At 38.6% G+C, this 461,373-nt stretch carries 438 protein-coding genes, 38 tRNA genes, 9 rRNA genes, 9 pseudogenes, 6 riboswitches and 1 other annotated feature (1 of these 501 only partly in view); of the genes and pseudogenes, 393 read left to right on the plus strand and 101 right to left on the minus strand.

Annotation, left to right across the window (positions count from 1 at the left end):
* The first annotated feature begins 4 nt into the window (after window positions 1-4).
* The 13 genes from dnaA (at window position 5) to OZX76_RS00065 (ending at window position 14,414) form a co-directional block, all read left to right on the plus strand.
* A complete protein-coding gene (dnaA, locus tag OZX76_RS00005; protein ID WP_277179863.1) occupies window positions 5-1,372 on the plus strand; it encodes a chromosomal replication initiator protein DnaA in 1,368 nt (455 codons plus the stop codon).
* A gap of 171 nt (window positions 1,373-1,543) precedes the next feature.
* A complete protein-coding gene (gene dnaN / locus OZX76_RS00010) occupies window positions 1,544-2,674 on the plus strand; it encodes a DNA polymerase III subunit beta (RefSeq protein WP_277179865.1) in 1,131 nt (376 codons plus the stop codon).
* A 211-nt stretch (window positions 2,675-2,885) separates the two neighbouring features.
* On the plus strand, window positions 2,886-3,107 hold the full coding sequence (yaaA, locus tag OZX76_RS00015; RefSeq protein ID WP_277143510.1) for a S4 domain-containing protein YaaA: 222 nt from the start codon (window positions 2,886-2,888) through the stop codon (window positions 3,105-3,107).
* 6 nt (window positions 3,108-3,113) lie between these two features.
* Window positions 3,114-4,250 carry a DNA replication/repair protein RecF gene (gene recF / locus OZX76_RS00020; protein ID WP_277179867.1) on the plus strand — a complete coding sequence of 379 codons (1,137 nt, stop codon included), beginning with the start codon at window positions 3,114-3,116 and terminating at the stop codon, window positions 4,248-4,250.
* On the plus strand, window positions 4,243-6,207 hold the full coding sequence (gyrB, locus tag OZX76_RS00025) for a DNA topoisomerase (ATP-hydrolyzing) subunit B (protein WP_277179869.1): 1,965 nt from the start codon (window positions 4,243-4,245) through the stop codon (window positions 6,205-6,207). The genes recF and gyrB overlap by 8 nt, the downstream gene beginning before the upstream one ends.
* A 10-nt stretch (window positions 6,208-6,217) precedes the next feature.
* Window positions 6,218-8,698 carry a DNA gyrase subunit A gene (gene gyrA / locus OZX76_RS00030; RefSeq protein ID WP_277179871.1) on the plus strand — a complete coding sequence of 827 codons (2,481 nt, stop codon included), beginning with the start codon at window positions 6,218-6,220 and terminating at the stop codon, window positions 8,696-8,698.
* Between the two features lie 201 nt (window positions 8,699-8,899).
* Window positions 8,900-9,196 carry a 30S ribosomal protein S6 gene (gene rpsF / locus OZX76_RS00035; protein ID WP_277143519.1) on the plus strand — a complete coding sequence of 99 codons (297 nt, stop codon included), beginning with the start codon at window positions 8,900-8,902 and terminating at the stop codon, window positions 9,194-9,196.
* Window positions 9,197-9,243: 47 nt separating this feature from the next.
* Window positions 9,244-9,777, plus strand: a complete 534-nt coding sequence (ssb, locus tag OZX76_RS00040) for a single-stranded DNA-binding protein (RefSeq protein WP_277132406.1) — start codon at window positions 9,244-9,246, stop codon at window positions 9,775-9,777.
* 22 nt (window positions 9,778-9,799) lie between these two features.
* Window positions 9,800-10,036 carry a 30S ribosomal protein S18 gene (gene rpsR / locus OZX76_RS00045; protein WP_090093298.1) on the plus strand — a complete coding sequence of 79 codons (237 nt, stop codon included), beginning with the start codon at window positions 9,800-9,802 and terminating at the stop codon, window positions 10,034-10,036.
* 147 nt (window positions 10,037-10,183) lie between these two features.
* Complete coding sequence (locus OZX76_RS00050) at window positions 10,184-12,202, plus strand: DHH family phosphoesterase (RefSeq protein ID WP_277179874.1); 2,019 nt, start codon at window positions 10,184-10,186, stop codon at window positions 12,200-12,202.
* Between the two features lie 12 nt (window positions 12,203-12,214).
* Entirely contained in the window at window positions 12,215-12,670 is a 456-nt protein-coding gene (gene rplI, locus OZX76_RS00055; RefSeq protein WP_277143523.1) for a 50S ribosomal protein L9, read from the plus strand.
* 39 nt (window positions 12,671-12,709) lie between these two features.
* On the plus strand, window positions 12,710-14,095 hold the full coding sequence (dnaB, locus tag OZX76_RS00060) for a replicative DNA helicase (protein WP_277179876.1): 1,386 nt from the start codon (window positions 12,710-12,712) through the stop codon (window positions 14,093-14,095).
* A gap of 157 nt (window positions 14,096-14,252) precedes the next feature.
* Window positions 14,253-14,414: a CsbD family protein gene (locus OZX76_RS00065; protein ID WP_277179877.1), complete on the plus strand. Its 162-nt coding sequence runs from the start codon at window positions 14,253-14,255 to the stop codon at window positions 14,412-14,414.
* A gap of 70 nt (window positions 14,415-14,484) precedes the next feature.
* On the opposite strand, the gene OZX76_RS00070 is transcribed toward OZX76_RS00065, so the two are convergent.
* Window positions 14,485-15,684 (minus strand): DUF2974 domain-containing protein, encoded by a 1,200-nt coding sequence (locus OZX76_RS00070; protein ID WP_277179879.1) that lies wholly within the window; start codon window positions 15,682-15,684, stop codon window positions 14,485-14,487.
* Window positions 15,685-15,793: 109 nt separating this feature from the next.
* Complete coding sequence (locus OZX76_RS00075) at window positions 15,794-16,495, minus strand: MgtC/SapB family protein (RefSeq protein ID WP_277179881.1); 702 nt, start codon at window positions 16,493-16,495, stop codon at window positions 15,794-15,796.
* Window positions 16,496-16,661: 166 nt separating this feature from the next.
* On the opposite strand from OZX76_RS00075, the gene OZX76_RS00080 reads away from it, so the two are divergent.
* From OZX76_RS00080 to OZX76_RS00105, 6 genes are all read left to right on the plus strand, one after another.
* Window positions 16,662-16,734 (plus strand) — tRNA-Thr (locus tag OZX76_RS00080).
* 250 nt (window positions 16,735-16,984) lie between these two features.
* The gene (locus OZX76_RS00085) at window positions 16,985-18,382 is read left to right on the plus strand and encodes an ISLre2 family transposase (protein ID WP_277179883.1); all 1,398 of its coding nucleotides are present in this window, start codon (window positions 16,985-16,987) and stop codon (window positions 18,380-18,382) included.
* A 316-nt stretch (window positions 18,383-18,698) separates the two neighbouring features.
* Entirely contained in the window at window positions 18,699-19,289 is a 591-nt protein-coding gene (locus OZX76_RS00090) for a PBECR4 domain-containing protein (RefSeq protein ID WP_277179885.1), read from the plus strand.
* A gap of 144 nt (window positions 19,290-19,433) precedes the next feature.
* Window positions 19,434-19,679, plus strand: coding sequence for a hypothetical protein (locus OZX76_RS00095; protein WP_277179887.1), 246 nt, complete (start codon window positions 19,434-19,436; stop codon window positions 19,677-19,679).
* A gap of 118 nt (window positions 19,680-19,797) precedes the next feature.
* Window positions 19,798-20,223 (plus strand): CPBP family intramembrane glutamic endopeptidase, encoded by a 426-nt coding sequence (locus OZX76_RS00100; RefSeq protein ID WP_277179889.1) that lies wholly within the window; start codon window positions 19,798-19,800, stop codon window positions 20,221-20,223.
* A gap of 494 nt (window positions 20,224-20,717) precedes the next feature.
* Window positions 20,718-21,509 carry a TraX family protein gene (locus tag OZX76_RS00105; RefSeq protein ID WP_277179891.1) on the plus strand — a complete coding sequence of 264 codons (792 nt, stop codon included), beginning with the start codon at window positions 20,718-20,720 and terminating at the stop codon, window positions 21,507-21,509.
* A 184-nt stretch (window positions 21,510-21,693) separates the two neighbouring features.
* Here the strand turns inward: OZX76_RS00105 and OZX76_RS00110 are convergent, their stop codons facing one another.
* Window positions 21,694-22,743 (minus strand): IS30 family transposase, encoded by a 1,050-nt coding sequence (locus tag OZX76_RS00110; protein ID WP_277179893.1) that lies wholly within the window; start codon window positions 22,741-22,743, stop codon window positions 21,694-21,696.
* A gap of 144 nt (window positions 22,744-22,887) precedes the next feature.
* Between OZX76_RS00110 and OZX76_RS00115 the strand changes: the two genes are divergently transcribed.
* Window positions 22,888-23,349, plus strand: coding sequence for a hypothetical protein (locus OZX76_RS00115; RefSeq protein WP_277179895.1), 462 nt, complete (start codon window positions 22,888-22,890; stop codon window positions 23,347-23,349).
* Between the two features lie 879 nt (window positions 23,350-24,228).
* On the opposite strand, the gene OZX76_RS00120 is transcribed toward OZX76_RS00115, so the two are convergent.
* Together OZX76_RS00120 and OZX76_RS00125 are read right to left on the minus strand one after the other, a co-directional pair.
* Window positions 24,229-24,486: a hypothetical protein gene (locus tag OZX76_RS00120; RefSeq protein ID WP_277179897.1), complete on the minus strand. Its 258-nt coding sequence runs from the start codon at window positions 24,484-24,486 to the stop codon at window positions 24,229-24,231.
* Window positions 24,447-24,569, minus strand: coding sequence for a MerR family transcriptional regulator (locus OZX76_RS00125; protein ID WP_277179899.1), 123 nt, complete (start codon window positions 24,567-24,569; stop codon window positions 24,447-24,449). The genes OZX76_RS00120 and OZX76_RS00125 overlap by 40 nt, the downstream gene beginning before the upstream one ends.
* 147 nt (window positions 24,570-24,716) lie before the next feature.
* Between OZX76_RS00125 and OZX76_RS00130 the strand changes: the two are divergent.
* From OZX76_RS00130 to OZX76_RS00165, 8 genes and pseudogenes are all read left to right on the plus strand, one after another.
* Window positions 24,717-25,013, plus strand: a pseudogene (locus OZX76_RS00130) (carboxymuconolactone decarboxylase family protein); the annotation flags it as partial.
* Window positions 25,002-25,424: pseudogene (locus OZX76_RS00135) on the plus strand (cupin domain-containing protein). The pseudogenes OZX76_RS00130 and OZX76_RS00135, both read left to right, overlap by 12 nt.
* Window positions 25,425-25,448: 24 nt before the next feature.
* Window positions 25,449-25,891: pseudogene (locus OZX76_RS00140) on the plus strand (SDR family NAD(P)-dependent oxidoreductase).
* A gap of 307 nt (window positions 25,892-26,198) precedes the next feature.
* Window positions 26,199-26,459, plus strand: coding sequence for a SemiSWEET family transporter (locus OZX76_RS00145; protein ID WP_277132419.1), 261 nt, complete (start codon window positions 26,199-26,201; stop codon window positions 26,457-26,459).
* Window positions 26,460-26,477: 18 nt separating this feature from the next.
* A complete protein-coding gene (locus OZX76_RS00150) occupies window positions 26,478-27,830 on the plus strand; it encodes a hypothetical protein (protein ID WP_277179901.1) in 1,353 nt (450 codons plus the stop codon).
* Between the two features lie 142 nt (window positions 27,831-27,972).
* Window positions 27,973-28,839: an NAD(P)-dependent oxidoreductase gene (locus OZX76_RS00155; RefSeq protein ID WP_348635195.1), complete on the plus strand. Its 867-nt coding sequence runs from the start codon at window positions 27,973-27,975 to the stop codon at window positions 28,837-28,839.
* Between the two features lie 14 nt (window positions 28,840-28,853).
* Window positions 28,854-29,705, plus strand: coding sequence for an aldo/keto reductase (locus tag OZX76_RS00160; protein WP_277179905.1), 852 nt, complete (start codon window positions 28,854-28,856; stop codon window positions 29,703-29,705).
* A 132-nt stretch (window positions 29,706-29,837) separates the two neighbouring features.
* A complete protein-coding gene (locus OZX76_RS00165) occupies window positions 29,838-31,697 on the plus strand; it encodes a cation:proton antiporter family protein (RefSeq protein ID WP_277179907.1) in 1,860 nt (619 codons plus the stop codon).
* A 30-nt stretch (window positions 31,698-31,727) separates the two neighbouring features.
* Here the strand turns inward: OZX76_RS00165 and OZX76_RS00170 are convergent, their stop codons facing one another.
* Entirely contained in the window at window positions 31,728-31,907 is a 180-nt protein-coding gene (locus tag OZX76_RS00170) for a hypothetical protein (RefSeq protein ID WP_277179909.1), read from the minus strand.
* A gap of 184 nt (window positions 31,908-32,091) precedes the next feature.
* Between OZX76_RS00170 and OZX76_RS00175 the strand changes: the two genes are divergently transcribed.
* From OZX76_RS00175 to OZX76_RS00185, 3 genes are read left to right on the plus strand one after another with little or no spacing between them, the layout of a single operon-like run.
* The gene (locus OZX76_RS00175) at window positions 32,092-32,796 is read left to right on the plus strand and encodes a YjjG family noncanonical pyrimidine nucleotidase (protein WP_277179911.1); all 705 of its coding nucleotides are present in this window, start codon (window positions 32,092-32,094) and stop codon (window positions 32,794-32,796) included.
* Window positions 32,797-32,849: 53 nt separating this feature from the next.
* Window positions 32,850-33,710, plus strand: a complete 861-nt coding sequence (locus tag OZX76_RS00180) for an aldo/keto reductase (protein WP_277179913.1) — start codon at window positions 32,850-32,852, stop codon at window positions 33,708-33,710.
* A 25-nt stretch (window positions 33,711-33,735) separates the two neighbouring features.
* The gene (locus tag OZX76_RS00185) at window positions 33,736-34,500 is read left to right on the plus strand and encodes a pyrroline-5-carboxylate reductase (RefSeq protein WP_277179915.1); all 765 of its coding nucleotides are present in this window, start codon (window positions 33,736-33,738) and stop codon (window positions 34,498-34,500) included.
* Window positions 34,501-34,621: 121 nt separating this feature from the next.
* On the opposite strand, the gene OZX76_RS00190 is transcribed toward OZX76_RS00185, so the two are convergent.
* On the minus strand, window positions 34,622-35,632 hold the full coding sequence (locus OZX76_RS00190) for a D-2-hydroxyacid dehydrogenase (RefSeq protein WP_277179917.1): 1,011 nt from the start codon (window positions 35,630-35,632) through the stop codon (window positions 34,622-34,624).
* Between the two features lie 140 nt (window positions 35,633-35,772).
* Between OZX76_RS00190 and OZX76_RS00195 the strand changes: the two are divergent.
* From OZX76_RS00195 to OZX76_RS00205, 3 genes and pseudogenes are all read left to right on the plus strand, one after another.
* Window positions 35,773-36,614 (plus strand): annotated as a pseudogene (locus OZX76_RS00195) (fructosamine kinase family protein).
* Window positions 36,615-36,655: 41 nt separating this feature from the next.
* Window positions 36,656-37,483, plus strand: coding sequence for an exodeoxyribonuclease III (locus OZX76_RS00200; protein ID WP_277179918.1), 828 nt, complete (start codon window positions 36,656-36,658; stop codon window positions 37,481-37,483).
* Between the two features lie 320 nt (window positions 37,484-37,803).
* The gene (locus OZX76_RS00205) at window positions 37,804-40,644 is read left to right on the plus strand and encodes a DEAD/DEAH box helicase (RefSeq protein WP_277179920.1); all 2,841 of its coding nucleotides are present in this window, start codon (window positions 37,804-37,806) and stop codon (window positions 40,642-40,644) included.
* A gap of 49 nt (window positions 40,645-40,693) precedes the next feature.
* On the opposite strand, the gene OZX76_RS00210 is transcribed toward OZX76_RS00205, so the two are convergent.
* Window positions 40,694-41,707, minus strand: a complete 1,014-nt coding sequence (locus tag OZX76_RS00210; protein ID WP_348635196.1) for a serine hydrolase domain-containing protein — start codon at window positions 41,705-41,707, stop codon at window positions 40,694-40,696.
* A gap of 264 nt (window positions 41,708-41,971) precedes the next feature.
* On the opposite strand from OZX76_RS00210, the gene OZX76_RS00215 reads away from it, so the two are divergent.
* The 5 genes from OZX76_RS00215 to OZX76_RS00235 all read left to right on the plus strand — a co-directional run bounded on the left by OZX76_RS00215 (window position 41,972) and on the right by OZX76_RS00235 (window position 47,832).
* Window positions 41,972-42,385 carry a peptide deformylase gene (locus OZX76_RS00215; RefSeq protein ID WP_277179924.1) on the plus strand — a complete coding sequence of 138 codons (414 nt, stop codon included), beginning with the start codon at window positions 41,972-41,974 and terminating at the stop codon, window positions 42,383-42,385.
* A gap of 470 nt (window positions 42,386-42,855) precedes the next feature.
* Window positions 42,856-44,423: ribosomal RNA gene (locus OZX76_RS00220) — 16S ribosomal RNA — on the plus strand.
* A 216-nt stretch (window positions 44,424-44,639) separates the two neighbouring features.
* A 23S ribosomal RNA gene (locus OZX76_RS00225) occupies window positions 44,640-47,549 on the plus strand.
* 81 nt (window positions 47,550-47,630) lie between these two features.
* Window positions 47,631-47,747 (plus strand): 5S ribosomal RNA (gene rrf / locus OZX76_RS00230).
* The 16S, 23S and 5S rRNA genes sit together here with 1 tRNA gene alongside, the layout of an rRNA operon.
* Window positions 47,748-47,759: 12 nt before the next feature.
* Window positions 47,760-47,832, plus strand: a tRNA-Asn gene (locus tag OZX76_RS00235).
* Between the two features lie 48 nt (window positions 47,833-47,880).
* On the opposite strand, the gene OZX76_RS00240 is transcribed toward OZX76_RS00235, so the two are convergent.
* Window positions 47,881-48,807 (minus strand): LysR family transcriptional regulator, encoded by a 927-nt coding sequence (locus OZX76_RS00240; protein WP_277179926.1) that lies wholly within the window; start codon window positions 48,805-48,807, stop codon window positions 47,881-47,883.
* 115 nt (window positions 48,808-48,922) lie between these two features.
* Between OZX76_RS00240 and OZX76_RS00245 the strand changes: the two genes are divergently transcribed.
* Entirely contained in the window at window positions 48,923-50,803 is a 1,881-nt protein-coding gene (locus OZX76_RS00245; RefSeq protein WP_277179928.1) for a flavocytochrome c, read from the plus strand.
* A 55-nt stretch (window positions 50,804-50,858) separates the two neighbouring features.
* Here the strand turns inward: OZX76_RS00245 and citG are convergent, their stop codons facing one another.
* Window positions 50,859-51,680: a triphosphoribosyl-dephospho-CoA synthase CitG gene (citG, locus tag OZX76_RS00250; RefSeq protein WP_277179930.1), complete on the minus strand. Its 822-nt coding sequence runs from the start codon at window positions 51,678-51,680 to the stop codon at window positions 50,859-50,861.
* Between the two features lie 223 nt (window positions 51,681-51,903).
* Between citG and OZX76_RS00255 the strand changes: the two genes are divergently transcribed.
* Together OZX76_RS00255 and OZX76_RS00260 are read left to right on the plus strand one after the other, a co-directional pair.
* Window positions 51,904-53,202 carry an SLC13 family permease gene (locus OZX76_RS00255; RefSeq protein WP_277179932.1) on the plus strand — a complete coding sequence of 433 codons (1,299 nt, stop codon included), beginning with the start codon at window positions 51,904-51,906 and terminating at the stop codon, window positions 53,200-53,202.
* Between the two features lie 21 nt (window positions 53,203-53,223).
* Entirely contained in the window at window positions 53,224-54,369 is a 1,146-nt protein-coding gene (locus tag OZX76_RS00260) for a glycerate kinase (RefSeq protein WP_277179935.1), read from the plus strand.
* Between the two features lie 45 nt (window positions 54,370-54,414).
* On the opposite strand, the gene OZX76_RS00265 is transcribed toward OZX76_RS00260, so the two are convergent.
* The 6 genes from OZX76_RS00265 to OZX76_RS00290 form a co-directional block, all read right to left on the minus strand.
* Window positions 54,415-54,645: a cytochrome b5 domain-containing protein gene (locus OZX76_RS00265; protein ID WP_277179937.1), complete on the minus strand. Its 231-nt coding sequence runs from the start codon at window positions 54,643-54,645 to the stop codon at window positions 54,415-54,417.
* A gap of 104 nt (window positions 54,646-54,749) precedes the next feature.
* The gene (locus OZX76_RS00270; RefSeq protein WP_277179939.1) at window positions 54,750-55,613 is read right to left on the minus strand and encodes a 1-acyl-sn-glycerol-3-phosphate acyltransferase; all 864 of its coding nucleotides are present in this window, start codon (window positions 55,611-55,613) and stop codon (window positions 54,750-54,752) included.
* The gene (locus OZX76_RS00275; protein ID WP_277179941.1) at window positions 55,610-56,557 is read right to left on the minus strand and encodes a glycosyltransferase family 8 protein; all 948 of its coding nucleotides are present in this window, start codon (window positions 56,555-56,557) and stop codon (window positions 55,610-55,612) included. The genes OZX76_RS00270 and OZX76_RS00275 overlap by 4 nt, the downstream gene beginning before the upstream one ends.
* 26 nt (window positions 56,558-56,583) lie before the next feature.
* Window positions 56,584-57,417 carry a glycosyltransferase gene (locus OZX76_RS00280; protein ID WP_277179943.1) on the minus strand — a complete coding sequence of 278 codons (834 nt, stop codon included), beginning with the start codon at window positions 57,415-57,417 and terminating at the stop codon, window positions 56,584-56,586.
* Between the two features lie 12 nt (window positions 57,418-57,429).
* Window positions 57,430-58,191, minus strand: a complete 762-nt coding sequence (locus tag OZX76_RS00285; RefSeq protein ID WP_277179945.1) for a 1-acyl-sn-glycerol-3-phosphate acyltransferase — start codon at window positions 58,189-58,191, stop codon at window positions 57,430-57,432.
* Window positions 58,192-58,446: 255 nt separating this feature from the next.
* Window positions 58,447-59,529 carry a DUF4097 family beta strand repeat-containing protein gene (locus tag OZX76_RS00290; protein WP_277179947.1) on the minus strand — a complete coding sequence of 361 codons (1,083 nt, stop codon included), beginning with the start codon at window positions 59,527-59,529 and terminating at the stop codon, window positions 58,447-58,449.
* A gap of 165 nt (window positions 59,530-59,694) precedes the next feature.
* Here OZX76_RS00290 and OZX76_RS00295 point away from each other — a divergent pair, with 165 nt between their 5' ends.
* On the plus strand, window positions 59,695-59,973 hold the full coding sequence (locus tag OZX76_RS00295) for an autorepressor SdpR family transcription factor (RefSeq protein ID WP_277143608.1): 279 nt from the start codon (window positions 59,695-59,697) through the stop codon (window positions 59,971-59,973).
* Complete coding sequence (locus OZX76_RS00300) at window positions 59,960-60,574, plus strand: SdpI family protein (RefSeq protein ID WP_277179949.1); 615 nt, start codon at window positions 59,960-59,962, stop codon at window positions 60,572-60,574. The genes OZX76_RS00295 and OZX76_RS00300 overlap by 14 nt, the downstream gene beginning before the upstream one ends.
* A gap of 199 nt (window positions 60,575-60,773) precedes the next feature.
* Here OZX76_RS00300 and OZX76_RS00305 read toward each other — a convergent pair.
* Together OZX76_RS00305 and OZX76_RS00310 are read right to left on the minus strand one after the other, a co-directional pair.
* Window positions 60,774-60,849 (minus strand) — tRNA-Lys (locus OZX76_RS00305).
* Window positions 60,850-60,980: 131 nt separating this feature from the next.
* A tRNA-Lys gene (locus tag OZX76_RS00310) sits at window positions 60,981-61,053 on the minus strand.
* A gap of 138 nt (window positions 61,054-61,191) precedes the next feature.
* On the opposite strand from OZX76_RS00310, the gene yycF reads away from it, so the two are divergent.
* The 7 genes from yycF (at window position 61,192) to rlmH (ending at window position 69,040) form a co-directional block, all read left to right on the plus strand.
* On the plus strand, window positions 61,192-61,908 hold the full coding sequence (yycF, locus tag OZX76_RS00315; protein ID WP_277143614.1) for a response regulator YycF: 717 nt from the start codon (window positions 61,192-61,194) through the stop codon (window positions 61,906-61,908).
* A gap of 65 nt (window positions 61,909-61,973) precedes the next feature.
* Window positions 61,974-63,830 carry a cell wall metabolism sensor histidine kinase WalK gene (walK, locus tag OZX76_RS00320; protein ID WP_277179951.1) on the plus strand — a complete coding sequence of 619 codons (1,857 nt, stop codon included), beginning with the start codon at window positions 61,974-61,976 and terminating at the stop codon, window positions 63,828-63,830.
* Window positions 63,811-65,145, plus strand: coding sequence for a hypothetical protein (locus OZX76_RS00325; protein ID WP_277179953.1), 1,335 nt, complete (start codon window positions 63,811-63,813; stop codon window positions 65,143-65,145). The genes walK and OZX76_RS00325 overlap by 20 nt, the downstream gene beginning before the upstream one ends.
* Window position 65,146: 1 nt before the next feature.
* A complete protein-coding gene (locus OZX76_RS00330) occupies window positions 65,147-65,971 on the plus strand; it encodes a two-component system regulatory protein YycI (protein WP_277179955.1) in 825 nt (274 codons plus the stop codon).
* 14 nt (window positions 65,972-65,985) lie between these two features.
* Entirely contained in the window at window positions 65,986-66,783 is a 798-nt protein-coding gene (locus tag OZX76_RS00335) for an MBL fold metallo-hydrolase (protein ID WP_277179957.1), read from the plus strand.
* 67 nt (window positions 66,784-66,850) lie between these two features.
* Window positions 66,851-68,068: a trypsin-like peptidase domain-containing protein gene (locus OZX76_RS00340; RefSeq protein ID WP_277179958.1), complete on the plus strand. Its 1,218-nt coding sequence runs from the start codon at window positions 66,851-66,853 to the stop codon at window positions 68,066-68,068.
* Between the two features lie 492 nt (window positions 68,069-68,560).
* Window positions 68,561-69,040 carry a 23S rRNA (pseudouridine(1915)-N(3))-methyltransferase RlmH gene (gene rlmH / locus OZX76_RS00345; RefSeq protein WP_277179960.1) on the plus strand — a complete coding sequence of 160 codons (480 nt, stop codon included), beginning with the start codon at window positions 68,561-68,563 and terminating at the stop codon, window positions 69,038-69,040.
* Between the two features lie 260 nt (window positions 69,041-69,300).
* Here the strand turns inward: rlmH and OZX76_RS00350 are convergent, their stop codons facing one another.
* A complete protein-coding gene (locus OZX76_RS00350) occupies window positions 69,301-69,954 on the minus strand; it encodes an energy-coupling factor transporter transmembrane component T (RefSeq protein ID WP_277179962.1) in 654 nt (217 codons plus the stop codon).
* 9 nt (window positions 69,955-69,963) lie between these two features.
* Window positions 69,964-71,322: an ABC transporter ATP-binding protein gene (locus tag OZX76_RS00355; protein WP_277181449.1), complete on the minus strand. Its 1,359-nt coding sequence runs from the start codon at window positions 71,320-71,322 to the stop codon at window positions 69,964-69,966.
* 45 nt (window positions 71,323-71,367) lie between these two features.
* A riboswitch (TPP riboswitch) is annotated at window positions 71,368-71,457 on the minus strand.
* Window positions 71,458-71,580: 123 nt separating this feature from the next.
* Between OZX76_RS00355 and OZX76_RS00360 the strand changes: the two genes are divergently transcribed.
* From OZX76_RS00360 to thiE, 7 genes are all read left to right on the plus strand, one after another.
* Window positions 71,581-72,519 carry an AraC family transcriptional regulator gene (locus OZX76_RS00360; RefSeq protein ID WP_277179964.1) on the plus strand — a complete coding sequence of 313 codons (939 nt, stop codon included), beginning with the start codon at window positions 71,581-71,583 and terminating at the stop codon, window positions 72,517-72,519.
* A 57-nt stretch (window positions 72,520-72,576) separates the two neighbouring features.
* Window positions 72,577-72,671, plus strand: a riboswitch (TPP riboswitch).
* Window positions 72,672-72,749: 78 nt separating this feature from the next.
* Window positions 72,750-72,944: a sulfur carrier protein ThiS gene (gene thiS / locus OZX76_RS00365; RefSeq protein ID WP_277179966.1), complete on the plus strand. Its 195-nt coding sequence runs from the start codon at window positions 72,750-72,752 to the stop codon at window positions 72,942-72,944.
* Window positions 72,945-73,583: a sulfur carrier protein ThiS adenylyltransferase ThiF gene (gene thiF, locus OZX76_RS00370; RefSeq protein ID WP_277179968.1), complete on the plus strand. Its 639-nt coding sequence runs from the start codon at window positions 72,945-72,947 to the stop codon at window positions 73,581-73,583.
* 14 nt (window positions 73,584-73,597) lie between these two features.
* Window positions 73,598-74,374 (plus strand): thiazole synthase, encoded by a 777-nt coding sequence (locus OZX76_RS00375; RefSeq protein ID WP_277179970.1) that lies wholly within the window; start codon window positions 73,598-73,600, stop codon window positions 74,372-74,374.
* A 4-nt stretch (window positions 74,375-74,378) separates the two neighbouring features.
* Window positions 74,379-75,599 carry a hydantoinase/carbamoylase family amidase gene (locus OZX76_RS00380; RefSeq protein ID WP_277179972.1) on the plus strand — a complete coding sequence of 407 codons (1,221 nt, stop codon included), beginning with the start codon at window positions 74,379-74,381 and terminating at the stop codon, window positions 75,597-75,599.
* A 2-nt stretch (window positions 75,600-75,601) separates the two neighbouring features.
* Entirely contained in the window at window positions 75,602-76,810 is a 1,209-nt protein-coding gene (locus OZX76_RS00385) for a dicarboxylate/amino acid:cation symporter (protein WP_277179974.1), read from the plus strand.
* 12 nt (window positions 76,811-76,822) lie between these two features.
* A complete protein-coding gene (gene thiE, locus OZX76_RS00390; protein ID WP_277179976.1) occupies window positions 76,823-77,452 on the plus strand; it encodes a thiamine phosphate synthase in 630 nt (209 codons plus the stop codon).
* A 56-nt stretch (window positions 77,453-77,508) separates the two neighbouring features.
* On the opposite strand, the gene htpX is transcribed toward thiE, so the two are convergent.
* From htpX to OZX76_RS00405, 3 genes are all read right to left on the minus strand, one after another.
* Window positions 77,509-78,405, minus strand: coding sequence for a zinc metalloprotease HtpX (htpX, locus tag OZX76_RS00395; protein WP_277179978.1), 897 nt, complete (start codon window positions 78,403-78,405; stop codon window positions 77,509-77,511).
* A gap of 19 nt (window positions 78,406-78,424) precedes the next feature.
* Window positions 78,425-78,985 carry a LemA family protein gene (locus OZX76_RS00400; RefSeq protein WP_277143646.1) on the minus strand — a complete coding sequence of 187 codons (561 nt, stop codon included), beginning with the start codon at window positions 78,983-78,985 and terminating at the stop codon, window positions 78,425-78,427.
* A gap of 106 nt (window positions 78,986-79,091) precedes the next feature.
* A complete protein-coding gene (locus OZX76_RS00405) occupies window positions 79,092-80,192 on the minus strand; it encodes an SLC13 family permease (protein WP_277179981.1) in 1,101 nt (366 codons plus the stop codon).
* A 184-nt stretch (window positions 80,193-80,376) separates the two neighbouring features.
* Here OZX76_RS00405 and OZX76_RS00410 point away from each other — a divergent pair, with 184 nt between their 5' ends.
* The 3 genes from OZX76_RS00410 to OZX76_RS00420 all read left to right on the plus strand — a co-directional run bounded on the left by OZX76_RS00410 (window position 80,377) and on the right by OZX76_RS00420 (window position 82,220).
* Window positions 80,377-80,781 carry an iron-sulfur cluster biosynthesis family protein gene (locus tag OZX76_RS00410; protein WP_277179982.1) on the plus strand — a complete coding sequence of 135 codons (405 nt, stop codon included), beginning with the start codon at window positions 80,377-80,379 and terminating at the stop codon, window positions 80,779-80,781.
* 271 nt (window positions 80,782-81,052) lie between these two features.
* Window positions 81,053-81,193, plus strand: coding sequence for a hypothetical protein (locus tag OZX76_RS00415; RefSeq protein ID WP_277179984.1), 141 nt, complete (start codon window positions 81,053-81,055; stop codon window positions 81,191-81,193).
* A gap of 112 nt (window positions 81,194-81,305) precedes the next feature.
* Window positions 81,306-82,220, plus strand: a complete 915-nt coding sequence (locus tag OZX76_RS00420) for an HNH endonuclease signature motif containing protein (protein WP_277179986.1) — start codon at window positions 81,306-81,308, stop codon at window positions 82,218-82,220.
* 109 nt (window positions 82,221-82,329) lie between these two features.
* Here OZX76_RS00420 and OZX76_RS00425 read toward each other — a convergent pair whose 3' ends face one another.
* Both OZX76_RS00425 and OZX76_RS00430 read right to left on the minus strand, forming a co-directional pair.
* On the minus strand, window positions 82,330-83,181 hold the full coding sequence (locus OZX76_RS00425) for an aldo/keto reductase (RefSeq protein ID WP_277179988.1): 852 nt from the start codon (window positions 83,179-83,181) through the stop codon (window positions 82,330-82,332).
* Between the two features lie 13 nt (window positions 83,182-83,194).
* Window positions 83,195-83,659, minus strand: coding sequence for a MarR family transcriptional regulator (locus OZX76_RS00430; protein ID WP_277133043.1), 465 nt, complete (start codon window positions 83,657-83,659; stop codon window positions 83,195-83,197).
* Between the two features lie 126 nt (window positions 83,660-83,785).
* Here OZX76_RS00430 and OZX76_RS00435 point away from each other — a divergent pair, with 126 nt between their 5' ends.
* The 3 genes and pseudogenes from OZX76_RS00435 (at window position 83,786) to OZX76_RS00445 (ending at window position 86,762) form a co-directional block, all read left to right on the plus strand.
* Window positions 83,786-85,174, plus strand: a complete 1,389-nt coding sequence (locus tag OZX76_RS00435) for an MFS transporter (RefSeq protein WP_277179990.1) — start codon at window positions 83,786-83,788, stop codon at window positions 85,172-85,174.
* A 75-nt stretch (window positions 85,175-85,249) separates the two neighbouring features.
* Window positions 85,250-85,492, plus strand: a pseudogene (locus OZX76_RS00440) (AAA family ATPase); the annotation flags it as partial.
* A 517-nt stretch (window positions 85,493-86,009) separates the two neighbouring features.
* Window positions 86,010-86,762, plus strand: coding sequence for a helix-turn-helix domain-containing protein (locus OZX76_RS00445; protein ID WP_277179992.1), 753 nt, complete (start codon window positions 86,010-86,012; stop codon window positions 86,760-86,762).
* A 48-nt stretch (window positions 86,763-86,810) separates the two neighbouring features.
* On the opposite strand, the gene OZX76_RS00450 is transcribed toward OZX76_RS00445, so the two are convergent.
* Window positions 86,811-87,560 (minus strand): amino acid ABC transporter ATP-binding protein, encoded by a 750-nt coding sequence (locus OZX76_RS00450; RefSeq protein WP_277179994.1) that lies wholly within the window; start codon window positions 87,558-87,560, stop codon window positions 86,811-86,813.
* Window positions 87,560-89,179, minus strand: coding sequence for an ABC transporter substrate-binding protein/permease (locus OZX76_RS00455; protein WP_277179996.1), 1,620 nt, complete (start codon window positions 89,177-89,179; stop codon window positions 87,560-87,562). The genes OZX76_RS00450 and OZX76_RS00455 overlap by 1 nt, the downstream gene beginning before the upstream one ends.
* Before the next feature lie 365 nt (window positions 89,180-89,544).
* Between OZX76_RS00455 and OZX76_RS00460 the strand changes: the two genes are divergently transcribed.
* On the plus strand, window positions 89,545-89,778 hold the full coding sequence (locus OZX76_RS00460) for a hypothetical protein (protein WP_277179998.1): 234 nt from the start codon (window positions 89,545-89,547) through the stop codon (window positions 89,776-89,778).
* A gap of 74 nt (window positions 89,779-89,852) precedes the next feature.
* Here the strand turns inward: OZX76_RS00460 and OZX76_RS00465 are convergent, their stop codons facing one another.
* Entirely contained in the window at window positions 89,853-91,007 is a 1,155-nt protein-coding gene (locus OZX76_RS00465; protein ID WP_277180000.1) for an ArgE/DapE family deacylase, read from the minus strand.
* A gap of 23 nt (window positions 91,008-91,030) precedes the next feature.
* Window positions 91,031-92,641 (minus strand): ABC transporter substrate-binding protein/permease, encoded by a 1,611-nt coding sequence (locus tag OZX76_RS00470; RefSeq protein WP_277180002.1) that lies wholly within the window; start codon window positions 92,639-92,641, stop codon window positions 91,031-91,033.
* 108 nt (window positions 92,642-92,749) lie between these two features.
* Window positions 92,750-92,928: riboswitch (Lysine riboswitch) on the minus strand.
* 193 nt (window positions 92,929-93,121) lie between these two features.
* On the opposite strand from OZX76_RS00470, the gene OZX76_RS00475 reads away from it, so the two are divergent.
* On the plus strand, window positions 93,122-93,541 hold the full coding sequence (locus OZX76_RS00475; protein ID WP_277180004.1) for a pyridoxamine 5'-phosphate oxidase family protein: 420 nt from the start codon (window positions 93,122-93,124) through the stop codon (window positions 93,539-93,541).
* Window positions 93,542-93,607: 66 nt separating this feature from the next.
* On the opposite strand, the gene OZX76_RS00480 is transcribed toward OZX76_RS00475, so the two are convergent.
* Together OZX76_RS00480 and OZX76_RS00485 are read right to left on the minus strand one after the other, a co-directional pair.
* Window positions 93,608-94,828, minus strand: coding sequence for an MFS transporter (locus OZX76_RS00480; RefSeq protein ID WP_277180006.1), 1,221 nt, complete (start codon window positions 94,826-94,828; stop codon window positions 93,608-93,610).
* A gap of 111 nt (window positions 94,829-94,939) precedes the next feature.
* On the minus strand, window positions 94,940-95,572 hold the full coding sequence (locus OZX76_RS00485; RefSeq protein WP_277180008.1) for a DNA-3-methyladenine glycosylase: 633 nt from the start codon (window positions 95,570-95,572) through the stop codon (window positions 94,940-94,942).
* Window positions 95,573-95,614: 42 nt separating this feature from the next.
* Here OZX76_RS00485 and OZX76_RS00490 point away from each other — a divergent pair, with 42 nt between their 5' ends.
* Window positions 95,615-95,974 carry a DUF488 family protein gene (locus OZX76_RS00490; RefSeq protein ID WP_277180010.1) on the plus strand — a complete coding sequence of 120 codons (360 nt, stop codon included), beginning with the start codon at window positions 95,615-95,617 and terminating at the stop codon, window positions 95,972-95,974.
* Here the strand turns inward: OZX76_RS00490 and OZX76_RS00495 are convergent.
* The 3 genes from OZX76_RS00495 to OZX76_RS00505 are packed head-to-tail and all read right to left on the minus strand — an operon-like array spanning window position 95,969 to window position 97,944.
* On the minus strand, window positions 95,969-96,748 hold the full coding sequence (locus OZX76_RS00495; protein ID WP_277180012.1) for a TerC family protein: 780 nt from the start codon (window positions 96,746-96,748) through the stop codon (window positions 95,969-95,971). The genes OZX76_RS00490 and OZX76_RS00495 overlap by 6 nt on opposite strands.
* Window positions 96,749-97,240 (minus strand): methylated-DNA--[protein]-cysteine S-methyltransferase, encoded by a 492-nt coding sequence (locus OZX76_RS00500; protein WP_277180014.1) that lies wholly within the window; start codon window positions 97,238-97,240, stop codon window positions 96,749-96,751.
* A complete protein-coding gene (locus OZX76_RS00505; RefSeq protein WP_277180016.1) occupies window positions 97,240-97,944 on the minus strand; it encodes an NAD-dependent protein deacylase in 705 nt (234 codons plus the stop codon). Before OZX76_RS00505 ends, OZX76_RS00500 begins: the two co-directional genes overlap by 1 nt.
* A 290-nt stretch (window positions 97,945-98,234) precedes the next feature.
* On the opposite strand from OZX76_RS00505, the gene OZX76_RS00510 reads away from it, so the two are divergent.
* Window positions 98,235-98,510 carry a type II toxin-antitoxin system RelB/DinJ family antitoxin gene (locus OZX76_RS00510; protein WP_277180018.1) on the plus strand — a complete coding sequence of 92 codons (276 nt, stop codon included), beginning with the start codon at window positions 98,235-98,237 and terminating at the stop codon, window positions 98,508-98,510.
* Window positions 98,503-98,727, plus strand: a complete 225-nt coding sequence (locus tag OZX76_RS00515; RefSeq protein WP_277180020.1) for a hypothetical protein — start codon at window positions 98,503-98,505, stop codon at window positions 98,725-98,727. Before OZX76_RS00510 ends, OZX76_RS00515 begins: the two co-directional genes overlap by 8 nt.
* A 448-nt stretch (window positions 98,728-99,175) precedes the next feature.
* Here OZX76_RS00515 and asnA read toward each other — a convergent pair whose 3' ends face one another.
* On the minus strand, window positions 99,176-100,189 hold the full coding sequence (gene asnA, locus OZX76_RS00520; RefSeq protein ID WP_277180022.1) for an aspartate--ammonia ligase: 1,014 nt from the start codon (window positions 100,187-100,189) through the stop codon (window positions 99,176-99,178).
* 57 nt (window positions 100,190-100,246) lie between these two features.
* Window positions 100,247-100,488, minus strand: a binding site (T-box leader).
* Between the two features lie 123 nt (window positions 100,489-100,611).
* Here asnA and OZX76_RS00525 point away from each other — a divergent pair.
* The gene (locus OZX76_RS00525; RefSeq protein ID WP_277180024.1) at window positions 100,612-101,097 is read left to right on the plus strand and encodes a hypothetical protein; all 486 of its coding nucleotides are present in this window, start codon (window positions 100,612-100,614) and stop codon (window positions 101,095-101,097) included.
* 73 nt (window positions 101,098-101,170) lie between these two features.
* On the opposite strand, the gene cls is transcribed toward OZX76_RS00525, so the two are convergent.
* Both cls and OZX76_RS00535 read right to left on the minus strand, forming a co-directional pair.
* Entirely contained in the window at window positions 101,171-102,628 is a 1,458-nt protein-coding gene (cls, locus tag OZX76_RS00530; RefSeq protein ID WP_277180026.1) for a cardiolipin synthase, read from the minus strand.
* Between the two features lie 25 nt (window positions 102,629-102,653).
* Window positions 102,654-103,586, minus strand: a complete 933-nt coding sequence (locus OZX76_RS00535) for an alpha/beta hydrolase (protein ID WP_277180028.1) — start codon at window positions 103,584-103,586, stop codon at window positions 102,654-102,656.
* 75 nt (window positions 103,587-103,661) lie between these two features.
* Here OZX76_RS00535 and OZX76_RS00540 point away from each other — a divergent pair, with 75 nt between their 5' ends.
* On the plus strand, window positions 103,662-104,576 hold the full coding sequence (locus OZX76_RS00540) for a ribonuclease H family protein (RefSeq protein WP_277180030.1): 915 nt from the start codon (window positions 103,662-103,664) through the stop codon (window positions 104,574-104,576).
* 4 nt (window positions 104,577-104,580) lie between these two features.
* Here OZX76_RS00540 and OZX76_RS00545 read toward each other — a convergent pair whose 3' ends face one another.
* Complete coding sequence (locus OZX76_RS00545; RefSeq protein WP_277180032.1) at window positions 104,581-105,543, minus strand: DUF1002 domain-containing protein; 963 nt, start codon at window positions 105,541-105,543, stop codon at window positions 104,581-104,583.
* A 144-nt stretch (window positions 105,544-105,687) separates the two neighbouring features.
* Here OZX76_RS00545 and OZX76_RS00550 point away from each other — a divergent pair, with 144 nt between their 5' ends.
* The 8 genes from OZX76_RS00550 (at window position 105,688) to OZX76_RS00585 (ending at window position 113,154) form a co-directional block, all read left to right on the plus strand.
* Window positions 105,688-106,530 carry a glycosyltransferase family 2 protein gene (locus OZX76_RS00550; RefSeq protein WP_277180034.1) on the plus strand — a complete coding sequence of 281 codons (843 nt, stop codon included), beginning with the start codon at window positions 105,688-105,690 and terminating at the stop codon, window positions 106,528-106,530.
* Complete coding sequence (locus OZX76_RS00555; RefSeq protein WP_277143702.1) at window positions 106,527-107,183, plus strand: alpha/beta hydrolase; 657 nt, start codon at window positions 106,527-106,529, stop codon at window positions 107,181-107,183. The genes OZX76_RS00550 and OZX76_RS00555 overlap by 4 nt, the downstream gene beginning before the upstream one ends.
* A 113-nt stretch (window positions 107,184-107,296) precedes the next feature.
* Window positions 107,297-108,277 carry a ribose-phosphate diphosphokinase gene (locus tag OZX76_RS00560; RefSeq protein WP_277180036.1) on the plus strand — a complete coding sequence of 327 codons (981 nt, stop codon included), beginning with the start codon at window positions 107,297-107,299 and terminating at the stop codon, window positions 108,275-108,277.
* A gap of 168 nt (window positions 108,278-108,445) precedes the next feature.
* Complete coding sequence (locus OZX76_RS00565) at window positions 108,446-109,129, plus strand: TetR/AcrR family transcriptional regulator (protein WP_277180037.1); 684 nt, start codon at window positions 108,446-108,448, stop codon at window positions 109,127-109,129.
* A gap of 11 nt (window positions 109,130-109,140) precedes the next feature.
* Window positions 109,141-109,971, plus strand: coding sequence for a hypothetical protein (locus tag OZX76_RS00570; RefSeq protein WP_277180039.1), 831 nt, complete (start codon window positions 109,141-109,143; stop codon window positions 109,969-109,971).
* Between the two features lie 273 nt (window positions 109,972-110,244).
* Window positions 110,245-110,901 (plus strand): PBECR4 domain-containing protein, encoded by a 657-nt coding sequence (locus OZX76_RS00575; RefSeq protein ID WP_277180041.1) that lies wholly within the window; start codon window positions 110,245-110,247, stop codon window positions 110,899-110,901.
* A 22-nt stretch (window positions 110,902-110,923) separates the two neighbouring features.
* Window positions 110,924-111,418 carry a GNAT family N-acetyltransferase gene (locus OZX76_RS00580; protein WP_277180043.1) on the plus strand — a complete coding sequence of 165 codons (495 nt, stop codon included), beginning with the start codon at window positions 110,924-110,926 and terminating at the stop codon, window positions 111,416-111,418.
* 527 nt (window positions 111,419-111,945) lie between these two features.
* On the plus strand, window positions 111,946-113,154 hold the full coding sequence (locus OZX76_RS00585; RefSeq protein ID WP_277178722.1) for an IS110 family transposase: 1,209 nt from the start codon (window positions 111,946-111,948) through the stop codon (window positions 113,152-113,154).
* A gap of 556 nt (window positions 113,155-113,710) precedes the next feature.
* Here the strand turns inward: OZX76_RS00585 and OZX76_RS00590 are convergent.
* The 4 genes from OZX76_RS00590 to OZX76_RS00605 form a co-directional block, all read right to left on the minus strand.
* A complete protein-coding gene (locus tag OZX76_RS00590; RefSeq protein WP_277180045.1) occupies window positions 113,711-114,718 on the minus strand; it encodes a CAP domain-containing protein in 1,008 nt (335 codons plus the stop codon).
* Between the two features lie 161 nt (window positions 114,719-114,879).
* Window positions 114,880-115,155 carry a hypothetical protein gene (locus tag OZX76_RS00595; RefSeq protein WP_277180047.1) on the minus strand — a complete coding sequence of 92 codons (276 nt, stop codon included), beginning with the start codon at window positions 115,153-115,155 and terminating at the stop codon, window positions 114,880-114,882.
* A gap of 80 nt (window positions 115,156-115,235) precedes the next feature.
* Window positions 115,236-115,772 carry a hypothetical protein gene (locus OZX76_RS00600; protein WP_277180049.1) on the minus strand — a complete coding sequence of 179 codons (537 nt, stop codon included), beginning with the start codon at window positions 115,770-115,772 and terminating at the stop codon, window positions 115,236-115,238.
* Between the two features lie 205 nt (window positions 115,773-115,977).
* The gene (locus OZX76_RS00605) at window positions 115,978-116,832 is read right to left on the minus strand and encodes an Rgg/GadR/MutR family transcriptional regulator (RefSeq protein WP_277180051.1); all 855 of its coding nucleotides are present in this window, start codon (window positions 116,830-116,832) and stop codon (window positions 115,978-115,980) included.
* 104 nt (window positions 116,833-116,936) lie between these two features.
* Between OZX76_RS00605 and traF the strand changes: the two genes are divergently transcribed.
* The 3 genes from traF to OZX76_RS00620 all read left to right on the plus strand — a co-directional run bounded on the left by traF (window position 116,937) and on the right by OZX76_RS00620 (window position 118,486).
* A complete protein-coding gene (gene traF, locus OZX76_RS00610) occupies window positions 116,937-117,431 on the plus strand; it encodes a conjugal transfer protein TraF (protein ID WP_277180053.1) in 495 nt (164 codons plus the stop codon).
* 67 nt (window positions 117,432-117,498) lie between these two features.
* Window positions 117,499-117,810, plus strand: a complete 312-nt coding sequence (locus OZX76_RS00615) for a hypothetical protein (protein ID WP_277180056.1) — start codon at window positions 117,499-117,501, stop codon at window positions 117,808-117,810.
* Between the two features lie 100 nt (window positions 117,811-117,910).
* Entirely contained in the window at window positions 117,911-118,486 is a 576-nt protein-coding gene (locus OZX76_RS00620; protein WP_277180058.1) for a hypothetical protein, read from the plus strand.
* A 457-nt stretch (window positions 118,487-118,943) separates the two neighbouring features.
* Here the strand turns inward: OZX76_RS00620 and OZX76_RS09820 are convergent, their stop codons facing one another.
* On the minus strand, window positions 118,944-119,141 hold the full coding sequence (locus OZX76_RS09820; RefSeq protein ID WP_348635184.1) for a hypothetical protein: 198 nt from the start codon (window positions 119,139-119,141) through the stop codon (window positions 118,944-118,946).
* Between the two features lie 275 nt (window positions 119,142-119,416).
* On the opposite strand from OZX76_RS09820, the gene OZX76_RS00630 reads away from it, so the two are divergent.
* The 5 genes from OZX76_RS00630 to OZX76_RS00650 all read left to right on the plus strand — a co-directional run bounded on the left by OZX76_RS00630 (window position 119,417) and on the right by OZX76_RS00650 (window position 124,088).
* The gene (locus OZX76_RS00630) at window positions 119,417-120,502 is read left to right on the plus strand and encodes a D-alanine--D-alanine ligase family protein (protein WP_277180061.1); all 1,086 of its coding nucleotides are present in this window, start codon (window positions 119,417-119,419) and stop codon (window positions 120,500-120,502) included.
* A 26-nt stretch (window positions 120,503-120,528) separates the two neighbouring features.
* On the plus strand, window positions 120,529-121,290 hold the full coding sequence (locus OZX76_RS00635) for a transcriptional regulator (RefSeq protein ID WP_277180063.1): 762 nt from the start codon (window positions 120,529-120,531) through the stop codon (window positions 121,288-121,290).
* Between the two features lie 112 nt (window positions 121,291-121,402).
* Entirely contained in the window at window positions 121,403-122,518 is a 1,116-nt protein-coding gene (locus OZX76_RS00640) for a YibE/F family protein (protein WP_277180065.1), read from the plus strand.
* On the plus strand, window positions 122,515-123,276 hold the full coding sequence (locus OZX76_RS00645; RefSeq protein ID WP_277180067.1) for a YibE/F family protein: 762 nt from the start codon (window positions 122,515-122,517) through the stop codon (window positions 123,274-123,276). Before OZX76_RS00640 ends, OZX76_RS00645 begins: the two co-directional genes overlap by 4 nt.
* Window positions 123,273-124,088 carry an alpha/beta hydrolase gene (locus tag OZX76_RS00650; protein WP_277180069.1) on the plus strand — a complete coding sequence of 272 codons (816 nt, stop codon included), beginning with the start codon at window positions 123,273-123,275 and terminating at the stop codon, window positions 124,086-124,088. The genes OZX76_RS00645 and OZX76_RS00650 overlap by 4 nt, the downstream gene beginning before the upstream one ends.
* A 132-nt stretch (window positions 124,089-124,220) precedes the next feature.
* Here OZX76_RS00650 and OZX76_RS00655 read toward each other — a convergent pair whose 3' ends face one another.
* From OZX76_RS00655 to OZX76_RS00665, 3 genes are all read right to left on the minus strand, one after another.
* Window positions 124,221-124,598, minus strand: a complete 378-nt coding sequence (locus tag OZX76_RS00655) for a hypothetical protein (RefSeq protein ID WP_277180071.1) — start codon at window positions 124,596-124,598, stop codon at window positions 124,221-124,223.
* Window positions 124,564-124,839: a type II toxin-antitoxin system RelB/DinJ family antitoxin gene (locus tag OZX76_RS00660; RefSeq protein ID WP_277180073.1), complete on the minus strand. Its 276-nt coding sequence runs from the start codon at window positions 124,837-124,839 to the stop codon at window positions 124,564-124,566. Before OZX76_RS00660 ends, OZX76_RS00655 begins: the two co-directional genes overlap by 35 nt.
* Before the next feature lie 185 nt (window positions 124,840-125,024).
* Window positions 125,025-125,351, minus strand: coding sequence for a helix-turn-helix domain-containing protein (locus OZX76_RS00665; RefSeq protein ID WP_277180075.1), 327 nt, complete (start codon window positions 125,349-125,351; stop codon window positions 125,025-125,027).
* Between the two features lie 206 nt (window positions 125,352-125,557).
* On the opposite strand from OZX76_RS00665, the gene OZX76_RS00670 reads away from it, so the two are divergent.
* Window positions 125,558-125,827, plus strand: a complete 270-nt coding sequence (locus OZX76_RS00670; RefSeq protein WP_277133115.1) for a hypothetical protein — start codon at window positions 125,558-125,560, stop codon at window positions 125,825-125,827.
* 149 nt (window positions 125,828-125,976) lie between these two features.
* Here OZX76_RS00670 and OZX76_RS00675 read toward each other — a convergent pair whose 3' ends face one another.
* Window positions 125,977-126,333 (minus strand): aggregation promoting factor surface protein, encoded by a 357-nt coding sequence (locus OZX76_RS00675; RefSeq protein WP_277181453.1) that lies wholly within the window; start codon window positions 126,331-126,333, stop codon window positions 125,977-125,979.
* Window positions 126,334-126,502: 169 nt separating this feature from the next.
* On the opposite strand from OZX76_RS00675, the gene OZX76_RS00680 reads away from it, so the two are divergent.
* Together OZX76_RS00680 and OZX76_RS00685 are read left to right on the plus strand one after the other, a co-directional pair.
* On the plus strand, window positions 126,503-129,031 hold the full coding sequence (locus OZX76_RS00680) for a M1 family metallopeptidase (RefSeq protein WP_277180077.1): 2,529 nt from the start codon (window positions 126,503-126,505) through the stop codon (window positions 129,029-129,031).
* A gap of 144 nt (window positions 129,032-129,175) precedes the next feature.
* Window positions 129,176-130,669, plus strand: coding sequence for a peptide MFS transporter (locus OZX76_RS00685; protein WP_277180079.1), 1,494 nt, complete (start codon window positions 129,176-129,178; stop codon window positions 130,667-130,669).
* Between the two features lie 50 nt (window positions 130,670-130,719).
* On the opposite strand, the gene OZX76_RS00690 is transcribed toward OZX76_RS00685, so the two are convergent.
* Window positions 130,720-131,931 carry a L,D-transpeptidase family protein gene (locus OZX76_RS00690; protein ID WP_277180081.1) on the minus strand — a complete coding sequence of 404 codons (1,212 nt, stop codon included), beginning with the start codon at window positions 131,929-131,931 and terminating at the stop codon, window positions 130,720-130,722.
* 215 nt (window positions 131,932-132,146) lie between these two features.
* Between OZX76_RS00690 and OZX76_RS00695 the strand changes: the two genes are divergently transcribed.
* From OZX76_RS00695 to OZX76_RS00730, 8 genes are all read left to right on the plus strand, one after another.
* Entirely contained in the window at window positions 132,147-132,950 is an 804-nt protein-coding gene (locus tag OZX76_RS00695) for a DUF4931 domain-containing protein (RefSeq protein ID WP_277180083.1), read from the plus strand.
* Complete coding sequence (locus OZX76_RS00700) at window positions 132,922-133,899, plus strand: alpha/beta hydrolase (RefSeq protein WP_277180085.1); 978 nt, start codon at window positions 132,922-132,924, stop codon at window positions 133,897-133,899. The genes OZX76_RS00695 and OZX76_RS00700 overlap by 29 nt, the downstream gene beginning before the upstream one ends.
* A gap of 50 nt (window positions 133,900-133,949) precedes the next feature.
* On the plus strand, window positions 133,950-134,561 hold the full coding sequence (locus tag OZX76_RS00705; protein ID WP_277180087.1) for an ECF transporter S component: 612 nt from the start codon (window positions 133,950-133,952) through the stop codon (window positions 134,559-134,561).
* Window positions 134,562-134,676: 115 nt separating this feature from the next.
* Window positions 134,677-135,465 carry a zinc ribbon domain-containing protein gene (locus OZX76_RS00710; protein WP_277180089.1) on the plus strand — a complete coding sequence of 263 codons (789 nt, stop codon included), beginning with the start codon at window positions 134,677-134,679 and terminating at the stop codon, window positions 135,463-135,465.
* Between the two features lie 17 nt (window positions 135,466-135,482).
* Window positions 135,483-136,943 carry a zinc-ribbon domain-containing protein gene (locus OZX76_RS00715; protein WP_277180091.1) on the plus strand — a complete coding sequence of 487 codons (1,461 nt, stop codon included), beginning with the start codon at window positions 135,483-135,485 and terminating at the stop codon, window positions 136,941-136,943.
* A 138-nt stretch (window positions 136,944-137,081) separates the two neighbouring features.
* On the plus strand, window positions 137,082-137,831 hold the full coding sequence (locus OZX76_RS00720; protein WP_277180093.1) for an ABC transporter ATP-binding protein: 750 nt from the start codon (window positions 137,082-137,084) through the stop codon (window positions 137,829-137,831).
* 10 nt (window positions 137,832-137,841) lie between these two features.
* On the plus strand, window positions 137,842-139,650 hold the full coding sequence (locus OZX76_RS00725) for an ABC transporter permease (protein ID WP_277180095.1): 1,809 nt from the start codon (window positions 137,842-137,844) through the stop codon (window positions 139,648-139,650).
* An 18-nt stretch (window positions 139,651-139,668) separates the two neighbouring features.
* Complete coding sequence (locus OZX76_RS00730; protein ID WP_277180098.1) at window positions 139,669-141,477, plus strand: ABC transporter permease; 1,809 nt, start codon at window positions 139,669-139,671, stop codon at window positions 141,475-141,477.
* Window positions 141,478-141,505: 28 nt separating this feature from the next.
* Here the strand turns inward: OZX76_RS00730 and OZX76_RS00735 are convergent, their stop codons facing one another.
* Window positions 141,506-142,294 (minus strand): biotin--[acetyl-CoA-carboxylase] ligase, encoded by a 789-nt coding sequence (locus tag OZX76_RS00735; RefSeq protein ID WP_277180100.1) that lies wholly within the window; start codon window positions 142,292-142,294, stop codon window positions 141,506-141,508.
* 241 nt (window positions 142,295-142,535) lie between these two features.
* Here OZX76_RS00735 and OZX76_RS00740 point away from each other — a divergent pair, with 241 nt between their 5' ends.
* The 21 genes and pseudogenes from OZX76_RS00740 to OZX76_RS00835 all read left to right on the plus strand — a co-directional run bounded on the left by OZX76_RS00740 (window position 142,536) and on the right by OZX76_RS00835 (window position 161,448).
* The gene (locus OZX76_RS00740; protein WP_277180102.1) at window positions 142,536-143,003 is read left to right on the plus strand and encodes a MarR family transcriptional regulator; all 468 of its coding nucleotides are present in this window, start codon (window positions 142,536-142,538) and stop codon (window positions 143,001-143,003) included.
* Entirely contained in the window at window positions 143,004-143,969 is a 966-nt protein-coding gene (locus OZX76_RS00745) for a beta-ketoacyl-ACP synthase III (RefSeq protein ID WP_277180104.1), read from the plus strand.
* Between the two features lie 23 nt (window positions 143,970-143,992).
* A complete protein-coding gene (locus OZX76_RS00750; RefSeq protein WP_277133144.1) occupies window positions 143,993-144,241 on the plus strand; it encodes an acyl carrier protein in 249 nt (82 codons plus the stop codon).
* Window positions 144,242-144,244: 3 nt separating this feature from the next.
* Window positions 144,245-145,198 carry an enoyl-[acyl-carrier-protein] reductase FabK gene (gene fabK, locus OZX76_RS00755; protein WP_277180106.1) on the plus strand — a complete coding sequence of 318 codons (954 nt, stop codon included), beginning with the start codon at window positions 144,245-144,247 and terminating at the stop codon, window positions 145,196-145,198.
* A gap of 2 nt (window positions 145,199-145,200) precedes the next feature.
* Window positions 145,201-146,127, plus strand: coding sequence for an ACP S-malonyltransferase (locus tag OZX76_RS00760; RefSeq protein WP_277180108.1), 927 nt, complete (start codon window positions 145,201-145,203; stop codon window positions 146,125-146,127).
* The gene (locus OZX76_RS00765) at window positions 146,127-146,852 is read left to right on the plus strand and encodes a 3-oxoacyl-ACP reductase family protein (RefSeq protein ID WP_277180111.1); all 726 of its coding nucleotides are present in this window, start codon (window positions 146,127-146,129) and stop codon (window positions 146,850-146,852) included. The genes OZX76_RS00760 and OZX76_RS00765 overlap by 1 nt, the downstream gene beginning before the upstream one ends.
* 11 nt (window positions 146,853-146,863) lie before the next feature.
* Entirely contained in the window at window positions 146,864-148,096 is a 1,233-nt protein-coding gene (gene fabF / locus OZX76_RS00770; RefSeq protein WP_277180113.1) for a beta-ketoacyl-ACP synthase II, read from the plus strand.
* Window positions 148,097-148,519 carry a biotin/lipoyl-containing protein gene (locus OZX76_RS00775; protein WP_277180115.1) on the plus strand — a complete coding sequence of 141 codons (423 nt, stop codon included), beginning with the start codon at window positions 148,097-148,099 and terminating at the stop codon, window positions 148,517-148,519.
* A 12-nt stretch (window positions 148,520-148,531) separates the two neighbouring features.
* A complete protein-coding gene (gene fabZ / locus OZX76_RS00780; protein ID WP_277180118.1) occupies window positions 148,532-148,978 on the plus strand; it encodes a 3-hydroxyacyl-ACP dehydratase FabZ in 447 nt (148 codons plus the stop codon).
* Between the two features lie 10 nt (window positions 148,979-148,988).
* Entirely contained in the window at window positions 148,989-150,365 is a 1,377-nt protein-coding gene (locus tag OZX76_RS00785) for an acetyl-CoA carboxylase biotin carboxylase subunit (RefSeq protein WP_277180120.1), read from the plus strand.
* Window positions 150,365-151,204 (plus strand): acetyl-CoA carboxylase carboxyltransferase subunit beta, encoded by an 840-nt coding sequence (locus OZX76_RS00790; protein WP_277180122.1) that lies wholly within the window; start codon window positions 150,365-150,367, stop codon window positions 151,202-151,204. The genes OZX76_RS00785 and OZX76_RS00790 overlap by 1 nt, the downstream gene beginning before the upstream one ends.
* Window positions 151,204-151,974, plus strand: a complete 771-nt coding sequence (gene accA / locus OZX76_RS00795; protein ID WP_277180124.1) for a carboxyltransferase subunit alpha — start codon at window positions 151,204-151,206, stop codon at window positions 151,972-151,974. Before OZX76_RS00790 ends, accA begins: the two co-directional genes overlap by 1 nt.
* Window positions 151,975-152,199: 225 nt before the next feature.
* Window positions 152,200-152,838, plus strand: a pseudogene (locus OZX76_RS09825) (transporter substrate-binding domain-containing protein); the annotation flags it as partial.
* A pseudogene (locus tag OZX76_RS00800) lies at window positions 152,834-154,284 on the plus strand (ABC transporter substrate-binding protein/permease). The pseudogenes OZX76_RS09825 and OZX76_RS00800, both read left to right, overlap by 5 nt.
* Window positions 154,281-155,018, plus strand: coding sequence for an amino acid ABC transporter ATP-binding protein (locus OZX76_RS00805; protein ID WP_277180128.1), 738 nt, complete (start codon window positions 154,281-154,283; stop codon window positions 155,016-155,018). Before OZX76_RS00800 ends, OZX76_RS00805 begins: the two are co-directional and overlap by 4 nt.
* 742 nt (window positions 155,019-155,760) lie before the next feature.
* Window positions 155,761-156,954: an ABC transporter substrate-binding protein gene (locus OZX76_RS00810; protein WP_277180130.1), complete on the plus strand. Its 1,194-nt coding sequence runs from the start codon at window positions 155,761-155,763 to the stop codon at window positions 156,952-156,954.
* Between the two features lie 29 nt (window positions 156,955-156,983).
* Window positions 156,984-157,862 carry a branched-chain amino acid ABC transporter permease gene (locus tag OZX76_RS00815; RefSeq protein ID WP_277180132.1) on the plus strand — a complete coding sequence of 293 codons (879 nt, stop codon included), beginning with the start codon at window positions 156,984-156,986 and terminating at the stop codon, window positions 157,860-157,862.
* A gap of 8 nt (window positions 157,863-157,870) precedes the next feature.
* Window positions 157,871-158,833, plus strand: a complete 963-nt coding sequence (locus OZX76_RS00820) for a branched-chain amino acid ABC transporter permease (RefSeq protein WP_277180134.1) — start codon at window positions 157,871-157,873, stop codon at window positions 158,831-158,833.
* Window positions 158,833-159,612, plus strand: a complete 780-nt coding sequence (locus OZX76_RS00825) for an ABC transporter ATP-binding protein (RefSeq protein ID WP_277181455.1) — start codon at window positions 158,833-158,835, stop codon at window positions 159,610-159,612. The genes OZX76_RS00820 and OZX76_RS00825 overlap by 1 nt, the downstream gene beginning before the upstream one ends.
* Before the next feature lie 5 nt (window positions 159,613-159,617).
* Window positions 159,618-160,322, plus strand: a complete 705-nt coding sequence (locus OZX76_RS00830) for an ABC transporter ATP-binding protein (RefSeq protein ID WP_277181456.1) — start codon at window positions 159,618-159,620, stop codon at window positions 160,320-160,322.
* A gap of 175 nt (window positions 160,323-160,497) precedes the next feature.
* Window positions 160,498-161,448 carry a sugar-binding transcriptional regulator gene (locus tag OZX76_RS00835; protein ID WP_277180136.1) on the plus strand — a complete coding sequence of 317 codons (951 nt, stop codon included), beginning with the start codon at window positions 160,498-160,500 and terminating at the stop codon, window positions 161,446-161,448.
* Window positions 161,449-161,530: 82 nt separating this feature from the next.
* Here OZX76_RS00835 and thiW read toward each other — a convergent pair whose 3' ends face one another.
* The 3 genes from thiW to OZX76_RS00850 all read right to left on the minus strand — a co-directional run bounded on the left by thiW (window position 161,531) and on the right by OZX76_RS00850 (window position 163,523).
* The gene (thiW, locus tag OZX76_RS00840) at window positions 161,531-162,043 is read right to left on the minus strand and encodes an energy coupling factor transporter S component ThiW (protein WP_277180138.1); all 513 of its coding nucleotides are present in this window, start codon (window positions 162,041-162,043) and stop codon (window positions 161,531-161,533) included.
* A 55-nt stretch (window positions 162,044-162,098) separates the two neighbouring features.
* A riboswitch (TPP riboswitch) is annotated at window positions 162,099-162,188 on the minus strand.
* 55 nt (window positions 162,189-162,243) lie between these two features.
* Complete coding sequence (locus OZX76_RS00845) at window positions 162,244-162,888, minus strand: histidine phosphatase family protein (RefSeq protein WP_277180140.1); 645 nt, start codon at window positions 162,886-162,888, stop codon at window positions 162,244-162,246.
* A gap of 23 nt (window positions 162,889-162,911) precedes the next feature.
* Window positions 162,912-163,523, minus strand: a complete 612-nt coding sequence (locus OZX76_RS00850) for a matrixin family metalloprotease (RefSeq protein WP_277180142.1) — start codon at window positions 163,521-163,523, stop codon at window positions 162,912-162,914.
* Window positions 163,524-163,674: 151 nt separating this feature from the next.
* Between OZX76_RS00850 and helD the strand changes: the two genes are divergently transcribed.
* Both helD and OZX76_RS00860 read left to right on the plus strand, forming a co-directional pair.
* Window positions 163,675-165,969 carry an RNA polymerase recycling motor HelD gene (helD, locus tag OZX76_RS00855; RefSeq protein WP_277180144.1) on the plus strand — a complete coding sequence of 765 codons (2,295 nt, stop codon included), beginning with the start codon at window positions 163,675-163,677 and terminating at the stop codon, window positions 165,967-165,969.
* Between the two features lie 14 nt (window positions 165,970-165,983).
* Window positions 165,984-166,430, plus strand: coding sequence for a GNAT family N-acetyltransferase (locus OZX76_RS00860; protein ID WP_277180146.1), 447 nt, complete (start codon window positions 165,984-165,986; stop codon window positions 166,428-166,430).
* A gap of 40 nt (window positions 166,431-166,470) precedes the next feature.
* On the opposite strand, the gene OZX76_RS00865 is transcribed toward OZX76_RS00860, so the two are convergent.
* Window positions 166,471-167,031, minus strand: a complete 561-nt coding sequence (locus tag OZX76_RS00865) for an SGNH/GDSL hydrolase family protein (protein ID WP_277180148.1) — start codon at window positions 167,029-167,031, stop codon at window positions 166,471-166,473.
* A 95-nt stretch (window positions 167,032-167,126) separates the two neighbouring features.
* On the opposite strand from OZX76_RS00865, the gene coaA reads away from it, so the two are divergent.
* Window positions 167,127-168,041: a type I pantothenate kinase gene (coaA, locus tag OZX76_RS00870; protein WP_277180150.1), complete on the plus strand. Its 915-nt coding sequence runs from the start codon at window positions 167,127-167,129 to the stop codon at window positions 168,039-168,041.
* A gap of 120 nt (window positions 168,042-168,161) precedes the next feature.
* Window positions 168,162-168,734: an elongation factor P gene (gene efp, locus OZX76_RS00875; RefSeq protein ID WP_277143773.1), complete on the plus strand. Its 573-nt coding sequence runs from the start codon at window positions 168,162-168,164 to the stop codon at window positions 168,732-168,734.
* Window positions 168,735-168,844: 110 nt separating this feature from the next.
* Here efp and OZX76_RS00880 read toward each other — a convergent pair whose 3' ends face one another.
* The 4 genes and pseudogenes from OZX76_RS00880 to OZX76_RS00895 form a co-directional block, all read right to left on the minus strand.
* On the minus strand, window positions 168,845-169,168 hold the full coding sequence (locus OZX76_RS00880) for a hypothetical protein (RefSeq protein WP_277180152.1): 324 nt from the start codon (window positions 169,166-169,168) through the stop codon (window positions 168,845-168,847).
* Window positions 169,169-169,622: 454 nt separating this feature from the next.
* Entirely contained in the window at window positions 169,623-170,498 is an 876-nt protein-coding gene (locus tag OZX76_RS00885) for a DUF4097 family beta strand repeat-containing protein (RefSeq protein ID WP_277180154.1), read from the minus strand.
* A gap of 172 nt (window positions 170,499-170,670) precedes the next feature.
* A pseudogene (locus OZX76_RS00890) lies at window positions 170,671-171,021 on the minus strand (linear amide C-N hydrolase); the annotation flags it as partial.
* A gap of 29 nt (window positions 171,022-171,050) precedes the next feature.
* Window positions 171,051-171,677: a linear amide C-N hydrolase gene (locus OZX76_RS00895; protein WP_277180156.1), complete on the minus strand. Its 627-nt coding sequence runs from the start codon at window positions 171,675-171,677 to the stop codon at window positions 171,051-171,053.
* A 163-nt stretch (window positions 171,678-171,840) separates the two neighbouring features.
* On the opposite strand from OZX76_RS00895, the gene OZX76_RS00900 reads away from it, so the two are divergent.
* Window positions 171,841-172,044, plus strand: a complete 204-nt coding sequence (locus OZX76_RS00900; protein WP_277180158.1) for a helix-turn-helix transcriptional regulator — start codon at window positions 171,841-171,843, stop codon at window positions 172,042-172,044.
* A 58-nt stretch (window positions 172,045-172,102) separates the two neighbouring features.
* Entirely contained in the window at window positions 172,103-172,351 is a 249-nt protein-coding gene (locus OZX76_RS00905) for a hypothetical protein (RefSeq protein ID WP_277180160.1), read from the plus strand.
* Window positions 172,352-172,446: 95 nt separating this feature from the next.
* On the opposite strand, the gene OZX76_RS00910 is transcribed toward OZX76_RS00905, so the two are convergent.
* Together OZX76_RS00910 and OZX76_RS00915 are read right to left on the minus strand one after the other, a co-directional pair.
* Window positions 172,447-172,908, minus strand: a complete 462-nt coding sequence (locus OZX76_RS00910) for a DUF3021 domain-containing protein (protein WP_277180162.1) — start codon at window positions 172,906-172,908, stop codon at window positions 172,447-172,449.
* Window positions 172,905-173,348: a LytTR family DNA-binding domain-containing protein gene (locus OZX76_RS00915; RefSeq protein ID WP_277180164.1), complete on the minus strand. Its 444-nt coding sequence runs from the start codon at window positions 173,346-173,348 to the stop codon at window positions 172,905-172,907. The genes OZX76_RS00910 and OZX76_RS00915 overlap by 4 nt, the downstream gene beginning before the upstream one ends.
* Window positions 173,349-173,779: 431 nt before the next feature.
* Here OZX76_RS00915 and trpX point away from each other — a divergent pair, with 431 nt between their 5' ends.
* From trpX to OZX76_RS00945, 6 genes are all read left to right on the plus strand, one after another.
* Window positions 173,780-174,790 carry a tryptophan ABC transporter substrate-binding protein gene (trpX, locus tag OZX76_RS00920; protein WP_277180166.1) on the plus strand — a complete coding sequence of 337 codons (1,011 nt, stop codon included), beginning with the start codon at window positions 173,780-173,782 and terminating at the stop codon, window positions 174,788-174,790.
* Window positions 174,787-175,689: an ABC transporter permease gene (locus tag OZX76_RS00925; protein ID WP_277180168.1), complete on the plus strand. Its 903-nt coding sequence runs from the start codon at window positions 174,787-174,789 to the stop codon at window positions 175,687-175,689. Before trpX ends, OZX76_RS00925 begins: the two co-directional genes overlap by 4 nt.
* Window positions 175,679-176,455 (plus strand): ATP-binding cassette domain-containing protein, encoded by a 777-nt coding sequence (locus tag OZX76_RS00930; protein WP_277180170.1) that lies wholly within the window; start codon window positions 175,679-175,681, stop codon window positions 176,453-176,455. The genes OZX76_RS00925 and OZX76_RS00930 overlap by 11 nt, the downstream gene beginning before the upstream one ends.
* Before the next feature lie 59 nt (window positions 176,456-176,514).
* Window positions 176,515-176,856, plus strand: coding sequence for a hypothetical protein (locus tag OZX76_RS00935; protein WP_277180172.1), 342 nt, complete (start codon window positions 176,515-176,517; stop codon window positions 176,854-176,856).
* Window positions 176,857-176,964: 108 nt separating this feature from the next.
* A complete protein-coding gene (locus tag OZX76_RS00940; RefSeq protein ID WP_277180174.1) occupies window positions 176,965-177,930 on the plus strand; it encodes an amidohydrolase family protein in 966 nt (321 codons plus the stop codon).
* Between the two features lie 20 nt (window positions 177,931-177,950).
* Window positions 177,951-178,922: an NAD(P)-dependent oxidoreductase gene (locus OZX76_RS00945; RefSeq protein WP_277180176.1), complete on the plus strand. Its 972-nt coding sequence runs from the start codon at window positions 177,951-177,953 to the stop codon at window positions 178,920-178,922.
* A 57-nt stretch (window positions 178,923-178,979) separates the two neighbouring features.
* On the opposite strand, the gene OZX76_RS00950 is transcribed toward OZX76_RS00945, so the two are convergent.
* Window positions 178,980-179,741 (minus strand): DeoR/GlpR family DNA-binding transcription regulator, encoded by a 762-nt coding sequence (locus OZX76_RS00950; RefSeq protein ID WP_277180178.1) that lies wholly within the window; start codon window positions 179,739-179,741, stop codon window positions 178,980-178,982.
* Window positions 179,742-179,944: 203 nt separating this feature from the next.
* On the opposite strand from OZX76_RS00950, the gene ulaG reads away from it, so the two are divergent.
* The 9 genes from ulaG (at window position 179,945) to OZX76_RS00995 (ending at window position 189,050) form a co-directional block, all read left to right on the plus strand.
* Window positions 179,945-181,018, plus strand: coding sequence for an L-ascorbate 6-phosphate lactonase (gene ulaG / locus OZX76_RS00955; protein ID WP_277180180.1), 1,074 nt, complete (start codon window positions 179,945-179,947; stop codon window positions 181,016-181,018).
* 36 nt (window positions 181,019-181,054) lie between these two features.
* Window positions 181,055-181,531: a PTS sugar transporter subunit IIA gene (locus OZX76_RS00960; protein WP_277180182.1), complete on the plus strand. Its 477-nt coding sequence runs from the start codon at window positions 181,055-181,057 to the stop codon at window positions 181,529-181,531.
* A gap of 4 nt (window positions 181,532-181,535) precedes the next feature.
* Window positions 181,536-183,032: a PTS ascorbate transporter subunit IIC gene (locus OZX76_RS00965; protein WP_277180184.1), complete on the plus strand. Its 1,497-nt coding sequence runs from the start codon at window positions 181,536-181,538 to the stop codon at window positions 183,030-183,032.
* A 30-nt stretch (window positions 183,033-183,062) separates the two neighbouring features.
* On the plus strand, window positions 183,063-183,368 hold the full coding sequence (locus OZX76_RS00970; protein WP_277133218.1) for a PTS sugar transporter subunit IIB: 306 nt from the start codon (window positions 183,063-183,065) through the stop codon (window positions 183,366-183,368).
* Window positions 183,369-183,379: 11 nt separating this feature from the next.
* Complete coding sequence (locus OZX76_RS00975; RefSeq protein ID WP_277180186.1) at window positions 183,380-184,018, plus strand: 3-keto-L-gulonate-6-phosphate decarboxylase UlaD; 639 nt, start codon at window positions 183,380-183,382, stop codon at window positions 184,016-184,018.
* A 73-nt stretch (window positions 184,019-184,091) separates the two neighbouring features.
* Window positions 184,092-184,973 carry an L-ribulose-5-phosphate 3-epimerase gene (locus tag OZX76_RS00980; protein WP_277180189.1) on the plus strand — a complete coding sequence of 294 codons (882 nt, stop codon included), beginning with the start codon at window positions 184,092-184,094 and terminating at the stop codon, window positions 184,971-184,973.
* 13 nt (window positions 184,974-184,986) lie between these two features.
* Window positions 184,987-185,682: an L-ribulose-5-phosphate 4-epimerase gene (locus tag OZX76_RS00985; protein WP_277180191.1), complete on the plus strand. Its 696-nt coding sequence runs from the start codon at window positions 184,987-184,989 to the stop codon at window positions 185,680-185,682.
* Window positions 185,683-185,761: 79 nt separating this feature from the next.
* Window positions 185,762-187,660, plus strand: a complete 1,899-nt coding sequence (locus OZX76_RS00990) for a beta-glucoside-specific PTS transporter subunit IIABC (protein WP_277180193.1) — start codon at window positions 185,762-185,764, stop codon at window positions 187,658-187,660.
* Window positions 187,647-189,050 (plus strand): glycoside hydrolase family 1 protein, encoded by a 1,404-nt coding sequence (locus OZX76_RS00995; RefSeq protein WP_277180195.1) that lies wholly within the window; start codon window positions 187,647-187,649, stop codon window positions 189,048-189,050. The genes OZX76_RS00990 and OZX76_RS00995 overlap by 14 nt, the downstream gene beginning before the upstream one ends.
* A 48-nt stretch (window positions 189,051-189,098) precedes the next feature.
* On the opposite strand, the gene OZX76_RS01000 is transcribed toward OZX76_RS00995, so the two are convergent.
* A complete protein-coding gene (locus OZX76_RS01000; RefSeq protein ID WP_277180197.1) occupies window positions 189,099-189,755 on the minus strand; it encodes a hypothetical protein in 657 nt (218 codons plus the stop codon).
* A 61-nt stretch (window positions 189,756-189,816) separates the two neighbouring features.
* On the opposite strand from OZX76_RS01000, the gene yaaA (OZX76_RS01005) reads away from it, so the two are divergent.
* The 13 genes from yaaA (OZX76_RS01005) to OZX76_RS01065 all read left to right on the plus strand — a co-directional run bounded on the left by yaaA (OZX76_RS01005) (window position 189,817) and on the right by OZX76_RS01065 (window position 199,871).
* The gene (gene yaaA / locus OZX76_RS01005; RefSeq protein WP_277180199.1) at window positions 189,817-190,584 is read left to right on the plus strand and encodes a peroxide stress protein YaaA; all 768 of its coding nucleotides are present in this window, start codon (window positions 189,817-189,819) and stop codon (window positions 190,582-190,584) included.
* A 61-nt stretch (window positions 190,585-190,645) separates the two neighbouring features.
* Entirely contained in the window at window positions 190,646-191,248 is a 603-nt protein-coding gene (locus OZX76_RS01010) for a histidine phosphatase family protein (RefSeq protein WP_277180201.1), read from the plus strand.
* A gap of 127 nt (window positions 191,249-191,375) precedes the next feature.
* The gene (locus tag OZX76_RS01015) at window positions 191,376-191,897 is read left to right on the plus strand and encodes a TetR/AcrR family transcriptional regulator (protein WP_277180203.1); all 522 of its coding nucleotides are present in this window, start codon (window positions 191,376-191,378) and stop codon (window positions 191,895-191,897) included.
* On the plus strand, window positions 191,897-192,958 hold the full coding sequence (locus OZX76_RS01020) for an ABC transporter permease (RefSeq protein WP_277180205.1): 1,062 nt from the start codon (window positions 191,897-191,899) through the stop codon (window positions 192,956-192,958). Before OZX76_RS01015 ends, OZX76_RS01020 begins: the two co-directional genes overlap by 1 nt.
* A 1-nt stretch (window position 192,959) precedes the next feature.
* Entirely contained in the window at window positions 192,960-193,634 is a 675-nt protein-coding gene (locus tag OZX76_RS01025) for an ABC transporter ATP-binding protein (protein WP_277180207.1), read from the plus strand.
* Between the two features lie 427 nt (window positions 193,635-194,061).
* Window positions 194,062-194,292, plus strand: coding sequence for a hypothetical protein (locus OZX76_RS01030; protein ID WP_277133239.1), 231 nt, complete (start codon window positions 194,062-194,064; stop codon window positions 194,290-194,292).
* Window positions 194,293-194,382: 90 nt separating this feature from the next.
* Window positions 194,383-194,988 (plus strand): TetR/AcrR family transcriptional regulator, encoded by a 606-nt coding sequence (locus tag OZX76_RS01035; RefSeq protein WP_277180209.1) that lies wholly within the window; start codon window positions 194,383-194,385, stop codon window positions 194,986-194,988.
* Window positions 194,989-195,137: 149 nt separating this feature from the next.
* Complete coding sequence (locus OZX76_RS01040; protein WP_277180211.1) at window positions 195,138-195,677, plus strand: NAD(P)H-dependent oxidoreductase; 540 nt, start codon at window positions 195,138-195,140, stop codon at window positions 195,675-195,677.
* 12 nt (window positions 195,678-195,689) lie between these two features.
* Window positions 195,690-196,238, plus strand: a complete 549-nt coding sequence (locus OZX76_RS01045; RefSeq protein ID WP_277180213.1) for an NADPH-dependent FMN reductase — start codon at window positions 195,690-195,692, stop codon at window positions 196,236-196,238.
* 84 nt (window positions 196,239-196,322) lie between these two features.
* A complete protein-coding gene (locus OZX76_RS01050) occupies window positions 196,323-197,114 on the plus strand; it encodes a tyrosine-protein phosphatase (RefSeq protein WP_277180215.1) in 792 nt (263 codons plus the stop codon).
* Window positions 197,115-197,122: 8 nt separating this feature from the next.
* The gene (locus OZX76_RS01055) at window positions 197,123-198,052 is read left to right on the plus strand and encodes an FAD:protein FMN transferase (RefSeq protein ID WP_277180217.1); all 930 of its coding nucleotides are present in this window, start codon (window positions 197,123-197,125) and stop codon (window positions 198,050-198,052) included.
* Between the two features lie 239 nt (window positions 198,053-198,291).
* Complete coding sequence (locus OZX76_RS01060; protein WP_277180219.1) at window positions 198,292-198,846, plus strand: WxL domain-containing protein; 555 nt, start codon at window positions 198,292-198,294, stop codon at window positions 198,844-198,846.
* Between the two features lie 2 nt (window positions 198,847-198,848).
* Entirely contained in the window at window positions 198,849-199,871 is a 1,023-nt protein-coding gene (locus OZX76_RS01065) for a DUF3324 domain-containing protein (RefSeq protein ID WP_277180220.1), read from the plus strand.
* A 55-nt stretch (window positions 199,872-199,926) separates the two neighbouring features.
* Here the strand turns inward: OZX76_RS01065 and OZX76_RS01070 are convergent, their stop codons facing one another.
* On the minus strand, window positions 199,927-200,463 hold the full coding sequence (locus OZX76_RS01070) for a CvpA family protein (protein WP_277180222.1): 537 nt from the start codon (window positions 200,461-200,463) through the stop codon (window positions 199,927-199,929).
* A gap of 159 nt (window positions 200,464-200,622) precedes the next feature.
* Between OZX76_RS01070 and rsmG the strand changes: the two genes are divergently transcribed.
* The 18 genes from rsmG to ribH all read left to right on the plus strand — a co-directional run bounded on the left by rsmG (window position 200,623) and on the right by ribH (window position 218,272).
* Window positions 200,623-201,345 carry a 16S rRNA (guanine(527)-N(7))-methyltransferase RsmG gene (gene rsmG, locus OZX76_RS01075; RefSeq protein ID WP_277180224.1) on the plus strand — a complete coding sequence of 241 codons (723 nt, stop codon included), beginning with the start codon at window positions 200,623-200,625 and terminating at the stop codon, window positions 201,343-201,345.
* A 14-nt stretch (window positions 201,346-201,359) separates the two neighbouring features.
* Window positions 201,360-202,208 (plus strand): nucleoid occlusion protein, encoded by an 849-nt coding sequence (gene noc / locus OZX76_RS01080; protein ID WP_277180226.1) that lies wholly within the window; start codon window positions 201,360-201,362, stop codon window positions 202,206-202,208.
* Between the two features lie 15 nt (window positions 202,209-202,223).
* On the plus strand, window positions 202,224-203,003 hold the full coding sequence (locus OZX76_RS01085) for an AAA family ATPase (RefSeq protein WP_277180228.1): 780 nt from the start codon (window positions 202,224-202,226) through the stop codon (window positions 203,001-203,003).
* Window positions 202,981-203,868, plus strand: coding sequence for a ParB/RepB/Spo0J family partition protein (locus OZX76_RS01090; RefSeq protein ID WP_277180230.1), 888 nt, complete (start codon window positions 202,981-202,983; stop codon window positions 203,866-203,868). Before OZX76_RS01085 ends, OZX76_RS01090 begins: the two co-directional genes overlap by 23 nt.
* Entirely contained in the window at window positions 203,861-204,130 is a 270-nt protein-coding gene (locus tag OZX76_RS01095) for a DUF951 domain-containing protein (RefSeq protein WP_277133262.1), read from the plus strand. The genes OZX76_RS01090 and OZX76_RS01095 overlap by 8 nt, the downstream gene beginning before the upstream one ends.
* Window positions 204,131-204,161: 31 nt before the next feature.
* Window positions 204,162-205,262 (plus strand): redox-regulated ATPase YchF, encoded by a 1,101-nt coding sequence (gene ychF / locus OZX76_RS01100; RefSeq protein ID WP_277143850.1) that lies wholly within the window; start codon window positions 204,162-204,164, stop codon window positions 205,260-205,262.
* Between the two features lie 9 nt (window positions 205,263-205,271).
* The gene (locus OZX76_RS01105) at window positions 205,272-206,063 is read left to right on the plus strand and encodes a DUF1129 family protein (protein WP_277180232.1); all 792 of its coding nucleotides are present in this window, start codon (window positions 205,272-205,274) and stop codon (window positions 206,061-206,063) included.
* Between the two features lie 144 nt (window positions 206,064-206,207).
* The gene (locus OZX76_RS01110; RefSeq protein ID WP_277180234.1) at window positions 206,208-207,932 is read left to right on the plus strand and encodes an ABC transporter ATP-binding protein; all 1,725 of its coding nucleotides are present in this window, start codon (window positions 206,208-206,210) and stop codon (window positions 207,930-207,932) included.
* 9 nt (window positions 207,933-207,941) lie between these two features.
* On the plus strand, window positions 207,942-209,804 hold the full coding sequence (locus OZX76_RS01115; RefSeq protein WP_277180236.1) for an ABC transporter ATP-binding protein: 1,863 nt from the start codon (window positions 207,942-207,944) through the stop codon (window positions 209,802-209,804).
* A gap of 158 nt (window positions 209,805-209,962) precedes the next feature.
* Window positions 209,963-210,649: a response regulator transcription factor gene (locus OZX76_RS01120; RefSeq protein WP_277133269.1), complete on the plus strand. Its 687-nt coding sequence runs from the start codon at window positions 209,963-209,965 to the stop codon at window positions 210,647-210,649.
* Between the two features lie 4 nt (window positions 210,650-210,653).
* Window positions 210,654-211,808 carry a HAMP domain-containing sensor histidine kinase gene (locus OZX76_RS01125; protein WP_277180238.1) on the plus strand — a complete coding sequence of 385 codons (1,155 nt, stop codon included), beginning with the start codon at window positions 210,654-210,656 and terminating at the stop codon, window positions 211,806-211,808.
* Window positions 211,809-211,853: 45 nt separating this feature from the next.
* Window positions 211,854-213,425, plus strand: a complete 1,572-nt coding sequence (locus tag OZX76_RS01130; RefSeq protein ID WP_277180240.1) for a UDP-N-acetylmuramoyl-L-alanyl-D-glutamate--2,6-diaminopimelate ligase — start codon at window positions 211,854-211,856, stop codon at window positions 213,423-213,425.
* 12 nt (window positions 213,426-213,437) lie between these two features.
* Window positions 213,438-214,184, plus strand: a complete 747-nt coding sequence (locus OZX76_RS01135) for an amino acid racemase (protein ID WP_277180242.1) — start codon at window positions 213,438-213,440, stop codon at window positions 214,182-214,184.
* A gap of 153 nt (window positions 214,185-214,337) precedes the next feature.
* On the plus strand, window positions 214,338-214,541 hold the full coding sequence (locus OZX76_RS01140) for a hypothetical protein (RefSeq protein ID WP_277180244.1): 204 nt from the start codon (window positions 214,338-214,340) through the stop codon (window positions 214,539-214,541).
* A gap of 101 nt (window positions 214,542-214,642) precedes the next feature.
* A riboswitch (FMN riboswitch) is annotated at window positions 214,643-214,781 on the plus strand.
* A gap of 126 nt (window positions 214,782-214,907) precedes the next feature.
* Window positions 214,908-215,954 carry a bifunctional diaminohydroxyphosphoribosylaminopyrimidine deaminase/5-amino-6-(5-phosphoribosylamino)uracil reductase RibD gene (gene ribD, locus OZX76_RS01145; RefSeq protein WP_277180246.1) on the plus strand — a complete coding sequence of 349 codons (1,047 nt, stop codon included), beginning with the start codon at window positions 214,908-214,910 and terminating at the stop codon, window positions 215,952-215,954.
* Window positions 215,955-216,560, plus strand: a complete 606-nt coding sequence (ribE, locus tag OZX76_RS01150) for a riboflavin synthase (RefSeq protein ID WP_277180248.1) — start codon at window positions 215,955-215,957, stop codon at window positions 216,558-216,560.
* Between the two features lie 10 nt (window positions 216,561-216,570).
* Window positions 216,571-217,797, plus strand: a complete 1,227-nt coding sequence (ribA, locus tag OZX76_RS01155; protein ID WP_277180250.1) for a GTP cyclohydrolase II — start codon at window positions 216,571-216,573, stop codon at window positions 217,795-217,797.
* Window position 217,798: 1 nt separating this feature from the next.
* Window positions 217,799-218,272 (plus strand): 6,7-dimethyl-8-ribityllumazine synthase, encoded by a 474-nt coding sequence (gene ribH, locus OZX76_RS01160; RefSeq protein ID WP_277133281.1) that lies wholly within the window; start codon window positions 217,799-217,801, stop codon window positions 218,270-218,272.
* 75 nt (window positions 218,273-218,347) lie between these two features.
* Here the strand turns inward: ribH and OZX76_RS01165 are convergent, their stop codons facing one another.
* The gene (locus OZX76_RS01165) at window positions 218,348-219,262 is read right to left on the minus strand and encodes a LysR family transcriptional regulator (protein WP_277180252.1); all 915 of its coding nucleotides are present in this window, start codon (window positions 219,260-219,262) and stop codon (window positions 218,348-218,350) included.
* 118 nt (window positions 219,263-219,380) lie between these two features.
* Between OZX76_RS01165 and OZX76_RS01170 the strand changes: the two genes are divergently transcribed.
* From OZX76_RS01170 to OZX76_RS01200, 7 genes are all read left to right on the plus strand, one after another.
* Window positions 219,381-221,207: an FAD-binding protein gene (locus tag OZX76_RS01170; protein ID WP_277180254.1), complete on the plus strand. Its 1,827-nt coding sequence runs from the start codon at window positions 219,381-219,383 to the stop codon at window positions 221,205-221,207.
* A gap of 126 nt (window positions 221,208-221,333) precedes the next feature.
* On the plus strand, window positions 221,334-224,018 hold the full coding sequence (locus tag OZX76_RS01175; protein WP_277180256.1) for a sigma 54-interacting transcriptional regulator: 2,685 nt from the start codon (window positions 221,334-221,336) through the stop codon (window positions 224,016-224,018).
* 76 nt (window positions 224,019-224,094) lie between these two features.
* Window positions 224,095-224,514 carry a PTS mannose transporter subunit IIA gene (locus OZX76_RS01180; protein ID WP_277180258.1) on the plus strand — a complete coding sequence of 140 codons (420 nt, stop codon included), beginning with the start codon at window positions 224,095-224,097 and terminating at the stop codon, window positions 224,512-224,514.
* Window positions 224,507-224,995, plus strand: a complete 489-nt coding sequence (locus OZX76_RS01185; RefSeq protein ID WP_277180260.1) for a PTS sugar transporter subunit IIB — start codon at window positions 224,507-224,509, stop codon at window positions 224,993-224,995. Before OZX76_RS01180 ends, OZX76_RS01185 begins: the two co-directional genes overlap by 8 nt.
* Window positions 224,995-225,792 (plus strand): PTS sugar transporter subunit IIC, encoded by a 798-nt coding sequence (locus tag OZX76_RS01190; protein ID WP_277133300.1) that lies wholly within the window; start codon window positions 224,995-224,997, stop codon window positions 225,790-225,792. The genes OZX76_RS01185 and OZX76_RS01190 overlap by 1 nt, the downstream gene beginning before the upstream one ends.
* Entirely contained in the window at window positions 225,785-226,594 is an 810-nt protein-coding gene (locus OZX76_RS01195) for a PTS system mannose/fructose/sorbose family transporter subunit IID (protein WP_277133302.1), read from the plus strand. Before OZX76_RS01190 ends, OZX76_RS01195 begins: the two co-directional genes overlap by 8 nt.
* Before the next feature lie 14 nt (window positions 226,595-226,608).
* Entirely contained in the window at window positions 226,609-227,667 is a 1,059-nt protein-coding gene (locus tag OZX76_RS01200) for an SIS domain-containing protein (protein WP_277180262.1), read from the plus strand.
* A gap of 158 nt (window positions 227,668-227,825) precedes the next feature.
* On the opposite strand, the gene OZX76_RS01205 is transcribed toward OZX76_RS01200, so the two are convergent.
* The 3 genes from OZX76_RS01205 to OZX76_RS01215 all read right to left on the minus strand — a co-directional run bounded on the left by OZX76_RS01205 (window position 227,826) and on the right by OZX76_RS01215 (window position 229,870).
* A complete protein-coding gene (locus tag OZX76_RS01205; protein WP_277181460.1) occupies window positions 227,826-228,353 on the minus strand; it encodes a C39 family peptidase in 528 nt (175 codons plus the stop codon).
* Window positions 228,354-228,373: 20 nt separating this feature from the next.
* Window positions 228,374-228,688, minus strand: a complete 315-nt coding sequence (locus OZX76_RS01210; RefSeq protein ID WP_277180264.1) for a GW dipeptide domain-containing protein — start codon at window positions 228,686-228,688, stop codon at window positions 228,374-228,376.
* A 99-nt stretch (window positions 228,689-228,787) separates the two neighbouring features.
* Window positions 228,788-229,870, minus strand: a complete 1,083-nt coding sequence (locus tag OZX76_RS01215; RefSeq protein ID WP_277180266.1) for a GntR family transcriptional regulator — start codon at window positions 229,868-229,870, stop codon at window positions 228,788-228,790.
* 316 nt (window positions 229,871-230,186) lie between these two features.
* Here OZX76_RS01215 and OZX76_RS01220 point away from each other — a divergent pair, with 316 nt between their 5' ends.
* The 4 genes from OZX76_RS01220 (at window position 230,187) to araA (ending at window position 235,431) form a co-directional block, all read left to right on the plus strand.
* Entirely contained in the window at window positions 230,187-231,578 is a 1,392-nt protein-coding gene (locus OZX76_RS01220) for a sugar porter family MFS transporter (protein WP_277143875.1), read from the plus strand.
* Window positions 231,579-231,593: 15 nt separating this feature from the next.
* On the plus strand, window positions 231,594-233,198 hold the full coding sequence (locus tag OZX76_RS01225) for an FGGY-family carbohydrate kinase (protein ID WP_277180268.1): 1,605 nt from the start codon (window positions 231,594-231,596) through the stop codon (window positions 233,196-233,198).
* 1 nt (window position 233,199) lies between these two features.
* Window positions 233,200-233,934, plus strand: a complete 735-nt coding sequence (locus tag OZX76_RS01230) for an L-ribulose-5-phosphate 4-epimerase (RefSeq protein WP_277180270.1) — start codon at window positions 233,200-233,202, stop codon at window positions 233,932-233,934.
* 75 nt (window positions 233,935-234,009) lie between these two features.
* Window positions 234,010-235,431, plus strand: a complete 1,422-nt coding sequence (araA, locus tag OZX76_RS01235; protein ID WP_277143879.1) for an L-arabinose isomerase — start codon at window positions 234,010-234,012, stop codon at window positions 235,429-235,431.
* A 62-nt stretch (window positions 235,432-235,493) separates the two neighbouring features.
* Here araA and OZX76_RS01240 read toward each other — a convergent pair whose 3' ends face one another.
* A complete protein-coding gene (locus tag OZX76_RS01240) occupies window positions 235,494-236,444 on the minus strand; it encodes a 1-phosphofructokinase family hexose kinase (protein WP_277180272.1) in 951 nt (316 codons plus the stop codon).
* 22 nt (window positions 236,445-236,466) lie between these two features.
* The gene (locus OZX76_RS01245; RefSeq protein WP_277180274.1) at window positions 236,467-237,210 is read right to left on the minus strand and encodes a DeoR/GlpR family DNA-binding transcription regulator; all 744 of its coding nucleotides are present in this window, start codon (window positions 237,208-237,210) and stop codon (window positions 236,467-236,469) included.
* A gap of 165 nt (window positions 237,211-237,375) precedes the next feature.
* Here OZX76_RS01245 and OZX76_RS01250 point away from each other — a divergent pair, with 165 nt between their 5' ends.
* From OZX76_RS01250 to rpoN, 11 genes are all read left to right on the plus strand, one after another.
* Window positions 237,376-237,834 carry a PTS sugar transporter subunit IIA gene (locus tag OZX76_RS01250; RefSeq protein ID WP_277180276.1) on the plus strand — a complete coding sequence of 153 codons (459 nt, stop codon included), beginning with the start codon at window positions 237,376-237,378 and terminating at the stop codon, window positions 237,832-237,834.
* A complete protein-coding gene (locus tag OZX76_RS01255) occupies window positions 237,831-238,151 on the plus strand; it encodes a PTS galactitol transporter subunit IIB (RefSeq protein WP_277133320.1) in 321 nt (106 codons plus the stop codon). The genes OZX76_RS01250 and OZX76_RS01255 overlap by 4 nt, the downstream gene beginning before the upstream one ends.
* Before the next feature lie 24 nt (window positions 238,152-238,175).
* On the plus strand, window positions 238,176-239,537 hold the full coding sequence (locus tag OZX76_RS01260; protein ID WP_277180278.1) for a PTS transporter subunit IIC: 1,362 nt from the start codon (window positions 238,176-238,178) through the stop codon (window positions 239,535-239,537).
* 220 nt (window positions 239,538-239,757) lie between these two features.
* Entirely contained in the window at window positions 239,758-240,528 is a 771-nt protein-coding gene (locus OZX76_RS01265) for a class II aldolase/adducin family protein (protein WP_277180280.1), read from the plus strand.
* Window positions 240,529-240,670: 142 nt separating this feature from the next.
* Window positions 240,671-243,235: a sigma 54-interacting transcriptional regulator gene (locus OZX76_RS01270; RefSeq protein ID WP_277180282.1), complete on the plus strand. Its 2,565-nt coding sequence runs from the start codon at window positions 240,671-240,673 to the stop codon at window positions 243,233-243,235.
* Between the two features lie 190 nt (window positions 243,236-243,425).
* Window positions 243,426-243,842: a PTS mannose transporter subunit IIA gene (locus OZX76_RS01275; RefSeq protein WP_277180284.1), complete on the plus strand. Its 417-nt coding sequence runs from the start codon at window positions 243,426-243,428 to the stop codon at window positions 243,840-243,842.
* Between the two features lie 8 nt (window positions 243,843-243,850).
* Window positions 243,851-244,492, plus strand: coding sequence for an HAD-IA family hydrolase (locus OZX76_RS01280; RefSeq protein WP_277180286.1), 642 nt, complete (start codon window positions 243,851-243,853; stop codon window positions 244,490-244,492).
* A 2-nt stretch (window positions 244,493-244,494) separates the two neighbouring features.
* Window positions 244,495-244,995 carry a PTS sugar transporter subunit IIB gene (locus tag OZX76_RS01285; protein ID WP_277180288.1) on the plus strand — a complete coding sequence of 167 codons (501 nt, stop codon included), beginning with the start codon at window positions 244,495-244,497 and terminating at the stop codon, window positions 244,993-244,995.
* Between the two features lie 25 nt (window positions 244,996-245,020).
* Window positions 245,021-245,842: a PTS sugar transporter subunit IIC gene (locus OZX76_RS01290; protein WP_277180289.1), complete on the plus strand. Its 822-nt coding sequence runs from the start codon at window positions 245,021-245,023 to the stop codon at window positions 245,840-245,842.
* Window positions 245,839-246,666, plus strand: a complete 828-nt coding sequence (locus OZX76_RS01295; RefSeq protein WP_277180291.1) for a PTS system mannose/fructose/sorbose family transporter subunit IID — start codon at window positions 245,839-245,841, stop codon at window positions 246,664-246,666. Before OZX76_RS01290 ends, OZX76_RS01295 begins: the two co-directional genes overlap by 4 nt.
* A gap of 46 nt (window positions 246,667-246,712) precedes the next feature.
* Entirely contained in the window at window positions 246,713-247,975 is a 1,263-nt protein-coding gene (gene rpoN / locus OZX76_RS01300) for an RNA polymerase factor sigma-54 (protein ID WP_277180293.1), read from the plus strand.
* A 49-nt stretch (window positions 247,976-248,024) separates the two neighbouring features.
* On the opposite strand, the gene OZX76_RS01305 is transcribed toward rpoN, so the two are convergent.
* A complete protein-coding gene (locus OZX76_RS01305; RefSeq protein WP_277180295.1) occupies window positions 248,025-248,966 on the minus strand; it encodes an aldo/keto reductase in 942 nt (313 codons plus the stop codon).
* Window positions 248,967-249,320: 354 nt separating this feature from the next.
* Between OZX76_RS01305 and OZX76_RS01310 the strand changes: the two genes are divergently transcribed.
* From OZX76_RS01310 to OZX76_RS01370, 13 genes are all read left to right on the plus strand, one after another.
* Window positions 249,321-250,430 carry an MFS transporter gene (locus OZX76_RS01310; RefSeq protein WP_277133382.1) on the plus strand — a complete coding sequence of 370 codons (1,110 nt, stop codon included), beginning with the start codon at window positions 249,321-249,323 and terminating at the stop codon, window positions 250,428-250,430.
* Window positions 250,431-250,432: 2 nt separating this feature from the next.
* Window positions 250,433-251,281, plus strand: coding sequence for a carboxylating nicotinate-nucleotide diphosphorylase (gene nadC, locus OZX76_RS01315; protein ID WP_277180297.1), 849 nt, complete (start codon window positions 250,433-250,435; stop codon window positions 251,279-251,281).
* 77 nt (window positions 251,282-251,358) lie between these two features.
* On the plus strand, window positions 251,359-251,856 hold the full coding sequence (locus OZX76_RS01320) for a cupin domain-containing protein (protein WP_277180299.1): 498 nt from the start codon (window positions 251,359-251,361) through the stop codon (window positions 251,854-251,856).
* 341 nt (window positions 251,857-252,197) lie between these two features.
* Window positions 252,198-253,106, plus strand: coding sequence for an L-lactate dehydrogenase (locus tag OZX76_RS01325; RefSeq protein ID WP_277180301.1), 909 nt, complete (start codon window positions 252,198-252,200; stop codon window positions 253,104-253,106).
* Between the two features lie 276 nt (window positions 253,107-253,382).
* The gene (locus OZX76_RS01330) at window positions 253,383-253,736 is read left to right on the plus strand and encodes a helix-turn-helix domain-containing protein (RefSeq protein WP_277180304.1); all 354 of its coding nucleotides are present in this window, start codon (window positions 253,383-253,385) and stop codon (window positions 253,734-253,736) included.
* Window positions 253,737-253,770: 34 nt separating this feature from the next.
* Window positions 253,771-254,652, plus strand: a complete 882-nt coding sequence (locus tag OZX76_RS01335) for an ATP-binding cassette domain-containing protein (protein ID WP_277180306.1) — start codon at window positions 253,771-253,773, stop codon at window positions 254,650-254,652.
* Entirely contained in the window at window positions 254,645-255,400 is a 756-nt protein-coding gene (locus OZX76_RS01340; protein WP_277180308.1) for an ABC transporter permease, read from the plus strand. The genes OZX76_RS01335 and OZX76_RS01340 overlap by 8 nt, the downstream gene beginning before the upstream one ends.
* Before the next feature lie 22 nt (window positions 255,401-255,422).
* Window positions 255,423-256,190 carry an ABC transporter permease gene (locus OZX76_RS01345; protein ID WP_277180310.1) on the plus strand — a complete coding sequence of 256 codons (768 nt, stop codon included), beginning with the start codon at window positions 255,423-255,425 and terminating at the stop codon, window positions 256,188-256,190.
* Between the two features lie 334 nt (window positions 256,191-256,524).
* Window positions 256,525-257,610, plus strand: coding sequence for an ABC transporter ATP-binding protein (locus OZX76_RS01350; protein ID WP_277180312.1), 1,086 nt, complete (start codon window positions 256,525-256,527; stop codon window positions 257,608-257,610).
* Complete coding sequence (locus OZX76_RS01355; protein WP_277180314.1) at window positions 257,610-258,476, plus strand: sugar ABC transporter permease; 867 nt, start codon at window positions 257,610-257,612, stop codon at window positions 258,474-258,476. Before OZX76_RS01350 ends, OZX76_RS01355 begins: the two co-directional genes overlap by 1 nt.
* Window positions 258,477-259,301, plus strand: coding sequence for a carbohydrate ABC transporter permease (locus OZX76_RS01360; protein ID WP_277180316.1), 825 nt, complete (start codon window positions 258,477-258,479; stop codon window positions 259,299-259,301). It abuts the gene before it with no gap.
* Entirely contained in the window at window positions 259,285-260,577 is a 1,293-nt protein-coding gene (locus OZX76_RS01365) for an MBL fold metallo-hydrolase (RefSeq protein ID WP_277180318.1), read from the plus strand. Before OZX76_RS01360 ends, OZX76_RS01365 begins: the two co-directional genes overlap by 17 nt.
* Before the next feature lie 45 nt (window positions 260,578-260,622).
* Window positions 260,623-261,927, plus strand: a complete 1,305-nt coding sequence (locus tag OZX76_RS01370; protein WP_277180320.1) for an extracellular solute-binding protein — start codon at window positions 260,623-260,625, stop codon at window positions 261,925-261,927.
* Window positions 261,928-262,006: 79 nt separating this feature from the next.
* Here the strand turns inward: OZX76_RS01370 and OZX76_RS01375 are convergent, their stop codons facing one another.
* Window positions 262,007-262,591, minus strand: coding sequence for a hypothetical protein (locus OZX76_RS01375; protein ID WP_277133359.1), 585 nt, complete (start codon window positions 262,589-262,591; stop codon window positions 262,007-262,009).
* Between the two features lie 186 nt (window positions 262,592-262,777).
* On the opposite strand from OZX76_RS01375, the gene OZX76_RS01380 reads away from it, so the two are divergent.
* The 9 genes from OZX76_RS01380 (at window position 262,778) to OZX76_RS01420 (ending at window position 275,060) form a co-directional block, all read left to right on the plus strand.
* Entirely contained in the window at window positions 262,778-264,157 is a 1,380-nt protein-coding gene (locus OZX76_RS01380) for a PTS transporter subunit EIIC (RefSeq protein WP_277180322.1), read from the plus strand.
* 24 nt (window positions 264,158-264,181) lie between these two features.
* Window positions 264,182-265,153 carry a nitronate monooxygenase gene (locus tag OZX76_RS01385; RefSeq protein ID WP_277180324.1) on the plus strand — a complete coding sequence of 324 codons (972 nt, stop codon included), beginning with the start codon at window positions 264,182-264,184 and terminating at the stop codon, window positions 265,151-265,153.
* Between the two features lie 125 nt (window positions 265,154-265,278).
* The gene (locus tag OZX76_RS01390) at window positions 265,279-266,766 is read left to right on the plus strand and encodes a hypothetical protein (protein ID WP_277180326.1); all 1,488 of its coding nucleotides are present in this window, start codon (window positions 265,279-265,281) and stop codon (window positions 266,764-266,766) included.
* Between the two features lie 269 nt (window positions 266,767-267,035).
* Window positions 267,036-268,337 (plus strand): extracellular solute-binding protein, encoded by a 1,302-nt coding sequence (locus OZX76_RS01395; protein WP_277180328.1) that lies wholly within the window; start codon window positions 267,036-267,038, stop codon window positions 268,335-268,337.
* A 138-nt stretch (window positions 268,338-268,475) separates the two neighbouring features.
* Window positions 268,476-269,393, plus strand: a complete 918-nt coding sequence (locus OZX76_RS01400) for a magnesium transporter CorA family protein (protein ID WP_277133364.1) — start codon at window positions 268,476-268,478, stop codon at window positions 269,391-269,393.
* Window positions 269,394-269,407: 14 nt separating this feature from the next.
* Window positions 269,408-270,331, plus strand: a complete 924-nt coding sequence (locus OZX76_RS01405; RefSeq protein ID WP_277180330.1) for a serine hydrolase — start codon at window positions 269,408-269,410, stop codon at window positions 270,329-270,331.
* Between the two features lie 125 nt (window positions 270,332-270,456).
* Window positions 270,457-271,020: a TetR/AcrR family transcriptional regulator gene (locus OZX76_RS01410; RefSeq protein ID WP_277133366.1), complete on the plus strand. Its 564-nt coding sequence runs from the start codon at window positions 270,457-270,459 to the stop codon at window positions 271,018-271,020.
* A 14-nt stretch (window positions 271,021-271,034) separates the two neighbouring features.
* Window positions 271,035-273,905, plus strand: a complete 2,871-nt coding sequence (locus OZX76_RS01415; RefSeq protein ID WP_277180332.1) for an MMPL family transporter — start codon at window positions 271,035-271,037, stop codon at window positions 273,903-273,905.
* A 135-nt stretch (window positions 273,906-274,040) separates the two neighbouring features.
* Window positions 274,041-275,060, plus strand: a complete 1,020-nt coding sequence (locus OZX76_RS01420) for a zinc ribbon domain-containing protein (RefSeq protein ID WP_277180334.1) — start codon at window positions 274,041-274,043, stop codon at window positions 275,058-275,060.
* A 56-nt stretch (window positions 275,061-275,116) separates the two neighbouring features.
* On the opposite strand, the gene OZX76_RS01425 is transcribed toward OZX76_RS01420, so the two are convergent.
* From OZX76_RS01425 to OZX76_RS01435, 3 genes are all read right to left on the minus strand, one after another.
* Complete coding sequence (locus OZX76_RS01425) at window positions 275,117-276,493, minus strand: NAD-dependent succinate-semialdehyde dehydrogenase (RefSeq protein ID WP_277180337.1); 1,377 nt, start codon at window positions 276,491-276,493, stop codon at window positions 275,117-275,119.
* A gap of 175 nt (window positions 276,494-276,668) precedes the next feature.
* Entirely contained in the window at window positions 276,669-277,448 is a 780-nt protein-coding gene (locus OZX76_RS01430; protein ID WP_277180339.1) for an alpha/beta hydrolase, read from the minus strand.
* Between the two features lie 129 nt (window positions 277,449-277,577).
* The gene (locus OZX76_RS01435) at window positions 277,578-278,006 is read right to left on the minus strand and encodes a cytidine deaminase (protein WP_277180341.1); all 429 of its coding nucleotides are present in this window, start codon (window positions 278,004-278,006) and stop codon (window positions 277,578-277,580) included.
* Window positions 278,007-278,127: 121 nt separating this feature from the next.
* On the opposite strand from OZX76_RS01435, the gene OZX76_RS01440 reads away from it, so the two are divergent.
* From OZX76_RS01440 to OZX76_RS01490, 11 genes and pseudogenes are all read left to right on the plus strand, one after another.
* The gene (locus tag OZX76_RS01440) at window positions 278,128-278,736 is read left to right on the plus strand and encodes a TVP38/TMEM64 family protein (protein ID WP_277180343.1); all 609 of its coding nucleotides are present in this window, start codon (window positions 278,128-278,130) and stop codon (window positions 278,734-278,736) included.
* Window positions 278,736-279,277: pseudogene (locus OZX76_RS01445) on the plus strand (GNAT family N-acetyltransferase). Before OZX76_RS01440 ends, OZX76_RS01445 begins: the two are co-directional and overlap by 1 nt.
* Before the next feature lie 227 nt (window positions 279,278-279,504).
* The gene (serS, locus tag OZX76_RS01450) at window positions 279,505-280,812 is read left to right on the plus strand and encodes a serine--tRNA ligase (RefSeq protein WP_277180345.1); all 1,308 of its coding nucleotides are present in this window, start codon (window positions 279,505-279,507) and stop codon (window positions 280,810-280,812) included.
* A gap of 592 nt (window positions 280,813-281,404) precedes the next feature.
* Window positions 281,405-282,972 (plus strand): 16S ribosomal RNA (locus OZX76_RS01455).
* 216 nt (window positions 282,973-283,188) lie between these two features.
* Window positions 283,189-286,097, plus strand: a 23S ribosomal RNA gene (locus OZX76_RS01460).
* A gap of 81 nt (window positions 286,098-286,178) precedes the next feature.
* Window positions 286,179-286,295 (plus strand): 5S ribosomal RNA (gene rrf, locus OZX76_RS01465).
* A 12-nt stretch (window positions 286,296-286,307) separates the two neighbouring features.
* A tRNA-Asn gene (locus OZX76_RS01470) sits at window positions 286,308-286,380 on the plus strand.
* A 146-nt stretch (window positions 286,381-286,526) separates the two neighbouring features.
* Complete coding sequence (locus tag OZX76_RS01475) at window positions 286,527-287,534, plus strand: mannose/fructose/sorbose PTS transporter subunit IIA (RefSeq protein ID WP_277180347.1); 1,008 nt, start codon at window positions 286,527-286,529, stop codon at window positions 287,532-287,534.
* Between the two features lie 18 nt (window positions 287,535-287,552).
* Window positions 287,553-288,359 (plus strand): PTS mannose/fructose/sorbose transporter subunit IIC, encoded by an 807-nt coding sequence (locus tag OZX76_RS01480; RefSeq protein ID WP_277180349.1) that lies wholly within the window; start codon window positions 287,553-287,555, stop codon window positions 288,357-288,359.
* A 26-nt stretch (window positions 288,360-288,385) separates the two neighbouring features.
* Window positions 288,386-289,300, plus strand: a complete 915-nt coding sequence (locus OZX76_RS01485) for a PTS system mannose/fructose/sorbose family transporter subunit IID (RefSeq protein WP_277180351.1) — start codon at window positions 288,386-288,388, stop codon at window positions 289,298-289,300.
* A 6-nt stretch (window positions 289,301-289,306) separates the two neighbouring features.
* Entirely contained in the window at window positions 289,307-289,666 is a 360-nt protein-coding gene (locus tag OZX76_RS01490) for a DUF956 family protein (RefSeq protein ID WP_277180353.1), read from the plus strand.
* Window positions 289,667-289,717: 51 nt separating this feature from the next.
* Here the strand turns inward: OZX76_RS01490 and OZX76_RS01495 are convergent, their stop codons facing one another.
* On the minus strand, window positions 289,718-291,079 hold the full coding sequence (locus tag OZX76_RS01495; protein ID WP_277180355.1) for an amino acid permease: 1,362 nt from the start codon (window positions 291,077-291,079) through the stop codon (window positions 289,718-289,720).
* A gap of 61 nt (window positions 291,080-291,140) precedes the next feature.
* Window positions 291,141-292,511 carry an amino acid permease gene (locus tag OZX76_RS01500; RefSeq protein WP_277180357.1) on the minus strand — a complete coding sequence of 457 codons (1,371 nt, stop codon included), beginning with the start codon at window positions 292,509-292,511 and terminating at the stop codon, window positions 291,141-291,143.
* Window positions 292,512-292,718: 207 nt separating this feature from the next.
* Here OZX76_RS01500 and OZX76_RS01505 point away from each other — a divergent pair, with 207 nt between their 5' ends.
* Complete coding sequence (locus OZX76_RS01505) at window positions 292,719-293,267, plus strand: GNAT family protein (protein WP_277180359.1); 549 nt, start codon at window positions 292,719-292,721, stop codon at window positions 293,265-293,267.
* Window positions 293,268-293,303: 36 nt separating this feature from the next.
* Here the strand turns inward: OZX76_RS01505 and galE are convergent, their stop codons facing one another.
* Window positions 293,304-294,296 carry a UDP-glucose 4-epimerase GalE gene (gene galE, locus OZX76_RS01510; protein WP_277180361.1) on the minus strand — a complete coding sequence of 331 codons (993 nt, stop codon included), beginning with the start codon at window positions 294,294-294,296 and terminating at the stop codon, window positions 293,304-293,306.
* A 145-nt stretch (window positions 294,297-294,441) separates the two neighbouring features.
* On the opposite strand from galE, the gene OZX76_RS01515 reads away from it, so the two are divergent.
* Both OZX76_RS01515 and OZX76_RS01520 read left to right on the plus strand, forming a co-directional pair.
* Entirely contained in the window at window positions 294,442-295,200 is a 759-nt protein-coding gene (locus OZX76_RS01515; RefSeq protein WP_277134192.1) for an NADPH-dependent oxidoreductase, read from the plus strand.
* 68 nt (window positions 295,201-295,268) lie between these two features.
* Window positions 295,269-295,341: transfer RNA gene (locus OZX76_RS01520), tRNA-Thr, on the plus strand.
* 184 nt (window positions 295,342-295,525) lie between these two features.
* Here the strand turns inward: OZX76_RS01520 and gap are convergent.
* Window positions 295,526-296,539, minus strand: coding sequence for a type I glyceraldehyde-3-phosphate dehydrogenase (gap, locus tag OZX76_RS01525; protein WP_277180363.1), 1,014 nt, complete (start codon window positions 296,537-296,539; stop codon window positions 295,526-295,528).
* Between the two features lie 115 nt (window positions 296,540-296,654).
* Here gap and OZX76_RS01530 point away from each other — a divergent pair, with 115 nt between their 5' ends.
* The 10 genes from OZX76_RS01530 (at window position 296,655) to OZX76_RS01575 (ending at window position 306,474) form a co-directional block, all read left to right on the plus strand.
* Window positions 296,655-297,404, plus strand: a complete 750-nt coding sequence (locus OZX76_RS01530) for a LysR family transcriptional regulator (protein ID WP_277180365.1) — start codon at window positions 296,655-296,657, stop codon at window positions 297,402-297,404.
* A gap of 329 nt (window positions 297,405-297,733) precedes the next feature.
* Complete coding sequence (locus tag OZX76_RS01535; protein ID WP_277180367.1) at window positions 297,734-298,150, plus strand: MarR family winged helix-turn-helix transcriptional regulator; 417 nt, start codon at window positions 297,734-297,736, stop codon at window positions 298,148-298,150.
* 2 nt (window positions 298,151-298,152) lie between these two features.
* Window positions 298,153-299,271, plus strand: a complete 1,119-nt coding sequence (locus OZX76_RS01540) for an MFS transporter (RefSeq protein ID WP_277180369.1) — start codon at window positions 298,153-298,155, stop codon at window positions 299,269-299,271.
* A 126-nt stretch (window positions 299,272-299,397) separates the two neighbouring features.
* Window positions 299,398-300,981, plus strand: a complete 1,584-nt coding sequence (locus OZX76_RS01545; RefSeq protein ID WP_277180371.1) for an ABC transporter ATP-binding protein — start codon at window positions 299,398-299,400, stop codon at window positions 300,979-300,981.
* The gene (locus OZX76_RS01550; RefSeq protein ID WP_277180373.1) at window positions 300,981-302,576 is read left to right on the plus strand and encodes an ABC transporter ATP-binding protein; all 1,596 of its coding nucleotides are present in this window, start codon (window positions 300,981-300,983) and stop codon (window positions 302,574-302,576) included. Before OZX76_RS01545 ends, OZX76_RS01550 begins: the two co-directional genes overlap by 1 nt.
* Before the next feature lie 39 nt (window positions 302,577-302,615).
* Entirely contained in the window at window positions 302,616-303,230 is a 615-nt protein-coding gene (locus tag OZX76_RS01555; RefSeq protein WP_277180375.1) for a Type 1 glutamine amidotransferase-like domain-containing protein, read from the plus strand.
* Between the two features lie 267 nt (window positions 303,231-303,497).
* Window positions 303,498-303,695, plus strand: coding sequence for a hypothetical protein (locus OZX76_RS01560; protein WP_277180377.1), 198 nt, complete (start codon window positions 303,498-303,500; stop codon window positions 303,693-303,695).
* A gap of 166 nt (window positions 303,696-303,861) precedes the next feature.
* Complete coding sequence (locus OZX76_RS01565; protein WP_277180379.1) at window positions 303,862-304,053, plus strand: hypothetical protein; 192 nt, start codon at window positions 303,862-303,864, stop codon at window positions 304,051-304,053.
* An 867-nt stretch (window positions 304,054-304,920) separates the two neighbouring features.
* Window positions 304,921-305,082, plus strand: a complete 162-nt coding sequence (locus OZX76_RS01570; protein WP_277180381.1) for a hypothetical protein — start codon at window positions 304,921-304,923, stop codon at window positions 305,080-305,082.
* 462 nt (window positions 305,083-305,544) lie between these two features.
* The gene (locus tag OZX76_RS01575) at window positions 305,545-306,474 is read left to right on the plus strand and encodes a phosphate/phosphite/phosphonate ABC transporter substrate-binding protein (protein ID WP_277180383.1); all 930 of its coding nucleotides are present in this window, start codon (window positions 305,545-305,547) and stop codon (window positions 306,472-306,474) included.
* A gap of 64 nt (window positions 306,475-306,538) precedes the next feature.
* Here OZX76_RS01575 and OZX76_RS01580 read toward each other — a convergent pair whose 3' ends face one another.
* Together OZX76_RS01580 and OZX76_RS01585 are read right to left on the minus strand one after the other, a co-directional pair.
* Window positions 306,539-307,621, minus strand: coding sequence for a PTS sugar transporter subunit IIC (locus OZX76_RS01580; protein ID WP_277180385.1), 1,083 nt, complete (start codon window positions 307,619-307,621; stop codon window positions 306,539-306,541).
* 24 nt (window positions 307,622-307,645) lie between these two features.
* On the minus strand, window positions 307,646-309,418 hold the full coding sequence (locus tag OZX76_RS01585; protein WP_277180387.1) for an oligopeptide ABC transporter substrate-binding protein: 1,773 nt from the start codon (window positions 309,416-309,418) through the stop codon (window positions 307,646-307,648).
* Window positions 309,419-309,653: 235 nt separating this feature from the next.
* Here OZX76_RS01585 and OZX76_RS01590 point away from each other — a divergent pair, with 235 nt between their 5' ends.
* The 30 genes from OZX76_RS01590 to OZX76_RS01735 all read left to right on the plus strand — a co-directional run bounded on the left by OZX76_RS01590 (window position 309,654) and on the right by OZX76_RS01735 (window position 337,933).
* Entirely contained in the window at window positions 309,654-312,401 is a 2,748-nt protein-coding gene (locus OZX76_RS01590) for a TIM-barrel domain-containing protein (RefSeq protein ID WP_277180389.1), read from the plus strand.
* A 252-nt stretch (window positions 312,402-312,653) separates the two neighbouring features.
* Window positions 312,654-313,409: a DeoR/GlpR family DNA-binding transcription regulator gene (locus OZX76_RS01595; protein ID WP_277134226.1), complete on the plus strand. Its 756-nt coding sequence runs from the start codon at window positions 312,654-312,656 to the stop codon at window positions 313,407-313,409.
* A 22-nt stretch (window positions 313,410-313,431) separates the two neighbouring features.
* Window positions 313,432-313,860: a galactose-6-phosphate isomerase subunit LacA gene (gene lacA / locus OZX76_RS01600; RefSeq protein ID WP_277134227.1), complete on the plus strand. Its 429-nt coding sequence runs from the start codon at window positions 313,432-313,434 to the stop codon at window positions 313,858-313,860.
* Window positions 313,861-313,930: 70 nt separating this feature from the next.
* Entirely contained in the window at window positions 313,931-314,449 is a 519-nt protein-coding gene (lacB, locus tag OZX76_RS01605; RefSeq protein WP_277145079.1) for a galactose-6-phosphate isomerase subunit LacB, read from the plus strand.
* A 402-nt stretch (window positions 314,450-314,851) separates the two neighbouring features.
* Window positions 314,852-315,604 carry an IclR family transcriptional regulator gene (locus OZX76_RS01610; protein WP_277180391.1) on the plus strand — a complete coding sequence of 251 codons (753 nt, stop codon included), beginning with the start codon at window positions 314,852-314,854 and terminating at the stop codon, window positions 315,602-315,604.
* Between the two features lie 90 nt (window positions 315,605-315,694).
* Window positions 315,695-316,870 (plus strand): glycoside hydrolase family 88 protein, encoded by a 1,176-nt coding sequence (locus tag OZX76_RS01615; protein ID WP_277180393.1) that lies wholly within the window; start codon window positions 315,695-315,697, stop codon window positions 316,868-316,870.
* A gap of 14 nt (window positions 316,871-316,884) precedes the next feature.
* Window positions 316,885-317,397 (plus strand): PTS sugar transporter subunit IIB, encoded by a 513-nt coding sequence (locus OZX76_RS01620; protein ID WP_277180395.1) that lies wholly within the window; start codon window positions 316,885-316,887, stop codon window positions 317,395-317,397.
* A complete protein-coding gene (locus tag OZX76_RS01625; RefSeq protein WP_277180397.1) occupies window positions 317,397-318,182 on the plus strand; it encodes a PTS sugar transporter subunit IIC in 786 nt (261 codons plus the stop codon). The genes OZX76_RS01620 and OZX76_RS01625 overlap by 1 nt, the downstream gene beginning before the upstream one ends.
* Entirely contained in the window at window positions 318,172-318,987 is an 816-nt protein-coding gene (locus OZX76_RS01630) for a PTS system mannose/fructose/sorbose family transporter subunit IID (protein ID WP_277134232.1), read from the plus strand. Before OZX76_RS01625 ends, OZX76_RS01630 begins: the two co-directional genes overlap by 11 nt.
* A gap of 15 nt (window positions 318,988-319,002) precedes the next feature.
* Window positions 319,003-319,431, plus strand: a complete 429-nt coding sequence (locus tag OZX76_RS01635; RefSeq protein WP_277180399.1) for a PTS fructose transporter subunit IIA — start codon at window positions 319,003-319,005, stop codon at window positions 319,429-319,431.
* Between the two features lie 3 nt (window positions 319,432-319,434).
* Entirely contained in the window at window positions 319,435-319,731 is a 297-nt protein-coding gene (yajC, locus tag OZX76_RS01640) for a preprotein translocase subunit YajC (protein ID WP_277180401.1), read from the plus strand.
* Complete coding sequence (locus OZX76_RS01645; RefSeq protein ID WP_277180403.1) at window positions 319,724-321,607, plus strand: heparinase II/III family protein; 1,884 nt, start codon at window positions 319,724-319,726, stop codon at window positions 321,605-321,607. Before yajC ends, OZX76_RS01645 begins: the two co-directional genes overlap by 8 nt.
* A gap of 11 nt (window positions 321,608-321,618) precedes the next feature.
* On the plus strand, window positions 321,619-323,211 hold the full coding sequence (locus OZX76_RS01650) for a right-handed parallel beta-helix repeat-containing protein (protein WP_277180406.1): 1,593 nt from the start codon (window positions 321,619-321,621) through the stop codon (window positions 323,209-323,211).
* A 16-nt stretch (window positions 323,212-323,227) separates the two neighbouring features.
* Window positions 323,228-324,067 carry a 5-dehydro-4-deoxy-D-glucuronate isomerase gene (gene kduI / locus OZX76_RS01655; RefSeq protein WP_277180408.1) on the plus strand — a complete coding sequence of 280 codons (840 nt, stop codon included), beginning with the start codon at window positions 323,228-323,230 and terminating at the stop codon, window positions 324,065-324,067.
* A gap of 27 nt (window positions 324,068-324,094) precedes the next feature.
* Window positions 324,095-324,910: a 2-dehydro-3-deoxy-D-gluconate 5-dehydrogenase KduD gene (kduD, locus tag OZX76_RS01660; protein ID WP_277180410.1), complete on the plus strand. Its 816-nt coding sequence runs from the start codon at window positions 324,095-324,097 to the stop codon at window positions 324,908-324,910.
* A gap of 21 nt (window positions 324,911-324,931) precedes the next feature.
* Window positions 324,932-325,771 (plus strand): hypothetical protein, encoded by an 840-nt coding sequence (locus OZX76_RS01665; RefSeq protein WP_277180412.1) that lies wholly within the window; start codon window positions 324,932-324,934, stop codon window positions 325,769-325,771.
* A gap of 163 nt (window positions 325,772-325,934) precedes the next feature.
* Entirely contained in the window at window positions 325,935-326,420 is a 486-nt protein-coding gene (locus OZX76_RS01670) for a PTS sugar transporter subunit IIA (protein WP_277180414.1), read from the plus strand.
* A 13-nt stretch (window positions 326,421-326,433) separates the two neighbouring features.
* Window positions 326,434-326,742: a PTS fructose transporter subunit IIB gene (locus tag OZX76_RS01675; protein WP_277180416.1), complete on the plus strand. Its 309-nt coding sequence runs from the start codon at window positions 326,434-326,436 to the stop codon at window positions 326,740-326,742.
* A gap of 27 nt (window positions 326,743-326,769) precedes the next feature.
* Complete coding sequence (locus OZX76_RS01680; protein WP_277180418.1) at window positions 326,770-328,185, plus strand: PTS transporter subunit IIC; 1,416 nt, start codon at window positions 326,770-326,772, stop codon at window positions 328,183-328,185.
* Window positions 328,186-328,202: 17 nt separating this feature from the next.
* Entirely contained in the window at window positions 328,203-328,445 is a 243-nt protein-coding gene (locus OZX76_RS01685) for a hypothetical protein (RefSeq protein ID WP_277180420.1), read from the plus strand.
* Window positions 328,446-328,666: 221 nt separating this feature from the next.
* The gene (locus OZX76_RS01690; protein WP_277180421.1) at window positions 328,667-329,530 is read left to right on the plus strand and encodes a PRD domain-containing protein; all 864 of its coding nucleotides are present in this window, start codon (window positions 328,667-328,669) and stop codon (window positions 329,528-329,530) included.
* Window positions 329,514-329,870: a PTS lactose/cellobiose transporter subunit IIA gene (locus tag OZX76_RS01695; protein ID WP_277180423.1), complete on the plus strand. Its 357-nt coding sequence runs from the start codon at window positions 329,514-329,516 to the stop codon at window positions 329,868-329,870. Before OZX76_RS01690 ends, OZX76_RS01695 begins: the two co-directional genes overlap by 17 nt.
* Before the next feature lie 38 nt (window positions 329,871-329,908).
* Window positions 329,909-331,624: a PTS lactose transporter subunit IIBC gene (locus OZX76_RS01700; RefSeq protein WP_277180425.1), complete on the plus strand. Its 1,716-nt coding sequence runs from the start codon at window positions 329,909-329,911 to the stop codon at window positions 331,622-331,624.
* Entirely contained in the window at window positions 331,624-333,048 is a 1,425-nt protein-coding gene (gene lacG, locus OZX76_RS01705) for a 6-phospho-beta-galactosidase (RefSeq protein WP_277180427.1), read from the plus strand. The genes OZX76_RS01700 and lacG overlap by 1 nt, the downstream gene beginning before the upstream one ends.
* A 149-nt stretch (window positions 333,049-333,197) precedes the next feature.
* Window positions 333,198-333,914 (plus strand): GntR family transcriptional regulator, encoded by a 717-nt coding sequence (locus OZX76_RS01710; RefSeq protein ID WP_277180429.1) that lies wholly within the window; start codon window positions 333,198-333,200, stop codon window positions 333,912-333,914.
* Between the two features lie 27 nt (window positions 333,915-333,941).
* Window positions 333,942-335,111 carry an SIS domain-containing protein gene (locus tag OZX76_RS01715; RefSeq protein WP_277180431.1) on the plus strand — a complete coding sequence of 390 codons (1,170 nt, stop codon included), beginning with the start codon at window positions 333,942-333,944 and terminating at the stop codon, window positions 335,109-335,111.
* A 192-nt stretch (window positions 335,112-335,303) separates the two neighbouring features.
* The gene (locus tag OZX76_RS01720) at window positions 335,304-335,792 is read left to right on the plus strand and encodes a PTS sugar transporter subunit IIB (RefSeq protein ID WP_277180433.1); all 489 of its coding nucleotides are present in this window, start codon (window positions 335,304-335,306) and stop codon (window positions 335,790-335,792) included.
* 11 nt (window positions 335,793-335,803) lie between these two features.
* Window positions 335,804-336,703: a PTS sugar transporter subunit IIC gene (locus tag OZX76_RS01725; RefSeq protein WP_277134247.1), complete on the plus strand. Its 900-nt coding sequence runs from the start codon at window positions 335,804-335,806 to the stop codon at window positions 336,701-336,703.
* The gene (locus tag OZX76_RS01730) at window positions 336,690-337,508 is read left to right on the plus strand and encodes a PTS system mannose/fructose/sorbose family transporter subunit IID (protein WP_277134248.1); all 819 of its coding nucleotides are present in this window, start codon (window positions 336,690-336,692) and stop codon (window positions 337,506-337,508) included. The genes OZX76_RS01725 and OZX76_RS01730 overlap by 14 nt, the downstream gene beginning before the upstream one ends.
* A gap of 23 nt (window positions 337,509-337,531) precedes the next feature.
* Entirely contained in the window at window positions 337,532-337,933 is a 402-nt protein-coding gene (locus OZX76_RS01735; RefSeq protein WP_277180435.1) for a PTS sugar transporter subunit IIA, read from the plus strand.
* A gap of 74 nt (window positions 337,934-338,007) precedes the next feature.
* On the opposite strand, the gene OZX76_RS01740 is transcribed toward OZX76_RS01735, so the two are convergent.
* Window positions 338,008-340,029, minus strand: coding sequence for a hypothetical protein (locus OZX76_RS01740; protein WP_277180437.1), 2,022 nt, complete (start codon window positions 340,027-340,029; stop codon window positions 338,008-338,010).
* A gap of 285 nt (window positions 340,030-340,314) precedes the next feature.
* Here OZX76_RS01740 and OZX76_RS01745 point away from each other — a divergent pair, with 285 nt between their 5' ends.
* A complete protein-coding gene (locus OZX76_RS01745; protein WP_277180439.1) occupies window positions 340,315-341,310 on the plus strand; it encodes a tagatose 1,6-diphosphate aldolase in 996 nt (331 codons plus the stop codon).
* Window positions 341,311-341,437: 127 nt separating this feature from the next.
* Window positions 341,438-342,436: an NAD(P)-dependent oxidoreductase gene (locus tag OZX76_RS01750; RefSeq protein WP_277180441.1), complete on the plus strand. Its 999-nt coding sequence runs from the start codon at window positions 341,438-341,440 to the stop codon at window positions 342,434-342,436.
* A 46-nt stretch (window positions 342,437-342,482) separates the two neighbouring features.
* Here the strand turns inward: OZX76_RS01750 and OZX76_RS01755 are convergent, their stop codons facing one another.
* Window positions 342,483-343,067, minus strand: coding sequence for an NAD(P)H-dependent oxidoreductase (locus OZX76_RS01755; protein WP_277180443.1), 585 nt, complete (start codon window positions 343,065-343,067; stop codon window positions 342,483-342,485).
* Between the two features lies 1 nt (window position 343,068).
* Window positions 343,069-343,605 carry a TetR/AcrR family transcriptional regulator gene (locus tag OZX76_RS01760; RefSeq protein ID WP_277180445.1) on the minus strand — a complete coding sequence of 179 codons (537 nt, stop codon included), beginning with the start codon at window positions 343,603-343,605 and terminating at the stop codon, window positions 343,069-343,071.
* 648 nt (window positions 343,606-344,253) lie between these two features.
* Here OZX76_RS01760 and OZX76_RS01765 point away from each other — a divergent pair.
* From OZX76_RS01765 to OZX76_RS01790, 6 genes are all read left to right on the plus strand, one after another.
* Window positions 344,254-344,895, plus strand: coding sequence for an SLAP domain-containing protein (locus tag OZX76_RS01765; RefSeq protein WP_277180447.1), 642 nt, complete (start codon window positions 344,254-344,256; stop codon window positions 344,893-344,895).
* A 203-nt stretch (window positions 344,896-345,098) separates the two neighbouring features.
* The gene (locus tag OZX76_RS01770) at window positions 345,099-346,073 is read left to right on the plus strand and encodes an SIS domain-containing protein (RefSeq protein WP_277180449.1); all 975 of its coding nucleotides are present in this window, start codon (window positions 345,099-345,101) and stop codon (window positions 346,071-346,073) included.
* 20 nt (window positions 346,074-346,093) lie between these two features.
* On the plus strand, window positions 346,094-346,558 hold the full coding sequence (locus OZX76_RS01775; RefSeq protein WP_277180451.1) for a PTS sugar transporter subunit IIB: 465 nt from the start codon (window positions 346,094-346,096) through the stop codon (window positions 346,556-346,558).
* A 19-nt stretch (window positions 346,559-346,577) separates the two neighbouring features.
* Window positions 346,578-347,324 (plus strand): PTS sugar transporter subunit IIC, encoded by a 747-nt coding sequence (locus tag OZX76_RS01780; RefSeq protein WP_277180453.1) that lies wholly within the window; start codon window positions 346,578-346,580, stop codon window positions 347,322-347,324.
* Between the two features lie 2 nt (window positions 347,325-347,326).
* Window positions 347,327-348,151: a PTS system mannose/fructose/sorbose family transporter subunit IID gene (locus tag OZX76_RS01785; RefSeq protein ID WP_277180455.1), complete on the plus strand. Its 825-nt coding sequence runs from the start codon at window positions 347,327-347,329 to the stop codon at window positions 348,149-348,151.
* Window positions 348,152-348,221: 70 nt separating this feature from the next.
* A complete protein-coding gene (locus tag OZX76_RS01790) occupies window positions 348,222-348,944 on the plus strand; it encodes a GntR family transcriptional regulator (protein ID WP_277180457.1) in 723 nt (240 codons plus the stop codon).
* Between the two features lie 134 nt (window positions 348,945-349,078).
* Here OZX76_RS01790 and OZX76_RS01795 read toward each other — a convergent pair whose 3' ends face one another.
* On the minus strand, window positions 349,079-350,251 hold the full coding sequence (locus OZX76_RS01795) for an MFS transporter (protein ID WP_277180459.1): 1,173 nt from the start codon (window positions 350,249-350,251) through the stop codon (window positions 349,079-349,081).
* A 196-nt stretch (window positions 350,252-350,447) separates the two neighbouring features.
* Here OZX76_RS01795 and OZX76_RS01800 point away from each other — a divergent pair, with 196 nt between their 5' ends.
* Window positions 350,448-351,503 (plus strand): SEC10/PgrA surface exclusion domain-containing protein, encoded by a 1,056-nt coding sequence (locus OZX76_RS01800; RefSeq protein ID WP_277180460.1) that lies wholly within the window; start codon window positions 350,448-350,450, stop codon window positions 351,501-351,503.
* A gap of 63 nt (window positions 351,504-351,566) precedes the next feature.
* Here OZX76_RS01800 and OZX76_RS01805 read toward each other — a convergent pair whose 3' ends face one another.
* Window positions 351,567-352,376 carry a Cof-type HAD-IIB family hydrolase gene (locus OZX76_RS01805; protein ID WP_277180462.1) on the minus strand — a complete coding sequence of 270 codons (810 nt, stop codon included), beginning with the start codon at window positions 352,374-352,376 and terminating at the stop codon, window positions 351,567-351,569.
* Window positions 352,377-352,451: 75 nt separating this feature from the next.
* Here OZX76_RS01805 and OZX76_RS01810 point away from each other — a divergent pair, with 75 nt between their 5' ends.
* Both OZX76_RS01810 and OZX76_RS01815 read left to right on the plus strand, forming a co-directional pair.
* The gene (locus OZX76_RS01810) at window positions 352,452-352,967 is read left to right on the plus strand and encodes a GNAT family N-acetyltransferase (protein WP_277180464.1); all 516 of its coding nucleotides are present in this window, start codon (window positions 352,452-352,454) and stop codon (window positions 352,965-352,967) included.
* A gap of 85 nt (window positions 352,968-353,052) precedes the next feature.
* Window positions 353,053-353,124, plus strand: a tRNA-Gln gene (locus OZX76_RS01815).
* Between the two features lie 990 nt (window positions 353,125-354,114).
* Here the strand turns inward: OZX76_RS01815 and OZX76_RS01820 are convergent.
* On the minus strand, window positions 354,115-356,115 hold the full coding sequence (locus OZX76_RS01820) for a BspA family leucine-rich repeat surface protein (protein WP_277180466.1): 2,001 nt from the start codon (window positions 356,113-356,115) through the stop codon (window positions 354,115-354,117).
* A gap of 169 nt (window positions 356,116-356,284) precedes the next feature.
* On the opposite strand from OZX76_RS01820, the gene OZX76_RS01825 reads away from it, so the two are divergent.
* From OZX76_RS01825 to OZX76_RS01840, 4 genes are all read left to right on the plus strand, one after another.
* The gene (locus OZX76_RS01825; protein WP_277180468.1) at window positions 356,285-356,995 is read left to right on the plus strand and encodes a glycerophosphodiester phosphodiesterase family protein; all 711 of its coding nucleotides are present in this window, start codon (window positions 356,285-356,287) and stop codon (window positions 356,993-356,995) included.
* A gap of 93 nt (window positions 356,996-357,088) precedes the next feature.
* Complete coding sequence (locus tag OZX76_RS01830) at window positions 357,089-358,270, plus strand: aminotransferase class I/II-fold pyridoxal phosphate-dependent enzyme (RefSeq protein ID WP_277180470.1); 1,182 nt, start codon at window positions 357,089-357,091, stop codon at window positions 358,268-358,270.
* Between the two features lie 63 nt (window positions 358,271-358,333).
* A tRNA-Tyr gene (locus OZX76_RS01835) sits at window positions 358,334-358,415 on the plus strand.
* A gap of 5 nt (window positions 358,416-358,420) precedes the next feature.
* Window positions 358,421-358,492, plus strand: a tRNA-Gln gene (locus tag OZX76_RS01840).
* A 107-nt stretch (window positions 358,493-358,599) separates the two neighbouring features.
* On the opposite strand, the gene OZX76_RS01845 is transcribed toward OZX76_RS01840, so the two are convergent.
* Window positions 358,600-359,628 (minus strand): SLAP domain-containing protein, encoded by a 1,029-nt coding sequence (locus tag OZX76_RS01845; protein WP_277180472.1) that lies wholly within the window; start codon window positions 359,626-359,628, stop codon window positions 358,600-358,602.
* 252 nt (window positions 359,629-359,880) lie between these two features.
* Here OZX76_RS01845 and OZX76_RS01850 point away from each other — a divergent pair, with 252 nt between their 5' ends.
* Both OZX76_RS01850 and OZX76_RS01855 read left to right on the plus strand, forming a co-directional pair.
* Complete coding sequence (locus OZX76_RS01850; RefSeq protein ID WP_277180474.1) at window positions 359,881-360,999, plus strand: hypothetical protein; 1,119 nt, start codon at window positions 359,881-359,883, stop codon at window positions 360,997-360,999.
* Window positions 361,000-361,078: 79 nt separating this feature from the next.
* The gene (locus OZX76_RS01855; RefSeq protein ID WP_277180476.1) at window positions 361,079-361,777 is read left to right on the plus strand and encodes a GntR family transcriptional regulator; all 699 of its coding nucleotides are present in this window, start codon (window positions 361,079-361,081) and stop codon (window positions 361,775-361,777) included.
* A 44-nt stretch (window positions 361,778-361,821) separates the two neighbouring features.
* On the opposite strand, the gene tagD is transcribed toward OZX76_RS01855, so the two are convergent.
* A complete protein-coding gene (gene tagD / locus OZX76_RS01860) occupies window positions 361,822-362,208 on the minus strand; it encodes a glycerol-3-phosphate cytidylyltransferase (RefSeq protein ID WP_277180478.1) in 387 nt (128 codons plus the stop codon).
* 128 nt (window positions 362,209-362,336) lie between these two features.
* On the opposite strand from tagD, the gene OZX76_RS01865 reads away from it, so the two are divergent.
* The 15 genes from OZX76_RS01865 (at window position 362,337) to trxA (ending at window position 378,160) form a co-directional block, all read left to right on the plus strand.
* A complete protein-coding gene (locus tag OZX76_RS01865; RefSeq protein ID WP_277180480.1) occupies window positions 362,337-363,068 on the plus strand; it encodes a WecB/TagA/CpsF family glycosyltransferase in 732 nt (243 codons plus the stop codon).
* A gap of 1 nt (window position 363,069) precedes the next feature.
* Window positions 363,070-364,167: a glycosyltransferase gene (locus tag OZX76_RS01870; RefSeq protein ID WP_277180482.1), complete on the plus strand. Its 1,098-nt coding sequence runs from the start codon at window positions 363,070-363,072 to the stop codon at window positions 364,165-364,167.
* Between the two features lie 76 nt (window positions 364,168-364,243).
* On the plus strand, window positions 364,244-365,722 hold the full coding sequence (locus OZX76_RS01875) for a nicotinate phosphoribosyltransferase (protein ID WP_277180485.1): 1,479 nt from the start codon (window positions 364,244-364,246) through the stop codon (window positions 365,720-365,722).
* The gene (gene nadE, locus OZX76_RS01880) at window positions 365,719-366,549 is read left to right on the plus strand and encodes an ammonia-dependent NAD(+) synthetase (RefSeq protein ID WP_277180486.1); all 831 of its coding nucleotides are present in this window, start codon (window positions 365,719-365,721) and stop codon (window positions 366,547-366,549) included. Before OZX76_RS01875 ends, nadE begins: the two co-directional genes overlap by 4 nt.
* Before the next feature lie 126 nt (window positions 366,550-366,675).
* Window positions 366,676-367,230 carry a hypothetical protein gene (locus tag OZX76_RS01885; RefSeq protein WP_277180488.1) on the plus strand — a complete coding sequence of 185 codons (555 nt, stop codon included), beginning with the start codon at window positions 366,676-366,678 and terminating at the stop codon, window positions 367,228-367,230.
* Between the two features lie 108 nt (window positions 367,231-367,338).
* Window positions 367,339-367,932 carry a histidine phosphatase family protein gene (locus OZX76_RS01890; protein WP_277180490.1) on the plus strand — a complete coding sequence of 198 codons (594 nt, stop codon included), beginning with the start codon at window positions 367,339-367,341 and terminating at the stop codon, window positions 367,930-367,932.
* 141 nt (window positions 367,933-368,073) lie between these two features.
* Window positions 368,074-369,138, plus strand: coding sequence for an LLM class flavin-dependent oxidoreductase (locus tag OZX76_RS01895; protein WP_277180492.1), 1,065 nt, complete (start codon window positions 368,074-368,076; stop codon window positions 369,136-369,138).
* Between the two features lie 97 nt (window positions 369,139-369,235).
* A complete protein-coding gene (locus tag OZX76_RS01900; protein WP_277180494.1) occupies window positions 369,236-369,826 on the plus strand; it encodes a histidine phosphatase family protein in 591 nt (196 codons plus the stop codon).
* A gap of 305 nt (window positions 369,827-370,131) precedes the next feature.
* Window positions 370,132-371,424 carry an SLAP domain-containing protein gene (locus OZX76_RS01905; RefSeq protein WP_277180496.1) on the plus strand — a complete coding sequence of 431 codons (1,293 nt, stop codon included), beginning with the start codon at window positions 370,132-370,134 and terminating at the stop codon, window positions 371,422-371,424.
* 249 nt (window positions 371,425-371,673) lie between these two features.
* The gene (gene alaS, locus OZX76_RS01910; RefSeq protein ID WP_277180497.1) at window positions 371,674-374,313 is read left to right on the plus strand and encodes an alanine--tRNA ligase; all 2,640 of its coding nucleotides are present in this window, start codon (window positions 371,674-371,676) and stop codon (window positions 374,311-374,313) included.
* 52 nt (window positions 374,314-374,365) lie between these two features.
* Complete coding sequence (locus OZX76_RS01915; protein ID WP_212781015.1) at window positions 374,366-374,623, plus strand: IreB family regulatory phosphoprotein; 258 nt, start codon at window positions 374,366-374,368, stop codon at window positions 374,621-374,623.
* The gene (gene ruvX / locus OZX76_RS01920; RefSeq protein WP_277180499.1) at window positions 374,623-375,051 is read left to right on the plus strand and encodes a Holliday junction resolvase RuvX; all 429 of its coding nucleotides are present in this window, start codon (window positions 374,623-374,625) and stop codon (window positions 375,049-375,051) included. The genes OZX76_RS01915 and ruvX overlap by 1 nt, the downstream gene beginning before the upstream one ends.
* Window position 375,052: 1 nt before the next feature.
* Complete coding sequence (locus tag OZX76_RS01925) at window positions 375,053-375,358, plus strand: DUF1292 domain-containing protein (protein ID WP_277134296.1); 306 nt, start codon at window positions 375,053-375,055, stop codon at window positions 375,356-375,358.
* 57 nt (window positions 375,359-375,415) lie between these two features.
* Window positions 375,416-377,770, plus strand: a complete 2,355-nt coding sequence (locus tag OZX76_RS01930; RefSeq protein ID WP_277180501.1) for an endonuclease MutS2 — start codon at window positions 375,416-375,418, stop codon at window positions 377,768-377,770.
* A 78-nt stretch (window positions 377,771-377,848) separates the two neighbouring features.
* Complete coding sequence (gene trxA, locus OZX76_RS01935) at window positions 377,849-378,160, plus strand: thioredoxin (protein ID WP_277180503.1); 312 nt, start codon at window positions 377,849-377,851, stop codon at window positions 378,158-378,160.
* 46 nt (window positions 378,161-378,206) lie between these two features.
* On the opposite strand, the gene mscL is transcribed toward trxA, so the two are convergent.
* The gene (gene mscL, locus OZX76_RS01940) at window positions 378,207-378,575 is read right to left on the minus strand and encodes a large-conductance mechanosensitive channel protein MscL (protein WP_277180505.1); all 369 of its coding nucleotides are present in this window, start codon (window positions 378,573-378,575) and stop codon (window positions 378,207-378,209) included.
* A gap of 310 nt (window positions 378,576-378,885) precedes the next feature.
* The gene (locus tag OZX76_RS01945; RefSeq protein WP_277180507.1) at window positions 378,886-379,290 is read right to left on the minus strand and encodes a YslB family protein; all 405 of its coding nucleotides are present in this window, start codon (window positions 379,288-379,290) and stop codon (window positions 378,886-378,888) included.
* A gap of 79 nt (window positions 379,291-379,369) precedes the next feature.
* Here OZX76_RS01945 and murI point away from each other — a divergent pair, with 79 nt between their 5' ends.
* A complete protein-coding gene (gene murI, locus OZX76_RS01950) occupies window positions 379,370-380,176 on the plus strand; it encodes a glutamate racemase (RefSeq protein ID WP_277181463.1) in 807 nt (268 codons plus the stop codon).
* Window positions 380,173-380,793: an XTP/dITP diphosphatase gene (locus tag OZX76_RS01955; protein ID WP_277181466.1), complete on the plus strand. Its 621-nt coding sequence runs from the start codon at window positions 380,173-380,175 to the stop codon at window positions 380,791-380,793. Before murI ends, OZX76_RS01955 begins: the two co-directional genes overlap by 4 nt.
* Before the next feature lie 40 nt (window positions 380,794-380,833).
* Here OZX76_RS01955 and OZX76_RS01960 read toward each other — a convergent pair whose 3' ends face one another.
* Entirely contained in the window at window positions 380,834-381,649 is an 816-nt protein-coding gene (locus OZX76_RS01960) for a mechanosensitive ion channel family protein (protein ID WP_277180509.1), read from the minus strand.
* A gap of 112 nt (window positions 381,650-381,761) precedes the next feature.
* Between OZX76_RS01960 and OZX76_RS01965 the strand changes: the two genes are divergently transcribed.
* Window positions 381,762-382,187, plus strand: coding sequence for a DUF948 domain-containing protein (locus OZX76_RS01965; RefSeq protein WP_277144135.1), 426 nt, complete (start codon window positions 381,762-381,764; stop codon window positions 382,185-382,187).
* A gap of 18 nt (window positions 382,188-382,205) precedes the next feature.
* Window positions 382,206-382,568: a DUF1269 domain-containing family protein gene (locus OZX76_RS01970; RefSeq protein WP_277180511.1), complete on the plus strand. Its 363-nt coding sequence runs from the start codon at window positions 382,206-382,208 to the stop codon at window positions 382,566-382,568.
* 59 nt (window positions 382,569-382,627) lie between these two features.
* Here OZX76_RS01970 and OZX76_RS01975 read toward each other — a convergent pair whose 3' ends face one another.
* Window positions 382,628-383,734 carry a Xaa-Pro peptidase family protein gene (locus tag OZX76_RS01975; RefSeq protein WP_277180513.1) on the minus strand — a complete coding sequence of 369 codons (1,107 nt, stop codon included), beginning with the start codon at window positions 383,732-383,734 and terminating at the stop codon, window positions 382,628-382,630.
* A 147-nt stretch (window positions 383,735-383,881) separates the two neighbouring features.
* Here OZX76_RS01975 and OZX76_RS01980 point away from each other — a divergent pair, with 147 nt between their 5' ends.
* Window positions 383,882-384,883, plus strand: a complete 1,002-nt coding sequence (locus OZX76_RS01980) for a substrate-binding domain-containing protein (protein WP_277180515.1) — start codon at window positions 383,882-383,884, stop codon at window positions 384,881-384,883.
* Window positions 384,884-384,947: 64 nt separating this feature from the next.
* On the opposite strand, the gene OZX76_RS01985 is transcribed toward OZX76_RS01980, so the two are convergent.
* Entirely contained in the window at window positions 384,948-386,318 is a 1,371-nt protein-coding gene (locus OZX76_RS01985) for a glycerophosphodiester phosphodiesterase (RefSeq protein ID WP_277180517.1), read from the minus strand.
* 87 nt (window positions 386,319-386,405) lie between these two features.
* On the opposite strand from OZX76_RS01985, the gene OZX76_RS01990 reads away from it, so the two are divergent.
* The 5 genes from OZX76_RS01990 to OZX76_RS02010 are packed head-to-tail and all read left to right on the plus strand — an operon-like array spanning window position 386,406 to window position 390,108.
* On the plus strand, window positions 386,406-386,738 hold the full coding sequence (locus OZX76_RS01990; RefSeq protein WP_277180519.1) for a hypothetical protein: 333 nt from the start codon (window positions 386,406-386,408) through the stop codon (window positions 386,736-386,738).
* A gap of 12 nt (window positions 386,739-386,750) precedes the next feature.
* On the plus strand, window positions 386,751-388,121 hold the full coding sequence (locus tag OZX76_RS01995) for a bifunctional UDP-sugar hydrolase/5'-nucleotidase (RefSeq protein WP_277180521.1): 1,371 nt from the start codon (window positions 386,751-386,753) through the stop codon (window positions 388,119-388,121).
* Between the two features lie 5 nt (window positions 388,122-388,126).
* The gene (locus tag OZX76_RS02000) at window positions 388,127-388,729 is read left to right on the plus strand and encodes a YutD family protein (protein WP_277180523.1); all 603 of its coding nucleotides are present in this window, start codon (window positions 388,127-388,129) and stop codon (window positions 388,727-388,729) included.
* A complete protein-coding gene (locus OZX76_RS02005) occupies window positions 388,730-389,503 on the plus strand; it encodes a TIGR01457 family HAD-type hydrolase (protein ID WP_277180526.1) in 774 nt (257 codons plus the stop codon). It begins immediately after the preceding gene.
* Window positions 389,500-390,108 (plus strand): TIGR01906 family membrane protein, encoded by a 609-nt coding sequence (locus OZX76_RS02010; RefSeq protein ID WP_277180528.1) that lies wholly within the window; start codon window positions 389,500-389,502, stop codon window positions 390,106-390,108. The genes OZX76_RS02005 and OZX76_RS02010 overlap by 4 nt, the downstream gene beginning before the upstream one ends.
* Window positions 390,109-390,121: 13 nt before the next feature.
* Here the strand turns inward: OZX76_RS02010 and OZX76_RS02015 are convergent, their stop codons facing one another.
* A complete protein-coding gene (locus OZX76_RS02015; RefSeq protein ID WP_277180529.1) occupies window positions 390,122-390,772 on the minus strand; it encodes a VTT domain-containing protein in 651 nt (216 codons plus the stop codon).
* Between the two features lie 8 nt (window positions 390,773-390,780).
* On the minus strand, window positions 390,781-391,716 hold the full coding sequence (locus OZX76_RS02020) for an NAD(P)/FAD-dependent oxidoreductase (protein ID WP_277180531.1): 936 nt from the start codon (window positions 391,714-391,716) through the stop codon (window positions 390,781-390,783).
* A 503-nt stretch (window positions 391,717-392,219) separates the two neighbouring features.
* Here OZX76_RS02020 and OZX76_RS02025 point away from each other — a divergent pair.
* The 41 genes from OZX76_RS02025 to OZX76_RS02225 all read left to right on the plus strand — a co-directional run bounded on the left by OZX76_RS02025 (window position 392,220) and on the right by OZX76_RS02225 (window position 411,698).
* A 16S ribosomal RNA gene (locus OZX76_RS02025) occupies window positions 392,220-393,786 on the plus strand.
* A gap of 136 nt (window positions 393,787-393,922) precedes the next feature.
* Window positions 393,923-393,996 (plus strand) — tRNA-Ile (locus OZX76_RS02030).
* A 37-nt stretch (window positions 393,997-394,033) separates the two neighbouring features.
* A tRNA-Ala gene (locus tag OZX76_RS02035) sits at window positions 394,034-394,106 on the plus strand.
* 125 nt (window positions 394,107-394,231) lie between these two features.
* Window positions 394,232-397,141: ribosomal RNA gene (locus OZX76_RS02040) — 23S ribosomal RNA — on the plus strand.
* A gap of 81 nt (window positions 397,142-397,222) precedes the next feature.
* A 5S ribosomal RNA gene (gene rrf / locus OZX76_RS02045) occupies window positions 397,223-397,339 on the plus strand.
* 3 nt (window positions 397,340-397,342) lie between these two features.
* A tRNA-Val gene (locus OZX76_RS02050) sits at window positions 397,343-397,415 on the plus strand.
* A 4-nt stretch (window positions 397,416-397,419) separates the two neighbouring features.
* A tRNA-Lys gene (locus OZX76_RS02055) sits at window positions 397,420-397,492 on the plus strand.
* A gap of 12 nt (window positions 397,493-397,504) precedes the next feature.
* Window positions 397,505-397,586 (plus strand) — tRNA-Leu (locus OZX76_RS02060).
* Window positions 397,587-397,618: 32 nt separating this feature from the next.
* Window positions 397,619-397,691 (plus strand) — tRNA-Thr (locus tag OZX76_RS02065).
* Window positions 397,692-397,703: 12 nt separating this feature from the next.
* Window positions 397,704-397,775 (plus strand) — tRNA-Gly (locus OZX76_RS02070).
* Window positions 397,776-397,785: 10 nt separating this feature from the next.
* Window positions 397,786-397,871: transfer RNA gene (locus OZX76_RS02075), tRNA-Leu, on the plus strand.
* 9 nt (window positions 397,872-397,880) lie between these two features.
* Window positions 397,881-397,954 (plus strand) — tRNA-Arg (locus tag OZX76_RS02080).
* 6 nt (window positions 397,955-397,960) lie between these two features.
* Window positions 397,961-398,034 (plus strand) — tRNA-Pro (locus tag OZX76_RS02085).
* 36 nt (window positions 398,035-398,070) lie between these two features.
* Window positions 398,071-398,144, plus strand: a tRNA-Met gene (locus tag OZX76_RS02090).
* An 11-nt stretch (window positions 398,145-398,155) separates the two neighbouring features.
* Window positions 398,156-398,229, plus strand: a tRNA-Ile gene (locus OZX76_RS02095).
* Between the two features lie 35 nt (window positions 398,230-398,264).
* Window positions 398,265-398,338 (plus strand) — tRNA-Met (locus tag OZX76_RS02100).
* Window positions 398,339-398,341: 3 nt separating this feature from the next.
* Window positions 398,342-398,415, plus strand: a tRNA-Asp gene (locus OZX76_RS02105).
* A gap of 6 nt (window positions 398,416-398,421) precedes the next feature.
* Window positions 398,422-398,494: transfer RNA gene (locus OZX76_RS02110), tRNA-Phe, on the plus strand.
* Between the two features lie 20 nt (window positions 398,495-398,514).
* A tRNA-Gly gene (locus OZX76_RS02115) sits at window positions 398,515-398,585 on the plus strand.
* A gap of 5 nt (window positions 398,586-398,590) precedes the next feature.
* Window positions 398,591-398,664: transfer RNA gene (locus tag OZX76_RS02120), tRNA-Ile, on the plus strand.
* A gap of 2 nt (window positions 398,665-398,666) precedes the next feature.
* Window positions 398,667-398,756 (plus strand) — tRNA-Ser (locus tag OZX76_RS02125).
* 833 nt (window positions 398,757-399,589) lie between these two features.
* A tRNA-Glu gene (locus OZX76_RS02130) sits at window positions 399,590-399,661 on the plus strand.
* 40 nt (window positions 399,662-399,701) lie between these two features.
* Window positions 399,702-399,788 (plus strand) — tRNA-Ser (locus tag OZX76_RS02135).
* Window positions 399,789-399,797: 9 nt separating this feature from the next.
* A tRNA-Met gene (locus OZX76_RS02140) sits at window positions 399,798-399,871 on the plus strand.
* A 3-nt stretch (window positions 399,872-399,874) separates the two neighbouring features.
* Window positions 399,875-399,948, plus strand: a tRNA-Asp gene (locus OZX76_RS02145).
* Between the two features lie 6 nt (window positions 399,949-399,954).
* A tRNA-Phe gene (locus tag OZX76_RS02150) sits at window positions 399,955-400,027 on the plus strand.
* Between the two features lie 7 nt (window positions 400,028-400,034).
* Window positions 400,035-400,116, plus strand: a tRNA-Tyr gene (locus OZX76_RS02155).
* A gap of 4 nt (window positions 400,117-400,120) precedes the next feature.
* Window positions 400,121-400,191 (plus strand) — tRNA-Trp (locus OZX76_RS02160).
* A gap of 12 nt (window positions 400,192-400,203) precedes the next feature.
* A tRNA-His gene (locus OZX76_RS02165) sits at window positions 400,204-400,276 on the plus strand.
* A gap of 7 nt (window positions 400,277-400,283) precedes the next feature.
* A tRNA-Gln gene (locus OZX76_RS02170) sits at window positions 400,284-400,355 on the plus strand.
* Window positions 400,356-400,374: 19 nt separating this feature from the next.
* Window positions 400,375-400,445, plus strand: a tRNA-Cys gene (locus OZX76_RS02175).
* 43 nt (window positions 400,446-400,488) lie between these two features.
* Window positions 400,489-400,573, plus strand: a tRNA-Leu gene (locus OZX76_RS02180).
* A gap of 117 nt (window positions 400,574-400,690) precedes the next feature.
* Window positions 400,691-401,863: a glycosyltransferase family 4 protein gene (locus OZX76_RS02185; protein WP_277180533.1), complete on the plus strand. Its 1,173-nt coding sequence runs from the start codon at window positions 400,691-400,693 to the stop codon at window positions 401,861-401,863.
* Window positions 401,856-402,899, plus strand: a complete 1,044-nt coding sequence (locus OZX76_RS02190; RefSeq protein ID WP_277180535.1) for a glycosyltransferase family 4 protein — start codon at window positions 401,856-401,858, stop codon at window positions 402,897-402,899. Before OZX76_RS02185 ends, OZX76_RS02190 begins: the two co-directional genes overlap by 8 nt.
* On the plus strand, window positions 402,899-403,924 hold the full coding sequence (locus tag OZX76_RS02195; RefSeq protein WP_277180537.1) for a lysylphosphatidylglycerol synthase transmembrane domain-containing protein: 1,026 nt from the start codon (window positions 402,899-402,901) through the stop codon (window positions 403,922-403,924). Before OZX76_RS02190 ends, OZX76_RS02195 begins: the two co-directional genes overlap by 1 nt.
* Window positions 403,925-403,993: 69 nt before the next feature.
* A complete protein-coding gene (locus tag OZX76_RS02200; protein ID WP_277180538.1) occupies window positions 403,994-406,054 on the plus strand; it encodes an LTA synthase family protein in 2,061 nt (686 codons plus the stop codon).
* A 69-nt stretch (window positions 406,055-406,123) separates the two neighbouring features.
* Window positions 406,124-406,357 (plus strand): preprotein translocase subunit SecG, encoded by a 234-nt coding sequence (gene secG / locus OZX76_RS02205; protein WP_038521563.1) that lies wholly within the window; start codon window positions 406,124-406,126, stop codon window positions 406,355-406,357.
* Between the two features lie 72 nt (window positions 406,358-406,429).
* On the plus strand, window positions 406,430-408,766 hold the full coding sequence (gene rnr, locus OZX76_RS02210; protein WP_277180540.1) for a ribonuclease R: 2,337 nt from the start codon (window positions 406,430-406,432) through the stop codon (window positions 408,764-408,766).
* A gap of 12 nt (window positions 408,767-408,778) precedes the next feature.
* Window positions 408,779-409,234 carry an SsrA-binding protein SmpB gene (gene smpB / locus OZX76_RS02215; RefSeq protein WP_277180542.1) on the plus strand — a complete coding sequence of 152 codons (456 nt, stop codon included), beginning with the start codon at window positions 408,779-408,781 and terminating at the stop codon, window positions 409,232-409,234.
* A 374-nt stretch (window positions 409,235-409,608) separates the two neighbouring features.
* The gene (locus tag OZX76_RS02220; protein WP_277180543.1) at window positions 409,609-410,265 is read left to right on the plus strand and encodes a nitroreductase; all 657 of its coding nucleotides are present in this window, start codon (window positions 409,609-409,611) and stop codon (window positions 410,263-410,265) included.
* Between the two features lie 80 nt (window positions 410,266-410,345).
* Complete coding sequence (locus OZX76_RS02225) at window positions 410,346-411,698, plus strand: hemolysin family protein (protein ID WP_277180545.1); 1,353 nt, start codon at window positions 410,346-410,348, stop codon at window positions 411,696-411,698.
* Window positions 411,699-411,746: 48 nt separating this feature from the next.
* Here OZX76_RS02225 and hpt read toward each other — a convergent pair whose 3' ends face one another.
* Window positions 411,747-412,316, minus strand: coding sequence for a hypoxanthine phosphoribosyltransferase (gene hpt, locus OZX76_RS02230; RefSeq protein ID WP_277180546.1), 570 nt, complete (start codon window positions 412,314-412,316; stop codon window positions 411,747-411,749).
* Between the two features lie 241 nt (window positions 412,317-412,557).
* On the opposite strand from hpt, the gene OZX76_RS02235 reads away from it, so the two are divergent.
* From OZX76_RS02235 to OZX76_RS02290, 12 genes are all read left to right on the plus strand, one after another.
* Window positions 412,558-413,640, plus strand: a complete 1,083-nt coding sequence (locus OZX76_RS02235; protein ID WP_277180548.1) for a M42 family peptidase — start codon at window positions 412,558-412,560, stop codon at window positions 413,638-413,640.
* 102 nt (window positions 413,641-413,742) lie between these two features.
* Window positions 413,743-414,969, plus strand: coding sequence for an MFS transporter (locus OZX76_RS02240; protein ID WP_277180550.1), 1,227 nt, complete (start codon window positions 413,743-413,745; stop codon window positions 414,967-414,969).
* Window positions 414,970-415,133: 164 nt separating this feature from the next.
* Window positions 415,134-415,934, plus strand: a complete 801-nt coding sequence (locus tag OZX76_RS02245) for a YqiA/YcfP family alpha/beta fold hydrolase (protein ID WP_277180552.1) — start codon at window positions 415,134-415,136, stop codon at window positions 415,932-415,934.
* A 4-nt stretch (window positions 415,935-415,938) separates the two neighbouring features.
* The gene (gene pbp4b / locus OZX76_RS02250; RefSeq protein ID WP_277180554.1) at window positions 415,939-417,747 is read left to right on the plus strand and encodes a penicillin binding protein PBP4B; all 1,809 of its coding nucleotides are present in this window, start codon (window positions 415,939-415,941) and stop codon (window positions 417,745-417,747) included.
* Between the two features lie 2 nt (window positions 417,748-417,749).
* Window positions 417,750-418,622 (plus strand): BadF/BadG/BcrA/BcrD ATPase family protein, encoded by an 873-nt coding sequence (locus OZX76_RS02255; protein WP_277180556.1) that lies wholly within the window; start codon window positions 417,750-417,752, stop codon window positions 418,620-418,622.
* A gap of 43 nt (window positions 418,623-418,665) precedes the next feature.
* Window positions 418,666-418,995, plus strand: a complete 330-nt coding sequence (locus tag OZX76_RS02260) for a PTS lactose/cellobiose transporter subunit IIA (protein WP_277180558.1) — start codon at window positions 418,666-418,668, stop codon at window positions 418,993-418,995.
* 37 nt (window positions 418,996-419,032) lie between these two features.
* Window positions 419,033-420,334, plus strand: coding sequence for a PTS transporter subunit EIIC (locus OZX76_RS02265; RefSeq protein ID WP_277180560.1), 1,302 nt, complete (start codon window positions 419,033-419,035; stop codon window positions 420,332-420,334).
* 22 nt (window positions 420,335-420,356) lie between these two features.
* Window positions 420,357-420,668: a PTS fructose transporter subunit IIA gene (locus OZX76_RS02270; protein WP_277180562.1), complete on the plus strand. Its 312-nt coding sequence runs from the start codon at window positions 420,357-420,359 to the stop codon at window positions 420,666-420,668.
* Between the two features lie 73 nt (window positions 420,669-420,741).
* Entirely contained in the window at window positions 420,742-421,836 is a 1,095-nt protein-coding gene (locus OZX76_RS02275; RefSeq protein ID WP_277180564.1) for a MupG family TIM beta-alpha barrel fold protein, read from the plus strand.
* Window position 421,837: 1 nt separating this feature from the next.
* Window positions 421,838-422,167 (plus strand): hypothetical protein, encoded by a 330-nt coding sequence (locus OZX76_RS02280; protein ID WP_277180566.1) that lies wholly within the window; start codon window positions 421,838-421,840, stop codon window positions 422,165-422,167.
* Window positions 422,168-422,255: 88 nt separating this feature from the next.
* Window positions 422,256-422,344, plus strand: a riboswitch (TPP riboswitch).
* A gap of 47 nt (window positions 422,345-422,391) precedes the next feature.
* Window positions 422,392-422,970 (plus strand): ECF transporter S component, encoded by a 579-nt coding sequence (locus OZX76_RS02285; RefSeq protein ID WP_277180568.1) that lies wholly within the window; start codon window positions 422,392-422,394, stop codon window positions 422,968-422,970.
* A gap of 13 nt (window positions 422,971-422,983) precedes the next feature.
* The gene (locus OZX76_RS02290) at window positions 422,984-423,562 is read left to right on the plus strand and encodes an ECF transporter S component (protein ID WP_277180570.1); all 579 of its coding nucleotides are present in this window, start codon (window positions 422,984-422,986) and stop codon (window positions 423,560-423,562) included.
* A 42-nt stretch (window positions 423,563-423,604) separates the two neighbouring features.
* On the opposite strand, the gene udk is transcribed toward OZX76_RS02290, so the two are convergent.
* Complete coding sequence (gene udk, locus OZX76_RS02295; protein ID WP_277133757.1) at window positions 423,605-424,249, minus strand: uridine kinase; 645 nt, start codon at window positions 424,247-424,249, stop codon at window positions 423,605-423,607.
* Between the two features lie 166 nt (window positions 424,250-424,415).
* Between udk and OZX76_RS02300 the strand changes: the two genes are divergently transcribed.
* The 10 genes from OZX76_RS02300 to OZX76_RS02345 all read left to right on the plus strand — a co-directional run bounded on the left by OZX76_RS02300 (window position 424,416) and on the right by OZX76_RS02345 (window position 433,624).
* Complete coding sequence (locus tag OZX76_RS02300; protein WP_277180572.1) at window positions 424,416-427,169, plus strand: sigma 54-interacting transcriptional regulator; 2,754 nt, start codon at window positions 424,416-424,418, stop codon at window positions 427,167-427,169.
* Window positions 427,170-427,338: 169 nt separating this feature from the next.
* Window positions 427,339-427,809: a PTS sugar transporter subunit IIB gene (locus OZX76_RS02305; RefSeq protein ID WP_277180574.1), complete on the plus strand. Its 471-nt coding sequence runs from the start codon at window positions 427,339-427,341 to the stop codon at window positions 427,807-427,809.
* Window positions 427,810-427,818: 9 nt separating this feature from the next.
* Entirely contained in the window at window positions 427,819-428,658 is an 840-nt protein-coding gene (locus tag OZX76_RS02310) for a sugar phosphate isomerase/epimerase family protein (protein WP_277180576.1), read from the plus strand.
* Between the two features lie 15 nt (window positions 428,659-428,673).
* Window positions 428,674-429,462 (plus strand): PTS sugar transporter subunit IIC, encoded by a 789-nt coding sequence (locus OZX76_RS02315; protein WP_277144203.1) that lies wholly within the window; start codon window positions 428,674-428,676, stop codon window positions 429,460-429,462.
* Entirely contained in the window at window positions 429,443-430,273 is an 831-nt protein-coding gene (locus tag OZX76_RS02320) for a PTS system mannose/fructose/sorbose family transporter subunit IID (protein ID WP_348635185.1), read from the plus strand. The genes OZX76_RS02315 and OZX76_RS02320 overlap by 20 nt, the downstream gene beginning before the upstream one ends.
* 35 nt (window positions 430,274-430,308) lie before the next feature.
* Window positions 430,309-431,304 carry an SIS domain-containing protein gene (locus tag OZX76_RS02325; protein ID WP_277180578.1) on the plus strand — a complete coding sequence of 332 codons (996 nt, stop codon included), beginning with the start codon at window positions 430,309-430,311 and terminating at the stop codon, window positions 431,302-431,304.
* 12 nt (window positions 431,305-431,316) lie between these two features.
* On the plus strand, window positions 431,317-431,730 hold the full coding sequence (locus OZX76_RS02330; protein WP_277180580.1) for a PTS sugar transporter subunit IIA: 414 nt from the start codon (window positions 431,317-431,319) through the stop codon (window positions 431,728-431,730).
* Window positions 431,731-431,874: 144 nt separating this feature from the next.
* Window positions 431,875-432,747 (plus strand): fructokinase ScrK, encoded by an 873-nt coding sequence (gene scrK / locus OZX76_RS02335; protein WP_277180582.1) that lies wholly within the window; start codon window positions 431,875-431,877, stop codon window positions 432,745-432,747.
* A 90-nt stretch (window positions 432,748-432,837) separates the two neighbouring features.
* Window positions 432,838-433,056 carry a hypothetical protein gene (locus OZX76_RS02340; RefSeq protein ID WP_277180584.1) on the plus strand — a complete coding sequence of 73 codons (219 nt, stop codon included), beginning with the start codon at window positions 432,838-432,840 and terminating at the stop codon, window positions 433,054-433,056.
* Between the two features lie 181 nt (window positions 433,057-433,237).
* Window positions 433,238-433,624 carry a PTS lactose/cellobiose transporter subunit IIA gene (locus OZX76_RS02345; RefSeq protein WP_277180586.1) on the plus strand — a complete coding sequence of 129 codons (387 nt, stop codon included), beginning with the start codon at window positions 433,238-433,240 and terminating at the stop codon, window positions 433,622-433,624.
* 126 nt (window positions 433,625-433,750) lie between these two features.
* Here OZX76_RS02345 and OZX76_RS02350 read toward each other — a convergent pair whose 3' ends face one another.
* Window positions 433,751-434,596 (minus strand): AraC family transcriptional regulator, encoded by an 846-nt coding sequence (locus OZX76_RS02350; RefSeq protein ID WP_277180588.1) that lies wholly within the window; start codon window positions 434,594-434,596, stop codon window positions 433,751-433,753.
* A 122-nt stretch (window positions 434,597-434,718) separates the two neighbouring features.
* Here OZX76_RS02350 and OZX76_RS02355 point away from each other — a divergent pair, with 122 nt between their 5' ends.
* The 4 genes from OZX76_RS02355 to OZX76_RS02370 all read left to right on the plus strand — a co-directional run bounded on the left by OZX76_RS02355 (window position 434,719) and on the right by OZX76_RS02370 (window position 441,765).
* A complete protein-coding gene (locus OZX76_RS02355; RefSeq protein WP_277180589.1) occupies window positions 434,719-435,981 on the plus strand; it encodes a PTS transporter subunit EIIC in 1,263 nt (420 codons plus the stop codon).
* A 14-nt stretch (window positions 435,982-435,995) separates the two neighbouring features.
* The gene (bglX, locus tag OZX76_RS02360) at window positions 435,996-438,215 is read left to right on the plus strand and encodes a beta-glucosidase BglX (RefSeq protein ID WP_277180591.1); all 2,220 of its coding nucleotides are present in this window, start codon (window positions 435,996-435,998) and stop codon (window positions 438,213-438,215) included.
* A gap of 21 nt (window positions 438,216-438,236) precedes the next feature.
* Window positions 438,237-439,925, plus strand: coding sequence for an SLAP domain-containing protein (locus tag OZX76_RS02365; RefSeq protein WP_277180593.1), 1,689 nt, complete (start codon window positions 438,237-438,239; stop codon window positions 439,923-439,925).
* 373 nt (window positions 439,926-440,298) lie between these two features.
* Window positions 440,299-441,765 carry a DASS family sodium-coupled anion symporter gene (locus OZX76_RS02370; protein ID WP_277180595.1) on the plus strand — a complete coding sequence of 489 codons (1,467 nt, stop codon included), beginning with the start codon at window positions 440,299-440,301 and terminating at the stop codon, window positions 441,763-441,765.
* A 66-nt stretch (window positions 441,766-441,831) separates the two neighbouring features.
* On the opposite strand, the gene OZX76_RS02375 is transcribed toward OZX76_RS02370, so the two are convergent.
* Window positions 441,832-443,280 carry a 6-phospho-beta-glucosidase gene (locus OZX76_RS02375; RefSeq protein ID WP_277180597.1) on the minus strand — a complete coding sequence of 483 codons (1,449 nt, stop codon included), beginning with the start codon at window positions 443,278-443,280 and terminating at the stop codon, window positions 441,832-441,834.
* A gap of 191 nt (window positions 443,281-443,471) precedes the next feature.
* On the opposite strand from OZX76_RS02375, the gene OZX76_RS02380 reads away from it, so the two are divergent.
* From OZX76_RS02380 to OZX76_RS02425, 10 genes are all read left to right on the plus strand, one after another.
* The gene (locus OZX76_RS02380) at window positions 443,472-443,807 is read left to right on the plus strand and encodes a PTS sugar transporter subunit IIB (RefSeq protein WP_277133773.1); all 336 of its coding nucleotides are present in this window, start codon (window positions 443,472-443,474) and stop codon (window positions 443,805-443,807) included.
* A gap of 13 nt (window positions 443,808-443,820) precedes the next feature.
* Window positions 443,821-444,315 (plus strand): PTS cellobiose transporter subunit IIA, encoded by a 495-nt coding sequence (locus tag OZX76_RS02385; RefSeq protein WP_277180599.1) that lies wholly within the window; start codon window positions 443,821-443,823, stop codon window positions 444,313-444,315.
* Window positions 444,316-444,352: 37 nt separating this feature from the next.
* On the plus strand, window positions 444,353-445,705 hold the full coding sequence (gene celB, locus OZX76_RS02390; protein ID WP_277180601.1) for a PTS cellobiose transporter subunit IIC: 1,353 nt from the start codon (window positions 444,353-444,355) through the stop codon (window positions 445,703-445,705).
* A 111-nt stretch (window positions 445,706-445,816) separates the two neighbouring features.
* A complete protein-coding gene (locus OZX76_RS02395; RefSeq protein ID WP_277180603.1) occupies window positions 445,817-446,104 on the plus strand; it encodes a glycosyltransferase in 288 nt (95 codons plus the stop codon).
* Between the two features lie 116 nt (window positions 446,105-446,220).
* Window positions 446,221-447,132 (plus strand): hypothetical protein, encoded by a 912-nt coding sequence (locus OZX76_RS02400; RefSeq protein ID WP_277180605.1) that lies wholly within the window; start codon window positions 446,221-446,223, stop codon window positions 447,130-447,132.
* Between the two features lie 165 nt (window positions 447,133-447,297).
* Window positions 447,298-447,768 (plus strand): DNA starvation/stationary phase protection protein, encoded by a 471-nt coding sequence (locus tag OZX76_RS02405; protein WP_277180607.1) that lies wholly within the window; start codon window positions 447,298-447,300, stop codon window positions 447,766-447,768.
* A gap of 168 nt (window positions 447,769-447,936) precedes the next feature.
* Complete coding sequence (locus OZX76_RS02410) at window positions 447,937-448,749, plus strand: Cof-type HAD-IIB family hydrolase (protein WP_277180609.1); 813 nt, start codon at window positions 447,937-447,939, stop codon at window positions 448,747-448,749.
* A gap of 105 nt (window positions 448,750-448,854) precedes the next feature.
* Window positions 448,855-449,547 (plus strand): ribose-5-phosphate isomerase RpiA, encoded by a 693-nt coding sequence (gene rpiA, locus OZX76_RS02415; protein WP_277180611.1) that lies wholly within the window; start codon window positions 448,855-448,857, stop codon window positions 449,545-449,547.
* A gap of 122 nt (window positions 449,548-449,669) precedes the next feature.
* Complete coding sequence (locus tag OZX76_RS02420; RefSeq protein WP_277180613.1) at window positions 449,670-450,590, plus strand: nucleoside hydrolase; 921 nt, start codon at window positions 449,670-449,672, stop codon at window positions 450,588-450,590.
* A gap of 11 nt (window positions 450,591-450,601) precedes the next feature.
* Window positions 450,602-451,327, plus strand: a complete 726-nt coding sequence (locus OZX76_RS02425) for a GntR family transcriptional regulator (protein ID WP_277180614.1) — start codon at window positions 450,602-450,604, stop codon at window positions 451,325-451,327.
* A 60-nt stretch (window positions 451,328-451,387) separates the two neighbouring features.
* Here OZX76_RS02425 and OZX76_RS02430 read toward each other — a convergent pair whose 3' ends face one another.
* Window positions 451,388-452,164, minus strand: coding sequence for a DeoR/GlpR family DNA-binding transcription regulator (locus OZX76_RS02430; RefSeq protein WP_277180616.1), 777 nt, complete (start codon window positions 452,162-452,164; stop codon window positions 451,388-451,390).
* Window positions 452,165-452,451: 287 nt separating this feature from the next.
* On the opposite strand from OZX76_RS02430, the gene OZX76_RS02435 reads away from it, so the two are divergent.
* From OZX76_RS02435 to OZX76_RS02445, 3 genes are all read left to right on the plus strand, one after another.
* Window positions 452,452-454,851 carry a phosphoketolase family protein gene (locus tag OZX76_RS02435; protein ID WP_277180618.1) on the plus strand — a complete coding sequence of 800 codons (2,400 nt, stop codon included), beginning with the start codon at window positions 452,452-452,454 and terminating at the stop codon, window positions 454,849-454,851.
* Between the two features lie 474 nt (window positions 454,852-455,325).
* A complete protein-coding gene (locus OZX76_RS02440) occupies window positions 455,326-457,995 on the plus strand; it encodes a calcium-translocating P-type ATPase, PMCA-type (protein WP_277180620.1) in 2,670 nt (889 codons plus the stop codon).
* Window positions 457,970-458,380, plus strand: a complete 411-nt coding sequence (locus OZX76_RS02445) for a nuclear transport factor 2 family protein (protein WP_277180621.1) — start codon at window positions 457,970-457,972, stop codon at window positions 458,378-458,380. The genes OZX76_RS02440 and OZX76_RS02445 overlap by 26 nt, the downstream gene beginning before the upstream one ends.
* Window positions 458,381-458,575: 195 nt before the next feature.
* Here the strand turns inward: OZX76_RS02445 and OZX76_RS02450 are convergent, their stop codons facing one another.
* Window positions 458,576-459,424 carry a helix-turn-helix transcriptional regulator gene (locus tag OZX76_RS02450; RefSeq protein WP_277180623.1) on the minus strand — a complete coding sequence of 283 codons (849 nt, stop codon included), beginning with the start codon at window positions 459,422-459,424 and terminating at the stop codon, window positions 458,576-458,578.
* Window positions 459,425-459,598: 174 nt separating this feature from the next.
* On the opposite strand from OZX76_RS02450, the gene OZX76_RS02455 reads away from it, so the two are divergent.
* Window positions 459,599-460,540 carry an MraY family glycosyltransferase gene (locus tag OZX76_RS02455; protein ID WP_277180625.1) on the plus strand — a complete coding sequence of 314 codons (942 nt, stop codon included), beginning with the start codon at window positions 459,599-459,601 and terminating at the stop codon, window positions 460,538-460,540.
* Window positions 460,541-460,598: 58 nt separating this feature from the next.
* Here the strand turns inward: OZX76_RS02455 and OZX76_RS02460 are convergent, their stop codons facing one another.
* Entirely contained in the window at window positions 460,599-461,048 is a 450-nt protein-coding gene (locus OZX76_RS02460) for a GAF domain-containing protein (RefSeq protein ID WP_277180627.1), read from the minus strand.
* Between the two features lie 142 nt (window positions 461,049-461,190).
* On the opposite strand from OZX76_RS02460, the gene OZX76_RS02465 reads away from it, so the two are divergent.
* A protein-coding gene (locus OZX76_RS02465) for a DHA2 family efflux MFS transporter permease subunit (RefSeq protein WP_277181468.1) crosses the window boundary here: on the plus strand, window positions 461,191-461,373 show its 5' end (the start). It continues 1,224 nt past the right edge of the window; 183 of the gene's 1,407 nt are visible here — the first part of the coding sequence; the start codon lies at window positions 461,191-461,193; its stop codon lies beyond the right edge, outside the window.

Here is a 461,373-nt window from a genome sequence, read left to right on the forward strand (position 1 = left end):
TACTTTGTTTGATATTAATAAATTTTGGCAGCACTTTAATAATGAAATGCGTGAGCATTTTAATGAAGTTGCCTACAATGCTTGGTTCAAAAATACTAAACCACTTTCCTATAATAAGGATACGCATGAATTAAAGATTGCCGTGCAAAACCCGGTAACTAAAGGATATTGGGAAAAGAATTTGGCATCACAACTGATTCAATCAGCATACGGCTATGCCAATATCGAAATTACGCCTGTTTTTCAAATTGAAGGTGAACGCAGCACCGAACGAATTGTCACACCCAAACCGCAAACACAGATTACGCAGCAACGCCAAAGCGAGCACAACCATAATGCGTTCGTGCGTAACCTGAAATTAAATGAAAAATATACTTTCGATAATTTTGTTCAAGGTGAGGGTAACAAGCTAGCTGCAGGTGCCGCTTTAGCAGTTGCCGATAGTCCCGGCAGTTTTTACAATCCGCTGTTTATTTTTGGCGGTGTCGGGCTAGGAAAAACGCACCTAATGCAGGCCATCGGTCACCAAATGCTGGCCGAACGGCCAAATGCCAAAGTCGTTTACATTCAAAGCGAGACTTTCGTTAACGATTTTATCAATTCAATCAAAAATAAGACGCAAGATCAATTTCGCGAAAAATACCGCACTTGCGACTTATTATTAGTTGATGATATTCAGTTTTTTGCCAAAAAAGAGGGCATTCAGGAAGAATTCTTCCATACTTTTGAAACTCTTTATAATGACCAAAAACAAATCGTAATGACAAGTGACCGCTTGCCGACTGAAATTCCAGATTTATCAGAGCGTTTAGTTTCCCGGTTTACTTGGGGCTTGCAGGTTGAAATCACACCACCAGATCTTGAAACGCGGATAGCCATCTTGCGCAAAAAAGCTGAGGCAGAAGATCTAACAATCGACGATAGCACCTTAGATTACATTGCTTCACAGGTCGATACGAATATTAGAGAACTCGAAGGTGCTTTAGTTAAAGTTCAGGCACACGCAACAATTGAGCGCGAAGATATTAACGTCGGCTTAGCTCGCGAAGCTCTTGCAGACCTAAAACTTGTTCAAAAAAATCGTGGTTTACAGATATCCAAAATTCAGGAAGTTGTTGCTAACTATTTTCAAACTTCTACCTATGAATTAAAGGGCAAAAAGCGGGTGCGCCAAATTGTAGTCCCGCGGCAAATAGCCATGTACCTTTCTCGTGAACTAACGGATTCAAGCCTGCCTAAGATTGGCCAGGAGTTTGGCGGCAAGGATCATACCACAGTCATGCATGCCTATGAAAAGATCAGTCGGGCAATCAAAACCGATTCAGACATTAAAACTGCCGTTTTTGATCTTAAGCAAATGCTTGATCGCTAAAAGTTTAAAAAATGTGGACAACTTTTAGTTTTATCCACATTTTTTAAACCGCCCCAATTACGTTATTTTAGGTCTTACATAACTTCTCAACAGAAATCACAAGACCTACTAATACTACTACATAAATTATATAATTAAATAAATAAAACATACCTGAAACAGGAGGCCTTCATGAAATTTACAATTAATAGAAATCTTTTCGTTGATAACCTAAACAACGTCATGCATGCTATTTCTTCGCGTGCAACTATTCCAATTTTAAGCGGCATTAAGCTCAATTTAACAGATGACGAATTAATTTTAACGGGTAGTGACACCGACATTTCAATTGAATTAAAAATTCCAGTTAGTGAAGATTTAACAGTTGAATCAACTGGTGCAATTGTTCTACCTGCTCGCTTTTTTAGTGAAATTATTCGCCGCTTACCCGGAAAAGAATTTTCACTTGAAGTAAAAGAAAGTTTTCAGACACAAATTATTTCTGAAAATAGTGAATTCACAATTAATGGGTTAGATGCAAATAACTATCCAAGATTACCGGAAATTTCTGACGAGTCCTCTTTTGTTATTTCAGGAAAAACTTTCCGCGAAATTATCACTGAAACGCAGTTCGCTGTTGCCACTCAAGAAAGTCGCTTAGTTTTAACAGGTGTCCACTTCACTTTCAGTCCCGACCAAATTCACGCTGTTGCAACTGATTCACACCGGTTATCTAGTCGAGCATTAACTTTAGAAAATGGTCCGCAAACCAAAACTGATTTGATTATTCCGGGAAAAAGTTTACTAGAACTAGCTCGGATTATTGGTGAAACTAATCCGACAGTTCGCGTTTGTCCTGGAGATAGTCAAGTATTATTTGAAATTGGCAACATTCTTTTCTATTCACGACTACTTGAAGGCAGTTATCCAGATACCGAACGTTTAATTCCGACTGAAAACACAACTAGTATCGAATTTGACCTAGTTGAATTATCAAGCGCCCTTGACCGTGCGAGTCTGCTAACACATGCTGGTCGCAATAACGTCGTTGACCTAACTCTTGATGTTGAGGAGCAAACGGCAAAATTATCCGGTGAGTCCGCTGAAATTGGTAACGTTGAAGAAGATGTAAGTTTCAAAAATTTAACTGGTAAGAACTTAAAAATTTCCTTTAATCCTGATTACTTACGTGATGCCTTAAAAGCATCGGTAACTGATTCAGTTATCATGGAATTTACACAGCCGTTAAGACCATTTACGGTTAATCCAGATCAAGCTGACATTGAATTTGTTCAACTGATTACCCCAGTTAGAACTTTCTAAATAAAAAATTATGAACTAAAGGTCATCATCCGATGACCTTTTTTATGTACCTTTTTTGTTAACGGACAAAATAAGCACGTTGCACTGTTTTAATGACCATTTACTATAAAATGTTTCTTCTGCTAAAAACCGTTTATATGGCTTTATATTAGCTTTTTAAGTTGTCTTTTAGCCTTAAAACGAATATACTTAAATATAGGAAACTAGTGCTATGAAGGTGAGTATTATCAAAGAATTTACAGTAAAAGGTGAGTACATTACCTTAAGTCAATTTTTAAAAGAAGAAAGTATTATTTCTTCTGGTGGTCAAGCAAAGTGGTATTTGCAAGATAATCCAGTTTTGCTAAATGGTGTTAAAGAAAATCGCCGTGGTAAGAAGTTACGTTCGGGTGACCGAGTTGAAATTGCCCACGAAGCATATATTTTTCGGTAGGCTTCAATGTATTTGAAGCATTTTGTGGCGCAAAATTACCGTAATTTGCAGCAATTAGACGTTGAGTTTGACCCTAACGTCAATATTTTTATTGGGCAAAATGCGCAAGGTAAGACAAATCTGCTGGAAGCAATTTATTTTTTGGCGTTAACACGTTCACATCGAACTAGTAATGACAAGGAATTGATTGCCTTCAATCAAGAATATGCCAATGTCACCGGTCATATTTATAAAAGTCAACTTGATTTAACTTTACGTGTCTTAATTACTAAAAAGGGTAAAAAGGTTTGGGTTAATCGTGTTGAGCAGGCAAAGTTATCTAAGTACGTAGGGCAATTAAATGCAATCCTGTTTTCACCTGAAGATTTGGACTTAATCAAGGGAGCTCCAGCATTAAGGCGCCGGTTTATGGATCAAGAATTTGGTCAAATTAATTCGGAGTACTTGTATTTTGCTAGTAAGTACCGGCAGGTTTTGCAGCAAAAGAATAATTACCTGAAGCAATTAGCCAAAGGTCAAGCTCACGATCAACTATTTCTTGATGTCTTAGCGGATCAATTAGCTGGAATTGCCGCCGAAGTAATTGTACGCCGATTTAAGTTTCTTAAATACTTGCGTACATACGCACGTGATGCCTATGCACACATTAGCACTGGTGGTGAGGAATTAACGGTAACTTATCGGCCATCTGTTCCTGAAGTGATAGCTGATGATAGTACGGAAGAGATTTATCAAAAACTCTTGGCAAACTTCAAGAAAAATAAGGCTGCAGAAATGCGAAAAGGGACAACTTTATCTGGTCCGCATCGTGATGATATTGAATTTGCCTTGGATGGCAAAGATGCTCATTTTTATGGCTCACAGGGTCAGCAACGGACCATTGCACTGAGCGTTAAACTAGCAGAGATTCAGTTAGTACATCAATTGACTGATGAATATCCTTTGTTATTACTTGATGATGTAATGAGTGAGCTTGACCATAGTCGTCAGAGTGCGCTGCTCAATTATATTCATGGTAAAACGCAAACGTTTATTACAACAACAGATCTTACAGGTATTTCCTGGGAAATAATTAAAAAGCCACAGGTTTATCGAATTAAATCTGGAAAAATTTATTTGGAAAAAGGAGAATTGAATGGCTGATCATAACGAAGAAAAACTTGATCAAATCAAGCAATACGAAAAAGAAGCTGATAAATACAATGCCAGTCAAATTCAGGTTCTAGGTGGACTTGAAGCTGTTCGTAAACGGCCTGGGATGTATATTGGTTCAACCAGTTCTCAAGGCTTACACCACTTGGTTTGGGAAGTAATTGATAATAGTATTGATGAAAGCTTGGCTGGATTTGCAACTAAAATTGAGATAACGGTTAATGCTGATGGCAGTGTAACTGTTCAAGATGATGGTCGGGGAATTCCGGTTGATATTCAAAAGAAAACTGGTCGGCCAGCTTTAGAAACTGTTTTTACTGTTTTACATGCTGGTGGTAAATTTGGCGGTGGCGGTTATAAAGTTTCTGGTGGACTTCATGGTGTTGGCGCCTCGGTAGTTAATGCCTTGTCAACTGAGCTTGATGTTACTACGATGCGTGATGGTAAGAAGTACTACATCGATTTCAATCGTGGCCGTGTTAAGACAGAAATGAAATTGTCTGGTACTGTACCTTTGACTGAACATGGAACCGTAGTTCATTTTTATCCAGATCCAGATATTTTTACTGAAACCACCGATTTTGATGACAAAGTTTTGAAAAACCGCATTCGCGAATTAGCTTTCTTGAATAAGGGTTTGAAGCTAACTTTTACGGACAAACGTAAAGAAACCGCTGAAACTGATGTCTATCACTATGAAGGCGGAATTAAGGAATATGTTGCCTTTTTGAATCATGGTACAGAAGTTTTGTTTGATGAGCCTATTTATGTTGAAGGAGACTATAACGAAATTAATGTTGAAGTATCTTTGCAATATACAAATGGCTACAAAACAACGTTAATGACCTTCGCCAATAATATTCACACTTATGAAGGCGGGATGCATGAAGCTGGCTTCAAGACTGCGTTAACGCGAGTTGTAAATGACTATGCACATAAAGCAAAAATTCTGAAGGATAAGGACGATAACCTTTCTGGTGAAGATATTCGTGAAGGAATGACAGCAGTTGTTTCTGTTAAACATCCGAATCCACAATTTGAAGGACAGACGAAAACTAAATTAGGAAATTCTGATGCCAGAACTGCAGTTGATAAGGCCTTTTCAGAGACTTTTACCAACTTTTTGATGGAGAATCCGCAAGTTGGTCGCAAAATCGTTGAAAAAGCACAGCTGGCTGAACGAGCTAGAACTGCTGCTAAACGTGCTCGTGAAGTAACGAGAAAAAAATCAGGACTTGAGATTGCTAACTTACCAGGTAAACTGGCTGATAATACCAGTAACGATCCAAGTATCTCAGAATTATTTATTGTTGAGGGTAACTCGGCCGGCGGTTCCGCTAAGCAAGGCCGTTCTCGTTTAACGCAGGCAATTTTACCGATTCGTGGGAAAATTTTGAACGTTGAAAAAGCATCAATGGACAGAATTTTAGCTAATCAAGAAATTCGGTCATTGTTTACTGCCTTGGGAACTGGATTTGGTGCAGACTTTAATGTTTCAAAAGCTCGCTACCACAAGTTAATTATTATGACGGATGCCGATGTCGATGGCGCCCATATTCGGACATTGCTATTGACGCTCTTTTACAACTATATGCGGCCAATGATTGAAAAGGGATATGTTTATATCGCACGTCCACCTCTATATCAAGTTCGTCAAGGTAAAGTTGTTAAGTATCTTGATACTGATGAGGAGCTGCATGATTATTTAGGTGCATTGCAGCCAAGTCCTAAGCCACTTGTTCAACGCTATAAGGGACTAGGGGAAATGGATCCTGAGCAATTGTGGGAAACAACGATGAATCCTGAAAACCGCCGCCTTGATCGCGTTAGTCCAGAATATGCTAAGAATGCTGATGAGGTCTTTGAATTATTGATGGGTAATGAAGTTGCGCCGCGGCGAAAGTTCATTGAAACTAACGCAAAATACGTTGAAAACTTGGATGCTTAGGAGGTTTTAAATGGATAACGACAATCAAGGTCAAGATCACAGAATTAGAAATGTTGATCTGACTAGTGTAATGAGCAGTTCCTTTTTGGATTATGCGATGTCAGTTATTGTTGCTCGGGCTTTGCCTGATGTGCGTGATGGTTTAAAGCCTGTCCAAAGGCGAATTCTTTACGGAATGAGTGAGTTAGGAGTTACTCCTGATAAGCCTTATAAGAAGTCTGCCAGAATCGTTGGGGAAGTTATGGGGAAATTCCACCCTCATGGTGACTCTTCGATTTATTTGGCAATGGCGCATATGGCTCAAGACTTTAGTTATCGCTATATGCTAGTTGATGGTCACGGTAACTTTGGTTCTGTTGATGGCGATGAGCCTGCCGCAATGCGTTATACTGAGGCGCGAATGAGTAAAATCGCCGTTGAGATGTTACGTGACATTAATAAAAATACGGTTGATTGGCAACGTAACTATGATGATTCTGAAAATGAACCAGTAGTTTTACCGGCACGGATTCCGAACCTGTTAGTTAATGGGACAAGTGGGATTGCCGTTGGCATGACAACTAATATTCCACCACATAATTTGGCTGAAGTTATCAGCGGCTTGCATATGCTGATGAATAATCCGGATGTCACCACTAAAGACTTAATGAAGGCAATTCCGGGCCCCGATTTTCCGACTGGCGGCATCATCATGGGCCGCGGCGGTATTTATCGGGCATACGAAAGTGGGCGCGGTAATATTGTTGTGCGGGCCAAGACTAATATTGAGACTGAAAAAAGTGGTCGGGAACGCATTGTTGTTACTGAACTGCCATATTTGGTTAACAAGGCCGAATTAGTTAAGAAAATTGCTGATTTGGCACGCTCTAAGACAATTGATGGTATTACCGGTGTTCGTGATGAATCTGACCAGACAGGGATGCGGATGACAATTGATATTCGTCGTGATGCAAGTGCCAGTGTTGTTTTGAATAATTTATTTAAATTAACGCAAATGCAGGCTAACTTCGGGATGAACATGGTTGCTATTGTTGATGGTGCACCACATTTCTTGAGTATCAAGCAGATGTTGTCGTATTACTTGGAGCATCAAGAGGACGTTGTTACACGTAGAACAAAATTTGAGCTGGCCAAGGCTGAAGCAAGAGCCCACATTCTTGAAGGTTTGAAGATTGCTTTGGATCACATTGACGAAATCGTTCATATTATTCGTCAAAGTAACTCCAGTGATATTGCTAAAGCTGCCTTAATCAGCCGCTTCGGATTGGATGATAAGCAGTCACAAGCTATTTTGGATATGCGGCTTGTTCGCTTAACAGGTTTGGAACGTGACAAGGTTGAGGCTGAATATAAGGATTTGCAAGAAAAAATTGCGGATTACAAGGATATTTTGGCAAAACCTGAACGGATCAACGAGATTATTTACAATGAATTGCTCGATATTCAAAAGCGCTTTGGTGATAAGCGGCGGACTGAAATTGGTGCTAGTGAAGTTGTCTCAATTGAAGACGAAGATTTAATTGAAAAGCAAGATGTTTTGTTAACCCTGACCCATAGTGGCTATATCAAGCGGATGCTAATTAATGAATTTAAGACGCAAAACCGTGGTGGTAAAGGTATTAAGGGCATGGGCGTGAAGTCAGGCGACTTCATTGAAAAGCTGATCTATTCAAGTACACACGATTTGCTGTTGTTCTTTACTAACAAGGGTAAAATCTATTCCAAGAAGGCATACGAAATCCCGGAATTTAGTCGGACTGCTCGGGGGTTACCAATTGTTAACCTGTTGCAGCTTGAAAAAGGCGAGAAGATTCAGACAATTATTAATATTCCTGAAAATGCTAACGATCAATACCTGTTCTTTATCACGAAGATGGGGACGGTTAAGCGTACACTTGTCAATGAATTTGCGAATATTAGAAACAGCGGCCTGATTGCGCTGACGTTGCGTGATGGCGACGAATTAACTAATGTTCTAACTACTGATGGCAACAAAGATATTATGATTGGCACGCACCTTGGCTATGCTGTTCGCTTTAATGAGCAGACTGTGCGGGCAATGGGTCGAACTGCTGCCGGTGTTCGCGGGATTAACTTGCGCGATGGCGATTATGTTGTTGGCTCAGGTGTCATTGAAGATAGTGATGAAGTCCTAGTAATTTCTGAGAAGGGTTATGGTAAACGGACTTCTGCTGCTGAATATCCAGTCAAGGGCCGTGGTGGTAAAGGAATTAAAACCGCCAATATTACTGAGAAGAATGGCCCGCTATCTGGTGTGACAGTTGTTGATGGTACCCAAGACATTATGGTGATTACTAGCGATGGCATCATGATTCGCTTCAAGATTGCGGATGTTTCGCAGACTAGCCGCAGCACCTTGGGTGTACGGTTGATTAAAGTAGGCGACAACAGTAAGGTTGCTAGCTTAACGGTTGTTCCTGCCGAGGAAGACCAAGAAGTAGCGGCTGATTCTGAGACTGAAGAAGAATAAAAGTAATTTAAATTTAAAAATTATCGGACTTTTAAGCGTATCTATTAGTTGGGAAAATAAAATTCTCTTAGGATCACGTGAATATAGTTTGGTAATTTTTTTGGTTATGTGCTAGAATTAGAGATTGCGAGTAATAAAATTGATTACTCCTTGTTCTTGATTTTAGCAAGAACCATTTAGACCAAAAGGAGGTGCACTAGAATGACAACTACTAAGTACGAAATAACTTACATTATTAAACCTGATATTGATGAAGAATCAAAGAAGGCACTTGTTGAAAACTACGATAAAGTTATCGCAGACAACGGTGGTACAATGGTTGAATCTAAAGACTGGGAAAAGCGTCATTTTGCATATGAAATCGAGAAGTATCGTGAAGGTACTTACCATATCATGACTTTCACTGCTGATAACGCAGACGCAGTTAACGAATTTGACCGTTTGTCAAAAATTGACAACGCAATTTTACGTTCAATGACTGTTAAGTTAGACAAATAATATTACGTTATCGTGATCGTGATTTAGGAAAGGAAGGACCTTGGAGTATGATTAATCGAGTTGTACTTGTTGGCCGTTTAACACGTGATCCTGAATTACGTACTACTGGGAGTGGAATCTCGGTTGCTACGTTTACTCTTGCTGTTGACCGTCAGTATACTAACGCTCAAGGTGAGAGAGGTGCGGATTTTATTAGCTGTGTCATTTGGCGCAAATCAGCAGAAAATTTCTGTAATTTTACGTCTAAAGGATCATTGGTTGGTATTGACGGCCGGATTCAAACCAGAACTTACGATAATAAAGACGGGCAAAGAGTATATGTAACAGAGGTTGTTGTTGACAACTTTGCATTACTTGAGTCACGCAAAGACCGTGAATCCCGCAGTCAAAATGGTGGTTACACACCAAATAATAATGGGAATTTCAATGGCAACTTTGGTAATCCAAATGCCAATAATTCTCAAAATATGGGACCATCTAATCAGAATAACCAAAATAATAATCAATCAAGTATGCCAAAGGATCCGTTTGCTGGGTCTGGGGATACCATTGATATTTCTGATGACGATCTTCCATTCTAAACTTATAGAAAGGACCTAGGATATGGCTCAACAAAGAAGAGGCGGCCATCGTCGTCGTAAGGTTGACTTCATCGCAGCCAACCATATTGATTACGTTGACTACAAGGACGTTGATCTGTTGAAACGTTTTATCTCAGAAAGAGGTAAAATCTTACCACGTCGTGTCACTGGCACTAGCGCTAAGAATCAACGTAAGGTAGCTAAGGCAATCGAAAGAGCTCGCATTATGGGCTTGTTGCCATTCGTTACTGAAGACTAATCAGTTGAATAAAAATAAAAATGCGGGAAGTTATTTTCCGCATTTTTTGTACGCTATTTTAAGCTGGATATTAGGGAGTTTCTTATCAGTTGAATCCAAGGTATAATAATAGTGATGTATTTTACATTAATTTAGGAAGGATCTCGCATGAAAGATTTTTTTCGTAATGGATTTCCTGCTTTTATCAAGGATTCACGGTTGACAGCTTCGGTAATTATTATTTTGGCGCTGTCTCTTTTGGGAAGTATTGTTGCCATGATTATGAATCCGTTGTTTGGGTTGGCAATGGTACTCATTTTTATTCTTACTGTTGCCTTTACGGTCTATGGAGCGTATGTTTTGGCAGGTAATGCCAATAATTTTGCGGTTAGTCTGTCTTATCGCATTAAGCGTAGCGAACAAGAGGCAATGATTAAGATGCCGCTGGGGATTTTGCTCTACGATGAGGACAGACAGATTCAGTGGGTCAATCCATATTTGCAGCTTTATCTGAAGGACGATGACTTAATCGGGCGAACCATTGAGGCAGTTGATCCAGATTTAAATAAGTTAATTGATGAGTCGCTGGCGGCAAAGACTGCTGAGAATCAAACGGTAAATTGGGATAATCATCAATTTGAGATGGTTGTTCAAGATAATTTAGGCGTGATTTATTTGCTTGATATCACGCGCTATGCCCAGATCGAAGAAAAATACAATGATGAGTTACTGGCGATTGGGCAAATTTTCATTGATAATTATGATGAGCTAAGCGAAGCAATGCATGATCAGGAATTGACCAGCATGAGTTCGTATGTGCAAAATACCTTGAGCGACTATGCTAAAAATTTTAATGCTTATCTTAAGCGAATTGATGAGGATCACTTTTTATTATTGGTGCATATGCAGGATTTGGCTAAAATGGAAGATGATAAGTTTTCTGTTTTGGATAAAATCCGTCAAGAAACCAGTCGGAATAATACCCCGTTAACATTATCAATTGGGATTGCCTTTGGCAGCAGTTCAATTACGGAATTAGCTGATCAAGCGCAATCTAATCTTGATTTGGCCTTGGGCCGCGGAGGCGATCAAGTTGTCTTGTGTCAACCGGGTAAGGATGCCCGCTTTTATGGCGGGAAGTCGAACCCGATGGAGAAGCGGACACGAGTCCGAGCACGGATGGTTTCACAGGCAATTAGTGAGTTGTTCAAGGAAGCTGACCGCGTATTTGTTGTTGGTCATGCCAATCCGGATATGGATTCAGTCGGTAGTGGTATCGGTGTTGCTAAAATTGCTCGGCTGCATGACGTTAAGGCTAATTTTGTTCTGGATGTTAATAAGACCAACTACGATGTTGGCCGATTAATCGTCAAGATGCAGCAGGCAAAAGAAGATGTGGATCTGTTCATTGCGCCTAAAGACGCTCTGGAAAAGGTAACAGACAAATCAATGCTGGTCATGGTGGATCATTCTAAGTACTCAATTACTTATTCTAAGGAATTGTATGATCGGTTGAAGAATCGAATTATCGTAATTGACCACCACCGTCGCGGCGAGGAGTTCCCTGAAAATCCGATGTTAACGTATGTTGAGCCGTATGCGTCATCTGCGTGTGAGCTGGTGACAGAAATGATTGAGTACCAGCAGCCAAGTTCTGGCAAGCGTGTTCTAACCGACTTAGAAGCAACGGCAATGCTTGCCGGAATTACTGTTGACTCCAAAGAATTTTCATTAAGAACAGGAACTAGAACCTTTGATGCGGCGAGTTATTTGCGCTCAATTGGCGCCAGTTCAACTGGGGTCAGCGAGCTGCTCAAGGAAGATATTGATAGCTTCTTGGAGCGTACAAGTTTAGTTGCCAGCTTAAAGATTATCAACTCTAATATGGCTGTCATGTGTGGCCCAGAGAAAAAAATTATTGATCCCATTGTAACGGCACAGGCAGCTGATACAGCACTTGATCTGGAAAACGTTGAAGCTAGTTTTGCGATTACGCGGCGTGACAAGGATACTGTTGGGATTTCTGCACGCTCGATGGGCAATATTAACGTTCAAGTGATTATGGAAAAGCTTGGCGGCGGTGGTCATTTGTCCAATGCGGCGACGCAAATTAAGGGGGTAACTGTTGAAGAAGCCCTTGCAAAATTGACGACGGCGGTTGATACTTATGAGAAAGAAAACGAATAAAGGAGATTTCAAATGAAGGTTATTTTTACTCAAGACGTAAGAGGCCGTGGTAAACGCGGTGAAGTTAAGAATGTTCCTGACGGCTATGCCCAAAACTTTTTGATAAAACGCGGCTTAGCTAAGGCTGCCACTAAAGCTAATATGCACACGTTGGAACGAGTTGCTGCTAACGAGCAAGCTGCCTATGAAGCCGATAAAGCTGAAGCCGAAAAGGTTAAGGCAGAACTTGAAAAAGATGAAACGGTTGTTAACTTTAAGTCAAAGGCTGGAACGGATGCCCGGTTATTTGGTTCCATTTCAGGTAAAAAAATTGTCGAGGGCTTGGAAAAGCAATTTGGTATTAAAATCGATAAGCGTAAATTAAACCTGCCTGAGCCGATTAAGTCTTTAGGCTACACGAATGTACCTGTTAAGTTGTTTAAGGGCGTAGAAGCTAAAATTCGCGTTCATATCACCGAGCAAGATTAGTGCCCGGTCTAGATTTTAATAAAAAAGTGGTCATAACTAATGGATAATATTGTTTCGCAACAAATACCGCATGATGATGAGGCGGAACAAGCAGTTTTAGGGGCAATTTTTATTGATCCAGAGGCAATTGCGGATGCAAGTGCCATATTGCAGCCTGCTGACTTTTATAAGCGGGCAAACCAGCTGGTTTTCCAGGCGATGTTAGACTTGTCGGATCGTGAGGATGCAATTGACCCATTAACGCTGCAGGATGAATTAACTAAAAAGAAGCAGCTGGAAGATATTGGCGGGATTGCATATGTTTCGGAATTGGCGTTAGCAACGCCGACCGCAGCTCATGTTACTTATTATGCCAAGATTGTTCACCGCAAAGCGCTGCTTCGGCGGTTAATTTCTGCTAGTCAAAAGATTATTACAACCGCTATCCAAGATTCTGATGATGTGACCGACATTTTGGATAATGCCGAGAGCGAGATTATGAATGTCTCCTCGGAAAACAGTGTGAGTGGCTTTCGCGGAATTAAGGAGATTGTTAATTCAACGATTGAAGAGATTAATAATATTCCCGAAGATGGCAACATGGTCACGGGATTGCCGACAGGTTTTGCTGAGCTTGATAAAATGACAACGGGATTTCACGATGATGAATTGATTATTGTTGCGGCACGTCCCGGTGTCGGGAAAACGTCCTTTGCACTGAATGTTGCCCAGCACGTTGGCTTGCATACTGATAAATCTGTCGCCATGTTTTCCCTGGAAATGAGTGGTGAGCAGCTGGTTCAAAGGATGTTAGCATCTGAAGGACTGATTAATTCCCAGCATTTGCGGACAGGTCAGCTTGACGAAGAAGAATGGCGTAAGCTGATTGTAGCCTCGGGGTCACTGGCGACGGCTAATGTCTATATTGATGATACGCCGGGAATTAAAATGAGTGAAATTCGGGCACAAGCGCGGCGTTTAGCTAAGGAAAAGGGCAATCTGGGATTAATTGTGATCGATTATCTGCAGTTAATTGAGGGTCCCCGCAGTGAATCGCGCCAGCAAGAAGTTTCGGCAATTTCACGGCAGTTAAAGAAGCTAGCTAAGGAATTGCATGTGCCTGTAATTGCCTTGTCGCAGTTGTCACGGTCAGTTGAACAGCGGCAGGATAAGCGTCCGGTACTGTCAGATATTCGGGAATCTGGGTCAATTGAGCAGGATGCCGATATCGTTTCGTTCTTATATCGGGATGATTATTATCGTGATGAACAAGATGACGATGATCATAATCAGGGCGAAGTCGAAGCAGAAGATGATAATGGCGAGGTTGAGGTCATTATTGAAAAGAACCGGTCAGGTAGCCGGGGAACGATTAAGCTCATGTTTTCTAAGCCGTATAACCGTTTTTCTAATCTCGACTATAGTCACGATCAGCCAAATGAATAAAAATAATTTAAGTCATGGAATTTAGATAATTAATTTCATGACTTTTATTGATTGATCAACTTTTGCTAAAAATCAAGGCCTTTTAAATGACATTATTTGGCTATCATTGTACTATGAAAGTATGGTTGTAAGATAAACTTAGAAAGGACTTGAAATTATGGCTAAAAAAGATTTTAAAGATAAAATTGCTGGTAAAGCAAAAGAGGTTGAGGGTAAAGCTCAACAAGCCGCTGGTGATGTTAAGAATAAGGCAGCTAAGGCTGCAGATGATGCCAAAGATAAGTTCGATGACGTCAAGAACAAGATTAAAAAACAATAATTGCTAATAAAAGAGCTCAGAAAGTTAATTATTTCTGAGCTCTTTTTGTTACACATGAAACAGTGCAAAACTAGTGTAATTTTTGTTCAACATCCGGTGGTAATTTTAAGTCGGGATGTTTAGAATCATAGAATTCGTAAAAGATAGGACCTTTATTTGAATCGTTGCTCTTAGGATAAAGTTCGTAATTGTTAACCTTCAACGGCAAAGTCATGTTGTTTTTGTAAGAATCCCAAATGTTGCTAAAGATTTGGACAATCAGTTTACGTTCGACGGGCTCAAGTGACATTAAAATTCGCCCGAAGCGATAAGTTCCCAGTAGTTTGTTGTGAGTTAATTGGTGCAGCTCATTGATATCGGCATTTTCAAAAGCCTCGAACAATGCAGAAAACGATTCACCACGGTCAGATTTTGGGATCGAACGGTTAAAGGTAATTAAAGCATGACGAATGACGCGACTGCCAGCTGTTAGACCGTCGGCAAGTGTGAAACTGTCGCGGCCAACTGACCAGCGCCGTGGGTCATGCTGGTTGCGCATGGCGGCATTGCTCTTAACAACTAATGTATGCTCAGGATGATCCAACATGGCGCCAAAAATTGAGGCTTGAGGGATGTAAGTTTTCATCTTGGACATTGTCCGAACAAAGCCGGGACTGGTGTAGACTTTACGGAAGAAGCCGAGACCATCAAAGCTCAATGCCTTAATGATTCGGTCTTGAATTTCTGGTTTGACAGCACTTAAGGCATACTGGGCAAAGTTGCCGCCCTTGGAATGCCCGACAAGATAGATGCGTTGGTCAGGAAATTTCTGGGCAATATCTTCAAGATATTCAGCTGCCACGTTCTGTCCGTAAATTTCTGGCAGATAATTCATTCGCATATCCTCGTTCCAGCCAATCATTGAGCCATCGGTGCCGCGATAAGCAATAACTATCATCTGCGGATTGATGGCAAAAGTGGCAGCGGTAAATTGTAACGGATGTGGTTCTTTTTCTAAACGATCAGTCCAATCGAGGATTTTCATGTTGCCAATGCGTGGACTTTCTGGCAATAATAGCACCTCAGCACCAGTTTCAGAGTGCATTTGGTGCTGAAAAGATGGTAGTTGTTGCAATTGCTGTGCAACGTCACCCAAGGTGTGCCCCACAGCCGAGATATCAGCGGGGAGGTAAACAATTGATGAAAGCAGCGCCGCATCAACACTGTTAAAAGGCTTCTCTTTGAATGAAAGATCACCGCGCCAACGTAAGTAATCGAGTGAACCAGCCATAAAATTCTTCCTTTCTGATTAGGTAATAATTACTATTGTAGTTAATTTGACTTGTAAATACCAACTTAGCAGTATAAAAAAAGCAATAGTTAAACTATTGCTTACAACTTTATTTACCCATGCTCGTGTAACTAATCCGCTTGATGTCAGGATACTTACGCAGAGACATGATAATATCATTTTCATCAATGTTATTATTAATAATCCCGTCAACAAAAAAGATAATTCGTTCATCATTAACGTACAAAATTTTAACAGAAACATTTTGGACATGGCTGGCCTTTAGCTCATCCTCAATTGTCTCCAAAATATGGTGCTTGTTGACGGCTTCAATCTGAATATTGAAGCGAATGTGCATGATGATTTTATCAATCAAGCTATCATCATGGAATAGCATTTGGATAAGAAAGAGAAAGGCGGTTAGGGCAATCCCTAAGAAATACAGGCCAGACCCGATTGCCATCCCAATTGCGGCAGTTGCCCAAATTCCGGCAGCGGTTGTCAGACCGGAAACCTGTTGCTTTTTAATTAAAATCGTCCCGGCACCAATAAAGGAAATCCCAGAAACAATCTGGGCCGCGATTCTTGACGGGTCGACCGCTACGTCGTTAAGTCTTAATAAATCGTAAAATCCATATTTGGAAATAATCATAAATAATGCTGACGAAAAAGCGACGACAATGTGGGTTCTGACCCCAGCGCTCTTTCGTTGAATTGCTCGTTCGTAACCGATTAATGCTCCGCAAAACGAGGCCACAATGACCCGCACTAGCCATGGCAGCTGCGAATTAATCGGTGTTAAGTTAGCCATCATATCACTCCGTTCATAAATTATATTTAATAATTATACTCTATCCTTTACGTTGTGAGAATAAAGATCAAAAGATAGTTATAACAAAAATTTAGAAAAAGTCAAAAAATACTTGCGTAATTGTTACGAATATGGTTTAATTAATATCGTTGTCAAGTAAGGCAATGCTGACTTAGCTCAGTTGGCAGAGCACGTCATTAGTAATGATGAGGTCGGAGGTTCGAATCCTCTAGTCAGCATAGAAGTTAATAGACTTAAGTAAAGATAATCTTAACTAGTTTAGTTAGGGTTATTTTTTGTTGATGAAAACCTATGTGCATGTTTATGAAGATAGAAATATTGAAATTTTCAGTTTTAGTTATAAATGAAAGTTAAAGTAACAAAGTAAAGTTAGCGTAAAGTATTTGTGGGGAAAATAAAAAATAGAAGAGAACCTTCTGCTAAAATGTAGTTTGAACAAAATTTACATTCAGAAAGGTTTTCTTCTATATGACTAGTTTACTACAAGATTTACAGCTTTTGTTAGATAATTTAACTACTGATACTAATAAGTTGCTGGACTGTCAGCTTACTTTCGATGATGTCTTAGAAACATTCATGCAGGAATTGCGCCATTGGGGTTTAAAGCTAATTGGTTCTTATTTTGAGCAGCTTGATGCTAGTTATAAGCAGTTGCCTAGTCGCAAAAAGCAGTATGAAGTTAAAGCCATGCGTACATGTATTAAGCAGACTTTGTATGGGCAATTAACTTTTAAGCGTACTTATTACCAAGATAAACAAGACCAACATTATTTCTTTTGGCTTGATCAAGCCTTAGCTTTCACCAAGTATAGCCGGATGACCTTAGGCTTTAAGGCGGCTGTTTTAGAAAACGTAGCTAAATATCATTATCAGGAAGCCATTGATCTGCTTAAGTACAGTGAAATCCATTCTAAAACAACGGTCATGAATATTGTTCATCGTGAAGGTCAGCTATTGCCTAATCAACCTGATCAGGTGCAAGCACGAAATAAGCAAATTGTTTACTTAGAAGCTGATGAAGATCATGTCGCCTTTCAAGACGGCAGTAATCATTTTATGAAGTTGGTGTACTTACACGAAGGTTATGATGACAGTCAAAAACGCCATCACTTAATTCAGCCCAAATATTTTACTGGTACTTATGCTGGTATGGCCAATGAACAGCTGTGGGACGAGGTGCTATGTTATTTAGAAGCCAATTATCCCCAGGCTAAGCAGTTTTATCTTGCTGGTGATGGTGCGCCTTGGATTAAGGCGGGCGCTAAATATCTACCTAACTGTAAGTTTGTCTTGGATCGCTTTCATTTGTTAAAGTATTGCCGTCAAGCCGCTGTTAATACTAAGGCAGCTGCTGCTTATCGCTTATATCATTGGGCTTTAACCGGTCAGCGGGACAAAGTAGAATTATACTTTGAAACTCGCTTTAGTGATCCCGACTTAACATCAACGCAAATTGCCGCTCTTAACCAAGCTAAAACTTATCTATTAGGTAATTGGCAGGCAATTTTAAATACGCAAGAAGCAGCTTATCAGCGTTGCACCGCTGAAGGCCACATCAGTCATTATTTGTCAGAGCGGCTGAGTTCAAGACCAATGGGCTGGAGTAAGGTAGGAGCTGAAAGTGTAGCCAGAAGCATTATCTTCCAGTTAAATGGCGGCGATATTAGCCAATATTTGCTTAACGAGCAACGAAAAGCTGCTAAAGAGCAAAGAATTAGACAAGTAGACCATCGTTTTAAGGCAAAGAACAGACCGTATTATGAGCATTTTCAAGCAGACTTTGGCGAAACGGCCAAGACACATTATTGGAATCAAGGGATCATTAATGGTGGGCAGATATTTGATTTACCCGAGCAAATAATTTAAAAGCGAAAACTACAAATAGCAGCAGGTAAAGGCTTAAAGTTTATTACCCACAAAAAGTTGACACTAACCAAAGTAAATTTAACAATTGATTTTTTAATTGAAATTGTTTATCATGATATTAAGAACAGGTAACTAGAGTATCTGTTAGATGTTGATCTAAGCTAGGTGGGCTAGACTTAATTGCACTTACTTAGGGAATCTTAATAGGGTTGTGTGTGAACACCTCAAGCTAACAATAAAACACTCTTTATGGAAATATTTTATAAACTCTTAACTCTTTCGGGTTAAGAGTTTTTTTCTGAAAGATGAAATAATAATGGCTTTAGATTTATTAAGAAAAGTTGCCGTAGAATATAACAAATTAATTGGCAAAGAAATTGAATTTACACTAGGTCATAAAAACAGAAAAAGCGTAGTAACAGTTATGTTTACACCAAGTGATTTTCATCATTTGGCAGGGTTACATAAGTTAACTGATATTCAGGCTGTATATAAGCAATCTGCAGAAATTGTGTTTAACAAGATTGTTGCAGGAGAAATATGTCTTGGCGATATTAATAGGTCTGTATATTTTGCTAAAATTGAAGAACGCTTAGAAATTTTAAGTCAAATTAATGATATTTTTACTAGAGGAAATCTTGTCTTTAAATATATATGTATGGAAATTAAAAGCAAAATTACTTGGAAATATCTTCTGAAGTTCAAAATGAATGAGAAAGATACCGGATATTTATTTTTAGATGAATGTCGTAGGGAACCAAATAAATATATCTGTGTAACAGATTTTAAAAAAGAAAAGTTTTGTTATGAGCGTGGTCAAATGAAGCTAAAATTGTTACAAACAAAATTAATTAATGGTGAAGATGAACAGGTCATTTACTTAAGTAATTCATATATCAAAAAATAAATTTTTGTAAATTGAATAATAATTATTGATTAGCAGACTTAGGTCTGTTTTTTTATAACTAAAAAGTGAGATAAAAATATAGAAAAACGATATAATTATGTTCATATATAAGTTTATGGCTTGTTGTTGATATAAAGGTGAATTATGAAAAGTATTGAAGCTAAATTATCAGATGTAAATAGTGCTTGGTCGATAGTCTGGTTCTTTTGTGTTTTGGTAATATCCTATGCAGTTATTTCAGTTGGTTGCCAATTAATCTATTTAGGTATTTCTAAGTTAACTGGAATAGGTGATAAATATGTCGAACTAATAGAGCTGGCAATCTATATTTTTTCTATTGCTGCCTTGTTATTACTTAATAAAAAAATTATGAAGTCAACTTTTTTTTAGCAATTGGCATTTTTCATTAGATGCTTGGCTTGTTGCGGTTTTATTTATAATTGCTGCTATGTAGTATTGGACTACGTTTAATTTTAAAATTAATGTAGATAGTTTAACAGAAATAGTAATGGATCTTGGAGCTGGAACTTTTGAAGAAATTTGGTTTAGAGGAATATTGCTATATGCTCTAGTTAGAATTTTAAAAAATCATAAGTACGGAATTTTGCTTGCTTTAATTATAATTGCGGTTGTTTTCGGTTCTGTTCATTTGCTTAATAGTGGTGTGTCAACAAAGGAACTTATGCTAAACGCATTGTCGGCAGGTGCTGGAGGTTTATTGCTAGGTTCTGTTTATTTAAAATCAAAGAATCTTGTTTTACCGATGTTTTTATACTTCATTCAAGATTTTAGTTTAGCTTTCTTTAAGCCAACATTTATTAATCAAACAACCTTCACTGTGACTATTTTGCAAGTTGTTTTATATTTAATTGCTGCACTAATTTTGATAAGAAATATTGAACCGCAAAAATGGTTAGATAGTGAAGTAATTTAATTAAGTGCCACACAATTGTTTTTTTGTTTGTAAAAGCAATTTTGACATAAAAAATGGCACATAATTTAAAACTATATGTCAAAAAATCTTTGGGACCAGAAGAAAAGCTGACATAGCAGGCTTTAAGTCTGCTTTTTTATGTGTCAAGACAAGTTTTAAAGTGCAATTATTTTTCGTGTTTGTCGATATAATCGAGCAAAGCAATAATAGCATTCATGTGGGTACCTGACTAATCCTTTCCACCGAATTCTAAGAGTTATAGTTGTTGCACCATAAGCACCACATCATCAATCTAGAAATTAATCATCGCTATCTAACTTCTACTCATGTTCGCTAATATTATGGCAAAGATAGGGTTAAAGAAATAGATATTACGGCAATTTGCTAGCGATAGTGAGCTTTTAATTAATTCATACTCTAAAGCCTAATATTTGGGTTCACCTATCTCCCTATGCTAAACTTGAACGACTATATGTTAGGAAAAGGAGAGTACTATGCAAATTGCTAAAAAGGTACGAGGATTAACTACTTTTGATTTAAAAGTAATTGGTGTTATTTTAATGGTGGTTGACCATGTCCATCAGATGTTTTATCCGTTAGGTGCACCGAATTGGCTAGACTGGTTTGGTCGGCCAGTAGCCACTATTTTCTTTTTTACCAGTGTAGTTGGTTTTAGTCACACGCATGACAAGAAGAAATATATGGAGCGGCTGTATCTTTCGATGGTGCTAATGGCGCTGTTAACAACGATTTTACAAAAAATGGTTAGCTTCGATCAGGTGCAATTAATCAATAATATCTTCCGTGATTTGTTCATCGGAACGATGTTTATGGCTGGCGTTGATCAATTTGCGGCTGCTAAGGATGGCGATAAGGCGAAACATATTGGTTTAGGAATTTTATGGTTTGCCTTACCATTTATTTTTTCAGTTGTTACAACAATGATTGTTGGTGCGCAGAGTGTGCCACTCTTAATTAAACAAATTACAATTGGTGTTTTCCCCGCAATTCTTCTCGCTGAAAATAACATTATGGTGGTACTGATTCCGCTGCTATATATATTTAGAAATAATAAAAATATTCAATGTCTGTTGATCGCAATAACTGCTTTACTTTATGGCCTAAGTGGAGCAACTCAATGGATGATGATTTTTGCCATTATTCCAATTTGGCTTTATAACGGCAAAAAGGGCCCGGGCATGAAATATTTCTTTTATATTTTCTATCCAGCTCATATTGCAGTTTTATACTGGCTGGCAGCCTTTTTGTACAGGACGATGCATTAGAATAGACTTGTTAGTTTAAAAAGGTAAATAAAATAGCGGACGTTATGTCCAATGTCATTAAGTTAAGCAAAAAGGTTTATTGTTGTGATGCAATAAGCCTTTTTGTTTGTCTTTTGTCCTTTCTTTCGTCATCTTAGTAACTATTTTTATTTCGTAAATTGCAATTTTAAGTTGAACACTTACATTAATTAATTTGATAGATGCAATCTAATCTGCGTTCAAATAATTCATCCGGTGTGTGGTAAGCTAAGATCTTTCTGGGCAGGTTATTACACCATTCCTCAATGGCATAGATTTGTTCTAGAGTATAGTCTTTGATGTACTTACCTTTAGGAATGAAGCGCCTAATCATCCGATTATGCCGCTCAACTCCACCTTTATCACATGAAGTATAAGGGTGGGCATAGTAAACTAATGTCTTTGATACTTGTTCTAATTGGGATAAATCCGCAAATTCGGAACCATTATCAGTCGTAATGGTTTTAAAGATATCGTTCCAATGTTCACTGTACTGCTTACGTAGATCATTAAAGGCAGTCATAACGCTGGCGGCAGTTTTATCTTTAATGGGAATAATCATAAACTTACGGGTCATGCGTTCATACAAAGTCAATAATACTTGATCATCTTTAGTCTTGTGCCCTAAGACTAAATCACATTCCCAATGACCAAATTCCCAACGCTTTAAGATGTCACGTGGTCGTTCATCAATACTGCGCCCCAGTTTACGTTTATTGACGCGAACCCGCTTAGACTTAAGATTACGCGTTAATAATTCTGGCAAATCACTGGGCTTAATTTTAATTAATCCCAGTTCAACGTAACAGTAAAGAGTTTTAGTGCAAACTATTTCATCACGGGTAAATTTACCGGTAGCCAAGGCTTCACCGACACAGGCATCAAGTGACCAGTCATCGTTAAAAAAGTGCTGTTCAACATAAGCAATAAAACGGCTTTTAGCTATGAAATCACATTTACGGCCACAATTACGGCGCTGAGCTTGATATCTTTCCTGAGCAGTTGGGGCATCATAACGAAAATGCTTTCCACGATAAAGTGACTTTTGTCCACGTTCAAGCTCATTTTTAATTGTAGTTGGCGAGCAACTAATGGTTCGAGCTATCTGACGTAAGGATTGTCCCTGGCTGTGTAAAACTTGGATGGTAACATGGTTTTCAAAAGAGAGATGTTTGCCTTTAAGATGGGTAGATATGGTAGAATGTAAAAAGTTCATTGGTAACTTCTTTCTAGAAAGTTTTGTGGTAATTACATTCTATCAAAGAAGTCCAATGGACTTTTTATTTTTTAATGAACTAAAGTGTTCAACTTCATTCTACAATCTACCAACTATTTTTATTTTAGAATTGAGTTGTTTTTATTGTGCTACGCTATTAAATTAAGAAATAAGCTGTTTGCTGCTATTCAAAGTATTGAAAATTATAAAGAACTATTCGTTCATAATCCTCATTCTGACTTCACTAGATCGCGTCAAATTTCTATCACTACGATCTTTCTTTATCTTTTAGGTATGCAAGGAAAAAGCCTAGCAGGTGAACTGCTAGACTTTTATAATTTTTCACCACAAGTTGTTTCTTCTTCCGCGATGATCCAAGCCCGTAGTAAGTTAAAATTATCCGCTTTTGTATCAGTTTTTCAGACCATTACGGCTGAAACTGCTGCGATCAAAAAATATCATGGCTATCGTGTTTTCGCCCAAGATGTCTCTGATATTAACATTGCCAAAACTAATCTTAACGATCCTGCTGCTAGTTTACTACATTTACATGCCTTTTTACGATATTTTAAGCAAAACCTACCTCAAAGTCGCTTTTCAACCTAAACATCAAGCTGATGAACGCCAAAGTTTATGTAACATGGTTGACCAGATGAGGTTTTCTGATCCCACTATCATTTTAGCTGATCGCGGCTATGAGTCTTTTAATGTCTTTGAACACATTAGTTATGCCGGACAAAAATTTGTCATCAGAGCCAAAGATATTAATAGTAATGGCTTCTTAAGCCACTTAGTCTTACCACAAACACCGACTTTTTATGTGACAGTTAATTTTAAATTGACTAGAGGCAAACTAAGGCTATTAAAGCTGATAATAATTTTCATTTCTTGTCTACTACTTCTAAGTTTGATTATTTACTAAGTTATGCAATAGCGGATTATCCCATGAAGCTAAGAATAGTACGGCTTAAATTAGCTGATAATAATTATGAGGCTTTAATTACTAATCTTAGTCCTGAAGAATTTACCAGTGCTGATCTAAAATAGCTTTATCATTTGTGTTGGGGGTATTGAAACGTCTTTTCGTGAACTAAAATATGCTCTAGGTTTGAATACCCGACATGCTAAAAAAGTAGAATTTATTTTACAAGAAATTTATATTCGCTTAATTACGTATAACTTTAGTATGAAAATCGCTCTGCAAGTAAGACCTAAAACTAAGAAACGAGTTTGGGGTTATCAGCTAAATTTTACGAGAGCTTTTGCCATTTGTCGGGCGTTTATTAGAAATAAAAATATTAGTGTTGAGCTGCTGCTGCTTAAATAAAGAACAGAAGAGAAAGTGTGGCTTATTTGGTGTAGTCAAAAATAAGCGGAAAGACAAAAGACCAACAAATTGGTTAGGAATTGTTGGTCTTTAATTTAATAAATTTACTTAACTTAATGACATTGACGTTATGTCCGCTATTTTTTGTGGTTAATTCGTTATAGATAATGGTTAAAACTCTCGAAGTCGGCAATCTTTCCATTTTCTTTGCCTTCATACCAATCAATTTTATCGTTTAAGATTTGTAAATGATATTCCTGCTCAGCAATTAGTTTTAAAAATTTTTGCTGTGTTTTTTTGAATAATTGCAAGCGTTGGGGAATGGTTGCGTTGCCTTGAGCACGCCAAGCTACATATTTTTTCAAATCAGCAATGCTCATCCCCGTATTTTTAGATGCATTAAAAATCTCATCCAATTGACATCATCTTCATCATAATACCGCTGCTTGTTGGCCAAACGATGAGGCTTAATTAGACTATCTTCATCATAATACCGCAAAGTTGATGGTGCAAGTTAAACTTAGTGCTGAATTGCTGAATACTATATTTGTCTTTCATCTGTTTGTTTTCCTTTTATCTTGACTTAAAGTTAACTTTAAGGAATAGACTACCGCTAAACAAGAAAGAAGGAAGTTAAAATGGCAAAAAACAAACCGCTGGCAGAAAAAATTTAGGCAATTTCGCGCCACAATTCGCTGCTTTAAACGATGATGTTCTATTTGGTCAGGTTTGGGCAAAAGAAAATGAATTGTCAGCTCATGATCGCTCACTGATTACTATCGCTGCCTTGATGGCAATGGACAATACTGAACAGATTATCGCTCATTTAAATATTGGCAAAACCAACGGCATTACTAAAGAAGAAATTACTCATTTGGCTTTTTATGTTGGTTGGCCCAAGGCGTGGTCAATCTTTAACCGTGCTAAAGAAATTTGGCAGGAAGATAAGAGAACGACGTAGCAGTCAGGAGTTTTTGCTACCGGACCTAAAAATACTGCATACGATCAATATTTTGTCGGTCAAAGCTACAATAATTCACTGGTTAAGCCAGAGAAAAATGGTAGTAGTGTTCCGGTTAATAACGTGACCTTTGAGCCAGGATGCTATAACCATTGGCACATTCATCATGACGGCAGCCAAATTTTGTTGGTAACTGGCGGTCGAGGCTGGTACCAGGAATGGTGAAAGAACCCACAAGAATTAACTCCGGGATCAGTTATTGTAGTTCATGATGGTGTCAAGCATTGGCATGGTGCTGCTAAAGACAGCTGGTTTAGTCATTTAGCCATTACAACGGGTAGGATAGAGTGGCAGGAGCCGGTGCAACCGGCGGAATATGAGCAGTTGCCATAAGCAAACGAAAAAGGAAAAGATCAAATGGCAATTAAAGATAAAGTAATTATTATTACAAGTGTATCATCTGGTATTGGCACAGCAACCGCAAAATTATTAGTAGAAAAGGGCACTAAGGTTGTTTTAGCAGCTAGACGTGAAGATAAATTGTGGGTGCTGGCAACTGAATTTACCCAAAATTGTGGGCAGCCAAGCATGCAATTAGCGATTTAATGGAAGTACTGCGTATGGAATCAGCGACTGATGGGAATAACATTCGGACAATGACGATTTATCCGGCTGCCATTCAAACGGAATTATTGAATATAGTTTCTGATAAGCAGGCAGCGAATGCGCTGCATAAAACTTATAATAATTATCAAATTAGTTCTAAAAGAATTGCTAATGCTGTTGCTTTTGCAATTGATCAACCAAGAGATACTAATATTAGTGAGCTGACAATTGGATCAACCAAGCAGCCTTGGTAATAAAAGCAGGTTAATTTTAATCATGTTTCATGTGAAACGTGAATTATTTGAGCGTAGATTAGATTGCATCTATGAAATTAATCAGGTATTCAACTTAAAATTGCAATTTACAAATATAATAAAAAATTACTTTAATGCTTCCTTCTAAATGATTAACACAAGCTATTTGAGCTATCATATTTTGTTTTGAATATGGTGGCTCTTTTAATTTATGGTAATAATTAATGATATGATTTGACGCTGACAATATTAGTTTACGCTTGAAAGCGCTTTTTATATGTGAGACAATGGTCTACGAGGTGAACATATGAAATTAGAAAAAATAATGAATATTTTAGGTTGGGTAGCATCTATTACTGCAATTATTATGTACGTATCATATATACCACAGATTATGAATAATCTTCATGGAGTAAAGGGTAGTCCAATTCAACCTTTAGCAACGGCAATAAATACTTTTTTATGGGTTATCTATGCTTTGTTTAAAAAAGATCGTGATATTCCATTAGCAGCTTGTAATGCTGCTGGAGTTGTATTTGGCTTGATTACATTTTTCACAGCCTTATAAAATTTAGGAGAAGTTAGTATGGTTAAGATTACTTTAGTTAGTCCAGAAGATAAAATTAAAATTCCAGTGCCAGTGAAGTTTACATTATCAAATAATGTAATTGGAGATTTATGGTCTGCTGTGACTGATGATGGTCAGCAAGTGGTTTGTCAAAGATTGCATAACGATCGTGCAGCCAATTTTGTGACGATCGTTGAGTTTAAAAAGGCTACTGAAACTTTAACGTTGCAGAAAGAAATATCGGCTAGTGAAATCACTGGTATTCAAAAAATAGCAACAGCTAAAGAAAAAGACTGTTATGTTCATTTGAATACTGGTAAATTTGATTTTGAATTGTGTCGAGGTACGGCTGAAGGTGAAGGCTCATCTAAGTGGGGGTTACGTCATTTTTGGTCTGTTGAGGAAAACCGTGATTTAGTACCATCAGGCAATAATGCAATTGGTGGCTTTTACGGTCCATTTTTTACGCCAGATAATGGATTAATTAATCCAGCAGAGCATTTGATTGTTGATATTACTCCGCTAGAAGATGGTCCGATCATGAAAAAATATCGGTTAGCAGGTCGGATTCCGGATGGTACCAAACCGGAACTTCACGGTAAAAGATTTCATCTAGATTGGTCATTTTATTATAATGTACCATTCTTTTCACGGGTTTATAATGTTAATCATTTTGAAACTACAGTTAATAGGCGATCAATCGTTGATAAAATTACTGTTGGTGATGAATTTGAGAGTGGCATTGGTCAATTAGTGTTTGATCGATTTGCTACATATGATGGGGTTTGGTATCGTGCTGGCGACCCATACTCTGGTAAGTTAGCAGAAAAAGTTCAAGAATTAGTTCATGATGGTAAAGAACGTAATGCCCGCTTTGCTAATTTTAAGAAGGCACTAACTGGAAATATGGCAAATGCTCACTGGGACTTGTATTGGCGACTTTTTTCAGTTTGGGAAAATGCTTTGTCAAGTGAAGAGGAACAAGTAGAACTGCAAGATGTTCGGGATCAAGCATTTGTTCTTGCAGAATTGAATAATCGTCCGTGGTTATTCAGTCAGGATCCGGTCAATGTTAGTCAAGTAACGGATCAAACAGTTTTTGCTGGTCCTGCAAGTAAAAGTGCAGAAATAAATACTGAAACCGGACAAGCTATGATCTGGCAAACATCTGCTGCTTCAAATGCCTTTCAAATTGTGCAGCGACCACAGTCAGGTTGGCAAAATTGGGGAACTAATGCAGAAAATGAATGTCCTTCATTGCCTGTTGGCTCTTTGATTCATACAGCTTATGGTCCATATCAAGATAATTGGCGTGAAATTGCAGATAGCTTAGAAGCATTGCAAGAAGTAGAAACTAATGTAGAAGGATAAGTTAAATTAATTTTTAAAGTACTAGGCTAAATCCTAGTATTTTTGTTTACAGTATAAAATCCTGTAAAATTTATCTGTTATAAAAGGGTTATAATTTAAGTGATACGATTAGTTGTTTTTTGATATTTTTAAGGAGGGATCTATCATGAAAATTGGTTTTATCGGAACGGGTGTCATGGGTAATGCTATTTGTCTAAATCTACTTAAAGCTGGCTATGAGCTGCTGGTTTATAATCGCACTAAATCTAAAACTGATAATTTGGTTGCCAAGGGTGCAACTTGGTGTGACAATCCGCAGACTGTTACAGAGGGAGCCGATGTGATTTTCACGATGGTTGGTTTCCCGCGTGATGTTGAGCAAGTTTATTTTGCTAAAAATGGTATTATGGCTGCCAGCGTTAAAGGTAAGATTTTAGTTGATATGACAACATCCAAACCTAAATTGGCGCAAAAAATTTATCAAGCAGGTACTGAGGCAGGCGCTCAAGTGCTGGATGCACCTGTATCTGGTGGTGATTTAGGCGCTAAAAATGGTACTTTGACTGTGATGGTTGGTGGTGATAAAGCCGCCTTTACAACTTTGGAGCCAGTTTTTAAGGCAATTAGCAGTATGGCACAATATTTTGGTCCAGCAGGTGCCGGTCAAAACACGAAGATGGCCAACCAGATTATGATTGCTGGCACGATGACGGGAATGACCGAAATGCTAGTTTATGCGCAAAAAGCAGGATTAGATCTACCGGCAGTGGTTAAGACGGTTGGCGGCGGCAGTGCTGCTAATTGGAGTCTTAGCAACTATGGCCCGCGTGTTTTGAAGGGCGACTATACTCCAGGATTTTTCAGTAAGCACTTTTTGAAAGACTTACGAATTGCTCTTGAAACCGCTAAAGAAATGGATATTGAACTGCCAGCAACGCAGAAAGCAAAAGACTTGTACGAGATTTTAGTTGATGAAAAAGACTTGGGTGACTTGGGCACGCAAGGCTTGATTAAGTTGTGGTGGAAATAGACTAGGAGAATTGAATGAAGCAAGTAGAAATTAATAAGCGAATGGTGCCAGCAATTGGAATTGGCACGTGGCATATGGGCAGTGATCAAGCTAAGGAAGCTGCAGAACTTGCCGCAATTCGCGCCGGAATTGAAGCAGGTGCCAAGTTAATTGATACCGCGGAAATTTATGGCAAGGGTGCATCTGAAACCCTTGTGGGTAAGGCAATTAAGCCATATAATCGTGAAGAATTGTTCGTTGTTTCAAAAGTTTGGCCTGAAAATGCGACTAAGCAGGACTTGGGAAAGCACTTAGATGCAAGTTTAGAGCGGTTGCAGACCGATTACTTGGATATGTATCTGCTTCATTGGCGTGATCAGGTGCCGCTAGAGGAGTCCATTGCCGAGCTTGACCGAATGCGTGAAAAGGGCAAGATTAAGTCATGGGGTGTTTCCAACTTTGACGTGGCAGACTTAGAAGAAGTTGAGGCACTTCCTACTGGCAAGTATTTAGCTGCTAATGAAGATCTCTATAATCTGAATGCACGCGGCCTAGATTTTGATTTGATTCCATGGCAAAAAGAACGCAATATCCCACTGCTAGCTTATAGTCCTGTTGGTGGATTACACAACAACTTGCATGCCGATATGTTAGATAATCCGGTAATTAAGCAAATCGCTCAAAAGCACAATGCGTCAGTCTACCAAGTGTTACTTAGCTGGACAATTCGCGATGGGATAACGATTGCAATTCCGCAAACGGCTAATGCAGAGCATATGAAAGATAACATTGCTGCTGGAAATTTGAAATTGACAGCTGATGATTTTGCAGCAATTGATGAGCAGTATCCACGACCAACACATAAAATTCCACTTGATTTGGATTAATGTACTAAAGAACTCGATTTGAGTTCTTTTTTTTATGCATCTTTTCATAAATAGATATTATTTTGTAAGTTATTCAGTATTTATTTTGGTAAAATATATAAGTTAAATAAATTTTATTAGGGGAGTAAATTAATGGATTTATCGCTTGTTATTGTATCTGTGGCTGCTTTTTTGACACCGACACTATTAGCTCGGTTCAAGGTGTCACTGATACCCACAACCGTTGCGGAAATTATTGTGGGTGTAATTTTAGGTAGAAGCTGTTTTAATATTATTCATATTAATTCTGTTTTGAATACTTTGAGCACACTAGGCACAATCATGTTGCTGTTTTTAAGTGGGATGGAGATTGATTTTTCATTATTTAAAAAGAGCAAACCAACGACGGTCTTAGCTGCTAAAAAAGCACGAAACAAGACCAAGGAGTCACCTCTAAAAAGTGCAATTATTGCCTATTCGTTAACAATTGTTTCATCTATTATTTTGGGAGTTTTGTTTAAAGTTTGCGGTCTATTTTCAGATGTATTTTTGTCAGTGATATTGTTTGCAACGGTTTCGCTTGGCGTGATGATTAGTATTTTGAAGGAAAACAACTTACTTGGACAATCATACGGTCAAACTTTGTTGCTGTTTGGCGTACTAGGAGAAATCATTCCGCTGCTTGGATTAACGATCTATTCCTCAATTAAAAGCGGCAATGGCGGTACATTATGGCTACTCTCATTGGTGTTTTTGGCTGCGGCATATTTGTTAGCTCGGTTTCGTAATTTTTTTAATGTGTTTGGCAAATTGACTAAATCGACTACGCAACTTGATATGCGTTTTGCTTTTTTGGTAATTGTAATCTTGGTTGTTTTGGCAACATCGGTAGGTGCTGAAAACATTTTGGGGGCGTTTCTTGCAGGAATTGTAATTAAGTTATTAGAGCCTGAGGAAGCAACTGAAGAAAAATTAAATGCAATTGGTTATGGCTTTTTAATTCCATTTTTCTTTATTTTGACGGGTGTGAAATTGAACTTAATCGCGTTACTTGGCTCCAAAGCGACTTTAACGTTGATTCCACTGTTATTAGTCGCATTCTTAGTGGCTAAAATGCCGGCATATTACAGCTTTAAGAAGTTATTTTCTCAGCGTAATGCACTAGCTGGGACCTTTTTAGTTGAAACAACAATGACACTGGTTATTTCTGGTGTGGCAGTTGCACAAAATATTCATGCGTTGAATAATCAGCAAGGTGGTGCCCTGACTTTAGCTGCAGTGCTAACCTGTTTAATTGGCCCAATGCTTTTTAAGAAGTTATACCAGCCAAAAGACGAGCAATTACCAAAGACAATTGTTCATATTATTGGTACTACAGTGACTTCTGTTGCCACGTGTCATCAATTACCACACGATTGGTATGATACGCGCTTGTATACGCGACATTCAGAAAGCTATGAAACTTATAAAAACTCGGCACCAGTAACGCTGCTAGATACAATGGAACCATCAGCCTTAATTAAACAAGGCATTTTTGATACTGATATTTTGGTAATTACGGACTTACATTCAAAGATTAATTATAGCCTGGCCGTAGCCGCTAAAAAGTATGGTGTTGAACGAGTTTTAGTTAGACTTGATGACCCCGATCCTAACGAAATTGATGTCATGAAAAAAGAATTAACCAATTTGAAAATTGAGTATTTCAATACTTTTGATACAGGAGTTGGCGTTTTTCGAACAGCAATCGAGTCGCCAGAGGTTTTACGCTTTATTACTTCAACGACGTCAAGTTTGTTTGAAGTAACGATGACTAATGCCCGTTTTGATGGCAGCTTGATACCAGATTTACCCGAAACTGATGAGGTTGTAATTAGTAAAATTGTTCGTAATGGCAAGTTTGTTGATCCACGAGATGATTTGCGTTTGCAACTTGGTGACCACTTGATCATGGCGGGACCACGTGAGGTGGTTTCGCGCCTGCGATTACTACTTGATAACCAGCTAGGATAAAAATAGCAGCTCATAATTGGGCTGCTATTTTTATATGATTGCAAAGGCAAGGCAAATGATTGCAGCCAAGATAATTAATGGCAGCACCAAGTGAATGAAAAAGGCGATGATAATTCCACAAGCTAGCAGGAAAAAGAAAATTTTAAATACTCCAACACCGAGCTTAAGTAACAACCAAGTTATTAAAAAAATCAGTAAAAGTGTCAGCATAATCAATTCCTCCAATTAAATTAAGAACTATTATAACTGGTTTGAATAAAAGAATGCATAAAAAAGAACAACTTTAAAAATAGTTAATCTTCTACTTTTGAGCGGGAAATTGTTATAATACTATTTCAACCATTTTTGGGTAAGCAATTATTACCCGGGAAATAATGTGAAAGGATGACAGCTTTTGAAATATCAACAAATAATTTTTGACGTTGATGATACTTTGATTGATTCAGCTGCTACCGAAAATTTTGCACTACATCATCTTTTTGCTGCGCATCATTGGCAATTAACGTCAAAGTTGCAGCAGGCTTATCATAAATATAATCAGGGATTGTGGCGTCAGCTTGAATTAGGCGAGATTACCTACGAGGAATTGAGTAAAATTACGTTTAGTTATTTTTTAAAAGCAAATTTGGGCTTAAAAGTTGATGGCTTAAAAATCATGGACGAGTATCGCTCATATTTTGGTGAGGCACACCAACTTTTGCCGGGAGTTGAGCACACGTTGAAGCTGGCTCATAAACTTGGTTATCAGTTAACTGTTTTGAGTAATGGCGAACGACTAATGCAAAATCACCGTTTAGAACTTGCTGGAATTAAAGATTATTTTGACTTGATTGTTACTTCACAAGAATCCAAAATTTCTAAACCAGATAAGCGAATTTTTGATTACTTTTTTGCGCGGACAAAGATTGCTCCTAGCAAAACAGTTTTCTTTGGTGATGGTCTGCAATCTGACATTCTAGGTGCTGAAAAATATGGCTTTGCAAGCATTTGGTATAACCATCGTCACCGCGAAAATACGCTTAATTTACACCCAATTTTTGAAGTTGATACTTATCAGGATTTTGATACTTTGCTGCAAAATAACTTAATACATTTTTAACAAGCTAATAGCTTGGGCTTATGTATAATAAAGATGAAAGAGAGGTCGGACTTATGAATAATATTAATTCTCTAACTGATACTTATGAATTAAATAATGGTGTGAAAATACCTGCTGTTGGCTTCGGTACCTGGCAGACCCCTGATGGTGAAGTTGCACAGAATGCTGTGATGACGGCAATTAATGCTGGTTATCGTTTGATTGATACTGCAGCCGCTTATGGCAACGAGCAAAGTGTTGGCAATGGGATAAAAAAGAGTGGCATCAACCGTTATGATTTGTTTGTTGCAACTAAATTATGGAATACCGATCATGGTTATCAGCAAACTGCGATGGCAATTGATACTAGCTTGGAAAAACTAGGGTTGGACTATCTTGATTTGTACTTAATTCACTGGCCTGATCCTGTTGCAATTCGTGATCACTGGGCTGAGTTAAATGCTGAGAGCTGGCGAGCAATGGAGGAAGCTCTGAAAGCTGGTAAAATACGAGCAATTGGCGTTTCTAATTTTAGAAGAAACCATCTTGATGAATTACTCAAGACCGCAGACATTCGTCCAGCTGTTAATCAAATTTATTTGAATCCGAGCGATATGCAAAAAGAAGTAACGGACTACGATGATGAATTAGGAATCTTAAACGAAGCCTATAGTCCGTTGGGTACAGGCGGCTTGCTTGCAAATGAAACAGTTTCTGAAATTGCTGGTCACTATAACAAGAGTGCAGCTCAATTATTATTGCGTTGGTCAATTCAGCACAACTTTTTGCCGTTGCCGAAGTCGGTTCACCCTAAGTATATTGAAGCTAATACAGAAATTTTTGACTTTTCAATTAGTGAACAGGACATGTTGAAATTAGACGGATTACATGGTGCTGCTAAAGTTGCACAGGATCCAGATAAGACAGATTTTTAATTGTATAAGAAAAGAGTAATAATAAATGAAGATTGGCTTTATTGGTGCTGGCAAAATTGGTTCATCAATGATTTTAGGCTTATTACAAGCTGGTATTTCGGAAAAAGATCTTTATGTCTTTAACGGTGGTCATCAATCCGCACAAAAGCTTGCAGCTGAGCACAGCTTACAACTAGTTGATGACTATGCTGATTTTAATGGCTGCACTGCGGTAGTTGTTGCAGTTGGCGGACCCGTGATTAACACAATTTTACAAAAATTAGGTCAAGTTTATCACGGCATTATACTATCAACTGGTGGCGGCGATTTAGTAAAAGTTAATCGGGAAGCAACTGACGATACGGCATTTGCTAAAATTGTCCCGAACACTCCTGTGCAAATTGGGGAAGGAATAACTGCTATAAGTTTTATTCCTAATGAAAAGCAAACTGTTATTAATGTAGTTAAGGAACTTTTAGGTAAACTTGGGGACGTATATGTTGTTCCAGAGAATCTTTTGGGAATCTACGGGACGGTTTCTGGCTGTGCGCCTGCCTACGTTGACTTAATGATTGAGGCGTTGAGTGATGCCGCTGTTCAAAATGGTGTTAAGCGTGCAGAAGCCTACCCAATGATTGAAAAGATGATTTTGGGTACGGCTAAGTTGGCGTTGACTACTGAAAAATTACCTGAGGAATTAAAAGATGAGGTAACAACTCCTGGTGGTACTACTATCAAAGGTGTTGTCAAATTAGAAGAGGCTGGCTTTAGAAATGCATTAATTCAAGCAATTAATGCATCAGCTAATTAATTAAAAAAGGCGAAATGTTTCATATGGAACGCTTCGCCTTTTTGTTAGGATAAATAAAATAGCCACTGGCAAATTCTGCTCAATGACTATTTTTAGTTACATGTAAGAAAGGAATAAATAATTAGAATTCTTTGTCTAAATCAACAGGAGTATCAGGAGTTTCACCCTTAATCAATTTTAAGTTATTATCAAATGCTTTAACAACCATGTTGCGAACAGCGTGAGTGGTGTAGAAAGCGGTATGTGGTGTTACCAAAACATTTGGCCGTGCAATTAAGTCAGCCAAGCGCTTATCAGGTAATTCCTTGTTGCTGAAGTCGTTATTGAAAATACCAACTTCGCTTTCGTAAGTATCCATTACGAAGCCAAAGATTTTACCTGAGTCTAAGCCGCGGATAACAGCATCGGTGTCGACTAATGGACCACGTGATACGTTAACGATAACAACGCCGTCTTTCATCTTTTTGATTGATTCATCATTAATCATGTGAACGTTTTCTGGAGTGTCAGGAACGTGCAATGAAATAACGTCAGATTGAGCATAGATTTCGTCAAGTGTATCAACGTAGTAACCTTGCTTTTCAAGTTCAGGATTTCTATAGATGTCGTATGCGATAACTTTAGCACCAAAGGCTTCCATCAGCTTCATAAATACTTGACCAATGTGACCAGTACCAATGACACCGACAGTTTGATCACGAACTTCACGACCAATTGTTGGTGCCCAACGGAAGTCATGACGGGCAATCTTTTCATCCATGCGCTTGTCTTGACGTAAAAGACGTGCAGCTTGAACAACAGCGTGCTCTGCAATTGCGTTTGGTGAGTATACAGGAACATTAGTTAACTTAAAGCCTAATGATTTGGCCTTTGGTAAGTCAATGTTGTCAATCCCGACGTTCCGTAGCGACCAGTTGTGAATGCCCAATTTATCTAGGGCTTCAATTGTATCTGCCTTGTAGTCTAATTGCTGGTAAGTAACAACCCCATCAGCACCCTTAGCTAATTTGGCAGTTTCAGGAGTCAATAATTGATCAGTGTAATCAACATCAATGTCCTTGTGTGCGTTTTTCCACTCAGTAACGTATGGTTCTTCATCTTTACGAATAGCATAAGCAAAAATTTTAGTCATAAAATTTCAACCTCCATAAAATTAATATTATTGTCTCTTGTGCTATTATACACTTGTATTTAGACAATGGCATAATAAACTTGTGAAAAAATTAATTTTATTAATAAACGTTGAAATAGCAACGAAATGGAGCAAATAAAATGAGCATAACGAAGCAATGGCTTAGTCAATTACCTGTCAAAAATATCCAAGCATGTAAAACTATTCACGGAGTGGATACGAATAAAGCATATCAAATTAAGACGCCTGAAAAGACTTATTTCATGAAGGTTCAGTCTCATAGTGCAGCAACTTATTTTGATCATGAAATGCGGGGACTAAAAGAAATAGCAAGAGCGGGTGTTAATACGCTAGAGCCGCTTTTTCATGGGCAAATTGATGATGATGCGTATTTAATTTTGAATTGGCTTGATACAGATGTCGGTAGCCAAGCCGATTAGGTAGGCAGGTGGCAAAATTGCATCATCTTCATAATGATAAATTTGGTTTTGGCGATCAGTCGCAGAATCAAGTAATGATTAAAAATAATCAGTGGAACCAAAGCTGGGCGAATTTTTATATTAAGCAGCGGCTGGAACCGGAAGTGGCAAGTGCGCGCAAGTTTGGTTACTGGAATGATGCAAGAGAAGAGCACTATCAGCGGATGGTGGCGCAATTCTCTGATTATTATAGTAAGCACGAAGTGACGCCAAGTTTGTGTCACGGTGATTTGTGGTTTGGCAATGTCTTGTTTGCGCATGGGGCGCCATACTTGATTGATCCTGATGCGATATACGGCGATCGCGAGTTTGACCTAGCGATGACGACTGTGTTTGGTGGTTTTAGCAATCAGTTTTATCGTGCATATTATGAGGAATACCCGTTTGATGCCCAGCTTGCCCAGCGGCTAAATTGGTATCGCTTCTATTATTTATGTATGCATCTTTGCCTGTTTGGCGAAAGTTACGGCAACGCGGTTGATGATATTTTGAGTCATTTTTAAAAAATATTATAATGAAAGGGATAGATAAAAAGGAGAATAAAATGATCTTAATTTCGTGGAATATTGACTCACTGAATGCAGCTTTAACGGGGACTTCCGCACGAGCTGAAGAAACGCGGAAAGTTTTGACCAAAATTCATGACCAAAGTCCAGATGTGATTGCAATTCAAGAGACCAAATTGCGTGCAACTGGTCCTACTAAGAAGCATCAAGAAGTATTGGCAACGCAGTTTCCTGAATACGATTATGTGTGGCGGTCATCTGAAGAACCCGCACGCAAGGGTTATGCCGGCACAATGTATTTATACAAAAAGGAGTTAACCCCAAAGGCAACTTATCCAGAAATCGGTGCACCAGAACCGATGGATCGGGAAGGCAGAATTATTACACTGGAGTTTCCTGAATTTTTTGTGACGCAAGTTTATACGCCTAATTCTGGTAGTGGCTTGAAGCGGCTTGATGAGCGACAACTTTGGGATGAAAAGTACGTTGCTTATTTGCAAAAGTTGGATCAGGAAAAGCCAGTTTTGGCAAGTGGTGACTACAATGTTGCCCATACGGAGATTGACTTGAAGCATCCCGACAATAACCATCATTCTGCTGGTTTTACTGATGAAGAACGAGTTGATTTTACTAAGTTACTTGATGCTGGTTTTACCGATACCTTTAGAAAAGTTAACGGCAATATCGAAGGCGTCTATTCATGGTGGGCTCAACGTGTTCGAACAGCCAAGGCGAATAACTCTGGTTGGCGGATTGATTATTGGATTACAAGTAATCGCATCGCTGACAAGGTAGAGCGTTCAGAAATGCTCGATACGGGTGCGCGGGCTGACCACTGTCCAATTTTGTTAGAAATTAAATTATAAATCTTTCTTACTAATTAAATTTTTGCGTAATTTTTGAATATACAAGTCAAAAAGCATATACTTATGTAGACTTGTTAAAGTCAATTTTAAGTTTTAAGGGGGAATTTAACATGTCATGGATTAACATTGTACAAAATGCATTGGGTATGGCATCCGGTATTTTAGGTAATGTAAGTGACTTCTTTAACGTTTTCCGTTAATCTAAGTTACTGAAAACATCCAGCTTTTGTCGGCTGGATGTTTTTTTGTTGCCAAATTACGTCAAATTTAAAAGGTAGGTTTCAGCTTTTTTTGTGTAAAATTAACTTGAGGCGATATGAATGAACGAACCACTGCAAGATGCAATTTTGAATGGCTTATATGACACAACTTATCCGGGTCATGAACTACTTAGCCCAAAACTACTACAAAATACGAAAAATGATAAAATTTGGCTGACATTACGTCAGGAATTATTAACGTGTCGTAATTTTACTTGGGCTGTTGCTTTTATTACGCAGGACATGTTAGTGCCCTTTAAGGTTGTGATGGCTGACTTAGCAGTTAAAGGCGTTAAAGGAACAATCATCACCGGCGATTATCTAGCTTTTAATAATCCGCAAGTGTTCCATGAATTAATGAAAATTCCTAATTTAACAGTCAAGATTACTGCAAATAATGGCTTTCACGCCAAGGGTTACTTGTTTGATCATGACAACTGGCAGACGATAGTAATCGGCAGCGCTAATTTTACTAGGGCAGCTTTACTTAGCAATTACGAATGGGCGCTAAAAGTTAGTTCACGTGAAAATGCGGCGTTGGCGGTGCAGCTAGCATCCCAACTGCAGCAATTGCGAGAAACTAGTGTGCCGTTAACGGCAAAATGGTTGCAAGCATACGAAGCTAATTGGGTTAAACCAGAAAGTAAGTCATTGCCGCGAGTAAAGCAGGCCGCTTTAATTACACCTAATCAAATGCAAACGGCAGCGTTGAAAGAGTTAAAGGCCTTAGTTGATACTGGACAAAAGCGCGGCTTAGTTGTTTCTGCAACGGGAACCGGGAAGACTTATCTTGGTGCTTTTGCCGTGAAGGATTTTGCACCGCAAAAGTTTTTGTATGTTGTGCACCGCGAGCAAATTGCTAAAAAAGCCCTGAAAAGTTTTTACCAAGTAATCGGCGGTGAACGTAGTAATTATGGCTTATTGACTGGGCATAAGCATCAGCTTGATTGCCAGTATCTGTTTGCGACTGTCCAAACTCTGAGTCAGCCGGAGATGCTGGCAAGTTTAGAGCAAGATGAGTTTGATTATATTTTAATTGATGAAGCCCACCGGGCTGCTGCACCTAGTTATCAGCGTGTATTTGACCATTTCACGCCAAGATTTTGGCTAGGGATGACGGCAACACCGGAAAGAATGGACGATCAGGATGTCTATCAACTGTTTGACTATAATTTAGCCTATGAAATTCGTCTTCGGGATGCATTGGAAGAAAAAATGCTGGCACCTTTTCATTACGTTGGGGTTGAGGATTATGAAGTTGACGGTGAAAGCATTGATGAAACGACAAATCTGCGTCATTTGGTGGCACCGAAACGTGTTGATTATGTGTTAAAGCAAATTGATTATTATGGCTATTGCGGCAATCAGGCACGAGGCTTAGTTTTTTGCAGTCGGCAGGAAGAGGCGCGAGAATTGGCGCAACTGTTTACTGTTAAGGGACATGCAGCGATTGCCTTAACTAATGAAGATAGTGAAACTAGGCGTGCACAAGTAGTTAAGCAGCTTGAAACGGGGCAAATTGAATATATTGTAACTGTTGACCTATTTAACGAAGGCATCGATATTCCGTCGCTCAATCAGATTGTGATGCTGCGGAATACGCAGTCAAGTATTGTCTTTATCCAGCAGCTAGGACGAGGACTACGCAAGTTCCCTGGGAAAGATTATGTGACGGTGATTGATTTTATTGGAAATTATAAAAATAATTATTTGATTCCGATTGCGCTTAATCAGGATTCCAGTCGCAGTCAAGATAAGGCACGTGAAGAAAGTACATTGCCTGGGCTAATTGATGTATCAACGATTAACTTTAGTCGAATTGCTTCGGAAAAAATTTTAATGTCACTTGACCAAGTTAAACTTGATGGCCTAAAGGAATTGCGGCAGTCATATCAAGAGTTACAAGAAAAAATCGGTCGGCCGCCACTACTGTTTGACTTTTATCAATATGGCTCGACTTCGCCCGAGGTGTTTGCCAATAATCATAGTTTGCAGCACTATGGGCAGTTTTTAAGTAAAATGGGCGAGACAGTCGAACTTAATAAGTATGAAAATGCCGTATTATCGTTTGTGACTAAAGAATTGTTAAACGGCAAGCGGCCACATGAACTGCGCTTATTGCAGCAATTGCTTGCAAAAGGGCAGGTTAGCCAGGAAGAATACGAGCAGGCGTTACGGCGCGATCATGCCTATGTTGATGCGGAGGTTCTAACTTCAGTTGAAGCGATTTTGTCGCTGTCCTTTTTTGATATTAAGCAGGGAAAAACAACCAAAAAGGCGCAATATGGTGACCAAGCGCTAATTATGCGGCCAAATTTGTTGGCTTATTGCTTGGTCTCACAATTGCAGCAGGCATTAAAGGTGAATATGACGTTCAAAAAATTGTTTGTTGATGTGGTTAAGACAGGCTTGTTGCTTAACCAAGAATACGATAATCAAACGCAATTCACACTTTACCAGCAGTATGATCGCAAGGATGTCTGCCGCTTGCTTAACTGGCCCAAAGATGTGTCGGCACCAATGTATGGTTATCGCGTTGATGAACGGGAAACACCGATTTTTATTACTTACCAAAAAGATTCGGCTGAAAAGCGCAACGCGGTCTATCATAATACATTAGAAGATGGGCGAAGTTTGCGCTGGTATACGCGCTCGCCGCGGCACCTTGACTCGGATGAAGTTCAGCGTTTGCTTAATTCACCACAGATGAAGCTGCATCTATTTGTTAAGAAAAGTGATGCAATTGGTAAGCAGTTTTTTTACTTAGGTGAGGCTGATATTCAAAAAGAAACGGTGAAAGAAGAATTACTGGGACCAAAAAAGAAGGTGGCAGTGGGGATGAATTTGCTGTTGAAGCACCCGCTAGAAACCAGAATGTACGAGTTGTTATTTGCGGAATAAAAAAGCTCCCATTAATGGGAGCTTTTTTAGTTTGTTTAACTATCTTTAACTATCTTGAAACAAATGTATTTGGTTTGAGATGTTGTAAGATGGCGTAACCAACATCTTTTTCGTCATTTTCACTGTTATCAGTTTGGTTAAGAAACATGACAATTCCATTTTGATTATCAGTTGTTAGTTGTACCCAGGTACCAAAGTGGTTGCCACTAAGACTGCCATAGGCTAGCTTCAGCGCGTCATTATTTTTGAGGTACATGCCGCCAGAATAGGTACCCAATTTACTCTTTAGGTGAGTTAGGTAGTTGAAGTCGTCTTTACTAAGAATTGAGCCATCAGTTAAGCCGACTTGAATCTTATAATATTCTTCTGGCGTTGAGAACAAATTGCCAGCACCAGGAATCTGGGAAGCAAGCGACCGTTTAACATAAGTAGATTTTTGGTAGTTTTTACTGCCATTGGAATAATATGAAATTGGATCTGTCATGCCATTTGGAATATCTTGGTACAGGTAGGTGCTTTTAAGACCAAGCTTGTTAACAATCCGATTTTTGAAATTTGTTTCGTAAGACTGACCAGTTAACTGGCGGATAATACCAACCAGCAGGATATAGTTGCTATTGTTGTACTTGTAGGTTCCAACTGGAGCCGAGGTTGAATTATTAATATTGTTAACGACCCAATTAACAGCATTATTTTCGGAATAATTATAGCCGCGGTCTACTTCGGTGTTGCTGGCTGTAATTCCGGAAGTATGAGTCAGAAGGTTACCAATAGAAATTTGGTCGGCATTTTTTAGATTAGGGTACCAGCGAGAAATTTTGGTGTATTGCGAAAAAGCATTTTTGGTATGCAAATTTTCGTTGATTAATTGAATGATCATTGCGCCGGTAATTACCTTTTGCAAGGATGCAGTTGGATAAACAACGCTATTGTCGCCGTTGCCGATGCGCTTGCCGTACCAGGCATAGCCATAACTAATTGGTTGCGCCTGTCCGTTTTTAATCACGGCAACGCTGCCGCGCATGTTATGCTGACGTAATGTGTTTCTGACAAAAGTGTACATGTCATTTTGATTACTGGTAGTAGTTGCTGCATCAGTTTGGCTAGCACTTGCTGTTAGTGGGGCGGTAATGCCTAAGGTTAGAGCTGCCGCTAATGTAATGATTTTATGTTTCAAGATTTAAATTTGCTCCTCTCGAAGATATAACTGTATTATAAGACGATTATATTAATAAACGTATGCAAATTGATTAAAATTGTTTGACAATATTAATTACTAATAGAAGTCACAAGTAAATTAATTTTAAATATATGGAAGGAAAATAAAATGGCAGTTAAAACGATTATTCACGATACCCTGTTTTTAAAGCAAAAAGCGGAACATGCTATAAAAGAAGATTACCAAGTTGCAATTGACCTGCGCGATACACTAATTGCTAAGCGGGAGTCAGCCGCAGGACTTGCAGCTAATATGATTGGCATTAATAAAAAGATCATTGCTTTTTATATGGGAGATTTACCGATTGTATTGATTAATCCGCGGATAATTGCTAAAAGTGGGCGATATTCGGTCCAAGAGGGATGCCTTTCCTTATGTGGCTTAAGAAAAACTGTCCGCTACCAGACGATTATTGTTGAATATCAGAACTTAAACTTTAAGTTCCAGAAACAAAGTTTTTCAGGTTTTATTGCAGAAACGATTCAACATGAGGTGGATCATTGTGCTGGGATCCTGATTTAATGAAAAGTTTTTTCACTAAAAATCATTGATATATCAGGCTTTGTTATTATTTTTAAAAAAAGTAGGCAAAAAAGCTTGCAAAAGCAGGAACAAGTTGGTAATATTAATAACTGTCGTCGGGCAAGACAAGTCAAAGTTTGTCAGAGCGGGCGGCGAAATAAAACTAAACCAAAGTCTTGACAAGAAGAGCTAGGTTTAGTAAGATAATAAACGCTGCTGAGGGAAAGCAAAACTTCTTCAGTGGTGGGGCAGAAAAAAGTTCTTGACAAAAGAAAGAACATCTGCTAAAATTAAACAAGCGCGGTTGTAAAGCTATTTACAGCAGCGGGTAGTACCTTGAAAACTGAACAATGTTTTCGCAAAGTGTGCGGGTGTAAGAACCCAAAACAAAAAAGCGAAGTCAATTTCGCAAGCAAATAAATCCGAGATGCAAATCTTGGAACGAATGAGCAAACATTCAAACAAACATTAAAAATGAGAGTTTGATCCTGGCTCAGGACGAACGCTGGCGGCGTGCCTAATACATGCAAGTCGAGCGAGCAATTTTAATTGAATACTTTCGGGTAGGATGTTAAAAGCGCGAGCGGCGGATGGGTGAGTAACACGTGGGTAACCTGCCCTCTAGATTGGGATACCATTTGGAAACAGATGCTAATACCGAATAAGAAGTAAGATCACATGATCTAGCTATGAAAGGCGGCTTTTGAGCTGTCACTAGAGGATGGACCCGCGGTGCATTAGCTAGTTGGTAAGGTAACGGCTTACCAAGGCGATGATGCATAGCCGAGTTGAGAGACTGAACGGCCACATTGGGACTGAGACACGGCCCAAACTCCTACGGGAGGCAGCAGTAGGGAATCTTCCACAATGGACGCAAGTCTGATGGAGCAACGCCGCGTGAGTGAAGAAGGTTTTCGGATCGTAAAGCTCTGTTGTTGGTGAAGAAGGATAGTTAGAGTAACTGCTAATTATTTGACGGTAATCAACCAGAAAGTCACGGCTAACTACGTGCCAGCAGCCGCGGTAATACGTAGGTGGCAAGCGTTGTCCGGATTTATTGGGCGTAAAGCGAACGCAGGCGGGAAGACAAGTCAGATGTGAAAGCCCTCGGCTCAACCGGGGAATTGCATCTGAAACTGCCTTTCTTGAGTGCAGAAGAGGAGAGTGGAACTCCATGTGTAGCGGTGGAATGCGTAGATATATGGAAGAACACCAGTGGCGAAGGCGGCTCTCTGGTCTGTAACTGACGCTGAGGTTCGAAAGCATGGGTAGCGAACAGGATTAGATACCCTGGTAGTCCATGCCGTAAACGATGAGTGCTAAGTGTTGGGAGGTTTCCGCCTCTCAGTGCTGCAGCTAACGCATTAAGCACTCCGCCTGGGGAGTACGACCGCAAGGTTAAAACTCAAAGGAATTGACGGGGGCCCGCACAAGCGGTGGAGCATGTGGTTTAATTCGAAGCAACGCGAAGAACCTTACCAGGTCTTGACATCTAGTGCAATTCATAGAGATATGAAGTTCTCTTCGGAGACACTAAGACAGGTGGTGCATGGCTGTCGTCAGCTCGTGTCGTGAGATGTTGGGTTAAGTCCCGCAACGAGCGCAACCCTTATTATTAGTTGCCAGCATTAAGTTGGGCACTCTAATGAGACTGCCGGTGACAAACCGGAGGAAGGTGGGGACGACGTCAAGTCATCATGCCCCTTATGACCTGGGCTACACACGTGCTACAATGGTTAGTACAACGAGGAGCGAACCTGTGAAGGCAAGCGAATCTCTTAAAGCTAATCTCAGTTCGGATTGCACTCTGCAACTCGAGTGCATGAAGCTGGAATCGCTAGTAATCGCGGATCAGAACGCCGCGGTGAATACGTTCCCGGGCCTTGTACACACCGCCCGTCACACCATGAGAGTCTGTAATACCCAAAGCCGGTAGGATAACCCTTCGGGGAGTCAGCCGTCTAAGGTAGGACAGATGATTAGGGTGAAGTCGTAACAAGGTAGCCGTAGGAGAACCTGCGGCTGGATCACCTCCTTTCTAAGGAAGAGCGAATAGGTGGAGAGTAGGAATACTAAAGGAAGCCTAGGAGCAACGGAAGCACACGGAGCGAGAACATTGTTTAGTTTTGAGGGTAGTACCTCAAAAGAGTTAGTACATTGAAAACTGAATATAATCCAAGAAAAAACCGAGAGACAATCAAAGAGATAAGAAACAGATTGCAAGAGCGACCGAGAGAGTAGATCTTAAGAGTAAGGTCAAGTAAAGAAGGGCGCACGGTGAATGCCTAGGCACAAGAAGGCGAAGAAGGACGCGACGAACGGCGAAATGCTTCGGGGAGCAGTAAGTACGCAGAGATCCGGAGGTATCCGAATGGGGGAACCCAGTATGAGCAATCATATTACTAGCTGATGAATACATAGTCAGGTAGGGCAAGACGCAGTGAACTGAAACATCTAAGTAGCTGCAGGAAGAGAAAGAAAAATCGATTTCCCTAGTAGCGGCGAGCGAAGAGGAAAGAGCCCAAACCGGTTGATTTATCAATCGGGGTTGTAGGACTGCAAGAAGGTAGTGGCAGAGATAGCAGAATTATCTGGGAAGGTAAGCCAGAGAGGGTGAGAGCCCCGTAAGCGAAATTGAAGTCACGCCGAGCAGGATCCTGAGTAGGCCGGAACACGAGGAATTCCGGTTGAAGCAGCGAGGACCATCTCGCAAGGCTAAATACTAATTTGTGACCGATAGTGAACCAGTACCGTGAGGGAAAGGTGAAAAGAACCCCGGAAGGGGAGTGAAAGAGAACCTGAAACCGTGTGCTTACAAGTAGTCAGAGCCCATTAAAGGGTGATGGCGTGCCTTTTGTAGAATGAACCGGCGAGTTACGTTAACTAGCGAGGTTAAGTCAGAAAAGACGGAGCCGCAGCGAAAGCAAGTCTGAAGAGGGCGAGATAGTTAGTTGATGTAGACCCGAAACCAAGTGACCTACCCATGGCCAGGTTGAAGGTGCGGTAAAACGCACTGGAGGACCGAACCCACGTAAGTTAAAAATTGCGGGGATGAGCTGTGGGTAGCGGTGAAATTCCAAACGAACTTGGAGATAGCTGGTTCTCTCCGAAATAGCTTTAGGGCTAGCCTGGTGCGAGGATGATAATGGAGGTAGAGCTCTGTTTGGACGAAGGGCCCGTCAGGGGTTACTGAATTCAGATAAACTGCGAATTCCAGATATCAAAGCACTGGAGTCAGACTGCGAGTGATAAGATCCGTAGTCGAAAGGGAAACAGCCCAGATCACCAGTTAAGGTCCCAAAATCTATGCTAAGTGGAAAAGGATGTGGAGTTGCGTAGACAACTAGGATGTTGGCTCAGAAGCAGCCATCATTAAAAGAGTGCGTAATAGCTCACTAGTCGAGTGACGCTGCGCCGAAAATTTACCGGGGCTAAGCATAGTACCGAAACTGTGGATGTGTAGTAATACACGTGGTAGGAGAGCGTTCTAAGTGCGGTGAAGGCTAATCGAGAGGATAGTTGGAGCGCTTAGAAGTGAGAATGCCGGTATGAGTAGCGAAAGATAGGTGAGAATCCTATCCGCCGAAAGACTAAGGTTTCCTGGGGCAGGCTCGTCCGCCCAGGGTAAGTCGGGACCTAAGGTAAGGCCGAAAGGCGTAGCCGATGGACAACAGGTAGAGATTCCTGTACTGCGTTAAATCGTTAATAGCGAAGGAGGGACGCAGGAGGCAAGGAACGCATGGCGCTGGAAGCCATGTTCAAGCGATAAGTGAGAGAGTGAGTCAAATGCTTGCTTTCGATAATCACAAGTCGTGAAGAGGAGCGAAATAAAGTAGCGAAGGTTCTGTAGTCACACTGCCAAGAAAAGCTTCTAGTGAGAGATAACGTACCCGTACCGCAAACCGACACAGGTAGTCGAGTGGAGAACACTAAGGTGAGCGAGAGAACTCTCGTTAAGGAACTCGGCAAAATCGCCCCGTAACTTCGGAAGAAGGGGTGCTGGTGTAAGAGCCAGCCGCAGTGAATAGGCCCAAACAACTGTTTATCAAAAACACAGGTATCTGCAAAGTCGTAAGACGACGTATAGGTGCTGACACCTGCCCGGTGCTGGAAGGTTAAGGAGAGAGCTTAGTCGAAAGACGAAGGTTCGAACTGAAGCCCCAGTAAACGGCGGCCGTAACTATAACGGTCCTAAGGTAGCGAAATTCCTTGTCGGGTAAGTTCCGACCTGCACGAAAGGTGTAATGATTTGGGCACTGTCTCAACGAGAGACTCGGTGAAATTATAATACCCGTGAAGATGCGGGTTACCCGCGACAGGACGGAAAGACCCCATGGAGCTTTACTGCAATTTGATATTGGGTAGCTGTTAAACATGTACAGGATAGGTAGGAGCCAGAGAAGATAGGACGCTAGTCTTATTGGAGGCAATGTTGGGATACTACCCTTGTTTGATGGCTACTCTAACTAGTATCTCTAAGCGAGATATAGGACAGTGTCAGATGGGCAGTTTGACTGGGGCGGTCGCCTCCTAAAGAGTAACGGAGGCGCCCAAAGGTTCCCTCAGAATGGTTGGAAATCATTCACAGAGTGTAAAGGTATAAGGGAGCTTGACTGCGAGAGAGACAACTCGAGCAGGGACGAAAGTCGGGCTTAGTGATCTGGTGGTACCGCATGGAAGGGCCATCACTCAACGGATAAAAGCTACCCTGGGGATAACAGGCTTATCTCCCCCAAGAGTTCACATCGACGGGGAGGTTTGGCACCTCGATGTCGGCTCGTCGCATCCTGGGGCTGAAGTTGGTCCCAAGGGTTGGGCTGTTCGCCCATTAAAGCGGCACGCGAGCTGGGTTCAGAACGTCGTGAGACAGTTCGGTCCCTATCCGTCGTGGGCGTTGGAAATTTGAGAGGAGCTGTCCTTAGTACGAGAGGACCGGGATGGACATACCGCTGGTGTACCAGTTGTCTTGCCAAAGGCATAGCTGGGTAGCTAAGTATGGCAGGGATAAGCGCTGAAAGCATCTAAGTGCGAAGCCCCCCTCAAGATGAGATTTCCCATACGAAAGTAGTAAGACACCTCTAAGACTAAGAGGTAGATAGGCTAGGAGTGGAAGAGTCGTGAGACTTGGAGCGGACTAGTACTAATCAGTCGAGGACTTGACCAGAGCTTGAGCAGTCTGGGATTGCGGAACAGTTTTTTCAAGAGATTATATTTAGTTTTGAGTGTAAGAACTCAAAAGAAAAAGTACGGTGGCAATAGCAAGAAGGAAACACCTGTAACCATGTCGAACACAGCAGTTAAGCTTCTTCACGCCGAGAGTAGTTGGTGGGAGACTGCCTGCGAGGGTAGGACGCTGCCGTGCTTTTTTTAATATTCCGGCTTAGCTCAGTTGGTAGAGCGCTTGACTGTTAATCAAGATGTCGTCAGTTCGAGTCTGACAGCCGGAGCAAAGTGAGAGAAAGAGGACCTGAGGTCCTCTTTTTTGTTTGTTATTTTTATCTAATAATTGGTTGAATCCGTAATTCTTGAAACTTAGTAATTAAATTATTTAGACTAGGACTTAGAACCTGGCCATGTTTTACAGCAATGAAATACTTTATTTCAATCAATTGAGGATCTAGTGGTAAAAGATTAATCGGAGTTTGCGCCATTCGTTTAATAATACTGGCAGCCGAAATTGTTAGCCCGATACCCTTGATTGCCAAATTAGTAGCAGTGATAATGCTGTTACTTTCTAAAATAATGTTGGGTTTAATGTGAAACTTCTGAAAAGCACCGTCAACTTGATGTCTGATTGCAGAATTTGTTGAGCTGACTACAAAGGGTTCTTTGAGCAGATCAATAATTTGATATTCTGTTGGACTTAAAATAAATTTACCTTTTTTGAAATAAGGCGAAGAAGGTGGAATGATGACAAAATACTTTTCACTACCGTTGACATAAAAGTCTAGTTCATGATTGAGTGATTCAGGTGTTTGTCCAATGTAGCAGTCAATTTGCTCATGTAATAATTGGGCCTCATTTTTTCTAGGAAATGATTCAAACAGTTGTACTTTGACATTAGTATTGTCAGTTAGAAAGCTTGGCAGTAATTCAGGCAGTAAAAATGTTCCCAAGCTTTCTAAAATACCAATGCGAATAATTTCTTTATCTGGATGGATGTATGGTGTTAACTTTTGAGCTAAGTTTTGCTTGTTCTGGATTGTTGTTTCTAAGTATTTATAGTAAATTAGCCCTGCTTCAGTCAGAGTAAAGGGAATATTATTGCGGTTAATAATGGGAGTACCCAGCTGCTGTTCAATTCGTTTAATTAACTGCGTTAGATAGGGCTGGGAAATATATAATTCATGTGCGGCTCGAGTAAAATTACTTTCTTTGAGCAAAGCATCAAGATAGTGTAATAAAATTTCTGGATTTTTCATCAAATTCCTCCAATAACAAAAGTGTTATGATTTGCTTGTCATAAAAGTATTTTACGAGTTCGCCAAATATTAGTAAACTTTATTTATTAAATGTTGCAGAAGGGAAGCAAAAACAATGAAACTAGGTACATATAATGTAAAAGCAAAAGGTCACGGCGCTAGCTTCATGCCAATGAAAGTGACCCTTTCTGAAGACAAGATAACTGATATTACAATTGATTCCAGTGGCGAAACTAAGGGTGTCGCTGACAAAGTTTTCGAGCGTTTACCAAAGCAAGTCATTGATAATCAAACTTTAAATGTTGATGCTGTCAGTGGTGCAACGATTTCAAGTAACGGTGTAGTTGATGGAATTGCTGAAGCAATTACCAAAGCCGGTGGTGATGCTCAAGAATGGCAAAACCGCGCTAAGCCAAGCGTTGATGACAGTGAAGATGCTGAATATACAACTGACGTTGTCGTAATTGGTGCTGGTGGTGCTGGACTTGCCGCAGCTACAAAAACAATTCAAAATGGTAAAAGGGTTATTGTTTTGGAAAAGTATCCGCAAATTGGTGGTAACACAACTCGTGCTGGTGGCCCATTAAACGCCGCAGAACCTGACTGGCAAAAGCAATTTAAGGCGCTTTCGGGTGAAAAAGAAAGCTTGATTAAGTTAGCAGAAACTCCAATTGATGAGATTGATCCCGAGTTCCAAGCAGATTTTGAAAAACTGCAGAAGCAAATTAAGGCTTATGTAGAATCTGGTGCCGACTACCTCTTTGACTCAGTCTTATTACATGAAATTCAAACTTATTTGGGTGGTAAGCGGACAGATTTAAATGGTAATGAAATCCACGGAAATTATGCTTTAATAACCAAATTAGTTAATAATGTTTTGGATTCTGTTAAGTGGCTAACGAATTTGGGTGTTAAATTCGATCGTAGTGATGTTACAATGCCAGTTGGTGCGTTATGGCGCAGAGGTCATAAGCCAGTTGAACCAATGGGCTATGCCTTTATTCACGTCTTAGGTGACTGGACTAAGGCTCATGGTGCAACAATTTTAACCGAAACAAGAGCCAAGCATTTGATCATTACTGACGGCCAAGTTACAGGTGTAATTGCTGAAACCGGCAGCGGCAACAAGGTGACAATTCATGCGCAAAAAGTGATTTTAACTTCCGGTGGTTTTGGCGCTAACACACCAATGGTGCAAAAGTATAACACATACTGGAAACATATTGATGATGATATTGCAACAACTAACTCACCAGCAATTACTGGTGACGGAATTGCACTTGGTCAGGAAGCAGGTGCTAAGCTAGTTGGCATGGGCTTTATCCAATTAATGCCAGTTTCTGATCCAAAAACTGGTGAATTGTTTACCGGTTTGCAAACACCGCCAGAGAACTTTATCATGGTTAACCAAAAGGGTGAACGTTTTGTTAATGAATTTGCGGAACGTGATACCTTGGCTCAAGCTGCGATTGCCAATGGTGGTCTGTTCTATCTGATTGCTGATGAAAAGATTAAGGCAACGGCTTACAACACAACTCAAGAATCAATTGATGCGCAAGTTGCGGCTGGCACGTTGCTTAAGGCCGATACACTTGAAGAATTAGCTGAAAAAGCAGGCATGGATCCAGCCGTTTTAGTATCAACGATTAAGAAATATAATTCTTATGTTGACGCTGGTAAAGATCCTGAATTTGGTAAGAGTGCTTTCCACTTGAAGTGTGAAGTTGCACCATTTTACGCAACACCGCGTAAGCCGGCAATTCACCATACTATGGGTGGGGTTAAGATTAATCCTAAGGCGCAAGTGCTTGATGAAAATGACCACGTAATTAACGGTCTGTATGCTGCCGGTGAAGTAGCTGGTGGCTTACATGCAGGTAACCGCTTAGGTGGTAACTCCTTGGCTGATATCTTTACTTTTGGTCGCATTGCTGCCGACACTGCTTGCAGTGAACTAAAAGAAACTGATACAGCAACTGGTGCATCAGCACATTAATAATTAGTAAAAAAAACAATAGCTAACCTTTTTTGGTTAACTATTATTTTTTTGTTTATAAATAGCCGCGCTCTAGTCCGACAAAAATCGTCACAATTAGTAAATCAGCGCAGCCGCCTAGACTGTAATTGTGTTCTAAACATTCCTGATTAAGCTGCCTTAATTTTTGTTTGCCAGCAGTAGTCGCATAGCCGCCCAAGGCTAAATATGTAGTTGCTTCTTCGTGCAGCCAATCGATTACTTGGACATTGCCAGCACGCTTAATTAGATTGCTATCGACAGCTCTTGTGGCAATTTTCATTAGTGTATCTAGTAATCTTGCTTGAATGGTGCCAGTACTGTTTTTTAGAAAAGGCAGGGCGATTTCTTCAATAATTGGGTAGCCCTGTTCGGCTTCTGCCCGAGCACCACCATAGCCGTACTCGGCATATTCTTTCTCGCCGGCAGTTTGCGGTGAACAGATGTGGCCTAAATCGTGTTCGACTAGGCCGTGGCACATTGCTTGAATAGTAGTAAAGAGTTCTGTGTGGCGAGTGTGACAGTAGCTTTCAGCGCAAGTAAAAACCCCTAAAGCAAAGATTGCTCCTTTGTGTGTGTTAACTCCATGAGTCGCTGCAAACATTGCCTTTTCAGCGGCAAGGCCTTTGCGGCGCAATGCGAAAAACATCTGCGTTAAGTCAGAACCTGTAAAAGTTTGACCAATTTTAACTGCGTCACTAAAGTATTGCGTCAGGCTAAGACTGCTGTCAATAAAAGTATAAATGTTCATATCAGAGTGTGGGCCGGGACTGCCGGGATCAACCAGACCAGGTTTAGGTTCTGTTATAACCTCATATAATAGCGCCCGCAGCGCATTTTGCGTAATTGAATTTATCATAGATTATTATCTTACTTATTAAATTATGTTCTAAAATCCGGCTATCTGTAGTATCATAGTCTTTTATGCTATTTATAATTTTTTATAAATTATAAGGTAATTTGAGAATAACATAATTCAAAAAGCGTCTCAAGTTGATAGAGATCATTAAAAATGTCGCAAAACTTAACGAAGTGAATTTACTCGTTGAGAAATATTGATGTCAGTTTAGAAGGAGAAAGAAATGGTTTTAACGTGGTGGTCGGCGCTGCTGGGATTGATATTAGCAATTATTTTAATATTAAAAAAATTAAATCCTGTTTATTCGCTAATTTTGGGGGCAATTCTGGCTTGTTTGATAGGCGGGGCTAGTTTAACACAGACGATTAATATTCTAGTTGCTGGCGGTCAAAGCGTTATGGGAACGATATTACGGGTCCTAGCTGCAGGGATGCTGGCTGGTGTCATGATGGAATCTGGCGCGGCCAATATCATTGCCAAAACAATTGTAAATAAGCTTGGTGACAAGTTAGCGATTTTTGCATTAGCACTTGCTACAATGGTGATTACGGCTGTCGGGGTTTTTATTCCGGTAGCTGTTTTGATAGTTGCTCCAATTGCTTTAGAGGTTGGGCAAAGAATGCATATCTCTAAATTAGCGCTGCTTGTTGCGTTATCTGGTGGAGGTAAGGCGGGAAATATTATTTCGCCTAATCCCAATATAATTGCGGCAGCCAAAGGCTTTAAGGTGACATTAAGTCAGTTGATGATTGCCGATTTTATTCCTGCACTTGTTGCGCTTCTAGTGACGGTAATTGTTGCCAGTTTAATTAAAGGCAAGGGGTCAGCTGTTACTAATCAAGATTTGGCAGGTTTAGCTGCTGAGGATAACGCTGAATCTCTACCATCTCTAGCTTCAGCGCTAGTTACCCCAATTTTGGCTATTTTGTTATTATTAATTAATCCAATCGGGTCAATTTTCAATTTGACCTTGTTAACTAAAATAAATCTGGATGCAATGTATGTTTTGCCAATTGCCAGTATCGTCGGTGCACTTGCCATGAAGCAGGGTAAAAAGTTACGCGATTATGCGCAAGCTGGAATTGGCCGAATGACCGATGTTGTGTTAATTTTAATTGGGGCGGGCGCAATTGGTGCAACGATAACTAATTCAACCTTGCCCAAGTTAATCATTATGTTAATTAAGTCTTCTGGAATTTCAGGTGTCTTTTTAGCTCCAATTTCGGGTATTTTGATGGCAGCTGCGTCGGCTTCGACATCTACTGGTGTCATTTTGGCTACCGGCTCATTTACCAAGGCAATTTTGGGCTTTGGCATTTCGCCTTTGGCTGGTGCTGCAATGGTACATACTGGTGCGATTGTCATCGACCATTTGCCACAAGGTAATTATTTCCATGTAACGGCTAATGCAATGAACATGGATATTAAGGAGCGCTCAAAGGCAATTGGATATGAGACGATTGTCGGCTTAAGTGCAACGATTGTTGCGACTGTTCTGTATGGCTTTATTCACTTAATGTAGTTTTCAGAAAGGAATCTGATTGTGAAAATTGTAATTGCACCAGACTCATTTAAAGGGAGTTTAACGGCTAAAGAAGCGGCTCTTGCAATTAAGCAGGGGATGCAGCCGATTTTACCGCAAGCTGAATATGCGGTTGTACCAATGGCTGATGGCGGCGAAGGCACAGTTAGTGCTCTGACAGCTGCGACTAATGGCAAGTTCATTCAAGAAGAAGTTACGGGACCGTTAGGACACAAGGTAACGGCTACTTACGGTATTTTAGGTACATCTAACACCGCTGTAATTGAAATGGCGGCGGCTAGTGGGATGCAATATGTGACGCAGCAAACGCATAATCCCCTGATTGCAACAACTTATGGCACGGGGGAGTTAATTACTAGTGCTCTTAATCATGGAGTTAGCCAGATTATTCTTGGCATTGGCGGCTCGGCAACTAATGATGGTGGTGCGGGGATGGCCCAAGCACTTGGCTACCAATTACTTGATGATAAGGGGCATGAACTTGCTTTTGGTGGTGGTGAGCTTGCCAAGTTAGCTAAGATTGAGACTAGTAATGTTGATCCCAGACTCAAACAGGTGAAAATTTTGATTGCTTCTGATGTGACTAATCCGTTGGTCGGACCAGATGGTGCCAGTTATATTTTTGGTCCACAAAAGGGCGCAACTGCAGAGATGGTGGTTAAGTTAGACCACAATCTTGCTCACTATGCCGACGTAATTCGCCAGGAATTGAAAGTTGACGTTAAGAACCTAGCTGGTGCTGGTGCAGCTGGTGGATTAGGTGCTGGCCTGATTGCTTTTACCAATTCAACAATGGCTAAGGGCAGCGACATCGTTATTCGCTTTAGCGGATTAAAAGAAAAGCTGCAACAGGCAGATATCGTAATTACTGGTGAAGGTGGAATTGACTACCAAACGCAGTTTGGTAAAACGCCGTATGGTGTTGCGCTTGCTGCTAAAGAGGTTGCTCCTGATGCACTTGTGCTGGCACTTGCCGGTAATATTGGTCAAGATGTTAGTGCATTATATGAAAAGGGCGTAATTGATGCAATTTTTGCTACTCCAGTTGGTGCTGAAGCATTGCCTGAAGCAATAGCCAATGCTGCACACGATGTGGCTGTGACAGCCGAGAATGTAGCACGTTTAATTAAAAATTTAAGTAAATAAAAAGCAGGTGTCCTTTGGGACATCTGCTTTTTTTGGATGAGGTAATTAGTCTTCGTAAGTACCAACTTGGTTTAACTTAGCCAAAACGCTCTTGCCGTGAGGTGATTGTGCAATCCCTTCGTCTAAAGCTTGACCAGCTGAAAAGCCGTGGTGTTCACCGTTAGTCCAGTGTGAATTACCGGATACATCGTAAACCTTACCGTCAATAGCAACGTAAGCTGGGTTGCCGTTTTTACCATCGTATTTTGCCAAAGATTCTTTTGTGAACTTCTCCATTGAAGAACACTCCTTCCATATCTATAAGTACAATATTTATATTTATAACTACTATTAGAATAATCCCCTAAAATAAATAAGTCTATTTATATGCTTGCATATTTTTATTTGGCAAGCCAACCAGCAATGTCCCACGGAGTAAAAGTGTAATCAAGCTTACATTGATAAGCAGTTTCATAAGCAGTAACTTTTTGCTGATAATCTTGCTTTAACATTCGTCTAGAGTCAATATTAGCTTCGACACTGGTGTCAGGATAAATTGTTGGTAAAACATGGACAACATATTTTGTTTGTTGGAAGTGTGGGTGATCTTTTTCTAATTTAGGTAAAGTTTGAATCTCAATAAAGGTTGAAATAATAGGTACATTTTGCTTAGCTGCAAAGTAGTAGGCACCGCGTTGTAATTGGCGCGGTTTACGGTAATTCCACCACATTTCTTGCTCTGGATAAATAAGTACCCAATTATTTTGTGTAAGTACATCATTGAGGTGTTGGGGAAAATTATTACTGATATAACTGGTGCTTTTGACTAGAGGGATAGTGCCTACGTAATTCATCAAGTAGCTTAAAATCCCAGGTAATTTTAAATTTGTATCCTCAATAGCAATTGTTAATTGGTGCTGGGCCTTATTAGCCAGACGTTTGATTGGCAGCGAGTCAATCTGATTAAAGTGATTAGTTGTGATGATTGCCCCACCACGCGGCAGACCAGATAGATTGTCAAGTCCTGTCAAGATTGTAGAGGCTGTCAATGCATATGTTAAAGCATCGAATAAGGTATGACCAATTTTATTGTTTAACTTTCCTATAAAGGTTTGTTGTTTTTGCCAAAAATCATTAACTAAACTTGTCCGCTCTTGCAGTGACAAAATAGGATCACCAACTTCAACTTTGGCATTAAAATCACCAATTTCAGTGGCATGTTTGATATTAGCAATTACGCGTTCACGATTATCTCCAATAATCATAAAGTAATCGGTCCTTGCTTCTTTACTTGTGCCCAATTCAATGGGTCGTTGATAGTTTTGTCTTCTTTAGAAAGCATGAAGTCAAGCTTATTTTTATCTTGTTCACGTTGCTCATCAGTATAATGCTCGAATTCTGTCTTAAGTTCAGCATAAAATTTGGTTGATCGAGCATTATCCCAGAAGTATTGCGCATATTGGACATTAGCAAAATGCCATGGCTTGAAAAAGAGGTTATAGTGAATAATACTTGGGTTAGCTAATGGTTCCGTATTTTCGTTGGGCGTTGCATCCCATTTGGGATCGAGATAAAAGATACGTCCAGCACAGATTTCGTTGAGATAATCCTGGTCGGGTGCAATACAGTCAAAATGATATTTTGTTATTAGATTATTAAATTGGCGCACGAAGTGTTCCTTGCGAAAGGCTTGACAATTAAGTAATAAAACACCTGAATTAATATATTCTTGAGGCTTAAGTGCCAAGACATCTCTGATATAAGTAATCATCTTCGGAACATACTGAATAGATGAGTCTACGCAAGCCGCAAACAAATTGTTGCCAAGATTAGTCGAATACAATTTAGCAACATCATCATTAATAATTGTATCTGCGTCAAGATAAATTGCCTTGTCGTATTGGGGAAATAGATCCGGAATGTATAAACGATAAAAAATTGACATGGTAAAAAAATCAGCCTTAAGATAATTTTCAGGACGGTTTTCAATGGGGGCAATAACGTGGTCATCAATGTTGTAAAACTTAATATGCACGTTATCGGTACCGATAACGTGCAAGTCTTGCTTATGTTTAGCGGTTAAATCTTGATTTAAAAAATAAACGGTATAATCATTAGTTACACTAGCGTGTTTGACTAGTGAGTTAAGTGAAACTGCTGCATATTTAGTGTAGTCGTCGCTGATAGAATAAAAAACAGGAATGGTCATAAATTTCTCTCCAATAAAACTATAATTTATATTAAGTTGTCCTTTAACTTTAGGTAATAATCCAGAATATCATCGTATTCGTGCAATTTTAATATTCGATGTACACGTTCAACCTCCCAAGGTTTAACCGTTTGGGTATGAAATACTGGTAAGAAACGAAAGCTGGTTGTGAAATGCTGGATGACTGTGTCAGATTTTAATTTGTATTGCTCATTGTATCGTCGTGGTGCAATTCTTTTGAATTGAGCAAAGTGATTAAGGGTAGATTGATCAGGCATAAAAACATTTTTAGTTTGTAATAAGTGCCGTATACGGGCAAAGAGTCGAGTTTGTTTGATTAGTGATAGGTTTAGTAATAAAACACCAGAATTAATATAATCAAAAAATTTGTGTTCATGCAAATTATGAAAGAAAAACCGCCCCCAATAATCTAGAGTACCAACGAACTCAATATTAGTTAGGTCCTGCTGATAAAAGTGCTGTAAGCTGCGGCGAACGATTACATCATCATCTAAGTACAAAATTTTGTCTGGAAGTTGTGGAATTTCATCAGCAAATAAGCGTAACATTGCATAAGGGGTAAAATGTGTACCCATATTGGCAAGTGGTGGTTCTTTAACGAACAGACCAGTACAGTCGATTAATTTTAGGGTGTTATTAGGATTTTGCTTGGTTAATAGTGACAAAAGGTAATCAGCGGCATGTTTTGAAAAAGGATGAAATTTTTTCTTATAACTTTGCGTGTACATTGTCAGAATATAAATATGTAGCTCTTCAGCTTTAGCATTTTTTAGTAAAGATAAAGTGGCAATTAAGATTCCATCTTCAGCATGATGGTCACCACAAAAAAGAATGTTCATTGAAACAACTCCTTAATTTGCTTGATGATAAGTGCAATAGTCGTAATCATTGGTTGTGGCTCGTTTTTGCATGGTGGTAGTAATCTGCGTATGTAACTTATGTTGTGCGTGCTTAAAGTCCAAATTATTATCAGGATAAAAAGGACCATCGAGATAGACGAGAATGTGAGGATACTTTCCAAAGCGTGGATGATGGTATGTTGTTGTCATTACGAAGCTAGGTACGTTTAGTTTAACTGGGAAGCGCATGCTGGTTGCAGAAAATGGTCGAATTTTAGTGTAATACGGCCAAACGTGAGCTTCAGGATAAATAACAATTACTTTGTTAGCTGTAATTACATGCCTGATTGCTTTAATTAAATTGCCAAATTGCTTTACATTGTGTCCTACAGGTAAACCAAAATAAGGCAGAATAAATTTTCCTAGGATAGGGATACCCCAATTAGCTTGAGCTGCAATTACGTAGTAATTTTTAGCTGGGATAACATTAAGTGGCATTACCGCATCGCCAAAGGGTTGGGTATGATTTGCATAAATGAAATAACCACTATTTTTAATAGTAGCCAATTTATCTTTACCAATTATATGAGCGTTGATGATGTGTAGGTAAATTAAGCTTATTAAATGTGCTAACGGTCGAATTCCAACCGACCATATTTTGCCAATATGAGTTGTCGGAAAGATAGTGTAATTATCAGGTAATTGGTAATCTTGTTGATGACTAGTAATAATATCGTCAGTTAAATTGTGATAATAGTATTCGCGTTTAACCATGAAAACCTTCCTTCAAGAATGTTATTATGTAATTTTATCATGAATTAAATAATATGAAAAAGTGAAATTTTGCGTAAAATTAGTTATACTTTTAACAAATAAAAGTATCTGGGAAAACTAGACTTTTGAAAAATATCGTTTAAGGGTAAATATTTTTAAATTTTATAGCTTCTTGTAGTGTAATCTAGACAAAAGTTCGTATCAAAAAAAGGAATGTTAGTTTTTTTCTAATATTCCTTTTTTTGAATTGAGTTTTTAATAAATAGTAATATCGCCATCAGTTGAAGCCAGCTGCAAGGTGTCATTTGAGGCAATGGTACTGGAAAACTTGTTGCCGATGCTGGACTTATGATAAATAATTGTCCCGTGCTTGGAAATAAGATGGTAATTCATATCATGAGCTAATTGCTTTAGGTATAAGTTGCCCGTAGTTGAACTAATAATGTTGTTATTAGTTAATTGGCTGCGATCGATTCTGACATCGCCATTTTGGGAATTAAGCTTTAAAGTCAAATTACATTGGGCAATATCAGAATTACCGTTTAATGTTTGCAGGATAAATTGTCCGCACGCGCTGCGCTTGACGGTGATGTTGCCGTTGCGCGATTTTAATGAAATAGTGGCAACTTTTGCCTGCGTCATTCTGACATCACCATTTTTGGAATTAAGGGTTAAGTCATTAGCCAGAGTGACATTATTGAATAAAGTATCGCCATTGTCTTGCTGCAAGGTTATTGTCTGTAAATTGATGTCTTGCAGGATAACATTGCCATTAGTGTTATATCCGCTGATAGTTGTAAGGACTAAGCTGCTTGGAACTATAATTTCAACGTGACTGGTAGCTGTCCGCCAATTAATAACAATTAAGCCCTTATTTTTAGGTGGCTGTTGCTCATCAACGATTAAGGTTTGACCTTTAGTTTTAACCTCAATTGGTCTGCTATTATAATCTGTAATTAAAACTTGGAAGCTATTACCGGAATGGATATACAAATCAGCATTACTAAGTGCTACTTTAATGTTGATAAATTTATCGGGAATAATTGTTCGTTTACGCGAAGGATTTTTTTCCACGTGAAACCCCCGCACGTAATTGTCACTAGCAGACTTGGATGATGCCAGGTGAGTAACCTTAGTAATTTCATGATAATCACTGCAGATATCGCGGGCTAACTCTGTCGGCTGACCAAGTTCTTTTTCAATTTCTTCTTTTGTTTGAAAGTCGCCACTTATTAAAAAGTCACGGTAAAACGCAAGAACAGCCTGTCGCTGTTCAGGAGATAGGTCCAGTAATTTACGTGCCAAAATTTTAATATAATCATCAATTATTTGAGCCATGACTATTCTTCCACATTAAGTAAGTTTAAATTATTTTTAAATCTATTATATGCTTTTAATTATTAAATAATTGTTTAAACGGCTTTAATTAAAATTTTTAACGTGGTACTATTTAGATAAATATCTAATTAGATATTTATCTAAATAGCTAGGAGAAAATGATCAATGAGTTTTGAAGGCAGCTTTAAGGCGCTCTCTGATCCAGTTCGCCGCAAAATCTTGCAGTTGTTAAAGAATGGCCGGTTATCAGCCGGAGAAATCGCCCAGCATTTTAACATGACCAAGGCAACGATTTCATATCATCTCAATATTCTGAAAAAGGCGGATTTGGTTTTTGAAGAACGAGAGAAAAATTTTATTTATTATTCACTAAATACAACAATTTTAGAGGAAATTATGACGTGGTTAATTGATTTAAAAGGGGGTCATAATGATGAAAAATAATTTGCGCAGAACATGGCTAATTACTAGTTTAGTAATCTTGATTTCGCTATTGATCGGGCTACTACTTTGGTCTAAATTGCCTAATGTAATGGCAACACATTTTGGTAATAATAATGAACCCAATGGCTGGATGCCTAAGTGGGTTGCGGTTTTTGGTCTGCCATTAATAATGCTGGGACTGCAATGGTTTGTTTATTTTCGGACTGCTAAGCAAAATATTAATGCCAAACTAGCTAATGTTGCCTTATGGTTAGTGCCACTGATTTCAGTTATTGTTTGCCTTTGCATGTACACTTTTAATTTGGGCTATCACGTCAAGGTAGGGATGATTGTTACTCTGCTTGTGGGATTTGTCTTTGTGCTAATCGGCAACTTTTTGCCTAAAGGGCAACCTAACAGGGCGATGGGTGTGCGGCTGCCACGGACGTTAACTAACGGTGAAAATTGGCGTAAAACTAACCGCTTTACTGGTTGGCTTCTTGTCTTGTGTGGCTTAATCCTGATGGCTCTGTCGTTTTATCAAATTTGGTGGTTGATTATCCCAGTTGTAGCTGCGGTGGTCATCTTGCCGGTGATTTACTCTTATTTGTTGGCAAAATAAAAGAGTATTAGGGAAATATTCATGGAAACACCGATTTTTATTTTAATTAGGGGTAATTCAGGCAGCGGGAAAACTGCATTAGCAGAAGTCAATTTGTAAAAATATTAGATAAAACAAAACAAGTTCCTCAGATATTACTCCGAGAAACTTGTTTTTGGTATAAAAAAAGCACCGCCTACTTGCAGTGCCAATTCTATTATGGTGGGTGGCCAGGGGTTCGAACCCTGGACCCACGGATTAAGAGTCCGTTGCTCTGCCAGCTGAGCTAGCCACCCAAGTCATATTTATCTGTTGACAATTAAATATATTAGCAATTATTTTTGGTTTTGACAAGAGTTTTGAGCAAAAAATTTTCAAAAAAGATAAAAAACAGCGATTAAGTTAATAATCGCTGTTTTATAGGTTATGGGTGGCCAGGGGTTCGAACCCTGGACCCACGGATTAAGAGTCCGTTGCTCTGCCAGCTGAGCTAGCCACCCAAATCATTATTATATGTAACCGACAAAAACTATTATGCTATTATTTTTAGTGAATTGCAAGTTTTTTTATTAAATTTCGGTGACTTTTTTGGCTAATAGGGTAAAAACCAGTATAATAAAAGAAAAGGGGGACTTTCGATGCCAAAGAAGATTCTCGTTGTCGATGACGAAAAACCGATTTCTGATATTATCAAGTTTAATTTAACTAAGGAAGGGTTCGATGTCGACACCGCTTATGATGGCGAAGAAGCCGTCAAGAAAGTTGATGAATACAATCCAGATTTAATGATTTTGGATCTGATGCTGCCTAAGAAGGATGGCTTGGAGGTTGCACGCGAGGTCAGACAAACGCACGACATGCCAATTATCATGGTGACAGCTAAGGATACCGAGATTGACAAGGTGTTGGGCCTAGAAATGGGTGCTGATGACTATGTCACTAAGCCTTTTTCTAATCGAGAATTAGTTGCTCGGGTTAAGGCTAATTTGCGGCGCCGTGATATTGTCAAAAAGGTTGAGAGTGCAAATCAAGAGAGTGCAACTAAGAATATCACGATTGGCAACTTGGTAATCATGCCAGATGCCTACATCGTTGAAAAAGACGGTAAAAAGATCGAACTAACCCACCGCGAGTTTGAGCTGCTCTATTATTTAGCCCAGCACATGGGACAAGTAATGACTAGAGAGCACCTGTTACAAACCGTCTGGGGTTATGATTACTTCGGGGATGTGCGGACCGTTGACGTTACGGTTCACCGTCTGCGTGAAAAAATCGAGGATAACCCCGTACAAGCGCAAATTCTGCTGACACGGCGTGGTGTTGGCTATTACGTCAAACAAGCAAATGAAGATTAAACAAAGAAAAAGCCTGCCGGACTATTTTTAGTGCGCGGCTTTTTTACTATCTAATATGAAAAATAATGAAAAAAATCAAGAGTAAGTTAAAACATCTATTTATTTCGATTAATACGACTTTGGCAATTGTCTTTATGGCAATGATTATTGCTATGATTGAAGTTATTGGGGCGTATTTTACTAGGCAATTGGAACAAAACAGTATTGAGAGTTTCCAGTCGTCAATTCAAGTACCGCCGATTGTTACTAATCAGCTGTCATTGCAATTGCTGCGCGATAATAAACGGCCAAGCGCCAGCTTGAACCGGATTGTTAATGATTACAGCAATGGTACTAACACGATTAGTGAGATTATTGTGGTTGATAACAAGGACATTATTCGGGCAGTGTCAAATCTGAATGACAAAAGTCGAATCGGTCAGCGGGTTAACAATCTGCTGGTTAAGCAAGTCACGTCAACAGGCCGTCAGGCAACCAAAGTAATCAATGATAAAGACAATTACATGGTGCAGGTGACGCCGCTAAATGCTGGCAATGGGTCGACCAACACAGTTGGGGCAATTTATGTACGGGCGTCAATGCAGGGCGTATTTAACAATTTGCGTAATATTTCCTTTATGTTCTTGGTGACATCGTTAATTGCCGCGGTGATAGGCGCGATATTGTCGTTAGTTGTTTCGCATGCGATTACCAAGCCAATCGAGGAAATGCAGGGGCAGGCATTAAATATTGCCGATGGCGATTATTCCAGCCAAGTGAAGATTTATTCTAATGATGAGTTAGGACAATTAGGGCAAGCCTTTAATACTTTGTCCGTGCGCATTGAACGGTCGCAGGAAGAGTCTGAGAGTGAGCAGCGACGGCTGGATAGCGTGTTGTCACATATGAGTGATGGGGTGCTAGCGACCGATCGGCATGGCAACGTTAGTGTTGTTAACCAGATGGCACTCAACTTTTTAAATAAAACTAAGGAAGCAATTATCAACAAGCCGATTGCGGAAGTTCTAGGACTAAAAGAAATCTCACAAGATTTAATGTCGAATCAAAAAGGAATTGTCATTACGCTTAACGAGGGGACGCGTGATGAAGTGATTTTGCATGCCAGCTTTTCACTGATTAAGCGGGTAACGGGCTTTGTGTCTGGGAGTGTTTGCGTGCTGCACGATATTACCGAGCAGCAGAAGAATGAAAATTCGCAAAAGCAGTTTGTATCTAACGTGTCGCATGAATTGCGGACACCGCTGACAAGTCTGCACGCGTATATTGAAACTCTGAATGAAGGTGCATGGAAGGATCCGAACGTGGCCCCGCAATTTTTGCAAGTAACGCAAGAAGAAACTGAACGCATGATTCGCATGATTAACGAGTTGCTTAGTCTGTCACGAATGGACCGTGGTGTGTCCAAGGTTGATGTTGAGTGGGTTAATTTTAATGATTTTGTGGCGCATATTTTGGACAGGTTTGACATAATTGTTAAAACTGATGCTAAAGAAGGCAAGAAGAAGTATATCATTAGTCGTAAATTAGGCACGCAGGCCTTGTGGGTTGAGATTGACACCGATAAGATGGCGCAGGTAATCGATAATATTATGAATAATGCGATTAAGTATTCGCCAGATGGTGGGACAATCACGGTTAAACTGCAGCAGGAACAAAATCGCTTGCTTTTAAGCATAACTGACCAAGGACTTGGGATTCCGCGCGAAGACCTTAATAAAATTTTTGACCGATTTTATCGGGTTGATAAGGCGCGCTCGCGGGCTCAAGGTGGTACAGGCTTGGGATTAGCAATTGCTAAGGAAATTGTAACAGCCCACCGTGGTCAAATTTGGGCTAACAGCAGCGAGGGTAAGGGTTCCACCTTCTACATTGCCTTGCCGTATGAACCAATGAGCGAGGAGGATGATTGGGATGAAATTTAAGTTTAAATTTGGTGATTTCTTCTTGCTGGTCGGTACACTGCTTGTCTTTAGCTTGTCGATTGTGTTGTGGATTTTTATCATGACCAATGATCAGTATTTTAGTCATATTAACCAAACCAGTAGCGTAGCACAGCAGTCGCGTAATCGGCTCAATAATTCGATTTATGACCTGTATATCCCGACTTGTTCTTATGGTTTTAAAAATGGGCAGCTCTACCGGTTGTATGATGCCAAGAAAAATTTGCCGCTTGAGTTTGCTAAGGAATTAAAAGGAATTAAGTTTAAAAATCTGAATGTTGTGAGCACCAGTCGCTCTAAATATGAGCGCATGCTCAACGCTCCTGACTATATTCAGCTAACTTTTCCCGATGAGGTTAGTATCAAACTGTTTACTAAGCAAAATACGCTTGAAAATGGGAAAAAATTCCGCCGAGTTTTTATTTCTAATAGTGATAATCGGCTTTATCTAGGTAATGATGAGACAACTACTGTGTACCGGATTGATTTGGCTCGGGCAAATTTTACCAAACTGCGCAGTTATGCTAGTCATGCACACAGCATGACGCCAGTTAAGCTAGTGCGATTGAAGGATTATTATGAGGTCTTTTATACTAATGCGGAACGCTGGCGGGTGTACAGCTACCTAACTAATAATCAGACGGACTCGTACTTTGTGTCGCGACTGCTGGGGACAACTAATGTGACGGCTCATTCAAGTAAAAAGGGCTGGATAACATATTCGCTTAATTATTACACCAAACTGCGAATCCCTAAGAGTGGCACGAAGAAGCATGACTTACTTTATACCAAATATGAAAAAAGCAAGAATTTAGCGATGCATGAGCGATTATTAGATAGTGTTGATTATGTGCACAAGCTGGGGTTGAGCGAGCAAGACTTGCGCTTCTTTGATACCAATGGCATGGCAATCAGTTATACCAATTATATTGAAGGTTTGCCTGTTTTTGCGGAACAGCATACACCGCAGATTAAGACGAGTTTTACACCAGAATCAATGCAGGTGGCGTTTAACAATATTGATTTGCAAATACCAATCCCATTTGACGGGCAAACGCGTAGTCTGCCAAGCACGGATACGGTGCTGCAGGAATTAACTAATCAGGGGCTTAAAAGAGACCAGATTCAGCGAATTATCGTTGGCTTTAGGATGGTTAAGGATAACAGCCACGACCATCTAGCTAATTTGATTCCAACTTATTACGTTAAGGCTTATAATCGCTGGCAAAGCTTAAGTGAATGGCAAAAGCAAGACTTGACGGCTTTAAATAAGGACAACAAGGAAGGAGCGCAATAAAATGGACCGGAAACGAATTGAATGGCTATTTTTTGTTGTTTTCTTATTGATTGACCTTTATCTTGGCATTGAAATCTGGCGCTCGCCCATTAATTTAAGCAATACTGGCGGTGCACAGTCGACCAGCATTCGCTCTGAAATGCGGGCTGATGGTATTGACTTGCCGCTGCATATTTCACATAAACAGCGGTCGGGTTACTATCTTGCCGCAAAAAAGCGCAACTACTTGTCAGGTAAACTTTCTAGCTTGACTGAAGTTAATACTCATTTTTCAAAAAGTGACAACATCTTAACTGGAACGCCCAAAACGCAGGTGACCTTAAGCGGCAATCATCATCAAATCTTGGCGCAATTGAATAGTTTTAAGAATGATTCGGAAAACGTCCCGTTTGGTGCTAAGTTTAAGTATGAGCCCAGCATGTCGGGCTCGAATACCTACTGCTACGTTCAGAGTACTGACTATGGCCAAGTTTATGCTAGTGATGCCCAATTGATGATTAATGTGCGTAATAATGCAATAACCAATTACACGATTTCTTATATGGGACCGATTAGCGCGGTTCGTGAGCCGCAACTAATTATTAGTGCCTGGCATGCAGTTAAGGCGATGTATACTGACCGCGAGATTGTTAATAATTCGCGTGTTATGCAAATTAAGCTAGGTTATTCCAAATTGACAGAGGTCCGTGGCAGCATAATTTTATTGCCAACATGGTTAATCTGGGTCGAAAATAAAACAACTAAAAATATTACGGTTAAACGAGTAAATGCCTTTACTGCCCAAATTTTGCAGTCAGGCAACTCTTATAGTGTCCAAAAGAATTAGAAAGGAAAAGTTAGGTGCGGGTTTCGATTTTAGCTAGTGGTTCAACAGGCAATACCAGTCTGATTGAGACTGAGCAACATAAGATTTTGATGGACGCGGGTTTATCGGGTGTTAAAACCAAACAGCTGCTTAGTCAGGTTGGCGTTGATATTGCGGATATTGATATGGCCTTTTTGAGTCATGACCATTCTGATCATAGCAAGGGACTAGGGGTATTGATGCGGCGCTATCCTCGGATTGCGGCGTTTAGCAATAGTGGCACGTGGCAATATTTATGTGAAACAAATAAAATCGGCAAGCTGCCGGTGGAACAGATCAATACGATTGAGCCGGGACAAACACAAACATTTGGCGATTTGGATGTGACCGCATTTGCGACTAGTCATGATGCCGCCGAGCCGCAATATTATGTTTTTACAAGTGGTGGCAAACGAATGGTATTTTTGACAGATACAGGATATGTGTCGCAGAAAGTTGAGAGCGTGATTGCCGATGCCGATGCTTATTTAATGGAATTCAATTATGATGACATGATGTTGCGTAATGGTCCGTATTCTTGGGGGTTGAAGCAGCGAATCTTATCAGATGAGGGTCACTTGTCTAATGAAGAAGCTGGTCAAGCCTTGCTAGATGTGGTGACGCCGCGGACGAAGCACATCTTTTTGGCTCACCGCAGTCAGCATAATAATACGGCTAAATTAGCTTATAACGCTGCTGAAAAAATGTTGATTGCTGGGGATGCTAATCTACCTAGTGATGTTCAAATTCAGTTGACTTCACCAGAGCAGCCGACGAATTTAGTACAAATTTAATAATTTAGACGATAATTTTTCAAAAATTATTAGTATATTAGGCAATATATGTAAAGGAGATAATGATATGGAAAACGCAAATACTAATCATGGTAAAAATAAGTTTCTTGTTAAGACAGCTGTTGTTGGTGTTGTTGCAGGACTTATTGGGGGTGGTGCTTCTTATGTTGCCTTAGACCAAATTAATAATGCTAATTTGAACAATAATCAGGCACAAACAACAATTAGCTCTAATAGTGCTAAAACTTCTAAGAATAGTGCCAAAACTAGTGGAACGATGACTCCGGCATATAATGATGTTAAAGGTGCTGTTGTATCCGTAATTAATATGAAGCGGCAGTCAAATAGCAGCAATAATTCTTTGTTTGATATTTTTGGCGATAACGACGATGATAGCAGCAGTAAAAAGGGTAAGCTGCAAACTTACAGTGAAGGCTCGGGGGTTATTTACATGAAGTCCGGTAATAAGGGCTATATTGTAACGAATAACCACGTGGTCTCTGGTAGTGACAAGGTGCAGGTCATGTTGTCAAACGGTAAGACGGTTAATGCACGGATTGTAGGAACAGATGCAACTACTGACTTGGCGGTTTTAGCAATTGACTCTGGATATGTTACCCAGACAGCTGAATTTGGTGATTCTAAGACCTTACAGGCGGGTCAGACAGTGATTGCGGTTGGTTCCCCCTTAGGCAGTGAATACGCGTCAACGGTAACTCAGGGGATTATTTCAGCTCCTGCTAGAAGTATTACAACTTCTTCTGCTAACCAGCAAACAGTTGTTCAAACTGATGCAGCAATTAATCCCGGCAATTCAGGTGGTGCCTTGGTCAATTCTGCCGGTCAAGTTATTGGGATTAACTCAATGAAGCTGGCTCAATCAAGTGATGGAACGTCAGTTGAAGGTATGGGCTTCGCCATTCCGTCTAATGAGGTTGTTACAATTGTTAACCAACTGGTAAAGAAGGGCAAAATTACGCGGCCACAGCTTGGCGTGAAGGTCATCGCACTGCAAGGCATTCCAGCTAGTTATCGAAAGCATTTGAATATTAAATCTAACTTGAAGAGTGGTATTTATATTGCTTCAGTAACCAAGAATGGATCTGCAGCTGCAGCTGGAATGAAGACGGGGGATGTTATCGTTAAAGTTGATGGTAAAACGGTAACAGACGTTGCTTCGTTACACAGTATTTTGTATGATCATAAAGTCGGTGATACCGTCAATTTAACCGTTGATCGCAATGGTAAAACACTCAATTTACGGGTTAAGCTGCAAGCTAATTAAGAAGGATAATATTCTGTAATTGAACAAGAAAAAAGGCTATACTAAGCGGTTTGTGCCGGCAGTATAGCTTTTTTATTAATAATAATTGTGCGAAACATTTTTTTATTCGGTAATTGAGCTTGTCAAGAGAAAAATTATCTGATAATTCTTGTTGATAATTGTGGAAAACTCTGTGGATTGTGCATAAAAGATGTGAGAATGCTTTTAAAAGCCTGTGGATAATCTGTTAATTGTGTTTAAATATTAGTGAAAATAGATTTACACAAACAATTGTTCAGCCCGTTATCATAGTATTTTAGACCGATTAGTTTGTGAAATTAGGCTATTAAAAGTATGTGTGTGGGTAAAGTTTAGTAAAATAGAGAAAAAAGTTTGCCAACCACAAGTTAGCTGAAAATAAATAAAATAGACCACAAAATGTAGATTTCAATTTTGCACAGGTGTGGAAAAAGCAAGTGGAAAGATTGGGAGTTAGGGGATAAACTAGTAATTATGAATATCAAGATTGTCTGTGTGGGAAAACTAAAGGAAAAATATTTTAGGGATGCAATTGCTGAATACCAGAAGCGATTGAGTAGATTTGTCAAAGTTCAGCTTGTTCAGGTTGCTGATGAAAAGGCGCCGGAAAAATTCAGTCAGGCAGAGCAGGAACAGGTTAAGAAAATTGAGGGCCAACGGATTTTAAGTAAAATTAAAGACAAGGAATACGTTTATGTGACGGCGATTAAGGGTAAGGAACGCACAAGTGAAGAGTTTGCCAGTGAATTAGAAAATTTGGCAACCTATGGTCATTCAGATATTACCTTTGTCATTGGTGGTAGTTTGGGCACCAGCCCTGCTGTTAATCGGCGTGCAGATGATTTACTTAGTTTTGGCAAGCTGACGATGCCGCACCAATTGATGCGCGTCGTTCTCATTGAACAAATTTACCGTGGTTTTATGATTAACAGTGGTAGTCCATATCATAAGTAAAATGGGGATAAAATGAAATTAGTTGTTTTTAATATTGGTGGTACCACTGTTAAGACGGAATTTATGATGATAAGCACATTACTGAGCAGGCAGTTTTGCGGAATTGAGAACAGAAATTGATGGAGTTTGGAATAGCACGGATTATGCCGCAGGTGATGACATGTTGGTATCATAATTCAGCCAATCTTTATGGTGCTGCCTTGAATTTTATAGTTCAAATGTAAATTAAAAAAATGTAGTCGAATTACGACTACATTTTTTTATTTCAAGATGAATAATGCTAAGTTAAGTGCAAGCAGAATAACAGCACTCCAAACCCAATCTTGTACCCGCACTGGTACGGCAATGATTACGGAACGGTGGGCGTCTTCTTGATAGCCGTGGGATTCCATTCCTTGCGCTAAATTCTCGGCAGAATTGAGTGCTACCAAAATAGCTTTAAAATATAATACTGGCGACCAAAAGCTGAGATAAACGCCGCGCATCATGCCAGCCGTCCGGATTTGCTTAACGGCTTGCTTCATGCGGGGAACAATATTAAGCGCAGCTAAAACACCATAAGCAAATTTACTTGGTAAATGAAAGTTCTGCTCAAACGAACGTGCTAATTCTTCGGCACTGGTATTAATCGTGACACAGCTGATAGTTAAAATATAAACGTAAATCCGGCTGGATAAGCCCAGAGCATTAAATAGATTAGGAGTTGGTGTGAACCATTCAAGTGTTGCAAAAATTGTAAATGCGGCAATGAATGGCACTAAAAGCAGGATTAACAAGTTCTTTAATTTAATTCGTTTAATTAGTAAATAGATAATTGCCAAGATAATGATTGCAAAATTAGTCGACAAGCTAATTTTCAATGATATTTCAAGCGAAATAATTAAGGCTAAAATAAACTTAAAACTAGGATTCATGGAAATACCTCACTTAGTCACGTAATGCAGTTGTTTATCGGCAAAAACGAGATGGTAATCACACCAATCAGCTAGACCGTCAAGTTCATGACTAATAATTAACAAAGTTTGTTCGCGCTTTTTTTGACTTTGCCTAAGTAGTTGCATGACTTTTTGACTTGATACGTGATCCAAACCGCTTAGTGGCTCGTCAATCAGCAATACATCTTGATCTGCAATTAACATTAGTAAAATTTGCAGCTTCTTTTGTTGACCGCCGGAAAGAGAATACACAACTTGGTCTAAATGCTGGTTTAAATCGAGATCAGCTAAAACTTCGTTGATTTTTTCGTCAGTAAAAAAGTCATTAGTCCGCTGTTTTTTACTCAAGTCAATTTCGTCTTGAACGGTAACACTCAAAAATTGGTCGGTTGCATTTTGAAAAATCTGAGCAACATGTAATAAGTATTTGCGCGTTGCTTGTTGGCGCACTTCACGATTGTGGTAGGTTAGACTGCCGTTATAAGGCAGCATTTTGGTCAATGCGTTAAATAATGAAGTTTTACCAACGCCATTAGCTCCAGTAATTAGCGTGGTCTTACCCGCAATAATCTTAAGCTGGTCCTGATTCAATAAACGTCTGTTCTGCGTTAATTGTGTTTTGTTTAAGGTAAAACAAGCTGTCTCATTTTGAGGCAAAGCAAACGAATAATTATTCTTGTGCGTACTTGTCTGGAGTAGTTTGTCTTTAGCTAAGCTGTCTAATTGTTGGACATGGTGGCCTGCAAACTGAAAGAGGCAATCACAGATATTTTGGTAGCCATTTAGAATATGGTCACTTAAAATAATCGTTTTGCCTTGATCGCGCAAGTGCGCTAATTTGGTAATTAAAAATTGCCGTGCTTGCGGATCACAACTAGCGAAGGGCTCATCTAGCAAGAATAAGTCAATGTCCATTGCAATGAGAACGGCAAGGGCCACACGTTGTTGCTCACCACCGGACATTGTATTGATCTTTTGGTCCAACAAGTTTTCAATTTGCGCAAATTTTACGCCGGCAGTCAGCCGTTTGTGATAATCTTCTTGGTTAATTTGTAAATTCTCAAGCGCAAAAATAATTTCTTCTCGTGGGGTTGCCATTGTGAATTGCTCGCTGGCATTTTGAAACATGATGGCCGACTTTAAGCCGTTGAGGTTAAGGCTGCCGCTGACTTTACCCGCATATTTAGGATATAGTCCGGCCAGCACCTTAAGTAAAGTTGACTTACCACAACCAGTAGGTCCAATTAACAGTGAAAATTGCCCCGTGGGAATTTCGAGATTAAGGTTATCAAGAATTTTAATATTTTGATCGTATGAAAAAGTTAAATTTTTGCTTGTAATCATTATTTTTACCAACTAAAAAAGTCGCTAGGACAAGCTGCACTAACGACGTAAAAGTTCATTCATTTTCCCTTCGCTGGCATTGTCCATAGCAGGTTCAACGGGTATTATCTCAGCCTTGCGGCACCCCAATGTTATCAAACCAATTTTACATGAAAACCGCTTTTTTGTCTAGTCATGATGGCTTAATGAAAATAAAATACCAGTGAATCTTGATTTTGCTATATAATAAAAGTATTAAACTAATAATAAGAAGGTGAAACTATGGCAGCAGTCAAATTGGCGCAATATTTAGCTAGTATTTTAAGCTCAACTAATAGCGATACGAATGAATTACGATTAAAGGCAGTGGGTAGCAGCTTTGATTTGTTTACTGTTTATCTCGAAAATCACAACACTGGTGTCCATCGTTATCAAACAACAAATGCGATGATTTTTTATGAGGCTGGTGGCAAAGCAAATATTAAAATTCACGGACAAGACTTTGAGTTAGGAGTAGGCAATATTGTCTTTTTGCCAGCTAAAAGTGATTATGAAGTCCAAAAGCAAACTAAAACTGACGTTTTGGTAAAGTTAGATTTAAATTCTAAGTATAATTTACAATATTTCCTGGGAAATATTACCAATCAGGAGTCACGTGAAGAGCAGGCAATTAAGCAAGTAATTAGCAATTTGCGGGTTAATCGTCTGTTATATTTAAAGTCAACGCCAATTTCTAAATCGGCACAATTAATGAATAAGATAATTGATGAATATTTAAGCCATAATTTATTTACCGAGAGTGTAGTTAAAGCAGAACTAAATTTATTGTTAGTTGCGGCAGTACGTAATCAGAACTTCGCTGCAGCGCCAGCAAAAAAGCAGGGCTTTGCCAATGCAACACTTGAAAGCTATATCGATGCTAATTTTGCCGATATTACTTTAGATGCAGCTGCTAAATATTTTGGCTTTAATCCAAATTATTTTTCTAGTTTAGTTAAGCAAAAAACTGGCAAAAGCTTTGTGGAGCATGTTGATGAACGGCGAATGCAGGAAGCCCGCAATTTACTTGCGCGTCCTGATATTTCGGTTAAGGAGATTATTGCTAGGGTTGGTTATAATGGCAAGTCATTTTTCTATAAAAAGTTTAATGAATACTATCATCAGACGCCAGTTCAAATGCGTGCGGAGCTATTTCGTCAGGCTAATATTAATTTGAAATAAAAAAATAATTGACAGCGCAACCAAAAGCTGTTATACCTAAACTATAGTTTAATAATAAAAGTTCGTCTGGGGTGTCGCGTAAGCGACTGAGATTATACTCATCGAACCTGATGTAGTTTATACTACCGAAGGAAGAGCGGCCTGTTGATCAATTTTTGAGCCATTCTTAAATAAGAATGGCTCATTTTTATTAAAAGTCCTTTCCTTTGATAACCGAAGGAGGGGATTTTTTGGTTATTGTTAATGGTGAAGAAGTGGCAGCTATAGGTATATCAATTGCAACACTTTTAACCCAAAGAAATGCGCCAGTCAGCAATTTAGCAGTTGAACTGAATGGTAAGATTGTGCCTCGCAGTGATTTTGCTAATGTTTTGCTAAAAGAAAATGACAAGGTGGAAATAATTTCATTTGTTGGGGGTGGATAAATGCTAGATAGGTCACAAAATTCGGCAATTATCGCTGAAATGCAAAAACGCAATGTCTCGGGATCTAGCTCTAAACTAGCTGCTGCCAAGGTAACTATTGCTGGTTGTGGCGGTTTAGGAACAAATATTTCTCTTGCTTTAGCTCGCATTGGTGTCGGTCAAATAACTTTGATTGACTTTGACCAGGTTGAATTAAGCAATCTTAATCGTCAGCAATTTAAATTTAGTCAAGTTGGAATGGCGAAGGTAGTTGCGATGAAAGAGAATTTGCAGGAAGTTAATCCGTTTATAACGGTTAAAGCAGTAAAAGACCGAGTAACACCGCAAAATATCGCGGGGCTATTTCAAGATGCAGATATTATCTGTGAGGCCTTTGATGACCCAGCGGCTAAAGCAATGCTACTGGAAAATGTTACGAAAATTTTTCCCGATAAGCCGCTAGTCATGGCGTCAGGAATGGCAGGAATTCATAGCGCCAATGCAATTAAGACGCGAAAGATATTGCCTAACGTGTATTTAGCAGGTGATGGCAAGTCTAAAGGGATAGAGGGTCTGATGGCTCCACGCGTGACAATTTGCGCTGGTCATGAGGCGAACATGATTATCCAGTTGATTTTAGGAATTGAAGATTTAAATTGAAAGAGGAAAATATAATGACAAATACTAAAGAAACAGATTTATTAACAATTGGCGGGCACACATTTACTTCACGGTTTATTTTGGGCTCAGGGAAATATTCTTATGACCTGATTGATGCGGCAGTAAAGCATGCTAAGGCACAAATCATTACAATGGCTTTACGCCGGACAACGTCTGACCAAGAAAATATTCTTAATTACATTCCTGAAGGTGTGACGATTTTACCAAATACGTCAGGGTCGACAACTGCTGAGGAAGCAATTAGAACTGCGCGTTTAGCTCGTGAATTAAGTGGCAGTGACTTCATCAAGTTGGAGGTAGTGCCTGATAAAAAGTACTTGTTACCAGATAATGCAGCAACCGTTAAGGCAACAGAGGTTCTGGCAAAAGAAGGCTTTATTGTCATGCCGTATATTTTACCTGACTTAAATACTGCCCGAGAACTAGTTGATGCGGGTGCAGCTACTGTCATGCCACTAGCAGCACCAATTGGTACCAATAAAGGCTTGGCAACCAAAGAGTTAATTCAGATTTTAATTGATGAAATCGACGTTCCAGTGATTGTTGACGCAGGAATTGGTCGTCCAAGCCAAGCTGCTGAAGCAATGGAAATGGGTGCCGATGCGATTATGGCTAATACTTCAATGGCAACAGCTGAGAATATTCCGTTAATGGCTGAAGCTTTTAAATTGGGAATTGAAGCTGGACGTAAGGCTTATTTGGCTGGTCCCGGTCGTGTAATTGAACACGGTGCAGTTGCTTCATCACCATTAACTGGTGTAAGTAAGTAACGTCATGCAGCAGAGTAAGAAAATAACGGTTAATCAGCTTTTTAAGCAGATTACAACTCTGCCTAATTCGGGATTAGGACAGAACCGCTTGGTCTATTCTTCTGATTGGCTTCAGGGACAAAAATTATTAATTCAGTTTGCATTAAAAGTGGGTTTTCAAGTTACAGTTGATGACTATGGTAATGCCTATTTGGACTTACTTGGAAATGACCAAGAACAAGTGATTGCGACGGGTTCGCATATGGACACTGTGAAAAATGGCGGCCGTTTTGATGGTTTGTATGGTGTTCTGGGTGGCTTACAGGCTGCTTTGAACCTGCGCGAGCAGTTTGGTACTTCACAAAAGACAATTCGAGTAATTTCTTTTTGCGAAGAAGAAGGCAGCCGCTTCGACGCTACCTTTAGCGGTTCGAAGCACTATGCACGTGTAGTTGAGATTAATGGCTTAGTTGATGAAAATGGCATCAAAATCGAAAATGCTCGCAGTAATGCAGTTAACCAATTGAAGCAAATTAGCGGCGTCAAGTATGCTCTTCCCGCTCTGCCGCAAAACTTTACTGAATTGCACGTTGAGCAAGGAAACCGCCTTACTCGCAACAATATTTCACTTGGTTTGGTTACAGCAATTGTGGGTCAGCGGCGTTATCGCGTTACAGTTAATGGCATTACTAATCATGCGGGCACGACCTTGATGACTGAGCGCCATGATGCTTTGCAGGCAACAATTAAGTTAATTAACCAGTTTGAAGTGCTTGCGAGTGCAGTGGATCCACTTTTGACTTTTACAGTTGGAGAACTTGCTGTTTGGCCGAATACTTCTAACGTGATTCCCGGCAAAGTGACGTTTTTTATTGATTGTCGTCATCAAAATAATGAGCTGTTAGATGAATTTGAAAAAATGATGAAAAACACCATTGCTAATCTTCCTGATCCGCTGATTAACGTTGAATTTAAGCGCTGGGTTCATGATCAACCTGTAATTTTAAGTTCGGAAATGCTGACGAAAAATGAAAAATTAGCGCACAAAATGGGTTATTCAATCATGAAATTGGCTTCGGGTGCAGGACACGATAGTGAAATTATGAATCGTGTCGTACCAACGACAATGATTTTTGTACCCAGCATTAATGGTATTAGTCACGCACCAGAAGAAAATACCAAACCTGAGGATTTGCAGCGGGGAGTTGAATTTTTGACCGCATCGCTTTATCAGGAGGCATATTAATAATGCATAAAATTAGCTTGACTGGCCAGATCACAATTGGTGTCATAATTGGGGCGCTAGTTGGCTGGCTATTACCTAAGTGGGCGGAAAATTTAACGATTGTTGGCGATATCTTTTTACGGCTGCTGCAAATGGTAATTGTCTGGCTAATTTTGGGTGCAGTCATCGAGGCTTTAGGTAGCTTAAAGTTTGCGGAATTGGGTAAATTGGGGCTAAAAACTTGTCTTTGGTTTACCATTACAACGATTTTGGCGGCGGTTGAAGGCGTGCTTTTAGGCATAGTCTTTAAGCCGGGAACAATGCTAAGGCTGCCGAATTTAGTAAAAACAAAAGTAGTGCTGCATTCTAGCGTTAATTTACGTGCAGCAATCCTGCATCTGTTTCCTGATAATATTTTTGCATCTCTTACTAAAGGAAACGTGATCCAAGTAATTGTTTTTGCTGTTTTATTCGGTCTTGTCTTAAGTCGCGCCAATGAAAATAATGAATATCATCTAGTGCTGAAGCTGATTAAACAATTTAATCAGTTGATTGTTAAGTTGGTGATGCTAATCATCAAGCTGGCGCCGCTCGGTATCGCCTGTATGTTTGCTAGTACAATTGCGAAAAATGGTGGTAAAGTGTTCTTGCCTTTGTTGTACTTTCTAGTGCTTTATGCAGTAGCAGTAATCGTGTTTTTACTCGCCTTATTTATCTTTGTTGGTTTAGTTGCTCATGTATCTTTTTGGGGCCTAGTTAAAGGCCTGACTAGAATCATCGTTGTTGCTTTTACCACAACTTCATCTGCCGCAACTTTACCAATTGAAATGATTGATGCTCAAGAAAAGCTGGGGGTCAGTAAATCCGTTACTCAGCTTGTTTTACCGCTGGGAATGGCGCTGAACAGTAATGGTCTAGCGCTGTATCTATCTCTAGTTTGTATAACCTTAATGCAGCTTTACGGTGCTAGTTTAGCGCCAGTATTGCTGTTAAGAATAATTCTGCTAGCTGTCTTGTCATGCTTAGGGACTGTAGTGGTTCCAGGTGGCGGCATTGTTGCGTTAACAATTGCGCTTCCTGTACTTGGCTTTCCTAATACATGTATTGCTTTATTTGCTGGGATTGATTGGTTTGTCGGGATGTTTCGTGCAGTTGCTAATGTTGTTGGCGACACGATTACGGCGGTAGGTGTGGCGGCATCAACGAGCCAGTTGAATAGGGATGTCTATTAGGGAGAAATGATTATGAAAATACAAAAACGACCATTATACTTAGTTACCGATCGGACTAATTTAACTGATAATCAATTTTTAACTACGATTGAGCAAGCTTGCAAAAGTGGCGTTGATCTGGTGCAGTTACGTGAAAAACAGCTATCTGGGCGTGAATATTACGAATTAGCGCAAGCAGTTAAGCAAATAACTGACCGTTATCAGTTGCCGCTAATTATTGACGATCGCCTTGATATTGCTCAAGCGATTAATGCCGCGGGAGTCCATTTAGGGCAAAGTGATTTGCCCGTCAAGGCTGCCCGTCAAATTTTAGGGGCAGATAAGATTATTGGCGCGACAACTAAGACACTGCCGCAAGCTCTTGAAGCAGAAAAAGAGGGTGCTGACTACTTGGGCGTAGGCGCAATCTTTCCGACGCAAACCCACGTTAAAACAGTGCATACAAGTGTGGCAACATTAAGCCAAATTAGGCAAAATGTTTCAATTCCTGTTTATGCAATTGGCGGCTTAAAGGCGCATAATGTTGCGGCAGTTAAGCCAGCTCATGTTGCAGGAGTTGCCGTTGTATCGGCAATTATGCAAGCTGCTGACCCAATTAAGGCAACACAAGAGCTAAGACAAGCAGTTTTAGCAGCCTTATAAAAATTAATTGAAATCAAAAAAGACATCTGTTCTTGAACAGGTGTCTTTTTGTGATATTACATTTTTTCTAACCGCTTAATCCGGTCTTCTGTTGGTGGATGACTATCAAATAGGTGCGTAAAACTGTGCTTTTTGCGCAGCGGGTCTTCAATATACATCCCTGCACTACTAGGATCAGCCTTTTTCATTGGCTTACTACCCGCGATTTTTTCTAAAGCAGAAATCAATCCTTGTGGATTGCGAGTAAGGTTAACTGATGAAGCATCGGCTAAGTATTCGCGGTTACGTGATAAAGCCATTTGTGCAAGACTAGCACATAGCGGTCCCAGAATAAGCACGAAAACAATTGCGACAATTTTAAAAATGATGACAAGGTTATTATCATCATCCTTATCACTGCCACGGTCATCGTCAAACCACCAGATGTACCGACTAGCGATTCCAGATAAATAAGAAATCACGCCGACAAGAACAGCAGCAACTGTCGATAACCTAATGTCGTAATTGCGAATGTGAGAAATCTCGTGACCTAAGACGCCTTCCAGCTCTTCACGGTTCATCATTTCAAGTAATCCTTGAGTTACAGCAACAGCACTGTGGTCGGGATCACGCCCTGTTGCAAAGGCATTGGGACTGGGATCATTAATGATAAAAACGCGGGGCATTGGTACACGGCCAGCCATGGCCATGTCTTGGACAACGTGCCACAATTCGGGGTTATCCTGTTCGTGAATTTCACTGGCATGATTTAAGCTCATTACCATATTTGCGGGATCACGCATGACCAAAAATAGGTAAAGAACACTGATAACTAGCGCAATAACCATTCCGCCCCATGGACTATCACCAAAAATATAGCCTAAGCCAGCCCCAACAAGGGCTAAAATCACGGCAAACAAGACCATGATGATGCCGGTTTTGCGCTTATTGCGAGCAATTTGTTGAAATAACATAATGATTTTGCCCTAATATTTAAAATTTAACCTTAGGTGCTTCTTTTTCGGCTTCACTAGCTTGTAAGTAGTCAACCTTCTTAAAGCCATGAATGCTGGCAATAATATTTGATGGGAAAGTCAGAAGCTTTTGATCATAAAGGGCTGCTGATGAATTGTAAAGTTGGCGTGAGTAAGCAATCTTGTTCTCGGTGTTGGTCAATTCTTCTTGCAATTTCAGGAAGTTTTGGTTGGCCTTTAAGTCAGGGTAGTTTTCTTGTAAAGCAAAGATGGACTTTAAGGCATCAGAAATTTGGTTAGAAACCTTTAAGGTTTGGGTCCGGTCATCTTGAGGGATGTTAGTTAATTGGTTGCGCAATTCCACAACGTTTTCTAACGTTTCCTTTTCATGCTTAGCGTAGCCCTTAGTGGTTTCAACTAAGTTAGGAATTAAATCGTTACGCCGCTTCAATTGCACGTCGATTTGGCTCCAGGATTCGTCAGTGTATACCTTGGCTTTTTGTAGGCCGTTATAAATAGCAATATAAATTCCGATTAATAAGACAACGATAATTAAAATTATCCAAGTTAATGATGACATAGGTTGAACCTCCTTATATATACTGTTTAATTATAACTGATTATTTATTTTTTGGATACAAAAAAAGGATGCTGCACAACATCCTGATTCAGATAAGTAAAGTATGTTAAACGAGCAATAGTAGCCAACCAATGATTGTTAGGATTAGTAAACCGATAAATTGCATAACTGTCCATTTTTTGAAGAATTCGTTTCTTGAGACAGTTCCGTTTTGAATGAAAGTCTTAAGCACCAACATATTGGCCATTGAGCCGATAGGTGAGCCAAAACCACCGATATTTGTGCCTAAGAACAGCGCTTTAGCGTATGGCGTAAACTTACCAACAAGGATTGTGGCCGGCACGTTGCTGATGATTTGGCTGGATAAAATCGATGTGAAGTAAGTTGAGCTTTCTGAATTAATCATTGTGTGAATAATCATGACAATGATTGGAATCTGCTGGATATCGCTAATAAAGATAAAAAAGCAGGTAAAAGTCAGCAGCAATGCGAAATCAACCTTAAGTAAAATTCGTGGGTTGATTAAAAAGGCAAGAATGATTGCAGCTAGCATTGGCCACGCAACGTTGACCACTTTGAAGACACCTAAAAAGAAGAAGGCGAACACAACGGTCGTAATTACAGTTGGTCGAATGCTGATATTGATTTGTTTTGTTTCTTGAACTGGAATTTGCTTGCGTGGAATAAAGTGAAAAATGATAAATGTAATCACTAGTGAACTGAGCAAGTATGGCAGTGACCATGAGAAGAAGGTCAAAGCGTTAACCGAATATTTGCTAACAAGAAAAATATTGTGTGGATTGCCCCAGGGCGTGAATGCTGCCCCGATGTTGGCGCCCATTCCAATTAACGTAACTGGCAAAATCTGCGGCAAGTCGTATTTTTTAGCAATGTTTAAATAAAGCGGAATTAGTGTTAATGCTGTTATATCATTACCAAGAAACATTCCGGCAATGATTGCTAAAAGCGTGAACAGAATATTCAGTTTGCGCGTATTGTCAGCAATACTGGTTAATTTGTACGCGAGCACATCGAGAACATGCAAGTACGCGTAGATTTGGATGATAATTAGCATCGCGGCGACTGAAAATATTGTATGTAAGTTAATATCCCCAAGCCGCGGTCTAGCAAAAAAAAGACTTACAATGGTGACTACAGCAGTAATCTGCAAGATTTTATCACTAAAAATTTTTCTTAAGACGGTCATAAAATGTCCCCTTTCGCAAGTTATAATCATCTATAGTTGTTACTTCTATTTTGAGCTTTTTTTCCGTTGTGTGCAATGATAAATTTTTGACTATAAAAATGTCAATTTACTAGGCGGGAATTTTGCTTTCTTTTATGCATACAAGCTATACTTTAGTAAGTAGGAAAAATAAGGGGGATTTATAATGAATAATGCTGAAACAATTGAAATGAATATCAAGCCTGAAGCTGCTGCAAGAATTAAGAGCCATATTAGAAAAGGCCAAGTTGTGTTATTGGCGCTAAATGATGGTTCTAATCAATATTCTAAAGTTGGCGGTACCTGTACTATTGGGGCTAATTTTCAATTTGTGATTTTGGATCAAAAAGACCCTGAATTTTCAATTATTATCAATAATAATGTTGGATTAAATTTGTTTACAAGTCCTGCAGAAATGCAATATTTGGATAATAATTTAGTTGTATCTGAAAAGAATGCCACATTGAGCTTGGCCGACGATAGCGGCGTGATTGATGGTGCGGTTTCAATTAATGAATTTCAACCATCAGACATAACAGCTAAAGATTTGCAGGAAGGCAAAACCTGCTAGTAAATTTGAATAATTAAGTAAAGTGTCCTTGAAATATGGGGCACTTTTTTGGATTGCTATTTCAGAATATTCGGTAAAGCTATTTGATTTTTATTGTCACGGGAATAGTTACCTTAATTTATATGCTGGCGATTTTACCTAAAATTATGCGGTACTTTAAAGAAGAAGGAATTGAGTAAGGTGGCGTTAGCCAATTGCTAGTCTTGAATCGTGGGGCTTTTCATGGTAAACTAAATAAGATTTTCGAAAATCTGAAAGGAAGTATAGTACTATGCGTAAAGGTGAAAATTACAACACTGGTTGTGAACCAAACCAAAGACCTAAGAACAAGAAGAACGGCAAGAAGCGTGTTGCTCACGTTGCAGCTGTTGTTCAATTCTTGAACAAGGCCAAAGCAGACGAAAACAAATAGTCTGATAATAATAAAATAAAAAGGTAGATTACGACTTGTAATCTACCTTTTTTTCTTACTGCAAATTGAGTAAAATTGGAGTAGTAACATTAAATTAAAGGAGAATGGCAACGTGAAATTTCAGTGCAGCAGCTGCGGCTTACGCATTAATTCGGTACATTTTAAAAAGCAGGGGTTGATGAATCCTAAATTAACGAGCATCTGTGATATTTGTCTGCAAAGAGGGCAAGACGCCAGTGACTTTGCTAATTCGGCAGTGCAGATTTTTGCTCAAGGTCTGCTCTATACGTTTGAGGGGCGAGATACTGAAACTGCTGCTGACTTCCTAGTTGCTAAAAAGGAAAATCGCAAGCGTTATGAAGCCTTTATTCAGGATTATGACGGCAATAGCTTGGCCCAGCAACAATTGTCCCGTCATGATTTTAATGCCGCCATTATTGCCAGTGAAACTGGTGAAAACAGCTTCGTGCCGCGGATGGATGTAACCTTTGCAGAGAACCTAGAAGAATTGGGTTTGAAGGTTGATTTTCAATTAAATGAAGTTGATTATATTGACCGCGAGCGGATTCGGGCCAAGTATCATTATCGCTGCCAATATTGTGGTCGGCGCGGGCGCAGTGTTGACCACAAGAATCCGGTATCACTCTCACATAATAATGACTTAGATAATTTGATATTGTCATGTAAAGAGTGTAATAAAATTAAGTCTAATATGCCGTATACTTTGTTTATTAAGCTAAATGATGAAATTAAGCCGGTTAACCAGAAATTAGTTAAGTATGAGAATGCACTGGCGACATTGCAAGGTGAGTTTAATGAACGGCGACGTAAATTGGCGGCAACAATGCATCTTAAGGGTGTCGTTAATGATCCAGAATTAAATATGATGCGTAAGCAAAATAAGAAATTGCAGGACGCGATTGATAGTCTCAAGAGTGATTATGATGAATTGCGGTTGTTACGCGAGCAGCATTTTATGACGGGCTGGAAACTAGCCGAAGAACAGAAAGATAATGCTATTATTTAAGAGAACAAAAGCAAAAAATTTTGATAGTAGATTTAAATAATTAGACAGGATAAAAAGACAACTCATATTGAGCTGCTTTTTTTTAATAGAACAGAAATAAATATAGTAATTATAGCTCTAGGTGCGTTTTCGGATCTTGGCCAGAAACCCGGGCATTATTTTGATCTAGAGTGGTAATTTGAGCAACTTCTGCTGACGTTAAATTAAAGTCAAAAATATCAAGGTTAGCTAATTGATGTTGGGAGCCATGAGCTAATGGTAGAGGTAACACTCCCAACTGATATTCCCAGCGTAAGATTATTTGACTGCTATCTTTATGGTACTTTTGCCCCAACTGTTTGATTAAAGGCAATTGCCGAATGGGTTGACTAAGCCCCATACCAATACCACCTAATGGACTCCACGCTTCAGTTAGAATTTGGTGCTTTTGATCGTATTGGCGCTGCTCTTTTTGACTAAAAAGGGGGTGCAATTCGACTTGATTAACTTCTGGTAATTCACCTGTTTCTTTTTGTAAGCGGTCAAGATATTCTGGCAAGAAGTTTGAAACTCCGCAAGTCCGAACTAGCCCACGCTTTTTAGCTTCTAGTAGTGCTTGCCATGCAGAAACATATTCGTCGCGCATAGGATTAGGCCAATGAATCAAATAGAGGTCGAAGTAGTCTAAGTGCAAGCGATAAAGGGACTCTTCAATGGTAGTTAATGCTGCTTGATATGACTGGTAGCGTCCCGGTAATTTGGATGAAATCACTAGGTCGTTACGGTTAATGCTGCTCTGCTGAATGGCTTGGCCAATCGTGCCTTCGTTTTCATAATTGTAGGCAGTATCAATTAGGCGATACCCGTTGTTAATTGCGGCAGTTAATGTTTGGATGCCGGCCTTGCCCTTAATGCCAGAAGTACCAAAGCCAATTGCGGGTAATTGTAGTCCATTTCTTAGAGTAAATGTAGGAATATTCATTTTATTTGCCTTTCTAATGATAATTAATATTTTCTTCAGCAGTTACTAGATCGGATAAGAAATGATCAATGGTTGATAATTCTTCGTTAGTAAAACGATCAAGTACATGTCCTAATTGTTGATCCTTTTTTTGCAGTAGTTGATTATGTAACTGTGCTAGCTGGATACCAGCTGGAGTTAAGGTATAGTGCTTGCTGCGGGCGTCTGCTTGATCTTGATTAGCGACAACCAAACCTTTTTTAATTAAAGTGGTTAAGCGTTTAGAGAGTGTTCCGCGCAGTACGCCTAAGTGTGCACGAATTTCGGTCGCTGTTGCGTGAGGCGTAGCTAATAAATACGATAAGATATGAAAGTGTACGGTGCTTAAATTTTGGGCAAGGTAATCTTGAGCAACTAACCATTTCTTTTCTTGATCTTCATTGTTGTCTAAAGCTAGCAGATGATAATATTTAGCTAAAATTTGTTGATATTTAGTCATAGTATTCCTTTATAAATTTAAATAGTTGCATCACAAATGATTAGTAGTAAACTTATTAAGTAAATAATTTCCTAGGAAACTATATGCTTTTAATTTTATAAATTACTAGAAAGGATGTCAAACAATATGGTAAATAAAGATGTTGATAAACAGACTAAGCTGGCAATTATTGCAGCAGCAATGTTGTCATTCTTAGGGATTTTGGTTGAAACCTCACTTAATGTAACCTTTCCAACTTTGGCTAAAGAATTACATGTATCTTTAGGAACGGTCCAGTGGGTAACATCTGGCTACTTACTAACGGTTGCAGTTATTATGAGCACCACCGGTTATCTTAATCAAAGATTTAATGCTCATAATCTGTTTACGGCTGCGATTACGTTCAATTTAGTGGGAACGATTATTTGTGCAAGTGCGCAGAACTTCGTTGCGCTGATTAGTGGTCGCTTATTACAAGCTGTTTCTACAGGAATCTCAACACCCTTACTGTTTAATTTAGTACTGACTTTAGTTCCGCAATCTAAGAGGGGCAGTTATATGGGATTTAGTGAGATGGTGATTTCTTTTGCGCCGGCCTTGGGTCCAACTTACGGCGGCACATTAACTTCTTTTTGGTCTTGGCGAGGGATTTTTATTGTAGCGCTGGCTATTTTAATCATCACTGCAATTATGGGTGAAAAATATATTCATTTAGCGCCTCAAGGCACATTACAAAAGTTTGACTGGCTTGGGGTCTTATTATTAACGATGATGCTTGGCAGTTTAAGTACAGCTTTTACCAATGCTGGTAAATTTGGTTTTACTAGTTTTAGCTTTATTGGTTTGCTATTAGTTTCTGTCGTAATTGCGTTTGTCTTAGCTTGGCATTTGCACCGCTCATCACGTAAAATTTTGAACTTTCGCTTGTTGAAACAACCATTGGTTGCTTTAAGGTGGGTTAACTACTTTATTTTAGCATTTATCAATATTGGTATTTCATTTGTTATTCCTATTTTTGTTGAAGATTGTTTGCATCAGAGCTCGTTTATTGCTGGCTTATTATTACTGCCGGGTGCATTGGTGGGAGCGTTTGTTTCGCCTCTTGCTGGTAAAATATTCGATCATGGACAAGCCTTTAGTTCAATGTTGTGGTCAAGCTTAATTATGCTAACGGGATCATTACTCTTTTTCGGAACTACGGGTTTTATTACTACTTTAACTATTGGCATAATCTATATTTTAATGCGGGGCGGTTTTAATTTGGGTTTTAGCAACACGTTATCAGACGCTAGTTTGCAGATTACTCGTCAGGAAAACGCGGCTTTAAATTCATTATTTAACACAACGCAGCAGTATGCGGGTTCATTCGGTACTAGTGTTTTATCAGCTGTAATTGCTACTACTCAATCACATGGTGGTAGTTTAGCTGCATCTACTGCATTAGGTAGTAAGCTGGATTATGGCATTTTAGCTGTTCTTTGTGTAATCAGTTTAATCACAGTTGTCTGGGGCAGAGTAATTGTAAAACGGCAATAAGTTACGTTAACTTAGCTGATAACTTTAAAAATATTCTTCAAAAACTTGTATAATAGGTTTTGAAAAATAGAATTTATAAAAGAAGATGGAGTAACGAAGCAAGGCTCATTAGTTACAAGTAGTGAAAATAATACTCCTTTAGCTAGTCGTGTTCGGCCTAAAAATTGGGCACAATTTGTGGGGCAAGAGCAATTGCTTGGCAATGGGAAAATATTACGTGAGATGATTGAGAGCCAGCAATTATCTTCAATGATTTTTTGGGGCCCGCCAGGTGTTGGCAAGACGACTTTAGCAGAAATTATTGCACAGCAAAGCCAGCGTTGTTTGTGCAGTTCAATCTGGATTGGCTGTGAAGCATCATAAGAGTGATAATGAATTAATGACTGATAGTGCCCATTGTGAACTAAGGGAGTTTGACAAGTGGGACAAGCAGTTAAAGGGAGCTTGAGTTAAGCGACTAAAACCCTAGTAACTTGATCGGCAGCTAAATAAGTAGCAGAAAAAGTGAGGTTATTGTCTTTAATATTAAGCAAAAGTTTAGTTGAATAGTTATCAATAGAGGTCATAGTCAAAACTCCAATCTTTTTAAGTGGTGGCTGGGGCCTCTTTTTTGTACAAAAATATCCTGTTAACATAATACCACAAGGTATTCATCAACAGGATTTAGTGTACAACCATTAAAACCGACTTGTTAGTAAGTTGGCTCTTTTTAATTAACATCATTTAAGATAAAATTATTGATTAAGCCGCTTCTGGCGCCGATGTAACATGATAATTGCGTTACTTTTGCGGCAGATATTGTTAAGTTATTGTTTAGAAAGGAAGTAAAGTGCAAATGGAATTAGCGCATGTTTTACGTGAAAAAAGGCAAGAAATGAATTTAACGCAGCAGCAGTTGGCAGATAAGTTACATGTGACGCGCCAAACGTTGTCGCGCTGGGAAAATTCATTGAGCTATCCTAATTTGGACACTTTGGTAGAACTAAGTGTCCTATTGGCGGTTCCGCTTGACACTTTATTGAAAGGAGACAATAACGCAATGGTTAAGAAAATTAGTTCGGATGTAAATGATAAACGGAGATACCACCGTTATTTGATAATTATTGGCAGTATCTTTACCGTGATTTTAATATGGCTCTGCGTTTTAGGCTATGGCCGGGCAAATCAAATGGAGTGGATTGACCGCTTTAACCCATTTTTAGAAACGAAGTATGGTTATGCTGTTTTGCCGGATAAAGTCGAAGTGAAAAAAGAACGTGGAATCGAGCAACATGGTAAAACCGAGAAGAAGGTGTGGCTTAAAGTTCCACAAAAAGTGGATGCGTATGTTACTGACGATGCTTTTAGTCATGGTTCGTGGTTAAAGTTTTCTACTGGAGAATACGACTTAAAGCACCGCTGGGCTTATGTCATGCATAAGGGCTCATATGTATATGCAGCTCGCTTAGTTAAAAAGAGTGAGATACCTCTACAAATGCGTGAAACAATACCGGATGATTATACGCCATTTAAAGAATCAACAGGACCAGAGCATGCATCTACTGCATTAAGAGTGAATAAAAATTTCCCGTGGTGGCCATTTAATTAATCAAAAAGAACCAACTTGTTAGTAAGTTGGCTCTTTTTATGATTATTTTTAATTATTTTGGAAGTTACGTAAGAACTTAACAGTTTTTTCGTTTTGTGGATGATTAAGTAATTGGTCAGGACTACCTTGTTCGGCAATAACACCATCGCTGATAAAGAGGACTTGATCGGAAACATCGCGGGCAAAGGCCATTTCATGAGTAACAATAATCATTGTTAATCCGGTAGTGGCTAAGTCCTTCATAACGCTAAGTACTTCGCCGACCATTTCTGGATCAAGGGCACTAGTTGGCTCATCGAATAATAAAATCTCTGGATCCATTGAAATCGCGCGGGCGATTGCGACCCGTTGTTGCTGCCCACCAGACAATTGCTTAGGACGAGCATTAATGTATTCTGCCATGCCGACTTTTTTAAGGTTGCTGATAGCAATTTTGCGGGCTTCTTCTTTGGAACGCTTCAAGACCAGCTCTTGACCAACCATGCAGTTGGCTAAGACGTCTTTGTTTTCAAATAAGTCAAATTGCTGGAAAACCATGCCGACTTTGGCCCGGTAGATATTCCGGTTGTAGCCGGGAGCTAGTACATTTTCACTGTGGAAATCAATTTCACCAGCACTAGGCTCCTCTAGCATGTTAATGCAGCGTAAAGTAGTTGATTTACCACCGCCAGAAGGCCCGATAATTGTAGCAATTTCGCCTTTTTTAATATCAAAAGAAATATCCTTCAATACTTGGTGATTACCAAAAGACTTTTGAATGTGCTTTAAACTTAAAATTGTACTGTTTGCTTGTGTCATTATTTGTTAACCTCCGTCTTTTCAGTTGGGCCAACTTGAACTTGATTGGCCATCAAATTATAGTTCTTACTGCCTTCCAGATGCTTTTCAATTAGGTTGAAAATTCTAGTAATTGTAAAGGTCAGAATTAGGTAGATTACAGAAATTGTTAGGTAAGTTGGGAAGAACTTAAACGTTTGACTAGCAATCGTGGTCCCAACGAAGAACAATTCCGAAACAGAAATAATACTTAAAACTGAAGTATCCTTGATGTTAACGATAAATTCGTTAGTGATTGATGGCAGACAGTTTCTAATAGCTTGCGGCAGAATAATATGCCACATTCTCTGATTATGAGTCATCCCTAGAGCACTGGCAGCTTCAAATTGTCCTTCTGGTGTTGAGATAATCCCGCCGCGGATAATTTCGGCTAAATATGCACCAGTATTAATGGAAACAATGACTAATGCAGCTGCAGTTCTGTCGATATTAAGGTGCCAGAATTGGGCAATCCCATAGTAAATTACAGCTGCTTGAACCATCATTGGTGTGCCCCGGAAGATTTCGATATAAACGGATAATAGCCAATCGATGAACTTTAAGCCCCAACGCTTACCGCGAGTAGTTGGGGTAGGGATTGTCCGGATGATACCAACAACTAAACCGATGAAGAATCCGGCAATGGTACCAACTGATGCTAGTAATAGCGTCATCCCGATACCACTAATAATCATGCCGCCGTATTGCTTCCACATGGAAACGAACCAGTTTTCTGGCTTTCCAGTTTTGCTCTTAGAATTGTCGGTCTTTGGTTGCTGTTTAACGGCAGTGTTCATTAACTTAACTCGTTGAGCATTAGAAATTGTTGCTAAAATTTGGTTAACTTGCTTGAGCAGCTGCTTGTTAGGCTTGGCAATCCCAATTGAAGTAACTGATTCTTCTTTAGTGGCGTGGAAACCAGGCATTTTGCTGACGGGAATAGCTTTAATATCTGGGTCAACCAACTTAAATGAAGTTGCTTCAGTATCTTCGGCTACGTAACCATCAATTGTGCCTGAAATTAAACTTTGCCGCATGGCAGCGAAGTCACGCATGGCAGGTTGACGTTTAGCGCCAGTCAATTGCTTAATTAATTGGTAGTGGAAAGTTCCTTGTTGAGCAGTTAATTTAGCGCCCTTAAAGTCAGACAGCTTTTTGGCAGTGGCATATTTGCTGCCAACCTTAGTGATGACAACGAATGTGCTCCGACGATAAGGATTAGAAAAGTTGATTGCTTTTTCACGTTCAGCAGTTGGACTCATTCCGGCGATGATTAAATCGGCCTTGCCACTAGTTAGGGCTGGCAACAATCCGTCCCATTCGGTTTTGAAGACAACCACTTTTTTGTGTAATTTTTGGCCAATGATCTTGGCAATTTTGACATCATAACCATTGGCATAGGTGTGTGAACCGTCGATCGGTACAGCGCCGTTAGCGTTATTAGTTTGGGTCCAGTTGTAGGGCTGATAGTTGGCTTCCATGGCCACTTTCAAGACGCCATTATCCTTGGCATAAGCAGTCTGGGACTTGAAATTTAATCCCACTGCTAAACCAAGCAAGACCGCAATTAACGCGGTAAACCATTTACTTTTTGACTTCATTTTAAAACCTCCAAAAACGTTTCAAATAAAGCCAACACAATAAAAAGCGTAAATAAAAACCTCATCGTCTTTCAAGACAACGAGGTTATAATTGATCATATTTAGACAAATCATATAGCGCTCCCCGGGGAAACCGGGACAGTCCGCAGAATTTGCTTCTGCGTCCCAACAAAAATAATCGGACAAGTATTGTTTTCGTTTCGGCGGTAATCCTTACATCAGCCATCTTAGCTCTTTGCCAGCTCCGACTGAATTCGTGGTTATCGCGACCTCTATTGCATTGGAAATTATTTAATTTGACTAAAAGCATAGGCTAAAAAGATTGCTTTGTCAACTATTTATTTATAGAGAATGAGATAAATTGAATGCGTAAGTACAATTTGCCAATATGTATCTACAAGATAAAAGAAAAGAGATTTATGCAAAATCCAGCTGATCTAACTAAAGAAACAAATTTATTTAAAACAAGAAATTCATGGGCTTTTCGAGTTTTGAAGCAAGACAAAGAATTTCTTCATGCAGATAGTAATACACGCTTTAAAAAGACTATTTCGCCAGATGGGAAACAAATAACTTCGTTTATCCTTTTATTGAAATGAGCCGAAATTTAATTAAGTAACATAAAAAAGCTCCATTCTTTTTAATTAAGAACGGTGCTTTTTTATGTTGAAAATTATTCCGTTAAATATTTTTGAGCAAATTTCAGATAAAACTTGCATGCTGCTAAGTAGTCGGGAATATCAACGTACTCGTCAATTTGATGGCAGCTGTCATTGCCCGGCCCAATGCTAAACATCGTTGGTGCTGTTGGACTATTGACAAACTTAGAAGCATCGGTGGTGCCTGATTCGGTTACCAAATTAACTGGTCGCTTTAAAACGGCAGCAAGTAATTCCTGAGCCGCCTGCACGTATTCATTGTTTTCATCACCAGAGACGGCTTCGCCTAAATAATCATACTGCAATTCAAAATGGTGCTGCGGCATTTGATTAACTTCATTGATTACATCTTCTAAAATCTTTTGAATGTCTTTAACCGTGTAGAACGGGTTAATGCGAATGTTGCCGCGAGCAACAATTTTGTCAGGCATACTGTTAACTTGATCACCGCCAGAAATCATTGTGATGTTGTGCAGTACAGGACCTAACTTTTCATGGACTAGTGGCAAGTGACGTAATTTTTTGTTGGCTAATTGGATAAAATCGGTCATGCTATCAATAGCGTTGAGAACATTTAATTGGGCAGAGTGAGCGACTTTGCCGTAAGAGGTGACAGTGTAATCAATGTCGCCATTATTGGAATAAGAAATATCAAGGTTGGAGTCTTCACCGATGACAATAACGTCTAAATCGTCAATAAAGCCTTCCCTAGTTAATTCTTCAGCGCCCCATTGCCCAGTTTCTTCACCAACAGACATTAATAAACGCAATTCCCCTGTTAAAGGCACGTTATCTTCGAGTAGAGTGATGAGCGTGCCAATCATCCCCGCTAAGCCGCTCTTCATATCTGTCGTGCCCCGGCCGTACATTTTGGTGTCATGGTCGTACAATTTACCAGAAAACGGATCATCACGCCAAGCTGCACGATTACCAAGGTTAACCACGTCCATATGACCGGAAAAGCCGAGCTTGAAATTGCCGTCAGTGGGGCCAATTGAGATAACCGCACTTTCGCGATCACCTTGGTAGGGAACACGTGTCATGCGAACGCGATCACCAAAAGGCGCGAATAGCTGCGCAACATAGTCAACGACTCTTTTTTCGTGGTCGTCAATGGTTTCTATTTGGATTAAATCCTGTAATAACTTAATTTGTCTCTGTCTATCCATAGTAATTCCTATCAATTAAATAATTATTTGTCTTGTGTACCAACTTGAATCTGGTTGGCCATTAAATTGTAATTCTGATTGCCATCGAGGTGTTTTTCAATTAAGTTGAAAATCCGCGTGATAGTAAAGGTTAAAATCAGGTAAATTGCGGAAATTGTCAGGTAGGTTGGGAAGAACTTGAAACTTTGACTGGCAATTGTGGAACCAACGAAGAATAATTCGGAAACAGAAATAATGCTCAAAACTGAAGTATCCTTGATGTTTACAATGAACTCGTTGGTAATTGAAGGAAGGCAATTTCTGATTGCTTGCGGCAGAATAATGTGCCACATTCTTTGGCTGTGAGTCATTCCCAGCGCACTGGCCGCCTCGAATTGACCATCAGGAGTGGAAATAATCCCGCCGCGGATAATTTCGGCCAAATATGCGCCAGTATTAATCGAAACAATGATTAAAGCAGCGGCAGTTCTGTCAATATTAAGATGCCAGAATTGCGCAATACCATAGTAAATTACGGCCGCTTGAACCATCATTGGCGTACCCCGAAAGACTTCAATATAAACTGATAGGAGCCAATTAATAAATTTCAAGCTCCAACGCTTACCGCGAGTAGTAGGTTCAGGAATTGTGCGGACAATTCCAACGACTAAGCCGATTAGGAAGCCAGCAACTGTTCCGACAGCTGCTAGTAATAAGGTCATGCCAATCCCGCTCATAATCATGCCGCCGTATTGCTTGAGCATGGAGATAAGCCACGGCTCTGGCTTACCATTTTTACCCTTCTTTGAAGTTGTCTTAGGTTGTTCTTTAATAGCTGCCGTCATTAATTCTTGGCGTTTTTTAGTAGAAATCCCTGCTAAGATCTGGTTAACGTCTTTAAGCAGCTTAGGATTAGTCTTAGCAACACCGATTGAAGAAACCATCTGTTCCTTGGTGACATGGAAGCCATGCATTGGATTAAGTTTTACCGCCTTAATGTCCGGATCAACCATTTTGAATGAAATGGCTTCGGTTGAGTCAGCGATATAGCCGTCGATTGTCCCAGAAACCAGACTTTGCCGCATTGCAGAGAAGTCACTCATGGCAGGTTCCTTCTTAACTCCGGGCAATTGGTTAATTAATTTATAGTGAAACGTACCTTGTTGTGAGGTTAATTTAGCCCCTTTAAAGTCTGTCAACTTCTTGGCATTGGCGAATCTGCTAGTCTTCTTAGTAATTACAACAAAAATACCGCTCCAATAAGCATTGGTAAAGTTAATTGCTTTAGCTCTCTCAGGTGTTGGGCTCATTCCGGCAATAATTAAGTCGGCCTTGCCACTGGTTAATGAGGGGAGTAGTCCATCCCATTCAGTCTTAAGTACGACTACTTTACGATGCAACTTTTTACCAATAATTTTGGCAATCTTAACATCATAGCCGTTGGCATAGGTATGTGAGCCGTCAATTGGGACGGCACCATTAGCCGATGTAGTTTGGGTCCAATTGTTGGGCGAGTAGTTAGCTTCCATTGCGACCTTCAATACCCCATCGTCTTTTTTAGCAGCTTGGACTGAGGGAATATTAAAAAATGCACTGATGGTAAAACTGATTAGGACTGCAAAAATTGCGGTTAACCACTTATATCTTGACTTCATTTTGAAAACCTCCAAATATTTTTCAAATAAAGCCAATACAATAAAAAGCGTAAATAAAAAACCTCGTTATCTTTCAAGACAACGAGGTATAATCAATCATATCTAGACAAATCATATAGCGCTCCCCAAGATTAACTTGGGACAGTCTGCAGAATCTGTTCCTGCAGCCCAACCAGAATCTTACGGCGGATAAAATTTTGGTTTCGGCGGCAATTCTTGACACTAATCATCTTTGCATCACGCGTGCTTAGATTAGGTTCGTAATTGTCGCGACCTCTATTGCATTGGAAATTATTTAACTTGATGAAAATACTAAATTAAATTTTGATGATTGTCAACTATATTATTAAAAAATAATTTAATAATATTTAATTTTAGACTTAAAAACAAATAGTAAGCATCTTACTTGTATTTTGTAAGTGACTACTTTATAGTGTATATATAAGCAAGGTTATGTAAGATTTTCAGGAGGTCATATAGATGGCAAAATTAACACAAGAAATGCAAGATTTAGTAACAAGCGAATTTCCTTTCTTAGCAACAGCTGACAAAGATGGTAATCCTCAAGTAGGTCCTAAGGGTTCATTAAAGGTTTACGATGATGAACACTTAGCTTACGTTGAATGGACAAGTAAGACTGCTTACGAAAACTTAAAGGCTACTGGTAAGGCAGCCGTTGCTGTATCAAACAAGGCAGCTGGAACTGGCTACCGCTTTGAAGGTACAGCTCATGTTTACCAACCTGGCTCAGAAGAATATAAAGCTGCTAAGGAAAAGGGCAGCCTTGGCGATGGTACAGCCATTGTTGTAATTGATGTTGAAAGAATTTATCAATTAGGACATGTTCCAGAAGCTGGTGACTTATTGGTTGAAGGTGCACCAGAACGCCGCGGTTACTAATAAACTGAATAACTAATCTTAAACACGCTAGACAGAATTGCCTAGCGTGTTTTTTTGTGCTGATTTTTAATTTTTAACAACAGGGGTCTTTTCGTATGCCGTCATGTCTTTACCGAGAATTAGGAAGACAAAGACGGTAATAATCGCAATAAATGCTGGCAGTAAAAGTGGCTTTTTAAGTAAGTCAAAAATGCCAGCAACAATTGTTCCGAAGAAGACGTCAAGAATTGAAGAACCAAAGGTGATAAAGCTAGCTTGACCAGATTGAATTGTAACTTCAGTCCGTCTAATTCGAATCCGTGAAATCCACGTGCTAACAGGGATGCAGCTAAGCATGACAGCAATAATACAAATGCTTAAAGTGTAAACGCTGGGACTAACGGCAAAAACGATTAAACATAGTGCGGGTAAAGTAATGAGCACCATGCTTTTCTTGAAATTTAATTTGATCCGCAAAACGAGGTTGCCTAAGATGGTGCCAATGGCATAATCGACAATTAAATAGACAATGTTGGTATACTGGGGATCAATACTACTCCACAGGTAGACCATTAGACTATTAAAATAACCCATCAATAAGCTAATAAAAATTGCTAGGATAATTGAGCTGCGTAAGCCGGTATTAGTTTTAATCATGTGATAAATCTTTTTGATTTGCGCTAAGGTTGAATTAGTGGCTAGATCATGACCAATCAGATTGGGATCGTAGCTCTCGTCTAGTAAACTAGTTGGAATCGTAAATAACAGGTAGGCGATACTACCAACAAGTAATAAAAATTTGTAGATAATTGAGCTATCGTTAAGCTTGCTAGCCAGAACATAGGCACAGCCAATTGCTAAGTAACTTAAAATTAAGCCAATATTGCCGAAAGTTGTATTCTTACCAATTACCATGTCAACTTGTTCATCGGGAATAAAGCGCTTGGTGGCACCATTATATGCAGACTGAGCAAAAAGTGCGATAAAAGTCATGACGATGTCGCAGCCAATGTAGGCATAAATAAAATAAACGTCATTAAAGAAAAAGGGAATTAGTAAGATTAAGCCCAGCATTGGATAGGTGATTTGCAGGGCTTTTTTCTTACTAATGCGATCCATTGTGGAACCAACAAAAAGTGTCAGAATGATGATGCCAAACGATTCTAAGCTAGAAAAGATGCTGTTGACAGTTACCGACCGTGAAAAAGAAGCGATTAAGATTGAACCGCCAATACTAACAGATAGGTCACCCAGATTAGAAATTAATGCCATGATTGGTAAAAGGGAAGAGTTACGTACTTTTTTCATATTTAGCTCCTGTAAAAATATTATGTAATTATTATGAGCTAAATATGAGTAAATTTCAATAATGTTAAATATGCTTTAATGTGGATAGAACTTTTTGAAACCAACAAAAATTTATTTCCAACCATGATTTTCTGTGTAATCACGTTTTTTCATTCTTGAAACATAGGGATTGCCAGCGACATAATAACGTAAAGGCTTTTGTGCCCATTCTGGTTCAGATTGATTAATGCCAACTCGCGGCCCAGCAATGATTTTAGCTGCATGCTTTTTGTGAGCATTGTCTAGGTCGATGCTAAATGGTGAATCATCTAAAAAGCGTAGGTTCCAATGTTTATCATGAATACCAAAGGCCTGCATCATTTTAGCGGGGCCATTGGTTAGTAAAACCCCACTTTTGCCACCGCGATTGGCAGTCATTTGCTCAATGCCCCATGCAGGCTCAATTGCTCTAATTAAAATTCCCTGTGGTTCATCTAGTTCTTGTGTAGCCACATCAAAGAAAAAATATTGCCTTTGGCTATAGATATAAATGGTGCCGCCAGCGCGGTACAAGCCTTCGTTAGCTGGACTGCGGCGATTGCCATATGAATGCGCGGCGCGATCGCGAGCGCCCAAATAGGCTTCGGTTTCAACGATATAGCCGCCCATTAAATGCTGGCCGTCATTGTAAGTTAAAGGCCGTCCGATTAGGTCAGCGGTGATTTTGGCGGTAGAATTGTTGGTAAAGTATGTGGAATAATTCATTTTTCTTCCTAGTAAAATATTGAAAATAAAAGGGAAATAATAATGACAGAAATTAAATTAGTGCGAATTTATGATCATGAACAACCAGCTGGTTACCGAATTTTAGTTGATCGGTTATGGCCACGCGGGATGAGTAAGGCTAAGGCTAACTTGGATGAATGGGCAAAAGAAGTGGGTCCAAGTAGCGACTTGCGCAAATGGTTTAATCATGAAGATGCAAAGTTTGCCTCTTTTAAGCAAAAATATCTTGCGCAGTTACAGGAAAATCCGGCGCTGCCGCAATTTTTAGAATTAATAAAAACGCAGCTGACTAAGCAGGATGTCTTGTTTTTATATGGTGCTAAAAATAAAGAGCACAACCAGGCGGTTGTACTCAAAGAATATGTGCTGCAGTCCTTATAGTTTATGGCCGTGGCGTTTAATCCGCCAGAAGTGAAAGGCAATCGTCAGTAAAAGAATGCCAAAGACAATCATTGCGAACAGTGTGTTGGGGAGTTCGTAATTAAATGGCGGCAGTGATAGTAGCAGTTTAAGTGCAATAATCCCAATTAAGATGTAGGCCATTGGTTGTAATTCCGGAATAATATCCATCAGTCTGATGATGACTTCGGCTACGCCCCGCATGCACAAAATCCCAATCATTCCGCCGATTAGAACAACTACTGGATTGCTGGAAACGGCCAGTGCTGCTAAAACTGAGTCAATTGAAAAGACAATATCCATTGCTTCAATTGAAATAACTGTGCGCCAAAAGAGGGACAAGACATGCTTGCCCTTCTTTTTTTGATGAGTCAAAATCTTTTCTTTTTCGGCTTTTTCTTTTGTGGCCGCTTTTTGCGGGTGGCGTTGGTCATAGAAAAATTTGATGGCGAGGTAAAACAGGTAGAAGCTACCGGCTAATTTAATCTCCCAAAAATTAATCAGGTAAGTTCCGATCCCAATAACGATAAAGCGGAAAATATATGCGCCCCAAAGACCGTAAAACAAGGACTTTTCTTGCTGCTTTTTATCAGGTAAGACCTTTGTCTGCGCGGCTAAAACGACTGCATTGTCAACAGACAACAGGCACTCCATCAAAATCAGGGTAAGAATAATCATCCAATCCTTGCCGCTAGTTAAGACGTGCAGCCAATTGCTAGCGCTGAAAAAGGGGGCATACATTTTAATAATTGACATCTAAAAACTCTTTTCTAAATTGATGAGGTGTTTCTTGTAATCATTGCCAAGACGATACTGACCATAAGTACCATCGGCATGAATTACGCGATGGCACGGGATGAAAAACAAAACAGGATTCAGAGCAACCGCGTGAGCCACTGCTCGAACAGCTTGCGGCTGCTTAATCGCCTGAGCCAATTCTCGATAACTGATTGTCTGACCATAAGGGATTTGTCTTACTTGCTCAAGGACTTTTCGCTGCCAAGGCGTGACTATCTGGCTAATACTTAGCGGCACATCGAACTCTTTCCTAGTTCCAGTTAAAAATTCCTGTAATTCTTGGACATAAGGTGTGAGTCTCGCCCGGTCAGCCAGTAACTTTTCGCCTGGATAAAAGTGACTTAGTGGCAAAGTTGCTGCGTTTGTTTGCCCAACATAAGTAAGGCCGCTTTCATCTGCGACTAATTGAAAAGTCACATGGTCAATGGCTAAATTTGTATAATAAAGCATTAAATTTGGTCAAAAACGTCCAGCGCGTCAGCAATAATTGAAGAAATTCCGGCAGCAGGGATTTCAGTCTTGTTAATTGCCCAGATTTTGGCGCCATTTTGGCGGTAAGACAACAACTGGGCAAACGGATAAACGACAAAGCTGGTACCAGAAATAATTACTAAATCAGAATTTTGCATGGCATTAACGGACTTAGATAGATTATCGCCGTTGATAGCTTCGCCATAAAGCACGATACCGGGACGAATGATGCCGCCGCAATTCTCATGCCGGTAGCTTTTGGCGTATTCCGTATAGGAAACAGGTTGGTGGCACTTGGTGCAGTAGATATTATACAAGCTACCGTGAAATTCGGTCACGTGCTGATTGCCAGCCTTTGTATCAAGGTGGTCAACGTTTTGGGTAATTAAATCGCCCTTGTCGTTACAAAGCTCGGCAATTTTTTGGTGGATTGCATTCGGCTTGGCATCGGGGAAGTACATGTTATCCATGACAAATTTGTAGAAAAAGTCGGGCCGATTATAAAGCGTTTCTTTACTTAAAATAGTTTCGGGACTTTCAGAGACACCATCGTAAATCCCGTTTTTGGAACGGTAATCAGGGATGCCGGAATGAGTAGAAACACCGGCACCAGTTAGAAATGTAATGTGCTGGGCTTGGTCAATGTCATGTTTTAATTCAGTTATTTGTTTTGGGTCAATCATCAGTTATGCACCTTTCTTAAAATTAATTTACTATCTGTAGTTTACTACAAGTTGCGGCTGCGATGAATGAGTTTAGTGTAACAGGCTAGGGGTTTTGCAATTTAAGGGGTTAATAAAAAGCAGCTCTTGCGAGTTTACGCTGTCAATTTAAGAAACTATTTTTTAATAAAGATGCGGGTACGTAAATAGTGCTTGAGTATTTAATAAGGAGGAAAACTTTGAATAGTGTAGATTTTTGTTGTAGCTTTGTACGACAATAATGGTACAATTTAATTGGGGAGGTGATTGTAGTGGCACAAACAGCAAGAATTGAAGCAAGAATAGATCCGAGTATTAAAGCCAAGGCTAGTAAAGAATTAGAAAAACATGGTTTGAGTATTTCTGATTTTGTTAGAATGAGTTTAACTGAAGTTGCGACTGAGGGCTTGCCGAAGCAGTATGTTATTCCCAAGCTTAGTGCAACTGTTCAAGCATCACTGGCAGAGATAAAAGCAGATATGAATGGTACTAAGAAATTGCCGAAAGCACATAGTTATGAAGAATTAATGGAATTGCTAAATGAATAAAAAAGAAATTGGCTTTTCTAGTCACTTTAAGCCTCACCCAATTCATGCTAAACGAAAATTGATTAAACAAATTAAAATGGGTTTAGGCAATCCGGCAGGAATAATCATTAAGATAATTGATATTCATCTTAATGGCCAAGCAGGCGATCATTTATTAATTTATTCGCAGTCTAAAATGATAGTGTATTTAGTTCTCATAGTGAATTATTTTAATTAATTAGCTAGAACCAAAATGGAATCAACTAAGCGACTTGAGGTTGTATAAGTATTGAAGTCGATAATCTTTCGTCTTTTAGTCAGTATTTTTATAAATAACCTTGATTTATCAACGTTTAGCACAGGTAATTCAAGGCTATTTTTTGTTAGTAAAAGTAATTTTGACACAAAAAATGGCACATAATTTAAAACTATGTGTCAAAGAAATCTTTGGTAGCAGAAGGAAAGCTGATAAAGCGGGCTTTAGGCCCGCTACCGCGCGTTGTAAGTAGTCAGCTTACAGGTACGTCTTTCTACACTGAAAACGTGTAAACTCTTTATAGCTTACATTTTTCTTAGACAAGCAACCAATTTATTAACTGCATTGCAAGGTGTGTTAGCTGAATTAGTCAAACTATTTAAGTAGTGTATTCAGCAGCTTAGATTTTCTAAGTTGAACTTTTTACATTTTATAATAGCGGAATGCCATGCTTGGCGCATGTCGTAACCATTTCTTTAGGCCAAATACTGGCTTGTACTTCACCAATATGGGCCTTGCCTAGTAGTAACATGCACAGGCGCGATTGACCAATGCCGCCGCCGATTGAGTAAGGCAATTCACCCTTCAGCAGTAATTGGTGGAACGGTAATTGTTCACGGTCAAGGCAGCCGGCCTTTGTTAGTTGCTCGTGTAAACTTTCGGGACTAACACGGATCCCCATTGAAGAAATTTCCAACTTTTGCTTGAGTGGCTCATACCAGAAGATCAGGTCGCCGTTTAATTGCCAGTCATCGTAGTCTGGTGCACGACCGTCGTGTGGCTTACCACTACGATTTAATTTATCACCAATCTTCATTAAAAAGACGGCCTTTTCTTCCTTGGCAATCTTGTTTTCACGTTCCTCTGGGCTGATATCTGGCCAGCGGTCTTCCAATTCTTGCGTGGTAATAAAGTGGACCTCGTCGGGCAGGCGATAAGTAGAAGCCGGGTAACGCGAGGCGCACTCAGCTTCAATCTGTTTAATCGCTGCGAAAATCTTGTTGACGGTGATTTCCAGGTTTTCGCTAGTACGGTCTTCTTTGCTAATGACCCTTTCCCAGTCCCACTGGTCAACATAGATGGAATGGAAATTATCCATCTCCTCGTCGCGGCGGATGGCGTTCATATTTGTGTAGAGTCCTTCGTGCATCCGGAAGCCATACTTCTTAAGCGCCATGCGTTTCCATTTGGCAAGTGAGTGGACAATCTCAATTGTATCGTCCTTAGGCATGTCTTTGGCATCAAAGGCGACGGGACGTTCCACACCGTTTAAGTTGTCGTTTAGTCCCGTGTCTTTTTCGACAAACATTGGTGCCGACATCCGTTGCAAGTTGAGTTTTTGCGCTAAAATGTCTTGGAATCGCTCCCGAATAAACACGATTGCTGCTTCGGTATCTCTAATTGTTAAAGTTGGCTGATATTTTTCTGGTAAAATCAAAGTCATGGTTAGTTACCTCCAAAATTGGGTCAAAGAAAAAAGCCCTTTGTCCGATTGATAATTCAATAGGACGAAAGGCTTTTTCCGCGGTGCCACCTAAATTGCTCAAAACTTGAGCCAACTCATGAAGCACTAACATGCTTCACCAGCGTGGTAACGTACTGGGGACGACGCAACTTACTCTTCTAAAATTTCAGTGCGCTGCTAAAAGGGTTTTTCGATAATTCAGGGTCTGGCGCATTTGCACTAGCTGCACCTCACTGAGTAGAGATAAATTATTTACTCGTCTTTGTCATTGCATTTATGTTAAATGATATTTAACACTCTTTTTAATAAAATTGCAAGCAAAAATTAATTATATTCACGATGACTATCGAAATTAAGCGACTCTGTTATAATAATAAAGAATAATAGCGAGGAGAATTTTTATGGCAAATTCGACATTTTTATATTTTCTTTTGGATGCAATACTGCTTGGTTACAGCTGCTACAGTTGGTTTTGGCAAGCTAGTATTGACCTGAAGGGACATTATCGGACTTCATCAATTGTTTGGACTGTGCTAATTATTTGGGCTGGTTTTGCGTGGGAATTTTTGGAAAAGAGCGATCCGGGCTTGAGCATGTTTCTCGCCATCTTTTTATTAATGGGAATTATTGATGGCTTTTCCGGTTTAGCACCGAAAAGGGCAGTGGTGTCGGGTTATTTTAGGCGGACAATTGCCTATAAAGATATTGTCATGGTAACTTTGATTAAGGTGCCGAAACTCAAGAAGAAAATGGTAATTTGTATTTTGACGACGAAGAAGCACCAACAATATTACCTGCGCTTTTCTAAAGAAGTGACGCAAATTATTACTGTTTTGAAAAAGCGCATTGGCCACAATGTTCAGATTGAAGTGCAAGATATTTTATAAAAAAAGCCACGCACTAAGGCATGACTTTTAGAGTTAAGCTTTTACAGATAAATGTAAAAGTTTATTTTTTTAATTATAAAATTGGGGATAACATCCGCGAAAAGCTCTGCAGGGTCCGCAGCCAGCGGCCTTGTTTAGCGATCATCTCTGGTGAAAGCAGAGTTGACTGTTTCATGTCTTCTTCAAAGGCATGGGCAATTTTGCTAGTAAAGTTTTTATCATAAAAAATCGCAATGTCCTCAAAATTAAGGTCATAAGAACGGTAATCTTGGTTCATTGAGCCGACAGTTGAAACGTCGTCATCAACCACAATTGTCTTGGCGTGAATAAAGCCGTGATTGTAGATGTAAATTTTGACGCCGTAACGCGATAATTCGTTGGCGTACCACTGCGTTGCCCGATAAATGAAGGGGTGGTCTGGCTTGCACGGAATCATAATTCGCAAGTCAACGCCTGACATGGCGATTGTCTGCAAGGTTGCGAACATGGCATCATCGGGGATAAGGTAAGGCGTTTGCAGCCAAAGCCGTGTTTTAGCTTGCGACATTAACTTCATGACGCCGTTACGCATGTTGGCGTTGTAATGGTCTGGGCCATCGGAGACAATCTGCGTGGCAACGTCGCCAGGGTGGATTTCGTTCTCATCTAAGTCGGGAAAGAGTAGGTGGTTAAAGGTAATTAACTGACTATCTTTTTGGATTGAAGCATTCCAATCCATAACAAAACGTTCCTGAAGTAAGAGTGAGGCCGAACCGACAATGCGAACCTGACTATCGCGCCAGTAGCCGAATTTCTTTTTCCGACCTAAATATTGGTCGCCGATGTTAAATCCGCCGGTCCACGAAATTTTACCATCGATAACTACAATCTTGCGGTGCAGGTGATAATTAATTCGGTACCGTGTAATCATGTTGCGCGATGTGACGAAGGGCAATACTTGCCCGCCGACTTGGCACAATTGGTTAAACCATGACTTGGTTGCCCCCATTGACCCCCAAGCATCATAAAGGACGCGAACGCGGACGCCCTCGCGAGCCTTTTTAATTAATAAATTTAAAATTTCATTGCCAATATCGTCGTTATAAAAAGTATAAAATTCCACGTTAATGGTTTCGCGGGCATTTTTAATATCCTGAATCATGTCGGCAAACATTGGCTGTCCATCATTATAGAGCTTGACCTGATTGTTCTTACTTAGTGGTGACTCGCCTTGGCGGTTGAAGAAGTGAACGACCATCTTAGCCTTGTTAGAAGTATCAGATGAGCTAATCTTTTTAGGAGCTTTAGTAATTGACTTTTGCACGTTGCGCAGTCCGATGTGGTGCTGTTTATTAATGGCAAAAATATTTTCTTGTGAAATTCCACGACCAAAAAAGCCATACAGAGTCATCCCGATTACGGGGAAAACAAGCAGGATAATTAGCCATGCCCAGGTTGTAGAAACCGACCGTCGTCTGTGAAAGACGATGTAGAAGGCAAGAATAGTGTTGGCAATAATGATGATACGCGCAATGTCACGAAGTAGACTCACGGAAATCCTCCAGAATAATAAAAAGTTACTGTGTTAGGCCGATAAATTTATCGACAATTTTGATAACGAACGGATTATCATGCATCCAGCTGTGCTCGGCGTATTTTTGCCCACGGATTTCAACTTCGTGGTATGAATGGGCACCGGGTGCCAGAATGTAGCGAATGCTTTTAGCAGAAATAACGGAAATAAACTTGTCGCTGTTAGTGTTGTCAAGGACGTTACCATAAATGTTTAAAACGGAAATGTCGGGGTTGAACCGCTTGCGTCTGAGCAGCAGGTAAATGTAATGTGGGTTAATTACATTGGGGCGGCCGTTGGCATTAAGACCGTTAACGTTCGGGATGTCCCCCATGTAAGTTACACCGTCGAAAGGCCCGGCAATAAAGGCGCACTTGGTCAGCCGCGGGAAATTCTTCTTGCGGCAGGTGCGCATCTCGGTGCGGACAACACATGGGCAGGCGAGTGAATGCGCGACAGCCATGTAATTTTTAAAGTGAAATTTTTGTGCTAAAAAGGGCAGTAGCATTCGCAGATAATAGTCAATCGCGTACACGCCGATTAGCCGCTGCCGAAAGACCACTTGAACAATTGGGTTTAAGTCGCCAGTCCAGGTGCCCTCGAGTTTAAAATTACCTAGTAAATCAATTGTCACCTTGAGATACTTAGGGTTATCCTTATCTTTTAGAGCCTGCTTAATCATGACGTTAGTTGTGTAGTCACCGCCGCGAAAGCCATGAAAGTAAAGCACAGGTACTTGCTCAAAGTCGCCAGCCTTTTCTTCAATCACAGCCTTATCATCGATGTGCTTTTTGTGCAAATGTAGCAGAGGTCTAGTCGGTGCAATGCTGGCCAAAATCGCCAAAGCGAGCATATTAAACCTACTGGGTTCTTCAGATAGATTATGTTTGCGGTTTTTTTCCGCTTCTTCCTTATATTTTTTGGTATTGAAGAACATTACGCTCACCTTTAAAATAATAATTAATTATATTCTAACATTGCTAACAACTTTTTAGTAAATAATGAGGTACATATGAAATTTTATGCAGTAAAAAAAGGCCGTGTTCCCGGAATTTATCGTACGTGGGATGCAACCAAAAAGCAAGTTGACGGGTTTTCTGGGGCTATATACAAGTCTTTCAAACAAGAAGCTGATGCAATTGAATTTATGGGTGGAGATCCTAAAACAATCTATCGGCAAGGTAAAAACCATAAGGTTAAGCCTAAGCCTAAACGCAAAGCGGTTAAGCATGTAACTAGTGTAAAGCAGCCTGCTGTCGCCTCAATTACTACTAAAAGTGTACTCCCCAAGAGTGAGGACACCTTGCAAAATGCGATTGCTAAAATTCAACGCTTTAGTGAAGAAGTTAGGGTGCAGTCACCAAAGCCTAAATCGCGGGTTAAGCAACCAATTAAAAAAGCACCCAAGAAAAAAACTCAGGTGCATAGAGATCAAACTTATTTTGCGACAATCTATACTGATGGCGGGACCCGCAATACTGGTAATTATAAGGGCGGCCACGTTAGGCCAACGGATAAGGCTGCGTGGGCTTACCTGATTGAATGGCAGGAAGCCGGGGAACCTAAGTCAACTTATGGCACAAACGGTGAGTTTGGCGCTACCAATAATAAGATGGAATTGACCGCATTAATTCAGGCTCTCAAAAAACTGCTGGAACTTAATTTTAATACCAAGCCACTGCTATTTGTGCTTGATTCACGATACGTGCTGAATCCAATTACAAAAGGCTGGCTTAAAAGTTGGAAAAAGCGGGGCTGGAAGAAAAGTTCCAAGGGGGAAATTGCTAACTTAGCTGGCTGGCAAGAGCTAGATAGTTTGCTTGCCCAGTTTAGTAATCCTCAATTTGAGTGGACCAAAGGCCACGCCAATAATCGTGGTAATGAGTTTGTTGACCATACCTTAAACAAGTTTATGGATCAGATGTAACTATTTAATAGGTAACGATGGTGCCGCCAAACAAATGACCGAAAAAGCCGGCGATATTGTCCCAAAGCTGTTCAAACCAGTTGCGGTTTTCTTGCGTGTTGAGTTTATTAAAGATATTTTTGGCATTTTTTTCGATTCCTTTAGAAAGGGTTGCTGCCTGTTCTTTAAAATTATGGTTCTTCAGAGCACCCGAATCACGTACCTCGATTAGCACGTTAATAATTTGCTGCTTTTGGTTGTTATTAATTGTGTTGCCAAGATGATTAATATTAATTTGGTTATTAACAATATCATGGATTTGACTATCAGAAATGTTGTTGCCGATTTTGCCCATTTCTTGTTTGGCACCAGCAATCGCATTGTTTAATTGGGCATCAGTGTAGCCATCTTTGCCTTTATTTTCCTTAGTAATTTTGCTTAAAGTGCCCATCTCATCTTGAGCGGCATTTACTTGGCTTTGGTTTAAATGGTCGCCGGTCTTAGCATAAGCGGCATAAACACCAGCTAGAGCTCCGGAACCATCAATTGGGGTGGCGCTAGTAACATAAATGTTGGCATCGGCAATCCCTGCGGTTAAAGCGGCGTTCTTGTATTGGTTGGCGGTAATAGTTGTAATGTTGTTACTGCCTTTATAATTTAAAATCTGTACGTTAATACCACTGCCACTGGCTGTCTTCTGGATCATGGCACTGGACCAAACGCCTGAGCCAGTCGTGAAGTTATCGCCAGAAGGATTAAGGTACTTGACGAGATCTTCACCGTTAATCGTAATTGTTTGGTAACTAGAACCATTAAGCGGCGCGGTTAAGGTCTTCAGTGTCCCATCACGTTGCGGGTCGGTTAACGATGTTCCTAAACAAACAATTGGTAAACTATCGGCCTTTAGGACCTGTGGCTGCTTGGTAAGTCCACAGGTCGCGGCAAGCGCTACTAGCAATATTGTTATTATCGAAAACATTTTTTTCATAAGAATATTAACTCCTTTTTGATGTCTTAATTATAATAGGCGCTCATAGGAAAAGGTCAAGTTACGATTTCGTGTCGTTTATTTTACGTTTTTTTTAATTTCTTAGTTAGATGGTATAATAAACAATAATATTGAGGAGGACCTATGCTCGAGCAACCTGAATTAACTATCATCATGCCAGTGTATAACGTTGCTAAGTATCTAGCGCGGGCGCTAGATCACCTAGCCATGCAAAATGACATGAACTTTAAGCTGCTGGTTGTCAATGATGGCTCAACAGATAATACACGTAAAATAGCGGAGAGTTACCAAGATAAGTTTCGTTATTTTAAAATCATTAATAAACCCAACGGTGGTCTGTCTGATGCTCGTAATGTCGGCTTAAAGAATGTCGATACGCCGTATTTTACTTTTCATGATGGTGATGATTGGGTTGATCCCGGATATACAGCATTTTTTGTGCATGCTTTTCATGCTCATCCAGATGCGGCGATGGTTTCGTGTGGCTTTTGGCTGGATTATGAAAACAAGCCGGGGTCAATTGCGGCAACTAAAAAGGTTGTCCACGGGATGAAGAAAAAGTTCAGAACGTATCAACTTGTTAGTAACCCGCTTGGCTCGTTATTTAACAATCGTATTTTAGCAACGCCAGTTAAGGGCTATACGTGGAATAAAGGCTATCGCATCGCAGTTGTGCGCCAGCACCATTTACGGTTTGTGGAAGACTTGGCGTTTATGGAAGACCAGATTTTCAATGTGCAGTACTTGGCATTGACCGAGGGCTTTTATTGCGATAGTCAGCCGCTCTATCATTATTGGCAGCGCAAGGATAGTATGGTGCACAATTTTAACCTAAAAATGATCCCGGATGACTTTAAGGCCAATTACATTGTGGCTAAAATTGTGGTCCGCAGTCTGTGGCATGAACATCATCAAAAGCAGCAAAGTCAGCGCTTAATTGAAGCGAGTGAGAGGGATCAACAATGAGAGAAAAGGTTAATGGCAACGAACTTTACTATAATAAATTAGGTCAAGGAGCACCGCTCTTGTTACTTCATGGTCACCACTTAGACGGTGGAATGTTTGACCAAGTGGTGGCACCACTGTCGCTTTATTACACGGTTTATGTGCTGGATATGCGCGGTCATGGTCTAAGCAAGGGCGAGATTGCCGAGCATTACCAAACAGAAGTTGAAGATGTGGCGGCCTTTATTAAGCAGGTTAATATTCGCGGCTGTTATTGCTTTGGCTTTGATGCCGGTGGTCTTGTTGCCATGATGCTAGCTAGTCAAGACCAGCATATTTTCAAAAAGTTGATGGTTGCCAGTGTTTTTGTCAATGGCAATGGCATTCGTCCTTACCACTATTTAACAGAAGGTGTTTTACGGTATTTGCATTTTGACCGTGATAGTCAGGTGGAATTGACCGAAAGTTTTATGTCTGTTGACAGTCTGAAGGCAATAAAAATCCCAACTTACTGCGTTGTCGGTGAAAAGGATTGGGTCAAGGTTGAGCATGTGCGCTGGTACAGCCAGATAATTCCGCAAGGACAATTACTCATCATGCCGCGGCAAAAGCACAATAGCTACGCAATAAATAGTTTTAAATTGTTAAATTTAATGGAAGACTTTTTCAAGTAAAGCTGAGATAAAACTCGGCTTTTTTTGTTAGAAATTACCCCTTTCCTAGTCAGGAAGAGTGTTTTTTGGTTATAATAGATGAAAAGATAGTATTTTTTGATGAAGAGGTAGTTATGAACAAGGAAGAAATCTTGGAATTAATGCATCCAATGAAGCTGATTGGATTAGGCGGAAATCCAGCTTTAAACGAAAAAATCGCGGCAATTTTGAAAAAACCGTTGATTGAAACAGCAGTCCAACACTTTAGTGATGGCGAAATTCAAGTAAATATTGGCGAAAGTGTCAGGGGCTGTGATGTCTTTGTTATCCAGTCAATTCAAGACCCAGTTAACGAAAACTTTATGGAGCTGGAAATTACGCTAGACGCTTTGCACCGGGCTTCAGCTCACCGGGTTAACGTTGTGGTGCCATACTTAGCATACTCACGTTCAGACACTAAAACGCGGTCACGGGAACCAATTACTGCTAAATTAGTTGCTAACTTGTTGCAATTAACAGGGATGGATCACTTAATCGCACTTGACCTTCATGCTTCACAAATTCAGGGCTTTTATAATGTGCCAGTTGACCATTTACACGCACTGCCGCTGTTAGGCCAATACTTCTTGGACAATGGGATTGCAACTAAGGATGATGACGACTTGGTAATCGTATCGCCTGATCATTCTGGTGCTAAGCTGGCTCGGAACTTTGGCCAAATCTTTAATGCACCAATTGCAATCGTTGACCAGCGCCGTGCTCGTTATGATGCAGATGTTCATGACATGATTGGCGATGTTAAAGACAAAAAGTGTATTGTCGTTGATGACTTGATTGATACCGGTTCACGGATTTCTTCTTCAACTAAATCAGTAATGGCTGCAGGTGCTAAAAAGGTTTATGTTGCGGCTACTCATGCGTTATTATCTCAAGATGCAACAGAAGTGTTGAATGAGTTACCTATTGAGCAAATTGTTGTTACTGATACGATTAGACACAAGCATTATCCAGACAGAATGGTGCGAATTTCGGTTGATTTGCTTTTAGCGCGAGGAATAAATTGTGTTTATAATGACCGTTCAATGCACCTAATTAGTGAAAGTGATTTGAAGTAATTAGTAAATAACAGTCCTGTGTTTTGATATGCTAAAATTCTACTCTGGCAAAGGATGAGTATAGCTTTAATATGTGACTTTTAGTTAAGTTCAATACCTTTTTGTTTATTTATTCCACATCATTGTTATAATAAAACAAGATGTATAGGAAAACGGAGAGAGAAAATTATGGCAAGACGAAAGAATTATAAAAGAAGAAGAATCATTTTAAGTAACACATTTCACTTAATCAGAGAAAATGGAATGGACAATGTTTCTTTTCAAATGATTGCGGAGAGATCTGGAATTTCTAAATCACTGCTGCAATCGTATTATTCACATAAGGCTAAACTGACCGATGATGTCGTTCGCAATTTGCTCAACACCTTGGACAGACAAGTTGAAAAGTTTAATGAAACTAAAGACAGTGACATTTGTGCTCGGACTGATGCTTTCATTTATACAATTGCAAAATTGGGAATTTCTGATCGCGGCCTTGACCGGATCATTTCCGAAGCTTTTGCCAGTAATGAAACGCTGGACAATTGGAGCAGAATGTTGACAGGCTGGATTACACAGAACCGACTGTTTGCTGAAGACAAATACAATTTTGATGATGTCCAAACAGGTATTGCCTTTGTTGTTACCGGTGTTGGCCGACTATATCGCGACCGTGATTTACATGGTCTGTCGGCTGAGCAGATGGCGGATTATGCAACTAGTGCATTGATGTACACTTTCTTACATTGCTCGACTAAGCAAATCAAAAAGGCACTTAGTGATGGTCATAAGATTATTGCGTCAATTGATATTAAAAAGGTTCATCATGCAATTGATACCATGTTTGCTGAAGGCAAAGAAATTGTGTGTTAGAAGGGAATAATATGACAAATGGCGCGCGAACTGGTTTGCGCAGAGTAAATCAAGAGCAGAACACCCAGTATAAGAAGGTGCTGTCCTTTATTATCTTTCTAACTGTGACGCTGATAATGGTTACTGGGACTTTTTTAAATCCTTTGTTTATGAAGGGGCAAATTAGAACTAGCAATAATGATGCCGTTGTGGTTAGGCAAGTTAATCGTCATTTTGATACGCTGGCAGAAATAATTGGCGCTAATCAAGATGGCAGCTCGAATTTGTTAACCAGCAAGCAAACCCAACCGATTGCTGATCACATTATTGATTACACACTTGGCATTCACTTGTTTAAGTTTGATAATCTCAAGTTAGCCGAGCAAATTCTGCATGATATTAATTTAAATATCGATCAGGGCTCATCTAGTGATGCGCAATTGGTACAGGAAAAATTAAAGAAGCAAGGAGATAATGCACCATACGAGGTTGTCGATGCTTTTAGCTTAAATACGATTAAAGTTGGTGCTAATATTACACTGCTGCTACTCATTGTAAATATTATTATCATTGTGGTAACTCTTATTAGTCTGAAGTCGTTAATTGGAGAAATGATGACGATGATGCCTACTAAGATGCTCATTCATGATGTTACTGCTGCGGGGATGTGGGCTGGCTTTTGGCTGATTTTGCTTGCTGGATTGCTTGCTCTAGTTCCAGTAGTATTCAATGTGGCAAACTTTGCGGTTTTAGGTTATTTGTTTGAGATAAGTAGTAGTATCTTTTTAGACTTTGTAATTGCTGGCGTCATTGTTTATATTTTAAGTACTATCCCTTGGGAGATTACTTCACCGAATAATTAATAATTATTTTAACAAAAAGTTAGTATTGTTATTTGGAGATTTAAATATTTTGTGTTAACATGATGGTGAAGAGGAAAACTCTTTTAGTTGATCAAGCAACAGAAAACCAGATATATAAAGCTGGGCATATCCCAGATAGTTGGCTGGCAACAGAAAAACCAGATATATAAAGCTGGGCATGTCCCAGATAGTTGGCTGGCAACAGAAAAACTTGTTTAAAGTCGGTAGCGTAAAAGTTACCGACTTTTTTTGAGGAGAAATTTTGGAGAAATAATGAACCAAAAACGACTTGATGATGATTATAAATATCATAGAATAACGCCTTCGGAATTAAAATCCTTTAAGAAATATCTGCCTAAAATTCGACAAGCGTATCTACAAATAAAAAGCCAGTTTATTGGTAAAACAAAAGAATATATTTATGTAGTAAATAATAGGGAAATACGTTCTTTAGTGGTCACTTTTAAGAATAGTCACTTTATGCATCTGTGTGGAGTAAAATATTATCATGGAGCTAAAGGTTTTATTAAGGATTTGAGATCGAACCATCTCAAACTAGAGAATTTGTATGTTAAAGAAGATGGAACAACTTTTCAAAAGCTACAAGTTATTGATAAAGTTGGGCTATTGGATAGTTTAGAAACCAAAATATCTATTGGTAATAAGCTGGTAAAAATTCATTATGATAATTTGGTAAGAACTAAGGCTGATATTGTAGGAATAGCTATTGATACTGATGCTAATGGTGATCATTTTCCGCTTTCTTTATTGAATTTATCAGTAAGTGATACTCATACTCTGACCACTTTTGATGTAGTTGCAATAATAGAAGAGAACAAGATTACGCATCTAAAGAGCTGCCTATGTAAACAAAAGAATTGTTCTCAAAAAATAAATGATTATATTGATAAGCGGTTGCATACTAATTAAGAAGTATAGATTAGGAGGAATAATGGCAGTTGAGTTTACGTTAGCGAGGCAAACAGATTTATTCGCAATAGTTGCAATTTATAATCAAAATATAGCTAGTAAAAGTGTAACGGCGGATTTAGAACCTGTTGATGTCAGTCAGCGGCAAGAATGGTTTAATGAGCATAATGAATATCGGCCCTTGTGGATGATTAAGGTCGATGGCCAGCTTGCAGGGTGGCTGAGTTTAGAGTCCTTTTATGGTCGAGCAGCTTATCATGCAACAGTTGAAATTAGTATATACCTTGATGCTAAGTTTCAACATCAAGGCTTAGGTACCAAGGCACTTGCATATGCAGCTAAGCAAACTAAGCTCTTGGGTATTAATACTATCTTGGCTTATGTGTTTGGTGCTAATAAGGCAAGTCAAGCATTATTTAAGGCTGCTGGTTATCAAGTTTATGGTCACTTGCCTAAGGTTGCAGATATGGCTGGTCGACTAATTGATTTAGATATTTTGGGCAAAAAATTCAATTAATATTAAATTATTACTGTTAAAATTAATTTAACGATAACAAGTAGCTATTATTTTTGCTATAATCATTGTTGAACAATGTAATAAAAGTTTTAAAGGGCGGTGGCTGTTTAATTCCGAGGAGATGATTGTCTATGGAAACATGGAACAAATTATTGAAAGGGTTAGCAGTTAATGAGCACGTTCGATGTGATTTCTTTGATTTTGCAGTCAAATTTAGTGTTGTTGGCACTGTTGTCTTATATCAGCAGTAACCATCATGATAAATGATTGCAATAAAACATTCTAAGCTTAGTGGTGGAGATAAGATCTGATCAATCTTGTCTTCACCACTTTTTATTTATAATAAAAGTGGGCATGAAGCTGATAAGTCGGAGGTTTTTTTGGCGCTTAGTCGTCGTACAAAAACTGGCAGCTTCATGATACTTTATTAGATCTGTTCAAAGAATGTTAAGGACATTAATTGTCGTGTACTAGGAAAGTAGATTAATAAAGCACTTAACACAATTTTATGTAAAGGATGGTATCAAATGGAAATTGTTTTTGGAATTGATATTAGCAGTAAAACCTTTAACGTCGCTATTGGCATTGATAATTCTATCGTTAAGGAATATAAGACGACTAACAATCGTTTGGGATTTAAAGAGCTATTAGTTGATCTTAAACAGTTTGAGCAACCAGAAGTTGTCTTTGAGGCGACTGGAACTTATTCTCGGCGTTTAGAAATGTTTCTTCAAGACTATGATTATGGCTATATTCGTCTTAATCCGTTAGATGCTAAGAAACAAATGGATAATTTTAGACACCGTAAGACCGACATTATTGATGCTAGAAATCTAGCTTTATCACAGTTTCAGTTTAAAAGGAAAAACACCTATCAAGCAAAGCCTGTTTACCAAGATTTAAAGGATTACAATCATTTTTATCAAGAACTCAATAATGATGTTGTTCGTACTAAAGATCGGCTTCATAGTGCTTTACAGCTAACATTTCCTGAAATTGAAACTCTGCTTAGTAAAACCGATAGTAAACTTTATTGGAATCTGGTTAAGAAATTTCCAATAAGCACCATAGTATTTGAGTATTCAATTGCGGAGTTAAAAGAAATAGTGATGCATGCCACTGACAAATGTATTTCTGATAAGCGGGCACTTAAAATCGCTGAAAAGCTATCTAAGTTAGCCAATGAAAGTTATCCTAGTGTAGATGAACAATCCGGTGTTGTAATGCAAGTAACTTATTTTGTAAATCAATTAATGCAGCTTGAGCAAGAAAAAGCTGTAGTCATCAAAGAAATGAGCGCCTTGTCTAAAGAATTGCCAGAATATGAAGAACTACTTAGTTTACCAGGAGTAGCGGCTACTACAGCCAATGAAATTATTGCCGAATTAGGTGATATCAAACGATTTAAGCGCCCTAATCAGATCAATGCTTATATTGGCATTGATCTAAAGCAGTATGAATCAGGAGAATATAAAGCAGCACGTCACATTAGTAAGCGTGGAAACGCTGTGGCCAGAAAGATACTCTATCAGGCAGTGATTAATATGGTATCTGCAGCGACACATGATTCTGGTAAAAATCATATAGCAGACTATTACCAACGAAAAAAGCAATCTTACCCAGTCAAAATGACCAAGAAGATTGCCATTGCTTCAATAGCTCGTCTAATTCGAACTATCTTTAGTTTAGTAAAGAATAGACAGCAGTATACATATTATCCAACTTTATCAAAGTAACACTACAAGACTATTTAAACTAACTATAATTACCATACCACCTTAATCAAAAAAATGTTAAGTTAAGGTGGTTTTTGGCATACAGAAGTGAGAATTAAAAATATGATAGTTGCGAGCAACTATCATATTTTTTTATTTATTACTTGACTAATCGTAGGAAAAAGACCGTCCCACTTATAACTTCAAGGGTTATGGGATAGTCTAAAAAACTATAACTAGCCACCGCTCTTAAAAGCGGAGTTGCTTGTTCAAAGAAGTCCTATTAGAGTAGGGCTTCTTTTTTAATTACACTTGTATTGTAACAGGTAGCATAATAATATGCAATTATTACAAAAGTGTTTTGGTAGGATACTGCTATCTTACATCAACAGCAACCATCATGATAAATGATTGTAATAAAAAGATCGTCCCAACTATAACTTAACCGGTTATGGGATAGTCTAAAAAACTACACTTAGCCACCGCTTTTAAAAGCGGTGCTGTTTAAAGAAGTTCTATGCTAATAGAACTTCTTTTTAATTATACCAATATTTTAACAGGCTGGCGAGGTAAGATATTATTCTTGTTTAAACAATTTGAACTTATACTGGCAAATGCCCTGAACTTTAACCTCATATTCATGTCCTGCAATTAATGGCGTTGCCCCTGGCAAATAGCTGATAATTGTTTGAAAATTGCCGTAACCAGCATCTTGATAATTGGTTACGTTAGTTGCCTGATAAGTTTGGGTAGTAGTGTTGTCGGTAATCGTAATGTCTGGTGTGGTTGTAATTGTTTGATCAGAAAAATAGAGTGACCACGCAATTTGTGGCTCGTTGACTAGTTCTAAGGGAAAAAGTCCCTTGCTAGGATAAGTTACTAGCTCTTGACTGGCTGAACGAAATATATCACTAGCATTGAGAATCTTTTGAACAGAATAACGATAACCATTGGTGCCATAGGCTGCACCAGTACCCACAGAAGACAGGCGCGTTGATAGCAGCCATGCTCGGTGCCCAGTATCTAAGCCGGATAGATTGTAGCGGTCGGTTAATAGGTCAGTGATGACGTCACCAGCCGATTGGTTAGTCGCATTAAAGTTAAGGTTGGCAGTTCTTGAAGTGGACTTAGCAATTTTCCAAGTAGCTCGCGTAATATCCTTTGGGCGTTTTTCGTAAAGCAAGCCATGTTGGTTAACCAGCGGATTAGCATTTAATGTGGCTAAGACAGCGGCTGTCTTTTGCGATTTAAGATTATCAGTAGGATTTTCAATGACAGGTTGTAAGTTAAAAAGACTGCGATAATAATTAATATAATTAAGCTGAGTGCTCAAGTAGTTAGGCACCAGCACGCCTTCTTTAAATTGGCGAGTAAAAGAGGGCTTAGTTGCATACAGATTATTTAGACTAAACGGCATCTTATCTAGCGCGGCATACTGCTTTTGAAATTGCGCAACTTTGGCAGTTTCGCTGGGAGTAAAAGCGGCTGCTGCAATTGTCATGCTGCTAGTAGAAAGGATTAGTAGCACAGTAGCAAATATAATTAATGATTTGTGGAATGTTTTTAAATTTATTTTTTTAATCATGCAATTATTATAGCCCATATTTTATAATTTTTAATTAATTAAAAGTAAAATAATAAAAAAACGATCCTTTCAGGATCGTCTTCAAATATTGTGAACAATTAAATATGTTTGATATTGTACTGTATCTTAAATTTTATTTGGATAACTGTTTAAAAAGTCATCTAGATAATGTAGAAACAAATCAACAAATACATTGCAGCTCCGATTATAGTGTTTGCTAAAGCTACAATTGCTTTTAATTTGTTTTGAGAGAATTTTACCGTTGTATGATTAGCCAAATATTCATGTAAAAATGAAATCAGCATTACAAAGATAAAGAAGAAACTTCCTACTAGCTTAGTTTTATTAGAGGTCAAAAAAATTGGGTTTAGGCTTGTAACTAATGCAATTAAAGCAAAGGTCATGGTTATTTGATAATTTGAAATTATTTTTTTCATAATGCACCTCTTGTTTATTAAGATTGCAAAAAGCTGCGATTGTTGAAAATCTCAGCTTTTTGTCTAAGAGTAAGTTCTTATTAGCATAACAGAGAACCTGCTTGGTATAACAGTCCTATTACGAGTGGAACAATAACAGCTGCTGGTCCAGAAACACCTAGCAAAGCTGCTGCTGCTGCGTACATTCCGGAATGAACATACCCAATAAATTGTAAAGCTTTTGCACAGGTTCCCTTATGCTTCTTTCTTAACAAAGGATTATCGTCAATGTTTTTAAACTCGGATGGATGAGCTTTAATAAAGTTATTTATTTTATTTACAACATTCTTTACTTCGTTAATACTCAAACCGGTTTTTGCTTCTTTTAATGAAGTAGCTAAATAATCTGTATCTACAATTTTTACTTGTGGTAATCCTTTGGCATCCTTAACAACGATAAGTGAACCCTGCATTGCTGCTGCAACTTTATTAACCTCAGCTTTTGAAGGTTGGTTACTTGTTTGTGTAACCTTAACAGGTTGTTGAGTTGTAGTTGCTGCTGATACTTGACTAACTGGTACTGCAAACATAGATACTGCCATTGCAGCTGATGATACTAATGTTACTAATTTTTTCATGATAATGTCCTTTCCTTCGATATAGAAATAATCAGTAAATAACAAACTATTTATTATTAGTAAGTACTATAAAAATTGTACGTAATAATTCAAACATTATTATTACCTCCTTTTTCGATTTATAAATATTTTACCAAGTAAACGATTACATAATAAAAAAAGTGACGTATAAGTCACTTTTTTATTTAATTATTCAAATCTTATGTTATTCGTTTCTTTCTAAGTATTTTTCAAGTTCTTCGCTATATTTTTTCATACCAGTAATTGCCACATTATCAACTATATTTTTACATTTATCAAAGTATTGCTGTTTTTGGCTTTTATAATATTTAATTAAATTGACTAAAAAGGCTAAGATCATTTTAAAAAAATATATTTCTGGTAATGTTTTAATCTTTTCCATTGCTATAATATAAAAATCAGCTTTTTCATACTGCTTATTATCTATGCACAATATAATCATGTTGATACTTATGCTTAGAACGTTTTTTTGCACTTTAATATTATCTTCAATATTAAAATGTTTAATTATGCCTCTCGAAATCATGCAATTAGCAGAAAAATTATAGAATGCCATAAAATTTAAATATAAATTCATGTCATCAACACTAAATTTATCAATATTAATAATTCTTTCTTTGATCACTCTTTTAGTCTTTTCACTTAGACTAGTTAAGTCATTAGTTAATAATGCTTCATAAGCTGCCACTAACATTAACTTATTTTCTTTATCAGTTTTTGGTAAATCACTTTTTTCAATTAAATAATTAATTTTTTGTAAATCAATTTTCGATCCATCATAATACGCCTGATCAATTAATCTATTTATTTCTCGATCCTTTTTATCCAATAATCGATAATTTCGTTTTAATCTGCTGAAAAATTCAACTATTGAGACATCATTATATTGAAGTAAGCTTAATAAAGTATCTGCAGAGATTTTGTTTGCACCTTTTTCTACGCGAGCATAAAATGATGGGCTAATTATATTACCTGCCCATTCTTTTTTAGTCTTTGATTGGCTAATACGATATTCTTTTAACAACTCTCCTATTTTCATTGTGTTTTCCTCTACTCAAACTAGCATATATGTCATTTATCATCTTTTATTATGAGATTACTTTATGCTGTTATGCAAGAGGAATATTAAAGGAGAAACTAGATATGAAGCATAAATTAATTAAACTTATTGCCGCAATTCAACTTACATTATCATTGTTTGTCTTGCCGATGAATAATGTATCTGCAAGTGCGACTAATGATAATCCGACCTTACAAACTAATAATAGCAATCTGCTGAAATACCAAGAGCAAATTTATACCAATGCAATTAAGCATTTTAAGAAAATCTCTGTTCAAAAATTAAATAAACTAGTTGGTAAAAAGAAAATTACTGTTTTCTGGGGTAAGAAAAGTTGTCCATTCTGTCGAGCTTTTGTACCTAAACTGGCAAAAATCGGTCATCAACGGCATATTAAAATTTATTATATTGATACAACAAAGACTGACAGCAATTCCGCTTTAAAAAAGGCACGAAAAAAGTTTAAAGTAACAGGTGTGCCTACACTAATGAAAATTAAAAATAATAAAAAATTTGTAATTATGGATCGTACGCGTACTGACGTTAACCATTTTTTAACTAAAAAGTATTCTAATTAAAATTCTGTATATGTAAAGTTTAATAATCAGAACAAATTTGGAATTATAAAGGTTGGAGTTATCAATAATGAAAACAAAGGACAAATCCACGATTGGAGACCAGATGCTGACAGACCATGCTTATAAAGTAGATAAATTTATAGCACTAGGCGAGTTACTAATAGTTTTGATCCTACCACTTTTTAAGCACTTGAATTTAGATATTGGCTGTTTATTTATGTGTTTACTAACTGAAGAGGATTTGTTTACAACCTTTTTTCAACGCCATCATGTTACTTTTCTTGTCAGTTTATTGCTAGGAAACCTATTGTCTATAGTAATTTGCGTTATTTTATTCGTTTATGTTATTTGGGCTTCAGGCAATATGATACAAGACTGATAGTTATTATAGTTAGATTGATATATTTGCTATAAGGTAGCAGGTATATCAATTTTTTGTAGAATTATTTTGATAATAAATATGATTTAAAGAGGCAAAAATGAAACAGGTTCTTTTCGACAAATATCAGAATAAAAATGTTTTGTTACAAGTTTATTCAAAAAGTAGAAATGCAGAAGACTTTTTGTTGGGATATTTAGTATCTGAGACTGTTGATTACTGTGTGTTTGAAGCCATTGATGAATATGGTGCACTTGACGCCTATGTTTTATATCAAAAATCTGACATCGAAGATGTAATCACGAAGTCAAAATATATTGATATTTTTAATTCATATATTGCTTTGCAAAAGCAACGGGGCTTGTTTGATCCCTTTAACTTGCAAACAAAATATGCAAAAGTACCACAAGACAATATCAATGACTTGCTTAATTATCATTGTAACAATGGCAACGTCGTTAGCTTGAATATTGCGGGGCACGATTTATCAAATACCGGCAAAGTAATTGCTGTTAGTGAGGATTATGTGATACTTGATCAAGCTAGCTATTATCGAGATTGGGATCCAGATAGTAATGTTAGCAATCAGGCGCTAGAAATTTCAAGGATAACTACGATAGATATTATTAGTAAAGATAATTTTTTGTATGAAAATTATTGCAAATTGCGAAAATAAAAGACAACGAATAATTATTTTCGTTGTCTTTAGAACAAGTTATTTTTTACGGCTGTCGCGATAGTTCAAAATTTCTAAAATTAAGTTTGCGATAAGTAGGACAAACGTTAGGATTTGATAAATATTCATCTTTGTTTTCTCCTTTGTAAAAGTAATTAGATTGAATAATATCATTATATCAATTATTGCGTATTAACTTAATCACGTTAAACTGATTTTTTAATTTAATTTGGAATTTTATCTGTTATAATAATTGTGTACCGCTTAAAAGACGGTGGCACAGTTATATTAGACTAAAAGAGTCGTCGCAACTTCGCCAAAAGTATCGGACGGCTTTTTAGCATATTTAACATTTTATTTTCAAGTATGAATATGCTAAAATATCTGTATAAAGAAAAAGAACCAAGTTCTAGCTTGGTTCTTAAAAGATGTTTCCGCTTAAAAGGCGGCGGCATAATTATGTTTGACTAAAGAAGTCGTCGAATAACTCGCCAAAAGTATAGGACGGCTTTTTTAGTACACTTATTTTTTGTGGTTGTTGTCGATATACGACAGCAATGCCAGAATAAACATACCGAACGTTAACATCAGCATTAATGCTTCGTAAACACTCACTAGCTGTTATACCTTTCAATAATTTGCTCCATGTCTCCATAAGTAATCATCTCCTTGGAATTAAACAGCCACCGCCCTTTAGCTTTATTCATCTTTGAAGTAATTATACAAATATAATTGTTTATTATCAATATATAATTTAATGACAAAATATTGCAGACAGGTTAGATATTGAAATAGCAGGTAAATTAGGAAAAACTAGTTTGCCTTTTTTAATCCATAAAAATATTTCTAAAATTACTCTAATTTAAGTTATTTCTACTAGTTAATGCCGTATAATTAACAGTTGATAACGATAATTAAGAGGTAAAAATAATGACTAAGAAAACACAAGTTGGTTTAATTTTTGGCGGTAATTCATCGGAGTATGAAGTTTCAATCGTATCAGGCCATAACATTTACAAGGCAATTGATAAGGAAAAGTTTGAAGTACATCCAATTTGGATTACTAATGATGGATTTATTGCAAGCGAGGAGGACTCGTTTAAGGTTCTTGATGACCCTAAATATACGGTAGCCAATCCACACAAGGTAGCTAATCTGTCTAACTTGAGTGAATTAGCTAACTTACCGGAAATTGATGTTTTCTTCCCAATTGTCCATGGTAATTTGGGCGAAGATGGCAGTTTGCAAGGCTTGTTTCGGATTTTGGATAAGCCGTTTGTTGGTGATGATGTTTTGGCTGCTGCAGTCACAATGGATAAGGAATTTACCAAGATTTTAGCACAACGTGCTGGTGTACCAGTGGCTGATTGGATTGCTATTAAACGGTTTGAATATGACGATGCGGCTAATCCTAAGCGTGATTATGCCAAGGTTAGTGCTAAACTTGGTGGCGATTTATTTGTTAAGCCATCTAATCAAGGTTCATCTGTTGGTGTACACCATGTCACTAATGAAGCTGAGTTCAATGATGCTTTAGCTGATGCCTTTAAGTATGATGATAAGGTCTTAATTGAGGAAACGATTCATGGTACCGAAGTTGAAACCGCAGTTTTAGGTAATGATCACCCAATTGTGTCTGGTGTTGGTCAGATTATCAACGCTGCTGGGACTTTCTACAGTTACGATAACAAGTATGATGACAATTCAACTTCAAAATTACAAATTCCGGCTGCCTTGCCTGAGGAGATTGTTGCCAAAGTGCGTGATAATGCCGTCAAGGTTTACCAAGCAACCGAATGTAGTGGTATGGCTCGGGTTGACTCCACCTTACGCGCCAGTGACAACAAGATAATTTTGACTGAAATTAATGCTTTGCCGGGCTTTACTAACATTAGTATGTATCCTAAGCTATTTGAAGAAGCAGGTATTCCTTACACCGAGCTGATTACACGTTTGATTGATAAAGGGATTGAACGTTACAATCATAAGAAGACATTATTACATAAAATTGGTTAATCACTTAGTGCTAGGGAGAACACAAGATGACGAGTGATAAGCATAACTTTGAAGAACTAACGGCGCCAGCTGCTACGGCGCGTCAGTTGCATGTTAGTGTGGCAACTTTGCGCAAGTATTCGCTGATTGTCGAGCGGATTACGGGTAAGCCAGATTATTATGCCAGAACTAAGCAGAAAGCACGGCTTTATAGTAAGCAAGACGTACAGGACTTGGATGATTTTCATAAATTAGCGCAAAATAATGGCTTGACCCTGCAGGAAGCGGCTAGACAAGTTTACGCCGTTAGTGATAAGGATGATGAGCAAATTGGTGCTGCCTCTGCTAAACGAGAAGTGATGACAACGCCGCAAGCAGTCAAACTGCTAAACGCGCTGCAGCAGACAATTAGTCAGCAGAATACGGCGATTAAGGATTTACAAGCGCAACTTAATCGGATTGAACAGCAGAATAAGGAATTGTTAGCTAAGCAAGACCAGATGAAGCAGCCAGCTGCTAAAGATGAACAAGATTTTAGTACTCTGCCAGATATTTCTGGAATTGTGCCAGATGACAACATGCAGAAATCGCCCATATTGCAAGAAGAGAAGCCACTGACAGTAGCGGAAAAACGGGCACAAGTTGAACGTGATGAGGCGAAGTCTAGTCAGCAGCTTCATGAAGAAATTTTGTCCAAAGCTAAGGAAAATGCGCAAAAGCACACCGATTCTAACAGCCATCGGACATTGCAGGATATGCAGGTAGAACCAGAAAAAGCACATTGGTGGCAGCGATTTATTAATATGTAACACAAAAAACGGCTTTTAGTTAAAAGTCGTTTTTTCTTGTTAAAATTAACTAAAATCTGCGCCGTAAGTGGCAACTTTGCGTTACAGTAGACGAATAGATAGGATGATTAAGTTGAAAAAAATCAAGCGGCGCTACTGGGTAGCGTTAATTATAGCAATTATTGGGTTAGTCTTAACAGCTTGCACCTATTTTGCAACTACAATTTATAGTAAAGATGACGTGGCAGTGATTACGGATCACACGATTAAGGATACATTAGTGCAGAAAAATCGTGACGTGTACAACAATCACGATGAGACTAGAAAACAAGTTTTGCACCTCAAGATTTTATCTGGAAAATATCGCGGTCGCACGTTTACAACACCTAATATTTATTATCCATCACAGATGGTGACGCAAAAATACCGCGCAGGGCAGCGAGTTTTAGTCAGTGTTAGGAGTGGTGATCCTGCAATCAAGAATCCCAAACGTGATTGGGTCTTAGTCTTAGCACTAACGGTAACAGTTGTCTTGATGGTTATCGTTGCGGGGAGAGAATCACTGGGCTTAGTTGTTTCTATGGCCTTGAGTTGGGTACTTTTTTACCTCGTGATTATCTGTGATGTGAAGCTAAATGGTTCCTATATTATTTTGCTGTTTGGCTTAGCAGATGTTGTCTTTTCCTTTTTCAGTCTGTTAATCGTTCAAGGACTTAATCGTAAAATGCTGGCAACATGGCTGGCAACTTTACTTGGAGTGTTTGTTTCCTTTGCACTCTGTTATTTAATTATGCATGTGACGGGAGAATCGGAAATTAAGTACGAAACCGGTGACTATGCAACGCAAGATCCGCGCGGGATTTTCTTAGCACAAACCTTACTTGGCATCTTGGGTGCGGTGATGGATGAAGCCACGGACATTATCTCTAGTTTGTATGAGTTGGTTCAAACCAAGAAGGATTTAACAGCTAAACAAATGATAATGAGTGGTCGAACAATGGGCCAGGAAATCATGGGACCATTGATTAATGTTTTAGTATTGATTTTTATGTCAGAAGCACTGCCCATGACAATTATCTATTTGCGTGACAATAATAGTCTAAATTCGGCTTTCGGTTTTACTTTATCGTTAGGGGTAACGCAAAGCGTCATTTCCGCAATCGGAATTGTATTAACGGTCGTCTTTGCGACCGGCTGCAGCCTACTATTTTTAAAAGATGAAAAATGGAAGGCGGGGACTGACAAATGAGTACATTAATGGCACTGATTATTGTGTTGGCAGTTTTAATGACGCTAATTGGGGGTGAAACGGGTATTCGCAGCTTCTTTAGTGTATTAATTAATACACTGCTGCTGATTTTACTAGCGATTTTTATTTCGTGGGGGATCAGTATTCCTGTCTTGATTTTGATATTTATTCCGTTAAAATTAGTAACAATTATCTATTTAGGCACTCATGATTATCAAGTTGCTAAGAACTCATTTTATTCAGCGTTAATTGTTTGTCTAATTGATGGTTGTCTGATTTTAGGCTTTGAATGGTTGGCGCAAGCTGCCGGGCTGGGACCTGAAGCTGGAGAGGTGCTAGTTGGTCTTTCGCAAATGCCGGGATTGAGTTACCCGCTGATTGCAGTTGCGGTGGCCATCTTTTCGACATTAGGTGCGGTCGCGGAAGCCGCGGTGGCAATGAGTTCAGGTCTATTAGAAATCAAAAAGCATAATCCCGATATTAGCCAACATGAGCTATTAACTAGCGGCGGCAAAATTGGCAGAGATGTGTTGGGGACAGCAATGAACACCATTTTGTTTGGGATGTTCGGCAGCTTCCTTTCATTATTCTTGTGGTACTTCCGTTTGCATTACACGTTGGGTGAAGTTCTAAATGAAAAATTATTTGTCAATGAAGCATTAATTATTATGTATTCGCTAATTGGTGTCTTATTAACCGTTCCGCTGTCAACTGCCTTTTTGGCACGAGGAATGGCAAAACGTGAGGTGAAAAAATGAAGATAGAAGATAAAACGTTAACTAACTTTAATGGCCGTGAATTTAAAATTCATACTTATACTCTGGGTGATATTGGTGATTTAGTCACAGCGAAGCGACCGCTGGCTGTAGTAATTCCTGGTGGTAGTTTTGACCATTTGTCTAAACGCGAAGGTGAGCCAGTTGCGCTGGCCTTCAATAATCGCGGCTTCAATAGTGTTGTCATGGATTATAACTTGGTCCAAGATGATGGCGATATCTATCCCGACGCTGGGCTAGATGTTTTAGCGACGATTAAATATTATCGCGAGCATGCGGCGGACTATCAGATTGATCCAGAAAAAATAGTCACAATTGGCTTTTCTGCTGGTGGTCACGTTGCCAGCATTGCCAATGATTTTGCAACTTCAAGTAAGTATCAAGCAAGGTATAACTTTGCTTGTCAGGACGTTGTTCCCAATAAAACAATCTTGGGTTATCCGCTGATTGATGTTAATAAGATTGGCTTTGATGTCCCTGATGATGAGGAAAGCATGGTGCCAGAGGATAAATATCTTCAGGATAGTGCGCTGAGTGTTACACGTGAAACGCCGGCCACTTTTATCTTTCATGCGTGGGATGATCCCGTTGTACTAGTCACTAATACCTTGGAATATGCGGCAGCACTGCATGCTCAAAGTGTGCCATGTGAAGTTCATCTTTTCAATCGGGGTGGTCACGGTTTTTCACTAGCCCGAGGCGACATGGTAACCAAGGGTCGTGAATGGCAGGAAAATCCACACGCGGGACATTGGTTTGACTTAGCACAAGAGTGGCTGACAAGTGAATGGTAATTTTAAAAGAGCAATCTGCTAATAATTTAAAGAAAAAGTGTCTGGGAAAGACTTGACATTAAACAACAAGAAATCCGCTAAAACTTTCATGTTCTAGCGGATTTTTGATATATATCTTTACTTGGCTTTTTGTTAGTGTGATTTAGAATAGTTTATGATAAATTTAGCTAATCCTTCCATGTCATTATCTGTGATAATACCACGTTTAACTATGTGGTACTGGTCTGGAAGATAAATTTTTTGCATAGCTAAAATATCAACATAGGATTCTTTATCTAAGCCCTCAATTTGCCAATCCTTTAAAGGATAACGGTGCGCTTTAATTGCAGGCGACTTTCCCTTATATTTAGAAGTTATTTTAAGCACATCTATGGTACGTTCATTATCTACTCCAACTATTAAAGCAGGTCTGTGTTTATCACCATCACTTTCAAAATAAGTGACATAGGCATTTACAATATCATTCTGATTAAAACTAATCGTCTTCTTCGACCCATCTGTTATACTCATCTTTACTTCTCACCTTCTGTACAGGAAGTAATTTAACAGCATTAGCTAATGATAGAGATGCCTTCTCATGCTGGGTTAATTTGGCATCAAAAGGTAAACCACCCTCGGCAACAACACGCTTGTAAAACATATTAATTGCTGTGGTTGGAGTCATTCCTAACTCACTAAAAATCTGACTGGCTTCATTAGCTAAATTGCTATCTACTTGTACTTGCACTTTCTTTTTTACTAATGTTTTCATGAATTAACACCTGCGAACTTTATTAAAATTTTCTAATTCTTTTCAGCATTATTGTATCATAATATCATCAAATTTGATGATATTAAGTGCTTGATTGGAATCCTATGTGTCAGTGGCAAATATTTCGTCAGTTAAAAAGTGTCCTTTAATTTGTGTAAAAAGTAGCCATAATATATTTTCCCTTATTATTGACAGCGTTGATAAACACTAGTATAAGAAGCCTGGATCTGTTCGCGGCTCGCTAATAATTCAGTATAATGTTTGAAGTTAGCACCTTGATATTTGGTTTGATAAAGGGTTACAATTTGCTTGTTAATCTCCGTGGTAAGATGGTTAACAGGTAAGCGGTCTTTGTTCCCATGAATGAAGGCCGCTTTTCCTTGTGCCTGATACATTTTGAGCAGGCGGTTAACTTGTCTCACAGTAATGCCTAAAGCAAGTGCGGCCCTTTTCTTATTACCGTGGTGATCAAGTAGTTCTTTAATGATTTGATATTTTCTTTCAGCTTTCATAGATAATACAATCCTTTTCACTTTAACCATAACCTCCAATAAAGAAGATTATGACATAGATATTTGGGACATTATCGCTTAATAATACCTAAGACATTATCACTTATTAATCACAAATTTCTGGAATTGTTGAAGCTAAGGACTTGCAATTTTTGCCAGAGGGTATATAATGCAAATATTTATATCGAAAGAAAGGACATGATTTTTTGAAGTTATTAAAGATAAAACTATTGACAGCAATTAATGGCTTACTGACAGTGAGCAGTTTAATCATGTTGTTCTTTGGGTTATGCAATCAAGTTAATGAGTCAAGCAACTTTTTAGCAGACGAGCAAACAATCGCCAATAATGCTAATTTAATCATCTGTATGGCGGTAATCGCCATGATGATTTTTGGGTTTGCCTTCTTCGCTAGTTGGATTAAAACGAGAAAAGTTGAGGCTCACTTATTACGGCACAGAACGCACAGAGCGTAAAATGATTAAGCAAAAAAAGCTGCATTTCCAAGTAGGGAAGTGCAGCTTTTTGTTTAGTAAAAATAATTAAATATGAATACTTGATTATAAAAAAGCAACTTAGTTAATTGCTAAGTTGCTTTTTTTGAGGGAATTAATAAAAATTCTATTTAATACCAGCTGTGAGCTAACCAAAATCTTTTAGCGTTAACCCATGAACCGTAGCGACCGTAAACATAGTTGTCAGCAGTCTTATCTTGGTTCTTTTTCGAATAATTGCCGTGTAAGTAGCTAATGTTTAATTGGTACTTACCGTAACAAGAACCATTTCTTGCGGAGTAGTTACCACCGGACTCTTGCATTGCAATCCAATTCTTAGCTGCCTTTTCAGTTTTGGATAACTTACGAGCAGCTTGAACAGTTTGCGAAGTATTGCCAGTTGTTGTTTGGATAACGGCAGTAAAGCTGCATGCCAGCGCTAAAGCCGCAATTAATTTGTAGATAAAACTTTTTGTCTTTTCCATTATATTTATTCATTCCCCGTAATTCGTTAGTCTTTTTACTATTAGCTATAGTACACTAGCAATATTTCATTGCTGTTACAGAAATGACACATGGCCCTTACAATCAAGTTTTAATGTTATTTTTGTACATTTTTGGTAGAATTTATAATAATGATTAATTCAGGAGGCAATTATGTCAGTAAAACATTTTTATGAAACTTTTCACCCAGAACATTATGATTTATTCATTGATGTTGACCGTGAAAAAAAGACGATAACTGGTACTTCAACCATTACTGGTGAGGCACTTGAAGATACAATTTTAGTCAACCAAAAGTACATGAAGATTGCGTCAGTTAAAGAAGACGGCAAGGACGTACCATTTACTGTTGATGACGATAAAGAAGCAATTAAGATTGACTTAGGTAAGACAGGAACTGTTACAGTTGCGATTGCTTATAGTGCACCATTAACTGATACTATGATGGGGATTTATCCATCATATTACATGCTTGATGGTGTTAAAAAGCAGATTATTGGTACCCAGTTTGAAACAACTGCCGCAAGACAGGCATTTCCATGTGTTGATGAGCCAGAAGCAAAAGCCACATTTAGCTTAGCGATTAAGTATGATGAACATGAAGGCGAGACAACCATTGCCAACATGCCAGAAATCAAAGTTGAAAATGGCGTGCACTACTTTGAAAAGTCAGTTAGAATGCCCAGTTACTTGGTTGCCTTCGCCTTTGGTGAATTGCAATCCAAATTAACGGAAACTAAAGATGGCGTTAAGGTTGGGGTATTTGCTACTAAGGCCCACAAGGCTAAGGAATTAGACTTTGCCTTGGATATTGCTAAACGTGCAATTGAATTTTACGAAGAATTTTACCAAACTAAATATCCGTTGGCCCATTCATGGCAGTTGGCTTTGCCTGACTTTTCTGCAGGTGCGATGGAAAACTGGGGCTTGGTTACTTATCGTGAAGCCGCAATTTTACTTGACCCAGACAATGCCACAGTTGAACAAAAGGGTTATGTTGCCAGTGTCATCACGCACGAGTTAGCTCACCAATGGTTCGGCGACCTCGTAACGATGAAATGGTGGGACGATCTATGGTTAAACGAAAGTTTTGCCAACATGATGATGTACCTGTCAGTTGATGCAATGGAGCCTAGTTGGGATGTTTGGAATAACATGTACCAAATTAGTGAAGTTCCATCGGCGTTGAATCGGGATGCAACCGATGGTGTCCAATCAGTTCACGTTAATGTAGAACACCCAGCGGATATTGACTCATTGTTTGATGGGGCAATTGTGTATGCCAAGGGTTCAAGAATGTTAGTCATGGTGCGTAAGTTATTGGGTGACGACGCTTTGCGTAAGGGCCTCAAGTACTACTTTGACAACCACAAGTTTGGCAATGCCACAGGTGATGACTTGTGGAATGCCTTGTCAACAGTAACCGATCTTGATATTGGTAAAATTATGCATACTTGGCTTGATCAACCGGGTTACCCAGTTGTTAGCGCCCGCGTTGCTGATAACGGTCACTTATTGTTGAGCCAAAAGCAATTCTTTGTTGGTGAAGGTAAGGAAGTTGGCCGCACTTGGGCAATTCCACTAAATGCTAACTTTAAGGCACCACAAATTATGACGGAGCAAGAAGTTGACTTGGGTGACTACAAGACATTGCGCGCTGAAGCTGGTCATGCTTTACGCTTAAATGTTGGCAACAGTTCACACTTTATCGTTAACTACGATGGAACTCTGATGGCCGACATTATGAATGACTTGAGCAGTCTTAAGCCGGTTGATGAATTACAATTATTGCAAGACCTAGGGTTATTGGCAGAAGGCAAGCAAATTTCTTACGCTGAAATTGTGCCATTATTACCAAAATTTGCAGGTTCTAAGTCAAATATTGTCATTAACTCTTTGTTCAGCTCTGCTAGACAGTTGCGCAAGTTTGTTACACCAAATTCAGCTGAAGAAAAGAACTTGAAGTCCTTCTTCAATCAATTATCGGCTAAGCAAGTTGAGCGTTTGGGCTGGGAAGTTAAGGCAGACGATAGTAGTGCTGACTTGCAAATGCGCCCAATTGAACTTTCTGCTGCTTTGTATGCAGATAATGCAGCCGCAATTGCCGCGGGACACGAAATTTTTGTAAAATACCAAGATGATCTGTCGACTATTGAAGCATCTGTGCGGCCATACGTTTTGATTAATGAAGTCAAGAATTACAATGAGGCTGGCTTAGTTGCTCGCTTAATTAAGGAATACCAGACAGTAGTTGATCCTTATTACAAGGCAGACCTGCTTTCAGCAGTTACCAGCACCAAGAATATTGACGAAATCAAGCAAATTGTTACTGACTTTGAAGATGCTGATGTAATCAAGCCGCAAGATTTGCGGACGTGGTATTATAATATCTTGGCTAACCCATTAGGTGAGCAAGCTGCTTGGGATTGGCTGCGTGATCAGTGGTCATGGCTTGAAAAGACAGTTGGCGGCGACATGGAATTTACCACTTACATCACCGTTACCTCAAGAGTGTTCCATACACCAGAACGACTTGCAGAGTTTAAAGCCTTCTTTGAGCCTAAGGTTGACCAACCGGGCTTGGGCCGTGAAATCAACATGGACACTAGAGTAATTGCCACTAAGGCAGACTTAGTTGAAGCAGAAAAAGCTGCTGTCAATCAGGCAATTAAAGAAGCATAGATTTGATTAAAACTAAAGGGCATTACTTTTTTAAGGAGTAATGCTCTTTTTTTTGCTCATTGTGAGTATAAGATTTAATTTTTATTAACATTAGCTGTATAATTGTAAGGTACAGCTTAAATTAAAGGGGTTTAATTTTCATTAATGAAGGAAAAAAATATCGATACAGCGTTCTTTGGCCAACCTAAAGGGCTATCGACACTGTTTTTCACGGAAATGTGGGAAAGATTTAGTTATTACGGCATGCGAGCAATTTTATTGTTCTACCTGTATTATGCAGTAAGTCAGGGCGGGTTGGGCATGAACCAAACCACCGCTGCTTCGGTGATGTCAATTTATGGCTCGTTAGTTTACCTGTCTAATATTGTCGGCGGTTGGTTGTCTGACCGGGTCTGGGGTCCGCGCAAGACCGTCTTTATCGGTGGTGTTTTAATTATGTTTGGTCATATTGTGTTATCCTTGCCCATGGGTTTAGTAGCACTTTATGTTTCAATTGCGTTGATCGTAGCAGGGACAGGATTGTTAAAGCCGAATGTTTCTGACATGGTTGGTGGACTATATTCTGAAAGTGACCGTCGCCGCGATGCCGGTTTTAGCATGTTTGTCTTTGGGATTAACCTAGGTTCTGCGATTTCACCAATTTTGGTACCATGGGCTGCTAATGGCTTTGGCATGCACCTATTTGGCAATGAGATGAACTTCCATGCCGGCTTTTCATTGGCTGCAATTGGGATGTTCTTTGGTTTAATGCAATATTATTTTGGCGGGAAGAAATATCTGTCAAACGATAGCTTATTACCGAGTAATCCGATTGACCATGCTAGTTTAGTTAAAATTTTGCAAAAATCAGCGCTGGCTGTTGTTGCTATTGCTGCGCTGTTAGGCATCATGGCAGCGTGTGGTCAATTAAATATTACCAATATCATCTTATTGATTACAATTGTGGCAATTTTACTGCCAATTTATTTATTTGTAGTTATGTTACGCAGTAAAAAGATAACTAAAGTTGAACATTCACGTGTGTTAGCTTATATTCCGCTATTTATTGCTGCTGCAGTCTTTTGGGGAATTGAAGAATCTGGCTTCGTTGTCTTGGCCTTGTTTGCGCAAGAAAGGACAGTTCTTCATATTGGCAATTGGCATTTTGCCGCAGCTAACTTCCAGACACTTAACCCACTCTTTATCATGATTCTGACGCCATTCTTTGTTTGGCTTTGGAGTAAGTGGAAGAAGCAACCGAGTGCTGCTGGTAAATTTTCATGGGGCTTGATTTTTGCTGGGTTATCTTATATTGTAATGGCGTTTCCGGGGATGCTCTATGGTACCGCCGGCCGCGTTAGTCCGTTTTGGCTTGTAGGTTCATGGTTTATCGTTGAAATTGGGGAAATGCTGATTTCACCAATTGGTCTGTCAGTTACGACCAAGTTGGCGCCAGCTGCTTACAGCTCACAAATGATGAGTATGTGGTTCTTAGCTGATGCCGCAGGACAGGCAGTTAACTCGCAAATAGTTAAGTACTTTTCTGCTGGTACAGAAATTCAATATTTCTTGATTGTTGGTGGTGTAAGTATCCTGTTAGGCTTGTTGATGTTCTTTTTAGTTAAGAAAATCGACAGCTTAATGGCCGGTGTTCACTAGAATTAATCGCAAGTAAATACCCGTTAGTTTAAATAGCTAACGGGTATTTTTTAATTATAAACAATAACGGCTTCGTGTTTAACCACGTTATGCCAAACTTGCTTGATCTCACTTGGTTTAATATTGACGCAGCCGTGTGAGCCGCCACGTAGATATGCCTTCTTGCTCCAGTCGGTGCGCCAGCTGGCGTCATGCAAGCCGCAGCCACTTAGTGTAAATGGCATCCAGTACCTAACTTTGGAAGCATACTTAGAGCCATCATCATTGCGGCCGCGCAGTGTTGCTGGCGATTGCTTATACTGGATGTACCAAACGCCCTGCGGGGTTCTGTTGCCCTTGCCACCGTCCTTAGTTCCCGTGACAACGTCATTCAGGTGGACGGCTAGCTTACCTTTGCGAACAATCCAGACTTCCTGGCTTTTAAGAGAAACGACAATATAATTGTCACCAATACCGGAATTTTTCTTGCCATAACCAAGACCGTAAGTGCTGTAACCAAGGCCATAAATATAATTTTGACCGGCAACTGTCTTAGTCTGATTGAGGTAGGCCTGCTCAACTGCTGTTTGGGCCTTTTTAACGTAAATGCCCCAGCCGTAGCTTTGGTTTTTGACCGTAATCTTGGTCTGATTAAGCTTATTCTTACTTGGTACGGCGAACTTGTAGCTCTTGTGAAGAGTGGAAACCTTACTGTCGATTTGGTTAAGTTTGGCAGTTAAATTCTCAACATTAGTAAAGGAATACTTATTATTTTTGAAAGCTAACTGATTAATCATCTTTTTAGCTGGTAATTTGTAATTTTTGCCAGCGACTTGATAATTAATGGTTGTCTTGTTGATTGTCTTGAACTTTTTGGCAGCAGCTGACAGCTGCTTGAAGTCATAAGTGCGAGTTTGCTTGTCGGGCATTTCTGTATGTTGCTTCTTGAAATAACCACTTACTGTGTCCGTGTTAATTGTACTGATGCTAGGATCACGTTCGATAGTTACCTTGCCGTTTTCAAGTAACACCATGTTATTGGCGCGGGCATTAATTTTCGTGGTTGCTTTATTGACGGTTAAGTTGCCAACCTTTACACCATAAATGGTAACGTTAGGGTTAAAGTGGTTAACGGCAAACTCTCGTGCCCGCTTTTGCGAGGCAACATGGTTGTTATATAAAACGACACCAAAAATAACACCTAAAATCAAAATAATGCCGACAATAATCAGGTAGAGATTATTGCGGTGATTGTATCTTTTTAAGTTTTTTCGTGATTGCATAAATTTACCTACTATAAATAAAATACTTGTAAGAAGATTGCTGTTACAGTTTATCATCTATTACAAGCATAGTAAAATTCATCAAAAAAGCGAGTTATCTGTGGTAATAATTCGATATTTTTTTAATTAATTATAGAATAATTTTTGTTAGTTGGGGAAGATTAACTTATAATACATAACATTAGGCCGTAAATTATGATTAGAGGAGGAAGAAAATGGAAAATGAACCGTTGGTTTTTGAATTAGGAGTTGCCAAGGGTAAGCCTCATTCATACCGCAAAACACCGCATAAGCCGGTTTGTCCATTTTGTGCTGTTGACCAATTAACCGATATTTATGAAAAGCAGGGAGAAATGATCTGGCTGCATAATAAATTTCCGACTTTACGCGATACGGTCCAGACGGTTTTGATTGAGTCGAGCTACCATAATGGCGATATTGCTAACTATGCCCCAGATGATAACCGTAAGCTCATGCGCTTTGCTCTTGCGTGTTTTAAGCAAATGAATGATAGCGGTAAGTATCAATCTGTCTTGTGGTACAAAAATTACGGTCCACGTTCCGGTGGTTCTCTTGAGCATCCGCACATGCAGCTAGTTGGATTAAAGCATCTGGATGGTTACAAGTATCTTCATCCAGATAATTTTGCTGGGATTTCTGTATTCAATAATCAAGAAGTTGAGGTCAATATTGCCACGCATCCTGTCCAAGGCTATGACGAGTTGAACATTAACTTGCTTAGCTCGTCAGGGCTTGACCTGTGGGCGGATTGGATCCAGAGTGGGGTTAAATACATGCTTAACGTCATGTTTGCCGGCCGCTGTACATCGTACAACTTATTTTTTTATCCGCGTGAAGATGGCGGTATTTGTGCTAAATTGATTTCGCGTTTTGAAGCACCGGCGTATTTTGTTGGTTATAAATTATCGCAGGTTGATGATGAGCAGACGCTGCAGCAGGAGGCCAAGCAGTTCCGGCGCTTTTTTGCTAATGGCTCAAACACAAATTATGAAAAATAAAATAATTAAAATAGTTGGTTCAAGTTTAGTTATAAAGGAAGCAACGCGGTTAGTTTATGGTCGCAGTCTAAGTAGTTTATTAGTAGAACAGGCGCTGCGGTTAGTAAAGCCGTTTCCTGAAGTAACCGCTGAGAGCTATCAAGTTGCGGTGAAGGCGGGCAATCTGCCGTACGAAATACCAACTTATGCTACCAAAATGGGTTTCGAGCCTTGGCTGAGCTATCCAGATGTTGTTAGTCTAACTAAAGATGCGCGAGCACATGATAGGGTTATTTTTTACTTGCATGGCGGTGGCTTTTGGCAGCAGCCAACTCTATTTCATTATCATTTTTTGGCAAAACTCGCCGATAAATTGCAAGCGCAAGTTGTCATGCCAATTTATCCCAAAATCCCAGTGTTTACAGCACAAGACATTAATCAAATGGTCTTAGATGTATACCGAAGGTTGTGTCAAAAGTATTCTAAAGATACGCAAATTATCATGATGGGTGATTCAGCAGGTGGCGGCTTGGCCTTGGCGATGCTCGAGCAACTGACTAAATTGAATTTGCCGCAACCGCGACAAGCATTTTTATTTTCGCCTTGGCTCGACGTACGTACTGATGATCCACAGATGAAATTAATTCAACCCAATGATCATCTTTTAAAAATAGCTGACTTGCAGTTGCGCGGGCGGTTATACGCCGAAAAGCTGGATAATAGTGTGTTGACTAGACCACTTTTAGGGGATTTAAGTAATTTACCTCCGATTGTGGCTTTTACAGGGACACACGATATTTTAAATGTCGATGCGCAAAAACTACAAAAAAGGGCTACTGAGACAAATTCAAATATTGCAGTTGTTACATATGCACAAATGGATCATGATTTTATTTTGTTTCCAATACCAGAAGCGCGTCAGGCTATAGCTAAGGTCGTCAATTTAGTTAAAAAAAGCAATTTGTGCTGATAAATAATTATTGTATAATATGCTTTAAACTGTTTATTAAGGAGAAACATATGCACAGAAAAGAAACTCGCAATTTAGCGATTACCGCCGTATTTGTTGCAATTTTTTTATTACAAACCTTTGTTCCTAATATTGGTTATATCCGGATTTTGCCAACATTACCGGCAATTACGACAGTTCCACTGACAGTAGCAGTTTATTCCTTATTAATGGGACCTAAGGCAGGCACACTTTTTGGCCTTTTCTGGGGATTATTACGATTATTTCAGGCATACACACAGCCAGGAGATATTGTCAGCTTAATGTTGTTTCAGAACATTTTTATTTCTCTAGTACCAAGTATTCTAGCAGGATTATTTCCAGGATTAGTCGGCCGCTTGTTTGAACATAAGTCAGGTAAGGTGCGCGAACTGGGATACATTTTAGCTGGGGCAATCACGTCTTTGACCAATACTATCGTAGTAATCTTATTAACAAGTATTATTTTTATGGGTAATGGCAAGCTTGCAGCTAGTATGGGGCACTTTGCGCCGGGGACGCCATTGATTATGATTTTAATTTTGGCATTGGGGATGAACGGCTTAATTGAAGCAATCTTCACCGCAATTGTCACACCGATTATTGTCACGCCAATGAAGACGGTTATGAAAAAATTGCGGTGATAACACCGGCGACTTTAATAGATTCAAGAGTAGGCTTCATGCTCTTTTTTTATAGTTAAAATTATACTAAAATAAATATGTTAGAAAATTCAGTTAATTAGTGGGAGAAAATTAAATGAAAAAGTGTCCAAATTGTGGTGCATTAATGAATGCCGATGTTAACTTTTGCACTAATTGTGGTGCAGATATCCGGCAAGTTGCGCAGAAGCAAATTAATCGTGCTGATATTCAAGCGGAAATCAATCGCAGTCAAGGTACTGCTGGGAGAACAACGCAGCATAATTCTGATGACCAACTACAAAAGTATTGGCATTGGTTTGTCAAATCGTGGCAGCATCCGTTTAGTGAGCAGGAGAGTGTTAACTGGTATGGTGCAGTAACGCTGCTAATTGAGGACTTAATATTTGTTTTAGGCCTGTATATTGGCATGAGTGGAATTTCCAGTCAATATGTTAACGGGCAACAATTACCGGTCTTTACGGGAATTTCTTTTGGCACGGCACTTGAAGTATTATTTTTCGTGATGCTGTTGGAAGTAGCTTATGCTGGTGCGATGTATCTGGCATATCTGTTTATCTATGGTCAAAGACGCAGCTTTATTTCATTTTGTAATCATGCTGTTCAGGCATCTAACCTGAATATTATCTTGATTGTGGCAGCCTTTATTTTTATGATGTTGGGCATGGGCGGCAAGATTTTTGCTGTGATGCTGTGCTCGATTTGCTTTGCTATCTTTGCTGATGCCTTTCAAGTTGCTTTATTGGGTGACCCTGATCCAGTGCGTGATAAGATGTATGGCTTTCTGATTGCGTTATTTGCTAGCTTTATTGTGGGGCTGATTTGGTCTGTGGTAGTTTATAATACTGTTATTTTGCAGTTTATTTCGTATTTCAGTAGGTTATAAATTAGGGAGAACTAATTATGGGAGAAAAGAAGTTTTGTCCACAATGTGGCAGTCAGGTAGATGCGACAGTTAAATTTTGTCCGCACTGTGGCGCTGATCTAACCAATGTGGCAGTTAGTCAGCCACAGGTAAAGGAAAAATCAGTAAAACCAGTTGTTAATGAAAAGCGCGCTGAACCTAAATCACGCCAGCAGGTTAGTCAGGTAGCAGTACCCAAAAAGCAACCTTTAAAGAAAAAAACCAAGATTACTTTATGGCTAGCAGTAATTATAATTGTTTTGTTTGGTGGCTTTTATGCTTGGGGCAGCAACCATTACAGCCGTAATAATCAAATTGACCAAATAATTGTTAGTTTGAAGAACCCGCAGATGGGCATGGCACAATATGTAACAACCGACGACCATAATATTAAGGTAACTAATGATGCCCTGAAGCCGTTACAGAAGTATTATCAAGCGCACCAAACAACCGCTAATAACTTAAGTATGAATTTAAAAGCTGGCGGCAGCACAAGTCAGATCAGCTTAACGCAGTCGGGCCGCTATATGTTGCTGTTTCCTAAGTATACGTTGCACATCAATACGTATACACCGCAGATAGAGACTAATCACCGTGATACTCAGGTGGTAGTCAATGGCAAGTCTAATGGTCAGGTAAAGGGCAATGCGGATGGTTATTATAAGAAATTGCAGCCGCTGTTTCCAGGTAAGTATCATCTTGAAATCGACACCGTTGTTTCTGGTCGTGAACTCAAGGCTGACTCGACTGTTAATGTCTGGTCGAACAAGACAATCAATATGAATATTAAGACGGCGACATTTTCAATTGCTAGTGTTCCCGGTGGGACTATCTATATCAATGATAAAAAAGTTGGCGTTTTGAGTGGCAATGGTACTAAGGTTTTCAAAAATTATCCAATTACCGATAATATGGAAGTCTATGTTACGACCACTTTTGGTAGTCAGACAATTAAGTCGCAGCTGATTACTGACTTAGCGCAGGCCGTCGATAATGGCGCTAGCGATGACAATACTAGTGATGATGTTGACTTTGATGACAATAATAATGTAATCTTGAAGCCGCAGTGGAAGGGGCTAATCAGTAAGAGTGACGCGGAGGACCTGTTAAAGGGTGCTTTTAACGACCCTGAAAGTGAGGACTTTATTGGTGGCAGCGACAATAGCAGCTATCAAGAACTGCACAAGATGTTAAAGGGCTTTGACCGCAATGATTCCACAATTTCTTATGATATGGATTGTGACATTGTTTCGATTAATCCAGCTCCTAATAATTCAAGCAGCGTTGTTTACAAGATTACCTACACTTTTGAAAAAGATAACGGCGATGAGCACACCCAAGTAATGCTCTACAAGGGTGCAATCTTGCAAGAAGACGGCGACCAACAAAAGATTAAGTCAATCGGTGGCGGGACAGTGATCAGTGATAAAACTGACAAGTCTGGCGAAGATGATGATTAAATAATTACTAAAAAAGATAAGTCTTTCTAAAGAAATTAGGGGATTTGTCTTTTTTTTGATTATTATTTGACATTTTGTTGGTTGACATAATATTGTATTAGTTAGATAGTACAGATTGATTTTTAAAGAGGATGAATTATGACTGAAATTTTACGAGTAGATCAGGCTACTAAAACCTACGGTAAACGTGGTGAAAAGCAATATCAAGCGCTAAAAGGGATTAACTTTGGTGTTGATGCCGGTGAGTTTGTAGCAATCATGGGTGCGTCAGGTTCTGGTAAGACGACGTTGCTGAATATTTTGTCGACCTTGGACAAGCCAACAACGGGTCATGTGTTTATTAACCACGAAGATATCAGCACCTTAAATGCAAATCAGATGGCAGACTTTAGGAGTAAGCAGATTGGGTTTATTTTTCAAGATTTTAACTTATTGGAGAACTTGACCAACCGCGAAAATATTGCATTGCCGTTAACTTTACAAGGGATGTCAGCACATAAAATCGACCCGCTAGTTGATAAGATTGCTGCAAGATTGGGTATTAAAGAAATTTTAGCCAAATATCCGGCGCAATTATCTGGTGGTCAAAAGCAGAGAGTAGCTTCAGCGCGAGCCTTAGTTCACGAGCCAGCAATCTTGCTAGCTGATGAACCAACTGGGGCCTTGGATTCAAGTAGTGCGCGTGAATTGCTCGATACGATGGCAGACTTGAACCAAAAAGACGGTGTAACCACGTTGATGGTGACTCACGACCCGTTTTCTGCTAGTTTTGCTAACCGGATTTTATTTATTAAAGACGGTAAAATCGGCGAGCAAATCTTGAAGGGTGAGATGTCACGGCAGGACTTTTATCATATGTTAATTGATCATTTGGGCACCGAAGAATAGGGAGCAAAGTATGATCTGGAAATTATCGCTTACGGGGATTAAGAGCCGGTTTAAAGATTACCTGGTATTATTTTCTGGATTAATTGTCGCTAGCATGATCTTTTACATGTTCTTGACTCTAGCAATTAATCCTGCTTTTTTAAAAAATAATGCTGGGATATTAGAAAATAATTTACTTACTTATATTTTTGGCTTTGGCATTGTTCTACTACTGATTATTACTGTTGTGTATCTAGTTTATGCAAACACGTTTTTGCTTAGTATGCGTAAGCATGATTACGGCATGTTTCTAACTTTAGGAGCTAAAAGTTCCCGCATTGGCCTGCTCATTTTTTGTGAAACGATTATTACTGGGATGCTAGCAGCTGCGCTAGGGATAATCCTTGGCTTTGGCTTAACTGCAATAGTTGGTCACTTGTTGATCAGCAGGTTAGGCTTAGTAATTGCTCATTTTCAAGTGCTTTTGCCCAGTGCGATTTTGGGGACACTAGTTTTCTTTGCCATCGTTTTTCTTTTAGGAGCACTGCGAAATGTATATAAATTGACACATACTAAAGTAATTGATTTATTGCATGAGGATCAAGAACCGGTAAAATTTAAGCAGCGGCCAGTTTTGCATTCGCTTGAGGCAGTCTTGGGCATAGTCTTATTAGCTGCCGGCTATTGGATTATGCAGAAACATGGCTTAGATCCGTTTAACGTAATTCCTGTTGCCTTAGTGACGATTGTTGCGGGATCGTATTTTGTTTTAAATTCCCTGTTTACAGCAATTATTAGTTCACTGATTAAGCGGCACAGTTTTTCTTATCATGGCTTGCGCATGTTTACTCTGGGACAGCTTAAGTTTCGCTTGCATGATTACACTAAAATTCTAACGGTAATTTCGCTGCTATTTGCTTTAGCCCTAGGTGCAATTACCGTTGGACTTAACTTTAATTCTGAAAAAGAAATGGCAAAGTCGAGCATCTACTATGATGCAACAATAATTAGCAAGTCTTCAGATGTTCAGAAAGAATTAGCCAAGGTATCAATCAAGTCTAAGCAAACTTATCATTACATCGAAACTAAACGTGACTTGTATTTCAACCAAGCAGAATTTAAGAATCAACCAATTAAAGCAGTTGAGTCTAGGGGACAAGGGGATAATCTTACTTGGACTGAAAAGACACTGCCAACAAGTCAGCTTGACCGCGCAAAGACCGAGACTAACAATGAATTTGGCAATCTGCTTCCTAACGGTATAGCGAAGAAGATTCACTTAGTATCTGCTGCTAGATTAGCCAAAGTTAAGGGGCAACAAAAGTTCATTTCATTAATTAGAGTCAATGACTTTGATAAAGATTTTCCAGTTTTACTTAAAATTGAGCAACTGCAAAATAAAGAAACACCAGCATTTAACACTGTCTACACGAGTAGTAAACCATATTCCTATCAGGGAATACTGGGAATAATTAGTGGGTTTGAATTTATGGGCTTTTTCTTAGGTTTGGCGTTCTTAACGATGCTGGCATCAACTCTGATGTTTAAGGTTTTGAGTAGTGCTGCTAGTGACAAATTACGTTATCAGATGCTCTTTAAGATAGGCACTAGATGGCAAGTCTTGAAACAATCAGTTGCTGAAGAAATTGGCACGCTGTTCTTAATACCTGGTGTTCTGGGAATTATCGACGTTCTGTTTGGCTTGCAGCTATTTAGAACAATTTTGTTACGGCCATATACTGGAATTTGGTTGCCGTTTACTATTTTTATTGTTTTGTATTTCTTCTATTATGTTTTGACGGTACATCTTTACGAAAAAATCGTTCTGGCAAAAAATTAGGGAGAGGATAAAGAAATTATGATTTGGAAATTATCGCTTACGGGGATTAAGAGTAGGTTAAAGGATTATCTGGTGTTGTTTTCTGGATTAGTTGTTGCCAGCATGATCTTTTATATGTTCTTGACAATTGCGATTAATCCGTCTTTTATGGCCAATGATGTGAATGCACCAACTAATTATCTTAGCTTTATTTTTGGAGTTGGGATAGTCTTACTTGTGATGATTACGCTAGTCTACTTGATGTATGCTAATTCCTTTTTGCTAAATATGCGCCAACATGACTACGGGATGTTTATGATGCTCGGGGCAAGAAGTTCACGGATTGGCTTACTCATTTTTTGTGAAACCTTAATTACTGGGATCATGGCGGCAATTGTGGGAATCGTTATTAGCTTTGGTCTGACTGGATTAGTTGCAAACTTAATTATTGGCAATTTAGGCTTGCATATTACTCATTTTAAAGTAATTTTGCCGAGTGCAATTTTATGGACGCTAATCTTTTTTGTGATAATTTTTATCATTGGGGCAATTCATAATGCTCGAAAGCTTACACACAGTAAGGTAATTGACTTACTTCACGAAGATCAAAAACCAGTAAACTTAGGTAAACATACTATTTGGACTGCAATTCAAGCCATTTTAGGTGTCTTATTGCTGGCAATTGGCTATTACGTATTGAATTTGTCGGCAGCAATGATTTTTGTAATTGTTCCGGTTGCTTTGGTGACAATTGTTGTCGGGTCATACTTTGTTTTCAATGCATTGTTGATATCCGTCATCAATCTCTTGCTAAAGAAAAAGAATTTTTCTTATCGCGGCATTCGGCTGTTTACTTTGGGTCAACTGAAGTTTCGCCTGCATGACTATACCAAAATTTTAACGGTGATTTCGTTACTGTTTGCCTTGGCATTAGGGGCAATTACGGTTGGTTTGAATTTTAATACGATTAAAGATCAAGCTAAGATTAGTAGTTATTACGATGGTACGATTGTCAGCAATTCACCACAAGTTAATCAGTTGAAGGCTAAGCTAGCAATCAAGGATGAGCAAACATATTATTATAAAGAAACGCCTAAGTATTTATACTTTAATCAAGCAGAGTTTAGTCATCATCCGGTTAAAACCATGCATTTTGAGCAACAAAATGGACAAGCAACTTATCATTTGCAGCAATTGCCAACAAATGAGTTGTCTAAGCCGGGAACAAACGCCAATGAAGTTTTTGGTGGTATGGTACCGAATGGAACGCCAAAGGTTATTCAACTAGTGTCGCCGCAAGCATGGCAAAAAACGGCTGGTAAGCAAGAATTTGTACAATTTATTAGGGTAAAAGATTTTGATAAAGATTATCCGACACTTTTGAAATTAGGTCAATTGCAAGCTAAAGAAAAGTCCAGTTATGGTGATATATTCCAGACAAGTAAGGCGTATGGCTACCAACTAATGCTGGGAATGGCTAGTGGGTTTGAATTTATGGGCTTTTTCTTGGGGATTGCCTTTTTGACAATGCTAGCTTCAACATTAATGTTCAAGGTGTTAAGTGGCGCAGCTAGTGACAAGATTCGTTACAAGATGCTCTTTAAGATCGGTGTTCGTAGAAGAATATTACGTCGTTCAATTAGTCGCGAAATTGGAACTTTATTTTTAGTGCCGGGAATTATGGGTGTAATTGATGTTTTGTTTGGCTTGAAACTATTTAAGGTACTATTACCTAATCCGTACGCTAATATCTGGGTACCATTCTTGATTTTTATCGTTTTGTACTTCTTGTATTACGGCTTAACGGTTAAATTGTATGAACGAATTGTATTAACAAAAGAATTATAAAAAAAGACTGCAAGGGGTTGCAGTCTTTTTAATTTGACCGAATTTTGATAACTTCGCCGCTATTAATAGTCATGCAGTGGTTATTGCAGTCAAGGACTAGATTAGCATGTTCATCAAGCTTGAGGGCAGTACCAATAATTGTTTGCTTACCCAGTCTAACAGTTACTTGTTGGCCAAGCATGGGCAGATGCTTTTGATAATCAGATAAGAATTGTCCTTGAGTAAAATTGGGCAGAAAGGAAAAGATATTTTTAATTAGTTCAGCTACAAAAATGCAAAATTGCTCGGTAGATAATGGACGGACTAATAAGTTCGTGCTGGACTCTAGTTCTTGCTCTAGGTTAGGTTGGTAAAGATTGCAGCCGATACCGATGACGACAGTTTGTGGCGCGACCTGCTCAGTTAGAATACCAGCAATCTTTTTGCTATGCAGTAATAAATCATTAACCCATTTGATTTCAGTGTTAATACCAAATTGCTGACGGATGGTTTCGTGCAATTGCCAAGCAATGCCCGTTGTAAGTAGACCTTGATTAGGTGGTAATAATTGGGGTATATGGGTAAGTAGTGATAAGTAAACACCACCAGCATTAGAAATAAAATGGCGCTTTTGCTTACCATAACCAGCTGTTTGTTTATCGCTGCCAATTAAAACAGTTTGGGTAATTGACTTTTGGTGCTGGTATTGTTTGGCGAGGCTACTAGTTGAAGCAACTTGTTGGTACCAATGGACCTTTAGTGGTGAACCTGCTAATAAATGCTTAATTTTTTGTTCTTTAATAATGTTAATTTTTGGCTGTGCTTCATGAATGTACATATTAGTTTATCTCTTAAAAGCTTTAATAATCAAAGTAAATGCTATTGATTTTAGTTTAATTTTAGCAAAGCTGTGACATTTTGGGATATAAATTTGACAATTTTGTTAATTTGCAATATCATACTGCCATAAAATACTTTGATGTTTAAAGTAATTTGGAGGGGATATTAATTAGTGTAAATAAGTAAATTTAAGCTAACAAAACACGTAATTTATTGTCTTAATAAAAGGGGTATTGGAAGTGGAAGCTAATTTAAAAGAAATCAATAATTTGCTGACGACTGTTTATACCGACATCATGCAAGTTGAGGCACGTGAACTTCATAAGAGTGAATTTAAAGATATTTCGATTAAAGAAGTGCATGCGATTGATGCAATGACGATGTATGACCATAAGACTAGCTCACAACTAGCAAAGGAGTTAATGATCACTGCTGGGTCGGTAACGACAATGGTAAATAACTTGGTGCGTAAAGGTTATGTTGTCAGAATACACGGTAACGATGACCGGCGCGTTGTTCGGCTGGGCTTAACTCACCGCGGACGACTTGTTTACCGGGCACATGATTCGTTTCATCGCTATATGGTGAAAAAGTTTCTTAAAGGTTTTGATGACAGTCAGATTGCAATTATTGAGCGGGCTTTGTTAAACTTGCGCGCTTTCCTTGAATTTCCATCCCAAATAGACAGCAAAAAGGAGAAGCATTAAATGGGTCTTAAAATAACGCAGACCGCGCATTATGTCCCTCCTAAAGTGGTAACTAATGATGATTTAACAACCATGATGGACACTTCAGATGAGTGGATTTCTTCAAGAACGGGAATTAAGCAACGACATCTTGCTCAAGGTGAACAGACTTCTGACTTGGCAGTAAAAGTTGCGAACCAACTCCTTGAACAGGCTAATTGTCCAGCTGAACAGATAGATTTTATTATTGTCGCTACAATGTCACCGGATTACTTGACACCAGCAACTGCAGCAATTGTTCAAGGCAAGATTGGAGCTAAGAATGCTTTAGCATTTGATATTAACGCCGCCTGTTCAGGCTTTATTTATGCGTTGGCATTAGCCGATAAGCTGCTGACAACTTATCAGCGCGGTATCGTAATTGGTGCCGAAGTGTTATCAAAATTGGTTGATTGGCAAGAACGGTCAACAGCAGTTTTGTTTGGTGATGGTGCTGGTGGCGTTTTGGTTGAACAAAGTCCACAGCAATCATTAATTGCCGAAGATTTAACAGCTTATGGGCAAGATGGTCAGACCTTAACTGCTGGTTATCAGCCACTTGATTCGGCTTTTAATCAGGATCCAGTGGCTCTACACAAGCACTATTTTGAAATGGATGGTCGCGCGGTATATCGTTTTGCGACTCATGAGGTGCCAGCTTCAATTGACCGCACATTGGCGAAAGCCGAGTGGCAGTTAAACGATGTTGATTGGTTTATTTTACATCAGGCTAATGGTCGAATTTTAACCTCGATTGCTCATCACTTAGGTGTTCCTGAGGAGAAATTCTTGTGTAATGTTGCTAAATATGGCAATACTTCAGCTGCTAGCGTGCCACTGCTACTTGATGAAGCAGTTACTGTGGGAAAGATTAAACCACAGCAGAGATTAATTTTGAGCGGCTTTGGCGGTGGCTTGACTGCTGCTACTGTGGCAATTATTTTTTAATGAATTTAAAGGAGTTTATAAACATGACAGACGAAGAAATTTTTAACAAAGTAAAAGAAATTATTGTAGATGAAACTGGTGAAGATGAAGCAGCGGTTACTTTACAAGCTAACATTAAAGATGACTTGGACGCTGACAGTTTGGATATTTTTGAAGTAATCAATGAATTGGAAGACGAATTCGATATTAAAATCGAAAGTGAAGAAGGCATTGAAACCGTTCAAGATTTGGTTGACTTTGTTAAAAAGCAATTGGCTGCGAAAGAAGGTTAATTCATGGAATTAACGCCATTTATGAAAAGTCTCGGCTTGAAGTATCCCATCTTTCAAGGTGGCATGGCTTGGGTTGCTGATGGTAAGTTAGCTGCTGCTGTTTCTAATGCTGGCGGCTTAGGAATTATTGGTGCAGGTAATGCGCCCGGTGACGTGGTTGAAGCAGAAATCAAAACGGCTAAGAGTTTAACTGACCGCCCATTTGGTGTTAATGTGATGCTCTTGTCACCATATGCTGAAGATGTAGTGAAAGTGATTTTAGCTCACCAAGATAGCATTGCCGTAGTTACAACTGGTGCGGGTAATCCTGGTAAGTATGTTGCAGACTTTAAAGCAGCTGGCATTAAGGTGATTCCTGTCGTCGGTTCAGTAGCCTTGGCGCGAATGATGGAGCGCGTTGGTGCTGATGCGGTAGTTGCTGAAGGTATGGAATCTGGCGGTCACATTGGTAAACTGACAACGATGGCATTGGTGCCACAGGTAGTTGATGCGGTAAAGATTCCGGTAATTGCCGCTGGCGGAATTGGCGATGGCCGTGGCATGGCTGCTGCTTTTATGCTTGGTGCGCAAGGTGTCCAAATGGGAACACGCTTCCTAGTAGCAACAGAATCTAAGGTGCATCCTAATTATAAAAAGGCAGTTTTAAAAGCTAAGGATGCTAGCACAATGGTAACTGGTGATTTTGCTGGTCATCCATCACGTGTTTTAAAGAATAAGATGGCTAAGAAGTACATCAAACTAGAAAAAGCGGAAGCCTTAAAGGATAAACCAGATTTTGCAGAATTAGAAGAATTAGGCAGTGGTAGTTTACGTCGTGCTGTCATTGATGGTGATACAGCTACCGGTTCATTTATGGCTGGTGAAATTGCCGGGATGGTACATAAGGAACAGTCAGCTGCCGAAATTTTGCAGGATGTATATCAGCAAGCTGATAAATTGTTAAGCGGCAAGGATTAATCATGATTGGATTACTATTTAGTGGTCAAGGTGCCCAAAAAACAGGCTTAACCCAAGATTTGTATGAAACAATCCCTACATATCGGAAGGTAATCGACGACGCGGCAACTATTTTGCAGTTTGATTTGCCAAGTTTATTGTTTGATGAGGCTAAAAAAGCAGATTTAGCGTCAACTAAGTATTGTCAACCTGCAATTTTGGCAATTAGTTATGGCCTTTATCAATTGATTAAAACGGAATTACCACGGGATAAATTTGGTATTGGGTTGAGCTTAGGCGAATATAGTGCTTTAGCTGCTAGTGGTTATGTTGATTTTGCGACCGCGCTGCGATTAATTAAACGCCGCGGTGAGTTGATGCAAGCAGCCAGTGAAAGGACACCAAGTAAGATGGCTGCAATCATGAAGGCAGATTTGGCTGATGTTCAGGCTGCTTGTAAAGATGCTGCTGGCTTAGGTGCTATTGGTGTGGCTAACGTGAATACGCCCCAACAAATTGTAGTTGGTGGGGTAAGTGCAGCTGTTGCTCAAGTTGTCAGCGACTTAAAAGCTGCAGGTAAACGTGTTATACCACTACAAGTTAGTGGTGCTTTTCATACGCCAGTGATGGCACCAATTCAAAGCGCATTAAATACTAAATTACAGACTGTTAATTGGCAGCAGGGAACTTTTCCGGTTTATAGTACGACCACGCAAGCGGAGTTTAAGCCTGAGACTTTGACTGACAACTTAACTAAGCAGTTAGTATCAACGACTTATTTTGCTAAAACCTTGGCTGCCCATCAGGCTGATTTGGATGCAGTAATTGAGGTGGGCCCGGGGAGAACACTAATTTCGTTTGCCCGTAAGCTTGACCGCAGTCTAGCAACTTATCGTCTTGATAGTAGCAGTGAATTAACTAAAACACTTGCAGCACTGGAGGCTCTTTAATGGATTTGAAAGATAAAGTAGTATTGGTTACTGGTAGTTCGCGTGGGATTGGTTTAGCGATTGCAAAAGCCTTTGCGCAAGCAGGTGCCAAAATCGTCTTGAATGCGCGTCAACCAATTGCTCAAGCAGTTTTAGCTGAATTTAAAACACCAGTAATTGACGTTAGTGCTGATGTTACTGAGCCTGCTGCGGTGAAAGAGCTAATTGCGCAGATTATGGCGCACTTCGGTCAGTTAGATGTAGTGGTTAATAATGCTGGTATTAATAAAGATGGCTTACTTAATCGCATGTCGGAAGCTGATTTTGATTGTGTCTTGAAAACTAATTTAGTTGGTACTTTTAATGTGATTCGGCAAGCATTGCGCCCAATGTATAAACAGCGCTCGGGTTGTTTTATTAATATGGCGAGTGTTGTAGGCTTAACCGGTAATATTGGTCAAGCTAATTATGCAGCTAGTAAAGCTGGCGTGATTGGTCTGACTAAATCGGTTGCTAAAGAAGCAGCCTTGCGCAACTTGCGCTGCAATGCGATTGCACCGGGGATGATTGCAACGCAGATGACGCAAGCTTTAAGTGAAAAACGGCAAGCAGAAATTGCAAAGCAGATTCCTTTAAAGCGGTTTGGTCAGATTGAAGAAGTAGCCCAAACAGCAGTCTTTTTAGCACAAAATGATTATATTACTGGGCAAGTCATCACCGTTGATGGTGGCTTGACAATGCAGTAAGGAGAGAAGCAATGACAAGAGTAGTAATTACAGGGATGGGTGCATTAACACCAATCGGTAATGATGTTGCTAGCTTTGAAGCAAGTATTAATGAACAAAAAGTTGGCTTTGAGCCAATTTCTTATTTTGATGCTGCTAAAACTGGCGTTACTTTAGCTGGTCAATTGGACGACTTTGATCCATTAGTTCATTTGAAGAAAAAAGACACCAAAAGAATGGATTTGTTTACGCAGTATGCGGTTTATGCGACTGCAGAAGCAATGGCGCAAGCAGGTATTGATGAGACCAACACTGATAGTAATCGCTTTGGTGTTATTTGGGGATCAGGGATAGGTGGTTTAACCACGATTGAGCAGCAGACCATTAAGATGCACGATAAAGGCGTTGATCGCTTGTCGCCAATGTTTATTCCGGTGTCAATTGCTAATATGGCTGCTGGCAACCTGTCAATTCGTTATCAGGCTAAAGCAATTAGTACCACAATTGTGACTGCGTGTGCATCGGGGACTAATGCAATTGGTGAAGCTTACCGTCAAATTAAAGAGAACCGTTGTGACGTTATGATTACTGGAGGGTCAGAAGCTGCAATTAATGCTGATGGAATCGGCGGTTTTGCGGCTTTGTCGACTTTATCTAAAGCAACAGATCCGACTAAGGCAAGTTTACCCTTTGATGCGCACCGTTCTGGCTTTGTAATGGGTGAAGGTGCAGGGTCGCTAGTTCTTGAGTCATTAGAACATGCACAAAAACGCGGCGCACAAATTTTAGGCGAAGTAGTGGGTTATGGCACTTCATCAGATGCCTACCATATTACTTCACCAGATCCGGCAGGAACACAGGCAGCACGAGCAATGCAATTAGCAATTGCCGAAGCAAATATTACCCCAGCTGAAGTTGGTTATGTTAATGCACATGGGACAGCGACACAAGGTAATGATTCGGCTGAAGCTAAAGCAATTAATCAGGTATTTGGTACGGATAGTTCTGTGTTAGTTTCTAGTACTAAGAGCATGACGGGGCACTTATTAGGGGCTGCTGGTGCGATTGAAGCAATTGCTAGTGTAACAGCGATGAATTCTGGTCAATTACCAGTTAATGTTGGCATAATTGAGCAGGCACCTGAGTGTCCGGTACATCTGGTTACAACCGAAAATCGCAACCAGCAAGTTGATTATGCCATTAGTAATTCATTTGGCTTTGGTGGTCATAATGCAGTTTTGGCATTGAAAAGGTGGGTTGATTAGATGACTTTTGAAGAAATCCAAAAATTAATAAAACAGGTTAATCAGAGCAATATTACTAAATTGAACTTAGACTTTGACGGTGGCCATATTGATATTGATAAAAAGCAGGCAGTTGCTTCTAGTGGTACTGTTGCTGTGGCTGCTAAGCCGGCAGAGTCAATTTCAACGCCGGCTAAGATAAGTTTGCCGCAGATTAAGGCACCGTTAGTGGGGATTGTTTATTTGCAAGCTAATCCTGATAAGCCACAATATAAAAAAGTAGGCGATCACGTTGCCAAAGGTGATGTAGTTTGCGTAATTGAAGCGATGAAAATGATGACGGAAGTTAAAAGTAACGTTAGCGGCACGATCAGTGAAATTTTAGTTACTAATGAAGAAGTAGTTGAATACGATCAGCCGTTATTTACGGTAACGCCAGATTAGAGTGTGATGAAGATGCAAGAACAAGAAATACCGCAAACACTTGATATTACTCAAATTCAAAAGATTATTCCGCACCGTTATCCGATGCTGCTAGTTGATCGAGTGCTGGATTATCAAGCTGGTAAGTATGCAATTGCGTGTAAGAATTTAACAATGAATGAGGCCTTTTTCCAAGGACATTTTCCGGGTAATCCGGTAATGCCAGGAGTGCTAATTGTCGAAGCTTTAGCGCAAACCGGGGCAATTGCGTTATTGACATTGCCAGAATTTAAGGGCAAGACTGCTTATTTCGGTGGAATCAAAAAGGCCCGTTTTCGTAAAATGGTAATTCCTGGCGATAGTCTGCGCCTAGAAGTGGAACTGGACAAGTTGCGTGGCAGTGCCGGTATTGGTAAGGCAAAGGCATTAGTTGATGGTGAAGTTGCCTGCACGTGTGAATTAACGTTTGCAATTCAATAAGGTGTGAAGAATGTTTAAAAAAGTATTGATTGCTAACCGTGGTGAAATCGCTATTCGGGTTATTCGCGCTTTGCGAGAAATGGGAATTAAGTCAGTTGCGGTTTATTCAACAGCTGACAAAAATGCCCAACATGTCAAAGAAGCTGATGAAGCAGTGTGTATCGGCGGCCCACAACCGGCAGATTCGTATCTAAAGATGGAAAATATTGTTAGTGCTGCGATTTTAACTGGCGCAACCGCGATTCATCCGGGTTATGGTTTTTTATCAGAAAGCCCAGAGTTTGCTCAACTATGTGAAAAATGTCACTTAACCTTTATTGGCCCAAAGTCGGAGACAATTTCACTGATGGGTAATAAAGCGAATGCCCGTGAAGCCATGCGGCAAAATAATGTGCCGGTAATTCCTGGTAGTCAAGGTTTTGTTAAGGATAGTAAGGCAGCTTTGGAAGTGGCACGCTCAGTTGGCTTTCCTGTAATGCTCAAGGCAGTTGCTGGTGGCGGCGGCAAAGGAATTAGGCAAGTGATTAAACCGGAAGATTTGCCTAATGCTTTTGCTGAAGCCCAAGAAGAAGCACGGCTATCCTTTGGCGATGGCCGAATGTATGTAGAAAAAATCATTTCACCCGCCAAGCATATTGAAGTGCAAATTATTGGTGACAAGAATGGCAATGCAGTTGCTTTGCCAGAACGTGATTGCTCAATGCAGCGTAATCACCAAAAGGTAATTGAAGAAACGCCGTGCGCACAAATTACTGCTACTGAGCGTCGTTATTTACAACAAATTGCGCTTAAAGCTGTTAAAGCAATTAAGTATGAAAATGTGGGTACGATTGAGTTTTTAATGGATCCTGAACATCATTTTTATTTTATGGAAATGAATACGCGGATTCAGGTAGAGCATTCGATTACTGAAGAAGTAGCACATATTGACTTGGTAAAAGCGCAGATTAAAATTGCGGCGGGGCAGGACTTGCAGATTAAGCAAGAGCAAATTAAGGTTCATGGTGCAGCAATTGAAGCTCGCATTAATGCCGAAGACCCGGTGACGAATTTTCGTCCGCAAGCCGGAACAATTAAGCAGATGGCTTTACCAGGTGGACTAGGGATTCGGATTGAAAGCGGCGTTAATAGTGGCGACATAGTTTCGCCATTTTATGATTCGATGATTATTAAAATTATTGCTCACGCCGAAACGCGGTCATTAGCAATTCGGCGGTTAATTGATGCTTTAAATGAATTTCAGGTTACGGGTTTAACTACTAATCGGTCATTTTTGGTTAAATTATTAGAAGACCCCGTTTTTAATGATGGCAATTATTTGATTACTTATTTAGATCAGACGTTTTTGCCACAATATATCAAAGAAGCGCGTAAGGAGGACAAATAATGGTTAAGTTTGTACGCCATCCTAAAGAAGCGCTGAAAGATTATGAGCAAAAGGTACCAAAGGGTATTTTTCGTTATTGTAAAAATTGTGGCGCGAAGTTTTATTTTGCCCGTGCCGGTAAGTATCGTGTTTGTCCTAATTGTGGCTATGGCTTTCGAGTAACGGCACGTCAGCGGTTAAAGATGCTGACTAAACAATTTACAGAATGGGATGCCGACCTAACTACTACTGATCCGCTGGCATTTCCTGGTTATCAAGAAAAATTGACTAAGGCACGTGAGCAGACCACGTTGCGGGATGCTGTCTTGACGGGGCAAGCAGAAATTAAAGGACATTCAGTTGCCTTAGGGATTATGGACCCTGTCTTTATCATGGGCAGTCTTGGGACAGCCAATGGTGAGCGAATAACACGATTGTTTGAAAAAGCAACGGAGTTAAGTTTACCTGTAATTATGTTTACGGCTTCTGGTGGTGCTCGGATGCAAGAGGGCATTCAGTCACTGATGCAAATGGCGAAAATTTCGCAGGCAGTTAATGATCATCAGGCAGCTGGCTTGCTTTATATTGTTGTTATTATGGACCCAACAACTGGTGGCGTGACAGCAAGCTTTGCTTCACAGGCGGACATTATCTTGGCAGAACCCAAGGCAATGTTAGCATTTGCTGGACGACGCGTCATTGAACAAACTATTCATAAGAAATTGCCACAGGGTTTTCAGAGCGCTGAAAATGCTTATCATAATGGCTTTGTTGACGCCATTGTGCCACGCGAGCAGCAAGTTGACAAACTAGCCCAATTACTGACAATTTTTGCTGGACGAAAGTGGGGCGAAGCCTAATGGCAAGTGAAAAGATAGCAGCAATTATGGCTGGTGCGCGGCAGGATAGCAAGACTGATATGCGGGTGTTAATCAAGCAGCTGTTTCCTGACTTTTTTGAACTACATGGAGATCGGGCTGCGAGTGACGATGCCGCAATTGTTGGCGGTTTTGCAAATCTTGATCACCGCAGCGTTTGTGTGGTTGCTACTAATAAGGGTAAAGACATGACTGAGCGGCTCGCAACTAACTTTGGTAGTCCGACACCTCAAGGTTACCGCAAAGCGTTGCGAATTATGAAGACCGCCGAAAGTCTGCACTGCCCGATTATTACGCTGATTAATACGCCGGGAGCTTATCCCGGAGCTGATGCCGAAGCCAGTGGTCAAGGACAAATTTTGGCAAATAACATTAGTGAAATGTTGCAGCTGCAAGTACCATTATTAGCAATTATTATTGGTGAGGCTGGATCAGGTGGTGCTTTGGCATTAGCCTGCAGCGATCAGGTGTGGATGCTGGAGCATAGTATGTATACCGTGGTTTCGCCAGAAGGTTTTGCTTCAATTATGTGGAAAGACGGTCAACGAGCACAAGACGCGGCGCAACTAATGCATATTGAACCTGAGTGGCTCAGGGAAAAAGGCATCGTTGAACGTGTTTTACCGGAAAAAGTGTTAGCTGATCATGCTGCTGCGCTAAAGCAACTAATTGTCGAACAGCTGCTTGACTTTGATCAAATTAAATTACCACAATTGTTGGCCCAGCGTCACGCACGTTTTCGTAAATTTTAAAGGAATGAAACGAGCTTTATTTATTAATGAAGCTCGTTTTTTAATTTTCTTATTAGATTGGTAGCAGATTAACATTCGATCTAATAAGTATGGTAAGATAAATAACAAAGTTATACATTTATTTTTGATTAAATATATAATTTAGTTTTAATTTTAGGAGCTGAGTTTATGCATAAAAGAATGCAAAAAAGCTTTTTTGGGATAATTATCCTAGGAATAATGCTGATGTGTTTTAGCATTTTTACGACAAAAGCGGATGCTAAAACCTATGAAATTGGGACGGATGTAACTTATCCGCCGTTTGAATTTGCCAATGATCATAATAAATATATTGGAATAGATATTGATATTATTAATGCGGTGGCAAAAGAAGAGGGCTTCAAAGTTGAAACTAAACAAGTTGGTTTCAATGGTGCCGTGCAATCTGTGCAGTCTGGTCAACTAGACGGGATTATTGCCGGAATGACGATTACTAAGGAGCGCCAAGCTAAGTTTGACTTTGGTACGCCGTACTTTAAGACTGGCGTGGTGATGGCTGTTGGTAAAAATAGTAAGATCAAGAGCTTTGCCGATTTAAAAGGTAAAAAAGTTGCGATTAAAACAGGAACGGCAGCTGCCCAATATGCGACTAGCTTGAAGAAAAAGTATGGTTTTAAGACCGTAACTTTTGATGATTCCGATAACATGTATCAAGATGTACTGACGGGCAATTCAGTTGCCTGCTTTGAAGATCAGCCAGTAATGCAATATGCGATTAATCAAGGCATGAAGCTGAAGATTGTAACTAAGGCTGCAAATACTGGTTGGTATGGTTTTGCCGTTAAGAAGGGTACTCACCAAGAACTAATTAAGATGTTTAATGCTGGCTTTGCCAAAATTAAAGCTAATGGCACTTACAATAAGATTGTCGGCAAGTACCTTGGCAGTAAATTGAATCCGGCACTGAAGGGTAAGACCTTTACAATTGGAACCGATGTAACTTTTCCACCATTTGAATTTGCTAACGCGAATAATCAGTACATCGGCATTGATATTGACATTTTGAAGAATATTGCGCAAGAGCAGGGCTTCAAGGTTAATATCAAGCCGATGGGCTTTAATGGTTCGCTGCAGGCACTGGAATCTGGTCAGATTGACGGGATGATTGCAGGAATGTCGATTACTCCGGCGCGTGAGAAGAAAATTGACTTCTCTGATCCGTACTTTATGTCGGGAGTTGTCATGGCGACCTCGACTAAGGGCAAAATTACTAAATTGTCGCAATTGCGTGGTAAAAAGGTTGCCATTAAGACGGGCACAGCTGGTGCGCAATATGCTAATAGTATTAAGAAAAAATATGGTTTTAAGACCACAACATTTGATGATTCTAACAATATGTACCAAGATGTACTGACTGGTAACTCGGCCGCTTGTTTTGAAGACCAACCAGTAATGCAATATGCGATTAAAAAGGGTACAAAATTGCGGATCGTGACTAAGCCGGCAGTTAGAGCACCATATGCTTTTGCCGTTAAAAAGGGACAAAATGCCGCTTTATTGGCAGCCTTTAATGCTGGGCTAAAAGATTTGAAGGCCAGTGGTACTTATGATGATATTACTGCTAAGTACTTGGGTACTGAAAATAAAAAGGTAGCTGATAATGGTAAGGATACTGAAGACCGCAGTTTCGTTGGTCTGCTCAAGCAGAATAAGGATGCATTAGTATCTGGCTTTGCGGAAACAATGTGGCTTACAGTTGTTGCTATCATCTTTGCAACGATTTTTGGTGTTTTGGTCGGCCTACTCGGTGTTGTGCCTAACAAGTTTTGCAACGGTCTTTCTAGCACTTTGATTTATCTTTTCCGGGGAATGCCGCTACTAGTTTTGGCATTGTTCATTTATACTGGGATTCCAAGTTTAACTGGACAAAAGATCCCTGCCTTTGTTGCTGGGGTCTTAACGTTAACTTTAAACGAAGGTGCTTATATTGCTGCCTTTGTTAAGGGTGGAATTGAAGCTGTTGACTCTGGGCAGATGGAAGCTGCGCGTTCGCTAGGGTTACCGTTTGGTAAAGCAATGCGGAAAGTTATCTTGCCGCAAGGAATTAAGATAATGGTGCCGTCATTCATCAACCAGTTTATTATTACCCTGAAGGATACGTCGATTTTATCTATTATCGGTATTTTGGAATTGACGCAAACGGGTAAAATTATTATCGCACGGAACTTAGAGGGCTTTAAGGTCTGGACAATTATTGCGGTGATCTACCTAATTATTATTACATTGCTGACTTGGTTATCGAATTGGGTACAAAAGAGGACAAATGTATGAGTGCGAAAATAGAAGTAAAGAATTTAGTTAAAAACTTTGGTAGTAATAAGGTTTTAAAAAATATCGACTTAACTGTTGATGATAATGAAGTTGTCGTTATTATTGGGCCGTCTGGTTCTGGTAAGAGTACTTTGCTGCGAACGCTTAACAAGCTTGAGGAGCCGACTTCGGGCACTGTCATTGTTGATGGGATTAATATTGCCGATCCGAAAACAGACATGAACAAGGTGCGCGAGAATATCGGTATGGTGTTCCAGCACTTTAACCTGTTTAATAATCTGTCAGTTGGTGCCAATATTATGCTAGCTCCCGTTGAATTAAAGAAGTTAGATAAGGATGCTGCTGATAAGCAAGCTAAAAAGTTGCTGGAAACCGTTGGTTTAGCAGATAAATTTGATGCGACTGTGCAGTCATTGTCTGGTGGTCAGCAGCAACGGGTGGCGATTGCGCGGGCACTGGCAATGAATCCTGATGTAATGCTCTTTGATGAACCGACTTCTGCACTTGATCCAGAAATGGTTGGCGATGTTTTAGCCGTAATGAAGAAGCTAGCTAAGGAAGGGATGACAATGGTTGTTGTTACTCACGAAATGGGCTTTGCTAAGGAAGTTGCCGATCGCGTCGTCTTTGTCGCTGACGGGAAAATTTTGGAGCAAGGTACGCCAGAATCAATGTTTGACCATCCACAAAATCCGCGTTTGCAAGACTTTTTAGATAAGGTATTAAATGTTTAGTTAATTTAATAAATGTAAAAGGCAAATCTCGCGTAGAGGTTTGCCTTTTTGTAATGCTTATAATCTAGATAAAAATAATTAATATATATTGTAGACGATTACTAAAGTGTATATGATATAATTTTGCTTATCACTGCTTTTCCTCCTTACTAAGAAAGGAGGTGAGGACGATGGACACTGTTATAATACAGATTGCTTGAAAAACTATCCCGCTCAAGCCGTAATCACAAAAAGTAGTGATAAAAATAGGATACTCAAACGCTCATTGAGAGTGTAAAAAAAGCATTATCAAGCTCCACCTTGATAATGCTTTTTGAGTTGTGAGTACAATGGATACTCGCTGTTATAATACTTATAAAGCCAGTATATCATAATTTTCTCAAGATGAAACTAATTATTACTATTTTTGTGTCTATAATTTATTTAATTAAATTAACCTTGACACTCGCTACCATGTTTCATATAATACTAATTATTAAATATAAATGAATTTTAAGGAGGTATTTTTAATGAAAATCGAAAGCTTTATTAAGCAAGATATTGAGATAAATGCCGCTCAAAATTTGTTTGCCTTGTTGTTGCACGGAAGGGCTCAACTTAAGTAATTACTTTCTCAGTAATTCTATAAGTTAAGCCCTAGTTTGCGTCTTAATGAATGGGGCTTAACTAATCAAGAAAAACCTCATTCATTAAGTTGAATGAGGTTTTTTAATTGGTAATTTTAGAAAAAGGAGCGAGAAAAATGAAACGAATTACTAAACGAATAATGGGTGCTATATCGGCAGGGACAATTGCCTTAATGATGGCTGGTTGTGGCGCCGCTACGAATACGAGCAAGGGTACACACCAAGACAATAAAACGGTCAAGATTGGGGTTAACATGGAATTGTCTGGGACAGCAGCTGGTTATGGTAATGCACAAAAGCAAGGGATTCAGCTGGCAGCCGATCAGATTAATGATGCCGGCGGCATTAATGTTAATGGCCATAAGAAAAAGATTAAGCTAATTATTCGTGATAATAAGACAACGATTGCAACGTCGGCTTCGGTAGCAGCACAATTAACGACTAAAGATAAGGTGGCAGCAATTGTGGGGCCAGCTACAACTAATGCTGGAACAGCAGAAATTCCTAATTTGACTAAAGCAAGCGTACCAAGTGTTAGCCCGTCAGCAACCGATCCGGGTTATACGCTCCAAAAGAATGGCAAGGTGCAACCGTTTGTGTTCCGGGCATGTTTTCAGAATAATTTTCAAGGACGCAGTGCCGCTCGCTTTGCGGAAAATAAGTTAAAGGCTCAACGCGTGGCCGTATATGCCGATAACTCAAGTGATTATGGTACAGGATTAGCTAAGGCATTTAAGCAAACTTTCAAGGGTAAAATTGTCGATAGTCAGACTTATTCCGAAGGTGACAAAGACTTTAATGCAGTACTGACTTCCTTTAAAGGAAAGAAAATTGACGCGATTTATGTTCCCGGTTATTACACCGAAGTTGGTCTAATTGTTAAGCAAGCACGGCAGATGGGTATTAAAGTACCAATTATCGGTAGCGATGGTATGGCTGACCCGAAGCTAGCGCAAATTGCCGGTGCCAAGAATGCAACTAACGTATACTACACCACGCCGTTTTCAGTTCATGTTGCAGCTAAAAATCCAACGGCTGTTAAATTTATGAATGCTTACAAGGCACGCTATCACACAACAGCGCCAACGTTCTCGGCTTTAGCTTATGATTCAGTTTATATGGTTAAGAAGGCAATTGAGGACGAAAAGTCCGATGATTCTGTCAAAATTGCAGCTGGTCTTGCTAAGATCAAAGACTTTGATGGGGTTACCGGTAAAATCACCGTTAACAAGACTCATGACCCAGAGATGCCAATTGCAATTGAGCAAATGACCAATGGTAAAGTAAGCAATTCATTTAGTATCGAATAATTTATTATCTTTAGAAAGGGCGATCCAATTTGCAAACAGTCTTACAGCAGATTATCAATGCCTTATCACTCGGGTCGATTTATGCTTTGTTAGCACTCGGCTACAGTATGGTTTACGGTATTATCAAGTTAATCAATTTCGCTCACGGTGACATCTACATGCTTGGCGCTTTTGCGGCCTACTATGTAATCAGTCTTTGGCATTTTAATTTTATTACGGCGCTACTTACGGCAATGGTTGTTGGCGCTGTATCTGGTGTCGTAATTGAATACTTTGCTTATCGGCCATTACGCAAGTCGCCGCGAATTGCGGTTTTAATTACGGCAATTGGAGTATCGTTTTTGTTAGAAAACGGCATGTCATATTTGTTGGGGTCAAATGCGCGTAGCTTTCCCCAAGTAATTGAGCAGGTCAACTACAATTTGGGCGGGGTATTAATTTCGAATATTCAAATATTGATTTTGGTAACAGCACTGATTTTGATGGTTTTACTGCAATTAATTATTAAGAAAACCAAAATGGGTCGCGCTATGCGGGCAGTCTCAGTTGACCCAGAAGCAGCTGAATTAGTTGGTGTTAATGTTAATCATACGATTTCATTTACTTTTGCTTTGGGTTCGGCTCTAGCAGGTGCTGCCGGAATTTTAATTGGCATGTATTACAACCAGATTGACCCGTTAATGGGGATGACACCGGGCATTAAGGCCTTTGTTGCTGCTGTTTTAGGCGGTATTGGGTCGGTTCCAGGAGCAAGTCTAGGAGGCTTTTTGATTGGTATTTTGGAAACCTTCTTCCAGTCAATTGGCCTGTCAGCTTACAAAGATGCGGTTGTTTACCTTGTCCTGATTGTAATTTTACTCTTCTTACCAGCAGGTATTTTTGGTAAAAATACTGAAGAAAAGGTTTAGGTGGCAGTATGAAAGCTAATTTAAAATATATCTTATCGTGGCTGGCTGTGATGATCTTGGGTTTTGCCCTAATTGATGTCCTGATTTTAGGCGGCGTAATTGATACTTTTATTGAAAACATGTTGGTTACAATTGGCATTAACATTATTTTGGCAACAGGACTGAACCTGATTATTGGTTTTAGTGGGCAATTTTCATTAGGACATGCAGGCTTTATGGCAATTGGCGCATACGCTACCGCAATTATTACGCAATATTGGAGTACAAAAATGGGCTTCATTATTTCCTTATTTGTTGGCATGGCTATAGCCGCGATTATAGCCGCAATTATTGGGACAGCAACGTTTATTAGGCTAAAAGGCGACTACTTGGCGATTGCAACATTAGGGGCTGCTGAGATTATTCGCAACGTCATTAATAATTTAAAAATCACGGGTGGCTCTAGTGGGATGTTTAATATTCCTCAGCTATGTTCATGGCCGACAGTATACGTTTTGGTCTGCATTACGACCGCTATTTTACTGAACTTTATTCGCTCACGTGATGGCCGAGCTATTAAAGCGGTGCGTGAGGATGAAATTGCGGCCTCTGCAATGGGGATTAATACAACTAAATGGAAGCTGGCTGCTTTTGTCTTAGGTGGTGTGACCGCCGCAATTGCCGGCAGCTTGCACGCTTCCTATTTACAAACTATTGCGCCAAGCGACTTTGGCATTATGGAATCAATCTCGATTTTAGTAATTGTTGTTTTGGGTGGTGTTGGCAGTATGACAGGCACCTTCTTAGCAGCGACTGTTCTGGGCGTTTTAGACACAGTCTTACAGAATTTCGGTTCACTAAGAATGGTTATTTATGCGATTGCTCTAATTTTAATTATGATTTTTAAACCGTCAGGGTTGCTGGGTAACTGGGAATTTTCCTTTAAAAACTTGTTTGCTCGGTTTACGAAAAAGAAAGAGGCAAGATCATGATGCACTTATTACAAGTAGACCATGTTGTCCGCAAGTTTGGTGGCTTGACGGCGGTTAACGACGTTTCATTGCATCTTGATAACCAAGAATTAGTGGCTTTGATTGGGCCGAATGGTGCTGGCAAAACGACACTGTTTAATCTTTTAACAGGGATGATTCCCGTAACTAGTGGAAAAATCGCGCTGAATAAAAGTTCACAGAGCTATGATTTAACTAAGACAAGTGCCACGAAGATTGCGGACTTGGGTTTGTCGCGAACTTTTCAAAATATTCGTTTGTTTAAGGATTTAACAGTGATGGACAATGTCTTAACGGCGATGACTAACAAGTATCATGAAGGCTTCATGACAGCTATTTTGCGACTGCCCAGTTTTTATCAAACAGAGCGCGAGATGCGAATAGCAGCAGAGAAGTTGCTGGCAATCTTTGACTTAACAACAAATGCTAATACGCTGGCTAAGAATTTGCCATACGGAACCCAAAGACGGCTAGAAATTGTGCGGGCATTAGCTACGAGACCACAAATTTTGTTTTTGGATGAGCCGGCTGCGGGGATGAACCCGGAAGAAACCGCGGATTTAACCCAATTAATCAAGTATATTCAAACAGAATTTAAAATTACGGTTTTGCTAATTGAACATGATATGTCGTTAGTAATGAATTTGGCGCAGCGAATTTATGTTTTGGATCAAGGGCAAATTTTGGCAACTGGGACACCAGAAGAAATTAAGGCTAATCCGAAAGTAATCGAAGCCTACTTGGGAGAGGGCGACGAGTAATGGCAATGCTAGAAGTGAAAAATTTAGTGGTTAATTATGGCGTCATTCAGGCGGTTAAGGGTGTCAGCTTTAAAATTGAGAAGGGTGAAATTGTAACCTTAATTGGTGCTAATGGTGCTGGTAAATCAACCATTGTTAAAACAATTTCTGGTCTATTAAGGCCCAAGGAGGGTGAAATTATTTACCAAGGTGCGGCGATTGAACACCAGAAGGCACCACAGATTGTGGCCGCTGGAATTTCGCAAGTTGCCGAAGGTCGACATATTTTTGCGGGAATGACAGTCATGGAAAACTTGCAAATGGGTGCTTTTTTAGCCCGTGACAGGTCGCAGACCAAGCAAAGTTACGATGAGGTGTTTGCTCGTTTCCCTATTTTAAAGAAGCGAAAAAATCAAGATGCGGCTACCCTTTCCGGTGGTGAGCAGCAGATGTTGGCAATGGGGCGAGCATTAATGGCAAGACCAAAATTGCTGCTGCTAGATGAGCCGTCAATGGGATTATCCCCACTATTTATTCAAGAAATTTTTACAATTATTAAGGAATTAAACCAAAAAGGAACGACAATTTTATTAATTGAACAAAATGCCAAACAAGCATTGGCAATTGCCAATCGCGGATATGTGCTGGCAACTGGAAATGTTCAATTATCTGGTACAGGAGCAGAATTATTGGCAAATCCTGATGTTCAACGAGTTTACTTTGGCGGTTAAGTTAGCAGATGAAAATAGGCATTCAATCTTAATGATGAATGCCTATTTATATGTAATATAACACTATATTTTAATATATTTGTTAATTTTAAGCGGGATTATGGTAAAATTATCAAGCTGAATAAACTTGAATTTATTAACTACAATGATAACAAATATAATAATGGAGAATTATATGGCTGATAAATATAATAAAAAGAAACTGGCACAGAGTGCGGCCATTGCCAGACTTTATTATGAAGAAGATTTAGGCCAATCCGAGATCGCACACCAGGTTGGGCTTTCAAGACCGACAGTTTCACGACTATTGAAATTAGCCCGTGAAACAGGAATTGTCGAGATTAAAATTTCTAATCCATTAATTAATAGTAACAGTTTAAGTGAACAATTATCGAAAAAATTTAATTGTAAAATTTCAGTTGTTCCTAGTAATTTTGATGGTGAATTAACAGCACTCAAGGGTGTTGGGGTATATACTGCGCAATATTTACAACAGCTAATTAAACCACACGATATTGTTTGCTTGGACTGGGGAAAGACAATTCATATGGTAACAAGTAGCTTGGAACAGCAAGCTGTTTCTGACGTGCAGGTTGTCCAACTCCAAGGCGGCATAAATATCAATAACGAGGAGACGTACGCAGATGAGAGTGTGTCTGAGTTTGCTACTGCTCTTGGTGCAACTGCTCACTTTTTACCACTGCCGCCGTTTTTTGATAATAAAACTACTAAGGAAATCGTGGAAAAAGATCGCTTTATTAATCAGGCACTGCAGCTAGGCCGCGCTGCTAATATCGCCGTTTATAGTGTTGGCACGGTGCGTAAGGACTTATTGTTGTTTCAATTAGGGTATTTTAATAAATCACAGAAAGAGAAGTTGCAAGAAAAGGCAGTGGGCGAAGTTATCTCGCACTTTATTGATTCTAATGGCGCTATAGTTAGTCGCGCGCTTGATGAACGGACTGTCGGCATAGAATTAAATGACTTGAAATCTAAGGATCACTCGATTTTAGTTGCTAGTGGAATTTTAAAAACGCCAGTTGTTTATGCCGCAATTAAGGCAGGCTATCCTAACGAGCTAATTTTAGACCAGGCAATTGGTCAGGACTTACTTACTTATCAATGATGACAGGTGTTAAATAGCTAAACGGCAACTTATTTTTATGGCCAAAAAAACGCCAGTTTTGTTAAAGAGCTGGCGTTTTAATTTATCTAAAAAATAATTGCTGAATTTTTTGAAATTGCTTTACCTTGATTAATTTTAATAAAACAATGCTGGCAACAACTGAACCGATAATGGCAGCGCCGATAAAGCGCGGCGTGTAAACAAACCAGTAGAGATTGTTAGTGCTGCCGGTAAACAAGACCATCACTGGATAAGAAAGTAGCGACCCGATAATTCCAGTGCCGATAATTTCGCCGAGGCAGGCTGCCCAGACTTTGTCGGTTATTTTGTAAAAAATCCCGGCTAATATTGCACCGAAGATAGCACCAGTTAGTGCCAGCGGTGGAATACCCATGATTAACATTCTGATAATCCCGCACAAAGTGGCCATAATGGTTACATAAATAGGACCCAGCATTGTGGCACCAATCACGTTAATTACGCTAGACATCGGCGCCATCCCTTCCACGCGAAAGATTGGGGACAATACTACATCCAGTGCAATCATTATTGCTAAAATAGTAAGTTTTTCCGTTTGTTTCCCTTTGTTAGTCATTTTAACTCCCAACTAGCCATACAAAAAATCCCATTCGCACCACAGCGAACGGGATTTAGCCTAAGTAGCCTATCCCTTGCGCTGGTATTGTCCAGATCAGGTTTATGGGTTTAATCTCAGCTTAAAAGCACCCCATAGACTTTATTAATAAATATTAATCTTGATTATACGCTTTCAGCAATATAAAAGAAAGCGGTAAATTATAACTTCATTTTATTATATGAGGTAACTTTTCTTTGCTTGTCACCCATGGTCATGATAGTAATTGACGCGTTACGCGGGCCCTCACTAACGTCAAAATCGCCAAAACGGTCGGCGATACTGCGAATGGTAAAGCCATGTGTTACTAGTAGAATATTTTCGGCACCATCAAGTTGGCTGATTAAGTCGAAGCCTTGATCAACGCGGTGCCAATATTCTTTAGCGTTTTCGGCATCGTGAAATGGATCGGCTTCCTTAATCCAATCGGTTGCTGTATCAATTGATTCATTCTTGAATAAGTCATAGTGGTTCTTGTAACCGTGAGGCCCACCAATCATTTGCCAAGCCATGTCACTGTCCATCCCTTCGAAGTAACCATAAAAGTGTTCGCGGAACAGTGGCGTTGCAAGATGCTGGATTTCGTCACGGTTAACATTGTGCTTGATGATAATGTCGCAAGTGTCGCTTGCTCGTTTCAAATCACTGGATAAGGCGATGTCAAACGGTACATTTTTAAGTGCTTCACCTGCCTTATCAGCACCAGCAATTCCGTCTTCAGTTAAAGGGGTATCACACCAGCCCTGCATCTTGTTGTAACGGTTAATATAAGTTTGTCCGTGACGGACGATATAAATTCGCTTCATTGCTTTTTACTCCTTCAATTTAATTACCTATGATGATAAATTTGCTTAACTTTAGCGACGTCTTGCGGCTCAATCGGGTAAATGGAGCCAGCAGGATACATGACGGACTTGCCCTTGTTGTGGTTAAGACCAATCGCGTGGCCTAACTCATGTTCGACAGTGTTGATAATCCGCTGATAAGTATAATCATACAAAGGATTTAATAGATAATAAACATTTAATTTTATTTTTGCCTTGTAAAGCTGCTTAGTCTTGGGATTGTAGGTGATACCTGTTAGGCCGGTGGCTTTAGTGTCTGGGTCAAACGATGGCCCAATTATAATTTGTGCCTGTTTCTTTTTATTAGTTTTGGTAAAAGTGAAACTACCAGTATCGTTCCAAGCACTAATGGCATCTTGAGCAGCCTGCGTTAATTCGGGATTATTGCCTAAGTTAATGTATACTTTAGCAGTCCTTTTTGGCCAATGACAGTTTTTGCCCGAATTTTTGGCGGTTTTTTGAGCTGGATGTTTAGCTAACACCACTTGACTTGGCGTATTAGCGGGACTAATAGCCGATACATAAAGGCTGCCTAGGGAAATAACAATCACTAATGCACAAGATAATTTACATAAAAAATGTAAAAACTTTTCCATGATAAAACCATCCCCAATACAGATGATTATAGAAGTAAATTCATCATTTTTCACTACTTTTTAATAATCTTAGTAAATGAGCCCCAAGAATTATATATTAAGTTCATTTCGTGTTAAAATAGTATGCAAGTTTTGAGGAATAGGTGACTTTATGGTAAAAGCGATGGATGAAAAACAGTTTGAACAGAAGCATCTCGATGTCATCTTGAAGATGATTAAAGAGCGGCGGGCAGAATTAACTGCGGCGATTAAGTCGGCTGAAGGTGAAGCGCGTAACTTAAACTCGCATTTCTTTGATGATGTTCGGTTAGATTATGATGGTTATTCGACCTCAATGGAAACGGCCCTTTCTATTCACCAGCAGCAGCAACTGCTTGATGAACGTGAGAATGCTTGGCAACACTCCGCTAAGCAGCTCGGTACTGTTCAACGACTGGAAAAAAAGCCTTACTTTGCCCGAGTAGATTTTAAAGAAGGCAGTGAAAAGCCAGAGACAATTTATATTGGCTTAGGCTCATTTGCGGATAAGGACAATCACTTTTTAATTTATGATTGGCGGGCGCCGATTTCTTCCATTTATTATGATGGCAAGCTGGGGCAAGTTTCGTATCTGTCACCAGATGGTGAAATTACCGTTGATATGACAAAAAAGCGCCAGTTTATGATTGAAGATGGCCAGATTGTAAACATGTTTGATACCGATGAGTCAATCGGCGATCAGATGCTCTTAGAGGTGCTGGGAGAAAAGTCCAGCACGCAAATGAAGTCAATTGTGACGACGATTCAGCGTGAGCAAAATAAAATTATTAGAAATACCAGTGCTGATTTGTTGTTTGTTCAAGGAGCTGCTGGGTCAGGCAAGACTTCCGCAATTTTACAGCGGATTGCGTACTTGCTTTATCGCTATCGTGGTAATTTGACCAGTAGCGATGTAATTATGTTTAGTCCCAACCAATTATTTAATGACTATATTAAAAATGTCCTTCCAGAAATGGGTGAACAAAATATGGTCCAAATGACTTATTGGCAGTTTGTGGCTCGGCGATTGCCGGGAATGAACGTGGAAAACCTATTTGATCAATTTGAGGATCAAAATGCAGATACGGCAATCGGCAAGTTTAAGGATTCGACAGCTTTCTTTAAACTGGTAACGCGTTATGCCAAGCATTTGAATAAGCGCGGCGTTGTCTTTAAGGACATCTTTTTCCGGAACAAGAAGCGGCCATTTTTTGCTAAAGATAAAATAAATGAGATTTACTATTCATACAATTCTAACTATAATTTAAGTAATCGAATTGACGCAACGCGTGAAGAACTGATTAAGACACTTAACCGCAAGATTAATACGGAAACTAAAAAGGCTTGGGTGTCCGAAACAATTGAAAGTCTGAGTAAGGAGCAATTGAATGCTCTTTATGATCGCCCAGACCAAGAATTTGATTCCGAAGAAAAAGAAGAAAAATTCTTGGGCCGCAAGATTGTAATTAAGGCCTTGGGTAAGGTTTACCAGCAAATTCGGCATAATAATTTCATTAATATGCGCGCGCAATACCTGAGTTTTTTGCGCGCGGTACCCAAAATGACCGACCTTAATAAGTGGCAAATTAGTGCTACTGATTGGGCGAAGCACGTTGAAGATGTGAAGGCCAGCTTTATGAAGCATTACATTCACATGAATGATGTTTCGGCATACTTGTATTTGTATGATTTAATTACCGGTCGCCACGTTAATTATGAGATGCGTTACACCTTTATTGATGAAATTCAGGATTATACGCCGTTTCAACTGTGTTATTTGAAGTATAATTTCCCGCGGGCAAAATTCACGATGCTCGGCGATTTGAACCAGGCGATTTTTACTAAAGATGAAAGTCGCAGTCTGTTAAAGCAGATTAGTGGCTTGTTTGACCCAGAAAAGACGGCGGTGGTGCAATTAACCAAGTCATACCGGTCAACTAAACAATTAACCGACTTTACCAAGCAGATTTTACGGCAAGGCGAAAAGATTGAATCGTTCAACCGCCAGGGACCAAAGCCGGCATTGTGGGGTCGCAAAGATGATGGTGAAGCGATTGTGATTTTAGAGCAAGTTCTGGAAACTAATACGACTGGCAAAATGACAACAGCAGTTATCACTAAGGATTTGGCAAGTGCCAAGTTTGTCAGTCAAAAGTTGAAAGAAGATGGCGTCAAGGCAACACTGATTGCGACTGCTAACCAGCGGTTGGTTGATGGCACGCTGGTTATTCCGTCATACTTGGCTAAAGGACTGGAATTTGATGCCGTTGTCATGTGGGATGCCTCTAAGGCGAGTTACAATCAGGCAGATGAAATTCAACTGGTCTACACGATTACTTCACGCGCAATGTACAAGCTCGATTTGATTTATACAGGGGAAAAGAGTCCGCTATTAGCGGTTAACCCGCAAACATATGAAGAAAAATAGGAGGCAGATTGCTCGTGGAAAAGGAAAAATTTACTTTTAAAAGAATTGATGACATGTCGGGGCGCGAAATGTTTTGTATTGCCCGCTTACGGATTAATACTTTCGTAACAGAACAAGAGATTACGGTACCAGAATTAGACGATGAAGACTTAACGGCTGTCCAAGTCTACTTATTAAATAAGGATAAGACGATGGCATTAGCTGTCTGCCGGATTTTTCTAGAAGATGGTAAGTGGATGTTGGGCCGAGTTGCCGTTGCTAAGGCAGCACGCGGTCAAAAGCTGGGTAGTAAAATGATGACGCAAGTACATAAATACTTAAAGCAGCATGGCGTAGATCGCTTATATTGTCATGCCCAGTGGCAAGCTAAGCCATTTTATGATTATTTGGGTTATCAAGTGGTGGGCGAGCCCTTTACTGAGGCTGGCATTAAGCACGTAATGATGTCTTACGAATTATAATAGAAAAAACTCACGTGGATTGACGTGAGTTTTTATTTGTTTATTTTTCTTTAATTGCGTTAGCTACCAGATTGATTAGAACCTCGTTACCTAAGTCAGAAAAGTGTTGCCCATCAGTTTGATAATAGGAAGCAAGCTGGGGTAAGTTGCGTAAGTTAGCAATTAAATCAATAAACGGGATGTTGTGCTGCAGTGCCAGTTTTTGTGCAATCTCGTTGTAGCAGGCTAGGCTAGTTGAAGTGTAATATTGCATGATGTTCTTGTTATCAGGGTTAGGATAAGAAGGTCCGACGAGCAAGCAGCGACCGGCACCAATTGCCGTAATCAGTTTTTGTAAATTGTGCTCGTAAAGCCTGCTTGATAGACCCCAATCCGACGCCGCATCATTAGTGCCAAATTCCAAGACAACTAGGTCGGCATCGTCGTCAATTAGCGGCAGTCGCATTAAGCCATCGGCAGTCGTTGCTCCACTCTGGGAAAAATTAGTTACGTGGAAGTTGCTACCAAGAGCTTTTTGTAAGCCAGTAGTAATTAAGTTAGTGTCGCGACCATTGCGGTAGCCATTGAATAAGGAATCACCGAATAAAATGATATTTTTCATATAGTTTCTCTTTTCATTTTGATTAAAGCCAAAATATTTTGGTGTTAATATTTATTTACTTTATAATAGAAGAAAACGAATTGAAGGACAATTAAATGAAAAATTATTTGCAGTTTAATCGGGATCAGTGGGCGTCGTTTTCCGCGGGTAATCAGGTCAAAATTAGCCAGGATGAGCTGGCAAAAATCAAATCGTTGGGCGACGTTGTTAATTTAACAGATGTGCGTGAAATCTATGGCAGTTTAACGAAATATTTGTATTTAGTTTATCAAGAAAAGCGGGCACTGCAGGATCGGCAGTGTGAATTTTTACACCAAAAAGTAACAGCAGCTCCATTTATTATTGGGATTTCGGGATCAGTAGCCGTTGGTAAATCAACGACGGCACGGTTATTGCAGGTGCTCTTAAGTCGAACTTATCCCGAGTTGCGGGTGCACTTGATGACGACCGACGGCTTTATTTATTCTAATCAGGAACTAAAGCGGCGGAATATTTTTGATCGTAAGGGCTTCCCCGAAAGCTACAACATGAGTCTGTTAACTAACTTTTTGCAGGACGTTCTAGCTGGTAAAGACGATATTGTTTATCCACTCTACTCACAGGAATTAAGTGACATTGTGCCGGGCCAATATGGTCATGTTAAAAAGCCGGATATTTTGATTATTGAGGGGATTAACACGTTGCAATTGCCAACCAATGGCCAGATTGTAACCAGTGATTTTTTTGATTTTTCAATTTATATCGATGCTGCAGAAGAACTAATTGAAAAGTGGTTCATGCAGCGCTTTGTCAGGGTGCTGGAGCTAAATAAAAATAACCCTAATAACTTTTATTATGAAATGGCTAACGGCCCTCGTGAATCGGCCTTGCAATTAGCTCAAGAAACTTGGCAAATGGTAAATTTGGTCAATTTACGTGAATATATCGCCCCAACTAAGCAGCGAGCAAGCTTGATTTTGCATAAAACTACTGGACATTTAATCGATCAAATCTACCTCAGACACTTTTAATTTGCTATACTAAGAATATGAAGATTTATTTACAATTAATTGAAAAATTCGCTTTGCCTCCAGCGTGAATGACTTTGAATTTAGGCATTAAGTATTTTAGAAATTTAAGGGAGTATAAACATGGTACAAGCAATTAATTTGAAAAAAGGTATGGTTTTTAGTCAAGATGGCAAACTGATTCGCGTATTGAAGGCTAACCACCACAAGCCCGGCAAGGGCAACACAGTTATGCAAATGGACTTGCGTAATGTCGAAAGTGGTGCAGTGGTCCATAAGACAATGCGACCAACAGAAAAGGTTGACCTAGTTGATATTACGAAGAAAAATGCCCAATATTTGTATAATGAAGGTGATATTTATACCTTTATGGATACTGAAACTTACGAGCAATACGAAGTTTCTAGCGACCAATTGGGTGATGACAAGCTTTACTTAATTCCTAATATTGAGGTTCAGCTAGAGTTCGCCAATGGCAGTAAGCTGTTGGGTGTAGAATTGCCATCAACAGTTGTTATGAAGGTTACGCAGACTGAGCCGGGAATTAAAGGCGCAACTGTTACTGGCTCGGGTAAACCAGCTACAATGGAAACGGGCTTGGTTGTTCAAGTGCCTGATTTTATCACCGAAGGCGAGGACTTAGTAATTAACACTGATGGTGGGATTTACAAGTCAAGAGCCGAAGGCGGCAAGTAAAATAATTAAGTTATTGAGCTATGGTTAAGTTGACCGTAGCTTTTTACTTTTTTGAATTAAATATACAAAAAACGATAACTTTTTGAGTTATCGCTTTTTTCGTTATAAATTTAATAACAAACTTTGCACGGTGTGTAGCCTAATTTTTTCGCACGACTAAGAGAAATCTTTTTAATATGTCCGCGAGACCTTTTCAAAGTACGGCAATTACGTGAAGAATGATATTTTTTGCCATGCATAGTAGCAATATAAACAGTATAAGTTTTGCGATTGCTTCGTTTAGCTGTACGGTGGCTGGCTGCTTTAACAATCGTTACACTGTTAGATTGGTTTACTTGAGTAGAATTGCCAGCGTTAACTACGCCGCTACTTAGTGCAAAGATGGTTAAAAAGGTAGTAATTGCTGCTAGTAACTTTTTGTAAAATTTATTCATGACCCTATTCCTTCTAATTAATAGTTTTAAATAAATATTTAGTTATTTAACTACAGTTTAGCACTTTTGTGGTATATCTAAAAATTAATAATTGACAACTGACTTATACGATAGATACTTCTTAGCAATTATTTATAATATTTCTTTTTTATTTAGTCGTGACCTTAAAGACTTTTTAAAAAGAAACAAAAAAAGCAGTCAATTAAGGCTGCTCCCAGTACCTTACAAGTGGTCAAACTTGTATGCACACTCTACTTCGTACATGACGAAATATATTACTTATTCTACTGTACTTACTTTTTGCTAAGACAGAAAGTATTCTTAATGTTATTAATGACATTTTGGATAAACTGCTGAAATTATTTAAGTAAGTTGCAGGAAAAGGCGATCTATTTATGGACCCGTCGCGCTGAAAGCAGCCTGAGATTTTCTTGGGCTGCTTTTTCATAATAATTTAGCTAATTTCATTAGTACCATAATTACTGTAAACTTTTAAAACATTACCTTTCTGAGGACCTTTTTTCAGTACACTACCATCATCACTATCATTTTCTTGGTCAAACAATTGATTTTCATCACCTGATTTGGAATAAAAACCTGATGTTTTAGCATTTTTAATTGAGATGTCACCTGTTTCTGCAATTACTTTATAACCATGTGTAATTTTAGCATTCACTATTGAAATATCTCCACAAGCGCAAGTAAGTTCACTATTATCTAGAAGTACATTTTTAAAATCAACGTCATCAATTGAATTGTTAATTTTTAAAGAATGTAAATTACTGTTTTTTACAGTTAAGACACCTACATTGTCATATAATTTTCCTTGTAAAATTGTTGAATTTTTAATTAACGTATTATCTCCGTGACCATCATTGTTATTATCATTAGAGACTATATTTGATTGCTTGATATATAATTTGTTTAGATTTAAAGATGTACAAGTGCCTTTGAATTTGAACTGCTCTAGCTTTGTCTTAGCTGGAACGGTAATTTTTAGTATAGCTCTTAAATAATAGGATTTTCTTTGTTGGGGTTTCTGAGAAATCCATAGGCAGTTCCTGTTAACAGTAACAGTTGGCTTATCATTTTTTCTACTGTAATAAGTTACGGCAAAATTTTTACCTTCCTCAACTGTTACTTTGGCATTGGTAATATCCATATTAATATTGTTGAAACTTGGTATATGCTGTGAGCGCTTTGTGTTTAATAAACTTGTTTGTTTAGCTTCTTTAGTACTGATGCTTTGATGATTATTAATAGAACAACCAGTTTCGGTTAGCATAAAGCAGGCTAGTAATAATACAAAAGTAATTTTTGGCTTTTTCATGTGTTTAAAATCTCCATTTGTAGTTTTTGATAATACGTATAGATTTATATAGTATATTATATCACTATTACACCGATGAAAATAACCAAAATTATATTAATGATAAATTGAATTTTAATATGATTAATTGACAACAAAAAACTGTAGTTTCAATAACTGCAGTTTTTTGCTATTAATTTTGATATTCAATATCTTCTTTAGGATTGACCTTGAATTCCTTATAGTCAGTTTCCTTGAGCAATTCTGGTGTTAAGCGCACGCATCTAATCCGTTGGTTGTTATAAGTTGAGTAATAGTAACTTCTGGATTCAGCACAAATGTAGGCACTGTAACAGGTATAGTCAAAAGTCTTGTTAGGTGTAACGACAATGCCGCGCGGGATGCTAACGGGTTCTAACATGTGATGAGCAAGGCTAACCGCTGCGAGTTCATCGGCTGGCTGCTCCACATTATTTTTCATAAAGGCAGTTCTGACAAAGCGAGAAACTGGGGTGTAGTCACCGGGCAAACCAAAAGTTCCAGAACCTTGGCTGAATGGCTTTAAGGTTTTACCTAAAAAGTTAACGTCGTCATGTTGATGGGCGTTACAGACAGGTAATTACGTAAATTAGTTTCGTGCCAATGATAATCAGGGCTGTTGGTCATAACACCAATTGAGTCTTTAATGATATGAACACCATCTTCTTCGGGTTCAATAATCAGGCTTGCACCAGTTGTGTCTGAAAAGATGAAGTGCAATGGCGAAACTGCCTTCAAACTAGGACTAGCATCATTGACAATTGTGATCTGCGTTTTGAATAATTGCTCAATATCAGCTAAGCTGCTGGCCTGCGATAAAATCACTGAAACGACTTTATCAGGTGATACTGCCCAGGTATTGGCTGCTGCTTGTTCATGGTAGCTGGCATAACCGGGGAAGTACAGAGTAGCACCCATCACGCCTTGATCGTTAACACCATCAAAAGTCACTGGTGCATTGTCAAAATCTTGAATTACACCTAAGCCAATAAAAGCACGTTTACTGGTAATTTCTTGCTTGGCACTGTACGCTACGGCAAAGGTTTTGTTAATTGGCGTGTAAACTACTTGTTCGGCCATTTCCATCATAAAGTCCATTGTTCGTGACAAAAAGTGCTTTTTGTCTTTCGTTTCTAATGTAAAACTGCTGCAACCAATCATTGATTTTCCTCCGTAAATTAATTGATGTATTTCCAAGATTATATAAGCTTTAGGGGGACAATTCAAGCAGTGGTTGTAAAATAATAGCTTATTGACATTTATTGTTGAATGATTATATTATTAATGTAATCAACTAGTTACATTTTGTAAAGGAGAGATTACTTTGATTAAAAATAATCTTAAAATGTTACGAGCACAAAAGAATTGGACCCAAGCAGAACTGGCAGATAAAGTTGGTATTTCACGGCAAGCGGTGATTTCGATTGAACGCTATAAATACATGCCCTCATTAGAATTAGCGTTTAAATTGGCGAATGCTTTTGAATTATCAATTACTGATGTTTTTTATCAGGAGGAACAAAAATGAATATTATGCTTAAAGATATTTTATGGGGAGTTTTTTCTTTAATTGGTGTTGGCTTTTGGTGTACTTTACATGTATTACTAAAAAACGTAAAAATGATGAGCGCTGGCAGTTAATTGTGTCTAAGGCTAACAGTCTGACTTTGAATTTGGTATTGGTAGTTTCCATTGCAATGGTTTTCGTTATCTTAAATATTCCGCTTGATGTTCAGCAGCTTAGAAGAATACTAGTAGGCTATTGCGTTGCATTGCCCTTCGTAATTTACGTATTGAAATTAGTTTTACTGCTAATGTACGATAATCAATTATAAATAAAAATTACTGATTAATTAATTTTTTCTTGTCTTAATAATTATCATTAAGATATAATCATATAGAACTTGTGGTAAAGTCCTAAGGGCGGTGACTACTTATTCTCTTTAATTACTTCATTTAATTTAGCAACTTGTTTTTTAGCTTTGAGCATTGATGTATACCAGATAATCGCATAAACAATGATAAAAGTAATAGTATAAAAGCTCAGCCACAGGAAGTTTAATGGGAACCAGCCTGCTAAAATGGCTAAAGGTGTGAATAAGCAAAACATTACGATGAAATGAATGATTGTTTGCTTAGTAATGTTCCACTTTTCCTGCATGAAGACCAGAGACGCTGCGCCACCTAGAAAGCCCATCAGTGCCCAGAGAATTGCGGAAATTAACGTGGCAAGAGTAACGGAATGAAAATGGTTGATAAAAGTCGTACTTGACGGGATGAAATCGGTAGTTTGGTATGCGAGATTAAATGAGAGAGCCACAAGGAAGCCGATGGCAATTCCTGGTAGTATTCCTGAACAACCATAACGTAAAATCTTTTTAAATAACTTCATTTTAAAAATTCCTTTCTTAATTTTTGCATGTACCTTCTGGAAGTAAAGGTGGTTTCGCCATTAGTCAGATTAACTTGGTAGCTTCCAGTTTTAGTTAAGGCTAAACTATCAATGCTTGCGAGGCTGACAATTTCGGAGCTAGAAATTTGGATAAAAGTGTCGGGTGGCAATTTTTCATTAAGTTCATATATTCTGGATTTAATCCGATAAACCTGCTGGCCAACTTCACAGACAACGTGCTTATTTTGAGTGTAAAAGCGGGTAATTTCATAAAGTGAAATCATTTTGATTTTGCCCGCAGCAAATCCTTGAATTTGCCAATCGTTGACAAGGTGGGCAATTGCATCAGCCATTCTCTCCGATTTTGCGGTTTTCTTAGTCGTATTGATCGCAATCCAAGTTGGTTGAAATTTAGGATTTAGGTTAAATTTTACAAGCATGGCATTACTTCCTTTCTGTTAATATTTTAAATATATTCGTTTTCGACTAAAATTGCTATCACTTGGAGATAAATGGTTGCTTTGAAAGGTTAAATGGTTAAATCATTTAGAAAATTTTCTTGACATTAACGCAAAATAAGATAAACTAAGAATAATTTACGAAAGAAAGGAAATAATTATGATTCAATCGACTTCATTAAACATGAATAAAAGTTGGCAAGGCCAGCAGGATTGATCGTAATCGTCTAGAACGGGTACGATCTGGCAAACAGTTTGTATCCGTGCTGACTACTTTTTAACTTGACGAAGTTTGTCTGCATGGTAAAACGTGCAGCAGGCTTTGTGTCCTTAGGGCAGACCAGAGCAAATGCTGGTTTGCCTTTTTTTGTTATCAAAAATGCCCCGGCTTAACAAAAAATAAGGAGAGAAAAATGAAACGAATGCTCGCATTTATAAGTGCTATCTTACTGTTTCTTGGGGTTGACTTAGTTGTAGCTCCCAAGGCAGCTAGTCAAACTAATCAAGCTGCACCTAAAACGGAAGTTGTGCATGTCGGTATTTTACAGATGATGACCCACCCGGCACTTGATCAGATTCGTCAAGGTGTCGTTGCTGGTCTAAAGGAAGAGGGCCTAACTACTGGCAAAAACTTGAAAATTGATTTTCTAAACGCTCAGGGTGACCAAAGTAACTTGAAAATAATGTCCCAGCAGTTAGCCAATAAAGACTCGCTGCTGGTAGGGATTGCCACACCAGCGGCACAGGCACTGGCAAATAGTGCGCCAAAAACTACACCAATTATTTTGGCCGGTATTTCTACCCCGGCAACTAGTGGCTTAGTCAAGAGTGAAGCCCATCCTGGTGGCAACATTACAGGTACTTCGGGTCTTAACCCAGTTACCAAACAATTTGAATTAATGCATGCGGTTATGCCACATGCAAAGAAAATCGGCATCATCTACACGTCATCAGATCACGGCGGTCAAACTAATGCCCATGCTTTTGCTCGTGTTGTGAAACAAGCAGGTCTTATTCCAAAACTGTATACAATTTCTAACACCAATGATCTCCAGCAAGTAGCTAGTCAGATGGTAAGCCAAGTTGATATGGTTTATGCCCCACAAGATAATGGCGTGGCTTCGGCGATGAAGACATTGGTAAACGTTGCCAATAATGTCAATATTCCGGTCTTTCCGTGTGCGGAAACAATGGTGCCGGATGGCGGGTTAGCCTCTTACGTTATCAGTCAAAAAGAGATGGGCAGAGTTGCCGGCGTAATGGCAGCGAAAGTCTTGCGTGGTAAAAATCCGGCAACGTATCCGGTTGCGACGGTTAAGAGCGGCTACTACATGATTAATAAAAAAGAAATGCGTAAATTACATATTAAAATTCCAGCAGCGATTATGCGTGCTGCTAGTCAACATGGGAAGGTGATCAAATGAATTTAATAACTTCAAGCATTGGGCAAGGACTATTATGGGCTCTTTTAGGTATCGCCTTGTTTTTAACATTTCGGATTCTGAACTTTGCCGATATGACGGTTGAAGGAACATTCCCGTTGGGCGCAGCGATTACGGTAACGGCGATTACTAAGGGCGTTTCGCCACTTATGGCTACTTTTTTGGGTTTCTTAGGTGGTGCTGCTGGCGGCTTAATCACCGGTTTGCTTTATACTAAGGGCAAAATTCCAATTTTATTAGCAGGAATCTTGGTAATGACCGGTTGCTTGTCAGTTAACTTGCGGATTATGGGTGGTTCAAATGTCTCTTTGTTAGGACAAAAGACCTTCTTCTCAGCTAAAATCTTCCAATCGCTGCCGCGGTATTTTGATAGTGTCCTAATTGGTGGCGGCACGATTATCTTAATCACCATTTTAATTGCCCTGTTTTTAGAAACTGATCTAGGTCAGGCGTTCATTGTAACTGGTGATAACCAAATGATGGCGCGGTCTATGGGTATTAACACCGATAACATGACAATTCTCGGGTTATCCTTGTCGAACGGGCTAGTTGGTCTAGCTGGTGCCTTAATAGCACAGAGCAATGGCTATGCGGACGCCAACATGGGAATTGGAATTATCGTAATTGCCTTGGCCTCAATTATTATTGGTGAAGTAGTCTTTGGCTATTTGACCCTTAATCAGCGGTTAATCGCGGTTATCTTAGGTAGTATTATTTACCGGTTTGTTTTATTAATTGTTTTGCAACTGGGCTTTTCAACTAATGACCTGAATCTGATTTCCGCAATTATCTTAGCAATTTGTTTAATGTTGCCGACATTGCGGCACGCGTTGAAATTGGACGGAATTTTACGTAAAGGGGTGAGCCAATATGGAAAATAAACAGGCAGTTCTGACTTTAGACAAGGTGACAACAGTTGTTAATCAACACACTCCGGCGGCTACAAAAATTTTGCGCGAGCTGTCACTGACAATTAATCAAGGCGACTTTATTACGATTGTGGGTGCCAATGGAGCTGGTAAATCAACTTTATTTAATACGATTAGCGGGTTGATTACGCCGACGACAGGCAAGATATTGCATCAGGGTCAGGAAATTACCCACCAGTCAGTTGAAAAAAGGACCAGTTTTATCAGTCGCGTTTTCCAGGATCCCAAGATGGGAACCGCGCCAAGAATGACTGTTGCTGAAAATATTATGCTTGCTAAAAAGCGGGGCGAGCGCCGCGGATTGCACCTGCGCAAACTAGGAGCACATAAAGCGCAACTACAAAAGATAGCAGCACAGATGGGTAATTCACTGGCTGAAAAGCTGGATACACCAACAGAACACTTATCAGGTGGGCAAAGACAGACATTAAGTTTCCTAATGGCAACCATCAAACGTCCAGATATTCTTTTGCTAGATGAGCATACGGCGGCGCTGGATCCGAAAACTAGCCGTGAGTTAATGGCACAGACCAGCCAAATTGTGACCGAGCAAAAGTTAACCTGCTTAATGATTACTCACAGTATGGAAGATGCCCTTAAATACGGGAATCGTCTGTTAGTGTTGCAAGCTGGCCAAATTGTCGCTGATCTTAACCAAGAACAAAAGTCAAAACTAACTTTGGAAGCATTAATGGCAACCTTTGTTGTTGATGAATAATATTGAAGAAAATGTGATTTTTACTTGATATATTTGTATAATAATACGGAGGTGAAATCATGGAATTAGGTTCAATATCAGAGTGGGTTACAGCATTAGCGGAGATTGCGGCTGTCTGTGTTGCGTTGTTTTTGCCATATTATGAAAATAATCGGGAACGCAATAAGCGTTCACGCAACTTACGGTTGATTTTTAAGGCTTTTATTAAGGATGCGTTGGAAGAAGACGATACCAAGAAGCTGGAATCATATTTTAAAATTAGTTATTTGATTAATGACAGCGAGGATGATGAGCAGATTTTTTCATTAATCCAGCAGGCAATTATGGTAATTAACGATCACCAAATTACTGCTGAACAAAAGGAAAAAGAAGTTCAAGAAATTGTTGATTGCATTGATTAATAAAACCACGTCTAGTGTTTAGGCGTGATTTTTTTGCTTGGAAAAGGTTAATTTTAAAAATATTAGTTTATTAGTAGTAAACTAGGGACTAACAACGGAGGTTTAATAATGAAAAAGATTGATGGTCACTTGCATTTAGTGCGCTCACTTGCCGGCTTTAATGGGAAGGGCAGTCTAACAGCTCTGGGTAATGGTCGGGCGATTTGGGATAATGATCAAACTGTCATTAAGCTGTTTCCAGATGGTTGGGGTGATGATACCTTTACCGCTGAGTCGGCGTTAAAAGTTTTAGCAGCTAGTGGAGTTACTAAAGCTGTTTTATTGCAGGGCAGTCTATATGGTTTTCAAAATTATTATTCTTATCAGGCAGTTAAAAAATACCCTGACCACTTTATTGGTGCCTTTTCGGTGGACCCGTTTAGCGAATTTTACATGCAGATTGTTAAGCGACATGTCGAAAAGTTGGGCTTTAGAGCGATGAAGTTTGAAATTAGTCAAGGTGGTGGCATGACTGGGTATCACGTGACCACGCCATTTCGTTTAGATACCGATCCGCGTATTGGCCGCATTTTTCATTATCTTAGCGATTATCCCGGCTTTGTGGTCACTGTGGATTACGGTGATTATTCGCAAGCTAGTTATCAGCCGGAAGCGATTGTTAACTTAGCTAAAATGTACCCTCAACTAGACTTTGTGGTTTGCCATTTGTCCTTTCCAAATGCTGATCATTTGCAACGTCTACAAAATGCACTCGAGCAGTGGCAGCCTTATCACAATATCTATACTGATATTGCGGCAATTCAGGATATTGAAGGTGAAACTGCTGAACCGTTTGCGCGTTGTCAAAAAGATGTCACCCTTGCTAAACAGGTCTTAGGTGCTAAGCGGATTATTTGGGGCAGTGATGCACCGTGGTCGGCGACCTTTAATTCTTACCAGAGTTTAGCAACTTGGTTAGAGCAGACTACGATTTTTACTCCAGGTGAACTGGCAGATGTGATGTACAACAATGCTAATCGAATTTATTTTAAAAAAGCGGCAATTGCAGCTGTTAAGGCTGCTGATGAAGGTTAGTCACTAGAAAGGAAAGTTTAATGAACCAAAAAATATTGGTAACTGGGCAGGCTCCCAGACCAGGAATTAAAAAGCTGCAGGCAGAGTTTGATGTTACTTATCCATTAGACAAGCCATTTTCACGTAGAAAAGTATTACAAATGTTGCCCGAATATGATGGTTTGCTTCTGATGGGGCTAAAGGGCGATCGCGAATTAATTGATGCTGGCACTAATCTGAAAATTATTGCTACAAGCGGTGTGGGATTTGACCATATTGATATTGATTACGCGCAAGCTAAGGGAATTGTAGTCGCTAATACCCCGCAAGCAGTACGAATGCCAACAGCGGAAATGACTATAGCATTATTGCTAGCAACTGTGCGCAAGTTACATGTATATGATCAGAATTTGCGCTCGGGTAACTGGCTTGATGTTGGTCAGCCCCGGAATATGGGGATGAGCCTGGAAGGTAAGACTTTGGGAATTTATGGCATGGGACGAATTGGCAGTACTGTCGGTCAGTTTGCTCAAGTGTTGGGGATGAATGTCATTTATAATAAACGCCACCGTTTAAGTCCCGCTAGGGAGCAGGAGCTTAATGTTAAATATGCAGATTTTTCAACGTTGATTAAGAATGCGGATGTCATTACCTTGCATGCTCCGTTAACGCCGCAAACCGCAGGAGTTTTTGACAGTAGTGTTTTTAACCAGATGAAGCGGACGGCTTACATTATTAATACGGCACGAGGCAAGTTAATCAACCAAGCTGATTTAATTACTGCTTTAAAGAATAAAACAATTGCTGGTGCGGGACTTGATGTGTTTGAAACTGAACCCGAGGTGCCGGAGGACTTACGAGCATTGGATAATGTAGTGCTATCGCCGCATGCGGGTACTGCAACACTGGAAGCACGGACGGCGATTGCTAGAGAGGCTTCAGCCAATCTCGTTGCTTTATTGCGAGATGGTCAGGCTAAAAATATGGTTAATCAGGTTGCACAATATTTATAAGGAAGAAATAAGATAAAACAGGCTGGAAAGTAATTGCTTTCCAGCCTGTTTATTTGGTTAAAGCTGCACCTGAATGACTTGTATCCCGGCTTTAATAAAATCATCAATAATCTTCTTGGGTGTAAAAGAATCAGTGATTAGCAAGTCAATGTCGGTTGCTTGGCAAATTGTGAAGTTAGAGAACTGCTTAAATTTACTATAATCAGCAACCACAATTAATTTTCGCGCGTGTTTAATAATTGCCTCGTTAACTTTGGCTTCTTCAATAAATGGTGTAGAAACGCCACGATTTAAACTAAGTCCAGCACAACCAATAATTGCCCAGTCGGCATAAATTTTTAAAAATGGCTCAATTGCTAAATCACCACTCATAATCATTTTACGACTGATATTGCCACCACTTAAAATAATTTTGCTATTGCTGGCACGCATATCTAAATTTCCCGCATAACCATTATTAGTTAAGATATTAACGTCTTTTCTTAACAAATATGGGATAGCCTCAAAGGCTGTTGTACTTGAATTAACAAAGACCCAATTGTGCTTTTCAACGTGGGATGAAGCCTCCTTACCAATTCGCTGTTTGATGTAACTTACGGAATCTGTAAACGGAATTTCTTCAGGCTTAACTAAGGAAATAATTCCTTTTTCTTGCTTAATTTGTCCCTGATTGGCTAAGTTACTACAATCTCGTCGAATCGTCATTATTGATACGCCTAGTTTTTCGCTAAGTTCATCTAATGAGATGCTTTTTTGATGATTTAGTAAATCAATGATTTTTTTTCTTCTATTTTTTATTTCTTGGTATGAATTTTTCATTTTAATTCCCTAGTTAATAATAATTTCCAACATTGACTATCAAAAAAATATCATAAAATCGTGATAAATTCTAGAATTAAGATATTGCTTGCCATAAAATATCATAAAAATATCAAATTATCATAAAATATGATTGAAAGCGATAACACAAAACAATATAATTTAATATGAAAACAAAGAAAGATACTTTTTAGGAGGAAAAAATGTCAAAACCTACAAATATTAATGAAGTTACACCTGCAGTTTTTGCGGAAAACAATTTCCCTGAATGGGGTACATATTTAAATGAACAGATTGCAGATAAACAAGTACCCGAAAAGTCATTTTCAATTTGGTGGCTAGGATGTATGGGAATGTGGCTCAAGACACATGAAGGTACCAACATTGCTATTGATATGTGGAACGGCACAGGTAAGCATACACATGGTGACGGTAAAATGCGTAAGGGTCACCAAATGATGCGGATGACTGGTGGGGAAGCCTTACAGCCAAACATGCGTAACAAGCCATATGTAATTGATCCATTTGCAATTAGGGATTTGGATGCATTGTGTGTTACTCATACTCACCACGATCACTTAGATATTTATACTGCAGCTTGTGTAAATAAGTTCTGTCCAAATGCTAAGTTTATTGGGCCTCAAGGAGTTGCTGATGAATGGAAGTCATGGGGCGTTCCTGAAGAAAAAATCATCGTTGTAAAACCAGGTGATGAAGTCAAGGTAGGCTCTGTAACGATTAAGGCTCTAGAAGCTTTTGATAGAACAGAATTAGTAACTGAAGACGATCCTAATGTTAAATTGGCTGGGACGAAGCCAAAGGAAATGGCAAAGTTGGCCGTAAATTATCTTCTTGAAACTTCAGGTGGTAATTTATATCACTCAGGTGATTCTCATTATTCTAACACTTATGTTAAGCATGGTAATGAAAATAAAATTGATGTTACATTATGTGCTTATGGTGAAAATCCTCGTGGTATTACTGATAAATTGGATGATTCACAAGTTTTACGAATGGGTGAAGCTTTGAATACTAAAGTAATTATTCCAATGCACTATGATATTTGGTCAAATATTTATAGTGATCCTAAAGATATTTTAGCTTTATGGAGCAGAAAAAAGTACCGCTTACAATACAAATTTAAACCATATATTTGGCAAGTTGGCGGCGAATTCAATTATCCACAAGATAAAGATAATTTTGAATATATGTATGATCGTGGCTTCCATGATGCATTTAAGAATGACCCAGACTTACCATTCCCAGAATTATTATAATTATTTTTTTAGATAATTATATGGTAGGAGGGAATTATGCTACGTTATTTTTTAGAAAATCATTTGATTAATATCAGTACAGAGCATCCGCAAAATTGGGAAGATGCAATCAGAGTTTCTGGGGAAATTATGAAGTCAAATAATCTTGTTACTGATAAGTATATTGATCAAGTAATTGCTGATGTTAAAAAGTATGGCCCATATATTGTGATTGTACCTGGGGTTGCTATGCCTCACTCACAAGCGGATAGTTCAGGTGTTTTAGGTACTGGTATTGGTTTAACAATTTTTCCAGAAGCAGTTTCCTTCGACAAAGATGATTCTGAAAAGGATGCTCAACTGTTCTTTATGCTAGCTGCCAAGGATAACAAGCAGCACATGGAGAATATTGCTAACTTGTCCAATATGCTAATGGAAGATGGCTTGATTGAAGATTTACGGAAAGTTAGAAGCTTAGAAGATTACCGTCAAGTGATGGACAAGTACGAATTAAGCACAAAAGAGAGTAGGTAAGCAAATGCAAAATGTTTTAAATGTTTTACTAGCCATTTGGAGCTACTTTGCCACTAATGTTTTAGGACAACCTGCATTTATGATCGGTTTTATTGTTTTAATCGGTTATATTTTGGAACGTAAAAAGTGGTACGAAGTCTTGTCTGGCTTTTTAAAGGCTACAGTCGGCTACTTTATTTTGTCAGCTGGCTCAGGTGGACTAGTTAATACTTTCCGACCAATTTTGGTTGGGTTAAAAGATCGTTTCCATTTAAGTGCGATGATCATCGATCCGTATTTTGGTCAAAATGCCGTTAATGCGGGGATTATGCAACGGTTTGGTCGCTCTTTTGCAGATACGATGCTGCTACTCCTATTTGCATATATTATCAATATTTTATTGGTACGCTTTTCAAAATACACTAAATTAAGAGCGGTTTTTACAACTGGTAATGTTCAAGTTCAGCAAGCTGCTACTGCTTTCTGGCTAATCCTGTTTTGTTTTCCAACTTTGAATAGACTGTCAATTTTGGCAATTATGAGTTTGATCTTGGGGCTTTATTGGGCCGTTGGTTCTAACTTAACTGTTGGTATTACGCAAGAGTTAACTGACGGTGCTGGTTTTGCGGTTGCTCACCAACAAATGTTTGGTATTTATTTCTTTGCTAAAATTTCTGAAATGCTTGAAAAGCATTCCATGAAAAAGGGCAAGGAAAATAAAAATAAGCGACTTGAAGATATTGAATTGCCTAGTTTTATGTCAATTTTTAATGACAATATGGTTTCAACTTCTTTGTTAATGCTGGTATTCATTGGTGCGATTTTAATCGTATTAGGTCCAGATTACTTAACTAAGGCTCATTTTATGCAAAAGGGTCAAAGCTTCGTCTTTTACATTTTGCAAACTGCATTGCAGTTCTCAGTTTATCTTGCCATTTTACAGTTGGGTGTTAGAACTTTCGTTAATGAATTAACAGAATCCTTCACAGGTATTTCTGATAGATGGCTGCCTGGTGCAGTTCCCGGTATTGATGTTGCTGCAACCTTAGGTTTTGGTTCACAAAATGCGCAAACGATTGGCTTTATGTTTGGTGCATTAGGTCAATTTACAATGATCTTTTTGTTACTGATCTTCCATTCGCCTACTTTGGTAATTGCAGGATTTATTCCGTTATTCTTTGATAATGCAGCAATTGGTTTGTACTCTAACGATCGTGGTGGTTACAAGTGTGCCATGATAATGCCGTTTATTTCTGGCTTAATTCAAGTTGCTGGGTCAGCCTTAATTGCTACTTGGGTTGGTATGGCTCGTTATGGTGGCTACCTTGGTATGTTCGACTGGGCTACTGTTTGGCCATTCTTCACTGTGATTATGAAGTACTTAGGTTACTTTGGTGTTGCGATTATCATTATTGCATTGCTGGCAATTCCGCAATTGCAGTACCGCGCAGACCCAGAAGGTTACTTCTTAATTACTGAGGATTACTCAGCTTGGGAAAAGTTAAATCATAAGGAAGAATAATATTTGTTTTAGGTTAAAGGAACGAGAATTATGAAAATTTTAACTGCATGTGCTAACGGTTCAGGTACTAGCTTAATGTTGATGAGAACCGTTAAAAAGACAATGGAAAAAATGGGTTATCAGATTACGCAGGCTGACCATACTTCAATTTCAGAAGCTAAAGGAATTGCTCGTAATTATGACGTTGTTTTTACTTCAATCCCGTTTATTAAAATGTTTGACGAAGTAAAAAAACGTGGCGGCGAGGTAATCGGCATTAAGAATGTTATCTCAGCTAAAGAAGTTGAAGATAAGATTAACGAATCCGATATTCCAACAAAATTCAAGAAAAATTAAAGGAGATAATAATGACGATACCTAAATTACAAGTTGCCTTAGATAGTGACAATACTGCTCAAGCAATTAGCGTTTTACGCAAAGTTGAAGATTTAATTGATGTTGTTGAAGCTGGGACTATTTTGGTTTACCGCGATGGTTTAAGTGCTGTAAGGAATTTACGTGCGATGGCTCCCGATAAAATTGTTTTGGCAGATGTGAAATGTGCTGATGCCGGAACAAAATGTGGTAAGTCTTGCAAAGATGCCGGTGCTGATTGGATGACTTGTATTAATGCAGCAACAGTTCCAACAATGAGTAATGCTCAAAAAGAAATTGAAGTTCAGGTTGAGCTTTATGAAGGTTGGGATGATAAAGACAGAATGCAACAATGGCTTGACAATGGTATTCACCAAGTTGTTTATCATCAAAGTCGTGATGCTAAGTTTGCTGGTCAAAAATGGTCTGAAAAAGATGTTGAAAACGTTAAGAATTTGATCAAGCTGGGCTTCAAGGTATCTGTTACTGGTGGTGTTCATCCAGAAATTCTGAAGTTATTTAAGGGTGTACCTGTTTATACCTTTATTGCTGGTCGGGCAATTAGAGAAGCCGACGATCCTCGTGCTGTCGCACAACAGTTCAAGGACGAAATTAATAAAATTTGGGGTTAATTAATGATTAGGAAAACTATTGAGTTTAAATTCATGGTTTTCCTTTTATTTTAAATTAGAGAGGAAAAACAACATGACAGTAAATTCGTTAGGCATTTATGAAAAAGCCTTGCCACAGAATTTATCTTGGGAAGAAACTTTTAATTTAGTTCATCAATTAGGTTTTAATTTCTTAGAGTTTTCGGTTGATGAAAGTGACAAGCGATTAGCGCGGTTAGATTGGACACATGATGAACGCAAAAAATTTCGTGATCTAATGTGGTCAACTAATACAAGGATTAATAACTTAATGCTGTCAGGACATCGCCGCTTTCCGTTAGGCTCTGCTGACTCTGATATCCGTAAAAAATCATTAGAGATGATGTCAAAGGCAGTTGATTTATGTGTTGACTTAGGCATTCATAATATTCAGATGGCTGGTTATGATGTCTATTATGAAAAAAAGACAGATTTATCTCGTGAATATTATGTGGAAAATTTGATTAAATGTGTTCATATGGCAGCTAAGAAAAATATTATGTTGTCGATCGAAACGATGGATGATCCATTTATTAATAACTTGTCTAAGATTGCGCAATATCATCAACTAGCTCAAAGTCCGTGGCTGCAAGCTTATCCAGATTTAGGCAATTTAAGTGCATGGCCTGAAAATGATGTGCCTGCCGAAATTGAAAACTATATTGATACGATCTGTGCAATTCATCTAAAAGATAGTAAAAAAGTAACGCCTGATTTTAAAGGTCAATTTAAGAATGTACCTTTTGGCACAGGCTGTGTTGATTTTGTGGGCTTATTGCGGGAGCTGGTTCGCCTTAATTACAATGGTAGCTTTACGATTGAGATGTGGTCAGGCGATAACGGTGATGAGAATGCACTGGAAGAAGTTAAGGCTGCGAAGACTTTCTTTGATAAAATTTTTGCTCAAGTTGGAATCACGCAAGAAGTAGTTGAGTAATGGGGAGGTTATCATGCTTGAAAAGTTAAAAGAAGAAGTATATGAGGCAAATATGTCGATACCCAAACTAAATTTGGTAACTTTTACTTGGGGAAATGTATCTGGCATTGATCGTGACGCGGGATTATACGTTATTAAGCCGTCAGGTGTACCGTATGAGGAACTTAAGCCGAAAGATTTGGTAGTTGTTAATTTAAAGGGTGAGGTAGTCGAAGGCGATAAAAATCCATCTTCAGATACGCCAACCCATACATATTTATATAATCATTTTCCTAATATTGGTGGCATTGTTCATACACATTCACCTTGGGCGGTGTCTTTTGCGGCAGCTAAAATGGATATTCCTGCGTTAAATACTACACATGCCGATACATTTTATACTGATGTTCCGGCGGCTGACGCGTTAACTAAGGAAGAAATTGAAGAAGATTATGAAGGCAATACTGGTAAGACAATTGTTAGGACTTTTAAGGAGCGACATTTAGATTATGAGGCAACTCCAGCAGCTTTAGTGAGTCAGCACGGACCGTTTGCATGGGGAGAAACTCCTGAAAAGGCAGTTTATAATGCCAAAGTTTTAGAAGTCGTTGCAGAAGAAGATTTTCATACCTTAGAATTGACTCATCAAAGTTCCGAATTGCCGCAATACTTACTTGATAAGCATTATTATCGGAAGCATGGTCCCAATGCTTACTATGGACAAAAGTAGTAAAAAAAGTTAAAGTTAGGTTATTTTAAAGTGCTTTATTTAGATTTAATATAATTGTTTTTTGAAAGGTAATATTAAGATGGATTTCCAAGCTTTGGCCCAAAACATTTTGACTAATGTTGGTGGCAAAGAAAATGTGGCTAGTTTGGAGCGTTGCTTTACCAGATTACGCTTTGTTTTAAAAGACAGCAGTAAGGCAAATAGCGACGAAATTAGTCACTTAGAAGGTGTCATTCAAGTATTGAATGCTAACGGTCAGTTTCAGGTTGTGCTCGGTAATAACGTCGGTAAAACGTATGATGCAATTGAGCCAATGATTGGTGAGACGATTTCAGCTTCGGTTGATGATGCGCCAAAAGAGAAGGTTGGAATAGGAACTAAAATTCTCAACGTAATTGCCGCAATTTTTACGCCAACTGTACCAGCAATTGCTGCATCGGGGATGATTAAAGGTTTCTTGGCAATTGCAGTGATTATTGCTACCAATGTTTATCATACTGATATTACTAAGTTCAATACTTACATTATTTTAAGCGCGGCATCAGATGCTTTGTTCTACTTTATGCCGATTATTTTAGCTCGGTCGTCGGCTAAGGTGTTTAAAACTAATGAATATATTGCGATGGTAATTGCGGCTACGCTTTGTTATCCGTCAATTGTTAACTTGATGACGGGTAAGGCGCCAGTTACCTTGTTTGGTTTACAGATTACTAAAGCTAGTTATACCTCGTCGGTTATTCCGATTATTATTGCCGTCTTTATCTTGGCTTATTTGGAACGCTTTATTGATCGGATTATGCCAGAAGTTCTGAAGATTATCATGGTACCAACACTTTGTTTGCTGATTATGGTGCCGGCAACCTTAATGCTGTTTGGTCCGATCGGCATTTATCTTGGTAATTTTATTAATTGGCTTTATTACTACATTATGCATTTCAGCCCGATTTTATTAGGGGCATTTATTGGTGGTATTTGGTGTGTCTTGGTTGTCTTTGGTGCGCATCGTGCCATTATTCCGATTGGGATTAATGACGTTGCTAAGACCGGACACCAGAACTTACTAGCCTTTGCAGGTGCTGCTAACTTTTCTCAAGCTGGTGCTGCCTTAGGTGTTTTCTTAAAAACAAAAAATAAGAATCTAAAGACTGTTTCTGCTTCAGCAACGGTGACGGCACTGTTTGGTATTACTGAGCCAGCAATCTATGGTGCTAACTTGCGGTTGAAACGGCCAATGGTTTATGCAGTTATCAGTGGTGCTCTAGGTGGCGCCTTAATGGGCTGGGGCGGTTCTTTTGGTAATGCCTTTGCTAACCAAGGAATTTTGACCATTCCGGTTTATGCTAGTAGCGGCTTAAAGGGCTTTGTTTGTTATCTATTAGGATGTGCGATTGCCTTCTTTGGCGCCTGCATCTTAACGGTTGTCTTAGGCTTTAAGGATTTACCAGAAAAATTGTCGGGTCAAAATAGTGAAGAATTAGCTACGATTCCAGTTACGGCAGCTGAAGATGAGGAAGTCGCGTCACCACTAGCTGGGAAAGTAATTGCTTTAGCACAAGTCAAAGATGAGGTCTTTTCGTCAGGCGCAATGGGCAAAGGTGTTGCCATTGTGCCAACAGAAGGTGAAGTTGTAGCTCCTGCTGATTGTGAAGTGCAAGTTTTATACCCAACGATGCATGCAATTGGCTTATTGCTGGATAATGGGATTCAATTACTAATTCATATTGGTCAAGATACTGTTGAACTAAAAGGTAAGTACTTTACCAGTCATACAGAAGTTGGCGCACATTTAAGAAAGGGCGATCCGATTGTTAGCTTTGATTGTGCTAAAATCAAGCAGGCTGGTTATGATTTAACAACGCCAGTAATTATTACTAATGCGGCTCCTGATGCGCTGATTACAATGACAGATGAAAATGAAGTTGCGCAAGGCAGTATCTTAATGGAATTTAAGGGTAAGGTAACAAATGAAGAAGTTTAAGGATGATTTTTGGTGGGGTGCTTCGTCTTCCGCATTTCAAATTGAGGGTGCCTGGGATGAAGATGGTAAGGGTGAGTCTGTTGCCGACTATAATTCATTTAAGCATTCAGATGAGCAAGCAGATACCAAGGTGGCCAGTGACTTTTACCATCATTATCAAGAGGATATTAAGTTAATGAAGCAGATGGGGATGCAGGCTTATCGCTTCTCAATTGCGTGGACTAGAATTATCCCTGACGGTGATGGTCAGGTCAATCAAGCTGGAATTGATTTTTATAACCGTGTGATCGATGAGTGTGTGGCTAATCAGATTATTCCCTTTGTGACTCTTTACCATTTTGACTTGCCGCTGGCTTTAGCTCAAAAGTACAATGGCTGGGCTAGTCGCGATTGTGTTAGTGCCTTTCGACGTTATGCTCAGATTTGCTTTAAGGCGTTTGGCGACCGGGTTAAAAACTGGCAGGTAATTAATGAGCAAAACTTGATGGTGCGGGTTAATGAACGGATGAATATGGATGATGTCCCGCAAGATGAGGCTGAGAAGGTCCGCGCGCAGATGGATTACCATATGTTCTTAGCTTGTGCATACGCAATGAGTGATTGTCACGAAATGGTTACTGGCGGTAAAATTGGCCCCGCAATTTCATCGACAATGACTTATCCAGTCAGTGATCGGCCACTTGATGTCTGGGCAGCGAAAATGAACGATAATTTTAAGACTAATTATGCCTTGGAAATGTATTGCTTTGGTCAATATCCGGGTTACTATCGTCATTTTTTGCAAGAGCAGGGCATTTATCCGCAAACTGCAGCTGGCGACGACAAGGTTCTAGCTTGTGCGCGGCCTGACTTTATTGCGGTTAACTATTACCGGACTTTAGCGGCAGAATATTTACCGGCCGATCAAGAACATCCAGTTGGTCAGCGCGTAAGCGATATTGACTTTGACCTTTATGGCTATTTTAAAATCAAAAAGAATGAGCATTTGAAGGCTACTGAATATGGTGCCCAAATTGATCCACTTGGCTTGCGACTTGTTTTGAATGAATATTATCAAAAATACCGCTTGCCAATGATTATTACCGAAAACGGTTTGGGAACGGCTGACGAATTGACCGCTGATGGTAAAGTTCACGATCAATATCGGATTGATTATTTACAAGCCCATATTGCGGCATGTTATGATGCAATTCAGGATGGCGTTGAGCTGTTTGGTTATTGTCCGTGGTCAGTAATGGATATTTTGAGTTCGCACCAAGGCTTTAAAAAGCGCTACGGTTTTATTTATGTTAATCGTACCGATTTTGACTTAAAGGACATGCGCAGAATACCTAAAGATAGTTTCTATTGGTATCAAAATGTAATTAAGAATAACGGTTTAGAAGAGTAAATAAAAATTCCACATTTGCGAGTTACAAATGTGGAATTTTTCAGTTATTTAGAACTTGGTTTCAAGAATATCATCTTCTGGGCGGTGTTCTTGAATACGTAAGACTTGCCACGAGAAGACTTCAACTGGTTCAGCTACTTCGATTTCTAGTTTGTTACCTTCATAAGCGAACTTTAAATCAACGCGCTTTTCAATCCATTCAACCCGATTGGGTTCATGAGTTAAGCCAGTAACAGTAATTTTAGCAGGCAGCGGATTTTTAACGAAAACATATTTCTGGTAATGCATGTGGCGGTTTTGCAGGACAAAACTTTCGCCTTCAGCAGCAAGATCGCAAGGCTCGCTTTCATTAAAAGCATGGCCAAACATGTGCATCCAGTCGTTGATTGGTGCTAACAGTTGTTGACTTTCGTCAGTTAACCCGCCGTTTTCATCGACCGCTAAATCAATAACCGTTGCTTTACCAGCTTTACGTTGTGTTACCATTTCGTCAATTACATTATCTGGGGTATAGCTTTGGCCAACTGGCGCGGTAACTAAAGCGATGGTGTACTTAGTGCAGGCAGCTTGAAAGGCGGCTTGATCACCATTAGTTGAAACAGCGCGAGCGCCAATATCCCGGGCAGTTTTAACAAGTAGGTCAGCATTGGCTTTTTTAGTGTCAGTTAGTTTAAAATTTAAGACAATTGCAAAATCAGGATTCATCAAATCTCTCCTTAGATATAATAATATTAAGTTTAACTCTAAAAGGAGGAAAATACGAAAAATGAAAATTATTATTTCCCCAGCAATGAAGATGAAAGTTGATCGCGAAGCCTTTAAGGTAAGGTCAACGCCGCAGTTCTTACCGCAGGCTGAGCAATTAGCAGATTATTTAAAAACCTGTGATTTAGCGCGGCTGAAGGCTATTTGGCAGGCAAGCGAGCGAACAGCTAAGGAAGCTCAGAGCCAGCTTGCTCAACTTGACTTAACGCAGACCAGCAATTTAACGCCAGCGGTTATTTCTTATTCCGGCATTCAATACCAATATATGGCGGCAGATTTATTTACTGCACCCGCACTTGATTACTTACAGGACAAGGTGCGGATTTTGTCTGGCCTATATGGTGTTTTACGTCCGTTTGATGGTGTCTGGCCATACCGCTTGGAGATGAAGAACAAGGTTACTGGTTTTAAAGAGCCAAATTTATATCATTTTTGGGGTTCAACCATTGCGGATAATTTATTTAATGACGAAACAGTTCTGATTAATTTGGCATCTAAGGAATATTCTAAGAATATTAGCCCGTATTTATCAGCCAAGCGGCGCATGATTAATATTGATTTCCAGGAATGTAAGAACGGGCGATGGAAGACTGTTGGCGTGCATGCCAAAATGGCGCGAGGAGAAATGACGCGCTTTATTGCGGAAAACCAGTTAACTAAGCCCGAGGAATTGCAGAATTTTAATGATTTTGGCTTTCAATTTATGCCTGAAGAAAGCACTATCGATACCTATGTCTTTCGCACTGAGTTTGACTTTAAAAGACGATAAAAATGTGTCAACTGTTCCAACTAATAGTAAAATATACCTATTGAAAAAGTGAGGTTTAAGTATGGAAATTGTTTTTGTTCGTCACGGTCAAACTGATTTAAATAAAACGGGTTGTATTCAGGGGTCGCGTTTTGATCATAACCTAAATGAGGCTGGTCGCGCCTATGCCGAAAAGGCTGCCGCTAATTTTGATCCGTCAAGTTTTGATGTTGTGTTTTCCAGTCCAATGAAACGAGCACTGGAAACAGCGCGGATTTTTACTAAAGGACAAAAAGAGATCAAGATTGATAATCGGTTAATTGAGTTTAACTTTGGCGAGTGGGACGGTCAGCTATTAACAGAATTAGGGCAAAAATATCCTGATGCGATTGATCCTTGGGGCAAGGCAAATGCAAATTATATTAAGTATGCCCCACATGGCGAAAGTAACGAGGAATTAAATGACCGTTGCGGGCAATTCTTAGATGATATTACTCAAAATTATGCTGGTAAAAAAGTTTTGGTGGTTTGTCATGGTACGTTAATTCGGATGATGTTTGCCCATTATTTTACTAATGGTGATTTTAACTATTTTGATACGATGAAGAATTGTGCTTTGGCAAAAATTTCGTATCGCGATCACACTCCGCGAATTAACTATTATAATCAAGTGTTAGCGTTTTAATAATTGATGAAAGATTCCTAGTGAATCTTTTTTTGTTGGCATAATATTTGACTATACAAGTTAGCTAATGATATTATTTTACAAAAGTGACGCAATGTCACCATGAATAGAAAAGGGTGGTAACAGAATGGTCAAGGCAACTTTTATTAACTTGCCGCAGGTAAAGAAGGACCTCATCACGCAGGCTCTACTTAACGAGTTTAGTCATTATCCGCTCCAAAAGGCGCAGGTGGCAAGAATTGTTAAAGAAGCGCAAATTGCGCGTGGGGCCTTTTATAAGTATTTTACAGATTTGCTTGATGCATACAGCTATCTATATGGTGTGGCAATGCGAGAAATCCACGCCGATATTAAGGTTACTTCTGAGTTTGAACCACAGATTTTTTATCTAAATGTGGTCAACTTTGTCGAAAAAACGCACGCTAGTAAGTATGCACCTTTGATTAAAATGCATATCCTGTATAACGAGAGCTTGTTAGCTAGTCCCAGCCAAAGCGCCAGTCAAGCAGATTTAAGTCCGCAAAACTGGAGTGCAATGGTCTTGAGCCACGCGTCGATTCGGGCTGTATTCACAAATCCACGCCAAAAAGACGAAATTTTACTTCGCTTTAAGGCGAGTTTAGAACTATTACAAAAGAGGTCAAATTAATGTTTTTAGCAATTAAAGAAATTAAACGGGAAAAATTGCGTTACGGCTTAATTGTATTGATGATTTTTTTAATTAGTTATCTGATTTTTATTTTATCGTCATTATCAATTGGTTTAGCCAGTGAAAATACGCAGGCATTAAAGTCCTGGGATGCACAATCAGTGGTCTTGAATAAGAATGCCAATGTCAGCATGAACCAGTCAGTCTTAACCAAGTCTGACTTAAAAAAAGCCACAATTGGTAAGGATGAGGCACTAGTTGGGCAAACGGCGGTGGTTGTTAAAAATGAAAAGCGACCACAGATTTCTGCACAATTTATTGGCCTTAAAAAGTCACAGTTTATCTATGATGCCCAAGAGATAATTGCTGGTCGCAAAGCTAAAACTAAAAAGGAAGTAGTTGCTGACCAAGCCTTCAAGATTAAGGGCTATAAGCTTGGTGATAAGTTAGAACTAAACGGCTCTAAACAAAAATATACGATAGTAGGTTTTGCTAAGAATGCCAAAATCAATATCGCGCCGATTGTTTATGGGTCACTCAGCGCTTGGAAATCACTTCGCCAAGGGATGCCTGACATGCAAGCGTCGGCAATTATTTCACGTAATGCTAATTACAAGTATCACCATGCTCAGAGCAAAACTTATCCGATTAAAACATTTATTAATAAATTGCCGGGTTACACTGCTCAAAATATGACTTTTGAATTAATGATTGGCTTTCTATTCGTGATTTCTCTGATTATTATTGCTGTCTTTATGTATATCTTAACGATGCAGAAGATGCACAACTTCGCGGTTATGCGTGCCCAAGGAATTCCTAGTGGTACCCTAGTTAGAGCAACAGTTAGTCAAGCAATTATTTTGGTTATTGTTGGGGTAGTAATTGGCCTAGTAGCAATGATCTTGACTGCTAAAACCTTGCCAGCCGCCGTACCAATGAGCTTTACCCCAGCAATTATGCTGAGTGGTGCGGGTGGTATGCTATTAACGGGAATTATCGGCAGCTTAATTCCGATTAGATCAATATTAAAAGTAGATCCAGCAAAGGCAATAGGTGAATAAGATGGCAGTCATTGAATTAAAAAACGTCCAAAAAGTTTATGGTAAAGGTGCTGCCGAAGTTAAGGCACTTAAAAATATTAATTTTACGGCTAATAAGGGTGAGGTTGTTCTCATCATGGGGCCATCTGGTGCTGGTAAAAGTACCTTCTTAACTATCGCTGGTTCACTGCAAAAGCCAACGTCCGGTCAAGTTTTAATTGATGGCAAAGACATTGCCCATTTGACAACTAAACAGAGTAACCACTTGCGGCTTAATCAAATTGGCTTTGTCTTGCAAGCCTATAATTTAGTGCCGTTTTTAACAGTTAAGGAACAATTTGAATTAGTTGACCGGGTAAAAAAGCAGGGCAACATTGATCACGCAACTTTAACCAAATTATTAGGTCAGTTAGGAATTACTGCTTTAGTTAATAAGTATCCCGGAGAATTATCTGGCGGTCAGCAGCAGCGGGCTGCAATCGCGCGGGCTCTGTATGCTAATCCAGAAATCTTGCTGGCAGATGAACCAACGGCATCTTTAGACAGTAAGAATGTTGATGAGGTTGGTCAATTATTTAAAAACTTGGCGAAGAATTATGCTAAAGCTGTCCTATTAGTAACTCATGATCCGCGTTTGGAACAATATGCCGATCATATTTACGAAATGATGGATGGCGAAATGACGCAGACAAAATAAAAAGTAGCTACTATTTTAATATTTAGCGGAAGTACACAATGCTTTAATTAATAAAGGATTGTGTATTTTTTTGCGAAAAAAATAAAGATATTTAATAAAGTGGCTATTAATAATTTGGTCTTTATTTATCTTTTAGAAAGCGATTTCCTCTTGACAAAAGGCTTTCAAATTTACTATTCTATGTGTTAGATAATTACTTTGTTATTTTTAATGTGATAAAAAAACAAGATGGCTTTAAACGGCGTTTTAAGGCTAACGTTGAAAGTGTTGTTGCTATTGAGAAAAATCGAATACTTAATAGTTATAAAATAACAAGTAATTTGTAATTAAATATATATCAAAGTGTTATGTAATTGTGCATTTGTTTAGTTAAATATTAATAATTATATTTAAGTAGATGGGCTGCTAATTTGTAATGAGGTAAGAAATGAACGAAGTACCAACAGATAAATCAATTGTGCTAGCAACAGATTATCAAAATCAAAGTATTAATATTAAGTTTTCGGATGATCTAACAGATGATCGTGAACGCGGATATATTTTATCGGCTGCTTTCTTTTCCTTTTGTGCTTCTCAAGGGTTGAGCAAATCCGAAGTGAGTGAGATGGTTTCATCATCCTACGATCAATTTTTGGAAAGTAATAACAATAATAATTAGTTGGCAATTGATTAGCGTTACTAATTAGTTGACCAGTAGATCGCAAGCATTCGAATGTATAATTACGAAAGTTAGTTAAAGGAAAACCGAATGGCGAGAAGAAAAGAAATAGGTAGAGACAAAATTTTAAATGTTGCTTATAAAATGGTGATGAGAGATGGTGTTGAATGCCTGACTGCACGTAATGTTGCTAAAGAAGGACATTTTTCGACGCAACCTCTATATCTTGAATTTAGCAGTATGAATGAGCTTCGGGATGAAGTTTTAGATAAAATTGCGGAAAATTTAAAAGGTAATGTTTTGCAAAAAGAATATACAGGCAAACCCTTAATTGACATGGATTTATCTTATATTGATTATGCAAAAGAACACGAAAATCTGTTTCGAGCAATGTTTGTGGATGGTAAGTTAGGCAGCAAGCGTATTTCTAATGCGTTAATTGATTTTGGTATCCAAAAGTTTAACGAGCAATATAAAGATACTAATTATAGCAAAGAAAAAATCATGAATATTGTTGTGGCAAATTGGATCACTACAATCGGTATTGCTTCGTTAATTATTAATGAAATTGCGACTTTTTCGGAAACGCAGATTATTAACGTGTTGACAGCGCAAATTAATGACGCAATTTTAAATGACTGGCTCAGTAAGAATAAAGAGATACCGCTGTTTGATGTGAGAGATTATAAAAAGTAAAAAAACGCTATTGATGAGTAGGATTATTAAGTGTGAAGCTAGGGTGTTTATTTAATTTATGAAAAAACATGAAAGCAGAGTTATGTTCAAAAAATTGTATATAGGTTATAATAATCTGTAGAAATTAGTTTTTTGAAAGGTGGGTTTTTATGAAAATCCTTGCATTATCTGGCTCAAATGCCAATAATTCGTTTAATGAAGCTTTGCTTAAGTTTATCTCTAAGCACTTTGCTGACAGATATGATTTTAAACTGGCAACAGTTAAGGGGTTACCAATGTTTAAAGAGGGTGAAGATGCACCCGAATCAGTTACTGCTTTAAGTAAAGAAATTGAAGCTGCTGATTTAGTATTGATTGGTTCACCTGAACAACAACACTCAGTAACTAGTGCTTTGAGTAGTGCTCTTGAATGGTTATCAAGCACTTCTCACCCATTTAAGAACAAGCCGCTTGTTATGGTATCAACTTCCCCAATGCCACAAGGTGCTTCACGTTCACAAAGTCGTTTAAGAAGTTTGTTAATGGCTCCTGGCTTTGGTGCAAAAGTTTTTGCTGGTGATGAATTTATGATGGGCAATGGTCCTAGTCAATTTGATGATAATGGTGACCTGACTGATGAGGGTACTGTTAAATTCTTAGGTCAATTCTTTGACGAAGTTGACGAATGGTACGCACAAGTTACTAAGTAAGGAGGACCAAGAATGAAAATTTTATCAATCGTTGGTACAAACGCAGATTTTTCATATAACCGCTTTTTAGCACAATTTATCGCTAAGCGTTACGCTGACAAGGCTGATATCGAAGTAAAAGAAATCGATAAGTTGACGCCTTTCTGCAGAACGCAAATGGCTGATGACACAATTAAAGCTTGGATTGAAGACATTAAAGCTGCTGATGGTATTGTAATTACTACTCCAGAATATGACCACACTATTCCTGCACCATTAAAGAGTGCTTTGGAATGGTTAGGTTCACATGCTGGTCCTAACGTTATGAAGAACAAGCCAGTTGCTATTGCTGGTGCTTCATATGGTAGCCAAGGTTCTGGTCGTGCTCAAGAAGATATGCGTGAAATTTTACTTTCACCAGATATGAGTGCTAATGTTTTGCCAGGTAATGAAGTCTTAATCGGCGGTGCCACAGCTAAGTTTAATAAAGAAACTGGCGAGTTAACTGATGAAGCTACTATTAAATCATTAGATGGTATGATGGATAATTTCTTCAATTTTGTTAAGCAAGCAACTAAATAAAGTTTTGCTAGAATGCTTGGCATAGAGTAAAATAACCGGATAGGAGTACTATCCGGTTATTTTTATGCTAGAAAGTGTATTTACATGTCTGATCCTGTAGTTTTACCAGTGTCATCTGTTCGCAATCCCCGAGATTTAGGCGGTTATCGCGGCTTTGAAAATCGTAAAATAAAAAAGCACCGTTTGCTTAGAACTGGTAATATTAGTAAAGTTACGGTACAAGACCAACAGTTTTTGCTTAATTATGGTCTGAAAAAAATCATTGATTTACGTTCGCCGGCAGAGTGTGAAATTAATCCTGATAAAACGCTCACTGGTGTTGAACATTGTCAATTGCCACTAGGAATTGAAGATAATACCTCTGGTGGCGGCAGCCATATTGAAGAAAACAAGGCTAAGTACCGTCAGGATCAGTATGCTGGATTAAAAATGATGTGTACACGTTATCGTAAGCACATTTTAAATAAAACCAGCCAAGATAGCTTTCATCAAATTTTGGAATTGATTGCTAGTCAAGACCAAGGCGCAATTTTATATCATTGCTCAGAAGGTAAGGATAGAACCGGTTTAGTGACACTGCTGATTTTGCATATTTTAGGGGTTGCTCCCGAAACAATTCGGCAAGACTATTTATATTCGAATTACATGTTAAATGAGTATCGCGCTGTCCGTGATCGCCAGTTTAAACAGCGTGGTGAAAACGACAAGTTTCGTGCTAATATGCGTGTTTTGGGCTCAGTCAGCGATGCGTTCTTGGATACTAGCCTGATTACAATCAATGAAGAATATGGTGGCTTGGACGCTTACCTTGAACAAGCAGTAGGAATTACAGCGCAAGTTCAAGATGATATTAGAAATAAATATTTGGAAAAGTAGGTATAGCAATGATTGATGATTTAGCATTAGAACAAGCAGTTGGTCAGCATCACGCCTTAGGGACGTCAATTACGTTACAGATTTTTGGCACGCAAGATCAAGACGTCATTAATAAGTCCTTTGACTTAATCGATCATTATGAAGACTTATTGACGGTTAACCGCGATCAATCTGAGGTAATGAGTGTTAACCACGCTGCTGGCAAGCACCCGGTACAAGTATCTAGCGGCACTTACAGCTTGATTAAGTTAGCTGTTAAAGAAAGCCGGGCTAACTTTGGCTTTAACGCATTGATTGGGCCGGTGGTTAAGCTGTGGGCAATTGGATTTAAGGGTGCGCACGTGCCAACTGACGCTCAAATTAAAGAAAAAATGAGATTAATTGACCCGTTCAATGTCGAACTTGACGATAACAATCAATCCGTCTTTTTAACTAAAGAAGGAATGGAACTTGACCTTGGCGGGATTGCCAAGGGCTGGATTGCTGACAGAATCCGAGATTTCTGGCATGCTTATGGCGTTAATGCTGGAATTATTAACCTTGGCGGCAACATTTTGCTAGTTGGTGATTCGCCTAAGAGGGTTAGTGGCCAGTGGTCAGTAGGTGTTCAAGATCCGAAAGAAAAGCGCGGTAAAAATATTACTTCGGTAATGGTGCCTAAATGTTCGGCAGTTACTAGTGGCACGTATGAGCGCTATTTAGTTGTTGATGGGCACAAGTATCACCACTTAATTGACCCGCGGACTGGTTATCCAGTAGAAACTGATTTGGCTGGGGTGACTACCTTTACCAAGGATTCAGTTGAAGCCGAAATTGAATGTAAGCGACTGTTTTTTGCTGGGCATCCAATTAAGGGCTGGCATGATGATCCCGATCGTGTTGGTGCAATTTTTGTTTATAATGATGAGCACGTCGAGTATGACAATTTTAATAATTAATTTAAGTAGCTATCACACAATTTTTACTAATTGCGTAATAGCTATTTTTGTATAGTACTAAGAGTAATTGGTTTTTAGCAATTGCTTTTGCTTTTCATGTTTAATGCCTTTGAATCAACAATATACTTTTAAAAAGTAAGCATTAAACTTGCTAAAAATAGTTATTAGTCAGTAAACTTGTAAATGCTGCATGCAGAAATTTTATTTAATCGAATTTTATAAGTAAGAAAGGGAAACTTATGAAAAAAAGTGTAATTTTAACGGCCGCAATGACATTAATAGCTAGTCTTGGTGTATCAACCGGTGTAGCTAAAGCTGCTGAAAATCCAACTAAAGATAGTACTACTAAAGTTGCCGTTCAAGCAGGTACACTGACACTAAGTAACGTATCAAACTTTAACTTTAGTTCTTCAGTTGAAGCAATTGCTAACGGCGACACGACTGCTAGTTTAGCTGCAGATGGTTCTATTGAAACTGCCGATAATCGCGGTCTAGGTACTGATACTAACTGGACTTTGTCTGCTGTACCAACAAAGTTAACAGATGCCAAGGGTCATGCTTTAAAGGCTTCCAGTTTAACAATTAATGGTAAGGCTACATCTGTCATTGATGGTACTAATAGCGTTGAAATTGCTAGCGGTGATAAGGAAGGTACAATTACTACCCCATTAACTGCTGCCAATACTTCAATTGCGCTTCAACAAGATAACCAAGTTTTTGCTGGTGATTACACGGGTACAATTACTTGGACATTAAGTGGTACACCTAAAGATACAACTAATTCTGCTGAATAATCATGAATTTTACTAGTGAGCGTAAGCGACTTGGCTTTATTTTAGTTGCGGCAGCCCTGTTTTTGTTTAGTCTATTTGGAGGTAGACAAACAGTAAACGCAGCGGAAAGCTTTTCCGTTAGGGTTGCCGGCAGTAATTCTTCTTACATTGAACGCCAAGTCAAGCCGAAACAAAATCTTCGTGTTAAACTTATTTTTGTTAATAATAGTGCTAAAGTGCAGACAGTTAATGTGTCACCCAATCAAGCTATCACTGGTGATAATGGCTTAGTGCAGTATAATTTGGCTAATCCCGGCAAACGATATTTTGGTCAAAATAATTTTAGGCAAATGACAAGTGGGCCGCACCGCGTTAGATTAGCCGCGCATGCTCAAGTCAGTAAAACCTATGTTGTTAAAGTTCCACGAAAAGCTTTCAAGGGTGTTTTAGCTGGCAGCTTTTATGTTTCGCAAATTACTAAGCCGCAAAAAGATAAAAAAGCTGCAGGACAAAAGGCAGTGATGGGGTACCGCAATGTTTATTCTTATGCGATTCCGCTAATTTTGCGTGAAAGTAAGCAGGTGGTGCATACTAAGTTAGCCATGCCTAAGGTCATGACAAAAGTGGATCGGAGTAATCCCTTTATTATTGTCCGGCTAGCAAATGAGACACCGACAATGTTTGGTCAACTGGTGGTTACAACTAAAGTTGTGAACCCACGGACTAAGAAGTCAGTGTTTGCGCAAACTAAGAAAAATCTGGCAATGGCACCATTAAGCTATTTTGACAATCATGTTTTACTTAATAAAAAGTTGTCTAGTGGTACTTATGACTTGCTGGTAATAGCACAGTCAGGAACTCGGCAGTGGCAATTTAAGCAAAAAGTTGAGATTGATGCTAAATTGGCACAAGCTGCTAGTCAAAAAGATCGTTCGCCAAAAGACCATAAAATCTGGTTGTGGCTAGCGATTGGTGCAGCAGTAATTGTGATACTTCTTATGCTCAGTGGTATGTATTGTTTAGGTAAACGTCACGGTAAAAATTAAATAAAATAAAAGGACAAAGCGTGAAAACGTCTTGTCCTTTTATGTTATTAGAATTCTAAGCAGTTGTCCGGCTAATACTGAAGATGCTGTTAAACACACCGTTTGATAATCCCGGTGTGTTGTAAATAATAAACCGCAAAAATGATGAATCAAGCGTCTGCTGGATGAACCACGGATTTTGCAGCGCGTTAAGCATTGACAAAATAATATAGACAAAAAAGTAGCTGGCCACAAAGGATACGATGGCACCCAGTACCCCATCTAAAATACTGCCAAAATTAGTAGCGTGGGGATTTTTACTTGGTACCCAACCCTTGAAAATTTTGATTACCATTTTGCCGACAAATAGTAAAATAAAGAAGGCAATAAAGCGAAACAAAATTAAATTTGTGCTCGGCGCTAAAGTGGTTTGCATATTTTGTCCGGTAATCTGGCTATAAAGCCAGTTTCCCAGCGGATTTTGAAATAAAATTGCAACGATAAAAACAATCGCGGCAAAAATCAAATTAATAATTAATTTGGTAAAACCAGTTTGGTAACCCTTGTAGGTTTTTAGAACCAAATAGGCTAAAACAATTAAAGTAACAATCATGTTTATCTCCTTTGCCGTATATTATAGCTTATTTTTGCACATTTAGACTTTGACGATTGCTTAAAAATACTTCATAATTAAAGAGATGTAATGGCTTTACAATAAGCTGTTTTTGGCGTTAAATTTATAGAGTGTGAAACAAGGTTTCACGGGTGAAAAATGAATCCTGAACAATTTGTCCAAGAATTATCAAAACATAATTTTGAATTAAGTGAAAAGCAAATCAAACAATTTAAACTTTATTTTACCAACTTGGTGACGGCGAATGAGCACGTCAATCTGACGCGGATTACTGCGCAAGAAGATGTTTACTTAAAGCACTTTTTCGATAGCATTACGCCGCTGTTTGTTTTTAGCTCGGTCTTTAAGCCGGGAGCTACTTTATGTGATGTTGGTGCCGGAGCCGGCTTTCCGTCAATTCCGTTAAAGATTTTAATGCCGGAATTACAGGTAACGATTGTTGATTCGCTAGGTAAAAGACTAACCTTTTTGCAAGATTTAGTTAGCAAGTTGAATTTAGAGGGCGTAACCTTAGTCCATGGTCGCGCTGAGGATGTTGGGCAAAATAAATTGTATCGCGAGCAGTTTGACATTGTTACGGCGCGAGCAGTTGCTAATATGGCGGTATTAAGTGAGTATTGCCTGCCGCTGGTTAAACCGAAGGGCTATTTTGTGGCCCTGAAGGGACCCAAGGCTGAAAGCGAATTGAAGGACAGCCAAAAGGCAGTTAAAGTGTTGGGTGGTAAGGTAATTGCTGATGAAGAATTAACTTTGCCCGAAAGTGACGAAGAACGCACGCTTATTCTTGTTCAAAAAGTACAGGCAACACCTAAGAAATATCCTCGGCAAGCGGGCACACCGCACCGAAAACCAATTCATTAATAGGGGGACTCTATATGTCAATCTTTTCTTCTTTACGACATCATGATGAAATTCCTAAAGATAAACAAATTAAAGATATTGAATTAACTAAAATTAAAGCAAATTCCTACCAGCCGCGGCGCGAATTCTCAGATAAGTCAATCCGGGAATTGGCGTCAACTCTTGATAAAGATGGCCTTTTGCAGCCGATTATCGTGCGCGAACAAGGCGATAATTATGAGATTATTGCCGGCGAGCGGCGGTACCGTGCTGCCAAGCATCTTGCATGGGAGACGATTCCAGCAATTGTGAACAACATGGATGATAGCCAAGCCGCCTCTTTTGCTTTGATTGAAAACTTGCAGCGTGAGGATTTGAATCCAATTGATGAGGCTCAAGCTTACGATAATTTAATGAAATTAAATAATTTGACGCAAACTAGCTTGGCTAAAAATATCGGCAAATCACAATCGTATGTTGCTAATAAATTACGGTTGTTAAAATTAACGCCCAAGGTGCAAAGTTATTTAGCTAGTGGCCAAATATCACCGCGTCACGGTCGGTGCCTTGTTGGTCTTAGTGAGAAGGATCAGGGCCGAGTTTTGGATGAAATTTTAGCCAACAACTTAAACGTTAACGATACTGAAAAGATTGTCAAAGATGTCGACGGCTATTTTGTTAATAAAGAAAAACGGGCTAAGGATCAAGAGAAGGCTGAGAAGACCAAACGGGCTGTCAGTCGCATTCCTAAGGATTTGCAAGTACAGATTAATACGATTAAGCGAGCTGTTAAGCTAGCTAAGGAATCGGGCATTAAGGTCAAAGTTAAGGAAAATAATGATCCTAATGATTATATGATTACAATTGAGTTGAAGAGAAAATAGGAAGGCGGAGCAAAAATGGTAAAAGTAATTTCGGTTGCTAACCAAAAGGGTGGTGTTGGTAAAACAACGACGACAATTAACTTGTCGGCAGCTCTGGCTGAACGTGGCTATCATATCTTAATTATTGATATTGACCCCCAGGGAAACTTGACTTCCGGAATGGGAATTGAGAAGTCGGAAATCAATGATGATATTTATAGCGTACTAATTAATGACGTCCCGTTAAAAGACACTATTTTCCATACTTCAAATCGAAATCTTGATTTGGTGCCAGCTACAATTAACTTGTCTGGAGCAGAAACAGAACTGATTAGCATGATGGCGCGGGAAACTAGGTTGAAGTCGGCGATTGATGTTGTTAGCAGCGACTATGACTTCATTTTTATTGATTGCCCGCCGTCTCTTGGACAGCTGTCAATCAACGCCTTTACGGCATCGGATTCGATTTTGATTCCAGTTCAAAGTGAGTATTACGCAATGGAAGGTTTGAGCCAGCTGCTAAATACAATTCGCTTAGTGCAAAAGCACTTTAACAAGGATTTAGGTGTTGAAGGCGTCTTATTGACAATGCTAGATGCGCGGACTAACTTGGGCGCTGAAGTAGTCAAGGAAGTTCAATCGTACTTTGCTAAAAAGGTATACAAGACGATTATTCCGCGAATTACTAAATTAGCAGAAGCACCAAGTTATGGTCAATCGATTGCAGAATATGCTCCTAATTCCCGTGGTGCAAAGGTTTATGATAATTTAGCAAAAGAGGTGCTAAAGAATAATGGTAAGAGACTCAAGAAATAAAGAACCAAAGAAAAAAGGCGGCCTTGGTCGTGGTATTGAAGCCTTATTTGAGGATGAGCCACAGGTTGAAGAAACCGAAGAAGAAATTCTCGACCTTGACCTAAGTGATATTCGGCCCAATCCATACCAGCCACGGAAGAACTTTGACGACAAAGCATTAAAGGAATTAGCTGATTCAATTAAAGAAAATGGTGTCTTTCAACCAATTATTGTACGTAAGTCGGTTAATGGCTACGAGATTATAGCGGGTGAGCGGCGTTTTCGGGCATCAAAATTAGCTAAAAAGACGACTGTCCCAGCAATTGTACGTGACTTTGACGAAGGTCAAATGATGGAAGTTGCGGTTTTGGAAAACTTGCAGCGTGAGGACTTATCCCCACTTGAGGAAGCCCAGGCGTACGAAATGCTGCAAAAAAACTTGGGCTTAACGCAAGAAGAAGTTTCCAAACGAATGGGCAAGTCGCGGCCATATATTGCTAATTATTTGCGGTTATTGACTTTGCCAACCAAGACCAAGCACTTACTGCAACACGGGCAATTGTCAATGGGTCAAGCCAGAACTTTATTGGGACTCAAGAATAAGGATAAGATTGACGAAGTTGCAAAGCAAGTTGTTAAGGAAGGCATGCCGGTGCGTAAAGTTGAGGCATTGGTAGCGCAATTGAATGCTAAAAAGCAAACCAAGAAAACAACGCACAAGTCTGCTTTTATTCGGGCTAGTGAACACCAATTGGCTGATAAATTAGGTTCAAGTGTCAATATTTCAGAAAGCAAGAAGGGTAAGGGTCATTTATCAATCGGCTTTAGCTCGGTTGATGAATTGAACCGGATTCTTGATATTTTAGGTGTTGATCTTGATGAATAAAGAGATTGCTTATAATTTAGCTGATACCGTTCAGATGAAAAAGCCCCACGCATGCAAAGTTAACGATTGGGAAGTTTTGCGGCTGGGTGCGGATATCAGACTCAAGTGCATGGGCTGCGGACATGTGGTGTTGATGCCGCGCGGCAAGTTTACTCATAATTTGAAAAAGATTTTGACTAAGGCAAATGATCCGGTCAATAACAAAAAGGAATTTTATGTTCCCAAAGATGAAATTATCAGACCGGGTTCTAAACAAGAATAAGTAAGATTTTAAATAGAAAAAGAGGATAAAGATGTCATTAACTGCTGGGATTGTTGGCTTGCCGAATGTTGGTAAGTCCACGTTATTTAATGCAATTACTAAAGCTGGAGCCGAGATGGCCAACTATCCGTTTGCGACGATTGAGCCAAATGTGGGGATGGTTGAAGTACCTGATAAGCGGCTTGCACGGATTCAGGAGCTTATTCCGGCTAAGAAAATTGTCCATACTACTTTTGAATTTACTGATATTGCTGGACTAGTTAAGGGTGCGTCAAAGGGTGAAGGCTTAGGTAATAAGTTCCTTGAGAACATTCGTCAAACTGATGCCATCATTCACGTTGTGCGGGCCTTTGAAGATGAAAACATTACTTCCGTTACCGGTAAAGTTGATCCAGAAGAAGACATCAACACTATTAATTTGGAATTAGCAATTGCCGACCTTGATGCTGTTAACCGCCGAATTAATAAAGTTAAGAAGATTGCCCAGCAAAATGATAAGGAAGCCAAGGCTGAATATGCAGTTTTGCAAAAAATTAAGCCGGTTTTGGAAGAAGGCAAAGCAGTTAGATCAATTGAATTTACTGATGATGAACAAAAGTTGGTTAAGGGCTTCTTCCTGCTAACAGATAAGCCAGTGATTTATGTAGCTAATATTGCCGAAGAATCAATGGCTGATCCAGAAAGTGATGAATTTTATCAAATTGTTAAGAAGCACGCTGAGAGTGAAAATGCGGAATGCTTAGGTATTTCAGCTGCTACTGAAGAAGAAATTGCTGGCCTTGATGATGACGAAAAAGCCGAATTTTTGGAAGCAGAAGGTGTCACTGAATCTGGGCTTGACCGTTTAATCAGAGCTGCTTACCACATCTTGGGCTTACGAACATTCTTTACAGCTGGTGGCCCAGAAACTAGAGCTTGGACATTCCACGAAGGGATGAAGGCGCCACAAGTTGCTGGTGTTATCCACTCAGACTTTGAACGTGGCTTTATTCGAGCAGAAGTTGTTTCATACACCGACTTAGATCAGTTTGAAACTATGCAAAAGGTTAAGGAAGCTGGTAAATTACGCCTTGAAGGTAAGGACTATGAAGTTCAAGACGGCGACATTATTGAATTTAGATTTAACGTTTAGGACAAAATAATGGCAGAAGAGAAAAAAGAAGAACAAGCAAAAATCGATACTAATAAGCAGGAAAAGTTAAAAGACAAGATTGAAAGTCAGAATAAGGATGATCAAGTTAAGCAGCTTGAGCCGGCAGAATTGCGTAAAGAATTGAGCAATAAGAACTCTGACTATGTTTTTCGTTTGCAAAAAGAATTGGAATTACAGGGCAAGCTCAGTCAAGCTGAAGCAGTCAGCAAGGTCGATGAGATATTGCCGCAATTAGTTGTGGCACAACATCACGGTCAACCCGCTAGCACCTACTACAATATGGCACCTAAACTAAAGGCTGCTGATATGTTAAAGCCCAAAGTACGCACGCCAGCAGATATTCCGTTCTGGCAATATGCTGTTGATAGTGCCTTACTGTACATCGCAATTTTCGTTGGGTTGTTTGGCGTAATTGCCTTGTTCCAAACTAACCAAAAGGCAAGTGCGCAAAGCTCACAAATGGGAATTTTGACTCTCTTAGTTGTTGGGGCAATGATGGGAGTCTTTATGACTAAGTATAATGAATGGGTTATTCCTGCTCAGACAGGGAACAAAAAGATTCCGTGGACTAAGTTAATCTTGGGCATGATTGCCATGTTAGCAATTTTATTTGTACTCATTTGGGTATTGTCAATTCCAGCTTTACGGATTATCAATCCAGTCTTATCAGGATTTGCAAACATTATTGTGGCAGCAGTTGCTTATGGTTTACGTTGGCTCTTTAGACGGCATTACCAGATTATTGGTTCAGTCTTTACACCGACCGCAAAAAGCAAATAGTGTGCTTTTCATCTATAAAAGTATTATACTAAACTATCAAATGCTAAAAAGGATAAACAGGCTCAAGTTGTCTGTTTATCCTTTTTTGAAGCTTTTTGCAGGTATGAAAATATAATTGTTTAACATAAAAGAAAGAGGTATTTAATGATTAACACACTGCGTAAATCAATTCGGCAGTATAAGAAGCAGTCTTTACTGTCGCCTTTATTTGTCACGGGTGAAGTTATCATTGAAATGTTAATCCCGTATCTAGTCGGTATTTTAATCGACAACGGAATTATGAAGGGGAACATGGCCTACATTACTAAATGGGGCACAATTCTTCTGATTTTGACGATTGTTTCACTGGTTTTAGGGGCTAGTGCTAGTTACGTGTCAGCTCACGCCGCTGCCGGCTTTGCCGCTAATTTGCGTAAAGACATGTTTTATCATGTTCAAGATTATTCATTTGAAAATATTGATAAGTTTTCAAGTGCTAGTCTGGTAACGCGGATGACGACGGACGTTAACAACATTCAAATGGCCTACCAAATGATCATCAGAATTGCGGTTAGAGCACCAATGATGCTGATTGTGTCAGTCATTATGTCAGTTATCATCAGCCCGCGTTTGTCGTTAATCTTTGTTGTGTTGGCACCGATTTTCATTCTGCTATTGGCAGTTGTGATTAAGAGTGCTTACCCATACTTTCCACGGATCTTTAGAGGTTATGACCGGATGAACCAAGTAGTTCGGGAGAACATTCGCGGTATTCGAGAAGTAAAGACTTACGTCCAAGAAAAGCCACAAACGGCTGAATTTAAGAAGTCATCTGGTTTTATTTACAAATTATTCTCAACAGCACAAAAGATTATGTCTTTGAACTCATTAATCGTAATGGCTGTTTTGAATATCTCTAACCTAGCTATCTGCTGGTTTGGTGCTAAAGAAATTGTCGGTGGCAGTTTGCAAACCGGTCAATTAATTTCTATGTTTTCATACTCTAACTCTGTTTTAAACAGTCTGAACATTTTGGCAATGATCTTTACGCAGTTAGTTATTTCTGGTGCTAGTGGCCGCAGAATTGCTGATGTAATTAATGAAAAGCCATCAATTGAAAATCCACATAAGCCATTGACTAACTTCAATAATGGTGAAGTGATTTTTGATCATGTAAACTTTAAGTATGACAATGATGATAAGGCCTTGGCTTTAAACGACATTAACTTGCACATTAGGCCGGGTGAAACAATCGGAATGATTGGTAAGACGGGATCATCGAAGTCAACATTGGTATCAATGATTCCGCGGCTTTACGATACCGATTCTGGTGCCGTACGGGTGTCAGGACACAACGTTAAGTCATATGATTTGAAGACCTTGCGCGACAACGTTGCCATGGTTTTACAAAATAATGTCTTATTCTCCGGTACCATTAAGGATAACTTGAAGTGGGGTAACGAGAATGCCACTGATGAAGAAGTAATTGCAGCAGCTAAAGTAGCTCATGCAGACGACTTCATCCAAGAAATGCCTGATAAGTACGACACAATGGTTGAACAAGGCGGGACTAACGTATCTGGTGGGCAGAAGCAAAGAATTACTATTGCTCGGGCCTTGTTGAAGAAGCCAAAGATCTTAATCTTAGATGACTCTACTTCGGCGGTTGATACCCAGACTGAACGTGAAATTCGGGAAGCCCTGGCTAAGAATATGCCAGAAACAACCAAGATTATCATTTCGCAACGGATTGTTTCTATTAAGGATGCAGACCGAATTGTTGTAATGAATGAAGGTAAAATTCAAGATATTGGAACCCACGATGAACTGATGAAGAACAATGAACTTTACAGTTCAATCGCTAAGTTCCAAGAAGAGCAAAAGAAGTAGGTGAGCAATTTGGATAACGCAATAGAAAATAAAAATGCAAGTAAGGGCGGTAAGCGTTCCACTACTTTGTGGCGGTTACTTAAATTAGTCGCAACTACTAGTCCATGGATGCTCATCACATCAATGATTGCGATTGTCTTAGCGGCTGGTGCCAATGTTTTAGGGTCACTATTTATTGAGCGACTAATTAATGATTACATCATGCCGTTATTGAAGCAGGCACAACCTAACTTTATGCCATTACTCCATGCAATTGAGGTTATGTTTGGCATTTATGCAATTGGTTTTATTTCTAACTACCTGTTTGCTGTTTTGATGGCTGTTTTGGCACAAAAGACGCAGTACAGAGTTAGAAATGAAATGTTTAGTCACATGGAACAATTGCCGATTTCATACTTTGATGAAAATGACTACGGTGACATCATGAGTCGGTATACTAACGATATCGATACGCTGATGCAGATGATTTCGCAGTCAATTCCACAGTTTATGAACTCAACATTGAACTTAGTCTTTGTTTTGGCTGCAATGTTCAGCTTGAGTTGGCAATTAACCATTTTCACGTTGATTATTTTCGCCCTGTCAATCGGGATTGTTAAGTTTTTGACTACGCGCTCAGCTCACTTCTTCAAGCTTCAGCAAAAAGAATTGGGTCAAGTCAACGGTTATAATGAAGAAATGTTAAGCGGCTTGAAAGTGATTAAGGTCTTCAGTCATGAACCAGAAGTTGAAGCAGATTTTGACAAATATAATGAAAGTTTGCGGGATGCTTCTGGTAAGGCCAACACTTACGCCACAGTTTTGTTCCCAATTATGGGTAACGTTGGTAACCTGCTGTATGTTATTATTGCCGTTCTTGGTGGTGCGGTTGCCATTAACAAGATTGCGCCATTATCACTTGGTGTAATCGGCGCCTTCCTGCAATTATCAAAGCAATTTGCAATGCCAATTGCGCAGATTTCGCAACAGTTGAACTCAATCGTTATGGCCTTAGCAGGTGCTGAACGGATTTTCCAATTAGAAGACCAACCAGTTGAAATTGATAATGGTGACGTTACGATTTCTAAAGATGAGGACGTTAAGGGCAGTTGGTACTGGAATGTACCGCAAAAAGACGGTTCAGTTAAGAAAATTAGAGTTAAGGGCCACATTGTTTTTGACAATGTTAACTTTAGTTATTCACCAGATAAGCAGATTTTGTACAATATTTCAATTGATGCTAAGCCGGGAATGAAGGTTGCCTTGGTTGGTGAAACTGGTGCTGGTAAGACTACGATTTCCAACATGATTAACCGGTTCTACGAAATTGCGTCGGGAACAATTACTTATGACGGGATTCCGATTACGCGGATTAAGAAGGACGACTTGCGGCAGTCACTGTCTATCGTTCTGCAGGATACGCACATGTTTACGGGTACTATTATGGATAATATTCGTTTTGGTAATCCAGAAGCTAGTGATGATGAAGTTTACCAAGCAGCTCGCTTATCGCACGCTGACGAGTTTATTCATCATTTGGATGACGGCTACAAGACAATTATTGACGGTAACGGTGGGGACTTGTCTCAAGGACAAATGCAACTGCTCAGTATTGCGCGAGCAATGATTGCTGACGAACCCGTAATGATTTTGGATGAAGCAACATCGAGTATTGATACGCAAACTGAAAAATTGGTTCAGGCTGGGATGGATAACCTTCTTGCTGGCCGGACGAGTTTCGTTATTGCCCACAGATTATCCACAATTGTTAACTCTGACTTAATCCTTGTGCTTGACCACGGTCATATTATTGAGGCCGGTAACCACGATAAGCTTATTAAGGAGAAGGGCTACTATTACGAGTTATACACTGGTAAGAAAGAAATTGAATAGTTTTGCTAAAGAGTTGAGAGTTTCTCAGCTCTTTTTTAATAAAAAGATAAAATTATGCCTGATTAGTAGGCTTTGACCTTAAAAATGATTAAAATGTTAAGCATAGGCCTTAGTGCCCGATGATTAATAGAACTTAAATAAAGGGGAGGATACGCCCTATGAAAATTTTGGTTGTTGATGATGATAAAGAAATCGTTGAGTTGTTGAGCATTTATTTAAAAAATGAAGGTTACACGCCAGTTGCGGCATATAGTGGTAAGGAGGCAATTACCCGTTTAACGACTACGCCAGATATTGCGTTAATGATTTTGGACGTCATGATGCCGAATATGAGTGGAATTGATGTGATTAAAGAAGTACGCAAGGATTCCGACATTCCGATTATTATTGTTTCAGCCAAGACTGGCGATATGGATAAGATTCAAGGACTGATTACAGGTGCTGACGATTATGTGTCAAAGCCGTTTAATCCGTTGGAAGTGATGGCTCGAGTGCGTTCATTACTGCGGCGCAGTCAAAAGCAGGTTAAGGATGAAAAGCCCGATGTCTTAGAGGTTGGACCGTTAGTGATTAACCGCGATTCACACGAAGTTAAGACAATTGACGGCAAGGACATTCAGTTAACTGCATTGGAGTTTGGTATTTTATATTTGCTAGCAAGCCATCCTAATCGAGTATTTTCAGCCGATGAAATTTTTGAACGTGTTTGGCAGCAAGAGTCGATTGTTTCTGCTAAAACAGTCATGGTTCACGTGTCGCACTTACGCGATAAAATCCAAAAGGCGACAGGTGGCGAAGATGTCATTCAGACTGTTTGGGGAGTTGGCTACAAAGTCGAGGCGTAATTAAATGAAAAAAGAACGCGTCAAGTTAACAGCTGCAGAAAAGAGCGAACTGTTTGCTGAGGGCGTCATTACGGTAGTATTGCTACTGCTGCTTAACTTATCAATTATTATTTTGGTCAATTTGACGATTTTGCGCGATAAGAATCTGATTAATGGCATTTACTTTCTTAAAAAAACTGTCACGGTTTTTGGCGGGCGGCATATGTGGTCGTGGCAACACACTTTTTTGCTGCTAATGGGTGCTGGCGATTTAATTGTGCTGTATTGGCGCTTAATTCGGCGCTACCACCAGATGCAACTACGCCACGTAATTTCGGAATTGCATTATATTGCTCAAGGTCACTTTGACCATTGCATATCTTTTAAGGTGAAGACTGACTTGCAGAAGGTAATTGACTCGATTAATTCTCTAGTTGACAGCACGGTGACCGCAATTAATGAGGAAAAGGCAATTGAGCAGTCCAAAGATGAGCTGATTAGCAATGTTTCGCACGATATTCGAACACCACTGACATCGATTATTGGTTATTTGGGTTTGTTAAAAACGGGAGTATCAGATCCTAAGGACCAGCAAAAGTACTTGGATATTGCCTACACTAAGGCTGAGCAGATGAAGTCTTTGGCGCATGACTTACTTGAATACACAACGCTTAAGTCAACCACGACAAAATTAAATCTGTCGCCGCTACACATTTTTTCAATGTTGGAGCAAGTAGAGGCGGGGTTTGAATTTGAAGCTGAAGAAAAAAATATCAAGTTTCAGATTGAGGTGCGCCCAAAGGACTTAACAATTCAGGCAGACCCAGAAAAATTGGTGCGAGTTTATAACAATCTGATTACTAATGCGCTCAAGTACGGCAGCGGTGCGAGTCAGATTAATTTGATTGCTAATTTAGTAAATGACAATGAGGTTGAATTGCGGGTAGAAAACAATGGTGCCAAGATTCCGCAGTCGTCACTGAAGAAAATTTTTGAGCGCTTCTACCGTGTAGAAACCTCACGCAATACGCAGACTGGCGGCACGGGCTTGGGATTATCGATTACCAAGAGTATTGTTGATTTGCATCATGGTAAAATCCGCTGTGAATCCGATGATGACTGGACGCGCTTTATTATTCAATTGCCGTTAGATTTAAAGAATGATAAAACAACTGGCTAGCTGTGTTATAATTTTGACTGAGATAAAAAAACAGAGGGGCACAGAATGAGTATTTCCTTAAATACCTGTATTTTAATTTTGAAAGAACACCACTTGTTGAAATCAAGTGCTGTTCAAGATACTGTCGCGACTAAGATGGAATATGTATCATACGATTCACGTGACATTAAGACTAACACCTTGTTTTTCTGCAAGGGTGCTGGCTTTCGACCGACTTACTTATTAATGGCTAAGGATAATGGCGCTAATTGTTACGTTGCCGAGCAACCTTATCCAGAAGGCAAAGGGATGCACGCGTTAATTGTGCGCGATGTTTCTAAGGCAATGGCACTGCTATCGGCAGCGTTTTTCCGTTTTCCTCAAGATGACCTATTTGTTGTGGCTATTACGGGAACAAAGGGTAAAACGACAACGGCATACTTTCTAAAAGGGATGTTGGACCAAGTCAATGGCGGCAAGACGGCACTGATTTCATCAGTTAATGATGTTGTTGGGACCAAACCTGAAGACAGTTTCAAGTCTAGTCTGACAACGCCGGAGTCACTGGACTTATTCCGTGATATGCGGCGCGCGGTTGATAATGGGATGACGCATTTGGTAATGGAAGTTTCCAGCCAAGCTTATAAAAAGAACCGTGTCTTTGGTTTAACTTATGATTTGGGCTTTTTCTTAAATATTTCGCCAGATCATATTGGACCAAATGAACACCCTAATTTTGCGGATTATCTGCACTGCAAATTACAGTTGATGGTTAATGCACGCAAGTGTATTATCAATGCTCAAAGTGATCACTTTGATGAAATTTACGCTGCTGCAACAACGACGACTGATCCGGATAGTATTTATCTATTTGCGGATGAAAAATTCACTAATCCTAATTTGAAGGCACTGATTGACTTCCGCTTTTCTTCAGAAGAAAGTGATATGGCAGAAACCCGCTTCCAAGTTTTGTGCGCAACAGATAAGGCTAAGGAACTGGCAATTGCTGGGGATTATAAGTTGAAGATGCTGGGTGACTTTAACGAGTCAAACGGGACCGCCGCAATTATCGGTGCTGGTCTAGCTGGTCTAAGTTACGCCGATGCTGCTAAAGGAATTAGCAACGTTACTGTGCCGGGCAGAATGCAGACGGAAGTGACTAAGGATCATGGGATTGTTGTGGTTGATTATGCCCATAATAAGGCGTCGATGATGGCGTTAATGAGCTTTATGCAGCGTGAATTTAATAATCCTAAAATTATTGTGGTCGTTGGTGCTCCCGGGGATAAGGGTGTGTCGCGCAGACCTGGTTTTAGTCAAAGCTTAAATGCATACGCAGACAAGGCCTTTTTAACGTCAGATGATCCGGGATTTGAAGATCCGAAGGATATTGCAGAAGAAATTGACGCCGGTATCGATCATGCCAAGGTTGATGTAACGATTGAACTTGACCGCACGAAAGCCATTCATGATGCGATCAGTATGGCTCACTCTGGCGATGTTGTGTTAATTTGCGGCAAGGGTGCCGATGGTTTCCAAAAGGTGCGCGGTATTGATACCCCGTATCCATCAGATATTGTTGTTGCCCAGCAAGTCATTGACGAATTGGAAGGTCAGAGCGAGCACTTTAATAAGTAAAAGAGCAGAAAAATGAAGCATTTTTTTAGTATTATTGGTGGCATGGGGACAATTGCCACTGAAAGCTACGTTCGGTTATTGAATCATCGGGTAAAAATTGCGAAGGATCAAGATTATTTAAATTATATTTTGGTTAATGATGCGCAAATTCCAGATAGAACAGCGTATATCAAGGATCATACTAAGCCTAATTGTTTGGTAGACTTACGTGAAGATGTTTTGGGACAAGCAAAATTGGGGCCTGACTTTTTCGTTATGCCGTGTAATACCGCGCATTATTTTTACGATGACCTTGCCAAATTGACGGATATTCCGTTTTTGCACATGATGCGCATTGCCGTGCACCAGTTTGTTGAAAAGTACCCGGATGAACCTAAGATTGGCCTAATTGCAACCGAAGGATCGATCTATGACCATCTTTATGCCGATGAGATTAAGGCAGTTGGGCGTGAGGTTGAGCTTGGCGGACCAGAAATTCAACCGCTGGTAACTAAACTAATTTATGCTAATATCAAGGAAAAAGGCGTAGTTGATCACGATTTATACCATCATATTTTGCAATTAATGCATGATAAATATGGCTGTAACGTGATTTTGCTTGGCTGTACGGAATTGTCCTTGGCTCAGGAAAAGGCACCGGACCACCCATACAACGTGATTGATCCCCAATCAATTATTGCCGACGTGGCTATTGAATTGTCGCTGAAAATACGTGCGGGGATGGATTCTAAAGAAGCTGCTAAAAAGTACTTGTATTAAACTTAAAAAGAAGAATCTGAAAACCCCAGATTCTTCTTTTTTACGGAAAATTGTAATCGATTTCACATAATTGATTGACAATTTTGCAATTATAGTTTAGTGTATTATGTAAGTAATACAATACTAAATGATATTTGCAAAAGAGGTAGGACGATGCTTTATCTTTTATACATACTGGTTGGTTTATTAATTATTTTGGCTGTTAACTTGGCGGTAACTGCCTGCTTGACCCTCAAGGACATCTATCAACATCGCGATCAAGAACAATTAGCCTTTGGTAAGGCGTTTAAAAAGTACTTTATTAAAAATAACAATCTGCCAGTAAGTTTGACTGATTGGGAAATATTATTGAGCTAAACTACTAGAGCCAAGGGGAAGGAGCTTGTCTTTAATTACCTTTTGTAACTTTAACTATTGACATTTGGTAACGTCTAGCTTATTCTTAAAGTAATTGAATACGGTTTCTTCGGGGCAGGGTGTAATTCCTGACCGACGGTGACAGCCTAAGTAAGCTGAAGTCCGTGACCCGCGTACATCGCGGTGGAGCTAGTGTGAGTCTAGCACCGACAGTTAAAGTCTGGATGGGAGAAGAACAAATACGACTAATATTTGACTCGCGTCGTTTTGAGTGAACTTCGCTGAAATCATATTTGGTTAATAATGAATGGACCTCGTTGAAATAATCAACGGGGTCTTTTTTTGTGTATTTAGGAAGTGAAGATAGTGCAAGACAAGGATTACATGCAGATGGCCGTTCATGAAGCTTTAAAAGCACAGGGTGCGACTTGGACTAATCCGCTTGTTGGTGCGGTTTTGGTTAAAGATGGGCAAGTATTGGCAACAGGCTACCACCACCAATATGGTAAAGAGCATGCCGAGATTAACACGTTGTCGCATTTAGCTAAGCCAAGCCTAGCGCAAGGTGCGACTTTGTACGTGACGCTAGAGCCATGCAGCCATTACGGCAAGCAGCCACCATGTGCTAAGCGTGTAGTGGAAGTTGGCATTAAGCGTGTGGTAGTTGGTCAGGTAGATCCGCATCAAATTGTCGGCGGCAAGGGGATGCAATATTTAAATGAGCATGGCCTTGAAACCGAAGTAATTGGCGGTGTAGAGCAGTTATATGAGCGCTATAACTTTTTCTATCAAAAAAAGCGCCCGTTTGTCACGCTCAAGTATGCGATGTCACTTGATGGCAAAATTAATGAAGCTAAGCAGAAGCGAACGTTTTTAACAGGTGATGCAGCCCAAATTGATGTCCAAAAACTGCGGTGCCGTAATCAAGCGATTTTAATTGGTGCTAACACATTACGCATTGACGATCCGCAATTAACAGTAAGAATTAAGAATTTGCCAATTCCGCCAATTAGGATTGTAGTCACGCGGGATGCCAACCAACTTGATTTTACTAAGCAATTATTTCAATTACCGGGACAAATTTGGCTGCTTAGTGAACAACCATTAACTAAAAAAATAGGCGAAAACGTTGAATGTCTAACGGCTGAAAAATGGACGCCAGAAAAAATTGTGGCGTTACTTGCGCAGCGTGAAATCCAGTCACTACTAGTTGAAGGTGGCAGCCAGATTCAAGCTGAATTTATTGCCGCTGACTTGGCAGATGAAATTATTGCTTATGTTGCTCCGCAAGTTTTAGGCGGTACCGGCTTACCGGCAGCAGTTGGCCCAGCTTTAAGTGCTAAATTGCAGTATCAACTTCTTAATGTCCAACAATTGGGTCAAGATGTGCGCATTTGCGCAAGGAGAGGATAAATGTTTACAGGAATAATTCAAGGCACGGGTAAAATTACGCGCTTAGACATTACAGAAAAGCATGCCAAGTTAGGTATTACTTCAGCCAAAATGGCCCAAAAAGATCTGCCACTTGGCGCCAGTATTGCAGTCAACGGTATTTGTCTGACAGTTACCGCATGGGATAATGATGAGTTTACGGTTGATGTAATGCCAGAAACAATGAAGCGAACAAACTTAGGCAACCTTACTAATGGCAGTTTAGTTAATTTGGAACCATCCGTTAGTGTCAACGGCACGCTTGACGGTCATATTGTTGCTGGTCATATTGATACAACGGCGGAATTAATTAAGCGTACAGAAACAGAAAATTCAATCGAGCTGCGCTTCCAAGTGCCGCACAAGTATGATCCGTATATTGTTGAAAAAGGCTCAATTGCAATTGATGGTATTAGTTTGACGGTCACAATGGCAGAAAACGATGTCTTTGGCGTTAGTCTAATTCCGTTTACTATTGCCAATACCACGTTAGCTAATTGCCAGGTTGGCGATCACGTTAATATTGAGGTTGATATGATTGGTCGTTACGCAGTTAAGCAGATTCAGGCGTGGAAAAAAGAATTTTAGGAGGATAAAAATGAAGGACGAATTAAACGAAAAAATGGCCAAAATTCTTGATCATATGAGAAATGGTGGCTTGGTTATCGTGGCAGATTCACCACAACGTGAGTCTGAGGGTGACATGATTGGTTTGGCAGAAAAAGTAACCCCGCAAATGGTTAACACCATGATTTCTAAAGCTCGCGGCCTATTATGTGTACCGATGAGTAAGGCATACGCTGACCGCTTACAATTAAGTCCACTTGAAACGGGTTCAAATGATACTTTCGGTACAGCCTTTACTCTTAGTGTCGACTCAACCGAGACAACAACGGGAATTTCTGCTTTTGATCGGGCTAAAACGATTAAAAAGTTGGCAGACCCTAATAGTCAATGGGATGATTTTTATCATCCTGGTCACGTTTTTCCATTGGTTGCCAAAGAAGGCGGCGTTTTAGAGCGGACTGGTCATACTGAAGCCGCACTTGATTTGGCTCGTTTAGCCGGAGTTGCCCCAGTCGGATTTATCTGTGAATGCATTAAAAAAGATGGTACGATGGCTCGCCGTAAGGACTTGAAGGCATTAGCAGAAGGGCTGGGCATTCCTTACTTGACAATTGAGGAATTAATTGAATACCGTAAACGGCAAGAAAATAAAGATTTGGCAATTGAATCCATTACTAAAGTTGATTTTCCAACTAAATATGGCCATTTCCAACTTGAAGGCTTTAGAGATAGTAAGCACCCAGACAAGCAGCCAACATTGCTAATTAGTAAGGGTGAAATTAAACCGGGTGAGCCACTCTTGTTGCGTTTGCACAGTGAATGTTTGACTGGGGATGTTTTTGGTTCTAAGCGCTGTGATTGCGGTGCACAACTGGCAGAAGCTTTGACTAAAATTGAAGAAAATGGCTCGGGTGCCGTGCTGTATTTGCGTCAAGAAGGCCGCGGAATTGGTCTGGAAAACAAATTGCGCGCATACAAATTGCAGGATGAAGGCATGAACACTGTTGAAGCTAATCAGCAATTAGGTTTGCCTGTTGATGCCCGCCGCTATAATGTTGCTGGCGAAATTTTACGCCAAAAAGGTATCACAGAAGTTAAATTAATGACTAACAATCCAGATAAGGTTGCCCAGTTAGAAAACTTTGGCGTGCAGGTAGTGGAACGAATTCCAATGGAAGTTGGTCTCACTGAGGAAAACAGACAATACTTGAGCACCAAGAAGCACGAAATGAATCATATTTTAAACGAGGTAGACTAAAATGAAAGAACTGACAGGAAAATTAGTGGCACAGCAAGATAAAAGAATTGGGATTGTGGTTGCCAAATTTAATGGTGTTGTGACTGATCGCTTGCTTAGCGGCGCTTTGGAACAATTGAAGATGTCCGGTGTATCTAGCGACAATATCGTTGTTGTTCACGTGCCAGGAGCATATGAAATTTCGCGGACTGTTAACTGTTTGGCTAAAAGTGGCAAGGTCGATGGCATTATTGCTTTGGGCGCAGTTATTCGCGGTGAAACTGACCACTATACTTATGTTTGTGAAGGTACAGCATCACAATTAGCAGCAGCCACTGCTAATGGCCCAGTGCCAGTAATGTTTGGCGTCTTAATGACCGATACTGTTGCTCAAGCAACTGATCGTGCTGGTGGTAAATCTGGTAATAAGGGTGCTGAATGCGCAACGGATATCTTAGAGGTTTTAAGCCTGGAAGAGCAAATCAACAATTTGTAATATTGCCATTTTTTCTTACATAAATACATGCTTAAAAAGCCATGACTGAGAAGAAGTCATGGCTTTTTTGTGATGTTAAATAATTTTATCGACAAAATCTTTTTTTAGAATTTGCGTTGCGTAGTTAATTTCATCTGTGAGTTTTGGTTGCGACTTGATTGTGGAAATAGAAAAATTAACGTTAATTTCATGTCTAGGTAGACGGACATAGTTGATATTAGACGGCTTTTGCTCATTAACAGCTTCGATACTGGTCGTCATATTTCCTAATCCTAGTTCAGCTAATTTAAGTGCAGTTGTGGAATCACGAACGTGGATAGTGGGATAGAATTCTAGGCCAATGTTGCTAAAGTAATTGTTGATAATTGCTTGGTAGCCTCGCTCACCATCGGTCACGATAAATTTTTCGTGATTGATTTTATTTAAATCCTGAGCTAACAGCTTGATTTCATGTTTACCAGCTTCGTATAAATGTGAGTGCCGTCCTAGAACCAAAACTTGTGCTGAAGTGTATAAGCTTTCATTTTTAACATTTGGTAGGAGAATCGTGTTGCCGACAAAAAGATCTAATTGCCCATCCTGAAAGGCTTTTTCGGCATCTGCCGTGCTTAATTCGAAAGTTTTGGTTTGCAGGTTAGGGAACTTTGCAAATAATTGCGGCAATACGACTAAGTTGAATCTTTCACCTAATGGCGGTGTAATTCCCATTTGTAAGGTAGGGAAATAATTTTTTTCATACTGCTTCATTTTTACTTTTAATTGATGCTGCAGCTGCAAGTTTTTCCGTAAATATTTAATTAATAGGTGCGCTGCTGGTGTTAATTTGATTGGCTTAGTATCGCGCTTAACTAAAATAACATTGTATTTTTGTTCGTACTTTTTAATGACGCGACTAAGATAGGGCTGACTCAAGTACAATTTTTGCGCCGCTTCCGAAATTGAATTGCTGTTTTCTAATGTTTCCAAAAAAATCAATAAGCGATTGTTCATTAATATTTACCTATACCTATTTTGTAATACTGATTTTAATAATTAAGTATTTCACATATTACCAATTATAGTATTTAATGAAAGCGTGAACAAGAACTTACTGATAGGAGGTTTACTTATGGTTAATAATCAAAAATTTCAATGGGATGCAGTTTATGATGTTGCCGTTCTAGGATTCGGTGGTGCTGGTGCTACTGCAGCAAGGTTTGCAGCAGATAATGGTGCAAAAGTTTTGCTAGTAGACAGTGCTCCAGAAGGACATGAAGGTGGTAATACAAGATATTCAGGTCAAATGGTCGGTGCTGGGACTGATTTTGAAGGTTTGAAAAATTATCACGAACACCTTGCAGCACCATTAAAGCCTGACAAAAAAGTTTTCAATGCCTTAATTGAAGGCATGGCTAACATGGGTGATTACTTTAGAAAATATTTAGACGTCGAGCCTGTGAGCATGAAAAAGCTGCTAGCTAATACGCCGTCAACTGCTTATGTGACAGAGTATCCAGAATTACCTGATGCGGATTCTTATGATGCCTATTTGGTACATAGTGGTGTTGATGATGCAGCATTGTGGAAGATTTTACGGCAAAAGGTTTTAGATCGATCTGATAAAATTGATGTTTGGTATGCTTCACCTGCAAAACATTTAATTCAAGATGGCGCTACTAAAACGGTGATTGGCGTTCAAATTGAACGTGACCATGTTTTGCGCAATATTAAAGTGAATAATGGGGTTGTTTTAGCCGTTGGTGGTTTTGAAAATAATAAAGATATGATCCAAGGCTTCTTGCAATCCTCTTACTTGTCACCAATTGGTACTTTGTACAACAAGGGTGACGGCATTAAGATGCTCGAAGAAGTAAACGCACAATTATGGAATATGCGTTCATTTGAGTCACTAGGTCAATTCCACGGGTTGTCATTAAGACAAGAAGAAGGCGCGCGTTCAACGTATGCTCTGAATGTCTTTTGGCAAGAAAGCTCCACTGGTAGTGTCATCGTTGTTGGCGATGATGGTACACGTTACTTTAACGAAGCAGAAATGAATCGTCATGGTCATATTTATAATCATGGTGATTGGGTTGTGCCGTTGAACCAAAACCATCCTTACATGATTTTTGACCAACAAAAATATGATGAATTGAAGAATGAACCAGACGATGGCTTGAAAGTTCCAGGTTTCTTGGAAAAAGCGATTAAGGCATCATCGATAACTGAATTAGCGCAAAAGATTGGCAAGAAGCCAGAGACACTTACTAATACCATTGCAGAGTTTAATTTTATGGTTGAGCAAGGAAAGGATTACGCCTTTCATCGCGAACCACAAACTTTGCGTGAATTCAGTGAGAATGGCCCATATTATGCAATTGCTTTAAGACAAAATATGCTAAATACACAAGGTGGGGGACGTCGTGATGATCACGCTCAGGTGCTTGATCCTGATAACCAACCTATTCCGCACTTGTATGAAGCAGGTGAATTAGGCGCACCATTTGTTAATAAATATACTACTGGTGGTAATGTAGCTGACTGTCTGATCTCTGGTAAAATTGCTGGTGAAAATGCGGCAGCTGTTAAGCAAGAATTGCCAGTTTCAGGTGGAATTAACTTAAATGATGTAAGTATTAATCCTAACTTTGATGCAACTAGTGATGAAGATAATCAAAAGTACTCAACTAGTAAAAACCAATACCTTGGCTATAGTAATCAAGGAATGGGTGATGGGGTAGTTGTTCGGACCACTCTTAGCGATGATGGTAAGATTGCCAATATTGAAGTGTTAAAGCAAACTGAGAGCGATGATTATGGACTAAAGGCAGTTCAAGAACTTCCAAAGAAAATGATTGCAGCTAACACTTATGATGTTGATGCTGTATCTGGTGCTTCACAAACAAGTAAGGCGATTAAAGAAGCGGTTAAGGATTCGTTAAATAAAGTAAGATAATAGATATAGTAAGTATAACTAGTTACAAGAACACCTCCTAGAGTTAGGAGATGTTCTTTTTGGTTATATAAAAGAAATGATTAAGATATGCTATATTTATATTAACAGAATAAAGAGGTGTATTACATGAAGAATCAAGATAAAGAAATTTTGAAATTAGTTAGTCAACAAACTAAGGTTTATTTAAAGAACTATGCTACCAAAGAAGCACCAACAACTGAATTTGTTGCAAATAAGCTTAATGTAGAACGTTCAGTTGTTAGTAAAAGGCTAAATGAGCTCTATAAGAACAGGCAATTAAGTAAGGTAAATACAAGACCGGTCATTTATTTGCAGCTTAAAGAGGGAACTCAAAACAATAAAACCTACACAAGTGTCAAAGACTTAAAAGCTGGCCAACAAAAATCAATTTGGAGTCAAATCATTGGCTACAATGGTAGCTTGAAAGAGGCAATAGAACGGCTTAAAGCTGCTTTAATGTATCCACCAAATGGACTACCTGTCATTATTTTTGGCGAGTCTGGAACTGGTAAAACATTTATCATTAACAAATTATTCAAATATGCGAAGCAACGTAAACTTTTTAATGATGATGCGCAGTTGATTGTAATAAATTGCGCTCAATATGCGAATAATCCTGAATTGTTATCTAGTCTGCTTTTCGGCTACACTAAAGGAGCTTTTACTGGGGCAGATATTGATAGTAGTGGTGCTCTTCAGTCGGCAAATAATGGCATTCTATTTTTAGATGAAGTTCATCGATTGAGCGCCGAAGGCCAAGAAAAGCTTTTTACCTACTTAGATACAGGGTACTTTTCTCCAGTTGGTAATAATGCTAAAAAATTAAAAAGCAAAACTAGATTGTTTTTTGCAACAACAGAAAAGGAATCTGATTTTTTGCAAACCTTTTTGCGTAGAATACCAATCAAAATCACATTACCATCCTTAGACCAGCGGGGAACGTATGAAAAAAGAGTTTTAACTTACGCTTTACTGATAGGACAAGCTAAACGTATTAATTGTAATATCAAGATTTCTAAGCAATGCCTTAGCTTAATTTATCATAGTCATTTTCATGCCAATGTCGGTGAATTAAAGAATTTATTACAAAACATTGTTGCTCAAAAATATGCAAAAGCTACACAAAAGCAAGAAATAGAAATAAAGATCGGTGATTTGCCGGGTGTAATTCTAGAACAAATGTCTAAGGATACTTACCCTTTAAGCCAAGGCGAAGAAAAGTGTATTTTTCATGCAACTGATACTATTCAAGAGCTATTTCATTATGATAATAAAGGGTATATTTCAAAAATCGAAGCTTCTTGGCAATGTTTATTAAGCTTACAAAACGATCAAATAGCTGACAGGACAAGCTACTACAAAATCGTAGAAAAAGAAACACATGAGATTTTGTATTCAACTTACAGCACAGATCGCTCATTAATTACTGATTACACCAATGTATTAACGAATATTTTTAATGTTATTCAAATTGATTCACTAAGCCTTAAAAACTCATCTGTGTATGATTTTGCTGTCTATATTTACTACTTAATGAGAAATGAGTTCGATCATGACTACACCGCTAACAAAGATGTCGCTAAAATTGAACAACTTTTTGCAACAGAACTGCAATTAATTAATAAAATGGCTCCATTAATTGAAATGCGTTTTGAAATAAAATTGCGAAAATGCGATTATTTGTGGCTAGCTATTTTGAGTTCGAATGATAATTTTACAGTTTCATCTAAAATACCAGCAATTGTAGTAGCGCATGGCTATGCTACAGCAAGTAGTATGGCAGATACCTGTAATCATTTTTTGCAAAGTGCAGTTTTTACAGCAATTGATTTAAAGCCTGATGTTTCTCGTGCTGAAATGATTGCAAATTTGAAGGATTTAATTAAAAGAATTAATCCTCAAGATGGCTTAGTAATATTAATGGACATGGGCGCACTAGATTCAATTATTGAGCCAATTAGAAACGATTGTAATTGTACCTTACTAGTAATCAATAACGTTAGCATGGCTGTAATTTTAGAAATTGGAAATAAGCTATTGCAACAAAAGGGATTACATGCGATCCAACATGATTTACCTAGAGATACTATTAAAAGCAAACTTTGTGTTCCCAGAGTTGCTGCAGCTGCCACAATTATTACCACTTGCATGACTGGCGTCGGTAGTGCACAAAGAATTAAGACAATGTTAACGCAAAGTTTTACTAATCTGATAAATGTTCAAGTAGAAGCCTTTGACTTTAAAGAATTAGTAAATTATCGCGACTTAAATTTGTTTTTAAATAAAAATGTGATTGCAATTGTAGGCATTGATAATCCTGATGTTCCTGGAGTGCCATATTTTGGTTTAGAAGAAATTATTTCTGGCACTAAAATAGAGGGCTTAAAGCGAATTCTAGAGCCATTTTCAACTACTAAAAAAATTGAATTATGGGAAAACCGGCTAATTGAGAACTTTTCTCTAAACAGAATAATAGATACCTTAACTATTATTTCTCCGGACAAGGTAATGAAAGTCATCAGTAAATATTTAACTGGCGTTCAAAAGGACTTAAATATGAAAATTCCCAATAAGGTCGCTATCTCATTGTATGTTCATATTGCAAATATGGTTGAAAGAATTATCCGTGGTAATGAAATTGAAGCTTACGAGGGAGACAACAAGAACATTGTTAAAGATAGCTGCTTTAGTGTGCTAAAAAAGCATAATAGTGTGCTGGAAAATGAATTTTTAATTAAAATCACCGACCCGGAAACTGCATACATAAGAGACATTCTTCTATTGAGTTAAGCGCTCGCACAGTACTTGGAACGTCTTTTGCTAATAAGTAAGTGAATATCTTATTTAGCAAAAGGGAGGTCATTATGTGAAAGATATTATTTTAGCTACTCATGGCAATTTGGCCTTTGAGTTTAAGAAGACAGCCGAATTAATCGTTGGTCATATTGATAACATTCAATGCTTCGGAATGACTAAAGATAAATCTGCTGCAAAAGGGCAAAAAGAGTTAGAAAATCTAATCAAAAATACTGACGAAGATAATCTAATTATCTTAACTGACCTATATGGTGGCAGTTCCAACAATATTTGTACTGAATTGTTACTTAAAGGTCACCACTTCCAACTACTTTCAGGTCTTAACTTACCGTTATTGCTTACATTTTTAACGATTGATTCTTCAAACATGACATCAAAAGAATTGGTTAAGCAATTAAAGGAAGCAGGAGTTGCCGGTATTATCGACGTTAGCGAAAAGATTGAAAGAGGTGTGGCTAGCGATGATTAAGTTAGTTCGTGTTGACGAGAGATTATTACATGGTCAGGTTGCGATAGGTTGGACTTCCAATTCAGGTGCAAACACAATTCTAGTAGCCAATGATGAGGCTCAACAAGATAAGGTTAAAGCAATGGCATTAGATTTAGCTAAGCCTGCTGGTGTTAAGCTTTACATTCGAAACGTGGCTGAATCAGGCGAAATTGTTAATAAATTTGCTTCTGCAAAGAAAGCACAAGTATTAGTTTTAGTGCGTAATATTCAAGACGCCCTGAAGCTCATTAAAGGTTCAAATGGCACTATTACAAACTTAAATGTTGGTGGCGTTAAATTTGAAGATGGCAAGAAAAAGTTGAATGACTTTGTTGCTGTTTCGGATCAAGACATTGTAGACCTGAAAGAAATTCAAAAGATGGGAGTTGAACTTGATTTTAGGATGTTACCTAGAGATAAGAAACTAAGTCTTTCTGATTTATTGGGGAGTGATAAATAATGATACAAGCTTTATTAATCGGCTTAATTGCCGGTATCGGTATGCTTGATGAACGTGTACTGGGTGCGACTTTATTTTGCAGACCTATCGTTTTAAGCCTTTTTGTAGGTTTAGCATTGGGCGATTTAAAACAAGGAATTATTATTGGTGCGCAACTTGAGTTAGTTTGGATGGGAATTGCTGGTATTGGCGCTTCAACTCCTCCAGACTACGTTACTGGTGGTGTCATTGGTACAGCAATGGCAATTATTTCACACCATGGTATTGGGATTGCTTTAACGATTGCAGTTCCTGTTGCAGTTTTAGCTGCTAACCTCGGTACCTTAGTTCGTGTTGGTAACCTATGGTTTTCTCATAAAGCAGAAAAATATGCGGAAACGGCTAATTTTAGAGGGGTAAACATGATGTTGCTTTTGCCAACGATCTTATTCTTCTTTAGTGCTTTTATCCCTGCTTTTTTAGCAATGCTTGTGGGTTCTTCAACAATTAATGTAATCATTAATGCTATTCCTAAAGTGATTTTAGACGGCTTAACCATTGCTGGTAATCTCTTACCAGCCGTTGGTTTTGGGTTATTACTTGATATGCTATTTTCGAAAAAGCTGTTTGTATTCTTCTTCATTGGTTTCTTTCTCTGCGCTTATCTGAAATTAGACATTACTGGTATTGCAATTCTCGCAATTTGTTTAGCTATTGTAATAACTATCTTTGGTAAGAATAATAATGATTCTTCTGACCAAAAAGATGAAACAAAGACAGAAGATAATTTAACGGAAGGGGATATTGATTTTGAATAAGAAAACTTTAACCAAAAAAGACCTCCACTCAATCTTTTGGCGTGCATTTGCACTACAAGGTGGTTTTAACTACGAAAAAATGCAAAATATTGGCTATGCTTATGCAATGGAACCTGCCATTAAACGCTTATATTCATCGGCTAAAGACCGAGCTGCTGCTTTAAAACGTCACTTAGCACTGTTTAATTGTACGCCAGCAATGACCCCAACAATTTTGGGTATTTCTTGTGCTATGGAAGAGCAATATGCCAATAATCCTGACGAAATCAATCCTGATTCAATCAACTCTGTTAAAGCATCCCTGATGGCACCATTTTCTGGAATTGGTGATTCAATTTTATTTGGTACCTTTAGAGTAATCGCAGCTGGTGTCGGCGTGTCATTCTCAAAGCAAGGAAATATTTTAGGCCCGATCCTATTCTTCGTACTTTATAACTTACCAGCAACTTTACTTAGAGTATTCGGCCTCAAGTATGGCTATGAGTGGGGTGTAGAGTCACTCGACAAAGTGCAAAAAAATGGTGTTATGGATCAAATCATGCAAATTGTTGGAATAGTCGGCATGATGGTCGTAGGTGGCATGGTCGCAACTATGCTGCCAGTAACTACACCTCTTAAATTTGCAATGAGTGGTGCAACAATTAAAATTCAATCAATATTAGACAAAATTATTCCTGAAATGCTACCGCTGTTAGCTACTTTGTTAGTATTTTGGCTAATCAGAAAGAAAGTAAGTACGTCAAAATTAACAATTAGCGTTTTGATTTTAGGTATTTTATTACACGTTATTGGGATTTTATAAGGGAGATTTAAAAAATGAATTTAATTCAGCAATATATTTCAGAAACACCAAAGCAATTGGACAAAATTGTTAAGGGTAGTAAGGAGCTTTTCGCTAATGTAGCAAAAAGAGATATTAATAAAATTATTATTACTGGTTCAGGTACCAGTTACCATTCAGGTTTGCAAATGCAATCTTTGATGAGAAAACGTTCCGGAATTGAAGTTCTCGCTTTTTATCCCTTTATGCTAACGCCTGACTTCTTTGTTGGCGACAACACACGCACATTGCTCATTGGTATTTCACAAGGTGGCAGCAGCTTTAGTACCTTTAACGCCATGAAGACTGCTAAAAAGGCTGGCTGCATTGTTGGCACAATGGCTGGCGAAACTGGTGCCTACATTGACCAAATTGCAGACGAAGTTATGACTGTTAATATTGGTGAAGAAAAAGCTGGAGCTAAGACCAAAGGTTATTATTGTACGAAATTAAATTTGCTACTGTTAGCTGACTACATTGGACTTGAAAACGGCAATTTAACTAAAGATCAATTTGACGAAGATATTAGCAATTTGAACCAAACGCTAGAGCAATTTCCTCATGCTTATGACCGTGCTTACAAGTGGGTTGAAGAACATAAAGAGAAGTTAGCAAAGACTGATAACTTACGTGTAGTTGGACCTTCTATGCTGTATGGGGATGTCTTAGAAAGCTCACTCAAAGTATTGGAAACTTGCCGGATGCCAGTTACCGGATATGACTTTGATGAGTTCATTCATGGTATTTATAACGCAATGAATGAAAGGGCTAGTGTTGTTATCTTAGATAATGGCACAGAGCCACGTTGTCAAAAGATGATTGAGGTCTTAGGCGACTGGACCAACAACTTATATTTGGTTGATACCTCTGATGCTAACAATGGTAATCACTTTGGTTATGACGTTGATGTTCCTAAGGACTTTGAAACCTTTATTTATCCAATGCTTATGCAAGTAATGGCATCAATCGTTCCAACTGTTATGGGCTTTGATCCCAATACTCCTAAAGACCCTAACTTCCACATGAAGCTGGGTAGTAAAAAATTTAACCACTAATTATTAAGTAGAGCATTGATAACCGACTGGCTACTAAAAAGTGGTGGCTGGTCCGTTCACTCTTAAATTATGCAACAGGGGAGATACTCCTATCATATCCAAAAAGGCACTAACCAATTATTTGGCTAGTGCCTTTTCTTCATCTATTTCTTCTAAGATTAGCGAATTACCACAGCTCTTGCATGTCTGCTTTTACTGGTAAAAATACGCATAAACTGCTGAGTCGTTACCCAAAATGACTTATTTGGCCAAGACTTTTTCATATACGGATCAGCTATCAAAAATTGACCTTTTTTGTAGCCAACAAGAGCAAGTACATGGTATGGTCGCCCATTTTGATAATGCCATGAACCTGCAGTTATTACTGCATTCCCATGTTTGACCTCGTTAATTAACGTTTTCTTTGAAGTGCCTGAAATATTTGCAGCATTATCGTCGTATTTTTTAGCATAATCAGTCAAAGGCTTAGGATAAATTGTCCAAACAACATTATTGGGGCTTTCCTTATAGGGATTTCCATTAAAACCTGTTTTTGGGCTTGAACTTTTAGGCATATTCTTAATGATCGTCTTTAAACTAGTTTTCAGCGCAATTCCTTTAACCGACAAAGCCATTTTAAGACTTGCAGTTTCACAGGCATTAGGCGCATAAAGTGGATATAGATGTGTAGGGGAGAACGTATTTATTAGTTTTGCTTAAAGCACTGCTATTTATTAAGCCAACCATAATTATGACCACGCCGGCTAATTTCAAAATATTTTGTTCCGTTGACTACAGCTACTTTATCCAATTGCACAAGCTTGTGTTTTAACTTTTTCGTTTTAGTTAAAGGCTTTGCTTCATTATTTTCATTTGTATCTGGTGGTTGTGACCATAGTTGATATTTAGCAGAGCTTACCTGACGACAATTATAATTACGAGCAGATTGAATAACTGGTGTTGCATTAGTAGCTGCCTGGACTTTGATACTAGTACACATCATTAGTGAACTCAATAATAGCAAGACTTTCCACATATTCATTCTTAATCCTCCAAGTTTTATTATTGATTATAGGTCCGACAGTAATATTTTTACATAATATTTTCTTTTGAAAAATTCTTTACTATCAGCCTGATATTTTTATTTTTCGTTAGGTGCAGCAACAGAAGCTCTTACTTTTAACTTGGGATGATGAACAATGGAATTAAGTTTTTTACCCTGAATTAATTTCAAAATTCCCTGACCAGCTTCTTTACCAACAGAGGTTCGTTCGTAGTTCATTGTTGTTAAACTGGGAGTTAAGTATGCGGCTGAGTCAAAATCATCAAAGCCAACTAGTGAAATATCCTCTGGGACTTTCAACTGCATTTTTTTAAGCATATCTAAGACTAATAATGCCAAGCTGTCATTGTAGCAAGCGATTGCCGTCGGTCTTTGACCATCTTTTAGGTAAAAGGCTATTTTTTTACTGATTGTTTGAAAAGGATCATGAGAATTGTACATGATAATACTGCTGTTAGAGAGATTGGAGCTGGTCTCTTGGTAAGCTTTCATGAAGCCATTCATTCGGTGTACACCTTGAAGATCATCTACCTGAAATATTCCTAGTATTCGCTGGTGCCCCATACTAAGTAGGTATTTGATGAGTTCTGTTTCTGCTGCCTCATCATCATTTGTGATTGATGGAAAGTTTAACTTAGGGTATTCAGCGTTAATAAATAGTAGTGGAATTTTACTCTTAGCGACTCGTTTATAGATATCGAGATTAGGACTAGGCTTAGCACTTTCGCTTGGTTCGACAATTAAACCCGCAATTTGTGAATCAAGCATTTTAATTAAGCTTTCACGTTCTTTTTTTGGGTGGTTATGTGTATTAGCGATGAGAAGTGAGTATTCTTTTGTACTGATTTCAGTGTCAATCTGTGAGATTATCTTGGGGAAAATATAGTCTGCGATATGCGTACAAATTAATCCGATTGTTTTACTTTCGGGATTAACTTGCCATTTTTTGTTCCAGTCCTGAATAAACATGCCGCTACCCTGAACCTTGTAGATTAAATGCTCATCTTGCAATTCAGATAATGCTTTACGAACAGCATAACGTGATTTATTGAAGCGGTGCATTAGTTCGGTTTCTGTTGGCAATTTTTGATTAACTTGAAAATGTCCAAAAGTTATTTCTTTTTTTAGAGTTTCTTTGATTGCGAGATAATCGCTTTTCATTTAAGGTTCCTCCATGAATTTATTTGATTATTATTTATCATGTTTTTTTAAAAAGAAACATAGAAAGCATATATGTGGATAATATCAATCATTATATCACAGATACTAACCGATAAAGTGTGTGTAAATGACCCGGAAAAAAATAAATAAAAAATCGGTGATGCAATTTTTGTTGAATTTAAGCCACTTTTTTGTCTTTTTTTATGCCGAAAATCATTCGAATGAATTTTTATAAAGGTTGAATATAAAAATAAATGTTCTATAATGAAAATGCTTACAAGAAATGGATAGAATATTAATAAGGGGGATTTTTCAAGTGGTACAAGAAAAAAAGAAAATACCAAGTAGTTTTATTTACTTCTTTGGATCATTTGGCGGTATTTTGTTTGGCTATGATATTGGCGTTATGACAGGTGCTTTGCCATTCTTGCAAAATGATTGGAACTTAACTAATGCATCAATTGTTGGCTGGATTACTTCCGCTGTGATGTTTGGTGCTATTTTTGGTGGTGCTGCCGCCGGACAACTTTCCGATAAATTTGGTAGAAGAAAAATGATTCTAGTTTCAGCAATCATCTTTGCATTGTTTTCAATTTTATCGATGGTTGCACCACATAATGGTTCCATGTATTTAATTATTATTCGAATATTACTAGGACTTGCTGTAGGGGCAGCTTCGGCCTTAGTACCAGCGTACATGTCAGAGATGGCACCTGCTAATGCTCGTGGTAGTTTATCTGGATTGAATCAGACGATGATTACTTCAGGAATGCTGCTTTCTTATATTATGGACTTTATCTTGAAAGGTGTACCAACTCCGTGGAATTGGCGGCTGATGTTAGGGTTAGCAGCTGTACCAGCAATTATTCTATTTTTGGGTGTTGTCAAATTACCAGAATCACCACGGTTTTTAATTAAGAATGGTAAAGAAGACGAAGCTCGTGAAGTACTTTCATATATCAGAAAAAGTGACAAGGAAATTGATGACGAAATCCTTGAGATAAAGTCAGCTTCTGCAAAAGAAAATTCAGCATCAGAAAAGACCACATGGGGATCATTATTTAGCAGCAAATATCGCTATTTGGTTATCGCTGGTGTTGGTGTAGCAGCCTTTCAACAATTTCAAGGTGCGAATGCTATCTTTTATTACATTCCTTTAATCGTTCAAAAGGCTACTGGCAGTGCAGCTAGTTCAGCACTAATGTGGCCAATTATTCAAGGTGTCATTTTGGTTACAGGATCGCTTGTTTACATTGCGATTGCAGAAAAGTTTAAGCGTCGTTCATTATTAATGCTTGGCGGAACAATTATGGGTCTTTCATTTTTATTACCATCCGTAATTAATAGTATTGCGCCGCATACCAACCCAATGATGATTGTTGTGTTCCTATGTATCTATGTTGCATTTTATTCATTCACTTGGGCACCATTAACCTGGGTACTGGTAGGAGAAATTTTCCCACTTGCAATTAGAGGACGTGCTTCTGGATTAGCATCTTCATTAAACTGGATTGGTTCTTGGGCTGTTGGACTGCTATTTCCAATGATGACTGCTTCAATGTCACAAGAAATGGTCTTTGGAATTTTTGGTGTTATTTGTATCTTAGGGGTCTTATTTGTTCGCTTCTTTGTTCCTGAAACTAAGGGTCATACTTTAGAGGAAATTGAAGAAGAAGGAATGAATCATGGCTTAAAAGAAGCAAAGTAGTTAGGAGATGAAAATATGAATATCACGGATACCGCTGAATTAATTCGGTCAGGTAAGACTGCTTTGGGAATTGAATTTGGTTCAACGCAAATTAAGGCAGTGTTAATTGATAGTAAGTTTAGGCCGCTAGCAACAGGTACTTTTCAATGGGAAAACAGTTTGAAGAACGGAGTTTGGACGTATTCAAAGGAAGAAATTTGGACTGGCTTGAGATTAAGCTATCAGCAGTTAGCAGCCAATGTTAGCAGCAAGTATCATGTCAAAATTGAAAAAATTGGGGCAATTGGTGTTAGTGCAATGATGCATGGTTATCTAGCATTTGATAAGAATGATCAATTGTTAGTCCCCTTTAGAACTTGGCGCAACACGATTACTGGTGATGCAGCTGGTGAGTTGACAAAGTTGTTTAATTTCAATATTCCACTTCGCTGGAGTATCGCGCACTTATATCACGCAATTCTACATAATGAAGAGCATGTTAAAAATATTGCATATATGACAACCTTAGCAGGATATGTTCATTGGCAATTATCTGGTGAAAAAAACATCGGCATTGGTGATGCGTCAGGAATGTTTCCTGTTGATCAAACAGGGGACTTTAATTCTAAGATGTTGGAACAATTTAATAATTTGCCACAAGTTAAGAAATATCCGTGGGAAATTAGAGATATTTTACCTAAGGTCTTAACTGCAGGACAAGTAGCTGGTCATTTAACTGAACAGGGTGCTAAGTTGCTTGATCCAACTGGAACGCTGCAAAGTGGCAGTGTAATGGCACCACCTGAAGGTGATGCTGGTACCGGCATGATTAGTACTAATAGTGTCCGGCTTAGAACCGGTAATATTTCTGTTGGTACTTCTGAATTTTCAATGGTAGTTTTGGATAAACCTCTCAAAAAAGTTCACCGCGATATCGATATTGTGGCAACCCCAGATGGCTTACCAGTAGCTATGGTTCACGTTAATAATTGTTCTTCTGATATTAATGCTTGGGCAGAAATTTTTAAGGAATTTGCTGGGCGATTAGGTAAGAATTTATCTGCAGATGAACTTTACAGCACTTTGTTCTTAGATGCGACTAAGTCAGACCCAGATGCTGGTGGCATGGTTAATTATAGTTACTTCTCTGGTGAGCCAGTGACTAATACCGATGAAGGTCGACCAATGCTTGTTAGAACTCCTAACAGTAAATTTACGTTAGCAAACTTTATGTTGGCACAACTTTATTCGGCCTATGCGCCGCTTAAGATTGGAATGGATGTTTTGACAGATGAAGAAAATGTCAAAACAGATGTCATGATTGCACAAGGTGGCTTATTTAAAACTCCGGTAGTTGGGCAGCAGGTGTTGTCAAACATCTTGAATTTACCAATTTCTGTCATGCTTAATGCCAGCGTTGGTGGCCCTTGGGGCATGGCAGTGCTTGCGCAATACGCTGCACAACATGAGTCAATAGCCTTAGCAGACTATCTAGATAGTCAAGTTTTTGTTGATTCAGAAATGATGAGTTTAAGTCCAGAGCCCGAAGGTGTCAAAGGTGCTCAAAAGTACATTGATTGCTATAAATTAGCACTGAAACTTGAAAATCAGGCAGAAATATTAAAGGACGAGGAAGAATAGAATGTTAGAGCAACTAAAAAAAGAAGTTTATGAAGCTAACATGCAACTGCCTAAGCTAGATTTGGTTACCTTTACTTGGGGCAATGTGTCCGGAATTGACCGCGACAGTGGCTTATTTGTTATCAAACCTTCTGGTGTGGAATACGAGCAAATGAAACCCGATGATATGGTAGTGGTTAATCTTAAAGGCGAGGTAGTTGAAGGCTCGATGAACCCATCAAGTGATACGCCAACGCATACTGTTTTGTACAATGCCTTTCCTAAGATTGGCGGCATTGTCCATACGCATTCGCCTTGGGCCGTGTCTTTTGCGGCAGCCAAGATGGATATTCCAGCGATGAATACGACACATGCCGATACTTTTTATAATGCAATTCCAGCAGCCGATGCTTTAACTAAGGCTGAAATTGAGGAAGATTATGAAGGTTACACGGGTCAAGCAATTGTGCGGACGTTCAAAGAGCGCGGTTTAGATTATGAGGCAACTCCAGGAACACTAGTTAGTCAACATGGTCCGTTCTGCTGGGGCGAAACGCCAAAAAAGGCGGTATATAACGCTAAGGTGCTAGAAGTCGTGGCTGAGGAAGACTATCACACTTTGCAACTAACTCGAGCTAATAGCGAATTACCACAATATTTGCTGGATAAGCACTATTATCGCAAGCATGGTAAGAATGCCTATTATGGTCAAAGCAATGCACAGTCACAGACACATGCAAAGAGAACTGGGAAGTGATGTTAAGCTGAGTAATGATGGATTAAAAATTGTAGTAGTTTAAAAGTGTGTTTTTATTTTAAAGGAGAAATTATTATGTTATCTATTCCAAAATATGAATTCTGGTTTGCTGCCGGTAGTCAACACCTTTATGGTGAAGAAGCTTTAAATCAAGTTGCAGAAGACTCTAAAAAAATTGTTGCTAGTTTAAATGAAAACGGCAATTTACCATATAAAATTGTGTTTAAAGAAGTACTAACAACTGCTGATGAAATTACTAAATTTATGAAAGAAGCTAATTATGATGACAATGTTGCCGGTGTAATTACTTGGATGCATACTTTTTCACCAGCTAAGAATTGGATTCGCGGTTCACAATTATTACAAAAGCCATTATTACATTTTGCTACGCAATACTTAAATTACATTCCTTACGAAACAATGGACTTTGACTACATGAACTTGAATCAAAGTGCTCACGGTGACCGGGAATATGGCTATATCAATGCTCGTTTGAATATGCATAATAAGGTTGTTTATGGTCACTGGCAAGATCCAGAAGTTGTAAAGCAAATTGCTGACTGGGAAGATGTTGCTGTTGCTTATGACGAATCATTTAAGACTAAGATTTGTCGTTTTGGTGATACGATGCGTAATGTTGCCGTTACAGAAGGTGACAAGGTTCAAGCACAAATTCAATTAGGTTGGACAGTTGATTACTATCCTGTTGGTGACTTAATTGACGAAATGGACAAAGTTAAAGAATCTGAAATTGATGACGAATATGCTGACCTGAAGTCGCGCTACATTATGGTTCAGGGCGATATGGATGCAAAAGCTTATGAAGATACTGTTCGCTATCAATTAAGACAATACATTGCTTTAAAGCGCTTCCTTGAACGCGGAGGTTATACTGCATTTACGTCAAACTTTGAAGACTTGCACGGAATGAAGCAATTGGAAGGTTTGTCAGCTCAATTGATGATGCGTGATGGTTATGGCTTTGCCGGTGAAGGTGACTGGAAGACTGCTGGATTGTTGCGGATTTTCAAGATTATGACACACAACAAGAGAACTGCATTTATGGAAGACTATACTCTTGACTTGCGTAAAGGTCATGAAGCTATTTTAGGTTCACACATGCTTGAAGTTGACCCATCCATTGCTTCTGAAAAGCCACGGGTTGAAGTTCACCCATTAGACATTGGTGGTAAGGATGATCCTGCACGTCTGGTATTCTCCGGTGGTGAAGGCGATGCTGTTGATGTAACTTTGGCTGACTTCCGTGATAACTTCAAGATTGTTACTTATCCAGTAATTGGTCATAAAGCTGAGGAGACACCACACTTACCTGTTGCTAAGCAAATGTGGACACCAAAACCTGGCCTTAAAGAAGGCGCCACTAAGTGGATTCATGCTGGCGGTGGTCACCATACTGTAATGTCATTTGCAGCTACTGAGGAACAAGTTCGCGACTTAGCTACAATGTATGGCGTTAACTTATGTGATATTGAATAAGGCTAATATTATAAATAAAATAAAAACTTCAGTAGACGTTTAAATCTACTGAAGTTTTTATTTTATTTGATGGGGATCAATTCAACGGTTTTCATTATTTGTTTAACATTATTTTTTTGAACAAAACCTGTTTTTGTTTCCATAGCGTTTGCTGTTCCCGAGGCAATTGCCCAACGGATAGCAGATTTGAAATCAAGCTGTTTGTCTAATGCATATAATAATCCACCGACAACCGAGTCACCAGATCCTTCAGTGTTTACTATCTTTACTGGATTAAACTTAACTTGAAAGAAATGCTCATGATGTTTAACTAGTGCACCTTCGGCACCTAATGAAACAATAATATTTTGAATTTTATTTAGATTGCTCTGAGTGATTTCCTTTTTTAAAACGTAACAATCATAAGTTACTGTAGTTGAAAGAAGATCTGCAATTTCTTGTTCATTAGGCTTAATAAAGTCAGGCAACGAGTTACTTTTTAATACTTCTGTTAAAGCTTTACCGGAAGTATCCAAAATGATTTTTATCTTTGGGTCTAAAGTTCTAATTAGATTAATAATTTTTGTATAAAAATTATTAATTTGAGTAGGAGGTAAGCTGCCATTTAAAGAAATTGCTGAAATTTTGTTACTGCCTATTAATGATTTTAATTTATTGAGTAAATGTGTAAAGTTTAATGAAGATAAATAATCGCCATGTTCATTAATTTCTGTTTTTTTATTATTTTGTTGAATTATTGTGTAGCAATTGCGGGTGTTACCAGCAATCTTAATAAAATCAGCAGTATATTGATCTTCACATGCTTGATCTTCAATATATTGACCGTTGTAACCTGCTAAAAAACCTGTTGCTGCAGTTTTTGCACCAAGATTAGATGCAACACGAGCGGCATTAATTCCTTTACCGCCAACCATCTTTTTTATTAAATTGACTCGATTAAGTGAGCCTACTTTTAACTCTTTGAGTTGGTATAGACGGTCAACGGATGGGTTGACTGTAATTGTAATATCCATTATCTATTCCTATTCTAAATTATTAGTAAATCATTTTAATATATTTTGAATATTTCTTAACTTTTTCATTTTCAATTTCTGGATCTGTTACCAAACAATCAAATTTATCTAATTTTTGAAAAGTTATAATATCTGAATGATCTAATTTAGTATGATCTGCTACAACAAATGATTTTTCAGAATGAGCAATGGCAATATTTTGAATGTTGCCTTCAGGTATTGTGCTTGTTGTAACACGATTTTCACTGATTCCGTTGGTAGAACATAATGCATAATCTAAATTGAGACCATTAAAAATATTTTCAGCTTTTTCTCCCAAGAATTCTTCGGTATTTCTATGTAGTTCGCCACCAGTAAGTAATAAGCGGCAGTCACTTTTATTTATTTCATTAAAAGCTGGCAAGCTGTTAGTTACAAAAGTCAAATTCTTAGGTATTAATAGGGGTACTGCCATTAATAAAGTGGTTCCCGCACCTAAAAAAATTGTTGAGTTATTAGTAATTTTATTTGCTAATAATTTGGCGATTTCTTTTTTTTCAACGATATTTTTCTTTATTTTTTCGTTTGTTGTTGATTCTGTCTGATTATTGCTTTGGGCTCCGCCATAAATTCTGGTTATTTGTCCTTGTTCTTCTAAGCGCTTAAGATCACGTCTGATAGTCATTGGTGAAACTTGTAAATTTTTTGCAATATCAACGGTTGTCATAAATCCTGTTTTACTTAGAATATTGTTAATCTCTGTTAATCTTTTTTCTTGTAAACTCACAAAATCACTTCTTCATACTAGAATTATATTACACACATAGTATAACAAACATTCCTGAACAATAAAAGTAATTCTGTGTTTATCTTTGTTAAATTTAGGTTGACAATGTTCAACTTAGGTATTATATTGAAAACGTATACAGAATAAGAAAGGAGGTTTTAAGTATTGTTTTACGAAAATTTAATTGATTTAAATGTTTCTGTGTCTACTGAAGAGCAGTTATTTGATTTAGTTGGGTTAAGGACCATCAATTTGAAGTATGCAAACTTAGGTTATATTACGAGTCTTGAGAAAAGGGAACTCTCTTATCCGACTGGATTAAAATTTCCCAAAATATCCTTAGCGTTGCCACATGTGGATCCACAATATGTTAAACGACCATTTATATATATTGCGAGAACTAATCAGCCATTAAAATTAAGACAAATGGGTGATAATGCTGAGATAACAGCTAATGACTTTTTGTTTTTGGGTTTAAAGAATGGTAAAAAGCAACCTGAATTGCTATCTCAAATAATTTCAGCTTTTCAAGATGAAAACTTTGTTGGGCAATTTAAAGAAATAAATACTGCTGAAAAGATGCTTCAGTTAGTTGAAAGAAAGTTTGAGGGATTATCAAAATGAAAACTATTTTAGTTTGTTGTGGAACGGGCGTTGCTACTAGTCCTCAAGTTGCTAATAAAATTAATGATTTTTTAGCAGACCAAGGATTAGATCAAATTGCTAAAGCTACGCCAGAACCTGTTGCAGAAGCCAAAGGATCTGTTGAAAATGATGCTAATGTCATTATTTATGTTGGCATTGCTCCAGCTGATGGGGAACTTCAAGAAGCACTTGATCAAAATAACGTTGTTGGTATGGTAGGTTTACCATGGCTAACTGGTATGGGACAAGATGAAGCTAATCAAAAAGTAGCTGATATTGTTAAACAGGCAAAATAACAAATCGTATAGGAGATGATTTGAATGGACTGGAACGCGATAGTTCAAGGAATTTTAAGCGTTGGAGCTCAAGTATTAATTCCAATTTTAATTATGATTTTAGGACTAATATTTGGAATGAAGCCGTCTAAGGCTATAACTTCTGGACTGTATCTAGGAACTGGGTTTATTGGTATGTCAATGGCAATAAATCAATTAACTCAAACTGTTAGTCCTGCTGCTAAAGCTTTAGCCAAATATACTGGAATCAATTTACCTGCGGTAGATTTTGGCTGGACTGGTGCAGCTTCAATTACATGGAGTTGGACGTTAGCTTTTCTTTTCTTTGCAGTGGAAATTGTTGTAAACATCGTTATGCTTTTGGCAAAATTGACGGACACAATGAATGCAGATATGTGGAATGTTTGGGGAGTAGCCTTAACTGGTTATATGGTTTACCAAATTTCTGGTAGTTTAATTTGGGGCTTTATCTGTGGTGCAATTCAAGTAGTGATTTGCTTGAAGCTTGGCGACATGTGGAGTAAAGAAATTGCTAATATGTTAGGCTATGAAGGCGTTACTGTAACACACATTGAGGCTTTTACTGCTATTATTATGTCGCCTATTAACAAATTGATGGATTACATTCCGATTTTTAATCGTGAATGGGATGCTACAGCCTTAAAGAAAAAAATTGGTGTTTTTAGTGAACCAGTTGTAATGGGCTCAATTATTGGACTTTTGTTAGCTTTGGCTGGTCGCTATAGTTTGGGTGATGCTCTGAATTTAGCAGTTACTGTTGGAGCTGTAATGGCAATCTTTCCAGTTATGGCTAAGTTCTTTATGGATGCACTAACACCATTTGGGTCTACTATGAGTGACTTCATGAAAAAACACGTTAAAGGTAGAACATTCTCAATTGGATTAGACTGGCCTATTTTGGGTCAAAGTACTGAATTATGGGTAACAATGGTACTAATGATTCCAGTTTCGATTATCTATGCTGCAGTTTTGCCGGGGAATACTATTCTACCAATTGCTGGTGTAATTAATTATTGTATTGGTGTTGGTGGCTTACTGCTTACTGGTGGTAATTTATTAAGAATGTTGGTTTTGGGTGTGATTTACGAACCAGTCTTCTTATATGGAGCATCATATTTTGCAAATATCTTTACTAAATTAGCGAAATCGAGTACTACCATTAAAGTTCCAGCTGGTTCTCAAGTTTCGTGGAGTTCAATTGAAGCCCCTGAATTGAGATGGGCAATGGCTTGGGCTGGTCGTGGTAATATATGGGCAATCATTGCCTTAGTAGCATTGATGGTTTTGTTCTGGTTGCTGTATCGCTCATTTAAGAAAAATCCGATTCCTACTTTAAAGTATAAGAAAGCAGCTAAAGCCGAATAGGTATAGATTAATGAAAAACATTTCAAATAAAAAGTTTTTTTGGACATGTTTATCTTTTCTAGCTTTCGGACTATTCAGTCTAGCTCTTATAACTAAGACCTATTGGCTAAATATCTTCGTTATTATTTTGGGATTACTAATTAATAAGAAGGGAAGTGATACTCTTTTTGTTAAAAAGCGTTGGTCTACTAAAAATAATATAAGGAGGAAAAAATAATTTATGAAATATCCTGCAGGAAGAATTCCTTTTGAATATGAACGTGAAGATTTAGCAAAAGTAGTTCGAGAAGTAATGGAACGTCGTGATACTAATATTGTCGGTGGAAATATTAGTATTAAAGTTCAAGACGAAGCTGGTAAAGATTACTATGTAATGACACCAACAATGATGTCAGAAGCATATATGGGTTATTTAAATGCTGATCAAATTTTAGTGATTGAACCACACACGCGTAAAGTTATTTCTGGAAATGGTAAGGTAACTCGTGAAATTAATATGCACGAAGCAATTTATGATACTAATCCAGATATTAAATGTGTCTTTCACTCTCATGCTGATCAATGTATGTTCTGGGGTACAAGTGGTTTGAATATGCCTAATGTTACAGAGGCTACACAAAAGTTGAAAGAAATAAGAACTCTAGATTGGCATCCAATGTGTACAGAAGAACTGGCGCAGTATGTTGCGGGAGAAATTAAAAAGCTGGGTTCAAAAGCTTTACGAAATGGTTTTATCCTAAACTCACATGGTACTTTGTTTACATCAGGTGGAAAGGATATGGATCCGCTAACTGCGTTACATAAGTCTTTAGCTGACGTAGATATTACTGAATATAATGCTAAGGTTGCATATAAGCAAACTGTATTTCAAGAAATTGGTGTCCTAGACGGATATTATTCCGAAGGTACAAAAATTGGTACTTGGGAAGATGTTAAAGCTGGTAAAGCACTTTATAACAAAAAAACAGCCCAAAATAAAAAGGGCGACTAAAAAGTGCCCTTCTTACAAAGTTTGACCACTTTGACCATATAACATTTTTTCTATAGATGCAACTATTATCAAGATTATTTGTGTAAAACCTGATCAATTTGATCAGGTTTTTTTGGAATAAAAATATGGATTGAGGAATTTTATGAGTGTAGCAGAAAAACGAGTTTATGATGAATTAGCAAAACAAGCTTCTGAGCATGCTATTCCTACTCTTCAATTAGCAGAGAATTTAAAATTATCTAGATCTGTAGTTAGTCACTATCTTAATAAGTTATTAAAAGAACATAAAGTAAGGAAAATTGCGGGTAGACCAGTAAAATGGGAAATAACAGAGCATCTATCTCCTGATTTCTCTCAGGTTTTTACTGACTTTATAGGATATAAGGGCTCAATGAAACATATCATTGATCAGGTTAAAGCAGCAGTAGTATATCCTCCAAATGGATTAAATATTTTAATTACAGGTCATTCAGGTGTTGGCAAAAGTTATTTGGCAAATAAAATTTATCGTTATTCTATAAGTAAACAAATTAAAAAAGTTGGTGCACCATATATTACTTTTAATTGTGCTAATTATGCTGATAATCCAGAATTAATTTCTAGTACTTTGTTTGGATATGTGAAAGGGGCTTTTACGGGCGCAAATGAAGAAACTGAAGGGCTTTTAAAACAGGCCAATGGTGGATTCTTATTTTTAGATGAAGTTCATCGTTTAAGTAGTGAAAATCAAGAAAAATTGTTTAGTTTTATTGATACGGGTAAATTTTATAAAGTAGGTGATAATATTCATGCTGAAAAAACTAATGTTCGATTGATAATGGCAACTACGGAGAATCCAGATAAGGTCTTATTGACAACATTTTTAAGGCGAATACCAGTAAAAATAAAATTACCTGATTATATAAATCGACCAATTGATGAGCGATTAGAATTATTGAAGTTACTTGTTTATAAAGAAGCAAGAAAAATAAATAAAAGTATCTGTGTCGATCAGCATGTCGTTTCTGCATTATTACAAATAAAGCATGCAGGAAATATTGGATATATTAAGAATATTATTCAACTTGCTTGTGCATCGGCATATAATCGTGATTTAAATTTGCCCACAATTAATGTAACTGTTTCTAATCTGCCTTTGAATAATTTACCTGAATATTATAATTGGGGAACTATTTTAGTTGATCCAAATGAAAAAATAAAATTTATTTCACAATATGATTTTTCGCTAGGATTAGATGATTTAAAAATATCAATTCATCGGTTAGCAGAAAATTATTCATTAAAAAAGTTACGAGCTTGTCAAACAAAACTTCAAAATTTAAATAGTATAAATAATAAAATTGAATTTGAGACGGGGCTTCATATACAGCATCAACGTATTTTTTCAGAAATTATTCAAAAGAGGTATGGATTAAATATGGCAACATCAATTGAGCCACTGATATTCATATTATATAAAAACCACTTTAAGATTACGAAAATAGATAGAGAAAGTTTAACTAAAATTTTTTCAAAGAAGTTACCACGTTCATTTCATATAGCAGATATTTTTTATCAACAATTGCCAATATTGGATAAAATAAGCAAAAACTCTTTAATGATAATTTTTACTATCTTAATAAGTCAATTTGTTGATGAAAATATTAAATTGCGTGCTTTAATGGTTGCACATGGAGAAAATACTGCTACCAGTATTCAGGCTGTCGTTAATTCCTTATGTGAAAATTATATTTTTGATGCAATTGATATGCCTATTGATGCTAATGTTTCTTCCATTATTAAAGAAGCAAATAAATTAATAGACAGTTTCAACACAACTAATGGCTTTGTGTTGATGATAGATATGGGCTCATTAGAACAACTTTATTCTAAAATTAATTCACATTTAGATGGTGATTTATTAGTAATTAATAATTTAACTACCCTGACAGCACTTGATGTTGCGATTAAAATTAAACAGAATACACCATTTAAAAAGATTGCCGAAAAAGCAGACCAAGATTACGCAATTGAAGCAAAATATTATGAAGGCTTTTCTCAATTACCTAATATTTTGGTTTCATGTGTTTCGGGGCTAGGAATTGCTGAAAAAGTAAGTGAAATAATTAGACCATTCATGCCAGCCGATATTAAGACAATTGCAATTAGTTATGATTCTTTGAAAGAAAAAATAATGAGAAAGGAATGGTCATATTTTGATCGTACACTTTTTGTGTTGACAACGATTGATATCACTAAAGATGTGAAGTTTAAACATATGAATTTATATAATTTGTTGGATGCAAGTGGTGAAGAAAAATTACGTGATTGGTTGACCCCATACTTATCATCAGAGCAGATAATAAATTTTAATAATCAAATTGTTCGTTTCTTTTCTAAAGAAGGAATTGCTGAGAGATTAAGTTTTTTAAATCCTGACGTAGTTATTGGTGAGGTAGAAACAATTATTAATAAATATGAACTGCTTTATAAAGTGAAATTTGATGGTAAATTCAAGCTTAATTTATATATGCATATCGCACTGATGATTGAACGACTAATGCTTCATAATTCATCAGTTAGTGTGGAAAAGTCGATATCTAAAAAGGAGGCAAAATTTTTCAAAATAACGCATAGTGTTTTTCAACCAATTGAAATAAAATACAACATTAGAATTACGGCTACAGAAATGAATATTTTATATGAGTTGTTTAGTCAATTTATTTAAGATAAAACTCAATACTAAATTTTACGGAAAGAATTAGTAAAATTTAGTATTTTTTGTATGTTAACAATAGTGTTTAAACAATTATTTAAATTAAACACTTTGTTCAACAATTAAATAGCTATAAAAGCTATAAAAACGATGATTTAGTTGGCATATGTTTTGCTAAAAGAAAGTTAGAGGGAGGAAAAAGATGAAAAAAATTCTATTGGCATCACATGGTAAATTAGCTAGTGGTATTAGAAGTTCTATTAAAATTTTAACTGGTAAGGAAAAGAATCTTAGAATTATTGATGCTTATGTTGATGATTCAGACTTTACAGGTCAAATTATTGATTTTATAGCTAGTATAGATGCAAATGATCAAGGATTTATTTTTACTGATATTTATGGGGGAAGTGTTAATCAAAAAGTTGTGTCAGAAGTTATAAACTCAGGTAAGAAAAATATTTATGTAATTACAGGAATGAACTTACCGATTGTTTTATCAATATTATTAGCGACAGGTAATATTTCAATGCATAACTTACAAGAAATGATTAATGATAGTCAACTAAAAATAGTAGAGGTTAAAGTAAATAAAAATAAAGAAGATGACTTTTTTAGTTAGTAAAAATCATGATTAAGACAATTTTATTTGATTGGGATGGAACGCTTTTAAATAGTAATGATTTGATTAATGAATCGAATATGTATGCACTTAATAAATACGGTGATCACACTTTTACTGTAGATGAAGTTAAACCCTTTAATGGAAGACACTTAATAGATGTATATCGTGAATTATATCCAGGATTAGAAGATAAAATATTATATACCTATAATACATATAGCGATTTACGGCATGATCAAAGTGTTCGATTATTTCCAGATGTTAAAGAAGTTTTACAGAAATTAAAAAATTTAGGATGTCATTTGGGAGTAGTTTCGATGAAACGTAAGTATATGGTTAATCATGGGTTGAATTTATTTAATTTAACTTCTGTATTTGACGTTGTAATTGGTGGTGATGAATGCAAAAAGAGAAAACCTGATGCTGAACCAATATTAATTGCAATGCAAAAAATAAATGCCAATCCTAAAGAAACTTTGATGATTGGTGATAATTGGCAGGATATTGAATCTGCTAATAATGCTCATACGCGCAGCGTGTTTGTTACTTGGTCGCAAAAAAATTATGAACAGATTCGCCCGTATCAACCAACTTATTGTATTGATAGAATGCCGGATTTATTACAAATAGTAAGGGAGGAAAAATAATAATGATAGTACAGGTTAGAGTAGATGATAGATTGATTCATGGACAAGTAGCACTTGTATGGAGTAGAGAATTGAATGCTTCTGCAATTTTAGTTGCCAATGATGGTGCAGCTGAAAATGATGTTGCTCAAATGACAATGAAAATGGCAATGCCTAGTGATAAAAAATTATTGATCCGTGGTATTAAAGATTCTATTAGTGTTTTAAATGATCCACGAGGAAAAAATATGAGAATTTTTGTTGTGACTAATTGTGTTAAAGACGCATATGAAATTGCAAAAAATGTTGATCAAGTGGAACAAGTCAATGTAGCAAATGCGGGAAGATTTGATCAAACTGATAAATCAAAGATTATTAGATTTAATTCGGCAATAGCACTTAATCCTAATGAAATTATTAAGTTAAAGGAATTAGATAAATTGTCTGATGTTGAGGCATTTTCGCAAGGATTACCTACTTCTGAAAAACTAACAATTCCACAATTAATTAATGGTAAAGCTTAATTTTTTAAGAAAGAGAGGGAAAATAATGTTAAAAGCAGCATTAATTGCTATGTTAGTTATGCTTCTTTGTTATGCAGGAAGTTATTTAACAGGCAATAGTTATATTGATCGTCCAATTGTGATAGGTGCTGTAGCAGGACTGTTTTTGGGAAATTTAAAACTTGGCTTAACAATTGGGGCTACCCTAGAAGCCGTATTTATGGGAGCACTAAATGTTGGTGGTGTAATTTCATCTGAGCCGGCTATTGCAACAGTATTAGCTGTAACTTTTGCGGTCACAACGAATATTAGTCAAAAGGCAGCAGTTACGTTAACTATACCAATAGGTGTTTTAGCAGCTTTTGTTTTATTAGCATTGAAAAATGGTGTCATGATTATTTTTGCACCTATTTTGGATAAATTAGCAGCAACTAATAATCAAAAAGGCTTAATCTTCATTCATTTTTTATCCTGGTTTATTTATTATGGGATTTATGCAGTAATGACTTTTATAGGCGTTTATGCTGGCTCTTCTGCAATAAGTTCATTAGTCAAATTTATTCCTCAAAATTTAATGGCGGGATTGAATACTGCAGGTGGACTATTACCGGCTGTTGGATTTGCAACGTTAATGAAAATATTATGGGATAATAAACTGGCAGTATTTTATTTACTAGGGTTTGTATTGACGATTTATTTGAATTTACCGGCAGTAGCAATTGCATGTATTGGTATTGCAATAGTGGTTGTAATGGCATTTCGTGATAAAGATATTTTGGATTTAAAGAAGAAAAAATCTGCTGTGGCAACAAAAGTAAACAATGGTTTAGACCAAAAACAACAAGAAGAGGAGGACTTTTTCGCATGAAAATAACAGAAAATTTATCAAAAGAAGAAAAGAAAATGTTAAATTCGATGTCGCTACGTTCCTTTGCGATGCATGCTGATCGAATGGGACCTGCAAAGTTCCATGCTAGTGGGTTTACATTTTGTATGTTACCGGCAATCAACAGATTCTATAAGACAACGAAAGATAAAGAGGCAGCGTTAATAAGGCATGTACAATGGTATAATTGTACTCCTCATGCAGAAAACTTGATTTTAGGTATTGTTGCATCAATGGAAAAAGAAAAGAGTCTTCGAGGCGATGACTTTGACGATCAATCAATTACTGCCGTAAAGACTTCGTTGATGGGACCTTTATCTGGGATTGGTGATACTTTCTTTCAAGGAATTCTTAGAGTTATTGCAGCAAGCATTGGGATAGGTCTTTCAATGCAGGGCTCGATTATGGGACCAATTTTGTTTCTACTTATTTATAATATACCAGCTGTTTTTTTATCGTTTTATTTAACGTATGTAGGTTATAGCTTAGGATCAACCTTTATTCAGCGTGTATATGAAAGTGGTGGTATGCAAATTCTGACTAAGGCTGCAAGTACCTTGGGATTACTTATGATGGGCTGTATGACTGCAATGAATGTCAAGTTTAAAACTACAATTGCATTAAGTATTGGTAAAGGAAAGCCGATTGCTCTACAAGGATACTTAGATCAATTATTTAAAGGTTTAGTTCCACTTCTGATTACAGTTGGATGTTTTTATCTTTTACGTAAAAGAGTTAATATTAACTGGGTTATGTTGGGAATATTTATATTGTCAATTGTTTTAGGATTAATTGGTGTAGTATAATGAACAAAAATACTAGTAATAAATTTGACTAAAAGGAGAAAAGTCGATGGCACGATTGCAAAAAATGGTTTTAAAACCAAAAGAGCAGCTTGTCACACGGCTTTTTTTGTCACCCAAATTAAAGCAAAATTTGACAGTTCTGTCATACAGTACTTATGACTTAGTTAATGTGATGAAGGATTTGGCTGAAAGCGATCCGTTTGTATCGCTAAAGCAGCCGCAAAATAGTGAGCACAGTTTAGAATGGCTGCGAACACCAAAAGGGGAAAACTTAGTTGACCATTTATTAATGCAGGTTGAGCTAAATAATTGGCGCAGTAAGGAAAAGCAAGTAGTTAAATTATTAATTTACAATTTAGACCAGGATGGATATTTACGAGTTGACCTGACTGAGCTTGCTACGCAAACAGAGTTTCTTGTTGCGGAATTAATTCACGCTCGCGATTTGTTACAAGAGCTTGATCCATGTGGTATTGGTGCAGGTGACTTAGCGGAATGCTTACTATTGCAGGCAAAAAAACAGCCTGATTTTAATTCGATTGCCATAGAATTGTTAACCAATAAGCAATTGTCGCTATTAGCAGATAAACAAAAATGGTCAGATAGTAGTTATTCACAGAAGCAACTGCAACAGGCATTAAGCAGTATTCAAACCTTAAATCCACTGCCGGCGAGTCAGTTTATTAATAACACCAATACGCAATATCTAATTCCTGACCTAATTTACCGGGTAAATGATGGTCGTCTAACAATTGAGAGCTTTCAAAATCAAATCCCTGAAATTTTATTTGACGAGCATAGTTTTTCTAAGTTAAGGAAGCAATCTGAGCAAAAACAGTATTTTTCTGAACAAAAACAGCGTTATGTTGAATTAAAAGCCGCCATTATGCATCGCCACCAAACATTAATGCGGTTAGGAAAATTTGTTGGTGAGCAGCAGTATGCTTTTTTGACTACTCTTGAAAAAGAGCAATTGCGACCGCTGGGGTTAAAGGAGGCAGCTCGCGAGTTGAATTTAGCCCCAAGCACTATTAGTCGGGCAATTAAAGATAAGTACATTCAATGTCAAAACAAAATTTTTAGTTTGAAGCTGCTGTTTCCGCGAGCAGTCACAGCCGACTTGTCACAGGCAAAGATTGAGTATGACTTAATGCAGCTGATTAAGAATGAGGACCATGTTAATCCCTTGAGTGATCAGCAGCTAGTCGAGCAATTTGCGGCCAAAGGAATTAACTTAAGTCGGCGCGTGATTACGAAGTATCGCCAAAAGTTGAATATCGCTAATAGTTATCAACGCAAAACAAAATAACAGCAATTCGAGCATTTTCGGATTGCTGTTATTTGTTAATTGTTAAATTTTATGGCAAATCATTGCCGGCTGCTAAATAAATATCGTACCACTCTTGAGCGGTTAAGCTAATATCGGCTCCCTTAGCACTATCAATGATATGTTCTGGGTTCATTGTACCGATAACCACTTGAATTTTAGCAGGATGGCGCAAAATCCATGCCGCTGCAATGGCATTCTTGGAAACACCCTTTTGGTCGGCTAATTTTTGCAAAGCCGCGTTTACTTCAGGAAACTTAGGATTGTTGATAAAGTTACCTTCGATTTGTCCATATTGAAATGGTGACCATGCCTGAACGGTCATGTTGTGCAAGCGTGAATAATCAAGTACGCCGCGATCATGGTCAATGCTGCGCGCATCAGTCATATTCGTATGGATACCAAAGTCAATTGGTCCAGTGTGCATCACGCTGAATTGCAGTTGGTTAATCAGTAGCTTTTGGCTGATACCTTGTTGTAATAGTGCAACTTGCATTGGGTTAAAGTTAGAAACACCGAAGTGGCGCACTTTTCCTGCAGTTTGTAATTCGTCAAACGCAGCACCAATTTCTGCTGGATCCATTAAGGCATCGGGTCGATGCAACAAGAGACTATCAAGGTAATCAATTCTCATTCTGGTTAAAATGCCATCAACGGCCTCAATAATATGCTTTTTTGAAAAATCATAACGGGTAGTTTTGTAATCTAGCTCCGGATTTTCGTAAATACCAGTTTTAGATTGAATGTAAAAATCATCGCGGGTTAGTGACGATTGCTTAAATGCCTTGCCAAAAACTTCTTCGGACCTGCCATGACCGTAAATATCGGCCGAGTCAATATAATTAATCCCGGCGTCATGCGCAGTGTCTAAAGCAGCTATGGCCTCATCAGTTGTGAGTGCATTCATCCGCATAATACCTAAAGCAATGGCCGAGCCAGTAAAGTTTGTTTGACCAATTTTAATTTGTTTCATAAGAGTACCTCCATACGATTAGTATAAGTCTTTTTAGACTGAAAAATAAAATAAGTGGATGGTATTTGGTAATAAACATAAAAGGAAACATTTTTGATAATTTTGCACCTAATATTTCACTAAACAAGAACTTTATGCTAAAAAAATATCCAAAAATCAAAATAACACGAATTATTTAATAAAATTATATTGAAATTTTACATTTACAAGTTTACAATTAGCACGAATTATCAATTGGTGACTTATGAGTGGTTAATAATTAACTAAATATTTGCTAATTTGTGGGGTAAAAAAGTGTATAAGAAAAAAGGATTTATTTTTGCAATTGTGGGAACAGCCTGGCTGTTTGATGCAATGGACGTTGGCTTATTATCGTTTATTATGCCGATTGTACATAAAGAATGGGCATTAACTAATTCACAAACAGGATTAATTAGTTCAATTAGTACGATTGGAATGATTTGTGGTGGCTTTTTCTTCGGTTATTTAGCTGATCGAATTGGTCGCAAAGACACATTAATGTTGTCGCTACTAACGTTTTCAATTGGTAACTTTGTTTTGGCGTTTGCTCAAGGCTTTGATTCATTTTTAATAATTCGCTTCTTTGTTGGCATGGGTCTTGGTGGTGAGCTGCCAGTTGCAGCGACCTATGTTTCTGACTTATATAGTGGTACTAAAAGATCACGAATGTTAATTTTGGCTGATAGCTTTTGGGCTTTAGGCTGGTTAGTTGCGTCATTTTTATCGTTTGCATTGAATGGTGTTTTATCTTGGCGTGGTTTACTAATCGTAACGGCAATTAGTGCATTTTTTGCAATTGTTGTGCGTAAGCAAGTACCAGAAATTAAGCAGCCAGCTAAAAAAGAACGTCATTTTGCCATTGGCAAATTTTTAAACTTTAAAACAATGATGTTGTGGTTGGCTTGGTTTATGGTCATGTTCAGCTATTACGGAATGTTTATGTGGCTACCAGGAATCATGACAAGTAAAGGTAACAGTGTGGTAGATAGTTTTGGTTATTCAGTAATTATTATCGTTGCGCAATTACCCGGATACTTTACTGCTGCTTGGCTTACTAAAAAAATAAATCTACGTTATATTTTTGCAATTTATATGATTGGAACAGCAATTGGTGCCGTTTTATTTGGTCAGGCACAAACTCCAGTTGCAACGGTAATTTGCGGCTGCATTTTATCTTTCTTTAATTTGGGTGCTTATGGGACGATTATTGCTATTACACCGAGCATTTATGAACCTGCAATTAGAGGAACAATGACAGGATTAGCTGAAGGAATTGGTCGAATTGGCGCAGTAATCGGGCCACTACTGGTAGGAGTATTAATTGACCAAAAGATTGGAATTAACGTAATTTTTGTTATTTTCATGGTTTCGTTAATTATTGGAGCTGCAGCAATGCTGTTAATACCGACTGTTAAGAAGCAAGCATCAATTAATGAGGATTAATAATGAATAATCTATTATTACGGCAGAAACTAATTAGCTTTTTAGAGGAAGATCTTGAAAAAGGTGATTATAGCAGTCAATTTTTAACTGGAAAAAAGATCAGTGGTCATTTTGTCGCCAAACAAGATGGCGTTATCTGCGGGCAACAAGTACCACAGATTGCTTATGATCTATTAGGTCAGGCTAACTATCATCCGTTAGTAACTGATGGTACTTTTGTCAAAAAAGGGATGCAAATTGGTGAAGTGACAGGTGATGCGGCAGTTATTTTGAGCGCTGAACGAGTGGTATTAAATCTTATTCAACGAATGAGTGGCATTGCTACTATTGTTAAAAAGGCCATTCAACTTTTAGATGACGATTCGATTAGAATTACGGACACGCGTAAGACCGCGCCAGGATTGCGGATGTTTGATAAATATGCTGTTAGAATTGGCGGGGGAGTTAATCATCGCTTCGGCTTGACTGGTGGTGCCATGCTTAAGGATAACCATGTTGCGCTGATGGGAGGAGTTCAAAAGGCAATTACTGCATTAAAGGCTGTCCAAGGACCGTTGACTCCAATTGAAGTTGAGGTTGAATCATTATCAGAATTAAAGGAAGCAATTGCAGCTAAGCCAACAACAATTATGTTTGATAATCAAACGCCAGCTACAATTAAGGAATGGGTTCAGTTGGTCCCTAATGAAATCGTTACTGAAATTTCTGGAGGTGTTAATTTGACCAATTTGGCTAGTTATCGTGGTTGTGGTACTGATTATATTTCAATGGGATGTTTGACTAATGATGTAACTCCTATTGATATTAGCTTTTTAGTACAAGGTGTCTATAAGTCAGGTGCAATTAAGTAGTCTTCTCAACTTTTCTGGATAATGGTAAAATGAATTCTGATTACCAGCCTTTAATTATAAGAAAGGGAACACAATTTATGAATACTAAGGAAGATTATATTAAGCAGCTAGACTTGGAACCACACGCTGAAGGTGGCTGGTTTAAAGACATTTCTCACAGTCCGGACAAGTATTTTGCTCCGGAAAGTAACGGTGAACGATATCGCTACACCTCAATTGAGTTTTTACTTGATGCCAGCAGTCCATCACATTTACATAAGTTAAACCACGATGAAATCTGGTTTTATCATGATGGCCAGCCAATTACAATCCATTGTATTAGTGAGACTGGTAAATACTGGACGGTAAAATTGGGCAAGGACATTAAGAATGGCGAGGTTTTGCAATACAGTGTACCGCAGAATACGATTTTTGGTGCTGAAGTAGAAGGCGGCGAAGGCTTTTGTCTTGTAAGCTGCGTGGTAGCGCCGGGCTTTGATTATCATGACTTCATTTTATATAGTCGGCAAGAATTGCTAACCAAGTATCCTAAATTAACTGATGTCATTACGCGGATGACAGTTGCTGAAAAATAATGGATAAAAGAGTACTTCTGAAAATAGGAGTACTCTTTTAATTTGTGGAAAAATCCAGTTATAAATTTTATCAACAGGAAATGCACATAGCCTGTGTAAAAAAATCATGATTGAACTAAAAATCGGCTAACTAAGGTAAAGCTGGCAACAAAATTAAAGTTATCAACAGAAAATGTGGATAATAATTTTTAAAGAGTGCATTACTATTTGTAACCTGTGCATAAATAAAATCACATACTTATTATTTTAATTAATTTTTCAAAATAATTTTATTTTTAATGAAAATCAGCTTATAATGTAGTCTATATTAACAATTTTATCGACAGAAAGGAAAAATAGTTATGAACAAAATAGGTATTATCGGTGATGGGCATGTTGGTTGTACTGTGGCACATCAGTTGATTGTTTCTGGATTAGTAGACGATTTGGTATTGATCGATGAAAACGAAGGCAAAGTTAAGGCAGATGCACTTGACTTTGAGGACGCAATGGCCAACTTACATTATCATGCAAATATTACGGTTAATGATTATGCGGCTCTTGGGGATGCAGATATTATTATTAGTGCAATGGGCAATATTAAGTTGTCCGCAAAAGATCGCTTTGGCGAGCTACGGTATAATAAGCCGCGCATGACGGCAGTTACTGATGGCATTAAGAAGAGTGGCTTCAATGGGATTATTATTTGTATTTCGAACCCCGTTGACGTAATTACGGGTTTATATCAAGAATTGACAGGCTTGCCGAAGAATCATGTCTTTGGAACAGGAACTCTGCTTGATACCGCACGAATGAAGCGTGCTGTTGGTAAGAAGACGGGCGTTGATCCCCGCTCAGTTATTGGTTTTACACTTGGTGAACACGGTGACTCGCAATTTACTGCTTGGTCAACGGTTAAAGTTTTGGAAAAGCCATTTATTGAAACTGCTAAGAAGAATTCTTGGAGTTTGGATGAGATGAATGAGGAAATCAAGCAGGGTGGCTACACGGTCTATGCTGGTAAGCAATATACTAATTTTGGTATCGCAGCAGCAGCCGTGCGCTTAGTTGAAGCTGTCTTGAGCGATTCACGTACAGAAATGCCGGTATCCAATTACCAAGAAGAATACGGAACATATATGTCCTATCCTGCAGTAGTTGGTCGAGATGGTATCGTGCAAAAGGTTGAATTGAATCTGACTGATGAGGAAAAGAAACAGCTGAAGCAAACTGCCGAAACTATTAAGGAAAAGGCAAAGAAAGAAATTTAGTGAGATAAGTAACAAAAAATCAGTGAGCTGATAAAAGTTCACTGATTTTTTTGTGTAAAATTTTAAAGAATTATTGAGTATTTTGAAGTTCACATAAAATCGCATACCATCTTGGCTGCAACCAGATTTATGCCTTATAACTTGGGGTATTTTCTGGTTCGGCAAGTATTAGTTGCGTAAATGTTAGTTGCTTTTTACCGTAATGATTAAAATAGTTGCTTGCTTATTTAAACTATTATGACAAACTAAATGAGTAACAATTTAGGAGGATAAAAGATGATTAAATTTGCAGAACAATTAAAAACTTATCGTAAAAGTAATGCTCTGTCTCAGGATGAACTTGCAGCTAAATTACTTATTAGTAGACAAGCCATTTCTAAATGGGAATCTGGTGATTCAACACCTGATTTGGATAATGTAGTCAAGTTAGCAGAAATTTTTAATGTTAGTCTAGATGATTTGGTATTAGGTATAAAGACAGACTCGAGAATAGATGAAACGCAGTTTGTCTTTAATCCACAAAAAAATAAATATGTTCGGCGCTATGGCACGATGAATTTTTGGGATTTCTTAAGTCATTTTTGGTGGTTACTTCTCATATTCACAATTGTGTTACTTTTTAAGCTTTAGTTATAAGATAAGAAATTAGTTTAGAAGGAAATATATGCTAATAGTTGATAAACTGAATGTCTTTATTGGACACGACAAAATTGTTAATCAGGTTACTTTTAATATTAAGTCTGGAGAAGTTGTTGGTTTAATTGGTCCAAATGGAGCTGGCAAAACAACGATAATGAAAACTATTCTGGGGCTAACAAAATTTACTGGTGAAGTTAAAGTAAATAACCAAAAAGTTACTGAAACTAATCATCATGCATTGGCAAATGTAGGTGCACTAATAGAGCATCCAGCAGTATATCCCTTTTTAACTGGTAGGCAGAACTTAGAGCTATACAGTCAGCAATCATCAGACATGGATTACTTGATTACTGTGCTTGAAATGAATAATTATATTGATACAAAAGCTTCAGGATATTCTTTAGGAATGAAACAAAAACTGGGAATAGCAATTGCTTTTTTAAATACGCCACAATTAATTATTCTTGATGAACCAATGAATGGCCTTGATATTGAGTCGACAATTAAAGTTCGGCAACTTATATATCGTTATACTAAAACTGGGACAGCATTTTTAATTTCCAGTCATATTTTAAGTGAGCTACAAAAAGTGATGACTAGGGCAATTTTAATTAATAATGGCCAAATTATTATGAACCAAGAGGTAACAAAATTTAATCATTTTATCCAGCAAGATTATAAATTGATGACTGAAAATAATTCTCTTGCAGAAGCTGTACTTGAAACTAAAAAGATTAATTTTGCTAGACGAGATAATTATTTGCTAGTAAAACCACAGAATCTGTATCAAATTCAAGATGAACTTTTAAAGCAAAATATCCATTTACGAGAAATGTCACCAGTAACAGCTGATTTTGAGCAAATTGTAGTTAATATTTTAGCTAACCAAAGGGAAAAGCATGATTAGAAGCTTAAAAGAAGAAATTTATAAATTTATCCATCAAAAGAACTCACTGTATGGTCTAGTTGCTTTAGTATTGCTGATGATTTATAGTGCGCTAACTTCTAAGACTAATGCTGATAGTTTAATATCAGTTTTTGGCGCAATTGAATGGATACCAATTATTTTGATTGCAATTGGTTCGGCTTTTTTTGCAATGGAATACAGCAATAATACTATTTTGCTATTGCTATATAAAAATTCTGAAAGATCAAAAATTTATATTGCAAAATTTTTGACCATTTTACTGTATGGCATAGTATTGGCTACTACTTCAATAATTACTGCTCTTCTACTAAGTATAGTTTTAAAGAGTAGACAATATAATTTATTTACAGTGATTGCTGGAAAAACAATCTTAATTCAACTTGGTTTAAATATTTTAGGAATGATAATTTACTCGCTTTTTGCTGTGGCCATGTCCTTTATGCTAATTATGTTGATAAGAGTTAATGCTGTAGTTATTTGTATTGGGCTAGCTTGGGGCTTCTTTGGTACTAGCTTGTCAACAGCTTTAATGAAGACTCTTCCAACAATTAGTAACATTTTAAAATGGAATCCGTTAAATATGGTTTTTATTTCTCAACAATTATCAAAGCCCCATTATTACAGAGTTTCTCAGTTAAGTAATTTGCAGTTGATCATGGGAACACTTTTTTATAGCTTGCTTTTTGCAATTCTAGGTTACTTATTATTTAGACGGCGAAGAGTGTAGTTTTTGTGAAATGAGATAAAAAATGATTCTTAATATTAAACAAGAGTTTTATAAACAACGACATAAAAGAATTATATGGTTTATACCTGTAATTCTCTTAATATTAATGATAATGGCTTCATGTACTTTGGGATATGGAGAATCGAAGCGCCTGTTGATGACCTGTTATGATGCACCAGACTGGATAATGTTTATTTTAGTAATTATTGGGTCAACGATGTTTTCGATGGAATTTCAAGATAATGCAATTTTGACAATATTGTATAAAGCTTCTAAAAAATTAGACGTTTACCTATCTAAATATATTGTTGTTATTACCTATGATTGCTTTTTACATGCATTAGCAATTATTTTTACCATTGGTCTGAAGTCGATAACTCTGGGTACCACAATAACTTGGATTACTATTTATGAATATAATCAACCAATTTGGCTAAATATGCTTAATACAATGTTAATAGATTTGTTAACGACGATGCTGATTATCAGCTTAGTGTTTTTGTTATCTTGCTTGATTACTAGTAATGCAATTGTGATTACAACTAGTTTTTTGGTTATCTTTTTAGGACAAGCAGTTTCAGCGAATTTATTAAATTTAGGCAAGTTTGTTAATGTGCTTAAATGGAATCCATTAAATATGGTTAGCCTAACTAGGCAATACTATAACTTTGCAATGTACTATTCGACAACTCACCTTGAAAATGTACAAATTATATTAGGGACGTTGGTATACTTACTAATATTTTTTATTCTTGGTTACATGATTTTTAGGAAAAGTAATTATAATTAAGCTGTATTTTTTAATCAGTCGAAATAATAAAATTTTTAACTAATATTCGGTTAATTAGTTTAGTTTTAAATAATAGTTTGCCAAAAAGGTGGTAGTAAGAAATTACCGCCTTTTTGTTTTGTCTTTGTTAATGCTAAAACAGAAACATTAAATCATATTTTGGGTAAATAATTAACTATTCAAGCAGTAAAAGCGAATATTAACTTTAAAAAGTAACTTACTTTTAATAAATTACGAATTTTTATTAAGAAAAGATAGTTGTGCTAAAACGTAATTTATCTTAAAATTAGGGAGGAAAACAAACAGTTAATACAAGATATAGTGGTGCGAACGTATGGATGATAACAAATTCGTTGAAGTAAAAAATCTCAGGAAAGTCTACGATAACGGGTACGAGGCCATTAAGGACGTTAGCTTTTCTGTTAAAAAGGGGGATCTGGTTTGTCTTTTGGGACCATCTGGCTGTGGTAAAACAACTATTTTGAATATATTAGCAGGCCTGCTTAGTCCAACTGCTGGTGATATTTTATTTGGTGGCAAATCAGTAGTGCAGATTGCGCCTAAAGACCGGCACATTGGTTATGTTTTTCAAAACTATGCTTTGTATCCGCATATGACGGTTCTTCAGAATGTCATGTTCCCGTTAGTAGTTGGCAAGCAAAAGAAGTCGAAGACGGAAGCAGAGCAAATTGCGCGCAAGTATATGGAACTGACACAGATTACAGATTTAGCCGAAGAAAAGCCGGGCAACTTATCAGGTGGCCAGCAGCAGCGGGTGGCAATTGCGCGGTCATTAGTTCAGGAACCGCAGATTTTATTAATGGATGAGCCGCTATCTAACCTTGATGCTCGTCTGCGCTTGAAAATCCGTGAAGAAATTCGTTCATTAGTTAAGTCGGTGGGGATTACAACGCTATTTGTCACTCACGATCAAGAAGAAGCTTTATCAATCGGCGACAAGATTATTCTCTTCAATGATGGTGTTATTCAGCAGGATGATTTGGGACAAAACTTTTATTTGGAACCGAATAATTACTTCGTTGCTAACTTTGTTGGTAATCCTGTGATTGATAATTTCAAGGTTACTAAAATTGCTGATGAATTGCAGGGTAGTGATTTTACAATAAAATTGGCAGAGCTGGAGCAATCACGATTTAAGCGCAACTTGCCAGATGGTGAATATACATTGTCGGTACGACCAGAAAATATTATTCCGCAAGAAGATGGTGTCTTGGCAACCCAGATTGATGATGTCGAGTTAATCGGTCGTGAACGAATTTTGAAGTTTACCCATGATGATGTTCAGGCACGGTCATTGGTGAATTTAGAATCGGCATTAAGGCGCGGCGACCAAATCAAATTGGCGTTGCGACTTGACCGCATCTTTCTCTTTACTCCTGAAGGAGAGCGCGTGTACTAATGAAGACAAATCAAAAAAAGGCGTGGTTGTTCTTAGCGCCGACAATTATTTTTGTTACGTTGTTCAGTATTTATCCGATCTTGCGTGCCTTCGGCATGAGCTTGCAAAAAGGTTCATTAATTGACTTAACATGGACTGGCTTCAGCAATTATCAGTATATCTTTCATGATCCTGAGTTTTGGCTGGCTATTAAAAATACAATTTTGTACGCCGTTATTTCGGTGCCAGTCGGTTTAGCGATTTCGATTATGCTAGCGTGGATTATTTTTAGCAAAGTTAAGCATAAGAGCTTCTTTGAAACGACGTTCTTTATGCCATATGTAACTTCAACAATCGCGATTGGGATTGTCTTTCGTTATATTTTTAACGGAGACTACGGGATGTTGAACTTTATCCTGCGCTGCTTGCACCTGCCAGCACCGGATTGGATTGATGATCCGGCAATGTCGTTGATTACGATTATTATCTTTGGCATTTGGTCAGGATTAGCCTTTAACATCGTTATTTTGATGGGAGCACTGCGCAACATTGACCCGAACTTTTACACAATTGCCGATATGTATGGTGCGAGTGGCAAAGACAAGTTCTGGCGGATTACGATGCCCGAATTAGTGCCAACCATTGCCTTTTTGTTAACGATGAATATTATTGGTGCCTTTAAAATTTATACTTCGGTTTATGCCTTGTTCAACGGGCAAGCCGGGGTTGGTAATTCCGGTACAACCGCGGTTTTCTATATTTATAACAAATTCCAGATTGTTGGCACACCGGGTGTAGCAATGGCGGCAACAGTTGTCTTATTTTTAATTATTTTGTTTGCGACATTCTTGCAGCGCAAAATGATGAAGAAGATCGGAGAAAATTAAATGAAGAAACTACGTTGGGGTGTGTTATTCAGTTATCTTATTTTGTTTATCTTCGCAATTATTACGGTTTTTCCGTTCATTTACATGCTGCTGGGTGGGCTAATGAGCTTTCAAGAGACGACGTCAATCCCGCCGACGCTCATTCCGCATCACTTTGAATGGAGTAATTATGCAAAGGTCTTCGCTCAAGCTCCTTTTGCACGGTACTTTTTCAATACAGTGCTGACTGCTAGTATTACAACGATTGTCAGCTTATTTAATTCACTGCTTGGTGCATTTGCAATGGTTAACCTGCACTTTAAGGGCAAGGGCATTGTGCAGATAGTGCTGCTTTCGTTATTAATGGTGCCGGGAGAAGCGATTATTTTTACCAATTACAATACGATTGCCCATATGGGATTGCTCAATACTTATATTGGGTTGGTGTTGCCGTTTTTAACGTCAATTTTTTACATGTATTACCTGCAAAGTTACTTTGGCTCGATTTCGGAGACAATTTATAAAGCAGCCATGATTGATGGGGCTAGTGATTGGGAGTACATTTGGAAAATCTTGGTTCCGATGTCTAAAGGTGGTCTATTTACTGTTGGCCTGCTTAGCTTTATTTCCGGTTGGAATTCATTTCTGTGGCCACTCTTAGTAACTAATGAAGATACAATGCGGCTGCTGAACAATGGGTTATCGACTTTTGCGTCAGATGCTGGAAGTGAAACCCAACTGCAGCTAGCGGCAGCAACGCTGACGGTTTTACCAATTTTGATTTTGTACTTTATTTTTAGAAAACAGATTATCCAAGGAGTGGTACGTAATGACCTTAAAGGATAAGACAACGATTACTTTTTATAATGGTTTGACAACAATTGGCGGACCAATGATTGAGGTTGCTTATAACAAGTCACATGTGCTGTTTGACCTAGGTGAAGTTTTTCGGCCAGAATTAAACTTGCCCGATGAAAGTTATGCAACTTTAATTAAAAATCAGCTAATTGGGGATGTGCCAGACTTTTATGATCCACAACTAACGGGCAAGGCGATTAATCATGAGCGTTGGGAGCATGTGGCTGCGTACATGTCGCATTTGCATCTTGATCACAGTAAGGCAATGAACTTTTTGGCACCAGAAATACCTCTTTATGCTGGACCGATTACTGCCAAAATGCTGCCGGCATTAAATGAGTTAGGCAATTTTCTGCTGCCGGCTGCAGGACATGCGGCTAATTATACGCGGCCAATTATTGCGGCAGAATATCGTCAGCCAATCAAGGTCGGCGACATTACCCTTGAGGTATGGCCGAGCGATCATGATGCCTATGGGGCAACTGGCTTAATTGTGACAACCCCTGATAAGAAAATTGCCTATACTGGCGATATTCGACTTCATGGTTATCACCCCGACTGGGTGCACCAATTCTTAGCAGCTGCTAAAGGTAGTGATGTGCTCATTATTGAAGGCACTGGAGTTTCTTGGCCCGAAGAGCGGCATGACCAAAATAGTGAAGAATTTACCGGTCCGAAGAATGAGCGGGAATTAACGGAGCAGATTGTTACACTTCAAAGAGAAAATCCAGAACGCCAGATGACTTTTAACACTTATTCAACTAATGTTGAACGCTTGTTAAGAATTATTAGTGATTCGCCCCGGCAAGTCGTATTGCATGCGTCACGGGCGCACTTGCTTAAAGAATTGGGTGAGGCTTATCCATATTATTACTTGCCACAGGATGAAAAGTTTGCTGACTTACAACCAGAACTAGCAATTCCTTACCAAGAATTGTTAGCTGATAAGGGCAAATACTTGTGGCAGGCAGTAGCTGACTTTGACAAGTTGCAAGAAGGTGGCATCTATATTCATTCAAATGCAGAACCGTTGGGTGAGTTTGATCCTGCTTATCGGCCATTTGTTGAACAATTTGCGACAAAGAAGATTGAGTTTAAGGCATTGCGCTGTTCTGGTCATGCGGATGTTAAAGAGCTCAAGGAAATTATTGCGGAGGTTCAGCCAGCAATACTGATTCCGGTGCACACATTGCATCCGGAGCTGGAAGAGAACCCATTTGGGAAGCGGATTTTACCTGAGCGTAACCAAACAGTTACGTTTTAGTGAATCAAAATTTATTGTTTAGTTTTATTTTGGGAGGTTTACCAAATGAAGTTTAGTAAAAAACTAGCAGTGGCCTTTGCTACCGGTTTGGTGTTAATAGGGACAGCTGCATGTTCTAATGGTAGCAATTCTTCTTCGTCATCAAGCACGGATAAGATTCCGACAAAGATTACCAAGAAGACCAATATTGTTTTCTGGCACGGGATGACTGGTGTCCAGCAGGCAACATTGAAGAAGCTGACACAGGAATTTGAGCAAAAGAACCCGAAGATTACAGTTAAGTTGGAAAATCAAGGTGCGTACAATGATTTACAAGCCAAGATTAATTCAACACTGCAGTCACCAAATAACTTGCCTACAATTACGCAGGCTTATCCAGATTGGTTGTATACAACTTCGAAGAACAAGCTGCTGGTTGACTTAAAGCCATATATTAATAATAAAAATATTGGCTGGGGCTCAAGCAGTGCTTCTGATATTACGCCGGCATTACTTTCAGGTGCGCAAATAGGCGGCGTTCAATACGGTATTCCATTCAATAAGTCGATTGAAACTTTGACCTACAATGCTGATATGTTTAAGAAGTATGGCATTAAAAGGGCTCCAGCAACAATGGCAGAATTAAAGCAAGATGCCGAAACAATTTACACTAAGAGTAACCACAAGGTTGTTGGTGCTGGCTTTGACTCATTATCTAACTACTACGTTTTAGGGATGAAGAATGAAGGCATTGACTTTTCAAGTAAAATTGATTTTGGTGGTGCTACTTCTAAGAAAGTTATCAACTATTATGCTGATGGTATCAAGAAGGGCTACTTCAGAACTGCAGGGTCAGAGCACTATCTTTCAGGACCCTTTGCTAACCAAAAAGTAGCAATGTATATCGGAACTTCTGCTGGTGAAGGCTTTGTTAAGCAAGGTGTAGGAAGCAGATTCACTTATGATGTTGCTCCTCGTCCTGGTAAATACACAATGCAACAAGGGACAGACATTTACATGTTTAAGCATGCAAGTAGTGACCAAAAGGCTGCTGCCTTTCTCTTCATTAAGTTCTTGGTGTCAAAATCAAGTCAGCTTGAATGGGCTAATGCCACAGGTTACATTCCAGTTAACCAAAGTGTAGTTGACTCTAAGGCTTATAAGTCTAACAAGAAGATTAAGCTGCCAGCCAAATTGGAGAGTGCCATGAAGAACTTGTACAGTGTTCCGGTTATCAAGGATGCTGGTGCAGCTTATGGTCAGCTTAACCCAATCATGCAGAGTATCTACGCTGCTGCGCAAAAGAAGCAGAGTACAGACAGTACCATTAAGACTGGTAAGTCAAAATTTGACGCTGCATGGAAACAATAAAAACTAAACATTAATGTAATTATTTACAATAAAAGGATCTATTCCAATTACGGAACAGGTCCTTTTTGTGATGGGAAAATTATTTAGTAAAAGCAAAATATGGACCTAATTCTAGGCACTTAATGATAATATCTGCAATTTCATCAATAGAAGAAGTAGGACTTTTGAAAAACCACCACCTGATGATTTGTAAAGCCGCTGTCGCAAATAAATTAGCCTGTAATTCATCATACTTAGTACATTCTTGTTTTGTCGAAAAAATATACTGCTTAAATTTTTTAGCAAAAGCTATTTCCATCATTGTAAAAACATTTAGTTCAAGATTTTTAGACCAAAGAGTCATTAACCAATCTCGGTGCTGCCACACTGGTAATAATGCAGCCGGTAATTTCTTTTTGTAGTTTTCAATGCTGTTAGTCTCGTCAAGATTAAGAAACGAAATGTCAATGTACTTAGAAAATGCTTTAAGTGTTTCGCGCACCATTGTATCGCGCAGGTCATATTTATCATGATAATATTTGTAAAACGTTGATTTATTAATCATCATTGCGTCTGTTAGATCGCGAATAGTAATTTTAGAAAAGGGCTTATTGCTAACACATTGAGCAAAGCCCTCTTGAATAACTAATTTAGTTTTTTTAACTCGTAAATCTTCTTTTTTCATAATAGTGACCTAAACTAAAAACTTGTTTTACCAGTAAATAAATATACCACAATTTTAATAGTCAAAGTTGCATAACCCGACAAATATATGCAGGTTGTTGCTTAACCTACCATTTGGACTTAATCTAGTGATTTTTTCAAAAGCCTGAACATGATAAATTGGTTGAGGAAAGAGGGAAAACAACGTATGGATTATCAAAAAGTGGCTCAAGAAGTTTTGCGTTTAATGGGTAATGCAGAAAACATTACCCAGATAACACATTGTTCAACGAGATTGCGGATAAATGTTAAAGATATTAATCAAGTAGATCTTGAAAATCTTAAAAAGGTTGATGGTGTAACTGAAGTCATTAACCAAGCTGGACAAGTACAAGTAGTTATTGGAACAGAAGTACCTAAAGTATATGATGAGTTCATGAAATTGCTGCCGGCTAATGAAGATCAGGCTCAAATTCAAAATAAAAAGCAAGAGAAAAAGGGAGGTCTTATTTCCCGATTCATGGACTTTCTTGCCGGTAGTTTTACACCGATTTTGCCCGTTATTATTGGAGCTGGGTTATTAAAGGGATTCATTGCAATTTTTGTAACTGTTCATGTTATTGCGACCAATAGTTTAAATTATCAGATTTTATCCTTTATAGCTGATGCCTGTTTTCAATTTTTGCCTGTATTATTGGCTTATACTTCAGCGAAGAAATTAAATGCTAATCCATTTATTGCGGTAACCTTGGCTGGCGTATTGTTACACCCAACGTTTGCGGCAATGGTTGCTAGTGGCCATTCAATTTCATTATTTGGCTTACCAATTCGGGCTGTTAATTATGGCTCAAGTGTTGTACCAATCATTTTAATAGTTTATGTCCAATCAAAAATAGAAAAATTATTAAACAGTAATTTACCGGATACTGTGGCAATGTTTGTCACACCAACACTTTCCATTTTAGTGAATGCTGTGTTGGGGCTAGCTGTCTTAGGACCAATTGGTAGTTATATCGGTGATTATCTTGGAATTGCAATTGCGTTTTTAAACCATAATGTGCCTTGGCTGGCACCAACAATCCTAGGTGGCTTTTCACCAATCATTGTCATGATGGGGATGCACTATACGTTGTTCCCAATTGCCTTACAATCAATTACCAAGTTTGGCTATGATTCTTTTTTCACGCCGGCTGGGTTAAGTGCTAATATTTCGCAAGCTGGTGCTGGTTTTGCTGTAGCAGTGAAATGTAAGAACAAAAAGACAAAGTCGACTGCGGTTTCAGCAGCATCGACTTCATTATTAGGAATTAGCGAGCCTGTGTTATATGGCGTTAATTTGAAAAATAAGAAGGCACTATGTTCAGCAATAATTGGTGGAACAGTTGGCGGGTTATATGCCGGATTAACTTTTGTTACATCAACAGCAATGGCGAGTCCCGGTATTTTAGCAATTGCACTTTTTGCTAAAACACCAATGAATTTATTAAATGCCATAATTGAAATGCTAATTGCCTTTGGCGTATCATTTGGATTAGGAATGCTACTGATTAACAAAGACGATATTGCAGCAATGGAAGCAAAAAAATAATTTTTAAGAATTGAGGTAGTAAAAATGAAAGAAAATCGTGTATGTGCAGCTTTAGGAATTGAAAAACCCGTTATTCAAGGGGCAATGGCCTTTGTTTCCACTGCAGATTTGGCTGCGGCAGTTTCTAATGCTGGTGGACTTGGCGTTTTAGGACTTGGTTATGCGCCTGAACCCATGATCCGTCAGGAAATTGCCAAGATTAAAACTTTAACTGACAAAAAGTATGCCCTGCAAGTTGACATGACTTCTCCGCGAATTAGTGAGCTTGACAAATATATTTCTGAATATGATATTCCAGTTGTCTATGGCTGCGGGATGCAAGATTGGCCACAAGAAATAGTGACCGAATATACGACAAAATGGCACCAAGAACATCGTAAAGTCATCTTCAAGGCATCGACTGTTGCTGATGCGGTAATTGCCGAAAAAGCTGGCGGCGATGTAATTGCAGTCAAGGGCTGGGAAGGTGGCGGCCACATTTCCTTTGAAAGCACGATGGTTTTAGCAGCTAAAGCCAAGTCAGTCATAACTGCTCCACTAGTAGTTAGCGGCGGGATTGCCAACGGTGACACAGCTGCAGCTGCGATAGCTTTAGGTGCTGATGGAATTGAAATGGGAACAGTCTTTTTGGCAACAGCTCAAGCGGCAATTCATCCTAATGCTAAAAAGGCGCTACTTGCAGCAGGTGATATGTCAACGGTTGAAACCAACTATTCCATTGGGCCAACGCGTGAATTAAAGAACGAATTAACCAAGAGAACTGTTGCCCTTGAACAAGGAACGAGCTTTGCTGAAGCTGCTAAAAAATTGAAGAATGCAGATTCAATTACCATTAATAAGGGGCTTGTTCATGGTGATACAGAAAACGGCGCCATTATGTGTGGTCAAGATGTCAGCTTAATTAACGAACAAAAAGCAGTGACAGAAATTATCGATGGTATTCTTGCTAGTGCCCAAGAGAGAATTAAAGAAATGCAAAATTTTAGTTGGGAATAAATGTCCTAATCTGGTAGTGAATCAAGATTGATTCACTATTTTTTGTTTCAATTTGGTAAAGATTTTAAAAATACTATATTTATAGATTATAATTATTGCATGAAATTTATTGTGAGGTGTTAATAATGAAAATCAATAAGAAAGTTATTTTATTGCTTGGTACAGTTATGTTAGCTGGACCTGCTATGCTAGCAAGTCAGCCTGCTCAAGTTCAAGCTGCAACTGAGCAAACTAATTTGAAAATTAATCATTCACGTGTCTATAACAAGTACGGTCAAAAGCTATGGTCTTATCGCGGTAAAAGCTCGTTAATTACTAGCAAGTCAATTAAGGTTGCTAAGCAGGTAGTACCGACAACTGATCCGAGATCTAAAAATTATTCTTTTCATGATGAGAACTGGGATTGGTATTACTTACCATATAAAATGATTAAGGGAAAAACTTATTATAGTATTGGTCATGGTGGTTATATCAAGGCAGCCAATGTCACCAAGATCAATGGTCAAGCACTTTTGGCAAACCAAGCTACAATTAAGTTGACTAAGAAGATGTTTGATGATCAAAAGGCCAATACGATTGAGGTATATGATGCAGATTTAGGTAAAAAAGTTGCTAAACATTTTACACCGGGTCAAAAGGTTGTCGTGGATGCTGTAACAGATGGTAGTGATATCGATTACCAAATTGACGAAGGCTATTCAATTATGTATCGCATCAAGGGTAGTAACCAATTCTTAGACGAAGATATTGACGATGATGATGTTCTAACGGCAATTTACAGTAAAAAGGATTTACAATTATTGCCGTGCAGTAAGCATATGGCAATTTTGACAACCAAGGATACCAATTATTATACGTACAAAGGCGAAGTAGCTACTCAAAGTGTAATTCCGAATTCGAACTTGGTTATTGTTCCGGATAATACACCAAATTTAGTTGTTCAGGCAATTACTGCCAAGAAGGGCAGAATTGAATATGCAACCAAGGCATTTTATTTACGTGAACCTGGTCAAACTGAACCTGAACTATTTTATCAAGTTGAGTCTACAGTAAGAGACGGTAGCTATGCACTTCTTAAGGCAGCTGATACTAAGTATATCTATGGTATTAAATTATCGCCACTTAATACTAAAGAAGATGCTCTGGCAAATAAACCACTAGCATCAACTGCTAAACGTGTGGAATTAAAACAGTTATTGGATCAAGCTCCAGAAATTAGAGCTAGTGAAAAATATCGTTATGCTAGTTCAAGCAGTTCATATGAGTATTATTTTAAAAAAGCTCAAATTGCCTATGATTCATTAATTAGTACTGATACGGATGTGCAAAAAGCGATTACCGATCTTCAACAAGCAACTACTGCACTTGATCGCGGTAAGCGGGTAAAAGTTAAGGATATCAATCATTTAACCGCTGAAGAAGCTAAAAAGATTCTGCCACTTGCTAACGCTGATGTCCAGACTAAATATCCTAAGGAAAAAAGCCGTTATTATAACGCTAAGTTTAATAAAGATTATACTGAGTTAGATGTTTATTTGTCAGATTATACGGTTAATCCAGCTGTGACCACTAAGGTAGGTAAGTTGAATATCGCAGATTATGTAGAAAAATAAAATATTTTAAGACTGATTGTTTCAACTGACAATCAGTCTTTTTCTGCAGTGATTTTCGCTCATTAAACTAGAACAAACTGTATATTTTTAAATCTTTATCGAATAAAATACGAACCTTATCTATTTTAGAATATAATATTTTTACAAAAACCGAATTTTTACTTAAAATTTTGTTGTAATTTTTCAAAGCTTGCTATACAATTAACAAGAATTATCAATTGACAATTTATTAAGAACAATATAATAAATTATTTGGAGGAAAATCTAAAATGAAATTCGGTAAAAAGCTTGCAACCATTGCAGTAGCGAGCTTGGCTTTAATGGGAACTGCTGCTTGTTCGAAGAGCAATTCGTCAACTTCAACTAATAATAAAATTCCTAAAGTAACTAAGAAAACAACTGTTGTCTTTTGGCATGGAATGCAGGGTGCCCAAGAGAACACTTTGAAGAGTTTGACTAAGGAATTTGAAAAGAAAAATCCTAACATTACAGTTAAGTTAGAGGAGCAAGGTGCTTATAACGATTTACAAGCGAAGATTAACTCAACCTTGCAATCACCAAAGGACCTGCCAACAATTACTCAGGCTTATCCTGACTGGTTAGAGAGTGCTGCTAAGAACAAGGCACTGGTTAACTTGACACCTTACATTAATAACAAGGATGTTGGTTGGGGCAGTCAACAAGCAAGTGGCATTAAGTCCGACTTGCTTGATGGTGCTAAAATTAACGGGACACAATACGGCATTCCGTTTAACAAATCAATTGAAATTTTGATTTACAATCCAGCAATGCTCAAGCAATACGGCGTTAAGAAAGTGCCAACTACAATGGCGGAACTTAAGAGTGCTGCCCAAACAATCTATCAGAAGAGTAAGCACAAGGTAGTTGGTGCCGGCTTTGATGCCTTGGACAATTACTATGTCTTGGGGATGAAGAATGCTGGTCAAAACTTCTCCAGCAAGATTGACTTTGCTGGTAATGAATCTAAGCAAGTCATCAATTACTTTGCCGATGGTGAAAGGGCTGGCTACTTCAGAATGCCTGGTTCAGACAAGTACCTGTATATTCCGTTTACCAATAAGAAGTTAGCTATGATGGTAACCTCATCATCAACAGAAACATGGGTTAAGCAAGCTGCCAAGAAAGGCTTTACTTATGATGTTGCTGCTCGTCCAAGCAAGTACACGATGCAACAAGGAACTGACATTTACATGTTTAATCATGCAACTGCCATGCAAAAATCGGCTGCTTTCATGTATATGAAGTTCTTAGCCTCAGAATCTAGTCAAGCTAAGTGGGCTAAGGAAACTGGTTATATCCCAGTTAACGAAGCTGTAGCTAAGACCAAGAGTTACAAGGCTAACAAGGCATTGAAACTGCCAGCTAAGTTAGAAGATGTGTTGACTACTAACACAATGTACAGTGTGCCAGTGATTAAAGATTCTGGTGCAACTTACAGTCAATTGCCAGCAATCATGCAATCAATCTTGGCTGCTGCCCAAAAGAAGCAGAATGTTAATAATGCAATTAAGACGGGTAAGACTAAATTTGACGCTGCATGGAAGCAATAATAAATAAGACATTTTATAAAAAAACAGACCAAGAGGTCTGTTTTTTATTTATTGTTTTTTGCTTGAATGGTAAGATAAATAAGGCATAAGAATTGGTTATTGTAGACCAATTAATTTAAAAAGCCAGGGGTGAGAACGGTGATTAGAGAGCAATCTTTTCCTGTGGAAACTGAGTATAGATGGTATGACATCAGTAATTTGAGTGAGGAAGACAGCAATCGGCTGCAGGATGATTTTAGTTTCACCCCAGACATGATTTCTTATATTTCTGACCGTCACGAGCGACCGCACTACGATTACGATACTCATACACAAATTCACTTGTTGGTTTACGATGTGCCGATTTGGCCGACCAAGTCAATTAAGCATTTTACGTCACACCCGATTACTTTTTTAGTATCTGGTGAAAATATTTTTACGTTTCATACTGAGTCAACTAGTTATGTTTTTGACGAGTTTAACGACCGACCGATGAGGCGTAAGTTGGCTCAAGCGCAAGATGTAACGGAACTGTTAATGAAGTTTTTACTGTTTTCATCGCAATATTTCCAGCGGGCTGTCACGCAGTTGGATGTCGAACGCAATAGCTTGGACCAAAAACTGTCTGATGATATTGATAATCATGATTTGGTTGAATTATCAAACATTGAAAAGAGTTTGGTTTATCTTTCCAGTTCCATTCAAACAAATTTAATGATGCTTAAGAGCTTGAAAAAGTCTAAGTTGAGTTTTACTAAGTATGCCGGTGAACGACTGGATGATGTCTTAATTGAGTCTAATCAGGCTGCCGAAATGGTGAAGATTTCTCAGCAGGTAACGGCAACGTTGTCAGCGACTTCCAATAATATGATGAACAACAACTTGAACGATACGATGAAGTTCTTAACGGTCTGGTCGCTAGTGTTGACAATCCCGACAATTCTAACGGGATTTTACGGGATGAATGTTAGCTTGCCGGTGGGACATAAGCCATCAGACTGGATTACGATTACTGCTTTTGCCATTTTCTTAATGGTTTGGTTAATTGTGTTAATGAAGCGACATCATTTCTTCTAAATTGAGGCTAATTTATGAAAAACAAAATTTTGGTTGGTTCATTAGTTGCGACTCTTATATCGTTTCTGCTTTATTTAAATAATTTAAATCATGTTGAAAATACCAGTGTGCGCATTGTTAATTCGCGGCAAAGCAAGGTAGTTAAAAATAAGAAAGCGGCTAAAAAGAGCCGTGAACCTAGTGTTGATGAGGTCGAATACGCTGCCGATGTTAAAGTTGAGTCTGGCAGCGACAAGGACTGGGCCCGGCAAATTGAACAGGTGATGGGTAAGGACAAGAGTTATCAGGTTAGTGTGCAGGATTTAAACTCGCGCAAGTTTGCCCGCGTTAATAATACAATTAAGGCACATGGCATAACTGTAAGCAGCCGGCTGTATTTACTTGCTGCAATTTACTATCAAGAGCAGCACGGTAAATTGACATCGCACACGGCAATCAAAATTAAGAAGGCTGATCGCGTCAAGGGTGAACAAATGCTAAAGCTCGGCTATGCTTATGGGATTGCTTACTTGAAGCAGGCGATGATGCACGGCAATAAGACCGCTGCTAATGCCTTATTGCGCAAAGTTGGATCACGTAACGTTAACCAAATTGTTGCAAAAATGGGCGCTACTAAGACTGATGTTGGCAAAAAGTTTACTGCTAATCCGATAAGTACAACGACTGCGACTGATTTGACTAGTGTGATGGTTAATTTATATCAGAATAAAACTCTCAGCCGGCAATATGCCAATCTGGCTTTAACCGCGCTTAACTTGGCGCAATCGAAGCCTAAATTAGTTCGCGGTCTTCATGGACAAATTTATGCGGCTTCTGATAGCAAATCTGCAGTGGCAATTGTCCAAGATGGCGGGCACGCATACTGTATGAGTGTGTGGAGCAGTAACGACGTGGCGTTTGCCCGTTTGGGCCGGACGATTAATCATTTCTTTAAATAAGAGTAAATAAAAGTCTTATCTTGGTAAGGCTTTTTTATTTTTGTTTAGATTAATTTACAGCATGTAGATTGTAATCTTCATATTGTAGTGATATATTATTCATCGTGCTAGTAGAGGAGGGGACAATGATTCAAAAAAGGAGCCTTGATTTAAGTAAAGTAATTGCCAAGGCAACAGAGATGATTGAACAGAAGGGCCTTTCTGCAACGACCTTGCCAAACTTGGCCAAGGAGCTTGGCGTGCGGTCACAATCGCTCTACCATTATGTTTCTGGTCGCAAGCAGTTATTATCGCTTGTTGGTGCCAGTCGGATTAAGCTATTAAGTAAACGCTTAGTAGAGAATATTATTGGCTTGTCCGGTGTTGATGCGCTGCTTAAATTTGCGGATATTGTGCGAGATTTTATTTTGCATGATCCTGCGTTGCTCAGTATTTTGTACCATTTAAACGAATATCAACAAGATGACGCGATTAGCCAAGAAATTATCAATGTTATTTCTTTAGCTGAAAAATTAAATTTGCGCCATGATAGCAAGGTATCGCTTCATGCTCTGATTGGTGCAGTCCTCGGTTATGTTTTTTTAGATGTGTCATCATCGTTTACTGATGAAACTAATGAAGAAGCAGATCAGGGTTACCATAAGTTGCTGCTGCAATTAGTGCAGCCAAAACAAGTTTTACAAAATTAGAAAGGAAAAGTAGAGTGCAAAAACTACTGAAAAACCATGTTTTTTCATTGATTGCATGGGTTTTAATTTTAATTGTTTCTGTGATTGCTTTGCCCAATATTACTGGGCTAACACGTGAGCACTCAAATATTTCTCTCCCACAAACTGTCCAAAGTGAAGTGGCGCAAACAATTCAGAATGATTGGGGCCCTAAGCAAAAGGATACTTATCAAATTGCGGTTGTATTTAATAAGGACAAGGGCAAGATAACGGATGATGATAAGGTAGCAATTAACCAAACGATTGATTATCTGAAAAATCATCAGGATAAATATGGCATTAAGCAAGTCTTAGGACCTGAGGATAATATTGCTACCAAGAAGAAGTTGGAAGCAAAAGACGGTACGACTTGGATTATGCAAATTAATGTTGCTAAGAAGCACGCACCAATTAACGATGTGGAAACGCAGTTAACTAGTGCGGTTAAGACCGCTGGTGTGAAGACTTACGTGACGGGCGCGGATGTCTTGCAAAATGCCTTCACTAATTCCATTCAAGAGGGGATTAAGAAGACAGAATTAATTACGGTTATCTTTATCTTTATTGTTTTGGTAATTGTCTTTAGGTCGCCGATTGTACCGCTAATTTCATTATTAACGGTTGGTATATCATTTATTACGGCGTTCTCAATTGTCACTAACTTGGTGGCACATAACAATTTCCCATTTTCCAACTTTACGCAAGTCTTTATGATTATTGTGTTGTTCGGGATTGGAACCGACTATAACATCCTGCTTTACGATAAGTTTAAGGAAGACCTTGGCATGGGGATGGATCGCTATCAGGCGATGAAGAGTGCCCTGAAGGTTGCCGGCAAAACGATTTTGTATTCAGGATCTTCGATTTTAATTGGCTTTACTGCTTTGAGTTTGGCTAAGTTTTCGATTTATCAATCAGCTGTCGGCGTCGCTGTCGGTGTTGCTGTTTTGCTAGTAGTTTTGTTAACCTTGAACCCATTCTTTATGGCTGTTTTAGGTGAAAAAATGTTCTGGCCGGTTAAGAAATTTACCGGTGAACATGAAGATAAATTATGGCATGGTATTTCTAAAGGCACGCTGGCTCACCCAATTGTTTACTTGGCAATTATGGCGGTTGTAGTAATACCGTTTGCTTTGTTATATTCAGGTCACTTAAATTATGATGATACTGATGAAATTGCCAACAATGTTCCGGCTAAAGCTGGGTTGCAAGTAGTTGAAAAGCACTTCTCTAAGGGGATGGCTGAGCCGACTACACTTTACATTAAGAGTAATCACCGCCTTGATAATGAGGCGGACCTGAAGCTGATCGACCAATTGACAAGACAATTGCAGGCTTCCAAGGATGTTTCGTTTGTTACCTCGGTTACTCAGCCTTATGGTGAAAGCATTCAGCAATTGTACGTCAATAATCAGTTGGATACAGTTAATGGTGGTGTTGACCAAGCACGCAGTGGCTTAAACAAGTTAAGCAAGGCCAGCAAGAAGGTGACGCTGGGTGCTAACCAGTTAGCCAACGGTACCGATCAATTACAAAGTGGTACTAGCACCTTACAAGGTGGTTCTAGCAAGTTGCAAAGTGGTAGTCAGCAATTAGCATCTGGGTTAAACCAGCTGAATTCGCAATTATCGTCTAGTTCGCAGTCACTGGCTGGAGCGCAGCAGAGTATTAAGACGAACCTTGAACAAGGCTACAAAGAGAACTTGACTCGCAATGTAGCTAAAATTCCTGGTTTAACGCAAAGTCAGCGGTTAGCAGTAATGCAAGCTGCTGGTGCAGCTCTATCGAAGTCTTGGGCTAGCACTGCTGCAAGTATGCCAGACACTAGTGGTCAAATGGGCCAATTACAATCAGGCGTTGGTAGTTTGGCTTCTGCTTCTAACCAATTAAGTTCAGGTGCTGCAAGTCTTAACAGTGGGATTGGCCAACTAAATTCAAGCGCGGGTCAACTTAGCTCGGGTGCCGGTAAATTGGCGACTAGCACGCCGAAGATTACTTCGGGTGTTGATTCTGTTAATAGTGGTCTAGGTCAAGGAGCTTCGTACTTAACTGGCTTAGCTAGTTCATCTGCAGCTGATACTTTTTACATTCCAACTGAATTTATTAAGTCAGATATGTTCCAAGATTCTGTTAAGGCTTACTTAAGTCCAGATAAGAAGTCAGCAATGTTAATGATGGTCTTTAACTCTAATCCAAGTAGTACCAAGGCAACTAGTGAAGTTGGCGAACTTAGCCAAATGGCTAAGAAGTCGCTGCAGGGAACTCGCTTAGAGAAGGCGACCGTTGCGATGGGCGGCGAAAGTGCCAAAATTGCGGATATTAAGCAGGTGGCTAACGGTGACTTTATTAGAACCGCCGCAATCATGCTCGTTGGAATTGGTATTGCGCTGATTTTTGTTACCCGATCATTATTACAACCATTGTATATTCTTGGGACGCTGCTGATTGCTTACTTCTGTTCACTGTCAATTAGTGAGTGGCTTGTTAAGGCTCTGCTTGGCAATACTATGCTTACGTGGAATACACCGTTCTTTAGCTTCATTATGCTGATTGCCCTAGGTGTTGACTATAGTATTTTCTTAATGACGCGTTACCGCGCAATTGAGGGCGGTAAGCCGAGCGAGCGCATTTTGAAGGCTTGTGGAATTATTGGAACCGTTGTTATTTCGGCAGCCATTATTCTTGGTGGTACGTTTGCGGCATTGATTCCATCTGGGATTCCGACGTTGATTGAAGTAGCGCTGGCGGTGATTATTGGTCTAATTATTCTTGTCTTTATCATGCCAATTACTTTATCAGCAGCGGTCAAGCTGACTTATGAAGGTTTGCATTGGAATCGTAAGAATAAACGAATTAAAAATAGTTAATTAAACTAAAATTGAATGACTCAACTTTGAGTTGTTCAATTTTTTTATTGCGAAAAATAATGATTTTGGTTGTAAACTAATAATTTTGTTTTATCATTAACTTAAAAGTAACTATGGAATTAAGGAGTGTAGTTTATGACTACTTGTCCAAATTGCGGCAAAGCAATCACCGATGACGACCAACTGTGCCCAAACTGTCACTTTAATTTGCAAAAATATCGGCAGACGTTTTTTACAGATAGGCATGAAGAGGTAAATTATGAAGACCAAAAGATGGGCAAGAAAATTGCCAGTCGCGAGGCTTACCGGCAGGAGTTTTATCCTGATAAGCAAAATTCAACGATTAAAAAGATGCTAGAATGGATTCGAGCTAACAGTATGATTGTGTTTTTAGTAGGGATTATGTTACTAATTATCATGAGTTTTTCGCGTGGGTTAGGCTGGATTAGCTTTTTCCTGCTGTTCTTCTGGTTGTATGTTGTTTGCTTGCGGCGAGGCAAAATTGAACGCTATACTGTTGACCGGCGCTTAACAGAGAAGGTTAATCAGCTTGGCTCAAATATGTTTAATAGGGTTGAGGATCACAGCCAAAAAGTTTGGTCGCGGTCAAAAACTACGCCGGATGGTACAGATGAAGTTGAAGAAGAAACAGTTACCGTTAAGAAGCACTTTAATTACATTCAACTGTCAGTAGTAATGACGGCGCTAATTAGTTTAATAGTCCTGTTCACGGGCTCTGGAGCGTCTGTTTCCGACATTACTTATACTGGTAAGATGTCGATTACGCGAGTGGCATTGAGCCTAGCCGGACAATTGTTTGGCTCTAGCTCAACGCTTTTGCAAGGGGTCTTGATGTGTGTGATCTGGCTACTGCTAGTGATTTTTCCCATCATAATCATGTATCAGGCTTTACAAAGTACGAAAAAGGGTAACTGGCTCGCCTTTATTTTCTCCCTAATAGAAACCGCGTTTTTGATTTATCTTGTCTTTAGATTATCGAGCACTACGCGCGCCAATACAGGCTTATTCCACGGTCTGACCAGTCAACTATTAATGTACGCTGTATCGGTTGGCGCCTCAACATACTTTCTGATTCTAGCCAGTTTAATGACAACTGTGCTTGCTGGAGTTAACTTATTTAGAAAACATTCTTAAAAAGAGCAATAAAAAAATGCCGAGCGTTAAACTCAGCATTTTTGTTTTAGTTAAATTTACTTGTGGGAAACATCGATTACAAGGTGTTCATTGACAAAGGCCATCATACCTAAGTCGCTCAACTCGCGGCCGTATCCCGAATTCTTAACCCCACCGAATGGTAATTCACCTGAAGTAATCCAAGTACCATTAATTACAGTCATGCCACTTTCAATTTGAGCAGCTAATTTTTGGGCGTGGTCAACATCAGAACTGATGATTGACGAGCCAAGGCCATAACTTGAATCATTAGCAAGAGCAATTGCTTCGTCTTCATCTTCTACCTTGTAGACCATTGCAACTGGGCCAAACATTTCTTCGTCAAATGCTGGGTTCTTCTTGTCAATATCAGTTAAGATTACGGGACTAAAGAAGGCGCCATCAGACTTGATTTCTGGATATTGATAAAAGACTTTCGCACCAGCATCAACTGCGGTCTTAACTTGCTTAGTCAGCTTATCTCTTGAGCTGACTGAGTTCATTGGCGGCAAGGTGGTTGCGTCCTTCATTGGATCGCCTGGTTTTAAGTTAGAAAAGACGTTCTTTAGTTCGTGTAAAACTTCGTCATAACGAGATTTAACGACAATAATCCGTTTGGATGAGGTACATACTTGACCGCCATTGTAAGTTCTGGCAGTGCACAATACTTGTTTTAAAAGTTCTGGATCAGCATCGTCCAAAATGATGAACGGGTCATTGCCGCCGAGTTCCATTGTTGACTTTTTCAAATTCTTACCAGCATTAGCAGCAACTGAAGAGCCACCACGTTCCGAACCAGTCAGGGCAACACCGGAAATCCGTGGATCAGCAATGATGTCGTCTAATTGGTCGTAAGTGGGGTAAAGGTTGATAAAGCTGCCTTCAGGTGCGCCACCTTCTTTAACGATTTTAGCAGCTAAAGCGGCAGAACCAGGAACATTGTGGGCGTGCTTCAATAGCATTGGGTTACCAACGATGAAGTTTGGAGCAAAGACCCGGATAATTTGGTAAAGTGGGAAGTTCCACGGCTCGCAAGCCATAATCACACCAGTAGCTTGCTTCAAGTAGCAAGCACGGCCAAGTTGCGATTCAATTGGTTGTGGCTTTAACATCTCTGGACCTTTTTCAGCGTAATATTCACAAATCGAAATACAAATTTCAACTTCTTCTTTGGATTCGTGAATCATTTTACCCATTTCATGGGTCATCATTTCGGCCATTTCGTCTTCGTGTTTGCGCAAGCTATCTGCAACTTGGTGCAAAATCGTGGCACGACTTTCAGGGCTTTCGTGTTGCCACTTCTTGTATAACGCATGGGCAAGATTAATTGCTTCGTCAATTTGAGTGGCTGTTGGGTTGTCGTATTCGGCAAACTTTTCATTGGTATATGGGTTGACTGATTGATATTTAGCCATATTGTTACCTCTTTTTAAAAATCATGTTAAAAAACAAATAAATGTTTCAAGACACATTATAAAGCGTTATCACGTTAATTTGAATTTTTTGAACCGGGCTTTACTAATAATTAATTTGCTTACAAAAAAGCCGCGAGAAATCACTGTTTTCGCGGCTTCTTAATTATTGTAGTACTTACATCATTTGCATTAAGTAGGCAAGTGAAGCATCAATGTAATCATTGGCATAAGCCATTGCGTGCTTTTGACCTGGGAGAACTGTGAGCTCTGAGCCGTGGTTTTCTTTAGCCAAAGTTTGGATGAAGTCCAAGACATACTTTAATGGTGACAATTCATCGGCTGAATTAATTAGCCATAAGTGTCCCAAGTTGGAGTAGTCATAGGATTTTGCGTCCAGCTTTTCAAGAGTGGCTGCATCGCTTGAACCGGCGTATGCTAAACCAAAGTACTTATAGAAGGAATCATTAATTGCCTTAGGGTCGGTTAAGCCGAGTTCGCCGCGAGCATCAATTGAGGCCTTAGTGGCTTCGTGTTCTTTCATCCAAGCGGAGTAGTTGACTGGTGCTGACCAAGTAACTGTTGGGAAGCCGTACTTTCCGGCAATGTAGAGGGCCATGACACCGCCGGAACTAGCACCGATTTGCGTAATGCCCTTGGTGTCTGAGCCAGTGTAATCAGAGTCAAGCAGCCATTCAACGAATTTAACGGTATCATCGTGCGCTGCTGGGAAAGTATTGGTTGGTGCCAAACGGTAATTCGGGACGAATGCAGTGAAGCCTTTTTCTGTCATTTTAAGGCATAAGTCTTTAACGTCGCCTTTATCACCACGAATCCAACCGCCACCGTGCCAAAAGATTAAAACCTTAGTCGCTTTTGCGGGCGTATCCGGTAAGTAAATGTCAGTTGCCAAGTGGTGTTCTTCATCATAAATGATATCGTTCTTAATTTTAGCCATATATTTAAACCTCCAATATAACTATATTTATTGTCTCTTCTATCTTAGAATAAAATTGTGCTTTTGGCTGAAAAAAATTTGTTAATAAGTCAAATTTATTGTGAAATAGATTAATTACCTGAACAGAAGTTAATTTTGCATCGTTGTGCGGTCTGTTCCCCACCAATTAGGAATTAATTTAGCTAAAGTGATTGTTTGCCTTGATGCGTAATCTACCATAAATTCGGTGTCTTTATTACGTGCGTCTAATTGCATGAGAAATTCGCGGCAGGCGCCGCAAGGCATACCAGAACTGCCGCCAAATGGTGGCTTGTCGCGAAAGGCGATAATGCGCTTGATGTAAGTTTGGCCCGTTGCCACATACATGTTTAGAGCAGCAACCCGTTCAGCGCATAAATTTAAAACGCCTGAGCAACTTTCAATGCAAACACCAACAAAAATTTGCCCATCTTCTGCCTCTAAAGCACAAACAACGCTGCGGGCGTAAACGAAAGGTGAGACATCGCCAGGACGGTATTCCTTGGCAGCTGCCTTATATAATTGGTTCCAAATATCCATCTTTGCCTCCTTTTAGTATTGATAATTTTAAATTATTTTAATTATTATCCTGAATTAGCTAAAAAAGCAATCATCAGTCGTAAAATTTTGGTAAAATTGACCTTATCTATGGAGGGATATTATGCACTTGTCACCAAAAGCTAGTCGGCGGTTAATCAATATTTTGACCGTTGTTAGTGGGATTATTATCATCTTACTGTGTATCTATTGGTATCGTATGGGGATTTTTACTAGTCAGGCGAAGATGCGCGCATATCTGGCTAATAAAAAAATCATCGGGCCAGTTATTTTTGTGCTGATTCAGACAACGCAGGTTGTGTTCCCAATTGTTCCAGGTGGGGTGTCGCTGCTTGGCGGGGTGGTGTTCTTTGGACCAGTAGCCGGCTTTATCTATAATTATATCGGCGTCTGCATCGGTTCGATTATCGACTTTTTTTTGGCGCGGTATTATGGGCGGCCGTTTATTTTGCACATTGTTTCTGAAAAGACACTGGATAAATATATGAAGTGGACGAAAAATCAGCGCAAGTTTAACTGGTTTTTTGCGATTTGTATTATTGCGCCGATGGCACCAGATGACGTGTTGTGTATGCTGGCGGGATTAACGGATATGAAATTCTGGACGTACTTTTGGATCATCATTTTGGGTAAGCCGTGGACAATTGCAGCGTACAGTTTTGCCCTAATGTTTGGGATGGATTGGCTGCTCAAACTTGTTGGCAATAAGTAATGGCTAAGCGGATTTATTTGCGTCCCTTCAACTTGGCGGATGCACCGGTTATTTTAAGATGGGGCAAGGACGATTACTACTATCATTATGCTGGCTTTAGTCGCTACCAAAATTTGGCGCAGGCTGAACTTGCCGCTAAGCAATATGCTGCGCGAGATAATAGTTATGCGATTTGTCTGCAAGAAACGCAGCAGGTGATTGGCCTTGTTGAATTATATGAGCGCGGGACAAATGATCAGGAGTTATTGCAAACTAAAGAAGTTGGTTTCTTATTAGATAAGTCGTTTTCGGGACACGGCTATATGACTGAGGCCTTACAACTAATTTTGCTTATGCTTTTAATCAGCTTGACCAAACCGAAATTTGGGCGGGGACTTTTGCCCATAACCTGAAATCGCAAAAATTGCTGCAGCGTTTGGGCTTTAAGTACGTTTATTTTGTCGATTTAGGTAAAATTAGTCATCTTTTTTCCTATCAAGAAAAATACTATTTGCTTGATAGGAAAGAATGGCTTAAAATAAATGCAAACACGGAATCTTAAGACTATTTCAGAGAGTTCGCGGCTGGTGTGAGCGGATAAAAGTCGTTTCCAGATTCCTTAAATGTGGGTAATTAATAGTTACACGGGCTGCGGCGCCGTTATCGCCAAACAATGAAGTGCAGTTATTTAGCGCAATAACTGAAACTGGGTGGTACCGCGAAGCCATGTATGAGCCGATTCGTCCCAAGATGTAGGGATGAGTTGGCTCTTTTTTATGGAGGTAAACAATGTTAGATATTAAGGTGATTCGTGAGAATCTCGATTGGGCAAAGAAAAAACTTGCTACGCGTGGGATTGAGCCGGAGCAGTTAGATGAATTAATTAAGATTGATAGGGAGCGCCGTGAAAGCTTAAGTAAGACTGAGCAATTGAAGGCCAAGCGTAACGATGTTTCTAAAGAAATCGCTGAGGCTAAACGGAATAAGGAAGATACTTCAAGCGTAATCGCTGAAATGCGCGAAGTTGGTAGTGAAATTAAGGAGTTGGACAATAACGTTAGTGAGTTAACTGACAAACAAAATTACATTTTGTTGCGGTTGCCGAACTTCCCTGATGATTCTGATCCAATTGGTCCTGATGAAAGTTACAACCAAGAGGTACGTAAGTGGAGCGAACCAACAAAATTAGACTTCAAGCCTAAAGCTCACTGGGATTTGGGAACTGACCTCGATATTTTAGACTGGGATCGCGGCGCTAAAGTTTCTGGTGCGCGTTTTGTTTACTATAAAGGTGCAGGTGCACTTTTGGAACGGGCAGTATTCAACTTCTTCTTAGATGAAAACACGAAGGCTGGCTATACGGAAATTATCCCACCATACTTGGTAAATGACGCTTCAATGCAAGGAACCGGACAATTTCCGAAGTTCCACGAAGATGTTTATACTATAGTAGATAATGATGATCCGGATAAGCCACGTGACCTAACTTTAATTCCAACTGCTGAAGTGCCACTAGTTAATTACTTCCGCGATGAAATTATTCATGAAGACAGATTGCCAATTAACGTAACTGCACTATCACCAGCTTTCAGAAGTGAAGCAGGTTCTGCTGGACGCGATACCCGTGGTCTAATCAGAATGCATGAATTCAGAAAAGTTGAAATGGTCAAGGTATGTAAGCCTGAAGAGTCATGGCAAGAATTGGATAATTTGACGGCCAACGCTGAACACTTACTGCAGAAACTGAATTTGCCGTATCACGTTGTTGCATTATCAACTGGGGATGCCAGCTTCACCAGTGCTAAGACTTACGATTTGGAAGTTTGGATGCCGGCTCAAGATAAGTACCGTGAAATTTCTTCATGTTCTAACTGTACTGACTTCCAGGCACGCCGTGCGCAAATTCGTTATCGTGGTGAAGACGGTAAGCTGCATTTAGCTCATACTTTGAACGGTTCTGGTTTAGCAGTTGGTCGGACAGTTGCCGCTATTTTGGAAAACTACCAAAATGAAGATGGAACAGTGACAGTTCCTGAAGCATTAGTACCATATATGAACGGAATGACAAAAATTACTAAAGAACAAAGTTTAATTTAAGCGTGAAAGAGGTCCAGATGGACCTCTTTTTTAGTTATTTTGAAAAAAATAAAATTAATTTTGGACTGTTTTTTGTGTAAAAATAGCTAAATTCCGAATATTTTTAACTAGTTGCTTTAGTAAAATTAGAAAAATAAGGCAGTTTTATATTAGCTTAAACTAATTAGACAGTAGATTTAAGTAAATAGCGAACAAAATGCTAAGCTTGACGAAAACGTGTAAAAAGGGTAAAGTATTACTTGTCCTTGAGAGAGCTGGTTAGCTTAATCAAGAACAAAAATAAAACTAAACCAAAGTCTTGACAAGAAGAGCTAGGTTTAGTAAGATAATAAACGCTGCTGAGGAAAAGCAAAACTTCTTCAGTGGTGGGGCAGAAAAAAGTTCTTGACAAGAGAAACAACATCTGCTAAAATGAAACAAGCGCAGTTGTAAAGCAATTTACAGCAGCGGGTAGTACCTTGAAAACTGAACAATGTTTTCGCAAAGTGTGCGGGTGTAAGAACCCAAAACAAAAAAGCGAAGTCAATTTCGCAAGCAAATAAATCCGAGATGCAAATCTTGGAACGAATGAGCAAACATTCAAACAAACATTAAAAATGAGAGTTTGATCCTGGCTCAGGACGAACGCTGGCGGCGTGCCTAATACATGCAAGTCGAGCGAGCAATTTTAATTGAATACTTTCGGGTAGGATGTTAAAAGCGCGAGCGGCGGATGGGTGAGTAACACGTGGGTAACCTGCCCTCTAGATTGGGATACCATTTGGAAACAGATGCTAATACCGAATAAGAAGTAAGATCACATGATCTAGCTATGAAAGGCGGCTTTTGAGCTGTCACTAGAGGATGGACCCGCGGTGCATTAGCTAGTTGGTAAGGTAACGGCTTACCAAGGCGATGATGCATAGCCGAGTTGAGAGACTGAACGGCCACATTGGGACTGAGACACGGCCCAAACTCCTACGGGAGGCAGCAGTAGGGAATCTTCCACAATGGACGCAAGTCTGATGGAGCAACGCCGCGTGAGTGAAGAAGGTTTTCGGATCGTAAAGCTCTGTTGTTGGTGAAGAAGGATAGTTAGAGTAACTGCTAATTATTTGACGGTAATCAACCAGAAAGTCACGGCTAACTACGTGCCAGCAGCCGCGGTAATACGTAGGTGGCAAGCGTTGTCCGGATTTATTGGGCGTAAAGCGAACGCAGGCGGGAAGACAAGTCAGATGTGAAAGCCCTCGGCTCAACCGGGGAATTGCATCTGAAACTGCCTTTCTTGAGTGCAGAAGAGGAGAGTGGAACTCCATGTGTAGCGGTGGAATGCGTAGATATATGGAAGAACACCAGTGGCGAAGGCGGCTCTCTGGTCTGTAACTGACGCTGAGGTTCGAAAGCATGGGTAGCGAACAGGATTAGATACCCTGGTAGTCCATGCCGTAAACGATGAGTGCTAAGTGTTGGGAGGTTTCCGCCTCTCAGTGCTGCAGCTAACGCATTAAGCACTCCGCCTGGGGAGTACGACCGCAAGGTTAAAACTCAAAGGAATTGACGGGGGCCCGCACAAGCGGTGGAGCATGTGGTTTAATTCGAAGCAACGCGAAGAACCTTACCAGGTCTTGACATCTAGTGCAATTCATAGAGATATGAAGTTCTCTTCGGAGACACTAAGACAGGTGGTGCATGGCTGTCGTCAGCTCGTGTCGTGAGATGTTGGGTTAAGTCCCGCAACGAGCGCAACCCTTATTATTAGTTGCCAGCATTAAGTTGGGCACTCTAATGAGACTGCCGGTGACAAACCGGAGGAAGGTGGGGACGACGTCAAGTCATCATGCCCCTTATGACCTGGGCTACACACGTGCTACAATGGTTAGTACAACGAGGAGCGAACCTGTGAAGGCAAGCGAATCTCTTAAAGCTAATCTCAGTTCGGATTGCACTCTGCAACTCGAGTGCATGAAGCTGGAATCGCTAGTAATCGCGGATCAGAACGCCGCGGTGAAAGCGTTCCCGGGCCTTGTACACACCGCCCGTCACACCATGAGAGTCTGTAATACCCAAAGCCGGTAGGATAACCCTTCGGGGAGTCAGCCGTCTAAGGTAGGACAGATGATTAGGGTGAAGTCGTAACAAGGTAGCCGTAGGAGAACCTGCGGCTGGATCACCTCCTTTCTAAGGAAGAGCGAATAGGTGGAGAGTAGGAATACTAAAGGAAGCCTAGGAGCAACGGAAGCACACGGAGCGAGAACATTGTTTAGTTTTGAGGGTAGTACCTCAAAAGAGTTAGTACATTGAAAACTGAATATAATCCAAGAAAAAACCGAGAGACAATCAAAGAGATAAGAAACAGATTGCAAGAGCGACCGAGAGAGTAGATCTTAAGAGTAAGGTCAAGTAAAGAAGGGCGCACGGTGAATGCCTAGGCACAAGAAGGCGAAGAAGGACGCGACGAACGGCGAAATGCTTCGGGGAGCAGTAAGTACGCAGAGATCCGGAGGTATCCGAATGGGGGAACCCAGTATGAGCAATCATATTACTAGCTGATGAATACATAGTCAGGTAGGGCAAGACGCAGTGAACTGAAACATCTAAGTAGCTGCAGGAAGAGAAAGAAAAATCGATTTCCCTAGTAGCGGCGAGCGAAGAGGAAAGAGCCCAAACCGGTTGATTTATCAATCGGGGTTGTAGGACTGCAAGAAGGTAGTGGCAGAGATAGCAGAATTATCTGGGAAGGTAAGCCAGAGAGGGTGAGAGCCCCGTAAGCGAAATTGAAGTCACGCCGAGCAGGATCCTGAGTAGGCCGGAACACGAGGAATTCCGGTTGAAGCAGCGAGGACCATCTCGCAAGGCTAAATACTAATTTGTGACCGATAGTGAACCAGTACCGTGAGGGAAAGGTGAAAAGAACCCCGGAAGGGGAGTGAAAGAGAACCTGAAACCGTGTGCTTACAAGTAGTCAGAGCCCATTAAAGGGTGATGGCGTGCCTTTTGTAGAATGAACCGGCGAGTTACGTTAACTAGCGAGGTTAAGTCAGAAAAGACGGAGCCGCAGCGAAAGCAAGTCTGAAGAGGGCGAGATAGTTAGTTGATGTAGACCCGAAACCAAGTGACCTACCCATGGCCAGGTTGAAGGTGCGGTAAAACGCACTGGAGGACCGAACCCACGTAAGTTAAAAATTGCGGGGATGAGCTGTGGGTAGCGGTGAAATTCCAAACGAACTTGGAGATAGCTGGTTCTCTCCGAAATAGCTTTAGGGCTAGCCTGGTGCGAGGATGATAATGGAGGTAGAGCTCTGTTTGGACGAAGGGCCCGTCAGGGGTTACTGAATTCAGATAAACTGCGAATTCCAGATATCAAAGCACTGGAGTCAGACTGCGAGTGATAAGATCCGTAGTCGAAAGGGAAACAGCCCAGATCACCAGTTAAGGTCCCAAAATCTATGCTAAGTGGAAAAGGATGTGGAGTTGCGTAGACAACTAGGATGTTGGCTCAGAAGCAGCCATCATTAAAAGAGTGCGTAATAGCTCACTAGTCGAGTGACGCTGCGCCGAAAATTTACCGGGGCTAAGCATAGTACCGAAACTGTGGATGTGTAGTAATACACGTGGTAGGAGAGCGTTCTAAGTGCGGTGAAGGCTAATCGAGAGGATAGTTGGAGCGCTTAGAAGTGAGAATGCCGGTATGAGTAGCGAAAGATAGGTGAGAATCCTATCCGCCGAAAGACTAAGGTTTCCTGGGGCAGGCTCGTCCGCCCAGGGTAAGTCGGGACCTAAGGTAAGGCCGAAAGGCGTAGCCGATGGACAACAGGTAGAGATTCCTGTACTGCGTTAAATCGTTAATAGCGAAGGAGGGACGCAGGAGGCAAGGAACGCATGGCGCTGGAAGCCATGTTCAAGCGATAAGTGAGAGAGTGAGTCAAATGCTTGCTTTCGATAATCACAAGTCGTGAAGAGGAGCGAAATAAAGTAGCGAAGGTTCTGTAGTCACACTGCCAAGAAAAGCTTTAGTGTGAGATAACGTACCCGTACCGCAAACCGACACAGGTAGTCGAGTGGAGAACACTAAGGTGAGCGAGAGAACTCTCGTTAAGGAACTCGGCAAAATCGCCCCGTAACTTCGGAAGAAGGGGTGCTGGTGTAAGAGCCAGCCGCAGTGAATAGGCCCAAACAACTGTTTATCAAAAACACAGGTATCTGCAAAGTCGTAAGACGACGTATAGGTGCTGACACCTGCCCGGTGCTGGAAGGTTAAGGAGAGAGCTTAGTCGAAAGACGAAGGTTCGAACTGAAGCCCCAGTAAACGGCGGCCGTAACTATAACGGTCCTAAGGTAGCGAAATTCCTTGTCGGGTAAGTTCCGACCTGCACGAAAGGTGTAATGATTTGGGCACTGTCTCAACGAGAGACTCGGTGAAATTATAATACCCGTGAAGATGCGGGTTACCCGCGACAGGACGGAAAGACCCCATGGAGCTTTACTGCAATTTGATATTGGGTAGCTGTTAAACATGTACAGGATAGGTAGGAGCCAGAGAAGATAGGACGCTAGTCTTATTGGAGGCAATGTTGGGATACTACCCTTGTTTGATGGCTACTCTAACTAGTATCTCTAAGCGAGATATAGGACAGTGTCAGATGGGCAGTTTGACTGGGGCGGTCGCCTCCTAAAGAGTAACGGAGGCGCCCAAAGGTTCCCTCAGAATGGTTGGAAATCATTCACAGAGTGTAAAGGTATAAGGGAGCTTGACTGCGAGAGAGACAACTCGAGCAGGGACGAAAGTCGGGCTTAGTGATCTGGTGGTACCGCATGGAAGGGCCATCACTCAACGGATAAAAGCTACCCTGGGGATAACAGGCTTATCTCCCCCAAGAGTTCACATCGACGGGGAGGTTTGGCACCTCGATGTCGGCTCGTCGCATCCTGGGGCTGAAGTTGGTCCCAAGGGTTGGGCTGTTCGCCCATTAAAGCGGCACGCGAGCTGGGTTCAGAACGTCGTGAGACAGTTCGGTCCCTATCCGTCGTGGGCGTTGGAAATTTGAGAGGAGCTGTCCTTAGTACGAGAGGACCGGGATGGACATACCGCTGGTGTACCAGTTGTCTTGCCAAAGGCATAGCTGGGTAGCTAAGTATGGCAGGGATAAGCGCTGAAAGCATCTAAGTGCGAAGCCCCCCTCAAGATGAGATTTCCCATACGAAAGTAGTAAGACACCTCTAAGACTAAGAGGTAGATAGGCTAGGAGTGGAAGAGTCGTGAGACTTGGAGCGGACTAGTACTAATCAGTCGAGGACTTGACCAGAGCTTGAGCAGTCTGGGATTGCGGAACAGTTTTTTCAAGAGATTATATTTAGTTTTGAGTGTAAGAACTCAAAAGAAAAAGTACGGTGGCAATAGCAAGAAGGAAACACCTGTAACCATGTCGAACACAGCAGTTAAGCTTCTTCACGCCGAGAGTAGTTGGTGGGAGACTGCCTGCGAGGGTAGGACGCTGCCGTGCTTTTTTTAATATTCCGGCTTAGCTCAGTTGGTAGAGCGCTTGACTGTTAATCAAGATGTCGTCAGTTCGAGTCTGACAGCCGGAGCAAAGTGAGAGAAAGAGGACCTGAGGTCCTCTTTTTTGTGTATTCTTTTAATTTGGAAAACATTCTTTTAATTTGGAAAACATGTGATTATATCACTTAAAGGGTATAATAGAGAAGGATATGTTTTATTTAAAGGAGGAAAACACATGGTAGGAATTTTACTTGCCAGCCATGGTGGGTTTGCAGATGGGATTGCTCAATCAGCTCAGATGTTATTTGGCGAACAAGAAAATTTTGCTCATGTAACTTTGTCCCCTGATGAGGGACCGGAGGATATTCATGGCAAAATGGAACAAGCAATAGCCTCATTTTCTGATCAAAATGAGGTTTTGATGTTAGTAGATCTTTGGGGTGGAACGCCATTTAATCAGGCTAATGCTTTGCTTGAAGATCATTCAAATTGGGCAATTGTTGCTGGTATGAACTTACCAATGGTTGTTGAAGCTTTAACGCAAAGATTGACAAATCCTGATGCTACTGCTCAACAAGTTGCCACAGCAATTATTGCCACAGCTCGTGACGGCATTAAGACTAAACCAGTTGATTTAATGCCGCAAGAAGATACAGCAGTTGCTGAGTCAGCTGCACCTTCTAATAAGTCGCAGAAATCAATTCCAGCTGGTACAGTAATTGGTGATGGCCATCTTAAAATTGTGTTAGCCCGGATTGATTCACGGCTATTGCATGGCCAAGTTGCTACTGGTTGGATTCCGACAATGCATCCTGACCGGGTAATTGTTGTATCTGATAGTGTTGCTAAGGATGAAATGCGTAAAAATATGATTCGTGAAGCAGCACCTGCTGGTGTCAAGGCTCATACGGTTCCGCTTGACAAGATGATCGAGATTGCTAAGGATCCACGTTTTGGTAATACCCATGCATTATTATTGTTTGAAAATCCGGAGGATGTTCTGACTGTAATTAAAGCTGGTGTTGATATTAAAACTGTTAATGTTGGTTCGATGTCATATTCAGTTGGTGACGTTAATGCCAACAATGTTTTATCAATGAACCAACAGGATGTTGATACTTTCCATGAACTTGAAAAAATGGGCATTGAGTATGATGTTCGTAAAGTTCCGACCGATAAATCGGGCAACATGGATGCAATTTTGAATAAAGCTCAAAGTTTGCTTGATGAGCAAAAGAAATAATGAAATAGGAGTGAAAAAATGAACGCTATACAAATGGTTTTAGTTGTTCTGGTTGCTTTCCTTGCAGGTATGGAAGGTATCTTGGATCAATGGGAATTTCATCAACCGCTGGTTGCATGTACATTAATTGGTTTAGTTACCGGACACCTAGATTTAGGAATCATTTTGGGTGGTCAATTACAAATGATTGCCCTAGGTTGGGCTAATATTGGTGCCGCAGTTGCACCCGATGCAGCTTTAGCATCAGTAGCTTCAGCAATTATTCTCGTTCAAAGTGGTCAAGGTACCAAAGGTATTGGGATGGCAACAGGAATTGCGATGCCTTTGGCTGTTGCTGGTTTGTTCTTAACAATGATTGTGCGGACAATTTCAACTGGTATTGTTCACATTATGGATGCCGATGCTAAAAAGGCAAATTGGCGTAAAATCAATATGTGGCAATGGATTGATGTTTGCTTGCAAGGATTAAGAATTGCAATTCCAGCTGCATTATTGCTGGCTATTCCAGCATCAACTGTTCAATATTGGCTAGGACTTATGCCGACTTGGTTAAGTGATGGTATGTCAATTGGTGGTGCGATGGTTGTAGCTGTTGGTTATGCAATGGTTATTAACATGATGGCTAGCCGTGAAGTTTGGCCATTCTTTGCAATTGGTTTTGCATTGGCAGCAATTAAAGATTTAACATTGATTGCCTTGGGTGCAATTGGTCTTGCCATGGCTGTTATGTACTTAGCTCTTGAATCAAAGGGTGGCAATGGCAATTCTGGTTCAGATAATGACGGTACCGGCGATCCGCTCGGCGATATCATTGACGATTATTAAAGTGATATTAAGAGGAGGATTTTATAATGGCTGATCAAAAAATCAAATTAACAAAAGCCGACCGCTTCAAGGTTATGTGGCATTCACAATTTTTGCAGGCATCATGGAACTATGAAAGAATGCAAAACGGTGGTTTTGCCTACTCACTAATTCCAGCATTGAGAAAGTTATATCCGAAAAAAGAGGATATGGCAGAAGCTTTGCAACGTCACTTGGTGTTCTTTAATGTTCACCCGTACTTAGTTTCACCAATTATCGGAGTTACATTAGCTTTAGAAGAAGATAAGGCTAATGGCGCTGAGGTTGAAGATGAAGCTATCCAAGGGGTCAAGGTTGGTATGATGGGACCTTTGGCCGGCGTTGGTGACCCAGTATTTTGGTACACAGTACGGCCAATTGTTGGTGCCCTTGGTGCATCAATGGCAATTCAAGGTAATATCTTAGGGCCAATTTTGTTCTTTGTTATTTGGAACGTAATCAGATTGGTATTTATGTGGTACACACAGGAGTTTGGTTATCGAGCAGGTTCTGCGATTACTAATGATATGTCCGGTGGTTTACTGCAAAAAGTTACCCGTGGTGCCTCAATGATGGGAATGTTCGTCCTAGGTTCATTAATTGAACGTTGGGTAAACATTACATTTACTCCAGTTGTTTCAAGGACACCAGTTCAAAAAGGTGGCTACATTGACTGGAATTCACTACCAGCTGGTGCTAAAGGAATTCAACAAGCTTTAATCAGTCAGAGTAATGGTTTGTCGCTGACCAAATTCAAGACGACGACACTGCAGAATAACCTTGACAGCTTAATTCCAGGCTTAGCTGGGTTATTGCTGACATTCCTTTGCATGTGGCTGCTCAAGAAGAAGGTATCACCAATTGTAATTATTATCGGTATCTTCATCGTTGGTGTTGTTCTCCACGTATTGCACGTTCTTTAATCAAAAATGGTTAAGTCAAGCAATACCAAAGTCACTTTGACAATTAATGCTACGTGGTTTCGCGGCATTGCGACCTATGGCAAAGTGATGGTGGGCGATAAGGCGTTTGAGTTTTATAATGATCGAAATTTGAATGATTACGTACAAATTCCGTGGGTAGAGATTACGTATGTGGTTGCTGATGTCCATTTTCATGGTCGCTATCTTCCACGGTTTGAAATTCGCACGCGTAAGAATGGCACGTTTATCTTCTCAACTCGTGATAATAAAAAAGCGTTGCGTGCAATTCGCAATTATGTGCCAAGCAGCAACTTGCGGCAGGCGTTAGGCTTGTGGCAAAAGCTGAAAAGGCGACTTAAATCATAGTTTAGGCAAAATAAAATACTTAGATCGATTGATGATCTAAGTATTTTTTGTTTATTCAGCTTTTTCTTTACGCCAAAGTTTTGCAATCGCATAAAGGATGATAAAGATTGCTAACGCGGCAATCATTGCAATTCTGTTTTCTGGTAAAACTAGTAGCAGAACAATCATTAAAATGAAGAATAGTAAAGTCGCATAATCAAAGAATGGGAAGCCAGGCATCTTGAAGCTAGTCAATTGATCTTCCGGCGTCACCTTTCTGTATGCAACGTGTGAGAGTAACATAATGCACCAGATGATTAGGAACATACTGGTAGTTGTCGATGAGATAAAGGTAAACGCGTCGTTACCAATCATCACGATTAATAGTGGTGCAAGCTCAATTAAGCAGGCAGATAGGATTAAACCATTTTGCGGTAGTTGCCGGTGTAAGTGACCAAAGGTATGGTTCCATTTGCCCTTACCGTTAAAGGTAATCGAAAATAATAGCCGTCCAGCACTATAGAGAACACTATTGGTTGAAGAAACAGCGGCGGAGATAACGACGAAGTTAATGAGCGAACCAGCGTCATGAATTCCCGTTGCAGCCAGAGTTTGAACAAACGGACTAGAACTAGTTGAAACCCTGTTCCAAGGAATAACAACTAAAATAGCTACAATTGCTAAAACATAAAAGAGGATAATTCTCGTTGGTACTTCATTAATTGCCTTACTGATCGTTTTCTTAGGATTTTGGGCTTCAGAAGCGGTAAAGCCGAGTAATTCTATCCCAACAAAACTAAAGATAACCATTTGAAAGCCTGACAAAAAGCCAACGCCACCTTTGGCAAAGAACCCGCCATTGTTGAATAGGTTATTAAAACTGACAGGCCCATAAGTAGTGCTTTTACCGGTAATCATTAAGTAAGCAACTAGGATAACAAAGGCGACGACCGTTACAATTTTAATAATGGCAAAACTAAATTCCAAATTACCAAATAATCTGGCAGATAGCATGTTAATGCCTAATAAAGCGGCGATGGTAATCAGTCCTGGCACCCAAGTAGGCAAATGAGGGAACCAGTATTGGAAGTAAATTCCCAAGGCAGTCATTTCCGCCATGGCAAGGGTGATTAAACAAATCCAATAGAGGTAGCCGGTGATAAAACCGGTGTCCTTACCCAAATATTTTTCAATAAATTCGATATACGTGTGCTTACTGAGGTCGGAAATAATCAACTCTCCCAATGCGCGCATAAGGAAAAAGAGAAAAATACCGACGATTAGATAAATGAGAATAACACTCGGGCCCGACTTTTGAATGCTGTTGCCAACACCAAGAAAAAGTCCAGTTCCGATAGTTCCGCCTAATGCAATTAATTGAATGTGAGTATTGGTTAGCGATCGCTCATACTCAGTAGAATCTTTTTTGTCCATAAAATTACTCCAATTTAGTCTTTAAAATTATTTTTCGGTTGGTAAGTGCGCCGTAAGCCGGCTAGATCGCCCGCTCTTGGTGCCAAACCTTGCTGACAGCCCATAAAATGACAAAAATCAGAATAGCACTAATCATTGCCATGCGGTTAGCTGGTAATGACAGTAATAAAATAATCATTAAACCAAAAAAGATTAGCGTTAGATAGTCTAGCCACGGATATAGTGGCATTTGGAAGTTGGTTAACTTGCTTGTTTGTGTCTGTCTGCGGTAAGACAAGTGGGTTAAAATCATCAGGCACCAAATAATTAAAAACATACTAGTTGAAGTTGATGAGATGAAATTAAAAGCTTGATTACCAATCAGGATAATCACTAGCGGTGCCAGTCCCATTAAGCAGGCTGATAAAATCAAGCCGTTTTGCGGTAATTGGCGACGTAAATGACCAAAGGTTTGATTCCATTTACCTTTGCCGCCATATGTAACCGAGAAGATTAACCGCCCAGAACTATATAGGAAACTATTGGTTGAGGAAACGGCGGCGGAAATTACAACGAAGTTAATAATTGAACCAGCATTACGAATGCCAGTAGCTCCTAATGCCTGAACGAAGGGACTAGAATTAGTGGCAATTTTAGTCCATGGAATAACTAGCAAAATTGCTAAGATTGCCATGACATAAAACAAAATAATTCGCAGTGGTAATTCATTAATGGCCTTTTTAATAGTAACTTTAGGATTTTGCGCTTCCGATGCAGTTAAGCCGATTAACTCAACGCCGACAAAACTAAAAATTACCATTTGAAAACCGCCAAAAAAACCGTTAGTCCCTGTAGCAAACAGACCGCCGTTTTGAGTTAAATTGTTAAAACTAACGGGACCATAACTTGTACGTCCTCCAGTAACCAAGAGGTAGGCAATCAGCAAGACAAAGGCGATAATTGTGATAATTTTGATAATAGCAAAGCTAAATTCCAAATTACCAAATAATCGTGCTGACAGCAGGTTAATAAACAATAAAACAACAATTGTAATTAACCCCGGGATCCAAGTCGGTAAGTGCGGAAACCAGTATTGGAAGTAAATTCCAAGAGCTGTCATTTCCGCCATGCCTAGACTAATCCAGCTAATCCAGTATAGGTAACCGGTAATAAAACCGATATTCTTACCTAAATATTTTTCGATAAATTCAATATAGGTATGCTTGTGCAAATCGGAAAGAACCAACTCGCCTAGCGCCCGCATCAAAAAGTACAGAAAAATGCCGACAATGATATAAATTAAAATCACACTTGGTCCAGCTTCATGAATGCTGTTACCTACACCCAAGAAAAGACCGGTGCCGATTGTGCCGCCTAGCGCGATTAACTGGATATGCGCGTTGGTTAGTGTGCGCTTATAGCCTGAATTGGTCTTTGGGTCTTCTTTTGTCATTTAATCACTCCAAATCTATAAATATTATGTTACATTAGTGTTACATTATTCCATTTTAGCATTTATAAATGAGTTTTGCCTTAATAGATGAAAACTTTGCTAAATCATAACTTTTGTGATGATGAAGGCAATATTGGTAAGCTGGCACTTTTTTAGATGAAATGTTATTATTACTTTTATTAAAAAATAATTGGGAGATGATGGAGCATGTTTACTTTTGACTGCTTTACAATTAATGGCTTAAAAATTGAATTAGTCTTGCCGGAGTTAGATCAGGCGCCAGCACTATTAAACTTAATTGCTAAAGACCGAGAACAGCTTGATCGCTGGCTGCCGTGGGCAGATACGACTAAAACTGTTGCTGATGAAGCTAACTTTATTGAAATGGTGCGCGAGCAAACGGCTAATTATCAAATGCTAGAATTAGTAATTATGGTAAATGGCCAAGTTGCGGGGATGCTGGACTTGCATAATGTTAGTCGTAAAGATCAGTGCGGTGAAATCGGCTATTGGCTAGGTAGCGCGTTTCAAGGTCAGGGAATTATGACGACCGCCGTTAAGCGATTGGTTAAATTAGCGTTTGCGAAAATGAATTTACACCGCATCGATTTAATGGCGGATCATGAAAACAAGCCAAGCCGTGCGGTGGCTAAGCGTGTGGGATTAGAACACGTGGCCTTGCTTCGAGCTAAGGTTAAATATCATGGCGAATTTCGCGATATGGATCTTTATACGATCATTAATGAGGCAAACTAAAAAGCATACTGGCGGTTGTCAGTATGTTTTTACGATTTATTTATCTTCATAACCATTTGGATGTGATTGGTGCCACTTCCAAGCACTAGTCATAACTTCTTCGGCACTTTCATGCTTTGGTTGCCAATGCAGGATTGTTCTTGCCTTGGTAGAGTCGGCTACGAGCGAGTCGGGATCGCCGCCACGTCTTGGTCCCATAGTATAAGGGATGTCGATGCCAGTTACCTTGCGAGCTGCAGCTAAAATTTCCAAGTTGGAATAACCATGTGCAGTACCTAAGTTGAAGACATCGGATTTCTTAGTTTTCATTAAATAGTCTAAGGCCAATAGGTGTGCGTCAATTAAATCCTCAATTTGAACATAATCGCGCACGTTGGTGCCATCTTTGGTATCATAATCGTTGCCAAAAATAGTAAATTTACCGTCACCAGCAAGTGCACTCTTTAAAATATTGGGAATCAGGTGAGTTTCAGGAGCATGATCCTCGCCAATTGAGCCATCGCTGGCGGCACCAGCAACATTGAAGTAGCGCAGAGCGATTGACTTAATGCCATCTGCCTTGTCAGCCCAGTGCATAATCTTTTCCATCATGACCTTAGTGTCACCATAAGGGTTAATCGGATCAAGTGGAGAATCCTCAGTAATTGGAAGTTTCTTAGGGATGCCGTAAGTTGCGGCACTTGATGAGAAGACCAGATATTTAACACCAACGTCATTCATTGCTTCGAGCAGTGAAATCATGCCAGCAACATTGTTGTCGTAATATTTCAACGGCTTTTTAACAGATTCGGGCACTAATGAGTAGGCTGCAAAGTGCATTACAGCATCAATTTTTTCATTTCGTAAAATTTGGCTAACTAAAAACTTGTTTTCAATATCGCCTTGATAAAATTTGGCTTGCGGATCGACAGCTTTTTGATGACCAGTGTATAAAGCATCGAGTACAACAACATCATTGCCATTTTCAATCAACTTTTTAACAGCAATCGAGCCGATGTAGCCCGCGCCGCCAACAACTAAAACGCGCATAATTTCCTCCATATATAATTAATTTAATCAAATAAATTTTAGCACAAGCATGGCAAGGCGGAAGATCTTTTTAAACAATAATTGACAGAGAAAGTATTTTGCAATATATTTACTTTTAGTAAGAGAATGGGGAAGAAGTTAGAAAATGATTCATAATTCAACAATTGATAGTCAAATTAATCACCGCTCAATCCGGAAGTTTAAGGACCAAACATTGAACGCGGAACAATTGCAAACGTTGTACACTGTATTTCAACATACCGCGACCAGCATGTTCATGCAGAACGCAACGCTGCTACATATAACTGATGAAGCTAAAAGAGCCAAAATTCGAGAATTGTGCAACCAAAATTATGTGGGTGCTGAAGGCGACTTGTTTATCTTTGTCGTGGATTTGTACCGGAACCAGCAGATTCGTCAGCAGCTGGGCAAAGATGATGGCCGCGTGCATATGAGTGACCTGTTTATGCAGGGGATGGATGACACGTTGCTGGCATGGCAAAATGTGGCTAATGCTGTGGAAAGCATGGGGTTAGGCTATGTGCCGTTGGGAACGATTAATGATCATCCTTTGGCAATGCTTGAGGTATTGGACTTGCCGCAATTGACGTTTGCAGCTTTGGGGATGCAAGTTGGTGTGCCTGATCAAGAGCCGCAATTAAAGCCGCGGCTGCCACTGCAATTCACTACGTTTGAAAATGATTATCCACGTGACTTTAAGGTCAGTGAATTGGCAGATTATGATCAATTGGTAACAACTTACTATGACCTGCGTGATTCTAACCGCCGAATTGATTCTTTCACTAAGCAGATTACCGGTGCTAAGCTCGACAGTCGGAAGATTGACCGCGATCAATTGCCAGAGTTATTGCATAAGCAGGGACTGTGCCTTGACTGGCAGTAAATTAGTTTGATTAGATATTTTTATTGCGTGACGTTTTTTCTTTTGGTATAATTTAAACGTTACGAGTTGCTGATTTAGCTCAGTCGGTAGAGCGTTTCCCTCGTAAAGAAAAGGTCGCCAGTTCGATTCTGGCAATCAGCATAACAAAGGCAAATATCGTATTAAAGCCCGTTGTATCAATCTTGATATGACGGGCTTTTGCTTGTTATGAAGTAGTTCTATTTATACTATTAAGTTTTGTGATACCCGGCTTTTAATTTTCTCAATAAGAAAAGATTCTCTGCTTATTACAGAGAATCTTTTAAATTGGTATTAACATTAAAAATTATAATTTGGCGTAGTAAGTCAATAGTCGTATCATATTGCAAGTAAAACCAAATTCGTTGTCGTACCAAGCATGAACTTTTGCCAGACAAGTACCATCACCAATATTAATTACTTCAGTCATTGTAGGATCGAAGATTGCACCGTGAGTATCGTTAATTATGTCTGATGAAACAATACCGGTATCGTCGTAGCCAAAAGTTTCATTATTTTGGGTAATTGCTTTAAAGACTTCATTAATTTCTGTCGTGGTAACAGATTTATCAAGAACAAGAGCAAGTTCAGTTAGTGAGCCGTCACGAACGGGTACTCGTTGAGCTTTTCCTGTTAGTTTGCCGTCAAGCTCAGGAATAACAAGACCGATTGCCTTAGCAGCACCACTAGAGTGGGGAATGATATTTTCAGTAGCAGCGCGATTGGCACGCTTATTTTTGCCTCGTGGGCCATCGGTTAAATTTTGTGAAGCTGTATAAGCATGGATTGTAGTGAGACTTCCAGCTTTAATACCAAAATGATCATTCATTGGCTTAGCAAGTAATGCTACCGATTGTGTTGTACATGATCCTGGTGAAATAATACGATCGGAACTGGTTAAGGTATTTTCGTTAATACCATAAACTGCGGTTGGAATTTTACCTGCAGGAGCAGAAATTAAAACCTTTTTAACACCAGCTTTAAGATGAGCGCTAGCTTTTTCCTTATTTGTATAAAAGCCTGTTGATTCAAGAACTAGGTCAACATCATCATTGGCAACCCAGGGAATTTTTTCCGCATCTTTTTCCGCATATACTGTATAATGCTTATCATTAACGATAATTCCTGAATCATCAGCTTGTACTTCCGCTGGGAAATCACCGTGAATTGTATCGTGCTTTAATAAATAGGCGATCATGTCCGGATCAGTTAAGTCATTGATTGCCACAACTTTAATTTCAGGATCATTTAATTCAAAAATTCTTCGAAATGCTAAGCGACCAATTCGGCCAAAGCCATTGATACCAATTTTAATTGCCATTGCTTTACCTCCATAAAAATATTATTTGTTAACGATTTTTAGTATAGGGGAGTTTAGTAGTTTTGAATAATACCAAATAATGGTACCATTATCATTAAAAGTGATAGGTGATGAAATGAATTTTAATGATTTAAAAATATTCCGCACGATTTATGAAGTCGGTTCATTGAATAAGGCAGCTCAGACTTTAGGATATGCCCAATCTAATATCACAGCTAGATTAAAATTGATAGAGCAGGAATTAAATTCGGCTCTGTTTGTTCGTATGCCCAAAGGAGTGCAGCCAACTGAAGCAGGTAATATTTTTTATAAAGCAGTTTTAAATATTCAGGCAGAGTTGGCGCAAGTGTCTGCTAAAATTAGCCAGCGAAAAAAGATGCTACTAGGATCAGAAACGTTAATATCAGAAGTTCTAAGTCATAATAACGTTAATTATAGAAATTTTAGTAAAATTGTTGTTAAAAATCAGAATGATATTGTAAAGGAAGCTGCTAGCCATTTGTATGACATAGTAGTGACTTTTATAAATATGGGTAATAGTCATATTTATAATTTAAATAAAGTCTGCCAAATTAGCACTAATTATGCAGCACAGAATCAATTTGCTTTTAGTGATAAAAGTGTTCCTATCTTGATTAATAGTGATCCAGAATGTGCCTTTAGGAAAAGAACTTTGAAAGATTTAATTGATAAAACAAGAGTATTTGAAGTTGATTCCTTGCAGGCGATTGAATTATTGGTTGAACAAGGAAAAGGAGTAGCGCTGTTACCAAGTAAAGCTATAGAAGAAAGGCACTTGGTTAAATTGCGTACGAACGACATTTTGCTCAAATATTATTTATATCAAGCAAAGTGGATTGATTAGTTAGTCAGTATAACAAAGTCAAAGATGGCATAAAAGCCCGTTGTATCAATCTTGATATGACAGGCTTTTTGCTTGTTATGAAGTATTTTAGATAGTTGTAAATTAATCTGAAATGTTGTGGTCAGTCACACTACAGGTCACATAAAGTAAAATAAGTTAAAAATTTATCATCGTTAATTTTTCAGAAATAGATATAACCCTTGATGTGGCAGGCTTAATTGCCTGCTTTTTTGTATGACTGAGTGTTACTTTTATTTTGTAAATGTGTTTACTAGGTAAACACATTTATGCTACTATAGCAAATATGATTTTAATAAGGAGTTTTTAAAATGCAAATTCAAGAAACAAGTTACAAAGTTAGTCACTTATATAAATTATTTTTAGCCGATTATGCCAAATTGACTAAAAAAATTAATATAAATGTTGCTGACTATAATATATTTTTGACATTAGAAGAAAATCCAGGTTGTACTCAGCTTTTTTTAGCCCAAAAAAGACATGTTGAACGTAGTTTATTGACTCGGATTATAAAAAAATATCTTGAGCTGGATTTAATTGAGCGTCGGCAAAGTTCTACTAATAAGAGTGCTTATGCACTTTATCTCACACCTAAAGGAAAGCAGGCTACAAAGTCAATAAGAAAAATGATTAATTCTTTAAATGAAAAAATTGCCAAACTTTGTTCTAGTGAAGAATACAAAGCACTTAATGACATATTAGATTTATTAATTAAGAGGTGGAGTTAAAAATGAAGAAGTTTACTATATTATCTCTATCATTGTTTACGCTACTTGCTGGAGCAGCATTATCCCCAGCTTTGCCAAGTATCAGTCAAGCCTTTCCTCGAGTTAATAAACTTTGGATACAAGCATTAGTTACGCTCCCGTCTATTTGTGTTATTTTTTGGCAAGTTTTGGCTACTAAAGTTAGTACAAAATTCTCAAGTAAAAAGCAATTACTTGTCGGGCTGATTTTATATTCTTTTGGCGGAGGACTACCAGTATTAACTGCTAATTTCACATTAATTATTGTTAGTAGAATAGTTCTTGGAGTTGGATTAGGAATTATAGCCGACTTATCAGTTGAATTAATTAATTCAAACTATCAAGATGCTGAACGCAAACGAATGTTAAGCTATGCTGGAGCTTTAAATAATGGTGGTACAGTATTGGCCGTTTTATATGCGGGTTTGACAGCTAAATTAAATTGGCACCTTGTTTTTTATCTTTATCTTTTAGCACTAATTCCACTTTGCCTAGTTTTCAGCTTTTTAAAAGATGAGTCTATGACGTCTAAAAGAAAATTGGCATCTGACAAAACTAGTTTTGAACCTGAATTTTTATTTATTGCAGGTGAAATGCTAATAACTACTATTATCTATTTTATTGTTCCCACTAATCTTGGCTATGCTATTAAAGAGTATTTTAAAATTAATAATTCGCTGATAACGGGAGGATTAATGGCTTTAATTTCTATTCTAGGAGTTATCGCTGGTTTATTATTTAGTAGAAATCGTCTCAAAAATAAGATCGTTTTAATTGGTTTATTTACTATGTTTTCTTGTTCAATGTTATTTCTATCTTTGGAAAACTCGTTAATGCTGTTTGTTATTGGTGCAGCATTAAGTGGATTTAGTCTCGGTATTGCCTTACCATTATTCAATCAAGAGATTATTTCAATCTCAAACATTAACTCAAGTAATCGTAATTTAAGTATTGGTCAAGCTATGATCTTTTTAGGACAATTTATTTCGCCATTTTTAATAACGGAACTACATAACTTGCTTAATTGTAATGTTTTTCAAATTGGATGTGGATTAAGCTTGATATTACTTTTTCTGAATATAATTAAACCCGTGAGATATTAAAATAACTTGCTTTATAATAATGCTTTTTTGCTAACTTAAAGTTGTACTAATATTTTCACAACATTAAAGTATTGCTAATAAGTAAATATTAGTGTTTAATTAAAAAATAAAACAAGGGGGAATTTATTGAGTATTAAAGAAATCATTAGAGTCAACGAACCAAGAGCTATTTTAATTTTAGTTATTTATATTTTTAGTTCATTTTCAAGCACTGGATCACAATATTTACTTAAATATGCGATAAATGCGATTAGTAACCAGAACTTTTCTAATTTTCTGGTTTGGATAATTATTCAAGCTGTTACTAAATTTATGGCCACTGCATTACTTGCGGTGGCAACTTATAAATTTAATCAGCAGATACAGGAGTATATCCATAGAGTACGAGACGAGATTTTACGCCATTATTATGCAAATAGTCAGGATAAAATTTCTAAAATAGAAAATGAATTAAGCAGTAATATGAAAATTTTAACGACTGATTATTTAGAGCCTGGGTCTATTATTGTGCAATCTTTACTTGTAATTATGCTATCGATTAGTGCCTTGTTTACATTACATTGGAGTTTGATTTTAGCAACTATCATTGTCGCGATTATTGTATTTTTATTACCAAAAATCATGAAAAAGAAGTTATCAACGGCAACTGCCACTGCAGCGATGCAAAATTCAGAATTGCTTGAAACTATTAGTAATTGGTTTCAAGGTTTAACTGAATTACGGCGTTATCGCGTTTTTTCAAAAATGAATAAGAAATTGGATCACACTAGTCAAGCTTTAGCTCAAGCAAATATCCAAAAAGAAAATCTGCATGGCATTGCAATTGGAATTAATGGTATTGGTAATACGCTTGGACAAATTGGAATTATGGGTTATGCACTTGTTTTGCTTGTTAACCATCAAATTGATTTTGGTAGTTGGGTTATTGCTACTAGCTTTTGTTCGAATATTTTCAATGGTCTGTGGGACATAGTTGATGCAATTACAGCCATTAATTCAACTAAGCAGTTGCGTGATCTAACTGGAAAATTACGTCAGTTTATTTCGCTACCACAAGTAGTGCCAGTTAATAGTATTCAAGTTAAAAATTTGGTAGTTGAGTATCAACATGGTGAAAAAATCACTTATCCTGATTTTACAATTAATGCTGGTGATAAAGTATTGCTAACAGGAGATTCTGGTAGTGGTAAATCTACATTATTAAAAGTTTTATTGGGTGAGTTAATACCACAGCAAGGACAAGTTATTTACCAAACAGATAATGGACAAGTAATTAGTCCGCAAAATGCGATGGTTGGTTATATTGCTCAAGATAGCAGTCTATTTCCTACTAGTATTACGGACAATATTACAATGTTTGCCAACGATTTAATTGAAAAAGTTCCTAAAGTTACAGAAAAAATGCAGCTGTCTGCTGACTTAGCTAATTTTCCTGCTGGTTTAAAAACGCAGGTTAATTTGGATCAAGATAATTTATCAGGTGGTCAGAAGCAAAAGATAGTTCTGGCTAGAGCTGAAATTCGTGAACCACAGATGTTGTTACTTGATGAAGCAACTAGTGCAATTGATAGTAATGCAACTATTAAAATAGTTCATGAATTATTACAGACCAAGCAAACTTTACTGATGGTAGCACATAATTTTAGCCCCAAATTAATGCAGCAATTCGATTATCAAATTAATTTACAAGCTAAAGAAGGTGCAAAATAATGACGATTAAAGATTTTTTTAAGCAAAATCCATTACGTTGCATTCTGATAATTTTTACAGCGGCTTTCTTTCCAGCGATGCACCTAGTTAATACTGGTTTGCTTGCAATAATAACAACAGCCGTAAAAAAATGGCAGATTCCATTTGCTTTTTGGCTAGTTGCGATTATGGCGCTAGTTTCACTGACTGATTATTTTACTCAAGGCTGGTTTAATTCATTATTTACAAAACAAGCAGAAGAATATAGCGTAACTTTGCGCCGTAAAATAATTCAGCATTATTTTTATGATCAAGCTGATCATCAAGTTTCACAAGTACAAAATCGTTTAACTAATGATATTGAACAAGTAACTTGGGATTACTTTGCATCTTGGTGCAATATTATTATGGACATTAGCTTTTTTGTTTTTGCTTTCTTATTGTTGTTAAACTTTCATTGGTTATTGCTGGTAATTAGTATTGCAATGACAATTATTTCGTTAATTTTGCCTAAATTATTGAATAAGCAATTGCAAAAGGCAACGTTGCATATTTCTAGTGCTAATAAAATTTATCTTGATAGCCTTGAAAAGTGGCTATCTGGATTAGCGGAATTACGCCGATATTTAGCAGGTGCTAAATTATTTAAAGTAATCCAGCTAGATTCTAAAAAATTAGAAGATGCCAATGTTAAACAAGTTGGTTTGCAACAAACTTTAGTAGTGATTAACGGTTTAATTTCGGAAAGTTTTAGCTTTTTACTTTTTATTCTAGCGGGATGGTTGATTATAAATCATCATGTTCAATTTGGTGCTTGGGTTGTTGTAGGGGACTGTCAATATTATCTTGCTAGCTCAATTGAACAAATGATTGCGGCCTACGGACGAATTGAGGGAAGTAAATCCTTAAATAAACAAATTGCGGATTCTGCCACACAAAGTTCGGTAAAACAGGAAAAGAGTGTGGAGACGCCAGTTTCTTTGATGACAGAAAATTTAAGTCTTAAGTTTCCTAATGGTGAGCGACTAACTTTCCCAGACATTAATGTTAAAAGGGGTGAAAAAGTGTTGCTTACTGGTGATTCTGGGACCGGTAAAACTAGCTTACTAAAAATTTTACTTGGTGAAATTACACCTACAACAGGTAAAGTTATATTCAGGAATGAAAAAGGACAAAGAATCATACCGAACATGAGTAAAATTGGGTATATTCCCCAAGCACCAGTTTTGTTTCCAGGAAGTATTGCCGACAATATGACAATGTTTAACGCAAGCCTAAAGTCTAAATTAACACCACTGATTGAAAAAATTCAGTTTGCAAAAGATGTTTTTCATTTTCCTACAGGTTTGAATACGATAATTAATTTAAGCAAGCTAAATGTTTCGGGAGGACAAAGGCAAAAAATTGTCTTAATTCGGGCATTAGTTCATCAAAGTAAAATTATTCTGATTGATGAAGGAACAAGTGCCATTGATCAACAAGCAACAATCGAAATTTTGCGTGAAGTTACTTCTAGTGAACAAACAGTTATTTTTATTGCTCACAGTCTTAATGATCATATGAGACAGATGTTTGATCGTGAGATTCATTTAGTTAAAAACAAGAATTTAGGGTAAACCTACTTTGATAGTAATACGTAAATATTTGGAGGAAAAATGAAGAAAATTTTTTTATGTTCTTATTTTGCTGGAGTTGGTGAACAATTTAAAGCTTTTATTCAGACGAGTAACATAAAAACTAACAAGGTTTTGTTTATTCCAACTGCTGGTAATGTTGAAGAATATACTGGATATATTGATGAAGGCAGGCAGGTCTTAACTAGCTTGCATTATAAAGTTGACGAATTAAACATAGACAAAGAAGATACGGAATACGTAGCAAATAAAATATCAGCTGCTAACATGATCTATATTAGTGGAGGAAATACATTTTATTTATTACAAGAGTTAAAAAGAAAAAATCTTTTGCCATTATTAATCAATGAAATTAATAGTGGTGTTCCTTACATTGGTGAATCAGCTGGTGCAATTATTTTGGCACCTAGCATTGAATACAATAAAATTATGGATGACACACAAATTGCTCCTGACTTAAAAGATTATACAGGATTGAATATTACCGATTTTTATACGTTGCCGCATTTTATTGAACCGCCGTTTACTGATAGCGTTCAAGAAACTTTTAAAACTTATAAAGACCAACTTAACTTGCTTGCTATCAATAATTCTCAAGCAATAATAGTTAATGAAGATAATTACAAAGTAATTTAACAATTTTTCGCTAAAAAAATTATTATTCATAAAAAGTTGATACTAGCTTACTTTATATTATAAAGTCATGTAATATAATATTTGAAAACAGGTAACTAGAGTATCTGTTAGATGTAGATTTGAGTTAGGTGGGTTGGACTTAATTGCACTTTCTCAAGGAGTCTTTGAAGGGTTGTGTGTGAACACCTCGAGCCAATAGAAAACATACTTATTTGTAAATAAGTATAGGAACTCGTAAGAGTTCCTATTTTTTTGAAAGATTATTGAATGATGGTTGCAGAATCTGAAACAGACTTATTAATATCTGTTGCAAGAGAGTATGAAAAGCTACTTGACAAAGAAATAAAAATGGTATTAGGTCGAAAAGGGAAAAGTGAAATTAAAATGACTTTATTGCAAACAAAATTAATTAATAGTGGAACAGAAATAGTTATTTTTCAAAGTCCTTCATATAAAGATGAATAGTGGATAATTGAGCTCTTATTTATAAACGATTGAATGAGTTTTATTTAATTGATATGTCATAGATTTGTTATCTCCCTTGATTTTATTAATAAGTGTGCATATTCTATTTTTAGATATTTAGATTAAAGATGCTTTAGTTTAACTAACAATAAATAGGAGGTTGAAAATGATGAAAGTTTTGAACGGCAAAGAATTATGTCGTACTCTTGGTTTTAGTACCACCTTACTATATAAATTTAGAAAAGCAGGTATGCCGTATCACCAAATAGAAGGTGGTAGAGCATATTACATAGCTGATGAAGTAGAAGATTGGTTGCGTCAAGCAGGCTATCATCAACAAAAAATATGGTCTAAATAAATATGAAGGGCGAATCCTGTTTCGCCCTTTTTAGTTAAGAAGTAACAATGATTAGTTACCACAGAAATGGTGGAAGAATGTGACCATAGTTATGAAGAATTAATGGAATTGTTAAGTGAATAACTATTATATTTAATAAAGGTATAATTGCACGTAAAATGGCACACAGTTTTTAGCTGTGTGCCAGAAAAATCCTTTATAGTGGAACAGTTGATGATATAGCGGGCTTTATGCTCGTTATTTGTATGTCGAAATAATATTTTATAAAAGCTATATTCATATAAAAATAATTTTGTTATAATAAAGAAACGTAGAAAAGTTAAAAAGGGCGGTGGCTACCGCTTGAAAGAAGATGATGCTTATGGCATTTAATGGACCAATACTCCAATCTCTTAGTAGAAAGGTCAGTCATTTGTGAGTGGTTACGAAGTAGCAACAATTGTGTTGCTATCAGTTACATTTCTCGTTGATTTGTTGACGTACATCGACAATCGCAAGAAATAATTACGAACAAAAAACGCCCTGAGAAATAACTTTAGAGAGTTACAGGGCGTATTTGTCAAAAATATCGTTCAGTAGCCACCGTTCTTTGAAGACGGCTCTACGTAGAGAAGTCCTATTAGTAGTAGGGCTTCTTTTTAATTACAACGATATTATAGCATGTGCACGAATAGTAAGCAATTTAATGTTCACAATAGATAATTATCAGATTTATTTATGAACAATTAATTGGTTTTGGTATAATTAAATTTGAGCATGAGTAAGAATAGATTGCGGTGACTAATTTCTAACTTAGGGAAGTGATGCTTATGGTGTAACAATTATTAAGTTTAGAATCTTGCAGAAAGGATTAGTCGGGTATCCACCATGGATACTGTTATTGCCCTTGGTTTGTCAATTGCCATGATTATTTTGGTATTGGTAGAAATTATTAGTAGTTTAACTAAGTTAACTAATAAGGCTACTGACTTAATCAAAGTGTTGGCTGAATTAAGAGCAGCTTTAATTAAATTAAGAGCAAAAAAATAACTGCCCAAGTCTATCAGCTTGCAGTTATTTCTGAATAATTGGTAAGTCATCGCTTTTTAAGCGAAAACTCATGTTAAGAAGTCTTGGTACCAACAAGGCTTCTTTTTAATTACACCAATATTATAGCATGTGCATTAGTCACAGGCAATCAATACTTGCCTAGAACTCATGAGAATTATAATGCGAAAAAGTTAAAAATAGTACAAATTTTTCTTTTAAAAATTAATATTTTCTGTTATTATTTTCTATGGCTGAATTTGAGCAAAAAGGGGTGGTAGCTATGCCAAGCATTAAAATCGTTTCGATTTCAATTTTAACGCTGGCAGTCCCACCTTTTTATCGAGTTAGGCAGCTCGTTCAATTTTTAAATAATATCCAGACTAAAGGACTTAGTGCTTTTTACATTTGTAATTAGCCGTAAGTCTTTTTTTGTGGGCAGTTTTTGGGAGGTAATAGGTAATTATGCGTAATTTCAAAAAGTTATCAGCATTTGCTGTGGCGCTGCTAGCTACAGTTATGCTGAGTGCATGTGGCAACGGCAATCACAAGCAGAGTAATAGTGCAGGACCGAAGTCACTAAATGTCCAATTTGTCCCTAGTGTTGCGGCTAACAAGATGGAGGGGCGTGCTAAACCAATAGAAAAGATGTTGTCTAAACGATTGGGTATCCCCGCTCATGTTACAGTTTCAACCGACAACAATGCTGTGATTGAAGCAATGAAATCTAAGAAGGTTGACGTTGGCTTTTTACCTGCTGATGCCTATGTTCAAGCGCATAAGCAGGGAGCTGCCGATGTCTTACTGCAATCGGAGCGTTACGGTTTAAAGGAGCCGGGTGGTACGTGGACTAAGCAACTGGTTCATACTTTGCGCTCAGAAATTCTGGTTAAGAAAAATTCCAAAATTAAGAGTTGGAAGGACTTAAAAGGTAAGTCGATTTCCATTCAAAGTCCGACTTCAACAACTGGGTATATTTTTCCAATTGCGGAGTTAAAGCAGAAGGGCTTTGACGTTACTAAGAATTGTAAGTTAGTTACAGTTACCGGTCATGATCAAGGAGTCTTGAACGTTTTAAGTGGTGACACTGATGCGGCATTTGTCTTTGAAGATGCTCGTAACAACGTTCTGCAAGACAACCCGAAAGTTAAATCACAAGTGGTGCCAATTTACTTTACTAGACCGGTACCCAATGACACAATTTCCGTGATTCCAAGTTTGCCGAAGGCTTTTCGTGAAAAACTGGCTAAGGCCTTCATTGCGATTGGGAAGTCCAAGGCTGGTAAGAAGGTAATTGAAAGTGTTTATGACCAAGAAGGTTACATTCCTGCTAAAGACAGTGATTACAACATTGTCCGTAAGTATCAGAAGATTGCCCAAGCCGTTAAAAAGTAATTTTAGTTAGCAAAAAAAAGCGCGCTCTCAGATCAAACTAAGAACGTGCTTTTTGTTTATGTGATTATTCGCCTAAGTAAGCAAAGGCTACTTTTTCATCGTAAATATGTAGCATTTTATCAAGGATGAAGCGGCAGGCAAGAGCGGTAACAACTGGGATGACGAACCAAGCAAGTAGTGCCAATAGTAAATTGATACTGCTAGCACCAGCGTCAAGGGAGGCGAGGGGACCAACAATTCCAACAAGACCGAAGCCGGCTGAAGCAGGAGTTCCAGAAATATGCCATAAGGCTACCGGCAATGCGGATACTGTTGAGGTGATGATTATTGGGAGCATGATAATTGGATGCCTAAATAAGTTAGGGATCATCATCTTCATAGCGCCGAGGGCAACAGCGATGGTAACGCCGGCCTTGTTAACTTTCCATGAGTGAACGACCAGCACGATTGTGGTTGCGGCAACTCCCATCGCAGCTGCCCCAGCAGCGATGCCGCTAAGCTGAATGGCCATACCGATGGCAACTGTTGAGACCGGTGTGACGATTAAGAGGGCAAACATCCATGAGATTAGAATACACATTAAAATTGGTTGTAGTTTGGTGAAGGAAGCAATGATTGCACCTAGGCCCGTAGTAATTTTACTGACAAATGGTAAAAGCAGGAAGCCAATGTAGGCAGAACCACCACCAACGACAATTGGACTCAAGACGATTTTGACAGAGCCAAAGAGATTACCGATTAGCATTGTGAGAAAGACGGCGATAGCTGCAGTAATCATCGTGTTAATCAAGTCACCAGTACCAGATGAAATGAAAATTCCGGCTTGCTTGGTTGCAGGATTAATTGCTTGGGCGTTGAATTGAGTAACACCAGAGCCAACGTAGGATGCGCCTGCAACAATGGCAATATCAATTGGTGCAAAGTTAAATTGATAGGCAATTAGCGCACCAATCAATAGTGGGGTTGCTACTTGGAAAACTAACAAAACATGGGTTAAACCAAGCGTGAAAGTATTGGTGCCGCACAATTTTAAGATTGCGCTCAATACGGCATTAGGAATCAAACCAACGATAATTCCCGTCGCTGTTCCTGATAAAACTTTATTAAAAAATTCCTTTACTGTAACTTGATTTTTTGTATTATTCATAGTGTTTTTTCCTTAAAGTTGCTTTTATTTGGCAAAACCGATGTCATACCAAATTGGATGTTTGTTAGCACATTTTGATGGGTCAACTGAGTAGTTGGTCAGTTTGTTATTAACTGCCGTAATTGTGTATTGGCTGTCGAGTGGGACAATGTAGGCTTCCTCATTCATGTAGTTTTGCCATTTATGGAAGACTTCGACCCGATGTTTATGATTAAAGGAAGCAGGAGCATCCATCTCATCAATTAGGCGTGTATTTTCTGGAGTGGCAAATCTTGAGTAGTTGCCCAACGATTTTTCACCGTATAAGTTAGCTTGTGAAGGTTCAGTCGATAAGCCAAAACCACCAATGTAGGCATTGACGTCAGGATTGTCCTTGTTCAATTTATCGTAGAAGGAGTTTTGCTCAGTGAGCCGGCCGCCTAGAAGCTTAACGTCCAAGCCAATCTTATGCCACTGCTGCAAGTAATTTTGAATAATTGGCTCTTGGGTGGCATTACCACTCATTGCCATGAAGTTAATTTTAAGTGGCTTACCATTAGGTTGCGTGCGCCATTTGCCTTTTTTCTTGTAGCCAGACTTATCTAAAATTTCGTTGGCCTTTTTCAGGTTGAAGGTGTAGCCTTTGGCATTTTTATCAAAGTAATCGCCAAAACCAGCCGGAATTAAGGTTGGAATTCTGAACTTCAATCCTTGTGTATAACGTTTATCTACCTGATCGACATTCATTGCGTAGGCCATTGCTTGTCTAAGTGGCTTACTGTTCATAATATTGTTTTTATCAACAACATTCTTCTCCAGTTTACTATCCCATTTACCAACCTTGAAGCCAAGGTAATAGTAAACAAGTTGGATTTGAGCAACGAAATTGTAGCCCTTAGTCTTTTTGACTTGGTTCCACTGGGTATTAATGACGTTAATGACGTCAAATTTATGACTCCTAATTGCTTCAGAAGCGGAGTTAGTCGAAACAACTGAAGCCAAAATTTTATCTAGTTTTGGTTTGCCACGCCAGTAGTACTTGTTTGGTACCCAAGTAACGGATTGACCACGGACAATCTTTTGTACTTTATAAGGCCCAAAGAAGAGCGGTTCTTTCCGAACTTGATCGCTGGACTGTAATTTATCAAATGGCACGTTTTTCAGATAATGGTAAGGAGCAGCTGTTTCGCTGTAGCAATTGCTGCCGGCATTGTACATTCCGGGGTACATTCTTTGGAAGTGAATCACAATACTGCGACCATTTTCACCATTTGGGTATGTAATTCCCGAAATTGTTTTAGCTTTACCATCATGATATTGCTTGAGACCGACAATATTGGCCATTTGGTCGGTATAACGGTCGCAATTAGTCTTTTTGTTAGCGATAATTTCGTAAGAATACTCTAAATCTTTAGCAGTAACTTGTTTACCGTCAGACCACTTAACGCCCTTTTTGACAGTTACCATAATTGTCTTGTCTTGGCGATTAACTTTAAGTGTAGCTGGTCCCTTGTCATTAATCTTGTAATGATTGTCATAGTAAAATAAAGTTTCATCACCGAATTGGGATGCTAAATAGTCGACAGCATTTTCTGAAATTTCATCTAAGAAAATGCCTTGAAACGGTGTGTCTGTTTCAAGAGCGACTTTAAGTGTGCCACCTTGCTTGACGGGCTTTGCAGGAACCGTTGTTTTTAACTTGTTGACTTCTTGTGTTGCGTTAGTATTCAAATTGGTATTGCTCTTACCGCAAGCAGTTAAAGCCATCGCTGCCAGTAAAACTGTGCCCAAATATTTAACAAATCTATCTTTCTTCATAATTATTTGCCTTATCTGTTATTATTTTAATGAAAGTAAATTTCTGTTGCTATAAATTATAGTAGCGATTAAATTAAAATACAATATATTTTTTAATTTAATTTTATTATTTATGATAATTATGTATAATGCAGGTTAGGTAATTAATTTGGAATGCTAACACTTAAAATTTTGATTTTATTTTAAATTAAAATGAAAATTAAAAAAGCAAATTTGAGAAGGGATACTAAAGTAAATGGTTATTAATATATTAAAGCAAGATGACTTTTATGAAGTTAGCTATGCTAGTGGGATGGTTGCACGAGTTTATTTACTTGCGCCTAATATTTTTCGCTATTATGTTGATCCAACTGGGCAATACGCTCCGCCGAAGCAATCACAAGCGGAACTACATGCCCGAATTTTGGCACCGACAGTTGATGAGTATGGCTCTCATTCAGTTAATAGTAGTGTTACAGAAACTACTGCTAATTGGGCAATTGTGACTGATGAGATGAAGATCAATTTTGCTAAAGATACTGGTGCAATGAGTGTATGGGTGAATGGCAAGTTGGTTTTACAGGAGACGCAGCCAGTTAGTGTCAACACTGATAGTAGCATCCAGTTTTTGCAATCAGCTGATACAGCTAATTATTTTGGTGGCGGAACGCAGAATGGCCGCTTTAATTTATCTCGGCAGCGGATTGTAGTCGCCAACACCAGTAATTGGCTGGACCAGGGTGTGGCTTCACCGGCACCATTTTATTGGTCAACTGCTGGGTATGGTGTTCTGCGCTATACTTTTACTCGCGGCGAATATGACTTTGCAAGTGAAACTCCAGGATTGATAACCACGAAGCACGAAGAAAATCGCTTTGATGCCATTTACTTTTTTGCACCAACGCCTTATCAGTTAATCCATACTTATCAGGAGTTAACGGGATTGCCGCTATTGCTACCAATATTTGGCTTTTATGAAGCACACTTGAATGCTTATAATCGGGATTATTGGGTAAAGGTGGACTCGCAGGAAAAGGGTGCGATTAAATATCCAGACGGGAATTTTTATCGAGAATATCATCCTAAAGAGTTGCCGGAAGAATTAAAAGGGCAAGCAATTCGCGAAACTTTAAACGGTGAACAAGGTGGTGCCGCTTATCTGTTAAGTGCGCGCGGGATGCTTGACCAATATTTGGCTAACGATCTGCCGCTGGGGTGGTTTTTACCAAATGATGGCTATGGTGCGGGTTATGGTCAGACCGATTCCTTACAGGGAAATTTGCAAAATCTAGCAGACTTTATTCGGTATGCAAATAGTCGTGGTGTGGAAGTCGGGTTGTGGACCCAGCAAAGTTTATCCCCAGTGGATCCAGCTCATCCTAAGGCAAACGATCGCGATTTTGAACAAGAACTTGCAGCTGGAGTTACGGTACTGAAGACCGATATGGCTTGGGTCGGTGCTGGTTATTCCTTTGGTCTTAATGGCACGCAGACTGCTGCAGCGATGATTAAAAAGATTAAGGGGCAAAATTTACGCCCCTTTATTATCACAATGGATGGTTGGGCAGGTACGCATAATACCGCTGCTGTTTGGACTGGTGACCAAAAAGGCGGCCAGTGGGAGTACATTCGTTTTCAAATACCAACTTACATTGGCGAAGGCTTGTCTGGGCAGCCAAACGTGGGCTCTGACATGGATGGTATTTATCTTGGGAGTAATTCTGTGATAAATACGCGCGACTATCAATGGAAGGCTTTCACGCCAATTCAACTGAATATGGACGGCTGGGGAACTAATCCGAAGAATCCATTTGCCTTTTCAGAGCCAATCACGACGATTAATCGGGCATATTTGAAACAAAAAACAATGCTATTGCCATATATTTATACTGCGGCTCATGAGGCAGTTGTTGCTGGTAAGCCGCTTGTTCGCGCTTTATTTTTAGAATATCCAGATTTACCAGAATGCTACTCAGATTTGGCAAAATATGAATACTTGTGGGGCGATGCCTTTTTGGTTGCACCAATTTATCAAAATACTGCTGCTGATGACGAGGGCAATGATATTCGTAATGAGATTTACTTGCCTGATAAAAAGCAGATTTGGTTTGATTACTATACAGGCAAGGCATATCAGGGTGGACAGGTCATAAACGAATTTGCGGCACCTATTTGGAAACTGCCCGTTTTTGTTAAAGCAGGTGCAATTATTGCTAAGGCACCAGCGACAAATACGCCTAAGGAGTATTTGCAGGCAAAGCAAGCACGGCAATTTGAAATTTATCCTGGGAAGAAAAATCAAATTACGGTTTATGAAGATGACGGTATTTCTGCCAAGTATCAAGATGGTGCCTTTGCTCAAACAATGATTGGGGCAGAGCAGGTAGATGACCAATTATTAGTTAAAATTGCGCCATCAATTGGTCATTATGAGGGGATGAAGTCTCAGCGCACAACAGAATTGGCAATCAAAATGAATAAGCAACCAAATGAGATTGCGATTAAGTTGGGTGACCAGAACTGTGACTTGAAGCAAGCTGAAAGTTTAGCTGAATTTGTTCAGGGTAGTAATGTTTATTACTTTGATGAACATTATTTGCCTAACCCGTATTTAGCTGCAGTGGGTAACAATTTAGAACAAACTTTTTTGCGGATTAAGCTGGCAGCAGTTGATGTTAGTCAAACAGGAGTTGAGCTGCAGTTGGCTGGCGTTGATACAACAGTTACACCTGAAAATTGTTTACCTAATGAACAGATTGCAGCCAAAGCGCCAATAGATTTAAGTAGCAGCAGCATGCAAACGACAACTTTGTCGTGGCAATACGCTGATGAAAATCTAGGTCGTGTTACTTATAATGTTAAAGTTGACGGAGTGCTTTACACTGGAATTAAAGAGCCGAAGCTGGTTGTTCACGGCCTGTTGCCAAACAAACAACATGCTTTTACAGTTCAAATTGTGACTGATAAGGGAACAACGGAGTGGAGCAGGGAACAGCTGTTTTAAAGATTGAAATTAATAGGAAGACTTTAGTTTAAGTCTTCCTATTTGTTTGTCCTGAATTACTGCTAAAGTGGAATAATTGTTTTAAAATGTTTAATTAGTAAGGAATAGTGTAGGAAAAAGCAACAATCTGCAATTATTTTTGTTTACCTTTTTAAAATTAAACATATTCAAACATTGACAAACAAAAAAGAACAATTATACTAAAGGTGAACTAAATTAGTTGCTGAATCTAGTTTAAAAAGTAGGTAACCAATGTTAAAAAGCGAAAGATTAAAAACGATTTTACAAGTAATTAATACTCAAAAATTTGTTACTGTGGATGAATTGGCTCAAGCACTGACAGTTTCAGATATGACAATTAGACGTGACCTAAATGAATTGGATAAATTAGGTAAAATTTCTCGAATTCATGGCGGTGCGCAATTAATATCAGATCAAACTAGAAATGAAAAGAGCTACCAGCAAAAGCGGGAAATTCATAGTAAGGAAAAACTTGAGATTGCCAAGCGGGCCTGTAATTTGATTCATGAAAATGATTCTATTTATGTTGGTCCGGGCACTACTTTAGAATTAATGGTTGCTAATCTTAAGACTAAACGTCTGCGAATTGTAACTAATTCGCTACCTGTTTTTGAAGCAGCGCGTAACAATCTTAATGATTATGAGTTAATTATGGTTGGCGGTTCGTACAGAAGAATTAGTGGTGCCTTTTTAGGTACTCTAGCTAATAACGAACTAAAAACCATGTCATTTTCAGTTGGTTTTGTTGGTGTAAATGGGATTAAAAATACTTCTATGACAACAGCTAATTTGGAAGAAGGTCAGACTGAGAGTATAGGACTGGACCGTTCACAAAGTAAATTTGTCGTTGCAGATTATACCAAATTAAATCATAGCGACTTTCATCAGTTTTATGATTTACGGAATGTGGATGGGTTAATTACTAACCGCGAAGTAGGATCAGATGTAGAAAAGCATTACAGTCAATTTACAACTGTTTACAAATAGTTTTACTGAGAGGAGATTAACTATGAAAGTTGTTATTGGTAGCGATAAAGATGGCTTTGAATTAAAAGAAAAGGTAAAGAATTATCTTAACAGTCATGATTATGACGTTTTAGATGTAACGCCAGAGCCAGCAGAAGACTTTGTTGAATCAAGTTTGAAGGTTACTCATGAGGTAATGGATAACGGAATTAAAAAGGCAATTATGTTTGACGAATATGGTGTCGGCTCTGCCATGGCCTCAAATAAGGTTAAAGGTATGGTTACGGCTAATGTCAATGAAGAAAGAACCGCTCATATGACCGCAATGCATAATGGTGCGAAGGCAATTGCATTAGGCAGCGGCATTGTTGGTGACAAACTTGCATACTCGATTGTACAGCACTATCTTGATACAGAATATGCTGGTGGTCGTCACCAAATTCGTTTGAATATGCTTGAGGAAATGATCTAAGGAGGTTTTGAAAATGTTTGATAATGATAGACCACAACCAGAATTTGTTGATCCTAAAATTGATAAGCATATGGTAATTGCTTTGGGTAATGACCATATCGTTACCCCAGTAAAAATGGCTATTTCTGACCATTTAAAAGAAGAAGGCTACCAAGTTATTGATGAAGGTACCCACGATAACACGAGAACGCACTATCCAATGTATGGTAAAAGAGTTGCTGAAGATGTAGCTGATGGCCGTGCTGATCTTGGTGTCGTTCTTTGTGGTACAGGAATTGGTATTTCAACTGCTGCCAACAAGAACGAAGGCGTTCGTGCAGCGATGGTTGGCGATGTTGCTCAAGCTGAATATGCTAGACGTGAATTAAACGCTAATATTTTAGGCTTTGGTGGTATTGTATTGGGCCGCGACTTTATTTTTGATATTGTCGATTCATACCTGAATGCTAAGTACGAACCATCTGATGCTAACAGAAAATTAATTGATAAAATTGATCATATTGCTAAGCCAAATCCAGACCAAAAGGATAATGTTCATTTCTTTGATGAAGAAAACAAGAAATGGTCCGAAGGCGTATACCACGACTAATTAAAATAAATAAAAATAATAGAATTTAATCGCACACACAAAAAGGCAACTCATTGAATATGAGCTGCCTTTTTTTACTAATGATTAAATTGCATCTATCAAATTAATTAATGTAGGTGTTCAACTTAAAATTGCGATTTACGGATCAAATTAATTTTAATACTTCAGGATTAGGAGGTAATTCTGCGACAGTTGAGATAATTATAGATAATTAATATTACTTATTATGATTTAATAGTAAATACACGATTTTGATATTTTATCAAAGTCGTGTATTTTGGTTTTTTTGATTTATAATATTTAAAATGTATTTCTGTAGATTTATTTATTTCTTTATAGTAAATAATATTTGTATATAATAAATATAACACAACGTATTTATTAATTGAGAAAGGAAAAGAAATGGCAACTAAATTATATGGTACCGTGCTTTTAAAAGCACAAAGAATTATGAATGTGTTATTGAATACAAGCAATGGGATGACATTAGATGAAATATCAACTAAAGCAGTAATACCTAAACCAACTGTATTTAAAATTTTAAAAACTCTTGATTATATTGGATTTGTCAGAAAAAATCATGAGGGGAAACGTTATTCTTTGGGTTCAAGAATGATTGGCTATGGTAATAAAGCGTTAAAAAGTTTTGATATTGTTTCAATTAGTGAGCCGTATTTACATGAGTTAAGTAAAGTAACTAACGAAACAATAAATCTTGGTGTTGAAGAAAATAATCATGTTACTTTATTGAAGAAAATTGATAGTCCACAAACTGTAAACCTTAATTCTCATGTAGGTGGAGCAATGGAATTATATTCATCAGCAATGGGAAAAGCTCTTCTTGCTACTAAGAGTGATCATGAACTAGATGAATATTTTTCTAAGATTGAATTAAAACCACTAACTAAGCGCACAATTACTAGTATTAGTGAACTTCGTAAGCAAATTTCTCAGGTTAAAGTAGCTGGTTATGCATTGGATGCTCAAGAAAATCAAGATGATGTAGTTTGTGTCGGGGCTGCTATTCAAAAATATGGCAAAGTTTTTGGTGCAATTAGTGTTAGTACACCACAATATCGACTAGACGAATTACTACTAGATGATTTAAAAAAGCTTATCATTTCAACTAGGAATCAAATAATAGAAATAATTTGAAAAATCACTTGTAAAATCGCTTTCATTGAGTTATATTTTATTTGCAAGGATAAAAAAGAAATATAATTTCTTATTTGGAAAGGTAAAAGAATGTATGAAGAGATAAAAAAGATGGACTTAAGTAAATCTCCAACTCTTTTAACTAAGCAAGAAATTACTCATGCAATTGAAAATGTATTGCAGCACATCGATATTAACATGAATTATTTTGGAGATGATTTTCCAAGACCTAACACAAATAATGGCAAGTATTCCAAGATGGATAATACTGAATGGACTACTGGATTTTGGACAGGAATACTTTGGCTGGCTTACGAATATACGCATGACTCGAAATATTATAAGCAGGCTATGAGAAACGTTACTTCATTTTCTAATCGTATTAATAAAAAAATTGCTGTAGATAATCATGATTTAGGATTTATGTATACAACCTCAGTAGTTAGCGATTACAAGATTACAGGTGATGAAGAAGCTAAAAGAATTGGTATAAAGGCTGCAGATCAATTAACTAAGCGCTATCAAGAAAAAGGAGGATTTATTCAAGCTTGGGGCAAGATGGATGGTAATGATAATTATCGTTTAATTGTTGATTCATTAATGAATATACCATTACTTTATTGGGCATCTTCAGTTACAGAAAATCCTAAATATGCTCATATGGCGGATACCCATTATGACCAGGTTTTAAAGACAATTGTTAGAGATAACGGTTCGACGTTTCACACTTATTATTTTGATAAAGAAACGGGTAAGCCTTTAAAAGGAGCAACACGTCAAGGATATAGTGATGACTCAAGTTGGGCAAGAGGTCAGGCATGGGCCGTTTATGGGGTTCCACTTCATTATAAATATCGCCATACTACCAGTGATTTTAAGACTTTTAATGGTGTAACTAATTATTTTATTAATCGACTTCCGCAAGACTATGTACCTTACTGGGATTTGATTTTTGGTGATGGTGATGATCAACCCCGTGATTCTTCATCTGGAGTAATTGCAATTTGCGGGGTTGCTGAAATGCTTAAATATATGCCTGAAAGTTATCAAAATAAATATCAATACGAACTAATCCTTCATAAGATGTTGAAATCAATTATTGATAATTATGCCAATAATAATTTTATTGCTGGTGCTCCTTTATTGGATCATGGTGTTTATTCCTGGCATTCAGGAAAGGGTGTTGATGAAGGAAATTTATGGGGAGATTACTTTTATTTTGAATCTCTAATTAGATTTTATAAAGATTGGCAAATTTTTTGGTAGAAAGAGTGAAGAAAATGGCTAATCCAAATATTGTTGCTGTAAGGCTGGATGAAAGATTAATTCATGGTCAAGGAAGATTATGGATTTCAAACTTGGGAGCAAACTTAGTCATTGTTGCAAATGATGAAGTTGCCCAAAGTTCAATTCAACAAACTTTAATGAAGTCGCTATTGCCAAATTCAATTGGTGTTAGATTTTTCACTATTGAAGAAACAATCGACAAAATCTTTAAAGCTGCTCCTAGACAGAAGATTTTTATTATTGTAAAGACAGCTGAAGATACATTGAAGTTAGCGAAGGGAGGCGTGCCATTCAAAAAATTGAACGTGGGAAATATCCACTTTAAAGAAGGAAAGACTAAGGTTACCAATTATATCTCAATAGATGAAAATGATATGCAAGCTCTTAAAGAAATGAGGGATGAATACCAAATTGATTTCAATACTCGGGTAACTCCGATTGGTAATGAGGTCGGTTCAGATTTTAATCTGAATCAGTATGTTGATAATTGGAAGGGAGAAAAATAATGACTTTTACAATTTGGCAAGCCCTGTTAGTTGGTTTATGGGCAGCCTTCTGTTTTGCAGGTCAAGTATGGGGAACTTATACTAACCGTGCTTTATTTATTTCATTTGGTGTTGGTCTTATTTTAGGAGATCTAAAGACAGCAGTTATTTTCGGTGCAACAGCTGAATTAGCATTTATGGGATTCGGTGTTGGACCTGGTGGTTCCACTCCTCCTAACCCATTAGGACCAGGGATTGTTGGTTCGATTTTAGCAATTACAATGCATAAATTGTCACCAGCAGCTGCATTAACTCTATCTTATCCATTTGCCATGTTAGTTCCATTTATTATTACTTTAATCTTTACGATTAACTCAGGCTCAATGGAATCAGCACGTAAAGCAATTAAAGAAGGAAAGTATCATAAGTTTAACTTGATGTCAAATGTTACTTTATGGGAATTCATGCTATTTGCTTTTGTCTTTGGCTTTGCTGCGACTTTAAGTACCTCAGCTTTAAGAGCATTTGTTCAAATGATTCCTACTTGGCTAATGAACGGATTAACAGTTGTCGGTGGATTACTTCCAGCAGTTGGTTTTGCACTTATTATGAGTACAATGCTTAAAAAAGAATATATTCCAGCAGTTGTCTTTGGTTACATCTGTGTAGCTTACTTAAAGATTCCAGTTATTGGTTTAACTTTTGTTGGTATCGCAATTGCTTTAAACAATTACTACAACAGCAAAAAAAGTTCAGCTGTAAATAGTGATTCAGAAAATGCAGGAGGCGCTGAAGATGGCATCTAGGAAACCAGTTTTAACTAAACGTGATTATTTTATTTCAATTTTAAGATCGTATTATTTACAAAACTCACAAAATTACGGCAACATGCAGGGGACCGGTGTTGCTAAGACAATTTGGCCAGAATTACGTAAAATTTATAAAGGTGATGAGGCTAAATTTAGAGAAGTAGCTAGTTCTAATGTTGAATTTTACAATACTAACCCACAGCCATATCCTTTCGTTACCAGTTTAATGCTGGCAATGTATGATAGTGGTCAAAGTGAAGAAGACGTACGAGCAATGAAGATGGCTTTAATGGGACCATTAGCTGGTATTGGTGATGCATTGTCACAATTTGCTTTAGCACCATTATTCTCAACAATTTTTGCATCTTTAGCTCTGCAAGGTGTTGTTTATGCGCCAATCATGTTCTTTATTTGTATGTTTGGAATTACTTTCGGTGTTAGAAACTTAATGGGCTATCTTGGCTGGAAAGTTGGGACAAGCATTATTGACACATTAAGCGATAGAATGGCTGCTTTAGCTGATATTGCTAGTACTGTTGGTTTGACTGTTATTTCTGGTTTATCGGTTTCCTTCGTTAAGGTCAACTTAGGCTTAAAATACTCAGCTCAAATTAAAGGTAAGACTCAGTTAGTTACTGTTCAAGCATTTTTGGACAAGATTATGCCATATATGTTGCCACTTTTGTTAATTTTCTTTGTTTATTGGTTAATTACTAAGAAAAAGTGGACAGCTTATAAGATTATTTTGTTGTTATTAGTTGTTGGTGTTGCACTTTCAGCTATGGGTATCTTGGTTCCTTAGTCTTGAGGTAGTTTTATGAAATATGATATTTGCATTATTGGTCATGGAGATTTTCCAATGGGAATTGACTCCGATATTAAAACAGTAGCTGGTACAGATGAACTAGTTACATGTTTAAATCTAGACGAGCACACAACACATGAAAAATTTACACAAGATCTTGATCAGTATTTAGATACACACGAAAATGTTATTGTTTTTGCTGACATGACTGGTGGCGCTCCATACCAAATAGCAGCTAAGCGCATTTTGACTAATCCTAAAGACACTAATAAGTATGTCTTATCTGGTGTATCAATGAATCTAGTGCTTGATGTTTACTTAAAAAATTTGTCTGGACAATTAACTGCGGAAAACATAGAGGATTCATTAAGTCATGTAATTGAAGAATCTAAATCAATGATGCAGTCAATTTCACAATCTACTATTTCTAAGAAGGCGTAGTAAGTGAACTGGGTCAATATTTTATTAATTATTCTAGTCGTAGTTTTATTAATTCTTTATTTAGTAATTTTACCAATAGCTCGTCGTAAAAGTATGACTAGAAATCAGCAAGCAATGAGCGATTTCTTTAAATCGCTTCATGAAAATGAAAAAGTTGTATTGCTGAATGGCGTAGTTGGTACGATTAAAAGTGTTAGCCAGCATTATGTTAACTTAGAAATTGCTCAAAATGTTATTGTCAAAGTTGATAAACATGGTATTGCTTCTGAGCTGAATCAAGGAGAGAAAGCAGATGAATGAACTTACTCAGTTAAAAGTTAAGAAATTAATTGATCAGGATGAAATTTCATATGCAGCTGACTACTTAGCTAATTCTAAGTTACTTCTTAATAATAAATTCTCATTTCATCACGTTTATGACATGGAGCCAAGTCCTACTACATATTATATGGATAACTGGACTGTTTCCCCTAATGGAGACCCTGAATGGTTGTATGTGTTAAAACGTCAAGAATATTTGCAAGATCTTTTGTACTCCTATATAAAAACTAATAATCCCACCTATTTGGAAAAGATAAAAGCATTTATTTTTGATTGGATAACTAATAATGATGAAAATGAAGAACAACGTTATGTAACTTGGCGCACTATTGATACAGGAATTAGGTTACTTAATTGGACTAAGCCATTAAGTTATTTACTTCAAAAGCAATTATTAAATGATGACGAAATTACAAGAATTAACCAATCTGTTAAACGTCAAGCCATGTATTTACATGACAATTACATTGAAAAATATGATTTAAGTAATTGGGGTGTTTTGATTACAACAGGAATTCTGACTTTTGCAGCAGAACATCCTAAAGTTATTGATAGTAGTTTAGTTAATTGGGCTGAGAGTAAGTTAAGCTTAGAACTGAAATTGCAGGTCGACTCTACAGGCTTACATTGGGAACAATCACCATTATATTTTATTGAAGTGTTTAGAAGTTCTCTTTGTGTAGTTGCAAGTTATTTGGCTCACAATAAACAATTACCAACCATAATTGAAAGTTCTTTAAAAGCAATGCTTAAGACTTGTTACTATCAAATCAAACCAGATGGTTATATTTTGCAGCAAGGTGACACTGATGCAATTAAAATTGCAGATTTAATTACTTCGGCTAAATACATTTTATTTGGTATAAAAGAGCCTAAAGTTAAGCAAGACTTCTTGTTGATGAGTTTAGCTAATCAAGCTCAAATATTGGTTAATGTTCAAGAAAAGCAAAATAACTGTTATTTTGATTCTTTAGTTTCAGGTAATTTTTATCATAAAGATTTAGTTAATCAAAATTATTGGCATATTTATAACGGCAATTTAGGTAGTGGTCATGGTCATGCAGCATCTGGGCACCTTGACTTAACAATTAATAACGATAATTTGTTAATTGATCCAGGTCGATATACATATGTAAATTCGCCTGAAAGGCGAAATTTGAAATCTGGATTTTCGCATAATGTAGTATTAGTTGATAATGATTTTCCTACACGACCGCGAGATTCTTGGAAATATCAAACAATTGTTGCTAATCAACGTAATGAAGTGGAACATTATGATTTATATGATTTAGTTAAAACTAGTTATTATGATAAATCTAATGATTGTACAGTTACAAGATACTTTATTTGGCTTAAAGAAGTAACAATTATGACTATTATTGACGTAGTTGAATGTAAGGGTAAGCATCTTCAATCAGATAATTGGATTTTTGCACCAGAGATTACTTGTCAACCAGAGTTTAATAATAGTTACTTGATAACTAATGGCATTAATCAATATGAACTTTTCCATTCTTTAAAGAATGGTCAGCTAGAAAAGCAAATGTATTCTCCACGCTATAATGAATTAGAATCAACTACTAAATTAACTTTGTTGAATCAGTTTACGGATAATAATCTTGCTTATACGGTAATTGGCAAAAAATCTGATATCGCAGATGTTCATTATTGTGAGTCTAAACGAATTAATGAAGTTATTGATGATGATATTCATAGTTTTGGAGTAGAAATTGACTTAAGTAATAATCGTCGAATAGTTATAAATATTCAACATGAAAATACAATCATAGGAAATAAATTGTATTTTGTTGGCGGTATTCCTTGTTATGGTAATGTTTCTGTAAATTATGAATAGTAGGTGATTTTATGATAAATATAAAAACATCGTACAGTCGATTTATAGCTAGTATACTTGCAGTAATTATGTTAGTAATATTTTTCAATATTAATTCAATTACTGCTAAAGCAGCAAACTACTATGTTGATTCAAAAACCGGGTCAGATACTAACTCTGGATTATCAGTAACTTCGCCATGGAAATCTTTTAAAAACATTAATTCCAAAACTTTCCAACCTGGAGATGAAATTCTTTTAAAGAGTGGTTCAGTTTGGAATGAACAGTTAATGCCTCAGGGCAATGGAAATCAAACTGAGCCGATTACTATTAGCAAATATGGCGGTGAACTAAAGCCGAGAATTAATGGTAATGGTACTCATAATTATAAAAGAAATTCAGGAACAGTTATGCTAGTTAATCAGCATGATTGGATAATTAAAAATCTTGAAGTAACAAATTATAGTTCAACGATTCAATCGCAACGTTCAGGCATTTTGATAATTAATAATAGTAATACAACACAAAATAATATTACTGTTGCAGATAACTATGTACATGATGTTAATTCTGATACGCAGGAACACGGTGCTTGGAAGGTTACTGGTGGCATAATTTTAATCGGAATTAATGAAGATTTAGATGGCAAAATAAATTCTAATAAGAATTTTGGCTTTGATAATGTTTTGGTTAAAAATAATCATGTTGACAATGTATCGATTGCCGGAATTAGAAATAAATCTACATTATTAAATACTAACGGTTCAGAGTCATATCCTAAGAATAATAAGAACATTACCTATGAAAATAACGATGTTGAAAATGTTTATGGTGATGGCATGATTATTTCTGAAGTTTCAGATAATGGAATTGTTAAAAATAATAAAGTTAATAAATTTTGCAATACTGAATCAAGATTCAATTATGCTGGCTTGTGGGTAATGGCTTCAGACAATACTACAGTTGAAAATAATGAAGTTTCTAATGGCTTGTATGGCAATAATGATGGTACAGCATTTGATATTGATTTAAGTTGTAATAATGTTGTTGTTCAACATAATTATTCTCATGATAATGCACGAGGCAGTGTATTATTTATGAATGCATCACATAATGGTATTTTCAGATACAATGTTTGTATTAATGATGGATGGAATCCTAATAGTAAGATGATATCTTACTTACCAAGTACTACGACTGAAAAGGCATATGTCTATAATAATCTGTTTATTGCCAGCCCAACTACAGCTAATTTAATTAAGTGTAGTGGAAATCGTCGTTATTTAGATTTTACAAATAATCTAGTTATTTCACAAAATCCAAATATGGTAACTTTCAATCAAGGAACAATGACAGGTGAATTGAACTTTAAGAATAATGCGGTTTATGGCTTTAATAGTCAGTGGTTTGGAAAAGATAATATTAGTTTAAAAGATGAAGATACTGTTAAACAGCTTATTGCAGATAATGCAAAAGTCTCGGGCATAGCTAACTTAAACCTTAAATCTCTCGCTAATTTACCAGAACTGAAAAAAGCAGGTATTTTTGAAGGAACGGGTTTAACAGATTTTAATGATCAACCAGTGGCTAATATCCCATCGATTGGACCAGTAGAGTTGAAATAAAAGGAAGTTTTAAAAAATGAAAATGAATATGAATTATGCACACAGTCCTGAAGATGTTAAACATTATTCAACTGATGAATTAAGAAGTCAATTTTTAGTACCTAAGGTTTTTGAACCTGGCAAAATTAATTTGACTTATACATACAACGATCGAATGATTCTTGGTGGTGTAATGCCAACTGATAAATCATTGGAAATCGTTTTGAGTAAGGAATTGGGTGTTGATTTCTTCTTGCAACGTCGCGAATTAGGCGTAATTAATTTAGGAGGTGATGGTACTATCGAGATAGATGGTGATAAAGAAGCAATGACTAAGCATGATGGTTATTATGTAGGTCAAGGTCATAAGCACGTTGTCTTTAGTTCTAATGATCCTAAAGATCCTGCTAAGTACTATGTTGTTTCAACACCAGCACAAAAATCGTACCCAGATAAGAAATTATTGTTCAAAGATGCCTTAGCTAAAGAGCTGGGTGATCAAGAACATATGAATAAGAGAACTATTTACAAGTATATTGATGCTTCACAAATGGACACCTGTCAATTACAAATGGGCTACACTGTTTTGGAACCAGGTTCTGGCTGGAACACGATGCCTGCACATACTCATGCTCGTAGAATGGAAGCATATCTTTACTGTGAATTTGCAGAACCAGATACAAGAGTATTTCACTTTGTTGGTAAACCAAGTGAAACTAAAGACATTGTAATGAAGAATGAACAAGCAGTAATTAATCCAAGTTGGTCAATTCACTGCGGTATCGGTACTACAAGTTATTCATTTATTTGGGCAATGTGTGGTGAAAACCAAACCTATGATGATATGGATTGGATTTCAATGGATGAGCTTAATTAAGCTGTATATTAACGGAGGTTTTTAAAGATGGAACAATCTAAAGAAGAAATCAAAAAGAATGAAGAAGCATTAGACAAGTTTAAGATGAGTCTTTATGACTTAACAGGTAAAGTTGCTATTATCACGGGTGGTAATACAGGTTTAGGCCAAGGATATGCGGTTGCATTGGCTGAAGCTGGTGCTGATATCTTTATCCCAACATTTGGGACTTTAGAATGGGATAATACTCGTGCAATGATTGAAAAACGCGGTCGTAAGGTTGAGTTTATGGATGTTGATTTAACTAAGCCTGGTGTTCCACAAGAGGTAGTTGAAAAAGCAATTGAAACTTTTGGTCATATTGACATTTTAATTAACAATGCTGGAATGATTAGAAGAAATCCATTATTGGAATCAAAAGATGAAGATTGGGACAAAGTTATTAATATTAACTTGAATGCTGTTTATCACATGTCAATGGCTGCAGCTAAAGTAATGGCTAAGCAAAAGTCAGGTAAGATTATCAATATTGGTTCTATGCTTTCATTCCAAGGTGGTAAGTTTATTCCTTCATACACAGCTTCAAAGCATGGTGTTGCTGGACTTACCAAATCGTTTGCTAGTGAAATGGGCGCATATAATGTCCAAGTTAATGCAATTGCACCTGGATATATTAAAACTGCAAATACTGCTCCGATTCGTGCTGATAAAGCTCGTAATCAAGAAATTTTGGACAGAATTCCTGCAGGTCACTGGGCAGAACCTTCTGAATTAATGGGAGTTGCAGTATTCTTAGCTAGTGCTGCTGCTAACTATGTCAATGGTGTTATCTTCCCAGTAGATGGTGGTTACTTAGTAAGATAGTATAAAGAAAAAGCGGCAGAAATGTCGCTTTTTTTATTGTTTAAATTATTAAAGGGTAAAAAATTGAAAATAAAAATAAGCTTAAAGGATACTTTTGATAAGACTATTACAGGAGTTAGTGACGATGATCTTTGTGTTTTGCCGTTTAAAAAAAGATTTCAAGATGGTGATTATTATGAAGTAAATGTCGAGCACGCTCCCGTGTACTTGATGGTACAGTTAGATGCTGTACTTAATCCAACACTAATATATTTGGCAAAACCCAATTGGCGATATAAAATTCCGATGAATTTAGAACGCTACTCGGCTTTACCAGACGGGGCGTTTACTGGAGAACATCACTATGCTTGCGTTCGAAAAGCAGAAGATTATGAAATAAATGCTTATCAAAATTTAGCTCGTAATAGCCACGATCAAAGACAAGAATCGGGCGCATATCCGCATATTTCAGCTAATGCAGAAACTAGGGGAGAAGAACCTTTTTTAGTAAAAAATGTAATAGACGGTTATTTAGCCAATAAAGGTCATGGCAGATTTCCGTTTCAATCTTGGGGTATTGATGCAAGAGATGACGCAAAATTAAAATTAGACTTTGGTCGCCTAGTGAATATTGCAAAAATTGGTATTCAGTTAAGAGCAGATTATCCGCACGACAGTTATTGGACTAAAGCTACTATTAAGTTTTCGAATAACAATAAGCAAATTGTTGATTTAGTAAAAACAGCAAAAATTCAATATTTTGTAGTTAACCAAGAAAATGTAAGTTTCTTAAGCATTAATAATCTAATCAGAGATTCTCAAGGTGATCCTGATTCATTCCCGTCGTTAAGTCAGTTAATTGTGTTAGGTAAGAATAAATAAGTATGAGGTAAGGCTTCGAAATTAAATTTCGAAGCTTTTTATAATAAAAAAGTATTGCAATTTTGAATCCGGTTTCATATAATTATATCTAGACAAGTGAACAAAAATAAACAAAAATAAACAAAATCGAAAAACTTGTCTAATTGGAAAGGAAGTTTATATTTTGAGCATAAATAGTTTGTTTTCACCAGAATCAGTATTTGTTAGTGAAAAGACAAGTTCAGAAGCTATTTTTAAGGAAGTTTCCAACAAATTATTTGACGAAAAATGTGTTAAGGAAGCTTTTTTCTCCGAAATTTTGAAGAGAGAAAAATTATATCCTACTGGCATTGATACGTCACCAATTTCTGAAAACTTACCTAATATTGCTGTTCCTCATACTGAAGGTGAATTTGTTACTACAAGACTAATTGTGCCGGTGGCATTGAAGACACCGGTTTGCTTTAAAAATATGATTGCACCAGATCAGGATTTGCAAGTTAAATTCTTGTTTATGATCTTAAATAATGATCCTGAGGGGCAGGCTAATATATTAGCTCAAATTATGGATTTCTTGCGTTTGACTCCAGTTTCAAAATTACAAAAGTTATTTAATTTCACTTCAACTGATAAAATTTATCAGTTTATGAGTGAAAATTTTAAAAAATAGGAGGTTTGTTTCTATGAGTAGACAAGTTAAGTTTATTGCGGCATGTGGTGCAGGAGTAAATTCATCGCATCAAATCAAGGATGCTGTTGAAGCAGAAATGAGAAAACGTGGCTACAACGTTAAAGTTGATGCTTATATGATTAAGGATGTTAATGAAGATTTATTGTCAAAATATGATGGCTATTTGACAATTGCTAAGACTGATCTTTCATTTACACCTAAAATTCCTTTGATTGATGCAGGACCAATTTTGTATCGTATTCCTGCAATGGCAAAACCAGTTTATGATAATGTGGAAAAAGTTGTTAAAGAAATTAATTAAGTAAAATCTTTCTGAAAGGAAATAAAAATGAATGGGATTATTAATTTTGCTAACTCACTTTTTAAGCCATTAATTGATATGGGTGCTGCAACAATTATGTTAATTGTTTTAACATTAATTGCTATTTTATTTAAAGTAAAATTTAGTAAGGCACTTGAAGGTGGTATGAAATTAGCGATTGCGATTACAGCTATCGGTAATATTATGAACATGTTAACTACATCGTTCCAAAAGCCGATGCAGCAATTCGTTCAACATACAGGAATTCACATGGATATGCAGGATATGGGGTGGGCTCCTCTAGCAACGATTACTTGGGGATCGCCGTATACACTCTTTTATCTTCTAGTTCTGATTGTGTTAAATGTTGTACTACTTGTCTTAGATAAAACCAATACATTAGATGTCGATATTTTTGATGTTTGGCACTTAGCATTTGATGGGCTGTTCTGTGTTTATGTTGGTGCTCCACTTTGGTTATCAACATTATTGGTATTATTCATTGGTACAATGAAGATTATTAATTCTGATTTAATGAAGCCAACTTTTAATGATCTTCTTGATGCCCCTGAGGGCAACCCAATGACCACTACACACATGAACTATATGATGAATCCAATTATCATGGTCTTTAACAAGTTCTTTGATAAATGCTTACCATGGTTAGATAAGTTTGACTTTGACTCCACTAAGTTAAATGAAAAGATTGGCTTTTGGGGTAGTAGATTTGCAATTGGTGTTTATTTAGGTGTCTTTGTATCCTTACTTGCTGGTAACAATTTTGCTACCGAAGAAGGTTGGAAAGATATGTTCACTCTATCATTTGTAGGTGGTTCATGTATTGAACTGTTCTCAGTAATTGGATCATGGTTTATTGCTTCAGTTGAACCATTATCACAAGGTATTGCTGATTTTGCTACCAAGAAATTCTCTGGCCGTACATTCAACATTGGACTTGACTGGCCATTCTTAGCTGGCCGTTCAGAAATTTGGGCAGCAGCTAATGTTTTGGCACCAATTATGATGCTTGAAGCTATGATTCTTCCAGGGAACAGATTGATGCCTTTAGGTGGTATTATTGCCATGGGTGTAACCCCAGCTTTGCTAGTAGTTACTCGTGGTAAGATTATTCGGATGATTATTATCGGAACAATTGAATTACCTATCTTCCTTTGGGCTGGTACAATGGTTGGTCCATTTGTAACTAATATGGCTCATTCAGTAGGTGCTGCAATTCCTGCACATACAATGGTTTCAGATACTACTATGGAAGGACCTGTTGAAAAATACTTGGCTTACTTAGTAGGTAATGCATGGAAGCAACATGGTATGTTTATTGTTTATGCTCTACTTGCACTTGCTGCTTATTTACTATTATTCATGTGGTACGCTAAAGAAATGAAGAAGCGTAATGCTGAATATGCTGCAGCTGCTAAAAAATAATTACTGTAGGTGATTAAATGAAAAAGGTTAAAGTTACTTCAAAAGAAAAGGCAAGAAGAAATAGGTTGTTCATGTGGGCAATGTTTGTGGTTGTTATCAATTTATTACAATTAATTTTGAAGAATTGGATTACAAATTTAATTGCAATGATTGGTACAATTTATGCCTTATATAAAATTGTAGTTTATGATAATCCTAAGAATCACCTTAGCCAAAAGTATTACGATTGGAAGGGTAACAAATTAAGTAATAAGAATTAAGTATGATGTAGTTGATAATCTGTTTATTAAAGCAAGCAATTTCAAATATAGATATTTATATATGTAATCGCTTGCAATGAGAGACAGGCTGTATTACAATAAGTATGAATTGAATAGATGGATTGTTACTATTAAATTAGGCAAAACCGCAAATCACAATTTGGGTAAATAAGCTCAACTTGAGAATTGCGGTTTTTCTTTTTTCAAAAGAAGGCTGAGCGATGTTTAAAGTAGTTCAAGTGTTGAACAATAATGTGGCCGTTGTTCGTGATAACGATGATGAGCAAGAAATTGTTATGGGTAGAGGATTAGCCTTTCAAAAAAAGAAGGGTGACATAATCGCTGATACCAAAGTAGCCAAAGTTTTTGCATTACAAGATTCGCATACTGTTTCGGACTTAACGACGCTTTTAGCTAATATTCCATTGGACTTTATCACTGAAAGCTATGACTTGATTAAACGAGCTCAAGATAAATATGGTTTTCAAGTGGAAACGTATATTAATGTCACTCTGACAACCCACCTGTTTGCCGCATACCAACGTATGCAGCGTCATGAGGAGACCATTAATTATTTACCTGATTTAAGTTCTAATTATCCGTTGGCTTACCAAATTGCAGATGACTTTATGACCTACTTTCAAAAGGAATTGGGTATCAGTTTTCCTAGTTATGAAAAAAAGAGCATTGCACTTCACTTCATAAATGCGCATATTGATCAACCCGAGCATAAGTCTCGTTATCCTAATCCCAACAGTCAAGTGGTTGAAATTGTTGAAAAAGAATTAGCTCGTAATCATTTAGTACGCAATTCTAAAAATGATGGCGATTTTGATCGTTTGTTAATTCATTTAAAGTATTTTGTTGTTCGATTGCATGATCCACAAAATAAAGAATTAATTGTTTCGCAAAAGATGATTGCTGAAATTAAAGCTGAATATTCACAGGCTTGGGCAATTGTTGATAGGATAACGGAGCAGATTAGGCAGAAGTTAAATGTTAGTCTTTCAATGACAGAAAAAATGTATTTAACAATTCATATTGAGCGTTTATTACAGGAGGAAAAAGATGACATCCGAATCTAAAATTACTAAAGAAGAAATTTCGATGACAGGTTTTGCTATTGTGGCTTATGCAGGGGATGCCAGGACCTATCTAATGCAGGCAATGGATAAAGCAAGTCTGGGAAAGATTACTGAGGCAAAGGATTTAGTCAAAAAGGCAGAAGAATCAATTAATCTAGCTCATAATGAGCAAACTAAGTTACTCAGTAAAGAGGCAGACGGCAATGATCTGGACGTGACTTTTATTATGGTTCATGGTCAAGACACCTTGATGACCACGATGCTGTTAAAGGATGAAATGAAAACCATCATTGATTTGTATGAAAGAGTTAATAATTTGGAAGGAAAACCAATTGAATAAAAAACCAAAGTTTAGTTAATTTTTTGGGAGGAGAAAAAATGAATGGCTTTACAAAAGTAATGGATAAAATGAAACCATCTTTTGAAAAAATAGCAGCTAACCCATATGTTTCTGCTATCAGAGATGGGTTCATCGCAGCCATGCCAATAATTTTATTTTCAAGTTTGTTTACGTTATTTGCATATGTTCCAAATTCTTGGGGCTTTTATTGGCCTAAAGAAGTAGAAAATGCGATTATGCTGCCATATAACTATTCAATGGGGCTGTTAGGATTATTTGTAACTGCAACTTGTGCTAAAAACTTAACGGATTACAAGAATACTGGCTTGCCTAAAACTAACCAAATTAATGCAATGAATGTTATTTTAGCAGCTGAAATTTCGTTTATTATTATTGCAATTAAGGTTGGTAAAACAGGAATTGACTTGACATTTTTGGGTACACAAGGATTGATTGCATCTTATATTGTTGGCTTGATTATACCTAATATTTATTCTGTTTGTGTTAAGCATAATATTACAATTAATATGCCAGACCAAGTACCGCAAAATATTTCTCAAACTTTTAAAGATATTTTTCCAATGGCATTTTCAGTTGGTCTGTTTTGGATAATTCAAATGGTTTTAGCTAAAGCATTTGGTGCTAACTTATCTGAATGTATTATTAACTTGCTTTCACCATTGTTTAGAGCCGGCGATACTTATGGCGGGTTAGCATTAATTGCCGGTGCGATGGCTTTCTTCTGGTTTATTGGTGTTCAAGGGCCATCAATTGTTACGCCAGCCGTTGCTGCGATTGAAATGTCTAATGTTGGTTTAAACCAACAGTTAATGCATGCTGGTGTCCAAGCAACTCATGTTTTAGTTCTTAATACACAAGATTATGTTATGAATATGGGTGGTACTGGTTCTACTCTGATTGTTCCGTTCCTATTTTTATTACTTGCAAAGTCAGAGCAAAATAAGGCAGTTGGTAAAGCGGCTGTTATCCCTGGTTGCTTTTCAGTTAATGAACCAATTCTGTTTGGTGCACCAATTATTATGAACCCAGTCTTTTTCGTTCCGTTTTTGATAACGCCAATGTTTAATGTCTGCTTGTTTAAGTTCTTTGTTTCTACTTTACATATGAACAGTATTATTGCCACATTGCCATGGACGGTTCCGGCACCTATTGGGATTATTGTCGGTACAGGTTTTGCACCATTATCATTTGTTTATGTGATTTTAGCATTGATTGCGGATGTTTTGATTTGGCTCCCATTCTTCCGCTTTTATGACAATGACTTGTACAAGAAGGAACAAGCAGATGCAGCTAAATTAGTTACCGCTACTGATACACCTGCTCAAGCTGTTACAGAAAATGTAAGTCTTAACAGTGAAACGACTACTGAAACTCAAACTGCTTCAGATGAAACCTTAACCCAGGACACTAATATTATGGTGATTTGTGCAGGGGGTGGTACTTCTGGCATTTTGGCTAAAGCTTTGAACAAAATGGCCAAAGAACGTAATTTACCGTTACACGCTGCAGCTCGTGCTTACGGGCAACACATGGATATTATTCATGATATGGATTTAATTATTTTAGCGCCACAAATGGACAGCATGAAGGATAATTTAGCACAGATTGCCAATAATGACGGTAGTAAGCTGGTCACAACAACTGGACGCCAATATATCGAACTAACGCAGAATCCAGATCAAGCTTTCCAATTCGTAATGGACAGTTTAAAAAATGATGAGGGAGATAAATAATGACCGAGTTTAAATTTCCTGATAATTTCTATTTTGGTGGTGCAACCGCAGCTTATCAGTGCGAGGGTGCTACCAATGAAGATGGCAAAGGAGAAGTGATTTGGGATAAATATTTGCGTGAACAAAATACGATTAATCCTAATCCATCATGTGACTTTTATCATCGTTATTCTGAAGATTTGGCTTTATGCAACAAGTTTAAGATTAATGCAATTCGTGTTTCGATTGATTGGGCCCGAATTTTTCCGAATGGGACAGGTCAAGTAGAGCCACGTGGTGTAGCGTATTATCACCATGTCTTTCAAGAATGCCACAAAAATGGTGTTGAGCCATTTGTAACTTTACATCATTTTGATACGCCGCAGAGTTTACAGGACAAGGGAGGCTGGTTATCGCAAGAAATGCTTGATGCCTTTCTTGCATATGCCAAGTTCTGTTTTAAAGAATATCAAAATGAAGTTAATTATTGGATAACGATTAATGAGCCAACTTCAATGGCTTGTCAGCAGTATGTTAGTGGTACTTTCCCACCAGCTTATCACGATCAGTTTTCTAAATGTTTTCAAGCAGAATATAATCAAAATTTAGTGCATGCTAAGATTGTTAACGCTTATAAAGAAGCTGGTTATAAGGGGAAAATCGGTATTGTTCATGCTTTACAGACAGTTTATCCAGCTTCTGATAGCTTGGGAGATCAACATGCTGCTGCCTTAAAAGACGTTCTAGAAAACCGATTTTACTTGGATGGTACTTTATCTGGAAAATATTCTGAAAAAACTTTAGCTTTAATAAAAGAAATTATTACTGCAAACGATCAGGAAATGATTGCGATAAAAGCTAAAGATGAAAGGATTTTACAAAAAGCCGCACGGCAATTAGATTTTGTTGGTGTAAATTATTATTTCTCTAAGTTTATGAAAGAATACCATGGTGAGACTGAGATCAGTCATAATGGCACGGGTCAAAAGGGGACAGATGTCAATCGAATGAAGGGTGTGGGTGAAGAAGTTCATCCACAAGATTTGCCTGCGACAGATTGGGATTGGATAATTTATCCACAAGGAATACTTGATCAGCTCAAACGAATAAATGATAATTATCCGTTGGTTCATGAGATTTATATTACCGAAAATGGGATGGGCTATAAGGATAAATTTGTTAGTCCAGATAAATTGATTGATGACACTCCAAGGATCAAATATTTACACGATCATTTAGAAAAAATAGCTGAGGCAATTGAAGCAGGAATACCTGTTTGTGGTTACTTTGTTTGGTCTTTACAAGATATGTTTTCTTGGACAAATGGTTATTCAAAGCGCTACGGCCTGTTTTATGTTGATTTTAAAACTCAAGCAAGATATCCTAAGGCGAGTGCATATTGGTATAAGAAATTAGCAGAAACTAGAGAGTTACCAAAAAAGTAAAACTTGAATATTAATTAAAAGAAGGCAAAGTTCGCCTTCTTTTTTATTTGTGAAACTGGTAATAATTACTGTAAAACATCATTGCAAATAAGCGCTTTCTTTGTTAGAATTTTAAGTGGTATCAACCAGCTGCAAAGGAGGCGTTGCCAATGCAAAAACCATTATATCGGCAAGTTATTTCAGATTTAGAAAAAAGAATTGGCCAACTAAAGCCAAATGATAAGTTACCCAGTGAGCGGCAGTTGTTAATGCAGTATTCTGTTAGTCGCAATACGATTAGATTAGCGCTGCAGGACTTAGAAGAACGGGGCTTAATCTATCGATTGCATGGCAAAGGCACTTTTGTGTCAAGCATGTACCTTAATCAAACTAATATCGGCGGGATGTATTCTTTCTCAGAGGAAGTCAAACGCGCGGGGCAAAAAGCAACTACCAAAAATTACAGCTTAGAATTGGTAGTACCTAGTAAGCAAATTGCTGAGCAATTGAACTTAAATGAGGGTGAGCAAACCTATAAGTTAGTCCGTATTCGCTTAGCCAATGATGAGCCGCAAATTTTAAGTACAACATATTTACCAGAACCACTTTTTCCAGATCTTAAGCTTAGTGACTTACAGGTTGACCCTCTCTATAGTGTGTTAAAAAACAAGTATCACCAACTTAGTGTGATGGCTTTTGAAGATGTTCAGGCTGTGAGTTTGACTGCTGTTGAATGTAAATTCTTGGCAGAAAAAGTTGGCGCTCCTAGTTTAAAAATTTATCGTAAGACGATTAATGAAAAAAATATTCCTGTTGAATTCACAATCTCGTTAGCTCGCGGGGACAGGTTTATTTATCGTTCAAGACAGTACAATCATTTAATTTGATTTTGGTGAAAGGTAGGAATTAACAATATGTTTTCAAAAACAGATGAGGAATTAGAGCAACTTAGTGCGCGCATTACGACCCGTGAAATAGAGCAACAACCACAATTGTGGCAAGAGACTTGGTCAATTTATCAAGATAAAAAGGCAGAAATTCAAGCTTTTTTGGATAAGATCAATCAAAAATGGGGCAAAGTACGGGTAATCTTTACTGGGGCCGGGACGAGTGCCTATGTTGGCAATACTATCATGCCGTATCTGCAGCGACATGGCGATCGGACTAAGTATAATTTTGAATCAATTGACACTACTAAAATTGTTTCCACACCTAAAGATTATCTTGAAGCAGAAACGCCGACTATTTTGGTTTCCTTTGCACGCAGCGGTGATTCGCCGGAGTCAGTGGCAACAGTTGAATTAGCTAAAAAAATCGTGAAGCACTTATACCAAATTGCCATCACTTGTGCTCCAGAAGGGCAATTAGCTAAAGACTTAAAGGGCGATACAGCAGGGTTAGTTGTATTAACGCCAGCTAAATCCCTAGATCAAGGCTTTGCGATGACTGGTTCATTTTCATGTATGAGCTTAACGGCGCTACTGATTTTTGATACGCTAGATGAGCAGCGTAAAGAAAAGATCATTGGTGAAATTGCTCAAATGGGGAAGAGTGTGATTGCGCGTGAGCCAGAAATTCAATCATTGGTCGATACTGATTTTAACCGGATTACATACATTGGCAGTGGTAGTTTAGGTGGCTTGGCTGAAGAAACGCGGCTAAAGATTTTGGAATTAACTGCTGGTGAGGTAGCAGCCTTATTTGACACATCAATGGGGTTGCGTCATGGTCCTAAGTCGTTTTTAGACGGCAAGACAATTGTTTTTGATTATGTTTCTAATAATTCATATACTAGACAATATGATCTGGATATTTTAACCGAGATTAAAGGCGACGACATTGTGCCGTTGGTTATGGCAGTTGGTCAAGAAAAGGACGGACAAAATTTTGCGGGTAAATCCTTTACTTTTGAAGCTGATGAGTTATTGCCCGATGCTTATCTAGCACTGCCCGATGTCATGTTTGGTCAGACGATTGCGTTATTAACTTCGATTAAAGTTAACAATAAGCCGGACACGCCATCTCCGACGGGGACAGTTAACCGAGTAGTTAAGGGTGTAACTATTCATAAATTTATTGGATAATAATTAATATTTTAATTTGAATGAAGGCCTTGTTTTATAATGAGCCTTCATTTTTTTATTTTAAAAACTTATTATTGACAAAAAGTGGTTGGTACCTTATTATATTACTTGAAAGCGCTTTATAAATATTTTTGTGTATTGATGGTATCGGTTCCAGTTTATGAAACTTAACTATCCATAGGAGGAAGATATATGAATATTGTGGGTGCAAGAATCGATGAACGATTAGTTCATGGTCAAGTTGCCAATCTATGGACACCTAAGCTGCAGGTAGAGCGCATTATTGTGCTCGATGAAGCTGCCGCAAAGGATGATATCCAAAAGAGTGGTTTAAGAATGGCTACGCCAATGACAACTAGACTAAGTGTTTTACCAGTAGATGTTGCCGCAGATCATTTAAAGAAGGATCGTTACGGTAACCAAAGATTGTTTCTAGTTGCTAAGAGACCGGAGAGGTTTTTAGATTTGCTTAATCAAGGGATTAAGCTCGATATGATCAACGTTGGTAACATGTCTAAGCGTGATGATACGACCGAATTAACTAAGCAGGTTAACATCAACGAGGAAGATGCTAAGTTGTTTAGGCAGATAGCCAATCAAGGCGTTAAGTTAATTGCTCAAGTAAATCCAAGTGTTGATGCACATGACTTCTTGAAGTTAATTGATGAAAAGATGAAGTAGGAGGAAGAAAAATGGCTTGGTGGCAAATATTACTACTTACTTTATACGCAGGCTTGGAAATTCTAGATGAATTACAAATTTATTCATCATTGAATACGCCTGTTGGTGCCGGATTAATTGCCGGATTAATCATGGGCAATTTACCTGCAGGACTATTTATTGGTGCCTCAATGCAGCTGACTGTTTTAGGTGTTGGTACCTTCGGTGGGGCTTCAAGAATTGATGCGACTACCGGTACGGTTTTAGCAACTGCCTTCTCAGTCAGCATTAAGGGTATGAGTCCACAAGTGGCAATTTCTTCAATTGCCGTTCCAGTTGCGACAATCATGGTGGAATTGGACGTTTTGGCAAGATTTGCTAACACGTACTTTTCACACAGAATTGATCACTTGATTGATGAAGAACACATTAACTATAAGGCAGTTGAACGCAACGTTTTGTATGGTGCTTTGCCATGGTCGCTTTCACGTGCTGTTCCTGTATTTATTGCTTTGGCTTTTGGTCAAGGCTTAGTTCAAACAATTGCCAATGCTTTGAATGGTGACTTGCTTTGGTTAGGTAATGGGTTGACAGTAGCTGGTGCCACATTGCCAGCTGTAGGTTTCGCAATCTTATTACGGTACTTACCAATTAAAAAGCATGCCGCATACTTAATTTTAGGCTTCACGATTACGACGCTGTTCTCAGTTTTGTTCAGCAGTATCCAGGCATTAGGTACTGGTGTTGCTGCAGCAAACAAGAGCTTTACTGCTACCTTTAACGGCTTGCCAATGCTGGCAGTTGCATTGCTAGGTTTAGCACTTGCAATTTTGCACTACAAGAATATTCCGCTTAAGAGCGCTGCACAAAAGACTGTAAGTCAAAGCAACGCAAATGATGACGAGGGGGAAATTACTGATGACGAACTCTAAACCAAAGTATAAATTAACTGATAAAGACTTTAATCAGATTAACAGAAGATCATTATTCGGCTACCAGTTAGGCTGGAACTACGAAAGAATGCAGAACAGTGGCTATCTGTATACGATTTTGCCGCAACTGCGCAAGATTTATGGTGATGATACTCCAGAGTTGAGAGAAATGATGAAGACGCACATGCAGTTCTTTAATACTTCTAACTTCTTTAACACGATTATCACGGGACTTGACCTTGCCGTTGAGGAAAATGAAGGAATTGCTGGTAAAGATACGGTTACTGGTATGAAAGTAGGTTTGATGGGTTCATTTGCGGCAATTGGTGACTCAATTTTCGCTTCCTTAATCCCAGCTATCTTTGGGGCTTTAGCAGCTTCAATGGCTCATGAAGGCAACCCAACTGGAGTTATTATCTGGGTTGCAGTTTGCTTACTAATCTGCGTCTTTCGTTGGAAACAATTACGGATTGCTTATAAGCAAGGTGTTTCTCTAGTTACTGATATGCGGGACCAATTAAACGCATTGACTGATTCAGCCACTGTTCTGGGTGTCTTCATGGTTGGTGCGTTAGTTGCCACAATGGTTAACATCAAGTTTGCTTGGGTACCACAAATTGGTAAAGTATCAATGAACATTCAGAACAATTTGGATATGATTATTCCTAAACTGTTACCTGCAGCAGTTGTTGCCTTTGTTTACTGGCTGCTTGGTAAGAAGGGCATGTCCTCTACTAAGGTAATTTTCATTGTCTTAATCCTTTGTGTAATCTTAGGTGGTACAGGAATTATTGCTAAGATTTAATTTAAATAATTAGAAAGTATATTATGGTAGAAAAAGAATTAGTTTTGATCAGTCACGGGACAATGGCTGAAGGCTTAAAAGCCAGTGCTGAATTAATCATGGGTGAACAAGAGCATTTACATACAGTGTGCTTGTTGCCTGATGAAGGTCCAGAAGACTTTAAGAAAAAGTTTATCGCTGAAATCGCTGGCATGAACCTTGAAGATGTGACAGTTTTTGCCGATTTAATGGGCGGTACTCCAGCTAACGTTGTTAGTCAGATGATTATGGGTGGTCAATCAATCCAATTAATTTCGGGGATGAACTTGCCGCTGGTAATTGAATGGCTTAACAGTCAAATGAATGGTAACGAATCTGATTATATTACTGCTGGCAAGGCAGGGATGGTTAACATTACCCAAATGCTGGCAAACATGAAGAAGTAAAATTATTTAATGTCTAAAAATACCATGAGTTTAAAAAGCTCATGGTATTTTGTTGTTTTGAAGTAATAACAGATTTAGTTAAAGAGCAGCTGAATCGTTTCTAATGGATTAAGTTCAGCGGCAATGGTTGCGATGCCATTTGTAACAGTTACTTGGGCAATTTTAGAGCTAACTGCTTGATCGTTTTTGCGCACAATCGTTACTGTGTTACTTGGTAAGGGCTCACTTAGGTGCCAGCGAATTTGTGAATAAGTGTCTAGGGTAAAGTTGGCTAGCCAAGCAACGTGGCGGTTATCTTGCACGTTTAATTTAACATTCGGCATGGCAATTAAATAATCGATTGGTTGGATACTATCAAGCATTTGCTGTAAAAGTCCTTGCTTGTAAGTGGTAAATTGTGATTCCCAACCATGTTTTGGATCCTGATCCATCGGTAAGACAATAAGATGTTTGTCAATTACCGCCATGACATTGCCTAGTTCTTCATCAAGTGAACTGTAAGCCTTAGACCAGATGGCAACGTCACTGCCTGTTTCATAAGTAAGTTTTAAATAGTTTCCAGTATGCTGCAGCATTGTAATTCTAGGATTTTTAACGTTATCAACTGTGATATTATCTGCTTGTTCAAATGATTGGTAGGCAGTGCGATATGGGTGCCAAACGGCTTTTTTAATGTGCAGCAGTTTACCTAAACCACGCTCAAGCAGGACGTTAACACTTTCGCCGTCTAGTAAAACTGTGTTGTTATTAAGCAATGCAGTAATTTGACTATTGGTAAAATTCCGCAATAATTGTCCCGCAATGGCAATAGTTTGTTTTTGAAGTTTAGTATGAGCACTAACTGGTAGAATTGTGGTTGCAAATCCAAAGGCTGATAGGAGACTAGCCCAATTCTTTTCGTGTGGCAATAATTCTTCTGCTGCTTGACCAGTCTTAGTATGCAAGCAATAACTGGAATCCTGATCAACCAAAATTTTAATGCCAGCTAAGTGGTTTATCTTTAAACGATTTTCAGATAGTTGGTTAACAAATGGCTTAACTTCGGCTAACATTTCCGCATAATGCCAATTTTCATTAATTCCGTTGCCCATCATATCGAATAAATTAAGCAAAATTCCCTTACTGCCAATCAGGGCAGTGGTGATAATCTGGAACTTAGTAAAGGCAAGTGATTTGACTAGTGGCGAATACATGTAACTTTCAAGTTCAGGATATAACTCCGCATTTTCGCCTAAATAAGCAGCAGTGATACGGGTATATTCTTCAAAATTTCGTCCATATTGTAGTGGTGCAACTTCGTTATAGGCGGGCAAATGTGGTCTGGCTACTTGGGGATGATTTGGCCCAGCTTGAGCGGCAAACAATTGCTGCCAATCACGACCCTCAATTGCATGCCAATCAGGGAATGAGGTCATCTGTGCGAGGTCGGTTTCTGGACTAACTTGGTGCACTGCTTCTTCAATTAAATGTTCGTTTTCAATCATTTCCTGGCGAGCTTGGTTTAGATAAATTTGCCGTTCTGGCATAGGTTTTCCCGGCTTAAGCATATTTTTAGCAAAATCTTCGCGCGACTCTGCCTTGCCCAGTTTTTGCTGGTAAAGTCGCATGTGGTAGTCACAAAAGCACATCAACTTTAACGGCGTGTGGTTATAATGGCGAAAATCATCTTCGAGCCATAACCGCCGGGGATGAATGCTAGCATATTGAGCGTAAGTTTGTGCGAGATATTTGCGCCAAGTTGGGTCGGCAGGACAAGCCATGTCTTGCGCTTTTTGTCCATTGATGTCGACAAAGGTGTTAAAGCCAATTGCGGGATTAACCTGGTAGCCGCGATCGGAATGCATGATTGTCGTCCAGGGGTTAAGGCTGGTAGTGACTCCCATTTGCTTGAGCTTTTTCTGCAGCGGCTTAATTGTATCAAGCCAAACTTGAGTTTCTTGAGTAGTTAAATGACTGTGGTTTAGTTCTTCACCATTTATAAAAAAAGCAACGTCGTCAATTTGCCCCTTTTGAACAAATTTAAGCAGTTTTTGATCTTTCTCAGGTGTGTTGGTGCGAGGATCAAGCATGTATCTAAGCGTATAAATAAAAGACATGAAGTTCTCCTATATAAAATAATATGAGCCAAATAGTCATACAGTCATACTGACCCATTTTGATTGTTAATCCGTATAATTAAAATTATAAAACGCTTTCAAAAAAGATTAAAGTGCTTTAAGCGAAATTTATTTCACCTGATTCATATTACTTATAAGGTTAAATTTTACTATTTTATAAATAATCGTGAAAAGCTTTACATAAAAGGCAGATAAGCTTTAAAAGCGATTTACATGAGTATATAATAACGGTGTGCGATTAATTTGAATTAAAGGAGAAAAATAATGAGAACAATTTCTTCAGAAGTTGCTAAACATATGGCGAACCTGTCAACTGATAATGGCGTGATTAGTGCTTTGGCGATTGACCAACGTGGTTCATTGAAAAAGATGTTGGCAGAAGCTGCCAACAAGCCAGCCGACGAAACAACAATTGTTGATTTTAAAAAGGCAATTTCAAGTGAATTAACACCTTATGCTTCATCAATTTTGACTGATCCAGAATATGGCTTACCTGCAACTAAAGTTAGAGATAAGAATTGTGGGTTGCTGCTTTCTTATGAAAAGACCGGTTATGATACAACTGAGCCGGGCAGGATGCCAGACTTGATTGCTAACCAATCAGGTTTGCGGATTAAGAATGAAGGCGGCGATGCGATTAAGTTCTTGCTCTATTACGATCCAGATGAGGGCGAAGAAATTAACGATAAAAAGCAAGCCTTCGTTGAAAGAGTCGGTGCTGAAGCTAAAGCCAATGAATTACCATTGTTCTTGGAATTATTGACTTATGATGCAAATATCGCTGATGCTAAAGGTGCAGACTTTGCTAAGGTAAAGGCCGACAAAGTTTTAAAGACTATGAAGGAATTTTCAGCACCAAAATATGGTGTAACAGTTTTGAAGGTAGAAATTCCATTCAACATTAAGTTTGTTGAAGGCTTCAATGGTGATAATGAAGTTGTTTACACACAGGCTCAAGCTAAGGAATTGCTGAAGAAACAATCAGATATTACTGATTTGCCATATATCTTCTTGTCAGCTGGGGTAACATCAGAAGAATTCATCGCTGAAATCAAGATGGCTGAAGAAGCTGGGGCTGACTTTAATGGTGTTCTTTGTGGTCGTGCCACATGGAAGCCATCAATCAAGCCATTTGCTGCAGAGGGTGAAGAAGTCGGTAAGAAATGGCTGGCCACTCAAGGCAAAGAAAATATCGAAAACTTGAACAAAGCATTAACAGGAGCAAAATCTTGGCGTGACAAGTTAACAGTAGAAAAATAAAATAATTAACTTAAATTAAAACATTCTATGGCTAAAACATAGAATGTTTTTTTGTTTTAGTGTAAATTAGTATTAAATTATTTTTAATAATCAAGAAATATTTAATTTATTTATAAGGAGATATGGAATGCTTAAAATTGTGGCTTATGGTGTTCGTGAAAACGAAGTGGCCTTTTTTGAAAAGTTAAACAAGTATCATTATGACTTGAAACTAGAACAGGAATTGTTGACTCATGATAATGTGGCAACTGCTAAGGGTGCGGATGCCGTATTATTGCGCGCCAATTGTGTTGCTGATGCAAAAAACTTGGCTAAATTCCATGATTGGGGAATAAAGTATGTTTTTACACGGACAGTTGGCTTTAATCATATTGATTTAAAAACCTGCGCCGAATATGGAATGAAGGTTGCGCGAGTTCCTGCGTATTCACCTTATGCGGTTGCAGAATTGGCGTTAACTCTAGGGATGATGCTGTTTCGCCATCTTGCACTAGCAACGACTAGTACAGATAATGGTGACTTTCGCGTGTTACCCAGCATGTTTTCTGGTGAAATCCATTCAGGAACTGTTGGAATTATTGGTACTGGGCGAATTGGTGCTACTGAAGCTAAACTTTATCATGGGTTTGGCACCAATGTCCTTGCCTATGATCCATACCCAAGTGATTATGCGAAACAATTTGTAACGTTTGTTAGCCAAGATGAATTGCTCGCTAAGTCTGATATTGTTTCAATTCACGTTCCGTATTTCCCTGGGCAAAATGATAAGCTGATTGATGCTGCCTTTCTAAGTAAAATGAAGAAGTCAGCAGTGCTAGTTAATACGGCAAGGACGCAGCTGGCAGATTATGATGCAATTATTGCTGCTGTCAAAAATGAGACAATTGCTGGCTTTGCTTCGGATGTTTTGCCTAATGAGGCTAAAGTGATGGGGCATAACTTTAACGGTCAAATTACTGATTCACAAACAAGGCAATTGCAAGAACTCTATCCTAAAGTCTTGCTCACACCGCATATTGGCTCTTACACCAGTCCAGCCTTGATTGATATGATTGCGGTCAGTTACGAAAACTTTCATCAGGTTTTGCTGACTGGTCGCACCGATAATGACGTTAAGTTAGAATGATAACTAAAAAAGCACAAGTTCTTGATATAAAAACTTGTGCTTTTAGTTATTTAAAGTGATAATTTAAAATTTTATTTAGGTATTGATGCCGTCTGGCTAGTGATGAATTAGTAATACCGCCAAAATGTAGCCAATGTCTATCTTGCATGCCTAACTGGTGTAAAGTGTGATTGATGAAAATTCTCTTAATTGCATTGCCATTAAATAAGCGAATGTAAAACTTAGGCGAAGTTGAAGTTGTTAAGACGTATGTATGCTTGATATTCGTTAATTCACCGTGAACACCAGTTTTGGAAACAGTGTGGGACAGTCCATCTCCTTCTTTCATTACTTTATCGATAAAGCCTTTGAGCATACCAGGAATACTATTCCACCAAAGCGGTGTGATAAAAATAATGGTTGATGCGCTTTTTAATAGAGCTAGATATTTTTTAACAAGTGGGTCATGGGTATTGCCATCATGAAATAACCGTAATTCTTCTTGGTCGTAAACTGGGTTAAAGCCATCATGGTATAAGTCAATTACAGTGAAGTCACTCTTATTTCTAGTCAAATTTGTCTTAATTGCTGTTAAAACGGCATGATTAAAACTTTTGTCGTAGGGATGACAGTAGATAATTAATGTTTTCATTTCATTCGTCTCCTTTAATCATTTGAATAAGTGTTAGTTGAACTAATTGTTTGTTGTAATTTGTAATGCCGTTTTTAATTAGTAGAGCATAGCCTTGGATGAAAGACCAAATTTGAATGAAAAAATCATCGCTGGTAGTACTGTTATTCTGAGTAATTTGGTCAGTTAATTGACGCATTTTTACTAGAAATGGAAATTCGTTAGCAGTATTTTTAAAGGCAGCTGTAGCATTTTCATTGAAAAAAAGGAATTCCATTGTGTTTGGATGTTCTTGTACCTGGTTAACAAAATAATCAGCAATTTGTAGAAGTTGTGCTTCTGGCTTATCGTTGTGAAAGTCAATTTGTGCGATAAAGTCTTGTGATAATTTAATAGTTGCTTGATTAAATAGGTCATTTTTACTAGTGAAATGCTTGTAAAAGGCGCCGGTTGTTAAACCAAGTGCAGCAGTTAATTTTCGTAGTGAAAGATTTTGAAAACCTTCTTGGTCAATAACTTGGATGGCTCGTTCAACTAATTGTTCTTCTGTTTTTTTCATATCTATCTTCCTATTTTAGATAACAGTGTTACCATGATTTCAACTTTTATGATAACACCGTTATCTTAAAAGGACAAGAAATTTTTGTAAAATAAAAAGCTTCCTTAATGGGGAAGCCTTTTATTGTTAGGACTAATCTTCGACTTTCTTAGCCTCATTCATCGCCTTCATCAATGAAGGGTTCTTAGAGTGACAATCCTTAATCATTTGCCAATCTTTTTCGTCTAATTTAACAACGTATTTGCTCATGATAAAATTCCTTTCATTAAAAATACAATTTAACTATAGCACTTTTCGCAATAATAGAAGAATAGAGTTCACAACTATTTTTGCAATTGTGTTGCAAAATTGATTGTTGTCTAGACCATTTGCTATGTGCAAATTTGATTTTTTACCAGTGAATGATGCTTCAGGTGTTGATTTTAACGGGATTATTAATTTTAGAAAGCGCTTTTGCAAAATATTACAATTATTACATAAAGTTGTCACTGGGTAATCAATTCTTAAAGTCTGAGAGATAGTTCTGTTATGGTTCTGACATTTTAACACTGTAGTATAGAGACAATCAAATTGAGTAAGTCGTTTTTGGATTTACTCAATTTTGGAAAGAAAATGATATGAAATTTTTTTATTAAGGAGAGATAATTTTTGAAGGTAAAATCTATCTTAGTTAAATCAGCAGCAGTGGCAGCATTAACAGTTTCAGGTGCAATGGTGATGAATAGTGCAAAGACAAGTACTGTTCACGCAGCAACGGTTGCTAATGATGCGGCAGTTGTTACAGTGAACTACGTTGACGGCAACTTAATTCACGTTTGGAATAATTACGAAAATCCAGTAGCTACTGGTCAAGTTTTACCAAGTAATTCTTCTTGGAAAGTTATCAAAACCGCTTACGATGCTCAAGGTCATAAATGGTACGACCTTGGCAAAAATCAATGGGTTAAAGCTGCATACGTTAACAAAGGCTACTCCCCAGCTCAAGATACACAAGTAACAACAAATAATGCAGCTAATACTAATAACACTGCTTCTACTAATCAAACTGTTGTTGCAACTACTTCTGATTCAGAATCCAGTGCCAAGGCATGGATTGCTGGACATGAATCAGGCGGCTCATACAGTGCGCAAAATGGCCAATATATCGGTAAATACCAGCTTTCTTCTTCATACCTTAACGGCGATTATTCTGCCGCTAACCAAGAACGAGTTGCGGATAATTATGTTGCTAGTCGTTACGGCTCATGGGCAGCTGCTAAGGCTTTCTGGCAAGCAAATGGTTGGTATTAATTTTTAAGATCACCAATATCATAAAACTGAATAATCTAAATAGGCGTTAGTCAAAATTGACTAACGCCTATTTTGTTGTAATTTTTTCACTAAAAGCTCAAGTGTTTTTAAAGAAATCGTTTACATTTTACTGAAAAATAGTATACTTAAATTAAAGATTATATAAGATTATATAATTAAATATAATTTAAGGAGTGGATATTATGAAAAAAGAACATATTGACCAGATTAATAGAGCGGTTGAGGAAGTTAAGAAGCGGGATATCAAGAGTATTTATTTTGTCGCTTGTGGTGGTTCGCAAGCGGTATTAATGCCAGGTAAATACATGATGGACAGAAATACTGACCTAATTAGCCAAGTATATACTGCAAATGAATTTGTTTATGATGCACCAAAATCCCTAGGCAAGAATTCAATTGTTATTTCGATATCACATTCTGGTACTACTCCAGAAACTGTTAATGCTACTAAATTAGGAAAAGAAAAAGGTGCCATCACTATTAGCTTTTCTCACGCTGATGAATCTCCATTATGGCAAGCAACTGAATTTCCAATTCACTATGATTGGGGAACAGATGCTGATGCCAGTGATTTAAATAAGCCTGTAGTATATGGTTTAGTATTTAAGTTGTTAGAGCACTTTACTGGTGATAAAAAGTGGGCTGTTTGCTTTGATGAATTGAATAAGTTACAAGACTTAACAGTTAAGGTAAAGAAGGATCACGCTGAATCCGCTGAAAAATGGGGCCAAAGCTATAAGCGCAGTGCAAATATTTATACTATTGGTAGTGGCATCAACTATGGTGAAGTTTACTCAACTGCAATGTGCTGGTTTATGGAAATGCAATGGATTAACTCAGCAGCAATCAATTCTGGCGAATATTTCCATGGCCCATTTGAAGTTACAGACTATGATGTACCGTTTATTTTAGTTAAGAGTATTGGTAATACTCGTCACCTTGATGAACGAGTAGAAAAATTTGCTAAGCAACATACTAAGTGCTTAGAAGTTCTTGACCAAGCAGATTTGCCATTAGATGATGTAAAGCCAGAAGCTAAAGAATTTATTGCAGCTATTTTATCTGGTGTTGTTATTAGACAAATGGTTGAGGCAATTGCATACGAACGTGGTCATTCATTGGATGTTCGTAGATATATGTGGCACCTTGATTATTAATTAAGAGTGGGTAATTAAATATGATTAAAATTTTTAGAGTAGATCATCGTTTAATTCATGGACAAGTTGTTTTTTCATGGGTTAAGCAATATTCTATTAATCGAATTATTGTGGCGGATGACATAGTCCCAAACAACCCAATGGCTAAAATGGCATTATCAATGGCTAAGCCAACAGATTGCGAATTGGACATTGTGCCGATTAATCAAGTTGCTTCTATTGTTGAAGCAAATCCTAAAGATCAAATTATGATTTTGGCAAAAGGACCAGTTGAAGCATTAGCAGTAACGGAGCAATTACCAGAAGTAACAGAAATTAATTATGGTGGCGTTGCTAAAAAAGACGGTTCAAAGCAATATGGTAAAACCATTTTTCTAAATGATGAAGAATTAGAAGCAACCAGAAAAATTATTGCTAAGAACATTAAGATTGTGGTTCAACAGGTTCCAGCAGTTTCTCCAGAAAAAGTGGACTTTAATAAGTAGTGAGTAAGGAGGATGAGTTATGTTAATAAAAGCAATCCTGCTAGGCTTAGTGTCGATAGTCGGCGTTATTGACTCAAGGCTGATTGGTAGACAGAATCTTGGTCGACCATTGATTTTGAGTACATTGACTGGTTTAGCGCTAGGTAATTTAAAAGCTGGCATTATTTTGGGCGCTTCGATGGAATTAATCTCAATGGGATTTGTTGCCATTGGTGCTGCAGCTCCGCCAAATATGCAAATTGGTAGTATTGTGGCTACAGCATTTGCAATTATTTCTGGTGCTAGTAAGGAAACGGCATTAGCCATTGCGTTGCCAGTAGCTGTTGCAGCAGAATTTATTGATATTTTAATGAGAATGATTATTGCGCAATTTGGTCACGTAGCCGACAAAGCGATTGATGATGGTAAATTTAAAAAAGCCCAGCATATTCATGTGATTTGGTCATTTTTATTAAATTCAATATTGTATTTTGCTTTGATTTTCGTTGCCTTTTATTTTGGCGCTAATTCGATCAAACCGATCGTTAATAGTATTCCTACTGTAATAACTCATGGGTTAACAGTTGCGGGGAATCTATTATCAGCATTGGGATTTGCTATGTTGCTGAGTACAATGCTCAGTAAAAAGCTATTTCCATATTTCTTATTCGGCTTTTTAGTAGTTGCGTATTCAAATTTGAGTCTGATTGGCTTAACCTGCTTCTCGGTTTTGTTAGCCTTTATTATGGATAAAGTCAATTATGGTGGAAAGAAGGCAGCGAAATAAAAATGGAAGAATCTGAAAAGAAAAGTTTGATTACAAAAAAAGATTTACGTAAGGTTTTCTTTAGATCAATGACCATTATGTGTTCGTGGAACTATGAGCGGCAAATGCATATGGGCTTTATGTACGGAATGGCTCCAATTTTAGACAAACTATATGCTGATGATTTGGAAGAAAAGAAAAAGGCCTATAAACGTCATATGCAGTTTTATAACTGTACACCGCAATTGACTTCCTTTATCATGGGGATTGCTGCTTCGATGGAAGAACAAAATGCTCAAAATAAGGGTGAATACGATCCTGAATCAATCTCAATGATTAAGACCAGTTTAATGGGGCCATTTGCTGGGATTGGTGATTCGTTTTTCCAAGGTACAGTTAGAATAATTACTTTTGGTATTGGGCTTTCATTTGCCAAGCAAGGCAGTATTTTAGGTCCATTGCTAGCAGTTGGATTGTTTATGATACCTTCATTGCTGACCTCATATTACGGTACATTTTTAGGTTATAATTCTGGGAACAAGTACTTAACTAAGATGTATCAAGAAGGTTTAATGGACCGCATAATGGAATTTGCTTCTATTATTGGTTTATCAATAGTCGGTGGCATGGTTGCTAGCATGGTAGATATTACGACGCCAATTAAATTTGCTGCAGGTGGAGCTAAACTAACCTTGCAGTCAATTTTAAATCAAATGTTTCCTAAAATGTTACCCTTGCTGTTTACTTTAGCAATCTATTATTTGATTAAGAAAAAGATTAATACAAATGCCCTCTTAATTGGTATTATCATTTTTGGTATAATAATAGGTGCTTTGGGAATTTTGTAAAATAAAAGTCCATTTTCAGCTTAATGTCTGATAAATGGACTTTTTTATTGCTTTATAGTAGGATACACGTATGAAAATGATGAAAAATGATAAGCCATTATATTTACAAATTGCTTCTTTGATTAAAAGCAATATTTATTCTAATAAGTATTATCCCACACAAAAATTACCGACTGAAAGCGAACTTTGTGCTCTATATTCAGTTAGTAAAATAACAGTTCGTAAAGCAATAAAGATTTTAGAAGCTCAGAATTTAGTTAAAAAGATCCGTGGTAAAGGTACTTTTGTAAAAGTTAAAAAAGAAAGTTTACAAATTGGAAAGGATTCAGTTGGTTTTACTGACTTTTTTTCAACCAAAGGACAACAATTAGAGAGCCAATTTTTGCAAACTCAAATTATTAATGAAGCTAATGAATTACCAGAAGAAATTCAAGCCAAGTTTTCGGTTCCAGTTGTCTACATTAAACGTCTTTTTATTAGGGAAGGAGTGCCGATTGGGCTAGATAATCTCTATGTTTCTGGTGAGGAATTTCCTAAATTTATTGAAAAGATGCTAACGTCAAAAGGTTTGTATAATACTTTGCTAGAATATTATGGCGTCAAGATTACTAAATCAGAATTGAAAATTGATGGCATAATGGCTGTTGCAGAGTATGCGGATGAATTAAAGTGTGCACTTGGTGATCCTCTGTTTGTTGTTAAAAAGGATGGCTATACTGCAGACAATCACTTGATCCATTCTTCTAAGTCAATTGTTAGATGCGATCGCATAGAATACAAGTTTACTATTTAAAATTGTAAATACTAGAGATTAAGAAAGACTGTTTATGATGTCTTTCTTTTATTTTAGACAAAAATATCCTGTTAGACAGATTACCATAAGGTATCTGTCTAACAGGATATAATGAGCTATCTTTAAAATTAATATTAACTATTCAGCGGCTTTTTATTAGTAATAATGATTCCTGAAACTAGCAGTAGCACGCCTAAAATTGTGTAGACAACAAAAATTGGCGTCCAGGAATGAAGCAAGCCCTGCAAGTAGCCTGATAGAGCAGGACCAACTGCTGCTAGGAGATAGCCAAACGATTGGGCTGTCCCTGATAATTGAGCTGTTTGCCTAAAGTTAGCTGACTTCTTTTGAAAGAAGACAACGCAGAGACTAAAGGCTGAGCCAGCACCAATCCCTAAAATAATTGCCAGAATCACATTGGCAGTAAAGTTTCCGGGGAATAGCAGCAATAGTCCTGCACCTACGGCAAATCCACCACCGACGATACTAGAAGCTAAAGCCATGCCGATCTTTTTCCGAGCAATAATTGGCGTCAATAAGGACATTGGCATCCCACATAATTGAAAAATTGTTGCCAATAATCCTGCCGTTGTCACGCTAAAGCCTGTGCTGGTCCAAAAGCTTGGCAGCCAAGTCAACATTGAATAGTAGAGTAGTGACTGGGTACCAAAGAAGAAGGTAATTAACCATGTTAATTGATAGTGATTAATTGAAGTAACCGTATTTTGCGTGGTTGTCTTAGCATGGTGCGGCTTAGGAACGATTCGGACAACAACTGCCCATAATAAAAAGCCACCGAGGCCAATTAAACTAAATAATGCCAGCGTCATTGGCAAGTTGATTTTTTTAACTAACGGAGCTGCAAGTCCAGTTCCAAGAGAGGCTACTAGTCCCATGGTAAAAGTATAAAGACTGGTGAAAACCGTCGCCTTGGTTGGAAAGTATTCCTGAATAACGGCAGGAAGTAGCACGTTACCACCAGAAATTCCAATACCAATTAATATCGTTCCCAGCAATAGAAAGCAGCTGTTAGGGATAACGCGTAAATAGCCGCCAATTGCTAGGATTAAAAGTGTAAAAAATAGCACTTTGGCATTACCTTGCTTAATCCCAAGGTGAGCAATGACTGGCGATAATAAGGCAAACATGACTAGTGGAATAGTTGTCAGCCAGCCGCTCATACTTGGCGCCAAGCCAATTTCGCTTTGCAGCCAGGGTAAAATTGGCGGAATCATTGTAATTGGCAGCCGTAAATTAGCGGCAATTAGTAAGATACCTGCACCAATTAAAAAATTTTTCCTTTTCACATTAACACGTTCTTTCAATTTTTTTGTTTGCTGAAGCATCAGTTAATAACTTTAATGGAAAAATAATATTTTGGCAAATAGGCTGTTTTAATAAGAGAAGCATAATTAAATTAATTGGCATTAACTAGCAATAAGTTTTAAAATGACAGTTAAAGCCACAAAGAGATATAGAATTATCGACTCTCGAGGAAATTAAATGAAGAAAAATAAATTTGTGCTTGCTTTAATTAGTGTTACTTTGTTGTTGATTGGTACGGTAGATGTGCAAAGCAATTCTCAATCCGTCATGGCAGCAACTCAAGGCTATGTTAAAGTTAAGACAAAGAAAAAGGTCCGGCTTTATTGGGTTTCTGGGCAGCATTCTAATTATTATGCTTTACCGAACCGTAAATATTCGTATAGTAGTAAAAGTCGAATTGGTAAGAAGCATTTATCTGCTTATAAAATTGGTAATAATGCACACTGGATTTTAGCTAAAGATGTGAAGATAGTTAAAAAAGCCAAAGCTGTTACCTATGTCAAAGCCCAAATGGTTTTGCCGCGAGGGTACAATCGGGCAGAGTTGCTCAAGGCCTATGAGGGTCACCCTAGTAAAGGATTTATCGCTGCTTCCATGCAAGGGATGAAGGCCAATACTTTTAGCCGTAATCATCTTGCCGAGAGTAAGGCAGATAATCAGACGCAGGTTGACTTAGACAATATAACGCCAGAGCAATTGATGACTTTATCGGATTTTTCTCTTAGATTAATTAATGAAGCTCGCAATAACTTAGGCCTCAAGGCTTGGGTGGATAGTGCTGGTACGCAAAAATTGGCACAAGCAATTGCGACAGAGTATGAACAAAATGGCAAAACGATCAAGGATGGCCATTATGTGCCGGGGATTGTCCGCGCCTGCCAAGCTAACGGCTTAAATTTGAATGACAATTATGTTGAAGATATGGCTGGCTTTTATAATCAGAAGCAAACGTTGTCGATGACCGAACTGAAGAAAAGTATTTATTTTGGCATTAAACAGATGATATTTGGTTATGTTGGCAGTGGTGAAAGTGATCGCGGTAAACGTAGTTACTATCAAGAGTGGGAACATGCTGGAGATTTGTTTAACACGCAAGGATCTTTGCACGATGGTGATTATAATTATTTTGGCTTCAGTGTATCGCGAACCGACGACATTTGTTCACTACATTTTATTAGTGTGCCGACTTACGTTGTAAAAGATAAGAAGTATAATTTAAGTTTTAAGCCATAATTCTGAAAGCTAAAAAGACAGTTTACAATTAATGTAAGCTGTCTTTCTTTTTGCTAGATAATTTTAAAAAATAAATTTGGTAAAAGCTTGGCTAATACCATCATCGTCATTTGAGCTAGTAATATAGTCGGCTTGGTCTTTAGCTTGCTGACTACCGTTACCCATGCACACACCTGTACCAGCAAAATTAAACATGGGAATATCATTGCGTTCATCGCCAAGTGCCATGACTTCGCTAGCATTAATTTTTAGCGTAGCACAAAGCTCTTTTAAGCCATTACCCTTGTTGACCTTGGGGTTGAGCAACTCGATGAAGTGTGGATCGGAGCGAATAACATAGAGCTCTTTGCCAAATTCAGCTGAAATGCTGTCTTGATAACGATCAAGTAATTCAGACTCGCCGACAAAGCAACCTTTAGCAACTGAAAAGCTGTCAGGAAATTCGTCTGGCGTACGCACATATAGAGGAGCAGTATTTTCGTAAGCCTGAAGATAGACAACGTAATCAATATTATGATTAGCGGTGATGATGTGTGAATCTTCGTCCACAACATTAAATGGTAACTTGTGGGCTAATGCAAATGCCGTCATTTTACGATAAAGTTCATTGCTAACCAGATCTTTAGTAATAATTTTATCGTCAGCATTGCGTGTAATTGCACCATTTAAGGTAACGGCGTATTGCTCTGGGCCACTAATACCTAGTTCTGTCATATACGGCTTAAGACCTGCAATTGGTCTGCCAGAACAAAGTACAACTTTGACACCTTGGTTAAGTGCCTTAGTGATTGCTGCTTTAGTGCTGGCTAAAATCTGTCCGTCTGAATTTAATAATGTGCCATCGGTATCGATAGCGACTAGTTTGATTGCCATGTTATTTCCTCCTAGCTGTTGCTATAATTACTACTATTATACTAAAATTAAACTAATAATAGTGGAGGAAAAAGAATGTCAGTTTATATTCGTTTGGCGCAAAGTGCTGATCTGTCGGCAATTATGACGATTATTAACCAAGCAAAAGAGTTGTTAAAGTGCGATGGTAGTCCCCAATGGCAGGATGGACATCCTAATAGGCAGATGTTTCAGGATGATATTATTAAAAAGCGCGCGTACGTGTTAATTGTTGACCAAGAAGTAGCAGGAGTTGCGGTCTTACAAACTACTCCTGATCCTAATTATGATGAAATTACGGGTGCATGGCAAAATATGACGACTAGATATGCAACAATTCACCGAATTGCAATTTCTGATCAATATCGCGGTCAACACTTAGGAATGATTTTTATTTCCAATTTATTGTCACGAGGAGTATTCTTGGGATTTCATAACTTTCGCATTGATACGCATGCTTTGAATAAGCGCATGCAAGGGTTAATCAAGAAGTCAGGCTATCAATATCGCGGCATAATTCAAGTTGACCCAACGCCAGATGGAGCTAGATATGCGTATGAATTAAACTTATAACAAGAAAGCAGAAATTTTACTTGACTTAGGCGTTACATTTCTCTATACTTATAAATGTTGAGTGACAAGTAAAAGCTCAAATGTTTGGGTTATAGCCAAGCGGTAAGGCACTAGTTTTTGGTACTAGTATGCGCTGGTTCGAATCCAGCTAACCCAATTAAAGTAATTAGTCTTAATGTCAATTAGCTTCAAGCGTTGGTGTTAAGGCTTTTTTGTTGTTAGGAATTAGATAAAATTAGCTGTAATTTTAAGAATTGGTGCAAAATTTTAGGCAAAGGTAGATTAATCAAAATATTCTAAAATTGGTCTAAACGTAAAAAAGTGACCCGAAAAAAGCTATAATAATTGTGTTCAGTAATTTAAATCTATTAGCTTAGATACCTCAAGAAAGCCTTAATAACGGGCTTTCTTTTTGTTTATCATTATTTAAAAAGGCTAAATTTCACTTACTAAAAGTCGGTTACAACATTTTTGAAAATTGGCTCGGTTAAAAATCAACTTTCTGAAATTAATAGAAATTAGGTTACAACATTCGGTGCATCCCTTTAGAGTGTTAAATTGTTTGTTTAAGCTAAACCGCCGTAAACCTTACTGGGTACCGAAACGTTACTGTATTATTTTACAGGGCATCAAAAAATCCTCTGCGTTAACAGAGGATCATTTTAATGACTGCCTAAAGTAATCGGCTTTAGGACTTTTTGAGGTTTGCCTCAAATAAGTTTCATTATTGGTGTGGTATCTGGGATATTAGCCAATGTTATTGCTGATCTGATTGGCGATTATATTAGACGTCACCATAAGCAATAATTTTAAAAAGGGAGCATGTGGGCAATACCACTGCTTTTTTTTATTATAGAAGCTGAGATACTGAGATGGCATTTGTAAGATCTAACCACCTAATAGTAATAAAAAATCCTCTGCATAAACAGAGGATCATTTTAATGATTGCCTAAAGTAATCGGCTTTAGGACTTTTTAAGGTTTGAAGCCTTGTAGAGCTTTATAGTTGGCTTAGTATCAGGGATACTAGCCAATGTTATTGCTGATTTGATTGTAGATTACATCAAAAATCACCATAAGCAATAATTTCAAAAGGGAGCGTGTGGTCAATACCACTGCTCTCTTTTTATTATAGCAGGAAATTGTGCCTACTTAAAATTGTTTTCTTTAACGTATTTTCCACTATCAATGCAGTAGTAATTTTTGCCATTAATTGTAACTACTGGACCTAAGACAAGCAATGAATGATTTTTCTTTAATGACTTTTGCCGTATTTTTTTGCCAAATTGATTATAGACATAAGCATTATGACGTAACTTTTTAACTGCAAATTGCGGTTTTTGCTTACCATTATACATTACGTAAGTAGCAGCAGGACACTTAGCATTTGCTTGATCATATAGGCTTTGTAATTCGCCAGTTGTAAAAATTTTGCCATTTGGCTGGTTGACGGTTCCTGTACCGATTGCTTGAATATGGTCTTTGCCACTTGCAAGGCTTGCATCAGGATAAATTCGGTGATGACCTAGCTTTAAAATGAAGCCGTTGGGATCACCAGTGTTTTTGAGCATATCTTGAATTAAATCGGTTCGCTCGAATTTATTATGAATAATGTGATTAGTATCAAAGTTGCTAAGATCAAGTTTGACTAGTTTAGCATCGTCTTGGAAGGTAAAGCGACTATGCGTGACCTTTTTGGTATTGAAGCTTGATAAATTGATAGTCCGCAAATTCTTAGCACCTTTGAACATCCCGCTCATCCGATGTAATTTCTTGGTATTAAAATTTGATAAATCAAGGTCAGTTAAACTGGTTGCACTGTTAAACATGTCAGTCATATCAGTAACTTTTTTGGTATTAAAACGGCTTAAATCAATGCTGGTTAAATTAGGAGTATTGCGAAACATGCTATTCATATTGGTAACATTACTGGTGTCAAAATTGTGTAAATCAATTTCAGCTAAGCCGCTACCTTGGAACATTTGGTCCATATCAGTTACATTTTTAGTATTAAAACTAGAAATATTTAGCTTGGCTAAGTTAGTATCGCTAGCAAATAATCCTTCCATGTTGGTAACTTGGCTTGTATCAAAGCTTGAAAGGTCCAGCTCGGTCAAATTCGGATCGCTGTTAAAGACTAATAACATGCGCTTAACGTTTTTAGTATTAAAATTATGCAAATCAAGCTTGGTTAAAGCTGGATCGCGTTCAAACATCCCACTAATGTCAGTTGCTTTAGCAGTATTTAAAGCACTAACATCAATTGCTGGTAGTTTGGGATTATTGCTGAACATGCCGTTAAAATCAGTTACATTATGAGTATCTAGTTTACCTAGATTAAGGGCAACTAATTGCCGGTTATTGGCAATCATATTACGCATGTTGGTGACTTTACTGGTATTTAAATTGCTAAGATTAAGTTCTGTTACGCCAGTTCCTGAAAACATGTTGGCCATATTGGTAACGTTGCTCGTGTCAAAATTGGCGACGTTTAGATTAGTAATATTAGGGGTGTAATTAAACATTCCTTCCATATTAGTGACTTTTGCGGTGTTGAATTTACTTACATCAAGGTTAGTTAATTTGTTATCACCAGCAAACATCCAACCCATGTCGGTAACCTTACTGGTATCAAAGTTGCTTAAATCTAAATTACGCAAATTATTATCTTCTTTAAATAAAAAGTGCATGTTGGTGACGTTACTGGTATCAACTTTGTCTAATCCGGTAATGTTTTCTAAGCCTTCAAGTTGGCAGAAAAGGTAGCGCGAATTGGCTGGTAACTTAATTTGATCAGTAAAGACAAGGTGCTTAAGTTTACTATCACTATAAACTTGTTCCTCAGTATCTTCGTCTCCGGATTTACTGTCGTTAGTGACAATCTGTGCTAACTGTTCAGTTCCTAATTGGTTACCGGCGCTGCCCGGACTAATGGTTAAGGTCTGAGAATTTTTATTATACGTCCAAACACACTCGCCATCATTACCAGTCGTGATTTGACTGTCAGTTAGTTCAGTTGATGTTTGATTGTCAGTAGGTGCAGCGGCATTAATAGTAGTATCTGTACTGGCTAAGATAGCTGCGCTAACGGCAACCGCATTGAATAGTAATAGTTGCTTTTTACTTGTTAAAAAATGTCTTTTTTTCATATTAATCTCCTATATTATTTATTACTTACCGCTATTGTAAATGCTTAGTTATTGAAAGTTAATCAGGATTAATAAAATTTTATTTTTTCTATTTAAAAGTGGAGGCAATTGGTTTAAGATAGCCTCTGTAATTTGTTGGAAGATTAATAGAGGTCTCAATAATAACATTATGAATACTGGTAACAATAAGACAATCGTATTTGGTCATCGTGGTTATCCCGCAAAATTTGCGGAAAACTCGCTCGAAGGTTTTCGCAATGCGATTGAAAATGGCGTTGAGGGTGTTGAATTTGACGTTCACTTAACTAAAGACGGCGTCCCTGTTGTGATGCATGATGAACGTGTTGACCGTACAACTGATGGTCAAGGCTATATCAAAGATTTTACGCTAATAGAGCTGCGGCAATTGCATTTGGCTAATGGTGAGCCGGTGCCAGAATTACGTGAGCTCTTTGACTTGCTTAGTGGCAAGGACATTTTAATTAACTTGGAGTTTAAGACGGGGATTATTCATTATCAAGGGATTGAAAAGACGGTATTATCTTTGGCAAAGCAATATCAATTTGTTCATCCGCTTATTTATTCATCCTTTGATTATGTAACATTAAAGAATTGCCAAGAAATTGATCCTAACCAGATATATTGTTATTTGACGGATCAAGATGTTACTAACTCAGCTAAATTAATTAAGGAAAATCATTTTGCTGGGATTCATCCGGGAAAATTTCTTGCCTCACAAGAAGCGATCACGCAGCGGATTTGGACTGTTGATGATCCAGCGGTTGCCAAAGAATACTTCCAGCGTCATGTTGCCGGAATTTTTACCAATAATTATCCTGTGATGATTAAATTGCGGAATCAAGTGCAGGGACTAGCATGATAAATTAGCTAAAAATTAAAAAATAATTGTAGAAAAATGATGATATTAATTGTATAATTTGTTCATATGAAAAAGAAAGTTTGGTGAAATTATATGGTTAAATTAATCAATTATATGAAAAAAGGCTTAGCGGATGCTCCTTCAAATCCGATTTTGAAGTTTTCTGATTATGCTAGCAAGGTTCCGGATGTTGTTAAGTTCACGTTGGGTGAACCTGACTTTAACACGCCAGAGCATATCAAGGAAGCTGCCAAGAAGAGCATCGACGATAACCATTCTCATTACGCACCTTCTAACGGTACAATGGGGCTCAGAACGGCGGCAAGTCAATTTTTAGCTAAAAAATATGGTCAAAAGTATGACCCAGCTACTGAGGTTTTGGTAACTAACGGAGTAACTGAATCAATTTTTGATGCAGAAGTCGCATGTTTAAATGCTGGCGATATAATGGTTGTTCCAACACCAGCTTTCTCATTATATATGACCGATGAGACTGTGCTGGGAACAGGCGTTAAAATCATTGAAATTGATACTTCTGAAGACGACTTTAAGTTGACACCAGCTAAGCTGCAAAAAGTTATTGATGAGTATGGTGACAAAGTTCGAATGCTCGTGATGAACTATCCAAGTAACCCAACTGGTGCAATGTACAGTCAAAAAGAGCTTGATGCTTTAGCCGATGTTGTCCGTGATAAGCCAATTTTTGTTGTTTGTGATGAAATTTATAGTGAATTGAATTATGATCAACCACATGCCTCAATGGAAAAGAGTTTGCATGATCAAGTAATCTTGATGAATGGGGTTTCTAAGTCATGGGCAATGACCGGATACCGGATAGGGATTGTTTGTGCGCCAAAGGATATTTTGGAACAAATTGCCAAAGTTCACCAAGCAGCCAACACAACTGAGCCGACACCAATGCAAGATGCTGCTGAAGAAGCTTTTAAGAATGGGATGGATGATTCGCAATCAATGAAGGCAGAATTCTTAAAGCGGCGCGACGTTCTTTACAATGGTTTGACTAAGATTGGCTTTGAATGTGTCAAGCCAAACGGTGCTTTCTACATTTTTGCTAAAATTCCGGATGGCTTAGAACAAGACGATGAAAAGTTTATTTATGAATTGGTTGATAAGGCTCGTGTAGCCGTCACTGCTGGTTCCTGCTTTGATAAAGGTGGTAAGGGCTGGATTAGATTTTCTTATGCAGTTTCGATGGATGTCATTAATGAAGGCCTGAAACGACTGGAAAAGTTCGTTAAAGAAAATAAGAAATAAAATTTACGCAATTTTTACTTGCAATTACGCACGTTTTTCGGTAATATAATTAACGTGCGTTATGGAGGAGTAGCGAAGTGGCTAAACGCGGCGGTCTGTAAAACCGCTCTCTCTGAGTTCGGCGGTTCGAATCCACCCTCCTCCATTGATTGGGTTATAGCCAAGCGGTAAGGCACTAGTTTTTGGTACTAGTATGCGCTGGTTCGAATCCAGCTAACCCAATAATTCTTAAAAGAATTACCCAACCCTAAAAGAAGCAACTTCTGAATAGAAGTTGCTTCTTTTTTTAACAAAAAATATCCAGTTGTTAGACTGGATATTAGTTTTAATTAATAAAAGTTAGCTCGTTTAATGTAGCGGTTATTGTCAATGATGTAGTAACGTTGACCCTTAATTAAAACGGAGCTGCCATAAGTGCGAACACTGGACTTAGTAGATAATACCTTGTGACCAATCCGTTTACCGTGCTTATTATATAGGTAAGCATTGTGAGTCAAGGCCCGCTTGGTACCATCAATGTTAGCTGCTAGGATACGCTTGTTACCGTGGTCAAATTCGTAATATTGTTTGCCATTGATTGTTTCGCTAATGGCAGCGTAGCACTTAGTACCAATCTTTAAAATTAGTTGATTAGTCCGTTTGCCGTTTTCGTCATAAATGTAAGCCTTGTGCTTGAGAACACCATTAATGACTAACCCATCAACATCGCCAGGACGTTGTGGTGTTGGGTTGATTTCGACCAAGTCACCTTTTTTAATGTATTGGTTCTGGTCAATCAAGTAGTATTCAGTACCGTTGATGCTGACAGGGTCACCAAAGGTAGGGATGTATTGGTCTTTAGCCAAAACAATTGGCAATCCTTGGTTACCATTTTGATCGTAGATGTAAGAATCGCGAGCAAGTTCACGAGTTTTGCGGTCAATATTTCCGGCAGCAATGTATAATTGGTTCTTTAAGTTGTAAAACTTACGGTTATTGATTAAAGTTGTGCCGTAAGTTTCAACAGTTGAACCAGCATTCATTATTACATCGTTGGCCCGTTTGCCGTCTTGATTATACAAAAAGGCATTGTGAACTAACGTTTTTTCTTCAGGATCAAAAGATTCTGTTAGTTTTTGACGAACAACTGGTTTATCATCAGCATCGTTAGTCTTAGTCGGAGCATTTGTTACCTCGGCCTTAGGTGCAGTCGCGGTTTGCGTTGTCTTAGCATCAGTGGCAGTAGTAGTTTCCGCATTTACAGTTTGCTTACTGAGACCAACTAAAGAAGTAAGAGCCAAGCCGATTAACCCGAACTTGATAATATTTTTACTTGAGAAACGATCATAGCCAGTTAATTGTTGACGGTTATGTTTCATGTAGAATCCAACCTTTCTAAAGTTTCTTTAGTAGCATTGTACTATTTTCTAAAATACACCTTCATTTTACCTTAAAATCAAGATTTTCTCGAATGTTTTTTGTTAAAAACAATTTGCTTAAGTTAGGGCAAGAAAATTAAAATAAAGGGGAGTAATGAGTAAGATTTATTTTTACAAGTTAGTTTTAACTATTGACCTTGAAAAAATAGTACAATGATAGCTAGTTTACTATTCACTGAGAAAGGGATTGTTATGCCAAGACTAATTAAAGTGGGAGCTGGTGGTGGTGAAATCAGCTGGCATGAGGCACTGAAGGATTTACGTGCTGATGATGTGATATTTTTGGAGCCGGGATTTTATGAATTGCCGCAAGGAATTACCTTAGCAGACATTACAATTAAGGGCACTGGCAGCTTGCCCGAAGATACGACGATTTTGGGCTATGTTAATGTTGCCGTTGGCAGTCGGTTTGTCAATTTGGAAAACTTATGCGTTAACACAAATAATGATAATAATACTTTGTTTGTGCCAGCTGAGGCAAATACTTATCTTAGTTTACGTAATTGCGTCATTAAGGGCTTTGGCAGTGATACGGCAGCCATTGCGGCTAATGGTAAGATTACGCTTGAACTTTATTCAACCAAGATTATGAACGGTTCGGTGTCATTGTTTGCAGACGCTGATTTTCGCTTGGAAATGAACGATTCTTCTATTGAGAATGTGGCTGAAGAATTTGGCGTTTTGGCTTTGGAAGGTCGCGGGACAGCAATAATTAATAATTCGCGCATTCACGGTAGTATTGATACTTTTGTCAAAACTAATGCCGAAGTGGATTTGAATAATTCGGTTGCTGATACGATTTTACTGCAAGGAAAAACATGGCTGAATATGCTAAACAGCAAGATTTTGTCTGATGATGACGCTTGTATGTATATTACCGATGACTCTTGGGTGAATATTGTTGATAGTTATTTCACTGGCGGGATATATTTGGATAAAAAGCCCCACGTGATTGTTCAAAATAGTCAGCTCAGTCGGATAATTGCAGTTAATGAGACGCAAATTACTTTGATTAACTCAGTAATTTTAAATCATGCGGACTTTCAAGACACCGCAAATTGTATTGCGCGACGCGTAACTTTTAATGGTGGCAATGAATACCAATATTTTTTGGCATTAGGCGATCGGGCGCAAATTGAAGGACACGACTTGGTGTTTAACCCTAATGGTGCAAGTCTAGCGGTTCATGATAAGGCGCAGATGCGAGTTAGTGTAGTGGCTTCAAGTGAGGAATTGTTGCCAGTAGAATGCAGCTCAAAAGCCAATGTCAATATCTTAGGAATTAAATGGACCGCTAAGAAAAAATCGTGATAAAAATCTAGTCGTTTTTGTTTGTGCAAATTAGACCAATTTAGATTATAATAAAAGGACACATTTGGAGGAGTGCCTCATGGAAGAACCAATGTACATCAAAATTCATAATCAGATTAAACGCGACATTGAAAATCACGTCTATCGTGTTGGCAGCAGGATTCCTGCCGAGCGGCAGTTAGCGCTAAAGTTTGGCGTGTCCCGCATGACGCTGCGACAGGCAATTAAGACCTTAGAGGACGAGGGAATTTTAGAGCGCCGTCTTGGCAGCGGTACTTATGTTGCCAGCCAGAAGGTTCAGGAAAAAATGTCGGGCATCATGTCGTTCACCGAGATTACCCATGCTAACGGGCAGACACCATCAAGTAAATTAATTTCCTATCATATTGGTAAACCATCTTTATCAGAAAAAGAACGGTTAAACCTCGCTGATAATGAAGAAATTTTACGAATGGAACGGATTCGTTATGCCGATGAGGTGCCGATTTGTTATGAAGTGGTTACTATTCCGTATCGCTTAATTCAAAAAATGTCTAAATCTGATATTTCTTCGCACTTATATCAAACTTTGGCGAAAAGTGGCTATGAAGTTGGCCAGGTGACTGAGCATATTTCGGCTGCTGTTGCTAACGAAAATGCGGCACGCTTATTAGATGCTCGCAAGGGTGAGGCCTTAATTACAAGGTTGCAGGTGACGGAACTGACGACTGGTGAGCCGTTTGAATATACTCGGGCTAGCTATGTTGCTGATCGGTTCGAATTTACCTTTTCAAAATAAAATAAAACTCTGAATTAACAAAAGTTAGTTCAGAGTTTTTTTAATTATTTTAAGTCTTCTTTGATTTTACTAGTTGAAATACCGGGAGTGCGAGGTAAATAAATGACCTTACAATATGGTTTAAGAAAATCGAATTTACCTTCCCAGTCATTGCCCATGACGAAGGTATCAATGTCGTATTTTTGAACATCACTAACTTTTTGTTCCCAACCATTTTCTGGGATGACCTCGTCAACGTAGCGAATGGCTTCCAAAATATATTTACGTTCGGCATAATTGTTGTAGGATTCCTTGTGCTTTTGCAGCTGGTTAAATTCATCGGTTGAAAGGCCGACAATTAAGTAGTCGCCCATTTCCTTTGCTCTTTTGAGCAGGCGAACATGTCCGTAGTGCAGTAGATCGAATGTGCCGTAAGTAATAACTTTTTTCATTTTGTAAACGCTCCTATTTGTGCAGTCGCCGTAATCGTATCATATTTATAGTATATAAGTTAAAACATATCCCGCAAGGCCTAATTGTTTGCTAAAATAAGATTAAAAGTGCTCTAGGAGGCTGACAATTGAGTAAAGTAAACGTTTTAGGGATTGACTTCGATAACAAAAGTTTCACCCAATTTCAAAATGAATTTGTTGGTCGGATTAATGCCCACCAGTCGACTTTTGTTGTTACTGCTAATCCCGAGATTGTAATGACGGCGAATGAAAATCCTGAATTTATGAAAATCTTGAATTTTGATGCTGATTACATTACACCCGATGGTATTGGAATTGTGAAGGCAGCTAAAATGTTAAACACACCGCTTAAGGAGCGGGTAACGGGCTACGATTTATTTGTATGGCTGATGAAGCTCGCTAACGATCGCAATTTGCGGGTATATTTAATTGGTGCTAAGCCGAGCGTTATTCATGCTATCCAGGAAAAAATCGCCCGCGAATATTCGGGAATTCAATTAGTTGGTGCCGAAAATGGCTATTTTAATGAAGACCTGGAAGTTATGGCTTATCAGATTGAGCGGACAGAACCTGACTTGGTGTTTGCTGCATTGGGTTCCCCACGGCAGGAGAAGCTGCTTTCACTTTTGCGGAAAAATTTGCTGCCCGCACTAATGATGGGAGTTGGCGGCAGCTTCGACGTCTTTTCGGGAGCTGTTAAGAGAGCACCATTATTTTGGCAGCACGCTCACCTTGAGTGGTTTTACCGTTTAGTTAAAAACCCAAGCCGCTTTAAAAGGATGATGGTTTTGCCTAAATTTGTTCACGAAATTCACGAAGAAAAAAAGGAAAAGAAATAACATGAAAGTTTTGCATGTCAACGCTGGTCTGGAAGTGGGCGGAGGGTTGACGCATATTGTTAACTTATTAACGGAAGCCAAGAAGGAGGGCGAAGATTTTACTTTGCTTTGCCTTGCCGAAGGTCCAGTTGCCCAAGCAGCACGAGAAGCAGGCTTGCGAGTTGCAGTGCTCGGAATTAATAGCCGCTACGATGTAGCTAGTCTGGGTAAACTTGCTGCCTTTATTAATGATGGCAATTATGATATTGTCCATACTCATGGGGCCCGGGCAAACTTGTTTTTGGCGCTAATTCGGCGCAAACTCGGTGCTAAGTGGTGTGTGACGGTCCATTCTGACCCTTACCTTGACTTTGCTGGTCGCGGCATGTTGGGCAAGCTGTTCACGGCTGCTAATCTTTATGCGCTTAGAAAAAGTGATTGTGTGTTTGCCGTAACCAAAAACTTTGCCAACTTACTTGTGCACAAAGCACATGTCAATCAAAATAAGGTTCATGTTATCTATAACGGTATTTTCTTTCATCGAGATAGTGAAATTCCGGCTAAATATCCCGAAGCAACATTTAATATAATTAACGTTGCGCGTGTGGAAAAGGTTAAGGGTCAGGATTTATTATTGCGAGCTTTGAAAAATTTAGATAATGCCAATGTTCATCTGTATATTGCTGGCGATGGTTCGCAAATGGCTGCGTTAAAGGATTTAGTGCAAAAGCTAGATTTGGGTCCGCAAGTGACTTTTCAAGGTTTTATGACGCAAAAGCAACTTCAAAATTTATATCGGCGGATGGACTTAGCAGTTTTGACTTCGTATTCAGAAAGTTTTCCCTTAGTTCTGCTCGAAGCCTGTGATAATCTAGTGCCACTTTTGTCTACCGCTGTTGGTGATATTGAAATGATGATTCCGGATCAAGATAGTGGTTTTATAGCTAAGATCGGGAATCTTACCTCAATTACAACTGCTTTGCATCAGGCAGTTGCTACACCTAAAAACGAATTAGAGGAAATGGCTATTCGTGAAAAAGCCTATATTACCGAACATTTTTCTGTTGCAAACCAATTAGAAGCTATTATTCAAGAATATCAGGCAGTAATTAAGCGCTAAAACTATTGCTTATAATCATCTGAATGTCTATAATTAAGAACAAAAATATTAGTGAAAAAATTAATAAGGGGATAAAATGTTTTATCAAGAATTAGATCAAGATGATTCTTTGGTTTTGCATACAGACTTGTATGAATTAAATATGATGTACACCTACTTCAAAAAGGGAATAGCTGACCGTAATGCCGTTTTTGAAGCTTTTTATCGTACTGAACCATTTGGTAACGGCTATTCAGTGTTTGCTGGACTAGAACACGTTATTATGTACTTGAAAAATTTAAAATTTAAGGAAAGTGACCTCCAATATTTAAAGGAAGAAGTTGGCTATGATGATGATTTTATAGATTATTTGCGCCACTTCGAATTTAAATTGAGCGTGCGTTCAATGCGTGAAGGCGAAATTGTCTTTGCCAATGAGCCGCTGATTCAAGTTGAGGGACCACTAGCCCAATGTCAATTAGTTGAAACGACAATTTTAAATATTATTAACTTTCAAACGCTACTGGCAACTAAAGCTGCACGAGTTAAATTGGCTGTTCAGGGTGATGGCGTGATGGAATTTGGCAGTCGGCGCGCGCAAGAAGCTGATGCTGCTATTTGGGGAACACGTGCTGCTTACATCGGTGGCTTTGACTCCACAAGTAATGTCCGTGCCGGCAAATTATTCGGCATTCCTATTTCTGGAACTCATGCCCACTCATTAGTTGAGGCCTTTGGCAGCGAGTATGAGGGCTTTAAAGTTTACGCTGAAACGCATAAAAATTGTGTTTTCTTGGTTGATACTTATGATACAGTGCGCAGCGGTGTTCCTAATGCCATTCGGGTTGCTAACGAAATGGGCGATAAGATTAATTTTCAAGGTGTGCGCATTGATTCTGGGGATCTTGCCTACATTTCTAAACAAGTACGTAAGGAATTGGATGATGCTGGTTATCCGAATGCTAAAATCTTTGCTTCTAATGACCTTGATGAAACAACGATCACCAGCTTAAAGATGCAGGGTGCTAAAATTGATGTCTGGGGTATTGGTACCAAGTACATTACTGCTTTTGATCAGCCTGCTCTTGGTGCTGTCTATAAGTTGGTATCAATGGCAGATGAGCACGGTCAGATGCATGACACGCTTAAAATTTCTTCAAATGCAATTAAGGTTTCGAATCCGGGCAAAAAGCAGGTTTGGCGGATTTCGGCTAATCGGAAAAAGAAGAATGAGGGCGACTGGATAGCTCGCAGCGGTGTTGATCCGCGCAAATTTGATTCACTGTACATGTTTCACCCGCACTACACCTATATCAATAAGGTTGTGACTGATTATACGGCTGAGCCGCTATTGAAGGAAATTTTCAAGGATGGCAAGCTTGTTTATGACCAGCCTAAATTAATCGACATTAAAAAATTCTGCGCCCAAAATCTTGATGGCCTGTGGGATGAATACAAACGGATGCTTAATCCGCAGGAATATCCGATTGACTTGTCACAAGACTTGTATGACAGCAAGATGAATTTGATTAAAGATATTCGTCAAAAAATTACCGAAAGGAATGCAGCTAAATGAGACCACTGCAAAAAGAAATAATTGCTTACGAGCACGTGTTACCAGAGATTGACCCACAAACAGAAATTAGACGGTCCGTTGACTTCCTAAAAGATTATTTAAAGGCTAATCCCTTTTTAAAATCTTATGTGCTAGGTATTTCTGGTGGCCAAGATTCTACTTTAACGGGAAAATTAACGCAGATGGCAATTAATGAATTGCGCGCCGAAACTGGCGATAGTTCTTACCAATTTATTGCTGTGCGCCTGCCTTATGGCGTTCAAGCTGATGCCCAAGATGCCGCTGATGCTGTGGCTTTTCAGCGGCCAGATCAGGACTTGATTGTTAATATTAAATCAAGTGTTGATGCGACGGTTGCGAGTTTAGAAGCAGCTGGCCAGACAATTACGGATTTCAATAAGGGCAACATTAAAGCGCGGGAACGGATGATTGTCCAGTATGCAATTGCTGGCGCTCATAATGGTGCTGTAGTCGGTACCGATCATGCTGCCGAAAACTTTAGCGGTTTTTATACCAAGTATGGTGATGGTGCTGCGGATGTTACGCCGTTGTTCCGGTTAGATAAGCGGCAAGGTAAGCAGATGCTTGAGGTATTGGGTTGTCCTAAGCACCTTTATCTCAAAACGCCAACTGCTGATTTGGAGGAAGACCGCCCATCCTTACCTGATGAAAAGGTGCTCGGTGTTACTTATGATGAAGTCGATGATTACTTAGAAGGCCGCACGGTTTCAGAAGCTGCTGCAAAGCAGATTGAAGCATTATGGTTAAAGAGCGAACATAAACGGCACTTGCCGGTAACTGTGTTCGATGATTTTTATCAAAAATAAAAAGTCGCTAGCCAGCGGCTTTTTTTATTACGCTAATATTACATTTTGTAATAAAAATGTAATATTTTTGTATAATTTTGGTAAAAATCTGTTATACTATCCTTAATAAATAAAGGAGGCATTCTTATGAAAAACAAATATATTTTACTAGTAGCAGCCGCAACTTTAGCAGGTAGTGGTTTAACAGCGGTCAGCCCAGTTGCTGCAGCCGTTAAACCGGCACAGGAAACTACTCAAGATAACAGCAATTACCTTACGACTTATCCTAAGAAGCTGCGCGGCACTTGGTATTATTACAATGGTAAAAAGTTGTGTAAAGAAGTTATTGGTAAAAAGACAATAACGGATTTCAGTAATGGTAAAAAATTTTCCCATCTTGTCTTGCATGCTGATGTTGCTCATGATCCGGCAACAACGGATAAAGCAGAGCTTGCCCGTACTAAGAATTGGGTAACTGCAGAAAAGAGAAAGTTCCAAAACCTTAGCTGGGTCGGCATTCATGGCTGGAGTGATGCAGCTGGTGCCGGCAACTTTATCAACGTTTCGCAATTAAAGGGACATAAAGTTCTAACAAGTGCTTATGGTTCCGGCGTTTGGGCTGACTATCATGCCTATAAAACACCAAAATTAGCTAAAAAATTACAGAAGAAGCACTATCATCAATTTTCATATCTGCAATAATTTTGCAATTGTATCAAACTGCCAGTTTTTATTTTAATAATTATTAGAATCTAAGCATTAAAACGCGTAAAATAGCAATAATTATTTAAATAAAGGAGCAATATATTGATGAAAGAACTTTACTTGATGCGTCATGGTGAAACTGTATTTAACAAGCGCAAGTTAATTCAAGGAGCTGTTGACTCGCCTTTAACGGCAGACGGCATTAAAATGGCACAAAAAATGGGCGCATACTTGAAAAAACAAGGCTTAACCTTTGATCATGCGTATACATCAACGCAAGAGCGGGCAAGCGATACACTGGAACTAGTGACTAAGCAGCCTTATGAGCGGTTAAAGGGACTCAAAGAATGGGATTTTGGCTTGTTTGAAGCGCAACCGCAATACCTGTTGCCCAAGTTTACTTTTAAAGATCCAGCCGAAGCCAGTTTTTTTGTACCGTACGGTGGTGAGTCAACGCAGCAGGTGATGGCGCGAATGCAAAAGACGCTTAGTGAGATTATGGCTCGTCCCAAGCATCAGCGAGTGTTAGTGGTTAGTCATGGATTAGCGATGTGGATGTTTTTGGCTAATTTTATGTCGTTTGCAGAAATGGCAGAAAAAGTTAAGGATATGCCTAATTGTTGTGTCTTGCGACTTGGATATGATGCTGGCAAATTTACATTTGAGCAGATGATCGATGTGTGTAATTTATCAGAATAGTTAAAATAAGCATTACTAGGAGTTACTAGCAATGCTTTTTTAGTTAAAAGCATAAATTCTTGCTTGACCAGAAAAATTCGTGTAATGTGTTACTCATATTAAACTTACAAAAAGTAAGTAAAAAGAAAGAATAGGTAGAACATGGTACGAATAAATGACGAATTAATTTTTGGCTTGGATTCGTTTGGCGATGTGCCGGATGATCCCGCAACTAAACAGCCGGTGACTTACGATAAGGCCCTCCAGCAAATTATCAAGGAGGCTAAGTTAGCAGATGACTTGGGCATTGACGTAATTGCTTTGGGTGAACATCACCGACCAGAATATGCTATTTCTAGTCCCGAAATTATGTTGGCAGCGATTGCTAGTGTGACTAAGAGAATTAAGCTGAGTACTGGGGTAACGGTTTTAAGTTCAGATGACCCAGTGCGCGTTTATGAGCGGTTTGCAACTTTGGATAATATTTCGGGTGGCCGTGCTCAAATCATGCTTGGTCGCGGTTCGTTTACTGAATCATTTCCGTTATTTGGCTATGACTTAAATGATTATAACGAATTATTTGAAGAAAAAGTTGCTATGTTTAACGAGTTGCGTGAGGGTAAGCCGGTAACCTGGGAAAGTGAATACACCCAGGACTTAAATAATGTCGAAATTTATCCTAAGATTACGGGACATAAGCTAGATACTTACATTGGCGTTGGCGGCACGCCAAGTTCTGTTATTCGGGCAGCACACTATGGTTTTCCAGTAATTATGGCAATTATTGGTGGTGATCCAGCAAGATTTCGGCCTTATGTTGACTTATATAATGCCGCAGCTGCGCAATATCATAATCCGCAATATCCGTTGGGGATGCATTCACACGGAGTAATCGCAGAAACTGATGAAGAAGCGTATGAGATTGGCTGGAAATATTTGCGGCGCTCAATGGATCGGATTGGTGCCGATCGTAATTGGCCGCCGATGACCAAGGAACACTTTGATTATGAAATCCAAACGGGTTCTTACTATATTGGTACCCCTGAGCATGTTGCTCATAAGATTGCCGACAAAATGACGCAAGTTGGTGTTAAACGATTTGACTTTATTTATGGTGCTGGGGGTCAAACTGCTGCTATGCGAGAGAACATTTTACGTTTATATGGACAAAAGGTTGTGCCGATGGTGAAGGATTTGCTTAATTCTGGCACTTATCAATTCAAATAATCTAATAGCCATGCAAGATAGGTCTTGTATGGCTATTTTAGGATTGTTAAAATATGTAAATAAAAATAGCGATTGCTTTTAACAAGAGAGAATTAAAATGAAAAATTTATATTTAATGCGTCATGGCGAAACAATTTTTAATCAACGCAAGTTAGTTCAAGGTGCAGTTGATTCACCGTTAACTGCAGCTGGAATTAAGGATGCCGTTAAAATGGGCGCGTACCTTAAAGAGAAAAGCTTAACATTTGATCATGCATTTGCCTCAACGCAAGAGCGAGCAAGTGATACTTTGGAATTAGTGACTAAGCAGCCGTATGAGCGGTTAAAGGGGCTAAAGGAATGGAATTTTGGCTTGTTTGAGGCTCAGCCAGAATATTTACTGCCTAAATTTGTCTTTACTGATGCCACCCAAGCCAACTTTTTTGTTCCTTATGGTGGTGAAGCAGCAATGCAGGTCATGGACAGAATGGATAAGACAATTAACCAAATTATGGCGAAGTCTGATAATCAACGGATATTGGTAGTTAGTCATGGTGCGGCTATTTTAATGTTTTTAGTTAAGTGGATGACAAGCACAGAAGTAGTTAAAATTAAGGATTTGCCTAATTGCAGCGTGCTACATTTTACTTATGATGCGGCTACTGGCAAGTTTATTTTTGTGGAAATGTTTGAGCCACACAAATTATAGTTGAATTTTTAGAAACCAAATATTTGGCTAAAAATTGTTGTAAACTTTTTTGAAAAGGCTTTTTCGCCTAGAAATGTTTTGCTATAATTAAGAAATCGAACAAGAACTAAAAAGTTTTGTGGGCAGTAACTGTTTTTGAATGTACGACTTATACTTAATAGTTAAGGTAGCGCTATTGAGTAATAATTTTGCAAGAAGAAGCAGTTAGAGAACCCGTAAGGTTCTTCCCAATAGTTCGGAAGTTAAAGAAGTCCTGCAAACTGGCAGGACTTCTTTTTCTTATATTAGGTTAAGGAGGTATTTTGATGAAGAAAAGCAAAAAAATGTTGGCGTTACTGTCTGCTGCATTATTAGTAACTGGTTGGACGGGAATTAATAATTTTAATCATGCTCAAACTGTTAATGCTAGTCAGACAACTAAATTGCAATTAGCTCATAAGTCACGTGTTTATAATAAGAAGGGGCAAAAATTATGGTACTACCAAGGTCATAGTGCTCTTCTTTCTACTAAGAAAACCGTGAAAGTTTCGGAAAAGCCTAAAGCGATTACTGATCCAAGAACTAAGCGTTATTCTTTTCATGATAAGGATTGGAACTGGTTTTCTTTACCTTATAAAACAATTAAGGGCAAGCTGTATTATAATATCGGTCATGGTGGTTATATCAAGGCTGGCAATGTGTCCTTAGTTAATGGCTATGAAGTTTTAGCTAATCAGGCAATCGTGACCATTACTAAGAAAATGTTTAATAAAGATGCTAAGACGATTTATGTTTATGATGTCAAGCAGGAAAAGTTTGTTAAGCAGAACTTTAAACTAGGACAAAAGATAACGATTGATTCAGAAGCTGATGGTGATGAAATGCAGATGACCGACGCGGATGAATATGCTAATTTGTATCATATTAAAGGTACCAATCAATTTCTCTGCCAATATCATGATGAGGATGATGAGACTGTAGGCACGACATATATTAATGCTAGTTTGCTACCTTATGGAAAATTCATGCATGTTCTTGTTACTCAGGATACAAATCTTTATACCGAAAAAGGTGAAAAAGCTATCCAAATAGTTAGTACTAAGAATGATTCCCATAAAGTTGAAGAATTAGTCGATAAAAAGGGTGCTGAAAAAGCAGTAGTTAAGGAACTGTATTTACGTTTACCGGGTCAAGAAAAGCCAGAATTATTTTATCAGTTACAATATAATTACCGGTATATTTATAATAAAAATGAATTTGATCTAATTAAGGCAGCTGATGTGAAATATATTTATGGTCCCCAATTACAGATTGATAATACTCCTGAGGCAGCGCTTAATGGGCAGCAGTTACTGACAACTGCAGATAAGTCAGAATTGCAGGCACTGGTTGACCAAGCACCAGATATTGAAAAATGCTATCATGATAACCCTAATTTAGTTAATGGCTATGCTGAGCAATATCTTCAAAGGATAGAGCAAGCAAAGTATATTTTAGAATCACGAATTAGTAATAAGTTTGATGTTGCCAAAGAATCTGCTATTTTACAGAATTTGATTAATGAAATGAAATTGCCACAGAATCAAGATGGTAAGTGGGACGCACCTAAGTCTAATTAAAGCATTGACAAAGATTGTTCAAGTAGTACAATTATTTTTAACTGAAGATATGTTTTTTGAGTTAGTCATTCAAAGAGAAAACCGTGTGCTGAGAAGGGTTTATGGCTGCTTGAAAAATGCTCCTTGCAGCGTTAAATAATAATAATTAAGAGGTAACAAGCACTGTTGCAATTGAGGTGGTACCGCGTTTAGTAGCGTCCTCAAGTTTGCTGACAGTGTTTTTTATTTTATCAAAAAAGGAGAATATTAATGAAGAAACTGACAAGTTCTGAATTTAGACAAATGTTCTTGGACTTCTTTAAAGAACACGGCCATATGGTATTGCCGAGTCAATCACTGATTCCGCAAGATGACCCAACATTATTGTGGATTAACTCTGGAGTTGCCACAATGAAGAAGTATTTTGACGGCTCAGTTGTGCCCAAGAACCACCGAATTACTAGTTCACAAAAATCAATTAGAACTAACGACATTGAGAACGTTGGTAAAACCGCGCGTCACCAAACTTTCTTTGAAATGCTTGGTAATTTTTCGGTTGGTGACTACTTTAAGAAGGAAGCAATTCCGTGGGCTTGGGAGTTTTTAACTAGTCCTGACTGGTTAGGTTTAGATAAGGATAAACTGTACTGTACCGTTTATCCTAAAGATACCGAAGCACAAGAAATTTGGATGAAGACAGGGATGCCTGAAGACCACATTGTGAAGCTAGAAGAAAACTTCTGGGACATTGGTGAAGGCCCATGTGGTCCTGACTCCGAAATCTTTTATGACCGCGGTCAAGAAAATAACGATGTTGCAGAAGACGACCCAGAAAACTTCCCGGGTGGTGAAAATGCACGTTACCTTGAAATTTGGAACATTGTGTTCTCACAATATAACCACTTAGCTAATGGCAAATATGTTGATCAGCCTCATAAGAACATTGATACAGGGATGGGACTAGAACGGGTTCTGTCAATCTTGCAAGATGCACCAACTAACTTTGAAACCGACTTGTTCATGCCAATTATCCATGAAACTGAAAAAATGACGGCTGGCAAGAAGTATGAGATTGATGATGAAAACACGCCGGCATTCAAGATTATTGCCGACCACGTTAGAACCGTCAGCTTTGCGATTGCCGATGGTGCTTTGCCATCAAATACTGGTCGCGGCTATGTTTTACGTCGACTAATCCGTCGTGCAGACTTAAATGGTCAACGCTTGGGTATCAAGGGTGCTTTTCTTTATAAATTAGTGCCAGTTGTTGGTGAAATTATGCAGAGCCACTATCCAGAAGTGACAGAGCAAAAGAACTTTATTGCTAAGGTAATTAAGAATGAGGAAGAAAGATTCCAAGTAACGCTTGAATCTGGCTTGACTTTGCTTGATGACTTGATTGCAAAGGCGCAAAATTCTGCCGATAAAACTATTTCTGGTAAGGATGCCTTTAAGTTATTTGATACTTATGGTTTTCCTTATGAATTAACCTTTGAATCCGCTCAAGATGCCGGCTTAAAGATTGATAAGAAGGGCTTTGACACCGAAATGCAGGCGCAAAAAGACCGAGCACGTAATGCTCGTGGTGACTTGCAATCAATGGGTGCTCAAGATGTTACCTTAATGAATATTAAGGATAAGTCTGAATTTGAATATGGTGTTTATGAAGAAAAGCACGCTAAATTAATCGATATTATCGTTAATGATGAATTGGTTGACCAGACTGATAGTGAGACTGCTACTTTAATTTTTGATAAAACACCATTTTACGCAGAACGTGGTGGTCAAGTAGCTGATCACGGTGCAATTTACGATCAAGAAGGTGAACTTGTTGCCGAAGTAACCGACGTGCAACACGCACCAAACGACCAAAACATGCATTTTGTTCAAGTAGTTTTGCCACTTGTAAAGGGTCAAGAATACGTCTTGAAGATTGACCGTGACCGCCGCGAAGGCTTGCGCCACTCGCACTCAGCAACGCACTTGCTTCATGCAGCACTGCGCAGCATTTTGGGTGACCATACTCACCAAGCCGGTAGTTTAGTTGAACCTGACTATTTACGTTTTGACTTTACAGCCATTGAACCATTAACTGATAAGGAACTTAAGTCAGTCGAAGCTTTGGTCAACCAAAAGATTTGGGAAGCCTTAGATGTTAAGACGACAGTTACTGATGAAGAAACCGGTAAGAAGATGGGCGGGTTGGCCTTGTTCGACGGTAAATACGGCGATAAGGTCCGCGTTGTTCAAATGGGTGACTTCTCTAGTGAGTTCTGTGGTGGGACACACTGTGACAACACCAACCAAATCGGAATTTTCAAGATTACTTCCGAGTCAGCAGTTGGTGCCGGCGTCAGAAGAATTGAAGGGGTTATGTCTAAGAAGGCTTACGAATACTTAGCTGGACGGTCGAACTTACTCGATGATATTCAAGCAGAAGTTAAATCAACTAAGCCAGAAAACATTATCGATAAGATTGATAGCCTTGAAAAAGAACTGCATGACAGTCAAAAGCAAGTTGAAGATCTAAACTTGAAGATTAACCAAGCTAAGGCCGGTGAAATTTTTAATGATGTTGAACAAGCTGGCAATTTGACAGTTATTGCCAAGAAGGCTGACGTTAGCGGAATGAATGATTTGCGTGAACTTGCTGATACGTGGAAGAGTGGCAATAAGTCAGATGTCTTAGTCTTAGCAGCAGCTAATGATGGCAAGGCAAACATGATTATTAGTTTGAGTCAAAAGGCTTTAGACAAGGGCTTGAAGGCTGGCGACTTAATTAAGCAAGCTGCACCAATCTTTGGTGGTGGCGGCGGTGGCCGACCAAATATGGCTCAAGCTGGTGGTAAGAAGCCAGAAGGCCTTGACGATGCTATTAAGGCAGTTGTTGAAATAATTACTAAAAATTAATTGATTGAGTTTGAACTGTTTTTCAAGTAAAATTGTGTTAGGAGGAATGAAAATGAGTTCGCTAGATAAAACAATGCATTTTGATTTTAATCAAAATAAAGGCAAGAATGTTTATGATACTCTCCAAGATGTATATGATGCGCTTGAGGAAAAGGGCTATAATCCAATTAATCAGATTGTCGGCTACCTATTGTCTGGCGATCCAGCATACATTCCGCGGCACAATGACGCTCGTAATTTGATTTTGAAGCATGAGCGTGATGAAATTATTGAAGAACTTGTCAAAAGTTATCTTGGAAAAGACAAGTAATGCGTTTAATAGGTTTAGATATCGGGTCTAAGACGGTTGGCGTTGCCGTTAGCGATGAATTGGGGATTACTGCCCAAAAGGTAGAAACAATTCCAATTGATGAGGCTAAGTTTAGTTTTGGGATGCGCCCACTTAAAAAAATCGTGCGGCAATATGATGCGGATGGTTTTGTCTTGGGCTTACCCAAAAATATGGATGGTACATCTGGCAATTCGGTTGCGCGCAGTAAAGCTTATGGTGAGCGGTTGACTGCTAAGTTTGGCTTGCCCGTATATTATTCAGACGAGCGCCTGACAACGATTGAATCGCGTCGGGTCTTGATAGAAGAAGCTGGCATGCATGACCGCCACCAGCGCAAAGAAGTAATTGACCAAATGGCCGCTGTCTTGATTTTACAAAATTATTTAGACTTACACCGAAAGGATTAATATGACACAAGAAGTTCACGGTGATGACCGGCAAATTACCCTTGTTGATGACAAGGGTAATGAAGAATTATACGAAGTTTTATTTACATTTCATTCAGATGACTATGACAAGTCTTACATCTTACTTTATCCAGCTGCAGTAGGCGATGATGAAGAAGTTGAAGTTCAAGCATTTAGTTATGATGCTGATGATGCAGGCGATGTGACCAGCAGCGATTTGCACGAAATTGAATCAGACGACGAATGGAACATGGTTCAAGGGGTGTTGAATACTTTCTTGGATGATGACCGTTTAAGTGGTGAATAAAGAAGAAAGACTGGCTTAGCCAGTCTTTTTTTATTAATAGAGAAAAATAGACGACTAATGAATGACAAAATATTAAAAACGTTGGAATTTTCTAAAATTACGCAAAGGTTGGCAGATCAAGCAATTACGGCACCAGCTAAGGAGCGGGCAATAAACTTAAAGCCTAGTGGTGACTTTGCTCAAGTCGAATCATCTTTGAAGCAGACTTTGGCGTTAGTTAATTTATTGCGAATTAAGGGTCAATTGCCGCTGACCGATTTTGAGGATGTCCGTCCTAGTACCAAGCGTTTGCGGATCAAAGCTAATTTAAATGCTAAAGAGCTGGGGAATATCCTGCTTGTTTTGGTATTGGCCAATGAAGTTAATAGCTTTTTGGCAGATGTTAATGGCGAACAACTAAACTTAGAGGCAATTGCAGGAATTGCCTCTAAGTTAGATGTTCCCGAAATGTTATTGAACGAACTTAAACGCGCGCTTGACTTTGACGGTGAGATTTTGGATACGGCTTCAAGCAACTTGGCTCGCTTGCGCCACGACTTAAAGAGTAATGACGAAGAAATCAAGATGCGAATGGATGCTTATACTAAGGGCAGTAGCAGTAAATATTTATCAGAGCAGATCGTGACCATTCGTGATGACCGCTATGTTATTCCGGTTAAACAAGAATATCGGGCAAAATTTGGCGGTGTGGTTCATGATCAAAGTGCCAGTGGGCAGACTTTATTCGTGGAACCCGGTGCAGTTTTAAGTTTGAACAATCGCCAACAGAATTTATTGGCTCAAGAACGGCAAGAAATTCACCGCATTTTACGGCAATTATCAGACTTAGCACGTGAAGAAGTGGCGCGACTCGATGCAATTGCCACGGCCTTAACCGAACTGGACTTTTTGCAGGCTAAGGCACATCTAGCTCGGGCAATGAAAGCAACTGAACCAAAATTAAGTCGAAATCATGAATTGAATTTATTGCAGGCACGCCACCCGCTGATTGATCCAGATAAGGTCTTGCCTAATGATATTCGCTTGGGACTTGAATTTGATACGATGTTAATTACCGGTCCTAACACTGGTGGTAAAACAATTACGCTCAAGACAACTGGTCTTTTACAATTAATGGCACAAGCTGGTTTATTTATTCCAGCTGCTGAAGGCAGTCAGGTTGGCGTTTTTAAAGATATTTGTGCTGATATTGGTGATGAGCAGTCAATTGAGCAGTCGCTCAGTACTTTTTCATCGCACATCAACGATATTATTCAAATTATGAAAAAGGTTGACGATCAGACACTAGTTTTAATTGATGAAATTGGGGCTGGGACTGATCCAGAAGAAGGTGCCAGTCTGGCAATTAGTATTTTAGACTTTTTGCGTAAGAAAAAAGCTAAAATCATGGTCACAACGCACTATCCAGAATTAAAGCTGTACGGCTATAATCGCTCGCGGACAAGTAATGCATCGATGGAATTTGATGTGAAGACATTATCACCAACTTACCGTTTGCAGATTGGGATTCCTGGTCACAGTAATGCTTTTGCAATTGCGCGGCGGCTGGGAATGCGTGAGGATGTTGTTAAAATGGCGCAGGAATTGATGTTTGATGAAAATTCGGATATTAATACCATGATTGTGCGCTTAGACAAGCAGACTAAGGCAGCAACTGATGCTCGTAATCATTTGGAAAGTAGCCTTGACCGCAGTGAAAAGTTAGCGGAAAAATTGCAGCAGGCACTTGATTGGTATAATCAACGTGTGCAAAAGCAACTTGAGTTTGCGCAAGAACGGGCAAATGAGGTTGTTGCTAAAAAGCGCAAGAAAGCCGATCAAATTATTGCCAAGTTGGAAGAGCAGCACGGTAGTGTTAAGCAAAATGAGGTAATCGCTGCCAAGGGTGAATTTAACCAATTAGCAAAACAGGAAGAAAATCTGGCGCACAATAAGGTGTTGCAGCGTGAAAAGAAGCGGCATCATGTTACAGTTGGCGATCGGGTTAAAGTTTTGTCTTATGGTCAAGTGGGAACAATTACTAAACGCCTAGGTGAGCACCAATATGAAGTGCAAATGGGGATTATTAAGGTTAAAGTTAGTGATCGCGATGTTGAAAAGATTTCGGGTGAAATTAAGACTAAACCACAAAAAACGGTACGTGCCACTAGTGCTAATCGTCGCAGCAATGCTCGTAGTGAACTTGACTTGCGCGGTCAACGCTATGAGGAAGCTATGACCAATCTTGATCGCTATCTTGATTCGGTTTTGTTAGCTGGACTTGATGTTGTGACAATTATTCATGGTATTGGTACTGGAGCTATTCGTAAGGGTGTTTGGCAATATTTGGCTTCTAGCAACCATGTTAAGAGTTATAATTATGCGCCAGCAAACGAAGGTGGCAATGGCGCAACAATTGTTCATTTAAAGTAAAGCACTTGTAAAAAGTAAGTCAGCTTGCTATACTAAAATCATTAAGAGATAACGTAAGTTTATGTAGGAGGTATTTTCATGGTTGATGAATTAACAGATGAAAATTTTGAAGAAGAAACTAAAGATGGTGTTGTTTTAACAGACTTTTGGGCAACTTGGTGTGGTCCATGTAAGATGCAATCACCAGTTGTTGAGCAATTGGCTGAGGAACGTCAAGACGTTAAGTTCACTAAGATGGACGTTGATCAAAATAAAGAAACGCCAAGCGCTTTAGGAATTATGGCGATTCCAACAATGATTATTAAAAAAGATGGTAAGATTGTTGATCGGTTGACCGGTTATACACCAAAGCCAAAGCTTGACCAAATCTTAAGTCAATATACTGATTAGTAAGAAAGAGCCTCCCGCAAAAGCGGGAAGCTCTTTTTTTGTTATGTTATTTTTCTTTTAAGAGGTCACGAATTTCACGTAAGTAATCGTCAGTTGTCGGTCCAGCTGGTGCCTCTTTTTCTGGTTGATGCTTAGTTAGTCGGTTAATTCCCTTAACTAAGAGGAATACGATGATTGCAATAATTAAAAAGTTAATTACTGTATTGATAAAGGCGCCGTATTTAAAAGTTGCGCCGCCAACTCGTAAAACTAGATTTGAAAGGTCAATTTTGCCAATAAATAATCCAATTAGTGGATTAATCAAGTTGTTGACCAGAGAATTGACGATATTGGTAAAGGCACCACCGATAATTACACCAACGGCCAAATCAATGACGTTGCCGCGTTGAATAAATTCTTTAAATTCTTTAAGCATTTTTGTCCTCCTATATACCTTAATCATAGGTCAAGATGACAAAGAAGTGGTAAAAAATAGATTAGATTGCTACTGAAAAATATATTTGTACTATACAATTATTGATAGTTTCTTACTAAGAAGGAGACTTAGCACAACTGCTGTGATTGCCGCAATTGAAAAAGGAAAGCCCACTAAATATTGCAATAATAGTTTGTAAATAATCAAAAAGCATCTTAAATAAAGAATTTAACATAAAATTATTCATGTTTTGCTCAAAATAAGTGTAAAAATAGTCATAGTAATTAAGCATATGACTTAACAAAAGTGGTTAATCAAATTGAGCAATTAATTGGACCTTTTGCTTTTTTTCATCAATGTTCACGTCACATTCAGTAATACGGCCGTTTTGCTTTTGCATTGCCTCGGCGACGATACCAGCCTCAAGCGAAAATTCGTGACTGTCACTATTCAGGCGGTCGATGACAGTTTGACCACTTAATTCAAAAATGATTGTTGCCCGCTTTTCTTTAATTTTAGTTAAAGTACCAAATTCAGCTGTCGCAAAAAAGCTATTGACGTCTTCATAGGAGGCTAAATCATATTTGCGGGCGACGCGCTTACCGGCCCAATATAAGATAGCGTCATCGTCATCGCCTAAGATTTGCGGTAAGATGAAGTCACGGTACAATTGATTAATAAAATATACGTGTTCGCTTTGCTCATTATTTTGCATAAAGTATTCATCCCTTTTATTCTTTTCTATTTTACCGTAAAATTGATAAGTAGAAAACTTTTAGGGAGAATTTTGTATGATGAACAATCGTCCAGTTGGTCTGTTAGATTCCGGTGTTGGTGGGTTAAGTGTCGTAAAAAAAGTACTGCAAAAAATGCCGCATGAATCAACGGTTTTTATTGGGGATAATGCCAACATTCCTTATGGCGACAAGTCACAAGCAGACATTATTGACCTTACGCGGCAAAGTGTTAAGTTTTTATTAAGTAAAAACGTTAAGCTAATTATTTTTGCCTGCAATACTGCAACAGCTGCCGCAATGACTGCTATTCAACAAGAAGTTGACCAACAAATTGTTGGTGTTATCCAATCTGGGGGACTTCTGGCGGCACAAACAACGCAAAACAAAAAAGTTGCCGTGGTGGCAACGAACTATACGATTTCTCACCACGCTTATCAACAAGAAATTAACTTTCGTGATCCTGAAATTAAGGTAACTGAATTAGCTGCACCCAAGTTGGTGCCGCTAATTGAGCAAGATGCTGATGAGGCGACTTGCCTTGAAGCAGTTAAATCAACTTTAGCTCCGATTATGACGCAGGAATTTGATACGTTAGTTTTGGGGTGTACCCATTATCCATTAATTAAGGCTCAGTTTGCCCAAGCTCTTGGGGATAAAGTTAAGTTGGTTGATCCGGCTGATCAAGTAGCACAATACACGGCAAACGTTATGGAACGCGATGGTTTACTAAGTACAGCTGATAATGAACCGACACATGAATATTACACAACTGGTGATGTAGCAATGTTTAATGAATTGGGCAGCAAATTTTTAAACGATCCGGCATTTAGGGCGCGACATTTGATTAAGGGAGAAGATTACTGATGAAAGAAATTCTATTTGCGACGACTAATCAAGGTAAAGTTAAAGAGTTGCGTGGGGCCTTTGCACAGGCAGGGATTGAAGCTGTGATTAAAACTAATGCGGACTTGGACAATCCACCAATTGTGGATGAATACGGCACAACTTTTGAACAAAATGCCAAGCTCAAGGCACACGAACTTGCTGACTTTAGTGGAATGACTACAATTGCCGATGATTCTGGGTTAATGGTTGATGCGCTTGACGGCGCCCCAGGAGTGCATTCTGCGCGTTATGCTGGTGAAGGTCATAATGATGCCCAGAATAATGCAAAATTATTGGCAGAGCTTGGCGGTGTTCCACAAGAAAAAAGAACAGCCAAGTTTAATACAACGATTGTTGCTTCAATGCCAGGTCAGTTTGACCATGATCTTGTAGTTGATGGTCAATGTGCTGGGCAGATTCTGGCAGCACCCCGCGGCGAAGATGGCTTTGGCTATGATCCGCTATTTTATGTACCAGAAACGGGTAAAACTTTTGCGCAAATGACTTTGGATGAAAAAAATAGCCTGTCGCATCGCGGCCGGGCAATTGTTAAGTTGCTTGCAGCATGGCCGGAATGGTTGGCACAATTTAATTAATTAAAAAAGGTTAACTCAATGTAAGTGAGTTAACCTTTTTCTATCCTGCTAAAGTGATCTTGTTGTCTTGTAAAATCTTGAGATAAGCCGCTAAGTAAATATCCTGCACGTCTTTTTCTCTGCCGGGTTTAACTTGGAAGTGGATCACATAGTTGACGGTTTTTGCAGTTTGGCTAGTGATGCCGATAATCTTAGGTCCTTGCACTAACGTCTTTTTAGCAAGCCCGACCTGATTATTTGCCTGTTTAATCAGCGCGCGAACCTTGTTAAAGTCATTTTGGACATTTAATTGCAAGGTAATATCAAGGCCAATGCCGCCGTGAGCCAGATTTTGCACAATTGAAATATTGCGGTTAGGAATGTAGATAATGGATCCGTCAGTGCCCTTGAGCCGCGTGGTTCTAAGTCCCAACTGAACCACAGTACCCGTTTGATTATTAATTTGGACAATATCGCCGACGTCAAATTGGTCTTCACTTAGAATGAAAAAGCCGTTAACTAAGTCGCTGACAAAGCCTTGTGCGCCCATTCCTAAAGCTAGGGAAAAGATGCCGGCACTTGCTAAAAGAGTCCCAATTGGAATCCCCAAAATCGATAAAACTCCAAATAAGTAAAAGAAAATTACGGTATAGCTAAAAATACTATTTATTAAAGCAGCTACGGTTCTAGTACGCTTATTTTGGGGTCGTTTACTATGCTTTAAATAATGGTTTATAATTCTTTTGCCGCAGTAGTCAATGATATAAAAGATTGCTGTTGATAAGACTAGCTGCCAGATTACAGTTAGCAAATGTTCACCGATACTGTCCCAGTTTAATTTTAAAAACTGTCGATTTATTTTAAGTAAATTATTCATTGGGTTTACCTTTCATGGATGTACATTAACTATAACAAAATATTTACATATCGGTTGAGATTAAAGTGTTTACATGCTAGACTTTTTTTAGAAGCAAAATTGGAGGTAGAAGATGGAAATTTCCTATGGTGCGCTAGCAGGCTTAATTGCTGCTGTTGCATTACTAATTTTAGTACTTTTCGCTATTCCGGTGCTGGTTCGTGCCGCAAAGGCTACTAAAGAAGCAAAGAAAACAATTCAAATTGCGAATGAGTCAATCCAGCAAGTTGCCAAAGATGTTGATGGCTTGCTCGACCAAACAAATGATTTGCTTGACAAGACCAATGTCTTGCTAGCTGATGTTAATGTCAAGATGAAGACCTTAGATCCAGTTGTTCAAGCAGCTGCAGATTTAGGTGAAAGTGTCTCAGATGTTAATGCTTCTTCGCGGAAAATGGCAAAGCGGTTCAGCAGTGTTCATTTTAAGCGTAATGGGGCTGTTTCTTCTGCTTTAACAGCAATGTTTGCACGGCGCAAGCGTCGTAAAGGTGAAGATTAAGTAAAAGGAGTTACTTTTATGAAAAAATTTACAAGTTTTTTATTTGGTACAATCGTTGGTTGTGCCGCAGGATTTGTTGCAGGATCATTGTTTGTCACTGATGATCAAGTTGACGATTTAAAGAATAAAGTTAAGAATAACGATACTGTTCAAGACTTGAAGAAGAAATATGACAACGGTACCGAAGTTGTTAAGAATCAATTAGCATCATTTCCTAAGAATGTTGAAGATGATTCTGAATTAAAAGATTTCGATGATATTGTGATTGACGATTCGAATGAAAATGTTGCTCAAAGTGACAATGCGGAAAACACAGTTGCTGATTTGCACGATGCCGAAAACGACACTGATGTTGAATCACCAATTTATCCACAAGAATAAATAATGTTAATAAAAAAGCACCAGACAGATTTTTCTGCCTGGTGCTTTTTATTTGATAATTAATCTTTAAGTGGTAAAACTTTCAATTCCTTATCAGTGTGGGTGAATGGTTGGTAGCCGTCTTTAGTAACAACGCCGCAATCTTCAATTCTTACACCAGCAACACCGGGGATGTAAATACCAGGTTCAATTGAGAAGCACATGCCTTCTTCAATGATTAAATCATTGCCTTGAACAATTGATGGGTACTCGTGCACGTCCTTACCAATTCCGTGGCCAAGTCTGTGGATAAAGTATTCACCATAACCGGCCTTGGTAATAATATCTCGTGCAACGCCGTCAAGTTCTGAAGCAGTCATTCCGGGACGAACGGCATCAATTGCAGCTTGTTGGGCCTCGCGATCGATTTCGTAAATTTCCCGTTCCTTTGCGCTAGGTTCACCGTAAGCAACAGTTCGACTTGAGTCAGAAGCATAGCCGTTGTGCATTGTTCCGAGGTCAAACAAGATTAATTCGTTTGGCTTAATTTTGGTCATTGATGGCCCAAGGTGAGGATTGGCGGCATTAGCGCCAGCTTGCACAATGGTTTCAAAACTTTCGTGCATGACACCTTTTTGTAATTTTAATTGGTAGTCAATTTGACCAGCAATATAACGTTCAGTTACACCAGTTCTGATGGCATCAAATCCAATTTGAAAAGCAAAGTCGGCTTCACGACCAGCAGCCTGCAATTCCTTAATTTCACTAGGAGTCTTGTATAACCGGATTTTAGCGATAAAGTTGGAAACGTCCCCGCTAAAATCGGCATCTGAAAATTGTTCATGGATTAATTGATAATGGGCAACAGATAAATTATTTTTCTCTAGAGCCCACTTGTGATATTCACTCGTTCTGTTTTTAACTTTGTCAGCAATAATTGCCCAAGGATCTTCTGAATCGAGGTAACCATAAACGTCGCCATCCCAAGCAGAATTTTTGGCTTCTTCGACATTTAATGCGGGGACGAAAACGAAGGGATCGCTGTCTTTAAAGGCAAGTAGAGCAAAAATACGTTCATGGGGTTCCATCTCGTAGCCAGTGAAATATGCAATAGTAATTGGATTAGAAATGTAAGCTACATCATTACCAGAGCTTTGTAGCCATTCTTGTAATTTATTTAAATTCATCTTAATGTTCCTTTCAAAATAAATCTTAATCATGAAAAGTATATCATGTTCTAAGTGTGAAAAAATGAAAGAATAGTTGTAAACGTTTGCACTTTTTTGCAATTCATGGTAAATTCTATATTGAGAATTTTTACGGAGGAACGAAGGATGCGTAAACAAGATATTACAATTTATGACGTTGCTCGCGAAGCTGAAGTCTCAATGGCGACAGTCTCACGGGTTGTTAATGGCAATACAAATGTGCGTAAAGACACGCGTGAACGGGTTATGGCGGTTATTAATCGCCTGCATTATCAACCAAATGCTGTTGCTCAAGGCCTAGCTTCTAAACGGACAACAACTGTTGGGTTGATTGTGCCGGACTTAACCAACTTGTACTTTGCAGAATTATCAAAAGGGATTGATGACATTGCTTTGCTATACAAGTACAATATTATTATTACAAGTATTGAAAATCGCTTAATGCGTGAAGACCAAGCAATCCAAGGTTTGCTAAATAAGCAGGTTGATGGGGTAATTTACATGTCAAATTGCTTACCAAAAGAAGCAGTTGAAGCATTTAAGCGTACCGACACGCCAGTAGTTTTAGCAGGAACAAGGGACAATCACAAGGAATTTCCGTCAGTGACGATTGATTACCGTAAAGCTGATACCGAAGCATTGAACTTACTGTACAATGATGGCAAACGTAATTTAGCCTTGGTTGTTGGGGATGCCGATGCTGTTGTTAATGCTGAGTGTCGGATTCCAGCTTACAAGGAATTTATGGCAGAACACCACTTGGGTGAAGGCCGGGTTTACGAGAATATTAAGGACCATTCAGATGGCTATAACTTGTATTCACGTTTGCTTCAAGACGGTGTTGACGGCGTAGTTGTTACTCGCGATATTACTGCCGTTGGTATTTTAAACTCAGCGATTGATGCTGGTAAGAAAGTGCCGGAAGACCTAGAAATTATTACGGCAAGTGCAACTCAAATCGCTTCGGTTGTGCGACCAGCGTTAACCGCAATTCGTCAGCCATTATATGACATGGGTGCTGTTGCGATGAGAATGTTGACCAAGTTGATGAACAACGAGGAAGTAACGGATACGCAGATTGAGTTACCATACGAATTATTGAAGAAGCAAAGTACGAGCAACCAATAATTTTAAGCATAGAAAAACTTTAAGCATAGAAAAACGATTCACAGTTTAGTGAATCGCTTTTTTGTTAGTGAATTATTTGTATGGTGGCTTTAATCAGCTCTGGAGTAGTCTTAATTCGCGGCGCCATCTGTGGTAAGTAAGCTGTTAGCGCAATATTATGATAGCGACTTATGCGCGGTAATTGGCGGTAGCTTTCCCAACTTTGTTGATCAAAAAAGCCGTAAAACAAAATATCTTGAGCCTTGACCCAGCCTAATCTAGTATAAAGCCATAGACTTTTAGGACTGCCGTTAAAATTAGCAATCTTAAGGAGTGTATTAGCTGGCAAGGTTTTATCAGTCTTTGATTGATTATCAGGCAGGCGGTAGATTGGCACCTGTTTTTGCGGTTTAGCGATGATTTGCTTATCCTGATAAGGTGCAATGTCGCGAGCGGTTAAGTCGAGGTTGACAAATTCAGCTGAGATAAAAGTTTGGTCAGCAACCTGATAATACAGTTGGTTATGAGCGCGGACGCCATACATGACGTTGAGCTTTTGTCCAGGATGAATGTACTTGTGCTGCTTAATGCGGACGTATGGGTTCATCATGATTGGCGTTTTGCTTTTACCAAAATAAACGCCGCTGCGGTGAATATCGTACTTACTGGTGCCTTCTTTGGCTAGTTTATATTTAAAACCGGTAGTCGGATAATTAGTGACCACGCCGTCAACGTTTTTATTAATTAGCCAGTGCCAAAGAGTAGGTGACTCATCCATTTCCGCCCAAACATACACCTGCTTATTAAGTAAGTGCAGCCAGTGTATCAGCCAAGAATGCTCTTGAATAACGTCGGATGACACGTTGACTGCGTTAACTTGCGGCAAATTGCTGAAATTCATGCGTTTGAGACTGCCAACAAGCAAAATCAAATATGCATCTGGCATTAGTGACCGCAGATGAAACAGACTAGCTGCCGAAAAAGAATGGATCATAACGCGATTTTGCATGTGGTATTTTTTAATTGTTTGCGCAATTTCATCTTCTAATTGGTAAGATGGATCGACGGAGTGGTCTACCTTGGTTTCTAAAACAAATTTTGTATTTGGCCGCTTTTGGTAATGCTCAAAGAGTTGGTCCAAGCTAAGTACATGTTCACCGTTATCATATGTTAATTGGCTAAGTGTTTGCCAAGTATTTTGTGATACAATTGCATGTGTATGAGTAACTCGAAATAAATCATCATCATGTGAGACAACTAAAACTCCGTCTGAAGACAGATGCAGGTCGAGTTCAACGTAATCGGCTCCAGAATTGAAGGCCGAGTCGTCACTCTGAATTGTTTCTTCAGGGTATTTGCTCGGATCGCCTCTGTGACCGACAACGGTAAAGCCGCTGGTTATGACAAAGATTAAGCTAAAAAAAAGAGCCAGAATTAGATGGCTATATCGTTTCATGTGTACACCTCTATCGCTTAATACAATAGCATGGTTGCACATTTTTTGCTATATAGCAAAAGTTTTTATTTCATGGAGGCGAGGTTAATGGATCAACAATATGAAGAGTTAGATTTAATTGAAGAAATTACCAGAAACGACGGCAGCAAGTACTTTGAAATTTCAAATATTGATCAAAATGGTATTGCAGAATTGGCTGTTGATCATGGCATGATTAAGAATGTCCGGATTTTGCAATTGAATATTCCACGTACTAAAGCGTTGATGACTTATGAAGAATATATTAATAAGAATTATCATCTGGAAACTTTAACTAACGAGGATGATTGGAAAAATCCGAGTTGGGTTGAATGGGATAAGCCAAAGGGCAAAATTCGGGATGCCTATCAGATGATTTTGAAATCTAACCAGATTGGATAAAAGAGCAGCATAATGGAAACACTTCGCATTTTACATACCAATGATTTACACTCGCATTTTGAGCATTTTCCTAAAATTGGGCGGTATTTAAAAGCTGCCCAGCAGGATCAATCGGTTGACCAAGTTTTCACGTTTGATGCCGGTGATTTTATGGATCGTTCGCAGCCACTAACCGATGCAACATATGGTCAAGCCAATATTGATTTAATGAACTCGTTTAATTATGATGCAATTACTATTGGCAATAATGAGGGCATTTCTAATTCTCATGCAGTGGTTGAGCGGCTGTTTGACCGCGCCAAATTTCCGGTGATTTTGGCTAATTTGCGCGAGGAAGATGAGACGTTGCCGCATTGGTGCGTGCAAGATAAAATTCTAACTACTAAAAAGGGCACGCGAATTGCCTTAATTGGTTTGACGGCGGCTTATCCTTTGTCTTATCTGCCTAATCATTGGCATGTTAAGATGTTAAGGGAAACAATGGATGCGGTTTTGCCTGAAATTGAGGGTCAGTACGATGTCTTAATTCTGTTAACCCACATTGGCTTGAACATGGATCGCTTTTTGGCAGAAAATTATCCACAGATTGATCTAATTGTCGGCGGTCACAGCCACGATTTATTAAAGCATGGTGAACAAGTTAATGGCGTCTGGCTGACACAGACGGGCAAGTGGGGTAACTATGTTGGCAATATTCGGTTGGAACTTGATGATCAGCACCACGTGCAAAAGATTGTGCCCCACGTTGAACCAACAAGTCTGATGAAGGCGGAGCCGGATGATGAAGAAGTAATTCAAAGTTATCAAGACCGCGGCCGTGATATTTTAATGCGGGAACAAGTTGCGGATTTACCAAAAAAATTTGCGAATGATCGCGAGGCTACTATTCAAGTGTCGCTTGATGCAATTGCTAATTTTGCTGGGACAGACCTAGCAATGCTCAGTTCGGGCTTGTTTTTAGATCCGTTCAAAAAGGGCATTTTAACAAAATACGATTTACAAAGGAGTTTGCCGCACTCAATGCACGTTGTACGCTCAACCTTAAAAGGCAGCGATTTGTGGCGGTTAGTCATGGAAATTGAAAAAAATCGGCATTTTCTCGATCATTTTCCGTTGCAGGGGATGAGCTTTCGCGGGAAGATTTTTGGGCAAATGCATTATAAGGGGATTAAATTTGACCCGATTAGCCGCGTTGTTTATGTTAATGGCAAGCAGATTGACCCGCTCAAAAAATACGAGATCGCGGTGCTGGACCACTACGTACTAGTGCCGTTTTTTCCGACATTAGCAATTGTGGGCGATAATAAATTTTTATTTCCGCAATTTTTGCGGGAAGTTGTTGGCAGTTATTTAGCCAAAAAATACCCGATTGGTAGGAAGTGAAGTAAATGACGGATAAGACAGTAGCAGATAGTTCAAAAAAGCCGGAACGGAATAATAAGTTTACTGAAGATCAGCCGCTACGCCACCCACTGGCTATTGTTGGCCAAGTTGGCGATCAAGTTAAGATTAACCAGCAGCTTTATCAAATACTTGTTAACAAAAGAGAAGCACTGGATGTTGAGGTTTTGCGGCAAAAGTATGATCCGTTTCTCGATCAATATGACTTTTTGGTGGGGGATGTTTCCAGTGACCATTTACGACTAAAGGGTTTTTATAAAGATAATATGCGGACAGCGATTGACCGCAAGGAGCAGACGATTGCAGATTATTTGATGGAATACTGTAATCCGGGAACAGGTTACTTTATTTTGCAGCTGCTCAGTCCGGTTCATCATTATCACTCTAGCAGTCAGAAAAATTGGCGTGGTAACGGTAACTACCGGCAATCTGGGCACAGACGAACTGGTGCGCGTTTTAAGAAGACAGTCGTATTTAAAAAGCGGCGAGTGCATAAGACCACTTTTAAGAAAAAAGAAACGGTTGCGGTTAAAAAAGAACACAGCAATCATCACTCTTTTGTAATTAAAAAGAGAAAGGGCAGCAAGTAAGTGAAAGATTATCAATTATTTTTGATTGACCTTGATGGTACGATTTATCGCGGCAAGGATACAATTGCTGCAGGTGTGCGTTTTGTTCATCGGTTAGAGCAAGTAGGCAAGGATTATTTATTCTTGACCAATAACACCACGAGAACGCCGCAGATGGTCGTGGATAAGTTGGCGGGTCATGGGATTAAGACGGACATAGAACACGTTTATACGCCTTGTATGGCGACTGTGAGCTATCTTAGAAGGCAGAATCTGCAATTGACACCATTGAAATTTTATTTAATTGGTGAGATTGGCTTGTGGCATGAATTTTTGCAGCAAAAAGATTTTGAATTAGACCCGCGCCACCCAGACTATGTCATTGTGGGGATGGATCGCGATTTAACGTACCGGAAGGTTCAAATTGCTGCTGACGCTATCAGAAGTGGCGCAACGTTTATTGGAACTAATGCTGACGTTAATTTACCTAGCGATGAAGGATTATTGCCGGGAAATGGGTCGCAGTGTGCGATGATTGCGGTTTCTAGTGGTCAAGAACCGTTGTATATTGGTAAGCCGTCAGCGATTATTGTTGAGATGGCGCTGGCCAAAATGAAGTGCTCCAAGGAGCGCGCGATTTTAGTTGGCGATAATTATGATACTGATATTAAGGCCGGTTTTAATAGCCAAGTTGACCAATTATTAGTAACCACTGGAATTACGCAGCCGCGCGATATTAAGGATAAGCGGCAACCAACTTATGTCGTTGGCAGTTTGGATCAATTTGAATTATGAACAAGCAAAATAGTATTCTGACGATTATTTATCATTTCGTATTTGCAATTACGAGTAGCGTAGTGGGTGCAATTGTTGCTAGTTGGCCGCTGCTTTTGGTGTTTATTGTTGTCCAAAAAACAAACAAAACGGTGAAACTGACGATTGGTCAAGTAATGCACAATTATAATCAACTGATGTGGTATTTGGTTTGGCCGTTTAAGCATGTATTGCACATGCGTGACTTGCCAACTTCGCCGATGGCAGCACAGCACTTTGCGGCAGTAAAGAAGCTGTTTATCTTGGCAATTGTTGCCTTTTTGTGTTGTCTGGCAATTTATTTTTGGGGTCGGCGACAAAAAGGTAATGTGCTAAAGCTAAATAAAGTTTGGGCACTACTATTTTTACTATTGCCGATTGCAATTTTGCCATTTGCCGTGACAAACTTTGACAGTTTCTTCGTTTTGTTTCACCATGTGCTGTTTGCGGGTAGTAATACGTGGTTATTTGACCCAGCAACTGATCCGATTATCAATGTGCTAACAGAAGGTTTTTTTGCCTCGTGTTTTGCGGTTGGTGGAATTATTTATGAATTATACTTTGCTGAAAAATTATTACAGCGTTAAAAAAGGAGTTCCCTTAGTGGAACTCCTTTTTTGGTGTGATGCGTTTTTTTAATGCAACAATTAAAATCGGAATGACAGAAATCAAGATTATAGCTAGGATTAAAATTGAAAAATGGTTCCTGACAAACGGGATGTTGCCGAAGAAAAAGCCAATGGTGGTGAACACACCGCACCAGAGAATGCCGCCGACAATGTTGTATGCCGCGAATTTACCGTAGTGCATTTTGCTGCCGCCGGAAATGAAAGGAACAAAGGTCCTAATGAACGGGATAAAACGTCCGATTACAATGGTGATTGGACCGTGACGTTCAAAAAACTTTTCGGCTGCTAGGCGATTTTTTTGGTTAATTAACTTATTAAACCAAGCATAATGGCTGCCGGCATTAATAGATCGGGCGCCAAGCTCATAATTGCATGCATCACCTAGGACCGCCGCTAGCAGAACCGTTAGGTACACTAGCCAAATATCAAGTTGATATTTCGGATTAACGGCCATTGAACTCGCTGCAAAAATAAGCGAATCCCCGGGTAAAAACGGAAAGATGACCAGACCGGTTTCAATAAAAATAATGCCAAATAGGATGAGGTAGGTCCAACCGCTAAACTGACTGACGATTGTGATTAGGTGGTGATCAATGTGCAAGATAAAGTTGATTAACGCCATAAAGTCTCCTAAATACTGGTTGAGTGGATGGTTAAAGTTTTCTCTGGGAAAAGTGACCGCATAATTGAAGTAATTGCAATTTGCGCTTCACCAAAACCAAGGCCAATCACGGGTACGCGCCCGGGATATGTAGCGGCATCACCGACAGCATAAATCCCAGGGACATTAGTTTTCATTTCTTGTCCAACCTTAATCTGCCCGCCGGCAATGTCAACGCCCCATTGTTTAACAAAATTATTGTTGGCACGAAAACCATAAGCAACCACAATTTCATCAAATGAATGTTGAATAATGTCAGATTGACCTATTTGTTTTAGGCCAATTTGCAATTGATTATTCACTAACGAACTGACTTTAGGAAGGTAAGGGGTTAGAATTTCAACATTTTTTAAACTTTTAAGTTGCTGAATGCTGGATTCTAAACCGCGAAATTCGTTTCGCCGGTGGACGAGCTTAACGTGTGTGTTAGGCTGCTGGGCTAATTCGAGCGCCCAATCAAGTGCCGAATCACCGCCGCCAAAAATGCCAACTGTTTTATCGGCAAATTTTTCAGGCTCCCTTATATAGTAGTGAATATGTTTTTCACTCTCATTGTCCACTTTAAGTGGGAACTTTTTAGGTGTAAACGAACCAGTACCGCTGGCAATAATGATACTTTTGACGGCGAATTCATCGTCAATAATGAAATAATCGTCATCTTTCGTAATCTCACTAACGCGGTGGTTTAGTGCAAAAGTTGCTTTTGTCTTTGTTTCTTTTGCTAAACGTTCAACTAATTCTTTACCCGTAATTTCATCAAAAACAGGGATGTCAAAAATTTTTTTGAACGGATAAAGCAGTTTTGGTTGCCCACCAACTTCCGTTAATGAGTCAAAAATGACGGTTTTTAGTCCATGCAAGTGAGCAAAATTCGCACTGAAGAGACCAATTGGACCTGCCCCCACGATTGCTATATCAAATTTTTTTATTTTAAAAACTCCCCTCTAAACGTTGATATAACAACTTTAACATGAAATCAGAAGTAAGTCATTTTAATAAATTGAAAAAAAAGCTTGCAAAAGCAGGAACAAGTTGGTAATATTAATAACTGTCGTCGGGCAAGACAAGTCAAAGTTTGTCAGAGCGGGCGGCGAAATAAAACTAAACCAAAGTCTTGACAAGAAGAGCTAGGTTTAGTAAGATAATAAACGCTGCTGAGGGAAAGCAAAACTTCTTCAGTGGTGGGGCAGAAAAAAGTTCTTGACAAAAGAAAGAACATCTGCTAAAATTAAACAAGCGCGGTTGTAAAGCTATTTACAGCAGCGGGTAGTACCTTGAAAACTGAACAATGTTTTCGCAAAGTGTGCGGGTGTAAGAACCCAAAACAAAAAAGCGAAGTCAATTTCGCAAGCAAATAAATCCGAGATGCAAATCTTGGAACGAATGAGCAAACATTCAAACAAACATTAAAAATGAGAGTTTGATCCTGGCTCAGGACGAACGCTGGCGGCGTGCCTAATACATGCAAGTCGAGCGAGCAATTTTAATTGAATACTTTCGGGTAGGATGTTAAAAGCGCGAGCGGCGGATGGGTGAGAACACGTGGGTAACCTGCCCTCTAGATTGGGATACCATTTGGAAACAGATGCTAATACCGAATAAGAAGTAAGATCACATGATCTAGCTATGAAAGGCGGCTTTTGAGCTGTCACTAGAGGATGGACCCGCGGTGCATTAGCTAGTTGGTAAGGTAACGGCTTACCAAGGCGATGATGCATAGCCGAGTTGAGAGACTGAACGGCCACATTGGGACTGAGACACGGCCCAAACTCCTACGGGAGGCAGCAGTAGGGAATCTTCCACAATGGACGCAAGTCTGATGGAGCAACGCCGCGTGAGTGAAGAAGGTTTTCGGATCGTAAAGCTCTGTTGTTGGTGAAGAAGGATAGTTAGAGTAACTGCTAATTATTTGACGGTAATCAACCAGAAAGTCACGGCTAACTACGTGCCAGCAGCCGCGGTAATACGTAGGTGGCAAGCGTTGTCCGGATTTATTGGGCGTAAAGCGAACGCAGGCGGGAAGACAAGTCAGATGTGAAAGCCCTCGGCTCAACCGGGGAATTGCATCTGAAACTGCCTTTCTTGAGTGCAGAAGAGGAGAGTGGAACTCCATGTGTAGCGGTGGAATGCGTAGATATATGGAAGAACACCAGTGGCGAAGGCGGCTCTCTGGTCTGTAACTGACGCTGAGGTTCGAAAGCATGGGTAGCGAACAGGATTAGATACCCTGGTAGTCCATGCCGTAAACGATGAGTGCTAAGTGTTGGGAGGTTTCCGCCTCTCAGTGCTGCAGCTAACGCATTAAGCACTCCGCCTGGGGAGTACGACCGCAAGGTTAAAACTCAAAGGAATTGACGGGGGCCCGCACAAGCGGTGGAGCATGTGGTTTAATTCGAAGCAACGCGAAGAACCTTACCAGGTCTTGACATCTAGTGCAATTCATAGAGATATGAAGTTCTCTTCGGAGACACTAAGACAGGTGGTGCATGGCTGTCGTCAGCTCGTGTCGTGAGATGTTGGGTTAAGTCCCGCAACGAGCGCAACCCTTATTATTAGTTGCCAGCATTAAGTTGGGCACTCTAATGAGACTGCCGGTGACAAACCGGAGGAAGGTGGGGACGACGTCAAGTCATCATGCCCCTTATGACCTGGGCTACACACGTGCTACAATGGTTAGTACAACGAGGAGCGAACCTGTGAAGGCAAGCGAATCTCTTAAAGCTAATCTCAGTTCGGATTGCACTCTGCAACTCGAGTGCATGAAGCTGGAATCGCTAGTAATCGCGGATCAGAACGCCGCGGTGAATACGTTCCCGGGCCTTGTACACACCGCCCGTCACACCATGAGAGTCTGTAATACCCAAAGCCGGTAGGATAACCCTTCGGGGAGTCAGCCGTCTAAGGTAGGACAGATGATTAGGGTGAAGTCGTAACAAGGTAGCCGTAGGAGAACCTGCGGCTGGATCACCTCCTTTCTAAGGAAGAGCGAATAGGTGGAGAGTAGGGATACTAAAGGAAGCCTAGGAGCAACGGAAGCACACGGAGCGAGAACATTGTTTAGTTTTGAGGGTAGTACCTCACAGCAGAATAAAGAACAGATACGCAAGAGACGGGCCTATAGCTCAGTTGGTTAGAGCGCACGCCTGATAAGCGTGAGGTCGATGGTTCAAGTCCATTTAGGCCCATTGACATCAGGTTATTGACTGTCGCAGAAGAGTATTTGGGGGCTTAGCTCAGATGGGAGAGCACCTGCTTTGCACGCAGGAGGTCATCGGTTCGATCCCGTTAGCCTCCATTGAGTCGAGAGACTCATGGTTAGTACATTGAAAACTGAATATAATCCAAGAAAAAACCGAGAGACAATCAAAGAGATAAGAAACAGATTGCAAGAGCGACCGAGAGAGTAGATCTTAAGAGTAAGGTCAAGTAAAGAAGGGCGCACGGTGAATGCCTAGGCACAAGAAGGCGAAGAAGGACGCGACGAACGGCGAAATGCTTCGGGGAGCAGTAAGTACGCAGAGATCCGGAGGTATCCGAATGGGGGAACCCAGTATGAGCAATCATATTACTAGCTGATGAATACATAGTCAGGTAGGGCAAGACGCAGTGAACTGAAACATCTAAGTAGCTGCAGGAAGAGAAAGAAAAATCGATTTCCCTAGTAGCGGCGAGCGAAGAGGAAAGAGCCCAAACCGGTTGATTTATCAATCGGGGTTGTAGGACTGCAAGAAGGTAGTGGCAGAGATAGCAGAATTATCTGGGAAGGTAAGCCAGAGAGGGTGAGAGCCCCGTAAGCGAAATTGAAGTCACGCCGAGCAGGATCCTGAGTAGGCCGGAACACGAGGAATTCCGGTTGAAGCAGCGAGGACCATCTCGCAAGGCTAAATACTAATTTGTGACCGATAGTGAACCAGTACCGTGAGGGAAAGGTGAAAAGAACCCCGGAAGGGGAGTGAAAGAGAACCTGAAACCGTGTGCTTACAAGTAGTCAGAGCCCATTAAAGGGTGATGGCGTGCCTTTTGTAGAATGAACCGGCGAGTTACGTTAACTAGCGAGGTTAAGTCAGAAAAGACGGAGCCGCAGCGAAAGCAAGTCTGAAGAGGGCGAGATAGTTAGTTGATGTAGACCCGAAACCAAGTGACCTACCCATGGCCAGGTTGAAGGTGCGGTAAAACGCACTGGAGGACCGAACCCACGTAAGTTAAAAATTGCGGGGATGAGCTGTGGGTAGCGGTGAAATTCCAAACGAACTTGGAGATAGCTGGTTCTCTCCGAAATAGCTTTAGGGCTAGCCTGGTGCGAGGATGATAATGGAGGTAGAGCTCTGTTTGGACGAAGGGCCCGTCAGGGGTTACTGAATTCAGATAAACTGCGAATTCCAGATATCAAAGCACTGGAGTCAGACTGCGAGTGATAAGATCCGTAGTCGAAAGGGAAACAGCCCAGATCACCAGTTAAGGTCCCAAAATCTATGCTAAGTGGAAAAGGATGTGGAGTTGCGTAGACAACTAGGATGTTGGCTCAGAAGCAGCCATCATTAAAAGAGTGCGTAATAGCTCACTAGTCGAGTGACGCTGCGCCGAAAATTTACCGGGGCTAAGCATAGTACCGAAACTGTGGATGTGTAGTAATACACGTGGTAGGAGAGCGTTCTAAGTGCGGTGAAGGCTAATCGAGAGGATAGTTGGAGCGCTTAGAAGTGAGAATGCCGGTATGAGTAGCGAAAGATAGGTGAGAATCCTATCCGCCGAAAGACTAAGGTTTCCTGGGGCAGGCTCGTCCGCCCAGGGTAAGTCGGGACCTAAGGTAAGGCCGAAAGGCGTAGCCGATGGACAACAGGTAGAGATTCCTGTACTGCGTTAAATCGTTAATAGCGAAGGAGGGACGCAGGAGGCAAGGAACGCATGGCGCTGGAAGCCATGTTCAAGCGATAAGTGAGAGAGTGAGTCAAATGCTTGCTTTCGATAATCACAAGTCGTGAAGAGGAGCGAAATAAAGTAGCGAAGGTTCTGTAGTCACACTGCCAAGAAAAGCTTCTAGTGAGAGATAACGTACCCGTACCGCAAACCGACACAGGTAGTCGAGTGGAGAACACTAAGGTGAGCGAGAGAACTCTCGTTAAGGAACTCGGCAAAATCGCCCCGTAACTTCGGAAGAAGGGGTGCTGGTGTAAGAGCCAGCCGCAGTGAATAGGCCCAAACAACTGTTTATCAAAAACACAGGTATCTGCAAAGTCGTAAGACGACGTATAGGTGCTGACACCTGCCCGGTGCTGGAAGGTTAAGGAGAGAGCTTAGTCGAAAGACGAAGGTTCGAACTGAAGCCCCAGTAAACGGCGGCCGTAACTATAACGGTCCTAAGGTAGCGAAATTCCTTGTCGGGTAAGTTCCGACCTGCACGAAAGGTGTAATGATTTGGGCACTGTCTCAACGAGAGACTCGGTGAAATTATAATACCCGTGAAGATGCGGGTTACCCGCGACAGGACGGAAAGACCCCATGGAGCTTTACTGCAATTTGATATTGGGTAGCTGTTAAACATGTACAGGATAGGTAGGAGCCAGAGAAGATAGGACGCTAGTCTTATTGGAGGCAATGTTGGGATACTACCCTTGTTTGATGGCTACTCTAACTAGTATCTCTAAGCGAGATATAGGACAGTGTCAGATGGGCAGTTTGACTGGGGCGGTCGCCTCCTAAAGAGTAACGGAGGCGCCCAAAGGTTCCCTCAGAATGGTTGGAAATCATTCACAGAGTGTAAAGGTATAAGGGAGCTTGACTGCGAGAGAGACAACTCGAGCAGGGACGAAAGTCGGGCTTAGTGATCTGGTGGTACCGCATGGAAGGGCCATCACTCAACGGATAAAAGCTACCCTGGGGATAACAGGCTTATCTCCCCCAAGAGTTCACATCGACGGGGAGGTTTGGCACCTCGATGTCGGCTCGTCGCATCCTGGGGCTGAAGTTGGTCCCAAGGGTTGGGCTGTTCGCCCATTAAAGCGGCACGCGAGCTGGGTTCAGAACGTCGTGAGACAGTTCGGTCCCTATCCGTCGTGGGCGTTGGAAATTTGAGAGGAGCTGTCCTTAGTACGAGAGGACCGGGATGGACATACCGCTGGTGTACCAGTTGTCTTGCCAAAGGCATAGCTGGGTAGCTAAGTATGGCAGGGATAAGCGCTGAAAGCATCTAAGTGCGAAGCCCCCCTCAAGATGAGATTTCCCATACGAAAGTAGTAAGACACCTCTAAGACTAAGAGGTAGATAGGCTAGGAGTGGAAGAGTCGTGAGACTTGGAGCGGACTAGTACTAATCAGTCGAGGACTTGACCAGAGCTTGAGCAGTCTGGGATTGCGGAACAGTTTTTTCAAGAGATTATATTTAGTTTTGAGTGTAAGAACTCAAAAGAAAAAGTACGGTGGCAATAGCAAGAAGGAAACACCTGTAACCATGTCGAACACAGCAGTTAAGCTTCTTCACGCCGAGAGTAGTTGGTGGGAGACTGCCTGCGAGGGTAGGACGCTGCCGTGCTTTGGAGGATTAGCTCAGCTGGGAGAGCATCTGCCTTACAAGCAGGAGGTCACAGGTTCGAGCCCTGTATCCTCCATACCGAGTCGTTAGCTCAGTCGGTAGAGCATCTGACTTTTAATCAGAGGGTCGACGGTTCAAGCCCGTCACGACTCATGGCCCCATTTTGCGGGTGTGGCGGAATTGGCAGACGCGCTAGATTTAGGTTCTAGTGTTTCAGGACGTGTGGGTTCAAGTCCCACCACCCGTATTTGCCAATATTATATACCATATTTACATCTTGCCGATTTAGCTCAGTTGGTAGAGCATCTGTCTTGTAAACAGGGGGTCGTACGTTCAAATCGTATAATCGGCATTTATATATTACGCGGAAGTAGTTCAGTGGTAGAACATCACCTTGCCATGGTGGGGGTCGCGGGTTCGAATCCCGTCTTCCGCTTTCATTACTTGCCGGGGTGGCGGAATTGGCAGACGCACGGGACTTAAAATCCCGCGGTTGGTTTCAACCGTACCGGTTCGACTCCGGTCCTCGGCATATAATGACGCGCCCTTAGCGCAACTGGATAGAGTGTCTGACTACGAATCAGAAGGTTGAAGGTTCAAATCCTTCAGGGCGCATTATCTCGGGAAGTGGCTCAGTTTGGTAGAGCACCTGGTTTGGGACCAGGGGGTCGCAGGTTCGAATCCTGTCTTCCCGATTGTAATCTTAATATATAATTTAGTGATTGCTTTTTGGCGGTGTAGCTCAGCTGGCTAGAGCGTCCGGTTCATACCCGGGAGGTCGAGGGTTCGATCCCCCCCGCCGCTATACTAGAGCTTGGACCTTTAGCTCAGTTGGTTAGAGCAGACGGCTCATAACCGTCCTGTCGTAGGTTCGAGTCCTACAAGGTCCATAAACTGGATTTTGTACTTTTATTCTTTATAATATCGCGGGATGGAGCAGTTAGGTAGCTCGTCGGGCTCATAACCCGAAGGTCGGTGGTTCAAATCCATCTCCCGCAATATGGTCCATTGGAGCAGTGGTTTATCTCGTCTCCCTGTCACGGAGAAGATCATCAGTTCAAATCTGATATGGACCGTAAGATGGCTCGGTAGCTCAGTTGGTAGAGCAAAGGATTGAAGCTCCTTGTGTCGGCGGTTCGATTCCGTCCCGCGCCATTATTGATAATTTGTTTGTTGCGGGTATGGTTTAGTGGTAAAACGAAAGCCTTCCAAGCTTTAGTCGCGAGTCCGATTCTCGTTACCCGCTTTAATGGGCCTATAGCTCAGCTGGTTAGAGCGCACGCCTGATAAGCGTGAGGTCGATGGTTCAAGTCCATTTAGGCCCATTGGAGACTTACTCAAGTGGCTGAAGAGGCGCCCCTGCTAAGGGTGTAGATCGGGTTATTCCGGTGCGAGAGTTCGAATCCCTCAGTCTCCGTCATAGAATCTTGTTTATTCAAGATTCTTTTTTTATTTGTCTGATTTATTTTTGAAAAGCTTGCTATTTAATAATTTCGTGTGTCCCACGATTAATACAAATAAAGTTCAGTTGACGGCTAGTACACCGAAATTTATCAATGCCAATGTATCTTGTAGTCATCAGCCTGCGTTTTTTAGGTACACAGTTGGCAGAGACGCTGTTAGCTTGTATAATTAGCGAACAGTCAGTGGTCAAATCGTGATGAATTTGTGAGGAAACTATTAGTCATAAAAGAATGGTGACGGTTTTGGCATCATGCCGTTGCTTATGCAGTTTGAAAGGTATTTAATGCTGAATAATGAATGTAATGGCCGATGTAGACTAAGCTAAAGAACATTGTGAGCTCGGCAACTAATAGAAGATTAATAAATAAAAGAATTAGATTAGGTTCCTTAATATCAAGAAAAAGTTTAGTAGAATAGTTATCAATAGAGGACATAGAAAAATTTTGATTTTTCTTGAGTGGTATTAAGAAATTTGAGGTGAGACTGTAGCCCTTTATGCTTTGTGATTGATTTTTTTGCTAGTCGAATTAAAGTTGAGTGGAAGGCAATTGAGTAAAAAATGATATAACAGAGATTGATAAACTAGGCTTAATGCGCTTTCTAAGTAAAAAATAAAATATTTTTATTTAAAAGTCTTGCAAGATGGCTACTAATCCTGTATTATTAATAACGTTGTGGTTCAGGTATTACCTGATAGCTAAAAAATTTAAAATAAAACAGTTGACATTTTAATTAATATTAGGTATTATAATTAAGCGTCTTATGTTTTAAGAAGAAAACAAATATGACCCGTTGGTCAAGTGGTTAAGACATCGCCCTTTCACGGCGGTAACATGGGTTCAAATCCCGTACGGGTCATTACCAACAATAAATATTGGTACTTTTATTTTTACATTATGGAGGATTACCCAAGTGGCTTAAGGGGACGGTTTTGAAAACCGTTAGACGGGTTTCTCGTGCGTGGGTTCAAATCCCACATCCTCCTTTATAACATCGCGGGATGGAGCAGTTAGGTAGCTCGTCGGGCTCATAACCCGAAGGTCGGTGGTTCAAATCCATCTCCCGCAATATGGTCCATTGGAGCAGTGGTTTATCTCGTCTCCCTGTCACGGAGAAGATCATCAGTTCAAATCTGATATGGACCGTAAGATGGCTCGGTAGCTCAGTTGGTAGAGCAAAGGATTGAAGCTCCTTGTGTCGGCGGTTCGATTCCGTCCCGCGCCATCAGCCTGGAGGAGTAGCGAAGTGGCTAAACGCGGCGGTCTGTAAAACCGCTCTCTCTGAGTTCGGCGGTTCGAATCCACCCTCCTCCATAATAGGGATATCGTATAAAGGTAGTACATCGGTCTCCAAAACCGCTAGTGTGGGTTCAATTCCTACTATCCCTGTTTACCTTCATGGCGGAATTGGTGAAGGGGTTAACACACCGGTTTGTGGATCCGGCATACATGGGTTCGAATCCCATATTCCGCCCTAGTATTGGGATATAGCCAAGCGGTAAGGCACTAGACTTTGACTCTATTATGCGCTGGTTCGAATCCAGCTATCCCAATCTATTATAAATAGCTGATGGCGGTGTAGCCAAGTGGTAAGGCAGAGGTCTGCAAAACCTTAATCGTCGGTTCAAATCCGATCCCCGCCTTTTGGTTCATTACTAGAACTATTATTTAATAATTTGATATCATGGCGGTGTGGCGGAATTGGCAGACGCGTCAGACTCAAAATCTGGTGTCCTTTTCGGACGTATCGGTTCGACCCCGATCACCGCTATCATGATAAGCAGCTCCTATATAGGAGCTGCTTTTGTTTTACAATTAATAATTTTTCTTATAAAAATTGCACAAGCAATGCGGAATCTTTATAATACCAGTATATGGAGGTAGTCAGATGAATATTGGTATTTTTACCGATACATATTTCCCACAAATTAGTGGTGTTGCAACATCGATTAAGACACTCAAAGATGCTCTTGAGGCGCAGGGACACAATGTATTTATTTTTACGACAACTGATCCGCACGTTGAAAAGGGAACAGTTGAAGCTAATGTTTTTCGATTTAGTAGCGTTCCTTTTATTTCGTTTACTGATCGGCGAATTGCATTTCGCGGCTTTTTTGAAGCGACTAAAGTGGCACGTGAAGTTAAACTAGATGTTGTCCACACGCAAACTGAATTTGCATTAGGCATGATTGGTAAATATGTTGCGCATCAGCTTAAGATTCCCGCAATCCATACTTACCATACGATGTATGAAGACTATTTGCATTACGTTTTGAATGGCCATTTGCTTAGACCATATCATGTTAAACAGTTTACTAATGTCTTTCTCAAGAATATGGACGGTGTGATTGCCCCTAGTAAGCGCGTAGAGGCGTTATTAAATCGCTATGGCGTAACTATCCCAATGAGAGTTATTCCGACTGGTGTAGCCGTTAATGAGATGAATCAGAAGTCGACGCGTAACGTTCGGCAGGAATTAGGAATAGCACCTGATAGTCCTGTTTTATTAACTTTAAGCCGGATTGCTGGTGAGAAAAAGATCGACCGCATTTTAAATGCCATGCCGGAAATTGTTGATGAGTTTCCTAAAACTCGGTTGGTAATTGCTGGTGATGGTCCCGACGTCGACGTGTTAAAAGAACAAGTTGAACGGTTGACGCTTGAAGGCTATGTTATTTTTGCCGGAAACGTGCCTCATGAAGATGTTGGGGCATATTACCAAATGGCCGATGTTTTCGTTTCGGCCAGTGATACGGAAACCCAGGGATTAACTTACATTGAAGCCTTGGCTGCTGGTACTAAGTGTGTTGTGTATAATACAGATTATACGGAGCATGTTTTTGATGATCCTGATCTGGGGCAAGTCTTTACAAGGCCTAGTGAAATGCTAACAGAGATCTTGACTTATTTACAAAAGGGAGACTATCAAATTCCGCAGGTTAAGTTGACTGATAAACTCAAGCAAATTTCGGCAGAGCATTTTGGCAGCAGCGTTTATCGGTTTTATCAAGATGTAATTGCCAATTATCAAGAAAAGCACAAAGAGGATTTGAATGATTAGAATAAATATGTTCTCACAAGCTGCATCAGTTAAGGGCCAGGGTGTTGGCTCGGCCTATAACGAATTAATGAGGTTGTTAAGAACGCATTTAGTTGATGAATTTTATGTGACTAACAACAAGTATGGGGCAAGTGACTTAACGCATTACCATACGATTAATCCTACTTATTTTGCTAACAGTTTTTCACCCAGCCGGGGACGTAAAATCGGCTATGTGCACTTTTTGCCAGAAACACTGGAAGGCTCGATTAAATTGCCGGGTTTTGCCAAAAAAGTTTTTTATCAGTATGTTATCGACTTTTACAAGCGGATGGATCAGATAGTTGTCGTAAATCCGATTTTTATTGATAAACTGGTTAAATATGGCATTAGGCGTGATCGGGTTAAATACATTCCTAATTTCGTTTCTAAAAGCGAATTTTATACCGAGAGCCAAGAAAAAAAGAATGCTTTTCGGCATCAGGTGGGGATTCCACTAGACAAATTTATCGTTTTTGGCGATGGGCAAGTGCAGGCGCGCAAGGGCGTTGATGATTTTGCTAAAATGGCACAGGCGAATCCCGAAATTCAGTTCATTTGGGCCGGGGGCTTTTCCTTCGGCAAAATTACAGATGGCTATGAGCATTTTAAGCAGCTGGTTGATAATCCGCCACAAAATCTTAAATTTACGGGAATTATTGACAGATCTAGATTAGTGGACTATCTCAACATCGCCGATTTGTTCGTTTTACCGTCCTATGATGAGTTATTTCCAATGTCAGTACTAGAAGCCTTTAGTTGCGGTACGCCAGTGCTACTGCGTGATTTAGATCTATATCAGGCAATTATTAGTGGCTATTACATGAGTGGCTGTGATTTTGAGGAAATGAATGCTCAACTGCAGCTTGCAGCAAGCGATCAGTCGGTGCTGAATAAGTACAGTAATTTATCAAATTTGGCCAGTCAAAAATATTCGGAAGACCACTTAGCCCAGATTTGGGATAAATTTTATCATGAACAATATGAACTTGGTAAAAAGTTAGGACAGATTCGCTAATGAACAAAAAGCATTTATGGGGCATTTTGGTTGTGCTACTAATCAGTGGCGGTGTTCTGTTTGTTGACTTGAAAGAAACACCGGTTGCTCAGCTCTGGGCAGCAGCACGGAATATTAATCTTGGCGGTTTAGTCGCCGTCTTTGGATTAATGCTTTTGTCCTATGTTTTTGAAGCCAGTATTTTGGCGGTTTTGGCAAAACGAAAAAACGAACCCAAACGTTCACGTTGGTCATTTTTACGGATACCGATAATTCAAGCCCTGTTTAATGCCATTACCCCAATGTCTACTGGCGGTCAGCCGTCACAGCTGGCGGCAATGGTGCAGATGGGAATAGAAGGCGGGCGTGCAACTTCACTGTTATTAATGAAGTTTATTATTTATCAAATTGTGGTTTTTATTGCTTATGTAGTCACGATTATTAGTGGCTTTCACATGGTTGCCACTAAATTTGGTGGTCTTGCGTTTTTCATTGCAATTGGTTTTTTAATCCATGTCAGTTCAATTGTCTTGTTATTAGCGGTTTTGTTTGCTTACCAGTGGACAAAAAATACGACTAACTGGCTAATGAATCTGCTGGCCAAGGTAGTTAATCCCAAAAGGGTAGCAGTTTGGCGGCAAAATACGATGGCGAAAATCGATACCTTTTACTGTGAAAGTCAAAAATTAAAAAGAGAAAAAAAGAAGCTGTTGTTAAGCGCCCTTTTTACGATTTTGCAGCTTGCCTGTTTTTATTCAATCCCTTACATGGTGCTAGTGGCGCTTAATGTCCCAGCTGATTGGGTCAGTGTAACGCAAATGAATATTATGATTATCATGTTTATGGCAATTATTCCGATTCCTGGTGCGTCTGGTGGGGCAGAATACAGTTTTCAAACGTTGTTTTCGACCTTTATCTCATCCAATGGCACCCTAGTTTTAGGGATGTTTTTATGGCGGTTTGTGACGTACTTTTTTGGAATGATACTGGGGATCTTTGGCTGGATTTTTAAACCGCGTAAAGTCTTGAGTCCGCCAAATAATTAATTTTTGCTAAAATCACTTTGTTTAATTGCGCTTTGGCGTAATATATTAGCATGGTGAGAGGAGAATAGAATGACAAGGATCAAGTCTTTTTTGCAGTGGCTGACAGAAACCAAGCTAGGCTTTTTCATTATTGTTTTAGTAGCTTTTTGGCTAAAAACATACGTAATTTACTTAACTAAATTTAACTTGGGTGCAGTTGGTTCAATGCAGAACTTTTTGCTCCTACTTAATCCGCTGCCGGCGGGAGTATTGCTTTTAGGAATCGGTTTATTTTTTAAGGGACGTAAATCGTATTGGATTATGATTGCGATTGATTTGGTATTAAGTTTGTGGCTATTTGCCAATATTTTATACTATCGCGAGTTTTCCAATTTTTTGTCCTTATCGATTATTAAAACTTCGGGATCGACCGCGGATAATTTGGGTAAAAGTATCGTTGGGATAACCCGTGCAACTGACTTCTTGGCTTTACTTGATGTTGCCATTATTGTTGCTCTATTGTGCAGCAAGCTTATTAAGTATGACTTGCGACCACTTAAATTTAAGTTCAACGTGCTGGTTGAAGCTTTGGCCGTTTTGATGATTGGTTTAAATTTACTGATGGCGCAGAAGGATCGGTCGGGCTTGTTAACCCGAACGTTTGATAACAATTATATTGTCAAGTATTTAGGGATGAATGAGTATGCTGTTTACGACGGCTTTAAGACTGCACAAACAAGTGCGCAGATGGCTAAGGCGAATGTTTCTGATCTTGGCTCTGTGCAAAAATATCTCAAGGCTAATTATGTTAAGCCTAATCCGCAATATACCGGTGTAGCTAAGGGTAAAAACGTGCTGGTTATCCACCTTGAGAGCTTCCAGCAATTTTTAATTGGTTACAAGTGGAAAGGCAAGGCCGTAACGCCGAACCTTAACAAGTTGTACCACGCCAAAGACACATTGAGTTTTGCTAATTTTTATAACCAAGTTGGTCAGGGTAAGACATCGGATGCGGAAATGATGCTGGAAAATTCGCTTTATGGCTTACAATCAGGCTCGGCAATGTCGAGTTACGGTACGTCGAACACCTTTGAGAGTGCACCGGCAATTTTAAACCAGCAAGGCGGCTATACAACAGCCGTAATGCATGGCGGTGCTGGTTCGTTCTGGAACCGTAACAACGCCTACAAGCAGTTTGGGTATCAATACTTTATGCCGCTGTCGTATTATCAGAACAAGCCTAAGTATTATATCGGTTATGGCTTGAAGGACAAAATCTTTTTTAACCAGTCGATTAAGTATATTGAGCGTCTGCCGCAGCCGTTTTATTTAAAAATGATTACGGTAACTAACCACTATCCGTATGAAATTGACAAGAAAAACCAGTCGATTGACAAGACTGACACGGAAGATGAAACCGTTGATGGTTATGTCCAGACCGCACATTATCTCGATCAAGCAATTGGTGAATTAATGCAATGGCTGAAGAAGACGGGGCTTGATAAAAATACTTTGATTATGATGTATGGCGACCATTACGGTATTTCCGGCAATCACCATAAGGCCAGTGCTCAATTGTTAAATCAAGATGAATTCACCGATTTTGATAATTTGAAGTTTCAACGGGTGCCACTGATGTTCCATATGAAGGGGCTTAAGGGTGGCATTAAGAAAACTTATGGCGGCGAAATTGATGTTTTGCCAACCCTGCTTAACTTATTGGGGATTAACGACAAGGGTACCATTCAATTTGGTCATGACCTACTTAGTAAAGGCGCACCGCAGATTGTAGCGCAGCGTAACGGTGATTTTATCACGCCGCAATACGCAAAAGTTGGCGGTACATATTATGATACTAAGACAGGAACGGAAATTGCCAAGCCCGATAAAAAGCTAAAGATGCAGTTAGTGGCAATTTCTAACAAGGTAACTACGCAATTATCCTTGTCTGATAGGGTAATTGATGGCAATCTGTTACGTTTTTATAAGCCTAAGTGGTTTAAAAAGGTTAAAGCTAGTGATTATGATTATAATAAGGACAAGGCACTGAAGAAGCTATTTAGTGTTAACAAAACTTCTTTGTGGTATCACAATCATAAGAAGACGACACAGAAGAAATTTAAGACGGATGCACCGGAACTTGAAAAATAAATACTCGAAAAAAGCCGTCTTTTATGATAAACTTTGTAAGTAATCGATCTGTATATTGGAGGCAGCGCATTGTACAATTTATTTATGACGCTACTAATTATTGTTTCAATTTTAATTGTTATTGCAACAATGATGCAGCCGCAAAAGCAACAGGATGCATTGAATGCCTTATCCGGCGGCGCAGTTTTTAGTGGTCAAACGAAGAAACGTGGTTTTGAAGCATTTATGGAAAAAGTTACAGCAGTTTTGCTGGTTCTCTTTTTCGCTTTTGCTATTGTATTAGCTTATTTGTCTTCAAAGTAAGTTTTAGTTCCTCCCGATCAAATATTGGGGAGGACTTTTTTTATATTTTTAATCAAGAATGGAGATTAGTGCATGGCACAAAACGAAAAAATTTTAGCTAATGTTTTAGAAATCTTTCGCCATAATCCCAAAAAACAATACCAAGTAGAGCAAATTGACAGAATGCTGCGGCGTGATCGTCTTGGCAGCTTTTCTGATATTGTCAAAGCGCTTTCCTTTTTGGAACAAGAAAAGAAAATTATTACTGACGGCAACGGCCATTATCAATTAGCTCAGGAAAATACGGTTGTTGAAGGGTCATTTCGGGCTAATGACAAGGGCTTTGGCTTTGTCAAACTTGAAGATGAAGAAGCCGATGATATTTTTATCGCTAGCGATTATACTGCGTATGCCGTTGATGGTGATAAGGTACGCGTTAAGATTACAGCTGGCGGTAATCCGTGGAACGGCAAAGGTCCAGAGGGTCAAATTGAGAAAATTATTGAGCGCAGCCTTGATACCTTGGTTGGTGAATTTCACCCATTAACTGATGCCCAAGTTAAGATCAGCCACTTTTTAGGCTATGTTTTGAGTACCAATAAAAAGCTGCACAAGTATCGTGTTTATGTTGGTGAAAATGGTCTAAAGCCTCAAATGGGTGACATGGTTAAGGTATCAATTGCCAATTATCCAAGCAAAGACAATCCTGACTCAATGGCTGGGGTAGTAATTGAAATTATCGGTAATAAAAATGATCCCGGTGTTGATATTATGTCGATCGTTTCTGCCCATGATGTGCGCACTGAGTGGCCAGAAGATGCGATGGTGCAGGCTAATGCCATTCCAGATCATATAGAAGAAGAGGAGCGGAATAATCGTGAAGATATAACGGATCAGCCAGCAGTTACGATTGACGGCGATGATTCCAAGGACTTCGACGATGCCGTAGTTTTATGGCAATTACCTAATGGCAACTATCATTTAGGTGTTCATATCGCCGATGTTTCTCATTATGTTACAGAAAAAACACCACTGGATGAAGAAGCATTTGCGCGTGGTAATAGTACTTACTTAGTTGACCGTGTAATTCCAATGCTGCCGTTCCGGCTATCAAATGGTATTTGTTCACTTAATGAGGGTCAAGACCGCTTAGTTTTATCGTGTGAAATGGAATTTACGCCGGAAGGTGAACGGGTAAATTACCGCATCCATCCATCGGTAATGCGATCACACGGCCGGTTGACTTATAACAAGGTTAATCAGACGTTAGACCCTAATAACACTGATGAGTTAGAAGAAAAGTATGTTAAATTACGCCCAATGCTGCAAAACATGGCGGAATTACATAATGCTTTATACAAAAAGCGTCACCAACGTGGTGCGATTGACTTTGAAGAGCCAGAAGCTAAAATTATTGTCGATGAGCAAGGTAAGCCAATCGATATTGTCCTGCATAACCGTGGTACAGCAGAAAAAATGATTGAATCATTCATGCTAGTTGCTAACGAAACTGTTGCTGAAGACTTTTTTAGAAAGCATGTGCCATTTTTGTACCGGGTTCATGAAACGCCAGACGGTGAGCGGATTAAGAGCTTCTTTGAATTTTGTAGTGCGTTCGGTCTGAATATTAAGGCTGATCCGAACCACGTCAAGCCAATTGACTTGCAGAAGGTAGTCGCTAAGACAACGGGAACACCTGAAGAAGCAGTTGTGCAAATGATGATGTTGCGCAGTCTAAAGCAAGCTCATTATTCTGAAGAAGCATTAGGTCACTTCGGCCTAGCTGCTAAGTTTTATACCCACTTTACTTCACCAATTAGACGGTATTCTGACTTGATGGTGCACCGGATGATCCATGCTTATAGCGATCAGGGTACTGGTCAAGATGTACAGCAGCATTTTGCCAGTTACTTGCCGGATGTTGCTGAACAAACTTCAACTCAGGAGCGGGTTTCGGTTGATACTGAACGTGAAGTCAATGATTTGAAGATGACCGAGTTTATGGCTGATCAGGTTGGACAACATTTTGATGCAGTTGTATCCTCTGTAACAAGTTTTGGGATGTTTATTCAGTTACCAAACACGGTTGAAGGCTTGATTCACATTTCAAACCTGACCGATGATTTTTACAGCTTTAACGAAAAGAGCCTGACACTGACTGGTCGCGGTACGCACAAACAATATCGTGTCGGGATGCCAATTAAGGTCACTCTGATTAATGCCAATATTGAACAACACCAGTTGGACTTTGAAGTTTATGATCCTAATGCCCCGAAGCATCCGCATCATAATCGTGGCAATAATAATCGCACTCGCGGCAGTCGCGGATTCCATAACGATCATGGTCATCGCGGTGGCCGTAACGGTGGTAATCGGAATGGTTTCCGCAAGAATGGCAACCATCCGCATTTTAGCAAGTATAGGCATTAGGACTGAAAACTGATGAAAGAAAAAAATGAAAATTTAATTGCGCAAAATAAAAAGGCACATCATGATTATTTCATCAAAGAAACGTATGAAGCTGGAATTGCATTGACCGGGACAGAGATTAAGTCTGTGCGTGCGCGGCGAGTTAGTTTGCGTGACGGCTACGTGCAGGTAATTAATGGTTCTGCCTTTTTAGAAAACGTGCATATTAGCGAGTATAAGCAAGGCAACCGTTATAATCATGAACCGCTCCGTAGTCGCCGGTTACTTCTGCACAAAAAGGAATTAACTCGATTAGCTAAAGAGCAATCAGAGCGTGGAATAGCGATTGTCCCGCTTAAAGTTTATCTGAAGCATGGCTTTGCCAAAGTCTTAATTGGTGTGGGTCAGGGTAAAAAGCAATACGACAAGCGCGAAACTATTAAAAAGCGTGACCAGGAGCGTGAGCTTCGGCGCCAGTATAAAGTTTAAATAAAACAGTTTGATTAATTAATATTAGTCAAACTGCTTTTTTGTATATAATATAATTTTAAAATAATTAAAATAATATTGTTGATAACAAATAATAGGTACTATAATTCCGCTTTGAATAGCTAAATAATAACTTAACGTCTGTTTGGTTTGGAAAACATTTTTTACTTTTTGGTTATTATTTTTGCAATATTATGCATTATTTATTAATATTGTATTTATGTGCCTTACTCATATGTTAGGCAGTATCGTGCTTAATTGTTTTAGTTAAAATCGAATTAAGCAATTTCTTTGCGATGGTATAATCTAGGCGATACTATTTTTAATAGAAAAAATAATATTTAGTAAGCTAAAATGTTAGGATTTGGGTTTTAATGAAATTTAAGGATGTATATAGTGGCGAACGTGTAACGCGTAAGTTTTCTAATAGAAAAGTCAGCGAAAAGGTGCTTGCCAGAATCATTAAACAGGCACAACAATCGCCGTCACTACTTAATTCGCAACCTTGGCGGGTATATATAGTAACCGGTGATGCACTTAGTAATTTGAGGAAAGACTTTGAGCAGAGTGTTAAGGATGGGATTAAACCGCATGAAGATTTTGCGACAATTTTATCTCTTAATTGGGATGCTTATCCGAGTCAAAGTTTAGCAACAATGGGTGCATCGCAACCGTACTTTTTTAATAATAAAATGGAACTATTTACCAATGCCAATAATACGATGTTTAACGCTCAGGACATTGCATTTTTGACGATTCCGAAGGCCTCACCTGCTTGGTCAGTGTTTGACTTGGGGATTTTTGCTCAAAGCATTATGCTGCTGGCACTTGACGAAGGCTTGTCAATTATACCAGCGCACTCGATGGTTTCTTATCCCGAATTAGTCCGTAAATATGCCCAGATTCCAGCAGATGAGCTTGTGGGAATGGCAATTGGTATTGGCTACAAGGATAACTCAGCCGAAGTCAACGATCCTAAATATTATCCACCAAGACTACCATTTGAAAAAATCTATAAATTGGTTAAGTAAGATTAATTTTGATGATTAAAAGATTGCTATTGATGTTAAAATAGAACGTAGAAGTTTTTTTAACAAAAAGGTGACGAATTTTGAGTACAGCCCAAATAATTACTTACTTAATAGCGACTTTGGTGATTTTTGTCTTTGCGGCGTTTTTTGTCGCTGCAGAGTTTGCATTAGTCCAAACTCGATCAAGTCAGCTGGAAGATATGTTGACGAATAATACCGGTAATCGCCGCAAGGTAAAGCGCGCACTGCACATGGTACACAATTTAAATGAATATTTATCAACCACACAGGTAGGAACAACGCTTGTGGGGGTTGTTTTAGGTTGGTTTTCTGCTGACACATTTGCGACTTTGTTTGAAAATCTGTTGAGCCTAGCTCACCTGAATCCCTCGCTGGTAAAATCAGTAAGTGCGTTGCTAGGCGTTATTTTCCTGACGTATTTAGAGGTTGTAATTACGGAAATTGTTCCCAAAAATATTGCGATTGATATGCCAGTTAAAATGCTACTGAAGCTGGTGACCCCACTTCAGGCTTTTCATACCTTGGTTTATCCGTTTGTCTGGTTACTAAACACAAGCTCAAACGAATTATTAAAGGTGCTGGGGTTTGAACCTGCTGATGAGGAAAATCAGGTTTATTCACAATCGGAAATTATTAAATTATCGCGTAAGGCAGTTCACGGTGGGTCACTTGATAAAAATGACCTAACTTATATGAAACGGGCCTTTGAATTAAACGATAAGGTTGCCAAGGATATTATGACGGACCGGACGCGGTTAATTGTGATTGATTCAACCGATACAATTGCTCAAGCTCTGCAAATGTACCTTGAAGAAGGATCGAGTCGCTTGCCTGTTGTTCGTGATAATAATAAAGATGATATTGTTGGTTATATTTATGCGTTTGATGTGGTACAGCAGAGTCAGCTTGACGCCCATGTGCCAGTAACGCGGATTATTCGGACAATGATTACGGTGCCTGAATCGATGCCGATTCAGGATATTTTACATTTAATGATTAAAAAGCACACCCCAATTGTCTTGGTCGTTGATGAATATGGCGGAACAAGTGGGATTGTAACGGATAAAGATATTTATGAAGAATTATTCGGTACAGTTAAGGATGAAATCGACGATGTTTCCGATGATTACATTATCAAGGACAAGGAAGGCAATACTCATGTTTCTGGGAAAACCACGCTGTACGACTTTGAGCGTTATTTCAGAGCAGACTTAAAGAGTTTTCAAAATAGTGACATTATTACTATCGGTGGCTATATGATGGAACATTATCCGGATTTAAAAAAGGGTGAAGCCGTTGAACTTGAAGGTTTTTCGTTTAAGCTGGATAGTATTGAACAAGGCTTTATGCGCTGGTTTATCGTTAAGCCAGTAGTCAAAGAAAAAGCAGCCGAAAAGGAAGAACAAAATTAGACAAAAAAGCGTTACTCCGATTGAAGTAACGCTTTTTTATTAAATTAATTATTTATTATTGGCCAGTTTAATTATTTCGGGCTTTAAGACGCCAATATAGTTGATATTGCGGAAAGAATTCATAAAGTCTAGGCCATAACCAACGACAAATTCATTACCAACTTTTGAACCATAATATTCGATTTCAACATCGGTTGTGCGGTTGGCTTCCTTGTTAAGGAGCACGCAGCATTTAACACTCTTGGCGCCGCGCTTTTTAAGTATGTCCTTCATGTATTTCAAAGTAAGACCTGTGTCGACAATATCTTCAACGATTAAGACATCGCGATCCTTAACATCGGTAGTCAAATCAGTGATTAAGTTAACTTTACCTGAAGAAACAAGACCATCGCCATAACTGGAAACGTCCATAAAATCGATTTCTTCTTCAACGTCCATTTCGCGGACCAAATCAGTTAAAAAGAAAATCGCACCTTTAAGTGCACCAACAACTAGTGGCTTTTTACCGGCATAATCTTCAGTCAATTGCTTGCCCAGGCGGACACACATTTGATGAATATCATCTTCAGTAAATAATTTATGATCAATAATTCTGTTAATATTGTCGCTTTTTGGCATTTATCTACCCTTCACTTCAACTAATTCAAGATTCCTAATAAATTTGATTATATCATTCTTTCGCATAAAAAGTAGCTCGATTTACACTTTTTACGCGGTTTACAACTGATTTAGGCATTAATATTTTACTTAAATTAAAAGATGTGCTTTTTATCTGAAAATTAGCTTAGTTTTTTAATTATTAAGTAGTTATTTTTGCTACAATAGAAATAAATATTTTTCGTATGAAAGGTTAAGCAAAATGAAAAAAGAACAAGAAATAAAAATGTTGAAGGCCTTTTCAGATGCAAATTCAACTTCAGGCTTTGAAGGCGAATTTGTTAAACTGTTTACCGAAACCGTCAAAGATTTTGCCAACACTAAGGTTGACGGAATGTTGAATGTTTATGCTTCTAAGAAAGAGAATCAAGCGGGGCGGCCTGTTATTCAACTTGATGCACATTCTGATTCAGTCGGGTTCATTACTCAGGCAGTCAGACCTAACGGGATGATTAAGTTTGTTCCGCTTGGCGGCTGGGTTAAGTACAATATTCCGGCTTTGCGAGTGCGGGTTAGAAATCGCGATGGCGAATATATCCCTGGCGTTGTGGCAACTAAGCCACCACATTTTATGACTCAGGCTGAGCGTAATAACGTACCTGATGTTGCCGATATGTCAATCGATGTTGGTTCGAGCTCACGTGAAGAAACGTTAAACGATTATAAGATTGACACTGGTTGTCCAATTTTTGTTGACGTTAAGTGCGAATATAACGAAAAGTCGGGCTTGTTCTTTGGCAAGGACTTCGATGACCGCTTCGGTGCTGCAGCGATGGCCGATGTTTTGGAAACATTAGACGGCGAAGAAACGCCGTTTAATGTTGTTGCTGCATTGTCAAGTCAAGAAGAAGTTGGCTTGCGTGGTGCGTATGTTACTGCGCGCACTGTTAAGCCGGATTTGGGTATTGTCTTGGAGTCTTGCCCAGCTGATGATACTTTTACTCCCGCATGGCTGTCGCAAACTGCCTTAAAGCACGGGCCGATGATGCGTGATATGGATACATCATTTTTGCCAAATCCAAAGTTTCAACAATATGCCTGCGACATTGCCGATAAGAACCATATTCCATATACACGTTCAGTTAGAACCGGTGGCGGTCAAGATGGCGCCGCAATTTACTATGAAAATGGGGCACCAACAATTGTAATTGGCATTCCGGTTCGCTATGAGCATTCACCATATTGCTTCAGTGCTTACCAAGATTTCAAGGCAGCCGTTGAGATGACGGTGGCAATTATTCGCGATTTAACTAACGAAAAGTTGGCAAGTTTTAGCCAATTTTAAAAAAGTTTAATATTTTTATTGCAAAAAATTCGCAAGCGAGTAAAATAGTCTTCCAAAGAAATAATTAGGCGACAGAGAGCGCTTGTTTCGGAGGAATTAAATATGGATACAACTAATGAGTACAGTCATGCACTAACTACAGACCAAAAGTGGACTATCGCGTCAACTTCATCGGGCTTTATGCTAGAAAACATGGATGTACTTTTTTTATCGTTTGCAATGAGTTCGATGATTGCCGATTTGCACCTATCTGGTGGTGCTGCGGGCTTAATTTCATCGATTACAAACTTGGGAATGTTGTTTGGCGGCGTCGCGTTTGGTATTTTGGGCGATAAAATCGGCCGGGTGAAAACCTTTAGCCACACTGTGATTATTTTTGCAGTGGCCACCGCCTGCATGGCCTTCGCCAATAACATTTATTTGATTTATGTCCTCCGTTTCTTGGCCGGAATTGGTGCCGGTGGTGAATACGGAGTTGGGATTGCATTAATTGCCGAGGCTTTTCCTAAAAAGAAAATTGGTAAAATGACCTCAATTGCAGCAGTTGGCGGTCAGGTGGGAGCGATTTTTGCGGCTTTAATTGCGGCTTGGATTATTCCAACGGCTGGTTGGCATATGTTATTTTTGGTTGGAATTGTGCCAGTTGTGCTCACAGTTTTCATTAGAAAACACCTGCACGAAAGTCAACAATTTTTAACAGCTAAGGCAAAAGAAAAAGGCTCACTGCTAGCTAACGTTGCTCATAGGATGTTTGCGACACCACGGCTGGCTTGGCAAAGTTTGGGTTTAATGATTATGATGACGGTACAAATTGCGGGCTACTTTGGTCTGATGAACTGGCTGCCGACGATTGTACAAAAGCAATTAAATCTAAACGTTGCAAATTCAAGTCTGTGGATGATTGCAACTATTGTTGGTATGAGTATTGGGATGATGACCTTCGGTACCATCTTCGATCATTTTGGTCCGCGCTGTGCATTTGCGATTTTCCTAATTGGGTCAGCAATTATGGTTTACACATTGAGTTTAGCGACTAACATGATTACACTGCTAATCATTGGCGCGATTGTTGGCTTCTTTTCCAACGGGATGTTCGGTGGTTACGGTGCAGTGATTAGTCGCCTGTACCCAACGGAAATTAGATCGAGCGCTAATAATATTATTGTTAATATCGGCCGTGCCGTCGGTGGCTTTTCATCAGTCGTCATTGGCATTTTAATGGACTACTATAATTTAACGGTTGTAATGGGCTTTTTATCAAGCTTGTACGTTATCAGCTTCTTAATTATGATTAGCTTACCCGGATTAAAAAATTTAACAAACAACTAAAAAGAATAGCCATTATGTTCGAGCTACGAAGCCCGGAGTAATGGCTTTTTTGGTTATTGAGTGAAATATTTTTACAAATTTTTTCAAAAAATGTTGTAACAGTATTTTAAATATAATATAATTATTTTGTAAGCGATTACTAAGTAAAATGAGAGTTAAATAATATGATTGATAATAGTCAAATTGAAACGGAAATGCTTTATTCTCCTAGTTTAAGATTGGACTGGAATTACGATGTTTACTTGCCTAGCGGCTATAATGAGAAGTCAGGGAAATACCCTGTATTATATTTACTACATGGGTTAGGCGGTAATCATCGTAATTTATTAGAACGATTTGACTCCCAACAAATGCTTGATGATTTGGTTAAACAAACAGGACAAAAGTTGATTGTTGTTTTTGTTGATGGCTTTAATTCTTTCTATATCAATGGGCAAAATGGCGGGATGCAGATGGAAGACGCGGTCATGCAAGACCTAGTACCACTGATTGAGCGGAACTATCATATTGTACAAGAGCGGTCGCAACATGCAATCGGTGGTATCTCGATGGGCGGCTATGGTGCGGCTCGTTTGGCGTTGAAGTATGCAGATTACTGGTCCACTGCAGTTTTAATTTCGCCGGCTGTTTGGCAGCATTTGCCATTAGATAATAAATTTAGAAAGACGTTGCATGCATGGCAAAGTGATAAGGAAGCTTGGTCTGAACAATTTTATGAACAAGTCTTTCCAATAAGTTATCTCAAAAAAGATCAGGATGTCAGCTTCTATGTCGAGTCCACAGCTAAAGATACAGTGGTGCCAATTGCTGATGTTGCTTCTTTTGTTAACAAATTAACGCAAACTCAAGTCGAGACCAAGTTTGTTCAGGATAATATTGATGACCACAATTGGACTTACTGGGCAAAGGTAGCGCCGCAGGCTTACCAGTGGGTGATTGAACAATTTAAGAATGCTAGGAAGTAGTGTAATGGTTGAACAAGTAACATTTAAGCAGCTTGAAGATGAGCCGCAAGGAGCTTTTCAAGTCAACTCAATTTATCCAGAGAAAGTGCCAGTGGCTAATGTGACAACGGCACTGCTTAACAACCAAATGCAATATTTTACTTCATATCAAGGGCAGGGCGAGCTGGACATCTTACTGGAGAAGCCAGCAGATTTGACATTATTTATTAATGGACAGGAAATTAACCTTGCCCAATTACCTGTTAAAGTTTGGCTGGCATTGGATTTAGGCAAGTTGACCGTTAATGGTCGAAACAAACTGCAGCTCACTGGTATTTTTAATGAGGGCAAAGTACATCTTAAAATTCCGTTTCCAGTTTTGCAAAATCATGCCAAGGATACGGAAAATCGTGATAATGATGGCTTTAAATTAATTGATAATCTGATTAATAACCAAATTAAATTTGGCTTTCCGTCAGCACAATTGGTTGTGGTTCATAATGGTCAAATCATTAAACAGTCTGCTTATGGCCGGGTTAATAGCTATTCGCCAGATGGTAAAAGGCTGACAACTACGCCCAAGGTAACTGATGAAACTCTCTATGACATTGCTTCTAATACTAAAATGTGGGCTACTAATTTGGCGTTGCAAAAGTTGGTCTATGAGAAAAAGTTGGCGATTAAAAGTAGAGTTGCTGATATTTTTCCTGAATTTAAAGATCAGCCGCAAGATAAGATTAAGGGTAAGGATGACTTAACAATTCAAGATATTTTGGAGCATCAAGCTGGCTTTCCTGCTGATCCCCAATATTTTGATAATTATAATGAATTGGCTGATAAAATTTATACGCAGAATCGTGACGAGATTTTAGCTAAAATTATCGCGACCCCGCTAAGTTATCAACCGGGAACAAAGACAATTTATTCGGACGTTGATTACATGCTCTTGGGCTTGATTATCGAAAAAATTACGGGTCAACGAGAGGATGACTACGTGAGGGCGAATATTTATCAACCATTGGGACTTAAACATATTACTTTTAATCCCTTGCAACATGGCTTTCAGCGTACAGAAACTGCTGCGACTGAACTTGATGGTAATACTTTTGCTGGAACAGCAGATTTTAATCACGTTCGCACAACAACAATTCAAGGAGAAGTACATGACTCTAAGGCCTATTACACAATGAAGGGCGTTAGTGGTCATGCTGGCCTATTTAGTAATGCGATGGATTTGGCAGTTTTAGCGCAGTTGGTACTCAATCATGGCGGTTATGGTCAAAAGCAACTATTTGATCTTGATACTTTGGCCGAGTTTGCTAAGCCGAAGTCGACTGATCCTACCTTTGGCTTGGGTTGGCGGCGTCAAGCTGATGTCGGCTATGCGCGGATTTTTTCTAATGCTCCGACTGCTAATACAATTGGTCATACCGGTTGGACTGGCACGTTGACCCTAGTGGATTTTGAGCGTCAGACTGCGATTATTTTGTTGACTAACAAGCGTAATTCGCCGCTCATTGATGGGCAAAAAAAGGATTTTGTCGGCGATCATTATTTAGTTGGCAAATACGGTGACATTGTCAGTTTGATATATTCGGCACTTGATGGTGATAGTTTTACCGCAAATAACCAAAAGTTGTGGGGACTAATTCAAACGCGATACCAGCAGTTAAGCCAGCAGTTTGAATTAGTAACTTTGGCTGATAGACATGACTTGGCTGCTATTTATCAGACATTAGTTGATCGCGGCCAGCAAGACATAGCGGCAAAAAATCTTTTAAATTCTGCTTTAGGGCAAAAAATCAAAAACTTTTTAAATAGCAATGAGGCATAATAATGAAATATCGAATTGGGATTGATAGCGGCGGCACTCATATCGTTGCCCGCGGATTTGATAGCCAAGGTAAGTGCTTGAAAGAAGCGACAGCTGGCGTTGGGAATATCTTTTTAGACGCGCAAGCAACAATTAGCAACTTGGTTCAAGTAATTAATGAATTGACTTCAGCACTTGGCAAAGAAGACTGCACCAAAATTTTAATCGGTATTGCCGGACTGGAAACCAGCGGCAATGCGGCGGCGGTAACAGCAGAACTAGAGTCAAAATTGCAGCTTAAAGTTCAGCTAGTTAGTGATGCCAAGCTGGCATTAATTAATGGCTTGCACGGTCAGGATGGCACGCTGGTAATAGCCGGAACTGGTTCAATTGTCTATGGCACTAATCAAAATCAAACTTATCGGTTTGGCGGTTGGGGCAACTTGCTTGATGATGTTGGTAGTGGTTATCAAATTGCAATAACAGCGATTAAACTCGCACTGCGTAAATATGATGAGGGTCGGACCACTTCTTTAGGGCAATTATTAATGCGGTTAGCAGCGGTAACTACAATGCCGGCATTAGTGAAAAAATGCTACGACTCAACCCGTGAACAAATTGCTGCTTTTGCTAAAGAAATTGCTCACTTGGCTGAAACTGACTCTTTGGCTAAGCAAGCACTTGATGAGCAGGCGGATGCATTAGCTGCTGAAGTAATCGGCTTACTAAACCGTTATAAAGAACCTATACCAACGCAGCTAGCCTTATCCGGCTCAGTCTTAGTTAATAATGCACAATTTAGGCAGCGACTACTTCAGCAAGTCATGCAAAGCTATCCACAAATAGATGCTCATATTGTGAATAATAATAACAGCTGTGCTGTTTTATATATATAGTTAGTAGTAAAATTGAAATAAATAACGAAAGAAGGTGAGGCCAATGGATGGAATTGAGCAGATTGCTTTTGAAATGATTAGCAATACTGGGGAAGCACGATCATTACTGATGAAGGTAATTGATGATGCTGACAAAGGGAATTTTGACAACTGCGAAGCCGATTTTAAACAAGCAAATGAATGCTTGAAGACCGCGCAAAACGTGCATTTAAAGTTGATCAGCTCCGAAGCAGATCAGAAGAAACTGCCATTTAGTATCTTATTAGTACACGCTGAAGATCAAATGATGGCGGCAGAATTAATTCGTGATTTAGCCCAATATATTGTCAATTTGAATAAAAAATTAATTGGGCTTGAAGATAAGACAAAATAATTTCAAATAAATGTATTTACTTTAGAAGGAGGTACACATGAAATTTAATTCAGAAAAAATAGCTAACGGAATGGCTAAAATAGCCGGTAACCGTTACATGCAGGCTATTGCCAATGGTATGACAGTTATTATTCCCGTTTCAATTGCCAGTTCTATTTTTACATTGATTGCGCAACTGCCAATTCCGTTTATTAAGCAAAACTTGGCCGCATTTCAAATTCCAGTAACATTTTCAATCGGGTTAATGGGATTGTATTCTTGTTATTCAATCGCTGCCCACTTAGCAAAATCATATAAGCTTGATCGCAACTCTAGTAGTACAATTGCGGTAATGGTTTATTTGATGTTGGCTATTACACCCGAAACAATTACCCCACAAGCAGCTAAAACTACAGGATTAGCTGCGGGAACTGTTTTCCCAACGACTAACTTTGGCTCGTATGGGCTATTTACAGCTATGTTATCTGCCTGTGTCTGTGTTTGGGTAATTCATTTCTTCAAAGAAAAGAATTTAGTTATTAAGATGCCAGATGCAATGCCACCAGCAGTTTCTAGTGCATTTACATCATTAATTCCGGCAGCTGTTTTGATTATTATTGCTTGGTTTATCAAAGTTGGTTTACATTTTGATCTTAACCAAGGATTACTTAACTTATTGCAACCATTATCACAGTTTGGTAAAGATAATCTGATTTCCGTATTAGTACCAATCTTCTTCAACTCACTGTTCTGGATGTTTGGGATTCACGGTGCGATTACTTCAACTCCAGTTGTTCCATACTGGTACGCACACTTAAATGCTAATATGGCCGCAATTACTCACGGTGCAACTGCTGCTACAGTGCCACACTTTATGACTGAGCAATTCTTACAATTCTTTGTTTATATTGGTGGCTCTGGTTCAATTTTAGCTTTATGTATTTTGCTTGCATTCTTGTCTAAATCAGATACTGGTAAGGCAATGGGTGCAGTTGTATTAGTACCAAGTATTTTTAACATTAATGAACCAATTATCTTTGGTTTGCCAATTGTGTTGAACCCATACTTTGCTGCTCCATTTATTTTAGCGCCAATGGCTGATGGTGTAATTACTTGGGCAGCAACCGTAACTGGTTTGCTAAATAAGACCACGGCAATTGTGCCATGGGTACTGCCTGGGCCAATCGGAGCATTTTTTGCTACTGGTTATGACTGGCGGGCAATTGTGGTTACTATTATTAACATTTTTGTTTCAATGGTAATCTATTTCCCATTCTTCAAGATGTGGGATAGACACCAAGTCAAGGTTGAAGCTGAAACTGCTGCCGCAGAGAAAGCTGAGGCAGCAGCAAAAGCATAATTGAAATTTAGGAGGAAACCTAATGAAGATTTTATTATCATGTAGTGGTGGAATGAGTTCGTCATTAATTGCTAATGGCCTTGTAAAAGAAGGTAAAAAACGTGGCATTGATGTCGAAGTTAAAGCTGTAGGAACGGAAGGCATTGCTGATGAGCTGAGTGCTGATCAATATGACATTGTTTTATTGGCACCACAAGCCGTTTTCCGTAAGCAAGCTGTTGAAGATGAGGCTAAAGACCATCATATTAACTTCTTGTTGATTCCACGGACAATGTATACTCCGCTTGCTGCAGGTAAGCTGCTTGACTTAGTTAGTGAAGAATTAGAAAAATAATTAAAAACACTTCAGCTAGTTTGGTTGAAGTGTTTTTTGCTTAATGCGTAATTTGATAATAAGGAGATTTTTTATGACAATGCGCCACATTGGGTTATCAATTTATCCCGATCATAGTGATGAAAAACAGGACGAACAATATTTACTACTTGGTGAAAAATACGGCTTCACTCGGATTTTTATGAGTATGTTGGAAGCTAAGAATGTTGCAGCCACTAAGAAAAAGTTCCAACATATTATTCAGTTTGGTAACAAGCATGGCTTTGCTACAACCTTGGATGTCTCACCAAGTATCTTTAAGCAATTGGGGATTTCATATACCGATTTGTCGTTTTTTAAAGAATTAGGAGCTACTGCAATTAGACTTGATGAAGGGTTTGACGGCAGAACAGAGGCAGAATTAACATTTAATCCGGAACACATGATTATTGAATTAAACATGAGCAATAATACTGGGTACTTGGATAATGTCTTGAGCTACCAAGCTAATGAACCATTTATTTATGGCTGCCACAACTTTTATCCGCAAGTTGGCTGTGGGCTTGAAGATAACTTCTTTGAAGAATGTAGTAAAAACTTTAAGAAGCATGGCATTCACACTGCTGCTTTTGTTTCCAGTCAATGTGGTACACACGGACCTTGGGATGTAAATGATGGCTTGCCAACTAGAGAAGCTGACCGTCACTTACCAATTGAAGTTCAGGCTAAGTCGTTATTTATGACTAACTTAATTGACGATGTAATTATTGGTAATTCTTATGCTAGTGAGGATGAGCTGCGCCGTTTAAGTGAGCTAGATAGATATGAATTATCTTTTGATGTTGAAATGCTACCGGGAATTAGTCCATTAGAGCAAAAAATCTTGCTCGAAGACAAGCATTTTCGGCGTGGCGATAGCAACGCTTTAGTTGCTCGCTCAACCATGCCGCGTGTGTGGCACCGAGCAGAGGCTAACCCAGCTCATGATAATCAAATACAATTTGAGGTGGGCGATATTTTGATTGGCAATGACGGCTTTGGTATTTATAAAAATGAATTACAAGTCGTACTTCAACCGCATAGTGACGAACGGAAAAATAAGATTGCTGCGATTAAGCCAGAAGAATTGCCGTTACTAAAATATTTGCGGCCATGGACCAAGTTTAAATTCGAAAGTCATCAAAATTAAAATGAAGCTAAATTCGTTCATTATCATAATTGGGCTACTCGTCTTATTTTGGGCAGCACGGGAATTTGTCGCTCGCGTTTATCATGCTGGTCACCAAATTTATAGCGTTTGGGTTGAAGTAATCAGTATTTTTTTGTTAATCCCAATTTTGGTCTATTGTAAAAATACAGTTGTCGTAACAATTGCAGTGGTAATTTTTGCATTCAATTGCATGATTTTCTTAATTGCCTTTAGCCGTAACTTCAACGCAATTATGCGAGGTGAAGGAAATAGCACGATTGCTAGATGGGTTCGCAAGTCAAATAATAAGCAAAATGATAAGAATAAGTAATCAATAATAATTTCTTTTTTGAAGATTAGTGAAAATCGGGGATTGCTTTACTATCATTATCATTGTGGTATACTATTTTTAATTAAAAGTTAGTCACTAGGGGTGCCAATAGCTGAGAATTACCCTCGGAACCTGAACAGGACAATGCCTGCGTTAGGGAAGTGTTTGAACAAGCATTTAATTTGTACTCCTTCTGACTTAAAAAGTTAGTTAGGAGTATTTTTATGTTCACAAGATCATCAAAATGGAATGTTAAGTCGGTAATTTTGGTCGCATTGATTGGAATTATTATGGGAGTAATTTATACTTACGGCTTTAATTGGGCCTACAACATTATTAAAATGGCACTTGTCCCTACTGGCTTTGCACCAGTAACGGACACCGTCTTTTCGGGCTTATGGTTAATGGCGGCACCACTTGCAATGTACTTTGTCCCGACAATTGGCTCTGGCACAATTGGTGAAGTTTTAGCTTCAATTGTAGAAATGGCAATTGGTGGTCAATGGGGTGCCATAACTGTTATTTCGGGCTTGATTCAAGGAGCAACGAATGAAATCGGCTTTTTCCCGAAAACCGCACGTTATCAAAACTTTTCTTGGAAGAGTGTCATGATTGGTGCTTTCTTTGCCGGACTAGGAATTTTTATTCCGTCATATATTCTTTATGGTTGGGGTAAATTTAATATGACGGTCCAAATTGTTATGTTTATTACCAATATGATTTCAGCGCTTGTCTTTGAAGGTGTACTGGTCAAATTAATCGCTAATCTATTTGATCGCACGTTAAAGCCGCGCCTTGCATAAATCGAGGCCAATCATGTTTACAAGATCATCAAAATGGAATATCAAAGCTATTATTTTAGTCGCCCTAATTGGGATTTTGATGGGTATCTTTTATACCTATGGTACCAATGGGCTCTATAATTTGGTTAAAATGTTGCTGCTGCCAACGGGGTACGCTCCGGCAACCGACGCCTTTTTTGCAGGGTTATGGTTAATGGCGGCACCGCTTGCGATGTATTTTGTTCCGACAACTGGCTCGGGATTAGTGGGTGAATTGCTGGCTTCAATCGTAGAAATGGCTTGTGGCGGCCAGTGGGGTGTCACTACTGTGGTTTCTGGATTAATGCAGGGATTAACGAATGAAATTGGCTTTTTTCCGAAAAAATCTCGTTACCAAAGATTTTCTTGGCATAGCGTTTTGACAGGTGCATTTTTTGCTAGCTTTGGCTTTTTTATACCGTGTTATTTAATGTATGGTTGGTATAAATTTGCGGTTAAGGTGCAGATTGTCATGTTTTTTGTCAGCATCATCTCGTCAGTTTTGTTTGACGGAGTGTTGGTCAAATTAATTACTAACCTGTTTGATCGCACATTAAGGCCGAAAGTGGAATAATTTTAAGTAGACAAAAAGGTCGAGGATAATTCCTCGGCCTTTTTAATTAGTTACTTCTTTTCGTAAAATTGCGTGGACTTTAGTGGTTAACATGTCAATCGCAACGTCATTTGCGCCGCCTTCGGGAACAATGATATCAGCGTAACGCTTGGTTGGTTCAATGAATTGGTGGTACATTGGCTTAACTGTGCTTAAGTATTGGCTAATTACGGAGTCAATTGAACGGCCACGTTCATTAATGTCGCGTTCAAGTCGTCTGATGAAGCGGATGTCATCGTCGGTATCAACGTAGACCTTGATGTCCATTAAGTCCCGAATTTCTTCGCTTCCTAAAACCAAAATTCCTTCAAGAATAATAATGTCAGCAGGTTCAATATGAATAGTTTCACTGCTTCTTGTGTGTTCTTTAAAGTCGTAAACTGGCATTTCAATTGGCTTGTAGTTAAGTAAGTCGTTGATTTGTGCCTTAAGCAAGGGAATATCGAATGCATCGGGATGGTCATAATTAATCTTCATCCGTTCGCTCATCGGAATACCGGTATTATCCTTGTAGTATGAATCCTGCGTCATAATTAGGACGTGTTCATTTTCCTGCATTTGGTCAACAATTTTGTGGGCAATCGTTGTTTTTCCACTGCCCGAGCCGCCGGTAATCCCAATTACGACGGGTTTTTCAAGTTTAGACATTCAGACTCTCCTTTTTTATCACATAACATTCTACTTTAGTTTGAGTTGAAATACCACTGATAAAGTGATAAATAGCAGATTTTAAATTAAAATAACTGATTTCGCCTTGAACAGTTTTTGTAAAACCGCTAACATAATTGTGAAATGAATTTACGGAGCAAGTGGTATGAATATTAAAGCGAAAATATTATCTTTAATTAAGGAAAATAATCAATCTGAAGGACCTTTTTTATCAACTAGTGACTTGGCAAATAAATTAAATGTTAAAAGAAATACGGTCAGCCATTATCTTAATCAATTGGTAAAAGAAAATCAGATTATTAAAATTAACACTCGGCCTGTGATTTTTGTAGATCGTTCTAATGTCGGGCAAGACAGCGATCAGCCGTTGAAGCAGGAGTATGCAAGTATTGCGGAATTGAAGCAGGGTCTTTCTGGTTCTGATACTTTTAAAAGTGTGATTGGTCATGACCAGTCACTTTATAGCCAGATTAGAAAGCTGAAGGCAGCAGCATCTTATCCTGGGAGATTGCCAATTTTAATTAATGGTCAAACAGGAACGGGTAAAAGCTACATTGCGCGAAAGTTTTTTGATTATTGTGTAGAAAAGGGATACATTGCCGCACAAGGAAAATTTGTCAGTTTTAACTGTGCAGAATACGCGGATAATCCAGAATTATTGACCAGTACATTATTTGGTTATGCCAAGGGAGCATTCACTGGTGCCGACGAAGCCCATAAAGGATTGTTTGATGAGGCCGATAATGGCATGCTGTTTTTAGATGAGGTTCACAGACTAGATCCTAAGGGTCAAGAAAAACTATTTTCTTATCTTGATACAGGAACAGTCTCCTCATTAGGTGAAGCCGCGGAAAAAAGACAGGTAAATGTGCGCTTAATTTGTGCGACTACCGAAGATATTCAGAGCAGCTTTTTATCGACCTTTATTCGCCGGATTCCAGTTCAGATTACAATGCCACCGTTGAAGGAAAGGACTTCTAACGAAATCCGTTCGTTGATAATTTACTTTTATATCCAACATGCCAAGAAAATTGGGCGAAGTTTACAAATTAATAATCAAGTCTTTGCGACGCTGATGAACATGGATTTCAAAAGTAACATTGGCCAATTGAAAAATGCCGTTTTACTGTCTGTTGCCAGTGCTTTGGGCGAAGCTGACTCAGCTGGCACAGTGCAAGTTAAACTTGGGGATCTTCCGCAAGATATTTTACTTTCTGAGGTTAATTTGGATAAGCAGGGGATGTCGCAAACGCAGAGCGATATTGTCATTAACCCGGAAAGTAAGTTAACCGATTTTGTGAATAACCGCCAAAGCATTAACTATATTAAGCAAACTTTTGAAAATATTTTTTCCATGTATGAGCAGGAGGATTTTTCCTCTTTTCAAGTTAAGGCTTTTTCTAAAGTCAATGCCTTATGTGATTACTTAGTTTTTAAAAAAGATATTTTAGATATTGGCGAATTGCCTTTGGATTTTATTAAAAAATCACTTAATAGTGAAATAGGGTACCTGCAGGACGACTTGCGCAATGACTTTAATGGCAATCTTATTGTTGCTATTTCTTATTATTTTTATTTTAGACAAGAAAGTTGCTGGTCTGTTTCACCACATGAGGGACAACTTGCAACCGAGATAATTACTAAAATGAATGAAAGTAATTATACTGCTCAGGTTGTTCAAACAGTTATTAATGTTGTAAGTAAAATGCTAAATTTGCATACTGATGAAATCGATAATCTTTTTCTGACAATCTATCTTAGTGGCGTACAGCGCAAGAAAAATTCTGGCTTGATACATTGTATTTTGCTGGCGCATGGCTATTCAACTGCTAGTAGTATCGCGGACACAGTTAACAAGATTGCTGGTGAACCGCTTTTGGATGCTTTTGATATGCCGATAGATATTCAAACAGAAGATATTGCCCAAAAGGTGTCGAATTATATTCATGTTCGACACGTAACTAATGGCTTAATCTTAATGGCAGACATGGGTTCGTTGGAAAAAATTCCAGAATTACTCAAAAAAGATTTGAACTTTCCTGTGGTTATTTTTAATAATGTTTCTACTCAATTAGCACTGTTTGTGGCAAGTTATGTTAAAGAGCGTCGGCCAATTGACACGATTGTACAGAAGATGGACAAAGTAATTCATAATGATTATCGAATTGTTTATCCCAAGATGGTTAAGCAAAATGTGATTATTGTTTGTTGCTCAACTGGTGTGGGGACGGCAAATAAGATAAAGGAAATGATTCAGGAAAGTTTGCCAAAAGACGTTGATATTAAGATTATGGCATGTTCGTATGAATGGCTAAAAATTGAGGATCAGGAAAGTGCAATTAAAAGAAAATATAATGTTTTAGTTGTGATTGGGACGATTGATCCTAAATATAGCAGCGTCCCATTTATTTCTTTAGATCAATTAGTTAATGGCTCCAAAATCAGTTTACTGCAAGGTACGTTAAAAGATAGCTTGAGTGTAGATGATTTATACAGATTTAATGATTTGATTTTGAAAAACTTCAGTATTGAGCGGGTGATTAATTCGCTAACAATATTAGATACAAAAGAAGTAATTAAAAATATTGACCTGTGTATCAAGAAAATAGATGAGTATCTGGATACAAGGTTGCCTAACCAAACAATTATGGCATTGTATGTACATATCAGCTGTATGATTGAAAGAATAATTCGCAATCAGGTTTTAGAAATTGAGCCGATAGATTTTAAGATAGATAAGAATAGTCAGGACAACTTTAACTATATCAAGAAGGCATTACGTTTACTTGAGCAAGTTTATAATATTAAGATTCCACTTGTGGAAGTCGAGTATATCTATGAATTGATTTTTAAGACTAAGAATAATCAATTAGACTATACAAAAGATGATGATTTTTGACAGTAACTTTTCAAATAAAATAGTGTCAAATTATATCTAAAAAGTACAAAATGATTTATTAAAAGCGCAATCATAATCATGATTGCGCTTTTTTTGACAGAAACTTGGCACGAAAATTGCTTATATATGTTTGAAGTGCGAATTTAATAATTTTAAAGGAGGAATTACTTTGATTAGACTTATGCGAGTAGATCATCGGTTATTACATGGTCAAGTTGCCTTTTCATGGACACAAGAGCTAGGTGTTAACTGCATTTTGATTGCGAATGATGATGTGCCAAACAATGATATTCGTAAGACAGCGATGAAATTAGCTAAACCACAGGGTGTCAAGCTTGTAATTAAGAATATTGAGAACTCTATCAAGGCCCTGCAAAGTGGCGTTACGGATAAGTATAAATTGTTTATTGTTGTTGAGTCAGTAGCGGATGCATATGCGTTAGCGACAGCATATCCCAAAATAAAACAAATTAATTTGGGTGGTACTAAGCCAGCTGATGGAACAAAACAAATCAGTAAGGCAGTTAATCTTACTCCAGACGATGAAAGTAAATTAAATGAACTTATTGAGAAGGGTTGTGAAATTGAAATCAGACAAGTTCCTAATGATAAAAAAGTTTTCTTCAAGGATATTGAATAGGAATGACTTATGAACAATAAAATTAGTAAAACCCGATTATCGGCGATGAATTACTACTATCGCAACTTTTCGTTGGACTATTTTTTAGACTCAGTTAGTCAAGATGGGTTAACGAATATTGAATTATGGACTAGTCCGCAACATTTTTGGATTGAAAAAGATGGTCACCAAGATGTTAAAGAATTAAAAAGAAAAGTAGCAGCCCATCATTTACAAATTATTTGTTTGACACCGCAGCAGAGTAATCCTAATCCGTATAACTTAGCGGCCAAGGATGAAAGATTGCGCAAAGGTTCATTTGGCTATTTTAAAAATCTAATTGATAGTGCAGTAGAGTTAAATGTACATCTAGTTGCTCTTAACTCTGGCTGGGATTTTTATGATGAAAACCCTGCAGAAGCTTGGGACAGATCAGTTGCAATGCTAAAGAAGGTTGCTGACTATGCGAAGGATCGTGAAGTTAAAATTGCCATTGAAGCGTTACAACCAGATGAATCGCATCTAGTGAATTCGATTGTTGATTTAAAGCATTATCTAAAAGATGTAAATAAGGATAATGTTGGCGTCAACTTGGATTTAGGTGCCATGGCTAGAAATTATGAGACTATTGCACAATATTTTGAATCATTGGGCGAAAAAATAATTCATTGTCATTTCGTTGATGGTAATCCTGTAGGGCATCGCTGCTGGGGTGAAGGTGAGCGTAATCCCGGAGAAGACTTCAATGTATTTAATTATTATGGCTATCAAGGATATTTTACTTTTGAATTTGGTCAATCCAAGTATTTTTTAAATCCTGCGGAAACTGAACGAAAAGCATTGCGGTTTTTAAATCCGTTTTTAAAATAGATGGGAGAAATAAACATGAGTAATGTGGGAACATCTTTATTAATAGGCCTGATAGGGTTTATGGGACCACTGGACTTTGTTATCGGGTCTAACATGCTAAACAGACCTATCATTTTGGGTCCATTAGTTGGTCTTGTTTTAGGAAATTTGACACAGGGAATAATCATTGGTGCATCTTTGGAACTAGTCTTTATGGGCGCGATTTCAGTTGGTGCCTATCTGCCGCCTGATGTTATTGTTGGTGGTGTTTTAGGAACAGCCTTTGCGATTTCTTTGGGTAAAGGTGTTGGTGCCGCAATCGCAATTGCGATGCCAATTGCCATGCTTTCGTTAGCGATTGGTAATTTAACAAGTGTCATTTTCCCAGCGATTGCACATATTGGTGATAGATATGCTAAGCAAGGTAAGCCGGGAGGAATTACGGCATCATTATGGGGAATTGGTTTAATTGAATGTACTCGTCGGGGAATATTGTGTTTCTTAGGGTACTTCGTTGGTAATGCAGGGATGAAGACATTACTAGGAATGATTCCACAAAATGTAATTGATGGCCTTCAAGTTGCAGCTAACATGTTGCCTGCTATTGGATTTGCAATTCTATTACAAATGATTATTAACGATACTGTACTACCATATTTCTTCCTTGGATTTTTATTATCGGCTTATCTAAAGGTTCCAGTACTAGGGGTTGCATTGTTCGGCTTAATCATAGTTGTTGTAAAACTGCATAACGATAAGAATAAACCAGCTGTTAGTGCTAATGGATCTGTAGAGGAGGATATTGATGATGACGATGACTTCTAATGAAAAAAAGGTAACTGATAAAGATTTAAGACAGATTATGTGGCGTTCACTTACCATGGAATTTGGTTGGAACTATGAGCGTCAAATGCACTTGGCCTTTGCCTATATGATGGCGCCATTAATGAAGAAATTGTATGGCGATGATCAAAAGGAATACGCTGAATCGCTGGAACGACAGATGGAATTCTTTAATTGTACGCCACAATTTGTACCATTTATTGGTGGCGTTGTGGCATCAATGGAAGAAGAAAATTCAAAAGAAAAGGATTTTGATGTTTCAACAATTAGTGCAATCAAAACTGCACTGATGGGGCCTCTATCTGGTATCGGCGATTCCTTATTCTTGGGAACCTTGAGAGTATTAGCAATTGGGATAGCAGCTTCATTGTCCTTGAAGGGCAATATTTTAGGGCCAATACTATTTTTACTAATCTATAATGTTCCCGCTTATATCGTTAGATACTTCGGTGTAAAGGCTGGCTACAATATGGGTACTAGCTACTTAAATAAAATTCAAGCTTCTGGACTGATGGATAAGTTTAAGGATGCGGCAGGGATCTTGGGAGTTATGGTTATTGGTGCCATGACGCAGAATATGGTTGTTGTAAAGGTAGTAGCTAAATTTGGTACTGGTAAAACAGCTACGTCACTTCAAAGCATCTTAGATGGTATTCTTCCAGGACTTTTATCATTAGTTGTTCTATATATCTTTTATGTGTTGAACAAGAAGAAAGTCAATGTCCTGTGGCAACTTTTAGGGGCAACCGTTATTGGCGTATTGCTAACCGTCTGGGGCGTACTTGGAGTTTAGTGTAAAAATAATTATTAATGAAAGAGAGAATAAAAATGCGTAAATTTAACAAACAAGAATTAGTAGACAGTATGAATGGTGCTTTAAAATTAAGACCACAGATTAATGAAGTAATTGATCCATTATATCAAAAAGGCATTTCTAATATTTGTTGGTTAGGAATAGGTGGAACCTATGCTTCTGCTATGCAAGCTGTTATTCATATGAAGGAAAAGACAGCTCTGGAAACTTTTTATCAAAACGCTGCTGAGTATATCGTGACGGGTAACAAGAGAATCACTGATAAAACTCTAGTAATTATTTCTTCAGTTACTGGTAACACCAAGGAAATGGTTGATGCTGTTAAAAAATTAAATGAAGTAGGTGCAATTGTCTTAGGTTTTATGGATGACCCCAAGGCAAAATTGGCATCAATGTTAACCTATTGCATTTCTTATCCAGAAAATGAACAATTAAAATTCTTCATGGTTGGCGACCGCTTGATGTATCTCAATGGCGAATTTCCAGATTATGATGAATTTTATCAAGAAATGGATGAAAACTTTGCTCAAGATATTGCTGATGTGCAAGAAGGCGCTGATGACTTTGCTAAAGACTTTGCTGAAAAGCACCATGATGATGCAATTCATTACTTTGTTGGTGCTGGTAATCAATGGGGTGCCACTTATTCTTATGCGATGTGCTACTGGGAAGAGCAACATTGGATTAGAACTCGTGCAGTAGAAGCAGCAGAATTTTTCCATGGGATGTTTGAAATTGTTGACCGTGATACTCCAGTTACAGTTTATGTTGGTGAAGATACACAACGTCCTTTAAGTGAAAGAGTTGCAAAATTCTTACCGCAAATCTGTGGCAATTATACAATTATTGATTCCAAAGACTATGATTTGCCTGGAATTTCTGAAAAGTATCGTGGTACCTTGTCACCATTTGTTTTCCATGCAATCAATAATCGGATTGATGTTCATATTGAGCATATTAATCGTCACCCAATGGATATTCGTCGTTATTATCGCGCCTTACCATACTAATTGGAGGCGAAAATGGTCGAAGTATTAATTTGTACCCATGGTAATTCTGCTCAAGAATTACTTAAATCAGCCGAGATGATTTGTGGTGAACAAAAGAATTGTGAGACTGTTAAATTTGCAATGGGTGAGTCGCTGGATAAATTGCAAGCAGAGCTTGATGAAAAAATCAGTTTACTAGATGATACAGTTATTTGTTTAACAGATCTAAAAGGTGGCACGCCATTTAATACCTTAGTTAGGTTAACTCAAAAATATCCACAAATGGAGATAGTCACCGGTGTAAACATTCCAATGTTGTTACAATTATTTATTAATCGTGAACAGATGGCAGTATCTGAACTGGTTAATTCAATTGTCGATGCAGGTAAGGTAGGTGTATATCGCTATCAGGCTGCTAAACCTGATACTAATGATGAAGATTTTTAAAGAGCGATAAATTTATTTTCTAAATCTCGAAGGTAAAACTTCGAGATTTTTTGAATGTAACTTTTATTTTTGAACTTGATTGAGTTAAACTTAAATAGTTAAAATAATGAAGTTATTAAAATATTAAGTATCAAGGAGGTAAAAATGTTATTTGGCTCAATTGAAGGTGGCGGAACAAAATTTGTCTGTGCAGTAGGTAATGAAAATTATCAGGTTAAAGATTCAATTTCGTTTCCAACGACAACGCCGCAAGAGACATTGCAAAAAGCAGCCGATTATTTTAAACAATTTGACATAGCAGCTATTAGTATTGCATCTTTTGGGCCGGTTGAAATTCGGCAAACGGCAGCTAATTATGGTTATATTACAACCACTCCCAAAAAGGGCTGGCAGAATACAGATTTCGTCGGCTTCATAAAAGAGCAAATAGATGTACCAATCTTTTTCACAACCGATGTTAACGGCTCCGCATATGGAGAATATGTCATGTCGCTATTATCTAATGAAGATATTGATTCGCTGGTTTATTACACGATTGGCACTGGCGTTGGCGGTGGTGCGATTATTGATGGCAAACTAGTTGGTTCTTTAGGACACCCTGAAATGGGTCACGTTTTACTTAAGCGTCATCCTGATGATTTAGAGTTTAAGGGTGTGTGCCCATATCATCATGATTGTCTTGAGGGGCTTGTTTCTGGGCCAACATTTGAAGCGCGCTTAAATAAAAAAGGCAAGGATGTGCCATTAACCGATCCCGTATGGGACATTATGAGTTATTACGTGGCGCAAGCGGTTTTGCAGGTGACGTTAATCTTACGACCAGATAAGGTAGTCTTTGGTGGCGGGGTAACTAGCGAAGCATTTTTGCAAAAAGTCCGCTGCCATTTTGCTCAAATGCTAAATGGTTATGTTAGTGTGCCAGACTTAGATAAGTATATTGTAATGCCGGCAATTGCTGGTAATGGTTCGGCAACAGTGGGTAATTTTGCCTTGGCTAAACGCTTGTTAAAAGAGTAGTATTTTCATCAAAAATATATTGCCTTTTTGATAAATGTACCTATAATGTATGTATAAAAATATTTTTAATAAAAGTTGAAGGCGATATTTATGAATAATATGTTGATCGGAATCGTTTTTGGTGCATTGTTACTTTGTGCTGGTGTTTGGGAAGCTTTTGCAATGCATAAAAATATTGGTTTTAATAAAACTCATGCTAGCAAAGAGACTTCGTCATTTTTGCTGTGGTCTTACTGGATGGAGCTAGTCTTTAGTATCGTATTCATCGTTGGCGGTATTGTAATGCTGATTGGTTCAGTATTAGCTTAAGACTAAAATATATTTTATAAAGAATTTAAACTTTAGCAATCTTCTTAAAGGGTATAATGGATTAAATAGCTTGCTTGTGAATAATGATACATGTTGTTAATGAACAGTTTACTTATTTTTTGCAAGCGCTATAATTAAAACATAAAACTTAATATTTAATACATTTTAGGAGACTAATAAGATGGCTGAAGAAAAAAATACTGCTAAAGAAGAAACCCCAGAAGACCAGGAACAAGCAACGTTAATGGCAGCGATGGGCTTGATTGCTAATGGTGGTAATGCCAAAAGTTTAGCATTTGAAGCAATTCGCGCTGCTAAAAAAGGCGACATTGACACTGCCAGATCGAAGTTAAAGGAAGCTGATGATTCCTTACTTCAGGCGCATAATTCACAAACAGATATGTTAACTAAGGAAGCACAAGGCAAGCATACACATGTTACTTTGCTAGTTGTCCATTCACAAGACCACTTGATGAATGCCATTACTTTTAGAGATTTGGCAGGAGAAATGGTAGATTTGTATGAAAAGTTGTACAAAGCTAATGCGTTAGAAAAAGATAGTGAATAATCTTGATACAAAAGAGGCCTAGCAGGTCTTTTTTTGTTTGGTAAGACAGTTATTTTATAAATTTACTATATATAATTAAAAAGATAGATATTTTGAAATCTGTCTTTTTATTTTGGTTAACTGAGTCTATTTGTTTTGATATAGGAGCTTTAGTTGAGAAGGTGTCATTTTATAATTTTTTAAGAAAGCATTGTACATAGTCCGATAATTAATAAAACCAGATTCACTAGCAATAACATCTAAGTTTTTATTGGAGTTTAGTAGTTCATCGTAGGCATTGCTTAAGCGATATGAGGTGAGCAGCTCTTTAAAGTTAATACCAATTAAACGCTTAAAAATTCGAGAGCAGTATTCACTTGAATAACCAAAATGCTTACTAATACTTTTTAAAGAAATTGGAGTCTGAAAGTTATTTTTAACGTAATTAAGCATTTTTATCTTTAATTCGGTATTTGTAGTTGAAGAGTCGGCTTTATCTAATTTAGTAATATATTTAATTAAGGAATCCAATAATAAAAAAATTTCTCCTTTAATTTTAAGAATGGTACTTAGATCGCTGTTTTTAGATTCCAGTAATGAGGTAATGTGTAATAACTTTTGGATGAGTATTTGGTCTGATCCAAGGTCGTTTTGCACAGTGTTAATGGCAATGTCCCATTTTGATGCAAAGTCTTCTCCTAAATTATAATGTAGCCACTTTATCGGAATTTGGATGCATAAAACGTGGTTGGGTGAGGGACTGAAGGTTGAATGTAACTGATTAGAACGGATATAAATGATATCGTTTTTGCCCATTAAAAATTGATGATTAGAAATACTGACGTTAAGATACCCGCTAATGCAAAAGAGCAGCTCAATTTGTTCATGCCAATGTAGGGGTATTTTTTTATCGGAATTTTTACCATGAAAGGTAAATACTTTAAATGGTAATCCACGTTTGAATTTAATGATTTCGTGTCTAGTTTGTTCCATAACTGATCCTTTAATAAGTCAAAAAATTACATGCTTATGATAATTATATACATTTTATTATAATTGAAAAGGCTTACAATAAAATACGTAGGGAAATTAATTAATAGGAGGAAAAGAATGCCATGAAAGAAAAGATGACAAAGTTTTTCGATAAGATTACACCTTTTTTAAATAAAGTGGGTGCTAACAAATATTTACAAACGATTATGGCAGCAATGCTTGAAATCTTAGGACCAATTATCTTAGGTTCGTTTGCAGTTTTGGGTAGTGTTTGGTCTGCTAAATATCATTTGACTGGGGTAACTAATGCACTTAATGCAGTTAGCGCAGTTACAATTAATGGGATGGCTCTTTATATAGCATTTTTAATTGCCAAACATTTAGTGCCATACTTCATTAAAGGCGATGATGGCAGCGCCGCTGGGATTATTTCATTAATGGTCTTTTTGATTTTAGTTCCACTTGGTCAAATTAAGGATAAGGGTGCAGTAATTACTGCAATTCCAACAACTTGGCTATCATCACAAGGAGTTTTTTCAGCAATTATTGTTGGTGTTTTAGTTGCTAAATCATATGTATTTATGAAGCAGCATAATTGGACAATCAAAATGCCAGCGGGTGTGCCACCAATGGTTTCGGCCTCGTTTGCTAACTTAATTCCAGCTGTTGTTGATGGTATTGTTGCTTTACTGATTAATTATCTTTTTGCTTTAACTAGTTGGGGTAGTTTTCACCAGATGATCTTTTCCATTATTCAAACACCGTTGCAAAATATTGGTGGTTCAATTTGGGCAATGATCTTGGTATCACTATTAATGCAAATCTTATGGTTCTTTGGGATACACGGTACTAACGTAATTAATCCAATTGTAATGCCAATTTGGATGGCATTGGATATGCAAAACTTGGTAGCATTAAAGGCTGGTAAGCCGCTACCAAATATTATTGGTATGGCATTTTTCAATGTTGTGACTTGGAGTGGTACGGCTTTAGGGTTAGTTTTATTAATGGTTTTTATAGGTAAGAGTAAGCGATACAAAGAATTAGGTAAATTAGCGCTAATTCCATCATTATTTGGAATTACCGAGCCTACTGTTTTTGGTACCCCATTGGTTTTAAACTTTAACTTTGCTGTCCCGTTTATTACTAATAACACAATTGCGATTATTATTTCTTACTTAGCAATTAAATTAGGAATTGTTGCTCGCTTTTCTGGCGTACAAACGACATTTGGCTTACCATTAGGGGTTTTTGCTGCGGTTGAAGGCAGTGCCTCAATTATTGTATTGCAACTATTTATTCAATTAGTATTGTCACCGTTGCTGTGGTACCCATGGTTTAAACATGCAGATAAAATTGCTGTTCAAGAAGAACAAAAGGGTTAAAAGGAATTTATTGAATGAAGCAAGAGGATTTAAATAGTTTATTAAATGATTTATCGTTAACAGAAAAAGTCGGGCAATTAATCCAATTATCTGGTGAATTTTTCCAGTCAAAGGATATTTCGTTTGGTCCAATTCAAAAGCTTGGTATACCAGATAAGCTGGTTGATTTAAGTGGCTCAATAATGAATGTTACGGGGGCAGCTGAAACGCAAAAACTGCAGAAGCAGCAGATGGCTAAGCAGCCTCATCATATTCCTGTTTTGTTTATGGCTGATGTTATTTATGGGTTTAAGACAATTTTTCCGGTTCCAATAGGTTTAGGAGCCACTTGGAATCCAAAATTAATTAAACAAGCATTTATGGTAGCTGCTAATGAGGCTGCTGTAAGTGGTAATCAAGTATGCTTTGCACCGATGGTAGATGTTACTCATGATCCTAGGTGGGGCAGAACGTTGGAGTCGCCAGGAGAAGATCCGTATCTAAATTCGTGTTTTGCCAAGGCGATAGTAGAAGGCCTGCAAGAGCAGCTTTCTTCTAAAAAAGGTCAGGCAGCTTGTGTTAAGCATTATGCCGCGTATGGAGCTGTTGAGTCTGGTCGGGAATATAACTTGGCAGATATGTCAATCAGTAATTTGTTTCAAAATTATTTACCACCGTATCGAGCAGCGGTTGAGTCTGGCTGTAAGATGGTAATGGCATCACTAAATACGTTGAATGGTGTACCAGCTACTGCTAATAAATGGTTATTAACTGACATACTTAAAAAGCAGTGGGGATTTAATGGCGTTATTATTAGCGACTATGCTTCTGTTTATGAGTTAATCAAACATGGTTTTGCAGCAGATAATGAAGATGCAGCGTATAAAGCACTTAATGCTGGAATTGATATTGATATGAAGTCGCCGGTTTATGCTAATGGACTACAAGAGCTAGTTGAGAACGGTAAATTAAGTATCAACAAAATTGATGACGCTTGTATGCGAATTCTGCAGTTAAAAAATGATATGGGCTTATTTGAAAATCCGTTTTTTGGCGCTTCAAAGAAAGAAGAAGCTAAGTATAATTTAAATCCAGCTAATCGAAAATTAGCGCGTGAAGTAGCTGATGAGGCAATTGTTCTGCTTAAAAATGAACAGCATGTTTTACCATTATCTTCTACAGAAAAGGTTGCATTAATTGGCCCTTATAGTAATGAAAAGTCACTAATTGGAATGTGGGCAGTTCATGGAGATCCAAATGATTGCATTACCATTAGATCGGCTTTAAGTACTGCATTAGGTAATAATTTATCATATGCCCAAGGGACAGATATTACTCGTGATAAAAAGATGTTAGCTGGCTTAGGATTTCTTGATTCAGCTCAAATTGATCAGATTGTTTCTGATGATGAAATTGAAAAGCAGCATCATCAAGCAGCCATAGCTGTGGCTAAGAAAGCTGATATAGTTGTTTTGGCTGTAGGTGAAAATACCTTTGAATCCGGAGAAGCGGGTTCAAAGACGAATTTACACTTGCCGCAAAATCAAATAAATTTGATTAAGGACATTCATAATTTAGGTAAAAAGATTGTTTTAGTAATTATTAGTGGTCGACCTTTAGTACTAACAGATATCGTTCAAGATGTTGATGCCATAGTTGAGTCATGGTTTCCTGGAACTGAGGGTGGTAATGCGATTGCTGATGTACTTTTAGGTAAAGTATCACCTTCGGGTAAGTTATCAATGACCTTTCCAATTACTGAGGGTCAAGAGCCACTGTATTATTCCCAGTTGAGTACAGGTCGGCCGCAGAAGGGCTCTCAACATACTGGTCGATTTGTTTCACGGTATATCGACGCTCCTAATGAACCGCTATTTCCATTTGGTTATGGTCTAGGCTATGCGGATATTCAGTATCGAGATGTGCAATTAGAACATAGTTCTATAAGCAAAAGTGATAGTTTACATTTAAGTGTTGAGTTGGTAAATGATAGTCCGTGGGAACAAAAGGAAACAGTTCAAGTTTATTTTCATGATAACGTGGCAAGCATTGTTCAACCGGTAAAGAGACTAGTTGCTTTCAAGAAAGTTACTTTGCCTACCCAAGCAAATAAAAAAGTTACTTTTAGTATTCCGGCTACAGATTTTGGCTTCTTTGATAATCATGGTCAAAAGATTCTAGAAGAAGGTAGTTTTCAAATATTTGTTGGATCAAATGTCAATGATGTGATAACTAAAACATTCCGAATAGTATAGAATTTATTTAATGAGGTTAATATGAATAAACATAGGCTAGTTGTCAGTTTGGCGGGACTATTATTGTTAGGAGCTGGTGCTAATACAGTAGTGTTTCCTAATCGAGTAAATGGGATTTCTCAAGTTAAGGCTGCAGCAGTTAAGCAAAAAGTTTTAATCAAGGTTAAAACTACGGCTAGAATTTATACTAAGAATGGTAAGAAAACGAATAAAAAAATTCGTCGAGGTACTTATTATCAGGTAAGTCCGGCTGTAATTAAGCGACAACATTATTATTATTTGAAAAAAGGACGTTATATTAAAAAAGCAACTGCCAAAGTAATTAAAAGTAAACAACAAATTATTTTAACCAAAAATGCTAAGGTGTATACAACTTTAGGCAAAACTACTGGCAAGAAAATTAAAAAAGGTAGTAAACGAAATGTCTATGCCACTTTGACGTTGCGGCGAAAGAAATATTATGTCTTAGCTAATGGTACTTGTGTTTTGAAGCAAAACGCTCGTTTAGTGAAATCTGATCAAATAATGAGTAGCAAGCCTGTTGCAAATCCTAATACTATAAAGCCAACAGAAACTACTGCTGTACCGAATTCAACTACTAATAATTCTAGTATTGTACCAGCTATTGGTACGTCAGCTCTTAAGCCGGGAACACAAGAGGCTTCCATTTATGATTGGCTTAGTCGAATGCAGTTGAAGAATGGCTTAATTGAAAGTGCTGAAGATAGTAATCAAGTGTCTTTATATGATAATGCACTTTCAGCTATTGTTTTTACTGCTAATGGCGATTATGACAGGGCGGAAAAGATCTTTAATTTCTTTAATAATCATTTGGCAACGGAATTTGATGGTCAATATAAGGGGTTTGCTCAGTTTCGCGATCGTAATGGCGTACCTGTAGATAATAAGCCTAATCGGTGGTTAGGTGACAATGCATGGTTGCTAATTGCGCTAAATAATTATCAAGCTAAGACTGGCAGCAACAAATATGAGAAGCTATCTAATGCCTTGGCAACTTGGATTCGTTCATTACAGGATAATGATGGTGGTCTTTGGGGTGGTACAGATCAAGATAACCATCGAATTGATAAAAATACTGAAGGTATCTTGGATGCATTCATAGCTGTTAAAGGATATGATAGTTTCCACCAGAATATTTTGAAATATCTTAAAAATAATCGTTATAATCCTGAAACTGGATTACTTAAGACAACTAATGATAATGGTAAATATATGTACGCTCTAGATATGATTTCTTGGGGGTATGGGATGTTACAGGATTATCCTAAAGCTGCACTTCTTAAAGCTGACATGATGTATACTTCGCAAACTGCGACAGCTAATAAGAATAAAGTATCTGGTTATTCATTTGATGTTGATCGCGATACTATTTGGATTGAAGGAACAGGTGAAATGGCTGTAGCCTTCAATATAGCCGGTATGCAGCAAAAAGCCGATAATTTAATTAACGAAATGGATAAGATGTTTATTTCAAGTAATAAATTTAAAGGAACTGCTGGCTTACCTTATGCTTCTAATTCTGGCACAGGTTATGGAAATGGCAAATTGTGGAATGGTGTTGATACGCACATTGCTATTTCTTCAAGTGCTTGGTATGTCTTAGCTAAGATGCGCTATGATCCTTACAATTATATAGGTGGTAGAGAGAAGAATATTCCAATTACGGATAGATTTTATGTAAATAAATAAAAAATTCAAGTTTAATTTGAATTTTATAATTTTAATGCTTAATTTAGGACTAGCTTGCGATACTTTTTCGAAGCTAGTCTTTTTTGATTATAATTTCTAATGAAGCAACATAAGATTCTGGTTTCCAAATTTTACGAATTACAATTAATATATAGCGTCTAATAATTATTAAAATTATAGATTTTTATAATTATGAGGATATATTTTTACTATTGTAAGTATTACTTAAATTTCATATAATGTGTTGTGTAAAATTATAATTTTAGATGCTTTTTTAATATTTTTGAAGAAAGTTAATTTTAATGTTTGTAATAAATAGTGATTGAGTTTAGCTACTGAAATTAATTTTTTGTAAAATTGGAAGAGAGGAATTATGAAAACTTTAGAAAAAGTACATTATCAAGGGTTTGTTTGGCCATTGATAATTGGAATTATTTTGTGGTGTATTACGCCTTGGCGGCCGACCGGATTAACACCGCAAGCTTGGGAAATGTTTGCGATTTTTGTGGCAACAATTGTTGGCTGTATTACTAAACCTTTGCCAATAGGTGGTACGACTTTAACTGGTTTAGTAGTCATGGTGTTAGTTGGTTTGGCTCCAATTAATAATGTTGTTAATCCTAAAACTGGGGTTGTAACTACTGGCATATTGAGTGCTTTTAGTAATTCGGCAGCCTGGCTAATTGCAATGGCTTTTATTATGGCTTACGGGATTACTAAGACTGGTTTGGGTAATCGAATTGCATATTGGATGATTGAGCGTTTTGGTAAAAAGTCACTAGGAATAGGTTATGCAATTACGGGTCTAGAATTAATTCTGGGGGCTTTGATCCCGTCTAATAGTGCGAGAACTGGCGGTGTTGTGTGGCCTTTAACAGAGTCAATTTCAGCAAGTTATGATTCTAAGCCTAATGATCCATCACGTAAGAAAATTGGTTCTTATATTGACTTAGTTGCTTTTCATGCCAATATTTTATCAACAGCACTGTTCTTGACAGGTGCTGCGGCAAATGTTGTAGCACAACAAATGGCAGCACAAAAGGGCTATCAGATGACCTGGGCTAGTTGGTTTATTGCTGCAATTGTTCCGGTTGCAATTTCAGCAATTATTGTTCCGTGGCTGCTATATAAGATATATCCACCAGAAATTAAGGAAACACCTAATGCTAAGCAATGGGCCAAAAATAATTTGGCAAAAATGGGCAAGGTAACAGTTCCTGAAAAAATTATGGCTGCTGTCTTTACTTTAGCAATCCTATTATGGATCTTATCGGGCATTATCAAGGCTCCACAATTAGATGCTACTTTTGTTGCCTTTTTAGCAGTTACGTTATTGTTATTAACAGGTGTTTTAACAGCTCAAGACATTTTTAACCAGGCAGGTGCTTGGAATATTCTGGTCTGGCTGTCAATCTTAGTCTTTATGGCAGGAAAATTAATTTCATTTGGCTTTATTGCTTGGTTTTCCAACGCTATCCAAACAAGCTTACACGGAATTAGTTGGGGTGTTGTCTTAGTAATTTTAGTTTTAGTAATGTTTTATACACACTACTTCTTTGCCAGTGGAACAGCTCATGTGACCGCTTTATATTTACCATTTCTATCGGTTGCTGTTGCGACTGGTGCACCACTACCTCTGGCGGCAATGTTATTAGCTTTTACAACAATAATTAATAACTCGTCGACACACTATGCTAATCCGTCAGCATCAATATTGGCAACTACAGGTTATGTTACACAAGCTGAATGGTGGAAGAACAACTTTATTATTGGTCTCGTTTACTTGGTAATCTTCGGTGTGATTGGCACATTATGGATGAAAGTCTTAGGTATGTGGTAAAAATTAATAGTATGAAAAAGGATTTCCGTATTAATGCGGAAATCCTTTTTTTATTTATTTAAATTATTAATCTAAGTCTTGACCGTTTGACTTAATTACTTTTTGGTACCAGTAGAATGAATCCTTGCGTGACCGCTTTAGAGTTCCTTCACCTGCATCATTTTTGTCAACGTAGATAAAGCCATAACGCTTATCCATCTGACCTGTTCCGGCAGATACCAAGTCAATTGGTCCCCAAGGTAAGTAGCCCATTAAGTCTACGCCATCAAGAGCAACAGCCTTTTCCATTTCAGAAATATGTTTACGCAAGTAGTTAACACGGTAGTCATCATGGATTGAGCCGTCTGCTTCAATCTTGTCATAAGCTCCAAGACCATTTTCTACAATAAATAGTGGGAGATGATAGCGGTCTGTTAAGTGATTTAAGGCAATTCGCAAACCTTCTGGGTCAATTTCCCAACCCCAATCACTGCGTTCTAGTGTTGGGTTAACGTCAATTGCTTGAGCAAGATCGCTTAATTCATCAGGCTTAACCTTTTTAGCAGAAACAGTTGTGGTTTGGTAGTAGCTAAAGCCAATATAGTCAACTGTACCTTCTTTTAAAATAACCCGATCTTCATCAGTAATATCAGGACGATAGCCATGGCGCTCAATGTAAGCTTCAACTTCCTTAGGATATTCACCAAAAGCATGAACATCTGAGAACCAATCACGTCTTTGTTCAAACTTATCGGCTAATAATACATCATCAGAAGATGGTGTTAATGGTCTAACTGGTGAGTAATTAATCATGCAGCCGATCTGAAAGTTAGGATTAATTTTGTGACCAACATTTACGGCTAAGGCTGAAGCAACTAATTCATAATGAGCTGCTTGGAACATTGCAGCTTCTTTTTCTTGATCTGACATGCCTTTTTTAAATAAGATACCTGAATTAGTGGCCATTGAAAAGTCATTGCCATAGTCTGATTGATTATCGATTTCGTTAAAAGTCATCCAATATTTAACTTTATCTTGATAACGTTTGAAGCAAACTGTTGCAAAACGTAAGAAGAAGTCGATTACTTTTCGATTAGTGAAGCCGTTATACTTTTTAGCCAAATGGAATGGCATTTCAAAGTGGGATAAGGTAACAACCGGTTCAACGCCGTATTTGTGGCAAGTGTCGAATAACTTGTCGTAAAACCTTAGTCCTGCTTCGTTTGGTTCCTGATCATCACCATTAGGGAAAATCCGTGTCCAAGCAATTGAAGTTCTAAAGGCCTTAAAGCCCATTTCAGCCATCAACTTAATATCTTCATCATAATGATGGTAAAAATCAATTGCGCTGTGGTTAGGATAATTCTTACCTGGAATAACACCGTCGGTTATTTCTCTAGGCTTAGTCGCAGAGCCGACAGTCATGACATCGGCCATCGATACACCTTTATTATCCTCATTCCAAGCACCTTCTAATTGGTGAGCGGCAACTGCGCCACCCCATAAAAAGTCATCTGGCATTTTTGCTGAATACATAAGAAACCTCACTTAATAATTTTAATCAGTTAATAACGCTTACAAGTAGCATTGTATAATAAAGGTTTATGTTTTCAAGATTATCTTTTAAGATAAATAAAAAATTAATATTTATTTGCACTTTTTTGAAAACGTTTTATAATATATTGCATAGAACAATATCTATAGGATACATTTTAGGGGGAAATATTATGGCAGAACAAACTATTATGCTGAATTGTGCAGCAGGAATGAGTACATCATTGTTGGTAACTAAGATGCAGGAAGCAGCAAAAAAGCAGGGCATTGATGCAAAAATTTTTGCATGTCCAGCATCAGAAGCACCTCAGCATTTAGACCAAGAAACCATTGATTGCTTATTGTTAGGGCCGCAAGTTCGTTATATGGAAGATGACATGAAAGGCAAGGTTAAAGGCAAGGGCAAAGATGGCAAGGATGTTCCTGTTGCTGTAATTGATATGCAAGCTTATGGCATGATGAATGGTGAAAAAGTCCTTAAGCAAGCCGAAGACTTGATTAACGGTTAGAGGTTTAGATAGGATGGCCAATGAAAAGGATGAAATAGCTCGTAAAAAATATGAAGATAATTTGAAATATCTTTATTTTAGTCGGTATCTAATGTTAAGATATTCGGTCACTGCATATTTGTTTACAAACATATTTTGGCTGATTTTTTCATTACCATATAAAAAGCTAGTTGGAATTATCACTGCCGCAATAATGACAATTTTTGTGGCAATAGCGGCTATTGAGCAGTTAAGTAAGATGCATAATCATGACTTAGATGTGCCGATAACCAGAGTCTATTTTTGGATTCAAATCATTGTAAATGTCTTGCTGATTGTTTTGTTAGAGCTTCCAATAGGAAAGTATTTTTTCCCGTTTGTTTCTGATCAAAGCAGTAAGGTACTAATTCTTACCATTTTACTAGTTGGGATAGTCCTTGCTTGTTGTTGTGAAGTACGAATTAAAAACATCATTAAAGGAAAAGATCGATATGCCAAGGTAATCGCAACATTTAAAAAGAATAATTAAGGCCAGATAAAGGCTTTACTGTTAGGAGGAAAACTTTATGGCTGAAGAAGGAAAAAAGCCAATGAAGGATAAAATTACCAAAATAGTCGGTAAGTTTGCCAGCACAAGATTTGTGCGGGCAATCATGGATGCTGGTTATAGTGTAATTTCGTTTTCAATTGTCGGTGCGTTTTTTCTGATTTTGACAGTTTTACCAACTGTAATTAGAAATCCTGGATTTACCAGCTTTTATAATAGTACGATTGGTCGTTTTGACAATTTATATCAGGCTGTTTATAACGCTACGATGGGGATTTTGGCATTAGTTTTTTCAGGAACTTTTGCTTATTCATATACCAAGATATATCGTGATGAGGAACACATTAATTTAATTCCAGTCAATGGCTTAATGATGTTCTTAATGGCCTTCTTTATTACGGTTCCAGAACTTGTTTGGCAAAATGGTACAGTTCAATTCTTAACTACCTTTACCAAAACAAAGATGGTTGCTGGTGGTTATGAAGCTTCTACATCTGGTATTTATCGAATTGGTGCCGTTGGTATTTTTATCGGATTAGTTCTTGCTTGGCTAACTGTCCAAATTTATCGTTATACTATTAAACATAATTGGCAGATTAAAATGCCAGCTTCAGTTCCGTCTGGGGTATCGAACTCGTTTAGTGCCTTAATTCCGGCTGCTTGTATTGCAGTAGTCGTTGCTGCAATCAATGTAGCCTTAGTTATGGCTGGAACGGATCTATTTAAGATCTTATTTATTCCATTTTCGTTTATTAGTAATATTGCGGATACTTGGTGGGGATTTTTAATTATTATTTTCCTAATTCACTTCTTATGGTGGTTTGGGATTCATGGTGCAACTATTATTAGTTCCTTCTATACACCAATTGTTTTGGCAAATTTGGCAGAGAATGTAAAAGGTGCCTATCATGTTTTTGCTGGGGATCCAGTAAATGCATTTATCAATATTGGTGGGTCTGGCGCAACCTTTGGTGTTGCTATTTGGCTATTATTACGTGCTCGTTCGGCACAATTAAAGGAAATCGGTAAAGTAGAAATTGTTCCTGCAATTTTTAATATTAATGAACCGTTGATCTTTGGTTTGCCAATTGTTTATAATGCCAACTTATTAATTCCGTTCGTTGGGGCTCCATTGGTTTCAGGACTTATTGCATATTTGGGAATTGTAACTCACTTAGTACCAAAAATTATTGCGCAACAGCCATGGCCAACCCCAATTGGTTTGAGCGGACTTATTGCGACGGCTAGTTGGCAAGGTGCAGTGTTGTCAATTGTTTGTGCAATTGCAGCATTCTTAGTTTGGTATCCATTTATCAAGCACTATGACAATGTTTTACTGAAGCAAGAAAAAGAAGCTGCAGCACAAGGTTAAAAGTTAATTTGAAACAAAGCAACTAGTTGGTTATGACTAGTTGCTTTTTAGTTATAGATATTGGCATGATAGAGGATAAGTCGAAAGTATAATTGTGGAAAGAATAAAATAATGATAGATGTTTCAATTATTGTTGCTGTCTTTAATGAGGAGAAGTATTTAGCGCGTTGTTTACAATCTTTGGCTAGTCAAACGTTTACGGGTAAGTACGAAGTAATAGTTGTTGATGATGGTAGTACAGACGGTACTGCTGATATTATTCAACAATTTAGGGATACATATCCTGATATATTTATTTCAGTAAAACAAAAAATCTTGGTCAGGGGATTGCAAGAAATAATGGTATTAGCATTGCTAAAGGAAGATATATTGGCTTTGCTGATGCTGATGATTGGGTAGAAGCTAACTATATTTCAGAATTATTTGCCAGTATTACGAAATACCAAAGCGATATTTCTGTATGTGATGTACATAAAATTTTTGTTGAAGAAAAAACCGAAGCTGATATTAGGTCAATGAAATGTGATGATGGCTTGATCGATATAGCTGCATACATTACAGAGGGACAGAGTAATTCTTATTCATGGAATAAGTTATATCGCAGAGAAATTTGGCAGATAAATAAGTTTCCTAAAATGGTGTATGAAGATTTAGATATTCTAATTCCGATTATGAGCAGATGTAGAAAAATATCGTATGTTCATCAGGCACTTTATAATTATTATAAGCATTCAGATAGTACAACATCGGCGTATACTAATCCGCGCTTATTTCAAATTTTTAAAGCTTATGAAGATTTAATAACAAATAGTACAGATCGGTATAAACTGGAAGCTCAATTTTGTGCAGTTAAGCGAATACTGATTAATATGAATACCGTAGGCTTCAATTATTATTTATCATATTTTATATTGTTGCTAAGAAAAATATATAATCTTAATAATGATAACTATCTGATTAATAACAATGAGAAGACTAAAGATATTCAATATTACAGTAACCGTGAAATTTTGCCTCAAAATATTTTTGTTCCTGAATTCGCAAATTTGAAAGCATGGAATTATTATAAATTTGACGAAAAAATAATGCCTTACTCTGATGATTTAAGAGCTACGATTGATAAATTATTTGCAGAAGGTGGTCTATTGATATTAGGTAAACTTAATCCTCAAGCACCAATAGGTTATTTAAGAAGTTTAAATAATTTTATTCTCCTTGATACTAATGGACAGGTATTGATAGTTGGCTTATCTGCCAAACATCCATTAGCAAATTTGTTGGTTAATAGTTATGATAATGAAGAAAGTCTATCTGTCTATTTTGATAAAATTTTGGCTAACAAAGATATTCATAATCGCTTATTGAATGAAGTGACAGTTATTAACATTAATACACTAGATAATAAAGTTTTGTTTGCAAGGTATTAATGTTTAAATATAGTTAAAGCAATCAGTTTTATTTAGCTGATTGCTTTTTTGATTATAAACAGCATAAAGTCTTACTTTTTTCACAAACAAGTTTTTAGTATTATAAGTAGGTTTTTGGTATGATACAAATGTAAACAAAAGTGTTTGAATAGGAGGAATTTTATTATGAAATATCCTAAGACAAAGAAAGTTTTAAACCAATTAGTAGCAGACTTGACGCAGATGCATATGATTGTGCACCAACATCATTGGTATATGCGTGGTGAGCGCTTTTTGAAGTTGCACCCATATCTTGATAAGGTAATGGATGAATTGGCCGATCAACAAGATTTAGTAGCAGAACGGTTAATTACCTTAGATGGTTCACCAGTTTCAACTCTTAGCGATATTGCTAAAATGACTAAGATCAAGGATGAAGAACCAAACTGGAACCAAACAATTGATGAGCGTTATGCCAAGATTATTGCCGGTTATCGCCAATTAGAGCAGGACTATCAAAAGGGCTTGGAAGTCAGCGACGAAGAAGGCGACTATTCAACTAATGATATGTTTACGACCTGTCATTCAGAGGTTGAAAAGCGGATTTGGATGATGTCTGCAGAAATTAATCAGGCACCAGAAATTGATCCAGAATAATTAATACTAAAATAAAAAGCTTGAATTTAAACTGAGAAAATACAGTAGATTCAAGCTTTTTTATTGGTTAAAATTATTGTGGTAACTTGCAACTAAACTGCTTAACTTATCTTGGAATGGTGCTGACTCTGCGGTATTCTTAAGTAAAAAGAAAGAGATTAAGTCTAGATGTCAAAGATTAAATTAATAGCAATCGATGTTGATAATACATTGGTTAATGCCAAGAAGGAAATAGTGCCGCAAGTTAAGGCTGCAATTCAAGCTGCTAAGAAGAAAGGAATCAAAGTAGTTATTTGTACAGGACGCTCGCTTTCGGGAACGCAGCAGTACCTAACAGAATTAGGTTTGGCTAATTGCGATGACCAGTTTATTGTTAGTCTAAATGGTGCAGTAGTTGAGACTACTAGTGGTCAGGTGATTTTTGACCGTCATTTACCATACAGTGATTATTTAAGTTTGGAACAGATTGCGCGCCAATTGCACCTTCATTTTCAAGCTGTTGATGCAGAAAGAATTTACACTGCTAATCGCGATATTGGGCACTATACTGTTTATAATTCACACGTGGTTAAAATGGAAATTTCTTATCGTACCAAAGAAGAAATGGCCGATATTCCAATTTATAAAGTAATGTATTTAGACAAGCCTGAACTTTTAAACAAGGCAATGACTAGTCCATTATTCCAAGCCGTTCAGGATGAAGTTTCATTAACCAAAACTGAACCGTTTTATTACGAAGGAGTTGCTAAAGGCTTAGACAAGGCCGCAGGTCTTGATGCTTTATGCAAGTATCTAAACTTAGATGCAGCTAATGTCATGGCAATTGGCGATGAAGCTAATGATATCTCAATGATTGAATATGCTGGTCTTGGTATCGCAATGGGCAATGCGACACCAGCAGTTAAGCAGGCAGCCGATCAGATTACGGTCGATTGTGAGCACGCTGGCGTGGCGCAAGCAATTGAGCAGATACTAGCGTAAAGTAGCCTTTTAAGTAATGTTATTCTTAGCTTCAAATACATTAATTTTTGCTATAATAGGGTTGATTTATGAGATGACATTAATTTAATAAGAGAAAGTATGACGATGGATAAAGAAGAACAGGATAAATTAAAGCAAAAAGCTGGGATTAAAGCTGCTAGCCTTGTTAAGTCGGGGATGAAATTGGGAATTGGCACTGGTTCAACAGTAGCTTTTCTGATTGATGCTTTGGGTAAACGCAAGCAAGAAGAGGGTCTGCAGTTAGCCGCAATTGCTACTACTTCCAGTAGAAGTAAGAAGCAAATGGAGAGCTGGGGCTTTAAGGTTAACGAACTCGCCGAGATTGACCAGCTTGACTTAACAATTGATGGCGCCGATCGTTTTGCAGCCAATTTTGATGGTATTAAGGGTGGCGGCGGTGCCTTAACTCTAGAAAAGAATGTTGCCATTAATTCGAAAAAAGTAATGTGGATTGTTGATGAGTCAAAAGTTGTAGAACACCTGAGTGGCTTTGCATTGCCTGTCGAAGTTTTACCAATTTCTTGTGAGCAAAATTTCCGCCGCTTTACTGCTGAAGGGTTAAACCCTAAATGGCGAATGGCTGATGGTGAGCGCTTTGTAACTCACTATGGTAATTATATTATTGACTTAGACATGGACCGGATACCAGTTCCACACGGTCTTGCTGATTATCTTGATCACACCGTGGGTGTTGTCGAGCATGGCTTATTCCTTGATATGTGTGATGAAGTCATTATTGCGCATCGCAATGGTGAGATTGAGGATCGGAAAAAATAAAATTCCAAGATGAATTACTGATAGAGGTGACTATTAGTAGTTCATTTTTTGTTTTTTAAAGAAGCAACTAGGGCTAAGATTTGGTATGATTGACATATAAACTTTTTAAAAGAGGAAATTTAATGACGAAAAAACCTTTGATTATCAGTACAGATCCCGGAATTGATGATGCAGTTGCAATTACAATTGCGTTATTTGCTCAAGAATTAGACGTCAGGCTGATTGCAGCAACTTGGGGCAATGTGACACTGGAAAAGACTTTACAAAATGCGTTAAAATTAGAAACTTTTTTACAAACTAAGGTACCAGTTGTTGCTGGAGCAACAAGGCCATTGCTACGGGCAGCGATTGATGCTTCAGGTGTTCACGGCAAGTCTGGGATGGCTGGCTATGATTTTCCTGAAGCTGACGACTCGTTATTGCTTCCTGGGTTAGCTGCGTCAGCTATTCATGAAGTGGTTGCTAAAAGTAGTACCAAGGTAACTTTAATGCAAATTGGTCCAGCGACAGATTTTGCTCTCTACTTTAGACAATATCCAGATGACCTTGCTAAAATTGAAGAATTAGTAATTATGGGTGGTGCAATTGGCCGCGGCAACTGGGGACCATATAGTGAATATAACGTTGCAGGTGATCCTGAAGCTGCACAGATTGTCTTTTCTAGCGGCGTGCCAATTAAGGTAGCACCACTAGAATTGGGTCATCAAGCTTTTATCACGCAAGATACTTTACAAAAAATCAAGGTTTTAGGTAAGACTGGCGACATGTTGTACCATATTTTGACTAATCTCCATGATGAAACAGAATCTGACGGTCGCGAGATTTATGATGCGCTAGCTGCAGGGATGCTGCTCAATCCTAAGATGTACACTTTTAAACCAGCTTACGTTGTGGTTGATACCAAAAGTCCGCATGCTTATGGGGCATCAATCATGGACTTTGACAATTTCTTTGACAAACCAGCTAATGCCCAAGTGGGCGTTAAGATAGATCAAAAAGTATTTTCTGATTGGATTATTCAGGCAATTAAGCAAGCAAACTAGTGAGGCAGTAAATGGCAGATTTTGTTTATCGGACTGTGATGCATGATATTAAGCAGAATATTTTAAATAATAAGTATGATGGGATGCGGCTGCCTGATGAGCGCAGTTTAGCCGAGCACTACCAAGTTAGCCGCTCATCAATGAAGCGGGCAATGGAATTGTTGTCGCAGCAAGGAATTGTCTTTAAAAAACGGGGCAGTGGCACCTTCATTAATCCCCTTTATTTAAAAAATCAGTCCTTATTTCGCTATGAAGGCTCTAATTTGGGGTTAACTGATAGTTTGAAAGTACCAGGTAAAACGCAGAAAATTAAGTTGCTTGATTTTCATGTTATTAAAGTTCCCGAAAGTATTGGGCAGGACTTGTTTTTAAACAAAAATGATTTTGTGTATGAATTTCGGCGGTTGCGGTTAATGGATGACCAACCATTTTTAATTGAGACTGGTTATTTGCCAATCAAAATTGTGCCAGAGCTGAAGCCGCAGCATTTGCAAAACTCACTGTTTAATTATTTGGAAGATACTCAGAATAAGGTGGTCACCAAGGCCTTTTTGAATATTACAGTTGACCCATCGAGTACGGATGACCAGAAGCAGTTGCAGTTGAAACCAACTGAGCCGGTTGGAGTAATGGAAGGGATTTTCTTTCTCGATGATGGTACTCCGTTTGAATTTTCAACGATGCGCGTTCATTATCAGTACATGCGTTTTAATACATTTGTTAATTTGAATAAATAGCAAAAGAGCAAGCCTAAGCTTGCTCTTTTTGTTAGGATACATTTTGTTTAAAGAAGGAAATTATGCATCAATTTGCTTCTTTAAAACGGAAATGATTCGCGTTGTTGGCGCAAAATTTTGTTTAAGTTGGTCAGATAATGGCTCATCGGTAATGAGCACATCAATCTGGTCCAGAGGAACAGCCATGTAAGGGGCAACTTTCGAATTGTTAAACTTGTGCTTTTCGGCAACAACGATAATTCTTTTAGCGCGCGAGGTCGCTACTTTGATTAACTCGGCATCATTAATTTTAGGCAAGTAAATGCCATCGCTTTTAACGTTAGCCGTACCAACGAAAGCGTTATTGAAACTGATTCTTTTTAATGAATCAAGTGCTGAAACGGAGTAATTAAAGCGATGCTCTTTATTAACTTTACCGCCTAAAAGTAAAATTTCTGGAAACTCAGATCGCATCAGTTCAAGTGAATTATCAATTGAATTGGTAACGATTTGTAAATTAGTACCACTGATTAGCTGACATAGTTTTTTAAGCGTAGTTGATGGCCCAATAAAATCGCATTGCTTGGAATGGATAAAGTGCTGCGCCATTTGGGCCATTTTAGTTTTAATTGGTGAGTCAATCTGAGTTCGCGTTAAAAACGGTAGGCCTTCATCATCGGTATTACTAATTAGGCCGCCATGAACTCTGATTGCTTGACCAGTGGAAACTAACTGAATCACGTCACGTCTAGCGGTATCAAATGAAATATTAAAGTGTTTGGCTAAGTCGCGGGTAATTAAATGGTTCTGCCGCTCGAGCATTTGTTTAATTTCATGTAATCGTTGCTCCTGTGTCATTCTGCTTCCTCCAAAAATAAAGTTATCATCTTTAGTGATTATTATAAATATTTTAATTAAAAAGTCAGAATTTTTATCAGCATTTATCGGTATTTATGTATTCAAACACTGATGAAGAAAATCAAAAACCCCTAATAACTTTGATGTAGCAACTGCTTAAATTTTTAAATGCTGATTTTTAAAATTGGGACGAACCAATTTTAAAAATGGTTGAATTTTTGAAAAAACTTGCTATAATATATTGTGTAAAGAGTAATTAAGTAAGTAATTGCTAAAGGAGAAATAAAATGGCAGTTGATTACGATTCAAAAGAATTTTTAAAGAGTGTTGATGCATATTGGCGCGCAGCCAATTATTTATCTGTTGGACAGCTTTTCTTAATGAGCAATCCATTATTAAAGCGTGAATTGAAGGCTAGCGATGTTAAGCCGAAGCCAATTGGTCACTGGGGCACAATTTCACCACAAAACTTCATTTATGCTCACTTAAACCGGGTAATTAAGAAGTACAACTTGGATATGTTCTATATCGAAGGTTCAGGTCACGGTGGTCAAGTAATGGTTTCAAATGCCTACCTTGACGGCTCATACAGCGAACGCTTCCCGAACATTCCTCAAAATGAAGAAGGAATGGCTAAATTATTTAAGCGCTTCAGTTTTCCTGGTGGTTCAGCTTCGCACGCTGCTCCTGAAACTCCTGGTTCATTACATGAAGGTGGAGAGTTAGGTTATTCTATCTCTCACGGTACTGGTGCAATTTTAGATAATCCTGATGTAATTGCTGCTGTTGAAGTTGGTGATGGTGAGTCAGAAACTGGCCCACTTGCAACTAGTTGGTTTAGTGACAAGTTTATTAATCCAATTAAAGATGGTGCTGTATTACCAATTTTACAAATTAACGGGTTTAAGATTTCTAACCCAACCATTGTTTCCAGAATGACCGACGAAGAACTAACGAAGTACTTTGAAGGCATGGGCTGGCACCCATACATTATTTCTGCTTATGATGGCGGCGAATTTGATGGTTATAAGGATCATATGCAAGTTCACGAAGAAATGGCTAAGTTGATGGATACTGTGATTGAAGAAATCAAAGCAATTCAAAAGCATGCTCGTGAAAATAATGATGCTACTTTGCCACATTGGCCAATGATTATCTTCCGTGTACCTAAGGGTTGGACTGGTCCAAAGTTTGATCTTGATGGTAACCCAATCGAAAACTCCTTTAGAGCTCACCAAATTCCAATTCCTGTTGCTCAAGATGACATGACACATAAGGATATGTTGGTTGACTGGCTTAAGAGCTATAAGCCAGAAGAATTATTCGATGAAAATGGTGCACCAACTGAACTTGTTAAAAAGGACATGGTTCATGGTGACCAAAGAATGGCCATGAACCCAATTACTAATGGTGGGAAGAATCCTAAGCGTTTGGCTTTGCCTGACTACCGCAAGTATGCTTTGAAGTTTGACAAGCCAGGTTCAGTTGAAGCTCAAGACATGGCTGAATGGGCAAAATACTTGAGTGAAGTTGCTGATCTTAACCCAGATTCATTCCGTGGCTTTGGTCCAGATGAAACTAAATCCAACAGAATGTTCAAGCTGCTTGATGACCAAAAGCGGCAATGGGAAGAGCCAATTCATGATCCAAATGATGAAAACTTGGCACCAAGTGGTCGAATTATTGACTCACAATTATCAGAACACCAAGATGAAGGTTGGCTTGAAGGCTACGTTCTAACTGGTCGTCATGGTTTCTTTGCCACATACGAAGCCTTTGGTCGTGTTGTTGATTCAATGTTAACCCAGCATATGAAGTGGTTGCGTAAGGCTAAGGAACAATATTGGCGCAAGGATTACCCATCATTAAACTTTGTTGCTACTTCAACAGTATTTCAACAAGATCATAATGGTTACACACACCAAGACCCGGGTATTTTGACTCACATGTACGAAAAGAATCGTCCAGACTTAGTTCATGAATACCTGCCTTCAGACACAAACTCACTATTAGCAATTTCACAAAAGGCCTTTAGTGATCGTGAATGTATCAACATTTTGGTAACTTCCAAGCAACCGCGTCCACAATGGTTCTCAATTGATGAAGCAACTAAAATTGCTCAACATGGTTTGTCGTATATTGATTGGGCTTCAACTGATCAAAATGCTAAACCTGATGTTGTCTTTGCTTCAACAGAAACTGAACCAACAATGGAATCACTTGCCGCAATTGATATTTTGCACAAGGAATTCCCAGATTTGAAGATGCGTTACATTAACATTATTGACATTATGAAGTTAATGAACACCAAGGATAATCCAGATGCAATTTCAGATGAAGAATTTGATCGCTTGTTCCCAAGTGATGTTCCTGTAATCTTTGCATGGCATGGTTTCAAGGCAATGATGCAATCAATCTGGTTTGGTCGTAAACGTGACAATATTCATATTCACTGCTACGAAGAAGAAGGCGACATTACTACGCCATTTGATATGCGGGTAGTGAACGAACTTGATCGTTTCCACTTAGCTAAGGATGCTGTTTTAAGTGTTCCGCGGTTAGCCGGTAAGAATGCTGGCTTTGTTAATAAGATGGATAACTTGCTTGCTAAGCACCACCAATACATTCGTGATAATGGTAAAGATATGCCAGAAGTTACTGAATGGAAATGGACTGGTTTAAAGTAAATAATTTAAAAGTATCTCTATAACTAAAGAGCCTAGTTTCAATTGAAACTAGGCTCTTTGTTTTTTTAAAAATGTAATACATATTTAGCAATTTGATGGTATTATAAGAGCTATTATTATGTGTAATAAAGACTAACATTCAGATATCTTGAACGCGGTGGTAAATCCTGATTTTAAGGAGATGATGCGCAAGCCATGCAGCAGAATTTGTGTTAAAGAAAGGGGGAGCTAGTTACCTTGCCGGGTACTTTATTGGGAGTTGGCTGGTCAATTTTTGCAATTTAATACCAGTTTTTAATTGGTTTTTCTTGTTAAAACAAGCTGAATTATTTATAATGAACATAATCATAAGGGAGTAACAGCAATTACTTGCGATAAGCCCAACAGCCGAAAGAAAAACTTTCTGGACTTATCTTAATTAGTGAGACTTGTGTGCGGTATGCATATAAGTCTCTTTTTTATTAGGAGGTAACAATGGCCCAAGATTATTACAGACAGCCGGCCCAAGAAGTAGCGCATGAGTTAGACACATCGCTTTCTCAAGGATTGACTGCAAGTCAGGTAAAGCAATGCCGAGAAAAATACGGTGCTAACAGTCTAGCCGGTAAAAAGAAGGTCAGTCTCTGGCAGCGTTTTTTAGCTCAATTCAAGGATTTTATGATTATCGTATTGATTATTGCGGCGCTATTATCGGGCTTTGTCGCTCAAGAGTGGACTGATGCGGCAATTATCATGATTGTCGTTTTGTTAAATGCGATTTTGGGTGTTGTTCAAGAGGCACGTTCAGAAGAAGCAATTAACGCGTTGAAAAAGATGGCCACGCCAAGCGCGCATGTTCGGCGTAATGGTCAAGTCGAAGAAATTCCTAGTACTGAATTGGTTCCCGGCGATGTTGTTCTGCTGGAGGCAGGTGATGTTGTACCCGCTGATCTGCGCCTAACAAGTGTTAACAGTTTAAAGGTGGAGGAGTCAGCCTTAACTGGTGAGTCGGTACCTGTTGATAAGCAAGAGGGACAATTAGAAGAAGCGCAAGTTGCTCTTGCTGACCAAGATAACATGGCTTTTGCCAATACAAATGTTACTTATGGTCGTGCTGAGGGAATTGTCACCCAAACGGGGATGAATACCGAGGTTGGTAAAATCGCGACGCTGCTCAATAACACTGATGAAACCGACACGCCGCTAAAACAAAATTTAAACCAGCTAGGCAAAACCCTAACAATTATGATTTTAGTCATCTGCGCTATTGTGTTTGCAGTTGGCTTTTTTACCAAGCAAGGCACGGAGCCAACCGATAAATTGGCAATTGACATGTTTCTCGTGGCTGTGTCACTAGCAGTAGCGGCGATTCCAGAAGGGTTGCCAGCGATTGTTACCATTATTTTGGCATTGGGCACACAGGTGATGGCTAAGCACAAGTCAATTGTGCGTAAATTACCTGCAGTTGAAACTTTAGGCGCCACTGACGTAATTTGTTCTGATAAAACGGGAACACTGACGCAGAATAAAATGACGGTTGAACGCGTTTATTATGCTGGGCAAACTCATCAGGCTAACCAAGCAATTACCGCCAATAATCCTGCCTTACTAGCAATGCTGCTGGCAAATGATACTAAAATGTCAGATGAACGGAAGTTGTTGGGCGATCCGACAGAAACGGCATTAGTGCAGTATGCGCTGGATCACCAAATCAACGTTCAAGAGTTATTAACACAGCATCGCCGCGTTCAGGAAGTACCATTTGATTCTGAACGAAAACTAATGAGTACTGTTAATCAAGCTGGCGATCATTTCTTAGTGACTGTAAAGGGTGCACCAGACCAATTATTGCAGCGGGTAACTAAGATTGAAGAAAACGGGCAAGTTGTTCCCATTACTGCTGCTCAAAAACAAGCAATTTTAGCTGCCAATCAGACAATGGCCGAACAAGCCTTGCGCGTGCTTGGACTAGCTTATAAAAAAGTTGCACAGCCATATGATGAGCCATCAACAAATAATGTTGAACAAGAACTTGTCTTTGCCGGCTTAGTTGGGATGATTGACCCAGAAAGGCCGGAAGCTAAGGCAGCAATTAAGGAAGCTAAACAGGCTGGTATTCGGACGATTATGATTACAGGCGATTTCCAAGTAACTGCACAAGCAATTGCCCAGCGGCTTGGTATCATTCAGCCGGGTCAAGACAAACAAGTGATTACGGGAGCCCAACTTGATGAGTTAAGCGACGATTATTTGCATGAACATGTTGGGGACTACAGCGTTTATGCTCGAGTTTCACCTGAACATAAGGTGCGCATTGTCAAGGCTTGGCAATCACAAGGAAAAATTGTGGCAATGACCGGTGACGGGGTAAATGATGCGCCAAGTTTGAAGCAAGCTGATATTGGAATTGGCATGGGAATTACTGGTACAGAGGTTTCTAAGGGTGCCAGTGACATGATTTTGGCTGATGATAACTTTGCCACAATCGTTGAAGCGGTTAAGCAGGGCCGGAAAGTCTTTAGCAATATTCAGAAGGCAATTTTGTACCTCATGAGTTGTAATGTCGGCGAAGTTTTAACCGTCTTTATGATGACAATGTTAGGCTGGGATATTTTAGCTCCTGTGCAATTATTGTGGATTAATTTGGTAACTGACACGCTGCCAGCAATTGCATTGGGACTTGAACCAGTTGAAAAAGGCATTATGAGCAGGCGCCCGCGAGGTAAAAAATCAACGTTCTTTAGTGGCGGGGTAGCCAGCTCCATTATTTATCAGGGTATTTTAGAAGGGATTCTGGTGCTGACAACTTACCAATTAGGACTTAACTTTGGTCCGCATCTTGGTAATGGCAGCTTGCAGCACGGGGATGCCTTAACGATGGCCTTTTTGACCTTAGGACTAATCCAATTGTTCCATGCCTTCAACTCCAAGTATATTCACCGATCAATCTTTACAAAACAAACATTTGCTAATAAGTGGTTCAACGGGGCAATATTAATCTCTGCCGTAGTAATGGCAGCGGTAGAACTGCCATTCATGACCAAGTTCTTTGATGTGACTGAATTAAACGGTGTGCAGTGGCTGATTGTTTTGCTAGCTGGCGTTTGCATGATTGTAATTGTGGAAATTGTAAAATTCTGTGAACGAAGATTGGGTAAGAAATAATGACAGAAGCAGATTTATAAAGAGCAAAATTATTAAAGATTACTTTGCCTCTTGGGTTAAACGAGATTTTACTCAAGTACCAAAATGCTTTAGTCCAGAGATATTTTATCGTGAATGGTATGGTGCCACATATCAGGGCTTGCATGAGCTGATTGTTTGGTTAGCTGCCAGCTTACTTAAGCAGACTGCCTTGGAATGGCGCATTGACGACAGTGAAATCACAAATAAAAATAAGTTTGTTGTAACGTGGTTCTTCCATGCTAAAGACGAAAAAGAATATGCCTTTGATGGTGTTTCACTAATTGAATTTAAGGGTAACAAAATTATTAGAGTTAGTGAGTATTCTGCAAAGCATGAATTGACAAGGCCGTATAGAAGTAGGTAAGGAATAACAAAAGATATTAATATTGATAATGCTATCTTTCATCGTATAATAATGAAAAAACTTTTAAATAGGGTTAAACCTCGTAAGTCCTAAAGTTGGTTACTTTAGGCGTCATAAAAAATCCTCTGTCGTAATGACAGGGGATTTTTTGTTAATTAACAGTTAACTTCATCAAAAGTAGAAAAATCATAAAACTTAAATGTTTTGGTTAAAAAATTTAGATAGTTCATTGCTGTATTCAGGCATACCATTAATTTCAATTACTTTAATAATCCAACGACAATTTTCTAAAAAACAATTTTGTGGCTGATAGTGATAAGCAATCATATTTTTAAGTAGCGAAATGCAATTTTTGTAGAAGAAAACTTCAGGACTTGTTGGAATTACTTCTGCAGATTTTACAAAAAAATCTGTTTCATTATATTCGTTATTTTGAATACATAGAAAAAGAATATTTGCAATAACAACTAAAAGTGATTTTTTAATTTCGATATCTTTATTATTTTTAAACTGCTTAATTAGTTTATGCGCAATTATAATATTTTGATCAATATCATAAAGCAACATAAAATTACGATATAATTTTATGTATTTTTTGTCCAAAACACTTAAATCTAATAACAAATTTTTTATAAATTGCTTTGTATGATCATTTAAGTTGCTTAAGTTGTTATCTAATAAAGCAATGAAAGCTTCAGTAATTGCAATTTGTCTATCTTTATTAGTGATGCTACTTTTTTTGATATCCAGTTTTATTTTTTCTAATTCTTTTTTGGAATTTGAATAATATGCATTATTGATAAGCTCATTAAACATTTGCTCTTGGTTATAACCTTGTTGGTCATTCTTATTTAATTCACTAAAAAAATTTATGACAGAAATATTATTGTAATGAAGTAATTTTATTAGGTCTTCCGCAGAAAGATGATGAAGATCCTTTTCAATTCTTGTGTAATATGAACGACTAATAATGTCGCCAACCCATTTTTCCTGTGTCTTATGTTGTTGTGTACGATATTTTTTAAGTAGTTTGCCAATAGTCATAAGCTTCTCCGAATTAAATAGTTCATTAATAAATGTATTATAAAATATATAATTAAAGCTCGAAAATAAAGTTCATATTTGCACGTTCGTATTTGTAACAATTAAAATATTTTTGGAGTTTTTTTGTTATACTTCACTGTAAAAATTATTATCAAATAATGAAGGAACAATAAATTGACTTACTTGAATATTTTTATTTTATCTTTCTTTGTTGTAGTTCTGACAATCCCAGTTTCCATAATTATAGCTAAAAAATTAAATTTCTTTGATTTCCCAATAGGTAGAAAAAAGCATGACAATCCGACACCTTTACTTGCAGGGCTAAATATTTATACCTCATTTAGTATTTCTGTATTGCTAGTTTCTCATAGTACTAAAAATATTAATTTGGTTTTATTATCTGGTATCATTATCTTGATAGGCTTATATGATGATTATAAAAAAACAAAATGCCAAGATTTATCTGCTTTTAAAAAAGGTAGTCTTCAACTTTTAGTTGCTGGATTAACTTATTTAAGTGGTATAGGTATACATTCAATAGTTTTGCCTTTTAGCAGGCTTAGAATTAGTTTTAGTCCAATTGTTAGTTTCTTTCTAACTATTATTTGGATATTTGGCATTATGACTGTAATAAACTTTAGTGATGGAATAGATGGTCTAGCTGCAACAATAGTTTTTATTTCGGCGATTACATTTTTTATTATTTTAATGATCAAAGGTTTTTATCTGGATTCATATTACTGTATAGCGCTTGCTGGATGTTGTTTAGGATATTTTATATACAATAAATATCCGGCTTCTATATTTATGGGTGATTGTGGTTCATCATTTTTGGGTTATATACTTGCAGTCATATCTTTAGATGGGATGCTGAAGCAAGCTTCAATTTCAACCATATTAGTTCCAATTGTTTGCTTGTCATTACCAATATTTGATAATATTTTTGTCATTTTTTCTAGAATAAAGGACAAACAGCCGATTTATATTGGTGATCGTAAACAACTTCATTACAGATTACTTGATAAGGGAATGTCTGTAAAAAAAGCATGGCTTTACTTGGTAATGTACTCTCTTTTGGCTTCATTTATAACATTGCTAATAATAATTTTTAAATAACAAAATATCCTTGTAAGAATTATTCCTACAAGGATATTTTATTTAATATTGAAAAATTTCACTTCATTACTAACTTCGCAATCTTTTCTAAAAACTCCGCGTCAACTTCGTCAAAGGTTGAGAAATCATTGCTATCTAAATCTAAGACGGCAATTAATTGGTCGTTTTTAACCATTGGGACGACGATTTCGGAATTAGTCGCGGCGTCGCAGGCAATATGCCCCGAAAATTTGTGAACATCAGGCACAATTTGTGTTTGCCGAGTTGCAGCTGCGGTGCCACAAACGCCCTTGCCCAAAGCAATGTGCATGCAAGCAACTGGACCTTGGAATGGCCCTAAGATGAGTTCGCCATTTTGATAGCGGTAAAAGCCAACATAGCTAACATGGGGCAGACTACTAAACAGCAAGGCGCTAATGTTACTCATGTTGGCAATTAAGTCATGTTCATTTTCCAGCAGGCTTTGTGCTTGCTGCAAGATTAAGTTATAATTTTCTGTTTTTGTCATTAAAAGTTCTCCTTAAATAATAGTTTAAACCAACTTTTTAAAATTGAAAGGGCTAACAAACTTACGAGAAATTTTTCTTTTTGTTATCCTAATCAAGCCGCTCAAGAAGTGGGCGATTAGGAGGAGTTTTTTAATGAAGAAAATGGACGCAATTGTTAAAGTCCACAGGCCATGGCTGGTAATGTCAAGCATGTTAATTGGAGCATTTGTGGGGATGCTATCTGAAACATCACTCAATATTGCTTTGCCGCAATTAATGCAGGCATTCGGCGTTGGCGCGAGTCAAGTACAACTCTTAGTTACAGGATATATGCTAGTAATTGGG

Source organism: Lactobacillus sp. ESL0677 (genome assembly GCF_029392875.1).
Lineage (GTDB): Bacteria > Bacillota > Bacilli > Lactobacillales > Lactobacillaceae > Lactobacillus.

Bases quoted from the DNA above. Each gene is read 5' to 3' on its own strand.
- fabZ (WP_277180118.1), top strand. From the start codon at position 148,532: ATGCAAGAACAAGAAATACCGCAAACACTTGATATTACTCAAATTCAA.
- rnr (WP_277180540.1), top strand. From the start codon at position 406,430: ATGGCACAAAACGAAAAAATTTTAGCTAATGTTTTAGAAATCTTTCGC.
- OZX76_RS01055 (WP_277180217.1), top strand. From the start codon at position 197,123: ATGATTGATGATTTAGCATTAGAACAAGCAGTTGGTCAGCATCACGCC.
- OZX76_RS00495 (WP_277180012.1), bottom strand. From the start codon at position 96,748: ATGTCAATTATTAAAATGTATGCCCCCTTTTTCAGCGCTAGCAATTGG.
- OZX76_RS00790 (WP_277180122.1), top strand. From the start codon at position 150,365: ATGGTTAAGTTTGTACGCCATCCTAAAGAAGCGCTGAAAGATTATGAG.
- OZX76_RS00585 (WP_277178722.1), top strand. From the start codon at position 111,946: ATGGAAATTGTTTTTGGAATTGATATTAGCAGTAAAACCTTTAACGTC.
- OZX76_RS00950 (WP_277180178.1), bottom strand. From the start codon at position 179,741: ATGAAAAATTCATACCAAGAAATAAAAAATAGAAGAAAAAAAATCATT.
- fabK (WP_277180106.1), top strand. From the start codon at position 144,245: ATGGAATTAACGCCATTTATGAAAAGTCTCGGCTTGAAGTATCCCATC.
- OZX76_RS00820 (WP_277180134.1), top strand. From the start codon at position 157,871: ATGAAAGCTAATTTAAAATATATCTTATCGTGGCTGGCTGTGATGATC.
- OZX76_RS00455 (WP_277179996.1), bottom strand. From the start codon at position 89,179: ATGAAGTCAAAAAGTAAATGGTTTACCGCGTTAATTGCGGTCTTGCTT.
- OZX76_RS00515 (WP_277180020.1), top strand. From the start codon at position 98,503: ATGAATAAAAAAGAAATTGGCTTTTCTAGTCACTTTAAGCCTCACCCA.
- OZX76_RS00535 (WP_277180028.1), bottom strand. From the start codon at position 103,586: ATGTTCTTCAATACCAAAAAATATAAGGAAGAAGCGGAAAAAAACCGC.
- OZX76_RS00475 (WP_277180004.1), top strand. From the start codon at position 93,122: ATGGCAAAATTAACACAAGAAATGCAAGATTTAGTAACAAGCGAATTT.
- rpsF (WP_277143519.1), top strand. From the start codon at position 8,900: ATGACAACTACTAAGTACGAAATAACTTACATTATTAAACCTGATATT.
- OZX76_RS00680 (WP_277180077.1), top strand. From the start codon at position 126,503: ATGTCAGTAAAACATTTTTATGAAACTTTTCACCCAGAACATTATGAT.
- OZX76_RS01965 (WP_277144135.1), top strand. From the start codon at position 381,762: ATGGAAATTTCCTATGGTGCGCTAGCAGGCTTAATTGCTGCTGTTGCA.
- OZX76_RS01260 (WP_277180278.1), top strand. From the start codon at position 238,176: ATGGACTGGAACGCGATAGTTCAAGGAATTTTAAGCGTTGGAGCTCAA.
- OZX76_RS00835 (WP_277180136.1), top strand. From the start codon at position 160,498: ATGGCTGATAAATATAATAAAAAGAAACTGGCACAGAGTGCGGCCATT.
- nadE (WP_277180486.1), top strand. From the start codon at position 365,719: ATGAGACCACTGCAAAAAGAAATAATTGCTTACGAGCACGTGTTACCA.
- ychF (WP_277143850.1), top strand. From the start codon at position 204,162: ATGTCATTAACTGCTGGGATTGTTGGCTTGCCGAATGTTGGTAAGTCC.
- OZX76_RS01760 (WP_277180445.1), bottom strand. From the start codon at position 343,605: ATGAAAAAAACAGAAGAACAATTAGTTGAACGAGCCATCCAAGTTATT.
- lacB (WP_277145079.1), top strand. From the start codon at position 313,931: ATGGTAATTGCTTTGGGTAATGACCATATCGTTACCCCAGTAAAAATG.
- OZX76_RS00485 (WP_277180008.1), bottom strand. From the start codon at position 95,572: ATGAATTATTCCACATACTTTACCAACAATTCTACCGCCAAAATCACC.
- OZX76_RS00705 (WP_277180087.1), top strand. From the start codon at position 133,950: ATGCACAGAAAAGAAACTCGCAATTTAGCGATTACCGCCGTATTTGTT.
- OZX76_RS01875 (WP_277180485.1), top strand. From the start codon at position 364,244: ATGTTTTATCAAGAATTAGATCAAGATGATTCTTTGGTTTTGCATACA.
- OZX76_RS00150 (WP_277179901.1), top strand. From the start codon at position 26,478: ATGGTTAAGATTACTTTAGTTAGTCCAGAAGATAAAATTAAAATTCCA.
- OZX76_RS00865 (WP_277180148.1), bottom strand. From the start codon at position 167,031: ATGAAAAATATCATTTTATTCGGTGATTCCTTATTCAATGGCTACCGC.
- OZX76_RS00940 (WP_277180174.1), top strand. From the start codon at position 176,965: ATGAAAAAGATTGATGGTCACTTGCATTTAGTGCGCTCACTTGCCGGC.
- OZX76_RS00550 (WP_277180034.1), top strand. From the start codon at position 105,688: ATGCTCGAGCAACCTGAATTAACTATCATCATGCCAGTGTATAACGTT.
- OZX76_RS00425 (WP_277179988.1), bottom strand. From the start codon at position 83,181: ATGAATATTCCTACATTTACTCTAAGAAATGGACTACAATTACCCGCA.
- OZX76_RS01350 (WP_277180312.1), top strand. From the start codon at position 256,525: ATGGATGATAACAAATTCGTTGAAGTAAAAAATCTCAGGAAAGTCTAC.
- OZX76_RS01440 (WP_277180343.1), top strand. From the start codon at position 278,128: ATGCACTTGTCACCAAAAGCTAGTCGGCGGTTAATCAATATTTTGACC.
- lacG (WP_277180427.1), top strand. From the start codon at position 331,624: ATGACCGAGTTTAAATTTCCTGATAATTTCTATTTTGGTGGTGCAACC.
- OZX76_RS00605 (WP_277180051.1), bottom strand. From the start codon at position 116,832: ATGAAAATAGGAGAGTTGTTAAAAGAATATCGTATTAGCCAATCAAAG.
- OZX76_RS01820 (WP_277180466.1), bottom strand. From the start codon at position 356,115: ATGAAAAAAAGACATTTTTTAACAAGTAAAAAGCAACTATTACTATTC.
- OZX76_RS01345 (WP_277180310.1), top strand. From the start codon at position 255,423: ATGATTCTTAATATTAAACAAGAGTTTTATAAACAACGACATAAAAGA.
- OZX76_RS01725 (WP_277134247.1), top strand. From the start codon at position 335,804: ATGGCTTGGTGGCAAATATTACTACTTACTTTATACGCAGGCTTGGAA.
- OZX76_RS01185 (WP_277180260.1), top strand. From the start codon at position 224,507: ATGATTAAGTTAGTTCGTGTTGACGAGAGATTATTACATGGTCAGGTT.
- OZX76_RS01755 (WP_277180443.1), bottom strand. From the start codon at position 343,067: ATGAAAACATTAATTATCTACTGTCATCCCTACGACAAAAGTTTTAAT.
- OZX76_RS00435 (WP_277179990.1), top strand. From the start codon at position 83,786: ATGGTAAATAAAGATGTTGATAAACAGACTAAGCTGGCAATTATTGCA.
- OZX76_RS01060 (WP_277180219.1), top strand. From the start codon at position 198,292: ATGAAAAAAAGTGTAATTTTAACGGCCGCAATGACATTAATAGCTAGT.
- OZX76_RS01845 (WP_277180472.1), bottom strand. From the start codon at position 359,628: ATGAAACATAACCGTCAACAATTAACTGGCTATGATCGTTTCTCAAGT.
- OZX76_RS01565 (WP_277180379.1), top strand. From the start codon at position 303,862: ATGATGAAAGTTTTGAACGGCAAAGAATTATGTCGTACTCTTGGTTTT.
- OZX76_RS00695 (WP_277180083.1), top strand. From the start codon at position 132,147: ATGGAAAATGAACCGTTGGTTTTTGAATTAGGAGTTGCCAAGGGTAAG.
- OZX76_RS00340 (WP_277179958.1), top strand. From the start codon at position 66,851: ATGGAAAACGCAAATACTAATCATGGTAAAAATAAGTTTCTTGTTAAG.
- OZX76_RS00280 (WP_277179943.1), bottom strand. From the start codon at position 57,417: ATGAACATTCTTTTTTGTGGTGACCATCATGCTGAAGATGGAATCTTA.
- OZX76_RS01685 (WP_277180420.1), top strand. From the start codon at position 328,203: ATGAAAAAGGTTAAAGTTACTTCAAAAGAAAAGGCAAGAAGAAATAGG.
- OZX76_RS02245 (WP_277180552.1), top strand. From the start codon at position 415,134: ATGATTGATAATAGTCAAATTGAAACGGAAATGCTTTATTCTCCTAGT.
- OZX76_RS02375 (WP_277180597.1), bottom strand. From the start codon at position 443,280: ATGTATTCAGCAAAAATGCCAGATGACTTTTTATGGGGTGGCGCAGTT.
- OZX76_RS01610 (WP_277180391.1), top strand. From the start codon at position 314,852: ATGGCAACTAAATTATATGGTACCGTGCTTTTAAAAGCACAAAGAATT.
- OZX76_RS00110 (WP_277179893.1), bottom strand. From the start codon at position 22,743: ATGAACTTTTTACATTCTACCATATCTACCCATCTTAAAGGCAAACAT.
- trxA (WP_277180503.1), top strand. From the start codon at position 377,849: ATGGTTGATGAATTAACAGATGAAAATTTTGAAGAAGAAACTAAAGAT.
- OZX76_RS01800 (WP_277180460.1), top strand. From the start codon at position 350,448: ATGAAGAAAAATAAATTTGTGCTTGCTTTAATTAGTGTTACTTTGTTG.
- OZX76_RS00465 (WP_277180000.1), bottom strand. From the start codon at position 91,007: ATGGATAGACAGAGACAAATTAAGTTATTACAGGATTTAATCCAAATA.
- OZX76_RS01430 (WP_277180339.1), bottom strand. From the start codon at position 277,448: ATGGCTAAAATTAAGAACGATATCATTTATGATGAAGAACACCACTTG.
- OZX76_RS00785 (WP_277180120.1), top strand. From the start codon at position 148,989: ATGTTTAAAAAAGTATTGATTGCTAACCGTGGTGAAATCGCTATTCGG.
- OZX76_RS01170 (WP_277180254.1), top strand. From the start codon at position 219,381: ATGGTTAATAATCAAAAATTTCAATGGGATGCAGTTTATGATGTTGCC.
- OZX76_RS01365 (WP_277180318.1), top strand. From the start codon at position 259,285: ATGACCTTAAAGGATAAGACAACGATTACTTTTTATAATGGTTTGACA.
- OZX76_RS00980 (WP_277180189.1), top strand. From the start codon at position 184,092: ATGACAGTAAATTCGTTAGGCATTTATGAAAAAGCCTTGCCACAGAAT.
- OZX76_RS00170 (WP_277179909.1), bottom strand. From the start codon at position 31,907: ATGCTGACACTTTTACTGATTTTTTTAATAACTTGGTTGTTACTTAAG.
- OZX76_RS01695 (WP_277180423.1), top strand. From the start codon at position 329,514: ATGACATCCGAATCTAAAATTACTAAAGAAGAAATTTCGATGACAGGT.
- coaA (WP_277180150.1), top strand. From the start codon at position 167,127: ATGAAAAATTATTTGCAGTTTAATCGGGATCAGTGGGCGTCGTTTTCC.
- OZX76_RS01970 (WP_277180511.1), top strand. From the start codon at position 382,206: ATGAAAAAATTTACAAGTTTTTTATTTGGTACAATCGTTGGTTGTGCC.
- udk (WP_277133757.1), bottom strand. From the start codon at position 424,249: ATGTCTAAACTTGAAAAACCCGTCGTAATTGGGATTACCGGCGGCTCG.
- OZX76_RS01090 (WP_277180230.1), top strand. From the start codon at position 202,981: ATGGTAAGAGACTCAAGAAATAAAGAACCAAAGAAAAAAGGCGGCCTT.
- OZX76_RS01125 (WP_277180238.1), top strand. From the start codon at position 210,654: ATGAAAAAAGAACGCGTCAAGTTAACAGCTGCAGAAAAGAGCGAACTG.
- OZX76_RS01370 (WP_277180320.1), top strand. From the start codon at position 260,623: ATGAAGTTTAGTAAAAAACTAGCAGTGGCCTTTGCTACCGGTTTGGTG.
- OZX76_RS00930 (WP_277180170.1), top strand. From the start codon at position 175,679: ATGGAAAATAAACAGGCAGTTCTGACTTTAGACAAGGTGACAACAGTT.
- OZX76_RS02425 (WP_277180614.1), top strand. From the start codon at position 450,602: ATGGCAGATTTTGTTTATCGGACTGTGATGCATGATATTAAGCAGAAT.
- OZX76_RS00470 (WP_277180002.1), bottom strand. From the start codon at position 92,641: ATGAAGTCAAGATATAAGTGGTTAACCGCAATTTTTGCAGTCCTAATC.
- OZX76_RS01870 (WP_277180482.1), top strand. From the start codon at position 363,070: ATGAAAGTTTTGCATGTCAACGCTGGTCTGGAAGTGGGCGGAGGGTTG.
- OZX76_RS00560 (WP_277180036.1), top strand. From the start codon at position 107,297: ATGAACAAGGAAGAAATCTTGGAATTAATGCATCCAATGAAGCTGATT.
- dnaB (WP_277179876.1), top strand. From the start codon at position 12,710: ATGGATAATATTGTTTCGCAACAAATACCGCATGATGATGAGGCGGAA.
- OZX76_RS00715 (WP_277180091.1), top strand. From the start codon at position 135,483: ATGGGAGAAAAGAAGTTTTGTCCACAATGTGGCAGTCAGGTAGATGCG.
- OZX76_RS00050 (WP_277179874.1), top strand. From the start codon at position 10,184: ATGAAAGATTTTTTTCGTAATGGATTTCCTGCTTTTATCAAGGATTCA.
- OZX76_RS01290 (WP_277180289.1), top strand. From the start codon at position 245,021: ATGTTAAAAGCAGCATTAATTGCTATGTTAGTTATGCTTCTTTGTTAT.
- OZX76_RS00595 (WP_277180047.1), bottom strand. From the start codon at position 115,155: ATGAAAAAAATAATTTCAAATTATCAAATAACCATGACCTTTGCTTTA.
- OZX76_RS01975 (WP_277180513.1), bottom strand. From the start codon at position 383,734: ATGAATTTAAATAAATTACAAGAATGGCTACAAAGCTCTGGTAATGAT.
- ulaG (WP_277180180.1), top strand. From the start codon at position 179,945: ATGTCAAAACCTACAAATATTAATGAAGTTACACCTGCAGTTTTTGCG.
- OZX76_RS02420 (WP_277180613.1), top strand. From the start codon at position 449,670: ATGACGAAAAAACCTTTGATTATCAGTACAGATCCCGGAATTGATGAT.
- OZX76_RS00970 (WP_277133218.1), top strand. From the start codon at position 183,063: ATGAAAATTTTAACTGCATGTGCTAACGGTTCAGGTACTAGCTTAATG.
- OZX76_RS01000 (WP_277180197.1), bottom strand. From the start codon at position 189,755: ATGAATCCTGATTTTGCAATTGTCTTAAATTTTAAACTAACTGACACT.
- OZX76_RS02380 (WP_277133773.1), top strand. From the start codon at position 443,472: ATGGCAGAACAAACTATTATGCTGAATTGTGCAGCAGGAATGAGTACA.
- OZX76_RS02260 (WP_277180558.1), top strand. From the start codon at position 418,666: ATGGATGGAATTGAGCAGATTGCTTTTGAAATGATTAGCAATACTGGG.
- OZX76_RS01730 (WP_277134248.1), top strand. From the start codon at position 336,690: ATGACGAACTCTAAACCAAAGTATAAATTAACTGATAAAGACTTTAAT.
- htpX (WP_277179978.1), bottom strand. From the start codon at position 78,405: ATGTTATTTCAACAAATTGCTCGCAATAAGCGCAAAACCGGCATCATC.
- OZX76_RS02235 (WP_277180548.1), top strand. From the start codon at position 412,558: ATGAAAAAAGAACAAGAAATAAAAATGTTGAAGGCCTTTTCAGATGCA.
- OZX76_RS00945 (WP_277180176.1), top strand. From the start codon at position 177,951: ATGAACCAAAAAATATTGGTAACTGGGCAGGCTCCCAGACCAGGAATT.
- araA (WP_277143879.1), top strand. From the start codon at position 234,010: ATGTTATCTATTCCAAAATATGAATTCTGGTTTGCTGCCGGTAGTCAA.
- OZX76_RS00650 (WP_277180069.1), top strand. From the start codon at position 123,273: ATGAAGATAGAAGATAAAACGTTAACTAACTTTAATGGCCGTGAATTT.
- OZX76_RS02330 (WP_277180580.1), top strand. From the start codon at position 431,317: ATGGTCGAAGTATTAATTTGTACCCATGGTAATTCTGCTCAAGAATTA.
- OZX76_RS01175 (WP_277180256.1), top strand. From the start codon at position 221,334: ATGAAGAATCAAGATAAAGAAATTTTGAAATTAGTTAGTCAACAAACT.
- OZX76_RS00565 (WP_277180037.1), top strand. From the start codon at position 108,446: ATGGCAAGACGAAAGAATTATAAAAGAAGAAGAATCATTTTAAGTAAC.
- ribH (WP_277133281.1), top strand. From the start codon at position 217,799: ATGAAAGAACTGACAGGAAAATTAGTGGCACAGCAAGATAAAAGAATT.
- ribA (WP_277180250.1), top strand. From the start codon at position 216,571: ATGAAGGACGAATTAAACGAAAAAATGGCCAAAATTCTTGATCATATG.
- OZX76_RS00065 (WP_277179877.1), top strand. From the start codon at position 14,253: ATGGCTAAAAAAGATTTTAAAGATAAAATTGCTGGTAAAGCAAAAGAG.
- OZX76_RS01535 (WP_277180367.1), top strand. From the start codon at position 297,734: ATGCAAATTCAAGAAACAAGTTACAAAGTTAGTCACTTATATAAATTA.
- rpoN (WP_277180293.1), top strand. From the start codon at position 246,713: ATGGCACGATTGCAAAAAATGGTTTTAAAACCAAAAGAGCAGCTTGTC.
- OZX76_RS01280 (WP_277180286.1), top strand. From the start codon at position 243,851: ATGATTAAGACAATTTTATTTGATTGGGATGGAACGCTTTTAAATAGT.
- OZX76_RS01780 (WP_277180453.1), top strand. From the start codon at position 346,578: ATGTTAATAAAAGCAATCCTGCTAGGCTTAGTGTCGATAGTCGGCGTT.
- OZX76_RS00100 (WP_277179889.1), top strand. From the start codon at position 19,798: ATGGATCTTGGAGCTGGAACTTTTGAAGAAATTTGGTTTAGAGGAATA.
- hpt (WP_277180546.1), bottom strand. From the start codon at position 412,316: ATGCCAAAAAGCGACAATATTAACAGAATTATTGATCATAAATTATTT.
- OZX76_RS01515 (WP_277134192.1), top strand. From the start codon at position 294,442: ATGATTCATAATTCAACAATTGATAGTCAAATTAATCACCGCTCAATC.
- OZX76_RS01255 (WP_277133320.1), top strand. From the start codon at position 237,831: ATGAAAACTATTTTAGTTTGTTGTGGAACGGGCGTTGCTACTAGTCCT.
- OZX76_RS02440 (WP_277180620.1), top strand. From the start codon at position 455,326: ATGGCCCAAGATTATTACAGACAGCCGGCCCAAGAAGTAGCGCATGAG.
- OZX76_RS00975 (WP_277180186.1), top strand. From the start codon at position 183,380: ATGACGATACCTAAATTACAAGTTGCCTTAGATAGTGACAATACTGCT.
- trpX (WP_277180166.1), top strand. From the start codon at position 173,780: ATGAAACGAATGCTCGCATTTATAAGTGCTATCTTACTGTTTCTTGGG.
- OZX76_RS01140 (WP_277180244.1), top strand. From the start codon at position 214,338: ATGCTTTATCTTTTATACATACTGGTTGGTTTATTAATTATTTTGGCT.
- OZX76_RS02255 (WP_277180556.1), top strand. From the start codon at position 417,750: ATGAAATATCGAATTGGGATTGATAGCGGCGGCACTCATATCGTTGCC.
- OZX76_RS01790 (WP_277180457.1), top strand. From the start codon at position 348,222: ATGAAAATGATGAAAAATGATAAGCCATTATATTTACAAATTGCTTCT.
- OZX76_RS01635 (WP_277180399.1), top strand. From the start codon at position 319,003: ATGAAATATGATATTTGCATTATTGGTCATGGAGATTTTCCAATGGGA.
- OZX76_RS00325 (WP_277179953.1), top strand. From the start codon at position 63,811: ATGATTGGGATGAAATTTAAGTTTAAATTTGGTGATTTCTTCTTGCTG.
- OZX76_RS00590 (WP_277180045.1), bottom strand. From the start codon at position 114,718: ATGATTAAAAAAATAAATTTAAAAACATTCCACAAATCATTAATTATA.
- OZX76_RS02355 (WP_277180589.1), top strand. From the start codon at position 434,719: ATGAAAGAAAAGATGACAAAGTTTTTCGATAAGATTACACCTTTTTTA.
- fabF (WP_277180113.1), top strand. From the start codon at position 146,864: ATGACAAGAGTAGTAATTACAGGGATGGGTGCATTAACACCAATCGGT.
- OZX76_RS02220 (WP_277180543.1), top strand. From the start codon at position 409,609: ATGAAATTTAAGGATGTATATAGTGGCGAACGTGTAACGCGTAAGTTT.
- OZX76_RS00710 (WP_277180089.1), top strand. From the start codon at position 134,677: ATGAAAAAGTGTCCAAATTGTGGTGCATTAATGAATGCCGATGTTAAC.
- OZX76_RS01945 (WP_277180507.1), bottom strand. From the start codon at position 379,290: ATGCAAAATAATGAGCAAAGCGAACACGTATATTTTATTAATCAATTG.
- OZX76_RS01480 (WP_277180349.1), top strand. From the start codon at position 287,553: ATGAACGCTATACAAATGGTTTTAGTTGTTCTGGTTGCTTTCCTTGCA.
- walK (WP_277179951.1), top strand. From the start codon at position 61,974: ATGAAAAAAATCAAGAGTAAGTTAAAACATCTATTTATTTCGATTAAT.
- OZX76_RS01085 (WP_277180228.1), top strand. From the start codon at position 202,224: ATGGTAAAAGTAATTTCGGTTGCTAACCAAAAGGGTGGTGTTGGTAAA.
- OZX76_RS01700 (WP_277180425.1), top strand. From the start codon at position 329,909: ATGAATGGCTTTACAAAAGTAATGGATAAAATGAAACCATCTTTTGAA.
- OZX76_RS02240 (WP_277180550.1), top strand. From the start codon at position 413,743: ATGGATACAACTAATGAGTACAGTCATGCACTAACTACAGACCAAAAG.
- OZX76_RS00360 (WP_277179964.1), top strand. From the start codon at position 71,581: ATGGCAGCAGTCAAATTGGCGCAATATTTAGCTAGTATTTTAAGCTCA.
- OZX76_RS01900 (WP_277180494.1), top strand. From the start codon at position 369,236: ATGAAAAATTTATATTTAATGCGTCATGGCGAAACAATTTTTAATCAA.
- OZX76_RS01135 (WP_277180242.1), top strand. From the start codon at position 213,438: ATGAAGCATTTTTTTAGTATTATTGGTGGCATGGGGACAATTGCCACT.
- OZX76_RS00925 (WP_277180168.1), top strand. From the start codon at position 174,787: ATGAATTTAATAACTTCAAGCATTGGGCAAGGACTATTATGGGCTCTT.
- OZX76_RS02350 (WP_277180588.1), bottom strand. From the start codon at position 434,596: ATGGAACAAACTAGACACGAAATCATTAAATTCAAACGTGGATTACCA.
- OZX76_RS00655 (WP_277180071.1), bottom strand. From the start codon at position 124,598: ATGAGTATAACAGATGGGTCGAAGAAGACGATTAGTTTTAATCAGAAT.
- OZX76_RS02450 (WP_277180623.1), bottom strand. From the start codon at position 459,424: ATGACTATTGGCAAACTACTTAAAAAATATCGTACACAACAACATAAG.
- OZX76_RS01930 (WP_277180501.1), top strand. From the start codon at position 375,416: ATGAATGACAAAATATTAAAAACGTTGGAATTTTCTAAAATTACGCAA.
- tagD (WP_277180478.1), bottom strand. From the start codon at position 362,208: ATGAAAAAAGTTATTACTTACGGCACATTCGATCTACTGCACTACGGA.
- lacA (WP_277134227.1), top strand. From the start codon at position 313,432: ATGAAAGTTGTTATTGGTAGCGATAAAGATGGCTTTGAATTAAAAGAA.
- yaaA (WP_277143510.1), top strand. From the start codon at position 2,886: ATGAAGGTGAGTATTATCAAAGAATTTACAGTAAAAGGTGAGTACATT.
- yaaA (WP_277180199.1), top strand. From the start codon at position 189,817: ATGAAAATTATTATTTCCCCAGCAATGAAGATGAAAGTTGATCGCGAA.
- OZX76_RS01225 (WP_277180268.1), top strand. From the start codon at position 231,594: ATGAATATCACGGATACCGCTGAATTAATTCGGTCAGGTAAGACTGCT.
- OZX76_RS00500 (WP_277180014.1), bottom strand. From the start codon at position 97,240: ATGCTTTATTATACAAATTTAGCCATTGACCATGTGACTTTTCAATTA.
- OZX76_RS01550 (WP_277180373.1), top strand. From the start codon at position 300,981: ATGACGATTAAAGATTTTTTTAAGCAAAATCCATTACGTTGCATTCTG.
- kduI (WP_277180408.1), top strand. From the start codon at position 323,228: ATGAAAATGAATATGAATTATGCACACAGTCCTGAAGATGTTAAACAT.
- OZX76_RS01915 (WP_212781015.1), top strand. From the start codon at position 374,366: ATGAGTTCGCTAGATAAAACAATGCATTTTGATTTTAATCAAAATAAA.
- OZX76_RS00290 (WP_277179947.1), bottom strand. From the start codon at position 59,529: ATGGCTCAAATAATTGATGATTATATTAAAATTTTGGCACGTAAATTA.
- OZX76_RS00090 (WP_277179885.1), top strand. From the start codon at position 18,699: ATGGCTTTAGATTTATTAAGAAAAGTTGCCGTAGAATATAACAAATTA.
- OZX76_RS02385 (WP_277180599.1), top strand. From the start codon at position 443,821: ATGGCCAATGAAAAGGATGAAATAGCTCGTAAAAAATATGAAGATAAT.
- OZX76_RS00690 (WP_277180081.1), bottom strand. From the start codon at position 131,931: ATGCAATCACGAAAAAACTTAAAAAGATACAATCACCGCAATAATCTC.
- OZX76_RS01210 (WP_277180264.1), bottom strand. From the start codon at position 228,688: ATGAATATGTGGAAAGTCTTGCTATTATTGAGTTCACTAATGATGTGT.
- accA (WP_277180124.1), top strand. From the start codon at position 151,204: ATGGCAAGTGAAAAGATAGCAGCAATTATGGCTGGTGCGCGGCAGGAT.
- OZX76_RS00295 (WP_277143608.1), top strand. From the start codon at position 59,695: ATGAGTTTTGAAGGCAGCTTTAAGGCGCTCTCTGATCCAGTTCGCCGC.
- yycF (WP_277143614.1), top strand. From the start codon at position 61,192: ATGCCAAAGAAGATTCTCGTTGTCGATGACGAAAAACCGATTTCTGAT.
- OZX76_RS01065 (WP_277180220.1), top strand. From the start codon at position 198,849: ATGAATTTTACTAGTGAGCGTAAGCGACTTGGCTTTATTTTAGTTGCG.
- OZX76_RS00880 (WP_277180152.1), bottom strand. From the start codon at position 169,168: ATGAATAAATTTTACAAAAAGTTACTAGCAGCAATTACTACCTTTTTA.
- OZX76_RS00555 (WP_277143702.1), top strand. From the start codon at position 106,527: ATGAGAGAAAAGGTTAATGGCAACGAACTTTACTATAATAAATTAGGT.
- gyrA (WP_277179871.1), top strand. From the start codon at position 6,218: ATGGATAACGACAATCAAGGTCAAGATCACAGAATTAGAAATGTTGAT.
- OZX76_RS01335 (WP_277180306.1), top strand. From the start codon at position 253,771: ATGCTAATAGTTGATAAACTGAATGTCTTTATTGGACACGACAAAATT.
- OZX76_RS02315 (WP_277144203.1), top strand. From the start codon at position 428,674: ATGAGTAATGTGGGAACATCTTTATTAATAGGCCTGATAGGGTTTATG.
- mscL (WP_277180505.1), bottom strand. From the start codon at position 378,575: ATGCTTAAAGAATTTAAAGAATTTATTCAACGCGGCAACGTCATTGAT.
- OZX76_RS01010 (WP_277180201.1), top strand. From the start codon at position 190,646: ATGGAAATTGTTTTTGTTCGTCACGGTCAAACTGATTTAAATAAAACG.
- OZX76_RS01305 (WP_277180295.1), bottom strand. From the start codon at position 248,966: ATGAAACAAATTAAAATTGGTCAAACAAACTTTACTGGCTCGGCCATT.
- OZX76_RS01505 (WP_277180359.1), top strand. From the start codon at position 292,719: ATGTTTACTTTTGACTGCTTTACAATTAATGGCTTAAAAATTGAATTA.
- OZX76_RS00645 (WP_277180067.1), top strand. From the start codon at position 122,515: ATGAGTACATTAATGGCACTGATTATTGTGTTGGCAGTTTTAATGACG.
- OZX76_RS02345 (WP_277180586.1), top strand. From the start codon at position 433,238: ATGGCTGAAGAAAAAAATACTGCTAAAGAAGAAACCCCAGAAGACCAG.
- OZX76_RS00775 (WP_277180115.1), top strand. From the start codon at position 148,097: ATGACTTTTGAAGAAATCCAAAAATTAATAAAACAGGTTAATCAGAGC.
- rsmG (WP_277180224.1), top strand. From the start codon at position 200,623: ATGAATCCTGAACAATTTGTCCAAGAATTATCAAAACATAATTTTGAA.
- OZX76_RS00275 (WP_277179941.1), bottom strand. From the start codon at position 56,557: ATGACCATTCCTGTTTTTTATTCTATCAGCGACGACTACACTAAATAT.
- OZX76_RS01925 (WP_277134296.1), top strand. From the start codon at position 375,053: ATGACACAAGAAGTTCACGGTGATGACCGGCAAATTACCCTTGTTGAT.
- OZX76_RS00480 (WP_277180006.1), bottom strand. From the start codon at position 94,828: ATGAAAAAAGTACGTAACTCTTCCCTTTTACCAATCATGGCATTAATT.
- OZX76_RS02370 (WP_277180595.1), top strand. From the start codon at position 440,299: ATGAAAACTTTAGAAAAAGTACATTATCAAGGGTTTGTTTGGCCATTG.
- traF (WP_277180053.1), top strand. From the start codon at position 116,937: ATGAAGCATAAATTAATTAAACTTATTGCCGCAATTCAACTTACATTA.
- OZX76_RS02325 (WP_277180578.1), top strand. From the start codon at position 430,309: ATGCGTAAATTTAACAAACAAGAATTAGTAGACAGTATGAATGGTGCT.
- OZX76_RS01585 (WP_277180387.1), bottom strand. From the start codon at position 309,418: ATGAAGAAAGATAGATTTGTTAAATATTTGGGCACAGTTTTACTGGCA.
- rplI (WP_277143523.1), top strand. From the start codon at position 12,215: ATGAAGGTTATTTTTACTCAAGACGTAAGAGGCCGTGGTAAACGCGGT.
- OZX76_RS01645 (WP_277180403.1), top strand. From the start codon at position 319,724: ATGAATGAACTTACTCAGTTAAAAGTTAAGAAATTAATTGATCAGGAT.
- OZX76_RS00570 (WP_277180039.1), top strand. From the start codon at position 109,141: ATGACAAATGGCGCGCGAACTGGTTTGCGCAGAGTAAATCAAGAGCAG.
- OZX76_RS00760 (WP_277180108.1), top strand. From the start codon at position 145,201: ATGATTGGATTACTATTTAGTGGTCAAGGTGCCCAAAAAACAGGCTTA.
- OZX76_RS01905 (WP_277180496.1), top strand. From the start codon at position 370,132: ATGAAGAAAAGCAAAAAAATGTTGGCGTTACTGTCTGCTGCATTATTA.
- OZX76_RS00685 (WP_277180079.1), top strand. From the start codon at position 129,176: ATGAAGGAAAAAAATATCGATACAGCGTTCTTTGGCCAACCTAAAGGG.
- OZX76_RS01215 (WP_277180266.1), bottom strand. From the start codon at position 229,870: ATGAAAAGCGATTATCTCGCAATCAAAGAAACTCTAAAAAAAGAAATA.
- OZX76_RS01960 (WP_277180509.1), bottom strand. From the start codon at position 381,649: ATGAATAATTTACTTAAAATAAATCGACAGTTTTTAAAATTAAACTGG.
- helD (WP_277180144.1), top strand. From the start codon at position 163,675: ATGGTAAAAGCGATGGATGAAAAACAGTTTGAACAGAAGCATCTCGAT.
- OZX76_RS01395 (WP_277180328.1), top strand. From the start codon at position 267,036: ATGAAATTCGGTAAAAAGCTTGCAACCATTGCAGTAGCGAGCTTGGCT.
- kduD (WP_277180410.1), top strand. From the start codon at position 324,095: ATGGAACAATCTAAAGAAGAAATCAAAAAGAATGAAGAAGCATTAGAC.
- OZX76_RS01555 (WP_277180375.1), top strand. From the start codon at position 302,616: ATGAAGAAAATTTTTTTATGTTCTTATTTTGCTGGAGTTGGTGAACAA.
- OZX76_RS00265 (WP_277179937.1), bottom strand. From the start codon at position 54,645: ATGGAGAAGTTCACAAAAGAATCTTTGGCAAAATACGATGGTAAAAAC.
- OZX76_RS01490 (WP_277180353.1), top strand. From the start codon at position 289,307: ATGGTTAAGTCAAGCAATACCAAAGTCACTTTGACAATTAATGCTACG.
- OZX76_RS01775 (WP_277180451.1), top strand. From the start codon at position 346,094: ATGATTAAAATTTTTAGAGTAGATCATCGTTTAATTCATGGACAAGTT.
- OZX76_RS01500 (WP_277180357.1), bottom strand. From the start codon at position 292,511: ATGACAAAAGAAGACCCAAAGACCAATTCAGGCTATAAGCGCACACTA.
- OZX76_RS01735 (WP_277180435.1), top strand. From the start codon at position 337,532: ATGGTAGAAAAAGAATTAGTTTTGATCAGTCACGGGACAATGGCTGAA.
- OZX76_RS00145 (WP_277132419.1), top strand. From the start codon at position 26,199: ATGAAATTAGAAAAAATAATGAATATTTTAGGTTGGGTAGCATCTATT.
- serS (WP_277180345.1), top strand. From the start codon at position 279,505: ATGTTAGATATTAAGGTGATTCGTGAGAATCTCGATTGGGCAAAGAAA.
- OZX76_RS00750 (WP_277133144.1), top strand. From the start codon at position 143,993: ATGACAGACGAAGAAATTTTTAACAAAGTAAAAGAAATTATTGTAGAT.
- OZX76_RS01615 (WP_277180393.1), top strand. From the start codon at position 315,695: ATGTATGAAGAGATAAAAAAGATGGACTTAAGTAAATCTCCAACTCTT.
- OZX76_RS01485 (WP_277180351.1), top strand. From the start codon at position 288,386: ATGGCTGATCAAAAAATCAAATTAACAAAAGCCGACCGCTTCAAGGTT.
- OZX76_RS01980 (WP_277180515.1), top strand. From the start codon at position 383,882: ATGCGTAAACAAGATATTACAATTTATGACGTTGCTCGCGAAGCTGAA.
- OZX76_RS01810 (WP_277180464.1), top strand. From the start codon at position 352,452: ATGTCAGTTTATATTCGTTTGGCGCAAAGTGCTGATCTGTCGGCAATT.
- OZX76_RS01720 (WP_277180433.1), top strand. From the start codon at position 335,304: ATGAATATTGTGGGTGCAAGAATCGATGAACGATTAGTTCATGGTCAA.
- OZX76_RS02395 (WP_277180603.1), top strand. From the start codon at position 445,817: ATGATAGATGTTTCAATTATTGTTGCTGTCTTTAATGAGGAGAAGTAT.
- OZX76_RS00765 (WP_277180111.1), top strand. From the start codon at position 146,127: ATGGATTTGAAAGATAAAGTAGTATTGGTTACTGGTAGTTCGCGTGGG.
- OZX76_RS01265 (WP_277180280.1), top strand. From the start codon at position 239,758: ATGAAATATCCTGCAGGAAGAATTCCTTTTGAATATGAACGTGAAGAT.
- OZX76_RS01030 (WP_277133239.1), top strand. From the start codon at position 194,062: ATGAACGAAGTACCAACAGATAAATCAATTGTGCTAGCAACAGATTAT.
- OZX76_RS00255 (WP_277179932.1), top strand. From the start codon at position 51,904: ATGGTTTTAACGTGGTGGTCGGCGCTGCTGGGATTGATATTAGCAATT.
- OZX76_RS01340 (WP_277180308.1), top strand. From the start codon at position 254,645: ATGATTAGAAGCTTAAAAGAAGAAATTTATAAATTTATCCATCAAAAG.
- OZX76_RS01890 (WP_277180490.1), top strand. From the start codon at position 367,339: ATGAAAGAACTTTACTTGATGCGTCATGGTGAAACTGTATTTAACAAG.
- OZX76_RS00300 (WP_277179949.1), top strand. From the start codon at position 59,960: ATGATGAAAAATAATTTGCGCAGAACATGGCTAATTACTAGTTTAGTA.
- OZX76_RS00725 (WP_277180095.1), top strand. From the start codon at position 137,842: ATGATCTGGAAATTATCGCTTACGGGGATTAAGAGCCGGTTTAAAGAT.
- OZX76_RS00895 (WP_277180156.1), bottom strand. From the start codon at position 171,677: ATGATTGGTTGCAGCAGTTTTACATTAGAAACGAAAGACAAAAAGCAC.
- OZX76_RS00095 (WP_277179887.1), top strand. From the start codon at position 19,434: ATGAAAAGTATTGAAGCTAAATTATCAGATGTAAATAGTGCTTGGTCG.
- OZX76_RS02185 (WP_277180533.1), top strand. From the start codon at position 400,691: ATGAATATTGGTATTTTTACCGATACATATTTCCCACAAATTAGTGGT.
- OZX76_RS00850 (WP_277180142.1), bottom strand. From the start codon at position 163,523: ATGGAAAAGTTTTTACATTTTTTATGTAAATTATCTTGTGCATTAGTG.
- thiW (WP_277180138.1), bottom strand. From the start codon at position 162,043: ATGACTAACAAAGGGAAACAAACGGAAAAACTTACTATTTTAGCAATA.
- OZX76_RS02000 (WP_277180523.1), top strand. From the start codon at position 388,127: ATGACGGATAAGACAGTAGCAGATAGTTCAAAAAAGCCGGAACGGAAT.
- OZX76_RS01995 (WP_277180521.1), top strand. From the start codon at position 386,751: ATGGAAACACTTCGCATTTTACATACCAATGATTTACACTCGCATTTT.
- OZX76_RS00215 (WP_277179924.1), top strand. From the start codon at position 41,972: ATGGCAGTTAAAACGATTATTCACGATACCCTGTTTTTAAAGCAAAAA.
- OZX76_RS00700 (WP_277180085.1), top strand. From the start codon at position 132,922: ATGGCTCAAACACAAATTATGAAAAATAAAATAATTAAAATAGTTGGT.
- OZX76_RS01540 (WP_277180369.1), top strand. From the start codon at position 298,153: ATGAAGAAGTTTACTATATTATCTCTATCATTGTTTACGCTACTTGCT.
- OZX76_RS00810 (WP_277180130.1), top strand. From the start codon at position 155,761: ATGAAACGAATTACTAAACGAATAATGGGTGCTATATCGGCAGGGACA.
- OZX76_RS00505 (WP_277180016.1), bottom strand. From the start codon at position 97,944: ATGATTGACCCAAAACAAATAACTGAATTAAAACATGACATTGACCAA.
- bglX (WP_277180591.1), top strand. From the start codon at position 435,996: ATGAAGCAAGAGGATTTAAATAGTTTATTAAATGATTTATCGTTAACA.
- OZX76_RS00460 (WP_277179998.1), top strand. From the start codon at position 89,545: ATGCGTAAGTACAATTTGCCAATATGTATCTACAAGATAAAAGAAAAG.
- OZX76_RS01410 (WP_277133366.1), top strand. From the start codon at position 270,457: ATGATTCAAAAAAGGAGCCTTGATTTAAGTAAAGTAATTGCCAAGGCA.
- OZX76_RS01475 (WP_277180347.1), top strand. From the start codon at position 286,527: ATGGTAGGAATTTTACTTGCCAGCCATGGTGGGTTTGCAGATGGGATT.
- OZX76_RS01110 (WP_277180234.1), top strand. From the start codon at position 206,208: ATGATTAACACACTGCGTAAATCAATTCGGCAGTATAAGAAGCAGTCT.
- rlmH (WP_277179960.1), top strand. From the start codon at position 68,561: ATGAATATCAAGATTGTCTGTGTGGGAAAACTAAAGGAAAAATATTTT.
- OZX76_RS02190 (WP_277180535.1), top strand. From the start codon at position 401,856: ATGATTAGAATAAATATGTTCTCACAAGCTGCATCAGTTAAGGGCCAG.
- OZX76_RS00935 (WP_277180172.1), top strand. From the start codon at position 176,515: ATGGAATTAGGTTCAATATCAGAGTGGGTTACAGCATTAGCGGAGATT.
- OZX76_RS01330 (WP_277180304.1), top strand. From the start codon at position 253,383: ATGATTAAATTTGCAGAACAATTAAAAACTTATCGTAAAAGTAATGCT.
- OZX76_RS00105 (WP_277179891.1), top strand. From the start codon at position 20,718: ATGCAAATTGCTAAAAAGGTACGAGGATTAACTACTTTTGATTTAAAA.
- OZX76_RS00165 (WP_277179907.1), top strand. From the start codon at position 29,838: ATGGATTTATCGCTTGTTATTGTATCTGTGGCTGCTTTTTTGACACCG.
- OZX76_RS01355 (WP_277180314.1), top strand. From the start codon at position 257,610: ATGAAGACAAATCAAAAAAAGGCGTGGTTGTTCTTAGCGCCGACAATT.
- OZX76_RS01680 (WP_277180418.1), top strand. From the start codon at position 326,770: ATGAATGGGATTATTAATTTTGCTAACTCACTTTTTAAGCCATTAATT.
- OZX76_RS00410 (WP_277179982.1), top strand. From the start codon at position 80,377: ATGAATAATGCTGAAACAATTGAAATGAATATCAAGCCTGAAGCTGCT.
- OZX76_RS01595 (WP_277134226.1), top strand. From the start codon at position 312,654: ATGTTAAAAAGCGAAAGATTAAAAACGATTTTACAAGTAATTAATACT.
- OZX76_RS01190 (WP_277133300.1), top strand. From the start codon at position 224,995: ATGATACAAGCTTTATTAATCGGCTTAATTGCCGGTATCGGTATGCTT.
- OZX76_RS01310 (WP_277133382.1), top strand. From the start codon at position 249,321: ATGGACGTTGGCTTATTATCGTTTATTATGCCGATTGTACATAAAGAA.
- recF (WP_277179867.1), top strand. From the start codon at position 3,114: ATGTATTTGAAGCATTTTGTGGCGCAAAATTACCGTAATTTGCAGCAA.
- celB (WP_277180601.1), top strand. From the start codon at position 444,353: ATGGCTGAAGAAGGAAAAAAGCCAATGAAGGATAAAATTACCAAAATA.
- OZX76_RS01990 (WP_277180519.1), top strand. From the start codon at position 386,406: ATGGATCAACAATATGAAGAGTTAGATTTAATTGAAGAAATTACCAGA.
- scrK (WP_277180582.1), top strand. From the start codon at position 431,875: ATGTTATTTGGCTCAATTGAAGGTGGCGGAACAAAATTTGTCTGTGCA.
- OZX76_RS01270 (WP_277180282.1), top strand. From the start codon at position 240,671: ATGAGTGTAGCAGAAAAACGAGTTTATGATGAATTAGCAAAACAAGCT.
- OZX76_RS01230 (WP_277180270.1), top strand. From the start codon at position 233,200: ATGTTAGAGCAACTAAAAAAAGAAGTTTATGAAGCTAACATGCAACTG.
- OZX76_RS00825 (WP_277181455.1), top strand. From the start codon at position 158,833: ATGCACTTATTACAAGTAGACCATGTTGTCCGCAAGTTTGGTGGCTTG.
- OZX76_RS02285 (WP_277180568.1), top strand. From the start codon at position 422,392: ATGTTCACAAGATCATCAAAATGGAATGTTAAGTCGGTAATTTTGGTC.
- OZX76_RS01320 (WP_277180299.1), top strand. From the start codon at position 251,359: ATGAATACTAAGGAAGATTATATTAAGCAGCTAGACTTGGAACCACAC.
- OZX76_RS01590 (WP_277180389.1), top strand. From the start codon at position 309,654: ATGGTTATTAATATATTAAAGCAAGATGACTTTTATGAAGTTAGCTAT.
- OZX76_RS01070 (WP_277180222.1), bottom strand. From the start codon at position 200,463: ATGATTGTTACTTTAATTGTTTTAGCCTATTTGGTTCTAAAAACCTAC.
- OZX76_RS01560 (WP_277180377.1), top strand. From the start codon at position 303,498: ATGATGGTTGCAGAATCTGAAACAGACTTATTAATATCTGTTGCAAGA.
- OZX76_RS01420 (WP_277180334.1), top strand. From the start codon at position 274,041: ATGACTACTTGTCCAAATTGCGGCAAAGCAATCACCGATGACGACCAA.
- OZX76_RS00240 (WP_277179926.1), bottom strand. From the start codon at position 48,807: ATGAAAAATCCAGAAATTTTATTACACTATCTTGATGCTTTGCTCAAA.
- OZX76_RS01095 (WP_277133262.1), top strand. From the start codon at position 203,861: ATGAATAAAGAGATTGCTTATAATTTAGCTGATACCGTTCAGATGAAA.
- OZX76_RS00205 (WP_277179920.1), top strand. From the start codon at position 37,804: ATGAACGAACCACTGCAAGATGCAATTTTGAATGGCTTATATGACACA.
- OZX76_RS01435 (WP_277180341.1), bottom strand. From the start codon at position 278,006: ATGGATATTTGGAACCAATTATATAAGGCAGCTGCCAAGGAATACCGT.
- OZX76_RS02275 (WP_277180564.1), top strand. From the start codon at position 420,742: ATGACAATGCGCCACATTGGGTTATCAATTTATCCCGATCATAGTGAT.
- thiE (WP_277179976.1), top strand. From the start codon at position 76,823: ATGAAAATACAAAAACGACCATTATACTTAGTTACCGATCGGACTAAT.
- ssb (WP_277132406.1), top strand. From the start codon at position 9,244: ATGATTAATCGAGTTGTACTTGTTGGCCGTTTAACACGTGATCCTGAA.
- OZX76_RS02340 (WP_277180584.1), top strand. From the start codon at position 432,838: ATGAATAATATGTTGATCGGAATCGTTTTTGGTGCATTGTTACTTTGT.
- OZX76_RS00885 (WP_277180154.1), bottom strand. From the start codon at position 170,498: ATGAAAAAGCCAAAAATTACTTTTGTATTATTACTAGCCTGCTTTATG.
- OZX76_RS00960 (WP_277180182.1), top strand. From the start codon at position 181,055: ATGCTACGTTATTTTTTAGAAAATCATTTGATTAATATCAGTACAGAG.
- OZX76_RS01035 (WP_277180209.1), top strand. From the start codon at position 194,383: ATGGCGAGAAGAAAAGAAATAGGTAGAGACAAAATTTTAAATGTTGCT.
- OZX76_RS01045 (WP_277180213.1), top strand. From the start codon at position 195,690: ATGAAAATTTTATCAATCGTTGGTACAAACGCAGATTTTTCATATAAC.
- OZX76_RS00600 (WP_277180049.1), bottom strand. From the start codon at position 115,772: ATGAAAAAATTAGTAACATTAGTATCATCAGCTGCAATGGCAGTATCT.
- OZX76_RS02195 (WP_277180537.1), top strand. From the start codon at position 402,899: ATGAACAAAAAGCATTTATGGGGCATTTTGGTTGTGCTACTAATCAGT.
- gap (WP_277180363.1), bottom strand. From the start codon at position 296,539: ATGGCAATTAAAATTGGTATCAATGGCTTTGGCCGAATTGGTCGCTTA.
- OZX76_RS09820 (WP_348635184.1), bottom strand. From the start codon at position 119,141: ATGGAGACATGGAGCAAATTATTGAAAGGTATAACAGCTAGTGAGTGT.
- OZX76_RS01015 (WP_277180203.1), top strand. From the start codon at position 191,376: ATGGTCAAGGCAACTTTTATTAACTTGCCGCAGGTAAAGAAGGACCTC.
- OZX76_RS01630 (WP_277134232.1), top strand. From the start codon at position 318,172: ATGGCATCTAGGAAACCAGTTTTAACTAAACGTGATTATTTTATTTCA.
- OZX76_RS00445 (WP_277179992.1), top strand. From the start codon at position 86,010: ATGGAATTAGCGCATGTTTTACGTGAAAAAAGGCAAGAAATGAATTTA.
- citG (WP_277179930.1), bottom strand. From the start codon at position 51,680: ATGATAAATTCAATTACGCAAAATGCGCTGCGGGCGCTATTATATGAG.
- dnaN (WP_277179865.1), top strand. From the start codon at position 1,544: ATGAAATTTACAATTAATAGAAATCTTTTCGTTGATAACCTAAACAAC.
- OZX76_RS01020 (WP_277180205.1), top strand. From the start codon at position 191,897: ATGTTTTTAGCAATTAAAGAAATTAAACGGGAAAAATTGCGTTACGGC.
- OZX76_RS01025 (WP_277180207.1), top strand. From the start codon at position 192,960: ATGGCAGTCATTGAATTAAAAAACGTCCAAAAAGTTTATGGTAAAGGT.
- galE (WP_277180361.1), bottom strand. From the start codon at position 294,296: ATGCGCGTTTTAGTTGTTGGCGGCGCGGGCTACATCGGCTCGATTGCT.
- OZX76_RS00665 (WP_277180075.1), bottom strand. From the start codon at position 125,351: ATGAAAGCTGAAAGAAAATATCAAATCATTAAAGAACTACTTGATCAC.
- OZX76_RS01295 (WP_277180291.1), top strand. From the start codon at position 245,839: ATGAAAATAACAGAAAATTTATCAAAAGAAGAAAAGAAAATGTTAAAT.
- OZX76_RS02290 (WP_277180570.1), top strand. From the start codon at position 422,984: ATGTTTACAAGATCATCAAAATGGAATATCAAAGCTATTATTTTAGTC.
- OZX76_RS01745 (WP_277180439.1), top strand. From the start codon at position 340,315: ATGAGAACAATTTCTTCAGAAGTTGCTAAACATATGGCGAACCTGTCA.
- OZX76_RS00450 (WP_277179994.1), bottom strand. From the start codon at position 87,560: ATGACACAAGCAAACAGTACAATTTTAAGTTTAAAGCACATTCAAAAG.
- thiF (WP_277179968.1), top strand. From the start codon at position 72,945: ATGCTAGATAGGTCACAAAATTCGGCAATTATCGCTGAAATGCAAAAA.
- OZX76_RS01885 (WP_277180488.1), top strand. From the start codon at position 366,676: ATGAAAAACAAATATATTTTACTAGTAGCAGCCGCAACTTTAGCAGGT.
- OZX76_RS01785 (WP_277180455.1), top strand. From the start codon at position 347,327: ATGGAAGAATCTGAAAAGAAAAGTTTGATTACAAAAAAAGATTTACGT.
- OZX76_RS01750 (WP_277180441.1), top strand. From the start codon at position 341,438: ATGCTTAAAATTGTGGCTTATGGTGTTCGTGAAAACGAAGTGGCCTTT.
- OZX76_RS00620 (WP_277180058.1), top strand. From the start codon at position 117,911: ATGAAACAGGTTCTTTTCGACAAATATCAGAATAAAAATGTTTTGTTA.
- asnA (WP_277180022.1), bottom strand. From the start codon at position 100,189: ATGACTTTGATTTTACCAGAAAAATATCAGCCAACTTTAACAATTAGA.
- OZX76_RS02310 (WP_277180576.1), top strand. From the start codon at position 427,819: ATGAACAATAAAATTAGTAAAACCCGATTATCGGCGATGAATTACTAC.
- smpB (WP_277180542.1), top strand. From the start codon at position 408,779: ATGAAAGAAAAAAATGAAAATTTAATTGCGCAAAATAAAAAGGCACAT.
- OZX76_RS00190 (WP_277179917.1), bottom strand. From the start codon at position 35,632: ATGACTAAAATTTTTGCTTATGCTATTCGTAAAGATGAAGAACCATAC.
- OZX76_RS01715 (WP_277180431.1), top strand. From the start codon at position 333,942: ATGTTTTCAAAAACAGATGAGGAATTAGAGCAACTTAGTGCGCGCATT.
- OZX76_RS01740 (WP_277180437.1), bottom strand. From the start codon at position 340,029: ATGTCTTTTATTTATACGCTTAGATACATGCTTGATCCTCGCACCAAC.
- OZX76_RS01385 (WP_277180324.1), top strand. From the start codon at position 264,182: ATGAAAGAAAATCGTGTATGTGCAGCTTTAGGAATTGAAAAACCCGTT.
- OZX76_RS01240 (WP_277180272.1), bottom strand. From the start codon at position 236,444: ATGGATATTACAATTACAGTCAACCCATCCGTTGACCGTCTATACCAA.
- pbp4b (WP_277180554.1), top strand. From the start codon at position 415,939: ATGGTTGAACAAGTAACATTTAAGCAGCTTGAAGATGAGCCGCAAGGA.
- OZX76_RS00985 (WP_277180191.1), top strand. From the start codon at position 184,987: ATGCTTGAAAAGTTAAAAGAAGAAGTATATGAGGCAAATATGTCGATA.
- ribE (WP_277180248.1), top strand. From the start codon at position 215,955: ATGTTTACAGGAATAATTCAAGGCACGGGTAAAATTACGCGCTTAGAC.
- OZX76_RS00180 (WP_277179913.1), top strand. From the start codon at position 32,850: ATGAATAATATTAATTCTCTAACTGATACTTATGAATTAAATAATGGT.
- OZX76_RS00635 (WP_277180063.1), top strand. From the start codon at position 120,529: ATGACGAGTGATAAGCATAACTTTGAAGAACTAACGGCGCCAGCTGCT.
- OZX76_RS02010 (WP_277180528.1), top strand. From the start codon at position 389,500: ATGAACAAGCAAAATAGTATTCTGACGATTATTTATCATTTCGTATTT.
- OZX76_RS01710 (WP_277180429.1), top strand. From the start codon at position 333,198: ATGCAAAAACCATTATATCGGCAAGTTATTTCAGATTTAGAAAAAAGA.
- OZX76_RS00735 (WP_277180100.1), bottom strand. From the start codon at position 142,294: ATGTACATTCATGAAGCACAGCCAAAAATTAACATTATTAAAGAACAA.
- OZX76_RS00185 (WP_277179915.1), top strand. From the start codon at position 33,736: ATGAAGATTGGCTTTATTGGTGCTGGCAAAATTGGTTCATCAATGATT.
- OZX76_RS01165 (WP_277180252.1), bottom strand. From the start codon at position 219,262: ATGAACAATCGCTTATTGATTTTTTTGGAAACATTAGAAAACAGCAAT.
- OZX76_RS02300 (WP_277180572.1), top strand. From the start codon at position 424,416: ATGAATATTAAAGCGAAAATATTATCTTTAATTAAGGAAAATAATCAA.
- alaS (WP_277180497.1), top strand. From the start codon at position 371,674: ATGAAGAAACTGACAAGTTCTGAATTTAGACAAATGTTCTTGGACTTC.
- OZX76_RS02365 (WP_277180593.1), top strand. From the start codon at position 438,237: ATGAATAAACATAGGCTAGTTGTCAGTTTGGCGGGACTATTATTGTTA.
- OZX76_RS01830 (WP_277180470.1), top strand. From the start codon at position 357,089: ATGGTTAAATTAATCAATTATATGAAAAAAGGCTTAGCGGATGCTCCT.
- OZX76_RS00270 (WP_277179939.1), bottom strand. From the start codon at position 55,613: ATGATTATTGGAGATAATCGTGAACGCGTAATTGCTAATATCAAACAT.
- OZX76_RS00200 (WP_277179918.1), top strand. From the start codon at position 36,656: ATGATCTTAATTTCGTGGAATATTGACTCACTGAATGCAGCTTTAACG.
- OZX76_RS02435 (WP_277180618.1), top strand. From the start codon at position 452,452: ATGGCAGTTGATTACGATTCAAAAGAATTTTTAAAGAGTGTTGATGCA.
- OZX76_RS00965 (WP_277180184.1), top strand. From the start codon at position 181,536: ATGCAAAATGTTTTAAATGTTTTACTAGCCATTTGGAGCTACTTTGCC.
- OZX76_RS00805 (WP_277180128.1), top strand. From the start codon at position 154,281: ATGAGTGCGAAAATAGAAGTAAAGAATTTAGTTAAAAACTTTGGTAGT.
- OZX76_RS00660 (WP_277180073.1), bottom strand. From the start codon at position 124,839: ATGAAAACATTAGTAAAAAAGAAAGTGCAAGTACAAGTAGATAGCAAT.
- OZX76_RS01120 (WP_277133269.1), top strand. From the start codon at position 209,963: ATGAAAATTTTGGTTGTTGATGATGATAAAGAAATCGTTGAGTTGTTG.
- OZX76_RS00245 (WP_277179928.1), top strand. From the start codon at position 48,923: ATGAAACTAGGTACATATAATGTAAAAGCAAAAGGTCACGGCGCTAGC.
- OZX76_RS00385 (WP_277179974.1), top strand. From the start codon at position 75,602: ATGCATAAAATTAGCTTGACTGGCCAGATCACAATTGGTGTCATAATT.
- OZX76_RS01690 (WP_277180421.1), top strand. From the start codon at position 328,667: ATGTTTAAAGTAGTTCAAGTGTTGAACAATAATGTGGCCGTTGTTCGT.
- OZX76_RS01390 (WP_277180326.1), top strand. From the start codon at position 265,279: ATGAAAATCAATAAGAAAGTTATTTTATTGCTTGGTACAGTTATGTTA.
- OZX76_RS02280 (WP_277180566.1), top strand. From the start codon at position 421,838: ATGAAGCTAAATTCGTTCATTATCATAATTGGGCTACTCGTCTTATTT.
- OZX76_RS00845 (WP_277180140.1), bottom strand. From the start codon at position 162,888: ATGAAGCGAATTTATATCGTCCGTCACGGACAAACTTATATTAACCGT.
- OZX76_RS01620 (WP_277180395.1), top strand. From the start codon at position 316,885: ATGGCTAATCCAAATATTGTTGCTGTAAGGCTGGATGAAAGATTAATT.
- OZX76_RS01495 (WP_277180355.1), bottom strand. From the start codon at position 291,079: ATGGACAAAAAAGATTCTACTGAGTATGAGCGATCGCTAACCAATACT.
- OZX76_RS02430 (WP_277180616.1), bottom strand. From the start codon at position 452,164: ATGACACAGGAGCAACGATTACATGAAATTAAACAAATGCTCGAGCGG.
- OZX76_RS00330 (WP_277179955.1), top strand. From the start codon at position 65,147: ATGGACCGGAAACGAATTGAATGGCTATTTTTTGTTGTTTTCTTATTG.
- OZX76_RS01275 (WP_277180284.1), top strand. From the start codon at position 243,426: ATGAAAAAAATTCTATTGGCATCACATGGTAAATTAGCTAGTGGTATT.
- OZX76_RS02270 (WP_277180562.1), top strand. From the start codon at position 420,357: ATGAAGATTTTATTATCATGTAGTGGTGGAATGAGTTCGTCATTAATT.
- OZX76_RS01130 (WP_277180240.1), top strand. From the start codon at position 211,854: ATGAGTATTTCCTTAAATACCTGTATTTTAATTTTGAAAGAACACCAC.
- rpsR (WP_090093298.1), top strand. From the start codon at position 9,800: ATGGCTCAACAAAGAAGAGGCGGCCATCGTCGTCGTAAGGTTGACTTC.
- OZX76_RS00405 (WP_277179981.1), bottom strand. From the start codon at position 80,192: ATGACCGTCTTAAGAAAAATTTTTAGTGATAAAATCTTGCAGATTACT.
- OZX76_RS00350 (WP_277179962.1), bottom strand. From the start codon at position 69,954: ATGAATCCTAGTTTTAAGTTTATTTTAGCCTTAATTATTTCGCTTGAA.
- OZX76_RS02400 (WP_277180605.1), top strand. From the start codon at position 446,221: ATGAAATGTGATGATGGCTTGATCGATATAGCTGCATACATTACAGAG.
- OZX76_RS00575 (WP_277180041.1), top strand. From the start codon at position 110,245: ATGAACCAAAAACGACTTGATGATGATTATAAATATCATAGAATAACG.
- OZX76_RS00630 (WP_277180061.1), top strand. From the start codon at position 119,417: ATGACTAAGAAAACACAAGTTGGTTTAATTTTTGGCGGTAATTCATCG.
- OZX76_RS01200 (WP_277180262.1), top strand. From the start codon at position 226,609: ATGAATTTAATTCAGCAATATATTTCAGAAACACCAAAGCAATTGGAC.
- OZX76_RS00375 (WP_277179970.1), top strand. From the start codon at position 73,598: ATGACAAATACTAAAGAAACAGATTTATTAACAATTGGCGGGCACACA.
- OZX76_RS01325 (WP_277180301.1), top strand. From the start codon at position 252,198: ATGAACAAAATAGGTATTATCGGTGATGGGCATGTTGGTTGTACTGTG.
- OZX76_RS01575 (WP_277180383.1), top strand. From the start codon at position 305,545: ATGCGTAATTTCAAAAAGTTATCAGCATTTGCTGTGGCGCTGCTAGCT.
- nadC (WP_277180297.1), top strand. From the start codon at position 250,433: ATGAATAATCTATTATTACGGCAGAAACTAATTAGCTTTTTAGAGGAA.
- OZX76_RS02405 (WP_277180607.1), top strand. From the start codon at position 447,298: ATGAAATATCCTAAGACAAAGAAAGTTTTAAACCAATTAGTAGCAGAC.
- OZX76_RS00915 (WP_277180164.1), bottom strand. From the start codon at position 173,348: ATGCTTGTAAAATTTAACCTAAATCCTAAATTTCAACCAACTTGGATT.
- OZX76_RS00075 (WP_277179881.1), bottom strand. From the start codon at position 16,495: ATGGCTAACTTAACACCGATTAATTCGCAGCTGCCATGGCTAGTGCGG.
- OZX76_RS00525 (WP_277180024.1), top strand. From the start codon at position 100,612: ATGGCAAATTCGACATTTTTATATTTTCTTTTGGATGCAATACTGCTT.
- OZX76_RS01105 (WP_277180232.1), top strand. From the start codon at position 205,272: ATGGCAGAAGAGAAAAAAGAAGAACAAGCAAAAATCGATACTAATAAG.
- murI (WP_277181463.1), top strand. From the start codon at position 379,370: ATGAACAATCGTCCAGTTGGTCTGTTAGATTCCGGTGTTGGTGGGTTA.
- OZX76_RS02015 (WP_277180529.1), bottom strand. From the start codon at position 390,772: ATGGCGTTAATCAACTTTATCTTGCACATTGATCACCACCTAATCACA.
- OZX76_RS00160 (WP_277179905.1), top strand. From the start codon at position 28,854: ATGAAGCAAGTAGAAATTAATAAGCGAATGGTGCCAGCAATTGGAATT.
- OZX76_RS00490 (WP_277180010.1), top strand. From the start codon at position 95,615: ATGACAGAAATTAAATTAGTGCGAATTTATGATCATGAACAACCAGCT.
- OZX76_RS00070 (WP_277179879.1), bottom strand. From the start codon at position 15,684: ATGGCTGGTTCACTCGATTACTTACGTTGGCGCGGTGATCTTTCATTC.
- OZX76_RS02200 (WP_277180538.1), top strand. From the start codon at position 403,994: ATGACAAGGATCAAGTCTTTTTTGCAGTGGCTGACAGAAACCAAGCTA.
- OZX76_RS01625 (WP_277180397.1), top strand. From the start codon at position 317,397: ATGACTTTTACAATTTGGCAAGCCCTGTTAGTTGGTTTATGGGCAGCC.
- OZX76_RS01285 (WP_277180288.1), top strand. From the start codon at position 244,495: ATGATAGTACAGGTTAGAGTAGATGATAGATTGATTCATGGACAAGTA.
- OZX76_RS00540 (WP_277180030.1), top strand. From the start codon at position 103,662: ATGAAATTTTATGCAGTAAAAAAAGGCCGTGTTCCCGGAATTTATCGT.
- OZX76_RS01040 (WP_277180211.1), top strand. From the start codon at position 195,138: ATGAAAATCCTTGCATTATCTGGCTCAAATGCCAATAATTCGTTTAAT.
- OZX76_RS00720 (WP_277180093.1), top strand. From the start codon at position 137,082: ATGACTGAAATTTTACGAGTAGATCAGGCTACTAAAACCTACGGTAAA.
- OZX76_RS01375 (WP_277133359.1), bottom strand. From the start codon at position 262,591: ATGAAAAAAGAAGATTTACGAGTTAAAAAAACTAAATTAGTTATTCAA.
- OZX76_RS01530 (WP_277180365.1), top strand. From the start codon at position 296,655: ATGAATTTTAATGATTTAAAAATATTCCGCACGATTTATGAAGTCGGT.
- OZX76_RS01855 (WP_277180476.1), top strand. From the start codon at position 361,079: ATGGAAGAACCAATGTACATCAAAATTCATAATCAGATTAAACGCGAC.
- OZX76_RS01425 (WP_277180337.1), bottom strand. From the start codon at position 276,493: ATGGCTAAATATCAATCAGTCAACCCATATACCAATGAAAAGTTTGCC.
- OZX76_RS00580 (WP_277180043.1), top strand. From the start codon at position 110,924: ATGGCAGTTGAGTTTACGTTAGCGAGGCAAACAGATTTATTCGCAATA.
- OZX76_RS01360 (WP_277180316.1), top strand. From the start codon at position 258,477: ATGAAGAAACTACGTTGGGGTGTGTTATTCAGTTATCTTATTTTGTTT.
- OZX76_RS00415 (WP_277179984.1), top strand. From the start codon at position 81,053: ATGCGTAAAGGTGAAAATTACAACACTGGTTGTGAACCAAACCAAAGA.
- OZX76_RS00615 (WP_277180056.1), top strand. From the start codon at position 117,499: ATGAAAACAAAGGACAAATCCACGATTGGAGACCAGATGCTGACAGAC.
- OZX76_RS00545 (WP_277180032.1), bottom strand. From the start codon at position 105,543: ATGAAAAAAATGTTTTCGATAATAACAATATTGCTAGTAGCGCTTGCC.
- OZX76_RS01405 (WP_277180330.1), top strand. From the start codon at position 269,408: ATGAAAAACAAAATTTTGGTTGGTTCATTAGTTGCGACTCTTATATCG.
- OZX76_RS01570 (WP_277180381.1), top strand. From the start codon at position 304,921: ATGGATACTGTTATTGCCCTTGGTTTGTCAATTGCCATGATTATTTTG.
- OZX76_RS00430 (WP_277133043.1), bottom strand. From the start codon at position 83,659: ATGACTAAATATCAACAAATTTTAGCTAAATATTATCATCTGCTAGCT.
- ruvX (WP_277180499.1), top strand. From the start codon at position 374,623: ATGCGTTTAATAGGTTTAGATATCGGGTCTAAGACGGTTGGCGTTGCC.
- OZX76_RS01895 (WP_277180492.1), top strand. From the start codon at position 368,074: ATGGTACGAATAAATGACGAATTAATTTTTGGCTTGGATTCGTTTGGC.
- OZX76_RS01580 (WP_277180385.1), bottom strand. From the start codon at position 307,621: ATGAATAATACAAAAAATCAAGTTACAGTAAAGGAATTTTTTAATAAA.
- OZX76_RS01985 (WP_277180517.1), bottom strand. From the start codon at position 386,318: ATGAAACGATATAGCCATCTAATTCTGGCTCTTTTTTTTAGCTTAATC.
- OZX76_RS00285 (WP_277179945.1), bottom strand. From the start codon at position 58,191: ATGGTTAAACGCGAATACTATTATCACAATTTAACTGACGATATTATT.
- OZX76_RS01050 (WP_277180215.1), top strand. From the start codon at position 196,323: ATGTCTGATCCTGTAGTTTTACCAGTGTCATCTGTTCGCAATCCCCGA.
- OZX76_RS01825 (WP_277180468.1), top strand. From the start codon at position 356,285: ATGAATACTGGTAACAATAAGACAATCGTATTTGGTCATCGTGGTTAT.
- OZX76_RS00830 (WP_277181456.1), top strand. From the start codon at position 159,618: ATGCTAGAAGTGAAAAATTTAGTGGTTAATTATGGCGTCATTCAGGCG.
- OZX76_RS00745 (WP_277180104.1), top strand. From the start codon at position 143,004: ATGGGTCTTAAAATAACGCAGACCGCGCATTATGTCCCTCCTAAAGTG.
- OZX76_RS00910 (WP_277180162.1), bottom strand. From the start codon at position 172,908: ATGAAGTTATTTAAAAAGATTTTACGTTATGGTTGTTCAGGAATACTA.
- OZX76_RS01675 (WP_277180416.1), top strand. From the start codon at position 326,434: ATGAGTAGACAAGTTAAGTTTATTGCGGCATGTGGTGCAGGAGTAAAT.
- OZX76_RS00085 (WP_277179883.1), top strand. From the start codon at position 16,985: ATGACTAGTTTACTACAAGATTTACAGCTTTTGTTAGATAATTTAACT.
- gyrB (WP_277179869.1), top strand. From the start codon at position 4,243: ATGGCTGATCATAACGAAGAAAAACTTGATCAAATCAAGCAATACGAA.
- OZX76_RS00380 (WP_277179972.1), top strand. From the start codon at position 74,379: ATGCAGCAGAGTAAGAAAATAACGGTTAATCAGCTTTTTAAGCAGATT.
- noc (WP_277180226.1), top strand. From the start codon at position 201,360: ATGTCAATCTTTTCTTCTTTACGACATCATGATGAAATTCCTAAAGAT.
- OZX76_RS02320 (WP_348635185.1), top strand. From the start codon at position 429,443: ATGATGACGATGACTTCTAATGAAAAAAAGGTAACTGATAAAGATTTA.
- OZX76_RS00210 (WP_348635196.1), bottom strand. From the start codon at position 41,707: ATGTACACTTTTGTCAGAAACACATTACGTCAGCATAACATGCGCGGC.
- OZX76_RS00730 (WP_277180098.1), top strand. From the start codon at position 139,669: ATGATTTGGAAATTATCGCTTACGGGGATTAAGAGTAGGTTAAAGGAT.
- OZX76_RS01650 (WP_277180406.1), top strand. From the start codon at position 321,619: ATGATAAATATAAAAACATCGTACAGTCGATTTATAGCTAGTATACTT.
- OZX76_RS00990 (WP_277180193.1), top strand. From the start codon at position 185,762: ATGGATTTCCAAGCTTTGGCCCAAAACATTTTGACTAATGTTGGTGGC.
- OZX76_RS02410 (WP_277180609.1), top strand. From the start codon at position 447,937: ATGTCAAAGATTAAATTAATAGCAATCGATGTTGATAATACATTGGTT.
- OZX76_RS01805 (WP_277180462.1), bottom strand. From the start codon at position 352,376: ATGGCAATCAAACTAGTCGCTATCGATACCGATGGCACATTATTAAAT.
- OZX76_RS01380 (WP_277180322.1), top strand. From the start codon at position 262,778: ATGGATTATCAAAAAGTGGCTCAAGAAGTTTTGCGTTTAATGGGTAAT.
- OZX76_RS01850 (WP_277180474.1), top strand. From the start codon at position 359,881: ATGCCAAGACTAATTAAAGTGGGAGCTGGTGGTGGTGAAATCAGCTGG.
- efp (WP_277143773.1), top strand. From the start codon at position 168,162: ATGGTACAAGCAATTAATTTGAAAAAAGGTATGGTTTTTAGTCAAGAT.
- OZX76_RS01665 (WP_277180412.1), top strand. From the start codon at position 324,932: ATGTCGCTTTTTTTATTGTTTAAATTATTAAAGGGTAAAAAATTGAAA.
- OZX76_RS01770 (WP_277180449.1), top strand. From the start codon at position 345,099: ATGAAAAAAGAACATATTGACCAGATTAATAGAGCGGTTGAGGAAGTT.
- OZX76_RS00400 (WP_277143646.1), bottom strand. From the start codon at position 78,985: ATGTCATCATTAACTTGGATAATTTTAATTATCGTTGTCTTATTAATC.
- rpiA (WP_277180611.1), top strand. From the start codon at position 448,855: ATGGATAAAGAAGAACAGGATAAATTAAAGCAAAAAGCTGGGATTAAA.
- OZX76_RS02460 (WP_277180627.1), bottom strand. From the start codon at position 461,048: ATGACAAAAACAGAAAATTATAACTTAATCTTGCAGCAAGCACAAAGC.
- OZX76_RS00995 (WP_277180195.1), top strand. From the start codon at position 187,647: ATGAAGAAGTTTAAGGATGATTTTTGGTGGGGTGCTTCGTCTTCCGCA.
- OZX76_RS02265 (WP_277180560.1), top strand. From the start codon at position 419,033: ATGAAATTTAATTCAGAAAAAATAGCTAACGGAATGGCTAAAATAGCC.